General features: G+C 64.0%; 461 protein-coding genes, 5 tRNA genes, 3 other RNA genes, 2 pseudogenes and 1 riboswitch (2 of these 472 cut by a window edge). Of the genes and pseudogenes, 262 read left to right on the forward strand and 209 right to left on the reverse strand.

Features of this window, described 5'->3' with window-relative positions:
• From H6P80_RS06365 to H6P80_RS06380, 4 genes are all read left to right on the forward strand, one after another.
• On the forward strand, positions 1-80 hold the final stretch of the coding sequence (locus H6P80_RS06365; RefSeq protein ID WP_185800462.1) for a CoA transferase subunit A. Its footprint begins 625 nt before the window's first position; the window shows 80 of its 705 coding nt (coding positions 626-705); its start codon lies off the left edge, out of view; the stop codon is at positions 78-80.
• A 42-nt stretch (positions 81-122) separates the two neighbouring features.
• On the forward strand, positions 123-515 hold the full coding sequence (locus tag H6P80_RS06370) for a RidA family protein (protein WP_185800463.1): 393 nt from the start codon (positions 123-125) through the stop codon (positions 513-515).
• Positions 516-556: 41 nt separating this feature from the next.
• Positions 557-1,201 carry a CoA transferase subunit B gene (locus H6P80_RS06375; RefSeq protein ID WP_185800464.1) on the forward strand — a complete coding sequence of 215 codons (645 nt, stop codon included), beginning with the start codon at positions 557-559 and terminating at the stop codon, positions 1,199-1,201.
• Positions 1,202-1,368: 167 nt separating this feature from the next.
• Complete coding sequence (locus H6P80_RS06380; RefSeq protein ID WP_185800465.1) at positions 1,369-2,856, forward strand: SulP family inorganic anion transporter; 1,488 nt, start codon at positions 1,369-1,371, stop codon at positions 2,854-2,856.
• Positions 2,857-2,899: 43 nt separating this feature from the next.
• Here H6P80_RS06380 and H6P80_RS06385 read toward each other — a convergent pair whose 3' ends face one another.
• The gene (locus H6P80_RS06385; protein WP_185800466.1) at positions 2,900-3,514 is read right to left on the reverse strand and encodes an outer membrane protein; all 615 of its coding nucleotides are present in this window, start codon (positions 3,512-3,514) and stop codon (positions 2,900-2,902) included.
• Between the two features lie 197 nt (positions 3,515-3,711).
• On the opposite strand from H6P80_RS06385, the gene H6P80_RS06390 reads away from it, so the two are divergent.
• The 10 genes from H6P80_RS06390 (at position 3,712) to grxD (ending at position 12,598) form a co-directional block, all read left to right on the forward strand.
• On the forward strand, positions 3,712-5,454 hold the full coding sequence (locus tag H6P80_RS06390) for a B12-binding domain-containing radical SAM protein (RefSeq protein WP_221892890.1): 1,743 nt from the start codon (positions 3,712-3,714) through the stop codon (positions 5,452-5,454).
• An 89-nt stretch (positions 5,455-5,543) separates the two neighbouring features.
• Positions 5,544-6,269 carry a hypothetical protein gene (locus tag H6P80_RS06395; protein ID WP_185800468.1) on the forward strand — a complete coding sequence of 242 codons (726 nt, stop codon included), beginning with the start codon at positions 5,544-5,546 and terminating at the stop codon, positions 6,267-6,269.
• A gap of 42 nt (positions 6,270-6,311) precedes the next feature.
• Positions 6,312-7,742 (forward strand): 3-isopropylmalate dehydratase large subunit, encoded by a 1,431-nt coding sequence (leuC, locus tag H6P80_RS06400; RefSeq protein WP_185800469.1) that lies wholly within the window; start codon positions 6,312-6,314, stop codon positions 7,740-7,742.
• Positions 7,739-8,572: an N-acyl homoserine lactonase family protein gene (locus H6P80_RS06405; RefSeq protein WP_221892891.1), complete on the forward strand. Its 834-nt coding sequence runs from the start codon at positions 7,739-7,741 to the stop codon at positions 8,570-8,572. Before leuC ends, H6P80_RS06405 begins: the two co-directional genes overlap by 4 nt.
• Positions 8,573-8,574: 2 nt before the next feature.
• Entirely contained in the window at positions 8,575-9,447 is an 873-nt protein-coding gene (locus H6P80_RS06410; protein ID WP_185800470.1) for a retroviral-like aspartic protease family protein, read from the forward strand.
• 2 nt (positions 9,448-9,449) lie between these two features.
• Positions 9,450-10,034, forward strand: coding sequence for a 3-isopropylmalate dehydratase small subunit (leuD, locus tag H6P80_RS06415; RefSeq protein WP_185800471.1), 585 nt, complete (start codon positions 9,450-9,452; stop codon positions 10,032-10,034).
• 37 nt (positions 10,035-10,071) lie between these two features.
• Positions 10,072-11,073: an NADPH:quinone oxidoreductase family protein gene (locus tag H6P80_RS06420; RefSeq protein ID WP_185800472.1), complete on the forward strand. Its 1,002-nt coding sequence runs from the start codon at positions 10,072-10,074 to the stop codon at positions 11,071-11,073.
• 616 nt (positions 11,074-11,689) lie between these two features.
• Entirely contained in the window at positions 11,690-12,016 is a 327-nt protein-coding gene (locus H6P80_RS06425) for a DUF1476 domain-containing protein (RefSeq protein WP_185800473.1), read from the forward strand.
• A gap of 4 nt (positions 12,017-12,020) precedes the next feature.
• The gene (locus tag H6P80_RS06430; protein ID WP_185800474.1) at positions 12,021-12,260 is read left to right on the forward strand and encodes a BolA family protein; all 240 of its coding nucleotides are present in this window, start codon (positions 12,021-12,023) and stop codon (positions 12,258-12,260) included.
• Positions 12,261-12,265: 5 nt separating this feature from the next.
• Positions 12,266-12,598: a Grx4 family monothiol glutaredoxin gene (grxD, locus tag H6P80_RS06435; protein WP_185800475.1), complete on the forward strand. Its 333-nt coding sequence runs from the start codon at positions 12,266-12,268 to the stop codon at positions 12,596-12,598.
• A 6-nt stretch (positions 12,599-12,604) separates the two neighbouring features.
• Here grxD and H6P80_RS06440 read toward each other — a convergent pair whose 3' ends face one another.
• Positions 12,605-12,952, reverse strand: a complete 348-nt coding sequence (locus tag H6P80_RS06440; protein ID WP_185800476.1) for a hypothetical protein — start codon at positions 12,950-12,952, stop codon at positions 12,605-12,607.
• 145 nt (positions 12,953-13,097) lie between these two features.
• Here H6P80_RS06440 and H6P80_RS06445 point away from each other — a divergent pair, with 145 nt between their 5' ends.
• From H6P80_RS06445 to H6P80_RS06495, 11 genes are all read left to right on the forward strand, one after another.
• The gene (locus H6P80_RS06445; protein WP_185800477.1) at positions 13,098-13,883 is read left to right on the forward strand and encodes a helix-turn-helix domain-containing protein; all 786 of its coding nucleotides are present in this window, start codon (positions 13,098-13,100) and stop codon (positions 13,881-13,883) included.
• Positions 13,884-13,964: 81 nt separating this feature from the next.
• Positions 13,965-15,005 (forward strand): lysylphosphatidylglycerol synthase transmembrane domain-containing protein, encoded by a 1,041-nt coding sequence (locus tag H6P80_RS06450; protein WP_185800478.1) that lies wholly within the window; start codon positions 13,965-13,967, stop codon positions 15,003-15,005.
• 321 nt (positions 15,006-15,326) lie between these two features.
• Positions 15,327-15,695, forward strand: a complete 369-nt coding sequence (locus H6P80_RS06455) for a BlaI/MecI/CopY family transcriptional regulator (RefSeq protein ID WP_185800479.1) — start codon at positions 15,327-15,329, stop codon at positions 15,693-15,695.
• On the forward strand, positions 15,692-17,104 hold the full coding sequence (locus tag H6P80_RS06460) for a M56 family metallopeptidase (protein WP_185800480.1): 1,413 nt from the start codon (positions 15,692-15,694) through the stop codon (positions 17,102-17,104). Before H6P80_RS06455 ends, H6P80_RS06460 begins: the two co-directional genes overlap by 4 nt.
• A gap of 128 nt (positions 17,105-17,232) precedes the next feature.
• Positions 17,233-18,102, forward strand: coding sequence for an MBL fold metallo-hydrolase (locus tag H6P80_RS06465; protein WP_185800481.1), 870 nt, complete (start codon positions 17,233-17,235; stop codon positions 18,100-18,102).
• Positions 18,081-18,893, forward strand: coding sequence for a DUF4230 domain-containing protein (locus H6P80_RS06470; RefSeq protein ID WP_235973737.1), 813 nt, complete (start codon positions 18,081-18,083; stop codon positions 18,891-18,893). The genes H6P80_RS06465 and H6P80_RS06470 overlap by 22 nt, the downstream gene beginning before the upstream one ends.
• Before the next feature lie 197 nt (positions 18,894-19,090).
• On the forward strand, positions 19,091-20,101 hold the full coding sequence (gene nadA, locus H6P80_RS06475) for a quinolinate synthase NadA (protein WP_185800482.1): 1,011 nt from the start codon (positions 19,091-19,093) through the stop codon (positions 20,099-20,101).
• A 30-nt stretch (positions 20,102-20,131) separates the two neighbouring features.
• On the forward strand, positions 20,132-21,463 hold the full coding sequence (locus H6P80_RS06480; protein WP_185800483.1) for a DUF2254 domain-containing protein: 1,332 nt from the start codon (positions 20,132-20,134) through the stop codon (positions 21,461-21,463).
• A 64-nt stretch (positions 21,464-21,527) separates the two neighbouring features.
• Positions 21,528-23,624 carry a prolyl oligopeptidase family serine peptidase gene (locus H6P80_RS06485; protein WP_185800484.1) on the forward strand — a complete coding sequence of 699 codons (2,097 nt, stop codon included), beginning with the start codon at positions 21,528-21,530 and terminating at the stop codon, positions 23,622-23,624.
• Positions 23,621-24,469, forward strand: a complete 849-nt coding sequence (gene nadC / locus H6P80_RS06490; protein ID WP_185800485.1) for a carboxylating nicotinate-nucleotide diphosphorylase — start codon at positions 23,621-23,623, stop codon at positions 24,467-24,469. The genes H6P80_RS06485 and nadC overlap by 4 nt, the downstream gene beginning before the upstream one ends.
• Positions 24,469-25,188, forward strand: coding sequence for a ribonuclease T2 family protein (locus tag H6P80_RS06495; protein ID WP_185800486.1), 720 nt, complete (start codon positions 24,469-24,471; stop codon positions 25,186-25,188). Before nadC ends, H6P80_RS06495 begins: the two co-directional genes overlap by 1 nt.
• Here H6P80_RS06495 and H6P80_RS06500 read toward each other — a convergent pair.
• The 5 genes from H6P80_RS06500 to H6P80_RS06520 all read right to left on the reverse strand — a co-directional run bounded on the left by H6P80_RS06500 (position 25,185) and on the right by H6P80_RS06520 (position 29,452).
• Entirely contained in the window at positions 25,185-25,619 is a 435-nt protein-coding gene (locus H6P80_RS06500) for a DUF4112 domain-containing protein (protein WP_185800487.1), read from the reverse strand. The genes H6P80_RS06495 and H6P80_RS06500 overlap by 4 nt on opposite strands.
• Before the next feature lie 79 nt (positions 25,620-25,698).
• Positions 25,699-27,180 (reverse strand): ABC transporter substrate-binding protein, encoded by a 1,482-nt coding sequence (locus H6P80_RS06505; protein ID WP_185800488.1) that lies wholly within the window; start codon positions 27,178-27,180, stop codon positions 25,699-25,701.
• A 195-nt stretch (positions 27,181-27,375) separates the two neighbouring features.
• Positions 27,376-27,744 carry a PilZ domain-containing protein gene (locus H6P80_RS06510; RefSeq protein ID WP_185800489.1) on the reverse strand — a complete coding sequence of 123 codons (369 nt, stop codon included), beginning with the start codon at positions 27,742-27,744 and terminating at the stop codon, positions 27,376-27,378.
• Positions 27,745-27,831: 87 nt separating this feature from the next.
• Entirely contained in the window at positions 27,832-29,253 is a 1,422-nt protein-coding gene (locus H6P80_RS06515; RefSeq protein WP_185800490.1) for an alkaline phosphatase PhoX, read from the reverse strand.
• Between the two features lie 112 nt (positions 29,254-29,365).
• Positions 29,366-29,452, reverse strand: a tRNA-Leu gene (locus H6P80_RS06520).
• A gap of 120 nt (positions 29,453-29,572) precedes the next feature.
• On the opposite strand from H6P80_RS06520, the gene H6P80_RS06525 reads away from it, so the two are divergent.
• Together H6P80_RS06525 and H6P80_RS06530 are read left to right on the forward strand one after the other, a co-directional pair.
• On the forward strand, positions 29,573-30,430 hold the full coding sequence (locus H6P80_RS06525) for a sulfotransferase (protein WP_185800491.1): 858 nt from the start codon (positions 29,573-29,575) through the stop codon (positions 30,428-30,430).
• Positions 30,431-30,494: 64 nt separating this feature from the next.
• Positions 30,495-31,229: a methyltransferase gene (locus tag H6P80_RS06530; RefSeq protein WP_185800492.1), complete on the forward strand. Its 735-nt coding sequence runs from the start codon at positions 30,495-30,497 to the stop codon at positions 31,227-31,229.
• A 34-nt stretch (positions 31,230-31,263) separates the two neighbouring features.
• Here H6P80_RS06530 and H6P80_RS06535 read toward each other — a convergent pair whose 3' ends face one another.
• From H6P80_RS06535 to aroA, 5 genes are all read right to left on the reverse strand, one after another.
• Complete coding sequence (locus H6P80_RS06535) at positions 31,264-31,542, reverse strand: integration host factor subunit beta (RefSeq protein ID WP_185800493.1); 279 nt, start codon at positions 31,540-31,542, stop codon at positions 31,264-31,266.
• A gap of 289 nt (positions 31,543-31,831) precedes the next feature.
• Positions 31,832-33,550 (reverse strand): 30S ribosomal protein S1, encoded by a 1,719-nt coding sequence (rpsA, locus tag H6P80_RS06540; RefSeq protein WP_185800494.1) that lies wholly within the window; start codon positions 33,548-33,550, stop codon positions 31,832-31,834.
• Positions 33,551-33,738: 188 nt separating this feature from the next.
• Complete coding sequence (locus H6P80_RS06545) at positions 33,739-34,365, reverse strand: (d)CMP kinase (protein ID WP_185800495.1); 627 nt, start codon at positions 34,363-34,365, stop codon at positions 33,739-33,741.
• A complete protein-coding gene (locus tag H6P80_RS06550; protein ID WP_185800496.1) occupies positions 34,362-34,682 on the reverse strand; it encodes a hypothetical protein in 321 nt (106 codons plus the stop codon). The genes H6P80_RS06545 and H6P80_RS06550 overlap by 4 nt, the downstream gene beginning before the upstream one ends.
• 212 nt (positions 34,683-34,894) lie before the next feature.
• Positions 34,895-36,235 carry a 3-phosphoshikimate 1-carboxyvinyltransferase gene (gene aroA, locus H6P80_RS06555; RefSeq protein WP_185800497.1) on the reverse strand — a complete coding sequence of 447 codons (1,341 nt, stop codon included), beginning with the start codon at positions 36,233-36,235 and terminating at the stop codon, positions 34,895-34,897.
• Between the two features lie 159 nt (positions 36,236-36,394).
• Here aroA and H6P80_RS06560 point away from each other — a divergent pair, with 159 nt between their 5' ends.
• The 3 genes from H6P80_RS06560 to H6P80_RS06570 all read left to right on the forward strand — a co-directional run bounded on the left by H6P80_RS06560 (position 36,395) and on the right by H6P80_RS06570 (position 37,789).
• Positions 36,395-36,754: an FYDLN acid domain-containing protein gene (locus H6P80_RS06560; RefSeq protein ID WP_185800498.1), complete on the forward strand. Its 360-nt coding sequence runs from the start codon at positions 36,395-36,397 to the stop codon at positions 36,752-36,754.
• A gap of 69 nt (positions 36,755-36,823) precedes the next feature.
• Positions 36,824-36,899, forward strand: a tRNA-Ala gene (locus tag H6P80_RS06565).
• A 143-nt stretch (positions 36,900-37,042) separates the two neighbouring features.
• Positions 37,043-37,789 (forward strand): hypothetical protein, encoded by a 747-nt coding sequence (locus H6P80_RS06570; protein WP_185800499.1) that lies wholly within the window; start codon positions 37,043-37,045, stop codon positions 37,787-37,789.
• An 11-nt stretch (positions 37,790-37,800) separates the two neighbouring features.
• On the opposite strand, the gene H6P80_RS06575 is transcribed toward H6P80_RS06570, so the two are convergent.
• Complete coding sequence (locus H6P80_RS06575; RefSeq protein ID WP_185800500.1) at positions 37,801-38,445, reverse strand: DJ-1/PfpI family protein; 645 nt, start codon at positions 38,443-38,445, stop codon at positions 37,801-37,803.
• Positions 38,446-38,521: 76 nt separating this feature from the next.
• Here H6P80_RS06575 and H6P80_RS06580 point away from each other — a divergent pair, with 76 nt between their 5' ends.
• On the forward strand, positions 38,522-39,487 hold the full coding sequence (locus tag H6P80_RS06580; RefSeq protein ID WP_185800501.1) for a GlxA family transcriptional regulator: 966 nt from the start codon (positions 38,522-38,524) through the stop codon (positions 39,485-39,487).
• Here H6P80_RS06580 and H6P80_RS06585 read toward each other — a convergent pair.
• Both H6P80_RS06585 and H6P80_RS06590 read right to left on the reverse strand, forming a co-directional pair.
• Positions 39,484-40,461 (reverse strand): NAD(P)H-dependent flavin oxidoreductase, encoded by a 978-nt coding sequence (locus H6P80_RS06585; RefSeq protein ID WP_185800502.1) that lies wholly within the window; start codon positions 40,459-40,461, stop codon positions 39,484-39,486. The two genes, H6P80_RS06580 and H6P80_RS06585, sit on opposite strands and share 4 nt — an antisense overlap.
• A 4-nt stretch (positions 40,462-40,465) precedes the next feature.
• Positions 40,466-41,227 (reverse strand): crotonase/enoyl-CoA hydratase family protein, encoded by a 762-nt coding sequence (locus H6P80_RS06590; protein WP_185800503.1) that lies wholly within the window; start codon positions 41,225-41,227, stop codon positions 40,466-40,468.
• Positions 41,228-41,339: 112 nt separating this feature from the next.
• Between H6P80_RS06590 and H6P80_RS06595 the strand changes: the two genes are divergently transcribed.
• Positions 41,340-42,188, forward strand: coding sequence for an HpcH/HpaI aldolase/citrate lyase family protein (locus tag H6P80_RS06595; protein WP_185800504.1), 849 nt, complete (start codon positions 41,340-41,342; stop codon positions 42,186-42,188).
• A gap of 126 nt (positions 42,189-42,314) precedes the next feature.
• A complete protein-coding gene (locus tag H6P80_RS06600) occupies positions 42,315-42,509 on the forward strand; it encodes a hypothetical protein (RefSeq protein ID WP_185800505.1) in 195 nt (64 codons plus the stop codon).
• A 34-nt stretch (positions 42,510-42,543) separates the two neighbouring features.
• Here H6P80_RS06600 and H6P80_RS06605 read toward each other — a convergent pair whose 3' ends face one another.
• Positions 42,544-43,824, reverse strand: coding sequence for an MFS transporter (locus H6P80_RS06605; RefSeq protein ID WP_185800506.1), 1,281 nt, complete (start codon positions 43,822-43,824; stop codon positions 42,544-42,546).
• Positions 43,825-43,972: 148 nt separating this feature from the next.
• On the opposite strand from H6P80_RS06605, the gene pgsA reads away from it, so the two are divergent.
• From pgsA to H6P80_RS06620, 3 genes are read left to right on the forward strand one after another with little or no spacing between them, the layout of a single operon-like run.
• Positions 43,973-44,536 (forward strand): CDP-diacylglycerol--glycerol-3-phosphate 3-phosphatidyltransferase, encoded by a 564-nt coding sequence (pgsA, locus tag H6P80_RS06610; protein WP_185800507.1) that lies wholly within the window; start codon positions 43,973-43,975, stop codon positions 44,534-44,536.
• Positions 44,537-44,540: 4 nt separating this feature from the next.
• Entirely contained in the window at positions 44,541-44,798 is a 258-nt protein-coding gene (moaD, locus tag H6P80_RS06615; RefSeq protein WP_185800508.1) for a molybdopterin converting factor subunit 1, read from the forward strand.
• Positions 44,795-45,241: a molybdenum cofactor biosynthesis protein MoaE gene (locus H6P80_RS06620; protein WP_185800509.1), complete on the forward strand. Its 447-nt coding sequence runs from the start codon at positions 44,795-44,797 to the stop codon at positions 45,239-45,241. The genes moaD and H6P80_RS06620 overlap by 4 nt, the downstream gene beginning before the upstream one ends.
• A 54-nt stretch (positions 45,242-45,295) precedes the next feature.
• On the opposite strand, the gene H6P80_RS06625 is transcribed toward H6P80_RS06620, so the two are convergent.
• The 3 genes from H6P80_RS06625 to H6P80_RS06635 all read right to left on the reverse strand — a co-directional run bounded on the left by H6P80_RS06625 (position 45,296) and on the right by H6P80_RS06635 (position 47,811).
• Entirely contained in the window at positions 45,296-45,964 is a 669-nt protein-coding gene (locus H6P80_RS06625; RefSeq protein WP_185800510.1) for a fasciclin domain-containing protein, read from the reverse strand.
• A 117-nt stretch (positions 45,965-46,081) separates the two neighbouring features.
• A complete protein-coding gene (locus tag H6P80_RS06630) occupies positions 46,082-46,984 on the reverse strand; it encodes a LysR substrate-binding domain-containing protein (RefSeq protein WP_185800511.1) in 903 nt (300 codons plus the stop codon).
• A 62-nt stretch (positions 46,985-47,046) separates the two neighbouring features.
• Positions 47,047-47,811 (reverse strand): sulfite exporter TauE/SafE family protein, encoded by a 765-nt coding sequence (locus H6P80_RS06635; RefSeq protein ID WP_185800512.1) that lies wholly within the window; start codon positions 47,809-47,811, stop codon positions 47,047-47,049.
• 203 nt (positions 47,812-48,014) lie between these two features.
• On the opposite strand from H6P80_RS06635, the gene epsC reads away from it, so the two are divergent.
• Positions 48,015-48,722 (forward strand): serine O-acetyltransferase EpsC, encoded by a 708-nt coding sequence (gene epsC, locus H6P80_RS06640; protein ID WP_185800513.1) that lies wholly within the window; start codon positions 48,015-48,017, stop codon positions 48,720-48,722.
• Positions 48,722-49,081, forward strand: a complete 360-nt coding sequence (locus H6P80_RS06645; protein ID WP_185800514.1) for a DUF2794 domain-containing protein — start codon at positions 48,722-48,724, stop codon at positions 49,079-49,081. The genes epsC and H6P80_RS06645 overlap by 1 nt, the downstream gene beginning before the upstream one ends.
• Positions 49,082-49,169: 88 nt before the next feature.
• On the opposite strand, the gene H6P80_RS06650 is transcribed toward H6P80_RS06645, so the two are convergent.
• Complete coding sequence (locus H6P80_RS06650; RefSeq protein ID WP_185800515.1) at positions 49,170-50,234, reverse strand: hypothetical protein; 1,065 nt, start codon at positions 50,232-50,234, stop codon at positions 49,170-49,172.
• Positions 50,235-50,648: 414 nt separating this feature from the next.
• On the opposite strand from H6P80_RS06650, the gene H6P80_RS06655 reads away from it, so the two are divergent.
• From H6P80_RS06655 to H6P80_RS06670, 4 genes are all read left to right on the forward strand, one after another.
• Positions 50,649-51,002 carry a hypothetical protein gene (locus tag H6P80_RS06655; RefSeq protein WP_185800516.1) on the forward strand — a complete coding sequence of 118 codons (354 nt, stop codon included), beginning with the start codon at positions 50,649-50,651 and terminating at the stop codon, positions 51,000-51,002.
• On the forward strand, positions 50,999-51,568 hold the full coding sequence (locus tag H6P80_RS06660) for a DUF6680 family protein (protein WP_185800517.1): 570 nt from the start codon (positions 50,999-51,001) through the stop codon (positions 51,566-51,568). Before H6P80_RS06655 ends, H6P80_RS06660 begins: the two co-directional genes overlap by 4 nt.
• A 131-nt stretch (positions 51,569-51,699) precedes the next feature.
• Positions 51,700-51,909 carry a hypothetical protein gene (locus tag H6P80_RS06665; RefSeq protein ID WP_185800518.1) on the forward strand — a complete coding sequence of 70 codons (210 nt, stop codon included), beginning with the start codon at positions 51,700-51,702 and terminating at the stop codon, positions 51,907-51,909.
• 35 nt (positions 51,910-51,944) lie between these two features.
• Positions 51,945-53,090: a radical SAM protein gene (locus H6P80_RS06670; protein WP_185800519.1), complete on the forward strand. Its 1,146-nt coding sequence runs from the start codon at positions 51,945-51,947 to the stop codon at positions 53,088-53,090.
• A gap of 15 nt (positions 53,091-53,105) precedes the next feature.
• Here the strand turns inward: H6P80_RS06670 and H6P80_RS06675 are convergent, their stop codons facing one another.
• Both H6P80_RS06675 and H6P80_RS06680 read right to left on the reverse strand, forming a co-directional pair.
• Positions 53,106-53,408 carry a hypothetical protein gene (locus tag H6P80_RS06675; RefSeq protein ID WP_185800520.1) on the reverse strand — a complete coding sequence of 101 codons (303 nt, stop codon included), beginning with the start codon at positions 53,406-53,408 and terminating at the stop codon, positions 53,106-53,108.
• Between the two features lie 150 nt (positions 53,409-53,558).
• Positions 53,559-53,843: a hypothetical protein gene (locus H6P80_RS06680; protein ID WP_185800521.1), complete on the reverse strand. Its 285-nt coding sequence runs from the start codon at positions 53,841-53,843 to the stop codon at positions 53,559-53,561.
• A gap of 168 nt (positions 53,844-54,011) precedes the next feature.
• Between H6P80_RS06680 and H6P80_RS06685 the strand changes: the two genes are divergently transcribed.
• The gene (locus H6P80_RS06685) at positions 54,012-54,914 is read left to right on the forward strand and encodes a toll/interleukin-1 receptor domain-containing protein (protein WP_185800522.1); all 903 of its coding nucleotides are present in this window, start codon (positions 54,012-54,014) and stop codon (positions 54,912-54,914) included.
• Positions 54,915-54,918: 4 nt separating this feature from the next.
• Here H6P80_RS06685 and H6P80_RS06690 read toward each other — a convergent pair whose 3' ends face one another.
• From H6P80_RS06690 to H6P80_RS06735, 10 genes are all read right to left on the reverse strand, one after another.
• Positions 54,919-56,094 (reverse strand): serine hydrolase domain-containing protein, encoded by a 1,176-nt coding sequence (locus H6P80_RS06690; protein ID WP_185800523.1) that lies wholly within the window; start codon positions 56,092-56,094, stop codon positions 54,919-54,921.
• Between the two features lie 103 nt (positions 56,095-56,197).
• Positions 56,198-56,971, reverse strand: a complete 774-nt coding sequence (locus tag H6P80_RS06695; protein WP_185800524.1) for a LytR/AlgR family response regulator transcription factor — start codon at positions 56,969-56,971, stop codon at positions 56,198-56,200.
• Positions 56,972-56,988: 17 nt separating this feature from the next.
• Positions 56,989-57,894: an SDR family NAD(P)-dependent oxidoreductase gene (locus H6P80_RS06700; protein WP_185800525.1), complete on the reverse strand. Its 906-nt coding sequence runs from the start codon at positions 57,892-57,894 to the stop codon at positions 56,989-56,991.
• A gap of 159 nt (positions 57,895-58,053) precedes the next feature.
• A complete protein-coding gene (locus tag H6P80_RS06705) occupies positions 58,054-58,389 on the reverse strand; it encodes a hypothetical protein (protein ID WP_185800526.1) in 336 nt (111 codons plus the stop codon).
• A gap of 147 nt (positions 58,390-58,536) precedes the next feature.
• Entirely contained in the window at positions 58,537-59,235 is a 699-nt protein-coding gene (gene phoB, locus H6P80_RS06710; protein WP_185800527.1) for a phosphate regulon transcriptional regulator PhoB, read from the reverse strand.
• Positions 59,232-59,948, reverse strand: a complete 717-nt coding sequence (gene phoU, locus H6P80_RS06715) for a phosphate signaling complex protein PhoU (RefSeq protein WP_185800528.1) — start codon at positions 59,946-59,948, stop codon at positions 59,232-59,234. Before phoU ends, phoB begins: the two co-directional genes overlap by 4 nt.
• A gap of 13 nt (positions 59,949-59,961) precedes the next feature.
• On the reverse strand, positions 59,962-60,771 hold the full coding sequence (pstB, locus tag H6P80_RS06720) for a phosphate ABC transporter ATP-binding protein PstB (protein WP_185800529.1): 810 nt from the start codon (positions 60,769-60,771) through the stop codon (positions 59,962-59,964).
• 4 nt (positions 60,772-60,775) lie between these two features.
• Positions 60,776-62,065, reverse strand: a complete 1,290-nt coding sequence (pstA, locus tag H6P80_RS06725; RefSeq protein ID WP_185800530.1) for a phosphate ABC transporter permease PstA — start codon at positions 62,063-62,065, stop codon at positions 60,776-60,778.
• Positions 62,065-63,447 (reverse strand): phosphate ABC transporter permease subunit PstC, encoded by a 1,383-nt coding sequence (gene pstC, locus H6P80_RS06730; protein WP_185800531.1) that lies wholly within the window; start codon positions 63,445-63,447, stop codon positions 62,065-62,067. The genes pstA and pstC overlap by 1 nt, the downstream gene beginning before the upstream one ends.
• A 100-nt stretch (positions 63,448-63,547) precedes the next feature.
• Entirely contained in the window at positions 63,548-64,846 is a 1,299-nt protein-coding gene (locus H6P80_RS06735) for a sensor histidine kinase (RefSeq protein WP_185800532.1), read from the reverse strand.
• 180 nt (positions 64,847-65,026) lie between these two features.
• Between H6P80_RS06735 and H6P80_RS06740 the strand changes: the two genes are divergently transcribed.
• The 5 genes from H6P80_RS06740 to H6P80_RS06760 are packed head-to-tail and all read left to right on the forward strand — an operon-like array spanning position 65,027 to position 68,030.
• A complete protein-coding gene (locus tag H6P80_RS06740) occupies positions 65,027-65,371 on the forward strand; it encodes a hypothetical protein (RefSeq protein WP_185801004.1) in 345 nt (114 codons plus the stop codon).
• A gap of 10 nt (positions 65,372-65,381) precedes the next feature.
• Positions 65,382-65,663 (forward strand): HPr-rel-A system PqqD family peptide chaperone, encoded by a 282-nt coding sequence (locus tag H6P80_RS06745; protein ID WP_185800533.1) that lies wholly within the window; start codon positions 65,382-65,384, stop codon positions 65,661-65,663.
• Positions 65,660-66,520 (forward strand): HprK-related kinase A, encoded by an 861-nt coding sequence (locus H6P80_RS06750; protein WP_185800534.1) that lies wholly within the window; start codon positions 65,660-65,662, stop codon positions 66,518-66,520. Before H6P80_RS06745 ends, H6P80_RS06750 begins: the two co-directional genes overlap by 4 nt.
• Positions 66,517-67,533 carry a nucleotidyltransferase domain-containing protein gene (locus tag H6P80_RS06755; protein ID WP_185800535.1) on the forward strand — a complete coding sequence of 339 codons (1,017 nt, stop codon included), beginning with the start codon at positions 66,517-66,519 and terminating at the stop codon, positions 67,531-67,533. Before H6P80_RS06750 ends, H6P80_RS06755 begins: the two co-directional genes overlap by 4 nt.
• Positions 67,534-67,583: 50 nt before the next feature.
• Positions 67,584-68,030 carry a DUF4019 domain-containing protein gene (locus H6P80_RS06760; RefSeq protein ID WP_185800536.1) on the forward strand — a complete coding sequence of 149 codons (447 nt, stop codon included), beginning with the start codon at positions 67,584-67,586 and terminating at the stop codon, positions 68,028-68,030.
• A gap of 3 nt (positions 68,031-68,033) precedes the next feature.
• Here H6P80_RS06760 and H6P80_RS06765 read toward each other — a convergent pair whose 3' ends face one another.
• Positions 68,034-68,720, reverse strand: a complete 687-nt coding sequence (locus H6P80_RS06765; RefSeq protein WP_185800537.1) for an HAD-IA family hydrolase — start codon at positions 68,718-68,720, stop codon at positions 68,034-68,036.
• A 118-nt stretch (positions 68,721-68,838) separates the two neighbouring features.
• Between H6P80_RS06765 and H6P80_RS06770 the strand changes: the two genes are divergently transcribed.
• The 3 genes from H6P80_RS06770 (at position 68,839) to glmU (ending at position 71,291) form a co-directional block, all read left to right on the forward strand.
• The gene (locus H6P80_RS06770; RefSeq protein WP_185800538.1) at positions 68,839-69,165 is read left to right on the forward strand and encodes a DUF6481 family protein; all 327 of its coding nucleotides are present in this window, start codon (positions 68,839-68,841) and stop codon (positions 69,163-69,165) included.
• A gap of 4 nt (positions 69,166-69,169) precedes the next feature.
• Positions 69,170-69,844, forward strand: a complete 675-nt coding sequence (locus H6P80_RS06775; protein WP_185800539.1) for a polyamine aminopropyltransferase — start codon at positions 69,170-69,172, stop codon at positions 69,842-69,844.
• A 70-nt stretch (positions 69,845-69,914) separates the two neighbouring features.
• Positions 69,915-71,291, forward strand: a complete 1,377-nt coding sequence (gene glmU, locus H6P80_RS06780; protein WP_185800540.1) for a bifunctional UDP-N-acetylglucosamine diphosphorylase/glucosamine-1-phosphate N-acetyltransferase GlmU — start codon at positions 69,915-69,917, stop codon at positions 71,289-71,291.
• An 11-nt stretch (positions 71,292-71,302) separates the two neighbouring features.
• Here the strand turns inward: glmU and H6P80_RS06785 are convergent, their stop codons facing one another.
• Entirely contained in the window at positions 71,303-72,040 is a 738-nt protein-coding gene (locus H6P80_RS06785; protein WP_185800541.1) for a CPBP family intramembrane glutamic endopeptidase, read from the reverse strand.
• Between the two features lie 121 nt (positions 72,041-72,161).
• Here H6P80_RS06785 and H6P80_RS06790 point away from each other — a divergent pair, with 121 nt between their 5' ends.
• Together H6P80_RS06790 and H6P80_RS06795 are read left to right on the forward strand one after the other, a co-directional pair.
• Positions 72,162-72,701: a DUF2975 domain-containing protein gene (locus tag H6P80_RS06790; protein ID WP_185800542.1), complete on the forward strand. Its 540-nt coding sequence runs from the start codon at positions 72,162-72,164 to the stop codon at positions 72,699-72,701.
• 3 nt (positions 72,702-72,704) lie between these two features.
• Positions 72,705-72,920: a helix-turn-helix domain-containing protein gene (locus H6P80_RS06795; protein WP_185800543.1), complete on the forward strand. Its 216-nt coding sequence runs from the start codon at positions 72,705-72,707 to the stop codon at positions 72,918-72,920.
• A 9-nt stretch (positions 72,921-72,929) separates the two neighbouring features.
• On the opposite strand, the gene soxR is transcribed toward H6P80_RS06795, so the two are convergent.
• Complete coding sequence (soxR, locus tag H6P80_RS06800; RefSeq protein WP_185800544.1) at positions 72,930-73,373, reverse strand: redox-sensitive transcriptional activator SoxR; 444 nt, start codon at positions 73,371-73,373, stop codon at positions 72,930-72,932.
• Between the two features lie 137 nt (positions 73,374-73,510).
• On the opposite strand from soxR, the gene H6P80_RS06805 reads away from it, so the two are divergent.
• The 4 genes from H6P80_RS06805 (at position 73,511) to H6P80_RS06825 (ending at position 76,671) form a co-directional block, all read left to right on the forward strand.
• Complete coding sequence (locus tag H6P80_RS06805) at positions 73,511-73,912, forward strand: VOC family protein (protein ID WP_185800545.1); 402 nt, start codon at positions 73,511-73,513, stop codon at positions 73,910-73,912.
• A complete protein-coding gene (locus tag H6P80_RS06810) occupies positions 73,909-74,289 on the forward strand; it encodes a VOC family protein (RefSeq protein WP_185800546.1) in 381 nt (126 codons plus the stop codon). Before H6P80_RS06805 ends, H6P80_RS06810 begins: the two co-directional genes overlap by 4 nt.
• Before the next feature lie 200 nt (positions 74,290-74,489).
• Positions 74,490-76,325 (forward strand): glutamine--fructose-6-phosphate transaminase (isomerizing), encoded by a 1,836-nt coding sequence (gene glmS / locus H6P80_RS06820; protein ID WP_185800548.1) that lies wholly within the window; start codon positions 74,490-74,492, stop codon positions 76,323-76,325.
• Between the two features lie 22 nt (positions 76,326-76,347).
• Complete coding sequence (locus H6P80_RS06825; RefSeq protein WP_185801005.1) at positions 76,348-76,671, forward strand: DUF423 domain-containing protein; 324 nt, start codon at positions 76,348-76,350, stop codon at positions 76,669-76,671.
• Positions 76,672-76,734: 63 nt separating this feature from the next.
• On the opposite strand, the gene H6P80_RS06830 is transcribed toward H6P80_RS06825, so the two are convergent.
• Positions 76,735-78,258 (reverse strand): catalase, encoded by a 1,524-nt coding sequence (locus H6P80_RS06830; protein WP_185800549.1) that lies wholly within the window; start codon positions 78,256-78,258, stop codon positions 76,735-76,737.
• 254 nt (positions 78,259-78,512) lie between these two features.
• Between H6P80_RS06830 and cysD the strand changes: the two genes are divergently transcribed.
• The 3 genes from cysD (at position 78,513) to H6P80_RS06845 (ending at position 81,866) form a co-directional block, all read left to right on the forward strand.
• Entirely contained in the window at positions 78,513-79,436 is a 924-nt protein-coding gene (gene cysD / locus H6P80_RS06835; protein ID WP_185800550.1) for a sulfate adenylyltransferase subunit CysD, read from the forward strand.
• A complete protein-coding gene (cysN, locus tag H6P80_RS06840) occupies positions 79,436-81,352 on the forward strand; it encodes a sulfate adenylyltransferase subunit CysN (protein WP_185800551.1) in 1,917 nt (638 codons plus the stop codon). Before cysD ends, cysN begins: the two co-directional genes overlap by 1 nt.
• A 118-nt stretch (positions 81,353-81,470) precedes the next feature.
• Positions 81,471-81,866, forward strand: coding sequence for a GFA family protein (locus H6P80_RS06845; RefSeq protein WP_185800552.1), 396 nt, complete (start codon positions 81,471-81,473; stop codon positions 81,864-81,866).
• A 1-nt stretch (position 81,867) separates the two neighbouring features.
• On the opposite strand, the gene H6P80_RS06850 is transcribed toward H6P80_RS06845, so the two are convergent.
• Positions 81,868-82,923 (reverse strand): Rieske 2Fe-2S domain-containing protein, encoded by a 1,056-nt coding sequence (locus H6P80_RS06850; protein WP_185800553.1) that lies wholly within the window; start codon positions 82,921-82,923, stop codon positions 81,868-81,870.
• A 30-nt stretch (positions 82,924-82,953) separates the two neighbouring features.
• On the opposite strand from H6P80_RS06850, the gene H6P80_RS16485 reads away from it, so the two are divergent.
• Positions 82,954-83,433: a MarR family winged helix-turn-helix transcriptional regulator gene (locus tag H6P80_RS16485; RefSeq protein ID WP_185800554.1), complete on the forward strand. Its 480-nt coding sequence runs from the start codon at positions 82,954-82,956 to the stop codon at positions 83,431-83,433.
• Between the two features lie 73 nt (positions 83,434-83,506).
• Here the strand turns inward: H6P80_RS16485 and H6P80_RS06860 are convergent, their stop codons facing one another.
• A complete protein-coding gene (locus H6P80_RS06860) occupies positions 83,507-85,420 on the reverse strand; it encodes a S9 family peptidase (RefSeq protein WP_185800555.1) in 1,914 nt (637 codons plus the stop codon).
• A gap of 136 nt (positions 85,421-85,556) precedes the next feature.
• Here H6P80_RS06860 and H6P80_RS06865 point away from each other — a divergent pair, with 136 nt between their 5' ends.
• From H6P80_RS06865 to H6P80_RS06890, 6 genes are all read left to right on the forward strand, one after another.
• Entirely contained in the window at positions 85,557-87,191 is a 1,635-nt protein-coding gene (locus tag H6P80_RS06865) for an MFS transporter (RefSeq protein WP_185800556.1), read from the forward strand.
• The gene (gene alr, locus H6P80_RS06870) at positions 87,184-88,236 is read left to right on the forward strand and encodes an alanine racemase (protein ID WP_185800557.1); all 1,053 of its coding nucleotides are present in this window, start codon (positions 87,184-87,186) and stop codon (positions 88,234-88,236) included. Before H6P80_RS06865 ends, alr begins: the two co-directional genes overlap by 8 nt.
• Positions 88,229-89,029 (forward strand): MlaE family ABC transporter permease, encoded by an 801-nt coding sequence (locus H6P80_RS06875; RefSeq protein ID WP_185800558.1) that lies wholly within the window; start codon positions 88,229-88,231, stop codon positions 89,027-89,029. Before alr ends, H6P80_RS06875 begins: the two co-directional genes overlap by 8 nt.
• Positions 89,029-89,787 carry an ABC transporter ATP-binding protein gene (locus H6P80_RS06880; protein WP_185800559.1) on the forward strand — a complete coding sequence of 253 codons (759 nt, stop codon included), beginning with the start codon at positions 89,029-89,031 and terminating at the stop codon, positions 89,785-89,787. Before H6P80_RS06875 ends, H6P80_RS06880 begins: the two co-directional genes overlap by 1 nt.
• Before the next feature lie 142 nt (positions 89,788-89,929).
• The gene (locus H6P80_RS06885; RefSeq protein ID WP_185800560.1) at positions 89,930-90,481 is read left to right on the forward strand and encodes a peroxiredoxin; all 552 of its coding nucleotides are present in this window, start codon (positions 89,930-89,932) and stop codon (positions 90,479-90,481) included.
• Between the two features lie 144 nt (positions 90,482-90,625).
• On the forward strand, positions 90,626-91,162 hold the full coding sequence (locus H6P80_RS06890) for a GNAT family N-acetyltransferase (RefSeq protein ID WP_221892892.1): 537 nt from the start codon (positions 90,626-90,628) through the stop codon (positions 91,160-91,162).
• Here H6P80_RS06890 and kynU read toward each other — a convergent pair.
• The 5 genes from kynU to H6P80_RS06915 form a co-directional block, all read right to left on the reverse strand.
• The gene (gene kynU, locus H6P80_RS06895) at positions 91,159-92,388 is read right to left on the reverse strand and encodes a kynureninase (protein ID WP_185800561.1); all 1,230 of its coding nucleotides are present in this window, start codon (positions 92,386-92,388) and stop codon (positions 91,159-91,161) included. The two genes, H6P80_RS06890 and kynU, sit on opposite strands and share 4 nt — an antisense overlap.
• Positions 92,385-93,296 carry an alpha/beta hydrolase family protein gene (locus H6P80_RS06900; protein ID WP_235973739.1) on the reverse strand — a complete coding sequence of 304 codons (912 nt, stop codon included), beginning with the start codon at positions 93,294-93,296 and terminating at the stop codon, positions 92,385-92,387. Before H6P80_RS06900 ends, kynU begins: the two co-directional genes overlap by 4 nt.
• Positions 93,297-93,337: 41 nt before the next feature.
• Complete coding sequence (locus H6P80_RS06905) at positions 93,338-94,159, reverse strand: hypothetical protein (RefSeq protein WP_185800562.1); 822 nt, start codon at positions 94,157-94,159, stop codon at positions 93,338-93,340.
• Positions 94,160-94,407: 248 nt separating this feature from the next.
• Positions 94,408-95,580 (reverse strand): acetyl-CoA C-acetyltransferase, encoded by a 1,173-nt coding sequence (locus tag H6P80_RS06910; protein WP_185800563.1) that lies wholly within the window; start codon positions 95,578-95,580, stop codon positions 94,408-94,410.
• Between the two features lie 50 nt (positions 95,581-95,630).
• Entirely contained in the window at positions 95,631-96,533 is a 903-nt protein-coding gene (locus H6P80_RS06915; RefSeq protein ID WP_235973740.1) for an alpha/beta hydrolase, read from the reverse strand.
• A 188-nt stretch (positions 96,534-96,721) separates the two neighbouring features.
• Between H6P80_RS06915 and phaR the strand changes: the two genes are divergently transcribed.
• A complete protein-coding gene (gene phaR / locus H6P80_RS06920) occupies positions 96,722-97,279 on the forward strand; it encodes a polyhydroxyalkanoate synthesis repressor PhaR (protein ID WP_185800564.1) in 558 nt (185 codons plus the stop codon).
• Between the two features lie 10 nt (positions 97,280-97,289).
• The gene (locus H6P80_RS06925; protein WP_185800565.1) at positions 97,290-97,472 is read left to right on the forward strand and encodes a hypothetical protein; all 183 of its coding nucleotides are present in this window, start codon (positions 97,290-97,292) and stop codon (positions 97,470-97,472) included.
• A gap of 57 nt (positions 97,473-97,529) precedes the next feature.
• Here the strand turns inward: H6P80_RS06925 and H6P80_RS06930 are convergent, their stop codons facing one another.
• Positions 97,530-97,754: a tautomerase family protein gene (locus H6P80_RS06930; protein ID WP_185800566.1), complete on the reverse strand. Its 225-nt coding sequence runs from the start codon at positions 97,752-97,754 to the stop codon at positions 97,530-97,532.
• Between the two features lie 138 nt (positions 97,755-97,892).
• On the opposite strand from H6P80_RS06930, the gene H6P80_RS06935 reads away from it, so the two are divergent.
• Positions 97,893-99,455 (forward strand): winged helix-turn-helix domain-containing protein, encoded by a 1,563-nt coding sequence (locus H6P80_RS06935; protein WP_185800567.1) that lies wholly within the window; start codon positions 97,893-97,895, stop codon positions 99,453-99,455.
• Here the strand turns inward: H6P80_RS06935 and H6P80_RS06940 are convergent, their stop codons facing one another.
• Complete coding sequence (locus tag H6P80_RS06940) at positions 99,456-100,973, reverse strand: CpaF family protein (RefSeq protein ID WP_185800568.1); 1,518 nt, start codon at positions 100,971-100,973, stop codon at positions 99,456-99,458.
• Positions 100,974-101,074: 101 nt separating this feature from the next.
• On the opposite strand from H6P80_RS06940, the gene H6P80_RS06945 reads away from it, so the two are divergent.
• A complete protein-coding gene (locus tag H6P80_RS06945) occupies positions 101,075-102,007 on the forward strand; it encodes a DMT family transporter (protein WP_185800569.1) in 933 nt (310 codons plus the stop codon).
• Here H6P80_RS06945 and H6P80_RS06950 read toward each other — a convergent pair.
• The gene (locus H6P80_RS06950; RefSeq protein ID WP_185800570.1) at positions 102,004-102,312 is read right to left on the reverse strand and encodes an ArsR/SmtB family transcription factor; all 309 of its coding nucleotides are present in this window, start codon (positions 102,310-102,312) and stop codon (positions 102,004-102,006) included. The two genes, H6P80_RS06945 and H6P80_RS06950, sit on opposite strands and share 4 nt — an antisense overlap.
• 76 nt (positions 102,313-102,388) lie before the next feature.
• On the opposite strand from H6P80_RS06950, the gene H6P80_RS06955 reads away from it, so the two are divergent.
• Complete coding sequence (locus H6P80_RS06955; RefSeq protein WP_185800571.1) at positions 102,389-103,249, forward strand: PhzF family phenazine biosynthesis protein; 861 nt, start codon at positions 102,389-102,391, stop codon at positions 103,247-103,249.
• Between the two features lie 44 nt (positions 103,250-103,293).
• Here H6P80_RS06955 and H6P80_RS06960 read toward each other — a convergent pair whose 3' ends face one another.
• The 6 genes from H6P80_RS06960 to H6P80_RS06985 all read right to left on the reverse strand — a co-directional run bounded on the left by H6P80_RS06960 (position 103,294) and on the right by H6P80_RS06985 (position 109,327).
• The gene (locus tag H6P80_RS06960) at positions 103,294-103,557 is read right to left on the reverse strand and encodes an ATP synthase F1 subunit epsilon (protein WP_185800572.1); all 264 of its coding nucleotides are present in this window, start codon (positions 103,555-103,557) and stop codon (positions 103,294-103,296) included.
• Positions 103,558-103,559: 2 nt separating this feature from the next.
• The gene (gene atpD, locus H6P80_RS06965) at positions 103,560-105,005 is read right to left on the reverse strand and encodes a F0F1 ATP synthase subunit beta (RefSeq protein WP_185800573.1); all 1,446 of its coding nucleotides are present in this window, start codon (positions 105,003-105,005) and stop codon (positions 103,560-103,562) included.
• Positions 105,006-105,031: 26 nt separating this feature from the next.
• Positions 105,032-105,907, reverse strand: coding sequence for a F0F1 ATP synthase subunit gamma (locus H6P80_RS06970; protein WP_185800574.1), 876 nt, complete (start codon positions 105,905-105,907; stop codon positions 105,032-105,034).
• A 29-nt stretch (positions 105,908-105,936) separates the two neighbouring features.
• Positions 105,937-107,466, reverse strand: a complete 1,530-nt coding sequence (gene atpA, locus H6P80_RS06975; RefSeq protein ID WP_185800575.1) for a F0F1 ATP synthase subunit alpha — start codon at positions 107,464-107,466, stop codon at positions 105,937-105,939.
• 16 nt (positions 107,467-107,482) lie between these two features.
• Positions 107,483-108,037 (reverse strand): F0F1 ATP synthase subunit delta, encoded by a 555-nt coding sequence (locus H6P80_RS06980; RefSeq protein ID WP_185800576.1) that lies wholly within the window; start codon positions 108,035-108,037, stop codon positions 107,483-107,485.
• A 135-nt stretch (positions 108,038-108,172) separates the two neighbouring features.
• Complete coding sequence (locus H6P80_RS06985; protein WP_185800577.1) at positions 108,173-109,327, reverse strand: S1C family serine protease; 1,155 nt, start codon at positions 109,325-109,327, stop codon at positions 108,173-108,175.
• Between the two features lie 133 nt (positions 109,328-109,460).
• Between H6P80_RS06985 and H6P80_RS06990 the strand changes: the two genes are divergently transcribed.
• Positions 109,461-109,934, forward strand: coding sequence for a DUF1203 domain-containing protein (locus tag H6P80_RS06990; protein WP_185800578.1), 474 nt, complete (start codon positions 109,461-109,463; stop codon positions 109,932-109,934).
• Positions 109,931-110,962: a bifunctional DNA-binding transcriptional regulator/O6-methylguanine-DNA methyltransferase Ada gene (gene ada / locus H6P80_RS06995; RefSeq protein ID WP_407947219.1), complete on the forward strand. Its 1,032-nt coding sequence runs from the start codon at positions 109,931-109,933 to the stop codon at positions 110,960-110,962. The genes H6P80_RS06990 and ada overlap by 4 nt, the downstream gene beginning before the upstream one ends.
• A gap of 9 nt (positions 110,963-110,971) precedes the next feature.
• Here the strand turns inward: ada and H6P80_RS07000 are convergent, their stop codons facing one another.
• From H6P80_RS07000 to H6P80_RS07015, 4 genes are all read right to left on the reverse strand, one after another.
• Entirely contained in the window at positions 110,972-112,225 is a 1,254-nt protein-coding gene (locus tag H6P80_RS07000; RefSeq protein WP_185800579.1) for an NRAMP family divalent metal transporter, read from the reverse strand.
• Between the two features lie 108 nt (positions 112,226-112,333).
• Positions 112,334-113,626 (reverse strand): tetratricopeptide repeat protein, encoded by a 1,293-nt coding sequence (locus H6P80_RS07005; RefSeq protein WP_185800580.1) that lies wholly within the window; start codon positions 113,624-113,626, stop codon positions 112,334-112,336.
• Between the two features lie 232 nt (positions 113,627-113,858).
• Positions 113,859-114,719 (reverse strand): NAD(P)-dependent oxidoreductase, encoded by an 861-nt coding sequence (locus H6P80_RS07010; protein ID WP_185800581.1) that lies wholly within the window; start codon positions 114,717-114,719, stop codon positions 113,859-113,861.
• 12 nt (positions 114,720-114,731) lie between these two features.
• Complete coding sequence (locus tag H6P80_RS07015; protein WP_185800582.1) at positions 114,732-116,897, reverse strand: primosomal protein N'; 2,166 nt, start codon at positions 116,895-116,897, stop codon at positions 114,732-114,734.
• 188 nt (positions 116,898-117,085) lie between these two features.
• On the opposite strand from H6P80_RS07015, the gene H6P80_RS07020 reads away from it, so the two are divergent.
• Both H6P80_RS07020 and H6P80_RS07025 read left to right on the forward strand, forming a co-directional pair.
• Positions 117,086-118,318, forward strand: coding sequence for a hypothetical protein (locus H6P80_RS07020; protein ID WP_185800583.1), 1,233 nt, complete (start codon positions 117,086-117,088; stop codon positions 118,316-118,318).
• 142 nt (positions 118,319-118,460) lie between these two features.
• Entirely contained in the window at positions 118,461-119,150 is a 690-nt protein-coding gene (locus H6P80_RS07025; RefSeq protein WP_185800584.1) for a DUF4197 domain-containing protein, read from the forward strand.
• Positions 119,151-119,168: 18 nt separating this feature from the next.
• On the opposite strand, the gene H6P80_RS07030 is transcribed toward H6P80_RS07025, so the two are convergent.
• Entirely contained in the window at positions 119,169-119,822 is a 654-nt protein-coding gene (locus H6P80_RS07030) for a DUF2490 domain-containing protein (RefSeq protein WP_185800585.1), read from the reverse strand.
• Between the two features lie 107 nt (positions 119,823-119,929).
• On the opposite strand from H6P80_RS07030, the gene fsa reads away from it, so the two are divergent.
• From fsa to H6P80_RS07045, 3 genes are all read left to right on the forward strand, one after another.
• Positions 119,930-120,583: a fructose-6-phosphate aldolase gene (fsa, locus tag H6P80_RS07035; RefSeq protein WP_185800586.1), complete on the forward strand. Its 654-nt coding sequence runs from the start codon at positions 119,930-119,932 to the stop codon at positions 120,581-120,583.
• Between the two features lie 74 nt (positions 120,584-120,657).
• Complete coding sequence (locus tag H6P80_RS07040) at positions 120,658-121,824, forward strand: isovaleryl-CoA dehydrogenase (RefSeq protein WP_185800587.1); 1,167 nt, start codon at positions 120,658-120,660, stop codon at positions 121,822-121,824.
• A complete protein-coding gene (locus H6P80_RS07045) occupies positions 121,821-122,096 on the forward strand; it encodes a hypothetical protein (protein ID WP_185800588.1) in 276 nt (91 codons plus the stop codon). Before H6P80_RS07040 ends, H6P80_RS07045 begins: the two co-directional genes overlap by 4 nt.
• A gap of 11 nt (positions 122,097-122,107) precedes the next feature.
• On the opposite strand, the gene H6P80_RS07050 is transcribed toward H6P80_RS07045, so the two are convergent.
• Positions 122,108-124,183, reverse strand: a complete 2,076-nt coding sequence (locus tag H6P80_RS07050; protein WP_185800589.1) for a M13 family metallopeptidase — start codon at positions 124,181-124,183, stop codon at positions 122,108-122,110.
• A 153-nt stretch (positions 124,184-124,336) separates the two neighbouring features.
• Between H6P80_RS07050 and H6P80_RS07055 the strand changes: the two genes are divergently transcribed.
• The 8 genes from H6P80_RS07055 to H6P80_RS07090 are packed head-to-tail and all read left to right on the forward strand — an operon-like array spanning position 124,337 to position 131,711.
• Positions 124,337-125,938, forward strand: coding sequence for a carboxyl transferase domain-containing protein (locus tag H6P80_RS07055; protein WP_185800590.1), 1,602 nt, complete (start codon positions 124,337-124,339; stop codon positions 125,936-125,938).
• An 11-nt stretch (positions 125,939-125,949) separates the two neighbouring features.
• Positions 125,950-126,339, forward strand: a complete 390-nt coding sequence (locus H6P80_RS07060; RefSeq protein ID WP_221892893.1) for a hypothetical protein — start codon at positions 125,950-125,952, stop codon at positions 126,337-126,339.
• Complete coding sequence (locus tag H6P80_RS07065) at positions 126,339-128,213, forward strand: acetyl/propionyl/methylcrotonyl-CoA carboxylase subunit alpha (protein WP_185800591.1); 1,875 nt, start codon at positions 126,339-126,341, stop codon at positions 128,211-128,213. Before H6P80_RS07060 ends, H6P80_RS07065 begins: the two co-directional genes overlap by 1 nt.
• Positions 128,210-128,677 carry a GNAT family N-acetyltransferase gene (locus H6P80_RS07070; RefSeq protein WP_185800592.1) on the forward strand — a complete coding sequence of 156 codons (468 nt, stop codon included), beginning with the start codon at positions 128,210-128,212 and terminating at the stop codon, positions 128,675-128,677. Before H6P80_RS07065 ends, H6P80_RS07070 begins: the two co-directional genes overlap by 4 nt.
• On the forward strand, positions 128,674-129,582 hold the full coding sequence (locus H6P80_RS07075; protein ID WP_185800593.1) for a crotonase/enoyl-CoA hydratase family protein: 909 nt from the start codon (positions 128,674-128,676) through the stop codon (positions 129,580-129,582). Before H6P80_RS07070 ends, H6P80_RS07075 begins: the two co-directional genes overlap by 4 nt.
• A gap of 30 nt (positions 129,583-129,612) precedes the next feature.
• Positions 129,613-130,407 carry an SDR family oxidoreductase gene (locus H6P80_RS07080; protein WP_185800594.1) on the forward strand — a complete coding sequence of 265 codons (795 nt, stop codon included), beginning with the start codon at positions 129,613-129,615 and terminating at the stop codon, positions 130,405-130,407.
• Positions 130,407-131,384, forward strand: coding sequence for a quinone oxidoreductase family protein (locus H6P80_RS07085; protein ID WP_185800595.1), 978 nt, complete (start codon positions 130,407-130,409; stop codon positions 131,382-131,384). Before H6P80_RS07080 ends, H6P80_RS07085 begins: the two co-directional genes overlap by 1 nt.
• 60 nt (positions 131,385-131,444) lie before the next feature.
• On the forward strand, positions 131,445-131,711 hold the full coding sequence (locus tag H6P80_RS07090; protein WP_185800596.1) for a DksA/TraR family C4-type zinc finger protein: 267 nt from the start codon (positions 131,445-131,447) through the stop codon (positions 131,709-131,711).
• Positions 131,712-131,720: 9 nt separating this feature from the next.
• Here H6P80_RS07090 and cysQ read toward each other — a convergent pair whose 3' ends face one another.
• Together cysQ and H6P80_RS07100 are read right to left on the reverse strand one after the other, a co-directional pair.
• Entirely contained in the window at positions 131,721-132,521 is an 801-nt protein-coding gene (gene cysQ / locus H6P80_RS07095) for a 3'(2'),5'-bisphosphate nucleotidase CysQ (RefSeq protein WP_221892894.1), read from the reverse strand.
• 45 nt (positions 132,522-132,566) lie between these two features.
• Positions 132,567-134,150 (reverse strand): long-chain-fatty-acid--CoA ligase, encoded by a 1,584-nt coding sequence (locus H6P80_RS07100; RefSeq protein ID WP_185800598.1) that lies wholly within the window; start codon positions 134,148-134,150, stop codon positions 132,567-132,569.
• Between the two features lie 120 nt (positions 134,151-134,270).
• Between H6P80_RS07100 and H6P80_RS07105 the strand changes: the two genes are divergently transcribed.
• The 13 genes from H6P80_RS07105 to H6P80_RS07165 all read left to right on the forward strand — a co-directional run bounded on the left by H6P80_RS07105 (position 134,271) and on the right by H6P80_RS07165 (position 149,851).
• Positions 134,271-135,767, forward strand: a complete 1,497-nt coding sequence (locus H6P80_RS07105) for a CoA-acylating methylmalonate-semialdehyde dehydrogenase (RefSeq protein ID WP_185800599.1) — start codon at positions 134,271-134,273, stop codon at positions 135,765-135,767.
• Positions 135,768-135,771: 4 nt separating this feature from the next.
• Positions 135,772-136,779, forward strand: coding sequence for a hypothetical protein (locus H6P80_RS07110; protein WP_185800600.1), 1,008 nt, complete (start codon positions 135,772-135,774; stop codon positions 136,777-136,779).
• A gap of 24 nt (positions 136,780-136,803) precedes the next feature.
• A complete protein-coding gene (locus H6P80_RS07115) occupies positions 136,804-137,193 on the forward strand; it encodes a RidA family protein (RefSeq protein WP_185800601.1) in 390 nt (129 codons plus the stop codon).
• Positions 137,194-137,253: 60 nt separating this feature from the next.
• Complete coding sequence (locus H6P80_RS07120; protein WP_185800602.1) at positions 137,254-138,399, forward strand: acyl-CoA dehydrogenase family protein; 1,146 nt, start codon at positions 137,254-137,256, stop codon at positions 138,397-138,399.
• A 138-nt stretch (positions 138,400-138,537) separates the two neighbouring features.
• Entirely contained in the window at positions 138,538-139,326 is a 789-nt protein-coding gene (locus H6P80_RS07125) for an enoyl-CoA hydratase (protein ID WP_185800603.1), read from the forward strand.
• A gap of 2 nt (positions 139,327-139,328) precedes the next feature.
• Entirely contained in the window at positions 139,329-140,219 is an 891-nt protein-coding gene (gene mmsB / locus H6P80_RS07130) for a 3-hydroxyisobutyrate dehydrogenase (protein WP_221892895.1), read from the forward strand.
• 49 nt (positions 140,220-140,268) lie between these two features.
• Positions 140,269-141,795 carry an acyl-CoA carboxylase subunit beta gene (locus H6P80_RS07135; RefSeq protein ID WP_407947220.1) on the forward strand — a complete coding sequence of 509 codons (1,527 nt, stop codon included), beginning with the start codon at positions 140,269-140,271 and terminating at the stop codon, positions 141,793-141,795.
• Between the two features lie 893 nt (positions 141,796-142,688).
• A complete protein-coding gene (gene mce / locus H6P80_RS07140) occupies positions 142,689-143,120 on the forward strand; it encodes a methylmalonyl-CoA epimerase (protein WP_185800605.1) in 432 nt (143 codons plus the stop codon).
• 145 nt (positions 143,121-143,265) lie between these two features.
• Positions 143,266-144,066, forward strand: coding sequence for an enoyl-CoA hydratase-related protein (locus H6P80_RS07145; RefSeq protein ID WP_185800606.1), 801 nt, complete (start codon positions 143,266-143,268; stop codon positions 144,064-144,066).
• Positions 144,067-144,141: 75 nt separating this feature from the next.
• Complete coding sequence (gene scpA, locus H6P80_RS07150) at positions 144,142-146,277, forward strand: methylmalonyl-CoA mutase (RefSeq protein WP_185800607.1); 2,136 nt, start codon at positions 144,142-144,144, stop codon at positions 146,275-146,277.
• Positions 146,274-147,278 carry a biotin synthase BioB gene (gene bioB / locus H6P80_RS07155; protein WP_185800608.1) on the forward strand — a complete coding sequence of 335 codons (1,005 nt, stop codon included), beginning with the start codon at positions 146,274-146,276 and terminating at the stop codon, positions 147,276-147,278. The genes scpA and bioB overlap by 4 nt, the downstream gene beginning before the upstream one ends.
• Before the next feature lie 4 nt (positions 147,279-147,282).
• Complete coding sequence (locus H6P80_RS07160; protein ID WP_185800609.1) at positions 147,283-147,678, forward strand: lysozyme inhibitor LprI family protein; 396 nt, start codon at positions 147,283-147,285, stop codon at positions 147,676-147,678.
• A gap of 190 nt (positions 147,679-147,868) precedes the next feature.
• Positions 147,869-149,851: an acetyl-CoA carboxylase biotin carboxylase subunit gene (locus tag H6P80_RS07165; protein ID WP_185800610.1), complete on the forward strand. Its 1,983-nt coding sequence runs from the start codon at positions 147,869-147,871 to the stop codon at positions 149,849-149,851.
• A gap of 54 nt (positions 149,852-149,905) precedes the next feature.
• Here the strand turns inward: H6P80_RS07165 and H6P80_RS07170 are convergent, their stop codons facing one another.
• Both H6P80_RS07170 and H6P80_RS07175 read right to left on the reverse strand, forming a co-directional pair.
• Positions 149,906-150,193, reverse strand: coding sequence for a hypothetical protein (locus H6P80_RS07170; protein WP_185800611.1), 288 nt, complete (start codon positions 150,191-150,193; stop codon positions 149,906-149,908).
• 52 nt (positions 150,194-150,245) lie between these two features.
• A complete protein-coding gene (locus H6P80_RS07175) occupies positions 150,246-151,694 on the reverse strand; it encodes a coniferyl aldehyde dehydrogenase (RefSeq protein ID WP_235973741.1) in 1,449 nt (482 codons plus the stop codon).
• 114 nt (positions 151,695-151,808) lie between these two features.
• Here H6P80_RS07175 and H6P80_RS07180 point away from each other — a divergent pair, with 114 nt between their 5' ends.
• Positions 151,809-152,858 (forward strand): enoyl-CoA hydratase/isomerase family protein, encoded by a 1,050-nt coding sequence (locus H6P80_RS07180; RefSeq protein ID WP_185800612.1) that lies wholly within the window; start codon positions 151,809-151,811, stop codon positions 152,856-152,858.
• Here H6P80_RS07180 and H6P80_RS07185 read toward each other — a convergent pair.
• The 3 genes from H6P80_RS07185 to glpD are packed head-to-tail and all read right to left on the reverse strand — an operon-like array spanning position 152,855 to position 156,386.
• Positions 152,855-153,415 carry a cytochrome b gene (locus H6P80_RS07185; RefSeq protein ID WP_185800613.1) on the reverse strand — a complete coding sequence of 187 codons (561 nt, stop codon included), beginning with the start codon at positions 153,413-153,415 and terminating at the stop codon, positions 152,855-152,857. The genes H6P80_RS07180 and H6P80_RS07185 overlap by 4 nt on opposite strands.
• Positions 153,416-153,432: 17 nt before the next feature.
• The gene (glpK, locus tag H6P80_RS07190) at positions 153,433-154,902 is read right to left on the reverse strand and encodes a glycerol kinase GlpK (RefSeq protein ID WP_185800614.1); all 1,470 of its coding nucleotides are present in this window, start codon (positions 154,900-154,902) and stop codon (positions 153,433-153,435) included.
• Positions 154,899-156,386 (reverse strand): glycerol-3-phosphate dehydrogenase, encoded by a 1,488-nt coding sequence (gene glpD / locus H6P80_RS07195; RefSeq protein WP_185800615.1) that lies wholly within the window; start codon positions 156,384-156,386, stop codon positions 154,899-154,901. The genes glpK and glpD overlap by 4 nt, the downstream gene beginning before the upstream one ends.
• Positions 156,387-156,455: 69 nt before the next feature.
• On the opposite strand from glpD, the gene rnr reads away from it, so the two are divergent.
• Positions 156,456-158,687, forward strand: a complete 2,232-nt coding sequence (rnr, locus tag H6P80_RS07200; RefSeq protein ID WP_185800616.1) for a ribonuclease R — start codon at positions 156,456-156,458, stop codon at positions 158,685-158,687.
• On the opposite strand, the gene H6P80_RS07205 is transcribed toward rnr, so the two are convergent.
• Positions 158,684-159,667 carry an MBL fold metallo-hydrolase gene (locus tag H6P80_RS07205; protein ID WP_185800617.1) on the reverse strand — a complete coding sequence of 328 codons (984 nt, stop codon included), beginning with the start codon at positions 159,665-159,667 and terminating at the stop codon, positions 158,684-158,686. The two genes, rnr and H6P80_RS07205, sit on opposite strands and share 4 nt — an antisense overlap.
• Positions 159,668-159,868: 201 nt before the next feature.
• Here H6P80_RS07205 and H6P80_RS07210 point away from each other — a divergent pair, with 201 nt between their 5' ends.
• A complete protein-coding gene (locus H6P80_RS07210; RefSeq protein WP_185800618.1) occupies positions 159,869-160,237 on the forward strand; it encodes a hypothetical protein in 369 nt (122 codons plus the stop codon).
• A 69-nt stretch (positions 160,238-160,306) separates the two neighbouring features.
• Here the strand turns inward: H6P80_RS07210 and dcd are convergent, their stop codons facing one another.
• The 4 genes from dcd to H6P80_RS07230 are packed head-to-tail and all read right to left on the reverse strand — an operon-like array spanning position 160,307 to position 162,748.
• Complete coding sequence (gene dcd, locus H6P80_RS07215) at positions 160,307-160,861, reverse strand: dCTP deaminase (RefSeq protein WP_185800619.1); 555 nt, start codon at positions 160,859-160,861, stop codon at positions 160,307-160,309.
• An 11-nt stretch (positions 160,862-160,872) separates the two neighbouring features.
• Positions 160,873-161,559, reverse strand: coding sequence for a GH25 family lysozyme (locus tag H6P80_RS07220; RefSeq protein ID WP_328804947.1), 687 nt, complete (start codon positions 161,557-161,559; stop codon positions 160,873-160,875).
• Positions 161,556-162,260, reverse strand: a complete 705-nt coding sequence (locus H6P80_RS07225) for a glycoside hydrolase family 25 protein (RefSeq protein ID WP_185800620.1) — start codon at positions 162,258-162,260, stop codon at positions 161,556-161,558. Before H6P80_RS07225 ends, H6P80_RS07220 begins: the two co-directional genes overlap by 4 nt.
• Positions 162,261-162,265: 5 nt before the next feature.
• Positions 162,266-162,748 (reverse strand): UPF0262 family protein, encoded by a 483-nt coding sequence (locus H6P80_RS07230; RefSeq protein WP_185800621.1) that lies wholly within the window; start codon positions 162,746-162,748, stop codon positions 162,266-162,268.
• A gap of 135 nt (positions 162,749-162,883) precedes the next feature.
• Here H6P80_RS07230 and H6P80_RS07235 point away from each other — a divergent pair, with 135 nt between their 5' ends.
• From H6P80_RS07235 to H6P80_RS07250, 4 genes are read left to right on the forward strand one after another with little or no spacing between them, the layout of a single operon-like run.
• On the forward strand, positions 162,884-164,383 hold the full coding sequence (locus tag H6P80_RS07235) for a replicative DNA helicase (RefSeq protein ID WP_185800622.1): 1,500 nt from the start codon (positions 162,884-162,886) through the stop codon (positions 164,381-164,383).
• A gap of 57 nt (positions 164,384-164,440) precedes the next feature.
• Positions 164,441-165,055 carry a DNA repair protein RecO gene (gene recO, locus H6P80_RS07240; RefSeq protein WP_185800623.1) on the forward strand — a complete coding sequence of 205 codons (615 nt, stop codon included), beginning with the start codon at positions 164,441-164,443 and terminating at the stop codon, positions 165,053-165,055.
• A 26-nt stretch (positions 165,056-165,081) separates the two neighbouring features.
• Positions 165,082-166,131, forward strand: a complete 1,050-nt coding sequence (gene leuB / locus H6P80_RS07245; protein ID WP_185800624.1) for a 3-isopropylmalate dehydrogenase — start codon at positions 165,082-165,084, stop codon at positions 166,129-166,131.
• A gap of 2 nt (positions 166,132-166,133) precedes the next feature.
• Positions 166,134-167,105, forward strand: coding sequence for a threonine dehydratase (locus H6P80_RS07250; RefSeq protein WP_185800625.1), 972 nt, complete (start codon positions 166,134-166,136; stop codon positions 167,103-167,105).
• On the opposite strand, the gene H6P80_RS07255 is transcribed toward H6P80_RS07250, so the two are convergent.
• A complete protein-coding gene (locus H6P80_RS07255; RefSeq protein ID WP_185800626.1) occupies positions 167,102-167,476 on the reverse strand; it encodes a VOC family protein in 375 nt (124 codons plus the stop codon). The two genes, H6P80_RS07250 and H6P80_RS07255, sit on opposite strands and share 4 nt — an antisense overlap.
• A 105-nt stretch (positions 167,477-167,581) precedes the next feature.
• Between H6P80_RS07255 and H6P80_RS07260 the strand changes: the two genes are divergently transcribed.
• From H6P80_RS07260 to H6P80_RS07275, 4 genes are read left to right on the forward strand one after another with little or no spacing between them, the layout of a single operon-like run.
• Positions 167,582-168,790 carry a trans-sulfuration enzyme family protein gene (locus tag H6P80_RS07260; RefSeq protein ID WP_185800627.1) on the forward strand — a complete coding sequence of 403 codons (1,209 nt, stop codon included), beginning with the start codon at positions 167,582-167,584 and terminating at the stop codon, positions 168,788-168,790.
• The gene (apaG, locus tag H6P80_RS07265; RefSeq protein WP_185800628.1) at positions 168,787-169,185 is read left to right on the forward strand and encodes a Co2+/Mg2+ efflux protein ApaG; all 399 of its coding nucleotides are present in this window, start codon (positions 168,787-168,789) and stop codon (positions 169,183-169,185) included. The genes H6P80_RS07260 and apaG overlap by 4 nt, the downstream gene beginning before the upstream one ends.
• Positions 169,182-169,937 (forward strand): LysR family transcriptional regulator, encoded by a 756-nt coding sequence (locus H6P80_RS07270; protein ID WP_185800629.1) that lies wholly within the window; start codon positions 169,182-169,184, stop codon positions 169,935-169,937. Before apaG ends, H6P80_RS07270 begins: the two co-directional genes overlap by 4 nt.
• Positions 169,937-170,467, forward strand: a complete 531-nt coding sequence (locus H6P80_RS07275) for a GNAT family N-acetyltransferase (protein ID WP_185800630.1) — start codon at positions 169,937-169,939, stop codon at positions 170,465-170,467. The genes H6P80_RS07270 and H6P80_RS07275 overlap by 1 nt, the downstream gene beginning before the upstream one ends.
• Here the strand turns inward: H6P80_RS07275 and H6P80_RS07280 are convergent.
• The 5 genes from H6P80_RS07280 to H6P80_RS07300 all read right to left on the reverse strand — a co-directional run bounded on the left by H6P80_RS07280 (position 170,464) and on the right by H6P80_RS07300 (position 175,046).
• Entirely contained in the window at positions 170,464-170,994 is a 531-nt protein-coding gene (locus H6P80_RS07280; RefSeq protein ID WP_185800631.1) for a TM2 domain-containing protein, read from the reverse strand. The genes H6P80_RS07275 and H6P80_RS07280 overlap by 4 nt on opposite strands.
• A gap of 66 nt (positions 170,995-171,060) precedes the next feature.
• Positions 171,061-173,040: a DNA topoisomerase IV subunit B gene (parE, locus tag H6P80_RS07285; protein ID WP_185800632.1), complete on the reverse strand. Its 1,980-nt coding sequence runs from the start codon at positions 173,038-173,040 to the stop codon at positions 171,061-171,063.
• Between the two features lie 33 nt (positions 173,041-173,073).
• On the reverse strand, positions 173,074-174,093 hold the full coding sequence (locus H6P80_RS07290) for a phytanoyl-CoA dioxygenase family protein (protein ID WP_185800633.1): 1,020 nt from the start codon (positions 174,091-174,093) through the stop codon (positions 173,074-173,076).
• A 32-nt stretch (positions 174,094-174,125) separates the two neighbouring features.
• Positions 174,126-174,380 carry a hypothetical protein gene (locus H6P80_RS07295; protein ID WP_185800634.1) on the reverse strand — a complete coding sequence of 85 codons (255 nt, stop codon included), beginning with the start codon at positions 174,378-174,380 and terminating at the stop codon, positions 174,126-174,128.
• A gap of 6 nt (positions 174,381-174,386) precedes the next feature.
• Entirely contained in the window at positions 174,387-175,046 is a 660-nt protein-coding gene (locus H6P80_RS07300) for a GcrA family cell cycle regulator (RefSeq protein WP_185800635.1), read from the reverse strand.
• A 67-nt stretch (positions 175,047-175,113) separates the two neighbouring features.
• Here H6P80_RS07300 and H6P80_RS07305 point away from each other — a divergent pair, with 67 nt between their 5' ends.
• The 7 genes from H6P80_RS07305 (at position 175,114) to queE (ending at position 181,096) form a co-directional block, all read left to right on the forward strand.
• On the forward strand, positions 175,114-175,953 hold the full coding sequence (locus H6P80_RS07305; protein WP_185800636.1) for an ABC transporter permease: 840 nt from the start codon (positions 175,114-175,116) through the stop codon (positions 175,951-175,953).
• Between the two features lie 109 nt (positions 175,954-176,062).
• On the forward strand, positions 176,063-177,247 hold the full coding sequence (locus tag H6P80_RS07310) for an aspartate aminotransferase family protein (protein ID WP_185800637.1): 1,185 nt from the start codon (positions 176,063-176,065) through the stop codon (positions 177,245-177,247).
• Positions 177,244-178,173 carry an ornithine carbamoyltransferase gene (gene argF / locus H6P80_RS07315; protein ID WP_185800638.1) on the forward strand — a complete coding sequence of 310 codons (930 nt, stop codon included), beginning with the start codon at positions 177,244-177,246 and terminating at the stop codon, positions 178,171-178,173. The genes H6P80_RS07310 and argF overlap by 4 nt, the downstream gene beginning before the upstream one ends.
• Positions 178,170-179,066, forward strand: a complete 897-nt coding sequence (gene hslO / locus H6P80_RS07320) for an Hsp33 family molecular chaperone HslO (protein WP_185800639.1) — start codon at positions 178,170-178,172, stop codon at positions 179,064-179,066. Before argF ends, hslO begins: the two co-directional genes overlap by 4 nt.
• 104 nt (positions 179,067-179,170) lie before the next feature.
• The gene (locus H6P80_RS07325; protein WP_235973742.1) at positions 179,171-179,584 is read left to right on the forward strand and encodes a DUF3617 domain-containing protein; all 414 of its coding nucleotides are present in this window, start codon (positions 179,171-179,173) and stop codon (positions 179,582-179,584) included.
• Between the two features lie 193 nt (positions 179,585-179,777).
• Entirely contained in the window at positions 179,778-180,470 is a 693-nt protein-coding gene (gene queC / locus H6P80_RS07330; protein ID WP_185800640.1) for a 7-cyano-7-deazaguanine synthase QueC, read from the forward strand.
• Positions 180,467-181,096 carry a 7-carboxy-7-deazaguanine synthase gene (queE, locus tag H6P80_RS07335; protein WP_185800641.1) on the forward strand — a complete coding sequence of 210 codons (630 nt, stop codon included), beginning with the start codon at positions 180,467-180,469 and terminating at the stop codon, positions 181,094-181,096. Before queC ends, queE begins: the two co-directional genes overlap by 4 nt.
• Positions 181,097-181,099: 3 nt before the next feature.
• Here the strand turns inward: queE and H6P80_RS07340 are convergent, their stop codons facing one another.
• The 4 genes from H6P80_RS07340 to lipB all read right to left on the reverse strand — a co-directional run bounded on the left by H6P80_RS07340 (position 181,100) and on the right by lipB (position 184,999).
• Positions 181,100-183,163, reverse strand: a complete 2,064-nt coding sequence (locus H6P80_RS07340; RefSeq protein ID WP_185800642.1) for a capsular polysaccharide biosynthesis protein — start codon at positions 183,161-183,163, stop codon at positions 181,100-181,102.
• A gap of 70 nt (positions 183,164-183,233) precedes the next feature.
• Positions 183,234-183,875, reverse strand: coding sequence for a hypothetical protein (locus H6P80_RS07345; protein ID WP_185800643.1), 642 nt, complete (start codon positions 183,873-183,875; stop codon positions 183,234-183,236).
• A gap of 114 nt (positions 183,876-183,989) precedes the next feature.
• The gene (locus H6P80_RS07350; protein ID WP_185800644.1) at positions 183,990-184,316 is read right to left on the reverse strand and encodes a hypothetical protein; all 327 of its coding nucleotides are present in this window, start codon (positions 184,314-184,316) and stop codon (positions 183,990-183,992) included.
• 38 nt (positions 184,317-184,354) lie between these two features.
• Positions 184,355-184,999 (reverse strand): lipoyl(octanoyl) transferase LipB, encoded by a 645-nt coding sequence (gene lipB, locus H6P80_RS07355; protein ID WP_185800645.1) that lies wholly within the window; start codon positions 184,997-184,999, stop codon positions 184,355-184,357.
• Between the two features lie 88 nt (positions 185,000-185,087).
• Here lipB and H6P80_RS07360 point away from each other — a divergent pair, with 88 nt between their 5' ends.
• Positions 185,088-185,840, forward strand: coding sequence for a glycerophosphoryl diester phosphodiesterase membrane domain-containing protein (locus H6P80_RS07360; RefSeq protein WP_185800646.1), 753 nt, complete (start codon positions 185,088-185,090; stop codon positions 185,838-185,840).
• On the opposite strand, the gene H6P80_RS07365 is transcribed toward H6P80_RS07360, so the two are convergent.
• The 3 genes from H6P80_RS07365 to H6P80_RS07375 are packed head-to-tail and all read right to left on the reverse strand — an operon-like array spanning position 185,837 to position 187,755.
• Entirely contained in the window at positions 185,837-186,424 is a 588-nt protein-coding gene (locus H6P80_RS07365; RefSeq protein WP_185800647.1) for a GNAT family N-acetyltransferase, read from the reverse strand. The two genes, H6P80_RS07360 and H6P80_RS07365, sit on opposite strands and share 4 nt — an antisense overlap.
• Positions 186,425-186,442: 18 nt before the next feature.
• On the reverse strand, positions 186,443-187,309 hold the full coding sequence (hemF, locus tag H6P80_RS07370; RefSeq protein ID WP_185800648.1) for an oxygen-dependent coproporphyrinogen oxidase: 867 nt from the start codon (positions 187,307-187,309) through the stop codon (positions 186,443-186,445).
• The gene (locus H6P80_RS07375) at positions 187,306-187,755 is read right to left on the reverse strand and encodes a tRNA (cytidine(34)-2'-O)-methyltransferase (protein WP_185800649.1); all 450 of its coding nucleotides are present in this window, start codon (positions 187,753-187,755) and stop codon (positions 187,306-187,308) included. The genes hemF and H6P80_RS07375 overlap by 4 nt, the downstream gene beginning before the upstream one ends.
• Positions 187,756-187,918: 163 nt before the next feature.
• Here H6P80_RS07375 and petA point away from each other — a divergent pair, with 163 nt between their 5' ends.
• Genes petA through H6P80_RS07395 form a run of 4 tightly spaced genes read left to right on the forward strand, consistent with a single transcriptional unit; the run spans position 187,919 to position 191,178 of the window.
• Positions 187,919-188,491, forward strand: coding sequence for a ubiquinol-cytochrome c reductase iron-sulfur subunit (petA, locus tag H6P80_RS07380; RefSeq protein ID WP_185800650.1), 573 nt, complete (start codon positions 187,919-187,921; stop codon positions 188,489-188,491).
• 11 nt (positions 188,492-188,502) lie between these two features.
• Complete coding sequence (locus H6P80_RS07385; protein WP_185800651.1) at positions 188,503-189,783, forward strand: cytochrome b; 1,281 nt, start codon at positions 188,503-188,505, stop codon at positions 189,781-189,783.
• A gap of 13 nt (positions 189,784-189,796) precedes the next feature.
• The gene (locus tag H6P80_RS07390; RefSeq protein WP_185800652.1) at positions 189,797-190,630 is read left to right on the forward strand and encodes a cytochrome c1; all 834 of its coding nucleotides are present in this window, start codon (positions 189,797-189,799) and stop codon (positions 190,628-190,630) included.
• An 8-nt stretch (positions 190,631-190,638) separates the two neighbouring features.
• Complete coding sequence (locus tag H6P80_RS07395) at positions 190,639-191,178, forward strand: adenine phosphoribosyltransferase (protein ID WP_235973743.1); 540 nt, start codon at positions 190,639-190,641, stop codon at positions 191,176-191,178.
• A 16-nt stretch (positions 191,179-191,194) separates the two neighbouring features.
• Here the strand turns inward: H6P80_RS07395 and H6P80_RS07400 are convergent, their stop codons facing one another.
• The 6 genes from H6P80_RS07400 to H6P80_RS07425 all read right to left on the reverse strand — a co-directional run bounded on the left by H6P80_RS07400 (position 191,195) and on the right by H6P80_RS07425 (position 196,121).
• Positions 191,195-191,644, reverse strand: coding sequence for a MaoC family dehydratase (locus H6P80_RS07400; protein ID WP_185800653.1), 450 nt, complete (start codon positions 191,642-191,644; stop codon positions 191,195-191,197).
• A 45-nt stretch (positions 191,645-191,689) separates the two neighbouring features.
• A complete protein-coding gene (locus H6P80_RS07405; protein WP_185800654.1) occupies positions 191,690-192,895 on the reverse strand; it encodes an alkaline phosphatase family protein in 1,206 nt (401 codons plus the stop codon).
• A gap of 79 nt (positions 192,896-192,974) precedes the next feature.
• A complete protein-coding gene (locus tag H6P80_RS07410) occupies positions 192,975-194,321 on the reverse strand; it encodes a hypothetical protein (RefSeq protein WP_235973744.1) in 1,347 nt (448 codons plus the stop codon).
• Between the two features lie 54 nt (positions 194,322-194,375).
• Positions 194,376-194,711, reverse strand: a complete 336-nt coding sequence (locus tag H6P80_RS07415; protein WP_185800655.1) for a hypothetical protein — start codon at positions 194,709-194,711, stop codon at positions 194,376-194,378.
• A 2-nt stretch (positions 194,712-194,713) separates the two neighbouring features.
• Positions 194,714-195,814, reverse strand: a complete 1,101-nt coding sequence (gene ychF, locus H6P80_RS07420; RefSeq protein ID WP_185800656.1) for a redox-regulated ATPase YchF — start codon at positions 195,812-195,814, stop codon at positions 194,714-194,716.
• Positions 195,815-195,845: 31 nt separating this feature from the next.
• Positions 195,846-196,121: a metal-sensitive transcriptional regulator gene (locus H6P80_RS07425; protein ID WP_185800657.1), complete on the reverse strand. Its 276-nt coding sequence runs from the start codon at positions 196,119-196,121 to the stop codon at positions 195,846-195,848.
• Positions 196,122-196,230: 109 nt separating this feature from the next.
• Between H6P80_RS07425 and H6P80_RS07430 the strand changes: the two genes are divergently transcribed.
• Together H6P80_RS07430 and H6P80_RS07435 are read left to right on the forward strand one after the other, a co-directional pair.
• Entirely contained in the window at positions 196,231-196,716 is a 486-nt protein-coding gene (locus H6P80_RS07430; protein WP_185800658.1) for a DUF4396 domain-containing protein, read from the forward strand.
• A gap of 61 nt (positions 196,717-196,777) precedes the next feature.
• Positions 196,778-199,192: a zinc-dependent metalloprotease gene (locus H6P80_RS07435; protein WP_185800659.1), complete on the forward strand. Its 2,415-nt coding sequence runs from the start codon at positions 196,778-196,780 to the stop codon at positions 199,190-199,192.
• A gap of 15 nt (positions 199,193-199,207) precedes the next feature.
• Here H6P80_RS07435 and H6P80_RS07440 read toward each other — a convergent pair whose 3' ends face one another.
• From H6P80_RS07440 to H6P80_RS07475, 8 genes are all read right to left on the reverse strand, one after another.
• Positions 199,208-199,732 carry a hypothetical protein gene (locus tag H6P80_RS07440; RefSeq protein WP_221892896.1) on the reverse strand — a complete coding sequence of 175 codons (525 nt, stop codon included), beginning with the start codon at positions 199,730-199,732 and terminating at the stop codon, positions 199,208-199,210.
• Complete coding sequence (locus H6P80_RS07445; protein ID WP_185800661.1) at positions 199,708-200,706, reverse strand: SDR family NAD(P)-dependent oxidoreductase; 999 nt, start codon at positions 200,704-200,706, stop codon at positions 199,708-199,710. The genes H6P80_RS07440 and H6P80_RS07445 overlap by 25 nt, the downstream gene beginning before the upstream one ends.
• Before the next feature lie 64 nt (positions 200,707-200,770).
• Positions 200,771-201,346 (reverse strand): aminoacyl-tRNA hydrolase, encoded by a 576-nt coding sequence (pth, locus tag H6P80_RS07450; RefSeq protein ID WP_185800662.1) that lies wholly within the window; start codon positions 201,344-201,346, stop codon positions 200,771-200,773.
• A gap of 106 nt (positions 201,347-201,452) precedes the next feature.
• Positions 201,453-202,139 carry a 50S ribosomal protein L25/general stress protein Ctc gene (locus H6P80_RS07455; protein WP_185800663.1) on the reverse strand — a complete coding sequence of 229 codons (687 nt, stop codon included), beginning with the start codon at positions 202,137-202,139 and terminating at the stop codon, positions 201,453-201,455.
• A gap of 24 nt (positions 202,140-202,163) precedes the next feature.
• Positions 202,164-203,162 (reverse strand): glycosyltransferase family 2 protein, encoded by a 999-nt coding sequence (locus H6P80_RS07460; protein ID WP_185800664.1) that lies wholly within the window; start codon positions 203,160-203,162, stop codon positions 202,164-202,166.
• Positions 203,163-203,249: 87 nt separating this feature from the next.
• Positions 203,250-204,137: an SDR family oxidoreductase gene (locus H6P80_RS07465; protein WP_185800665.1), complete on the reverse strand. Its 888-nt coding sequence runs from the start codon at positions 204,135-204,137 to the stop codon at positions 203,250-203,252.
• 35 nt (positions 204,138-204,172) lie between these two features.
• Positions 204,173-204,787, reverse strand: a complete 615-nt coding sequence (locus H6P80_RS07470; RefSeq protein WP_185800666.1) for a hypothetical protein — start codon at positions 204,785-204,787, stop codon at positions 204,173-204,175.
• Between the two features lie 127 nt (positions 204,788-204,914).
• Positions 204,915-205,856 carry a TraB/GumN family protein gene (locus H6P80_RS07475; RefSeq protein WP_185800667.1) on the reverse strand — a complete coding sequence of 314 codons (942 nt, stop codon included), beginning with the start codon at positions 205,854-205,856 and terminating at the stop codon, positions 204,915-204,917.
• 114 nt (positions 205,857-205,970) lie between these two features.
• Between H6P80_RS07475 and H6P80_RS07480 the strand changes: the two genes are divergently transcribed.
• The 3 genes from H6P80_RS07480 (at position 205,971) to ppdK (ending at position 211,648) form a co-directional block, all read left to right on the forward strand.
• Positions 205,971-206,840 carry a glycine--tRNA ligase subunit alpha gene (locus H6P80_RS07480; protein ID WP_185800668.1) on the forward strand — a complete coding sequence of 290 codons (870 nt, stop codon included), beginning with the start codon at positions 205,971-205,973 and terminating at the stop codon, positions 206,838-206,840.
• Positions 206,837-208,897 (forward strand): glycine--tRNA ligase subunit beta, encoded by a 2,061-nt coding sequence (gene glyS / locus H6P80_RS07485; RefSeq protein WP_185801017.1) that lies wholly within the window; start codon positions 206,837-206,839, stop codon positions 208,895-208,897. The genes H6P80_RS07480 and glyS overlap by 4 nt, the downstream gene beginning before the upstream one ends.
• A gap of 90 nt (positions 208,898-208,987) precedes the next feature.
• The gene (gene ppdK, locus H6P80_RS07490) at positions 208,988-211,648 is read left to right on the forward strand and encodes a pyruvate, phosphate dikinase (RefSeq protein ID WP_185800669.1); all 2,661 of its coding nucleotides are present in this window, start codon (positions 208,988-208,990) and stop codon (positions 211,646-211,648) included.
• Positions 211,649-211,651: 3 nt separating this feature from the next.
• Here the strand turns inward: ppdK and H6P80_RS07495 are convergent, their stop codons facing one another.
• The 8 genes from H6P80_RS07495 to H6P80_RS07530 form a co-directional block, all read right to left on the reverse strand.
• Entirely contained in the window at positions 211,652-212,149 is a 498-nt protein-coding gene (locus tag H6P80_RS07495; protein ID WP_185800670.1) for a hypothetical protein, read from the reverse strand.
• 109 nt (positions 212,150-212,258) lie between these two features.
• Positions 212,259-213,257, reverse strand: a complete 999-nt coding sequence (locus H6P80_RS07500; RefSeq protein WP_185800671.1) for a type II secretion system F family protein — start codon at positions 213,255-213,257, stop codon at positions 212,259-212,261.
• 21 nt (positions 213,258-213,278) lie between these two features.
• Complete coding sequence (locus tag H6P80_RS07505) at positions 213,279-214,256, reverse strand: type II secretion system F family protein (protein ID WP_185800672.1); 978 nt, start codon at positions 214,254-214,256, stop codon at positions 213,279-213,281.
• A gap of 60 nt (positions 214,257-214,316) precedes the next feature.
• The gene (locus tag H6P80_RS07510) at positions 214,317-215,600 is read right to left on the reverse strand and encodes a pilus assembly protein CpaE (protein ID WP_185800673.1); all 1,284 of its coding nucleotides are present in this window, start codon (positions 215,598-215,600) and stop codon (positions 214,317-214,319) included.
• Entirely contained in the window at positions 215,600-216,250 is a 651-nt protein-coding gene (locus H6P80_RS07515) for a CpaD family pilus assembly protein (protein WP_185800674.1), read from the reverse strand. The genes H6P80_RS07510 and H6P80_RS07515 overlap by 1 nt, the downstream gene beginning before the upstream one ends.
• Positions 216,251-216,276: 26 nt before the next feature.
• Positions 216,277-217,782: a type II and III secretion system protein family protein gene (locus H6P80_RS07520; protein ID WP_185800675.1), complete on the reverse strand. Its 1,506-nt coding sequence runs from the start codon at positions 217,780-217,782 to the stop codon at positions 216,277-216,279.
• A 10-nt stretch (positions 217,783-217,792) separates the two neighbouring features.
• Positions 217,793-218,809 (reverse strand): Flp pilus assembly protein CpaB, encoded by a 1,017-nt coding sequence (gene cpaB, locus H6P80_RS07525; protein WP_185800676.1) that lies wholly within the window; start codon positions 218,807-218,809, stop codon positions 217,793-217,795.
• A gap of 39 nt (positions 218,810-218,848) precedes the next feature.
• Entirely contained in the window at positions 218,849-219,340 is a 492-nt protein-coding gene (locus H6P80_RS07530) for an A24 family peptidase (RefSeq protein WP_185800677.1), read from the reverse strand.
• Positions 219,341-219,409: 69 nt separating this feature from the next.
• Here H6P80_RS07530 and H6P80_RS07535 point away from each other — a divergent pair, with 69 nt between their 5' ends.
• The 3 genes from H6P80_RS07535 to H6P80_RS07545 all read left to right on the forward strand — a co-directional run bounded on the left by H6P80_RS07535 (position 219,410) and on the right by H6P80_RS07545 (position 221,717).
• A complete protein-coding gene (locus H6P80_RS07535) occupies positions 219,410-220,345 on the forward strand; it encodes an alpha/beta fold hydrolase (RefSeq protein WP_235973745.1) in 936 nt (311 codons plus the stop codon).
• Positions 220,342-221,448, forward strand: coding sequence for an NAD(P)/FAD-dependent oxidoreductase (locus H6P80_RS07540; protein WP_185800679.1), 1,107 nt, complete (start codon positions 220,342-220,344; stop codon positions 221,446-221,448). The genes H6P80_RS07535 and H6P80_RS07540 overlap by 4 nt, the downstream gene beginning before the upstream one ends.
• 92 nt (positions 221,449-221,540) lie before the next feature.
• The gene (locus H6P80_RS07545; RefSeq protein ID WP_185800680.1) at positions 221,541-221,717 is read left to right on the forward strand and encodes a YegP family protein; all 177 of its coding nucleotides are present in this window, start codon (positions 221,541-221,543) and stop codon (positions 221,715-221,717) included.
• On the opposite strand, the gene rnhA is transcribed toward H6P80_RS07545, so the two are convergent.
• Genes rnhA through ispH form a run of 3 tightly spaced genes read right to left on the reverse strand, consistent with a single transcriptional unit; the run spans position 221,714 to position 224,086 of the window.
• Positions 221,714-222,160, reverse strand: coding sequence for a ribonuclease HI (gene rnhA / locus H6P80_RS07550; RefSeq protein ID WP_185800681.1), 447 nt, complete (start codon positions 222,158-222,160; stop codon positions 221,714-221,716). The two genes, H6P80_RS07545 and rnhA, sit on opposite strands and share 4 nt — an antisense overlap.
• On the reverse strand, positions 222,157-223,116 hold the full coding sequence (gene thrB, locus H6P80_RS07555) for a homoserine kinase (protein WP_185800682.1): 960 nt from the start codon (positions 223,114-223,116) through the stop codon (positions 222,157-222,159). Before thrB ends, rnhA begins: the two co-directional genes overlap by 4 nt.
• A gap of 7 nt (positions 223,117-223,123) precedes the next feature.
• Positions 223,124-224,086, reverse strand: a complete 963-nt coding sequence (ispH, locus tag H6P80_RS07560) for a 4-hydroxy-3-methylbut-2-enyl diphosphate reductase (RefSeq protein WP_185800683.1) — start codon at positions 224,084-224,086, stop codon at positions 223,124-223,126.
• A gap of 105 nt (positions 224,087-224,191) precedes the next feature.
• Here ispH and H6P80_RS07565 point away from each other — a divergent pair, with 105 nt between their 5' ends.
• The 8 genes from H6P80_RS07565 to H6P80_RS07600 all read left to right on the forward strand — a co-directional run bounded on the left by H6P80_RS07565 (position 224,192) and on the right by H6P80_RS07600 (position 231,920).
• Complete coding sequence (locus H6P80_RS07565; RefSeq protein ID WP_185800684.1) at positions 224,192-224,845, forward strand: hypothetical protein; 654 nt, start codon at positions 224,192-224,194, stop codon at positions 224,843-224,845.
• A 51-nt stretch (positions 224,846-224,896) separates the two neighbouring features.
• Positions 224,897-225,499, forward strand: coding sequence for an MOSC domain-containing protein (locus H6P80_RS07570; protein ID WP_328804949.1), 603 nt, complete (start codon positions 224,897-224,899; stop codon positions 225,497-225,499).
• Between the two features lie 136 nt (positions 225,500-225,635).
• A riboswitch (glycine riboswitch) is annotated at positions 225,636-225,725 on the forward strand.
• Positions 225,726-225,886: 161 nt separating this feature from the next.
• A complete protein-coding gene (gene gcvT, locus H6P80_RS07575; protein WP_185800686.1) occupies positions 225,887-227,002 on the forward strand; it encodes a glycine cleavage system aminomethyltransferase GcvT in 1,116 nt (371 codons plus the stop codon).
• A gap of 10 nt (positions 227,003-227,012) precedes the next feature.
• Positions 227,013-227,384, forward strand: coding sequence for a glycine cleavage system protein GcvH (gene gcvH, locus H6P80_RS07580; RefSeq protein ID WP_185800687.1), 372 nt, complete (start codon positions 227,013-227,015; stop codon positions 227,382-227,384).
• Between the two features lie 35 nt (positions 227,385-227,419).
• Entirely contained in the window at positions 227,420-228,787 is a 1,368-nt protein-coding gene (gene gcvPA / locus H6P80_RS07585) for an aminomethyl-transferring glycine dehydrogenase subunit GcvPA (protein ID WP_185800688.1), read from the forward strand.
• On the forward strand, positions 228,784-230,355 hold the full coding sequence (gene gcvPB / locus H6P80_RS07590; protein WP_185800689.1) for an aminomethyl-transferring glycine dehydrogenase subunit GcvPB: 1,572 nt from the start codon (positions 228,784-228,786) through the stop codon (positions 230,353-230,355). Before gcvPA ends, gcvPB begins: the two co-directional genes overlap by 4 nt.
• Before the next feature lie 130 nt (positions 230,356-230,485).
• Positions 230,486-230,767, forward strand: coding sequence for an endonuclease domain-containing protein (locus H6P80_RS07595; protein WP_235973746.1), 282 nt, complete (start codon positions 230,486-230,488; stop codon positions 230,765-230,767).
• A gap of 169 nt (positions 230,768-230,936) precedes the next feature.
• The gene (locus tag H6P80_RS07600; RefSeq protein ID WP_185800690.1) at positions 230,937-231,920 is read left to right on the forward strand and encodes a bile acid:sodium symporter family protein; all 984 of its coding nucleotides are present in this window, start codon (positions 230,937-230,939) and stop codon (positions 231,918-231,920) included.
• Here the strand turns inward: H6P80_RS07600 and H6P80_RS07605 are convergent.
• Complete coding sequence (locus H6P80_RS07605) at positions 231,917-232,390, reverse strand: methyltransferase family protein (protein WP_185800691.1); 474 nt, start codon at positions 232,388-232,390, stop codon at positions 231,917-231,919. The genes H6P80_RS07600 and H6P80_RS07605 overlap by 4 nt on opposite strands.
• A gap of 72 nt (positions 232,391-232,462) precedes the next feature.
• On the opposite strand from H6P80_RS07605, the gene H6P80_RS07610 reads away from it, so the two are divergent.
• From H6P80_RS07610 to H6P80_RS07620, 3 genes are all read left to right on the forward strand, one after another.
• Entirely contained in the window at positions 232,463-233,098 is a 636-nt protein-coding gene (locus H6P80_RS07610; protein WP_185800692.1) for a DUF938 domain-containing protein, read from the forward strand.
• 108 nt (positions 233,099-233,206) lie between these two features.
• Positions 233,207-233,596: a hypothetical protein gene (locus H6P80_RS07615; RefSeq protein ID WP_185800693.1), complete on the forward strand. Its 390-nt coding sequence runs from the start codon at positions 233,207-233,209 to the stop codon at positions 233,594-233,596.
• A 101-nt stretch (positions 233,597-233,697) separates the two neighbouring features.
• The gene (locus tag H6P80_RS07620) at positions 233,698-234,099 is read left to right on the forward strand and encodes a PilZ domain-containing protein (RefSeq protein WP_328804950.1); all 402 of its coding nucleotides are present in this window, start codon (positions 233,698-233,700) and stop codon (positions 234,097-234,099) included.
• Between the two features lie 88 nt (positions 234,100-234,187).
• Here the strand turns inward: H6P80_RS07620 and H6P80_RS07625 are convergent.
• Both H6P80_RS07625 and folK read right to left on the reverse strand, forming a co-directional pair.
• A tRNA-Lys gene (locus tag H6P80_RS07625) sits at positions 234,188-234,263 on the reverse strand.
• A 15-nt stretch (positions 234,264-234,278) separates the two neighbouring features.
• Positions 234,279-234,854: a 2-amino-4-hydroxy-6-hydroxymethyldihydropteridine diphosphokinase gene (gene folK / locus H6P80_RS07630; protein WP_185800695.1), complete on the reverse strand. Its 576-nt coding sequence runs from the start codon at positions 234,852-234,854 to the stop codon at positions 234,279-234,281.
• A gap of 23 nt (positions 234,855-234,877) precedes the next feature.
• Here folK and H6P80_RS07635 point away from each other — a divergent pair, with 23 nt between their 5' ends.
• On the forward strand, positions 234,878-235,528 hold the full coding sequence (locus H6P80_RS07635) for a uracil-DNA glycosylase (protein WP_185800696.1): 651 nt from the start codon (positions 234,878-234,880) through the stop codon (positions 235,526-235,528).
• Here H6P80_RS07635 and H6P80_RS07640 read toward each other — a convergent pair.
• On the reverse strand, positions 235,525-236,457 hold the full coding sequence (locus H6P80_RS07640) for a class I SAM-dependent methyltransferase (protein WP_185800697.1): 933 nt from the start codon (positions 236,455-236,457) through the stop codon (positions 235,525-235,527). The genes H6P80_RS07635 and H6P80_RS07640 overlap by 4 nt on opposite strands.
• Before the next feature lie 22 nt (positions 236,458-236,479).
• On the reverse strand, positions 236,480-238,138 hold the full coding sequence (locus H6P80_RS07645) for a M28 family metallopeptidase (RefSeq protein WP_221892898.1): 1,659 nt from the start codon (positions 238,136-238,138) through the stop codon (positions 236,480-236,482).
• Positions 238,139-238,321: 183 nt separating this feature from the next.
• Here H6P80_RS07645 and H6P80_RS16690 point away from each other — a divergent pair, with 183 nt between their 5' ends.
• On the forward strand, positions 238,322-240,307 hold the full coding sequence (locus H6P80_RS16690; protein WP_185800698.1) for an alpha/beta hydrolase family protein: 1,986 nt from the start codon (positions 238,322-238,324) through the stop codon (positions 240,305-240,307).
• Here the strand turns inward: H6P80_RS16690 and H6P80_RS07655 are convergent.
• Together H6P80_RS07655 and H6P80_RS07660 are read right to left on the reverse strand one after the other, a co-directional pair.
• Positions 240,304-240,909: a TetR/AcrR family transcriptional regulator gene (locus H6P80_RS07655; RefSeq protein ID WP_185800699.1), complete on the reverse strand. Its 606-nt coding sequence runs from the start codon at positions 240,907-240,909 to the stop codon at positions 240,304-240,306. The two genes, H6P80_RS16690 and H6P80_RS07655, sit on opposite strands and share 4 nt — an antisense overlap.
• A complete protein-coding gene (locus H6P80_RS07660; RefSeq protein ID WP_185800700.1) occupies positions 240,909-241,328 on the reverse strand; it encodes a nuclear transport factor 2 family protein in 420 nt (139 codons plus the stop codon). Before H6P80_RS07660 ends, H6P80_RS07655 begins: the two co-directional genes overlap by 1 nt.
• A 129-nt stretch (positions 241,329-241,457) precedes the next feature.
• Here H6P80_RS07660 and H6P80_RS07665 point away from each other — a divergent pair, with 129 nt between their 5' ends.
• Together H6P80_RS07665 and H6P80_RS07670 are read left to right on the forward strand one after the other, a co-directional pair.
• Positions 241,458-241,931 carry a YaiI/YqxD family protein gene (locus H6P80_RS07665; RefSeq protein ID WP_185800701.1) on the forward strand — a complete coding sequence of 158 codons (474 nt, stop codon included), beginning with the start codon at positions 241,458-241,460 and terminating at the stop codon, positions 241,929-241,931.
• A 58-nt stretch (positions 241,932-241,989) separates the two neighbouring features.
• Complete coding sequence (locus tag H6P80_RS07670) at positions 241,990-242,664, forward strand: CmcI family methyltransferase (protein WP_185800702.1); 675 nt, start codon at positions 241,990-241,992, stop codon at positions 242,662-242,664.
• 12 nt (positions 242,665-242,676) lie between these two features.
• Here the strand turns inward: H6P80_RS07670 and H6P80_RS07675 are convergent, their stop codons facing one another.
• The 4 genes from H6P80_RS07675 to H6P80_RS07690 all read right to left on the reverse strand — a co-directional run bounded on the left by H6P80_RS07675 (position 242,677) and on the right by H6P80_RS07690 (position 248,314).
• The gene (locus H6P80_RS07675) at positions 242,677-244,875 is read right to left on the reverse strand and encodes a methyltransferase domain-containing protein (RefSeq protein ID WP_185800703.1); all 2,199 of its coding nucleotides are present in this window, start codon (positions 244,873-244,875) and stop codon (positions 242,677-242,679) included.
• Between the two features lie 82 nt (positions 244,876-244,957).
• Positions 244,958-247,102, reverse strand: coding sequence for a penicillin acylase family protein (locus H6P80_RS07680; RefSeq protein WP_328804952.1), 2,145 nt, complete (start codon positions 247,100-247,102; stop codon positions 244,958-244,960).
• 58 nt (positions 247,103-247,160) lie between these two features.
• Positions 247,161-248,090, reverse strand: coding sequence for a fatty acid desaturase (locus H6P80_RS07685; protein ID WP_185800704.1), 930 nt, complete (start codon positions 248,088-248,090; stop codon positions 247,161-247,163).
• A complete protein-coding gene (locus H6P80_RS07690; RefSeq protein WP_185800705.1) occupies positions 248,078-248,314 on the reverse strand; it encodes a hypothetical protein in 237 nt (78 codons plus the stop codon). The genes H6P80_RS07685 and H6P80_RS07690 overlap by 13 nt, the downstream gene beginning before the upstream one ends.
• Positions 248,315-248,456: 142 nt before the next feature.
• Between H6P80_RS07690 and H6P80_RS07695 the strand changes: the two genes are divergently transcribed.
• Positions 248,457-249,518, forward strand: coding sequence for a methyltransferase domain-containing protein (locus H6P80_RS07695; RefSeq protein WP_185800706.1), 1,062 nt, complete (start codon positions 248,457-248,459; stop codon positions 249,516-249,518).
• Between the two features lie 27 nt (positions 249,519-249,545).
• Here H6P80_RS07695 and H6P80_RS07700 read toward each other — a convergent pair whose 3' ends face one another.
• Entirely contained in the window at positions 249,546-249,746 is a 201-nt protein-coding gene (locus H6P80_RS07700; protein ID WP_221892899.1) for a hypothetical protein, read from the reverse strand.
• 327 nt (positions 249,747-250,073) lie between these two features.
• On the opposite strand from H6P80_RS07700, the gene H6P80_RS07705 reads away from it, so the two are divergent.
• Entirely contained in the window at positions 250,074-250,499 is a 426-nt protein-coding gene (locus tag H6P80_RS07705) for a response regulator (protein ID WP_185800707.1), read from the forward strand.
• A 67-nt stretch (positions 250,500-250,566) separates the two neighbouring features.
• Here H6P80_RS07705 and H6P80_RS07710 read toward each other — a convergent pair whose 3' ends face one another.
• Entirely contained in the window at positions 250,567-251,112 is a 546-nt protein-coding gene (locus H6P80_RS07710; RefSeq protein WP_185800708.1) for a pseudouridine synthase, read from the reverse strand.
• Positions 251,113-251,547: 435 nt separating this feature from the next.
• Here H6P80_RS07710 and H6P80_RS07715 point away from each other — a divergent pair, with 435 nt between their 5' ends.
• Complete coding sequence (locus H6P80_RS07715) at positions 251,548-252,747, forward strand: DUF1611 domain-containing protein (RefSeq protein ID WP_185800709.1); 1,200 nt, start codon at positions 251,548-251,550, stop codon at positions 252,745-252,747.
• A complete protein-coding gene (locus H6P80_RS07720; RefSeq protein ID WP_185800710.1) occupies positions 252,744-253,841 on the forward strand; it encodes an alanine/ornithine racemase family PLP-dependent enzyme in 1,098 nt (365 codons plus the stop codon). Before H6P80_RS07715 ends, H6P80_RS07720 begins: the two co-directional genes overlap by 4 nt.
• A gap of 156 nt (positions 253,842-253,997) precedes the next feature.
• Here the strand turns inward: H6P80_RS07720 and H6P80_RS07725 are convergent, their stop codons facing one another.
• On the reverse strand, positions 253,998-256,418 hold the full coding sequence (locus H6P80_RS07725; RefSeq protein ID WP_235973747.1) for a TonB-dependent receptor: 2,421 nt from the start codon (positions 256,416-256,418) through the stop codon (positions 253,998-254,000).
• A 191-nt stretch (positions 256,419-256,609) separates the two neighbouring features.
• Between H6P80_RS07725 and H6P80_RS07730 the strand changes: the two genes are divergently transcribed.
• Entirely contained in the window at positions 256,610-257,092 is a 483-nt protein-coding gene (locus H6P80_RS07730; protein ID WP_185800711.1) for a MarR family winged helix-turn-helix transcriptional regulator, read from the forward strand.
• Positions 257,093-257,158: 66 nt separating this feature from the next.
• On the opposite strand, the gene rpsD is transcribed toward H6P80_RS07730, so the two are convergent.
• The 6 genes from rpsD to H6P80_RS07760 all read right to left on the reverse strand — a co-directional run bounded on the left by rpsD (position 257,159) and on the right by H6P80_RS07760 (position 261,679).
• Positions 257,159-257,773, reverse strand: coding sequence for a 30S ribosomal protein S4 (rpsD, locus tag H6P80_RS07735; protein WP_185800712.1), 615 nt, complete (start codon positions 257,771-257,773; stop codon positions 257,159-257,161).
• 305 nt (positions 257,774-258,078) lie between these two features.
• Entirely contained in the window at positions 258,079-258,807 is a 729-nt protein-coding gene (locus tag H6P80_RS07740; RefSeq protein WP_185800713.1) for an RNA methyltransferase, read from the reverse strand.
• A complete protein-coding gene (gene nrdR / locus H6P80_RS07745; RefSeq protein WP_185800714.1) occupies positions 258,804-259,265 on the reverse strand; it encodes a transcriptional regulator NrdR in 462 nt (153 codons plus the stop codon). The genes H6P80_RS07740 and nrdR overlap by 4 nt, the downstream gene beginning before the upstream one ends.
• The gene (gene glyA / locus H6P80_RS07750; RefSeq protein ID WP_185800715.1) at positions 259,266-260,591 is read right to left on the reverse strand and encodes a serine hydroxymethyltransferase; all 1,326 of its coding nucleotides are present in this window, start codon (positions 260,589-260,591) and stop codon (positions 259,266-259,268) included.
• The gene (gene rpiB, locus H6P80_RS07755; protein WP_185800716.1) at positions 260,588-261,046 is read right to left on the reverse strand and encodes a ribose 5-phosphate isomerase B; all 459 of its coding nucleotides are present in this window, start codon (positions 261,044-261,046) and stop codon (positions 260,588-260,590) included. The genes glyA and rpiB overlap by 4 nt, the downstream gene beginning before the upstream one ends.
• A gap of 75 nt (positions 261,047-261,121) precedes the next feature.
• Positions 261,122-261,679 (reverse strand): PadR family transcriptional regulator, encoded by a 558-nt coding sequence (locus H6P80_RS07760; protein WP_185800717.1) that lies wholly within the window; start codon positions 261,677-261,679, stop codon positions 261,122-261,124.
• Positions 261,680-261,834: 155 nt separating this feature from the next.
• Here H6P80_RS07760 and H6P80_RS07765 point away from each other — a divergent pair, with 155 nt between their 5' ends.
• A complete protein-coding gene (locus H6P80_RS07765) occupies positions 261,835-262,716 on the forward strand; it encodes a DUF5694 domain-containing protein (protein WP_185800718.1) in 882 nt (293 codons plus the stop codon).
• 28 nt (positions 262,717-262,744) lie between these two features.
• Here H6P80_RS07765 and H6P80_RS07770 read toward each other — a convergent pair whose 3' ends face one another.
• The 3 genes from H6P80_RS07770 to murI form a co-directional block, all read right to left on the reverse strand.
• Positions 262,745-263,023, reverse strand: coding sequence for a YdeI/OmpD-associated family protein (locus tag H6P80_RS07770; RefSeq protein WP_185800719.1), 279 nt, complete (start codon positions 263,021-263,023; stop codon positions 262,745-262,747).
• Between the two features lie 2 nt (positions 263,024-263,025).
• Positions 263,026-264,240 (reverse strand): 5-aminolevulinate synthase, encoded by a 1,215-nt coding sequence (gene hemA, locus H6P80_RS07775; protein WP_185800720.1) that lies wholly within the window; start codon positions 264,238-264,240, stop codon positions 263,026-263,028.
• 82 nt (positions 264,241-264,322) lie between these two features.
• On the reverse strand, positions 264,323-265,120 hold the full coding sequence (gene murI / locus H6P80_RS07780) for a glutamate racemase (RefSeq protein WP_185800721.1): 798 nt from the start codon (positions 265,118-265,120) through the stop codon (positions 264,323-264,325).
• An 85-nt stretch (positions 265,121-265,205) separates the two neighbouring features.
• Between murI and plsY the strand changes: the two genes are divergently transcribed.
• The 3 genes from plsY to topA all read left to right on the forward strand — a co-directional run bounded on the left by plsY (position 265,206) and on the right by topA (position 269,605).
• Positions 265,206-265,865, forward strand: a complete 660-nt coding sequence (plsY, locus tag H6P80_RS07785; RefSeq protein WP_185800722.1) for a glycerol-3-phosphate 1-O-acyltransferase PlsY — start codon at positions 265,206-265,208, stop codon at positions 265,863-265,865.
• Positions 265,858-266,943: a DNA-processing protein DprA gene (gene dprA, locus H6P80_RS07790; protein ID WP_185800723.1), complete on the forward strand. Its 1,086-nt coding sequence runs from the start codon at positions 265,858-265,860 to the stop codon at positions 266,941-266,943. The genes plsY and dprA overlap by 8 nt, the downstream gene beginning before the upstream one ends.
• A gap of 79 nt (positions 266,944-267,022) precedes the next feature.
• Complete coding sequence (topA, locus tag H6P80_RS07795) at positions 267,023-269,605, forward strand: type I DNA topoisomerase (RefSeq protein WP_185800724.1); 2,583 nt, start codon at positions 267,023-267,025, stop codon at positions 269,603-269,605.
• Positions 269,606-269,608: 3 nt separating this feature from the next.
• Here topA and H6P80_RS07800 read toward each other — a convergent pair whose 3' ends face one another.
• The 10 genes from H6P80_RS07800 to ubiE are packed head-to-tail and all read right to left on the reverse strand — an operon-like array spanning position 269,609 to position 276,673.
• Complete coding sequence (locus H6P80_RS07800; protein WP_185800725.1) at positions 269,609-269,932, reverse strand: hypothetical protein; 324 nt, start codon at positions 269,930-269,932, stop codon at positions 269,609-269,611.
• Positions 269,933-269,934: 2 nt separating this feature from the next.
• Positions 269,935-270,345 carry an MAPEG family protein gene (locus H6P80_RS07805; RefSeq protein ID WP_185800726.1) on the reverse strand — a complete coding sequence of 137 codons (411 nt, stop codon included), beginning with the start codon at positions 270,343-270,345 and terminating at the stop codon, positions 269,935-269,937.
• A gap of 13 nt (positions 270,346-270,358) precedes the next feature.
• Positions 270,359-270,721 carry a peroxiredoxin gene (locus tag H6P80_RS07810; protein WP_185800727.1) on the reverse strand — a complete coding sequence of 121 codons (363 nt, stop codon included), beginning with the start codon at positions 270,719-270,721 and terminating at the stop codon, positions 270,359-270,361.
• Positions 270,709-271,461, reverse strand: a complete 753-nt coding sequence (locus tag H6P80_RS07815; RefSeq protein WP_185800728.1) for a HesA/MoeB/ThiF family protein — start codon at positions 271,459-271,461, stop codon at positions 270,709-270,711. Before H6P80_RS07815 ends, H6P80_RS07810 begins: the two co-directional genes overlap by 13 nt.
• A 10-nt stretch (positions 271,462-271,471) precedes the next feature.
• Complete coding sequence (gene dut, locus H6P80_RS07820; protein WP_185800729.1) at positions 271,472-271,933, reverse strand: dUTP diphosphatase; 462 nt, start codon at positions 271,931-271,933, stop codon at positions 271,472-271,474.
• Complete coding sequence (locus H6P80_RS07825; protein ID WP_185800730.1) at positions 271,896-272,336, reverse strand: DoxX family protein; 441 nt, start codon at positions 272,334-272,336, stop codon at positions 271,896-271,898. The genes dut and H6P80_RS07825 overlap by 38 nt, the downstream gene beginning before the upstream one ends.
• Positions 272,333-273,532 carry a bifunctional phosphopantothenoylcysteine decarboxylase/phosphopantothenate--cysteine ligase CoaBC gene (coaBC, locus tag H6P80_RS07830; protein ID WP_185800731.1) on the reverse strand — a complete coding sequence of 400 codons (1,200 nt, stop codon included), beginning with the start codon at positions 273,530-273,532 and terminating at the stop codon, positions 272,333-272,335. The genes H6P80_RS07825 and coaBC overlap by 4 nt, the downstream gene beginning before the upstream one ends.
• Entirely contained in the window at positions 273,529-274,419 is an 891-nt protein-coding gene (locus H6P80_RS07835) for a methyltransferase domain-containing protein (RefSeq protein WP_185800732.1), read from the reverse strand. Before H6P80_RS07835 ends, coaBC begins: the two co-directional genes overlap by 4 nt.
• Entirely contained in the window at positions 274,410-275,942 is a 1,533-nt protein-coding gene (gene ubiB, locus H6P80_RS07840) for a 2-polyprenylphenol 6-hydroxylase (protein WP_185800733.1), read from the reverse strand. Before ubiB ends, H6P80_RS07835 begins: the two co-directional genes overlap by 10 nt.
• On the reverse strand, positions 275,939-276,673 hold the full coding sequence (ubiE, locus tag H6P80_RS07845) for a bifunctional demethylmenaquinone methyltransferase/2-methoxy-6-polyprenyl-1,4-benzoquinol methylase UbiE (protein ID WP_185800734.1): 735 nt from the start codon (positions 276,671-276,673) through the stop codon (positions 275,939-275,941). The genes ubiB and ubiE overlap by 4 nt, the downstream gene beginning before the upstream one ends.
• Before the next feature lie 188 nt (positions 276,674-276,861).
• Between ubiE and mutM the strand changes: the two genes are divergently transcribed.
• The 3 genes from mutM to dnaA all read left to right on the forward strand — a co-directional run bounded on the left by mutM (position 276,862) and on the right by dnaA (position 279,886).
• Positions 276,862-277,674, forward strand: a complete 813-nt coding sequence (mutM, locus tag H6P80_RS07850; protein WP_185800735.1) for a bifunctional DNA-formamidopyrimidine glycosylase/DNA-(apurinic or apyrimidinic site) lyase — start codon at positions 276,862-276,864, stop codon at positions 277,672-277,674.
• A 106-nt stretch (positions 277,675-277,780) separates the two neighbouring features.
• Positions 277,781-278,041: a 30S ribosomal protein S20 gene (gene rpsT / locus H6P80_RS07855; protein ID WP_185800736.1), complete on the forward strand. Its 261-nt coding sequence runs from the start codon at positions 277,781-277,783 to the stop codon at positions 278,039-278,041.
• A 477-nt stretch (positions 278,042-278,518) separates the two neighbouring features.
• Positions 278,519-279,886, forward strand: coding sequence for a chromosomal replication initiator protein DnaA (gene dnaA / locus H6P80_RS07860; RefSeq protein ID WP_185800737.1), 1,368 nt, complete (start codon positions 278,519-278,521; stop codon positions 279,884-279,886).
• A gap of 73 nt (positions 279,887-279,959) precedes the next feature.
• Here dnaA and H6P80_RS07865 read toward each other — a convergent pair whose 3' ends face one another.
• The 4 genes from H6P80_RS07865 to secB all read right to left on the reverse strand — a co-directional run bounded on the left by H6P80_RS07865 (position 279,960) and on the right by secB (position 283,847).
• The gene (locus H6P80_RS07865) at positions 279,960-280,622 is read right to left on the reverse strand and encodes a DUF4136 domain-containing protein (protein ID WP_185800738.1); all 663 of its coding nucleotides are present in this window, start codon (positions 280,620-280,622) and stop codon (positions 279,960-279,962) included.
• 106 nt (positions 280,623-280,728) lie between these two features.
• Positions 280,729-281,727: a tryptophan--tRNA ligase gene (gene trpS / locus H6P80_RS07870; protein WP_185800739.1), complete on the reverse strand. Its 999-nt coding sequence runs from the start codon at positions 281,725-281,727 to the stop codon at positions 280,729-280,731.
• Positions 281,727-283,301, reverse strand: coding sequence for a murein biosynthesis integral membrane protein MurJ (gene murJ / locus H6P80_RS07875; protein ID WP_185800740.1), 1,575 nt, complete (start codon positions 283,299-283,301; stop codon positions 281,727-281,729). The genes trpS and murJ overlap by 1 nt, the downstream gene beginning before the upstream one ends.
• Before the next feature lie 33 nt (positions 283,302-283,334).
• A complete protein-coding gene (secB, locus tag H6P80_RS07880) occupies positions 283,335-283,847 on the reverse strand; it encodes a protein-export chaperone SecB (RefSeq protein ID WP_185800741.1) in 513 nt (170 codons plus the stop codon).
• A 119-nt stretch (positions 283,848-283,966) separates the two neighbouring features.
• Here secB and H6P80_RS07885 point away from each other — a divergent pair, with 119 nt between their 5' ends.
• The 5 genes from H6P80_RS07885 to H6P80_RS07900 all read left to right on the forward strand — a co-directional run bounded on the left by H6P80_RS07885 (position 283,967) and on the right by H6P80_RS07900 (position 288,622).
• Positions 283,967-285,388 (forward strand): serine hydrolase domain-containing protein, encoded by a 1,422-nt coding sequence (locus H6P80_RS07885; protein WP_185800742.1) that lies wholly within the window; start codon positions 283,967-283,969, stop codon positions 285,386-285,388.
• Positions 285,389-285,479: 91 nt separating this feature from the next.
• Positions 285,480-286,142, forward strand: coding sequence for a Tim44/TimA family putative adaptor protein (locus tag H6P80_RS07890; RefSeq protein WP_185800743.1), 663 nt, complete (start codon positions 285,480-285,482; stop codon positions 286,140-286,142).
• Positions 286,139-287,404 (forward strand): murein transglycosylase A, encoded by a 1,266-nt coding sequence (mltA, locus tag H6P80_RS16495; protein ID WP_328804955.1) that lies wholly within the window; start codon positions 286,139-286,141, stop codon positions 287,402-287,404. The genes H6P80_RS07890 and mltA overlap by 4 nt, the downstream gene beginning before the upstream one ends.
• Entirely contained in the window at positions 287,401-287,907 is a 507-nt protein-coding gene (locus tag H6P80_RS16500; protein WP_328804957.1) for a Smr/MutS family protein, read from the forward strand. The genes mltA and H6P80_RS16500 overlap by 4 nt, the downstream gene beginning before the upstream one ends.
• Before the next feature lie 10 nt (positions 287,908-287,917).
• Entirely contained in the window at positions 287,918-288,622 is a 705-nt protein-coding gene (locus H6P80_RS07900; RefSeq protein WP_185800744.1) for a ZIP family metal transporter, read from the forward strand.
• On the opposite strand, the gene H6P80_RS07905 is transcribed toward H6P80_RS07900, so the two are convergent.
• Together H6P80_RS07905 and dapE are read right to left on the reverse strand one after the other, a co-directional pair.
• Entirely contained in the window at positions 288,623-289,498 is an 876-nt protein-coding gene (locus tag H6P80_RS07905) for an ATP-grasp domain-containing protein (protein ID WP_328804958.1), read from the reverse strand.
• An 8-nt stretch (positions 289,499-289,506) separates the two neighbouring features.
• Positions 289,507-290,637: a succinyl-diaminopimelate desuccinylase gene (gene dapE, locus H6P80_RS07910; protein ID WP_185800745.1), complete on the reverse strand. Its 1,131-nt coding sequence runs from the start codon at positions 290,635-290,637 to the stop codon at positions 289,507-289,509.
• A gap of 60 nt (positions 290,638-290,697) precedes the next feature.
• Here dapE and H6P80_RS07915 point away from each other — a divergent pair, with 60 nt between their 5' ends.
• Positions 290,698-291,147 carry a cupin domain-containing protein gene (locus tag H6P80_RS07915; protein WP_185800746.1) on the forward strand — a complete coding sequence of 150 codons (450 nt, stop codon included), beginning with the start codon at positions 290,698-290,700 and terminating at the stop codon, positions 291,145-291,147.
• Between the two features lie 22 nt (positions 291,148-291,169).
• Here the strand turns inward: H6P80_RS07915 and H6P80_RS07920 are convergent, their stop codons facing one another.
• The 7 genes from H6P80_RS07920 to H6P80_RS07950 all read right to left on the reverse strand — a co-directional run bounded on the left by H6P80_RS07920 (position 291,170) and on the right by H6P80_RS07950 (position 295,292).
• Positions 291,170-291,829 carry a glutathione S-transferase family protein gene (locus H6P80_RS07920; protein ID WP_185800747.1) on the reverse strand — a complete coding sequence of 220 codons (660 nt, stop codon included), beginning with the start codon at positions 291,827-291,829 and terminating at the stop codon, positions 291,170-291,172.
• A gap of 15 nt (positions 291,830-291,844) precedes the next feature.
• A complete protein-coding gene (gene yihA / locus H6P80_RS07925) occupies positions 291,845-292,534 on the reverse strand; it encodes a ribosome biogenesis GTP-binding protein YihA/YsxC (protein WP_185800748.1) in 690 nt (229 codons plus the stop codon).
• Entirely contained in the window at positions 292,477-294,207 is a 1,731-nt protein-coding gene (gene yidC, locus H6P80_RS07930; protein WP_185800749.1) for a membrane protein insertase YidC, read from the reverse strand. Before yidC ends, yihA begins: the two co-directional genes overlap by 58 nt.
• A gap of 14 nt (positions 294,208-294,221) precedes the next feature.
• The gene (gene yidD / locus H6P80_RS07935) at positions 294,222-294,449 is read right to left on the reverse strand and encodes a membrane protein insertion efficiency factor YidD (protein WP_185800750.1); all 228 of its coding nucleotides are present in this window, start codon (positions 294,447-294,449) and stop codon (positions 294,222-294,224) included.
• The gene (gene rnpA / locus H6P80_RS07940; RefSeq protein ID WP_185800751.1) at positions 294,446-294,772 is read right to left on the reverse strand and encodes a ribonuclease P protein component; all 327 of its coding nucleotides are present in this window, start codon (positions 294,770-294,772) and stop codon (positions 294,446-294,448) included. Before rnpA ends, yidD begins: the two co-directional genes overlap by 4 nt.
• 20 nt (positions 294,773-294,792) lie before the next feature.
• On the reverse strand, positions 294,793-294,927 hold the full coding sequence (gene rpmH, locus H6P80_RS07945) for a 50S ribosomal protein L34 (RefSeq protein WP_185800752.1): 135 nt from the start codon (positions 294,925-294,927) through the stop codon (positions 294,793-294,795).
• A gap of 92 nt (positions 294,928-295,019) precedes the next feature.
• A complete protein-coding gene (locus H6P80_RS07950; protein WP_328804960.1) occupies positions 295,020-295,292 on the reverse strand; it encodes a hypothetical protein in 273 nt (90 codons plus the stop codon).
• 201 nt (positions 295,293-295,493) lie between these two features.
• Here H6P80_RS07950 and H6P80_RS07955 point away from each other — a divergent pair, with 201 nt between their 5' ends.
• Positions 295,494-296,360 carry an energy transducer TonB gene (locus H6P80_RS07955; RefSeq protein ID WP_185800754.1) on the forward strand — a complete coding sequence of 289 codons (867 nt, stop codon included), beginning with the start codon at positions 295,494-295,496 and terminating at the stop codon, positions 296,358-296,360.
• Positions 296,361-296,513: 153 nt separating this feature from the next.
• On the forward strand, positions 296,514-297,575 hold the full coding sequence (locus tag H6P80_RS07960) for a PAS domain-containing sensor histidine kinase (protein WP_221892900.1): 1,062 nt from the start codon (positions 296,514-296,516) through the stop codon (positions 297,573-297,575).
• A 12-nt stretch (positions 297,576-297,587) separates the two neighbouring features.
• Here H6P80_RS07960 and H6P80_RS07965 read toward each other — a convergent pair whose 3' ends face one another.
• Both H6P80_RS07965 and H6P80_RS07970 read right to left on the reverse strand, forming a co-directional pair.
• The gene (locus H6P80_RS07965) at positions 297,588-298,934 is read right to left on the reverse strand and encodes an aldehyde dehydrogenase family protein (RefSeq protein ID WP_185800756.1); all 1,347 of its coding nucleotides are present in this window, start codon (positions 298,932-298,934) and stop codon (positions 297,588-297,590) included.
• Positions 298,935-299,030: 96 nt separating this feature from the next.
• A complete protein-coding gene (locus H6P80_RS07970; protein ID WP_185800757.1) occupies positions 299,031-299,519 on the reverse strand; it encodes a DUF411 domain-containing protein in 489 nt (162 codons plus the stop codon).
• Positions 299,520-299,724: 205 nt separating this feature from the next.
• Between H6P80_RS07970 and H6P80_RS07975 the strand changes: the two genes are divergently transcribed.
• From H6P80_RS07975 to H6P80_RS07990, 4 genes are all read left to right on the forward strand, one after another.
• On the forward strand, positions 299,725-301,233 hold the full coding sequence (locus H6P80_RS07975; protein WP_185800758.1) for a YifB family Mg chelatase-like AAA ATPase: 1,509 nt from the start codon (positions 299,725-299,727) through the stop codon (positions 301,231-301,233).
• Positions 301,234-301,323: 90 nt separating this feature from the next.
• Positions 301,324-301,731 carry a DUF805 domain-containing protein gene (locus H6P80_RS07980; protein ID WP_185800759.1) on the forward strand — a complete coding sequence of 136 codons (408 nt, stop codon included), beginning with the start codon at positions 301,324-301,326 and terminating at the stop codon, positions 301,729-301,731.
• Between the two features lie 93 nt (positions 301,732-301,824).
• Positions 301,825-301,909: transfer RNA gene (locus H6P80_RS07985), tRNA-Leu, on the forward strand.
• 177 nt (positions 301,910-302,086) lie between these two features.
• The gene (locus tag H6P80_RS07990) at positions 302,087-302,596 is read left to right on the forward strand and encodes a hypothetical protein (protein WP_185800760.1); all 510 of its coding nucleotides are present in this window, start codon (positions 302,087-302,089) and stop codon (positions 302,594-302,596) included.
• A gap of 345 nt (positions 302,597-302,941) precedes the next feature.
• Here H6P80_RS07990 and H6P80_RS07995 read toward each other — a convergent pair whose 3' ends face one another.
• The 4 genes from H6P80_RS07995 to H6P80_RS08010 form a co-directional block, all read right to left on the reverse strand.
• Entirely contained in the window at positions 302,942-308,041 is a 5,100-nt protein-coding gene (locus tag H6P80_RS07995) for a DUF11 domain-containing protein (RefSeq protein WP_185800761.1), read from the reverse strand.
• An 83-nt stretch (positions 308,042-308,124) separates the two neighbouring features.
• Entirely contained in the window at positions 308,125-309,111 is a 987-nt protein-coding gene (locus H6P80_RS08000) for a hypothetical protein (RefSeq protein WP_328804961.1), read from the reverse strand.
• A gap of 192 nt (positions 309,112-309,303) precedes the next feature.
• Positions 309,304-309,762, reverse strand: a complete 459-nt coding sequence (locus H6P80_RS08005) for a hypothetical protein (protein ID WP_185800763.1) — start codon at positions 309,760-309,762, stop codon at positions 309,304-309,306.
• Between the two features lie 12 nt (positions 309,763-309,774).
• A complete protein-coding gene (locus H6P80_RS08010) occupies positions 309,775-310,773 on the reverse strand; it encodes a DUF11 domain-containing protein (RefSeq protein WP_185800764.1) in 999 nt (332 codons plus the stop codon).
• Between the two features lie 285 nt (positions 310,774-311,058).
• Between H6P80_RS08010 and H6P80_RS08015 the strand changes: the two genes are divergently transcribed.
• Positions 311,059-311,135, forward strand: a tRNA-Asp gene (locus H6P80_RS08015).
• On the opposite strand, the gene H6P80_RS08020 is transcribed toward H6P80_RS08015, so the two are convergent.
• From H6P80_RS08020 to H6P80_RS08035, 5 genes are all read right to left on the reverse strand, one after another.
• The gene (locus tag H6P80_RS08020; RefSeq protein WP_185800765.1) at positions 311,124-311,333 is read right to left on the reverse strand and encodes a DUF2842 domain-containing protein; all 210 of its coding nucleotides are present in this window, start codon (positions 311,331-311,333) and stop codon (positions 311,124-311,126) included. The genes H6P80_RS08015 and H6P80_RS08020 overlap by 12 nt on opposite strands.
• Complete coding sequence (locus tag H6P80_RS08025; RefSeq protein ID WP_185800766.1) at positions 311,330-311,899, reverse strand: 5-formyltetrahydrofolate cyclo-ligase; 570 nt, start codon at positions 311,897-311,899, stop codon at positions 311,330-311,332. Before H6P80_RS08025 ends, H6P80_RS08020 begins: the two co-directional genes overlap by 4 nt.
• An 18-nt stretch (positions 311,900-311,917) precedes the next feature.
• A non-coding RNA gene (ssrS, locus tag H6P80_RS16785) (6S RNA) lies at positions 311,918-312,094 on the reverse strand.
• Positions 312,095-312,105: 11 nt separating this feature from the next.
• On the reverse strand, positions 312,106-312,411 hold the full coding sequence (locus H6P80_RS08030) for a cell division protein ZapA (RefSeq protein WP_185800767.1): 306 nt from the start codon (positions 312,409-312,411) through the stop codon (positions 312,106-312,108).
• Entirely contained in the window at positions 312,404-312,817 is a 414-nt protein-coding gene (locus tag H6P80_RS08035; RefSeq protein ID WP_185800768.1) for a hypothetical protein, read from the reverse strand. The genes H6P80_RS08030 and H6P80_RS08035 overlap by 8 nt, the downstream gene beginning before the upstream one ends.
• 179 nt (positions 312,818-312,996) lie before the next feature.
• Between H6P80_RS08035 and tkt the strand changes: the two genes are divergently transcribed.
• From tkt to H6P80_RS08055, 4 genes are all read left to right on the forward strand, one after another.
• The gene (gene tkt, locus H6P80_RS08040) at positions 312,997-314,973 is read left to right on the forward strand and encodes a transketolase (protein ID WP_185800769.1); all 1,977 of its coding nucleotides are present in this window, start codon (positions 312,997-312,999) and stop codon (positions 314,971-314,973) included.
• Between the two features lie 15 nt (positions 314,974-314,988).
• Positions 314,989-315,999, forward strand: a complete 1,011-nt coding sequence (gene gap, locus H6P80_RS08045) for a type I glyceraldehyde-3-phosphate dehydrogenase (protein ID WP_185800770.1) — start codon at positions 314,989-314,991, stop codon at positions 315,997-315,999.
• A 57-nt stretch (positions 316,000-316,056) separates the two neighbouring features.
• Positions 316,057-317,256 carry a phosphoglycerate kinase gene (locus H6P80_RS08050; RefSeq protein WP_185800771.1) on the forward strand — a complete coding sequence of 400 codons (1,200 nt, stop codon included), beginning with the start codon at positions 316,057-316,059 and terminating at the stop codon, positions 317,254-317,256.
• 294 nt (positions 317,257-317,550) lie between these two features.
• Positions 317,551-318,444, forward strand: coding sequence for a fructose bisphosphate aldolase (locus H6P80_RS08055; protein ID WP_185800772.1), 894 nt, complete (start codon positions 317,551-317,553; stop codon positions 318,442-318,444).
• Positions 318,445-318,470: 26 nt separating this feature from the next.
• Here H6P80_RS08055 and H6P80_RS08060 read toward each other — a convergent pair whose 3' ends face one another.
• Complete coding sequence (locus tag H6P80_RS08060; RefSeq protein ID WP_185800773.1) at positions 318,471-318,848, reverse strand: hypothetical protein; 378 nt, start codon at positions 318,846-318,848, stop codon at positions 318,471-318,473.
• A 90-nt stretch (positions 318,849-318,938) separates the two neighbouring features.
• On the opposite strand from H6P80_RS08060, the gene thiE reads away from it, so the two are divergent.
• Positions 318,939-319,565 (forward strand): thiamine phosphate synthase, encoded by a 627-nt coding sequence (thiE, locus tag H6P80_RS08065; RefSeq protein ID WP_185800774.1) that lies wholly within the window; start codon positions 318,939-318,941, stop codon positions 319,563-319,565.
• 9 nt (positions 319,566-319,574) lie between these two features.
• On the opposite strand, the gene H6P80_RS08070 is transcribed toward thiE, so the two are convergent.
• Positions 319,575-319,763 carry a hypothetical protein gene (locus tag H6P80_RS08070; protein WP_221892901.1) on the reverse strand — a complete coding sequence of 63 codons (189 nt, stop codon included), beginning with the start codon at positions 319,761-319,763 and terminating at the stop codon, positions 319,575-319,577.
• A gap of 147 nt (positions 319,764-319,910) precedes the next feature.
• Between H6P80_RS08070 and efp the strand changes: the two genes are divergently transcribed.
• The 23 genes and pseudogenes from efp to H6P80_RS08185 all read left to right on the forward strand — a co-directional run bounded on the left by efp (position 319,911) and on the right by H6P80_RS08185 (position 341,195).
• Positions 319,911-320,474, forward strand: coding sequence for an elongation factor P (gene efp / locus H6P80_RS08075; protein WP_185800776.1), 564 nt, complete (start codon positions 319,911-319,913; stop codon positions 320,472-320,474).
• Positions 320,475-320,505: 31 nt separating this feature from the next.
• On the forward strand, positions 320,506-321,321 hold the full coding sequence (locus tag H6P80_RS08080) for an inositol monophosphatase family protein (protein ID WP_185800777.1): 816 nt from the start codon (positions 320,506-320,508) through the stop codon (positions 321,319-321,321).
• 16 nt (positions 321,322-321,337) lie between these two features.
• Positions 321,338-322,573 (forward strand): SMP-30/gluconolactonase/LRE family protein, encoded by a 1,236-nt coding sequence (locus tag H6P80_RS08085; RefSeq protein WP_185800778.1) that lies wholly within the window; start codon positions 321,338-321,340, stop codon positions 322,571-322,573.
• A 104-nt stretch (positions 322,574-322,677) separates the two neighbouring features.
• Entirely contained in the window at positions 322,678-323,067 is a 390-nt protein-coding gene (ndhC, locus tag H6P80_RS08090) for an NADH-quinone oxidoreductase subunit A (protein ID WP_221892902.1), read from the forward strand.
• On the forward strand, positions 323,058-323,597 hold the full coding sequence (locus H6P80_RS08095) for a NuoB/complex I 20 kDa subunit family protein (protein WP_185800779.1): 540 nt from the start codon (positions 323,058-323,060) through the stop codon (positions 323,595-323,597). The genes ndhC and H6P80_RS08095 overlap by 10 nt, the downstream gene beginning before the upstream one ends.
• 3 nt (positions 323,598-323,600) lie before the next feature.
• Positions 323,601-324,416 carry an NADH-quinone oxidoreductase subunit C gene (locus H6P80_RS08100; protein ID WP_185800780.1) on the forward strand — a complete coding sequence of 272 codons (816 nt, stop codon included), beginning with the start codon at positions 323,601-323,603 and terminating at the stop codon, positions 324,414-324,416.
• Entirely contained in the window at positions 324,409-325,641 is a 1,233-nt protein-coding gene (locus H6P80_RS08105; RefSeq protein WP_185800781.1) for an NADH-quinone oxidoreductase subunit D, read from the forward strand. The genes H6P80_RS08100 and H6P80_RS08105 overlap by 8 nt, the downstream gene beginning before the upstream one ends.
• Positions 325,638-325,991, forward strand: coding sequence for a hypothetical protein (locus H6P80_RS08110; protein WP_185800782.1), 354 nt, complete (start codon positions 325,638-325,640; stop codon positions 325,989-325,991). Before H6P80_RS08105 ends, H6P80_RS08110 begins: the two co-directional genes overlap by 4 nt.
• The gene (locus H6P80_RS08115; RefSeq protein WP_185800783.1) at positions 325,988-326,665 is read left to right on the forward strand and encodes a complex I 24 kDa subunit family protein; all 678 of its coding nucleotides are present in this window, start codon (positions 325,988-325,990) and stop codon (positions 326,663-326,665) included. Before H6P80_RS08110 ends, H6P80_RS08115 begins: the two co-directional genes overlap by 4 nt.
• A complete protein-coding gene (locus tag H6P80_RS08120) occupies positions 326,665-326,874 on the forward strand; it encodes a hypothetical protein (protein WP_221892903.1) in 210 nt (69 codons plus the stop codon). The genes H6P80_RS08115 and H6P80_RS08120 overlap by 1 nt, the downstream gene beginning before the upstream one ends.
• Positions 326,867-328,162: an NADH-quinone oxidoreductase subunit NuoF gene (nuoF, locus tag H6P80_RS08125; RefSeq protein ID WP_185800785.1), complete on the forward strand. Its 1,296-nt coding sequence runs from the start codon at positions 326,867-326,869 to the stop codon at positions 328,160-328,162. Before H6P80_RS08120 ends, nuoF begins: the two co-directional genes overlap by 8 nt.
• On the forward strand, positions 328,162-330,174 hold the full coding sequence (gene nuoG, locus H6P80_RS08130) for an NADH-quinone oxidoreductase subunit NuoG (protein WP_185800786.1): 2,013 nt from the start codon (positions 328,162-328,164) through the stop codon (positions 330,172-330,174). The genes nuoF and nuoG overlap by 1 nt, the downstream gene beginning before the upstream one ends.
• Positions 330,171-331,208 (forward strand): annotated as a pseudogene (gene nuoH, locus H6P80_RS08135) (NADH-quinone oxidoreductase subunit NuoH); the annotation flags it as partial. The gene nuoG and the pseudogene nuoH, both read left to right, overlap by 4 nt.
• 116 nt (positions 331,209-331,324) lie before the next feature.
• Positions 331,325-331,804, forward strand: coding sequence for an NADH-quinone oxidoreductase subunit NuoI (gene nuoI, locus H6P80_RS08140; RefSeq protein WP_185800788.1), 480 nt, complete (start codon positions 331,325-331,327; stop codon positions 331,802-331,804).
• 36 nt (positions 331,805-331,840) lie between these two features.
• Positions 331,841-332,452 (forward strand): NADH-quinone oxidoreductase subunit J, encoded by a 612-nt coding sequence (locus H6P80_RS08145; protein ID WP_185800789.1) that lies wholly within the window; start codon positions 331,841-331,843, stop codon positions 332,450-332,452.
• On the forward strand, positions 332,449-332,754 hold the full coding sequence (gene nuoK, locus H6P80_RS08150; RefSeq protein ID WP_185800790.1) for an NADH-quinone oxidoreductase subunit NuoK: 306 nt from the start codon (positions 332,449-332,451) through the stop codon (positions 332,752-332,754). Before H6P80_RS08145 ends, nuoK begins: the two co-directional genes overlap by 4 nt.
• A gap of 4 nt (positions 332,755-332,758) precedes the next feature.
• Positions 332,759-334,744 (forward strand): NADH-quinone oxidoreductase subunit L, encoded by a 1,986-nt coding sequence (nuoL, locus tag H6P80_RS08155; protein WP_185800791.1) that lies wholly within the window; start codon positions 332,759-332,761, stop codon positions 334,742-334,744.
• 4 nt (positions 334,745-334,748) lie between these two features.
• Positions 334,749-336,323, forward strand: a complete 1,575-nt coding sequence (locus H6P80_RS08160; RefSeq protein WP_185800792.1) for an NADH-quinone oxidoreductase subunit M — start codon at positions 334,749-334,751, stop codon at positions 336,321-336,323.
• Positions 336,323-337,759 carry an NADH-quinone oxidoreductase subunit NuoN gene (gene nuoN, locus H6P80_RS08165; protein ID WP_185800793.1) on the forward strand — a complete coding sequence of 479 codons (1,437 nt, stop codon included), beginning with the start codon at positions 336,323-336,325 and terminating at the stop codon, positions 337,757-337,759. Before H6P80_RS08160 ends, nuoN begins: the two co-directional genes overlap by 1 nt.
• Positions 337,760-337,783: 24 nt before the next feature.
• On the forward strand, positions 337,784-338,491 hold the full coding sequence (locus H6P80_RS08170) for a biotin--[acetyl-CoA-carboxylase] ligase (protein ID WP_328804969.1): 708 nt from the start codon (positions 337,784-337,786) through the stop codon (positions 338,489-338,491).
• A gap of 11 nt (positions 338,492-338,502) precedes the next feature.
• Positions 338,503-339,279, forward strand: a complete 777-nt coding sequence (locus tag H6P80_RS08175) for a type III pantothenate kinase (protein ID WP_185800794.1) — start codon at positions 338,503-338,505, stop codon at positions 339,277-339,279.
• A gap of 6 nt (positions 339,280-339,285) precedes the next feature.
• On the forward strand, positions 339,286-340,923 hold the full coding sequence (locus H6P80_RS08180) for a ribonuclease J (protein ID WP_185800795.1): 1,638 nt from the start codon (positions 339,286-339,288) through the stop codon (positions 340,921-340,923).
• Between the two features lie 2 nt (positions 340,924-340,925).
• On the forward strand, positions 340,926-341,195 hold the full coding sequence (locus H6P80_RS08185; RefSeq protein WP_185800796.1) for a DUF1467 family protein: 270 nt from the start codon (positions 340,926-340,928) through the stop codon (positions 341,193-341,195).
• Between the two features lie 12 nt (positions 341,196-341,207).
• Here the strand turns inward: H6P80_RS08185 and H6P80_RS08190 are convergent, their stop codons facing one another.
• Positions 341,208-343,502, reverse strand: coding sequence for a coiled-coil domain-containing protein (locus H6P80_RS08190; protein WP_185800797.1), 2,295 nt, complete (start codon positions 343,500-343,502; stop codon positions 341,208-341,210).
• Positions 343,503-343,601: 99 nt separating this feature from the next.
• Here H6P80_RS08190 and H6P80_RS08195 point away from each other — a divergent pair, with 99 nt between their 5' ends.
• The 4 genes from H6P80_RS08195 (at position 343,602) to H6P80_RS08210 (ending at position 347,834) form a co-directional block, all read left to right on the forward strand.
• Complete coding sequence (locus H6P80_RS08195) at positions 343,602-343,931, forward strand: Hpt domain-containing protein (RefSeq protein ID WP_185800798.1); 330 nt, start codon at positions 343,602-343,604, stop codon at positions 343,929-343,931.
• 115 nt (positions 343,932-344,046) lie between these two features.
• Complete coding sequence (locus tag H6P80_RS08200; RefSeq protein WP_185800799.1) at positions 344,047-345,285, forward strand: glycosyltransferase family protein; 1,239 nt, start codon at positions 344,047-344,049, stop codon at positions 345,283-345,285.
• Between the two features lie 54 nt (positions 345,286-345,339).
• Positions 345,340-346,461, forward strand: coding sequence for a DUF2336 domain-containing protein (locus tag H6P80_RS08205; RefSeq protein ID WP_185800800.1), 1,122 nt, complete (start codon positions 345,340-345,342; stop codon positions 346,459-346,461).
• Complete coding sequence (locus H6P80_RS08210; protein WP_185800801.1) at positions 346,458-347,834, forward strand: sensor histidine kinase; 1,377 nt, start codon at positions 346,458-346,460, stop codon at positions 347,832-347,834. Before H6P80_RS08205 ends, H6P80_RS08210 begins: the two co-directional genes overlap by 4 nt.
• A gap of 3 nt (positions 347,835-347,837) precedes the next feature.
• On the opposite strand, the gene H6P80_RS08215 is transcribed toward H6P80_RS08210, so the two are convergent.
• Together H6P80_RS08215 and gltX are read right to left on the reverse strand one after the other, a co-directional pair.
• Positions 347,838-349,118: a citrate synthase gene (locus H6P80_RS08215; protein WP_185800802.1), complete on the reverse strand. Its 1,281-nt coding sequence runs from the start codon at positions 349,116-349,118 to the stop codon at positions 347,838-347,840.
• Positions 349,119-349,148: 30 nt separating this feature from the next.
• On the reverse strand, positions 349,149-350,573 hold the full coding sequence (gltX, locus tag H6P80_RS08220; RefSeq protein ID WP_185800803.1) for a glutamate--tRNA ligase: 1,425 nt from the start codon (positions 350,571-350,573) through the stop codon (positions 349,149-349,151).
• Between the two features lie 27 nt (positions 350,574-350,600).
• On the opposite strand from gltX, the gene H6P80_RS08225 reads away from it, so the two are divergent.
• On the forward strand, positions 350,601-352,739 hold the full coding sequence (locus H6P80_RS08225) for a ComEC/Rec2 family competence protein (protein ID WP_185800804.1): 2,139 nt from the start codon (positions 350,601-350,603) through the stop codon (positions 352,737-352,739).
• Here H6P80_RS08225 and lexA read toward each other — a convergent pair.
• The 7 genes from lexA to pip form a co-directional block, all read right to left on the reverse strand.
• Positions 352,733-353,389 carry a transcriptional repressor LexA gene (gene lexA / locus H6P80_RS08230; RefSeq protein WP_185800805.1) on the reverse strand — a complete coding sequence of 219 codons (657 nt, stop codon included), beginning with the start codon at positions 353,387-353,389 and terminating at the stop codon, positions 352,733-352,735. The two genes, H6P80_RS08225 and lexA, sit on opposite strands and share 7 nt — an antisense overlap.
• Before the next feature lie 72 nt (positions 353,390-353,461).
• Complete coding sequence (locus tag H6P80_RS08235; RefSeq protein WP_185800806.1) at positions 353,462-354,649, reverse strand: molybdopterin molybdotransferase MoeA; 1,188 nt, start codon at positions 354,647-354,649, stop codon at positions 353,462-353,464.
• Positions 354,646-355,116, reverse strand: a complete 471-nt coding sequence (gene moaC, locus H6P80_RS08240) for a cyclic pyranopterin monophosphate synthase MoaC (RefSeq protein ID WP_185800807.1) — start codon at positions 355,114-355,116, stop codon at positions 354,646-354,648. Before moaC ends, H6P80_RS08235 begins: the two co-directional genes overlap by 4 nt.
• Positions 355,109-355,903 (reverse strand): indole-3-glycerol phosphate synthase TrpC, encoded by a 795-nt coding sequence (gene trpC, locus H6P80_RS08245; RefSeq protein WP_185800808.1) that lies wholly within the window; start codon positions 355,901-355,903, stop codon positions 355,109-355,111. Before trpC ends, moaC begins: the two co-directional genes overlap by 8 nt.
• Positions 355,900-356,886: an anthranilate phosphoribosyltransferase gene (gene trpD / locus H6P80_RS08250; protein WP_185800809.1), complete on the reverse strand. Its 987-nt coding sequence runs from the start codon at positions 356,884-356,886 to the stop codon at positions 355,900-355,902. Before trpD ends, trpC begins: the two co-directional genes overlap by 4 nt.
• A 61-nt stretch (positions 356,887-356,947) precedes the next feature.
• Positions 356,948-357,553 (reverse strand): anthranilate synthase component II, encoded by a 606-nt coding sequence (locus tag H6P80_RS08255; RefSeq protein WP_185800810.1) that lies wholly within the window; start codon positions 357,551-357,553, stop codon positions 356,948-356,950.
• A 59-nt stretch (positions 357,554-357,612) separates the two neighbouring features.
• On the reverse strand, positions 357,613-358,572 hold the full coding sequence (gene pip / locus H6P80_RS08260; RefSeq protein ID WP_185800811.1) for a prolyl aminopeptidase: 960 nt from the start codon (positions 358,570-358,572) through the stop codon (positions 357,613-357,615).
• Between the two features lie 196 nt (positions 358,573-358,768).
• Here pip and H6P80_RS08265 point away from each other — a divergent pair, with 196 nt between their 5' ends.
• Positions 358,769-360,841 (forward strand): M13 family metallopeptidase, encoded by a 2,073-nt coding sequence (locus H6P80_RS08265; protein WP_185800812.1) that lies wholly within the window; start codon positions 358,769-358,771, stop codon positions 360,839-360,841.
• Between the two features lie 57 nt (positions 360,842-360,898).
• On the opposite strand, the gene H6P80_RS16505 is transcribed toward H6P80_RS08265, so the two are convergent.
• A complete protein-coding gene (locus tag H6P80_RS16505) occupies positions 360,899-361,999 on the reverse strand; it encodes an alpha/beta hydrolase (RefSeq protein ID WP_185800813.1) in 1,101 nt (366 codons plus the stop codon).
• 107 nt (positions 362,000-362,106) lie between these two features.
• Here H6P80_RS16505 and H6P80_RS08275 point away from each other — a divergent pair, with 107 nt between their 5' ends.
• Complete coding sequence (locus H6P80_RS08275) at positions 362,107-363,294, forward strand: FAD-binding domain (protein WP_185800814.1); 1,188 nt, start codon at positions 362,107-362,109, stop codon at positions 363,292-363,294.
• 6 nt (positions 363,295-363,300) lie between these two features.
• Here the strand turns inward: H6P80_RS08275 and H6P80_RS08280 are convergent, their stop codons facing one another.
• The 3 genes from H6P80_RS08280 to H6P80_RS08290 form a co-directional block, all read right to left on the reverse strand.
• A complete protein-coding gene (locus H6P80_RS08280) occupies positions 363,301-364,590 on the reverse strand; it encodes a S41 family peptidase (protein ID WP_185800815.1) in 1,290 nt (429 codons plus the stop codon).
• Positions 364,591-364,688: 98 nt separating this feature from the next.
• On the reverse strand, positions 364,689-366,206 hold the full coding sequence (gene trpE, locus H6P80_RS08285) for an anthranilate synthase component I (RefSeq protein WP_185800816.1): 1,518 nt from the start codon (positions 366,204-366,206) through the stop codon (positions 364,689-364,691).
• 15 nt (positions 366,207-366,221) lie between these two features.
• Complete coding sequence (locus H6P80_RS08290; RefSeq protein ID WP_185800817.1) at positions 366,222-368,165, reverse strand: peptidyl-prolyl cis-trans isomerase; 1,944 nt, start codon at positions 368,163-368,165, stop codon at positions 366,222-366,224.
• Positions 368,166-368,326: 161 nt separating this feature from the next.
• Here H6P80_RS08290 and tpiA point away from each other — a divergent pair, with 161 nt between their 5' ends.
• From tpiA to H6P80_RS08310, 4 genes are all read left to right on the forward strand, one after another.
• Positions 368,327-369,076, forward strand: coding sequence for a triose-phosphate isomerase (gene tpiA, locus H6P80_RS08295; protein WP_185800818.1), 750 nt, complete (start codon positions 368,327-368,329; stop codon positions 369,074-369,076).
• 86 nt (positions 369,077-369,162) lie between these two features.
• Positions 369,163-369,570 (forward strand): preprotein translocase subunit SecG, encoded by a 408-nt coding sequence (secG, locus tag H6P80_RS08300; RefSeq protein ID WP_185801026.1) that lies wholly within the window; start codon positions 369,163-369,165, stop codon positions 369,568-369,570.
• A 93-nt stretch (positions 369,571-369,663) separates the two neighbouring features.
• Positions 369,664-371,298, forward strand: a complete 1,635-nt coding sequence (locus tag H6P80_RS08305; RefSeq protein ID WP_185800819.1) for a CTP synthase — start codon at positions 369,664-369,666, stop codon at positions 371,296-371,298.
• A gap of 43 nt (positions 371,299-371,341) precedes the next feature.
• Positions 371,342-372,043, forward strand: coding sequence for a Crp/Fnr family transcriptional regulator (locus H6P80_RS08310; RefSeq protein ID WP_235973749.1), 702 nt, complete (start codon positions 371,342-371,344; stop codon positions 372,041-372,043).
• Here the strand turns inward: H6P80_RS08310 and H6P80_RS08315 are convergent.
• The gene (locus H6P80_RS08315; RefSeq protein ID WP_185800820.1) at positions 372,040-373,539 is read right to left on the reverse strand and encodes an MFS transporter; all 1,500 of its coding nucleotides are present in this window, start codon (positions 373,537-373,539) and stop codon (positions 372,040-372,042) included. The genes H6P80_RS08310 and H6P80_RS08315 overlap by 4 nt on opposite strands.
• Positions 373,540-373,684: 145 nt before the next feature.
• On the opposite strand from H6P80_RS08315, the gene H6P80_RS08320 reads away from it, so the two are divergent.
• The 9 genes from H6P80_RS08320 to H6P80_RS08360 all read left to right on the forward strand — a co-directional run bounded on the left by H6P80_RS08320 (position 373,685) and on the right by H6P80_RS08360 (position 386,504).
• On the forward strand, positions 373,685-374,941 hold the full coding sequence (locus H6P80_RS08320; RefSeq protein WP_185800821.1) for a DUF3419 family protein: 1,257 nt from the start codon (positions 373,685-373,687) through the stop codon (positions 374,939-374,941).
• The gene (locus H6P80_RS08325; protein ID WP_185800822.1) at positions 374,925-375,620 is read left to right on the forward strand and encodes a class I SAM-dependent methyltransferase; all 696 of its coding nucleotides are present in this window, start codon (positions 374,925-374,927) and stop codon (positions 375,618-375,620) included. Before H6P80_RS08320 ends, H6P80_RS08325 begins: the two co-directional genes overlap by 17 nt.
• 372 nt (positions 375,621-375,992) lie before the next feature.
• The gene (gene proS, locus H6P80_RS08330) at positions 375,993-377,315 is read left to right on the forward strand and encodes a proline--tRNA ligase (RefSeq protein ID WP_185800823.1); all 1,323 of its coding nucleotides are present in this window, start codon (positions 375,993-375,995) and stop codon (positions 377,313-377,315) included.
• Positions 377,312-378,562, forward strand: a complete 1,251-nt coding sequence (locus H6P80_RS08335) for a lipoprotein-releasing ABC transporter permease subunit (protein WP_185800824.1) — start codon at positions 377,312-377,314, stop codon at positions 378,560-378,562. Before proS ends, H6P80_RS08335 begins: the two co-directional genes overlap by 4 nt.
• Positions 378,555-379,229, forward strand: coding sequence for an ABC transporter ATP-binding protein (locus tag H6P80_RS08340; RefSeq protein WP_185800825.1), 675 nt, complete (start codon positions 378,555-378,557; stop codon positions 379,227-379,229). The genes H6P80_RS08335 and H6P80_RS08340 overlap by 8 nt, the downstream gene beginning before the upstream one ends.
• Positions 379,230-379,248: 19 nt before the next feature.
• Positions 379,249-379,725, forward strand: a complete 477-nt coding sequence (locus H6P80_RS08345; protein ID WP_185800826.1) for a glutathione peroxidase — start codon at positions 379,249-379,251, stop codon at positions 379,723-379,725.
• A 68-nt stretch (positions 379,726-379,793) separates the two neighbouring features.
• Complete coding sequence (locus tag H6P80_RS08350) at positions 379,794-381,203, forward strand: CapA family protein (RefSeq protein ID WP_185800827.1); 1,410 nt, start codon at positions 379,794-379,796, stop codon at positions 381,201-381,203.
• A 79-nt stretch (positions 381,204-381,282) separates the two neighbouring features.
• Positions 381,283-384,795 (forward strand): DNA polymerase III subunit alpha, encoded by a 3,513-nt coding sequence (dnaE, locus tag H6P80_RS08355; RefSeq protein WP_185800828.1) that lies wholly within the window; start codon positions 381,283-381,285, stop codon positions 384,793-384,795.
• A gap of 98 nt (positions 384,796-384,893) precedes the next feature.
• Entirely contained in the window at positions 384,894-386,504 is a 1,611-nt protein-coding gene (locus H6P80_RS08360; RefSeq protein ID WP_185800829.1) for a long-chain fatty acid--CoA ligase, read from the forward strand.
• Between the two features lie 10 nt (positions 386,505-386,514).
• Here the strand turns inward: H6P80_RS08360 and H6P80_RS08365 are convergent, their stop codons facing one another.
• Positions 386,515-387,588: a PA0069 family radical SAM protein gene (locus H6P80_RS08365; RefSeq protein WP_185800830.1), complete on the reverse strand. Its 1,074-nt coding sequence runs from the start codon at positions 387,586-387,588 to the stop codon at positions 386,515-386,517.
• A 61-nt stretch (positions 387,589-387,649) separates the two neighbouring features.
• On the opposite strand from H6P80_RS08365, the gene H6P80_RS08370 reads away from it, so the two are divergent.
• A complete protein-coding gene (locus H6P80_RS08370; protein ID WP_185800831.1) occupies positions 387,650-388,408 on the forward strand; it encodes a hypothetical protein in 759 nt (252 codons plus the stop codon).
• Here H6P80_RS08370 and moaB read toward each other — a convergent pair.
• The 3 genes from moaB to H6P80_RS08385 are packed head-to-tail and all read right to left on the reverse strand — an operon-like array spanning position 388,395 to position 391,388.
• A complete protein-coding gene (gene moaB / locus H6P80_RS08375; RefSeq protein WP_185800832.1) occupies positions 388,395-388,922 on the reverse strand; it encodes a molybdenum cofactor biosynthesis protein B in 528 nt (175 codons plus the stop codon). The two genes, H6P80_RS08370 and moaB, sit on opposite strands and share 14 nt — an antisense overlap.
• Positions 388,912-390,669 (reverse strand): lytic transglycosylase domain-containing protein, encoded by a 1,758-nt coding sequence (locus H6P80_RS08380; RefSeq protein ID WP_185800833.1) that lies wholly within the window; start codon positions 390,667-390,669, stop codon positions 388,912-388,914. Before H6P80_RS08380 ends, moaB begins: the two co-directional genes overlap by 11 nt.
• Positions 390,666-391,388, reverse strand: a complete 723-nt coding sequence (locus tag H6P80_RS08385) for a uracil-DNA glycosylase family protein (RefSeq protein ID WP_185800834.1) — start codon at positions 391,386-391,388, stop codon at positions 390,666-390,668. Before H6P80_RS08385 ends, H6P80_RS08380 begins: the two co-directional genes overlap by 4 nt.
• Positions 391,389-391,526: 138 nt before the next feature.
• Between H6P80_RS08385 and H6P80_RS16510 the strand changes: the two genes are divergently transcribed.
• From H6P80_RS16510 to H6P80_RS08395, 3 genes are all read left to right on the forward strand, one after another.
• On the forward strand, positions 391,527-393,179 hold the full coding sequence (locus H6P80_RS16510; RefSeq protein ID WP_235973750.1) for an electron transfer flavoprotein-ubiquinone oxidoreductase: 1,653 nt from the start codon (positions 391,527-391,529) through the stop codon (positions 393,177-393,179).
• 1,099 nt (positions 393,180-394,278) lie between these two features.
• On the forward strand, positions 394,279-394,824 hold the full coding sequence (locus H6P80_RS16515; protein ID WP_235973844.1) for a tetratricopeptide repeat protein: 546 nt from the start codon (positions 394,279-394,281) through the stop codon (positions 394,822-394,824).
• Positions 394,825-394,837: 13 nt separating this feature from the next.
• Positions 394,838-395,683: a 4-(cytidine 5'-diphospho)-2-C-methyl-D-erythritol kinase gene (locus tag H6P80_RS08395; RefSeq protein WP_185800836.1), complete on the forward strand. Its 846-nt coding sequence runs from the start codon at positions 394,838-394,840 to the stop codon at positions 395,681-395,683.
• A gap of 197 nt (positions 395,684-395,880) precedes the next feature.
• Here the strand turns inward: H6P80_RS08395 and H6P80_RS08400 are convergent, their stop codons facing one another.
• The gene (locus H6P80_RS08400) at positions 395,881-397,722 is read right to left on the reverse strand and encodes a DUF885 domain-containing protein (RefSeq protein WP_235973751.1); all 1,842 of its coding nucleotides are present in this window, start codon (positions 397,720-397,722) and stop codon (positions 395,881-395,883) included.
• Positions 397,723-397,783: 61 nt separating this feature from the next.
• On the opposite strand from H6P80_RS08400, the gene H6P80_RS08405 reads away from it, so the two are divergent.
• Genes H6P80_RS08405 through H6P80_RS08425 form a run of 5 tightly spaced genes read left to right on the forward strand, consistent with a single transcriptional unit; the run spans position 397,784 to position 402,765 of the window.
• Positions 397,784-398,533, forward strand: a complete 750-nt coding sequence (locus H6P80_RS08405) for an enoyl-CoA hydratase/isomerase family protein (protein ID WP_185800837.1) — start codon at positions 397,784-397,786, stop codon at positions 398,531-398,533.
• Positions 398,530-399,252, forward strand: coding sequence for an N-formylglutamate amidohydrolase (locus tag H6P80_RS08410; protein ID WP_185800838.1), 723 nt, complete (start codon positions 398,530-398,532; stop codon positions 399,250-399,252). The genes H6P80_RS08405 and H6P80_RS08410 overlap by 4 nt, the downstream gene beginning before the upstream one ends.
• 24 nt (positions 399,253-399,276) lie before the next feature.
• A complete protein-coding gene (gene ilvD / locus H6P80_RS08415; protein ID WP_185800839.1) occupies positions 399,277-400,998 on the forward strand; it encodes a dihydroxy-acid dehydratase in 1,722 nt (573 codons plus the stop codon).
• Positions 400,979-401,371, forward strand: a complete 393-nt coding sequence (locus tag H6P80_RS08420) for a hypothetical protein (protein ID WP_185800840.1) — start codon at positions 400,979-400,981, stop codon at positions 401,369-401,371. Before ilvD ends, H6P80_RS08420 begins: the two co-directional genes overlap by 20 nt.
• Positions 401,368-402,765, forward strand: coding sequence for an NAD(P)H-hydrate dehydratase (locus H6P80_RS08425; protein ID WP_185800841.1), 1,398 nt, complete (start codon positions 401,368-401,370; stop codon positions 402,763-402,765). The genes H6P80_RS08420 and H6P80_RS08425 overlap by 4 nt, the downstream gene beginning before the upstream one ends.
• A 12-nt stretch (positions 402,766-402,777) precedes the next feature.
• Here H6P80_RS08425 and H6P80_RS08430 read toward each other — a convergent pair whose 3' ends face one another.
• Together H6P80_RS08430 and H6P80_RS08435 are read right to left on the reverse strand one after the other, a co-directional pair.
• Positions 402,778-403,212, reverse strand: coding sequence for an MAPEG family protein (locus tag H6P80_RS08430; RefSeq protein ID WP_407947221.1), 435 nt, complete (start codon positions 403,210-403,212; stop codon positions 402,778-402,780).
• 26 nt (positions 403,213-403,238) lie between these two features.
• The gene (locus H6P80_RS08435; protein WP_185800843.1) at positions 403,239-403,676 is read right to left on the reverse strand and encodes an MAPEG family protein; all 438 of its coding nucleotides are present in this window, start codon (positions 403,674-403,676) and stop codon (positions 403,239-403,241) included.
• Between the two features lie 118 nt (positions 403,677-403,794).
• On the opposite strand from H6P80_RS08435, the gene H6P80_RS08440 reads away from it, so the two are divergent.
• Both H6P80_RS08440 and H6P80_RS08445 read left to right on the forward strand, forming a co-directional pair.
• The gene (locus H6P80_RS08440; RefSeq protein WP_185800844.1) at positions 403,795-404,763 is read left to right on the forward strand and encodes a threonine ammonia-lyase; all 969 of its coding nucleotides are present in this window, start codon (positions 403,795-403,797) and stop codon (positions 404,761-404,763) included.
• A 9-nt stretch (positions 404,764-404,772) separates the two neighbouring features.
• Positions 404,773-404,952 (forward strand): hypothetical protein, encoded by a 180-nt coding sequence (locus H6P80_RS08445; RefSeq protein WP_185800845.1) that lies wholly within the window; start codon positions 404,773-404,775, stop codon positions 404,950-404,952.
• 138 nt (positions 404,953-405,090) lie between these two features.
• Here the strand turns inward: H6P80_RS08445 and H6P80_RS08450 are convergent, their stop codons facing one another.
• Complete coding sequence (locus tag H6P80_RS08450) at positions 405,091-405,747, reverse strand: alpha/beta hydrolase (RefSeq protein ID WP_185800846.1); 657 nt, start codon at positions 405,745-405,747, stop codon at positions 405,091-405,093.
• A 119-nt stretch (positions 405,748-405,866) separates the two neighbouring features.
• Between H6P80_RS08450 and H6P80_RS08455 the strand changes: the two genes are divergently transcribed.
• From H6P80_RS08455 to bla, 4 genes are read left to right on the forward strand one after another with little or no spacing between them, the layout of a single operon-like run.
• Positions 405,867-406,940: a cysteine desulfurase family protein gene (locus tag H6P80_RS08455; RefSeq protein ID WP_268938877.1), complete on the forward strand. Its 1,074-nt coding sequence runs from the start codon at positions 405,867-405,869 to the stop codon at positions 406,938-406,940.
• Positions 406,937-408,127 (forward strand): cysteine desulfurase family protein, encoded by a 1,191-nt coding sequence (locus tag H6P80_RS08460; RefSeq protein ID WP_185800847.1) that lies wholly within the window; start codon positions 406,937-406,939, stop codon positions 408,125-408,127. The genes H6P80_RS08455 and H6P80_RS08460 overlap by 4 nt, the downstream gene beginning before the upstream one ends.
• Positions 408,124-408,462 carry a 2Fe-2S iron-sulfur cluster-binding protein gene (locus tag H6P80_RS08465; protein WP_185800848.1) on the forward strand — a complete coding sequence of 113 codons (339 nt, stop codon included), beginning with the start codon at positions 408,124-408,126 and terminating at the stop codon, positions 408,460-408,462. The genes H6P80_RS08460 and H6P80_RS08465 overlap by 4 nt, the downstream gene beginning before the upstream one ends.
• A complete protein-coding gene (gene bla / locus H6P80_RS08470) occupies positions 408,462-409,373 on the forward strand; it encodes a class A beta-lactamase (RefSeq protein WP_185800849.1) in 912 nt (303 codons plus the stop codon). The genes H6P80_RS08465 and bla overlap by 1 nt, the downstream gene beginning before the upstream one ends.
• Positions 409,374-409,402: 29 nt before the next feature.
• Here the strand turns inward: bla and H6P80_RS08475 are convergent, their stop codons facing one another.
• Positions 409,403-410,302: an acyl-CoA desaturase gene (locus H6P80_RS08475; protein WP_185800850.1), complete on the reverse strand. Its 900-nt coding sequence runs from the start codon at positions 410,300-410,302 to the stop codon at positions 409,403-409,405.
• A gap of 124 nt (positions 410,303-410,426) precedes the next feature.
• On the opposite strand from H6P80_RS08475, the gene ffs reads away from it, so the two are divergent.
• The 4 genes from ffs to H6P80_RS08495 all read left to right on the forward strand — a co-directional run bounded on the left by ffs (position 410,427) and on the right by H6P80_RS08495 (position 413,339).
• An RNA gene (gene ffs / locus H6P80_RS08480) (signal recognition particle sRNA small type) lies at positions 410,427-410,524 on the forward strand.
• 397 nt (positions 410,525-410,921) lie between these two features.
• Positions 410,922-412,586 (forward strand): DNA polymerase III subunit gamma/tau, encoded by a 1,665-nt coding sequence (locus H6P80_RS08485; protein WP_235973752.1) that lies wholly within the window; start codon positions 410,922-410,924, stop codon positions 412,584-412,586.
• Between the two features lie 22 nt (positions 412,587-412,608).
• Entirely contained in the window at positions 412,609-412,932 is a 324-nt protein-coding gene (locus tag H6P80_RS08490; RefSeq protein ID WP_185800851.1) for a YbaB/EbfC family nucleoid-associated protein, read from the forward strand.
• A gap of 86 nt (positions 412,933-413,018) precedes the next feature.
• Positions 413,019-413,339, forward strand: coding sequence for a hypothetical protein (locus H6P80_RS08495; protein WP_185800852.1), 321 nt, complete (start codon positions 413,019-413,021; stop codon positions 413,337-413,339).
• Between the two features lie 12 nt (positions 413,340-413,351).
• Here H6P80_RS08495 and mtgA read toward each other — a convergent pair whose 3' ends face one another.
• The 3 genes from mtgA to H6P80_RS08510 form a co-directional block, all read right to left on the reverse strand.
• A complete protein-coding gene (gene mtgA, locus H6P80_RS08500; protein WP_185800853.1) occupies positions 413,352-414,038 on the reverse strand; it encodes a monofunctional biosynthetic peptidoglycan transglycosylase in 687 nt (228 codons plus the stop codon).
• 82 nt (positions 414,039-414,120) lie between these two features.
• Positions 414,121-415,017, reverse strand: coding sequence for an RNA polymerase sigma factor RpoH (rpoH, locus tag H6P80_RS08505; protein ID WP_185800854.1), 897 nt, complete (start codon positions 415,015-415,017; stop codon positions 414,121-414,123).
• Between the two features lie 63 nt (positions 415,018-415,080).
• Positions 415,081-416,037 (reverse strand): RluA family pseudouridine synthase, encoded by a 957-nt coding sequence (locus H6P80_RS08510; RefSeq protein WP_185800855.1) that lies wholly within the window; start codon positions 416,035-416,037, stop codon positions 415,081-415,083.
• On the opposite strand from H6P80_RS08510, the gene H6P80_RS08515 reads away from it, so the two are divergent.
• The 12 genes from H6P80_RS08515 (at position 416,016) to H6P80_RS08570 (ending at position 425,196) form a co-directional block, all read left to right on the forward strand.
• Entirely contained in the window at positions 416,016-416,468 is a 453-nt protein-coding gene (locus tag H6P80_RS08515; protein ID WP_185800856.1) for a Mov34/MPN/PAD-1 family protein, read from the forward strand. The genes H6P80_RS08510 and H6P80_RS08515 overlap by 22 nt on opposite strands.
• A gap of 39 nt (positions 416,469-416,507) precedes the next feature.
• Positions 416,508-417,137: a histidine phosphotransferase family protein gene (locus tag H6P80_RS08520; protein ID WP_185800857.1), complete on the forward strand. Its 630-nt coding sequence runs from the start codon at positions 416,508-416,510 to the stop codon at positions 417,135-417,137.
• Between the two features lie 83 nt (positions 417,138-417,220).
• Entirely contained in the window at positions 417,221-419,551 is a 2,331-nt protein-coding gene (locus H6P80_RS08525) for a chemotaxis protein CheA (protein WP_185800858.1), read from the forward strand.
• Positions 419,552-419,556: 5 nt separating this feature from the next.
• Complete coding sequence (locus H6P80_RS08530; protein WP_185800859.1) at positions 419,557-419,991, forward strand: chemotaxis protein CheW; 435 nt, start codon at positions 419,557-419,559, stop codon at positions 419,989-419,991.
• A gap of 88 nt (positions 419,992-420,079) precedes the next feature.
• A complete protein-coding gene (locus H6P80_RS08535) occupies positions 420,080-420,445 on the forward strand; it encodes a response regulator (RefSeq protein WP_185800860.1) in 366 nt (121 codons plus the stop codon).
• A gap of 5 nt (positions 420,446-420,450) precedes the next feature.
• Entirely contained in the window at positions 420,451-421,557 is a 1,107-nt protein-coding gene (cheB, locus tag H6P80_RS08540; RefSeq protein ID WP_235973754.1) for a chemotaxis-specific protein-glutamate methyltransferase CheB, read from the forward strand.
• Complete coding sequence (locus tag H6P80_RS08545) at positions 421,548-422,390, forward strand: CheR family methyltransferase (RefSeq protein ID WP_185800862.1); 843 nt, start codon at positions 421,548-421,550, stop codon at positions 422,388-422,390. Before cheB ends, H6P80_RS08545 begins: the two co-directional genes overlap by 10 nt.
• A gap of 100 nt (positions 422,391-422,490) precedes the next feature.
• Positions 422,491-423,183 carry an N-acetylmuramoyl-L-alanine amidase gene (locus H6P80_RS08550; RefSeq protein WP_185800863.1) on the forward strand — a complete coding sequence of 231 codons (693 nt, stop codon included), beginning with the start codon at positions 422,491-422,493 and terminating at the stop codon, positions 423,181-423,183.
• Between the two features lie 6 nt (positions 423,184-423,189).
• Positions 423,190-423,556: RNase P RNA component class A (gene rnpB / locus H6P80_RS08555), an RNA gene on the forward strand.
• Positions 423,557-423,667: 111 nt separating this feature from the next.
• Positions 423,668-423,931 (forward strand): DUF4282 domain-containing protein, encoded by a 264-nt coding sequence (locus tag H6P80_RS08560; RefSeq protein WP_185800864.1) that lies wholly within the window; start codon positions 423,668-423,670, stop codon positions 423,929-423,931.
• A 100-nt stretch (positions 423,932-424,031) separates the two neighbouring features.
• A complete protein-coding gene (locus H6P80_RS08565) occupies positions 424,032-424,598 on the forward strand; it encodes a Yip1 family protein (RefSeq protein WP_185800865.1) in 567 nt (188 codons plus the stop codon).
• 61 nt (positions 424,599-424,659) lie between these two features.
• The gene (locus H6P80_RS08570) at positions 424,660-425,196 is read left to right on the forward strand and encodes a J domain-containing protein (RefSeq protein WP_185800866.1); all 537 of its coding nucleotides are present in this window, start codon (positions 424,660-424,662) and stop codon (positions 425,194-425,196) included.
• Here the strand turns inward: H6P80_RS08570 and H6P80_RS08575 are convergent.
• The 10 genes from H6P80_RS08575 to H6P80_RS08620 form a co-directional block, all read right to left on the reverse strand.
• Positions 425,193-425,606, reverse strand: a complete 414-nt coding sequence (locus H6P80_RS08575; protein WP_185800867.1) for a SufE family protein — start codon at positions 425,604-425,606, stop codon at positions 425,193-425,195. The genes H6P80_RS08570 and H6P80_RS08575 overlap by 4 nt on opposite strands.
• 144 nt (positions 425,607-425,750) lie before the next feature.
• On the reverse strand, positions 425,751-425,993 hold the full coding sequence (locus tag H6P80_RS08580; RefSeq protein WP_185800868.1) for a hypothetical protein: 243 nt from the start codon (positions 425,991-425,993) through the stop codon (positions 425,751-425,753).
• Positions 425,994-426,032: 39 nt separating this feature from the next.
• On the reverse strand, positions 426,033-426,302 hold the full coding sequence (locus H6P80_RS08585; RefSeq protein ID WP_185800869.1) for a hypothetical protein: 270 nt from the start codon (positions 426,300-426,302) through the stop codon (positions 426,033-426,035).
• 32 nt (positions 426,303-426,334) lie between these two features.
• Positions 426,335-426,598, reverse strand: a complete 264-nt coding sequence (locus tag H6P80_RS08590; RefSeq protein ID WP_185800870.1) for a hypothetical protein — start codon at positions 426,596-426,598, stop codon at positions 426,335-426,337.
• An 11-nt stretch (positions 426,599-426,609) separates the two neighbouring features.
• Complete coding sequence (locus tag H6P80_RS08595) at positions 426,610-426,939, reverse strand: hypothetical protein (RefSeq protein WP_185800871.1); 330 nt, start codon at positions 426,937-426,939, stop codon at positions 426,610-426,612.
• A 27-nt stretch (positions 426,940-426,966) separates the two neighbouring features.
• Positions 426,967-427,269, reverse strand: a complete 303-nt coding sequence (locus tag H6P80_RS08600; RefSeq protein WP_185800872.1) for a hypothetical protein — start codon at positions 427,267-427,269, stop codon at positions 426,967-426,969.
• A gap of 31 nt (positions 427,270-427,300) precedes the next feature.
• Positions 427,301-427,678 (reverse strand): envelope stress response membrane protein PspC, encoded by a 378-nt coding sequence (gene pspC / locus H6P80_RS08605; RefSeq protein WP_185800873.1) that lies wholly within the window; start codon positions 427,676-427,678, stop codon positions 427,301-427,303.
• Between the two features lie 30 nt (positions 427,679-427,708).
• Positions 427,709-428,011 carry an envelope stress response membrane protein PspB gene (pspB, locus tag H6P80_RS08610; RefSeq protein WP_185800874.1) on the reverse strand — a complete coding sequence of 101 codons (303 nt, stop codon included), beginning with the start codon at positions 428,009-428,011 and terminating at the stop codon, positions 427,709-427,711.
• Positions 428,012-428,014: 3 nt separating this feature from the next.
• A complete protein-coding gene (gene pspA, locus H6P80_RS08615) occupies positions 428,015-428,704 on the reverse strand; it encodes a phage shock protein PspA (protein ID WP_185800875.1) in 690 nt (229 codons plus the stop codon).
• A 77-nt stretch (positions 428,705-428,781) separates the two neighbouring features.
• On the reverse strand, positions 428,782-428,958 hold the full coding sequence (locus tag H6P80_RS08620) for a hypothetical protein (protein WP_185800876.1): 177 nt from the start codon (positions 428,956-428,958) through the stop codon (positions 428,782-428,784).
• A gap of 206 nt (positions 428,959-429,164) precedes the next feature.
• Here H6P80_RS08620 and pspF point away from each other — a divergent pair, with 206 nt between their 5' ends.
• The 4 genes from pspF (at position 429,165) to H6P80_RS08640 (ending at position 432,291) form a co-directional block, all read left to right on the forward strand.
• Positions 429,165-430,172: a phage shock protein operon transcriptional activator gene (gene pspF, locus H6P80_RS08625; protein WP_185800877.1), complete on the forward strand. Its 1,008-nt coding sequence runs from the start codon at positions 429,165-429,167 to the stop codon at positions 430,170-430,172.
• Positions 430,173-430,225: 53 nt separating this feature from the next.
• Entirely contained in the window at positions 430,226-430,792 is a 567-nt protein-coding gene (locus tag H6P80_RS08630; RefSeq protein ID WP_185800878.1) for a tetratricopeptide repeat protein, read from the forward strand.
• 145 nt (positions 430,793-430,937) lie between these two features.
• Entirely contained in the window at positions 430,938-431,501 is a 564-nt protein-coding gene (locus H6P80_RS08635; protein WP_185800879.1) for a tetratricopeptide repeat protein, read from the forward strand.
• A 172-nt stretch (positions 431,502-431,673) separates the two neighbouring features.
• Positions 431,674-432,291 carry a superoxide dismutase gene (locus H6P80_RS08640; RefSeq protein ID WP_185800880.1) on the forward strand — a complete coding sequence of 206 codons (618 nt, stop codon included), beginning with the start codon at positions 431,674-431,676 and terminating at the stop codon, positions 432,289-432,291.
• An 11-nt stretch (positions 432,292-432,302) separates the two neighbouring features.
• Here the strand turns inward: H6P80_RS08640 and H6P80_RS08645 are convergent, their stop codons facing one another.
• The 5 genes from H6P80_RS08645 to H6P80_RS08665 all read right to left on the reverse strand — a co-directional run bounded on the left by H6P80_RS08645 (position 432,303) and on the right by H6P80_RS08665 (position 437,667).
• A complete protein-coding gene (locus H6P80_RS08645) occupies positions 432,303-432,944 on the reverse strand; it encodes an inner membrane-spanning protein YciB (protein ID WP_185800881.1) in 642 nt (213 codons plus the stop codon).
• On the reverse strand, positions 432,941-433,888 hold the full coding sequence (gene ftsY, locus H6P80_RS08650; RefSeq protein ID WP_185800882.1) for a signal recognition particle-docking protein FtsY: 948 nt from the start codon (positions 433,886-433,888) through the stop codon (positions 432,941-432,943). The genes H6P80_RS08645 and ftsY overlap by 4 nt, the downstream gene beginning before the upstream one ends.
• Complete coding sequence (mtaB, locus tag H6P80_RS08655; RefSeq protein ID WP_185800883.1) at positions 433,885-435,117, reverse strand: tRNA (N(6)-L-threonylcarbamoyladenosine(37)-C(2))-methylthiotransferase MtaB; 1,233 nt, start codon at positions 435,115-435,117, stop codon at positions 433,885-433,887. The genes ftsY and mtaB overlap by 4 nt, the downstream gene beginning before the upstream one ends.
• Positions 435,114-435,935, reverse strand: a complete 822-nt coding sequence (gene dapF / locus H6P80_RS08660) for a diaminopimelate epimerase (protein WP_185800884.1) — start codon at positions 435,933-435,935, stop codon at positions 435,114-435,116. The genes mtaB and dapF overlap by 4 nt, the downstream gene beginning before the upstream one ends.
• A gap of 76 nt (positions 435,936-436,011) precedes the next feature.
• A complete protein-coding gene (locus tag H6P80_RS08665) occupies positions 436,012-437,667 on the reverse strand; it encodes a putative bifunctional diguanylate cyclase/phosphodiesterase (protein ID WP_185800885.1) in 1,656 nt (551 codons plus the stop codon).
• Positions 437,668-437,894: 227 nt separating this feature from the next.
• On the opposite strand from H6P80_RS08665, the gene ffh reads away from it, so the two are divergent.
• The 8 genes and pseudogenes from ffh to H6P80_RS08705 all read left to right on the forward strand — a co-directional run.
• Positions 437,895-439,349 carry a signal recognition particle protein gene (gene ffh, locus H6P80_RS08670; RefSeq protein ID WP_185800886.1) on the forward strand — a complete coding sequence of 485 codons (1,455 nt, stop codon included), beginning with the start codon at positions 437,895-437,897 and terminating at the stop codon, positions 439,347-439,349.
• 40 nt (positions 439,350-439,389) lie between these two features.
• Positions 439,390-439,833, forward strand: a pseudogene (gene rpsP / locus H6P80_RS08675) (30S ribosomal protein S16); the annotation flags it as partial.
• A gap of 135 nt (positions 439,834-439,968) precedes the next feature.
• Positions 439,969-440,448 (forward strand): ribosome maturation factor RimM, encoded by a 480-nt coding sequence (rimM, locus tag H6P80_RS08680; RefSeq protein ID WP_185800888.1) that lies wholly within the window; start codon positions 439,969-439,971, stop codon positions 440,446-440,448.
• Positions 440,449-440,501: 53 nt separating this feature from the next.
• Positions 440,502-441,065 carry a glycine-rich domain-containing protein gene (locus H6P80_RS08685; RefSeq protein WP_235973755.1) on the forward strand — a complete coding sequence of 188 codons (564 nt, stop codon included), beginning with the start codon at positions 440,502-440,504 and terminating at the stop codon, positions 441,063-441,065.
• Entirely contained in the window at positions 441,053-441,886 is an 834-nt protein-coding gene (locus tag H6P80_RS08690) for a TIGR04222 domain-containing membrane protein (RefSeq protein WP_185800890.1), read from the forward strand. Before H6P80_RS08685 ends, H6P80_RS08690 begins: the two co-directional genes overlap by 13 nt.
• 32 nt (positions 441,887-441,918) lie before the next feature.
• Positions 441,919-442,662: a tRNA (guanosine(37)-N1)-methyltransferase TrmD gene (gene trmD / locus H6P80_RS08695; RefSeq protein WP_185800891.1), complete on the forward strand. Its 744-nt coding sequence runs from the start codon at positions 441,919-441,921 to the stop codon at positions 442,660-442,662.
• A 1-nt stretch (position 442,663) separates the two neighbouring features.
• Complete coding sequence (gene rplS / locus H6P80_RS08700; RefSeq protein ID WP_185800892.1) at positions 442,664-443,083, forward strand: 50S ribosomal protein L19; 420 nt, start codon at positions 442,664-442,666, stop codon at positions 443,081-443,083.
• A 90-nt stretch (positions 443,084-443,173) separates the two neighbouring features.
• On the forward strand, positions 443,174-443,440 hold the start of the coding sequence (locus tag H6P80_RS08705) for an APC family permease (protein ID WP_185800893.1). Its footprint extends 915 nt past the window's final position; the window shows 267 of its 1,182 coding nt (coding positions 1-267); its start codon is at positions 443,174-443,176; its stop codon lies off the right edge, out of view.

Below are 443,440 nucleotides of genomic sequence, written 5' to 3' on the forward strand. Positions count from 1 at the left end.
TCTATGTGAAGCGGCTGATCGACGGCAGCCCCTATGACAAGAAGATCGAATTCGAGACTGTCCGCGAACGCGCTGCCTGAGCCCGAACATAATCGGGGCGAGAACAGAAGAAGGAGAGGACCATGCGGATCAACAACGGCAAGCCCGGCGACATCCATCCGCCGGCCGGCTCCTACAGCCACAGCATAACGATCCCCGGAAACAGCGAGCTTGTCTTCGTTTCCGGTCAGGTCGGGATGCGCCCCGACGGCAGCATCCCCGAAAGCTTCGCGGAGCAGGCAGAACTTGTCTTTCGGAATCTGGACGCCGTGCTCCATGCCAACGGGTTGGTCGCGAACGACATCGTCAAGATGACGACCTTCATCGTGAAGGGCCAGGCGGGAGAAGTGGTGCGAGACGCCCGCGCGAAATATCTCGACGCGCATCGCCCGGCATCGACGGCCGTGTATGTCGAGGCGCTGGTAGCGCCGGAGCTGTTGCTCGAAGTGGAATGTATCGCGGTGCGCCTGCTCTAGAGCGGGGCGCAACGCCGGAACTGGGAATCGGAAGGAAAAACATGCCCTGGACACGTGATGACATGGCCGCCCGCGCGGCGCAGGAGCTGGAGGACGGCTATTATGTCAATCTGGGCATCGGCATTCCGACCCTGGTCGCCAACCATATCCCCGACGGGGTCGAGGTCACGCTCCAGAGCGAGAACGGCATGCTCGGCATAGGGCCGTTCCCCTATGCCGAAGACATGGACCCCGATCTGATCAATGCCGGCAAGCAGACGATCAGCGAACTCCCCCAAAGCGCCTATTTCAGCTCGTCAGACAGCTTTGCGATGATCCGCGGCGGTCATATCGATCTCACCGTTCTCGGTGCGATGGAAGTCGCGGAAAATGGCGATATCGCCAACTGGATGATCCCGGGCAAGATGATCAAGGGCATGGGCGGCGCGATGGATCTCGTCGCGGGCGTCAAGAAGATCATCGTCGTGATGGAGCATTGCTCGAAAAGCGGCGATCCCAAATTCATCCCGGCCTGCACCCTGCCGCTGACGGGCAAGAATGTCGTCGACATGATCGTAACCGATCTCGCGGTGTTCAAGCGCCCGGATCATGAAAGCCCGTTCGAACTGATCGAACTGGCGCCGGACGTTACCGCCGCGGAAGTCGGCGAAAAGACGACCGCCCATTATGTCGAACGGCTGCAATAGGATCGGGCCGCCGATTTTTCGGGGTTACGCTTCAGGCGAAAAATCTATATTGCAGCGCAGCATTGGAAGCCTGACGGGCTTCTGACCCCTAGACCATAGCCGCATCGGGTTCCGGAGCGTTCAAACGCTCCGCAGCTTCGCGGCACATTGCCCGAAAGCCGTTGCCGATGCCCCTACACCGCAATTTCAAGCGCGACTGGCTGTCCCAGCCCCGTACCGAATTTCTCGCCGGACTGGTGGTGGCGCTAGCGCTGATCCCCGAAGCGATCGGCTTTTCGATCATCGCGGGCGTCGATCCGCGCGTCGGCCTGTATGCGAGCTTTTCGATCGCCGTGATCACCGCGATGGTCGGCGGGCGTCCCGGCATGATCTCGGCGGCGACGGCGGCCGTCGCGGTGCTGGTGATCCCGCTGGTGCGCGATCACGGCGTCGAATATCTGTTCGCCGCGACGATCCTGATGGGTGTTTTCCAGGGCGTAGCCGGGTTGCTCCGGCTGGATCTCCTGATGCGCTTCGTGTCGCGCTCGGTGATTACCGGTTTCGTCAATGCGCTCGCGATCCTGATTTTCATGGCGCAGGTGCCGCAGCTGATCGGCCATCATTTCACTGTCGCTACCTATGCGATGGTCGCGGCGGGGCTGGCGATCATCTACGGGCTGCCGATGCTGACCAAGGCGGTGCCGTCGCCGCTCGTGGCGATCGTTCTGCTCGCGGTTGTCAGCATTTTCGGCGGCTTCGGCGTCTCCACGGTCGGCGATATGGGGCATCTCCCCGATAGCCTGCCGATGTTCCATCTGCCGATCGTCCCGCTGACCTTCGAAACGCTCAAGATCATCGCGCCCTATGCGGCCGGCATGGCGGCGGTCGGCCTCCTGGAATCCCTGCTGACGGCGTCGATCGTCGATGACATGACCGAGACGCGCAGCGACAAAAGGCAGGAATGCTTCGGCCAGGGCACTGCGAACTTCTTCACCGGGTTCATCGGCGGCATGGGCGGCTGCGCGATGATCGGCCAGTCGGTGATCAACATCAAATCGGGCGGCCGCCGGCGGCTCTCGACGATGGTTGCGGGCGTCATGCTGCTCGTCCTGATCGTCCTTCTCGGTCCCTGGGTCGCGCAGATCCCGATGCCGGCTTTGGTCGCGGTGATGATCTTCGTTTCGATCAGCACCTTCCGCTGGAAATCCTTCCTCGAGATCAACCACCATCCCCGGGCCTCGACCGCCGTGATGCTGGCGACCGTCGTCACCGTCGTATGGACGCACGATCTGGCGCAGGGCGTGCTGGTCGGCGTGCTGCTGAGCGGCATCTTCTTCGCCGCCAAGGTCCGCAATCTCGTCACCATCGAGACGAGCCTCGATGGCACGACCCGGCACTATGTGATCGCCGGACAGATATTCTTCGCCTCGATCGACCGGATCACCGAAGCGATGGAATTCAACGAAGAGGACGTCACCGATATCGATATCGACCTCACACACGCCCATTTCTGGGATATTTCGGCGACCGGTGTGCTCGACAAGGTCGTCGCGCGCTTGCAGGGCGAGGGCAAGACGGTGCGCGTCATCGGGCTCAACCTCGCCAGCGCGACCCTGATCGAAAAATATAGCGACAACGAGAAGCCGTTTCAGAGCCTGGGCGTGGTCGGCCACTAAGGGCCAACCGGTCCTCCGCTATTCGGCCCGCTATTGGCGTCGTCTAGAAGCTGACGAAAGCGCCGATCATGAACTGTTCGGGGTCATACGCGCCGCTTGCCTCGCGGTGGCGATATTCGGCCCGGACACCGACATCCTGGCCGACCATATAGCGCGCGCCGAGGCCGTAGATGATGCCGTCCATGGAATCGTCGCTGTCGAAGGTGGCGCCGGTCGCGACGTCGCGCACCGTCACATCGACCTGTTCCCCGCCATAGCCCGCAATGCCATAGGCCGCGAAACCGGGCAGGGGCGCGAGGCCGAGCCGGGCGGTGCCGCTCCAGTTGAAACGCGCCTGGCTCCGTACTTCGCGGTCCGTGCCGTTATTGCTGACGATGGCCGTGGTTTCGCCGGTCGAATCCCCGACACCGGCCTCCAGGGCCATATAGCCCATAGGGAAGACCGGCAGTTCGATGCCGACGAAAGCGCCATAATCGACGCCGTTGCTTTCGTCGCTTCCGGTAATCGTCCCGGGTTCGCCGAAACGGCTGGCGCTGCGTTCGCCGGTGCCGGCTTCCAGGCCCATATAGATATCCGGCACGAACGGAACGCTCTGGGCGTGGCTCGGCGCGGCGAGGCCCGCGAGAAGGGCGGCGGCGGGATAGACGATATGCTTCATGGCGATAATCCTACGCAACTGGCTCGCCCCAACCGGGCGATCGCGCCCGTTCATGCCGAAAAAGACGCCGAAAATAAGAGGCCATGCGACGAGGCGAGTCCGCGCTGCGCCGGTCGGAACGAACGGGACGCAAAGCGGAATTCCAGGCTGCGCGGAAAGAAATGGCGCAATTTCGGCCACCGCGCTATGATCGGGAAATGGGGAACAGGTTTCAAATCTATCTTATCAAGCCGACGCGCTATCATGACGACGGCTATCCGCTGAGCTGGTGGCGCTCGATCGTGCCATCCAATTCGCTCGCCTGCCTTGCCGGGATCGTCGACGATGCCATCGAGCGCGGCGCGCTCGGCGATATCGAAGCGGATGTTTATACGATCGACGAGATCCATTCGCGCGTCGATCCGAAGAAAATCGCAAAGGCCATCGAGAAAGCGGGCGGCCGCGGATTTATCGGCATGGTCGGCGTGCAATCGAACCAGTTCCCGCGCTGCATGCATATGGCGCGCGAATTTCGAGCGGCGGGGCTGCCGGTGTCGATCGGTGGCTTCCACGTCTCGGGTTGCCTCTCAATGCTCAAGGAAATGACCCCCGAACTCGTCGAGGCGCAGGAACTCGGCATCAGCTTTTTCGCCGGCGAGGCCGAGGACGGCCGGATCGACGAGGTGCTGCGCGATGCCTATGCGGGCGAACTCAAGCCGGTCTACGACTGGCTCAAGGACACGCCCAATATCGCCGGCGCGCCGATCCCCTTCCTTCCGGCCGAGCAGGTGCAGAACAACACCAACCGCTTTTCGAGCTTCGATCTTGGCCGGGGCTGCCCGTTCGAATGTTCCTTCTGCACGATCATCAATGTGCAGGGCCGCAAGAGCCGTTTCCGCACCGCCGACGATCTGGAAAAAATCATCCGAGTCAACGCGGCCGCCGGGATCACGCGCTTCGTGCTCACCGACGACAATTTCGCGCGCAACAAGAATTGGGAGGTGTTCGCCGACCGGCTGATCGAGCTGCGCGGACAGGGCTTCCCGGTGAAGCTCGTGATACAGGTCGATACGCTGGCCCACCGCATCCCCAACTTCATCGATAAATGCGTGAAGATGGGCGTCGACGAGCTGTTCGTGGGCCTCGAAAACGTCAATGCCGACAATCTGGAAGCGGCGAAGAAGCGGCAGAACCGGGTCGAGGAATATCGCGAGATGTTCCTGATGTGGAAGAAGCATCCGGTCTTCATCATCTGCGGCTATATCATCGGCTTCCCGAACGATTCTTATGAGTCCATCCAGCGCGATATCGGCATCCTCAAGGAAGAACTGCCGATCGACGCGATCTATCTCAACTATCTGACGCCGCTGCCCGGCAGCGAGGATCACAAGCGGCAACATGAAGCCGGCGAGTGGATGGATCCGGACCTCAACAAATACGATCTCAACCACCGCGTCACCCATCACCCCAAAATGTCGGACGAGGAATGGGAGCGCGCCTATGTCGACGCGCACCGCGCCTTTTACAGCTTCGACCATATGGAGCGGGTGATGAAGCGGATGGTCGCGCTTGGTTCGAACAAGAAGAAGATGACGCTGAACCGTCTCGTCGCCTATCGCGAGGCGGTGCGTATCGGCGGGGTCGCGAAATTCGAATCCGGCTATTTCCGCATGCGCCGCCGCACCCAGCGCCGCCCCGGTTTTCCGATTGAAAATCCGCTTGTCTTCTACCCGAAATATGCGTTGCTCAACGTCTGGAACCTGTGGCGCGTGACGCTGACCTGGCTGAAATTGAAGCGCTTCATGCGCCGCGCGCTCAGCGATCCGAACGGCCTGGCCTATAGCGACGCCGCGATCACCGAAGAGACACGCAAGGTGGACGTGCTGCTCACCGGCACCCGCCATTCCGAGCAGGCTGATGTCCGGCGCGAGCATCGCGAAGCCCGGGAAGCCGCCGCCTGATATCGCGGCGCGCGGACAACGAAATTTCTTGGGCGAACGGATGCATTCGTGATAATTTGTCCTCCGCAATTCCGGGGGGGGAGGGCAATATGGCCGATGCAGTGAAGGCGCGCAGCGGCGCGCGAGCGGAGCGGACTTTCTATCTTTCGATGGCGCTGCTGATGGCGGCCGGCATATTGGGAGGGTTCCTGCCGAGCTGGTTCCTGCGCCAGTGGATGCACCAGCCGTCGATGCTGCCGCTGACCCCCTGGATATGGATCCACGGGCTCGTCTTCACCGCGTGGCTCGCGCTCTTCGTCACGCAGGTCGGGCTGATTTCGGCGGGCAATCGCGCCATGCACCAGCGCCTCGGCGTCGCCGGCTTCGGCTTTGCCGTGATCCTGTTCGTCGTGGGTTTTGCCGCCTCCCTGCACGGCGCGGCGCGCGGCTCGCATCCGCCGTTCCTGTCCGCCGAGAGCTGGCTCGCGGTTCCCATCCTCAACCTGGTTTCGCCCGCGCTGCTGATCCCGCTGGGGCTCGCCAACCGCCGCAAGGACCCCCAGGCGCACAAGCGCTACATGCTGATGGCGATGGCGGCGTTTACCGGGCCGGGCTTCGGCCGGATCGCTTTCATCCCCTTTTATGCGGGGCTCTATATCCCGGCGCTTTTCATCGTCGCGCTGGTCGGCTGGGATATCCATTCGCGCGGACGCATCCATCGCGCGACCTGGATCGGCGGTTCGATCGCGTTTCTCGCGATTTGCGTTTCGCCGCTGATCTGGAACACGCCGGCCTGGCTCGCCGTGGCACGGTGGTTGATGGCGCTTTGGGTATAGCTAAACGGTAGACAGCGGGCGTTTCGCCGCTAGATAGGCGGCATGCCCGAACCCCGCACACTGTACGAGAAGATCTGGGACGCACACGTCGTCGAAAAGGGCGATGATGGCACGTCGATCATCTTCATCGACCGCCACCTCGTTCACGAGGTGACGAGTCCTCAGGCATTCGAAGCGCTGCGGATCGCGGGGCGCGATGTGCGCCGTCCGGACCTGACCCTCGCCGTGCCCGATCACAATCTGCCGACCACCGCGCGGCGCGATAGCGCAGGCAACCGTATACCCATCGCCGACCCGATGTCGGCGCAGCAGCTCGAAGCGCTGGAAGCGAACGCGCCGGCCTTCGGCATCCGCTATTTCGACGATGCCTCGCCCCAGCAGGGAATCGTCCATGTCGTCGGCCCCGAACAGGGCTTCACCTTGCCCGGCACGACTTTGGTCTGCGGGGACAGCCATACGGCTGCGCACGGGGCGCTCGGGGCGCTCGCTTTCGGCATCGGAACGAGCGAGGTCGAACATGTGCTGGCGACGCAAACCCTTCAGCTAACCCGCTCCAAGTCCATGGAAATCCGGATCGACGGCACGCTCGGCTTCGCCGTGTCGTCCAAGGATGTCGCGCTTGCGATCATCGGCAAGATCGGCGCGGCGGGCGGCACCGGCCATGTCATCGAATATACCGGCTCGGTGATCCGCGAGATGTCGATCGAGGGGCGGCTGACCGTCTCCAACATGTCGATCGAGGCGGGCGCGCGCGCCGGGCTGATCGCGCCCGACGAAAAGACGTTCGCCTATCTGAAGGGTCGGCCGATGGCGCCCTCGGGCGAGAATTGGGACAAGGCCGTTCAATGGTGGAAGACGCTGCCGACCGACGAAGGCGCGCGCTTCGACAAGACCGTCATTCTCGACGCCGCCGATATCGCGCCCAACGTCACCTGGGGCACCAGCCCCGAGGATGTGGTCTCGATCACCGGCGAAGTGCCCTCGCTCGATAGCTTCACCGATCCCTCCAAGCGCGCCTCGGCTGAAAAGTCGCTGGCCTATATGGGGCTGGTTCCGGGCCAGAAGATGCAGGATGTCGAGGTCGACAATATTTTCATCGGCAGTTGCACCAACAGCCGGATCGAGGATCTGCGTGCCGCTGCCGCGGTGCTGCAGGGCCACCGGATTTCCGATGCGATCAAGCAGGCGCTGGTCGTGCCGGGCTCGGGACTCGTCAAGCTGCAGGCCGAGCAGGAGGGGCTCGACAGGATCTTCGTGGAGGCCGGTTTCGAATGGCGCGAGCCTGGCTGTTCGATGTGCCTCGGCATGAACCCGGACAAGGTGCCCGCGGGCCAGCGGTGTGCCTCGACCTCGAACCGCAATTTCGTCGGCCGGCAGGGGCCGGGCGCGCGCACGCATCTCGTGTCGCCGGCGATGGCTGCCGCCGCCGCGATCAACGGACGGCTCACCGATGTCAGGGAGATGATGTCATGATGAAGACGATTGCCAGATGGCTCGCCCCGATGGCGCTGTTCGCGGCGCCCGCCGCCGCGCAGGACACGCCCGATATCGAGATGTGGCGGCTCGATTGCGGCGTTATCGACCTTTCGGATTCCGGGCCTTTTTCCGATGGCCATCTTTACGACGGCGAACCCCGGACGCTGACCGACAGCTGTTACGTCATCCGCAATGGCGATCGATATCTGCTCTGGGATACGGGCGTGTCGAGCAGCCTGATCGGTAATCCGGTCAGCCAGTTTATTTTCACCATGTCGCTCGAACGCAGCATCGTGGACCAGCTTGCCGATATCGATATCAGCCCCGAACAGGTGACCTTTGTCGGTCTCAGCCATTATCATGGCGACCATATCGGCCAGGCGGCCGAATTCCCGGGCGCGACCTTGCTGATGAACAGCCGCGATCTGGCGGTCGTGCGCAGCGGCGCCAATGCCGAGGCAACGGCGGCGCTGGCTCCGTGGATCGGCGAAGATGCCGGAGAAGCGTTGAATTTTTCGGGCGATCACGACGTGTTCGGCGATGGCAGCGTGACGATTCTGTCGATGCCCGGCCACACGCCAGGACACAGTTCGCTCCTCGTCCGCCTGCCCGAGTCCGGTAACTTCCTTCTGACCGGCGATCTCTATCATTTCCGCGAGCAGATCGAAAATCGCGGCGTCCCGGCTTTCAACACCGACCGCGCCGATACGCTCGCTTCCTTCGAGCGTTTCGGGCAGATCGATGCCTCGCTCGATGCGATCATCGTCATCCAGCACGATCCGGGCGATATCGAGCGGCTGCCGGCATTCCCGGCTTCGGCGCGCTGACGATGCGCGGAACTCCCTTTTTCGCGGCCGCCTTGCTGGCCTCCGCGAGCCCGCTTGCCGCCGAAGTGCCGATGGCGATTGCCGCCAGCGGCCATGCGACGGTGCCGGTGGCGATCGACGGGGTCGGCACGTTCGATTTCGTTCTCGATACCGGGGCCAGCGAAAGCGCACTCTACGATCCGTTCGTGGCGGAGCACGATATCCCCGTCGGGGAATCCGAGGACCAGCTGGTCGGGCAGACCGGGGCGGTAACGGTGCGTATCGCGGCGCTGCCACGGGTGACGATGGACGGGCATTCCGCCGAAGGCATCATGGCGGCCATCCTCGATGCCCGGCCGGACGGGGTTCCGCTGCCTGGAATTATCGGTCTCGACCTGTTCGGCGACGCCGTTCTCGATTTCGATCTGCCGCGCGGTCGCGCGGCGATCCTGGAGAGCGGCACGGTGCCCGAGGGCATGGAAGAGGCCGAGAGCGTTGCAGCCGCGCCGACCCTGGGCGAGTTGCTCACCATTCCCGTCCATATCGGCGACGTGGAAGCGCTGGCGGTCATCGACACCGGCGCGCGCAAGACCCGGATCAACTGGCGGCTGGGCCATCTGATCGGCCTCGATCCCTCCACGCTCGATGCCGGAGAGACCATCCAGGGCGCGACCAATATGCCGGTCGAATCGCTCGAAGCGCGCATAGCCGATGTCCGGTTCGGCGATGTGACCCTGGCCGAGGCCCCGGTGCTCGTCGCGGACCTTCCCGTTTTCGAAGCCTTCGGAGTCGCCGACCGGCCGGCGATCATCTTCGGTATGGATTGGCTGGAGGCCGTACGCATGGTGATAGACTTTCCCGAACGCCGCGTGCGGTTCGCGGTCACGGGGCGTTGACGATGAAGCCCGTCTCCACCGTCCACGGCCGCGCGATTCCGTTCGGCCGCAAGAATGTCGATACCGACATCATCATCCCGGCCGCCTATCTCAAGACCGTGAGCCGCGAAGGGCTGGGCGCGGGCGCGTTCGAAACCGTGCGCGCGGAAGAGGGCAATGTCTTCGACGATCCCGAATATGCCGGCGGATCGATCCTGATCGCGGGCGACAATTTCGGCTGCGGATCGAGCCGCGAGCACGCCGCATGGGCGCTGCTCGATCTCGGCATCACCGCCGTCATCGCGCCGAGCTTTTCGGACATCTTTTCGGGAAACGCCTTCAAGAACGGCATCCTCGCGGTAGAGCTGCCGCGGGAGGCGGTCGACCGGCTGATGGAAGTCGCCAAGACCGATCCGATCACGATAGATCTTGAAAATCAGGTGGTTACGACTCCTTTTCAGGATCGGTTCGCATTCCCGCTCGATCCGTTTCGCAAACACTGCCTGATGGCGGGCCTCGACGAGATCGGGTTGACCATGAAGAGCGAGGCGGCGATTGCCGCCTATGAAAACAAGATCGCGGCGGAAAGACCGTGGCTCGCGCCCTGAATTTCGGGAACTCGCGCGTAAAATTGGAGACGAAGCTATGAAAGCCCTGCTGTCCTACGAAACCGGCGGCCCCGAAACCCTGCGCATGGGGGAGCTCGACAAGCCGCAAGCGAAGCCCGGCCATTTGCTTATCGCGGTCAAGGCCTGCGCGATCAACTATCCCGATGTGATCATCATCATCGACAAATATCAGTTCAAGCCCGAGCGCCCCTTTGCCCCGGGCGGCGAGGTTTCGGGCGTCGTCGAAGCGGTGGGCGAGGGCGTCGAGGGCTTTGCAGCCGGTGATCGCGTGCTGGCGATGTGCGGCAATGGCGGGCTCGCCGAATATGTCGCGGTGCCCGCGACCAACGCCTTCAAGCTGCCCGACGATGTGGCGTTCGAGCCGGCGTCCGCGATGATCCTTACCTATGGCACGACGATCCACGCGCTCGCCGATCGCGGCGATCTCAAGGAAGGCGAAACCCTGCTGGTGCTGGGCGCGGCGGGCGGCGTCGGTCTCGCCGCGGTCGAAATCGGCAAGGCGATGGGCGCGCGCGTCGTCGGCGCGGTGTCGTCGGAAGAAAAGGCGCAGGCGGTGCGCGATGCCGGGGCGGACGACGTTCTCATCTACCCGCGCGGGCCGTTCGACAAGGATGCGTCCAAGGCGCTTTCCGCGCAGTTCAAGGAAGCCGTCGGGCCGAACGGCGCGGACGTGATCTATGACGCGGTCGGCGGCGATTATTGCGAACCGGCACTGCGCTCGATCGCCTGGGAAGGCCGCTATCTGGTGATCGGCTTTCCGGCCGGCATCCCCAAACTGCCGCTCAACCTGACGCTGTTGAAGAGTTGCGACGTGCGCGGCGTGTTCTGGGGCGCTTTTGCGGCCCGCGATCCGCAGCACAATCGCGACAATGTCGATCAGCTCTTCCGATGGTGGCAAGAGGGCAAGATCGCGCCCCAGGTGACCGAGGTCTTCCCGTTCGAAAAGGGCGGCGATGCCATCGCCAAGATGGGCGCGCGCCAGGCCATCGGTAAACTGGTGGTGAAGATCGCGGACTAGCTAGTTTGCTCCGTACGGTCGGAAGGTCACGGCTTTTCGATTGCCACTCGCGCTGATGGTTATCCGGTTGTTCCGTTCCGGATCGGCATAGTTCAATCCTTGGCAGCTGTCGGTCTGGACGATTTGGTGGTCTCCAAGCCAATCGTTAATGTGTTCGAGCAGCCAATCGCAATCGCCGTTTGTAACAAGTACCACTGAAGTGAGGCGCCCTTCTACAATTCTCAGTGTGACAGATTGCCAGAGGATCCCGCCAAAATCGGAATTCCCCAACCTGAGTATATTCCGATAAGAAGGCGGCAAATCCAGCGCGACATAATACTCTTCTCTATCGATTATGGCTTCCGGATAGGCTGCTTGTACTTGGAGTTCCGACATACCCCAGCGGGTCCGGTCCCATCCTGCGGAGGCAGGCGAGGACATCGCAAATATCAGCAGAAACGCTATCAGAGTTCTGATGCCGACCTCCTCCAATTGGTGAGTCTGCGCTGTTGCAACGGGAAGAATGGTCTACCACAAGTCGAAGCTCAAGAAGACCGGATAGCAAGGGGCGTTGCGCATGGCGCTTCGCCTCCCTATTTTCAGGAACGACAAAGATTTCAGGCAAAAGGGGCCGTAGATGACGAGTTTCAAGGATCGCGAAAAAGGCTTCGAGAACAAGTTCGCGCACGATCAGGAAATGCAGTTCCGGATTACCGCGCGCCGCAACCGTCTGGTCGGCGAATGGGCAGCGGAACTGATGGGGCTGACCGCCGAGGAAACCGACGCCTATGCCAAGGCGGTCGTGCAGGCCGATTTCGAGGAAGCGGGCGATGAAGACGTGATCCGCAAGGTTCTGGGCGATCTGACGGCGGCCGAAGTCGATGTCGACGACGGCGCGATCCGCGAAAAGCTCGACGAAATGACGGTCGAGGCCCGCCGCCAGTTCATCGAGTCGACGGACTAGCATCATGGCGATGGCGGCCGAAGATATCGAAACGATGATCCGCGATGCGATCCCCGATGCCGCGATCGAGATCACCGATCTCGCCGGGGACGGGGACCATTATTCGGCCCGCGTCGTTTCGGAGAGCTTCCGGGGGATGCCGCGCGTGAAACAGCATCAGGCGGTCTATGCCGCGCTGGGCGGCCGTATGGGCGGGGAGCTGCACGCGCTCCAGCTCGTCACCGCCGCACCCGAACAGGAGTAACCACCATGTCCGACCCACAGGCCCGTATCGATGAAACCGTGAAGGGCAGCGATGTCGTGCTCTTCATGAAGGGTTCGCCGCTCTTCCCGCAATGCGGCTTTTCCAGCCGCGCGGTGGCGATCCTCGAACATCTCGGCGTCGAATTTTCGAGTTTCGATGTGCTGCAGGACCAGGAAGTCCGCCAGGGCATCAAGGCCTATTCCGACTGGCCGACCATTCCGCAGCTCTACGTGAAAGGCGAATTCGTCGGCGGTTCGGACATCATGATGGAGATGTACGAGGCCGGCGAACTCCAGGCCTTGATGCAGGAAAAGGGCGTCGCGCCGGTCGTCGGCTGACGTTGCTTAGCGCGCCGCGGCGCGCGTCGCGCCCAACAGCAGAGCCGCCGGATCGCCTTTCGCGCGAAAGCTGGCGATCAGGAGATAGGCGGTGAGCACCAGTGCTCCGCCGAAGAAGATCGCGACGGCAATCGCCAACCCGGAAAGGGCGAAACCTTCCCGCCAGGCGATCCATAGCGCGCCGAGCACCAGCAGGCAGGTAAAGTCGAGGTTGAACTGGCCCGGCCAGCCCATCGCCAGCATGTCCCCGAAATAGTCCGGGTAAAAATTGAGGCCATGAGCCGACACGGTGAACACCGTATAAATGGCGAGTTCCAGGAAAAGGATGATCAGCAGGATTCGAAAAGCGGCCATTGTCGGGTCTCCTGTTCGATGGACCGGGTGTTTTCGAAGCCGTGATGCGGCCCGTGCTGCGGCAAGTCGATTACCTTGGAGGTAATGGAATTGCGTTCGTCCGCCCTCTAGATTGCGACCCGCATCGCATGATGGAGGCGCGCATATGGGTACGGTTCCGGTTGGGCAGCAGCTCAGGCAATGGCGCGAACGGCGGCGGGTCAGCCAGATGCAGCTCGCGCTCGACGCCGATATCTCGCCGCGCCATCTGAGCTTTATCGAAACCGGGCGCTCGCGCCCCAGCACCGGTACCCTGGAACGGCTCGCCGAGCAGCTGGAGGTGCCTTACCGCGCGCGCAACGGCATGTTGCGCGCCGCCGGTTTCGCGCCCCGCCACGCCGAACGGCCGCTCGACGATCCCGCGATGGAACAGGCGCTCGTCGCGATCCAGCATATCCTGAAGGGCCATGAACCCTATCCGGCGATCGCGGTGGACCGGCACTGGAACATCCTCGCCGCCAACGACGCCATAAGCTTCTTCACCGAACAGATCGGCAGCGCGTTGCTCGCCCAGCCGATGAACGCGCTCAAGATCGCGCTCCACCCCGAGGGGCTGGCGCCGCAGGTCGTCAACCTTGCCGAATGGCACGCCCATGTGATGGAACAGCTCGACCGTTCGATAGAGGCCAGCGCCGACGAGGGGCTGGTCGCCTTGCGGGCCGAGATCGCCGGCTATCCGCATGCGCAGGCCGAAGAACCGCCGGCCGCCGATCCCGACCGGATATGGCTGCCGCTGATAATCGATACGGTGGTCGGGCGGATGTCCTTCGTCTCGACGATCACGATCTTCGGGACGCCGGTCGATGTGACCTTGTCGGAGCTGGCGCTCGAGGCTTTCTATCCCGCCGACGAGGCGACGGCGGACATCCTGCGGGCGGCCGGGAGGCACTGACCTGGCGCCCGGCCATCAAAAGCTTTCCGCCAGGCAGCCCATTCGCTAAGCCCCGCCGATGGTTTTTCGGAAAGCCGCCGGGTGCCCCGCGTGACGAGCGAGGCGAAAAAACCCGCCAGGATCAGCCGTCGCGCGATCCGGCTGGCGCTCTGGGCGCTGCCGCTGGCGGCGCTCGCCAATATCATATTTTTCCTGTGGACCCTGGATGGGCGGCCGATCGCCTCGATCGCCGAACGGCCCTGGCTGCTCGCGCTGGCCGCCGGGCTCTCGATCGTGCCCTGGTTCACCAATGTCGCGCGGCTCGCCATCTGGTGCCGCTTTCTCGATGTGCCGCTGGCCCTCAAGGGCAATATCCGCGTGATCCTGGGTACCGTGATCGCCAATTCGGTGACGCCGACGGCGACCGGCGGCACCGTCATCAAATGGGGGTTTCTCTGCAACGAGGGGGTGAAGGCCGACAAGGCCGGCACGATCATCTCGATGCAGATCGCCGAGGATACGATCGTGATGCTCGGGATGCTGGCCTTCGCGCTGTTCTACGCTTTCGGTTTCGAGCTGCCCGCGCAGCTGCGCCAGCTCGACTGGGTCGGCGCGCGCGCGTCCACCGCGCAGGCGCTGCTGTTCCTCGTCGCGCTGGCGATGATCCTCGGAACGCTGGTCGGCGCGGCGAAACGCGGCTGGCTGGGCGGCAAGATCGCCCGCGTCACCAACAATCTTTCGGCGCGCGCCGCCGAACTATGGCGCAATGTCGTTTCCGACTGGAAGACGATCCTCAAGGGCGGGAAGCTCGTCGTCCTCGCCAGCATGGGTTTGTCGTTCATCCAATGGGCAGCGCGCTATTCGGTGGCGACCGCGATTATCGGCTTTGCCGGCGGGCAGATGCTGCCGCTGCTCTACTGGGCGCTGCAATGGCTGACCTTCACCTTCAGCACCATGGTGCCGACGCCGGGCGGGGTAGGGGGCACGGAGGCGGCCTTCCTGCTGCTCTATGCGCCTTTCGTCGGCCCGTCGCGGTTGGCTGCGGTCATGGTGATCTGGCGGCTGATACTGTTCTACATACCGACCGGGCTCGCCGCCCTGATCTTCCTGGGCATGCGGGGGCGGGTGCGCGCAGAAGCATAGCCTGGCGCCTGCCGCGGTCTTTTCGGGAATTTGGGGGTATGAGGGGACGGGTTGACGCGAGACCAGTGTAGCAGTCAACCCGTCCCTCATGGGGGTATAGTGGGTTATGGAACGCCTATAACTATGCACCCCCCGTGCCAGTTTTCGACAATCGCGGAAAAGCACGGCTTTCGATGGTATCCGGCCTGTTAACCATGGGCTCTCGTGTAAAATTTCCCGACAAAGCGGCGCGAAAGGCCTTCCGGATTCGACCAACGGCAGGGTTTTCCCGTTTACAGCTGTAATCGTTCTGATTACGCTTGTGGTCGTAACGGAGGTCTTATGGACAAGCGTATCAGCGAAGCCGAGCTTGAGATCATGGAAGCGCTGTGGCGCCGCGCGCCGCTGACGGCGGCGGAAGTCGCCGAGTCCGTGGACGAAGATCGCGGCTGGAGCCCGCAGACGGTGAAGACGTTGCTCTCCCGCCTCGTCTCCAAACAGGCGGTTGCCCATCAAAAGGACGGCCGCCGTTTCCTCTATTCGCCCAATGTGGCGCGCGACGATTATGTCGGCGGCGAATCCCAGCGGCTGGTCGACCGATTGTTCGGTGGCAAGGTCACGCCGCTGGTCGCGCATCTCGCCGAGCGCGACGCGCTCAGCGACGACGATATCGAAGAGATTGAGCGGCTGATCCGGGGGCTGAAATCATGACCGAATGGATATTCGACACGCTTTTATGGACGACGATCCTGATGGCGCTGGTGATGGCGCTGCGCGCGCCGGTGGCGCGGCTGTTCGGTGCCAAGATCGCCTATGCGCTCTGGGTCCTGCCCGCGGCGCGGCTGTTCATGCCGCCGATGATCGAGGAAATCGTCGTGCCGGCGCCAGTCGCGCATCCGGTGGCGGCCCCGGTAACGAGCATGGCGCCCGAAATCGTCGCCTCTGTGCAGGCGATCGAGGCGGCCGGGCCAAACTGGGCCGCTATCGGCATCAGCCTCTGGCTCGGCGGCGCGGCCTTGCTTTTCCTCTGGCGGATCGGCGCCTATCTGCAGGATTGTAGCGAGATTCTGGGAGACGCGCGGGAAATCGAAATAATCGGCGATATCCGGCTGGTCGAGGCGTTCGGCGTGCGCGGTCCGCTCGCCTTCGGCCTGTTCCGCAAATATGTCGCGGTTCCGGCGACCTTTTTCCGCGACTTTTCCGATCGCGAGCGCGAATTGGCGCTCGCCCACGAAGTGTCGCACCACAGGTCCGGCGACCTGTTCGTCAATTTTGCCGCCTTCGTGATTCTCTGCCTGCACTGGTTCAATCCAGTCGCCTGGTATGCCTGGCGCGCCTTCCGGTTCGATCAGGAGGCGGCGTGCGATGCCCGTATCCTGGCCAGCACGCAGGAAGAGGATCATCCCATCTATGGCCGGGCCGTGGCGAAAGCCGCTTCGGGGCGCCCGCTGATGTTCGCAAGTGCGCTCGACAGCACAAACTCCCTGAAGAAAAGGCTCAAAACCATGACCATGAACGACAAAAGCAAATTCCGCCGGATCGCCGGTATCGCGGCGATCGGCACCGGTCTCGCCCTTGCGCTGCCGCTGACGGCGACCGTGAGCTACGCGATTACGCAGGAACCGTCCGCCGAGGAGCGCGAAATGGTCGAAATCGACCCCGATGCCGACATCAACGCGACGCTCGAATTCGAAGGGGATGACGGCACCGAACGCTATGTCCGGGCGATCCAGCGCTCGGAAGAGAGCGGGGACGGCGAAGCGCGCCGCCACGGGATCAGCCGCGAAGAAATTCTCGCCGACATGCCGAGCGAAGCGGAGCTGCGCGCGATGATCCCGAGCCGCGAGGAATTGCGCGCCATGATCCCCGACATCAATATCGAGGAAGGTTGTGACGGCAGCGGCGAGATGGTCCGCGATCTCAGCAGCAGCGACGGCCGGTCGGTCCATCTGATCATCTGCCGCGAAGCGATGGCCGATGTCCGCGGCGCGGCGCTGGAAGGCCTGCGCGAAGCCCGCGCCGAGATTGCGAGCGACCGTGAATTGTCCGGCTCGCTGCGGGCCGAAGTCCTGGCCGAGCTCGATGCGAGCATCGCTGAACTGGCTCGCGAGACCCGTTAGACGGCCCCTGTAGAGCGGGAAACGCGGGGGCGGAGCCTAACGGTTCCGCCCCTTTTGCGTGGCGCCTTGCCTCCTGTTTTTTGGGGCTGCCCTTTCCCCGCCGCGCCAGAATTGCCACATGAGGCGGCATGAAGCTGCCTGACGACATGCCGACCGGCCTATCGATCGAACTGACGCCGCTCGTGCGCCGCATATTGGCGCCCAATCCCTCGCCCTTCACCTATTCCGGCACGCAAACCTATGTCGTCGGCCGCGGCGAGGTCGCGGTGATCGATCCTGGCCCGGCGGACGAGCCGCATATCGACGCGATCCTGAAGGCGGTGGCAGGTGAAACCGTCCGCTATATCGTCTGCACCCACACCCACCGCGATCACAGCCCCGGCGTGATCCCGCTCAAGGCGGCGACGGGCGCGGAAGTTGCCGGTTGCGCGCCGCTGGTGCTGGAGGATGCCGGTCCGCGCGCCGATGCCGCCTTCGATGCCAGTTACGCGCCTGACAGGGTGCTGGAGGACGGAGAGCGGCTTGTCGGGGAGGGCTGGACGCTGGAGACGGTCGCCACGCCCGGCCATACCTCCAACCATCTCTGCTATGCGTTGGTCGAAGAGAATGCGACCTTTACCGGCGATCATATCATGGGCTGGTCGACGACCGTCGTATCGCCGCCCGACGGCGACATGGCCCAGTATATGGCCAGCCTGCAAAAGCTTGTCGATCGCGAGGAAACCCGCTTCTATCCGGCCCATGGCGAGCCGGTCGAAAAGGCGCGGCGCTATGCGCGCGGCCTGATGGGCCATCGCAAGCAGCGCGAGGGCCAGATTTTGCGCGCGATCGATGAGGGACTGCACGCGATCCCCGACATGGTCACGAAAATGTATTCGGGCATCGATCCGCGGCTGCACGGCGCGGCAGGCCGCTCGGTGCTCGCGCACCTGATCGACCTGCGTGATCGCGGCGCGGTGATCCAGAAAGGCGAAACATGGTCGAAGACAGCCGCATAGAGATCGATCCGCCCGAAGGGCCGCGCGGCGAGGGGCCGCGCGGATGGGGCCCCGGCGGGCCGACGCGCGAACCGCCGGTGATCCTGCTGCGCCAGGGCTCGGGCAAATATTGGGCGATGGGATGCCTGCTCGGCTTCCTTGCGCTGATTGCGGTTTTCGTGATGGGTGTGTCGAGCATCGGCGAGCGGCTGTTCGGCGGGGGCCCCGATCCCGAAACCATCGCGACCGCGAGCCTGCAGGGGATGCGCGAACAGAATACGCTCGTGCCCTTCTCCGCCCGCTTCGTGGCGGTCATTACCTCGACCCAGCGGCGCTTCGGGCTTTCGGCACGCAAGACGCTGATCATGCCGGGCGATGTGCGATACGAGCTCGATCTCTCGGCCATCGGCGACGACGATGTCGTCTGGGATGCCGGATCGAACACGCTGCAGGTGACCTTGCCGCCGCTGCGGATCGCCGGGCCGGAGATCGATATCGACGCGATCCGCGAATATGGCGATGGCGGGATATTGATGACCCTGACCGATGCGGAAACCACGCTCGACGATGCCAATCGGGCGGCGGGCCAGCGTTCGCTGCTCGCGCAGGCGCAGGCGGGGCCGGCGATGCGGCTGGCCCGCGATGCCGCGCGCCGGGCGATCGAGCGCAATTTCGAACTGCCGTTGCGCGCCGCCGGGATCGACGCCACGGTTCAGGCCAGTTTCCGGGGCGAACGGGATTCCACGCGGATGGAACGATCCCGCGATGTGCTGGGCGAGATGCGGCGCGAAAGCGCAGCAGAAGGACAGTAGCGCGCTTTTCCGCTACCAATGGTGGAAATGATGACTCAGATTAGCTGTCGGCGGCCATGCGCGCTGCCTTCTCATGCTGTAGGAAATTATATTACGCGGTCGAGCAACGCTGTGTGTGAAGTTTGTAAAGTTCCACGGGTTGTTGTCCGAGACATTCGCCATTTGCCCCCCTATATTGGCCGAAGGAGGCCACAATCATGGACGCACGAGACGGAATAGGCGGCAGCCTAGCCGGGGTAGACATCAAGGACGAAATCAATCGGCTGCGCACCGAGCGCAACGCCGTGATCCTTGCCCATTATTATCAGGAGCCGGAAATCCAGGACATCGCCGATTTCGTCGGCGACAGTCTCGATCTTTCGCGCAAGGCCGCGGAAACCGATGCCGATGTGATCGCCTTTTGCGGTGTGCGCTTCATGGCCGAAACCGCGAAGATATTGAGCCCCGAAAAGATCGTCATCCTGCCGGATATGAATGCCGGATGCAGTCTTGAGGATTCCTGCCCGCCGGACAAGTTCAAGGAATTCCGCGACGCGCATCCCGATCATATCGCGCTCACCTACATCAACTGTTCGGCGGCTGTAAAAGCGCTTTCGGATATCATCGTAACCTCTTCGTCTGCCGAGAAAATTCTTTCGCAGATCCCGATGGACCAGAAGATCATCTTCGCGCCCGACAAGCATCTGGGCGGCTATATGGCGCGCAAGACGGGGCGCGACATGCTGCTCTGGCCCGGCGTCTGCATCGTCCATGAGGCGTTCTCGGAGACCGAGCTTCTGAAGCTCAAGGCCAAGCATCCCGGCGCGCCGGTTCTCGCCCATCCCGAATGCCCGGCGGCGATCCTCGATCATGCCGATCATATCGGCTCGACCAGCTCGATCCTCGCCGAAGCCAAGGCGACCGAGAGCGATACCGTGATCGTCGCGACCGAACCCCACATCATGCACCAGATGGAAAAGGCGCTGCCCGAGGTGACCTTCATCGGTGCGCCGGGGGCGGACGGCAACTGCAACTGCAATATCTGCCCCTATATGGCGCTCAACACGATGGAGAAGCTCTACATCGCGCTGCGCGACCTCCAGCCCCGGATCGAAATGGACGAGGATCTGCGGCTCGAGGCCAAGAAATCGCTCGACCGAATGCTCGAAATGGCGAGCGCGACGGTCGGCATGGGCGATGTCGGCGCGCCGCCGGTGACCGGGGATTGAGGCCCGGGACGATAGCGTGACGGCGATCGCATGATCGCGCGGTTTCGATCCTTCTGGCTGAGCGTCAACGCCAGCTATTGGTTCTATCCGGGGCTGTTTTCGCTGCTCGCGGCGATCCTTGCTTTCGTCACCGTCTATCTCGATCGCAACGGCATGGCCGAATGGCTGAACGAGGTCAGCTGGATCCATTCGAGCCGCCCCGAAGGCGCGCGCACAGTGCTTACGGTGATCGCCGGGTCGATGATCGCGGTCGCCTCCACGGTCTTCTCGATCACCATCGCCGCCGTCGCCTATGCGAGCGGGAATTACGGGCCGCGCCTGCTCACCAATTTCATGCAGGACAAGGGCAACCAGCTTTCGCTCGGCACTTTCATCGCCACCTTCGTCTATGCGCTGATGGTGCTGCGGGTCGTGCGCGGCGAGGATGAGCGGCCCTCTGACGCGGTCGAGGCCGCCGCGACGCAATTGCCGGGCTTCACGCCCCAGCTTTCGCTGCTGATCGCGACGGTGCTTGCGCTCATCGCGGTCGCCGTACTCGTCTTCTTCCTCCACCATATCCCCGACAGCATCCGCATCAACACCGTGCTCAAGGGTATCGGCCAACGGTTGATTTGGGACATTCGCGAACGTTTCCCGGATGAGGATGGCGGCGTCGAACCCGAAAAGCCGGAGCCCGGCGAGGCGGTGCTGGCGACTGCGACCGGCTATGTGAAGATCATCGATTTCGAAACGCTCGATTCCATCGCTGAGGACAAGGGCGGCGTCGTCGCGCTGCGCATCCGTACCGGCGATTTCATCCATCCGCGCAAGCCGATCGCGGAATGGAGCGGGGCGGAACTGACCGACGAGATCGCCGACGCCATCCGCGACTGTTTCAGCGCGGGCGGGATGCGCACGCCGACCCAGGATCTCGAATTCCTGTTCGACGAGCTGGTCGAGATCGCGCTCCGGGCGCTGTCGCCGGGCATCAACGATCCCTTCACGGCGATCACCTCGATGCACTGGCTAGGCGCGGCGATGGCCGAACTCTGCCACCGCGATCTCGATCGCGGCCCCGAACAGGAAAGCTACGATCGCGATCGCGTGCAGCCCCTCGACGATGATTTCGCCCATTTCATGCAGCGCGGTTTCGGTGGCATTCGCGCTTCGGCGGCGGGCAGCGCGATGGCATCCAAAAAGTTCATCGACGTCCTCCAAGATTGCGGTCTTGCCTGCGCATCGAAACAGCGGCGCGACCTGCTGGTCGAAGAGGCGCGCCTGCTTCTCGTCCAGGCGCACACCGCGATGGAGGGGCCGTCGCTCGACGAACTCGAAGCGCGTTTCGCCGAATTCAAATCGGCGATGGCGGATAGGACCGGATAACGGCGTCGCATTGTTTTCGATCGGCTGCTAAGCCGTTCCCGACACATATCTTGGGAGATTATCCTTGCTCAGGACCGCATTCGCCGCGTTGCTCCTCGTCACCCCCGCCCTTGCAGCCGCCCAGGCCGAGGAGGATCCCTATCTCTGGCTCGAGGACATCGAGGGCGAACGCGCGCTGGAACAGGTCGAGCAGTGGAATGCGCGGACCGAGGCCGATCTCGCCGCGACGCCGGGTTTCGACGAACATCGCGCACGGGCGCTCGCCTTGCTCAACGATGAAAATCAGATCGCCGCGCCCGACGAGATTCAGGGCGATCATGTCACCAATTTCTGGATTGATGGCGAGCATCCACGCGGCCTGTGGCGGATTTCGCCACTCGACGCCTATCTTGACGGAACGCCCGAATGGCGCGTGCTGATCGATGTCGGCGCACTCGGCGATGAAGAGGGCACGAGCTGGGTATGGCATGGCGCGAACTGCCTCGCGCCCGATTATACCCGCTGTCTTGTGAGCCTGAGCCCGGGCGGTGGCGATGCCGATGTGACCCGCGAATTCGATGTCGCGGCCGGAGCATTCGTCGAGGATGGCTTCATGATTCCCGAAGCCAAGCACAGCGTGACCTGGCTCGATGCCAATCGCCTCGTCGTCGCAACCGACTATGGCGAGGGTTCGATGACGAACTCCGGCTATGCCCGGATCGCCAAGATCTGGGAGCGCGGCACGCCGCTGTCCGAAGCGCAAACGCTTTTCGAGGGTACGGCCGAGAATATCGGCGTGGGGCCGTTCGCGGCGGTCGACGGCGACCGGCGCTGGGTGTTCCTCTCGCGCAGCCTCACCTTCTGGACGAGCGAGGTGCTTCTGGTCGGTCCCGACGGGCTCCAGCGTGTACCGATGCCGGAGACGGCCTCCGAACAGGACGTGTTCGACGGCCAGTTGATCGTGCGGCTCAATGAAGCGCTCGAAACCGAAAGCGGCGTGCTGCCGAGCGGAGCGCTCGTGGCATACGACCTCACGGCAATCGCGGCGGGTGAAGAGCCGGCGCCAAGCCTCGTCATGGCGCCAAACGAAAGTCAGGCGATTGAGGAGGTCGCCGTGTCGGGCGGTGTGCTGTGGGTGAAGGCGCTCGACGATGTGTCGGGCCGGCTGTTCGCGCTGCGGCGCGCGGAAGACGGCAGCTGGACGCAGGAGGCAATGGCGCTGCCCGACAATGCCACCATCCATATCGCCGCCACCGGCGACGATATTGCACTGGCGACCGTCGAGGGGATGCTGATGCCGCCGTCGCTCTATGCGGTTCATGAAGATGGCCGCGTCGCCGATGTGCAGAGCCTGCCCGCGCAGTTCGATGCTTCCGCTATGACCGTGGAACAGCGTTTCGCGACCTCGGCAGACGGTACGCGCATCCCTTATTTCCTCGTCCGCCCCCGCGACGTCGAGGGGCCGGTGCCGACCTTCATCCACGCCTATGGCGGATTCCGCGCCGCTCAGACGCCGACCTATCTGACGCAGCAGCCCTATCGCTCGGGGCCGCTCGGGCTGTTCTGGGTGGAGGCCGGCAACGCCTATGTGCTCGCCAATATTCGGGGCGGCGGCGAATATGGCCCGGCCTGGCACGAGGCGGCGCTGCGAGAAAATCGCCAGCGCAGCTTCGACGATCTCGCCGCAGTTGGCGAGGATCTGATCGCGACGGGGGTTACGTCGGCGGGCCATCTCGGCATTTCGGGGCGCTCCAACGGCGGCGTGCTTGTCGGCGCTGCCGCGAACCAGCGTCCGGACCTCTATTCGGCGGTGATCTCCGGCTCGCCGCTCACAGACATGCAACGCTATTCGCACCTCCTCGCAGGCGCGAGCTGGATGGGAGAATATGGCAATCCCGATGTGCCCGAGGACTGGGCATTCATGCGGCTCTATTCGCCGTACCAGAATTTGCGCGCGGTCGAGGGTTATCCGGCGACCTTCTACTATCTCTCAACCCTGGATGACCGGGTCCATCCCGGCCATGCCCGCAAGATGGCTGTGCGGCATCAGGAACTCGGCCAGACCTTCTATTTCCGCGAATATCGCGAGGGCGGCCATTCGGTCGGGGCCGACCGGACCGAGGATGCGATGCGCGCCGCGTTGCTCTATGCGTTCCTGAACCGCGAACTGGGGGCCGAATGAGTTTCGCGCTGGACAATTTCGATCTCGACGCCTTCGTCGCCACGACCTTCGTCGAAGATCTTGGCGAGGCCGGCGATATCACCTCGAACGCGGTGATTCCGGCGAACGCGCATTTCCGCGGGATCATGGACAGCCGCGATTCGATCGTCGTTGCCGGACTGAAAATCGCGGAAGCGTTCTTCCGCGCGCTCGATCCGGAAATCGCGATCGAGCGACTGGTTGAGGATGGCGATTTCGTACCCGGCGGGACGGACATCATGTATCTTTCGGGCTCGGCCCGTCCGATGCTGACCGCCGAACGCTCGGCGCTCAACACCGTACAGCATCTGTCGGGCATCGCGACGATGACCCGCAGCTATGTCAACGAGATCGAGGGCACCGGCGCGATCCTGCGCGACACGCGCAAGACCATTCCTGGCATGCGGGTGCTGGAAAAATATGCGACACGGATGGGCGGCGCGGAAAATCATCGCATGGGTCTTTGGGATGCGGCGATGATCAAGGACAATCATGTCGCGGTCGCGGGCTCGGTGGAAGAAGCGGTGCGCCGCGCCGTCGATGCGGGGATTGCGGAGATCATCGTCGAGGTTGATCGTACCGGCCAGATCGAGCCGGCGATCGACGCCGGCGCGACCCAGCTGCTGCTGGACAATATGCCGCCGGAAATGCTGCGCCATGCGGTGCGAATGGTGGGCGAGCGTGTGCCCTGCGAGGCATCGGGCGGTGTGACCCTGGAATCGATCCGCGAGATCGCCGAAACCGGCGTCGATTACATCTCGGTCGGGCGGCTTACCCAGTCGGCGCCCGCCGCCGATATCGGGCTCGATTTCGCCGAGATCTCGTGATGCGCACATGGCTTGGCGTGATGATCGCACTGGCGATGCCGGCGGCGCTCCACGCCCAGGCCCGCGAATGCCGGATACCGGAACGGATTGCGGCTCCGCGCGCGGAAAGTGCGCCGCCCGGCGAACGGCGCATTGCGCCCGTGACGAATTACGTGCTGGCGCTTAGCTGGTCGCCCGAATTCTGCCGGACACGGCGGGGCAGTTCACAGCACCGGCTTCAGTGCGGCGGCATCGCGGGAGGCGGGGCAGGGCGGTTCGGTTTCGTGCTGCACGGCCTGTGGCCCGAAACGGACGGGCCGCGTTGGCCGCAATGGTGCCGCCCCGTCCGGCCCTTGCCGCGACAATTGGTTCGCGAACATCTCTGCACGACGCCTTCGGTCCAGTTGATTCAGCATGAATGGGCGAAGCATGGCAGCTGCGCGATGCGCAATCCGCGCGGCTATTTGCGGGCAGGCAGTATCATGTACCGCGCTTTCCGCTATCCGGACATGAATGCGCTGTCGCGGCGCAGCCTGACGGTTGGCCAGTTCGCGGGGGCTTTCGCCGCGGCCAATCCTGGGGTCTCGCCCGATATGCTCCGCGTCCAGACCAATGGGCGGGGCTGGCTCAGCGAAGTACGGGTCTGCCTTGCGCGCAATTTTCGGCCGCGGCGTTGCCCGTCCTATCAGCGCGGAGCAGCGGACCGCGAACGCATTCGTATCTGGCGAGGCCGGGGCTAACGCAGGCGCTCGCCCTCGACGGTAACCGTCGATGGGTGGTGCTTGTCGAGATGCTTTCTGATGATTCGCAGGTTGCGGGTGTTCGAGCGGAAAATGAAATCGGCCACATTGCCGAGCAGCGGCACCAGGCCGATTACGAAATCGAACCCGATATTGCCGAACATCCGCGCCAGCTTCCATTTCGGCATGCCGAGGTTGCGGGCCTCCCAGACCAGCCATGCACCCATGGAGGCCGCGACAAGATCGCCGAGAACCGGCACGAGACCAAGGATAAAGTCTAGGCCGAACCGGCGATTGATGATCGGCATGGTAAAGCTGCCCTCGAGCAGCAGTTCCATCGCCTCTATGCGCTGGCGGACCGAGGCAGGATCGCGGCCGATTTCGGGCATGGCTTCGGCGATGCGGTCGAAATATTCCTGCTTAACAACCATAGGTAAAACGCTCCAATAAGGCGCTTTTTCCCCGAATGCGCCCTGACGCCCAACCCCCATGTAGGGAGCATGGCCGGCTTTATCCAGTCGGTGGCAGCAGTGCGTCGAGCGGGTGGCTGGCGAACGAATTGACCGTAAAGCCCGATAGTCGGGGCGTGACCAGCGACCAGCGGATCGGGCGGGTCAACGGGATGAAGGGCGCGGCGCTTTGCAGTTCCAATGCGGCCTCGGTGATACGAATGGAGCGGGCGCGCTCCGACGGAGCGTCCTCGATCGCTTGCATCGCCCGGCGAAACGCGTCGCTGCACGGCAGCCGCTGGCCGCAGCGAAATTGCTCCAGATACCAAGTTGCGCTTTCCGTTGCCGCGATCCTGTCCACCAGCCGCAAATCGGCATCCTCGGTCCAGCCGACGCGCGTTACAGGAACCCCGATCGCCGCCCAACTCATCCGGAGCACCGCAAAAATTACGCGGCTGCCGGGCGCATCGGGCAGCGCGATCCGAATTGGCGGAATTTCACCATTGGCCGCCCGCCATTGTGCGACGGCCTGCCGCGCGAATTCACGCCGCATCGGCAGCGCATTGTCCTGCCAGGGCGGAGCGATCGAATAGGCGATCCCCTCGGCCGCTTCCGGGACGATGGTGAAGCGCGGCTCTGCCTCCTGTCGGCCGAAATGATCGGCAAGTGCTGCCCGGTCGATCGCGAGCGAGAGAATCTCGCGGCCCTGCGGCGAAGACACGAACCCGCGCTGTTCGACCACGGCGAGGCCGAACAGGCCTTCCGCGGCGTCGATCCGCAACTGAGCGGTGGGCGGATCGATCGCTTCGGCGATCAGCAGGGTCGTCCAGTCTCCGCCGGTGACAAGGCCGGTCATGCCGGCATCGAACCGCGCGACGGCCATTGCCGCAGGCAGGAAGCGCAGTTCGACCGTCTCGTTCGGCGCGATCGGCAGCGGCGCGGCGGCCTCGCCGTCAACCTCTTCCGGCGGTTCGCGATGCGGCGAGAGCAGGATCATCTCGCTGTCCGGTTCATAGCCCTCGGCGATCTCGAACGGGCCGAGACCGGAGCCGTCGATCAGGATCGCTAGCTCCGGTGCGGCAAGGAGTTGCAGGAAATCGATGCGGGGCCGCTCAAGCACGATCTCCAGGATCTGCGGCGTGACGGCGTTGATATCCTCGATATCGGCGAGCAACGGTGCGAGCGGGTTGCGGCTTCCCGGTCGGCTGGCGTTGCGCAGCACGCGGGCAACCTGCCCGGCCGTAAGCGCCGTCCCGTCGTTCCAGGTGACATCGTTGAGCCGGAACACGTAGGTCCGCCCGTCGTCGAGCACCGTCCAGCGCTGGGCGAGCCCCGGATCGATTTGGCCTTCGGCATCGCGGCGGACGAGGCCCTGTGCGGTCGCGGCGAGCAACAGCGCGGCTTCGCGCGAAGGGGAGGCCGTGATCTGCGTCCGGAATTCGCGCGCTTCGCCGATCATGTCGACGCGCACCGGTGCGCCATCGTCGCCGCCCGAACAGGCCGCCAGAGCGAGAGCTAGCGCAGGAAGGAAGCGGCGGAACATGTCGCCCAGCGCATTAGCATGTCGGGCGGCGATGCACAGGCACATTGAGCCGCAGGAGCCGCGCAGCGAAGCGCTTTTTCGGAGGATGCGGAAAGGGCAGACCCTGAAGCGGGCCCGCGTCGTCTCCGTTCCACTTTTGAGGGTTCAGCCCTCAAACGATCTGCGAACCGGAAACGGCGCGACCGCTGCGCGGCCCTAGCACTGGCCCTTTCTGCCGAAGACAGGGGCTTCGTGCACAACGGGCGGAGCATGGGCATCGAGAACCACATCGAACTGCCGTTCGTTGAGCGGTTCCCAGAATTCGCAGCCCGCCTGTTTTCCGACCGTCCATACGACAGTGGCGCGCATCCGGGCGAGCGGCGGCATTTCGATATCGACTCGCTGGCCGGTTGCCAAACCGACCCAATCTTCCACCATGAAGCCGCCCTTGGAAACATTGCGCACGACGACGCTTTGGGGACCGTGATTCTTGCCCCCGAGTCGCGCGCGAATGTCGGCTGCGACCCGGCCGAACACACGGCGTTCTGCGGGTTTTTCGGCATAGAGTTTTGACGCGATGAGCATGGTATTTGGCCTCCCTCCGTGACAGATTGTCGATGAGGTGCAACCAATTGGTTAACGGCCCGGTGGCCTTTTTCATTTGCTCTCGTGTCAGGCTGAACGCAGCCGGTTCCAAGGGCCAGTTATCGCAAGGGTAAAGCCCGGTTCCTGAATGTTTACGAACAGAACCTGGCCATCGGGTGAGAAGCAGGCGCCGCAAAATTCACTCTGCCGCGCTTGGACGTTTTCAGCGAGATCGTAGATCTCGCCGCCGGGCGTCAGGCCGCGCAAATAGGAAGAATTTTCGCCATCCTCGCACAGGATCAGGTCGCCCCAGGGCGCTGCCGCAATATTGTCGCACATGTCGAGTTCGTCCGCGCCGGGCGATTCGTAGATTAGCGTCAGCTGGCCGGGCTCGCTCTCTTCGCCCGGCTGGCCTTCATCGGTCGACGGCGAATAGCGCCACACCTGGCCCGTCCGTTGCGCCCCCCCCTGGGTGCAGGTGAAGAAGATTTCGCCACGCCGGCTTTCCGGGTGGATGGCGAAAGCCATGCCTTCACCGCGAAGGAAGCGCGCCGCGCCGGCGGCATGGCCGCGCTCTGCGAGATCGCCATCAGGCGCCTCGACCGCATCAAGATCGACCCAGTGAATAGCGAAGGATTGGCCTTGGTCGATATGGCCGAGCCCCGGCCCGCCCCAGTCCCTTGGCCAGTTGCTGGTATCGGCGGACTCTCGGCCGCGTATCGCTAACGCTTGAAGGCGGCCGCCGCGATGCAGTTCGCCCGGCGCCGTGGGCAGGAATCGGTAGAAAAGGCCGGTGCGGCTGTCCTCGGTTAGATAGACGATGCCCGTCGCTGGATCGACGGCGACCGCCTCGTGCGCAAAGCGTCCCATGGCGGTAAGCGGGACCGGTGCGATAACCCCGATGGCGGAGGAAGGCGTTTCGAAAACGAAGCCGTGTTGTCGGCCCGCGCCGTCCCCTGGCCCCACGGTCGATTCCTCGCAGCTGAGCCACGAACCCCAGGGCGTCGCGCCGCCGGCGCAATTCGCGGCGGTGCCCGCAAGGACAAGGAAATCCTCCTCGAGCATGCCGGCTTCAAGATTATAGACGGCCTTGGTCACCCCGCCGAAAAAGGGCCGGCCATCGGCGCGTCGATCGTCGTAGAGCGTGCCATCCGCGAGGCGGACCGCGAGGGCATCGTCAGCCCCGAAGGGGCTGCCTCCTTCGGTATCGGGCCAGTTTTCATGATTGCGCATCAGGATGCAGCGCGCGGCGTCCCCGGGATAGGCGAAACAGGCCATGCCGTCCGGTCGGCCGGGGCGCAGAAATCCGTCGGCCATTGTGCCGCCTGTGGTCGATACGATGCGGTAGGAAAAACCTTCAGGCAGATCGAGTATGCCTTCGGGATCGGGAAGCAAGGGCATCCGCGCGTTCGAACTATGGGCATGCGCCAGGCCCGGAAGCGACACGGCAGCATAATACATGCCGGCCGCCTGCGCGGTGATCAGGAAAGTTCTGCGGGATATCGTCATCGTCGAAGCCTTTTGTGCAGAGCCACCGTTACCGGCCTTCGATGAAAAAGCCGTGACGGTTGGCGTGAAAAGGCCAATTCGACGAACCCCAACCCCGGTTCCACCAGCCGGATGGTGCGGACGGCGGGAATCGAACCCGCACTCCCTTACGGGAAACAGATTTTAAGTCTGCAGCGTCTACCAGTTCCGCCACGTCCGCATGGCGCACGCCTGACGGCAGCGGACGGCGCGGTCAAGCCCGACGCGTGAACCTTGGGCGCGCTGCACGGGAGACACGCGAAGGCTGGATATTGCCCGCGCAACCGTCAAGAGTGCCGGTATGGCCAGCACCAGTCACAACGACCTCGAACGATCGCCAGTCGCGATCGGCGGCTTGGGCGGCAGCGGGACGCGTGTCGTCGCGCAGCTTTTTCGCGATGCCGGTTTCTATATCGGTGCCGATATCAACCGTATGAACGACAATCTGTGGGCGGTCCTGCTGTTCAACTGGACGCACATTCTGGAGGTGTCGGATCAAGAGTTCCAGGAGATATCGGCGCTCTTTTTTCAGAGAATGCGCGGCGAAATTCCCAGCCCGGACAGCGCGACTGCGCGGAGCGTGGCGAGGTTGGCACGGCGAGCCCATGACCAGTTCGAACCGGGATGGCTGGAGGCACGGGCGGCCACCTTCATGAATCCGCAATTTCCCGGCAGCGGATCGCGGCGCTGGGGTTGGAAATGTCCACCGATTCACACTGTCGTTGACCGCCTCTTGGGTTGGGACACGGAACTTCTCTACGTTCATGTCGTGCGGCATGGCCTCGACATGGCTTACAGCAGCAATAAGAACCAGCTCAACTACTGGGGGGCGGCGGTGCTGGGCCGGGACATCGCCCAGACGCCGTCCGACGCGCTAGCATATTGGTGTCGTGTCGAGCGCCAGGTGCGGCTGGTCGCGGACCGATATCCGGACCGGGTTTTCATTCTGGATTTCGACCGGTTTTGCGATGATCCCGCCAAATGGGGTGGGCGCCTTCTCCGGTATTGCGGCCTGCCTGATGCAGACGCAGCGGCAGCAGGGTTTGCCAATCAGGTAAAGCCGCTCGCATCGAGGGGGCGTTTTCGCCGGTTCGGCATCGAATCCTTCGATTCCAAGGAGATGGAATTTGTCGCCAGTTGCGGTTACGCCGTAACATAACCGGAAAGCCTTTCGTCCGCCTTCGCGTTTCCTGCGGAAGTGATCGAAAAATGTGGAGCGTCGAATGAGCCTCGAGGAAGAACTTCTCGATTCGCGGAGTCTGAAGGCGGGAGACGTGCACTACAGGGCCTATGTTGGCCCCCCCAATCAATATGATTTCATGGGGGCGACGCAGTTCCGTTTGCTGACCATGCTGGGCCTCCGGGAGGAGCATCGGCTGCTCGATCTCGGATGCGGCTCGTTGAGGGCGGGGCGGCTATTGCTGGCCTATCTGCTGCCCGGCCGGTATTGCGGCGTCGATCCGAACCGTTGGCTTATAGAGAAGGCTGTCGCGACCGAGATCGGCCAGGAGATGCTGGCAATCAAGCAACCCCTGTTCAGCCATTCGGATAATTTTGAACTGGAGGAGCTTGGACGGACATTCGATTTCGTCGTCGCCCAGTCGATATTCTCCCATACCGGCAAGGCACTCCTCGAACGTGGCATAGAGGCGGTTTCGAAAGTGCTGGATGAGCACGGGCAGTTTTTGTTCACCGTGCTGACCGAGGGGGCGCCGGCTTATGAGCGTTTCGAACAAGGAAAAGATATCGCTGGCTGGGAATATCCCGCCTGTGTGACCTTTCCTGAAAGCGAAATCGTCGAGCTTTCCGGCCGCTACGGACTTATCAGCGAACGGTTGGCCTGGTTTCACCCACGCCAAATCTGGTACCGCGCGGTGCGCGATCCCGAATTGGTTCTTGGTGCCCTGACAAGCGAACTGGGCTCTGGACGCGTCTTCTTTGACCCCAGGTTTCCCTGACGGCATTCGAAGTACGGTCCTTTAGGCAACGCCCCTAGAAGTTCAGGCGCTCCCGCATTTCCTTGCCAGGCTTGAAATAGGGCACGCGCTTGGCCGGAACCTGGACGGCATCGCCAGTCCGGGGATTGCGGCCGACGCGTGCCTTGCGCTGGCGGGTCGAGAATGCGCCGAAGCCGCGAAGCTCAACGCGGCCGCCCCGAGCAAGCTGCTCGGTGATGGCATTGAAGAAACTGTTTACGAGGCGTTCGACATCTTTCGAAGAGAGGTCGGGATTATCCGCCGCGATCTTTTGCACGAGTTCCGATCGGATCATTAAGGGTTCCCCCCTGGACCACTGTTTGCGACACCGAGCATCCGGTCTTTTTCCGGTATGCGGACGGAGGGAGCGGTATCCTTGTCCTCCCCCCTTATTAACCCCCGTGTTAATGTTCCGCTTTCCGAAGTTTTTCAACCCGACCGGGGCCAGCATACAGGATATCACGGCAATACGTTGCGAAATGGGACGATTTTCGACAAAAAGACCCGCGAATCACAGACGATTATCACAATCGTGCTGCGTTTCGCGGGCCATTTTGCGAATCACTCGCGTATTTTGACGCGGCTTATTCGGCGTCCTTGGCCTCGCCGCTACCCTTTTGCTTCAGCGCTTCGCCGAGAATATCACCCAGGCTCGCACCAGAATCGGTCGAACCATATTGTTCGACGGCCTTCTTCTCTTCGGCAACCTGAAGCGCCTTGATCGAGAAGTTCGGCTTTTTGGAACGATCGAAGCCGACGACCATGGCGTCGAACTTCTGGCCGACCTGGAAGCGATCCGGACGCTGCTCGTCGCGGTCGCGGCCCAGATCCGAACGTTTGGCGAAGCCGGTGGGGCCATCGTCGCCGACCTGGACGTCGAGACCGCCATCCTTGACGTCGAGCACGGTGACGGTTGCGATCTTGCCCTTGCGCAGATCGCCGGTGTCGCCGCCCGTCGCGGGGCCGCCACGTTCAAGCTGCTTCATGCCGAGGCTGATACGTTCCTTCTCCGGATCAACATCGAGGACGACGGCTTTGACCATTTCGCCCTTATGATGAAGATTGAGGGCTTCCTCGCCCGAAACGCCCCAGCTGATGTCCGACATGTGGACCATGCCATCGACATCGCCCTCGAGCCCGACGAACAAGCCGAATTCGGTGGCGTTCTTCACTTCGCCCTGGACTTCGGCGCCGACCGGGAAGCGTTCTGCAAAGCTGTCCCAAGGATTGGATTGAGCCTGTTTGAGGCCAAGGCTGATCCGGCGTTTTTCCTCGTCCACTTCGAGAACGACGACTTCGACCTGCTCGGAGGTCGAGACGATTTTGCCCGGATGGACGTTCTTCTTCGTCCAGCTCATCTCGGAGACGTGAACCAGGCCTTCGATGCCCGATTCCAGCTCCACGAAAGCGCCGTATTCGGTGATGTTCGTAACGCGGCCGGTGAAACGGGCGTCGACCGGATATTTCGCCGAGGCACCTTCCCACGGATCGGTTTCGAGCTGCTTCATGCCGAGACTGATGCGCTGCGTTTCGCGGTTGATGCGGACGATCTGCACCGTAACCTTGTCGCCGATTCCAACCATCTCGGAGGGATGGTTGATCCGCTTGTAGCTCATATCGGTGACATGGAGCAGGCCGTCGATGCCCCCGAGATCGACGAATGCGCCGTAATCGGTGATATTCTTGACGACGCCCTCGATTACCTGGCCTTCGGCGAGGCTCTGGATCAGATCGCTGCGCTGTTCGGCGCGGGTTTCCTCGAGCACGGCGCGGCGCGAGACGACGATGTTGCCGCGGCGGCGATCCATCTTGAGGATCTGGAAGGGCTGGGGGATGTCCATCAGCGGGGTGACATCGCGCACCGGGCGGATATCGACCTGGCTGCCGGGCAGGAAGGCCACGGCGCCGCCGAGATCGACGGTGAAGCCGCCTTTGACGCGGCCGAAGATCGTGCCTTCGACACGCGCTTCCTTGTCATATTCGGTTTCGAGCCGGTCCCAGGCCGCTTCGCGGCGGGCACGGTCGCGCGACAGCATGGCTTCGCCATTCGCATTTTCGACGCGGTCGACATAGACTTCGACCTCGTCTCCGACCTTGAGTTCGGCTTTCTGGCCTGGCGCGGCGAATTCGCGCAGCGACACACGGCCTTCCGATTTCAGGCCGACATCGATGACGGCAAGATCATTTTCGATACCGGTGACGGTACCCTTGACCACTTGGCCTTCGAAGCTGTCCGCTCCGCCAAGGGTCTCGTTCAACAGTTTTTCAAAATCGTCCCGCGTGGGATTCGGCGCAGTTGCCATGAATGAAGTCCTTTATTTCGTCGTTACAGGCCGTCCGGTTGTCTCCGGAGGTCTTGGAACATCGATTGCAGCGTCGGCCCCATGCCGATGCCGCACCCAGTTTTCGATCCTTTTCGCAAAAGCATAAAACGCGCCGAAGCCCCGGCCCTTCGACCGTTGCCTGACACGTTGCTGAAGGGATGCGGTTCTTACCGCTTACCCGTCCTAGCTTCTACGAGCGCAATCGCCCGCTGGACGGCGGCGGATATAGTAAGATCGGACGTATCGAGCAAGTCCGCATCTTCGGCGCGCTTCAGCGGCGCATTGGCGCGTTCGCTGTCGCGTTTGTCGCGTTGGATGATGTCGGCGAGGATGGCGTCATGGTTTGCATCCTGATTGTCGGCGCTTTCGTCCCTGTAACGACGCTCGGCACGAATTTCGGGGCTTGCAGTGACGAACAGCTTGGCATCGGCATGGGGAGCTATCACGGTGCCGATATCGCGTCCGTCGAGTACCGCACCGCCAGGTTGGGCTGCAAAGGCCTTTTGTCGCTCAATCAGCGCAGCGCGTACTTCGGGATGGACCGATACGCGGGAAGCATAGGCGCCGGCCCCTTCGCTGCGCAGCGCCGGGTCTTCGAGCAAAGCATCGGGGAAATCGCAGGCGGTGAGCGCGATATTGGGATTGTCAGGATCGCCGCCCGCGCGCAGCACGCCGATGCCGACCGCTCGATAAAGCAGCCCGGTATCGAGCCAGGGCAGGGCGAAATGCACTGCGAGCGCCTTGGCGATCGTTCCCTTGCCGGATGCGGCGGGTCCGTCGACGGCGATGATCATATGAAATGGCTCGATGTCAGTTGGGCGGACACGAACTCTCCGTCCAGAAAATAAACGGTGATCCAGCCTTGCCCGATCATCGCGAAGCAGGATTCGTTCGACGCAGCGTCCCGTTCTTGTGGCATGCATTCAAGAGACGCGCCTTCGAGAAAGTGTGACGCGCGGCCCAGCACTTCGTCTCGGCTGCGGGCGTCGCCTATCCCCATCGCTGGAATGCGCCGGCCTTCAAAATCCGCCGCCGCGACGATTTTGATTTTCAGGTCTTCTAAATAGTAGTGCTGCACCCTTGAGCGGTCATAATAGGTGCATTCGGACAACGGATATTCCGCGCAAAAGGAATATATAGGCGGAACCTGTCGGGCCATTTCCGGCAACTCGCGGGAGTAGAAGGATATCGACGAAAAGCTCGCGCTAGCTCTGTCTAGGAGAGCTTGGCCTTGATCGAGATTCGGTGGAGTCTGCGCCACAGTAACGGTGCCAAGAAAGGTCGACCCGAAGATTAATAGGCCAACGAGGTGCGATATTCCCCTCACGGCGCAATCGCCCCCAGATCGGCGAGCATCGGCGGGAAGCTGGGAAAGCTCGTCGCTATCGGACTGATATCGTCGATCAGCACACCGCCTTCCGACGCGAGACCGGCGACGGCGAAGCTCATCGCTATGCGGTGATCGAGCGAAGTCCTGATCTCCGGCATTGCGGACTCGCCCTTTATCTTCTCTCCCCCCGAGCCGGTGATGGTCAGTCCGTCTTCCCGCTCGTCGAGCTGCACACCGAATTGTTTGAGCCCGGACGCCATCGTCGCCAGCCGGTCGGATTCCTTGACGCGCAGCTCGCCGAGTCCGCTGGTTTTGGTTTCGCCTTCGGCGAGCGCGGCGGCGACGAACAGGATCGGGAATTCATCGATCATGCGCGGAGCGATCTCGGGCGGCACATCGACGCCCTTCAAGACCGAATGGCGGGCGCGGATGTCGGCAACCGGTTCGCCGCCCACTTCGCGCTCATTCTCGAAAACGATATCGGCGCCCATTTCCTTCAGCACTTCGAACAGCCCGGTTCTCGTTTCGTTAATGCCGACATGCTGGACAAGGATGTCCGAGCCCGGGACGAGCAGCGCGGCGACGATTGGGAAGGCGGCGGACGAGGGGTCGCCGGGAATGGACAGATTTTGCGGGCGCAGTTCGGCCTCACCGGTCACGCTGATGATGCGTTCGCTGCCGGCTTCCTCGATCGCAATGTCGGCGCCGAACGCTTTGAGCATCCGTTCGCTATGATCGCGGGTGCGCTCGGGTTCGATGACGCGGGTGACGCCCGGTGTATTCAGCGCGGCAAGCAGCACCGCCGATTTCACCTGCGCCGAAGGGACCGGCAGGCGATATTCGATGGGGACAGCGGGTACGCGCCCGTGAACCATCAGCGGTAACCGGCCGCCGGGCGTGACCGAAAATTCGGCCCCCATTTTCGATAACGGTTCGATCACCCGGTTCATCGGGCGCCGCGAGAGCGAGGGATCGCCGATGAAGGTCGCGGTGATCGCATGGCTGGCGACCAGCCCCATTAAAAGGCGCGCGCTGGTTCCAGAATTGCCCATGTCGAGCGCGGTTTCCGGTTGCAGCAGGCCGCCAACGCCGACACCCGAAACCGCCCAGTTGCCATTCGAATCCTGCCCGACCTGGGCGCCCATGGACCAGAGCGCGGCGACGGTGGCGATCACGTCCTCACTTTCGAGCAGCCCCTCGATGCGGCTGTCGCCGACGGCCATGGCCGCGAGAATCAGGGCCCTGTGGCTGATCGACTTGTCGCCCGGCACACGCGCATGGCCGCGCAACGGGCCGCGCAAGGAGAAGGGGCGAGGAATAGGGTTGTGCGACATGGATTGGTTCTTATCTGGCGTATGGGCGATGCGGGAATGCCAAGCAGTTTGACAGCGGGGTTTTGACAGTGGCAACCCCTTGTGGCAAGCGCCCGCCCGAAATGCGGGTAATGCTCGTAAGACCCTTTACAATCCGATTCGATGAAAGATTGAAATCCTATGGTGAAGCCTGAATGGGGCACGAAGCGGACCTGCCCGAAATGTGGACTTCGTTTCTACGACTTGGGCGAGGACGATCCGGTAACCTGCATTGGTAGCGAATGCGGTGCGATCTGGGAGCCGGAGCCGGTGCTGAAATCGAAGCAGCCGGTCGCCTTCGAGCCCGAAAACAAGGAAGCGGAGGCCAAGAAAGCCGATGCGGATCTGTCTGATGACGACGATGACGATGACGACGATCTCGATATCGATGTCGACGAAGATGCGGAGGTGAATCCGGACGACGAAGTCGATCTGGGCGGCGACGACGATATCCAGGTCGATACCAGCGCCAGCACCGACGAGAAGGAAGACGACAGCTAGTCGTCTCCCGCGCAAAACCATTCTTGCATAGGGCGGGCGGTGCCGCTAAACGCGCCGCCTGCACTTGATGGGGCCGTAGCTCAGCTGGGAGAGCGCTACACTGGCAGTGTAGAGGTCAGGGGTTCGATCCCCCTCGGCTCCACCAAAATTCCCGATTAAGCGATGTGGCACGCCTGGTGGATAATACTCGCTCGCTTCTGCCAGAAGCATTCGGCCATTCGTCGAAAATCGCTTGGGTGCCCACCGGTGCACTTCCAAGCTGTCTCCAGACAAAATGGGGGCATTCCAATGGCATCTCTACGTTCGATTCTCGCGCGCGCGATCGCGCCTATAGCGGCGACTTTTCTGCTGGCCATGCCGGCGGCGGCGCAAAATGCGCTCGGCACCGAGGTCGCTAACGCCTTGCCCGATCGCGGCGAATTCCATCTCGGCCTGTTCAATGGCGGTGAGGCCGACGGCACGATGCGCCTCGGCTGGATAAAGCGCGACGATGGCATCCTGCTCTACGACCGCACGATGATGCCCAGCGACGGCGTCTACGAAGTTGTGACCTTCGATCTTGCGCCGGACTTCACGTTTCGCGACGCCCATATCCTTTATTATCGCGGTGTCGCACATCTCGAGGTCGATCTCGATTTCGACGGCTCTCATGTCACCGGACGGCGGACGATCCATCGCCTCGAGGAGATGACGGTGGAAGAGGTCGATCTGGAACTGCCCGAAAATTCTCTGCCCCGGCCGATCGCCTTCCTCATGCCGATGGTCCTGTCCGCCGAAGACGGCGCCGAGACGGTTTTTCCCTGGTTCGGTCCGCTCGGCAACGCGATGGCCGATGTCACGGTAACGGCTCGGCCTGGCGGCACGATCGAAACGCCTGCCGGCAGCTTCGATACCATCCGCTACGAGATCCGCGGCGGGGCCCCCGACAACGATGTCTATGTTACCCGCGGCGTAGACCGTCGCGTAGTGCGCATCGATGTCGTGGGGCAGGACATGCAGTTCCTCGCGCTGCCGGACCCCGCCGCGGTTGAATAGGGCGATCGCCGTTAGAGCGATACATCTGCAACCATGGCGCGCACCGTGGCTTCGAGTTCCGGGCCGGCCTTTTCGGGCGTTCCTGCATCAAAGGGCGGACAGGGATCATATTCGAGGAAGAGCTGGGCGATCTTGGCGGCCTGTTCGCCGGCCAGTTCCTCGGCAAGGGTAAGCCCGAAATCGATGCCGGCGGTTACACCGCCACCTGAAATCCGGTTGCGGTCTCTCACCACACGTTCTGCCACGGGTTCTGCCCCGAAATCGGGCAGCCGGTCGCGCAGCAGCCAGTGGCAGGCCGCTTTATAATTTGTGAGCAGTCCGGCCGCGCCCAGCAACAACGATCCACTGCAAACCGAGGTCACATAGCGCGCCTGTTCGCCCTGCCGCCTGACGAAAGCGAGGACGTCCTGATCATCCATGATCGCGCCCTGGCCAAGGCCGCCGGGGATGCAGATCACGTCGAGATCGGGGCAGCTATCGAAATCGTCGGTCGGCAGGATTGCGAAGCCGGCGTCGGTCGGCACGGGATCGGTGGTCTTCCAGATGAAATGGATGATGGCGCCGGGCACGAGGCTGAGGACCTGCGCCGGTCCAGTGGCGTCGAGTTGGGTAACCTGCGGATAGATGAGAAAGCCGATATGGATGGGGTTGGTCATGATGCGTCTCCTTCGCCGGCGGGATAGGCGAAGAGGGGGTTGGCAGAAATGACAAAGATCGGATATATCCTGCCAAATGAAATCGCGGCGGGGAATCATCTTCTACATCTATGACGGTTTCGAGCTGCTCGACCTGTCGGGCCCGGCGTCGGTGTTTTCGATGGCGGATAGCTTGGGGGGTGGCGGGGCCTATTTCGTCGAAACCGTCTCTGCGCAGGGTGGCATGGTGCGAAGCGGTTCCGGCTTGTCCGTGTCTTCGCTGTCGCTTCGCGAGAGGCCCGTGCGCAACATCGATACCGTGTTGGCGGTCGGCGCCATGCCGCAAGGCCTCATGGCCGCGATGGCGTGCGAGGCGAGCCGGGTATGGATGCAGAGGGCTTGCGGGATAGCGGAACGCTTCGGTTCGATCTGCTCGGGCGCTTTCATTCTCGCCGAGGCCGGGCTGCTCGATGGTCACCGTGTGGCGACCCATTGGGAGGGATGTCGCCAGCTTGCCAAGGCCTATCCCCGGATCGACGTCGATCCCGACGCGCTCTATGTCCAGCAGGGCAAGCTCTGGACGTCGGCGGGCGTTACCACCGGTATCGATATGGCACTGGCGATGGTCGAGAAAGATCATGGGCCGGTGTTGAAAGCTGCGGTTGCCAAGGCGCTCGTCGTCTACGCGCATCGGCCCGGTAACCAGTCTCAGTTTAGCGCGGTGCTGGAAGCGCAGACGGCCGCGACCGGTTTTTCCGATCTCGGCGCATGGATCGAGGAGCGACTGGACCGGCCGATCCGCGTCGAGGAAATGGCGCGCCAGGCGGGTATGTCGGAACGCACTTTCTATCGGCGCTTCACCCAAAGGACCGGGATGACGCCGTCCAAATATCTGGAAACGTTGAGACTGGACCGCGCCCGGCAAATGCTGGAGGCAGGTCGGCCGGTAAAGACCGTCGCCCATGCCGTCGGCTTTGCGTCCGAAGGCGGTTTCCGTGCCGCGTTCGAAGCGCGCTACGATCTCGCGCCGTCACTGCACCGGGTTGTGCATGGCTCGGCCTAGGCCGCGAGAAAGCCCTCCAGCCGCTGCCGGATAATCGCATCGGCTTCGTTCATGATCCGATCGATCAACTCCTTGCAGGTCGGGATATCGTGGATCAGGCCGGCGACCATGCCGCAGCTCCACGCGCCGCGATCCATCTCGCCCTCCATCATGATCTGCGGATAGACGCCCGCGACTTGGTCCAGAATGTCCGTGATCTGCAGGTCCGCGCCCTTTTCCTGTTCGATCTTCAGGATCTCGTCGACGGCCGCGTTCTTCAGCACGCGTTCGGTGTTGCGCAGCGGGCGCATGACGAGCGCGGTATCGAGTTCGCTCGCCGCGACGATCGCCTGTTTCACATTGTCGTGCACCGGCGCTTCTTTCGTGGCGATGAAGCGCGTGCCCATGTTGACGCCTTCCGCGCCCATGGCAAGCGACGCCACGAGGCTGCGCGCATCGGCCTGGCCACCGCTTGCTACGAACGGGATGTCGAGTTCGTCGGCGGCGCGGGGCAGCAGGATCATGTTGGGAATATCGTCTTCGCCCGGATGGCCGCCGCATTCGAAACCATCGACGCTCACCGCGTCGCAGCCGATCGACTGGGCTTTGAGTGAATGGCGCACGCTCGTGCATTTATGGATGATCTTGATCCCCGCTTCTTTCAGCTTCGGCAGATGCTCGGCCGGATTGCGCCCGGCGGTCTCGACCGCCTTGATGCCGTTCGAAATGATGGCGTCGATATATTCGGGATAGGGCGGGGTGGCGAAGGCGGGCAGGAAGGTCAGGTTCACGCCGATCGGCTTGTCGGTCAGTTCGCGCGCCTTCTTGATCTCCTTGTCGAGATCGTCGGGCGTCTTCTGGGTGAGCCCGGTGATGATGCCGAGGCCGCCGGCTTCGGAGACCGCCGCCGCCAGCTCCGCAAAGCCGACATAATGCATGCCGCCCTGGATGATCGGATGTTCGATGCCGAACAGTTCGGTGATACGGGTTTTCATGCGATTATTTTCCCTTCCAGTTCGGTGCGCGTTTTTCGGCAAAGGCGGCGGCGCCTTCGCGCGCGTCTTCGGAAACGAAGACCGCACCGGCCATCTGGCCCTGCTTCTTCCACATTTCCTCTTTCGACCATTGTTCGGATTCGACGATTATCTGTTTCGAGACGCGGACCGCGAGCGGGCCATTGGCGGAAATCTTGGCGGCGAGTTCCAACGCCCCCTCGATCGACGCGCCGAAGGTCAGATGATTGACGAGGCCGATGGCATGGGCGCGCTCGGCGTCGATGAATTCGCCCGTCAGCGCCAGCTCCATGGCGAGCCGGGGGGTGATCTGGCGCGGCAGCTTGATGAGCCCGCCGGCACCGGCGACGAGGCCGCGTTTCACCTCCGGGATCCCGAATTTTGCCTCGCGATTGGCGACGATCAGGTCGCAGGAGATGGCGAGTTCCATGCCGCCGGCCAGCGCATAGCCGTCGACCGCGGCGATCAATGGCTTGGCCGGCGGTTTCTCGGTCAGACCGCCAAAACCACGGCCCGGAACGAGCGGCGTTTCGCCTTTGAGAAAACCCTTTAGGTCCATGCCCGAACAGAAGGTGCCGCCCGCGCCGGTGAGAATACCGACGGTGAGGGCGTCATTGCCGTCGAGTTCGTCGAGCGCGGCCGCGATGCCCTCGGCGGTGGCCTTGTTGACCGCGTTCTTCGCCTCGGGCCGGTTGATCGTGATCGTGAGTACGCCATTTTCGGCGCTCGTTAGTACAGGGTCGGTCATGGCATCCTCCCATGGGTGATCGCTTTGGGGCGATTCCTTTTCGGCCAGTGTCGCGCTGGTTTACGTTCACGTCAACCTTGGTTTGTCCGCGCTTTTCCTAAATAAGGCGGGCATGTCCGATGCTGCCTTCCGACCACGCCGATCCTGCCTGTTCATGCCGGGATCGAACGACCGCGCCATGGAGAAAGCGAAATCGCTTCCCGCCGACGTCATCATCTTCGACCTGGAGGACGCGGTAGCGCCCGATGCCAAGGTCGAAGCGCGCGATGCGGTTGCCGAAGCGGTGCAAGACGGCGACTATGGGGAGCGGGAACTCGTCATGCGCGTCAATGGCATCGGCACGCCCTGGTTCGAGGACGATCTCGCCGCCGCGAAGGCTGCCAATGTGGCGGCGGTGCTGGTACCCAAGGTCAATTCGGCCGACGATATCCGGCATGCCGCGCTCGGTGAGATCCCGGTATGGGCGATGGTCGAAACGCCGCTCGCCGTCCTCAATATCGCAGAGATCGCGGCTGCGCCCGCGTTGGCCGCCCTCGTCATGGGCACCAACGATCTCGGCAAGGATATGCGCGCTGCAATGACGCCGGATCGCCGGGCCTTCCTGACGGCGCTCTCGATGACGGTGACGGCGGCCCGTGCACACGGGAAGGTCGCCATCGACGGCGTCTATAACGGGATTGGCGACGCGGAAGCGTTGAAGGACGAGTGCGATCAGGGCCGTACGCTTGGCTTCGAGGGCAAATCGCTGATCCACCCCGCGCAGATCGACATTGCCAATCGGATTTATTCCCCCTCGGCCGATGCGTTGGACGAGGCCCGCGCGATCATTGCGGCGTTCGAAGAGGCGGAAAATACCGAAAAAGGCGTCATCCGGGTAAACGGGAAGATGGCCGAACGGCTGCATCTCGAAGAAGCGAAAAAGCTGGTCGCGCTTTCCGATATGATCGACGCTGCCGCCTGATCCTTCGCTAAATCGTTGAAAATGCGGGAATGGGAATGTCCCCGGGCGGGACAGTACGTCGCGATCCCCAGATTAACCTAATTTGGCCCTAACGCTCGTCCTAAACAAAAGGTTAAAAATGCGGTCATGGCTGCCGCACCGACCGAATCGCTTTACCCGCCGCTGACCGCGCGGCTCATCAACCGTAGCGACGATACGGACGAACCGATCTCCCGCCGCAAACCGCTTTTCCCCCGGCGGGACGAACTGGCCCGCGATGCCAAGCTGTTCACAATTACCTGGGGCTGCGGCTTCGTCTTCTTCATCACGTTTCTGGGCTAAGCGGCACCGCCCCGCACCGGGCCTCCATCGCGAGCTAATCGCAGGCCTTGTGGAGTAGCCAGGCCGTCCAGGCCGAAACCAGGCACATGCTGGCAACCAGAAACAGCTGTTCGGTCGTCGAGACGCCGAGCAGGCTAAGCCCGTACGCCGCCAGCGCGCCGAGCACCATGCAGCCTGAATTGACGACATTGTTGGCCGCCACCGTGCGCGCCGTCTGGCTGATGTCCACGGTCGTCGTGATGAAGGCGTATAGCGGCACGACGAACATGCCCCCTGCGATCGATACGCCGATCAAGGTGCCCAGCAGCAGCCAGCTGTCGTCGTGCAGGATGAAACCGTGAAGGTCGTACAGGCCGCCGTCGGACAGACCTTCCCATTGCACGGAAATAAAATAGAGAAGCAGCACGAATGCGCCCATCAAGATCACGCTGGCAGGAGCGATCCGCGCCGATACCTGGCCCTTGAGCAACCGGTTGGCGAGCACCGATCCGATCGCGATCCCGATCGAGAAGATGCCGAGGAACAGGCTCGCTACGGTCGGGTCGGCGGTCAGCACATTTTTTACCAGCGGCGGGAACTGGATGATCAGCACCGACCCGATCGTCCAGAAAAAGCTGATCGCGATGATCGCGAGGAACAGGCGCCGGATGTGCAGGGTGCCATAGATGAGCCGATAGGAGGAACGGAAGATGTTGTAATCGACCGGTTCGGGCTCCTTTTGCGGCGGCGCCGGCGGCACGAATTGGGCAGAGATCCGGCCGATAACGGCGACACTCAACACCCAGATCGCCGCCCAATAGGGGCCGAACCAGTCGATGATCACGCCGCCGAGAATCGTGCCCGCAAGGATGGCGACATAGGTGCCCGCCTCGACGAGGCCCGTACCGGCCAGAACCTCGTCCTTTTCCAGGTGCTGGGGCATCAGCGCATATTTGATCGGCCCGAAAAAAGTCGATTGCAGACCCAGCGCGAACAGCGCCGTCAGCATCAGCGGGATCGACTGGAGAATGAGGCCCGCAGCGCCGGTGATCGCGATCAGGATCTCCGCGGTCTTCACGACGCGGATGATTTTCGCCTTATCGTGATTGTCAGCCAGTTGTCCGGCGATCGCCGAGAACAGGAAAAAGGGGAGGATGAAAAGCCCGGTGGTTATCGTGCTGAACTGGAATTCGAGCGTTTCATCGTCATAGACCTCGTAGATCACGAGCACGATCATCGCGAATTTGAAGAGATTGTCGTTGAACGCCCCCAGCATCTGGGTCACGAAAAGGGGCAGGAAGCGGCGCTTCGCCAGAAGGAGCAGGGATGTCGGCATGCAGTCCTTGCTGGAAGCGGAAGGGCGCGTCGAATGCTGGGGGCGAGACATAGCGGAGCCGTAACGGTGCGCCAAGTGGAACGATAACAGAGATGAAACAATCGGCTCTTTATTGCGCCGGGCAAAAGCGGCTAGGGATGGCCGCGTCATGCTGACATTGCCCAACCTGTTGACCCTTTCCCGGATTTTCGCGGTCCCCATTCTTGTCGCCTTGCTCTGGGATTCCGCCTGGCTCGGCTATATCTGCGCCTTCATCCTCTATTGCGTCGTAGGCGTGACCGATTATTTCGACGGATATCTCGCACGGTCGCAAGGAACCGTGTCGAAGCTTGGCATTTTCCTCGATCCGATCGCCGACAAGGTCATGATCGCAGCGGTCATCGTGATGCTGATCTTCACCCGCGATATCGAAGGCTGGCATGTGATCGCGGCGATGGTCATCTTGGTCCGAGAAATCACGGTTTCGGGACTGCGCGAATTCCTGGCCGGTCTCAGCATATCCGTGCCGGTCAGCAGGCTCGCCAAATGGAAGACAACCTTCCAGATGGTGGCGCTCGGCGCATTAATCCTCGCTGGGGCCGCCTTCCACGCGCCCTGGCCGCAATTCGACTGGATCAAGCTGGTCGGACTGGTATCGCTCTGGCTCGCGGCCGGGCTGACGATCGTGACCGGCTGGGATTATCTGCGCGCCGGGCTCCGGCACATGGACTGAAGCCTTGGGCATCGAGCTTCTCTATTTCGCCTGGGTGCGCGAAGCGATCGGCAAGGATGGCGAGACGGCGGAACCCCCGGCTGACGCGCAGACCGTTGGCGATCTTGTTGCTTGGCTGGCGGCCAAGGGCGACGGCTATGGCGAGGCGCTGGGCACCCGGGACAAGCTTCGTGTTGCCGTCGATCAGGTCTTTGCCGGCTTCGATACGCCGCTTGACGGCGTCCGCGAGATCGCGATCTTTCCACCGGTAACAGGGGGATGACACCCGAGATTCGCATCCAGCCGGAAGATTTCGAGCCCGGCGCGGAAATTGCGCGGCTCGAGGGCCTGGGCGGCGGGGCCGTCGCGACGTTCACGGGGCTGGTGCGCGGCGAGGGCGGGATTCGGACGATGGGGCTCGAACATTATCCGGGGATGACGGAAAAGGCGCTTGGCGGGATCGCCGACCAGGCAGCCGCGCGCTGGGCGCTGGCAGGCGTGACCATAATCCACCGGGTCGGGCGACTCGGGCCCGGCGCTCGGATCGTTTTCGTCGGGACGGCTTCGCACCATCGTCGCGACGCGATCGAGGCGATGCATTTCATCATCGACTGGTTGAAAACCGACGCTCCCTTTTGGAAGCGCGAAGAGTTTGCGGACGGCCGCAGCGAGTGGGTCGCGGCGCGAGCGGCCGACGATGCTGCGCGGGATCGCTGGAGCGGCTGACAAAGAAAAAGGGCGCCGCAGCGCGACGCCCTTTCCCGGTGATTGCGTAAGGGCCTAGTCGTCGCCGGTTTCCGGCTGCGGAAGGAGCACGCCGTTGATGACATGGACGATGCCGTTCGACTGGTGCACGTCGGGCTGGGTCACATAGCCGACACCGCCAAGTTCGTCATGCAGCGCGACGGCGCCATTGACGATGGTCGCGCGCAGCGGAGAACCTTCGACGGTCGTCAGGAGCAATTCGCCGCCCGCCGCCTCGATACGCTGGGTCAGTGTCTCGGCATCGAGCTCGCCCGGGAGCACGTGATAGCTGAGGATCTGTGCGAGCTGGGCTTTCACCGCATCCTGCATCAACTGGTCGACGATGCCGTCCGGCAGCATGCCGAAAGCTTCGTTGGTCGGCGCGAAGACCGTGTACGGTCCCGGGCCGGAAAGGGTATCGACCAGTTCGGCCTGCTCGATGGCGGCGACAAGGGTCGTGAGATTGGACGCATTCGATGCATTGGTAACGATCGTTTGCGTCGGCAGCATTTCCGCGCCGCCGACGGTAACGGCTTCGCTGGTTTCTGCGTCGGCGCTGGCTTCTGCGTCGGTCGCGGCAGCGGCTTCGGCCGGTGCTTCGGCTTCGCCTTCATGGTGATCGGCAAGCGCCGGAGTGGACGTCATTGCGAAGGCGGCCAGTGCCAAGGATACGCTGGGCGTACCGGCCTTTCGCTTCAAGTTCATCAAGATTCTTCTCCTCATTGGGTTGTTGAAACACATAGTAACATACAAAATCTGTGGCTGAGCTGAACAGGGAAAGCGGGAAAAACCGGCCAAAACGGGCCGGACATCGCCGGGAGGTCAGCAGGCAGCCTCACGCATCGCGTCCGCCAGCAGGCGGAAGTCTTTTTCACGCGGGCTGTTCTTGCGCCACACGAGCGCAATCGTGCGTGCCGGATGCTCGGCATCGAGCGGCCTGGCGACGATATCGGTGTCGCGCAATATGCCTGCGTTGATCGCCATCTCTGGCAGCATAGTGGTTCCAAGGCCATTGTCGACCATCTGGACGAGCGTGTGGAGCGAGGTTCCCATCATCCGGGCCTCGGCGCGCAGCTCGGGCCGGTTGCAGGCGGCGAGGACATGATCCTTCAGGCAATGGCCGTCCTCGAGCAGCAACAGCCTGCCTTCATCGAGCAGCTCGGGAGAAATCATCTTGGGCGGGTTTTCGGGCTCGCCCTTCGGAAATGCCACGAACAGCCGGTCGTCGAACAGTTCGGCCGTTTCGACTTCGCCGCAGCGATAGGGAAGGGCGAGCAGCACGCAATCGACCTGGCCGCGCTGGAGGGATTCGCAGGCGGCTGAGCTCGTCTCTTCGCGCAGGAAGAGTTTGAGGTCGGGCCAATCGGCGCGGAGCTTGGGCAGGATGCATGGCAGCAGGAAGGGCGCGATGGTGGGGATCACGCCCATGCGCATTTCGCCGGAAAGCGGATTGCCCGCGGCGCGGGCCATTTCGGACAGCTCCTCCGCCTCGCGCAAGACGCGCTGCGCCTTGTCGGCGATGGCCAGGCCGAGCGGCGTGAAGCGCACGACACGTCGTGTGCGTTCGACCAGGGTGATGCCGATCAACGATTCCAGCTCGCGCAGGCCTGCAGACAATGTCGACTGGGTGACGAAACAGGCTTCGGCCGCCTTGCCGAAATGGCCGTGATCGCGCAGGGCAACCAGATATTGGAGCTGCTTGAGTGTCGGAAGGTAGGTGGACATATATTGATCCAATCAATGATACGCCCATCAATAATCAATTTTGTCGCTTAGCTCCAGTCCCCTCAACCAATAATTGCGCGATAGGCGCCGTAGGCGCTGGTGACCGTGAGGATGATCCCGACCATGATCAGCATCGCCTTGGTCGGCACGCGTTTTGCCATGAACGCGCCAAACGGTGCCGCCACCACGCCGCCGATCAACAGGCCGACGACCGGGCCGGCGAAATCGGTAAAACCCAGATTGGCGATGAAGGTCGCCGAAATCGTCAGCGTGAGAAAGAATTCGACGGTGTTGACGGTACCGACGACCTTGCGCGGCTCAACTCCCTGGACGAGCAGGTTGGACGTCACGACCGGGCCCCAGCCGCCGCCCCCGGCCGCATCGAGAAAGCCGCCTATTAGGCCCAGCGGTTCGACCACCTTCGGTTTCTGGTGCTTGGGCGGGTAGAGCAACCCGCGCACGAGCAGATAGATGCCGATACCGACAAGATAGGCCAGAACAAAGGGTTTCACGGCCGAAGCGTCGACATTGCTCAGCAAATAGGCGCCCAGCACGCCGCCGATAATGCCGGGGACGAGCAGACGGAAGAACAGCCTCCGATCGACATTGCCATGCAGGATATGGCTGACCGCCGAGACGAAGGTTGTGAATGTTTCGACGATATGCACCTTGGCCGACGCGCGCGCCGGGGTGAGGCCGAGCATGGTGACGAGAAAGGTGTTGCAGATGACGCCGAACGCCATGCCGAGCGCGCCGTCGACGATCTGGGCGAAAAATCCGACCGCGATGAAAGGAAGCAATGCTTCCAGTGTCGTGGCATCGATCATCTGCGCGAATCCGGTGGGCCAATCGCCCTGGGAATCGCTAATTGCGCCGGGTGCCCCGGTGCCGCAATGGAGATTTGCTTCGTAGCCGCGATAGTCCTGCTTTGGGGGCTGAAAGCAGCCCGATAATTGGCTTTACGGCTTTGAAAGGCTAAATGGGTTTTAATAAGGAACGCGACCCAGCGTACCGGTCAGGGAGACCACCGATGGCAAACCGGTTGATCGCCTATCTCGATTCGATCAAGGCCCGCGACCCGGCGCCGCGCTCGCGCATGGAGGTTCTCCTCTATCCGGGGGTCGCCGCCTTTTTCTATCATCGCATCGCGCACCGGCTGTTCCGGATGCGGCTGTTCTTTCTCGCCCGGCTCGTCAATCACTGGTCGCGCTTCGTGACCGCGATCGACATTCATCCCGGCGCGAGGATCGGGCATCGGCTGTTCATCGATCACGGCTTCAGCGTGATCGGCGAGACGGCGGAGATCGGCGACAATGTCACCATCTATCAATGCGTCACCCTGGGCGGCACCAATCCGGCGGACGGCGTGGCCGGCAAGCGCCACCCGACGATCGAGGACGATGTCATCATCGGATCGGGCGCGCAGGTGCTTGGGCCGATCACGGTGGGCAAGGGCGCGCGCATCGGCGCCAATGCCGTGGTGACGAAAGACGTGCCGCCCGGCGCGGTGATGGTCGGCATCCCGGCCAAGGCGACACTGATGGACGCGCAGGACAAGCCCGAAGGCTTCGTTCCCTATGGCACGCCCTGCAGCGAGATGTTCGATCCCTCGACCCAGCGGCTGGAGCTGATGCGCTGCGAGCTGGAGGCGATGCGCAAGCAGATCGACGCGTTGATCGCCGAGCGCGACGAGCGCGAGGAGCGCGACGAGGACCATAGGGAGAGCGGTTGCGCCTGATGGGCAGCGTTACGCCATTCCCGCTTCCGCCCGCCCGTCATGGCGGCTCCCGGCCCAGCCAGACCGGCTTCGAACGCGACGAACTCAATCGCATTCTCGATCTTTACGGCCGCATGGTCGCCGCCGGGCACTGGCGCGATTATGCGATGAATTTCGAGAAGGATTTCGCGTCCTTCTCCGCCTTTCGCCGCACCGCCGAAAACCCCGACTACCGGATCGAGAAGCGGCCCGCGCTGCGCAACAAGCAGGGCATGTGGGCGCTCTACAACGAGAGCGGGATGATCCTGAAACGCGGCCAGGAACTCGGCCCCGTTCTCGCGCCCATCGAACGGCGCCTGCTCAAGATCGTCGGAGAATGAGAAACCCCATCCCGACCCTGAGCAAAAAGGGCCGGGAGGGGGTGCGGGCCGGTGCGGCGATTTCCCGCAAGGGAAATTCTGACCGATACTAAGCCGTGACCGCCGTCGTCCCGAGCGCCGGCAGCTTCGCCGTCAGCCCTTGCGGAAGCGGCTTCACCACCAGGCTGCGGGCATTGTGCCAGAAGGCGGAGAGCAGCAGCAGCGCCGATCCGATGACCAGCGCGGCGAGCGCCACATTGGTCTCGACCGCGCCGAACCGCTCGAACAATCCGTTCAGCGCCCACAGCACATAGATCAGACTGGAGACCATCAGCGCGCGCCGGTCGATCGCCAGCGCCACCATGGCGAGCGCGATATAGAGGCCGATGACGAGCACCGCGCCGCCGGTGGAAATCGCGCCCTCGGTCACGCCGATCTGCGCGAAGATCGGATGGACGATCAGCGGCGCCGCCAGCAGGTGCAGCCAGAAGGCCACGTCCGCCCGCCGCGTTTCGCGCCGCGGATCCTTCATGTCCCACGCCATCGCAAAGGCGAAGGTGGCGAGGCCTGCGGCGAACAGGATCGCGTTCAGCACGCCCTGCATATTATCGTCGAAGATATTGCCGCTGGTCGCCGCGGTGATCCCGCCGACGACCGCCGCGACCAGCGCCGCCGCGCCCGCCGCGATGGTGATCGGCACATGGAAGCGCCGCCAATGCGCATAGGCGCCCGCCATCGCGATCAGGCCGGATATGGCGATATAGGTCGCCACGATCCGCTCGTCGCCGGGGCCGAAATTATTCTCGTCGCCGATCAGGCCGATCGCGGCCGCGCCGAACAGCCCGCCGACAAAGGCGAGCAGCAGCAGGATCGAGGGCAGCGCCATGCGCCGCACCCGCGTGAAATATTCGGCCAATCCCCAGGCCGCGACGGCCACGCCGAGCGCGCCGACCCAGGGCTGGATCTCGCCGCCCAGCCAGGCGATGGCGACGAGCAGCAGCACGCTGGCGATCGCCACGAAGATATCGTTGAAGCCGGTGACGAGGCGGAAATGCTCCTCGTCGACCAGGGTGGTGGTGCGGTCCGCCGCCATGAAGGCGCGGAATTTCTGGACGTCCGCGGGCTGCAATGCCCCCGCCGCCACCGCCGCCTCCAGATCGCTCTCGCTATACATGGGCCAATCTCCCTATTCTCCCGATGCGCAGCGCATCGTTATGGCGGCGGCATAGCATAGCTGTATTAGTGATGCAATACGGTGATACGATTGACACAGGTTGACACAGGCCGGGGGGTAAAAGGCGCAACATTGTTGCCCTTAAGGGCGCAAAACTCGCATGGTTTCGCGTCATTCCGGGCTGCCACCACCGAATCGCTGCCGTTCTTCGCATAGGATCAATAGTTTCAACGGCTTGGCCTCATGCATCTGCGCGGAAGACGGCTGCGCCTTATGCGCGCCGAGTCTCGCCAAGGGAGGCTCTCACGGAATTTCCAAATAGGACAGGGATTTATTTAGTACAAACTCCAAATAAAAATCCAGATTCGCCTTGCCTCATACTTTAGGATATTCAGAAATGGAAAGGGTAAGGCCATGGCATGGGAAGGGATTTATGCTGCTTACATGACGGCTAGTGAAGGTCAGGGATTTTCTATGTTCGTGTTTATGGGTGGGCGAATAGTGGGAGCAGATCCTTTTGGCGTCGTTTACGATGGATCATACCAGACACAGAAAGATGGCAATCTTGTAGGACAAGTTACCGTCACGGTTCCCCCTGGAGTGTTGGTCATTCAAGGAGCAACGCCCGGGCCGGACGGGATGACTTACCAAGTGCCCTTAAATTTTGAAACTGACGCACTCGGTCTGGACTATATCACATTAGAAACACCGCTTGGCCCAGTGAATCTAAGAATGACGAAAATTCGTGAACTTGAGCGTGAGGCATGATCTCTCAGATTTTATCAAACCCAGCCGTAATTGCTGCGTTCTTGAGCGCCATCGCTGCAATCGCTGCTGCAGTTGCCACATGGCGCGCGCCGGTTTCGGCGGCCAGGATCGGCGAAAGGCTTAGACGGCAGGGGGAAGGCGAATTAGAATCCAGAAGATTCCGGATGAATGTGTTCGCCTATATCATGCAAGGGCGGGCTGAAATTTGGTCCGAAGAAACTGTTCGCGCCCTTAATTCTATTGATGTCGCGTTCAATCACTCCGTTTCGGTCCGCGAAGCTTGGGCCGAGCTATATCAGGCGCTCAATACCGCGCCGATGCAAAATCATGTGGTGGACGAGCGCATTCGAAAACTGTTGCGAGAAATGGCCATTGATTTGGGTATTTCCGATACGTTGCGCCTAGATGACTTCGGGCGCATTTATTTCCCGACTGCATTGGCTGAAGAGCGTCAAGCGCGGGCTCTGGAACGGCAAGCGACATTGCAGCGGCTTGCTGGTCGAGGCGTGGCGGCGCAAACTAATGAGAATGCGGCACTGGAACTTTGGCCACCAAAACCGGATTAAGTACCTGACTTAAAGTGCTAAAGTTGGATCGCTTCAATCAATCGATAGTCACCTTACCAGTGATCCCCATCACTCCCCGCCATCTCGCTCTTATGGTATATCCGTCCCGTCGCATGAATGAGGATAGACCCATGACGAAGAGCATCGACACCGAAAAGGCGGCCAAGGCTGCCGAACTCAAGGACAAGGAACTGGACGCGGTCCAGGGCGGCGTGGCGCGGTCGGATCTTTCGGCCAGCCAGCAGGCCCAGCGCGGCCGTCCGGCGCCCAAGCCGGAAGTGAACACCGATCCCGCCATCAAGGTCGGCGGCGACGATCTTGCGGACTATGTAGCGCCTTAGGATGGACGACGGACGGCGGATCAGGCGATAGCGCGATGACGCAACCGGCTGGCCCGCCCGTCCACGCCTCTCCGGCCCGCACCCCGCCCGTCCGTACACTGTGGCAGGTGAAGGCCTCCACCCTGTGCAATCTGCGCTGCCGCTATTGCTATGAATGGGACCGGCTGGCCGATCGCCGCCGGCTGCCGCTTTCGGGCTGGCACCGCGTGTTCCAGGCGATGGCCGATTATGCCGAATATCGGTTCGAGGAACTCGGGATCGAGGCCGAAACGCTGATGGTGTGGCATGGCGGGGAACCGCTGCTCTTGCCGGTCGGCTATATCGAGGACGTGCTGGCGCTGCAGCGGGAGATGCTGGGGCCCGGCAAGCTGCGCATCGGCCGGGTGATCAACGGTGTCCAAACCAATCTCTATCGGCTCAACCCCGCTTTCGACCTGATGGTGCGCGAAGGCTTCATGTTCAGCGTCTCGCACGATGCCACGGCCGATGTGCGCCTCGCGCTGGGCGGGCAGGACAGCGCCGGGGATGTCGAGGCCAATCTGCGCGTGCTGGCTCAAAGCGGCGCCTCCAACGGCGTGGCGGTGGTGCTGGGGCGGCACAATCACCTGCGGCTGGCCGAAGTGCATGACGCGCTGGAAGCGACCGGCGCGGGCTTCATGCGGATCAACCCGATGTTCACCCCGCCCGGCACCGCGCCGGGATCGGATCTCGAACTGACGCCCGAAGAGGCGATTGCGGCGCTGGCTGCGCTGATGCGCCACCGCGCCGCGACCGGCAGCACTTTCAAGGTCGAGCCGCTGGGCCGCGCCGAGCGGGCGGCCGCGCGGCGCAGGGCAGGGGGCACGATCACCGCGCGCAACCGGCGCAGCTATGGCGAGACGCGGTTCGTCGTGCATCCCGATGGCGCGCTGGCCTGCGAGGCCGGGGTGATCGCGGCCGAACATCCGCTGGGCAATGTGATCGAGCAGGACATGGCCGATATCGTGCGCGGGCCCGCCTACCGGGCGGTGCTCGACGCGACCGAGGCGAAGATCGCCCGGCATTGCGACGCGTGCGATTATCGCGGTGCCTGCGATATTCGCGCGCTGCTGGAATTCACCTATGACGCGCCCGCCGGGCCGTGCCCGATCGAGGCGCGGCTGTGCGCGGTCGCCGAGGAGCTGGAGGCGCTGGCGGCCTGAGCCTGTCGGCGGCGGTCAGTTACCGCTGCAATGCAGTTCGATCACTTCCCAGTCGAGCGCGCTCGGCGATCCGCCGTGATGCGCGACCTGCTCGTCGATACAGCGTTCGCGCGCCGTCCGCTCGTCGCGCTCCTCGTCGGCGCGCTCCCGCTGGAACGCCTCGACGATCGCGCGTTCGCGCGGGGTGAGATTGTTCCAGTCGACATTGCCGGGGCCCGCGCTCGGCGGCGGGGCGGGGGGCGGCGACTGGATGATGGGCTGGCCGGCCGGGGCCATGGCCAGCATGCCGGCCATTCCGATGAACAATGCGATGTGCATAACGCTCTCCTTCGCTTCGTCGCATGCTCGGGTTTTGCACGTTTTTCCCGTTTTGCACGCGAAAATTTAGCGTCCGTCGCCTGAACGGGCGCTGCATCGCCAAGGTTCCGAAAAAGGCGGCGTTCCGAAGAAGCGTAGAGCGTTATCCGGTTATTTTTCTTCGGTCGGGGTTTCCTCGGTCGGGCTGGGGGCGGTGCCGCCGCTGCCCGAGTTGGCAGCGGTCATCGCGGTGGTCGTCGTCACGCCCTTGCCTTCCGCTTTCACGCTGGACGAAAAGCTCTGGAAGCGGACTTTCCCCATGGAAGGCCCCGAGCCGATCGCTTTCAGCGTGCCGCCGCCGGCGGGGCCGGGATCGCCTGCGCCCTGGATATCGTCCAGTTCGGATTCGATCAGTTCGACGGGCGTGTTGGCGGGGGTTTCTTTTTTGTCGGGCACATCGGTTCCTTTGCAATCGTGGAAACGGAAGGATGCGACACCGTGTGAAAGCCTGCCCCGGCGCGCGGGCCCCGTCAATAGGCGGGTCCGGGCGCGGTCGCGCTCGCGATATCCGGCTATACATATGATCCGGGCGCGCTAATCCTGTCGCCGAACGGAGGGGACGCCATGGCATTCGGCACGAAGGCCGCGCGCAGCGAGAAGATTTTCGTCAATTACCGGCGCGAGGATGCCGGCGGTTTCGCCGGGCGGCTTTCGGATTCGCTGGCCAATTATTTCGGCGCGGGCCGCGTGTTCCGTGACGTGACCGGCATCGATTACGGCCATGATTTCGAAAAGGTGATCGACGAGAAGCTGGAGGAATCGGGCGCGCTGGTCGTGATGATCGGCGAACGCTGGACCAGCGTGACGGATGCGGAGGGAAAGCGCCGGCTCGACGATCCGGGCGATTATGTGGTGCGGGAAATCGCCGCGGCGCTGCGCAACGGCGTTCCCGTCCTGCCCGTGCTGATCGGCGAGGCATCGATGCCGCGGACCGAGGAACTGCCCGCCAGCCTGGCCGAGCTCGCCCGGCGCAACGCCATCTCGCTGACCGACGAGCGCTGGGATTTCGACGTCGACCGGCTCGCCAAGGTGCTGACCATCGACGTGCCGGGCACGGTGGCGCAGCGCCGGCTGGACTGGATGAAGGCGGCGGCGCTGGCGATGCTCGTGCTGGGCGGCGCGATCGCGACCCTGGTCTTTTGCGCGGCGCTCGGCACTTGGCGGCCGCCGGAAGGGCTGCGCGAAGCGGGCTTTTCGCCGATCGTGTCCGCGATACCCTTCATGGCGATCGTCTTCGCCGGCGCGCTGACGCTCAACGCGGCGCCCGCGATGGAGCCGGGCAAGCGCAAATATGCCTGGGCCTCGGTGGCGCTGGCGACGGTCGGCACGCTCGGCGCGTTTATTGCCTATGCGCTGCGCAACGTCGCCGAACCCAATGGCAGCCTCGTCGCCAATTTCGGGGCCTCGACGATCACCATCTTCGGCATGCTCGCGCTGCTGGCGCTCGCCGGCTTCCGCGCCAAATAGCCGGTCAGTCTTCCGCGCCGCCGGCGGTCTCGCGTTCGGCCAGCCATTGCTCGAAGCGGATGGCATAGGGGGATGCAGGATCGAGCAGGGCAACAAGCGCGCGCATCGCGCCGATTCCCTGCTCCATCGGCACGTTGAGGAAAATGACGAGCCCGTCGCGCGACGGAAGATAGCTATAGGCGAGGGTAAGCTGCGACCAGTCTCCGCCCTCATGGCCGATCGTCCTGCGGGCGCCGAGATCGACCTCCACGAAGCCAAGGCCGTAGCCCTGATCGCGCGGGCAATCGGCCGGCGCGTCCGCGCAGTCGACGACCGATTCCTCGCCCTGGTCCGTGACGATCCGGTCGCGCTCGGCGGCCAGTTCCGGCCCATAGCCTTCGCCCGCGCTGATCGAAGCCATGATCCGGGCGTAATCGCGCAGGGTGATGAGCAATCCGCTTGCTGCCGACCAACTGCCCTCCGGCCAGCAGAAGCCGGGTCGGCACCCCGGATCGTAGCGTTCGCCCTCCGCGTCGATGCCGAGCGCGATATCGGCCGTGTCCGAACGATCGACGACAAGGGTGGCGGTCTCGATCCCTAGAGGCGCGAACAGATAGCGCCCGGCGAGTTCCGGGAAGGATCGGCCCAGCTTCTCTTCCATCGCGCGGTAGAGATATTGGAAGCCCTCGCCGGAATAGCCGTATCCGGACCCCGGATCGCGTTCGAAGGTCAGCCGGCCATCCTCGCGAAAGAAACGCCAGTTGGGGAAGCCGCTTCGCTGGGTCAGGATCATGCGCGGCGTCAGCAGCCGGTGGCGCGGATCGTCGGCGACGTCCGGATCGATCCAGTAAGGATAGACCGGCTCGTCGAGATCGGCTTCTCCCGCGGCGACGAGGCGCAGGAAGGTTTCGGCGGCCACCGTCTTGGTGATCGAGGCGACATCGAAGCGCGTATCCGCGTCCGCCGGAACGCCGGGTGCTTCTTCGCCCGTATAGTGTTCATAGACGAGGTTGCCGTCGCGCAGAATGCCGACCGCGCCGGTCGTAATGCCGTGTCGTTCCATGATCGCGTCGATCCTCGGCGCGAGCTCGGCGGTTGCCGGTCGGGCAAGGGCGGGGCTGGCGGGCGGTTCCTGTGGCGTTGTGGCGCACGCCGCCACCGGCGTGAGCGCAAGAAGGCGGTAAATCGCTATATGTCGCATGGAAGAACTCGGCGCCGTGAAGAGGAGTGCCCTCCCTCGCGCCTGCCGTTCGAGCGGCTGGATATTTTCCGCTAATCGACAGGAGAGGCAGGCCAATCGACAGTCAGGCCGAGATCTGCCGGATCAACCGCGCGCCGTCCCGGCTGGTGGTGACGGCCTCGCCGTCGGAGAGGTGGAGTGTCAGCCGACCATTGCCCGCAGGCTCGGCCCGGACGATGGCGCCCTGCCGAATGATGTGCGAACGGTGCACGCGGACAAAATCCTCCGGCAGCGACTCTGCGAACGCGGTCAGCGTGCGATTGGACAGGAAGGTTCGTACGGCGGTTGCGATTTCGACATAGTCGCCGGCGCCCGACAAGCGGACTATATCCGTGTGATCGACCCCGATGATCTCGTTGCCGTCGCGCAGCAGCAAATGACCTTCGGTCCTGGTCCCTGCGTCGGTTTCCCCATTGGTTTGGCGGTGACCCGCTGCGCGCCATTCGATGTAGAGCAGGATCATCGCATAGAGCGTAATGCCCTGATAGATTTGCCAGACGAGGGAATTTTCATTGAAGGCGCGAGCCACGAGTCCGTTTCGGATCCAGTCGGCCGCCGTGGCAAAGCCGACGAGAATGACGAAATACCATGCATAGGCGAAGCCGACAGCGGCGAGCGCGTGAAAGACGATACGGACCGGGATCCCGAATCTCGATGGCTTGACGGCTTGCAAAAGAGCGACCGTCGGCACGGTGCACACGGCAAGCGCCGCGACATTGGTCAGGGCCGACAGAAACGCGCTTCCCGACAGCCCCATCGGGATCGAAAAGGCCAGGATATAGGCGAGAAAAAGCGCCGCAAATGCGGCCAGGGGAACAACGAACCGGCCTTGCTCCATCCGCCTAATCCACTGGCTCAGCCGCCCAGTGCTTGCAGCTTCGCAATCGCCTGCATCGACTGTTCGGCCCCGGCTTGCGGCGTTTTTTCGCCGGTGCGGTCGGTGATTTCGGCCCAGTGCGCCGCCACGCCCTCGGCGTTGAGTTCGCCTTCGGGGAGCGCGACTCCGTCGGTCATCGTTACATAGGCGGCATGGAAGAAGCCCGCGCCGGCACCGATAATCGTGCTGGTCGGCGCGTCTTCGGAAACCAGGTAAATCGCCGCCGGGGCCACTTTTTCAGGCGCGAAAACGCCCTTCATCGCGTCGGGAAAGATGTCTTCGGTCATCCGCGTTTCGGCGATCGGCGCGATCGTGTTGCACTTGATGTTATATTTGGCGCCCTCGATGGCGAGCGTCTTGGTGAGGCCCGCCAGCCCGAGCTTCGCCGCGCCGTAATTGGCCTGGCCGAAATTGCCGTAGAGCCCGGTCGAGGAAGCCGTCATCAGGATGCGGCCATAGGCCTGTTCGCGCATCTGTTCCCACACCGCCTTGGTGCAGATCGCCGAGCCGTTGAGATGCACATCGACGACGAGCTTGAAATCCTCGACCGACATCTTGGCGAAGCTCTTGTCGCGAAGGATGCCCGCATTGTTGATCAGCACATGGACGCCGCCCCAGGCTTCGACCGTCTTGGCGACCATTTCTTCCATCTGTTCGGCTTCGGTCACGCTGGCGCCGTTGGACATCGCGGTGCCGCCCGCCGCCTCGATTTCCTCGACCACTTTGAGCGCCGCATCCGAATGGCCGGTGCCATCGCGCGATCCGCCAAGATCGTTGACGACGACCTTGGCGCCGCGCTTCGCGAGATCGAGCGCATAGCAGCGGCCAAGCCCGCCGCCTGCTCCTGTGACGATGGCGACGCGGTCTTCGAAGGAAATGGTCATGGGATAGCCTTTCGCGGATTCGTTCTGTTCTGGTTGCCGAGCGGGTTAACGTGCGCGGAAAGGCGCGACAAGAGCCCTGTCGCCCCAATGAAAAACCTCCCCGGGGACAGGCCCGGGGAGGTTTCCAAGCTCTCGGGGTAGGGGGGTGAGAGCTTTCCGTTAGCGCGGATCGTATGACTGCGCGCAATTGTCGCGAATGCTTTCCGAACAGGTCGGATAGTCGGTGCGGACCCGCGGCTGGAAGGTTGCGACAGCCTGCGAACGGATCGCGGCACCGCTTTCGACCGGCGGAGGCTGGCTCGGCGTATAGGAATCCGGGCCGTCATAGACCTGGGTCTCGTCCGGGCCGCCAAGGCCTTCATATCCCTCATAGGGGTCGTTGGGCAGCTGGGTTTGCGGCTCGTTTTCCACCTGCATGTCGCCCTGCTGTGCGGGCGGAGTCGCGAAGGCCGCGGTGCCGGCCATCATGGCTGCTATCAATGCGATCTTCTTCATGGATATCTCCTCTGCCGGACGCGGTGCCGGCGGTTGGGGCCCCCATTTGGAATAGGCCGCTCCTATCCTTCACACCGTCAACGGGCGTGAAGGGCCATGGCTCCACAGATTGTCGCGGATTTGGGGCTGTTCGGCCCCGGCCCGGCGTCAGGAGGCGCCGTCGGCGTCCAGCGCATAGCCCGCCGAGCGGACGGTACGGATGATATCGGGTTTACCGCCCTTGTTGAGCGCCTTGCGCAGCCGCCGGATATGCACGTCGACGGTCCGCGGCTCGATGTCCGAATCATGACCCCAGACGGAGTCCAGCAGCCTTTCGCGGCTGAACACCCGGCCCGGATGTTCGAGGAAATGCTTGAGCAGCCGGAACTCTGTGGGGCCGAGCGGAATCACCTGGCCGTCGCGGCGCACTTTGTAGCTGACGGTATCCATCGCGATGTCGCCATGAAGCAGCGGCTCGCCGGCCAGCGCCGGGCGCACGCGGCGAAGCACCGCGCCGACCCGGGCGACAAGCTCGCGCGGGCTGAACGGCTTGGTCACATAATCGTCGGCGCCGGTTTCGAGACCGCGGACGCGGTCCTCTTCCTCGCCGCGCGCGGTGAGCATGATGATCGGCACGTTCGCGGTGTCGGGCATGCGGCGCAGCCGACGGCAGACCTCGATTCCCGAAAGCCCCTCGATCATCCAGTCCAGCAGGACGAGGTCTGGCGGATTTTCCTGGGCGAGCAGCAGGGCCTCCTCGCCATCGGCGGTGTGCCGCACCTGGAATTCCTCGCGCTCGAAATGCCAGATCAGCAATTCGGTCAGCGCCATATCGTCTTCGACGAGGAGGAGTTTGGCTTTGCTCATGAGTCTTCCTCGGGTTCGGGCGCGAATGTTTCGCTCACATCGACGCGGTCGTCGAGATATTCGCCGGTCGCCGCGAAATGGACCATTTCGGCGATATTGGTCGCGTGATCGCCGACCCGTTCGAGATTCTTGGCGATGAACAGCAAATGGGTCGACTGGGTGATATTGTGCGAATTTTCCATCATGTAGGTCAGCAAGGCGCGGAACAGGCTGTTGTAGAAATCGTCGACCGCCTCGTCGCGCTCGATCACCTCCTTGGCCTTTTCCGCGTCGCGCGCCGCAAAGGCGTCGAGCACATTATGGACCATCTCGGAAACGATCTGCGCCATGGCCGGCAGGATGGAAAGCGGTTCGATCTCCACCCGGTGTTCGAACACCGGCACGCGCTTGGCGATATTCTTCGCATAATCGCCGATCCGTTCGATGACGGTGGCGATCTTCATCGCCGCCACCGCCTCGCGCAGATCGTCGGCGAGCGGCGCGCGCAAGGCGATCAGCCGGACGGCGTGGCGTTCGACTTCGGCCTCCAGTTCGTCGATCCGGTCGTCCTGTTCGACGACGCGGGCCGCGGTTTCCAGATCGTAGCGGATCAGCGCATGGATCGCGTCGCCGATCGCGGTTTCCGCGAGCCCGCCCATTTCGGAAACCAGCGCGCGCAGTTCGCCGATATCGTCGTCGAACGCCTTGACGGTATGTTCGGTGGTGTTGGACATCGTCGCTTTCCCCTTAGCCGTAGCGGCCGGTGATATAGTCCTTCGTCCGTTCTTTCTGCGGATTGGTGAACAGGTCGGACGTTTCGCCATATTCGACGAGCGTGCCGAGATGGAAAAAGGCCGTCCGCTGCGAAACGCGCGCGGCCTGCTGCATATTATGGGTGACGATCACGATGGCGTAGCGGCCGCGCAGTTCGTGGATCAGTTCCTCGATCTTGGCGGTGGCGATCGGATCGAGCGCCGAGCAGGGTTCGTCCATCAGGATCACCTCGGGATCGACGGCGATCGCGCGGGCGATGCACAGGCGCTGCTGCTGGCCGCCCGAGAGCGCGGTGCCGCTTTCGGTCAGCCGGTCCTTCACCTCGTCCCAAAGGCCGGCGCGGACCAGCGATTTCTCGACGATCTCCTCAAGCTCGGCCTTGCTCGTGGAAAGCCCGTGAATGCGGGGGCCGTAGGCGACATTTTCGAAGATCGATTTCGGAAAGGGATTGGGCTTCTGGAACACCATGCCGACGCGGGCGCGCAGCTGCACGACATCCATCGAAGCATCGTAGATATTCTCGCCGTCGAGTTCGATCTGGCCGGTCACGCGGGCAATCGGAATGGTGTCGTTCATCCGGTTGAGCGTGCGCAGGAAGGTAGACTTGCCGCAGCCCGACGGGCCGATAAATGCCGTGACATGGTCCATGCCGATATCGATCGACACCTTTTCGATCGCCTGTTTGGCGCCATAAAAGACGTCGACGTCGCGCGCCGTCATCTTCAGCGTTTCGGGCGGTATCGCTATTCGGTCGGTTGCCGGGGCGGCGATTTCGTCGTTCATTCTGTTACCACCGTTGTTCGTATTTGTTGCGCAGCCAGATCGCGATGCCGTTCATGGCGAGCAGGAAAACCAGCAGCACGATGATCGCCGCCGAGGTCTTCTCCACAAAGCCGGGATCGAGTTCGTCGGACCACAGGAAAATCTGGACCGGAAGCACGGTCGCCGCATCGGTAAAACCCGAGGGCGGGGAGGGGACGAAGGCGCGCATGCCGATCAGCAGCAGCGGCGCGGTTTCGCCGAGCGCGCGGCTCATGCCGATGATCGTGCCGGTCAGGATACCGGGCAGCGAGAGCGGCAGCACATGATGGGTCAGCACCTGCACGGGCGAGGCGCCGACGCCGAGCGCGGCATCGCGGATCGAGGGCGGTACCGTTTTGATCGCGTTGCGCCCCGCAATGACGATCACCGGCATCGTCATCAGGGCGAGCGTCAGCCCGCCGACGATCGCGGCGGATCGCGGCAGGTGGAAGGTGTTGATGAACACCGCCAGGCCCAACAGGCCGAAAATGATCGAGGGAACGGCCGCCAGATTGTTGATCGAAACCTCGATCAGGTCGGTCCAGCGGTTCTTGGGCGCATATTCCTCCAGATAGACGGCGGCGAGCACGCCGACCGGGAAGGCGAGGGCGATGGTGACGATCATCGTCAGCAGCGATCCCTTGAACGCGCCCCAGATGCCGACAAGCGTCGGGTCGCTGGAATCCGCCGACGAGAGGAAGGTCCAGCTGAGGCCGCGGCGGACATTGCCGTCCGCTTCCAGCTGCGCGTAGCGATCGATCATCGCACGGCGTTCGTCGGTCATGTGGAGGCCGTCGGCGCCGCGTGCGGCAAAATCGACCTCGGTCGACGCCTGCACCCAGATCCGTTCCTCGCGTCTCAGCAATTCGGGATCGTCGGCGACGGCTTCGCGCAGCCGCAGCCAGGCGCCGTTGGAGATCAGCATCGTGCCGTCCTCGCCATAGGCGTCGATCGCGGTCTGCTCGGCAAGCCCCTGGAAATCGGCGCCGGCCAGCAACTGGTCGCGGTCCCCTCCCTCGAGCTGCGCCGGTTCGAGGAAAATGTCGGACGCGGCAAAATCGACCGGCAGGGCGATCTCGGTCTGGGTGAAACCGCGCGCGCCGCTCGAAAGCATCGTGATCAGCAGGAAGGCGAGGAAGCCCGCCGACAGCAGTACCGCGAACAGGCCGTAGATGCGGAAGCGCTTTTCGGCGCGGTAGCGCGCGCGGATACGCCGCTGCATCGCATCGGTCGTCCAGTCGGTCGGCTCGCGGGCGGGGAATTGGGCGGCGTTCATTATTCGTAGGCCTCCCGGAAGCGTTTCACGACGCTCAGCGCGATGATGTTGAGCAGCAGGGTGACGATGAACAGGACAAGGCCCAGCGCGAAGGCGGCCAGCGTCTTGGAACTGTTGAATTCCTGATCGCCGGTCAGCAGCTGGACGATCTGCACCGTTACCGTCGTCACGCTCTCGAACGGGTTGGCGGTCAGGTTAGCGGCGAGGCCGGCGGCCATCACCACGATCATCGTCTCGCCGATGGCGCGGGAGACCGCGAGCAGCACGCCGCCGACAATGCCGGGAAGCGCGGCGGGGATCAGCACGCGCTTGATGGTTTCGGAGCTGGTCGCCCCCATGGCGAGGCTGCCGTCGCGCATCGCGCCGGGCACGGCGGCCAGCGAATCGTCCGCCATCGAGGATACGAAGGGGATGATCATCACCCCCATCACTACGCCCGCGGCGATCGCGCTTTCCGAAGAGGCGCTCGAAACGCCGAGGATGTTGACCGCGAAGTCGCGCACGGCGGGGGCAACGGTAAGCGCCGCGAAATAGCCATAGACGACGGTCGGCACGCCGGCGAGGATCTCGAGCACCGGCTTCATGATGGATCGCACGCGCGGCCGCGCATATTGGGTGAGGTAGACGGCGCTCATCAGGCCGAGCGGGATCGCGACGATCATCGCGATGATCGCGCCGATCAGGATGGTGCCCCAGAAGAGCGGGATCGCGCCGAACGACCCTTCGTCGCCGCCCGCCGTTGCCGATTGCGGGTTCCAGTGCGTGCCGAACAGGAATTCGGTGATCGAGATGCGGTCGAAAAAGACGATGGTTTCGAACAGCAGCGAGGCGACGATGCCGACGGTGGTGAGGATCGCGATCAGCGAGGCGAGCAGCAACACCCACATGACGAGCTTCTCGACCCGGTTTCGTGCGCGGAAATCCGGGCGCACCCGCAAAAAGGCGAAACCGCCCCCGGCAAAGGCCAGAAGGAGCGTCGCGACGATGCCGATTGTGCCGTAGAAGCTGTTGGCTTCCTGGAAGGCCGGAACGAGCGCACGCGCTTCCTCGTTGAAGGCGGCGGACAGTGAGCCGTCGGCCAGGGCATGCGCTTCGCTGAGGATCGCGGTGCGCTGGATATCCGCGGCCGGCAGCGCCTGCGCGGCCGGGCTCGCCAGAACCCATTGTTCGACAAGGCCGGGCATCAGGATCGACCACAGGACGAGAAAGGCGAGCGCAGGAATCGCCAGCCAGAGCGCGACATACCAGCCATGATAGCCGGGCAGCGAATGGGGGCGCGGCGCGGGGGCGGCCGGGCGCATCCGCATCGCGCGCATCCGGGCCGTGATCCACCCGATGGCGGCGAGCCCCAGAATCAGGAAAAACAAGCTGAACAGCGACACTTTAAGCGCGAATCCCTACCGATATTATGGCGCGAAACAGCCGCGCGGCACCCCGCGCGAAAACCATATCATGCCCGATCTCTTGCCCCATGAATGCCGGTCAACGCGAATCGCGCATTGCGACCAAGGAAGGCGCATCAGCCTTTGTGACACTCTCATTACGAGCAGATGACAACGTGGGCGGATTTTTCGGCAGGTGCACGATTACCCGCGTGCCGACGCCCGGCTCGCTTTCGATGTTCAGCCGCCCGCGATGGCGCTCGACGATATGTTTGACGATGGCGAGGCCAAGCCCCGTGCCGCCCATGGAACGGCTTCGGCCGGGGTCTACACGGTAAAACCGCTCGGTGAGGCGGGGCAGGTGTTCGGGGGATATGCCTTCGCCGCGATCTTCGATGACCAGGCGGACCATCGTTTCGGAAACCGATTCATAGGCGACCGTGACCGGGCTCTCTTCGGGGCTGTATTTGAGCGCATTGCCGACCAGATTGCTCACCAGCTGGGCGATCTGCACGCGATCGCCGGCAATCGCGACGCTTTTGTCGGCGCTTTCGATACGGATTTGCGCAAGATCGGTCCCCAACGTGGCGCAGGTCGCCTGGCAGGCCTCGTCGATCAGCGGGCCGAGCTCGATGGTTTCGGCGGGCGGGCGAAAACGCTCGGCCTCGATGCGGGAAAGTGACATCAGGTCGCCGATCAGCCGCTGCATCCGGCTCGCTTCGCCGTGCATGACTTCCAGAAAGCGGTTGCGCGTCTTCTTGTCCTTGGCCGCGCCGTCCTGCAGCGTTTCGATATAGCCGAGCAACGAGGCAAGCGGGGTGCGCAGCTCGTGGCTGGCATTGGCGACGAAATCGACGCGCATCTTTTCGGCGGCCTGGGTGCCGCTGCGATCGGCGAGGCGGACGAAACGGGTGTTGTTCTTCAGTTCGTGGATCACGAGTTCCCAGGGCCGTTCGCGTTCGCCGATGCCGACCAGTTCGATGGCGATGCGCGATTCGTCGTCCTTGGTATCGCCGATCAATCGCTCGGCGGCGGCCGGATGGCGGATTGCGAGGCGTACATCCTGTCCGATGATATGCGTGCCGAGCAACGCCTGGGCTGCCGGATTGGCGCGCACGACGCGGCGGCCGATGACCAGCAGGCTGGGATCGTCGATCGCGTTCATCAGCTCTTCCAGGGTCGGGAACAGCGCTTCTTCGGGCGGTTCCGGCGCGGCCTGCGGCTCGGGTTCGGGCCGCTCGGGCGCCGGCCGCCAGAGCAGGATCGCGCCGAAAACCGCACCGCCAAGGCATCCGAGCGCCAGGCCCAGGGGCGGCGCGCCGGCGGCATAGCCGGCCCAACCGAGGCCAAAGAGGGTTAACAGCGCGACAATCGCGCGAGGAGGCGTTATTTCGGCCATGCGCCAGGACAATACAGCGCGATTGTTACACTCGCCAGTGGCCCATACCCATTGTATGCGGCGGGCGAGCGCGAAAGGATTTGGAACAAGAGCGGCATGGCCGAAGAGCAGGATCAGGGCAAAGCCGGGGGTTCCGGCAAGAAAGCCGGTGGTTCCGTGGATCGCGGCCGCCGCGTGCTGATGCTCGGCGCCGCCGCGGCCTCGACCGTCGTCACCGTGCGTCCGGCGCTTGCCCAGACGACGGGTTCGATCATGTCCTGCGAAATCCCGATCCCCGATCCGGGCATGTCCGGCAATTTCATCGCGCCCGACGGTTCGGTCGTTCCGCCCGGCACGCCCGGCGCCTTCCCCCCGCCCGGCCGCAATCTGGTCGGCGAGGAAGTGCGCGATGCGCTCCAGTCCGGCGGGTCGATCCGCGGCTATGGTTATGAGCAGAGCCAGGCCTATACCAATTATATCCGCCGCCTGCAGACCGGGATGAGCGGCTTTACCTGTTACGCATCGATCCAGATGTCGCGCGGCTGAGGCCGCCGCCATGCCAGCGCCCGTCTATCGCGCCGATCCCGAAAAGGCGCGGCGCATCGTCCAACTCGATAGCGTCACCCTGATCTTCCACCGCGCTTCGGGCCTCACCCATATCGTCGCGCCGCCCGCACCGGAAATCCTTGCCGCGCTGGCCGAGGGCGATGCCGATGCGGCCACTTTGCTCGATCGGCTGAAGCGCGATTTCGATTTTGGCGAAGACGAAGAGCTGGAGGCAGCGCTCTCCGCGCGGCTGGCCGAGCTCGAAACCGCCGGGCTGGTGTGGCGGCCATGAGGCATGAATTCCGCCTGACCGTCGGCCCGGTGGGCTTCCGCATCGGATCGGACTGGCGCGAACCGCTGGATCGTCTCGCGGCGCTGTATGACGGCTATCCCGAGACCGCGCTGCCCGATTTTACCGTGCGGCTGTTCGCCCAGCGGCCCTGGCGGCGTTTCATCCGGCCCTCGGTGATGATCGGCGGCGATTATATGCTGCCCGATGCCGCGCCGATGGCGCTTGCCCATGGCCTGCTCGCCGCCGAAATGGGGATGAACCTGCAGATGGCGCTCGGCCAGCGCCGCTATTTGCTGCTTCACGCCTCGGCGGCGGAAAAGGGCGGCAAGGCGGTGCTGATGACCGGCGCTTCGGGCGCGGGCAAGTCCACGCTTTCGGCATTGCTCGGCGAGCGCGGCTGGCGGCTGATGGGCGACGAGTTTGCGCTGGTCGATTGCGAGACCGGGCTGCTCCATGCCTTTCCCCGGCTCGTCAGCCTGAAGAACGAAGCGATCGCGCTGTTCGAGGGTCAGGTGGATGCCCGGCGATTCGGTCCCAAGCTTTCCGACACGCCCAAGGGCACGATTCGCCACATGCGCCCCAATGACGAAGCCGTCGCGCATATGGCCGAGCCGGTAAAGCCCGCGCTGCTGCTCTTTCCGCGCTTCGGCCATGAGGCGGCGGTGCGGCCGATGGGCGCGGGCGAGGTTTTCGTGCGGCTGACCCAGGCCTCGACCAACTATGTCGCGCTGGGCGAAGCGGGTTTCGATGCGCTGTCTTCGCTCGTGAAAACGGTGCCGACGCGCGCCATCGACTATCCCGACACCGAAACCGCGCTGCGCCTTGTCGAGCAGCTCTGGACGGAAAGCTCGCTGTGAACGATGCGAGCGCCCTCGTTCGCGCGCTGCGCGATCCGGCTTCGGTCAAAAGCCTGGACAGCGACGGCTGGACCGCGCTTGTCTCCATCGCGCGGGCCGAACAGCTTGCCGGCAGCCTGGCCTATCAGGTGCAAGGTCTCGAGCTGCCCGCCGCCGCCGTGCGGCTGATGGCCGATGCCCGCCGTTCGGCAGAGCACCAGAGGCGGCAGGCGCTGTGGGAAGCGGAGATGGCGCGGCGCGCGCTCGGCGATCTCGACGTGCCGGTCATCCTCCTCAAGGGCACGGCCTATGTCGCGGCGGGGCTTTCCGCGGGGATCGGTCGCTCGATCGGCGATCTCGACATTCTCGTGCCGCGCGATGCGCTGGACGCCGTGGAGCGCGCGCTGATCGAGCGCGGCGGCTGGGAATGGGTGAAGGAAGACGAGTATGACGACGCCTATTATCGCGATCATATGCACGAGCTGCCGCCGCTGATCCACAAGGAGCGCGACCGGATGATCGACGTCCACCATACGATATTGCCGCGGACCGCGAAGCCGACGCCGGACGCGCAGGCGCTGGTGGCCGACAGCGTACCGATGGCGAACGGCCTGCATTTCCTCTCGCCGCCCGACATGATCTGCCACGCCGCCGCGCATCTGTTTGCCGATGGCGACCTCGCGGGGGGGCTCCGCAACCTGTGGGATATCGATCGGCTGTGCCGCGATTTTTTCACCCAGCCGGGCTTCTGGGAAACGCTGGGCGAACGCGCCGAGCGTCACGAACTGGCCAAGCCCGTGGGCCGCGCGCTGCGGCTGGCCGAAACGCTCTACGGCACGCCCGTCGACGGCGATGTCGCCGGACGGGCAAGGGCAGGGGACGGGCTTTATCTCCGCCGGCTTTTCGCGCGCGACGGCTGGGGCTGCGAAACGCGAAAGCCGTTGCGCTTCGCCTTCTATCTCCGCTCGCACTGGCTGCGCATGCCGCCGCTGATGCTCGCGCGGCATCTCTTCACCAAGTGGCGAAAAGCCTGAAGGCGGTTATAGGGAAAGGCGGAGTCGCGAAATTTCGAGAGGAAACGCTTATGCGACATCTGATTGCCGGTTTTGCCCTGTTGCTGCTCGCCGCCTGTTCGCTCGCCGCCGATGCCGATGCGGGCCGCGAGGCGGTCACCATCTTCCACGACCAGTTCGACGATCGCGAATTCGCCGCCATCTATCGCGAGGCGGACTCGGCCCTTCAGGACAGCGTCAGCGAGGCCGATTTCATCGCCCAGCTGGGCGCCTTTCGCGAGCGGATGGGCACGGTCGAAAGCACCGAGGAAGGCGGCTGGAACAGCCAGTCCGCCACCAGCGGCCGCCAGGTCGAGCTGAACCAGGAAACCCGGTTCCAGAACGGGACAGCCGACGAACGCTTCATCTTCCGGTTCGAAGGCGATGTGCCTCGGCTTGCCGGCTATCATTTCAATACGACCGAATTTACCGGCGAAGAGCCCGGTTCGACACCGCCGCCCGAAGCGGCGGGCAAATAGCGACTAGCCCAGCCGCGTCAGCGCCGGGATCAGCTCGTCATAATGGTCGATGATCGCATCGGCGCCCAGTTCCTCGACCGGCTGGTGGAGGAACCCGAAGCTGACGGCGACGGTCGGTATCCCGGCATTTTTCCCGGCCCCGATGTCATAGATCGAATCGCCGATAAACGCGCCGCGCTCCGCTGCGCAGCGCTTCATCATCTCGTCGATCGGCGCGCGGTGCGGTTTCGAAAAGCCCTTGCCCATCGTGTCGCCGCCGATGATGCAGCCGAAGCGCGGAGCGAGGCCGACCGCTTCGAGCAGCTTCACCGCGAAGCGTTCATATTTGTTGGTGACGACCGCCATCTTCACGCCCATCGCGTCGAGCCGGTCCATCGCCGGCAGCAGCCCCGGATAGGGATGCGATCCGCTGCCCAGATTGTCGCCGTAAAATTCCAGCAGCACCGGTAGCCATTCGTAGAGCAGTTCGTCGGACGTTTCTCCCGACGCCTCCAGCCCCACTTTCAGCATATGCTTCGCGCCGAGGCCGATCATCGGCTTCACCTCGTCGCGCGAAAAGGCGGGCCGCCCGAGCCGCCCGAGCGTGTAGTTCACCGCCTCGGTCAGCTCGTCGCTGGTGTCGAGCAGGGTGCCATCGAGATCGAAGCCGACCAGATCGAAAGGGAAGGGGGTGTTGGATGAAGCTGTCATGGTCGCGCCCATGCCCGTTTTGCATGCGGATGGCCATATGCCGCGGCAGCGGCTAGGGCGCGCATGCAATCGGCGCGGTCAGGGCCGCCCCTCGTCATCTTGGAGAATTTTTACAGTCATGGCTTCCTTCAAAGACCCCAGTTTCCAGGAGCGCACCGCGCTCGCCAATCGAGCGAAGCAGAAGGCGCTCGAACAATTGAAGGCGAAGCCCAAGGTCGACGAAGCGGTATTGGCCGAACGCCGCGCGGCGCGGATCGCCCGCGAAGAGGCGGAAGCGGAAAAGCGGGCGGCGAAGCGGGCCGCGCAAGAACAGGCCGAGGCGGAAAAAGCCAGCGCCGCCGCGGCGCAGGCCGCCGAGGCGGTCGAGCTGACCGAAGCCGAGAAAAAGGCCGCGCGCGACGCGAAATATGCGGCGCGCAAGAAGAACAAGAAAAAGCGGCGCTAGCGCAGTGCTGCCGCGCGTCGAACTGGACAGGTTGGCGCTGCCGGACGGCGGCACCCTGCGGCTGATCCAGCGCGGCGACGAATTCTCGATCATGCTCGACACCAACGAGCTGATGAACAGCCGGCTGAGCGCGTCCGAAGAAGCGTTGGCGACGATGAGTATCGAGCGGCGGGGCGGCGTCGAGGCGCCGCATCTGCTGATCGGCGGTCTCGGCATGGGTTTCACATTGCGCGCGGCGCTGGGCGCGCTGGGGCCGGAGGCGCGGCTCACCGTGGCCGAGCTGATCCCGCAAGTCGTCGAGTGGGCGCGCGGGCCGATGGCTTCGCTGTTCGGGGCCTGTCTCGACGATCCGCGCGTCACGATCGAAATTGCCGATGTCGGCAACCTCATCCATTTTCCGCTATCGCGCTACGATGCCATCCTGCTCGATGTCGATAACGGCCCCGACGGGCTGACCCGGGAAGCCAATGACGAGCTTTACGGCCTTGGCGGCTTGCGCGCCGCCTATGATGCGCTGAACCCGGGCGGGATATTGGCGGTCTGGTCGGTGGCCTCGGATCCCGGTTTTGCCCGGCGGCTGCGCCGCGCGAACTTCGCGGTCGACGAGGTGCGGGTGCGGGCCCATGCCGGCAGGCGCGGCGCGCATCATGTGATCTGGTTCGCGAAGAAGCCCGGTTGAGCGCTGCTCCTGTGCGATCCCGGCTTTGCTATGGAAATGGCAGGGATTTGCTGGCAGGACGGCGCGCGTGATGAGCGACGGAACCGCCCTCGAAACGCCGCGCGCCTTTGCAGCGGTGATCCTTGCCGCGGGCAAGGGTACGCGGATGAAATCGGCGCGCCACAAGGTGCTCCACGACATCGCCGGAAAGCCGATGCTCGCCCATCTGATGGACGAGATGAAACGGCTGGCGCCTGCCGAAACGGTGGTCGTGCTGGGCGACGGGCGCGAGCAGGTGGAACCCCTGGTCGGCGGCCATGGCGGTACGGTCGCTGTGCAAGGCGAGCAGCTCGGCACCGGTCATGCGGCGCTGATGGCGAAAGAAAAATTGCAAGGTTTTGAAGGCGATATACTCGTCTGTTTCGGCGATGTGCCGATGGTGCGCGCGGAAACCGCGGCGGCGATGCTGGAACGGCTCAACGCCGGTGACGCGCCCGCGACGGTGGTGCTTGGCTTCCGCCCGCCCGATGCGCTCGCCTATGGCCGGATCATCGCCGATGACGCCGGCACGATCGCGAAGATGGTCGAGCATAAGGATGCGAGCGCAGAGGAACGCGCGGTCGATCTTTGCAATTCGGGCCTGATCGCGACGCGCGGCGCGGATCTCTTCGCGCTCCTGGAAAAGGTCGGCAACGATAATGCGCAGGGCGAATATTATCTGCCCGATATCGTCATGGTGGCGCTGGGCGAGGGCCGGGCCAGCGCGGTGATCGAGGCCGAACCCTGGGAGGTCGACGGCATCAACAGCCGCGCCGAACTCGCCGCCGTCGAACGCCGCTGGCAGGATCGCCGCCGCGCCGAAGCGATGGCGGAGGGCGTTACGCTGGTCGATCCGGCAACCGTCTGGTTCAGCCACGACACGATCATTGGCAGCGATGTCGCGATCGAGCCCCATGTGCGCTTCGGCCCCGGCGTGGAGATCGGCAACGACGTGATGATCCACGCCTTCAGCCATATCGAAGGGGCGACCGTGCACGAAGGCGCGACGATCGGCCCCTTCGCGCGGCTGCGCCCGGGCGCGGTAATGGAGAAGGGCTCAAAGGTCGGCAATTTCGTCGAGATGAAAAAGGCGGTGCTGGGCGAGGGCGCCAAGGCCAACCACCTGACCTATCTCGGCGACGCGACCGTCGGCGCGAACGCCAATATCGGCGCGGGCACGATCACCTGCAATTATGACGGCTTCTTCAAATATCAGACGGTTATCGGCGCGGGCGCGTTCATCGGCTCCAACTCCGCGCTGGTCGCACCGGTCGTCATCGGCCAGGGCGCGATTGTCGGCGCGGGCAGCGTGGTGACAAGCGATGTCGAGGCCGACGCGCTCGCGCTGGCCCGCGGCGATCAGAGTGCGAAACCCGGCTGGGCCAAACGCTTCCGCGAGGCGATGACGAAGAAAAAGGCGGGCAAATAGCTTCAGGGCCGTCAGACCAGCCGCCAGGCCGTGTTTACCACACTGTGCATCAGGATCGGCGCGAGCACGCTGCCGGTCGATAGCCGCAGCCACATCAGCAAAAGGCCGATCCCGCCGGCGAACAGAGCGATCTCCGGCGAGAAGAAGATGCCGGTATCGGTCCAGACAAAGCAATGGATCGCGCCGAACATGATCGTCGCGATGCCCGCCGCCCAGCCGAAATTGGCGGCGAAAAAGCGCGGCCCTTCACCAAAGGCCTGGACAAGGCAGTAAAGCAGGACGCCGCGATAGAAGATTTCTTCGTCGAGGCTCGGCATGGTCAGCTGATAGGCGATCGTGTCGGTATCGAAGGCGGGCGTGTCCGACATCAGCGCGAGTACGATATCGATCGCGAAGAGCAGTGCGAACACCGCCCAGCCGACCTTCCAGCTTGCGGCCTGGCGCAGGGTGATACCTGCCGCCTCGCGGTCGATCAGCGGCGTCGCGATCAGGACCAGCGAGACGGAGAGGGCGACGATCTTGCCGGCCCAGTTGAAGCTGGTCGCCGGACTGCCGGCAAGATCGAAGAGGAATGCGTTGATGCCGAACATGTCGACGACCAGCGCGAGGTTGAGGTTGAGCAGCGCCAGCGCGATGGCCAACCAGCGCCAGTCGAACCGCTTGCGCGCGAAGATCGCCGCGACGGCGCCGGACGCGAGGAACACCCCGTTCCACAGCAGGATGCTGATCCCATAGTCGATGTCGCCCATTGTCTTCCCCCGGTTTCGTCCCGCGCGGATTGCGTCTCCGACGCCGGCACGCCATAGTAAAATGCAGCAATAAATTATCGTTATACGATAATAATTATCGCATGAAGGAAAGAATCGAGCGATGTCAAGATTGAAAAGATGGATCATTGTCGCGAGCGTCGGCTTTCTGTGCCTCATCCCGCTGTTTGCGCTTGTCGCGATTGCCGGCGTGGTGTCCTATTGGGGCTTCGGGGTCGATCATGTGGACAGCAGCCTGTTTGGGCCGAATTTCCTTGTCCTTGCCGAAGCGCCGCCGGTGCCCGAGCGGCAGGTCTATGGGCTGGTAGCGGCCCTCGTGCCGCTGCTGCTCTGGCTCTGCGCGCAAGTCCGTCTGTTCGTGATGTTCGCCCTGTGCGCGAGCGGCCGGGCGCTGGGCACGGCTACCGTTCGCCATCTGCGCGCCTTTTCGCTTTATGCCGCGCTCGCGGTGCTGTCGGGCTTTGCGCTAAGCGGCGTCATGCGCTGGGCGGCAGGGGAATTCGACGATGCCCCACTCTGGACGCATCTCGGCTTTTCCACGACGCATGCGGCGGTGCTGTTCATGGCCGCGATCATGTTCGTCGCCTCCCACATTATCGAGGAGGGCTATGATTATAAGCGCGAGACCGAGGAATATGTCTGAGCCATGGCGATAGTCATCACACTCGATATCATGCTGGCACGTCGCAAGATGAAGTCCAAGGAGCTTGCGGCGGCGATCGGTATTACCGAGGCCAATCTTTCCAAGCTGAAATCCGGCCATGTGAAGGGCGTGAAGCTTGAAACGCTCGACCGGATCTGCGCGGCGCTGGAGTGCGAGCCCGGCGATCTGCTCGCTTGGGAACCCGGCGCCGACGAATAGCGCGCTTCTTCACGCCTCGATCAGCAGCCGCGGACCGGGCCCTTTCGCGCCGACCCGGTCCTCGGGATTGTAGAGCGCGCATTTCTTCAAGGACAGGCAGCCGCAACCGATACAGCCGTCCAGCCGGTCGCGAGTCCGCTCAAGTTCGGCGATGCGGGCGTCGATCGTGCTGCGGATCGCGTTGCTGATCTTCGTCCAGTCCCGGGCCGTGGGCGTGCGGCCCTCGGGCAGTTTTTCGAGCTGTTCGGCGATCTCGCCGATAGAAAGCCCGAGCTGCTGGGCGATCAGCACGAAGGAGAGGCGGCGGATATCCGACCGCAGGAAACGCCGTTGCCCGCCCGATGTGCGGATTGGATGAACGAGCCCCTTTTCCTCGTAAAAACGGATCGCCGAAACGGCGAGTCCGGTCCGGGCCGCCAGATCGCCGATCGGGATGAGTGTGGATTTCGCCATAACCGTGATCGCTTTTTCCGTTTGAAATAAAGCTTGATCTCAACTTAACTTGAGGTTGTAGCAATGGCAACCGAAGCAGGGACGCTTCGGTTCAACAGCCGAAGCATCGCCTGCCGCAACCCGGAAGGAGCAGGCGCATGCAACTCAACCAGGTCACGCTCGGCTGTGTCGACTATCCGGCCTCGGTCGCCTTCTACACGGCGCTCGGCCTGACCCGGATCGTCGATGCCCCGCCGCGCTACGCGCGGTTCGAAACGCCGACCGGCGAAACCTTCTCCATCCATCTTGTCGACCGGATCGAGGGCGCGAGCACGATGATCTATTTCGAGATCGAGGCGCTCGACGAGGCGGTCGCGGCGCTGAAAGCGCGCGGCATCGCCTTCGACAGCGGGCCGCGCGACGAAAACTGGGGCTGGCGCGAGGCACGGCTTCGCGATCCCGCCGGCAATCCGCTTTGCCTCTTCCGTGGCGGCGAGAACCGCCGCTTCCCGCCCTGGCGGATCGACACCCTTCACGCAGCAAAGGAACAGGACCAATGACCACAGGAAAACTCGAACACGTCAACATCTCCGTCACCGATCCCCGGCGTTCGGCCGATCTCATGCGCGATCTTTTCGGCTGGGAGATCCGCTGGGAAGGCGAGGCGATGCTGGGCGGCCACACCATCCATGTCGGCAATGAATTCGATTATCTCGCGATCTACACCAATCCCGATATTGCCGAAGCGGACCCGGCCTTTCGCAAGAGCGAGCCGCTCAACCATATCGGCGTCGTCGTCGACGATCTCGATGCGGTGGAGGCGAAGGTGATTGCGGCGGGCTTCGAACCCTTCAGCCATGGCGACTACGATCCGGGCCGCCGTTTCTATTTCCTCGACTGGAACGGCATCGAGTTCGAGGTGGTGAGCTATGCATAGGATCAATTGCCTGCTCGCCGCCCTTGGGCCCTATATGGTGACGCGCACCTGCGATGTCGAAGCGGCGTCCGCGCTGCGGCCTTCTGCGCGCGCTCCCAGGCGGAAGACGCGCAAGAAGAAGGAGAAGTCCCTGCCCGATTCCAGCCGCCACCGCCTGTTGTTCACTTGAAGCTAACGGGGTTCCGTCTAAACAGCGCTTTATGTGTGGAATTATCGGCATTCTCGGCAAGGGCAGCGTGGCGGACCGTCTGATCGACGGCCTCAGGCGGCTCGAATATCGCGGCTATGACAGCGCGGGCATTGCCGTGCTTACTGATCGCGGCATCGAGCGGCGGCGGGCCGAGGGCAAGCTCGACAATCTGGTGAAGGTGCTCGCCACCGATCCGGTCGATGGCGTCGCCGGCATCGCCCATACCCGCTGGGCGACGCACGGCGCGCCGACCACCGACAATGCCCACCCCCATGCGACCGAAGAAGTGGCGCTGGTCCACAATGGCATCATCGAGAATTTCAAGGAATTGCGCGACGAACTGCTCGCGCGCGGCCGGACGTTCGAAAGCGAGACCGATACCGAAGTTGTTGCCCATCTGATTTCCGAACAGGTCGAGCGAGGCGTCGAACCGCGCGATGCGGTGCGCAAGACGTTGGACCGGCTGCACGGGGCCTTTGCACTGGCGATCATGTTCAAAAGCCATCCCGACCTGCTGATCGGCGCGCGGCTCGGTTCGCCGCTCGTCGTCGGCCATGGCGACGGCGAAAATGAGGGTGAGAATTATCTCGGATCGGATGCGATCGGCCTCGCGCCCTTCACCCAGAAGATCAGCTATCTCGAAGAAGGCGATATGGTCGTCATCTCCCGCGATACGACGACGATCTACGATGCCGACGACAAGCCGGTCGTGCGGCCGGTGAGCGAAAGCGGCGCTTCTGCGGCGATGATGGAGAAGGGCAACCATCGCCACTTCATGCAGAAGGAGATTTTCGAGCAACCGATCGTCGTCGCGCAGACGCTGAAAAGCTATCTGCGCCGGATCGACGATTGCGTGTCGATGCCCGACATGGAGTTCGATCTGGCCGGTTTTGACCGCGTCTCGATCGTCGCCTGCGGGACGAGCAGCTATGTCGCGATGATCGGCAAATACTGGATCGAGAAGTTCGCGCGCGTGCCGGTGGAAACCGATGTCGCGAGCGAATTCCGCTATCGCGATCCGGTGCTCGGCAAGAACCAGCTCGCGATCTTCATTTCGCAATCGGGCGAAACCGCCGACACGCTCGCCGCGCTCAAACATTGCAAGGCGGCGGGTCTGAAGACGGCCGGCATCATCAACGTGCCGACCAGCTCGATGGCGCGCGAGGTGGACCTCTTGCTGCCGACCCATGCCGGGCCGGAGATCGGCGTCGCCTCGACGAAAGCCTTTACCTGCCAGTTGGCCGTGATGGCGGCCTTCGCCACACGGATCGCGCGCGCCAAGGGGGTGCTTTCGGCTGCCGAGGAGAAGGATATCGTCCACCATCTCTCCGAAGCGCCCGAAGCGATGAATTTCGCGCTCGGCCATGACGAGGATATCGAGGCGATGGCACACAAGATCGCCGAGGCGCGCGACGTGCTGTATCTCGGCCGCGGCCCCGATTATCCGATGGCGCTGGAAGGCGCGCTGAAACTCAAGGAAATCAGCTATATCCACGCCGAAGGCTATGCGAGTGGCGAGATGAAGCACGGGCCGATCGCGCTGATCGACGATCATGTTCCGCTGATCGTCATCGCGCCCTCCGGCCCGTTGTTCGACAAGACCGTTTCCAACATGCAGGAAGCCCAAGCGCGCGGCGCCCAGGTCGTGCTGATCTCCGACGCAGACGGCATCGCCAAGGCGGGCGAGGGGACGATCGCGACGATCGAGATGCCCAAGGTGCATCCCCTGATCGCGCCGCTGGTTTACGCGATTCCCGTCCAGCTGCTCGCCTATCATGTCGCAGTGGCCAAGGGCACGGATGTCGACCAGCCGCGTAATCTGGCGAAGAGCGTGACGGTGGAGTGAGCACAATCTCGTGAACTGGCTTATGATCTTTGCTGCGCTGTCGGGAGCCATTGCCGTGGCCGCGGGCGCGTTCGGCGCGCATGGCGCGACCGGCGAGGCCGAGGAATGGCTGAAAACCGGCGGGCAATACCAGCTGGTGCATGCGGTCGCCGCGCTTGTGGCGGTGCAGCTGCAGGCGCGGGGAGCGGCCTGGATGTTCGTCATCGGCGCCGCGATCTTCGCCGGCACGCTCTATCTCATGGCGCTGGGCCTGCCGCGCTGGCTGGGCGCGGTGACGCCGATCGGCGGAACGCTGCTGATCGGCGGCTGGCTATGGCTCGCCTGGCGGGCCGTTCGCGGATCGTAACCGCTAGGGAAAACGGCCCGCCGGATAACCGGCGAGCCGTTCAATTCATGAATGTCGACGCGTTTAGCCAGCTGATCGGGCGATGGATTCGGCCGATGCCATGCCCGGTGCGGTCGATGTACCGCCGATCATGTCGCGGACGGCTTTTTCGATGCGATTGCCGATTTCCTCGTCGACATTGCGCCAATATTCGAACGCGCGGACAAGGACTTTCTCGCTGACCCCGTCGGCGAGGTGCCCGGCGACATTGTCGACAAACCGATCGCGTTCGGCATCGTCCATCACCTCGCGTACCAGCGCTCCTGCCTGGCTCCAGTCGTCGTCATCCTCGCGCAACGTGTAGGCTTCCCGCATCATATCGCCATCGGCGTACCACAAGCCCGCTTCATCACCCTGTGGGGGTTGCGCAGACGGCCCGCCATAACTGTTGGGCGCATAGACGGGATCGGTCACATTTTCGGTGCGGCCCGCGCCGTCCTTGGTGTAGCTGAACACGGGGCATTGCGGCTTGTTGACCGGGATTTCCTTGTAATTGACGCCCAGTCGCGCGCGGTGCGCATCGGCATAGCTGAATCCGCGCGCGAGCAGCATCTTGTCGGGGCTCAGGCCAACCCCCGGCACCATATTGTTCGGCTCGAACGCGAGCTGTTCGATCTGCGTGTGAAAATCGACGGGATTTTTGTCGAGCACGAGCTTGCCGACCTCGATCAACGGATAGTCCGCATGCGGCCAGACCTTGGTCAGGTCGAACGGATTGATACGATAGGTCTTCGCATCCTCGAAAGGCATGATTTGCCATTTGAGCGTCCAGCTGGGCGCGTTGCCCGAGGCGATATTGTCGAACAGGTCGCGGCGGTGCACGTCGCCGTCTTGGCCGGCCATCCTGTCGGCTTCCTCCTGCGTATAATGGGCATTGCCGTCGCCCTGATCGGTGTGGAAATGGAATTTGACCCAGAACTTCTCGCCCTCGGCGTTGACCAGCATATAGGTATGGCTCGAATAGCCGTTCATCTCGCGCCATGTTTTGGGAATACCCCGGTCGCCCATCAGATAGGTGACCTGATGTGCGCTTTCGGGTGACAGCGTCCAGAAATCCCACTGCATATCGTGATCGCGCAAGCCGTTGTCGGCGCGACGCTTCTGGCTGCGGATGAAATTTTGGAACTTGATCGGATCGCGCACGAAGAAGATCGGCGTGTTGTTGCCGACCATGTCGAAATTGCCTTCCTCGGTATAGAATTTTACCGAAAATCCGCGCGGATCGCGCCATGTGTCGGGGCTTCCGCGTTCACCGGCTACGGTCGAGAAGCGCATGGCCACGTCTGTTTTCACGCCGGGCTGAAACAGTTTGGCCTTGGTGTATTTTGATACGTCGGCGGTGGTTTCAAAATGGCCGAACGCGCCGCTGCCCTTCGCATGGGGCTGGCGCTCGGGAATGCGCTCGCGATTGAAGTTCGCCATCTGCTCGATCAGGTAATGATCGTGGAGGACGATCGGGCCGTCGCGCCCGACGGTGAGCGAATGTTCGTCGCTGGCTACCGGGATGCCGGCGTCTGTCGTGGTGGGCGGGGCTTTCTTGTCGGTCATGGTCTCGTTTCCTCTCGAATCCCCCCAATCGCCCGATCATCGAACCAACGGGCGTATCTGTCCAACAAGTTAAAGTGGTCAGATAGATCGAATAGCTCATTCGCGGCGATGCGAGGCAAACGCCCGGTCGAACGGGCCGGCGGCGCTCCCGTTTCGCAATAGATGCGCTTTCAGAGGATCAAACAAGGGATGTTGGCAATCCCGGCGGCGCTATCCTAACAGGGCGGCGATTATTGCATATTGGAGTTGATTTCATGGGTTCGGATACCCGGCTGTCCCCCGAACGGCTGACCCATCTGGAACGGCTTGAGGCCGAGGCCATCCATATCATGCGCGAAGTGGTCGCCGAGGCGGAAAAGCCGGTGATGCTGTACAGCGTCGGCAAGGACTCCGCCGTGATGCTCCACATCGCGAAGATGGCCTTTTTCCCGAGCCCGCCGCCTTTCCCGCTGTTGCACGTCGATACGACCTGGAAGTTCCAGGCGATGTACGAACTGCGTGACCGGGCGGCCAAGGAGGCGGGGATGGAGCTGATCGTCCATCACAATGCCGAGGCCAAGGAAAAGGGTATCAACCCGTTCGATCATGGTTCGCTCCATACCGATATGTGGAAGACCGAAGGGCTGAAACAGGCGCTCGACGCGCATGGCTTCGACGCGGCCTTCGGCGGCGCGCGGCGCGACGAGGAAAAGAGCCGCGCCAAGGAGCGCGTGTTCAGCTTCCGCACCGCCAATCACCGCTGGGATCCGAAGAACCAGCGCCCCGAGCTCTGGAAACTCTACAACGCGCGCAAGGCCAAGGGCGAGAGCATGCGGGTCTTCCCGCTCTCCAACTGGACCGAGCTCGATATCTGGCAATATATCCATCTCAACAGCATCGAGATCGTGCCGCTCTATCTCTCCGCGCCGCGGCCGACGGTGGAGCGCGACGGGCTGATCCTGATGGTCGACGATGACCGCTTCCGGCTGGAGCCGGGCGAGGAGATCGTCGAACGCTCGATCCGCTTCCGCACGCTTGGCTGCTATCCGCTGACCGGCGCGGTCGAGAGCGAGGCGGCGACCTTGCCCGAGGTGATCCAGGAAATGCTGTTGACGACGACGTCGGAGCGGCAGGGGAGGGCGATCGACCACGATCAGGCCGCCTCGATGGAGAAGAAGAAGCAGGAGGGCTATTTCTGATGGCCGACCAGGAAAGCGTCTACCAGACGGACGCCCTCATCGCCGAGGATATCGACGCCTATCTGGACCAGCATCAGCACAAGTCGCTGCTGCGCTTCATCACCTGCGGATCGGTGGACGACGGCAAGTCGACCCTGATCGGCCGGTTGCTTTACGATTCGAAGATGATCTTCGAGGACCAGCTCGCCGCGCTGGAAGAGGATTCCAAGCGCGTCGGCACCCAGGGACAGGACATCGATTTCGCGCTGCTCGTCGACGGCCTCGCCGCCGAACGCGAACAGGGCATCACCATCGACGTCGCCTATCGCTTCTTCTCGACCGAGAAACGCAAATTCATCGTCGCCGATACACCGGGCCACGAGCAGTATACCCGCAATATGGTGACCGGCGCCTCGACCGCGGACCTTGCCGTGATCCTGATCGACGCGCGCAAGGGCGTGCTGACGCAAACCCGCCGCCACAGCTATCTCGCGCACCTGATCGGCATCCGGAACATCGTGCTCGCGGTGAACAAGATGGATCTCGTCGATTACGAACAGGGGACGTTCGACGATATCGTCTCCGACTATCGCGATTTCGCCGACGAGATCGGCATCGAGGATTTCACCGCGATCCCAATCTCCGGCCTTAAGGGCGACAATATCACCGCGACGAGCGATGCGACGCCCTGGTATGACGGTCCGATCCTGCTCGATCATCTGGAATCCGTCGGGATCGATAATGATCGGCTGCGCGAACAGCCGTTCCGCCTGCCCGTTCAATGGGTGAACCGGCCGGATCTCGATTTTCGCGGTTTCGCCGGGACGATCGCCAGCGGGCGGATCAGGCCGGGCGATCCGGTGCGCGTGCTCCCCTCGGGCAAGACCTCCACCGTCGCGCGGATCGTGACGATGAACGGCGATCTCGACGCCGCCGTCGCCGGCCAGTCGGTGACGATAACGCTCGCCGACGAGATCGACTGTTCGCGCGGCGACGTGATCGCGGCCGCCGATGCACCGCCGGAAGTCGCCGACCAGTTCGAGGCGACGATCGTCTGGATGGCCGAAGAGCCGATGCTGCCGGGCCGTCCCTATGCGATGAAGCTGGCGACCACTGCCGCGCGCGCGACGATCACCGACGAGAAATATCAGGTGAACGTCAACACCATGGAAAAGACGCCAGGCAAGACACTGGAACTGAACGGAATTGCCGTCTGCAACATCTCGCTCGACAAGCCCGTTCCCTTCACCGCCTATGACGAAAATGCCGATCTTGGCGGCTTCATCCTGATCGACCGGGTGACCAACGCCACGGTCGGCGCGGGCATGATCCACTTCGCGCTGCGCCGCTCGCAGAACATCCATTGGCAGGCGATCGATATCGACCGCGAAGCCCATGCCGCACAGAAGGGCCAGAAGGCGAAGCTGCTCTGGTTCACCGGGCTTTCGGGATCGGGCAAGTCGACCATCGCCAATCTCGTCGAGAAGAAACTGCACGTGCTCGGCAAGCACAGTTTCCTGCTGGATGGCGACAATGTCCGCCACGGCCTCAACCGCGACCTCGGCTTTACCGATGCCGATCGCGTCGAGAATATCCGCCGGGTCGGCGAGGTCGCGAAGCTGATGACCGATGCCGGGCTGATCGTGCTCACCGCCTTCATCTCGCCCTTCCGCTCGGAGCGGCAGATGGTGCGGCAGATGATACCCGATGGCGATTTCGTCGAGATTTTCGTCGATACGCCGCTTTCGGTGGCCGAGGAGCGCGACGTGAAGGGCCTCTACAAAAAGGCGCGTGCCGGCGAGCTCAAAAACTTCACCGGCATCGACAGCCCCTATGAGGAACCCGAACATGCCGAGATCAGGGTCAACACCGTCGAAATGACGGCCGAAGAGGCTGCCGATTACATCGTCGAGCGGCTGTTGGGCGGAGAGAAATGACTTATCTCTTCGTCGTGCTGAACTCGATTCGGCATCCGGTCGCTCATCGGTGGCGACCGAAGCCCAGGCGCTTGCGCTCATGGACCCTGAATCAAGTTCAACGTGACGGGGAAGGTAAATGACCGAAGAAGCCGCGACGGTCGTCCGCGGCGGTTGCCATTGCGGGGCGGTGCGCTTCGAGGCGCTGGTCCGCGAGCGGCGCCCCGAAATACTCGATTGCAACTGCTCGATCTGCAGCAAGACCGGCTTCCTGCATCTCTTCGTCCCGCACGAAGATTTCGAACTGGTGACGGGCCGCGAGGACCTTGTCAGCTACCGGTTCGGATCGGGCCAGGCGAACCACCTGTTCTGCGGCAGCTGCGGCATCAAGAGCTTCTACCAGCCGCGCTCCCATCCCGATGCCTGGAGCGTCAACCTGCGCGCGCTCGACGAGGGCCATGGCCTCGATGTCGAGATCAAGGCTTTCGACGGACGCGACTGGGAAAAGGCCAAGGCCCAGCTCGGTAACGGCTGAGCTATTCCGCCGCTTCGGCGATTTCCGTCTCGCCCCGCTCCGCCGCCAGAATCCGCGCCACCGTCCGCCGGGCGAGGATCGCGGCGCGGTCCCGCGGCAGGACGACGGGGCGCATCTCCATCAGGTCGCGCCCGGCCATCTGTTCCTCGACGTCGGCCATCATCGGCCCGTCCTCGGCGTCGAAGATTGCCTTGAAGAAGCTCGTCCAGCCCTCGTCCTTCGCCGGGTCCTTGTCCCAGCTGCGGGCGACCGGCGAATAGTAATGGGTCGAGGTCGCGGTTTCGGGCGTCATGATGTGCGACTGGGTCATGTACGGGATCGATCCCTCGCGTTGTCCGACCGGCGACGCGTGGATGAAGAAGCGGATATCGGCCGGCGCGCGCCAGATCGTGTCGTTCCACTGGTCATAGGGTTCGCCTTCCGGAAGGCGATTGGGCACCGCCGAGGGCTTGGTGACGTTCGGCGTCAATGTCGTCGAATGGACTTCGTCGCCAACCTGTTTGGCCGTATAGACCTCGCCCGGTGCCGGGCCGGCCTCATCCTTATAGCCGCCGATCGAGTTCGCATGCAGCCAGAAGAGATGTGTGAGGTCGAGCAGGTTGTCGTTGCCCAGCTGCCAGTTGCCCTGAAAGGTATAGTGGATATGCGCGGTATGCATGTCCTCGGCTTCCAGATGGCTGTGATCGGGGACGAGATCGGGGTCGGCCAGCGCCGCATCGCCCATCCAGATCCAGATCATGCCCCAGCGCTCGACGACCGGGAAGGTCGCCACCGCGATATTGGCGGGCGGGCTCTCATGATAGGGACTACGCGTGCAGCCGCCGTCCGCGCCGAAGCGCAGGCCGTGATAGATGCATTCGACCTCGTCGCCGATCCGCCGGCCCTTCGACAGATAGGCGAAGCGGTGCGGGCAGCGGTCCAGCATCGCCACCGGCGTGCCGTCTTCCTTGCGGTAGAGCAGGACCGGCTCATCGAGCAGGCGGCGGGCGAATAGCGCCTCGCCGATATCCTCGGCATAGCAGGCGACATACCAGGCGTTGCGGATGAAATTGCTCACAATGAGCCTCCTTTTGCGGCGGGGGAGGGGGTGACAGAGGCGGCGATGCCCGGCATCACCCATTCCATGATCGGCGATCCGCCAACAGGAAATGGCCGTGAGCCGGCTCTCGTCCACCTCGTCAAATGGGCGGAGATGGCGGTGCGCAACCGTGTCGAAACGGCGCTGCGGCCGATGGCGCTGACGACCGTGCAATTGCTCTTGCTGGTGATGCTCGACGAGGTCGGCGAGGCGACCCCCGCAGCGCTTTCCCGCGCGATGCACCGGACGCCGCAGGCGATGACGACCCTGCTCAAGCCGCTGGAACGCGACGGCCTTGTTGCCCGGCGGCCCGACGAAACCAACCGGCGGCGGATCTTGCTGAGCCTCGATACCGAAGGCCGCAAGCTGCTGCGCCGCGTGCGATCGGTGACGCCGGAGGTCGAAGCGGAGCTGTTCGCCGAACTCGACGACACGGAACGGGCAACGCTGCGCCGCCTCCTGATGAAGATCGCGCAGCCGCTGGGATAAGCCATAGCGGCACCTCTCTTATATAAAGAGTGTTTATATAAGAGAGGGCATTCGCGGTCAACGCTGTGCGGCGTCAGTTGCCCTCGAACAGCTCCCGCAGGAACAGCGTCTCCACCGCGCGGCGCAGATCGTTGTTCGGCTTCTTGCGGAAGCCGTGGCCTTCGTCGGCGAAGACGACATACCAGGTGGGGACGCCGGCCTCGCGCAGCCCTTCCACGACATTGTTCGATTCCGAAAGGGGCACGCGCGGGTCGTTGGCGCCGGCCATCACCAGCATCGGCCGGGTGATCCGCGCAAGGTTGTTCATCGGGGCGATGCGGGCGAAGACCTCGGCCATGGCGGGATCGCGCTCGTCGCCATATTCGCCGCGCCGCATGTCGCGGCGATAGCTTTCGGTATTTTCGAGGAAGGTGCGGAAATCGCTGATCCCGTAGCGCTCGACCCCGCCGACGAGGCGGTCCGAATAGTGGATCATCGAGGCGAGTGACATATAGCCGCCATAGCTTTGGCCATAGACGGCGACGCGGCTGGTATCGAGCTCCTGTCGGCGGGACAGCGAGTCGAGCAGCGCGCCGATATCGCGGACGCTGTCTTCGCGCAGCGGGCCGTTGTCGAGGTCGCGATAGGCGGTGCCATAGCCGTCGCTTCCGCGCACGTTCGGCAGGATCACCGTCGCGCCCAGCGTGTTCGCGAAATATTGCGCGCCGGGGTTCCAGCCGGGCCGGGTCTGGCTTTCGGGGCCGCCGTGAATGTCGATGATGACGGGCGTCGGCCCGGTCGCGCCGGTCGGGCGGTAGACGAAGGCGGGGATCGAGACGCCGTCGAAACTGCGGAAACGGATCAGCTCGGGCTCGATCAGGGTCGCGGGATCGAGCGGGCCGAGTTCGGATTGCGTCCAGCGCACCAGCTCGCCGGAGGTCACGCCCCATGACCAGACATCCCCGGCCGTGGTCGCGGTTTCCAGGCCGATGGCGAGGCTTTCGCCGTCGGGCGAGAAATCGAGCGCGCCGAGCACGCCGGTCGGCAATTGAGGCTGGGGCAGGGCGCGGCGGGTGACGAAATCCTGTACCACGACGCGCGAATAGCCTTCCTCGTTCACCGCATAGGCGAGAATGCGGCCATTGTCGGAGAGGTCATAGGCCTCGACGTCCCAGTGGAGGCCGGGGGTAAGGACGCTCATCGCGCCGGTCTCGCGGTCGAACTCGACGAGGCGGCGGAAATCGCTGTCGCGGTTCGTAATGGCGAGGATCGCGCCGTCGTTCCGCGCGAAATGGGGGGCTTCGTCGACCGTGCCGTCGCTCGGCGCGAACTCGGTCGCCTCGCCCGTCGCCATATCGAGCAGGTAGATGCTCGCATCGCTATTCGAGCGATAATTTTCGAGCAATACCGTGCCGCCATCGGCCGAGATATCGGCGGGGAACATCGGCGTATCGAAGGTCGCGACGACGCGGCGGCTGGCGGGGTCTGCCGGGTCCGCGGCGTAGATCGTATAGGTCGCGCTGCTTCCCGCGCTCGTCCAGACCATCAGGCTGCCGTCCGCGCTGAATATCGCCGCCTGGTTGCGGGTGCCGGGCTCGGTCAGCCGGGCAGGCTCGCCTTCCAGCCCCATCGCGTCGATCTGGAACCATTCGTCGCCGCCGGTATCGCGGACGAGGACGAAACGGTTTTGGCCGGAAATGGCGGTCGCGCCCTGCACCGGTTCGGAGAAATAGGTGAGCTGGCTGCGCACGCCCAGCGGCTCGGTCACGCGGTGGACCTGGCTGGTCGTGCCGAAGCGGGTGGTGATCAGCATCGACCCGTCGGCCAGCCAGTCCTCGAAGCCGGCGCTGCGGTAATTCTGGTAGCGCTGGACCGCGGCATCGATATCCGCCGGGATTTCGGGGACGTTCTGCAGCGTCGCGCTGCCCTGTGTGCGCTCGCTCACAGTCTGGGCGGCGAGCGGCGTGGCGAGAAGCGCCAGAGCGGCGGCGAAGGCTAAGCGGTGCATGGCGGACCCCTGTGACTATCCAAGCCCCACTATGCCGCGCCCGCCTGCGCGTGAATAGCCCGCTTGCCGTTGTGCGGCCTTTCTCCGTAAAAGCGCCCAAAGGCAAAGAGGGCCCGAGAAAAAGAGGGGAGGCCGCATGGCCAGCGCAGCACCGGCGGTTTCGGCCGAACCCAGCAAGAAGGAAATCCGTCTCGTCATCGCGGCATCCTCGGCGGGCACGGTCTTCGAATGGTATGATTTCTTCATCTACGGCACGCTTGCCGCGCTGATCGGCCAGGCCTTTTTCCCAGCCGGCAACGAAACGCTGCAATTGCTGCTGGTCTGGGCGGGCTTTGCGGTCGGCTTCGGCTTCCGCCCGCTCGGCGCGATCCTGTTCGGCTTCCTGGGGGACCGGCTGGGGCGCAAATATACGTTCCTCGTCACCGTCACGCTGATGGGCATCGCCACCGCCGGGGTCGGCCTCATCCCCTCGGCCGCGAGCATCGGCATCGCGGCGCCGATCATCGTGATATCGCTCCGTATATTGCAGGGCCTGGCGCTGGGCGGCGAATATGGCGGCGCGGCGATCTATGTCGCCGAACATGCGCCGCCCGAAAAGCGCGGCTTCTATACCTCCTTCATCCAGGCCAGCGTGGTTGGCGGTTTCGTGCTCAGCATCGCGGTCGTCCTGGCCTGCCGCTTCCTGATCCCGCCGGAGGAATTTGCCGCCTGGGGCTGGCGCGTGCCCTTCCTGCTGTCGATCGTGCTCTTGTTCATTTCGCTCTGGATGCGGCTCAAGCTCAACGAAAGCCCGGTTTTCAAGGCGATGAAGGAAGCCGGCGAGACATCGGCCAATCCCTTCGCCGAAAGTTTCCGCTATCCGGGCAACAAGAAGCGGATCTTCGTCGCGCTGTTCGGCATCACCGGCGTGCTGACGACGATCTGGTACACCGCCTTTTTCTCGGGCCTGTCCTTCCTGCGCGGCCCGATGCGCGTCGACGAACTCACGGTCGAACTGATCCTGTTTACCGCGGGCTTCGTCTCGATGGCCTTTTTCGTGGCCGTCGGCTGGTGGTCGGACAGGGTCGGCCGCAAGAAGCCGATCATGATCGGCGCGCTCGCCGCGCTGGTGCTGCTGTTCCCGATCTTCTGGGGCATGGGCAGCCTCGCCAATCCCGGCCTTGCGCGGGCGGCGGCGGAAAACCCCGTGATCGTCGCCGGCCCCGAATGCACGACCGATCCCTTTGCCGAACTGTTCGGCCGCGAGCAGAGCGAGTGCGGCCGGCTCCTCGAAACGCTGACGTCGAGCGGTGTGCGGTATAGCGTGGAAAGTGCCGATGGGCTGGGGCTGAGCGTGGGCGGCGAGGCCGTGCCGGTCACCGCGGAATGGCTGGCCGACGGTACGGCGTTGCGCGACGGGGTACAGGCTGCGCTCGGCGAGCGCGGTTTCGATTTCTCGCGCCAGTCGCCGCCCTTTATCAATATCATCGGCATATTCGCGCTGCTTCTGGTTTCGTCGATGCTCTCGGCGTTGACCTATGGCTCGGTCGCGGCTCTACTCTCCGAAATGTTTCCCCCGAAAATCCGCTACAGTTCGATGTCGATTCCCTATCATATCGGCGCCGGCTATCTGGGCGGCTTCCTGCCGCTGATCGCGGGGTTCATCGTCGCGCGCACCGGGGATATCTATGCCGGCATATGGTATACATGGGCGATCGTGGCCTTCGGCGTCATCGTTGCCTGGTGGGGTATACCCGGCGGCCCGCCGCGCGATTTCGACGAGAATGGTTGATGCCCCTCAGCCCCCCTTGCGCGTTCGGCTTGACGGCGAGGCGCTGGTCGGCAACTGGCGCGCGCTCGATCGGCTGAGCGGCACCGCGGCCTGCGGGGCGGCGGTGAAAGCGGACGGCTATGGCGTGGGCGCGCGCGAGACGGTGGAACGGCTCGCCGCCGCCGGCTGCCGGGATTTCTTCGTCGCGACCTGGGCCGAGGCCGCCGAGATCGCGGACCTGTGCGTGGGCGCATCGCTGACGGTCTTTCACGGCGTGCGCGAGGAGGACATGGACGTGGCGCTGGCCGGGATCGCGCGGCCCTGTCTCAATTCGCCCGAGCAGGTCGAACGCTGGAAGGCGGCAGGGGGCGGGGCGTGCGACGCGATGGTCGACACCGGCATGAACCGGCTCGGCCTGTCGGTGGCCGATGTGCGCAAGGGCCTGCTCGACGGGCTGAAAATCGACACGCTGATGAGCCATCTCGCCTGCGCCGACGAGCCAGACGATCCGAAAAACGAGCGGCAACGCGAGGCGCTGGAAGGGCTCGCCGGGCGCACCGGCGCGATGCGGATGAGCCTTGCCAATTCGGCGGGCATCGCGCTCGGCAAGAAATATCATTTCAACCTGACCCGGCCCGGCATCGCGCTCTATGGCGGCGTGCCGGCCGAAGCGCTGGCCCCGCATATCCGCCAGGTCGCCTTTCCCGAAGCACAGGTGATCCAGCGCCGCGCGATCGGCCCGGGCGAAACGGTGGGCTATAACGCGATCTTCACCGCCGGCGAGGCGATGGAACTGGCGATCCTCAATATCGGCTATGCGGACGGCTATCTGCGGGGCTTTTCGGGAACCGGCGCGGCGCATTGCGGAAAGGCCGACTGCCCGGTGATCGGCCGCGTCTCGATGGATCTCGTCGCCGTATCGGTCGATGCGTGCGCGGAGGTGAAGGAAGGCGACTGGCTGGCGCTCAACTATCGCCTGCCCGAAGCCTCGGCCCAGTCGGGTCTCTCGCAATATGAGTTGCTTACCGGCCTCGGCCACCGCTATCAGCGGCTCTGGCATGGGTGAAGCAGGCGCAATCAATACGGTCATTTCCCTGTTCGCGGCGATCGGGCGGCCCGTCATATCGGCCTTCGCGACGATCGGCCGCATCGCGCTGTTCGCGCTGACGACGATCCGCCGCGCGCTGACCCCGCCTTACTATCCGATCCGCCTGCTGGAACAGCTGCTCTCGATCGGCTGGTATTCGCTGCCCGTCGTGGCGCTGACCGCGGCCTTTACCGGCATGGCGCTCGCCCAGCAGATCTATACCGGCGGCATGCGCTTCAACGCGCAATCGACGGTGCCCGCGATCGTCGTCATCGGCATGGTCCGCGAATTGGGGCCGGTGCTGACCGGCCTGATGGTCGCCGGGCGCGTGTCCTCGGCCATGGCGGCCGAGATCGGCACGATGCGGGTGACCGAGCAGATCGACGCGATGGTGACGCTGCGGACCGATCCCTATCGCTACCTGATCGCGCCGCGCCTGTTTGCGAGCATAATCGCGCTCCCGCTGCTGGTCTGCGTCGCCAATGTCATCGGCATTTTCGGCGGCTACCTGCTCTCCGTCTACAAGCTCGGTTTCAATCCCGCCGGCTATCTGGAGATGACGGCGAATATTCTGGAAAGCGACGATATCGTGATGTCGCTCGTCAAAGCCGCGGTGTTCGGTTTCTTCATCGCGCTGATGGGCTGCTATGCGGGCGTCCGCACCGCGGGCGGCGCGGCGGGGGTCGGCCGCGCGACGACCGATGCGGTGGTCTGGGCTTTCGTGCTGATCCTGCTTTCCAACCTCATACTCACCGTGGCGGCGTTCGGCTGATGGCTGATATCCCCAAGATCGAGCTGCGCGGCGTTTCGAAGAGCTTCGGCGCCAAGGCCGTGTTGCGCGATGTGAGCTTTGCGGTGGCGCCCGGCGAAGCCTTCACGATCATCGGCGGTTCGGGCAGCGGCAAATCGGTAACGCTCAAATGCATATTGGGCCTGATGGAGGCCGATGCCGGGAAGATTTTCGTCGACGGCGAGGAAATCACCGCGATGAAGCCGGCCGAACGCGATCGCGTACGCGCCAAGTTCGGGATGTTGTTCCAGGGCGGCGCGCTGTTCGATTCGCTTTCCGTCTGGCGCAACGTCACCTTCGCGCTGACCCAGGGGCGGCTCAAAGGCGGCGGAGAGCTTCGCAAGATCGCCGAGGAGAATCTCGAGCGGGTGGGGCTCGGCGCCGAGGTGCTGGACCTCAGGCCGTCCGAGCTTTCGGGCGGCATGCAGAAGCGCGTCGCGCTGGCCCGGGCCATCGCCCACCGGCCGGAAATCGTATTTTTCGACGAGCCGACCACCGGTCTCGATCCGATCCGCGCGGATATCATCAACAAGCTGATCGTCGAGCTGGTCCGCGATCTCGGCATTACCGCGGTCGCTATCACCCATGATATGCAATCGGTCGAGAAAATCTCCGACCGGGTGGCGATGCTGTATGACGGCGCGATCGTCTGGACGGGGCCGACCGCGGATTTGCGCCATTCCGGCAATTCCCATGTCGATCAGTTCGTCGAAGGGCGCTCGGACGGTCCGGCCGAATAATTCGACATTTCGATTAAAAATTATCGATTGATTGAGTTTTGCGATAACTGACTATCGTGAAATGCGTTGGAACAGGCAGTGGCATTCGATCATTGAATCCCCAGATCACAGCAACACCAAGCTTCAATCAAGGGAGATTTCAATGCTCGGACGCAACGTCCCCAACGTAACCCTCAAGACCCGTGTTCGCGACGAATCGCTCGGCGGCGACAATCCGTTCCGCTGGGAAGACGTGAAAACCGGCGAACTGTTTTCGAACGGTCGCTATGTCGTCTTCTCGCTACCCGGTGCCTTCACGCCGACTTGCTCCAACGAGCAGTGCCCCGCATTCGAGCGCTATTATGACGAACTCGAATCGCTGGGTGTCGACGAGACCTATTGCATCTCGGTCAACGACGCCTTCGTGATGTATCAGTGGTCGAAGAATCTCGGCCTCGACAAGGTCAAGATGCTGCCGGACGGATCGGGCGATTTCACCCGCCGCATGGGCATGCTGATCAACAAGGATCATCTCGGCTTCGGCGATCGCAGCTGGCGCTATGCCATGGTTGTCGAAGATGGCGAAATCGTCGCCTGGTTCGAAGAGCCCGGCATCAACGACGATGGCACCGACGAAGATCCCTATGTCGAATCGACGCCGGAAAACGTCCTCGGCTGGCTCCGCGAGAATCGCAGCGAAGCCAAGGCTGCCTAAGCCGGCCTGAACCCATACCCCCGACCGCATTCCTGATGCGGTCAACTGAAACCCGCACCGGCATCTCCCCCTCTCGCCGGTGCGGGTTTTTTATTTTCGCGGCGCGCGGCCCTCGCTAGGAGAGTTGGAAAAGGGGGCTTGGCCATGACCGAACAGGCGATGATCGCGCCGCGCATAGAAACAGAACGCCTGATCCTGCGCGAATTCCGGCGCGAGGATTTCGACGCTTTCTGCGCGATGCTCGCCGATCCCGGGGTGACGCGCTTCATGGGCGGCGTGCTCGACAGGGTGGCGGCCTGGGACAAGTTTGCCCGCGTCCCCGGCTATTGGGTGCTGCTCGGCTTCGGCTTCTGGATGATCGAGGAAAAGGCGAGCGGCCGGATTCTCGGCAATCTCGGATTCAGCCTGTTCGAACGCGATATCCAGCCGGCGCTTCCGGACATTCCCGAAGGCGGCTGGGTGTTCGACCGCGCGGCGCATGGCAAGGGCTTTGCGAGCGAAGCACTGGCCGCTGCGCTCGCCTGGGGGGACGCCAACCTCCCCAATCGCGGCTATTGCTGCATCATCGCTCCCGAAAACACCGCCTCGCTGGAGCTTGCGAAGAAATTCGGTTTCGCCGAAACCGGCCGGGCAAGCATGCGCGGCGCCGAAACGGTGGTGCTGGAACGGCCGCCCTTCTAGGTGACCGTTTTTGCTTCGGCGAAGCGCGGTTCGCGCCAGAGGCCGCTGTCGAGGATCTCGCCGAGGATTTCGGTCGCCCGCCAGATATCGGCATAGGATGTGTAGAGCGACGTCAGGCCGAAGCGCAGGATATCGGGCGCGCGGAAATCGCCGATCACGCCGCGCTCGATCAGTGCCTGCATGATCGGCCAGCCGCTTGGATGCGTGTAGGAAATATGGCTGCCGCGGTGCTCGGGCTCGGTCGGCGTGATCAGCGTAAGCCCCTGGCCATAGCAACGTTCGTCGATACGTTCGGCGAACAGCTCGAACAGCGCCGCCGATTTCGCCGCCAGCGCCTCGATATCGGTTTCCAGGAACAGGTCGACCCCGGTTTCGAGCGCCAGCAGGCTGAGGACCGGCGGCGTGCCGCACAGGAAGCGGCGGATGCCGGGTGCGGGCGCATAATCGTCGCGAAATTCGAACGGTGCGGCATGCCCCATCCAGCCGGATAGTGGCGAGACGAGTTGCTCCTGAAGATCCTCGCGGACGAAGAGGAAGGCGGGCGCACCTGGGCCGCCATTGAGATATTTATATCCGCAGCCGACCGCGAGATCGGCATCGCAGCCATTGAGATCCACCGGAATCGCCCCGACGCTATGGCTCAAATCCCAAAGCGTCAAAGCGCCTGCCTTGTGCGCGGCTTCGGTCAGCGTTGCCACCTCGTGCCGCGCGCCGGTCTTGTAATGAACATGGGTCAGCATCAGCAGCGCGGTGTCGGGGCCAAGCGCATCAGCGATGTCGCCGGCTTGTTCGGTGTGCACGACCTGCTCGGGGAGCATATCGGCCGCGCCGCCCGCCGTGTAGAGATCGGTTGGGAAATTGCCCGGTTCGGTCAATATCTGCGCGCGGTCTTCCTGATAGCGCGACGCGGCGACGATCAACTTGAACAGATTGACCGAAACCGAGTCGGTGACGATCACCTCTTGCGGCTTTGCCCCGATCAGCTGCGCGATCTTCGCGCCGATGCGTTCGGGCGCGCCGATCCAGTCATTCGCGTTCCAGCTGGTGATAAGGTCCGTGCCCCATTGGCGCTCGACGGCGTCACGTTGCGCGGCAATCGTCGCCCTAGGCAGTGCGCCCAGCGAATTGCCGTCGAGATAGATGATATCTTCGGGTAGGACGAACGCGTCGCGGAATCGGCCAAGCGGATCGCCGGCATCGAGCGCCCTGGCGTCTTCGAGCTTCACCGGCCGAGTGCCTCCTCGATCAGCTGAACCTGCCGTTCCCAGCTGGCGGTGCCGGGCGAGATGAGCTCGACATGGCCGTCGCCGGGGATCGTCACCAGTTCGATATCGGTCACGTCGCGGGCGAGATTGGCGTTGCGATAGGCGTCGGCATAGGCCGGCGGGGCAATCCGGTCGCGCGCCGCGTTGACGAGAATCTGACGCGCAGAACCGGCCGGCATGCGCTGCGGCGAGGTCAGTTCGGGCCGGGGCCCCAGCATGAGCCGCGGCGCTTCGGTGCCGCAGGCATGGCCTTGCCGGGTTATGCCGGCTTCGAGATCGGGCAGCCCGCCCTGGCTGATGACCGTGCCGATAGGCAGGCGCATGATCGCAAGGACGCCGTCGCCGGGCAGCGCATTTTGCCGCGCAGCGAGCCACAGGGCGAGATGCCCGCCGGCGGAATGGCCGATGGCGACGACATTGGAGAGATCGAGATTGTACCGTTCGCCATTTTCGACCAGCGAGTCGGCGGCCCGGAGTACATCCTCATAGGTTCCCGGAAAGCCACCGCCTTCGCGGTCGACGCCGCGATATTCGATATTCCAGACGGCGATCCCGCGATCCTGCAGATCCCCAGCGATCCAGTTCATGATGTCGCGTTCGGCGATGTCGGTCTGCCAGCAGCCGCCATGGATCATGAAGACGGTCGGATAAGGGCCACTGCCGCCGGGCAGCCAGAGCTCGGAGAATTGCAGATCGCCCTCGCCATAGGCGATGCGGATTTCGGTTTCCGGCTTTGGGCGCGCGTAAAGATCGTCCCAGGTCATGAGTTCGGCCGGCGGCGGAGAGGTGGTCGAGCTGTCCTCGGGCATGGCGCAAGCGGTCAATCCGGCAAGGCAAACGGCAAGCGCCGTGCGGGTGAATGGTTTCATCCCGCAAGGCTAAGGCCGTGGTCCGACGAAAGCAATTCGGCTCAGGTAGTGCCGCAGCCCTCGAAATGTTGCGTGAGAAGCCGCGTCCAGCCGCTTTCGCCGCTGTCCTGCACATCGGCCAGGCGGATCGCGAAATCCTGCATCCCGGCATGATTGGGGATGCCCCATTCGGCGCCGAGCACATGATGCGTATCGGCGTCGAGCCAGAGCGGGCCGCCATTGGCACCGAGCGCCGATCCGCCGACCTCGAAACGAAGCGCCGCCGTGCCGTGATAATCCTCGGCGCGCACGAAGGTGGCTTCGGCGGTGCCAAGGTGATTGAGGTGGCGCCCATCTTCGTCGGCTTGGGTCAGCACCAGCGGCAGGCCGAAGGAAAAGCCTGCGCGCGGATCGTCCAGCCCCATCGTCTGGACCGAGAGCGACGCGAGGTCGAAATCATAAAGGTGGTAGACCGGTTCCGCGATGCGAACCTGCTGGTGCACGGCGCGATCTGGCAGGGCGGCATCCACCGCCAGCCGGTTCGATTCTCCGTCGAAGCTCAGCGTTGCGAAATTTTCATGCCGCGCGTTGGGCATCAGCCGTCCGCCCTGGATCATCGTTGCGCGACCGGTATGGGAATCGACCCAGGCCGAAACATAGGCCGCGCTCGTGCAGCGTTCGCGGCTCTTGTAGACTTCCAGCCGGTTTCCGGCAGCGCGATACACGTACACATTTTCGGGATCGGTGCCGTCCCGGTTGCTGCGCACATAATGATAGATGCGGCCCTCGGCCGCCTCGGCCGAGTCCGATCCGAAGATGTCGGCGGCATATCCGCCAACGGCAAGGGCAAGGGCTCCGCCCGCAAGAGCGATTTTGTCGAACATTCCTGAACCTCGTTGGGTTTATCGTTATTGTATTAGTGTACTATACTGCCAACACAGTAATGTCAATTCTTGCACTGGGCCTAGCGCGCTACCCTTACCACAATGTTACGGTTTGTTGCAGTGCAAAATAATTATCGACACTTTCGCCTTCGGAATGCGCGAAAGAAGGGATGCCGATATGGTGCGCCGCGATCAGGGGCTGAGGTTTTTCGGCCAGTCCAGATGTGCCAACGGGGCGGATGCCGCGATCAACGCTCGACGCACATTGCAATGCCCATGCCACCGCCGATGCACAGCGTGGCGAGGCCCTTCTTGGCGTCGCGCTTCTCCATTTCGTAAAGCAGGGTGGTCAGCACGCGAGCGCCCGATGCGCCGATCGGATGGCCGATGGCGATCGCGCCGCCATTGACGTTGACCTTGTCCGCGTCCCAGCCAAGCTCCTTGCCGACCGAGAGCGCCTGGCTGGCAAAGGCTTCGTTTGCCTCGATCAGGTCGAGATCGGCGATGGTCCAGCCTGCCTTTTCCAGCGCACGCCGGGTGGCGGGAACCGGGCCGATGCCCATGATCGAGGGATCGACGCCCGCCGAGGCCCAACTCGCGATGCGGGCGAGCACCGGCGCGCCGCGCTTTTCGGCTTCCTCGGCGCTCATCACGACCAGGGCCGCGGCGCCATCGTTAATCCCGCTGGCATTCGCGGCCGTCACGGTGCCGTCCTTCTTGAAGGCGGGGCGCAGGCCGGCAAGCCCTTCTGCGGTCACCCCTTCGCGGATATATTCATCGTCTTCGACCACCGTCTCGCCCTTGCGGTGGGTGACGGTGACGGGCGCGATCTCGTCCTTGAACTTGCCCGCCGCGCGCGCCGCTTCGGCCAGATTCTGGGAACGGGTTGCGAAAGCGTCCTGGTCTTCGCGGGTCACCTGATATTGCTCGGCGAGATTTTCCGCGGTGATGCCCATATGATAGCCGTTGAAGACGTCGGTCAGCCCGTCCTTGATCATCGTGTCGACCAGCGAGAGATCGCCCATCTTCGTGCCGCTGCGCATATTCTGGGCGTGGGCCGACAGCGACATGGATTCCTGGCCGCCCGCGACGACGATTTCGCTGTCGCCGGTTGCGACCGCCTGGGCCGCCAGCGCAACCGCGCGCAGGCCCGAACCGCACACCTGGTTGACGCCCCAGGCAGGGATTTCCTTGGGCACGCCCGCGGCCATCGAGGCCTGGCGCGCCGGGTTCTGGCCCTGAGCGGCGGTCAGCACCTGGCCGAGAATGACTTCGGAAACATCGCCGGCATCGACCCCTGCCTGGGCCAGCGCCGCCTCGATGGCGACACGGCCCAGTTCATGGGCAGGCGTGGCGGCGAAGGCGCCGAGAAAGCTGCCCACGGGGGTGCGCTTGGCGGCGGTGATGACGACATCGGTCATGGCGAAAATCCTTGCGTATCGGTGTGGCTAGAGACTCGGCGGGCCTTCTATCACCCGTGCTGCACCTGCGAAAGCCATTCCGCGAGCGGCTGCCAGAGAGCCTCGCGCCCCTTGCCGCCGACGACCATGCCGACATGGCCCTGGGCGAGTGTGCGCACCGTTCCCGTTCGCGCCGCGGTCGCCTCCGGAACGATGCGATCGGTGGTCGAAACGATATCGAGCACAGGGCAGGGCAGGGCGGCAGGATCGACCATCTCCCCACCGACCCGCCAATCGCCTTTGCCGGTTACATCCTTCCGGAACAGGTCCTCGACGAGTTCGCGACCCGCGCCGAGGGTCAGCGGTGGGCCGTCATTGGCCCAGTCTTCCAGCGCCACGAAAGCGCGTGCCTTGGCGCTGGCGGGATCGATCCGGCCGAACATCTCGAACTTGCCGACCGTACGCGCGGGATCCAGCCGCCAGAAGGCGGTCTGCAACACTTCCATCGGCAGCGCGCCGAGTTCCTCGGCCAGTGGTCGCGCGCTCGTCCAAAGGTCGGTGAGCCCTTGCCGGGCCTCATCGGGAAATCCGGCAAAGCGCCATGGCGCCGCAATCATCGTCAGGGACAAGGGCGGTCGCAATGCCGCTGCGCCGGCCGCCATTGTCCCGCCCAGACAATAGCCGGCCAGATGGTAGGAGGCGTCCAGCGTATCCAGCAACGGCAGCAATATCTCTTCGACATGACCGCCTATGCTCAGGTCGCTTTCGCCCGGGGCGGGCGCGCCCCAATCGACGAGATAGGGGCGCACGCCCTGCGTGGAGAGCCAGCGCAGCAGCGAGTTGTCCAAGGCGAGATCGAGGATGCCCGGCGGGTTTATGAGCGAGGGTATAAATACCGCACGGGGCCTTTCGGTGTCGCCCGCGCCGCCATAGTCGATAAGTCGCGCGCGCCCGGCCTCGGCCACGACCGGCATGGCCGGCGGCGGCGGCGGGCGCTTGGCTTGCTGATACGCCTTTACCCCCTTCAGGGCAGCATCGAGCCTCTCCGGCGATGCTGCAGTTTCGCTGCGCAGCAACTCTAGGAAAAGTGGGAGGGGGCGGGGTTTTTGTTGCAGTGCAGTATCTCCGGGTGCTAGGCGATAACATTATTTTGGAGAGCATTATGGCGAAATCCGGTTCCGATTCCGAAACGGTCATTATCAAGAAGTACGCGAACAGGCGGCTCTATAACACTGAAAGTTCAAGCTACATCACGCTCGATCATCTCGGCGGAATGATCCGCGAGAAGCGCGATTTTCAGGTAATCGATGCGAAGTCGGGCGACGACATCACCCATAATGTGCTCACCCAGATCATCATGGAGGAAGAAAGCCACGGCCAGAACATGCTGCCCGTGTCCTTCCTGCGCCAGCTGATCGGTATGTACGGCAATTCGATGTCGGCGATGGTGCCGCAATATCTGGAAGCCTCGATGGAAGCGTTCCAGCGTAACCAGGCGAAATTCCGCGACGCGATGGAAGGGGCCTTCGGCTCCGGCCCGTTCGGCGAGATCGCGCGCCGCAACATGGAAATGTTCGAGGCTGCGGCGGGAGCGTTCCAGGCCGATGCCAAGGGCGAAACGGCGAGCGAGCCGGCCGAGGCCGGCCGCGACACCGAGGTCGAAGCGCTCAAGCAGCAACTGGCCCAGCTTCAGGACCAGATCGACAAGCTCAACAAATAACGAGGGCCGGGTGGAGGCCTATTTCGCCGCGGCTGCGGGATTGCTGGCGCTTGCCGGCTGGTCGGCGTGGATGGACCGGCGCCGCAACAATCGTACCTCGCTCGATCGGGTCGGCTGGGTAAGTTGGCCGCTGGTCATGGTGCTGTCGCTGGTCGGCGCGCTGATGATGGTCATCCTCGCGGCTCACGCCTGACACCGAAAAGCCCTGCGATCCCCGAGGGACCGCAGGGCATATTCCTCAACCAGGCCGTCAGGCCGCTTCGGCGTTCGCCAGTGCGTGGACATCCGCCGCGCCGAGCATCTGGCCGCCGATCGCCCAGTCGCCTTGCGCGATTTCGTTGATCTTGACCCAGGTAACCGGGCGCATGGCTTCGCCTTCGACGGCGACCATGGCATCGGTGACCTGTGCGATCATGTCGGCCTTCTGGTCCGGGGTGAAGACGTCCTTGATGACGTCGATGGTAACGAGGGGCATTGGGTATCTCCTTGCTGACTGTGCGCCGGGAAACGTCCCGGTGCCGATGAGAGGCTTGTACGGCGGACGCTCTCGTCATGCTTGGAGACGATCTGGAGAAAATCGGGAGATTTTCCGGAATGCGGTTATGGTCCCGCGATGAACTGGCGATTCGAGAATTTCGAGCTCGACGAGGCAAAATTCGAGCTGCGCAGCGCGGGTCTGCCGCTCGCCGCCGAACCGCAGGTGCTTTCGTTGCTGATTCACCTCGTTCGCCATCGCGACCGGCTCGTCACTAAGGACGAGATCAACGAAACGATCTGGCACGGCCGTTTCGTTTCGGATTCGGCGCTGGCCTCGCGGGTGAAGACGCTGCGCCGGTTGCTCGGCGACGACGGGCGCCAGCAGCGGCTGATCCGCACCGTTCATGGCCGGGGTTTCCGGTTCATCGGCGATATTGCCGAAAATTCTCCCGCCCCGGCGCCTGCTCGGGTAAAGGTCGACGAACATCCTGCCGCAGCCATCGAAGCCCCGGTGAACAAGCCTTCCATCGCTGTCCTGCCATTTCGCCTGGTCGGGATAGGCGGGCCTTATGCGGGCATTGCCGAAGCGTTGCCGGACGAGCTGATTGCCGAGCTTTCCCGGCTGCGCTGGCTGTTCGTCATTGCGCGCGGATCGTCCTTTCGCTTCCGTTCCGCGTCCGCCGATCTCCGCGATGTCGGTGCCCGTCTCGGCGTCCGCTATTGCCTGTCGGGCACAGCGGAGATCAGCGGGACGCGGATGATGCTCGCCGTCGAGCTGGCGGATACCCGCGATTGCGGGGTGGTGTGGAGCGAGCGTTATGACGCCAGGCTCGACGACGTCCATAGCGTCCGTGAAACGATATTGAGCAGTATCGTTGCGGCGCTCGAACTCCAGATTCCGCTCAACGAAGCCCAGCGCGCCCGACTCGTCCCGCCGGAAAATCTCGATGCCTGGGCGGCCTATCATCTCGGCCTCGATCATGTGTTTCGTTTCAACGCGAAGGACAACGCTATCGCCGGGGCCTTGTTCGAACAGGCGATCGCAAAGGAGCGGGGTTTCGTTAGGGCGATCGCGGGCCTGTCTTTCACCCATTTCCAGAATGCCTTCGCGGGCCATACGCCTGATTTCTCGGAGCAGGCCGCGGCCGCCAGACGGCTGGCCGACGAGGCCGTCGCGCTCGACGGGCGCGATCCCTTTGCCAATCTCGTGATGGGCCGAGCCCATTGGCTCGCCAGCGACCTGGAGGGGAGTTTCGGATGGCTGGAACGGGCGACGCAGCTCAGCCCCAACTATGCCCAGGGCTTTTATGCCTGGTCCTGGGCGGAAGCGCTCGCCGGGATAGCCGATGCCGGACAGGAGCATAGCGACCTTGCGCGCTCGCTCAGCCCTCTCGACCCGCTATTCTACGGGATGCTGGGAACACGGGCGCTGGCGCACATGTCGCGGGGAGAATTCGAAGAGGGCGCCGTCTGGGCAGAGCGCTCGGCGCGTTCGCCCGGCGCCTACAAGATGAACCACGCGATTGCGGTCGCCGCGCATGAGCTGACCGGCAACCACGAACGGGCGGCCGCCTGGGCCGATCATCTTCGGAACACCAGCCCGGAATTTACCGGGGCGGATTTTTTCCGATCCTTTCCCTTTACCGACAAGCCGGCAAAAGAGCGGATGGCGGCCGCGCTCGCGCGGCACGGCATCTGACTAGAGGCACGCCTCGAGACAAGGCTGTTCGAAGCCGAAGGCCTTTGCCTTTTCTAGCGTGTAGGGGCGCAGGCCCATCGACGTATATTCGCCGACGATCTTGCCGTCGTCGCCTTCGCCCTGATATTCGAACTTGAACAGTTCCTGCGTGACGATGACTTCGCCTTCCATGCCGATCACCTCGGTGATGTTGGTCGTGCGGCGTGAACCATCGCGAAGACGTTTCACCTGGACGATGAGATCCACCGAGTCCGCGATCTGGCGGCTGATCGCCTCTTTCGGGATCTTGATGTCGCCCATCATGACCATGTTCTCCATACGGCCGAGGCATTCGCGCGGGCTGTTGGAGTGAAGCGTACACATGGATCCATCATGGCCCGTGTTCATGGCGGCGAGCAGGTCGAAACATTCCGACCCGCGAATTTCGCCGAGGATGATACGGTCAGGACGCATACGCAGGGCGTTCTTCACGAGATCGCCGATGCCGATTTCGCCCTTGCCCTCGAGGTTGGCCGGGCGGGTTTCGAGGGGCAGCCAGTGCGGCTGTTGCAGCCGAAGCTCGGCCGCATCCTCGATCGTCAGCACGCGCTCGCCGGGATCGATCATTTTCGAAAGGGCGTTGAGCATCGTCGTTTTACCCGAACCCGTACCGCCCGAGATAACGATGTTGAAACGGCTGGCGCCCGCGACCTTGAGGAAGGTCGACATCTTTTCCGACATCGAACCGAATTTCTGCATCATGTCGATGGTGATCGGCTTGTCGGAGAATTTACGAATCGAGATCGCGGTGCCGCGCAGCGACAGCGGCGGGACGATAACGTTCACACGAGAACCGTCGGCGAGACGGGCATCGGCCAGCGGCGTCGTCTGGTCGACACGGCGGCCGACAGCGTTGCAGATGCGCTGCGCGATCTGGAGAAGGTGATGTTCGTCGCGAAACTTGATGCTTGCGAGTTCTAGCTTGCCCTTGCGCTCAATATAGGTCTGCTCCGGGCCGTTGACCATGATGTCGTTGATGTCCGGATCGTTGAGCAGCTCTTCGAGCGGGCCCAGGCCGAGCAGCTCGTCGACCAGCACCTTTTCGAGCGCGAATTGCTCGCGGCGGTTGAGCGTGATCTTGAGCTCCGCCAGCACTTCGGAGATGATCGGCCGGAATTCCTCGGCCAGTTCGTCCTTGGTCAGCGTCGCGGCGGCCTCGGGGTCGACGCGTTCGAGCAGGCGCGGCAGCACCTGTTCCTTGATCTTGTGAACCGAAGCTTCGAAGCCTTGGGCCTCTTCGGGCGCGGCATTGACGGAGTTCTGGCGCTCGTTGAGCTTCGACATCGCGTCGCCGTCAAGCGCGGCAAAGCTGCCATCGTCCTCGCCCGAAGGCAGGTCGAGCGAATTGATCGGCGGAAACTGTTCGCCGCCATCGGCCTCTTCGGAAGCGGGCTGGGCATTGCCGCCGCTCTTCATCGGGCGCGCTACGCCAAACGAGGATTTCTTTCCCGGGCCGCCTTTACGTCCAAATGCGCTCATTCCGTCCCTCAAATTCTGTCGCCCGCGCAATGCGGGCCAAGACGACATGGTGAATAGATTGAAAACTTTGACAATTGACTAATGGAAGGCAAAGGAAGGCGATGGCTGCGGACAACCCTCGAAAAGTGCAGGAATCCGGGCGTTCCAGCGACCATGTGGCGATGGGGCTGATGCTTGCAATGCTCGGTTTTGCAGGGCTTTCGGTCGGTGACGCCATAATCAAGTCGATCGCGGGGGCCTGGCCGGGAACGGCGGTTTCGCTGCTTCGCTACGTTATCGGGACCGCCGGACTGCTTGTTGCCCTGCTGATCGTCGAGGGAAAACAGGGGCTGCGCTGCCCGATGCCCTGGATCCAGCTTGCCCGTGGCGTCACAATTTCGCTCGGCTCGGTATGCTTCTTCAGCGCGATATTCCTCATGCCGCTCGCCGATGCGACGGCGATCCAGTTCACCTCGCCGATGTTCGCCGCGCTCTTTTCGGCACTGATCTTGCGGGAAAGGATGCCGCTCGTCGCGTGGATCGCCACCCTGGTCGCCTTTGTCGGTGTGCTGATGGTGCTGCGGCCGAATTTCGCGACGCTCGGCTGGGCGGCGCTGCTGCCGATGGGCACGGCGATCGGCATGTCGCTGAACATGATCCTGAATCGCATGGTCTCGCAAGCCGGATCGGCATTGCTGATGCAGCTGCTGGTGTCGGCGATCGCTATTCCGGTGCTGGCCGTGGCGACGGCGTTCGGTCATTTCAGCGGCATAGAGGCGCTGCACGTCACGGTGCCGGACTGGACGATCGTCGCCCGCATCGCCGTGGTGGCCTGCACCGCGACGGTTGCGTTGATGCTGATCTATCTGGCGACCACCAAGGCCTCGGCGGCGGTTACCGCGCCGATGACCTATGTCCAGATTCTCGTCGCGCTGGGGCTCGGCATGCTTTTCTACCAGGATTATCCCGATCCGCTGGCGCTCGGCGGGGCGGCATTGATCATCGCCGCCGGGTTATGGCTCTGGAGCCGCCAACGCGTGCCGCCCGCCCGCTAGAGCCGTTCGGCCAGCATTTTGCCCAAGTCGGCGATGGCCGCTTCGTCGCGCCGATAGAAGGTCCACTGCCTGATGCGCTTGGGCAGAATGAGCCCGGCATCGACCAGCGCCTTGAGGTGCTGGGCCGTCGTCGGCTGGGCGAGGCCGAGCTTGTCCATGATGAACACCGCGCAAGCCCCGTCTTCCACAAGGTCGCCGTCGACCTGGGGCGGGAAATGCGCTCGGGGGTCTTTCAGCCATTCCAGGATCTGGCGGCGGTGCGGATTGGCGATCGCCTTGAGCTGGCGATCAAGTGCGTCTTTCATGGCGGCAACGCTTTCCATATTTGAATATCGCAATTTTACGATATAAAGTCGGCATCTTCAAGTCAGGAGCCTCTAGATGTCCCGCGATCACGCATTCAAACAGGTCGATGTGTTTACCGCCGTTCCGTTGCTCGGCAATCCGGTTGCGGTTGTGCTCGACGCCGAAGGGCTGGACGATACGGCGATGCAACGCTTCGCGGCCTGGACCAATCTTTCGGAAACGACTTTCGTCTTGCCGCCGGAAGAGGAGGGGGCCGACTATACGGTGCGCATCTTCACCCCGCGCGTGGAACTGCCCTTTGCCGGACACCCGACAATCGGAACGGCGCATGCAGTGCTCGAAGCCGGGCTCGCGACGCCCAAAGCGGGGCGGCTGGTTCAACATTGCAAGCTTGGGCTTGTCGATCTTGCCGTCGCCGCTGACTGGCCGAGGGACGGATTATCGTTCCGGCTGCCCACCTATGCTGTAGAAGAAGCGCCCGAAGCCGATGAAGTCGTTGCGCTGCTGGGTGCGGAGGTGACGGTTCGCGCGGTGCCGGCTGCCGTGAATGTCGGCCCGGTCTGGACGATCGCCGAGTTGGGGGACGTTGCCGCGATCGAACAACTGCAGCCCGATCTGGCGCGTCTTGCTGCCTATTCGGTACGGCATAAGGGGACGGGTCTCACCGTGTTTGCTTCGGATGAGGACGGCGCGGTCATGGTCCGGTCCTTCGCGCCGGCCGACGGCATTCCCGAAGATCCTGTCTGCGGCAGCGGCAACGGCGCGGTCGCGGCCTATCGGTTGTTGGGGGGGCAGATTGGCGACGGCGATGCCTATACAGCCAGCCAGGGTCGCCAGGTCGGCCGCGACGGCAAGATCAGCGTGCGGATCAACGGCGCCGATATTCATATCGGCGGCGCCGCGGTCACCGGGATCGAGGGCGTGCTGAAGCTGTAGAGCGGGCAGGGAAGGGGACGCGCCGTTTCGTCGGGCGCGTCCGCCTAATTTTCTTCGACGACCTTTTCGGCGAGAATCGTCAGCCCTTCGGCATTGACCTCGGCAAAGCCGCCCTCGACGCGGACCGTTTCCGGCGTGGCGCCGGCACTCGCGAAAATCTTGACCTCGCCGTCGCGGATTGTCGACATCACCGGCGCATGGCGTTCGAGCACGCCGAAATCGCCCTCGGTGCCGGGAACGACGACCATATGGACCTCCTCCGAACGGAGGAGCTTCTCGGGCGTGACGAGCTCGAAATGGAGCGCCATGGCTACGCGGCCTCGGCGGCGAGTTTCGCGGCCTTTTCGCGGGCTTCGTCGATACCGCCGACCATGTAGAAGGCGGCTTCGGGCAGGTCGTCATGCTTGCCTTCGACGACTTCCTTGAAGCTGCGGATCGTGTCGTCGAGCTCGACGAACTTGCCGGCCAGGCCGGTGAAGACCTCGGCAACGTGGAAGGGCTGCGACAGGAAGCGCTGGATCTTGCGCGCGCGCGCGACGATCAGCTTATCCTCTTCGGAAAGTTCGTCCATGCCGAGAATGGCGATGATGTCCTGGAGCGATTTGTAGCGCTGCAGCGTTTCCTGGACGGCGCGGGCGGTCTCGTAATGCTCCTGACCGACGACGCGCGGTTCGAGAACGCGGCTCGTGGAGTCGAGCGGATCGACCGCCGGGTAGATGCCGAGCTCCGAAATCGCGCGGTTGAGCACGGTCGTCGCGTCCAAGTGAGCGAAGGACGTGGCAGGCGCCGGGTCGGTAAGGTCATCTGCGGGAACGTAGATGGCCTGGACCGAGGTGATCGACCCCTTGTTGGTCGAAGTGATGCGTTCCTGCAGGTTGCCCATGTCGGTGGCGAGCGTGGGCTGATAGCCCACGGCCGAAGGAATACGGCCGAGCAGCGCCGACACTTCCGAACCCGCCTGGGTGAAGCGGAAGATATTGTCGACGAAGAACAGCACGTCCTGGCCTTCCTGATCGCGGAAATATTCGGCGATCGTCAGGCCGGACAGGGCGACGCGGGCACGGGCCCCGGGAGGCTCGTTCATCTGGCCGTAGACGAGGGCCACTTTCGAGCCTTCCGACGTCGCAACGCCGTTCTCGTCCTTGGCGATAACGCCGGCGTCGAGGAATTCGTGATAGAGATCGTTGCCCTCGCGGGTACGTTCGCCGACACCGGCGAACACCGAGGTGCCGCCATGGCCCTTGGCGATGTTGTTGATCAGCTCCTGGATGAGCACGGTCTTGCCGACGCCGGCACCGCCGAACAGGCCGATCTTGCCGCCCTTGGCATAAGGGGCGAGCAGGTCGACGACCTTGATGCCGGTGACGAGAATTTCCGCGTCGGTCGACTGATCGACGAAATCCGGGGCTTCGGCATGGATCGGCGCGGTCGATTCGGCGCCGATCGGCCCGAGTTCGTCGATCGGTTCGCCGATCACGTTCATGATGCGGCCGAGCGTCTTAGGGCCGACCGGCATGTTGATCTGCGCACCGGTGTCGGTGACTTCCTGACCACGGACAAGGCCTTCGGTCGCGTCCATCGCGATCGTGCGGACCATGTTCTCGCCAAGATGCTGGGCGACTTCGAGCACAAGGCGCTGGCCGTTATTGCTCGTCTCCAGCGCGTTCAGGATGTTCGGCAGCTCGTTCGGGAAGCTGACATCGACGACGGCGCCGATAACCTGCGAGATCGTCCCGACATTATTGGTGGTGGCCATGATTTCTACCTCTTGCCTTCTTAGCTCTAGAGCGCTTCGGCGCCCGAAATGATTTCGACGAGTTCGGTGGTGATTACCGCCTGCCGCGTCCGGTTATATTCGATGGTCAGATTGTCGATCAGCTCGCCGGCGTTGCGCGTGGCATTGTCCATCGCGGTCATCGACGCGCCCTGTTCGGAGGCCGTATTTTCCAGCAGCGCGCGGAAAAGCTGGATGGTCAGATTGCGTGGCAGCAGCTCGGAAAGGATTTCTTCCTCATCGGGCTCGTAGTCGACAGCGGCGGTGCTTTTGGCGTCCGTGCCTTCCTCGATCGGAACCGGAATGATCTGCTGGGTCTGCGGTTCCTGGAGGAGCGCCGACTTGAATTTCGAATAGAATAGCCAGGCGACGTCGAATTCGCCCTTTTCGAGGCGTTCGACGAGTTCGTCGGCGATCGCCTTGGCGTCGTCATAATGCGGGTTCTTGATCTCGGTGGTGTCGAACTCGCCGGCGATCTTGCCCGGATAGACGCGGTTGATCACCGGGCGGCCCTTGCGACCGATCATGAAGAACTCGACCTGCTTGCCTTCGGCGATCAGCTTTTCGGCCTTGATCCGGACATCCTTGACGATGTTTGAATTAAACGCGCCGCAAAGGCCGCGATCCGAGGTCGCGACGACCAGCAGATGCTTTTCGTTCTTGCCGGTGCCGGCGAGCAGTTTCGGCGTCGAATCGCTGATCGACACCTTGGACGCGAGCGAACCCATCACCTTTTCCAGCCGCTCCGCATAGGGACGCGCAGCTTCGGCCGCCGCCTGCGCCTTGCGCAGCTTCGCGGCCGCGACCATCTGCTTCGCCTTGGTGATCTTCTGGGTCGATTTGACCGAGGCGATCCGGCCCTTGAGTTCCTTGAGGCTAGCCACGTGGTGCTATTCCCTTTTGCGTCAGGTGCTTAGGCGAACGTCTTGACGAAATCGCCGAGGATCGATTTCAGCGTTTCGGCGGTATCGTCCTCCAGCTTTTCGGTATCGCGGATCGTCGCCAGCACGGCGGCATGATCGTGGCGCATATGCGAGAGGAAGCTTTCCTCGAAATGCGTTACCTGATCGGTGGCGATACCGTCGAGATAGCCGTTCACGCCGGCGAAGATCGAAACGACCTGCTCTTCCATCGGCATTGGCGCAAACTGCTTCTGCTTCAGCAACTCGGTGAGCCGAGCGCCGCGGTTGAGCAGCTTCTGCGTCGAGGCGTCGAGGTCCGAGCCGAACTGGGCGAAAGCCGCCATTTCGCGATACTGGGCAAGTTCGAGCTTGATCGAACCCGACACCTTTTTCATCGCCTTGGTCTGGGCGGCCGAGCCGACGCGGCTGACCGAGAGACCCACGTTAATGGCGGGACGGATGCCCTGGTAGAACAGCTCGGTTTCGAGGAAAATCTGGCCGTCGGTGATCGAAATCACGTTGGTCGGAATGTAGGCAGAAACGTCGCCGGCCTGTGTTTCGATGATCGGCAGCGCCGTCATCGAGCCCGAACCATTGTCTTCGTTCATCTTCGCGGCACGCTCGAGCAAACGAGAGTGAAGATAGAAGACGTCGCCCGGATAGGCTTCGCGGCCCGGCGGGCGGCGCAGCAGCAGCGACATCTGGCGATAGGCGACAGCCTGCTTGGAAAGATCGTCATAAACGATGCAGCTGTGCATGCCGTTGTCGCGGAAATATTCGCCCATCGTGCAGCCGGTATAGGGCGCCAGATACTGGAGCGGGGCTGGCTCGGAAGCCGTGGCGGCGACGACGATCGAATATTCCATCGCGCCATTTTCTTCGAGCTGGCGAACGATCTGCGCAACCGTCGAGCGCTTCTGGCCGATGGCGACATAGATGCAATACAGCTTCTTGTTCTCGTCATCGCCGGCATTGACGCCCTTCTGGTTGATGAAGGTGTCGATCGCGACGGCGGTCTTGCCGGTCTGGCGATCGCCGATGATCAGTTCGCGCTGGCCGCGGCCGACGGGAACGAGCGCGTCGAGGGCCTTGAGGCCGGTCTGGACCGGCTCGTGAACCGATTTGCGCGGGATAATGCCCGGGGCTTTCACTTCCACGCGCTCGCGGGTCACGTCGGTGAGCGGGCCTTTGCCGTCGATCGGATTGCCGAGGCCATCGACGACACGGCCGAGAAGGCCCTTGCCGACGGGAACGTCCACGATCGTCTCGGTGCGCTTGACGGTATCGCCTTCCTTGATCTCCGCGTCCGAGCCGAAGATCACGATGCCGACATTGTCGGCTTCGAGGTTGAGCGCCATGCCCTGCACGCCGTTGTCGAAGGCGACCATTTCGCCGGCCTGGACATTGTCGAGGCCATGAACGCGGGCGATGCCGTCACCGACCGAAAGCACGGTGCCGATTTCCGAGACCTGCGCCTCTGTGCCGAAACCGGCGATCTGGTCCTTGATGACCTTGGAGATTTCTGCGGCGTTAATGTCCATTTTCAGTCTTTCCCAATTAGCCCTTCATGGCGCTGGCAAGCGAGTTCAATTTTGTGCGGATCGAGCCGTCGATCATCCGGCTGCCCATGCGAACGACGAGGCCGCCCAGCAGCGAGGGATCGACGGTCATATCGACGTTCACATCGCGGCCGGCCAGGCTTTTCAGTTTGGCCTTGAGCGCGGCGACCTGATCGTCGGTAAGCGGATGGGCCGAAGCGACTTCGGCGTTCGCCTCGCCGCGATACTGGGCGGCGATGGTCGAAAAGGCCCGGATCGCGGCGCCCAGCTGGGCGAGCCTGCGATTCTCGGCGAGCGTGCCGAGGAAATTCTTGGTCAGCGGATCGAGGCCGAGCGAATCGGCGACCGCAACGGCAGACGTAACCGCCGTCGCGCGCCCCACGAGGGGACTCGTGGTCAGCTCTGCAAACTCGGCCGATTCGGCAAGCGCCGCCTTGACCTTCGCAAGACTCGATTCGACTGCGTCGAGCTGTTTATTCTCTTCCGCCAGTTCGAACAGTGCCGCTGCATAGCGGCCTGCCAGGCTGGCCTTGATTCCGCCGGAAATATCCACGCGCAGATTCGCCCCTAAAGAGGATGACTAAGGTCCATAGAAAAGGGAGCGGCAAAGCGACCCCGCTACGGCTGCGGCGCACCTAGCAAGGGTCATGCTGCGATGCAAGACGAAGAGACCCAAGTTTTCCCATGGTTATTCGGATGCGTCCGCCCCGGCCTCCGGGTCGGCCTCCTCGGCAGGCGCTTCGGCCGCACCCGCATCGCTTGCTGCCGGCGTTGGAACATCCGCCAGCGCCAGGCTCGGTCGGTTGACAAAAACATAGACCGATGCCGCCATCAGCCCAATCCCGACGCCGATCGAAACCGTGCCGACCACCGCGCCGCGGCGCCATTTGTTCTTGTAGAGCATGGCGACGACCCCGCCTGCGAGCAGCAGCGCACCGACCACGATCAGCGCCACGGCGAGCGCAAGTTGCAGTTCGCGCGCTTCATAGAGCCGCTGCCGCTCGCGCTCCGCCTCGATAAAGGCCTCGCGATTCTGTTCGGCGGCGCTTTGCAGGGCGCGTTGGGTGGCAGGTATGCAGCGATCGGTAGTGATTTCCGGCTGAACGTTGTTGGCCCGGAGGAAAGGGATGATCTCGCGCGCCGAAATGGCAAAGCCGAATTCGGCGTCATTGGCTTCGGCGAGCGAGCCGAAGCTGTTGACGCCGATCACCCGGCCGCATTCGTCGACCAATGGCCCGCCGGAATTGCCGCGCGCCATCGCCGCCGTGTGAAGCAAGGTGTCGACGTCGCGGCGGCTCCGACCGCCCGAAATCTGTCCAAAGGTACGCACGGCGGGGATCGGGCTGACGCGGTCCGTGGCGGAGAGATTTTCGGCCAGATCGACCGATCCGGGATAGCCGATCGCAGCGACCCGCGCGGTTTCGTCGGGACTCCCTGTGAAAATCGTCAGCGGGGTGATGTCGCCGCCCTGCATGCGGATCAGCGCGAGATCGGCGCGCGTATCGGACGCGACGAGTTCGCCCGGATAGCGGCGGCTGCCCGATGAAGGCACGATGCTGATCGCGATATTGGGCGATTCCCTGAGCGGCGCGACGACATGCGCATTGGTGACGATCATGCGCGGCGCAACGGCGACGCCGCTGCCATGGCCCAGCAGATATTCGCCCTGTTTGGGATCGTTGGCGATCAGCGCGACCCGCACGACGCTTTGCGCGGCGACGACGACCTGGCTTCGCTCGGCTTCGCCATTCTCGCCTTTTTGCGCGGACGCCGTCACCGGCAGCAGCATCAGCAGTGCCAGGACCAGTGCGGTGAGGCGGGGCAGGGTGGTTTCGGTTCGCATTGCGCGGGCTTTTAGCATGGGGAAAGCCGCAGGAAAGGGCGAATTCTTTCGCCCGTTCTTTTGATCGCAACTTTCGGGACGCAGCGCCGTGTGCCGCTGCATAGAAAAGCGGCATCGAAACAAAGGACCCGAAATGACTTATCGTATTAGCGGCCTTGCGCCCGAACAATTTGCCCCGCTCTTCGCGGCATCGCCCGAAGAACTCGCCACGTCCGGCGCGGTGCGCGTTACTGCATCCGCCAAGCCCGGTTATCCGTGCCGGGTGACGCTGGAGGATGCCGAGCCGGGCGAGGCGCTGATCCTGCTTCACCATGTCTCGCACGACGTCGAGACGCCCTATCGGTCGGCCTATGCGATTTTCGTCCGCGAAGGAGCGGACGAAGCCGCCGACTATGTCGATATGGTGCCGCCGGTCTTCGAAGGCCGGCCATTGGCGATGCGCGGATTCGACGGCGACGGAATGCTCGGCACAGCGATGCTCGCTCTGCCCGGCGAGGCCGATGCAAGGATCCGCGAGATGCTGGCGAACGATGCCATCGCCTATATCGATGTCCACAACGCCGCGCATGGCTGTTTCGCCGCGCGTGTGCAAAGAAACGGGGAATGACCATGCCTGACGCAGATACCGCTTGGCGCGCCGTGAAGGCGCGCGACCGCGGCTTTGACGGCCGCTTCGTTACCGGCGTGCTGACGACCGGCATCTATTGCCGCCCGTCCTGCGCCGCCCGCCATCCCAGGCGCGAAAATGTCCGCTTTTTCGCGAGCGGCGCGGAAGCGCGGGAAGCGGGCCTGCGCGCATGCAAGCGCTGCATGCCCGACAATGTCTCGCGTGACGAGGCGGCGGTCGCCGAAGCGGTAACGCTGATCGAACGGGCGGAAGAAACGCCCAAGCTCGATGCGATCGCCGAAGCGGTTGGCTATTCGGCGACCCATTTTCTGCGTGTGTTCAAGCGCGCGATGGGCGTGACGCCCGCCGCCTATGCGCGGCGGCTGCGCGGCGAACGTGCCGAGAAAGCCTTGATGCGCGAAGAGCGCGTGACCGATGCCATCTATGAAGCCGGCTATTCGGGTCCGGGGCGCTTCTACGCCGAAACCGGCAAGCGGCTCGGCATGACTCCCTCGGCCTGGCGCCGGGGCGGGAAAGGCGTCACCATCCGCTGGGCGGTCGCGCAGACGAGTCTGGGCGAGATGCTGGTCGCCGCAACCGACAAGGGCATTTGCCGCCTGTCTTTCGACGAGGGCGAGGAGGCGCTGCACAAGCGCTTTCCCCATGCCGAGATCGTCCGCGCCAATGGCGAGATGGCCGAACTGGTGAAGAAGACGGTCGCTGCGGTCGACAACCCTGCGCGCCAGCACAATCTGCCGCTGGACGTTCACGGCACCGCATTCCAGGAAGCGGTGTGGCGCGAACTCACCCGCATCCCGCCCGGCGAAACGCGCAGCTACGCGCAAATCGCCGCGGCCGTCGGCAAGCCCAAGGCGGTCCGCGCGGCGGGCTCGGCCAACGGCGCGAACAATGTCGCTGTCCTTATCCCCTGCCACCGCGTCATCCGCACAGACGGCAGTCTTGGCGGCTATGCCTATGGGCTGGAGATCAAGAAAAAGCTGCTGGAGAAGGAAAGCGCTGCGCGCTGAACCCTGCGCTTAACCAGCACGGAGGATCAGATACATCGCGGCGATCGCGGTCATGGTCCCGATCGCCGCGATGCTGAGCGCGCGTATCCAGGGGGCGGGCCGCGCATTATCGGGCATCGCGCACCGCGTCACCACAAGATGGTTGAGCAGCGCGACGACCGGGGCGATCAGGAAAGAGGCTGAGGTGACCAGGTCGATGAACACGCTGAAGTCCGAGAGCAGCAGGAACAGCACGGCGATCGCCAGACCGACTTCGATGAGAAGGAAAAGCCTATAGGCGCGCTTGAATCTCCCCGGATCTTCGGTTTTGCCGAAATCATCATAGCCGGCGGCGAACATCCGGGCATAGGCATCGGTTGCGGCGATTACGGTCGTCGCCATCACCAAGAGCGCGGCGATCGCCGCGAGCATCGCCGCCTGAGGCCCCAGTGTGCTGCGGTAGAGATCGATGACCTGCGCGGCAAAATCCGCTGCGCCGGAGGCCGGCTCGATGGTGTCGTTGTGCATGACACCGGCGCCCATGATGCAGAAGCAGAGCGCGAGTATGGTCGTGAGCGTATAGGAGGCGGCAAAGGCGCTGCGCGTTTCGCCGAGGCTCGACTGATCTGTGGCCGCGACATCCTTTTCGGCCTCCAGCGTCCACAGCGATACCGTCACAGAAGCATCGACAGGGTTGGGCATGAAGCCCGCAAGCGCGACGATAAACAGCAGCGCCAGCGGATCCACGGCCCAGCTGGTGTCGAACACCGTTCCCCATTCGATGCGTGGCAGTACGAGGGCGGTGGCAGCGAGGGTGGAAACGATCAGGAAGGCCAGCAGGACGCGGTTGATGCGGTCGAGCCAGGGATAGCCGCCGAATATCAGCACCACCGTCGCCGAGCCGAGGACGAGGCTGGCGAGCGCCGCGATCGAGAGCACGGGTCCGCCGAGCGCGGTCAGGATGCCGGCGGTGGTTGCGCTGGTGGCGGCGAGGACAATCGGCGCAATCGGCGCGATCACGACGAGAAAGAGGATCGGCGCCCACAGGCCGAGTTCGCGATAGCCGTGCAGCAGCGATTTGCGTGTCGCGTGACTGTAATCGATGCCGAAGCGGAATGCCGGATATTTGAGAAGGTTGATCAATATGATCACGCCGAACAGCGCGAGCCCGAACATCGCCCCGGCGCGGGTCGACTGGACGAGATGCGAAACGCCGACTGCAGCGCCTGAAAATAGTAGTCCCGGCCCGATGGCGCGCCAGATCCGCTCGCGACGTGAAATCATGCCCCTCTCCCCCGAGCAGACAGTGAACCAAAGTACGGCCCGCGGCTAGGGCGGCCGATGCCTATGGGCTGGAGCGCAAGGAGAAACTGCTGGCGAGGGAGGGGCGGACTAGCTGCCGCTTTCGGAAGCCTCCGCTTCGGGGATAGTTTCGGCATCCCCGGCCCGCGCCTGCGCCAAGATCGCCTGTGCGGGTTCGGTATAGCCAGTTCCATGGGGATTTTGCGCAAGTGGCGTGGCGATCCGTACCGCGTCGTCCAGCCTGCCTTGCTCGACATATTCCGTCGCGAGAAGGAAGCGGATATCGTCATTTTGCGGCACAAGGTTGAACGCCCGTTCCAGTGCGGCGACGGCTATCGCCGGTCGCTCGTTCCGGTCGGGAAATGAGGCGAAATAGGATGCGAGGGCGGACGGGTTGTTCGGCGCCGCGTTGTTGGCGCGTGCGATAAAGGTACGGCTTTCTTCCCAGCGGGGGTCTTCGGGGTTTTCGGTGGCGCGGGCCATTACAATTAGAATGTCGCCCTTCAAGATATTGGCATCGATATTATCGGGATCGATGGCAAGCGCATGTTCGACCCGTGCGAGCGCGCCGTCGAAATCGCCCTCGTGGAAAATGTCCCGTGCCAGTTCGACATGCGCCTGGGGATTGTTCGGATAATATTCGACGGCGCGCCGCACGGCTGCTTCCAGATGGCCCGGCTGACGGGGGGCAAGCAGGGCGATGGCGGCTTCCTCGTCGGACATCGGTGTGATCGAAACCGCATCTTCGGGGAGGGGGTCCAGCAGATAGGAAGATACCGAGAACCGGTTTCGCGAGAGATAACGCTGCATCATCCGGTTTACTGTCCGGCGCGACTGGCCAAAACTGTTTTCATAGGCTTCGCGCCCTGTTTCGCCGCGAACCAGCCGGTTGAGATAGTCCGAAAGCGCGGCGCCGACTTCGGCGTTATTGGCGGCCAGATGGACCAGGAGCCAGCCCTCGGCATAGGTCATATGATCATTTTCGGATTCGTTGGAGAGCATCCGGTCTGCCCGAATCCAGGTGCCGTATCGCAGCGAGCTCGCACGAAATTCGGGTGGGCTGCCGAGCCGGACCGAGCCGTCCTCGAGGAACTCGACTGTCGCGAAATATTCGGCGAACCCCTCAATATACCAAGCTGGATAGGCCGTCGGGAAATATTGCAGCATGAAGTGATGCGCATATTCGTGGAACAATATGTTGGTTGTCGTCATCCGGTTATAGCCGCTGCCGACGTCGCGCATGGGGGTCACTGCGATCGCGCCATCGACTGCGCCCCGGTAAAAGCCTGCGACTCCGCTCGGCGCATCGAAATAGCGGCGCACCGCCGCATCGTTCTCGACGATATAGATGCGAACCTTGAGTTCAGCGGGTTGTGCGGTCATCCCGGAATATAGCCGCAGCAAATGATCGAACTGCTCGAGCTCATTGGTGAAGCTACGCAGTTCGTCTGCCGGCTGCTCCGAATAGACTATGAAATGTGGCGATTCCGCGCGATGCCAATCGGCATGAGCAGCGGAAGATAAAGCCAGAAGGCAGAGGACAAGAAATATTCTATGCATTTTTCTTGGGCGTTATTGCGGTCTTGTTCTTCGGTAGTTCGGGATCGACGCGACCTCAATCCGCACCGTGTTTTTTGGCGGGGCTTTGCGGTCCGGCGAAAAATGCGTCGAGCATGGCCTGATCCTCGCCCGCGCCCTCCCCATCGTGCGCTATGTAACCGTAAAGCCGGGCAAAGCCTTCGTAGATCATCGCGCCGGCTTCCTCGTCGCCCAGGAAGTCCGCGATTTCGCGCATCTCGGCGATCCAGCGATAGGCTTTCGGATACATGCCGGGCACGCCGCGCTCGAAATGGCCGAGAAGATGGGGAAGCCGTTCGTCCAGTTCCGTGCGCAAGGCATCGCCGGCGCCGTGGCGCTGGGCGGCGAGCAAAATCGCCGTGCCGAGACCGATGACGCCCTTGTTGATCCCGGCGAAGCACATCTTGAGCGCCGCCGCCGCCCCGACGGGGCCGTCGATGGTGCGGACGTCGAGTCCGAAATCGCCGAGCGGGAGCGCGCGCTGGGCGTGCGCTCCCGAAAAATAGAAGACCGGGTTCTGCTGGTCCGATGGCGGCGAACCGATGATGACGCCGTCGACAAAGGCCGCGCCGGTCGCGGTGACGCGCGCCTCGAGCGCCTGTTTGGTTTCGGGGCTCAACGCGTTGCAATCGATATAGAGCGATCCCTCGCCAAGGTGATCGAGCAGCGCATCGACCGGCTCGCTGGCGGCGGCGGGCGGCAGGATGGAAAGGATGATGTCGGCCTCGGCAAGGCGCTTGTCCGGGGCGTCGTCCATTCCGGCCGCCCTGGCGCGGGCGCAGCTCGCCTCGCTGCGGCCTTCGAGCGATGTGAGGACGGTCGCGCCATGCGCGGTCAGCCGCGCGGCGACGGCGCTGCCCATGGCGCCGGGGGAGAGCAGGGCAATTGTGAGGGACATGGCGAGGCTTCCTTAGAGAAACGAATAGGGATCGACATCGACCGCGACCCGAACGCCGCGCGGGAATTCCATTTCGCCCAGCCAATTGCGGATCACCTCCTGCACGTCGAGGGCGCGGCGGGCGTGGACGAGGAGGCGCTGGCGGTGGCGGCCGCGCAGCATGGCGAGCGGCGCGGGGGCCGGGCCCAGCACCTGCATCCCGTCGACCTTGGGCGCGCGCTGGCCGATCATCCGCGCGGTTTCGAACGCCTCCTTCTCGTTCTCAGAGGAGATGATGATTCCGGCATAGCGACCGAAGGGCGGCGCGCCGGCAAGACGGCGGGCTTCGGCCTCGGCCGCGTAGAAGCTCTCGGCATCGCCGGAGACCAGTGCCTCGATCACAGGCGCCGATGGATCGTGGGTCTGGATGAAAACCCGGCCCGGCGTCTCGCCGCGCCCGGCCCGGCCCGATACCTGCATGATCTGCTGGAAGGTGCGCTCGCCCGCGCGCAGGTCTCCGCCTTGCAGGCCAAGATCGGCATCGACGACGCCGACCAGGGTGAGGTTCGGGAAGTGATAGCCCTTCGTCACCAGCTGGGTGCCGATGACGATATCGATATCGCCGGCCTCCATCCGGTGGACGAATTCGGCGGCCTTGGCGGGTGACCAGATCGTGTCCGAGGTGACGATCGCGGTCTTGGCGTCGGGAAACAGTTTCGCGGCTTCGTCGGCGATCCGCTCGACGCCGGGGCCGCAGGCGACCAGGCTGTCCTCAGCGCCGCATTCCGGGCATTCGGCGGGTGGCGGCATGACATGGCCGCAATGATGGCAGGCCAGCCGCGCAAGCAGCCGATGCTCGACCATCCAGGCCGTGCAGTTGGGGCACTGAAAACGGTGACCGCAGGTGCGGCACAAAGTGAGCGGGGCATAGCCGCGGCGGTTGAGGAAGAGGAGCGCCTGTTCCTTGCGCTCCAGTGTTTCCTCGACCGCTTTCACAAGCGTCGGCGCCAGCCAATGGCCGCGCGGCGGCGGGTCCTGCAGCATGTCGATGGCGGCGATGTCGGGCATTTCCGCGGCGCCGTAACGGCCGGGCAGGGTGACGATATCGTAGCGGCCGATGTCGACCATCTGCCGGGTTTCGAGCGCCGGGGTGGCCGAGGCGAGGACCACCGGGAAGTTGGCGAAGTTGCCGCGCATCACGGCCACGTCCCTTGCGTGGTACATCACGCCATCCTCTTGTTTAAAAGCGCTTTCATGGGCTTCGTCGACGATGATAAGGCCGAGATCGGGATAGGGGAGGAAGAGCGAGGAGCGCGCGCCGACCGTGACTTGCGCCTCGCCCTTGGCGATCGCGCGCCAGGCACGGCGGCGCTCCGATTGCCGCAGCCCCGAATGCCAGGCGACCGGTTCGCAGCCGAAACGCGCGGTAAAGCGGGTGAGGAAGGGCTCGGTCAGGGCAATCTCGGGGAGCAGCACCAGCGTCTGCCGCCCCATCCGCAGCGCCTCGGCCACCGCCTCGAAATAGACCTCGGTCTTGCCGGACCCCGTCACCCCGTCGAGCATGATCGGCGCAAACTTCCGCAACCTTACGGCCTCGACGAGCCGCGCCGAGGCAAGCTTCTGCCCCTCCTCGAGCAACGGCGGCGCAAACTCCGGATCGGGAAGCGGAAAGGGCGCGTCGAGCGACACCTCGACCGGCTCCAGCGCGCCCGTTTTCACCAGCCCGCGGATCACCGCGTCGGATACCTCGCCAATCTCGGATAGCTCGCGGATCAGCCCCTGTTCGTCGCCGATCAGTTCCAGCGCCTGTTCGCGTTTCGGCGTCATCCGCTCCGGCATTCCGCCGCTCGCGCGATATTCGGTCACTGTCTTCTCGCCCAAATAGCCGCTCGACGAGGAAAGGCTCATCCGCAGCACCGCGGCCAGCGGCGCGAGATAATAGTTCGCCGTCCATTCGATCAGGCGGCGCAGGCTATCGGGCAGCGGCGGCGCGTCATAGGCTTCCAGGATCGGGCGCAGCCGCGAATAGTCGACCTCGTCGGCCTCCAGCCGCCCCTCGTCCCAGACGACGCCGGTCACCTGGCGCGGCCCCAGCGGGACCTTCACGATGCTGCCGGGCGGCGCGACCATGCCGGGCGGCATGCTGTAATCGAGCGGCCCCAGGGCGGTGTTGAGGATGACGACGCGGACGCGGTTCATGGGCGCACCATAGGCAATACGATGGCGGACGGAAGCCATAGCGGCACCCCGGGTTCGGGACGGCGCCCTCTGGCTGATTCCACGCCCGCGCGCGGGCGCATTTACGAGTTGCAAGGCCGCACGCGGGGGAGGATATGCCGATGGACGGCCTGCGCTTGGCACGCCGTATCGATCGAGGATCACAGTCCATGAAGTTTCTCGGTATTTCGTCGAGGACGGCCGCCGCGCTATGCGCGACGGTCAGTGTCGTCGGCGCCGGATCGGCGCAGCAAACAAGCCAGGGTACCACCGAATATTGGATGACCGCGGATACGGCGTCGGGCATGGCGTCGATGATGGGCGGCGGCGCTACGGGCGGCGGCGGGCCCGATCCGTCGGCGGCGATGCGGATGATGATGGGCGGCGGGGGCGGGCAAGCCGCGCACCTGCTGAACCTGCGTCTCGCCTCGCCGCGGACGGCTGCCAATCCCGAGGCTGAGCATGTGCCGCCTGCAGTACTCGGTGCCGGCCACAGCCTCCCGCTCGTGACACCGCCGGCGAGCCGCCGGGCGGAAGCGCGCAACTCGATGGTGCCGGAGGGAATGGAGCGGCCGCGCGGACGCATTCTCATCTATTGGGGTTGCGGCGACCATGCCCGGCCCGGCCAGCCGGTCGTGGTCGATTTCGCGCAGCTGAGCGCGGGCGAGATTCCGGCCGCGTTCGGCAATGCGGGCATTTCGGGCATCGCGCTACCGGGGCCGGAAAGCCGTCCGGGCTATGGCGAATGGCCGAACCAGCGGACGCGGACGTCCGTTCCCGCCACCGGTTCGCTGGTCGGTGGGCATGTCGTGCGCGGCAATTACACGCCGGAAATCAGCTTCACGCTTACGCAGCAGCAGGATTTTCTCGATCCGGTGCGGCTGACGGCCAGCGAGGCGGCATCGTCCGGCGCGGTGCCGCTGGCCTGGGCGCCCGTCCCGGGATCGCGCGCATGGCTCGCCACGGTGTTCGGCGGCACGCAGCGCGGCGATGTCATCATGTGGAGCTCGAGCGAGGTCCAGGCACTGCCGATGGCCCTCGGCATGGGCCATTTCTCCGACGCCGATCTCGCCCGGGGTGTCCGCGAACGGCAGTTGCTTCCCGGTGAAACCGCGCGGTGCACCGTTCCGGCCGAGGTCGCCGGCGCCACCGAAGGCGCGATGCTGTCGCTCACTGCGTTCGGCGGCGAGGCGAGCTTCGCCCATCCCGTGCGCCCCGCCAACGCCCCGGCCTCCTGGCGGCCCGAATGGACGGTCACCCTGTTGCGCAAGTCGAGCCATATGAGCCTGCTCGGCCTCGACATGAGCGATATGATGGGCGCATCGGAGCGGAACGAAAACCCGGCCGAAGGCGAAGGCAATCCGCGGCGGCGGACGCTGCTCGATCGGCTGCGCGGCCAATAGGGCGTGCAGCCTTTCCTTCCGCGCAATCCCAACGCGGCAGCGGGGCAGGCATCGGAAGGCGGCCTGCCCGGGCCGCGATGACACTTTTCGGTCGCTTGTTCGTTCAAGACCCGTAACAAGCGACAGAGAAGGAGCAGGTGCGATGGCGACACGGGAGAATATCCGGAGGCGCGCGGTGCTGATGGGCGGCCTCGCACTGCCGCTACTCGCGCTGCCGGGCTGCACGGGCATGGGCGGCTTCGACCTGTCCGAAGCGATCCGGCGGATGCTGACGCTGTCCTCGCAGCGCGCCTTCGCTTCGCTTCTTGCCGAGGATGGTTTCTATTCGGACCAGCTCGCGCGGATCGACCTGCCCGATCAGATGGGCGGATCGCGCGCCGGCGGTATCGTGAACGCGCTGCTATCGACCTCGGCCGTGCGCAACCGGTTGCTCCATGTCCTCAACGATGCCGCAGCCGAAGGTGCCGAACGGGCCGCGCCGCTGGTTGCCGATGCGATCCGCAGCTTCTCGGTCGCCGATGCGTTGGCGATCGTCCGCGCCGCCAATGGCGATGCGGCGACCCAGGCGCTGCGCGGCCAGATGGGCGACGCGCTGGTGACGGCGATGTTTCCCGAGATCGGCACCGCGCTGCGCATCGCCGACGATCCGATCGTCGGCCAGGTCCTGCGGGCCACGACCGGCATTGATATCGCGGGCTTGGGCGAGCATGTCGCGCGCGAGGCGGCTAACGGCATCTACGCCGCGATGGGCCGGGAGGAAGCCGCGATTCGCGCCGATCCGCAGGCGACCGGCGATCCGATCATCATCGGCGCCTTCGGCCTGCTGCGCTGAGCGCCATGGCGGAGTCCGTCAGAAAAAGGCGGAGAGCCGCAGATTGGCAGCATGGATGATTTCGTCGTCTGCCGGGCGCCGCGTCCATTGATGGATATAGCCGACACTCAGCACGAGCGACGAGGAGATCGGCTGGGACAGCGTTGCCGTTCCGCGTAGCCGCGTAAATCCCTCGGTCCCGCCACGCGGACTGATAACCGTGACGAAGGCCTCGCCGCCAAGCGAGATGCGGGTATCTGCGTCGAGCAATCGCGACCAGCCGATCCGTTCGCGCAGCCGCCAGCCCATTTCGCTGGGGCCGGTGACGAAGCTTTGTTCGATCTGGGTCCGGCTCGAAAATCCGCCGCCGAGATCGATATCGAGCTGCTCAAACGGGCGTTCGAGGGTGCTGGTGCGCCGCCCGTGATCCAATATCTGGAGATGGACGAAGCCGGCACCCAGCGAGACCCTGTCGCTCAATTTGTAGATGGCGACGACGCGGCCGGAATCGGAATAGAGGCCGTCGCGGATCGTGCTGAAGCGCTGGCCGTAGCTGCCATATATTCGGGTGCGCGGATCGAGCTGGACGCTCGCCGAACCCGCCACCCATAATTGGGCGTCCGCCTCGGCGGCGCGGGCGGCCGGGGCAAGGCCGAACGCAAGCGTGGCCGCGACGAAAAGATGACGAATCACCCTAGCTTATTAACCGCGGCGGCAGGTTGTGGATAGCCAGATGAGCGGCCCTGTACTTATCGGCTATACGCGGGAAACCGACTCACCGCCGCAGCAGGATCGCCATTATGAAATTCTTTGCCGATACCGCCGATGTCGATGCCATTCGCGACCTTGCCGAAACCGGGCTCGTCGACGGCGTCACCACCAACCCTTCGCTCATCCACAAATCGGGCCGCGATATCCTGGAAGTGACGAAGGAGATTTGCGGGATCGTCGACGGGCCGGTGTCGGCCGAAGTCGTCGCCACCGATCACGAGACGATGATGAAGGAGGCTGAAGTCCTCCGGAAGATCGCCGACAATATCGCGATCAAGGTGCCGCTCACCGTCGACGGCCTGAAAACCTGCAAGAAGCTTTCGGGCGACGGCACGATGGTCAACGTCACGCTCTGCTTCTCGGCCAACCAGGCGCTGCTCGCAGGCAAGGCCGGGGCGAGCTTTATCTCGCCCTTTGTCGGCCGGCATGACGATATCGGCTATGACGGAATGAACCTGATCTCCGATATCCGGATGATCTACGACAATTATGATTTTCCCACCGAAATCCTCGTCGCCTCGGTCCGCCATCCGATCCATATATTGGAGAGCGCAAAGATGGGCGCGGATGTCGCGACGATGCCGCCCAATGTCATCCTGCAGCTGTTCAAGCATCCGCTGACCGAAAGCGGTCTTTCCGCCTTCCTCGCCGACTGGGAAAAGACCGGCCAGACGATCGGATAGGACTCCGTATCATGGGCCTTCCGGGAATCGCGCCTCCTTGCTAGAGTAATATTCTTACAAGGAGAGAAGTGCCGATGAGCGCCGCCCCCAATCTCGATTTCGCGCTCGGCGAGACCGCCGACATGATCCGCGAGACGACCAGCCGTTTCGCTGCCGACAAGATCGCGCCGCTGGCGGCGAAGATCGACGCCGAAGACTGGTTTCCGCAAGAGCTATGGCCGCAAATGGGCGAACTCGGCCTGCACGGGATCACCGTGGAGGAGGAGCATGGCGGCCTCGGCCTCGGCTATCTCGAACATTGCGTCGCGGTCGAGGAGATCAGCCGCGCATCGGCTTCGGTGGGGCTCAGCTACGGCGCGCACTCCAATCTCTGCGTCAATCAGATCCGCCGCTGGGGCAGCGACGAGCAGAAGGCGAAATATCTCCCCAAGCTGATCTCGGGCGAGCATGTCGGCAGCCTTGCCATGTCCGAATCCGGGGCGGGGTCGGACGTCGTCTCGATGAAGCTTAAGGCCGAGGCGGTGCAGGGCGGCTATGTGCTCAACGGCACCAAATTCTGGATCACCAACGCCGCCTATGCCAACACGCTTGTCGTCTACGCGAAAACCTCGCCCGACGAGGGATCGCGCGGGATTTCCGCTTTCCTCATTGAAAAGGACATGCCGGGCTTCAGCATCGGCCAGAAGATCGACAAGATGGGGATGCGCGGCTCGCCCACTGCCGAGCTTGTCTTTGACGATTGCGAGGTCGGCGAGGACCAGGTGATGGGGCCGACCAATGGCGGCGTCGGCGTGCTGATGAGTGGACTCGATTATGAGCGCGTCGTGCTCTCGGCGATCCAGCTCGGCATCATGCAGGCCTGTCTCGACACCGTCATTCCCTTCGTTCGCGAGCGCAAGCAGTTCGGCAAGCCGATCGGCAGCTTCCAGCTGATGCAGGCCAAGGTCGCCGACATGTATGTCGCGCTCAATTCCGCCCGCGCCTATGTCTATGCGGTGGCGAAAGCCTGCGACGCCGGGCAGACGACGCGCTTCGATGCGGCCGGCGCGATCCTGCTCGCATCGGAGAACGCGGTGAAGGTCGCCAATGAAGCCGTGCAGGCGCTGGGCGGCGCGGGTTACACGAAGGACTGGCCGGTCGAACGCTATATGCGCGACGCGAAGCTGCTCGATATCGGGGCGGGCACCAACGAGATCCGCCGCATGCTGATCGGGCGGGAGCTGATCGGCGGCGGCGCGTGAGCGAGACCACCCTCAACATCCTGCAATATTATGGCGCGGGGGCGGCGCTGCTGGCGGCGCTGGTCGTCTCGCTCAACCTCGGCGTCAAATGGACGGGCTGGGCGTTCGTCGTCTTCGTCACCAGCTCGATCGCGCTGATCGGCTGGGGTTTCCTCAACGACGAGGGCGCGGGCATCGGCTGGCAGAATATCGGGCTGCTCGCGATCAACCTGGTCGGCGTCTACCGCTATCTGATCGCCGGAAAACCGCCCGAGGCCCCGGACGAAAGCTAGAAGCGACGACTTTACCAGACGCGGACCCGGTCTTCGGGCGCCAGGTAGAGCGTATCGCCGGGCTGGACGTCGAAGGCGTCGTACCAGGCATCCATGTTGCGCACCGTCAGCGCGCGATACATGCCCGGCGCATGGCCGTCGGTGGCGATCCGCTGGCGCATCGCCTCTTCGCGCATCTTGGTCGCCCAGGTCTGCGCGAAGGCGATGAAGAAGCGCTGGTCGCCGGTCAGCCCCTCGATCACCGGCGCCTCTTCGCCGTCCAGCGACGCCCGATAGGCGTCATAGGAAGCCTGCAGCCCGGCAAGGTCGGCGATATTCTCGCCCAGGGTCAGCCGGCCGTTGAGGTGCAGCCCGGGGAAGGGGGCATAGGCATCATATTGCGCGGCCAGCGCGTCGCCCTGTTCGCTGAAATTGGCGAGATCTTCCTCGGTCCACCAGTTGCGCAGCGCGCCGGTCGAATCGAAGGCCGCGCCGTTATTGTCGAAGCTGTGGCTGATCTCGTGGCCGATCACCGCGCCGATCGCGCCATAGTTGAAGGCCGGATCCGCCGCCGGATCGAAAAAGGGCGATTGCAGGATCGCGGCCGGGAAGTTGAGCGCGTTCTGCACCGGCAGGTTCACTGCGTTCACAGTCTGCGGTGTCATCCACCATTCGCTGCGGTCCATCGGCCGGTTCAACTTGGCGAGCTGGTGCGCATATTCGGCGCGCTCGCCGCCCAACGCATTGGCATAGGCATTGTCGGTGGAAACTTCGTAGCTTCGATAATTGCGCCAGTTGTCGGGATAGCCGACGCCGACGACGATCGATTCGACCTTGGCCAGCGCTTCCTGCCGCGTTTCGGGGGCCATCCAGTCGATCGCCTCCACCCGGTCGGCAAAGGCCTGTTTGATATTGTCGACCATTGTCTGGATCTGGGTGCGGGCCGAAGCGGGGAAATAGCGTTCCGCATAGGCCTGGCCCACGGCATCTCCCAGATAGAGGTTGAGCGCGGAGAGCGCCCGCTTCTCGCGCGTGCGCTGCTCGGGCACGCCGAACAGCACGGTGCCGTAAAAGGCGAAATGGGCCTCGTCGATGGCCGTGGGGAGGACATCGGCATGGCTGTTGATCTGGTGGAAGATCAGCCAGTCGCGCCACGCCTCGATCGGCTCGGAGGCGACCAGCGCGGAAAGCCCGGTGATCGCCCCGGCATGATAGGCCGCGAAGGACCTCTGGTCCTCCAGCTGCGCCGCTTCCAGGAAGGCGTCCCAATCGATGCCCGGCGCGCTGGCTTCCAGTTCCGCGCGGCTCCACACGGTTGCCGATCCGGCGAAATCGTCGCTCTCGTCGCGCGTTGCATGGGCGCGGGCGATTTGCATTTCCAGATCGTAGATTCGCTCGGCGCGTTCCGCTGCCGCGTCGATCTCGGCAGCTTCGAGCAGGGTTTCGATATAGGCGCGATACTGGGTGCGGATCGCCGCCATCGCCGGATCGGCGGAAAGATAATACTCGCGCTCGGGCATGCCGAGGCCGCCCTGCAGCAGATAGGGCAGCACACGTCCCGGCGTCGCCAGCCCCTGGGTCACGAACAGGCCGAACAGATTCTCGGTCTCGAAATCGGTGGCGTTGAGCGGATCGACATCGGCCCGCAGCTGCGATCCCAGTACGCGAGACAGGTCCTCGGCGTCGCCCATCGCCTCGAACCGGCGGATATCGGCCTGGACCGGCGCCATTCCGGCGGCGTCGATCGCGTCGGTGTTCATATAGGCCTGGTAGAAATTGCGGATGCGGCTCTCGTCGCTCAGCGGGTCCTGCTCGCCGCTCACGATCTCGCCGATCATCTCGTCCAGCTGCGCTTCGGTCGCGAGAAAGGCCTCATAGGCGGCGGAGAGCGATGATCGGTCCGCCGGAATCTCGGTGTCGCGCTGCCATGTGCCATTGGCATAGCCATAGAAATCGTCGCCCGGATCGATGCTCGTATCCATCGCGGCAAGGTCGATTCCGATTCCGGTTCCCGCGACGGTTTCGGTCTCTTCGGCCTGGGTGCATGCGATGGGGCCGGCCAGCATGGCAACGCCGAGCAGCAGGGCGGGAAAAAGACGGGTTTTCATGGGTATGCGGCCTTTCGCGGGGATTCGTTCTTGGCGCGGACTATAGGGACAACGCCGAAGCCCCGCAAAGTCGTTCGTCGAATGTTATGGGCGGTTCTTTCCTTGCGCGCCGCCGAACGCTACGCACGGGGCCACAGCAGGAGACGATGCCGAATGAGTGCGCCGACGCTCGACAGCAAGATCGATATCGCAGGTGAAGCCTTCCGCGCCAACAGCGCGCACAACAAGGCGCTGGCGGAGCAGCTTCGCGCAGATGTCGCCAAGGCGGCCGCGGGCGGCTCCGAACGCTCGCGCGAACGCCATCTTTCGCGCGGCAAGCTGCTGCCGCGGGACAGGGTGGAACGGCTGCTTGATCCGGGTAGCCCTTTTCTCGAAATCGGCCAGCTTGCCGCCTGCGACATGTATGAAGGCGAAGTGCCCGGCGCTGGGATGATCGCGGGCATCGGCCGGGTCTCGGGGCGCCAGTGCATGATCGTCTGTAACGATGCCACCGTTAAGGGCGGCACCTATTATCCGATGACGGTGAAGAAGCATTTGCGCGCGCAGGAGATCGCCGAGCAGAACCGCCTGCCGTGCATCTACCTCGTCGATAGCGGCGGCGCGAACCTGCCGCATCAGGCGGAAGTCTTTCCCGATCGCGATCATTTCGGCCGCATCTTCTTCAACCAGGCCAATATGAGCGCACTCGGCATCCCGCAGATCGCCTGCGTGATGGGCAGCTGCACGGCGGGCGGGGCCTATGTGCCGGCGATGTCCGACGAGAGCGTGATTGTCCGCAACCAGGGCACGATCTTCCTCGCGGGGCCTCCCTTGGTGAAAGCCGCGACCGGCGAGGAGATTTCATCCGAAGATCTGGGCGGCGGCGATCTCCATGGCCGCAAGTCCGGCGTCGTCGATCATGTCGCCGAGAATGACGAGCACGCGCTGACCATCGTCCGCGATATCGTTTCGACCTTCAACACGCCGCACGATCCGGGCATCAAGCTGGTCGAGCCGCGCCCGCCCAAATTCGATGCCGAGGAAATCTACGGCATCGTCCCCGACGATGTCCGCGCGCCCTATGACGTGCACGAGATCATCGCGCGGATCGTCGACGGTAGCGAGTTTCACGAGTTCAAGGCGCTTTACGGATCGACGCTGGTTTGCGGCTTCGCGCATATCTGGGGGATGCCGGTCGCGATCCTCGCCAATAACGGTGTGCTGTTTTCGGAGAGCGCGGTGAAGGGCGCGCATTTCATCGAGCTTGCCTGCCAGCGCCGCATTCCGCTGCTGTTCCTGCAGAATATTTCCGGCTTCATGGTCGGCGGGAAATATGAAGCGGAAGGGATTGCGAAGCACGGCGCGAAACTCGTCACTGCGGTGGCCACCGCGACCGTGCCCAAGATCACCGTGCTGATCGGCGGCAGCTTCGGCGCGGGCAATTACGGCATGGCCGGCCGGGCCTATTCGCCCCGCTTCCTGTTCAGCTGGCCCAACAGCCGGATCAGCGTGATGGGCGGCGAGCAGGCGGCGAGTGTCCTCGCCACCGTCCACCGCGACGCCGATAGTTGGACCGAGGAGGAAGCCGAAGCCTTCAAGGCCCCAATCCGCCAGACCTATGAGAATGAAGGCAATCCCTGGCACGCCACAGCGCGCCTCTGGGACGACGGCATCATCGATCCTGTGCAGACAAGGGATGTGCTGGGGCTGGCGTTCAGCGCGACGCTCGAAGCCCCGATCGCCGAGCGGCCGGCCTTCGGCGTGTTCAGGATGTGAGGAGACTGAGTATGAAGAGATTTGCGCTCTTATTGGCGATAATCTCGATAGGCACCGCTTGCGCTGCTGAGGAGATAGAACCAACGCAAGAAACTCAGAGCAGTTGGCCGGACCTCCCTACTGAGGGTTTTATTAGTGGACGAGCGGCAACCGTTGATGACGTGGGAAATGGCGATGCCGCTTTCTCGATGGACGGGGCTAGCCAAGGACCGATTGATATCGAGATACCGCAATATGCACTTTGGACCAACGAAGTAGGTGAGGAAGTGCAGGTTGTTGTGGTTCAAGCCGAGCGAGCGCCGGATGGCTCGCAAATTGTGGGTATGAGGTTATTTGACGGAGGCGAGGTTGTCGGAACAATGCCCGAAGTAGAATTGCTCGGACAAACAAAGCCAAACTGATGATCTCCTCGCTCCTCATAGCAAACCGCGGCGAGATCGCCTGCCGGATCATCCGCACCGCGCGGCGGCTCGGCATTCGCACGGTCGCCGTCTATTCGGATGCGGATGCCAAGGCGCTGCATGTGCGCGAGGCGGACGAGGCCGTGCATATCGGGCCGAGCCCCGCCGCCGATTCCTACCTTGTCGGCGAGAAGATCATCGCGGCGGCAAAGGAAAGCGGCGCCGAGGCGATCCATCCGGGATATGGCTTCCTTTCCGAAAATGCCGATTTCGCGCAGGCCGTGATCGACGCGGACCTGATCTGGGTTGGGCCGAAGCCCGAGAGCATCCGCGCCATGGGTCTCAAGGACGCCGCGAAAAAGCTGATGGACGATGCGGGGGTTCCGACGACGCCCGGTTATCTTGGCGAGGACCAGTCGGAAAAGCGGCTCGCGAAAGAGGCGGACGCCATCGGCTATCCAGTGCTGATCAAGGCCGTCGCGGGCGGCGGCGGCAAGGGGATGCGCAAGGTCGACGATGCGAAGGATTTCGTCGACGCGCTCACCTCTTGCCGGCGCGAGGCGACCGCGGCCTTCGGCAACGATCATGTGCTGCTGGAAAAATGGATCGAGAGCCCGCGCCATATCGAGGTGCAGATCTTCGGCGATAGCCACGGCAATGTCGTCCACCTGTTCGAGCGCGATTGCTCGCTCCAGCGCCGTCACCAGAAGGTGATCGAGGAAGCCCCCGCACCGGGCATGGACGAGGAAACCCGCGAAGCCGTGTGCGGCGCCGCTGTCCGCGCGGCGCAGGCCGTAGATTATGAGGGCGCGGGCACCATCGAATTTATCGCTGATGGTTCCGAGGGCCTCAAGGCCGACCGCATCTGGTTCATGGAAATGAACACGCGGCTGCAGGTCGAACATCCGGTGACGGAGGAGATTACCGGGCAGGACCTCGTCGAATGGCAGTTGCGCGTGGCGAGTGGGGAGACGCTGCCGAAGATGCAGGACGAGCTGAGCATCAACGGCTGGGCGATGGAGGCGCGGCTTTACGCGGAGGACCCGGCGCGCGGCTTCCTGCCGAGCATCGGCACCCTGGACGTGTTGATGCTGCCTGAATCAGAACGGGTGGATACGGGCGTCGAGGAGGGCGGCGAGGTATCCCCCTTTTACGACCCGATGATCGCGAAGGTCATAAGTTTCGGCGGGCAGCGCGGCGAGGCCATCGAATATCTGCGGCTCGAACTGTCGACGCTCGGCGTCTGGCCCGTGAAGACCAATGCGAGGTTTCTCTACAACCTGCTCGGCGACGAGGATTTCCGCAGCGGAAACGTCGATACCGGGCTCATCGAACGGAAGGTGGAGGTGCTCGTCTCCGGCCCGTCGCTTCCCGCCGCCGAATTGTCGGCGGCGCTGGAGGTCCTCGGAGGGGGCTCGCTGCCCTGGCAGCCGGAATTGGAAGGTTTTCGGTTGAACGCTCCGGCGAACCCCGAGCGGTGGCTCGGCGTCGACGGTCGGCGTGCCAGCTTTAGTGCATGCAGCCCTTCGGGCGGCTATGTCTCCAGCTATTTCAGGCGAGTGTCCGCCGACGCGGTGCTGATGATATATGAGGGTGCAAGCCTGCTGATCGAAAGGGACCGCGCCGAGGGCAGCGCCACCGGCGCCGCTTCCGACGGCGCGATCCTGTCGCCGATGCCGGGCAAGATCATCGCGGTCGAGGTCGCGGCAGGGGACGACGTCTCCAAAGGCGACAAACTCGTCACCCTCGAAGCCATGAAGATGGAGCACAGCCTTGTCGCGCCGTTCGATGGGACGGTGGCGGAGCTCAACGCCCAGCAGGGTGGGCAGGTGTCCGAGGGCACTCTGCTCGTGCAGATAGAGGCCGCCGAGTGAGCGGGCTCGCGATCCGCCCGGCGCGGCGCGAGGATTTGCAGACGATCGTCGCCATGCTCGACGATGACGAACATAGCAGCGGCCGCGAGGACCCGTCGCTGCCGCTCGATCCGCGCTATGCCCAAGCCTTCGATGCGATCGACGCCGATCCCGACCAGCTGCTCGTGATCGCCGAGATCGAGGGCCAGCCGGTCGGCACGTTGCAGCTGAGTTTCCTGCCCGGCATCGCCTTTCGCGGCGCCTGGCGCGGCCATGTCGAGGCGGTGCGCGTGGCGAGCGACCGGCGCGGCGAAGGGGTCGGCGCGCAATTAATGACCTGGGCCGAGGCGCAGTGCCGCGCGCGCGGCTGCCGGCTCGCGCAGCTGATGTCGAACGAAAGCCGCACCGACGCCCATCGCTTCTACGAACGGCTGGGCTGGGCGAAGAGCCATCGGGGATTCAAGAAAAGTCTGGAAAGCGCATGAGCGACTACGAAACCATTCTTACCGATGTCTCCGAGGGCATCTTCACGCTGATCCTCAACCGCCCCGACAAGATGAACGCCTTTACCGGGCGGATGATGCACGAGATGTGCGCCGCTTTCGACGAAGCAGATGCCGATGACAGCGTTCGCGCCTTGATCGTCACCGGATCGGGCGAGCGCGCCTTTTGTGCAGGCGCGGACCTTTCGGGCGGCGCCAAGACGTTCGACTATGCGGAAGGCAAGAGCTGGAACGAGAAGGGATCGCCCAAGCGCGATGATGGCAGCATGGACTGGTCGCATCCCAGCGTGCGCGATGGCGGGGGAATGCTTTCCTTGCGCATCTTCAATTCGAAAAAGCCGGTTATCGCCGCGGTCAACGGCGCGGCGGTCGGCGTCGGCGCGACGATGACCCTGCCGATGGATTTCCGGCTGGCGAGCGATACGGCGCGCTTCGGTTTCGTCTTTTCCAAGCGCGGCATCGTGCCCGAAGCGGCGTCAAGCTGGTTCCTGCCGCGGGTGGTCGGCATCGGCCAGGCGCTCGAATGGTGCTATTCGGGCAAGGTGTTCGGGGCCGAGGAAGCGCATGAAAAGGGGCTTGTTCGTTCGCTCCATCCGCCGGGCGATCTGATCGATGCGGCCCGCTCGCTGGCGCACGAGCTGACCGACGAAACCGCGCCGGTATCGGTGGCGATGGCGCGGCAGATGCTGTGGCGGGGCCTGGGCGCGCCGCATCCGATGGTGGCCCATCAGCTCGAAAGCCGGGCCGTCTGGTCGCGCGGGGCGAGCGCGGACGCCAAGGAAGGCATCGAGTCCTTCCTTGAAAAGCGGCCGGGCGAATATCCTGATAGGGTGTCGACAGATATGCCGCATTTCGCGCCGTGGATGGACGATCCCGACTATACATAGACCCGACAGGGCCAATCAGAGGAGAGGGGCATGGCCGCACCCATATTCGATTTCACCGGCAAGAATGTCATGGTGTTCGGCGGTACGAGCGGGATCAATCTCGGCATCGCCAAGGCATTCGCGAAGGCCGGCGCGCGGGCCGGCGTCGCCAGCCGCTCGCAGGACAAGGTCGATGCCGCGGTGGCGCAGCTCGGCAATGATGCGGGCCCGGCGCTCGGCTTTGCGCTCGACGTGCGCGACCATGAGGCCGTCTCCGCCGCGGTCGAAAGCTTCAAGGCCGAGCGCGGAACGATCGACGTGCTGGTATCGGGCGCGGCCGGGAATTTCCCGTCGCTTGCCGCCGCGCTCAGTCCCAACGGTTTCAAGGCGGTCGCCGATATCGATCTGATGGGCACCTTTCACGTGATGCGCGCCGCCTATGGCGCGATGACGAAACCGGGTGGATCGATCATCAACATTTCCGCGCCCCAGGCCTGGATCGCGATGCCGATGCAGATCCATGTCTGCGCGGCCAAGGCGGGTGTCGACCAGATTACCCGCACCCTGGCGATGGAATGGGGGCGCGAGGGCATCCGCGTGAATTCGGTCTCGCCCGGCCCGATCGAGGGCACCGAGGGCATGGAGCGTCTCGCCCCGACCCCCGAAGCCAAGGAGCGGTCCGCAAAGGCCGTGCCGCTCGGGCGCATGGGCACGGTCGACGATATCGCGGACGTTTGCCTGTTCCTTGCCTCGGACGCGGCGCGCTATGTGTCGGGCACGGTGCTGCCGGTCGATGGTGGCTGGACGGCCGGCGGGATGCTGACCACCGCGATGGGAGGAAGCTGATGCGCGCGCGGCAGGCCTTTATCGAGGAAATTGGCGGGCCCGAGGTCATCCAGTGGCGCGATGCCGAGATCGGCGAACCGGGGGCGGGCGAACTCCTGGTTCGGCACGAAGCGGTCGGGCTCAATTTCATCGACACCTATCATCGCGGCGGCATCTATCCGGTGCGCCTGCCTTCCGGGCTCGGCATGGAGGCGGCCGGGATCGTCGAGGCGGCGGGTGAGGGCGTTTCGGGCCTGGCGGCGGGGGACAGGGTGGCGATGCTCACCAGCACGCTCGGCGCCTATGCCGACCGGCGCATCGTTTCGGCCGATGCAGCCATCCGGCTGCCCGAAAATGTCAGCGCCGAACAGGCCGCGGCCTCGCTGCTCAAGGGACAGACGGCCGAGGCGCTGATCGAGCGGTGCGCGAAGGTAAAGCCGGGCTGGACGGTGCTCGTCCATGCGGCTGCCGGCGCGACCGGGCAGATCCTCGTCCAATGGCTGAAAGCGATCGGCGCGACCACCATCGGCACGGTGTCGAGCGACGAGAAGGAAGCGATCGCCCGCAAGGCCGGTGTCGATCATGTGATCCGTTACGATAGCGAGGATGTCGCGGCGGGGGTTCGCGACATCACCGGCGGGCAGGGCGCGGAGGTCGTGCTCGACGGCGTCGGCATGGCGACCTGGGAAGCCTCGCTTGCCAGCTGCAAGCGGCGCGGGCTCGTCGTCAGTTTCGGCAATGCCAGCGGACCGGTGACCGGCATCGGGCTGGGGCCGTTGGCGACCCATGGTTCGCTCTATGTCACCCGGCCGACGATGTTCGATTATTATGTCGATCCCGCCGAAGCCGCGGTCGGCACGAAGCGGCTGTTCGGGATGCTGGAAAGCGGCGCCGTGACGGTCGAGATCGGCCAGCGCTATGCGCTGGAGGAGGCCGAGCAGGCGCATCGCGATCTCGAAGGCCGCAAGACGATCGGCGCGTCGATTCTGGTTCCCTGATCGGGCGGAGGCTTGCGCAACCGGGCCGTCCTCCCGATATTCTCCCTATAGGAGAAGCACATGGCAGGCGGATGGTCGCGCGATGGCGCGGTACAGGATCAGATCGACGCAACCGTCGAGGACGCGCTGAAGCGCGCGCGCAGCGAGCAGCCCAGCGGCGACAGCCTCGAATATTGCGATGAATGCGGCGAGAACATTCCCGAGGCGCGGCGCATGGCGGTGCCCGGCGTGCGCTTCTGCGTCCAGTGCCAGTCGGCGAAAGACAAGACGCGCCGCGAAATTTCGCCCTTCAACCGGCGCGGCAGCAAGGACAGCCAGCTGCGCTAGCCGGTCGCTCTATCGCCCCCAGGCGATGAAATGGGGATTATCGAAGCCGCGCTCTTTCTTGTTGTAGAGCAGCGGCCCGGTTTCGGTTTCGCCGTCCAGCGCCATCACGCGTCCGCCCGCGGCCTCCAGCACCGCCTGGCCTGCGCCGGTATCCCATTCCATGGTCCGGCCGAGCCGCGGATAGACGTCCGCCGATCCCTGCGCGACGAGGCAGAATTTGAGGCTTGAACCCGCCGGCGTGAAATCCTTGACGCCGATCTTTGCCATCAGCGCGTCGGTTTCAGCCGAGCGGTGGCTGCGGCTGGCGACGGCGACGAGATTTTTGTGGAACGAGGAGCGCGCCTCGATCTCGTGCGGATGTTCGGCAGCACTGCGGTCCTGTCCGGGCGCGATTTCCTGGAAAAAGGCGCCTTCGCCGCGCGCGCCGTAATAGAGCTTGTCGATCGCCGGGGCGTAGACGACGCCGGAAACCGGCCGGCCATGGTCGATCAGCGCGATGTTGACCGTGAACTCGCCGTTGCGCGACACGAATTCTCGCGTGCCGTCCAGCGGATCGACGAGGAAGAAGCGCGTGCCGAGTTCGGGAATCCGGCCTTCCGAGGCAGCTTCCTCTGCCAGGATCGGGATATCGGGCGCAGCCTCTTTCAGCCCCGCCTCGATCACCGCCTCGGCGCGCTTGTCGGCGGCGGTGACGGGTGAGCCGTCGCCCTTGGCCTCGGCATCGAAATCGGTCTTGTAGATCGCGTCGATCTCGGCGCCGGCCTTCAAGGCGAGCGCGATCATCAGGTCGAGATGGGTGTCTGTCTGCATGGTCATTCAAATAGGAGGAGATGGAAGCGGAGACCAGCCGGGCGGCTAATTCACCTGCCGTTCCCTGCCTTCCCAATAGGGCGCACGCAAATCCTTTCTCAGGATCTTGCCGCTGGCGTTGCGCGGCATCACCGCGATCACGTCCACCGTCTTGGGCGTTTTGTAGCCGGCGATCCGCTCGCGGACGAAGGCGATGATTTCCCGTTCGTCGATCTTGGCGCCGTTCTTGGGCACGATTACGGCCTTTACCGCTTCGCCCCAGGTTTCGTCGGGAACGCCGATCACCGCCGCTTCAGAGACTTGGGGATGCTCATAGAGCGCGTTTTCCACCTCGGCGGGATACACATTCTCGCCGCCGGTGATGATCATGTCCTTCATCCGGTCGTGAATATAGATATAGCCGTCGGCATCGCGATAGGCGGCGTCGCCGGTTCGCAGCCAACCTTCGCCATCGACGGTTTCGGCCGTGCGTTCCGGCTGTTTCCAGTAATGGACCATATTGGCTTCGGACCGGGTGACGATTTCGCCGACTTCGCCGACGCCTACCTCCTTGCCCTGTTCGTCGACGATCCGCACCTCGACGCCGTCGAGCGGCTTGCCGGCGGAGCGCATGCGCTCATTGCCCGCCGGATCGTGATCTTCTGGCGGCAGCACGATGATCGTGCCGGTGGTTTCCGTCATCCCGTAAAATTGCGCGAAACCGGCATTGGGAAAGGCCTTCATGCAATCGCGGAGCAGCTGGAGCGGCATCGGCGAGGCGCCATAGGCGATCTGGACGACCCCGCTGGTGTCGATCTCCGCCAGCCTGGGATGGGTGATCAGCATCTGCAGCGCGGCCGGAACCAGGAAAAAGCGCGTTACGTGCCGGGCATCGATCAGGTCGAGCGTTCGCTCGATATCGAATTCGGCGATGATGCTGCACGCCATGCCGCGGTTGAGCGGCAGGATGCCGTACCCGGTGCCCGCGATATGCGCGACCGGCATCGCCTGCAGCCCGGCATCGCCCTCGGCCCACCGGTCCCAATTGGGAATTTCGCGCTCGTCGCGACTGCGTCCCTTGAGGATATTGTTCTGGGTCAGCACCACGCCCTTGGGCTGTCCGGTCGTCCCCGAGGTATAAAGCTGCACGATGGGATCGTCGCAATGCGGACTATAGTCGACCGGCGGCGCGGACTCATGCCGGGCCTGCAGGCTGGCGACGCATTCCGCGGTGGGGTTTCCCTCGGCGCCGAACAGCCGCTTCACGCAGCCGATCGTATCGGCAAAGCCGCTCGCAAGATCGAGGAATTCCGGCCCGGAGACGATCGTCCCGGCTTCTGCATCCTCCACGATGAACGCCATTTCGGCGGTTGCCAGCCGCCAGCCGACGGGTACCGTCACCGCGCCGATCCGTGCGGCGGCGAACAGGGTGAGGAAATAACGGTCGCTATTCTTGCCGATCCAGGCGATTCGGTCGCCCTTGCCCACGCCTTCCGCCGCGAAGGCGCGGGCCAGCGCCTCGCTCGCGTCGCGGAACTCCCGAAAGCTCGTCGCCCGGCCATCGAAACGATAGGCGATATCGTCCGGTTTTTCTGCTGCCCAGTAATCGGCCAGTTCGTTCAGCGTCATCGCGCTGTGCTGTTCGCGCATCCGTCCCTATCCTATCGGCGAAGGGCGCGTGCATTATTTCTATGCCCCCAAAACCATAGTCAGGTGCGACCCTGCCGACTATGATCCGGGCAGCTTCTATTTCGATCGGGGAAAATTTCAATGCGTACGGTGGAACATTTCATAGGTGGCAATGCGGCAGGCGGCGGATCGCGGCAGCACGACATCTGGGATCCCAATATCGGCGAGGTGCAAGCGAAGGTTTCTCTTGGTTCGCGCGACGAGCTGCAAAAGGCCGTGGATGCGGCGCTTGCGGCGCAACCGGCATGGGCGGCGACCAACCCGCAAAAGCGCGCGCGGATCATGTTCAATTACAAGGCCTTGGTTGAATCCAATATGGATGAGCTTGCCGCCTTGCTCTCCTCCGAACACGGCAAGGTGATCGCCGATGCGCGGGGCGATGTGCAGCGCGGGCTCGATGTGATCGAGTTCGCTTGCGGTATACCGCACGCACTGAAGGGCGAGTTCACCCAAGGCGCGGGCCCGGGCATCGACGTTTATTCGATGCGCCAGCCGCTCGGCATCGTCGCGGGCATCACGCCGTTCAACTTTCCCGCGATGATCCCGATGTGGATGTTCGGCGTCGCCATCGCCTGCGGCAACGCCTTCATCCTGAAACCCTCGGAGCGCGATCCTTCGGTCCCGGTCCGGCTCGCCGAGCTGATGAAGGAATCGGGCCTGCCCGACGGCATCCTGCAGGTCGTGCATGGCGACAAGCAGATGGTCGACGCGATCCTCGACCATGACGATATCAAGGCGGTGAGCTTTGTCGGCTCGTCCGACATCGCCCATTATGTCTATCAGCGCGGCACCGAGAACGGGAAGCGCGTCCAGGCGATGGGCGGCGCGAAGAATCACGGCATCGTCATGCCCGATGCCGATCTCGACCAGGTGGTGAACGATCTGGCGGGGGCCGCCTTCGGGAGCGCGGGCGAACGCTGCATGGCGCTGCCGGTGGTGGTGCCGGTCGGCACCGAAACGGCGGACCGGCTGCGCGAAAAGCTGATCCCGGCGATCGACGCGCTGCGCGTCGGCGTCTCCACCGATGGCGAGGCGCATTACGGCCCGGTCGTCACCGCCGAGCACAAGGCGAAGGTCGAGCAATGGATCCAGACCGGCGTCGACGAGGGCGCCGAACTGGTGCTCGATGGCCGTGGGTTCAAGCTACAGGGGCATGAAAAGGGTTTCTTCATCGGCCCCTCGCTGTTCGATCATGTGAAGCCGGGCATGGAAAGCTATCGCGAGGAAATCTTCGGCCCCGTGCTGCAGATGGTCCGCGCCGACAATTTCGAGGAAGCGCTGAGCCTCGCCAGCAATCACCAATATGGCAATGGTGTCGCGATCTTCACGCGCAACGGCCATGCGGCGCGCGAATTTGCGAGCCGCGTCGAGGTCGGCATGGTCGGCATCAACGTGCCGATCCCGGTGCCGGTCGCCTATCACAGCTTCGGCGGTTGGAAGCGCAGCGCCTTCGGCGACACCAACCAGCACGGCATGGAAGGCGTGAAATTCTGGACCAAGGTGAAAACCGTCACCCAGCGCTGGCCCGATGGCGGCGGCGATGGCTCCAACGCCTTCGTCATCCCGACGATGGGGTAGAAGAATGCGGCGGACGGCGACTGCCTGTTGCGCGTTGGCCCTCGGCCTTGCCGCGCCGATGGTGTTCACGCTCGCCGTGGCGACGCCTCCGCCGCCGCCCTTTCGTGCCGCTTATGGGCCGATGCCCTTTTGCGGCGAGGGGTTCGTGATCGACGTGACCGAGGCCGAGGCGATCGGCTGGCGGCCGCAGGGTTCGCTGCCCTTTCCCAGCTATACGCTGCGCAGCGGATCGCGCGAATTCTTCGTCCAGCCGTTCCGCAGCGATGCCCTGCATAGCTATCGGCCGTTTCGCGAATATGCCGAAGGCCGGGCCGAGGAGATCGAACTCGAGGGGCTGGGAACGGTGCTGCGCTTTCCCCTGCATTTCGAGGACATCGATATCAATTCGCGGCTGCGCACGGTCTATGTCGTCGACCCCGAGGGGATGCCGGACGGGTTTAGGCTGGCGCTGCTCTCGCCAGATTTCGAAGGAAGCGAGCGCGACCTGGAACTGATCCGCCGGGTCCGCGCGGGCGCGCCCGAAGCTCTCGGATGCGGCGAGCCGACATTCGAGAGCCGGGAATTCGCGATAGCAGCGGCGATGGATGGCGGGGCGCTGGCGTCCCGGCCGATACCGGTGCCCGGACCGATCTTCCTGTGCTCCGCCGGCTGGGGCTTTGCCGTGGAGGAGGGTGAGCGCGTGACGCTGCCGTGGAATGTCGCGGCGGGGATATTCTACCTGGATGACGGGCGCGTCCGCCTTTCCGGCGGCAACTGGCTGCGCGCGCCCGAACCGCGCCTCGGCCGCATGGTCGACGATCCGCGCATCGCGGTGGAGCGGCGTGGTGGCGCGGGTGCCGATATGTCCGGCCCGCGCTCCTATGCGCTGTTTCGTACCGACACTTCGGGCTATGGTCGCTCCACCGTCACCTTCACCGGCGAGGAAGCGGCGGAAGGAGACAGGGCGTTCCTGTCGCGGATCGAGCTGATCGAGACAGGCGACGAACGCTGTTTCCCTATCGACGATCAATAGCATGACCAGCAGGAGAGGACCCCGATGACGATGGAACGATTGCGCACCAAATCCGCTTCTCCCTTCGAGGAACAGATCGGCTTTTGCCGCGCGATGCGCGTCGGCGACCGTATTCTGGTTTCCGGCACCGCGCCGATACAGGATGACGGCAGCTCGACCCCCGGCGATGCCGGGGCGCAGGCGGACCGCTGTTTCGAACTGATCCTCGGCCAGATCGAACAGCTTGGCGGCAAGCGGGAAGATGTCGTGCGCGTGCGCATGTTCGTCACCGACATCGCCGATGCCGACGCCGTCAGCGCCTCGCATGCCCGCTATATGAAACCCGCGATGCCGACCGCGACCCTCGTCGCCGTCCACCAGCTTTACCGCTCCGAATGGAAGGTGGAGATCGAGGCCGAAGCGCTGGTCGGCTGACCGGGCCGGGCAATCACGCGCGACATTTTCTTGCGCGCGCGACAGTGCTAGGGCGCAGCGATGGAAAATCAATTCGACCTGACCGATGAGCAGCGCGCGATCCAGGATATGGCGCAGAAGTTCACCGCCGACGAGATCACGCCGTTCGCTGCGGAGTGGGACGAGAAGCATATCTATCCCCGCGAGGTCGTCTCCAAGGCCGCCGAGCTCGGCTTCGGATCGATCTATGTGTCCGAGGAATCGGGCGGGATCGGCTCCGGGCGGCTCGAATCCGCGATCATCATTGAAGCCATGGCCTATGGCTGCCCGGCGACCAGCGCCTTCATCTCGATCCACAATATGGCGAGCTGGATGATCGACCGGTTCGGCGGCGACGCGGTGAAGGAGAAATATCTGCCCACCCTCGTCACCTGCGAAACGGTGGCGAGCTATTGCCTGACCGAACCGGGATCGGGTTCGGACGCCGCCGCGCTCAGGACGAAAGCCGAGCGGGTCGGCGACCATTATATCGTTTCCGGCTCGAAGGCCTTTATCTCGGGCGGCGGCGTCAACGATGTCTATGTCACCATGGTGCGCACGGGCGAGGATGGGCCCAAGGGCATTTCCTGCCTGGTGATCGAGAAGGATATGGCGGGCGTTTCTTTCGGCGCGCCGGAGAAGAAGCTCGGCTGGCACGCCCAGCCGACCGCGCAGGTCAATTTCGATTCTGTGCGCGTCCCTGTGGAAAACCGTGTGGGCGACGAGGGCGAGGGCTTTCGCATTGCGATGATGGGGCTCGACGGCGGGCGTCTCAATATCGGCGCGTGCAGCCTTGGCGGTGCCCAACGTTGTCTCGACGAGGCGGTGAGCTACACCAAGGAGCGGCAGCAATTCGGCAAGGCGATTGCCGATTTCCAGAACACCCAGTTCATGCTCGCCGATATGGAAACCGATCTTCAGGCCGCGCGGATGCTGCTCTACACGGCGGCGGCGAAAGTCAGCGCGAACGCGCCGGACAAGACGCGTTTCGCGGCGATGGCCAAGCGGCTGGCGACCGATAGCGGATCGAAGATCGTCAACGACGCGCTGCAGCTGTTCGGCGGCTATGGCTATTTGCAGGACTATCCGATCGAGCGTTTCTGGCGCGACCTGCGCGTCCATTCGATCCTCGAAGGCACCAACCAGATCATGCGGATGATCGTCGCGCGCGATATGCTGCGGCAGTAGGCAAAGGCGGAGCGCGCCGTATTTTACGTCATCCTGACGAAAGTCAGGACCCATGAGCGCAAGCGTTTCGGATAAGGTCGAAATCGACCAGCCAATGGATGCTGAAACACGTTCAGCATGACGAAGGAAGGAAGCAAGATGTCCGACTACGAAACCATTCTCGTCGAACAGCGCCCAGAAACGAATGGCGCCGTTACGCTGATCACGCTCAACCGACCGCAGGCGCTGAACGCGCTCAACAACAAGGTGCTGTCCGAGCTGATCGCGGCCTTTGCCGCTTATGACGCCGATGACAGCCAGCGCTGCGCGGTGCTGACGGGCAGCGAAAAGGCGTTCGCGGCGGGGGCCGACATCAAGGAGATGTCCGATCAGGGCTTTGCCGACATGTACGGCAACAATCATTTCGGCGGCTGGGACAGGGTCGTTGCGACGCGCAAGCCCTGGATCGCAGCGGTGTCGGGCTATGCGCTGGGCGGCGGCTGCGAGGTCGCGATGATGGCGGATTTCATCATCGCGGCAGACAGCGCGAAATTCGGCCAGCCCGAGATCAAACTGGGCGTCACGCCCGGCATGGGCGGCTCGCAGCGCATGGCGCGCGCGATCGGCAAGGCCAAGACGATGGAGATGTGCCTGACAGGGCGGATGATGGACGCCGAGGAGGCCGAACGTTCGGGCCTCGTCGCCCGCGTCGTCCCGGCGGCCGATCTTGTCGAGGAAGCGGTGAAGACTGCCGAGACGATCGCCGGCATGGGCCCGCTCGCCGCGCTCGCCGTCAAGGAAATGGTCGATGCCGCTTTTGAGACGACCCTGACCCAGGGCGTGGCGTTCGAGCGCCGGCTGTTCCACGGCCTGTTCGGATCGGAAGACCAGAAGGAAGGCATGGCCGCCTTTGTCGAGAAGCGCGAAGCCAAGTGGAAAGGACGCTAGACATGACAACCATAGCCTTTATCGGCCTCGGCAATATGGGCGGCGGCATGGCCGCGAACCTGGCCAAGGCGGGACATGATGTCGCCGCCTTCGATATTTCCCAGGCTGCGCTGGAAACCGCCGTCGGCAATGGCTGCCGTGCGGCGGAATCGGGCGCGGACGCGGTGAAGGGCGCCGAGGCGGTCGTCACGATGCTGCCCGCGGGCAAGCACGTCAAAGCCGTCTATACCGACGATGTGTTCGACAATGCGGAGCCGGGAACCCTGCTGCTCGATTGCTCGACGATCGACGTCGATACCGCGCGCGAGGTGGCCGAAGAGGCCGGGACCAAGGGCTTCCTGATGGTCGATGCGCCTGTATCGGGCGGCATCGCGGCGGCCAATGGCGGCACGCTTACCTTCATGGTCGGCGGGCCGGACAACGCCTTTGCGCGCGCCGAACCGATCCTCGAGGCGATGGGCAAGGCGGTGATCCATGCCGGCGAATCCGGCGCAGGGCAGGCGGCGAAAATTTGCAACAACATGCTGCTCGGCGCGACGATGATCGCGACCTGCGAGACCTTCAACCTCGCCCGGCGGCTCGGCCTCGATCTCCAGACCTTTTACGATATTTCGAGCAAGGCTTCGGGCCAGAGCTGGTCGATGACGAGCTATTGCCCGGTGCCCGGCATCGGCCCGCAAAGCCCGGCGGACAATGATTATGAAGGCGGGTTCGCGGCGCCGCTGATGCTCAAGGATTTGAAGCTCGCGATGGAAGCCGCCGACTCGGTCGATGCCCGCACGCCGATGGGCGCCAAGGCCCGCGCGCTCTACGAGCAATATGTCGCCCATGGCGGCGACAAGAAGGATTTTTCCGGGATCATCGCCTTCCTTGAACATGGCGAGTCCCGTTGACAATCGTGCCTTTCCTCCCGTTTACGGAAGGGGAAACAAGGGGATAATGATGCAGCAAGCACTCGACGAACTCGAACGGCGGCGCGACCAGGCGCGGATGGGCGGCGGCCGGAAGCGGATCGACGCGCAGCACGCCAAGGGCAAGCTCACGGCGCGCGAGCGGCTCGAAGTCCTGTTCGACGAAGGCTCGTTCGAAGAATATGACATGTTCGTCGAGCATAATTGCACCGATTTCGGGATGGAAGAGCAGGTCGTTTCCGGCGACGGCGTCGTCACCGGATCGGGCACGATCAACGGCCGCCTCGTCTTCGCCTATAGCCAGGATTTCACGGTGTTCGGCGGCTCGCTCAGCGAGCGCCATGCCGAGAAGATCTGCAAAGTGATGGATATGGCGCTGAAGGTCGGCGCGCCGGTGATCGGGCTCAACGACAGTGGCGGCGCGCGCATCCAGGAAGGCGTGGCGAGCCTCGGCGGCTATGCCGAAGTTTTCCAGCGCAACGTGCTCGCATCCGGCGTCGTGCCGCAGCTTTCGATGATCATGGGCCCGTGCGCGGGCGGGGCGGTCTATTCCCCGGCGATGACCGACTTCATCTTCATGGTGAAGGATTCGAGTTACATGTTCGTCACCGGGCCGGACGTGGTGAAGACCGTGACCAACGAGGTGGTGACGCAGGAGGAGCTGGGCGGCGCGATCACCCACACCACCAAATCCGGCGTCGCCGATGTCGCCTTCGAGAACGATATCGAGGCGCTGATGGCGGCGCGCGATTTCATCGATTACCTGCCCGCATCGAACCGCGAAGAGGTGCCCGAGCGCCCGACGGCCGACGCCTGGGACCGCGAGGAGCCGGGGCTCGACCAGCTGGTCCCGGCCTCGTCCAACCAGCCCTATGACATGCACGAGCTGATCCGGAAGACGGTGGACGAGGGCGAATTTTTCGAGCTCCAGCCCGCGCACGCCGCGAACATTATCATCGGCTTCGGCCGGATCGAAGGCCGCACCGTCGGCATCGTCGCCAACCAGCCGATGGTGCTGGCCGGCTGCCTCGATATCGCGGCGAGCAAGAAGGCCGGGCGCTTCGTGCGCTTCTGCGACGCTTTCGAGATCCCGATCGTGACCTTTGTCGACGTGCCGGGCTTCCTCCCCGGCGTCGGGCAGGAGCATAACGGCATCATCAAGAATGGCGCGAAACTGCTCTTCGCCTATGCCGAGGCGACGGTGCCGAAGATTACGGTGATCACGCGCAAGGCCTATGGCGGCGCGTACGACGTTATGGCTTCCAAGCATTTGCGCGGCGATCTGAACTATGCCTGGCCGACCGCCGAGATCGCGGTGATGGGCGCTAAGGGCGCGGTCGAGATCATCTTCCGCGGCCTCAGCGAAGCGGACATCGCCGAAAAGACGAAGGAATATGAAGACCGCTTCGCCAATCCCTTCGTCGCGGCGAGCAAGGGCTTTATCGACGAGGTCATCATGCCGCATTCGACGCGGCGGCGGATCGCGCTCGGGCTACGCAAGCTGCGGAACAAGCAGCTCGACAATCCCTGGAAGAAGCATGACAATATTCCACTTTAATATCTTACGATGGATAGTTGCGGTGCTCGCCGTCGTGGTTATTATTGGAGCTGTTCGCATAATTTGGAAAATGGAAGACGGTCTGTCTGACCGACGGCAATTTCTGGAAACTGCTCGCCTCTATCTGTCCTGTGAACGGCTTCCGCCTGACGATGTGCTCGCTCGTCTCTATGCTTTTTCGGTCCTTCATCAGGACGGGCAGCGCATAGTACCTTCGTTGAATTGGCAATTGAATTATTGGGCATACACAAACTACTATCATTTGCGCTTGTCGCATGAAGAATTGGCTGAAGGTTACTTGCGCACGCCATCGCGAAGAGAGCCAAATTGCGTTGTGATCGGCGGAAACCACGCATGACAAATTTTCGTTGTCACATCCTAAGCCAACCCGTCACCCTGAACTTGTTTCAGGGTTCACCGCTCAATCTGCGATGTCCATGCCGGTAGATGAGTGGATGCTGAAACAAGTTCAGCATGACGGAAATGGGGAAGCGTAAATGAAACTCGGACGGACGAACCATGTCGGCGTCGCAATGACGGTGATATGGCAACAGCCATCAAGGCTGTTCGCCGCGAACCTCGCAAACTCCACGAGCCCCGCGCATTTCCTCTGTCCTACAGCACCGGCGGCCTGCTAGGGTCGGCGACGCGTGCGTTGGCGGGTATCCGCGCCTGGGTTTTCGGAGCTGATAGGCGGGCATATGAAAGGTCACATACCGGGCCCGCCGGGTTGGCCGTATTTGGCTGTTTTCCACAAGGTCCGGGCTAAAGTCACAGGGAAAAAATTCGGGCTTCCGTGTCAACTTCGGGGTCGCCCGGCGAGGATGAATTGAAGAATGACCGACGCCTCCCTTGGTCTCATTGGTACTGATTGCTGGAGTTGAATTTCCGCTATGAAACTAGGCCGTATGAACCATGTCGGCGTCGCGACGCCCGATCTCGACGCCTCGATCGCCTTCTATCGCGACGTGATGGGCGCGACCGATATTACCGAGCCGTTCGTGCTCGAAAGCCAGAAGGTGCGCGTCTGCTTCGTCAACACGCCGGGCGAGGGCGGTGCCGCCGGTACGCAGGTCGAGCTGCTCCAGCCGACGGAGCCCGACAGCGCCGTCGGCAAATGGCTCGAGAAGAACCCGGTCGGCGGCCAGCATCATCTTTGCTTCGAGGTGCCCGATATCCACGCCGCCAAGGCCGCGTTCGAAGCGCAGGGCAAGCGCGTGCTCGGCGAGCCGCGGATCGGCGCGCACGGCACCTTGATCTTCTTCGTCCACCCCAAGGATATGGGCGGGGTTCTTACCGAGATCATGGAAACGCCGAAGCACTGACGGCCGTTCGTCATCCTGAACTTGATTCAGGATCCATTGGCGCCCCGTTTCCGGAAATTCCTCGACGGAGAAGGCCCCTTGCATAACCCCCGCCGCTCCGGCAGGTTGACGTTAACGGAAAGTAACAACGACTCAGGAGCGGATCATGGCGGGCTACGAGACCATCCTTCTCGACATCGCGGACGATATCGCGATCATCACCCTCAATCGCCCGGAACGGCTGAACGCCGCGCCGATAGAAATGGCGGACGAAATCGTCACCGCGCTCGATGAGGCGCTGGATGCCGGCGCGCGCGCGGTGCTGATGACGGGGGCGGGGCGCGCTTTCTGCTCGGGCGCCGATCTGGCCGGGGGTCGCGACCGGACATCAGGCGTCGGCGGCGGTGGCGATCGCGCAAAGGCCTCGCTCGAAAATCACTATAACCCGATGATGAAAAAGCTCGCCGAACTGCCGGTGCCGCTGGTGACCGCGGTCAACGGCCCGGCGGCGGGCATCGGCTGCTCGATGGCGCTGGCCGGCGATTTCGTGCTGGTCGGCGAATCCGGTTATTTCCTGCAGGCCTTCGTCAATATCGGCCTGGTGCCGGACGGCGGCGCAAGCTGGACCTTGCCGCGCCTGATCGGCAAGGCCCGCGCTTTCGAGATGATGATGCTCGGCGAGAAGATCCCGGCCGCGAAGGCCGCCGATTGGGGCATGGTCTACAAGGTCGTGGAGGACGGCGCGCTGATGGACGAAGCGCGCGCGCTTGCCGCGAAGCTCGCCAAGGGGCCGACGCTTGCCCTGGGCCTGATGCGGCGCACGGCGGCGGAGAATCTCGACCGCGATTTCGGCGCGGCGCTCGATGCCGAAGCCAACGCCCAGCGCGAAGCCGGCAACAGCCAGGACGCGGTGATCGGCGCGGTGGCCTTCCTGAAAAAGGAAAAGGCGGTTTTCACTGGCAAATAGGCGGTTTTTCGCTTCTCGATTGTCGGTATCACTGCCCTTCGACAAGCAGGGTGCAGGCGGTTATTGAAGCGGGATATGACTGACAAACCGACCATCGAAGACTGGCGGGAGCGCGCCGCCGGGGAAGTGAAGGGGCGCGATCTCGATTGGGAGACGCCCGAGGGTATTTCCGTAAAGCCGGTTTATGGCGTGGACGATGCGCTGGACCCCGGCCTGCCGGGCTTCGAACCGTTCACGCGCGGGCCCTACGCGTCGATGTATACCGGCCGCCCCTGGACGATCCGGCAATATGCGGGCTTTTCGACGGCAGAGGATTCCAACGCCTTTTACCGCCGCAATCTCGCGATGGGGCAGAAGGGGCTGTCGGTCGCCTTCGATCTCGCCACGCATCGCGGGTATGATTCCGATCATCCGAGGGTGACCGGTGATGTCGGCAAGGCCGGGGTCGCGATCGACACCTTGGCCGATATGCAGATCCTGTTCGACCAGATCCCGCTCGACCAGATGAGCGTGTCGATGACGATGAACGGCGCGGTGATCCCGGTGATGGCCTTCTATATCGTCGCGGCGGAAGAGCAGGGGGTATCGCAGGACCAGCTTTCCGGCACGATCCAGAACGATATCCTCAAAGAGTTCATGGTGCGGAACACCTATATCTATCCGCCCGAACCCTCGATGCGGATCGTCGCCGATATCATCGCCTATACCGCAGAGCATATGCCGCGTTTCAATTCGATTTCGATCAGCGGCTATCATATGCACGAAGCCGGGGCGACGGCGGTGCAGGAGCTCGCCTATACGCTGGCCGACGGCATGGAATATGTCCGCGCGGCGATGGCGCAGGGCTTGCCGGTGGACAGTTTCGCGCCGCGGCTGAGCTTCTTCTTCGGCATTGGCATGAACTTCTTCATGGAGGTCGCCAAGCTGCGCGCGGCGCGCAAGCTATGGCATTCGATCATGGAGGATTTCGGCGCGGAAAACCCCAAATCGAAGATGCTGCGTACCCATTGCCAGACGAGCGGGGTGAGCCTCACCGAGCAGGACCCCTACAACAATGTCATCCGCACGACGATCGAGGCGATGGCGGCGACGTTAGGCGGGACGCAGAGCCTCCACACCAACGCCTTCGACGAGGCGGTTGCGCTGCCGACGGACCGTTCGGCCCGGATCGCGCGCAACACGCAATTGGTGCTGCAAGAGGAAAGCGGCATCGCCCATGTCGCCGATCCGCTGGGCGGTTCCTATTATGTCGAAAGCCTGACCCAGCAACTGGCCGACAAGGCCTGGGAGCTGATCGAGGAGGTCGAGGCCGCGGGCGGGATGACGAAAGCCGTCGCCGAGGGGCTGCCGAAACGCCATATCGAGGAAGCTGCCGCCGCCAAGGCCGCCGCCGTCGATCGCGGCGAACAGGTGATCGTCGGGGTCAACAAATATAGACTGGAAGAAGAGGCCGAGATCGACATTCTCGATATCGACACGGCCCGCGTCCGCCGCGACCAGATTGCGCGGATCGAAAAGACGCGGAGCGAGCGCGACGAGGATGGCGCGCAAGCGGCGCTCGAGGCGATGACCGCAGGCGCGAAAGGGGGCGGCAACTTGCTCGCGCTCGCGGTCGATTGCGCGCGGGCGCGCTGCACGCTGGGCGAAATTTCGAGCGCCATGGAGGAGGCTTTCGGCCGTTACGATACTGTCCCGCATCCGGTCAGCGGCATTTACGGCGGCGCCTATGACGGCGATCCGCGCTGGCTGCGCGCCGGCGAGGGCGTCGAGGCGGTCGAGCGGCGGCTGGGGCGCAAGCCGCGCATGATGGTCGCCAAGATGGGGCAGGACGGGCATGATCGCGGCGCCAATCTCGTCGCATCCGCGTTCGGCGATCTCGGCTTCGAGATCGTCTCCGGGCCGCTGTTCCAGACGCCGGCGGAAACCGCGGCATGGGCGATCGAGAAGGATGTCGATGTCGTCGGCGCGTCGAGCCTTGCTGCGGGACACAAGACCCTGATCCCCGAACTGATCCAGAAGCTTGCCGATGCCGGGCGCGACGATATCAAGGTGATCGCCGGCGGCGTCATCCCGCAACAGGATTACGAGTTTCTGCGCGAAGCAGGGGTCAAGGCGATCTTCGGCCCGGGCACCAATCTGGTTGACGCGGCCGGCGAAGTCCTCAAGCTTCTCGGCCATAATCTTCCCCCGCTCGACGAGGCCGCCGAATGACCGAAATCCGTACCGACTGGACCCGCGAGGAGATCGCGACGCTCTTCGATTTGCCGTTCCACGAGTTGATGTGGCGCGCGCAGACCGTTCACCGCGAGAACCATGCGGCGGGCGAGGTGCAGCTGTGCACGCTCCTTTCCATCAAGACCGGCGGCTGCCCCGAGGATTGCGGCTATTGCTCACAGTCCAAGCACGCCGATAGCGGCGTCAAGGCGACCAAGCTGATGGATGTGCGGCAGGTGCTGCAATCGGCGGCGCAGGCCAAGGATGCGGGCTCGCAACGCTTCTGCATGGGCGCGGCCTGGCGCAACCCCAAGGATCGGGACATGCCCGCGATCGTCGAGATCGTGAAGGGCGTGCGGCAGATGGGCATGGAAACCTGCATGACCTTGGGCATGCTGACGCCCAAACAGGCGGAGATGCTCAGCGATGCGGGCCTCGATTATTATAATCACAATATCGACACCTCGCCCGAACGCTATGAAGAGGTGATCACGACGCGGACATTCGCGGAGCGGATCGAGACGCTCGACAATGTCCGCAATGCCGGGATCAATGTCTGCTCGGGCGGGATCGTCGGCATGGGGGAGACGCGCGAGGATCGCGTCGGCTTCATCCATGCGCTGGCGACTCTGGAGCGCCACCCCGAAAGCGTGCCGGTGAACGCGCTGGTGCCCGTAAAGGGGACCGTGCTTGGCGATATGCTCCACGACATTCCAGAGGCTCGGATCGACGATCTTGAGTTCGTGCGCACTTGCGCCGCCGCGCGGATCACCATGCCGCGCGCGATGGTGCGTCTTTCCGCGGGGCGCGAAAGCATGAGCGAGGCCGTGCAGGCCATGTGCTTCATGGCCGGCGCGAACAGCATCTTCACCGGCGACAAGCTGCTGACTACCGGCAATCGCGGCGACGATGCCGATGCGGCGCTGTTCGAAAAGCTCGGCCTCGTTCCGCTGGAAGGCGAGGAACCGGCGCGCGCGGACCTGGTGGCGGCGGAATAGGATCATGCTCGGCCCCATCCTTCTCGCCGCGATGCAATTCATACCTAACGCCACCACCTGCGCTGACAGCGGCAACCTGCCGCAGCAAATGATGAACGCCTGCGCCGCCTGGGATTTCGAACAGGCCGATGCCGAACTCAACGCAACATGGCCGGTGGTGCTGGACTATGTCCGCACGCATCTGTCCGAAGAGTTTGCGTGGGACGAACGCCCATCGGGCGAAGAACGGTTGCGCGCCGCGCAGCGCGCCTGGATTACCTTGCGCGACGAGCATTGCGGCGTCTGGGCCTATCATATGCGCGGCGGCACCGCGGAGCCGCTGCTCTTCCATGCCTGCAAGACGCGGATGACGCGCGAGCGGATCGAAGAGCTGCGCGCACTGATGATCGAGGATCAATGATGGCATATTGGCCTATGATCGCGCGGCATCTGCCGGTCGCCTTGGCCTGCGTATTTGCCGCGCCGGCTCTGGGCGCGGTGCCTGCGGAAACCGAGACCGCAGCGATGTCACCGTGGACGATGGTCGTAGCTGGCGGTTTTCTGTGGTTTGCCACGTTAATCCTAATCACCAAACTTCCGGACAAGAGCTAGTGTTTACAAAAATCCTGATTGCCAATCGCGGCGAGATTGCCTGCCGCGTGATGCGCACCGCCAAGAAGATGGGGATCGCCACGGTCGCCGTCTATTCGGACGCCGATGCCCGGAGCCCGCATGTCATGATGGCCGACGAGGCCGTGCATCTCGGCCCGCCGCCCGCGGCGGAGAGCTATCTGCTCGCCGACAAGATCATCGAGGCCTGCAAGGCGACCGGGGCCGAGGCCGTGCATCCCGGCTATGGCTTTCTTTCGGAGCGCGAGAACTTCGCCAATGCTCTGGCCGAGGCGGGCATCGCCTTTATCGGCCCGCCGGCCAACGCCATCGCGGCGATGGGCGACAAGATCGAATCCAAGAAGCTCGCCAAGGAAGCCGGCGTCAATGTCGTGCCGGGCTATCTGGGCGAGATCGCCGATACCGATGAGGCGGTGAAGATCGCGAGCGAGATCGGCTATCCGGTGATGATGAAAGCCTCGGCCGGTGGCGGCGGCAAGGGCATGCGGCTCGCATGGGAAGAAAAGGATGTCCGCGAAGGCTTCGAGGCGACCAAGCGCGAAGGGCTTGCGAGCTTCGGCGACGACCGCGTGTTCATCGAGAAATTCATCGAGCAGCCGCGCCATATCGAGATTCAGGTTCTCGGCGATCAGCAGGGCAATATCGTCTATCTGGGCGAGCGCGAATGCTCGATCCAACGCCGGCATCAGAAAGTCGTCGAGGAAGCGCCGTCGCCCTTCGTGACGCCCGAAATGCGCAAGCGGATGGGCGAGCAGGCGGTCGCGCTGGCCCGCGCGGTCGGCTATTACAGCGCCGGGACGGTCGAGCTTATCGTGTCGGGCGCGGATACGACCGGCGAGGGCTTCTATTTCCTCGAAATGAACACGCGCCTGCAGGTCGAGCATCCGGTGACCGAGAATATCACCGGCGTCGATCTCGTCGAACAGATGATCCGCGTCGCGGCGGGCGAGGCCTTGCCTTTCCAGCAGGACGATATCGAACTCAACGGCTGGTCGGTCGAGAACCGCGTCTATGCCGAAGATCCCTATCGCGGCTTCCTGCCCTCGATCGGGCGGCTCGTTCGTTATAATCCGCCGGAAGAGGGCGCGGGGGTGCGCGTCGACGACGGGGTGGCCGAGGGCGGCGAGGTTTCGATGTTCTACGATCCGATGATCGCCAAGCTCGTCACCTATGGTTCGACGCGCGAAGAGGCGATCGACCTGCAGATCGAGGCGATCGACAGATTCGAGCTGGAAGGTCTCGGCCATAATCTCGATTTTCTCTCGGCGCTGATGCAGCATCCGCGCTTCCGCTCCGGCGAGATCACCACCAATTTCATCGCCGAGGAATATCCCGACGGCTTCCAGGGGGCGCCGGCCGACGAGACGCTGCGCAAGCGCCTCGCGGCCATCGCGGCCTTTGCGGCGACCGCCTATTCGGATCGCGCCCGGCGGATTTCGGGCCAGCTCGACGGCGAGCTGCGCCCGCCCGCCGACTGGGCGGTCGCGATCGACGGCGTGACGCATGATGTGCATGTCGATCTCGACGATGTCTCTGTCGATGGCGAGGCGATGGCGCTCGCCATGGCCTATGCGCCGGGCGAGCGGATCATCGAGGCGGAGTTCGGCGAAGAGGCGCTGGCGGTGAAGATCGCCGCCGGCCGTTATGGCTTTACCCTCACGACGCGCGGGGCGAGCCATGCCGCGCGCGCGCTGCCCCAGCATTTCGCGCATCTTTTCGATCACATGATCGAGAAGGAGCCGCCCGATTTATCGAAGATGCTGATCTGCCCGATGCCGGGCCTGATTACCGCGCTGCATGTCCAGGCGGGCGACAAGGTCGAGGCCGGCCAGCCGCTCGCGGTCGTCGAGGCGATGAAGATGGAGAATATCCTGCGCGCCGAAAAGGCGGGCATCGTCGCCACGGTCAGCGCCAGCGAAGGCGAAAGCCTTGCTGCCGACGATGTCATCATGGAATTCGAATAGAAAAAAGCCCGGAGCGTCGCCCGGGCTTTATTTCCTTCCACTCGCGCGATTCGGCTAGCCGCCGCGCAGGCCGATGCGCGTGCCGTTGTCGATCGTGTCGGTAGCGTCGCGATTGCCGTCCCGGCGCAGGGTTTCCCACTGCGCGTTGGTCATGCAAACCCGGATGCGCCGGGCCCGCGAGCCGGTTACCGCGCGCCGTTCGCAGCGCACGGCATCGGGATCGAGGCGTTCGGCCTCGTCTGCCACGTCTGTCGTCGGTGCCTCGGCGTCCTGCGCTGCTGCCGGGGCCTGTGCGATTGCGATGGCGCCGAACGCGAGCCCCGCCGATAGGATCAATTTCATTGTCTGCCTCCCGAAATATATGGCGCGATGATATCAGACACCCGATTGGCTCTCAAATCTTTAGTTCGCGCTTGATCGTTGCCCTGGTCGTCTTGCCATAGGGCGGTTTCATGCCCGCGAGTTTCGCCACGTCCATCTTCGGCTGGCTGTAGACGCTCTTGGCATGGCTGAACGTCTTGAAGCCTTCATGGCCGGTATAGGCGCCCATTCCCGAAGGTCCCACGCCCCCGAACGGCAGCTCTTCCATCGCGATGTGGAAGATCACGTCGTTGACGGTCGCGCCGCCCGAAATGGTGCGCGACAGCACCCGGCGTTCCTCGGCCTTGTCCTGGCCGAAATAATAAAGGCCCAGCGGCCGATCGTGCAGGTTCACATAGGCGATCGCCTCGTCGACCGAACGATAGGTCTTGATCGGCAGGATCGGCCCGAAAATCTCCTCCTGCATCACCTTCATGTCTTCGGTCGGGTTACGGACGAGGGTGAGCGGCATCTTGCGCGTGTTCGAGGCGGAGAAATCCTCCTTGCCCGGGTTGACCTCGACAAGGATCGCGCCTTTTTCCCGGGCATCGGCGAGATAGCCCTGCAGCCGTTCATAGTGCCGGTCGTTGACGATCGCCGTGAAATCGTCATTCGCGTCGAGGGTCGGATATTGCTCGGCGACGGCGGCGTGGAAGCCCTCGATCAGTGCCTCTTCCTTGCCTTCGGGCACCATCATGTAATCGGGCGCGAGGCATATCTGGCCGGCGTTCATCATCTTGCCCAGGGTCACCCGGCTCGCGGTGCGCGCGACATTCGCGCTCTCGCCGACGATGACGGGAGACTTGCCGCCCAATTCCAGCGTCACCGGCGTCAGATGATCGGCCGCGGCGTGCAGGATATGCTTGCCGACGCTCGTCGCGCCGGTGAACAGCAGATGGTCGAAAGGCAGCGCGGAAAAGGCCTGGCCGACATCGGGCCCGCCGTTGAACACAGTGACTTCTTCGGGATCGAAGGCCTTCAAGATCAGCTTTTCGACGAGCGCGCTGGTCGCCGGGGTGAATTCGCTCATCTTGATCATAGCGCGGTTGCCTGCGGCGAGCACATCGGCGAGCGGACTGAAGGTCAGCTGCACCGGAAAGTTCCACGGCGCGATAATGCCGACCACACCCTTGGGCTGATATTCGATCCGCGCCTTCGCGCCGAGCAGGCCGAGCGGGAAACGCGTCTTGCGCTTTTCGGGTCGCATCCATTTTTCGACATGCTTGCGCGCATATTTGATCTCGCCGAGCGCCGAGCTGATGTCGGTCATCATCGACTGCTCCCGCGAACGATGGCCGAAATCCTCGCTCATCGCCGCGCACAGCGCCTCGGCATTGTCGACCAGAAGCCGGCCCGCGCGCGTCAGCCGATCCTTGCGCATATCGGCGCCTACCGGCAGCTCCGCGGTAAATGCCGCGCGCTGCTTTACCAGCGCGGCGCGCATCGCCTCGGTGTCGACCGGCGGCATATCGGCATCGGCCATGGCATCGTCCCCTGTTTCGTTTTGAAACTGAATTTTATGCAAGCGAGACGCATTTGAATAGAGGGTTTGCGCAGCCGGGGTGACGCCGCATTTCCGGGCCGCTAAGCCGTTCCCATGACCGAAGAAATCCTCAGCAGCACGGATGGCAAGGCCGCGCGGCTGCGCCTCAACCGCCCCAAGGCGCTGCACGCGCTGACGACGAAAATGTGCGCGGCGCTCACCGATTCGCTGATGGGCTGGCGCGACGATCTGGCGGTGGAGGCGGTGCTGATCGATCATGCCGATGGTCGCGGTTTCTGCGCGGGTGGCGACATCCGTATGTTGGCGGAAAGCGGCGCGAAGGACGGCGTGGAGGCGCGGGATTTCTTCCACACCGAATATCGGCTCAACCATCTGCTCTTCACTTATGCCAAGCCGACGATCGCCTTCATGGACGGGATCACCATGGGCGGGGGCGTCGGTCTGGCGCTGCCGTGCAAATATCGGGTGGCGACGGAAAATACGCGCCTCGCCATGCCCGAAACCGGGATCGGCCTGTTCCCCGATGTCGGCGGCGGCTGGTATCTCTCGCGCCTTCCCGGGCGGACTGGCCAGTTTCTCGCGCTCACCGGCGCGCGGCTCGACGGGGCGGAGTGCAAGGCGCTTGGCCTTGCGACCCATTATCTCCCCGCCGAGGCGCTCGACGAAGCGAAGGTCCGGATCGCCGAAGATCCACGCCATATCGCGGCGGTCCTCGACGAATTTGCCGTCGCGCCGCCCGAGGCGCGGATCATGGGCAATCGCGCGGCCATCGACCGCTGCTTCGCCTCGGACGAATATGAGGAGATTCTCGCGGCGCTCAAGGCCGAAGGGACGGACTGGGCGATGAAGGAACTCGAAGCGCTCGCCACCAAATCGCCGCAAACCTGCAAGGTTTCGCTCCACCTGCTGGCGCAGGGCAAGCACCACAGCGATTTCGCCGACGAGATGCGCGTCGAATATCGCGTGGGGGCGCATGTCGTGCAGCGCCACGATTTCCTCGAAGGCGTGCGCGCGGTAATCGTCGACAAGGATAATGATCCGAAATGGGATCCCGCAACGCCCGAAGGCGTCAGCGGCCGTCTGATCGACCAGATTTTCGCGCCGCTCCCCGAGGACGAGGAGTGGACGCCGCTGCGGCTCTAGGCCGAGCGGCCCGGCAGCATCCGCCCGAACACGCCATCCTTGTCGATCACCAGATGCTTGAACGCGGCGAGGGTGTGGAAGATGGCGAGATAGAATATCGCCTTGCCCATGATCTCGTGCGTCTCGTGCAGGACGTCACCCAGCGCCTCGTTTCCCGCAACCGGCCAGGCGGGCACCCCGAACAGGCCGAAATAGGAAACCGGCGCCGGGATGGTCGACATCCAGAGCCAGCCCGAAAGCGGCAGCGCGATGAGCAGGCCGTAAAATATCCAGTGGGTGGTGCGCGCCAGCGCCTTTTCCCATCCGGCCATGCTTTCGGGAAAGGGTGGGGGCTTGTGGCCCATACGCCAGGCGAGCCGTATCACCATCAAGGCGAGCACCGAAATGCCGCAGGCCTTGTGAATATCCATATAGGGGCCGCGGGCCGCGCGAGAGAGGTCTTCGGTCAGCTCGGCGAGGCCGATATTGGCGAGGACGAGCGCGGCGATCAGCCAGTGGAGGAGCATCGCTACCCCTGAATAGCGGGGCGCGGTCGCGTTTCCGGTTGCGGATGCCATGATGTTCCTTTCCTCCGTCAGTTTTGGGGCATCGCGCGTCGCAACGCCCCCTGCCAGTCGGCCAGCAATGCTTCCCGCCGGCTCTCCGCCATGTCGGGCTCGAAACGGGCTGCCGCCCGCCATTTCTCCGAAAGATCGCCGAGCCCCTGCCAGACGCCGGTGGCGAGACCCGCGAGATAGGCCGCGCCGAGCGCCGTCGTTTCGTGGCTTTCGGGCCGCTCGACCGGAGCCGCCAGCACGTCCGAGAGGAACTGCGCGAACCAGGCGTTCTGCGCCATGCCGCCGTCGATCCGGATCGCGCTCGGTACATCGGTGCCGTCGGCGCGCATCGCATCGAGCAGGTCGCGCGTCTGGAAGGCGATCGATTCGAGCGTCGCGCGGACGATATGATCGGCGGTGGTGTCGAGCGTCAGCCCGGTGAGGAGCCCGCGCGCGTCGGGATCCCAATGCGGCGCGCCCAGGCCGACAAAGGCGGGGACCAGCGTGACGCCGTGATCGTCGGCGACGGCGCGGGCGATGTCCTCGCTTTCCGCCGCGTCGGTAATCAGGCCGAGCTGGTCGCGCAGCCATTTGATCGCCGCGCCAGCGACGAAAATCGATCCTTCCAGTGCAAAGGCCCGTTCGCCGCCGATCGTATAGGCCGGCGTCGTCAGCAGCCGGTTTTCGGAGCGCACCGCCTCGCCGCCCGTATTGAGCAGGAGGAAGCAGCCGGTGCCATAGGTCGATTTGACCATGCCGCGCGAAAAGCAGGCCTGGCCGATCAGCGCGGCCTGCTGGTCGCCGGCCATGCCCGCGATGGGGATTGCGCGGCCGAACAGGGCAGGGTCGGTCTCGCCGAAAATTCCCGCATTTTCATGGATCTGGGGGAGGAGATTCGCAGGGATGCCGAACAGTTCCAGCAGCTCTTCGTCCCAGGCGGCCTCATGAATATTGCAGAGCATGGTGCGCCCGGCATTGGTAATATCGGTCGCGTGGGATTTTCCGCCCGTCAGCCGCCACAGCAGGAAACTGTCGATCGTCCCGGCGGCCAGTTCGCCCTTTTCCGCCCGGTCGCGCGCCCCGGGCACGGTATCGAGCAGCCATTGCAGCTTGGTCGCGCTGAAATAGGGATCGAGCAGCAGGCCGGTCTTCGCGCGAACCATCTCCTCGGCGCCTTCGGCCTTGAGGCGGCGGCAGGTTTCGCCGGTGCGCCTGTCCTGCCAGACGATCGCGTTATGGAGCGGCTTGCCGCTTTCCCTGTCCCAGAGCAGCACCGTTTCGCGTTGGTTGGTGATCCCGATCGCGACGGTTTCGTCTGTCAGCACGTCCTGCACCGCGGCCACGGTATCGCGCCAGATATCTTCCGGATCATGCTCGACCCAACCGTCCTGGGGATAATGCTGGGGAAATTCCCGTGCGGAAACGCTGAGCGGTTTGCCGGCCTCGTCGAACAGGATCGCGCGGCTCGATGTCGTGCCCTGGTCGATGGCGACGATATGCTGGGTCATGCCGCACTCTCCGCGGCGACACGCCCTTCGAAATAGGCCGTAAAGCGCGCCTGTTCCTGCTCGTTCATCAGCAGCCCCATCTTCGTTCGCCGCCACAATATGTCGTCCGGCGTCTTCGCCCATTCATGGGCGACCAGCCAGTCCACCTCGCGCGCCGTCAATCCCGCGCCGAAATGTTCGCCGAGATCGTCCATGCTCTCGGCATCGCCGAGAATGTCGGGGAGGCGCGAACCATAAGCGCGGGCCAGGCGCGTCGCATTTTCCCAGTCGAGGAAGCGATAGCGCGCATCGATCTGCTCGAGGAAATCGTCGAACCCGATGCCGAGATCGCCGCCCGGCAGCTTCGCGGCCTTGGTCCAGGGTTCGCCGGCAAGCCGGCTCGCATCCGCGAGTCGGTTGCAGGCGTCCTCGGCGAGCGCTCGGGCGGTCGTGATCTTGCCGCCGAAGACAGAGAGCAGCGGCGGCGTGCTGTTCCCGCCATCCATCTCCAGCACATAATCGCGCGTCACTTCCATCGAATCCGCGGCGCCATCATCGTAGAGCGAGCGCACGCCGGCATAGAGCGAGATCACATCGTCCGGGGAAATCTGAACGGCGAAATACTGGTTCACCGCGCGGCACAGATATTCGACCTCGTCGGTGTCCATCACCGCGTCCTCGGGATTGTCGACCGCGATATCGGTGGTGCCGATCAAGGTGAATTTGCCCAGATAGGGCATGGCGAACACGATCCGCCGGTCGGGCTGTTGCAGGATATAGGCCTGGTCGCCGGCATAGAGGCGCGGAACGATGATATGGCTGCCGCGCACCAGCCGGACATGCGCCTTGCCATGCGCGCCCAGCCGGCTCTCCTGCACTTCCGACACCCAGGGGCCGGCGGCGTTGACGAGCGTCCGCGCCTCCACCGTGCGACCGTCGGACAGTGTCGCCGACCAGAGATCGCCCGTGCGCGTCGCCGAGAGCAGCGCGACGCGGGTTTCGATTTCCGCGCCCCTGTCGGCGGCATCGCGCGCGTTGAGCGCGACCAGCCGCGCATCGTCCACCCAGCAATCCGAATAGACGAAGCCCCGCGTCCGGGGATCGGAGAAGGGGGAGCGATATTGCGGGTTCGCCTTGCCCAGGCTGCGCGTGCCCTTCAGCGTCCGCCGCCCGCCGATCATGTCGTAGAGGAACAGCCCGATCCTGATCATCCAATAGGGGCGCACCGAATTGTTGTGCGGGAAGACGAAGCGCATCGGGAAGATGATGTGCGGCGCGCTTTTCAGCATCACTTCGCGCTCTTTCAGCGCCTTCCGCACGAGCCGGAATTCGTAGAATTCCAGATAGCGGACGCCGCCATGGATCAGTTTCGAAGAGGCGGAGCTGGTATGGCTGGCAAGATCGTCTTTCTCGACGAGCAGTGTCTTCCAGCCGCGCCCGGCCGCGTCGCGGGCGATTGCCGCTCCGTTGATGCCGCCGCCGATTACGAGCAGGTCGTAGGTCATTGGAATAGCTTAGCGGATTAATTGGCCGCGTCACTATCGGGCATGCGCCGAGGCGCCTATATTCGGGCCATGCCCCAAAAACCGCCCGCCGGCCTTCCCAGCGAACAGCAGATCATCGATTTCCTCGACAGTTCCGACCGACCGGCCGGAAAACGGGAGATCGCACGCGCCTTCGGCCTGAAAGGGCAGGAAAAGGTGAAACTGAAGGCGATGATGCGGCGGATGGCTGACAGGGGGCTGCTGGACAAGGGCGCGGGCAAGGCCGTGCACAAGGCAGGCGGGCTGCCCAAGGTCACCGTGCTGCGGATCGTTGATGTCGACGATGAAGGAGAGCTTTACGCCGAGCCCGAACGCTGGGATTCCGATGCGCCGGTGCCGCGGCTGCGGGTGAAGGAGCAGCGGCGGCACAGGGCGCTGGGCGTCGGTGAACGGGTGCTCGCGCGAACCGAGCGGGCGGGCAAGGGCTGGATCGCCCATCCGATGAAAACGCTGGAACCCGGCGCCGCGGAAATGATGGGCGTCGTCCATGAAGAGGGCGGCAAGCTCTGGCTCAAGGGCCTTGAAAAGGGCGATCGGCGCGACCTGCCTATTTCGGACGCGGGCAAGGCGGGGGTCGGCGATCTCGTGATGGCGGAGAAGGCGGGTCGGCCGCCGCGCATCACCGCGCGGGTGACGGATATTCTCGGCGATCCTTTCGAGCCCAAAAGCTTTTCGCTGATCGCGATCCACAAGCACGAAATCCCCAACGTCTTCCCGGAAGAAGTGCTGGCCGAGGCGAACCGGATTGCCGAAGAGCCGCTGGGTGAGCGCGAGGATCTGACGCATCTCCCGATCGTCGCGATCGATCCCGCCGATGCGCGCGACCATGACGACGCGATCTGGGCGGAGCCGGACGAGGCCGAAGACAATAAGGGCGGCTGGCGCGCGCTCGTCGCCATCGCCGATGTCAGTTTCTACGTGCGGCCCGGCTCGGCGCTCGACAAGGAAGCCCGCAAGCGTGGCAACAGCGTCTATTTCCCGGACCGGGTCGTGCCGATGCTGCCGGAAAAACTCTCGGCCGAGGCCTGTTCGCTCAAGGCCGGGCAGGACAGCGCGGCGATGGCCTGCCATCTCGTCATCGGCAAGGACGGGCAGGTGAAGAGCTGGCGCTTCTCGCGCGCCAGGGTGCGGATCGCGGCCAATATTCCCTACGAAATCGCCCAGGCTGCGATCGACGGCGAAGACGGGCTCGACGAGGAACTGGTGGAAACCGCGCTAAGGCCGCTCTGGGCCTGCTGGCGGGCGCTGGAAAAGGCGCGGGGCAAGCGCGCGCCGCTCGAACTCGATCTGCCCGAACGGCGGATCCAGCTCGACGAGAAGGGGCGTATCCTGTCGGTCGCTCCGCGCGAGAGGCTCGATGCGCACCGGCTTGTTGAGGATTATATGATCGCCGCCAATGTCGCGGCGGCCAAGGCGCTGGAGGCCAAGGCGGCACCCGTCATGTACCGCGTCCATGAACCGCCGAGCCGCGAGAAGCTCGTCGCCCTGAAGGAATATCTCGATACCTATGGCGTGCCGCTGGCGCTCGGTCAGGTGATCCGCCCCGAAACCTTCAACCATATCCTCGAACGGGTCGGCGAAGCCGATTTCCGGCCGCAGGTGATGGAACAGATATTACGAACCCAGACCCAGGCCTATTACGCGCCGAAAAATGCCGGCCATTTCGGACTCGCGCTCGGCAGCTATGGGCATTTCACCTCGCCGATCCGCCGCTATGCGGACCTCGTCGTCCACCGCTCGCTGGTCGGCGCATATGGCCTCGGCCCAGACTGCGCGGCGACAAGGCTTTCGCCCAAGGAGATCGAGAAGATCGAGGCGACCGGCGAGGCGATCAGCAAGCTCGAACGCCGGGCGATGGAGGCCGAGCGCGATACCGTCGACCGCTATGTCGCGGCCTATTTGTCGGAGCGCGTCGGCGACGTGCTGGATGCGCGGATCACGGGCGTCCAGAATTTTGGATTCTTCGCGACGATCGAGGGGCTGGGCGGCGACGGGCTGCTGCCGGTGCGCGATCTGGGGCGCGAATATTATCGCTACGACGAGGATCATCACGCGCTGGTCGGCGAGAAGACGGGGACACGCTATGCGCTGGGCGACCGGCTGGAATTGCGCCTCGCCGAGGCCAATCCGGTATCGGGCGGCCTGCGCTTCGAATTGCCCGAAGGGAAGGGCGGCGGCACCGATTCGCGCCCGCGCCGCGGCGCCGACCGCCGGCCTTCGCGCGGGGGGAAGGATCGCGGCAAGCCGCGCCGCCGGCGCTAGTCGTCGGTGGCTTGGGCTTCGGCTTCGCGCGCGCGCCGGGGTTCGAGTTCGCCGCCCAGCTGCGCGACGATCGCTTCCAGGTTGCGGCGAAGAAGGGCGGGGCGATCGGTCGCCTGTTCCCAGCCTGCATAGTTGGACCGGATCGCCGTAATCGCCGCGTTGATTTCCGCCTCGGTCGCGATGTCGTCGGCCAGGACTTCGCTTTCCATCTGCCGGCGCACGAAGCTGATATAGGCGATCTGGTTCGCGGCGAGCAGGTTGACCGGCCCCGGCGTGCCATGGCCCGGATAGAGGGTGTAGCCGCTGAAATCGCGCGCCAGCCGATCGAGCGCGCGCGGCCAGCTGTCGATATCGGCATCGCTAAGATCGGGATGCATCTGGTTGGCAACGAGATCGGAGGCGAGGATCGCGCGTTCGCTGGGAATTTCCAGCATGGTGATCGACGGGGCTTCGCTGTCCGCGACGATATGCACGATCACCGGCACGCCTGATACGCTCAGCTCTTCGCGGTTTTCGATCGTCCGGCTCGGCGCGGCGGGCATGCGATAGTCTTCGCCCAAAGTCTCGCGCAGCCGTTCGACATAGCCGGAAAGATCGCGCCCGATTGCTTCCGCCAGCGGCTCGCTCATCAGCAGTTCGGCATCGGGAAAGGCGTCGGTAAAGACTTGCAGGCCGCCGAAATGGCCGGGATCGTAGTGGCTGATGACGATCGCGGTGACCGGCTTGCCGGTGGCGCGGATCCGCTCGACGACATATTCGGCATTGGCGAGCGAGCTCTGGGCATCGAAGACCAACACCTCGTCCTCGCCTTCGAGCCAATAGCTGTTGACCGATCCCGGGCCGGGGCGGAACGGCCGGTGGATTTCGATCCCTGCGGTTTCGGGTTCGGCCTCTGGGGTTTGCGCGGGTTCGCCGCCCGAACAGCCAGCCAGCGCAAGCGCCGCTGCCGCCAGGCCGATCTTTAGCAATGCCGCGCGCATGTCCAAGCTCTCCGTCGCCACCGACGCAAGACTATATTGAACGGTGCGCATTTCGCAATTTGCTGTCGCGACCACCGCCCGTTTTTCGTGGATTGTTGCGCGGTCGCACCCTCGATCCCCAGCCTGTGTCATCCAACGTTTACATAAACGTCATAAAAGTGTAATAAAGATGTCATTCAAACGTAACCAGGAGAGAGACGCATGAAAAAGATAATCGCTTTTGCGGCCATTTGCGCAATCCCCGCAGCGCTGTCGGCGGCGCCCTATCCGGTCGCCGAACCGACCGGCTATGATCCCTATGCCGCGGACGCCATCGCCCGCGCCGATTATTCGGTAGCCGAGGAGCGCCTCGTGCGCCGTCTCGACGCGAACGGATCCGATATTTCGGCCCTGCTCAACCTTGCCGCGGTGATGACCGAAACCGATCGCGTCGCCCGCGCCTCGTCGCTGCTCGAGCAGGTGCTCGACGCCGACAATGTGATGCTCGAAGGCGCGAACGGCCAAGCCGTCTGGTCGCACGATGCGGCGACCGCGGCGCTCCGGTCCCGCGTAACGGTCGGCGCGCGCTAGGCACAGGCTTTCAGTTTCTAGCCGGGAATGGGCCCCGTCGGAAGCGTTCCGGCGGGGCCCTTTTTTTGCCTAGAGCTTGGGCAGGGTCACGCCCCGCTGGCCCATATATTTGCCCGCCCGGTCGGCATAGCTCGTCTCGCAGGGTTCGTTGCCTTGCAGGAACAGGAACTGGCAGGCGCCTTCATTGGCGTAGACCTTGGCGGGTAGCGGCGTGGTGTTGGAGAATTCCAGCGTGACATGGCCTTCCCAGCCGGGCTCCAGCGGCGTCACATTGACGATGATCCCGCAGCGCGCATAGGTCGATTTTCCGAGGCAGATGACGAGGATGTCTTTCGGCACCCGGAAATATTCAACCGTGCGGGCGAGCGCGAAGCTGTTGGGCGGGATGATGCAGCAATCGGTCTGCCGGTCGACAAAGCTGTTCGACGAGAAATTCTTCGGATCGACGATCGCATTGTCGACATTGGTGAAGATCTTGAACTCGTCGGCCGCGCGCGCGTCATAGCCATAGGAAGACAGGCCGTAGCTGATCGTCCCGTCGCGGCGCTGACCGTCCTCGAACGGTTCGATCATCTTGTCTTCAAGCGCTCGCTCGCGAATCCATCTGTCGGCCATGATGCTCATGGGAAAAGTCCTTAGCCTCCCTGTTCCGGCCGCACCACATTCCAGGCCACCGGGTTTTCCACACCGTCGATCCGCCGGATGTCGCTCGCCTGCCACATCACCCAGGGCACCGCGCCGAAATCGGGCGGGAACAGCCGGCGCGGCAGCCAGACGCTGCGCTCGACCCGGCTGGTGATCGCATATTCCGCGTCGAAATCCCGGGTGACGTATAGGATCGCCGGGCTCTGGGCGTGCGCCTCGATCATCGACAGGAAGGTCGCGAGTTCGGCGATCAGCGGTTCGGCATCGGGCCGGTCCGAGCAGTTATGATCGAAATCGAGCAATATGGCGGGCGGCAGCGCATCGGGATCGCGCGGCACCGTGGCGATGAAGTTGGTCGCCTGGTCGACGGCGAGGCGGCAGAGCTGCCAGCGATGGATCGCGCCGTAGCGCAGGCCCGCTTCGCGCGCCCCGGCCCAGTTGGCCTGGAAGGCGGGATCGCGGCCGGCATCGCCATCGGTCGCCATGATATAGGCGAATTGCGCGCCGGCCGCTTTCAGGGTCGGCCAGTGCACCTCGCCCGAGGCCGCCTCGATCGTCGCGCCCTGCATCGGATATTGGCTCGTCGGCGGCTGCCAGCGGATCGCGACCTGCCACAGCACCACCCCGCAGAGCGCAAGGAGGAGCAGCCATAAACCGGCCCATTTCAGTGTTTTCACGAGTCCCCCAAGGTTTCCAAGGTCGCTTCCGGCGCCAGAACGTTCCAGTCGATGCGTCCTTCGACGCCGTCCATATGTCGGAACGACGAGGCTTGCCAAATCGTCCAGTCCCGGCCCCCGTAATCGGGAAGCGTGACAAGCGATCGGAGCCACAAGGTGCGGTCGAAATGCTCGATGATCGCATAGCGTGCGTCGAAATCCTCCAGCACATAGAGGATGGCACGCTGGCCGTAATGGCCTTCGACCAACTCCAGGAAATCGGCCAGCTCGCTTCTCAGCGTTTCGGGGTCGGCCAGTACGCTGCAATTGCCGTAAAATTCGAGATCGACGACGGGCGGCAGGGCGTTGGCATCCACCGGAACGGTGTCGATGAAATTCTGCGCCTGTTCTCGTCCCGGTCGGCAGAGCGTGAAGAAGTGATAGGCGCCCCGCCGCAGACCGGCGGCTTCAGCTTCGCGCCAGTTTTCAGCAAAACGGCCGTCGACCCAATCACCGCCCTCGGTTGCCTTGATGAAGGCAAAATCCGCGCCGCCGCTTCGGATCTCCCGCCAGTCGATATCGCCTTGGTGTCGCGAAACATCGACGCCCTGTATGGGATATGTCGCCGGAGACGGATGCCAGCGAATCGCGATCTGCCATCCAGCCAGCGCGCTCATTCCAGTCACCACGGCTACGAAGCCGAGCCATTTTACCGTCCGCATCCTCGCTACCCCTTGATATGCAGAACGCAGATGAGCGTGAACAGGCGCCGGGCGGTATCGAAGTCGACCGCAACCTTGCCGTCGAGCCGGTCCACGAGCAGCTCGGCCGCCTGGTTGTGGACACCGCGCCGCGCCATGTCGATCGTCTCGATCTGCTGCGGCGTGGCCTGGCGAATCGCCTGGAAATAGCTGTCGCAGATCGCGAAATAATCGCGGATCGGGCGGCGGAAACGTGTGAGGCCGAGAACGATGGTTTCCAGCAGTTCGCCGCTCTCCGCCGCGATATCGAGCGCCAGCCGCCCTTCCTCGACCCGCAGGGTGAGCTTGTAGGGCCCGGCATAGCCGCCCGGATAGTCTCTCGCGGGCTCGAAATGATTGCCTTCGAGCAGATCGAAGATGGCAATGCGGCGCTCCTGCTCGATATCGGCATTGCGCCAGATAATCGTGCGTTCGTCGAGCGCGACATCGATGATCCGTGGATCGGTCATGCTGCGGGGCTTAGGGGGAGTTTCGGGACAAAATCAATCGCGCAGTCCCGGGACGAAACCCCTCGCAACTTTTCCACAAGGCCGTCCACAAGCTTGTCGGCTTGAGCGCGAGGCCGATCCGCGCGACAAGGGGGGATGGCTGAACCCGTTCCCCTGATCGCCGACAATGAAAACGGCCCGACGCAGCTGCCGCACAATCTGGAGGCGGAAGCCGCGGTGCTCGGCGCGCTGCTGATCGACAACCGGCTGGTCGACGACGTCCAGCGAATCCTCCGCGACGACCATTTCTTCGATCCGCTGCACGGCCGCATCTACAACGCGATCATCCGCATGGTCGTCGATCGCAACATGGTCGCCAATCCGGTGACCCTGAAGCCGATTCTCGAAAGCGACGAGGGGCTCAAGGCGCTGGGCGGCACCAGCTATCTGGTGAAGATCACCGAGAGCGGCGTGGCGCTGATCGGTGCCCGCGATTTCGCGACCCAGATCTACGAGCTGGCGCTGCTGCGCGCGCTGATCGGCGTCGGGCGGGAGATGGTCGAAAAGGCGGTCGACACCAGCGAGGATGTCGATCCCAAGACCCAGATCGAGGAAGCCGAGGTCGAGCTTTACAAAGTCGCCGAAGCGGGCGGCGAAAGCGGATCGACGAAAACCTTCGCCGCCGCCGCGACCGAAGCGGTGTCGATGGCCCAGCGCGCGCTCAATTCGGGCGGCAACGTCTCGGGCTATACGACCGGCTTTGCGAGCCTCAACCATCATTTCGGCGGGCTGCACAAGTCCGACCTGATGATCCTCGCCGCGCGCCCGGGCATGGGCAAGACGGCGCTGGCGACCAACATCGCATTCGAAACCGCGCGGCGCTACCTGCGCGACCAGCAGGACGGGATCGAGCAATCGCTCGGCGCTCCGACCGCTTTTTTCAGCCTCGAAATGTCGGCCGACCAGCTGGCGACGCGTATCCTGTCCGAACAATCGAAGATCAGCTCCGAAAAGCTGCGCAAGGGCGATATCAGCCAGGAACAGTTTCGCGATCTTGCGCGGGCGGCGGCGGAGCTGGAAAGCCTGCCTTTCTATATCGACGATACGCCGGGCCTCACCATCGCCGCGCTGCGCACCCGCGCGCGGCGGCTGAAGCGGCAGCGCGGCATTGGCGTCATCGTCGTCGATTATCTCCAGCTGCTCCAGGGCTCGGCCCGCAGCGACGGCAACCGCGTGCAGGAAATTTCGGAAATTTCGCGCGGGCTGAAGACGCTGGCCAAGGAACTCGAAGTGCCGGTGCTGGCGCTCTCCCAGCTCAGCCGCGCGGTCGAACAGCGCGAGGACAAGAAGCCCCAGCTTTCGGATCTGCGCGAATCGGGCTCGATCGAGCAGGACGCCGATATCGTGCTCTTCATCTATCGTGAGGATTATTATCACGGCTTTGCCGAGCCGCCCTTCGTCACCGAGACAAGCTCGCCCGAAGACCGCGAAAAGCGCTCGGCCTGGGAGCTGAAAAATGCCGAGATCGCCGGCAAGGCGCAGGTCATCATCGCCAAGCAGCGCCACGGTGCGACCGGCACGGTGACGCTGCACTTCGACCGCGAATATACCAAGTTCAGCGATCTCGCCTACGACGACCAGCGGCCGTCGCACTAGTCAGCGCTCGGTTATTCCCGCCTTCGCGGAACCGGCAAGTTCCTCTAAGCAATCTCGATGCAGCTTCGCACCCGCGCCCTTGTCTGCGCCGTTCGTCCGCATGGCGAGCATGGCGCTATCGCCCGGCTGATGACGCCGGAAAACGGGCTGGTCGCCGGTTATGTGCGCGGTGGGCGATCGCGGCGCGTCCGGCCGGTGCTGCTCGCGGGAAATGTTGTCGAGGCGGAATTTCGCGCGCGGACCGAGGAGCAGCTGGCGGGGCTCACCGTCGAACTGGTGACCAGCCGCTCGGGGCTCTACGCCGAACCGCTAGCCGCTTCCGCGCTCGATTGGGTCTGCGCGCTCACCGCCGCCGTTCTGCCCGAGGGGCATGATTATCCGCGGATCCACGACGCGTTGGACGGCGTACTTTCGGCGATCGAGGCGGCGCCGAGCGCGCGGCGCTGGGCTTCGGTGCTGGTGCGCTACGAAGTGCTGATTCTTCAGGAGCTCGGCTTCGGGCTCGATCCCGAGCGCATGGCGATCCCTGAGGGCGGCGACGACTGGTCGGCGATATTCGAGGGATTGAAGCTCACCGGCCGTTTTTTGGCGCGAGACCTGTTGGACGAACGCCGCAATGATGTAATGGCGGCACGCGAAAGACTGGTCGAGCGGTTGAAACGCGCGGCCTGAGCCGAATCGGACGAAGGAAAATGCCCATGCTTATCGCCTTGCTGCCCGGGGACGGGATCGGGCCCGAAGTGATCGCCGAAGCGGTGCGCCTGCTCGATACGCTCGGCATCGACGGGCTGGCCTTCGAGGAAGCGCCGGTCGGCGGCGCGGCCTACAAGGCGTCCGGCCATCCGTTGCCCGATTCCACGCTGGATCTGGCGAAGCGCGCCGACGCGATCCTGTTCGGCGCGGTCGGCGATCCCGATTGCGACGCTCTGGAACGGCATCTGCGTCCCGAACAGGCGATCCTCGGCCTGCGCAAGGAACTGGCGCTGTTCGCGAACCTGCGGCCCGCCAATCTCTTCCCCGATCTCGCCGACGCCTCGGCGCTGCGCCCGGAAATCGCGCGCGATATCGACGTGATGATCGTCCGCGAGCTCAATGGCGACGTCTATTTCGGCGAGAAGGGGATGCGCACGACCGAGGACGGCCTGCGCGAAGGCTATGACATCATGTCCTATAACGAGGCCGAGGTCGCGCGGATCGCGCGCACCGGCTTCGAAACGGCGCGGGCGCGCCGCGGCAAGCTCTGTTCGGTCGACAAGGCCAACGTCCTCGAAACCTCGCAGCTGTGGCGCGACGTGGTGATCGAGATATCGGCCGACTATCCCGATATCGAGCTCAGCCATCTCTATGTGGACAATGCGGCGATGCAGCTGGTGCGCGCGCCGGGCCAGTTCGACACCATCGTTACCGGCAATCTGTTCGGCGATATCCTTTCGGATCTTGCCAGCATGTGCGCGGGCTCGATCGGCATGCTGCCCTCGGCCTCGCTCGATGCGCAGGGCAAGGGGCTGTACGAGCCGATCCACGGCTCCGCGCCCGATATTGCCGGCCAGGGCAAGGCCAATCCGCTGGCGACTATCCTCTCGGCCGCGATGATGCTGCGCTATTCGCTGCAGCTTCCCGAACCCGCCGACCGGATCGAGGCGGCGGTTTCGAACGCGCTGGCGGGCGGCCTGCGTACCGGAGATCTCGGCGGCACCGCCTCGACGCGCGAAGCGGGCGACGCGGTGATCGCCGCGCTCGGAAGCTGACGGTGCAATTCACGCTCGACGAGTTGCGTACGGCGGCGGAGCGCGTCCACCGCGAGATGGCACCGACCCCGCAATATCCCTGGCCGCTGCTCGGCGAGCGGCTGGGCTGCGAAGTCTGGGTGAAGCATGAAAATCACACGCCGACCGGCGCCTTCAAGGCCCGCGGCGCGATCACCTATATCGACTGGCTGAAACGCGAGCATCCTGAGGTGCCGGGCATCATCACCGCGACCCGTGGCAATCACGGCCAGGCGCAGACGCGGGCCGCAATCGTGGCGGGGCTGGAGGCGGTGATCTACGTGCCCCATGGCAATTCGCAGGAGAAGAACCGGGCGATGCGCGGCTTCGGCGCCGAGCTGATCGAGCATGGCAGCGATTTCGACGAGGCGCGGGTCGAGGCCGGGCGGGTGGCCAAGGAACGGGGTCTGTGGCCCGTTCCGGCCTTCCACAAGGAACTGGCGCGCGGCGTCGCCACCTATGGGCTGGAGCTGTTCGATGCGGCGGGCGAACTCGACGCCGTCTATGTGCCGATCGGCTGCGGCTCGGGGATTTGCGGGACGATCGCTGCGCGCGACGCCTTGGGCATGAAAACCGAGATTATCGGCGTCGTTGCGAGCGGCGCGCCGGGCGCCAAGCTATCCTTCGAAGCGGGCAAGGTGGTCGAGACCAACGAGGCGCGAACCTTTGCGGACGGCGCGGCGGTGCGCGTGCCGGTGGCCGAGGCGCTGGCCATTTATGGCGAAGGCGCGAGCCGGATCGTGGCGGTGGACGATGCCGATACCGCCGAAGCGATGCGCATATTGTGGCAGGACACGCATAATCTCGTCGAGGGCGCCGGGGCGCTCAGCCTCGCCGGGCTGATAGCGGAACGCGACGCGATGGCCGGCAAGCGGGTCGGGGTGATCGTTTCGGGCGGCAATATTGATCAGTCGATGGCGGCAGAAGTGCTGGCAGGCGGGACGCCGCAGGCCTAGGCCGCGCCTTCCGGCAGTTTCGAAAGCACCGCCACCTGCAATCCGTCCGGCGCTTCGCTGAAATAGATGCGCTCGCCATGCATATCCATCGGGCCTTTGACGTCCAGGCCATTGGCTTTGGCGGTTTGCGCATAGGCGTCGGCATCGTCGACGACGATATGGAGCATCATGCCTTCGGGCATATGCTCGCTGGCCGCCCAGATTTCGGTCCAGCTCGCTTCTCCCGCCGGGAAGACGGCGCCCTGAAAGCCATCGCCTTCGCCCATATCGCGCTCGCCGATTCCCCAGCCTTTCGCGCCGAGGAAATCCGCCAATCCGCGCGCATCTTCCTCGGGTTTGACGGTGCAGAAGCGGATTCCGAAGACGGCCATGATCAATTCTCCTTGTGCGCCGCCAACATATTCATGGGGGCGGGAGTTTGCCAAGGACGCGATGCGCATTGACGGGGCGGGCCCCGGCTTGGCAAAGCGGGCGCGATGAAAAAACTGACCGGCCAAGACCGCGAAACGACCGCGAAATGGAAGCCCGCCACGCAGGCCGTGCGCGGCGGTACCGCGCGTTCCGAATGGGGGGAGACGTCCGAGGCGATCTTCCTCACCTCCGGCTACGCCTATGATTGCGCGGCCGATGCCGCGGCGCGCTTCGCGGGCGAGCAGGAGGGGATGACCTATTCCCGGCTGCAGAATCCGACCGTAGAGATGCTGGAAGAGCGGATTTCGCTGATGGAAGGGGCCGAGGCCACGCGCTGCACGGCGACCGGCATGGCGGCGATGACGGCGGCCCTGCTCTGCCAGCTGGAGCAAGGCGATCATGTCGTTGCGGGCCGGGCGCTGTTCGGATCGTGCCGCTGGCTCACCGATACGCTGCTTCCGAAGTTCGGCATCGAAACGACCACCGTGGACGCGCGCGATCCCGATCTGTGGAAAGCGGCGATCCAGCCCAACACCAAGGCCTTCTTCTTCGAAACCCCTGCGAATCCGACGATGGATGTCGTTGATATGCAAGCGGTCTGCGATCTGGCGCGGGAGAATGGCATCGTCTCGATCGTCGACAATGCCTTCGCGACGCCTGCGCTGCAAAGGCCGATGGACTATGGCGCGGATATCGTCGCCTATAGCGCGACCAAGATGATGGACGGGCAGGGCCGGGTGCTCGCCGGAGCCGTCTGCGGGACGGAAGATTTCATCCTGAACACGCTGCTGCCCTTCACCCGCAACACCGGGCCGACCTTGTCGGCGTTCAACGCCTGGGTGGTGCTCAAGGGGCTCGAAACGCTCTCGCTGCGCATCCACCGGCAAAGCGAAAATGCGCTGCATGTCGGGCGTTTCCTCGAAGCGCGGGTGCCGCGCATCCTCCATCCGGGGCTGCCCAGCCATCCGCAGCACAATCTCGCGATGAGCCAGATGTCCGCCTGCGGGCCGATCTTCTCCTTCTCGCTCGATGGCGGGCGCAAACAGGCGCACGGTCTGCTCGACGCGCTGGAGCTGGTCGATATTTCGAACAATATCGGCGATTCGCGTAGCCTGATGACGCATCCGTCCTCGACCACCCATAGCGGCCTTTCCGAAGAGGCGCGCGCGGAGATGGGCGTCGACGAAGGCATGCTGCGGATCAATGTCGGGCTCGAAGACCCCGAGGACCTGATCCAGGATCTCGACGGCGCGCTGAGGGCGGTGGGGCTGTGAACGCGCTGTTTCCCCATGCTGCACGCACCGGCGATGTCGTCGTCCGGGTCGCGGTCAGCTTCCTGCCCGAACAATCGGAACTTTCAAAGGAACGTTGGTTCTGGGCCTATCATATCCGCATCGAAAATAGCGGCGATGCCCCGGTGCAATTGCTGACGCGTCACTGGGTCATCACCGATGCCCGTGGCTACAAGCAGGACGTTGAAGGAGAAGGCGTGGTCGGCGAGCAGCCGATGATCGCGCCCGGCGAGTCCTTCGATTATGTCTCGGGCTGCCCGCTCGCGACGCCGACCGGCACGATGGAAGGCAGCTACCGGATGCTGCGTGCCGACGGTTCCCATTTCGATGCCGAAATCCCGTGCTTCCCGCTCGTCGGCCCGGCAGTCACCGGATGAAACGGACCCTTCTCCCGCTGAACGGGCTGCGCGTTTTCGATGCGGCTGCGCGGCACCTCTCCTTCACCCGGGCGGCCGACGAACTCGCGGTGACGCCGGCGGCGGTCGGCCAGCAGATCCGCGCGCTCGAGGATACGCTGGGCGTCGTGTTGTTCCGCCGCACGCCCAAGGGTCTGGAACTGACGCCCGAGGGCGAGCGCGGGCTCGATGCACTGCGCGCCGGCTTCCTGCAGTTCGAGGACAGTGTCCGGGCGATGCGGCAGGGCCAGTCCTCCAACCGCCTCACCATCGCCGCGCCGCGCGATTTCAGCCGCTACTGGCTACTGCCGCGGCTGGCGGACTATGCGAAGATCGAGCCCGACCTGCATTTCCAGCTGATCGCCGCCGACGATCCGCTCGATTTTACCGAGGCCAATCTCGACCTCGCCATTCGCCTTGTCGACGGGCCCGGCGATCTGGAAGGCGTGAAGCTGGGCGAGCCCGAAGCGGTCTGGGTCGGCGAAGGCGATCTCATCTGCTGGGAAGGCGGCAAGGCCGAGGAAATCCGGCTGATCCTTGCCGATGCGGGGCTTGCGCTGGAAGCCGCGCGGGCGGGGTTCGGACGGGCGCGGGTGCCGCGCCTGCTCGCCGAGGCGGCCGATATGAAGATCGGCGCCAGCGAAGAGGCGCGTCGCACCTATTGGCTGATGGCGCCGCTCCCGCAATGGCGGCAGAAAAAGGTGCGCGATCTGGTAGCTGCGCTGACGGCCTGATGGCTGATCTTCCGACGCTGACGACCGGAAGGCTGGTCCTGCGCGCGCTCGCCCGAAGCGACGCCGAGGCGATGCATCATTTCTTCTCCGACGAGGAAGCGATGACCTGGTGGTCGGACGGTCCGCACAAGACGCTGCAGGAGACCGCCGACTATGTGAAGGTCAATGCGAGCGGCGAACGCTATCTCACTTGGGCGATTACCGAAGATGGCGGCGAGGCGCTGGGCTGGATTGCCGTCATTCCCGGCCGCGACGGCGTTGCCGAAATCGGCTATAATCTTCGCCGCAGCCATTGGCGGCGGGGGCTTGTCGGCGAAGCGCTTTCCGAGATTATTCGCCATTGTTTCGAGGAGCGGGGATTGCGGCGCCTGACCGCCGACACCGATCCCGACAATGCCGGATCGAACGCATTGCTCGAAAAGTTGGGTTTCCAGCGTGAAGGCTATCTGCGCGAGGAATGGACGACCCATATCGGCATCCGCGACAGCATCATCTGGGCGCTTCTCAAGCGGGAATGGGAAGCGCGCTAGGCGAAGGTCGATCCGAGGGCATTTTGCGGCCGGGGCCGCACGGCCTTGCGGTACAGGTCCGGAATGAAAAACACGTCGAGCAACATCCATATCGACGCGGCGACCATGATCAGCATGCCGACCAGGGCGACGTCTCCGTCATTCTTGTCGAATGTGCTCATCCAGACGAGCAACCATCCGAAGACCCATCCGCCGACCTGCGTCACCGCCGAGCGATAGGCGCCGAGATAGAAGCGATGGGCACTGAGCGTGCAGGCCAGGAACCAGAGGAGATAGGCCATGGCCTTCGATTTTTCGGCGGCCGGTGCCGGCTGCGCCGCCGCCGCGGCCGTGAGACCCGGCCCATCGCCCGTTCCGAAATCGCCCTCTCCGGCGGCTGCGCGGGCGCGTTCGGCCTGGATAAAGGCCTCGCGCTTGCGCGCCATCTCTTCGTCGGGCTCTCCCTTGCGACCGAAAGCCGCAGTCGGCTGCGCCGTTTCGCCGGTTCCGTCCGGCTGTCCCTTGCGTCCGAAAACCGCCGATTGCATGGCCACGCTCCCTTTGCAGGCAAGGGGTTAGGCCGATTTTGCAAAGATTCGGTTTAGCGGAGCGTATCAGGCGTCGATCGCGTCTTCGTCCAGCGCTGCGGCATTTTCCTGGATGAAGGCGAAACGGTGTTCGGGGTGCTTGCCCATCAGCCGGTCGACCAGGTCTTTGACCACCGCCTGCTTTTCATAGGATTCAGGCAGCTTCACGCGGAGCAGGGAGCGGGTTTCGGGGTTCATCGTCGTTTCGCGCAGCTGCCCCGGGTTCATCTCGCCAAGGCCCTTGAAGCGCGAAACCTCCACCTTCTTGCCCTTGAACACGCCGTTCTCGATATCCTCGCGCTCGGTCTCGTCCTGCGCGTAGAGGCTCTGGCCGCTCGCGGTAAGGCGATAGAGCGGCGGGCGGGCGAGGTAGAGATGCCCGTCCTTCACCAACGGCGCCATTTCCTGGAAGAAGAAGGTCATCAGCAGGGTCGCGATATGCGCCCCGTCGACATCGGCATCGGTCATGATGACGATGCGCTCATAACGCAGCTGCGAAGGGTCGCACTGGTCGCGCGTGCCGCAGCCCAGGGCCAGGTTGATATCGGCGATTTCGGTATTGGCGCCTATCTTCGCCATCGTCGCCGAGGCGACGTTCAGGATCTTGCCGCGAATCGGGAGTACGGCCTGCGTCTTCCGGTCGCGCGCCTGTTTGGCCGACCCGCCGGCGCTGTCGCCTTCGACGATGAACAGCTCGGTGCCTTCGGGCCCGGCTTCGGAACAGTCGGTCAGCTTGCCCGGCAGACGCAGCTTGCGCGCGCTGGTCGCGGTCTTGCGCTTGACCTCTTTCTCGGCCTTACGCGCCAGCCGCTCGTCCATCCGCTCCATCGTATAGGTCAGCAGCGCCTTGCCGCGTTCCATATTGTCGGAAAGGAAATGGTCGAAATGATCGCGCACCGCATTCTCGACGAGTTTCGCGGCCTCGGGGCTGGTCAGCCTGTCCTTGGTCTGGCTCTGGAATTGCGGATCGCGCAGGAACACCGAGAGCATGAGCTCGGAGCCCGCCATGATATCCTCCGCGGTGATCCCGTTGGCCTTCTTGTTGCCGACGAGTTCGCCGAACGCGCGGATACCCTTGACGAGCGCGGTGCGCAGCCCGGCTTCATGGGTGCCGCCGTCGCGCGTGGGAATCGTGTTGCAATAATAGCTGTAGGCGCCGTCCGAATAGAGCGGCCAGGCGACTGCCCATTCGACCGAACCCTGGCTGTCGGGGAAATCCTGCTTGCCGGAGAAGAAGTCGCTGGTCGCGCACGGGCGTTCGCCGACCTCTTCCTTCAGATGATCGGCAAGGCCGCCGGGAAACTGGAAGACGGCTTCGGCCGGCGTATCGTCCTTGATCAGCTCCGGCGCGCATTTCCAGCGGATTTCGACGCCGGCGAACAGATAGGCTTTCGAACGGGCCAGCGCGTGCAGCCGCGCGGGCTTGAACATCGCCTTCTCGCCGAAAATCTCCGGATCGGGCACGAAGGAAACGCTGGTGCCGCGCCGGTTGGGCGTGTCGCCGATCTTTTTCAGCTTGGAGGTCGGCTCGCCGCGGCTGAAGCTCTGGCTGAAAACCTCCTTGTTCTTGGCGACTTCGATTACGGTATCCGAGGACAGCGCGTTGACGACGCTGACGCCGACGCCGTGCAGGCCGCCGGACGTCGCATAGGCCTTGTTCGAGAATTTGCCGCCCGAGTGGAGCGTCGTCATGATCACTTCGAGCGCCGATTTCTTCGGAAATTTCGGGTGCGGGTCAATCGGGATGCCGCGGCCATTATCGGCGATGGTCAGCTTGTTGCCGGGTTCCAGCGTCACCTCGATCCGGTTGGCATGGCCGGCCACGGCCTCGTCCATCGAATTGTCGAGCACTTCGGCGGCGAGATGGTGCAGCGCGCGCTCGTCGGTGCCGCCGATATACATGCCGGGCCGCCTCCGGACGGGCTCCAGCCCTTCCAGAACCTCGATCGAGGAGGCGTCATAGCCGTCGGACGAACCGTCCGAGCCGCCGGAAAACAGGTCGGTCATGCGCGCTTCTATAGGAATCGGGGAGTCCGGGCGCTAGCGCTCGGTCGGTGTTTTATCCCCAACATCGCGCCAAGGCTGGCCGGTAAACCGCCTGAAACGGTCGCGAAAGCGCCAGAGCGCGGTAATCCGGCGTTCGGCGATGCCGGGCAAGCTTAGCGGATCGAGGCCGGTCCAGGGGAGATAGGGATTGCGCCGCCCATAGGCCCAGATCTCGACGCGCGTCGACGGCCGCACCGAAGGCCCGCGCGCATGGAAGCCGAACGTGTCGCCGACGACCAGCGTGTTGGCGGGCACGGCGAACTGGCGGGGCGGCGGCAAGCCGAGCGCCGGCAGTTCCGCGGGTGTGACTCGAAACGATCCCCGCGAGGAAAGGCGATCGAGGCCTTCCGGTGCCTTCAGGCTCATCTGCCGTTCCCATTCCAGCCGTTCGGGGGTCAGCCGGTGCGAGCCGGGGACGTAGCAAAAGGGGCCTTCATCTTCGGCGACATCGGTGAGGAACAGCCAGGCCTTCACCGTCGGGTGGAAGGTGTCGGCGTGGAAATGGGTCTGCGGATCGGGATCGGCCTCGCGCACATGGCTGAGAATGGACTGGATATAGTTGAGCGGTTCCTGGTCGAAGCTCCCCGCATAGCGAATGAGGCCGCGCCATTCGGGATGGGCGAGCAACGAACGCAGGTCGGGGATCGCGGCGAGCAATTTGGGATCGATCGCGAAGCGCCGGGTGATGGTATCGCCCTGCACCATATCCCGCGCCGGGCCGCGATAGGCGAGAACCGTGTCGCGGAGGCGCGCAAATTCCTCGGCGGGCAGGAAATCGCGCTTCTCGACGAACCCGTTGCGATCGAAGGCTTCGCGTTCCGCCGGATCGATCAGCCGAGCGAGCCGCGCCCGCCTTTTCGCGGCCATCGCATGCGCGTGCTTCACCCGCGAGACGTGGAGGCCGCACGCGTTCAGTCGTTTCGAGCCGATCAGCGGATTCTTCGAAAAATTCTTCGCGCCGGTCGCGAGCTGCGCCAGCCACCAGGGGGCGAGAAGATAGCGGGCGGGGTTCATGGCGCCCTTTTAGCTGCGCATGCGAGAAAAGGTTAGCCGCTTCGCGCGCGGACCCATTTGAGCGCGCCTTCTTCCATACCCTTGAACTTCGGTGCGTCCTCGAGCGGCGCCGCGAGCAGCGCCGTGCCCTTGGGAAGCGCCCATTTGACCTTGTGATAGAGCTTCGAGCGGGTCAGCGGGCTCTCGACGAGCAGCAGGCCCGGCCGGAGCTCGAAATGGTCGAGCGCGAAAAGCAACTCCGCGTCGATATCGCAGCCGGGTTCGTGCCAGACGAGATAGAGCGCCACGTCGGCTTAGCGGACCCTCGGCCCGCCGAAAGGCAGCGGCGGCGGCGGGCGGCGGTCCTTGCGCGGCAGCTGCGCCTGATAGGCGCGGCCGCAATGTTCGACGCAATAGGGAAAGCCGGGGTTCACCGGTCCGCCGCAGAAATGGAAATCGGGTTCGCCGGGATGGCCCATCGGCCATTTGCAGATCCGCTCGGACAGGTCGAGCAGCCCGGTCTTCTCCTCATATTCCGGATCCAGCTTGGCGGGCACGAGGCGGCGCGGCGGCGCGGGAGGCAGCGGCGCCTGGTCGGCCGGCGACTGGCGTGTGAATCCGCCGGGGCCGATCGAGCGATATTGCTGCTGGGGCGGGGCGGGGGGCGTTGCCGTTTCGGTCGACCCGGCTTCTGCGGGCTTTTCCTGCGGTTCCGGGCTCCGGGCGGCGGGGGGCGCGGCCTTTTTCGGCGCTGTCTTTTTGGGCGCGGCCTTGGGCTTTGCCGCGGGCTTTTTCTTCGCCTTGCTGTCCTTGGCCTTTACCGGCGAGGGACGCGATTTCAGGCCAAGGCGATGCGCCTTGCCGATTACGGCGTTGCGGCTGACACCGCCAAGCTCGTCGGCGATCTGGCTCGCCGTCATGCCTTTTTCCCACATCTTCTTCAGCTGATCGATGCGTTCGTCGGTCCAGGCCATCATATTTCCTTCGTTACATTGCCAACCGGCTTGCCGGGGCGCGCGGCAGCCGATAATCGCATCCGCGATGACAGACCAGCCCAAATCGCACGCACCCGCCGCAGGAACCATTTCAGAACCCGGGGTTCCGGTGATCCCGTTCGTCAATTGGATAGGCTTGCGAACCCTATACATTAAGGAGGTTCGGCGTTTCTTCAAGGTGCAGTTGCAGACTGTCTGGGCCCCGGCGATCACGACCCTGCTGTTCCTGGTCATCTTCACCGTCGCGCTCGGCCGCGGCGGGCGGGAAGTAATGGGCGTCCCGTTCAACAGTTTCATCGCGCCGGGCCTGATCGTGATGGGCATGATCCAGAATGCCTTCGCCAATTCCAGCTTCTCGATGCTTGCGGGCAAGATCCAGGGAACGATCGTCGATCTGCTCATGCCGCCGCTATCGACCTTGGAGCTGCTCGCCGGCATCGTCGGCGGTGCGGTCACCCGGGCCCTCTGCGTCGGCGCAGCGGTCTGGGTCGCGATGTTCCTCTGGGGGATCGACGTGACCCCGGATCATGTCTGGGCGGTGCTCTATTTTGGCCTGATGGGATCGGCGATGCTTGCCTTCATGGGCGTGCTGACGTCGATGTGGGCTGAAAAATTCGATCACGCGGCCGCGGTCACCAATTTCCTTGTCGCCCCGGCGGCGCTCCTTTCGGGCACTTTCTATTCGATTGATAGGCTGGACCCCACCTTTCAGATGATCAGCCATGCCAACCCGTTCTTCTACGTGATCTCGGGATTTCGCTATGGCTTTATCGAGGTTTCGGATTCGGACGTGACGGCCGGTTTCTTCGTGCTGCTCGGCGTCAATCTGGTGCTTGGCGGACTGTGCTACCTGCTCCTTTCGCGCGGCTGGCGGATCAAGAACTGACCGGCCCCGGGGCATTTGACGGGCATTGCCGGATTCAAGTATAGAGCCCTCCCATTGGCGGCCGCGGGGGCCGCCATTTTTGCTTTTGAAGAACCGACAGGAAAGCACGATGACGATTACGCCGCTGATGCCCGTATATCCCCGGAGCCCGGTGCGTCCCGTGCGAGGCGAGGGCGCCTATCTCTATGGCGAGCAGGGTGAGAAATATCTCGATTTTGCGAGCGGCATTGCCGTCAATCTGCTCGGCCACGGCCACCCGCATCTGACCAAGAAGATCCAGGATCAGGCCGCGACCCTGATGCATGTCTCGAACATGTACGGATCGCCGCAGGGCGAGCATTTCGCGCAGCGCATCGTCGACAATAGTTTCGCCGATACGGTGTTCTTCACCAATTCGGGCGCGGAAGCGGTGGAATGCGCGATCAAGACGGCGCGCCGCTATCAATTCGCCAACGGCCATCCCGAGCGGACCAAGCTGATCAGCTTTTCGGCCGCCTTTCACGGCCGTACGCTCGGCACGATCAGCGCGACCGCCTCGGAAAAGATGCGCGAGGGCTTCGAGCCGCTGCTGCCCGGCTTCGAAGTCGTCGAGTTCGACAATCTCGATGCCGCCGATGCTGCGGTCGACGAAACCACGGCCGGCTTCCTTGTCGAGCCCGTGCAGGGCGAGGGCGGCATCCGCCCGGCCAGCAACGCCTTCATGCAGGGATTGCGCGCCTTATGCGACGCCAACGGGCTGATGCTCGTGCTCGACGAGGTCCAGTGCGGCTATGGGCGGACCGGCACCTATTTCGCCTATGAGCAATATGATATCGAGCCGGACATCCTGGCGGCGGCCAAGGGCATCGGGGGCGGCTTTCCGCTCGGCGCCTGCCTTGCCACCGAGGAAGCGGCTTCGGGCATGGTCGTCGGCACCCATGGTTCCACCTACGGCGGCAACCCGCTCGCCATGGCGGCGGGTGAGGCGGTGCTCGACGTGATCCTGGAGCCGGGTTTCTTCGAGCACGTCCGCGAGATGGGGGACCGGTTGCGCGGCGCGCTGGAACAGATGCTGCCCAATCACGACCATCTTTTCGAAGGGGTACGAGGCAGGGGCCTGATGCTCGGCATCAAGATGAAGAGCGACTGCAAGCCCTTCGTCCTGCATCTGCGCGAAAAGGGCTTGTTGACCGTGGCCGCCGCCGACGATGTCGTGCGCGTACTGCCGCCGCTCAATATCGAGGAATCGCATATCGCCGAGTTCGTCGAGGGCCTGTCGGCCGCGGCGCGGGATTATGAAGCGCCCGAAGCATGACGCGCGACTTTCTCGATCTTTACAATCTCGACGGCAACGCGCTCGCCGCGATCCTCGACGACGCGCTAACCCTGAAAGAGGCGCGCGGCCGCAAGCCGAGGGGCGCAACCGACGAATGCCCGTCGCTTCCCGGCCGCACGCTGGCGATGATCTTCGAAAAGAATTCCACCCGCACGCGCACCTCGTTCGACATGGCGATCCGTCAGCTCGGCGGGTCTTCGATGATCATGGAAGCGGGCAGCATGCAGCTCGGCCGAGGCGAAACCATCGCCGATACCGCGCGGGTGCTTTCCCGCTATGTCGACGCGATCATGATCCGTACCGACGATCACGACAAGCTGCTCGAACTGGCCGAACATGCCAGCGTGCCGGTCATCAACGGGCTCACCGATCGTTCGCATCCCTGCCAGATCGTCGCCGACATGCTGACGGTGCTGGAGCGGCTCAAGCGGCTGGCGGGCACGAAATGGACCTGGCTGGGCGACGGCAATAACGTCCTCACTTCGATCATCGAGGCGGGAAGCCTGCTCAAGTTCGACGTCGTGATCGCCTGTCCAGAAAGCCTGCAACCGCCGATGAATGTCGTCACCGAGGCGCGCGCGCGCGGCGGCTCGGTCGAGATCATGCGCAACCCGATGGCCGCGGTCGCGGATGCCGATGTGGTCGTCACCGACACCTGGATTTCGATGGGGCAAAAGGGCGGCGAGGCCAAACTCGCGGCGCTGGAACCCTTCCAGGTGACCGAAGATGTGATGGCGGCGGCGAAGGAGGATGCGATCTTCCTCCACTGCTTGCCCGCCCATCGCGGCGAAGAGGTGACCGACGCCGTGATCGACGGGCCGCAATCGGCGATATGGGACGAGGCGGAGAACCGGCTTCACGCGCAAAAATCCATTCTTCGCTGGTGTTTCGGCCTGATCGAATGACCGCGCCGACCGTCGATAGTGCGCTCGGCTTTTCGGTTCCCGCCCGCAATGCCCGCGGCCGCGTGGTCCGGCTGGGGCCGGCGCTTGGCGAGATCCTCGAAGCGCACGCCTATCCCAAGCCGCTGGCCCAGCTGCTCGCGGAGGCGCTGACCCTGGCCGCGCTGCTCGGTTCGACATTGAAGGATGCGGGCGGGCAGTTGACCCTGCAGGCGCAGACCCAGAACGGCGTCGTCGAACTGCTGGTCGCCGACTACAAGGCCGGCGAGATGCGCGGCTATCTGCGCCACAATCCCGAACGCCTCGCGATGGCCCCGGCCGATCCCTCGCTGTTCGGGCTGTTCGGGCAGGGCTATCTGGCGATTACCTTCGACCAGGCGACGACCGGCGAACGCTATCAGGGCATCGTACCGCTGGAAGGCGGCTCGCTCGGCGAAGCGGCCGAGCATTATTTCGTCCAGTCCGAACAGATACCGAGTCTGGTTCGCCTTGCCGCCGATCAGAAAGAGGACGGCACCTGGATCGCGGGCGGCATGCTGCTTCAGCATTTGCCCGAAGGCGAGGAAGGGCGCGAACGGCTGCACGTGCGCTACGATCACCCCGAGTGGGAGCATATGCGCGCGCTCGGCGAGACGATCACGGCCGAAGAACTGGCCGATCCGGCGTTGGAGCTCGAAGCGATTGTCTGGCGCCTGTTCCACGACGAGGACGAAATCCGCGTCATGGAGCCGGCGATGCTTTCAAAGGGGTGCCGCTGCGATCCCGGTCATATTCGCGATGTCGTGAGCAAGTTCAGCGCCGACGAACGCACCGATATGGCCGATGAGGAAGGCGTGATTCGCGTGGAATGCGAGTTTTGCGCGAAAAATTTTCCGCTCGAACTCACTGAATTTTAAGGCGAAACAAGGCTTTTCAGTCCCAGTTCACCTTATTTCGGCTATGAAACGGCCCAGATGGCGCAATAGTATTCTACTGTCGTGCCATCGCTATGGGAGCGAACATGCTGAACCTATCCCCACTGAAGCCGGGCCTGCTGGCCGCGGCGGGTGCCGTCCTGCTGGCGACCCCGAGCGTCGCGCAGGCGCCTTCGGCGGCGCTGGGTTCGCTGCAGGCGGGTCTGTGGCAGCTCCGCTCCATCGGCGGTTCGGCGCGCGAGCCCGCCCGTTCGATTTGCATCCGCAACGCGGCCCAGCTGCTGCAGCTCCAGCATGGCAATCGCCGCTGTTCGCGGCGCGTGCTGAGCGATAGCGCCCGCGAAACCACGATACGCTACGAGTGCCAGGGCGCAGGCTGGGGTCAGACGACGGTGCGCGTCGAAACTCCGCGGCTCGCCCAGATCGACACCCAGGGGATCGACGGGGGCAGCCCGTTCCACCATGCCTATGAGGCGCGCCGCACCGGCGATTGCTCATAAGCCTTTCGTTAAGCAATTAACCGAATGTTTACGCTGACGGCCTAGCAGGTGGGTGTGCCTTTTCATGGGGGCACGCTTTCCTCCCTAGCAGGCCGCAAGGCCAAACTTGGCCGCTCTTCGGAGCGGCCTTTTATTTTACCCGTCGGCCCTGTCCGGCTTGCGCGCGGGGCCCGGCAGGCATAGCTCCGTCGCTATGGCCGATACCCATTCGAAACTGGCGGTGTTGCTGCTTTCCGGCGGGCTCGATTCGATGGTCGCGGGCGGGCTGGCGCGCGAGCAGGGCTATCGCATTCTCGCGCTGACCGTCGACTATAACCAGCGCCACCGGATCGAACTGGAGGCCGCCGCGCAAATCGCGCGCGAGCTGGAGGCCGCGCGGCATGTCATGATCCCGCTCGATCTCGCCCAGTTCGGCGGATCGGCGCTGACCGCCGATATCGAGGTGCCGAAAACCGGGGTGGGGGACGATATCCCGATCACCTATGTGCCGGCGCGCAACACGATCTTCCTTTCGCTTTGCCTCGGCTGGGCCGAAGCCGCCGGCGCGCGCGACCTGTTCATCGGCGTCAATGCGCTCGACTATTCGGGCTATCCCGATTGCCGCCCCGCATTCGTCGAGGCGTTCGAGACGATGGCGAATCTTGCGACCAAGGCGGGCATCGAAGGCGAGCGCTTTGCGGTCCGTACGCCGCTCATGGAACTCTCCAAGGCGGAGATCGCGAAGGAAGCATCGCGGCTGGGCCTCGATGCGGGGATGAGCTGGTCCTGCTACGATCCCACGCCGGACGCCCGCCATTGCGGGCTGTGCGATAGCTGCCGGTTGCGCCGCAAGGGTTTCGAGGAGGCGGGGATAGCCGATCCCACCGACTATGCGGCCGCGCCATGAGCTACGCAGTCAAGGAACTGTTCCTCACCTTGCAGGGCGAAGGGATGCAGACCGGGCGGCGCGCCGTCTTCCTGCGTTTTGCCGGCTGCAATTTGTGGACCGGCCGCGAGGAGGACCGGAGCGGGGCGGTCTGCCGCTTCTGCGATACCGATTTCGTCGGCATGGATGGCGAAAATGGCGGCCGCTACGATGCGCCGACGCTGGCGGCGAAGGTGGGCGAGCTATGGGGATATGACCGCGAAGCGGCCTATGTCGTCTGCACGGGCGGGGAGCCCTTGCTCCAGCTCGATCCGCTGCTGATCGACGCGCTTCATGGCGAAGGGTTCGAGATCGCGGTGGAAACCAACGGCACGATCGCGGCGCCCTACGGCATCGACTGGCTGTGCGTCAGCCCCAAGGCCGGGAGCGAGGTCGTCCAGCGCACCGGCGACGAATTGAAACTCGTCTGGCCGCAGACCGGTATCGACCCCCAGGAACTCGCCGATTGGGATTTTCGGCATTTCCTGATCCAGCCGATGGATTGCGAGGACGGCAAGGAGGCCCGCGAAGCCTCGCTTGCCTTTGTCGACAATCATCCTCGCTGGCGGCTGTCGCTCCAGACGCACAAGCTGCTCGGCATTCCCTAGGGACTAATAGAGAACCGGTTTCTTGCCGCTGACGCTCGCCCAGAGCGCGCGCAGCCAGCGCCAGCGCTTATGGCCGGGTGCGGGCGCGTCTTCGCTGAGCCAGGAGACGATCTCTTCGGCTGTGCAGGGCAGGCCGGTCGGCGGATGGATATAGCGCGGATAGAGAAGCAACGTGCCGGCGACGAGTTCGTCGAGCGTCAGCCTGCGGGTGCGGCGGTCCAGCGCCAGCCGATCCTCGGTCAGCCCCCAGCCCGCGTAAAAGGGGCCGCCATAGGTGGTGACCGGCTTGCCGCGCAGCAGCGCCTCGAACCCGGCGAGCGAGGTCATGGTCGCCAGCCGGTCGCAGGCGCCAAGGCACAGGTCGATATTGGCGTTGCGGACGACCTGGTCGGCGAGCCGGTCAAGATCGGCCTCGGCAATCCCGCCCTTGCGATTGCCGGTCTCGACATCGGGATGCGGCTTGTAGACGAGATGGGCGCCGGGATAGTCGGCGCGCGCCGCTTCGAGCAGGCCAAGATTGGTCGCGATGTCCGCGGTGCCGCGCTCGATCGAGCGATCATCCTCGACCTGGCCGACGACGAGCAGGGTCTCCTTGCCGGGCACCGGGGTCAGTTCCGGCGCGTCGCCGACATTATATTTGCTGATGCCGGCGGCCACCAGGCTTTCGCGCAGCCGCGCCGCGCGCGCAGTCAATTCCGGCGGCAGGGCGCGGTGTTCGAGCGTGGTTTCGAGCCGGGAAGCGGTGTGGCGGTCATAATAGATGCCGCGATCGTCGAGCACGACCGAAGCGGGCAGGTGGAAATCCGATCCGAGGCCTCGCGAGCGCAGAAAGCCGTCCTCCATCCGCCAGACGGGCACGCTGGCGCGGGCGAGCGCGTCGCGCGTTTCGGCATCCTCCTTGCCCGACCAGATCAGGATCTTGCCGCCAGTCGCTCTCGCCTTGTGCCGGGCGGTGATCACGCTGCGATGGAATGAGATGCTGTTGCGCGGGCCCGACAGGATGTTGCGGACGGCGGCGCGCTTCCACGGCGTAAAGCCGATGGCCGCGAAATGGCCTTCGTTGCGGTCCGCCATCATTCGCCAGTGGAGCAGCCGGTCGATCGTCGCTTCCAGGGTCGTGGGCTCGCCCGAGATCGGATCGACATAGCGCGAATAGAGGAGATAGGCGGCGGCGAAGATTTCGACGGTCGAGCGTTTCGCGGTCCGCCGCTTACAGCCTATCTCGTCGCGCGTCGCGCCCCAGCCGGCATAGAAGGGCATGCCGAAACAGCGCACATCCTTGCCCTGGATCAGCGCCTCGAAACCGGCGAGGCTGGTCACGCAATAGACGCTGTCGACCTTGGCGATGATGTCGGCGGCGCGCGCTTCCTCGTCGACCAGCGTCACGCCCCGCAAACTTCGTGCAGGGATGCAGCCTTTTTTCAGGCCCGCGGCAACGGCGGGATGGCGGCGGACGATGATCTCGGCATCGGGTTCGTCCTTGCGCGCGGTTTCCAGCATTTCGGCGAAACGCCCGGTATCGGCGAGCCCGCCCTCGATCGAGGCGTCGCCCAGGGTCTGGTCGATCACGAGTACCCTGCGGCGGCTTTTTTCCGGCAGCGTGCGCGGATCGAAGGGCGGCGCGGCGTTGGTCTTGCCGAGCCCGGTCTCGGCGATCCGCTGCATCGCTGCTTCGGCGCGGGCGAGCAGTTCCGGCGTTTGCCAGCCGCCATCTTCCAGCAGCGTCTCGATTCGCGATGGCCCGCGCGCATCGTAATAGATGCCGAGATCGTCGGCGACGAGGCTGAGCGGTGGGGTTCCGGCTTCGCCGAGATCGATCGAGCGCAGGAAGCCGTCCTCAAGCGCGATATAGGGCAGGCCGCGTTTCTCGGCGAGCGCGCGGGCGTGCTTCGCGGTCGGCTTGTAGCCCCATCCGGCGATCGCGTCGGTCGCCGCCGACGGGCTGCGCCGCCTTTCGACCGAGCCTATTTCGGGCAGGAAGGCATCAAGCCGGGGCAGGGCGGCGACACCGCGGCCCGGGACGAGCAGGCTCTGCGCGGAAAGGCGGAAGTGCGGCGCGTCGGTCATCCGGGGCGGGATGGAGAGGTCGGGCCGCTTTGACAAGACCGGCCGGGAAAGCGCTGGCCGGAACGCAGCGTCAGCAGCGGCGGGTGTCGTAGCTGTCGCCGCGCCAGCAGGCATTGTCCAGGCGCGGGATCGCCGGCAGCGGCACCGGCTCGTGATAAGGCATCGTCGCGTCGCTATAGGAGATCAGGCTCGATCGCATCGCCCGCATATTATTCTGGGCGGCGAGATAAAGCTGGCCCTTGGGCTGGGCGAGTGCATCGCGCGCAGCCTGCGCCGCGGTCGTGCAGAAGGTGCGCTGCGACCCGACCCGGACATAACTCTGATACATGGTGGTCGTGTACTCATCCATGGTCGATTGCCATTGGCGGCCCGCGGTGCGGCGGAAATAGGATTTCAGCCCTTCATAGGCCGCGTTCAGCTCGTCGGCATGATGGGTGAGGATCGCGTTGTAATTGTCGACCGACATCACGCTGGGCCAGAACTGGCAGTTGAGCGCGGCAACATTGAGGCTCGACCGCAGGTTCCAGATCAGGTTGGCGCGAATATCCTCCGGCGTGCCGCCGACCATCTGCGGCACGAACAGGCCCTGTTCGTCGCCATTGACCGGTGCCGATTCGAGATCCGGCGGGTAGAAGAGGATCTGCGCCGATGCTGGCGCCGCAACGCCGAACAGGGCGGCGGTTACCGCGAGAAATTTTCCGAACTTACCCATTTTACTCTCCACTCGACGCCGGTTTTAGCCGCTTGGCGGGCGCCCGGTTAGCCGGATAATCGCAACCTGCCGCCGCTGCAGCCCCGTCTGGCGCAGCGCCGGGGACGAAAATGCCTATTCGCTATCCTCTTCGGCAGCATCGTCTTCGGCCGGGGCGCTCGGTTCGGGATCGGGTTCCCGAGAAGCGCTCGCCGCCGCCGGTGCCGGCGCGCTCGGCTCGCTACGGGAATCGGCGGGCATCCGGCTTTCCATGCCCATTTCCTCTTCGGCGCCGATCGTGCCGTCGATCAGGGTCGTGTCGTTGATCGTGCCGTCGCCTTCGCCCGGATCGACATCGGTGACGGCCGTGCTTTCGTCCGAAGTCGTGGCGTCGCCGCCGCCGCCGCATGCCGCCAGGGTGAGCAGGGCGGATCCGGCCAGAATCGTCATCGATATGCGCATCACTATCTCCCTCATCGCGCGGAATAGCCTTCGCGATTTCAGCCTACAAGGCTTTCCAGAAAGGCCGGGAAGCGCGCGGCGAGCGCATCGTCGACCACCGCCATGTCGGTGGCGAGCCCGAGTTTCTCGAGGCTGGTCACCGGATATTCGGCAATGCCGCACGGAACGATGCCGTCGAAATGGGTGAGATCGGGCGCGACATTGATCGCGAAACCGTGAAAACTGACCCAGCGCCGGATACGCACGCCGATCGCGCCGATCTTGGCTTCGGTGTCCCCGTCATCGGCCCAGATACCGATTCGGCCCTCGGCGCGACGCGCTTCGAGGCCGAGCTCGGCCAGGCTGTCGATCATCCAGCCTTCCAGCGAATGGACAAAGCCGCGCACGTCCCGCCCGCGTTCCGCAAGGTTGAGCAACACATAGGCGATCCGCTGCCCCGGCCCGTGATAGGTGTACCGGCCGCCCCGGCCTGCCGTGAAGACTGGAAAGCTTTCGGCGGACAGCAATTCTTCGGGAACCGCGCTCGTTCCCGCGGTATAGAGCGGCGGATGTTCGATCAGCCAGACAAGCTCCTTCGCCTTGCCCTCGTATATCGCCGCCGCCCGCGCTTCCATTGCGGCAAGCGCTTGGGGATAGTCGGTGAGACCGGGCGTCACGCGCCACTCGATGCCGTTCTTCTCCATCGCCCGCCTAGATGCGGGGCAGGGGCGGGCGGATCAAGGGCGTGAAACGGGGCTTGTGCGTCCGGGCCCAAGGCCGCATGAAGCCGCCATGGCCGTTCAACACCGATTTTCACCAAGCGCAGGCTGGGACGAGGTCGTCCGCATCACCCGCCGGGAGCTGCAGCTGCTGCTCGCCATTGCCGGCGTGTTTTTCCTGCTTCCCGCCCTCGTGCTCGGCTATTTCGCGCCGATGCCGCAAGAGACCGAAAGCCTTGAGCAGTTTCTCGCGGCGATCCAACCCAGCCTGCCGCTGATGATCGCCGGGGGGCTGGTCTCGATGGTCGGCCAGCTTGCGATGTGGTCGCTGCTGCTGGCGCCGGAACGGATGACGGTGGGCGAGGCGATCAAGGCCGGGCTGTTGTTCCTTCCCTATTATTTCCTGATCTCGATCTGCGTGAATGCGATGCTGGGCATCGGGTTCCTGCTGCTGATCCTGCCGGGCGTCTATCTCTGGGCGCGGCTGGCCGCGCTCGGCCCCGCCGCTATCGGCGAGCAGTTGAAATCCCCGGTCGCCGCGATCAAGCGAAGCTTCGAAGTCACGCAAGGGAACGCCTTCCCGATCGTTGCCTTCATGCTGATCGTGCTGCTGGTGTTTCTCGTCGTCGCGCTGGTCGTTCCCAATGTGATAGGCGCGATATTGGCGCTGTCCGGCCTCGATATGTCTCCGGGCGGCACTGGCCTGGTGCTGATGGTGACGATCAGCGGGCTGATCCAGGCCGCCGGAACCATGATATTCGCGGTCATGGAATTCGTCATCTACCGCCAGCTCACCGGCGTGCCTTCGCCGCAGGTCTTCGGCTAGCTTTCCCGGATAGGGATGTGCGGCGCGAAAGTGCGCGGCAGCAATCCCGTCAGGCGCGGATCGGGAAAGGTTTCGACCGCCTGTCCGCGTGCCGTGAACCCGCAGCTCTGATAAAAGCCGAGCGCCGCCGGATGATCCAGCGTGCAGGTATGGACATTAACGCGCGCGATATCGGCCCGCCAGGCCCGCACTAGCGCCTGCGCCATAAGCCAGCGGCCATGCCCCTTGCCGGCGAGTTCCGGAACAAGGCCCAGATAGGAAAGCTCGCATTGGCCCCCTTCGCGGAAATCGAGTTCGAGCATTCCGACCTCGATCCCGCGCGGATCCTCGACCGCATAGACCTCGATAGCCTCATCGCCGATAATTGCCCGCAATTCCCCGTCGTCCATCGTCAGGCGGGAAAACCAGAGCCACGGCCCGCCGACACGTTCGAACAATATCCGGTATTTGACCGGATCGACCGGTTGCCAGCGTTTGAGCCGCAAGCGCGAATCCGGCATCGGCGCGGGCCTGGGCCGTTCGCGCATGTCGAGATAGGTGACGATCGCGCCGAGTTCGCCGGGTTTGAGCATCGTCAGGCCCATCGCTTCAGCCCCCTGCGCTCACGACCAGGTGGCGAGCGGCGGCAGACTCATCAGGATCGCGTCGATATTGCCGCCGGTCTTGAGGCCGAACAGGGTGCCGCGATCATAGACGAGGTTGAACTCCGCATAACGGCCCCGCCATTCGAGCATCCGGGCGCGATCCGCCTCGTCGAACTCCTGCGCCATGCGCTTGCGGACGATGGCCGGAAAGGCTTTCAGAAAGGCGTCGCCCACCGCCTGCGAGAAGGCGAGATGGGCCTGGAAATCCGCTTCAGTGTCGATTTCGAGATGGTCGTAGAAGATGCCGCCAACGCCGCGCGCGACGTTGCGGTGGGGGATCCAGAAATAATCGTCGGCCCATTTGGAAAATTTCGCATAGTCGCCCGGATCGTGCGCATCGCAGGCCTTGAACAATTGCGCATGGAAGAAATCGGTGTCTTCCTTGCAGGGGATCGGCGGATTGAGGTCCGCGCCGCCGCCGAACCAGCGCTTGGTGGTGGTGAGGAAGCGCAGGTTCATATGCACGGCGGGCACATGCGGGTTCGCCATATGCGCGACCAGGCTGATGCCGGTCGCGAAGAAACGCGGATCGTCGCCCGCGCCATGGATCGTCTTGGCGAATTCCGGGTTGAACTGGCCCGACACCGTCGAAACATTCACCCCGGCCTTCTCGAACACCGCGCCGCGTATCGTGCCGCGTACGCCGCCACCGCCCGGCATGCCGGTTTCGTCGGGCCGTTCCCAGGGCGTATATTCGAAGCAGGCGTCGCTGCCGGCTTCCCTTTCGATGGCTTCGAACTCGGCGCAGATCCGGTCGCGCAGCGCTTCGAACGCGGTGCGCGCGGCTTTTTGCTGGGGATCGAGTGCGATTGCAGGCGCGGTCATTCGGGCCAATCTCCTGTCTGTCTCAGCGCTTCGCCGAGCGCGATGCCCGTTGCGATAGCGACATTCAAGGACCGAAAGCCCGCTCGCATCGGAATCCTGATTCTCAGCCCCGCAGCCTCGTGAACCTCGGGCGGGACGCCGGCCGTTTCAGACCCGGCGAGCAGCACGTCGCCGGGTTCGAATCGCGCATCGGGCAGGGCGGTGCCCCCATCCACCGTCAGCAGGACGAGTCTGCCCGGCGCCGAATCGCGGAACGCTTGCCAGTCGGCGTGGCGGCGAATCTCCGCCCGCGCGGCATAGTCCATCCCGGCCCGCTTCAATTTGCGGTCCGAAAAGGGAAAGCCGCAGGGTTCGACGATGTCGACGGGCACGCCGAAACAGGCCGCCATCCTCAGGATCGTGCCGACATTTCCGGCGATATCGGGCTGGTAAAGGGCGATACGCATGGCGGCCTGTTTGGCGTGCCCGGAAAGATGTCACAACCCGGTCAAAAACGCTGTTGGCAAATGGGGCAAAGGGCGGCTATCAGGCGCGCCAAGCCGCCGGGGCATGGGTCGCGACCCGTTCTGATTGCCTCGGTGTCGTGTAGAACCACAAAGGCCCGAGGGAATGGCGACAGCAGAGCATAGCGAACAGCCGGCAGGCGAAGCGCAGGCCGGAGACGGTGTACGGCGCAGGGATTTCCTGAATGTTGCGGCGGTAAGTGTTGCCGGCGTCGGCGGGGCGATCGCCCTGTTGCCGCTGATCAACCAGATGAACCCGTCGGCGGACGTCCTCGCGCTGTCGTCGATCGATGTCGATCTGTCGGCGATCGAGGCGGGTCAGGCGATCAAGACGATGTGGCGCAAGCAGCCGCTGTTCATCCGCAACCTCACTGCGGCCGAAATCGCTGAAGCCGATGCGGTGCCGCTGTCCGATTTGCGCGATCCGGAAACGCTGACCGAGCGTACGATCGAGGGGCATGAAAACTGGCTCATCACCCTGGCGGTCTGCACCCATCTCGGCTGCGTGCCGCTGGGCGCGGGCGAGGGCGAGAACAAGGGCGATTACGGGGGCTATTTCTGCCCCTGCCACGGTTCGCACTATGATACCGCCGCGCGCATCCGCAAAGGACCGGCGCCGCGCAATCTCGCGGTGCCCGAATATGAATTCACTTCCGACACAACCGTCACGATCGGCTGAGGCAGGATATCATGAGCTTTCCCTGGGCTGAGCAGTACAACCCGACCAATCCCCTGATGAAATGGGTCGACGAGAGGCTGCCTCTGCCGCGTCTCGTCTACAATGCGGTCGGTTCGGGCTATCCGGTACCGCGCAATCTCAACTATTTCTGGAATTTCGGCGTCCTTGCGGGGCTCGCGCTCGTTATCCAGATCGTGACCGGCATCGTGCTCGCGATGCACTATGCGGCGAACGCGGACATCGCCTTCGCCTCGGTCGAGCATATCATGCGCGACGTGAATTCGGGCTGGCTGATGCGCTATCTGCACGCCAACGGCGCCAGCTTCTTCTTCATCGTCGTCTATCTGCATATTTTCCGCGGCCTCTATTACGGTTCCTACAAGGCGCCGCGCGAGATGATCTGGCTGCTGGGCCTCGTCATCTTCCTGCTGATGATGGCCACCGGCTTCATGGGCTATGTGCTTCCCTGGGGGCAGATGAGCTTCTGGGGTGCGCAGGTTATCACCGGCCTGTTCGAGGCGATTCCCGTGATCGGCGCACCGATCAAGCAGTGGCTGCTGGGCGGCTTCGCGCCGGACAATGCCTCGCTCAACCGTTTCTTCTCGCTCCACTATCTGCTGCCCTTCGTGATCGCGGGCGTCGTGATCCTGCACATCTGGGCGCTGCACATCCCGGGTTCGTCCAACCCGACGGGCATCGAGGTGAAGGGGCCGCAGGATACGGTGCCGTTCCATCCTTACTATACGGCGAAGGACGGCTTCGGCGTCGGCGTGTTCCTGATCCTGCTTGCGATCATGGTGTTCTTCTTCCCGAATTTTCTTGGCCATGCCGACAATTATATCGAGGCGAACCCGCTCTCGACCCCGGCGCATATCGTTCCCGAATGGTATTTCTGGCCGTTCTACGCGATCCTGCGCGCCTTCACGGTGGATTTCATCCTGCCGGCGAAGCTGTGGGGCGTGCTGGCGATGTTTGGTTCGATCCTGCTGCTCTTCTTCCTGCCCTGGCTGGACAAGTCTCCGGTTCGCTCCGGCAGGTTCCGGCCGCAGTTCAAGATCTGGTTCTGGGTGCTGGTGCTCGACGTGCTGGTTCTCGGCTGGTGCGGTGGCGCGCCCGCCGAAGAGCCCTATGTCATGATCAGCCAGCTGGCCTCGATCTACTATTTCGCTCACTTCCTCATCCTGCTGCCGCTGATTTCGCGCACAGAGCGGCCGATGCCGCTGCCGAATTCGATCACCGAGGCGGTGCTCGGCAAGGATGACGACGCGGCCCAGCCCGCGCCGGCCGAATAAGGGGCTCGACACAATGGTTCGCATTCTCGGATTTCTCGTCGGTCTCGGTTTCTGCGGGGTCCTGTTCTATTCGCTGATTGTCGGCGCGGTCGCCTATATCAGCGAGCCGCCGGTCGAATCGGTGGAACATGAATTCCATCGCCATGCCGAGCCCATCAGCTTCGCCAGCGACGGCGCGTTCGGTCGTTTCGACCGCCAGCAGCTGCAACGCGGCTTCCAAGTCTACAAGGAAGTCTGCGCCGCCTGCCACTCGCTGCGCTATGTCGCGTTCCGCAATCTGGAGGAAATCGGCTTCAGCGAGGCCGAAGTCGATGCGATCGCCGATCAGTGGCAGATCCAGGTGCCGGCGGTGAACGAGGAAACGGGCGAGGTGACGACGCGCAACGCGGTCGCGGCCGATCACTTCCCGAGCGTCTATGCCAATGAAGTCGCCGCCCGCGCCGCCAACAACAACGCGCTTCCGCCCGATCTTTCGCTGATCACCAAGGCGCGCGAGGGCGGTGCCGCCTATATCCATTCGCTGCTTACCGGCTATCAGGATCCGCCCGAAGACCTTCCCGAAGCGAATCGTCCTGGCACTGGGCTTCACTACAATCCCTATTTCGCCAACCTCAACCTCGCCATGCCGGCGCCGCTGACGGCGGACGGACAGGTGAGCTATGCGGACGGTACCGAGGCCACGGTCGAGCAGATGTCGCGCGACGTGACGGCCTTCCTGATCTGGACGGCGGAACCGCGGATGGAAGCGCGCAAATCGCTCGGCTGGGCGGTGCTGATCTTCCTCGTCTTCGCGACCGCGCTGGCCTTCCTTGCCTATAAGAATGTCTGGCGCGACACGAAGCATTGAGCGGGGCATTGAGCGGCGATAATTCCGACCTCAAGGCACTGATCCGGACGATTCCGGATTTCCCGACCCAGGGGATCCAGTTTCGCGATATCACGACCCTGCTGCTCGACGCGGAGGGGTTCGCGCTGACGATCGAGCGCATGACGGCGATGGTGGACGGTCCGATCGACGCGGTGGCGGCGATCGAGGCGCGTGGCTTCGTATTCGGCGCGGCCATTGCCCGGGAAATCGGCGCGGGGATCGTCCTCGTCCGCAAGCGCGGCAAGCTGCCGGGCGGCACGGTCTCGGTGGACTATGCGCTCGAATATGGTTCCGACAGCCTGGAGATGCACGACGACGCGATCCCGCAAGGCGCGCGCGTGTTGGTCGTCGACGATCTGATCGCCACGGGCGGCACCGTGCTTGCTGCGGTCAAGCTGCTGCGCGGCGCGGGGGCGGAAGTCGGCCAGTCGCTGTTCGTCATCGACCTGCCCGATCTCGGCGGCTCGGCAAAGCTCCGGGAAGCCGGGGTTTCGTCCGATTCGCTCTTCGAATTCGAAGGCGATTGAACGCCCGTTGGGTGGCCTATTCCGCGGGCCGCGTGCGGATCAAGCCGATCGTCTTCAGGGTCATCACCGGTTCGTCGTCCTGGTTGAAGACGGTGATCTTGCTCTTGAACGAACCCATTTCGGGCCGGCTGCGCGAGGGCGTCTTTTCGACGATTTCGGTCTCGCAGCGCAACGTGTCACCCGGATAAACGGGCTTCAGCCAGCGCAATTCATCGACGCCGGGCGAGCCGAGGCTCGCCTGTTTCTTGTCGCCCATATTGTCGACGATCATCCGCATGGTCATCGCGCAGCTGTGCCAGCCAGAGGCGGAAAGCCTGCCGAAAAACGTCTTCGCCGCCGCCTCGTCGTCGAGGTGAAAGGGCTGGGGATCGTAGAGGGATGCGAAGGCGATCACCTCGTCGCGGGTCACTTCATAGTGGCCGAAACTGGCTTTCTCTCCGAGCTCGATATCTTCAAAATAGCGCATCGCATAAGTGTAGTCGCCCGGCTGCTTTACGCAAGCGTAAAGGGGCTAATTTCCGAGCAAAGCGTCGGCCACGGTCGGGTTCCCGTCATTGGCCAGCGGTTCGATGCCGATCAGCCTGGTGAGCACCGTATAAATGTCGATATTGTCGATCGTTTCCGGCGGCGTCGCCCCGGCAAAGGCGGGGCCGCTCGCCAAGAACAGCGCGCGCATCTGCGGATCGCGATTGTCCCAGCCATGCGCGCCGCCCGCGACCGGCCAGCGCGGCTCCCCCGAGATAATGATCCAGCCCGCTTCCGCGATACAGATGATGGCCGCGACCCGCGGATTGCTGCCGAATTCAAGCGCGGGTGGCAGATCTTCGCGGCGCGCGCAGGCCATATGGTCGTGCGGACGGAGCAGCGCCTCGGGGACGAGATTGTCGGTCCCGGTTACGGGTTCGATGGCGGCATAGGGGCCGCTCTCGACGAGCGTGTAGAAGGCCGGGTCGATCAGTTCGTCGAGCTGGATCACCCGCGCCGCGTCGACCTGCCGCATGCCGTGATCCGAAACGATCAGGATATTGGCGGCCCGGCCTATCGCCGCGAGCCCATCGACCAGCTCGCCGATCCGCGCATCGATTTCGGTGATCGCCGCGTCGATCTCCGGCCCGGCCGTGCCGTTCATATGGCCGGCGGTATCGACGGTGTCGAAATAGAGGGTGACGAAACGGGGCCGCAGGGTTTCTGGGCGGCGCAGCCAGTCGAGCACGGCATTCACGCGCTGGACGTTGGAAACATGCTGGTCGTAGCGCATCCAGTCCTGCGGTCGCACGCCGCGGATCGCGGCTTCGGAGCCCGGCCAGAACATCGTCGCCGTCCGGATGCCGGCATTCTCCGCCGTCACCCAGACCGGCTCGGCCTCGTCCCACCAGAAGGGATCGAGCGACTGGGCAGGATTGCCGAGGCTGAACATCTCGCCGGGCCGGGCGGGATCGATCATCGCATTGCCGGTAATCCCGTGACCATCGGGCCGGAGGCCGGTGACGATCGTGTAATGATTGGGAAAGGTCTTGGTCGGGAAGGAAGGCCGCATCGGCGCGAACACGCCGCCGTCGCGCAGCGCCGAAAGCCGGGGCGTGATGCCGCGATCCAGATAGTCGGGCCGGAAGCCGTCTATCGAGATCAGGATGGTCGTCGGCGCGCCGGGCGCGGGCTGGGCGGAAAGTGGGGCGGCGAGGGCGAACCCCAGAAGGGCGAGGAGCAAGCGGATCATGGGCTGCCGCATAGCAATCGCCTGTGACAGATCGACGTCACTTCCGGAACGCGCCCCCGCCGCCATCCAAGTCTTCCGCCTAACGCCCCAGCGCGAACCGCGCGAACAGGGTGAAGCCCATCGGATTGTCGCCATAGGCGGCCTCCAGCGCGTTCGGGAAGGCGAAGGCCGAAACGGTGCCGCCCAGCGCGACGTTGAGATTGTCCGCGAGCGGCAGGCGATAGGCATAGCCGGCCTGGAACTTGCTGATCCGGTAGGGAATCTCGTGGAGGGGGCTGTCATGGTCGAACAGCTCGTCATTCTCGACATTTTCGAACCGGCCGAAGACCGTGTGGTGATTGTCGATGTTCCAATTGGCTTCGATCAGAAAGGCTTCGAGCGTCGGGCCGGGGATACGGTTCTTCGCGGAGAAGGCGGCCATCGCGGAGAGACCGTTCCAACCCGAATAATGGACGCTGGCCGTGAACCGGCCTTCGTCTTCGCCCGGATGCAGGGCTTCGGGTTCGTTGATCCGGCCATAGCTGAGCTGCGTGGCCCAGTTGCGCGAAGCGTTCCACGTTCCCCGGATGCTCCACGAATCCAGCCGCGGCGTCTCGATGCCCCAGCGTTCCTCGTCGGGTTCGCGCCCGCGAAAGGCCGAGGCTTCGAGCTGGAAGCGGCTCGACGAATATCCGGCGGTCACCACGCCATAGGTGATGTGCGTCGAATCGAACCAGTGATGGGTGATCGGCGCTTCGGGATTATAGGTTGCCGATCCGCGATGCATGAAGGCGCTGGGGCCTAGCGCAGGTTCGGCGACGGGGCCGCCATAGAGGAACAGCTGGTTTGACCCGCCGATATCGACATTGACGCGTGCCGCCAGTTCCATGAACAGGTCGTGGGGGTGTTGGCGATCCACCAGCGGCTCGCCTTCATCGGTTTCGCCGGTGGCGAAGAGGTTGGGATAGCCGGCATTGTCCATCAGCGGTTCGGCGCTGAGCATCGTCCGAAGTTCGAGGTTCACGCCCTCGCCGATCGGCCCCGAAGCGGAAAGCATGACCATCGATTGCGCGTAGATTTTATCGTCGCCGCGCGGGCCCGATTGATCCGTGTACACCGGCCAGACATAGCCGTGCGCCATAAGCATCCAGTCGCCGGACATCGCATGAAGCCCGCCCGGAGCGTGAGCACTCGCCGGTTGGCCGCAGCCGCCGAGCGTTCCTTCGGAACCGGGTAGCCGCGATGTGCCCGAGCCGTTTGCCCAGGCCGGGACGGTCGCGACGGGCAAGCAAAGATTGCCGGACTCCATTTGATGCGTGCCGTGGTTGTGTTGCTGCGTTGCCTCTTCCGCCGGCATCTGGTGGCCGCCATGGCCTTCGTGTTGCGCCATCGCCGGGCTACCGATCAGGGCGGCCAGCGCGATGCCGGTTTTGAATGTCATTTTCATCTGTCTGTTCCTGGCTGAATTGCGTTGCGGAAGCCTTGGCTTCCGATGACGAAATCAGGCGGGAATTCGGGGCGGCGGCGTATCGGGGATCGGGCCGAGGCCACCGCGCGCTGCAGGCAGCGAGGGAAGGGGTGCCGCCATGAGAGAAGCCGCGGGCGGGGCATAGTCGATGGAAACCGGCGGTACGCTACAGCCGATGCAGCTTGCCACCATGGGGTGAGGCTGGTCCGGCGCATCATGGCAGGGCATTTCGTGACGAGGTTCGCCATCGCCTTGATCCATTGCCATCGCGTGTGTCGCCGTCTCCGGGGCCGGACTGCAATCGGCCATCGCGATCGACGGCGCGACAAGGCCGATCACCATTGCGAGGAAGAGAAGAGGCTTCAGCATCGCTACACGTTGAACTTGAACAACATCACATCGCCGTCGGCGACTTCATAGTCCTTGCCTTCCTGACGCAGCTTGCCGGCGTCGCGGGCGCCGCTTTCCCCGTTACAGGCGATATAGTCGTCATAGCCGATGGTTTCGGCGCGGATGAAGCCGCGTTCGAAATCGGTATGGATGACGCCGGCGGCCTGCGGCGCATGGGCATGGCGCGAAACTGTCCAGGCGCGGGTTTCCTTGGGCCCAGCGGTGAAGAAGGTGATGAGATCGAGCAGCGCATAGCCGGCGCGGATGACGCGGGCGAGCCCGGTTTCCTCCAGTCCGAGATCGGCGAGAAACTCCGGGCGATCGGCCGGGTCCATAGACACGATCTCGGCCTCGATCGCGGCGGAGATGACGACGGCCTCGGCATTTTCGGCCTTGGCCTTTTCGAAGACGCGCGCGCTGAAGGCATTGCCCTCCGCGGCCGAGCCTTCGTCGACATTGCAGACATAGAGGACCGGCTTCGCGGTCAGCAGCTGCGCCTCGCGAAACAGCTTGGCCTCGACCTCGTCCTTGGGTTCGGTAAGCCGGGCGGGCTTGCCCTCTTTCAGCAGCTCCAGCGCCTGACCGAGCACGCTTGCGGTTGCCTTGGCGTCCTTGTCGCCGCTGGTCGCGCGGCGCTTGGCGTTCTCGACGCGCCGCTCCAGCGATTCCATGTCGGAAAGCAGCAGCTCGGTTTCCACCGTCTCCGCGTCGGCGATGGGATCGATGCGGTTGTCGACATGCTGGATGTCGTCATCCTCGAAACAGCGCAGCACATGGACGATGGCGTCGACCTCGCGGATGTTCGCGAGGAACTGGTTGCCCAGCCCTTCGCCCTTGGAGGCGCCGCGCACCAGGCCGGCGATGTCCACGAACTCCAGTTGGGTTTCGATGGTCTGCGCCGAACCGGCGATCTCCGCGATCTTCACGATGCGCGGATCGGGCACGGCGACCTTCCCGACATTGGGCTCGATCGTGCAGAAGGGGTAGTTGGCCGCCTGCGCTGCCTGCGTCTCGGTGAGCGCGTTGAACAGCGTCGATTTGCCGACATTGGGCAGGCCGACGATACCGCATTTGAAACCCATCGCTTGTAAGTCCTGTTCTGGCCTGCGGCGCCTAGCGGTTGGAGCGATCGAGCAGTTCGATCAGCTCATTCGCCTTCTGCCGTTGATCGGCGCTGTCGCCGCCGGTGATCGCCGCTTCGATGCAATGGTCGAGATGATGCTTGAGCAAACCCGTTTCGACCCGCGACAAGGCGGCGCGCACAGCGCGTATCTGGGTGAGCACGTCGATGCAATAGCGGTCTTCCTCCACCATCCGGGCGACGCCGCGCACTTGGCCCTCCAGCCGGTTGAGGCGTTTCAGCAGGCTATGCTTGTCGGCGTCGTTCATGCGAAAATTCCGTCCGTTTATACCCTAGCAGGGTATCTTGAATTATACCCTATGGGGGTATATATGGCGCGCATCGAAGCCGGTCAATACGATAGGAAGCGGACACGCCATGGATGATTGCACCCACACCGAAACCGACCATTGCGCGCATGAAAGCGGCGGCCATGGTGCCCACGCCTCGCTGGTCACGTCGGCGCAGGCGACCCTGCACTGCCTGACGGGCTGTGTGATCGGCGAAGTCGTCGGTCTCAGCATCGGCGTTCATTTCGGTTTTGGTATCTGGCCGACGATCGCGCTGGCGACCGGGCTTGCCTATCTGTCCGGCTTCACCCTTGGCCTCGTACCGGTCATGCGCGATCGCGGCATGAGCTTTGGCGAAGCGTTCAAGCTGATCTGGATTGGTGAGGCGGTGTCGATCGGCGTGATGGAAATCGCGATGAACCTGGCCGACTATCATATGGGCGGGATGACCGCGGGCTCGATCCTGTCCTGGCCCTATTTCCTCGCGCTTATGGTCGCGATCCCGGCGGGCTTCCTCGCCGCCTGGCCGGTCAATTACTGGCTGCTCAAGCGCAACCTGAAAGCCTGCCACTAGCCTTCTCGACACGCATTCCCCCGCGACCTAGTGTCGCGTCCTTCGAACGGGGGAATTTCCGATGCGGGCAGCTATTCTGGGCTTGGTTCTGGCGGCGGGCCTTGCCGCATCTCCCGCGCTGGCGATCGAGCCGGCCGCGCAGGTGCTGGCCGGTACCGAGGCGCAGACCGGGTTGCTTCCCGTCCATGTCGACCGGCGCGAGGGGCAGATATATCTATCCCTGCCGCGCCCCGATGCCGGCGGCGTCGCCGGCCGTTATATCTATCTGAGCGCGCTGGAAACCGGGCTCGGTTCGGCGCCGATCGGGCTCGATCGCAACGCCAGCAACGGCGCGCGCATCCTCGTCTTCCGCAGGGTCGGCAACCATGTGCTGGCCGAGATCGAAAATCACCGCTTCCGCGCGACCACGGGGACTCCGGCGGAGCAGGCGGCGGTGCGCGAATCCTTCGCCTATTCGACGATCTGGATGGGCGAGGTCGCGGCCGAAACGGCGGGCGGCGGCTTTCTCGTCGATATCGCCTCCTTCCTGACGCGCGACGATATGGGCATCGCCGACGCCATCGACAGCGGCGATGGCGATTATAAGCTCAAGCCCGAACTCTCGGTCGCCGACACCAATTTCGTGCGCGTCTTTCCGCGCAACATCGAACTGCGGGGGCGGCTGACCTTCGTCGCCGACGAGCCGGAGGCCGAGACCGGCAACATCTTGCCCGTATCCGGCAATGCCAGCTTCCTCGTCCGCCATTCGCTGGTCGCGCTGCCCGAAGCGGGCTACCAGCCACGCCGTTTCGATCCGCGCGCCGGATCCTTCGGTTCGACGGTCGTCGACTATTCCGCGCCGCTCGGCCAGCCGGTCGTCTACGAGCTGGCCAACCGCTTCAGGCTGGAACGTACCGATCCCTCGACCGAGCGCTCGCCCGTCGTCAATCCGATCGTCTTCCATATCGATCCGGGAGCGCCCGAGCCGATCCGCACGGCGCTCCATGAGGGCGTGTCCTGGTGGAGCGAGGCGTTCGATGCCGCGGGTTTCGTCGATGCCTTCCGGGTCGAGATCCTGCCCGAAGGCGCCGATCCGCTCGATATCCGCTACAATGTCGTCAACTGGGTCAACCGCGCGACGCGGGGCTGGTCCTATGGCCAGGCGATAGACGATCCGCGGACCGGGGAGATCATCCGTGGCGGCGTGCTGCTCGGCTCGCTGCGCGTGCGGCAGGACCTGATGATCTTCGAGGCGCTGGTCGGCGCGGGGTTGACCGGCACCGGCGATCCCGACGACCCGATCACCGCCGCGCTCGCCCGCATCCGGCAATTGGGCGCGCATGAGGTCGGCCATGCCATCGGCCTGGCGCATAATTTCGCCGGGTCCGCGCAAGGCCGTTTTTCGGTGATGGACTATCCCGCGCCGCGCATCCGGCTCGACGAGGAGGGCAATATCGATCTCAGCGACGCCTATGGCGTGGGGCTGGGCAATTGGGACCGGTTCGCGATCCGCTGGCTCTACGGCGCGCGGAGCGAAGCCGAGGCCGACCGGATGATGGCCGCGGGGCTCGCCGCCGGGCTGCGTTTCGTGGGCGATGGCGAAGCGCGATCCGCCGGCTCGGCCCATCCGGCCGGCAGCCTGTGGGACGACTATTCCGATCCGGTCGCGGAACTTGCGCGGATGATGGAGGTCCGCCGCGTCGCCGTCTCCCGCTTCGGCCCTGCGGCGATCGGGAATGGCCAGCCGGTCTCCCAGCTGCGCCGCGCCTTCGTGCCGATCTGGCTGCTTCACCGCTATCAGGTCGAGGCGGCGGCCAAGGTGCTCGGCGGCGTCGATTTTGCCTATTCGCGCAACGGCGACGGGCAGGAACGCGCCGAGCCGGTGCCGCCGGAGGCCCAGCGCGCCGCGCTCTCGGCCCTGCTCGATACGCTCTCGCCCGATGCGCTGCGCGTGCCGGCGAACGTGCTGCCTTATCTTTCCTCGGCCTATTCGGGGAATACTGACCGGCAGACGAGCATCGAGATTTTCCCGACGGCGGGCGGCCCGGTCTTCGATCCGCTGACCGCGACCGAGCTCGGCGCGGTGGTGACGCTTACGGATCTGCTCGCGCCCGAACGCCTGAACCGGCTCGAAATCCAGCACGAGGCCAACCCGGACTCGCCGAGCGCGCACGAAGCGATCGACGCGCTGATCGACCGGGTGTTCGGCTTCGACGGGCGCGCGCGCGATGCCGGCGTCCGCCGCCGGATCGCGACGACGACCGCGCTGGCGCTCGCCCGCGTCCAGCGCGATGCCGGGCTCTCGCCAACGGTCGCGCTCGCGCTATCGGACGGGCTGGAGCAATTGGCGGAAAATCTAACGGGCCGCGGTTCGGACGTGCAGGCGCAATGGGGCAGGGGGCTCGCCCGGCTGCTGCAGGACCGCGAGGCGCTCGACGCGGCGATCGCCGACGAAGCCCGCCTGCCGCGCGTTCCGCCCGGCATGCCGATCGGCTAAGCTAAAGCCTCGCCGTTACAGGCAGGGATTGAGTACTGGCGGACGCGGTACGGCGAGCGCGAATTCGGTCATTTCATCTATTCCGGTCGCACCTTGCGAGATGAACAGCTGATAGAACCGCTCCGCTTCGCCATCAGGCGCACACACGCCTTCCTCCGCATCGACCTCGGCCAGCCTAGAGGCGACTCTTGCTTCTAGGGCATCACGGGTATCGTCGCTGTTGGCGACAATGAAAGTGTGGAAACGATCGAGCGACCGGTCCAGCGAAGAGGTGAGTTCAGGCGGTTCGTCAGCGTGACACCGTCGATGCAGGGCTCGCATCTCCGTCACGATCATCCAGCTGCAAAGAACGGCGCCCCGTTCGCTATCGATGCGGGTATATTCGGGGTTGCTCTGGGCAGTTGGCGGCCCGCTGTCGAAGGGGTTGTCGCCTTCTTGGGCGTGCCCCCCGGCGAGCGCCAAAAACGCACCAGCGGCTGCGGCGGATCCTAGCAAGATCGATCGATTCCGTATCGTCACGTCAGCACCGACCGGATCCACGGCCCGTAGCCGCTCGGGCCCAGCCAGGCGAGCTGGGTTTCGTGGGAGACGGTGTTGATCGCCGCTTGCGGAATACGCTGGGGATGGACGGGGCGGCGCAGCGGGCGAGAGCCGGGCATCATTGCGATGATCTCGGCGATCGCGCGCGGCACGTCCAGCACATCGGTATCGCGGCCCGATCCGTCCTCGGTGCCCATCCGCGCGATAAGGGCCGGATAGCCATTGGCGTGGGACTCGGGAATCCGGTCCCGCAGTTCGCGGGTATAGCGGTTGCGATTCACCCAGATTTCGGTCGGATAGCCGCCGGGCTGGATGATCGTAACCTCGATATTGTGCGGCACGAGTTCATAGGCGAGCTGCTCGAACATCGCCTCGACCGCGAATTTGGTCGGCGAATATTGGCCGGCCGAGGGCACGACGAGGCGGCCGAGCTGGGAGGAAATGACGAAGATCTGGCCGGACCCGGCGGCGCGCATCCCCGGCAGCACCGCGCGCGCCATGCGCAGATAGCCAAAGACATTGGTGTCGAACATAAGCTGCGTCGCTTCCATGTCCTGTACCTCGATCGGGCCGGTGATGCCGATCCCGGCATTGTTGACCAGCACGTCTATCCCGCCGCCTGCGATCCGCTCGGCCTCCGCAACGCCCGCCGCGACCTGTTCGTCGTCGAGCACGTCGATTTCGACAATATGGAGATCGAGATTCTCGGCAGCGGCTTCGGCGGCAAGGCTTTCCGCCTCGGGCCGGGGCAGGCCCCGCATCGACGCGATCACCTTGGCGCCAAGCCTCGCATAGTGCAGCGCGCCCGCCCGCCCGAAGCCCGAGGAACAGCCGGTGATAAAGACGGATTTGCCGGCAAGATCGGGCCGGGTGTCGGCGGCGGCCATCGCATCTTGCCCGCGTGCGGGCATGGCGGCGAGCGCGGCGATAGCGGCGGTTCCGGCGAGAAGCTGGCGGCGGCTGAAGTCGGACATGGCGGATCTCCTGTTGCTGCCCTCGTTATAGCACCAACCCGTCGATCCCGCGAAGGCGGAAGACTTAGCCCGCGTCCTGCATCCTCAGCGCCACCTCGTTCAGGAAGCGGGCGTCGTCGTCTTTCGCCAGCCACTCCGCTTCGGCGGCGATCGCGCCGAGCAGGTCGGTCAGCGGTTCGATCTCGCTCTTGGCATAATTGCCGAGCACATGCTTCGTCACCCGCGCCTTGTTTCCCGGATGGCCGATGCCGATACGGACGCGGCGGAATTCCGGGCCGATATGGGCGTCGGTGGAGCGGATGCCGTTATGGCCGGCGGTACCGCCGCCGCGCCGCACCTTGATTTTGAAGGGTTCGAGATCGAGTTCGTCGTAGAAAACGGTCACGTCTTCGGGGGCGAGCTTGTAGAAGCGCATCGCCTCGCCGATCGCCTGGCCGGACTTGTTCATATAGGTTGCCGGTTTGAGCAGCAGGATCTTCTCGCCGCCGATGCGGCCGTCCTGCGCCCAGCCCTGGAACTTGCGTTGCACCGAACCGAAACCATGCACTTCGGCAATCGCATCGGCCGCCATGAAGCCGACATTGTGCCGCTGCATCGAATGTTCCGCGCCCGGATTGCCGAGACCTGCCCAGATTTGCATGCGCTGCGCCTAGCCCTTTTGGCCCCCAAAAGAAAACCGGCCTGCTCGCGTGGGAACAGGCCGGCTTTCCAAACCACATATAGCGGCGTTTCGAAAGGGGAGGGGTCTAGTCCTCGCTCTCGCCTTCTTCGCCATCGCCCTGGGCGGTGGTGGGCACTTCGTCGGCGGCGACTTCACCTTCCTCGCCCTCTTCGCCGTCTTCGGCTTCGCTATCCGAACGCTTGAGCGCGGACGGTGCGACGACGCCGGCAATTGTGAAGTCGCGATCGTCGATCGCCGAGGTTACGCCCTCGGGAAGTTCGACCTGCGAAATATGGATCGAATCGCCGACCTCGAGGCCGTCCAGGGCGACTTCGATCTCGCTCGGGATTTCGTCGGCCGGGCAGGTGAGCTCGAGCTCATGCCGCACGACGTTGAGAACGCCGCCGCGCTTGAGGCCCGGCGAGGCTTCTTCGTTGATGAAGCGTACGGGAATTTCGAGCGTGATCGTCGCGCCCTTGCCGATACGCAGGAAATCCACATGCATCGGGCGATCGGTGACCGGGTGGAACTGGATATCCTTCGGCAGGGTGCGGGTTTCCGCATCGCCGAGCTTCACGGTCACGAGGCTGTTCATGAAGTGGCCGGTGTGCAGCATCTTCACGAGCTCGCGCTCTTCGATATGAATCGGTTCCGGGTCTTTCTTCTCGCCGTAGATTACGGCGGGTACTCGGCCTTCGCGGCGAATGGCTCGAGAGGCTCCCTTGCCTGCTCGTTCGCGCACTTCGGCCGACAGCGTTAGCTGATCGCTCATTGCATGTCTCCAAATCGCTTGGGGTTATGTTTCCATCCCCACCACGCCTCCAGGGGGCACATGGCGGGGAAGCGGGGCATATACGGGCGAATCGGGGCCATGGCAAGCTGTCCCGGGCGGTTTGGAATCGAGGATTCCCATGGCCGAAAACAGCCTTGCGGGCCGATCGTCGCGGATCGCCACGCCGCGCTCCAGATCGGCCTGCAATTGCCGGCTGCCGGGCAGCGCATCGGCGATGGCACGGGCCGAATCCCCGTCTTCGCACAGCATCCGATACCAGCGGCGTTTCTGCCAGCCCATCAGCGCGCCGACCTGCGCGTTGCGGGCATAGCCGGCGCCCTGGCAGCGGATGTTTCGCCAGAATTGGCGCCGCGAGCGAACCGGATAGTGATAGACGGTCACCGCGCCGGGTTTCCGGTCCGCTTCTCTTCCATCATGGTCCGCCCCGTGATTGCCCTGCCAGACGCGCGTCAGCCCCTCGGCGCGCACCAGCGCCTTCGAACCGAGTTGCATATAAAAGAAGGGCGCGGGGAGGGCGCCATGGAGCCGGTCCATTCCTTTTTCGAACGGCACCGGCCGAGCGACCCGCGCCGTCATCGTTTCCCACCAGGGGGCCAGCCGATCGTCGTCATGGCCGCGCAGCATGTTGCGGACCGGGCAATCGAGCGCCGTCGCTTCGCCGCTTGCCGGCAGCGCGGTTTTGAGATCGCCCTGGTCGGCCAGCCAGAATTCGTCGGCATCGCCGTTCAATATCCAGTCGGCGCCATATTCGTCGCGCGCCATCAGGGCCATGCGCGTAACCCATGATCCCTGCGCAAAATTCCGGCCCGGTTCGCGCAGCAGCGTCAGCGCGCCGGCACGCTCGAAGTCGGTCAGGATATCGAGCGTGCCGTCTACCGACCCATTGTCCGTCACGATGATATGATCGACGCCCGCCGCGAGATGATAGCGCAGCACCTGGCCGACGATATCCTCCTCGTCGCGGACGAGCAGGGTCATCACAAGTTTCGGTTGCTTCGTCACGATGCCGATATTCCCCTCGGCCGATGGCGCGAAAGGCCGCCTATACGCGGTGGCGCGGGGATTTTGAAGCGGCGGGGCCGCCCGCCGTCAGTCTTTTGCCGGAATCGCCAGGAGTTCGTCGACCACGCTGCGCCGCGTATTTTCGAATTGTGTCCGCGCTTCAGGCACTTCGCCGTTATCCGGAAAGGCGTCTTCGATCGCCCGGTTGCGCGCCTTCACCTCGTCGAGAAATTCGGCATGGGTCAGGATATGGGGCCGGTTTTCGCGAATCGCCTCGATCACGGCGGCGCCCATGTCCATCGGATCCATGGCGACGCGCATCGCCGCGAAAAGCTGTGCGAGCAGCTCCCCGTCGGGTCCGTCGGGCACATCCTCTTCGCCCTCTTCGGGGACGGGGACGAGCGCGGTCCGCACCGCGCCGGGATAGAGGCAGGACACGCCTATGCCGTCCGCCGCGAGCGCGAGGCGCAGCGATTCAGTATAGCCGCGCACCGCATATTTGGACGTGGAATAGGCGGCGAGGCCCGGCAGCGGCACGATTCCCGCCATCGAGGAGGTGTTGACGACATGGCCGCCTTCGCCCTGTTCCTTGATGATCGGGACGATGATCTTGCTGCCGTTGATGACGCCGCCGAGATTGACCGAGATCGCCTTGTCCCATTCGTCGAAATCGGGATCGTCGGCCGCACCGCCGCCGCCCACGCCCGCATTGTTGCACAGGACGTGGATCTTGCCGAAGGTATCGAGTGCTTCCTGCGCGGCGGCGCGCATCTGTTCGCGGTCCGAAACGTCCAGCTTGATGAAATGGACGGCGTTCGATCCGGCGAGCGTTTCGCGCGCCTGCGCCAGGTGATCGTCGTTCCAGTCGGCGATCACGACCTTCATCCCCTCGGCGAGGAAGTTGCGCGCCATGCCGAGTCCGATGCCGCTGGCGCCGCCGGTAACGAACGCCACCTTGCCTTCGAAATTCTGCATATCCTCTCCTCCGCCTTCTTTGGGGCGCCGGGGGCTTAAGCGGTGCCGAGCACCCAGTAGTTCGGCCCGCGTTCTTGCTCGAGCTTTGCCAGCTGTTCGCGGTGGATCTCCCGCACGCGCGCGGCCGTAATCACTTCGGATGCGTCCACTTCCTCGATCTTGAGGCTGGTCTTGTCTTCGTAGAGATGTTCGCCGGCGAGCCTGGCGGTCTCGTCATAGGGCCAGATAAAGGCCTGGCGCGAGGAGACGTGATAATAGGTTTCGTCCTCGATCACTTCATAGCCGACCGCCTTCAGGTCCGCCCCCTTGGCGAGCTGGTGGAAGGTCAGTTCGTCGGCGACGCCCCAGTCGTTGACGGCGATACAGTCGTCCGAATTCCAGAGCACCGATTCGCCGACACTGTTGTAGAAGGCGACAACCGCCTCCTTGCCCTCGACGAGCGCGGGTTCGTCGCCCCAGCTGACGCGATAGACCGGGTGATCGACCATCATGTCCGGCGCGGTGATCGCCTCGAACTGGGCCGAACCTTCCAGATGCACGTGCCGCCAGAAATTGAGCAGGATCGCGCGGTGGAGCGGATCGCTCGTTCGTTCCAGCAGGGCGCGGGTCGGCTCCATGCATTCATAAACGGCTTTTTCGAAACGGTTCATCGCGGCATCCTCCCACAGCCTTTGGCCTGCGCCTTTTCGACTTGTCGGAGGCGAGCCTAGGAAAGGCGCATGATGCCGCGCAACCGCCGCATCGCGCGGCGTCCACTGCGTGAAACGGAAGCGCGCCTTATTGGACGCGAACGACCTCCAGCCCGGCCCGGGAGAGGAAATCCTGCACCGATTCCCCGCCGGCGAGATGGCCGGCGCCGACGGCAAGGAACACCGTGCCGGGCCGATCGAGCCGTTCGCCGACCCATTGCGCCCAGCGGGCGTTGCGGTTCGTCAGCAGCGCCGCGCGCAAGGCGGCGAACTCGGCCATTTCGCTGTCGAAGGTTTCCGCGATCGCCGCTTCGTCCCCGGTGATCCACGCATTGAGCATGGCCTGAAACTCCGCGCGGACATCGTCGGGAGCGTCGATCACGGTGGCGAGAAAATTGCGCTGCGCGTCTTCGGGCAGGGTATCGAAATAGCCGAGCTGCTGGGCCGGGGTTTCAAGGCCGGTGACGCGCTTGTGCGCAAGGTTGAATATCTGCTCCAGCTGCTCCTCGACGCCGCTTTCCGAATCGAGGCCGAGATCGTTGAGCGTCACGCCGACGAGCATCAGCGCCGCCGCCCAGGTTTCCAGACCGTTGAGAAAGCTTTCGGGGAAGGGGCCGCGCGCGATCATCGCGGCGAGCTGGGGATGCACCTCTTCGGGCACGCGCTCGCCGATCGGCGGCAGCCCCGGGGTGATGCCCAGCTGCATCAGCAGCAGTGCGGATTCGCTCTGTTCGCCCGACATCACGGTTTCGAGCACCAGTTCGTCCGACGAGGCGATGGCCGCGTCGATCGCGGGATTGCGCCATTCGAAGCCGCTGGGCAGCATATGGATCGTGCCGAACAACCACACGGTCGTGTCCTCGTCCGACACGCGCCACAGGGCGGGCGCCTGGCCGGGATCGGCCAGCCCCGCGGTCACGTCCGTGGTCGTGCTGGGGGCAGGGGCGCTCGCGCTTTCCGGCGGGGAAGCGGGCGTGCAGGCGGCGAGGAGGAGGGCGGTGAGCCCGATGCTGAGCTTTTTTACGGTCATGGAGATGGGCTATCCGCGATTTCCTGCCCAAAGAAAAGCCCGGATTGCTTGACCAAAGCGGCCCGATCCGCCAATTCCCGCGCAACTTTTTCTGCAACTGCGAAGGTCAGTCCCTTGGGCGATTCCCCGCTCAGCTTCCAGAAGCTCATCCTGACGCTCCATGACTATTGGAGCGCGCGGGATTGCGTGATTCTGCAGCCCTATGATGTCGAGATGGGCGCGGGCACCTTCCACCCGGCGACGACCCTGCGCGCGCTCGGCCCGAACCCGTGGAACGCGGCCTATGTCCAGCCGTCGCGCCGGCCGACCGACGGCCGCTATGGCGAAAACCCCAACCGGCTCCAGCATTATTACCAGTATCAGGTAATCCTGAAGCCGAGCCCGCCCGACATCCAGCAGCTCTATCTCGACAGCCTCGTCGCGATCGGCATCGATCCCTTGAAGCACGATATCCGTTTCGTCGAGGATGATTGGGAATCGCCGACGCTGGGCGCCTGGGGGCTGGGCTGGGAAGTCTGGTGCGACGGGATGGAGGTGACGCAGTTCACCTATTTCCAGCAGGTCGGCGGCTTCGACTGCAAGCCGGTGGCGGGCGAACTCACCTACGGGCTCGAACGGCTGGCGATGTATATCCAGGGCGTCGACAATGTGTACGATCTCGCCTTCAACGATGCCGGCGTTTCCTATGGCGACGTCTTCCTCGAAAACGAGAAGCAATTCTCCAAATATAATTTCGAGGTGGCGAACACCGAAACGCTGTTCCAGTGGTTCAGGGATGCCGCCGCCGAATGCATGCGCTGCATCGAGGCCGGCGTCCCGCTGGCCGCCTATGATCAGGCGATCAAGGCCAGCCATATCTTCAACCTGCTGAACGCCCGCGGCGTCATCTCGGTTGCCGAGCGGCAAGCCTATATCGGCCGCGTCCGCGATCTCGCGGTGGGATCATGCCAGGCGCATATGGAAAAGAACGGGTGGGCGGCGTGACCGATTTCCTGCTCGAAATCCTGTCCGAGGAAATTCCCGCGCGGATGCAGGCGAAGGCCCGCGAGGATCTGGCGCGGCTGTTTACTGCCGAGCTCGCCGAAGCGGGGCTCAATGCCGATGATCTTACCGTCTATTCGACGCCGCGCCGGCTGGCGCTGATCGCCAAGGGCCTGCCAGCCGAAACCCAAGCCGTCAGCGAAGAACGCCGCGGCCCGCGCGCCGATGCGCCGGACAAGGCCATAGAGGGCTTTCTGCGCGGCGCCGGGGTCACGCGCGACCAGCTGGAGGAGCGCGAGGACAAGAAGGGGACCTTCCTCTTCGCGGTGATCGACACGCCGGGCCGCGCGACCAGGGATGTGCTCGCCGAGGCGATCCCCGCGGTCATCCGCGCCTTTCCCTGGCCCAAATCGATGCGCTGGGGCGCAGCCTCCGAAAGTACCGAAAGCCTGCGCTGGGTCCGCCCGCTGCAAGGCATCGTCGCGATCTTCGGCGAGGAGCTGGTCGAATGCAGCATCGGCGATGCGACCTCGGGCTATGACACGGTCGGCCACCGCTTCCATCACACTGGCCCCATCACCATCGGCGGCGCCGACGATTATGTCGAAAAGCTGCGCGCCTGCCATGTCATCGTCGACCAGGCCGAGCGCGAGACCATCGTCCGCGACGGCGCGAAAAAGGCGGCGGAAGATGCCGGGCTCGTGCTGGTCGGGGATGAGGGGCTGGTCGTTGAAAATGCCGGGCTCACCGAATGGCCGGTGCCGCTGCTTGGGACGTTCGACGAGAGCTATCTGGAGGTGCCCGAAGAGGTCATCCAGCTCACCGCGCGGATCAACCAGAAATATTTCATCTGCCGCAAGGCCGACGGAAGCCTCGCGCCCAATTTCGTCTGCACGGCGAATATCGAGGCGAAGGACGGCGGCAAGGGCGTCGTCGCGGGCAACGAGAAAGTGCTGGCCGCGCGGCTCTCCGACGCCAAATTCTTCTGGGAGCAGGACCGGCTCAAGACGCTGGAGCAGCATGCCGAGCGGCTGGGCGAGATCGTCTTCCACGAAAAGCTTGGTACCGTTGCCGACAAGGTGGAGCGCGTTGCCAGGCTTGCGCGCTGGCTCGCCGAGGAGGGCATCGTCGCGGCGGACCCCGACAAGGCCGAACAGGCGGCGCGCCTCGCCAAGGCCGATCTCGTCACCGGCATGGTCGGCGAGTTCGCCGACCTGCAGGGCGTGATGGGCGGCTATTATGCCGAGGCCGAGGGGCTGGACACTGAAGTCGCGAACGCGATCCGCGATCACTACAAGCCGGTCGGTCAGGGCGACGAAGTGCCGAGGGCACCCGTTACGGTAGCGGTGTCGCTGGCGGACAAGCTGGATACTCTCAGTCAATTCTTTGCTGAGGATATGAAGCCAACAGGGTCAAAGGACCCGTTCGCGCTTCGCAGAGCCGGGCTGGGAGTGCTCGAACTTTTGAGTGCGAATGAAATTCGGGCGCGATTGTTTGGAGTTGTGAACCATACGGTTAACCTGCGAAAACTGCATGCAAATATCATTGCAGATGAAGTGCTTCAGTTTCTCATCGATCGCCTCAAGGTCCAGCAGCGCGAGGCCGGGGTCCGGCACGACCTGATCGACGCGGTTTTCGCGCTCGGCGGCGAGGACGATCTCGTCCGGCTGCTCGCGCGCGTTAAGGCGCTGCAGGCGTTCGTCGAGACCGAGGACGGCGTCAATCTGCTAGCCGGCTACAAGCGCGCGGCGAATATCCTCAAAAAGGAAGAGTGGGAGCCGCTCGAAGGCGACTATGCGGCCGAGCCCGCCGAGGCGGCGCTGCGGGAGGCGCTGGACGCGGCCGAGCCCAAGGCGGCCGCGGCGATCGAGGCCGAGGATTTCGAGGGCGCGATGGCCGCGCTCGCCTCGCTCCGCGCGCCGATCGACAGCTTCTTCGAGACTGTCACCGTCAATGACGAGGATGCGGTCAAACGCGCTTCGAGGCTTCAAATGTTGGAACGGATGCGCGATGCCGTTCATACGGTCGCCGACTTCTCCAAAATCGAAGGTGGCGGATAGGAAATTTCGTTTCGATCCCGGGTCCGTCCGGCCTTTCGGGGGCCGCGCCTGTGTCAACCAGTGTCAACCGAGCAAAGGAATATTCTCCCAATGACTCAGTATGTGTACCGTTTCGGTGGCGGTGTTTCCGAAGGCGGATCGGGCGACAAGAATCTTCTCGGCGGCAAGGGCGCGAACCTCGCCGAAATGGCCTCGATCGGCCTGCCGGTGCCGCCCGGCTTCACCATCTCGACCGAAATGTGCACCCGCTATTATGACGAGGGCGAGCAGTTCCCCGACGAGTTGAAGCAGCAGGTCGCGGACGGCATCGCCCATGTCGAAAAGGTCACGGGAAAGATTTTCGGCGATGCGTCCGATCCGCTGCTGGTTTCGGTGCGCTCGGGCGCGCGGGTTTCGATGCCCGGCATGATGGACACCGTCCTCAATCTCGGCCTCAATGACGAAACGGTGCAGGGCCTGGCCGCGATCTCCGAAGATCCGCGTTTCGCCTGGGACAGCTATCGCCGCTTCATCCAGATGTATTGCGACGTCGTCCTCGGCCTCGATCATGGCGCGTTCGAGGAAGCGCTCGAAATCGCCAAGGAAGACAAGGGGATATATCTCGATACCGAGATGACGGCCGAAGACTGGCAGGCGCTGGTCGCCAGCTACAAGGCGATCGCCGAAAAGGAACTGGGCCGGCCTTTCCCGCAAGACCCGCAGGACCAGCTCTGGGGCGCGATCGGCGCGGTGTTCGGTTCCTGGCAGGCCGAACGCGCCAAGGTCTATCGCCGGATCAACGATATTCCGGGCGATTGGGGCACGGCGGTCAACGTGCAGGCGATGGTGTTCGGCAATATGGGCGAAACCTCCGCGACCGGCGTTGCCTTTACCCGCGATCCCGCGACCGGCGAGCACGCCTATTATGGCGAATGGCTGATCAACGCGCAGGGCGAGGATGTCGTCGCCGGTATCCGCACGCCGCAATATCTGACCAAGGCCGCGCGCGAACGCGCCAACGCGAAACCGGCGTCCATGGAAGAGGGGATGCCCGAAACCTTTGCCGAGCTGGCCAAGGTCTTCGACCTGCTCGAAGCCCATTATCGCGACATGCAGGATATCGAGTTCACCGTCGAACGCGGCACATTGTGGATGCTGCAGACCCGCTCGGGCAAGCGCACGGCCAAGGCCGCGCTCAAGATCGCGGTCGATATGGCGGCCGAAGGGCTGATCAGCGAGGAAGAGGCGGTGCTCCGCGTCGATCCGGCGGCGCTGGACCAATTGCTCCACCCGACGCTCGATCCCGAAGCGGAGCGCGACGTGATTGCCAAGGGCCTGCCGGCATCGCCGGGCGCGGCGTCCGGTATCGTCGTGTTCGATGCCGATACCGCGGAGAAGCGCGCCGAACAGGGTGCCGATGTCATTCTTGTCCGGGTCGAAACCTCGCCGGAAGACATTCACGGCATGCACGCCGCCAAGGGTATTTTGACGGCGCGGGGCGGCATGACTTCGCACGCCGCGGTGGTCGCGCGCGGCATGGGCCGCCCGTGCGTGTCGGGCGCGGGATCGGTCGCGATCGATGCGAAAGAGAAGGTTTTCCGGGTCGCGGGCCGCGAAGTCCGCGAAGGCGATATCGTCACGCTAGACGGCGCGACCGGCGAAATCATGGCCGGGGAGGTTGCGACCGTGCAGCCCGAACTGGCCGGCGATTTCGGCCAGTTGATGGTCTGGGCGGACAAGTCCCGCCGGCTCAAGGTCCGTACCAATGCCGAGACGCCGGCGGATTGCCGCACGGCGCGCGAATTCGGCGCCGAGGGCATCGGCCTTTGCCGGACCGAGCATATGTTCTTCGATGCCGCGCGGATCACCGCCGTGCGCCAGATGATCCTGGCCACCGACGAGGCCGGGCGGCGCGAGGCGCTGGCCAAGCTGCTTCCCGAACAGCGCGCCGACTTCAAGCAGATTTTCGAGATCATGGCCGGGCTGCCGGTGACGATCCGGCTGCTCGATCCGCCGCTCCACGAATTCCTGCCGCATGAGGATAGCGAGTTCGAGGAAGTGGCGAAGGCCGCCGATGTTTCGGTCGATACGCTCAAGCGCCGGGTGAACGAGCTGCACGAGTTCAATCCGATGCTCGGCCATCGCGGCTGTCGCCTCGGCATCACCTATCCCGAAATCTACGAAATCCAGGCGCGCGCGATATTCGAGGCGGCCTTGCTGGTGACCGAGGAAACCGGCGCGGCGCCTTTCCCCGAGGTGATGGTGCCGCTGGTCGGCACGCGGCGCGAGCTGGAGCTGATGAAAGCGGTGATCGACGCCGCCGCTGCCGCCGTTTTCGCCGAGCAGGGCAAGAGCGTCGACTATCATGTCGGGACGATGATCGAGCTGCCGCGCGCGGCGCTGCGGGCCGGGCAGATCGCCGAGGTCGGCGAGTTTTTCAGCTTCGGCACCAATGACCTGACGCAGACGACGCTGGGTGTGTCGCGCGACGATGCGGGGCGCTTCCTCACCCAATATGTCGACAAGGGCATCTATCCGCGCGATCCCTTCGTCAGCATTGATATCGAGGGCGTGGGCGAGCTGATCCGCATTGCCGCGGAGCGGGGGAGGGCGACGCGCCCCGACATCAAGCTCGGTATTTGCGGCGAACATGGCGGCGATCCCGCCTCGATCGCGTTTTGCGAGGAAGTCGGGCTCGATTACGTCTCGGCTTCGCCCTACCGGGTGCCGATCGCGCGGCTGGCAGCGGCGCAGGCGGCGCTCCGGAAATAGCGGCTAGCGCGCTGCGCGATACTGGCGGCTATGCTCGTCGAGTTCGCCGCGATGGAGCAAAGCGGCCTGCGCGGACCATGCCTCGCGCTCGACCATGCCCGGCTCGGCGCCGAGCCGGCCTTCGATCGCCGCGCGCTGTTCGGCGGAAAGTTTGGCGATCTGCTTGTAGCGATGGAAACCCATCTCGTTGAGCGTGATCTCGTCGTCGCGCCCGAGGCCGCGGATCACGGTAAGGTCGTCGCTGCCCTTGGTCGCGCCGGCGATCGCCGCGCCCGTGCGCGCGCCGATCGGGTCGGCGTCGTGGCGCTCGATTTCAGCGATTCGCTCGTTGGCGGCGCGGATTCGCGCTTCGTGATCGCGTTCGAGCTCCACATAGCGCGCATGCTCGTCGCGATACCGCCGTTTCCACTTGCCGCTGGGGCTGAGGATCAGGCCGATCAGCAGCCCGATCAATAGGGCGAGGCCCAGCAGGATCCCTTGTTCGAGGTCGATAACCGTCATCGCGTTACATTCCTTTCGGAAACATAACCATCATCGATGCAGGACGGTTCCCATGAAAGGTTAGGCGGGGCCGGGAGAGGAGTGAACCGGCCCCGCCTAAATCGGTATCCTAGTTGACGAAATTGTCCGTGATCGAACAGGCCGCAGGGCCAAGGATCACAACGAACAGCGTCGGCAGGATGAACAGGATCAGCGGCACCGTCATGATGGCGGGAAGCCGCGCGGCCTTTTCCTCGGCGCGCATCATGCGCTCGTTGCGGAATTCGGCCGATAGCACGCGCAGCGCACTGGCGAGCGGCGTACCGTATTTCTCGGTCTGGATCATCGTCGTCACAACGCCGCGCACGGCCTCGAGATCGACGCGATAGGCCAGGTTCTCGAACGCCTGGCGGCGTTCGGTCAGGAAGCCCAGCTCGATCGCCGTCAGCGCGAATTCGTCGCCGAGCTCGGGATAGGCGCTGCCCAGTTCCCGCGCGACGCGGGTAAAGGCGGCGTCGACCGTCAGGCCGGCTTCGGCGCAGATGACGAGAAGGTCGAGCGCGTCGGGAAGGCCCTTGCGGATCTCGTTCGAACGCTTCTGCACCTTGTTGGTGACGATGATGTCGGGAAGCTTGTAGCTGAACAGCAGCGTACCGCCGACCAGCATGAACTTCTTGAGCGGCGACCAGTCGGCCTGGAAACCGAACATGAAGACCGCGATCGCCATGCCGCCGCCGATCACGATCGGCAGTACGAGGCGGCCGAAAATGACGATGACGGCAAGGTCCTTGGACCGGATGCCGGCCTGGGCAAGGCGTTGCTGCGCCTGTTTCAGCTGGTCTTCCTGAAGCGTGTTCATCGACTTCAGGAACGAGCGCATCCGGTCGGTCGTCTGGTTGGTCTGGGTCAGCGACTTGCGCGTGCGGCGGGTGGAGGCGGTAATACCGGCCTTCAACTGCTCGCGCCGTTCGTTGAGCGCCTTCACGCGTTTGGCCATCGGATCGCGCACCGTGGTTGCCGCATAGAGCGCGACGAGCACCGCGAAGGCCGCCACTGCCGCGAGCAGGGTCGCGACAAGGATCACATCGACGCCGAGGATGGTCGGTCCGGTGGGAGGGGCTTGTGTCATATTCTCTCTCGCTCCTCTCGACTAGATTTCGAAGTTGACCATCTTGGCCATGATGAACACGCCAATGCCCATCCAGACCAGGCCGCCAAGGCCGGCGATCATCAGGCGTTCGTCGACGAAGAATTCGCCCATATAGCCCGGGTTGATCGACATGATCAGGCCGAACACGATGAAGGGCAGCGAGCCGACGATATAGGCCGACGCCTTGGATTCCGACGACATCGCCTTGATCTTCAGCTTCATCTGCGAACGCTGGCGCAGCACGTTGGCAAGGTTCGAGAGCGTCTCGGCCAGGTTACCGCCGGTTTCGCGCTGGATCGCCAGGGTGATGCAGAAGAATTTGAATTCCGGCGTGCCGAGGCGTTTGGCGGTATCTTCGAGCGCCTCTTCCATCGTCTTGCCGATCTTCATCTTGTCGACGACGCTCGCAAATTCGCTGCCCACGGGATCGGGAACTTCCTTGGCGACGACCGACATGGTCTCGGAAATCGGAAGGCCGGACCGCAGGCCGCGAACGAGCAGTTCGATCGCGTCGGGAAATTTCGAGGTGAATTTGTTGATCCGTCGCTTCATCATGTAGCCGACGACCATGTGCGGGATGAACAGGCCGACAAAGGCGCCGAGCATCAACCCGAACAGGATCGGAAGGCCCTTGAAGGTCAGGAAGCCGGTGATGATGATCAGCAGGCCCGCGCTCACCATCATATAGTGGCTCAGAGTCCAGGGCATGCCCGTCTGCGCAAGTCGGGTCCGCAGCATTTCCGGGCGCGGTATCAGGCGGCTCGCCAAGCTATCCATCTGGCTGTCGCGCTTCGCCAGGATCCGCTTCATCTGCGCTTCGGCCGAAACCGTGCTGGTAGCCGACGCATAGCGCTGGCGCACGGCCTGGAGCCGTTTCGCCGAGGCCTTTTGCACATTGGGCCCCGAAAAGGCGAAATAGAGAAGCAACATGAAGCCAAGCATCCCGGCGAACATGATGAACATGGGAAGAATGGACATATTTGCTTTCCGTTCTTTCTCGGCCGGGCCCGCGCATCGCGCAGGCCCGGTGTTTTACGCTTAGGCTTCCGCCTTTTCAGGCTTCTTCGAGACGAGCGCCTTGAGGCCGCCAAGCTTGCCCATCAGCGAACCGCTGCCGGCATCGCCGCTGGCGACTTCCTCGAAATCGTCGAGGCTGGCGACACGATCGGCAAGCTGCTTCACCATGGAGCCGACCCGCGACGACCGGGCCGCTTCGGCAAGCGTCTTGCCGAGCTTCGCAGCCTGGATGGCGGTTTTGGGGTCGAACGGGATCACCATGTCGACGCGGCGTTCGATCGAAGTTTCGAAATCCTTCCGCGTGATTTCAAGCTGGCCGCCCGAAGGCACGCGATTGGCGACCAGGATGACCTGGGCCCCCGGCGCGTTCGACTTGAACCAGGAAAGCAGGCGGATCGTGTCGCGCGTGGCGGCGAGCGTCAGCTCGGTCACGATCACGGCCTTGTTCACATCCTGCAGCAAGTGCGGGAACTGGATCAGCGTCTGGCGCGGCATATCGATCACTGAAAGCTCGAAGGCGTTCTTGATCTCTTCTTCCAGCTGGTAATAGGCGGTGCCGTCGGTCAGCATCGGCTGGTTGATCGGCGCTTCGGCCGACAGCACAGCGAGCTTGTCATTGGCTTTGACCATAGCGCGTTCGATGAACAGGCCGTCGATGCGGCTCGGATTCTCGATTGCGTCGATCAGGCCGCGGCCGGGCTCGAGATCGAGCGACAGCGCATCGGTGCCGAAATGGACGTCGAGATCCAGCAGCGCCGTCAGGCGGCCCTGTTCCTGGCTGACGAGCCAGGCGACCGAGCTGGCCAGCGTCGAGGCGCCAACGCCGCCGCGCGTGCCGATAAAGGCGGTCATCACGTGCGGGCGATCGGTTTCACCACCATCGGCCTGACGCGGGCCCGCGAGGATCATCTGGGCCTGGGTCAGCGAATCGCGGAGCTGATCGGCGTTGAACGGCTTCAGCAGGTAATCCTGGATGCCGCTCGTCAGCAGATCGCGGTACAGGCGAACATCGTTCACCTGGCCGGTTGCAATCACCACCGTGCCGGGCTCGCAGACTTCGGCGAGGCCGTTGATGTCGTTGAGCGGATCGCTGCTCTCCGAAAGATCGACGAACAGGATGTTCGGGCTCGCGGTGACCGAAAGCGACTGGACTGCGTTGCGCAGGCCTCCCTTGTTGACCTTCTCCTCGGCCCAGCCGAGTTCGGTCGCGACCGGGCGGATGATGTCAGCCGTTTCGTCGTCGCAGATATAAGCCTGGAACGGGTCGCGCTGCGACGCCGAAGCTGTGTTGAAAGGAGCGTTCATCAATTGCCTCCCGCAGTGGTTTCTGCCTCGATCGCCTGTCCGCCGGCACCGGTCGGCGTGGCCGAACGATAGGTGCCGATGGCGCGGGCCGTCGTACGCGGATCGCCCGATCCATCGCCCGTCTGGCCGCGGATCAGGTCTTCAGGATTGGCGACCATGGCCGCGACATTGCTGTTGATCGCGCAGCCATAGTTGGACGTGGCCGACCCCCGGAATTCGCCGTTCGATTCGCGATCCCAATTCGGGCAGTTCGGAACCTCGGCGCGGGTGCGGCTGATAATGACGCGCATCTGGCCGGGCGGGATAGCGCCGGCGGTAACCGGAGCGCGATCGGCCAGCAAAAGACCGTAACGGCCTGCGATGTCGGCCACCGAGGCACGCCGGTCGGGCGCGCCATAGGGGCTCGGATCTTCGATCGAGACGCGGTCGCCATAGCCAAGTTCGAGAGCCTCGAACCAGTCGGCGAGGCGGGCCTGGTCGCCATAGGACAGGCCGCCGCTGCCGGCGTTGACGTCAAACACATAGTCCGTGCGGCTGACGACCGGCTGATTGACCGAATAGACCGTCGGATTGACCGTTCCGGTCCCCGCGGCGCAGCCAGACAGCGTGCCGGCGACGGCGAGAAGGGTGAAGGTGGCAAGAGTGCGCATGATTTTCTTCTCCAAAAGACGCTGATCTATTCGTTGAACGAAAAGCCGGGCGAGGCGCCGCCGCCGGCCGGAGCCGCGGATGCATCCTGTTGCGGGGCGGGAACGGTCAACGCGCCGGTTTCCATGCCGGGCTGAACGGTGGTTGCCGGCGCCATCGTCGGGCCCGGACGGGTCGCGCCCGTTTCACCGTTGAAGCTGCGGCCGAGGAAGATACGCTCGGCATCGCGCGGCGACTGGAACCCGTCGGTCGGCAGGGCGATCTGGTTGGCCGAGACCGGCTGCACCAGATACGGCGTCACGACGATAACCAGTTCGGTTTCCTCGCGCCGCCAGCGGTTCGAACGGAACAGCGCGCCGAGCACCGGAATGTCGCCAAGGCCCGGCGTGCGCTCGACCGTCGTATTGTGACGGTTCTGCATCAGGCCGGCGATCATGAAGCTTTGGCCGGAGCCGAGTTCCACGGTCGTTTCCGCCCGGCGCGTCGTGAGCGCGGGAACGGTGAAGCCATTGAGCGTGATCGCTCCCTGGTCCGAAAGCTCGGAAACCTCGGGGCGGACGCGCATCGAGATGCGGCCATTGGCGAGCACGATCGGCGTAAAGGCAAGGCTGACGCCGAACTGCTTATATTCGATCGAGACCGAGCCAAGACCCTGGGAAAGCGGGATCGGGAACTCGCCGCCGGCAAGGAAGCTGGCGGTTTCGCCCGAAAGCGCTGTCAGGTTCGGTTCGGCCAGCGTCGAAGCATGGCCTTCGGTTTCGGCCAGGTCGAGCGCGCCGGTGATGTCGAGACCGAGCAGATTGCCGGCCGCGGCGATGCCCGTCGTACCCCCGAGAGGCGTGAACTGGCCCGTCGCGGCGTTGATGGCGCCATCGCGGCCCCGCGAAATTCCGAACTGGAAGCCGCCGGTCGAATCGTTGGTCAGCAGGTTGAAGCCGATATCGCGGACAACCGAACGGCTGACCTCGGCAATGCGGACCTGCAGGTTCACTTGCAGCGGCGTTGCCGTGCGAAGGCGGCTAATGACCTGCGTGTTCTCGCCGACGAACGCCTGAGCGAGAGCCTGGGCTTCCTCGACATCCTGAGGCGAGGCGACGGTGCCGGTCATCAGGATCATGCCGTTCATCGGTGTAACGGCGATCGAGGCTTCGGGCATCGCGATCGACAGCATCGAGCTGACGCTGTCGAGATTGTTGCCGACCCGGACATTGGCCGAATAGACGACATTGCCGGAAGAATCGGTCGCATAAACCGTGGTTTCACCCGCGGCCTTGCCGAAGACATAGAGCGCGCGAGACGTGCGCACCTGGACATCGGCCACCGCGTCGTTGGCGACGAACAGGTCCGTCATCGAACGCGGCAGGTTGATCAGCTGTCCGCGGCCCACCGAAAGGGTGAGGGTTTCCTGCGGCGCCGGCCGGGCCTGCGCATGGGCCGATTCGGGCATGGTGACGCCAAGGCCGACACTCGCGACGAGGGCGGAGGCGGCGACTGCTGCCAGAGTGTTGATGCGAGTTTTGCGAATGAAGGTCATCTATATTCCCCTACCGTACCGGCACGTAGGTGACGGCGTTACCGCGAGCGATACGAACCGAAGGACCGTCGGGACGCTGGCTTGCCACGGCAGCCACTGCCGCGCCGGCCATTTGCGTTGCCGAATCCATCGGGCTGTTCTGGGTGCGGGCGGGAACCGTGCGGCGCTGGAAGCGCGAGACGTCTCCACCCGTGACGAAGGTCGTATCCGTGTCGTTCGGACGCTGGGCGACCTCGATCAGCATCCGGCGTTCGGCGTCGGGATCGTTGTCCTCGGGGACTTCGACCTCGCCGGCGGCAATCGCGCGTTCGAGTTCGGCCGTGTTGTCGGCGATCGAACGAAGCGAGAGCGACAAGGCGCCCATCGTCTGCGCAACCGCGATCTTCTCCGCGATCCGCGGCGTCACTTCGACGGTTACCGTGTTGGAAACGCGAACGCGGTGATCGCCTTCCTCATCGGTTTCGGTCGTCGTCCGCTGGTCGGTCGCAAGGATGCGCAGGTTACGGATGATCGTTTCGGAGGCGTGCAGGGCCGGGCCTTCGCCGCCGCCCGCAACTTCCTGCGTCAGCACGAGGTCGACGCGGTCACCCGGGAAGACGAAGCCGGCGACGCCACTCTGCGCGGACACCGGAACCGTCACGGCGCGCATGCCCGGGCCAAGCGCAGCGGCAAGGAAGCCGCGATCGCCAGGACGGACGAGCGAACCGAGCGTGATCGGCTGACCGGCCGTGACTTCGGAACGGACAACCGTTCCGGCCAGGCTGTCGATATCCGATTCGCCGCGGATGAAATAGCTGCCCTCGATCAGTTCTTCGGGCCAGGGCTGATAGCGGAAGCTATCGGCGTTGATGATCGTGCCGACCGGGAGGGCCCGTGTGGCGACAAGCACCATGGGACCTTCCTGAGCGGCTTCGGCGGCTTCTGCGTTCGGGGCGCTGCCGCCTGCGAACATGCTGCGCGCCATAAAGGCGGTGACCACTGCGATGAGCAGTGCGCCGACGAGCAATATGACTTTACGTGCATCCATGACGATCTCTGCCTCCTGTCAGGCTTTCTATCGGCCCGATCAGGGCGATACGGTTCCATTGGTTAAAATCCCGTTCATCAAGGCCCAGCCAAGGGCCCAGAGACCGCCGATGGCGATCGCTATTCCGTAAGGGATCTCGGGTTTTTCGGGTTTTTTCGCGACCCGATGGTGAATCATCATCGCCACCGTGATGATGCCGCCGGCGAGCGCCATGACGAACAGCATCACCGGAAGTTGCATGGGCGTCATCCACAAGGCGATCGCCCCGATCATCTTGACGTCGCCGCCGCCCATCGCGCCAATGGCGAAGGCGAAGGTGAAGAGAATGAACAGGACGAGCGCCAGGCCGACGATGATGGCGACATTGGGCCAAAGCGAAAAGCCGGCGGCCCACCAATATAGCGGCGCCGTCAACGCGATAGCCGCGTTAAGCTTGTTGGGAATGTCCCGGCGAAGCCAGTCGCCCCACGCCGCATATAGCAGCGCAGGCGCAAGTATCCCCAAGGAGAAAAGTGAAGCCACCCCTGTCATGGGGGATGGCACTAAGGCTTACCTCTTTCTAAACCGTAACCAGCAACCATGAAAAAAAACCGTACCGTTTTGAGAAGCTATCCGGAGGGCCTGACGCTGGATCGTCTGGACATGCCCGACGAATGGCCGCTGCGGCGCTGGGATTGGCCGATTTCCGACGGCGAGGCGCCCAAGGGCAGCCTAATCTTCCAGACGGGCCGGGGGGATTTTTTCGAGAAATATCTGGAAAGCCTGATGGCCTGGCATCAGGCCGGATGGAACCTTACGGGCTTCGACTGGCGGGGCCAGTCGGGCTCTGGAAGGCTGCTTAACGACCCCACGGTGGGGCATGCGGAAAGTTTCGAGCCCTGGATTGCCGATCTCGATCGCTTCGTCGCCGACTGGCGTCAGAGAATGCCCGGTCCGCATATTCTCGCCAGCCACTCGATGGGCGGCCATATCGCGATGCGCTACTTGGTCGATCACCGGCCGAAGCTGGACGGGGCGATCTTCAGCGCGCCGATGCTCAAGGTCGTCAGCAAACCGCTGGGCGACCGGCTATCGGCCTTCGTCGCCCGTCAGTTCGCCCGTTTCGGTTTTGCCGAGCAACATGCCTGGCAGGAAAACGAGAAGCCCTCTCTGCCAGGAAGCTCTCGCCAGAAACTGCTAACCCATGACGATGATCGTTATGCCGACGAGGGTTGGTGGCTGGCCAACAAGCCCGAGCTGAAAATGGGGCCGCCGAGCTGGCAATGGCTGGTCGCCGCCTATGAATCGTCGGCCAGGATGTTCGCGCCGGGCGGGTTGGAGGCGGTGGAAACGCCGGTGCTGATCCTTGCCGCCCAGAAGGACAGGCTCGTCAGCATAGGCGCGATTCGCGAGGCGGCGGCGCGGCTTCCCGACTGCCGCCTTTATGTCCATCCCGAAGCCGCGCACGAAGTGTTCCGCGAACGCGACGAGATTCGTGATCCTCTGATGGCCGAGGTCGCGGCCTTTCTCGAGGGGTGCGCAGCGGCGCGGCCATGACGTACGACTTCGCGATTATTGGGGCCGGCATCGCCGGGGCAAGCCTTGCGGCCGAGCTCGCGCCCCATGGCCGTGTCCTGCTGCTCGAAGCGGAAGCGATGCCCGGCTATCACGCCACTGGCCGGTCCGCGGCTTTCTGGTCCGAAACCTATGGCGGCCCGTCCGTCCAGCCGCTGACGACCGCCTCCCACGCCTTCCTGTCTTCGCCGCCGCCGGATTTTTCGGAGCGGGGATTCCTGGAAAAATGCGGAGCGCTCCACATCGCCACCGCGCAAAGCCATCATCGCCTCGATGCCTTTGCCGCCGAGTTTGCCGGCAGCGGCGTGGAGCTTGGTGGGATGACGTACGACGATATGGCGGCTTCCGTGCCCGGGCTGCGGCCGCAATGGGATCGCGCGATCACCGAACCCAGCTGCGCCAATATCGATGTCGGCGGGTTGCACCAGGCCTATTTGCGGTCGGCGCGGCGCGGGGGCGCTGAGATACGCTGTTCGGCGCAGGTGGAGAAGATCGAGGCCGCGGGGCCGGGCTGGCGGATATCGGCCGGGGGCGCGCTGTGCGAAGCGGTCATCCTTGTAAACGCCGCCGGCGCCTGGGCCGACGAGATCGCGGCGATGGCCGGCCTGCCGACGATCGGTATCGCGCCCTATCGGCGCACCATGATCCAGCTGCGCACCGATCCGCCCGCGCCGGCGCAATTGCCGCTGGTGATCGACGCCGCCGGGGCTTTCTATTTCAAGGGCGAAGCCGGCGATCGCCTTTGGCTCAGCCCGCACGACGAAACCGCGGTGCCGCCGGGGGACGTGGCGGCCGAGGAAATCGACATCGCCGTCGCCATCGAACGGCTCGAGAGCGCGGTCGACTGGACGGTCGTCGCGGTCGAACGCAAATGGGCCGGGCTACGGAGTTTCGCGCCCGACCGGCTACCGGTTTACGGGTTCGATCCTCTTGCGCCGGGCTTTTTCTGGTGCGCGGGGCAGGGGGGGTTCGGAATCCAGACCGCGCCGGCGGCTGCCCGGCTGTGCCGCGCGTTGCAGACCGGCGAGCTACCGGAAGCCGGTATCGACGCCGCGCTTTATGCGCCGGACCGGTTCCGCCGCTGATGAAATGACATTTTTGCGACGATGCCTCTGGTCGCCCGCCGGACAATCCCATATGCCCATGGCGTTACCGATTTCCGTTCAGGGAGAATGAAATGGCGCACAAGTTCGAAATCTACAAAGACCGCAAGGGCGAATTCCGCGTCCGTTTCAAATATAATTCGGAAATCATGTTCTCAAGCGAAGGCTATGCGAGCAAGTCGAGCGCGAAAAACGCCATCGCTTCGGTTCAGAAGAACGCCCCCGGGGCGGAAACCGAAGACAACAGCTAACGGCCGTTCGCACCGGCTGCTATCGCCGCGTCGCTGGCGAGGCAGTCCGCGCGCTCGTTCTCCGGATGGCCGTCATGGGCTTTCACCCAGGTCCATTCGATTTGGTGCGGTGCCGCCGCTTTGAGCAGTTCCTGCCACAGGTCCGCGTTCTTCACCGGCTTTTTGGCGGCCGTCCGCCAGCCATTTTTCTGCCAGCCATGGATCCAGCGGGTGATCCCGTCCTTCACATAGGTGCTGTCGGTCGTGATCCGCACCTCGCTCGGCTTTTTCAGCGCTTCGAGCGCGCGAATCGCCGCGGTCAGCTCCATCCGGTTATTGGTGGTCTCGGTTTCCCCGCCGGACATTTCCTTTTCGTGCCGACCGGAGCGCAGCACCACGCCCCAGCCTCCGGCCCCGGGATTGCCCTTGCAGGCGCCGTCCGTGAAAATCTCGATTCTGCTCATGGCAGGAAAATTTCCGGGTCGGCGGCACGGTAGAATTCAAGCCGGCGGAGAAAGGCGCCCGGATCCTTGCGGGTTACCAGCGCATCGGCGGGCGTGTTGAGCCAGTCCCAGGCGCGGGTGAGCAGGAAGCGGAGCGCGGCGCCACGCGCAAGCACCGGCATCGCCGCGGCTTCGGCCGAGGAAAGCTCGTGGGCGCTTTCATAGCCTTCGATCAGCGCCTCGGAACGTTCGGCGTCGAAACCGGTCCCGTTATCCCCGAAGCACCAGGCGGCGTGGGTGACGGCAAGATCGTAGGCGCGGATCTCGGTGCAGGCGAAATAGAAATCGATGATGCCCGTCACCTGGTTGCCGAGCATCAGCACATTGTCCGGAAAGAGATCGGCATGGATCGCGGACCGGGGCAGGTCGCTCGGCCAATGCGCATCGAGAAAGGCGAGTTCTTCTGCAATGGTGCCGCCGAGCCCGGGCGCGATATCGTCGAGATGGTCGCCGCACCGCTTCGCCAGATCGTGCCAGCCCGGCAGCGATAGCGTATTGGGCCGCGCATGGGTAAAATCTTCGAGCGCGCCATGGAGCGCGCCGAGCGCCGCCCCGGCCGCACAGGATTGCGCCGGATTGGGCTCGCCCGGCGAAACCCCGGGCAGGAAGGCGATCAGGCAGGCGGGCCGCCCTTCGACCTGCTGGATCTGCCGTCCGTTCCGGTCAGCGATGGCCGGCGGCACCGGCTGGCCGCGCTCGGCGAGATGATCGAGCAGCGTGAGGAAAAAGGGCAGGTCGTCCGCATCGACGCGCTTTTCGTAGAGCGTCAGGATGAAACGGTCCTTGCTGGTCTCGACCAGATAATTGCTGTTCTCGACACCCTCGGCGATGCCCTTGGCCGATACCAGCGTGCCGACGTCATAATCCGCCAGCAGCGCCGCGATACGTTCGGCAGAAACCTGTGTGTAGACCGCCATTGCCTGCTTATGCTGCCTCGAGGCCGCGGGGGAGCTTGAAGAGCATCTTTTCCTCGGTCGTCTTCACTTCGCGTTCGCTGACGTCGAAGCGTTCGGAAAGCCGGTCGACGACTTCGCGGACGAGAATTTCCGGCGCCGAAGCGCCCGCGGTGATGCCCAATGTCGCGACGCCGTCCAGCCAGTCGAAATCGATATCGGTCGCGCGCTGGATCAACTGCGCGCTGGTGCCCTGCCGTTCGGCAACCTCGACGAGCCGCAGCGAGTTGGAACTGTTGGGCGCGCCGATGACGAACACCGCATCGCAGCTCGCCGCAATCGCCTTGACCGCGTCCTGTCGGTTCGACGTCGCATAGCAGATGTCTTCGCTGCGCGGCGCGTTGATCGAGGGGAAGCGCTCGCGCAGCACATCGATGATCTGGCGGGTGTCGTCGACCGAGAGGGTCGTCTGGGTGAGAAAGCCGAGATCGCCATGATCGGGCGGCGATACGCTCTGGGCGTCCTCGACGGTTTCGATCAGGGTCATCGATCCCTCGGGCACCTGGCCGAAGGTGCCGATCACCTCGGGATGGCCGCGATGGCCGACGAACAGGATATGCTGGCCGTTTTTGACCAGCCGTTCGGCCTGGCGGTGAACCTTGGAAACCAGCGGGCAGGTGGCGTCGAGAAAATCCAGCCCGCGCTCTTCCGCCTTGGCCGGAACCGCCTTGGGCACGCCATGGGCAGAAAACACGACGGGAACGCCGTCCGGGACATCGTCCAGAGTTTCGACGAAGATCGCGCCCTTTTCCTTCAGCGCGTCGACGACATAGCGGTTATGGACGATTTCGTGCCGGACATAGACCGGCGCGCCATATCGCTCGATCGCCAGTTCGACGATCCGGATGGCGCGGTCCACACCCGCGCAGAAGCCGCGCGGAGCCGCGATCAGCAGCATCAGGGGCGTTTTTCGGGTGTTCGTGTCGGGGTTCATGCGGGCGGCTTTACCGGATCGCTTGCAGCGGCGAAAGCCGCTTCCTATGAAGGGCCCGATTTCGGGCCCAATGTATCGGCGCCCATCAACAGTAAGGATTCATCCGTGCGGAAATACAGCAACATTGTTCTCGCAGGCGTTATCGGCCTTGCCCTGGTTTCCTGCGGGCGCCGCGACGTTATCACCGCCGGCGAGAACGGCGTCGGCCTGCTCGTCAACCGTACGGCCTGTCCGGCGGTCGCGACCCCGGTCAACACCAACGAGATCACGCTGTTCGATCCGCGATCGAGCCGCGAGGCGAGCGCCATCGATACGCTGGCGGTGATCAGCAATATCCGCAGCACCTGCAGCGATGTCGATGACCGGATCCAGACGGTCGCAAGCTTCGAAGTCAGCGCCCGCCGGAGCAATCCCGTTGGCGCGCGGCAGATCGTGCTTCCCTATTTCGCGACCGTGATGCGCGGCAACGGCCAGATCGTTTCCAAGGAAATCGGCCGCATCGGCATCAATTTCGCCGACGGCGCCTATCGCGCCAGCACGACCGGCCAGGCGACCGCCAGCATTTCGCGCGCCGCCGCGACCCTGCCGGCCGATGTCCAGGAGCGGTTGACGCGCCGCCGCCGGCCGGGAGACCCCGATGCCGCGCTCGATCCGATGGCGGACCCGGCGGTGCGTACCGCCGTCAACGCCGCGACCTTCGAACTGCTGATCGGTTTCCAGCTCGAACCGGACCAGCTCGAATATAACGCCACCCGCTAGGCGATGGAGCCGGTTGCCGTCGATGCTGTATTGACAGGCAAGGCGGCGCCGTTGCGCGGCGACGAACCCAGCGCGATCCGCAAGTCCAGCCGTGAAGGCCCCGTCGTCATTGGGCCGTTGGGGTTGGAGGAAGACGAGCAGGCCGATCTGCGTGTCCATGGCGGGCCCGACAAGGCAGTCCATCACTATCCGTTCGATCATTATCCCTTCTGGAAGGCGATGGTGCCCGATCATCCGCGGCTCGATGCGCCGGGCGGCTTTGGCGAGAACATCTCGACGTCCGGGCTGGCCGAAAGCGATGTCTGTATCGGCGATCGCTTCGCGCTCGGCTCGGCCGTGGTGGAGATCAGTCAGGGGCGGCAGCCCTGCTGGAAGCAGGGCCATGTGATGGAATGGAACCAGCTCGTCGCGCATATGGTCAAGCATCGGCGGATCGGCTGGTATTACCGGGTGATCGAGCCGGGAGAGGTGCGCGCCGGCGACCGGCTGGACCTGATCGACCGGCCTCTGCCGCAATGGGATGTGCGCCGCGTTTTTGGGCTGCTCATCGGCGGGGAGGGGAAGGACGAACTCTCTGCGGTGGAGCAACTGGCCGAGCTCACGGTTCTCGCCGAGGAATGGCGGGCCAAGGCGAGGCGGTTGCTCGCCGCCTAGGTCGAGGCACGATCCGAAGACCAATTCCGAGCGCGGCAATTTATTTTGTATGCAGCGCAAACGGCTGGCGAATCCGCAATTGACTCCCTCCTTCGGGCGCGCCAATCGAGGGGCAGCCGCTGCCGGGAAACCGGCAGATGACTGCGCGGGAGAGTGTGTGGCTTGCCACACCGCCGAAGGAGCAACCGCCCCGGAATCTCTCAGGCCGAAGGACCGCGCAGCCAATCGGTGCTCTGGAAAGAGCTCTCGCAAAACAGAAAAGCGGGAGCCGCCGAAGGAGTAAGCTCGGTAAGCCGTCAAGCGGCTGGCCAGCGAAAACTCTCAGGCTTCCGTGACAGAGGGGGCAGGCCGGAAAGAGTTTCGGCTTCGTGCTGTCACGGAGGTTGAATGAGCGACGACGCAGTACTTCCCCTCGATAGCTGGCACCGCGCCAGGGACGCCCGCATGGCGAGCTTCGCCGGCTATGCGATGCCGATCCAGTATGAAGGCATCATCGCCGAACATCTGTGGACGCGCGAAAATGCAGGCCTGTTCGACGTCAGCCATATGGGGCAGCTTTTCTTTTCCGGAGACGGCGTCGAGGCGGCGATAGAGGCGCTGACCCCGGCCGATGTCGAAGGGCTCGCGCTGGGGCGGCAGCGCTATTCGCTTCTGCTTACCGGCGATGGCGGGATTATCGACGATCTGATGATCGCGCGCTGGCGGCAGGGCATCTACATGGTCGTCAACGCGGCGACGAAAGGCGCGGACATCGCGCATATCGAACCGCATCTGCCAGATAATGTCTCGATGAAAGTGCTTACCGATCGCGCGCTGATCGCGCTGCAGGGGCCGAAGGCCGCCGAGGCGCTGGGTCGGCACGTTTCGGGCGAATATGGGCTCGACGCGCTGATCTTCATGGCGGGCGGCCAGTACCGGCTGGCCGGCGAAGACGTATGGATCAGCCGCTCGGGCTATACCGGCGAAGACGGGTTCGAGATCTCGCTGCCCGCGACCATCGTCGAGGAGGTCGCCGAGGCGCTGTGCGGCGAGCCCGAGGTGAAGCCCATCGGCCTTGGCGCGCGCGATTCGCTGCGGCTCGAGGCGGGCCTTCCGCTCTACGGCCATGATATCGACGAACATACGAGCCCGATCGAGGCGGGTCTCGGTTTCGCACTGTCGAAGCGCCGCCGGGAGGCCGGGGATTTCCCCGGCGCCGCGCAGATAATCCGCCAGCGCGAAGAGGGGCCGTCGAAGAAACGCGTCGGCCTGATCGTCGAGGGCCGCCAGCCGGTTCGCGAAGGCGCGCTGGTCGTCGATGCCGAGGGCCAGGAGATCGGAAAGGTCACGAGCGGCGGTTTCTCGCCGAGCCTCGAAAAGCCGATAGCCATGGCCTATGTGCCCGCCGCTCTCGCCGAGCCGGGCACCGAAATCGCGCTCCAGCAGCGCGGCAAGCCTTTTGCGGGCACCGTTACCGCGCTGCCCTTCGTTCCGCACACCTACCACCGCCAACCGAAGCCATAGGGGGAAGAATATGGCCCGTTACTTTACCGAAGAGCATGAATGGATCGATGTCGACGGCGATAGCGCCACCATCGGGATCACCGATTACGCACAGGAACAGCTCGGCGATATCGTGTTCGTCGAGGTGCCCGATGCCGGCGCGATGCTGGAAAAGGGGGACGATGCCGCGGTCGTCGAATCGGTCAAGGCCGCGAGCGACGTCTACGCCCCGGTTTCCGGCGAGGTGATGGAAGGCAATGATCTGCTCGCCGAAGAGCCCGGCCTCGTGAACAGCGCGCCCGAGGAGGAAGGCTGGTTCTTCCGTATGACATTGTCCGACAAGGATGAGTTGAACGGGCTGATGGATGCCAAGGAATACAAGGATTTCATCGCGAGTCTTTAGATTAACCCTCAACTGTGAGGGGTGGAGTAAATTCGATGCGCTACCTTCCGCTCAATCCCGCCGATCGCCAGGCGATGCTCGCCACGATCGGCGCGCCCGATATCGACGCCCTGTTCGCCGATGTGCCCGAAGAGGCGCGGCTCGATGGCCCGATCGAGGGCCTGCCCGGCCATGCGTCCGAGATGGCGGTCGAGCGCGCCATGGGCGCCATGGCGCGCAAGAATTTGTCGGCCGGAGACGCGCCCTTCTTCATCGGCTGCGGCGCCTATCGCCATCATATCCCCGCGAGCGTCGATCATCTGATCCAGCGCGGCGAATTTTTGACGAGCTACACCCCCTATCAGCCGGAAATCGCACAAGGGACGTTGCAGGCGCTGTTCGAGTTCCAGACCCAGGTTGCGCGGCTTTACGGCTGCGAGGTCGCCAACGCCTCCATGTATGACGGCTCGACCGCCTGCTGGGAGGCGATCGCGATGGCGCGGCGCGTGACGCGGCGGGGCAAGGCCATCCTCTCGGCCGGCCTGCATCCGCATTATGTTTCGGTCGCGCAGACCATGGCGCGCTTTACCGGCGATGTGATCGACAGCGCGTTGCCTGATCTCACCGAAGGCGCGCCGGGCGACGATAGCGCGCGGCTGTTCGCCGCCATCGACGAGGATACGAGCTGCGTCGTCGTCCAATATCCCAATGTCCTGGGCCATATCGGCGATCTCTCCGAACTCGCCGCGCGCTGTCATGAGAAAAAGGCGCTGCTGATTGCGGTCGTGCCCGAGCCGGTGGCGCTGGGCCTGATCCGTTCTCCCGGAGAGATGGACGCCGATATCGTGGTCGGCGAGGGCCAGTCGCTCGGCGTCGGGCTGAACTTTGGCGGGCCCTATGTCGGCCTGTTCGCCTGCCGCGAAAAACATGTCCGCCAGATGCCGGGCCGGATCGCGGGAGAGACGGTGGACGCGGCCGGCAAGCGCGGTTTCGTGCTGACCCTCTCGACCCGAGAACAGCATATCCGCCGCGAAAAGGCGACGTCCAACATCTGCACCAATGCCGGGCTCTGCGCGCTCGCTTTCTCGGTGCATATGACCCTGCTCGGCGAAAAGGGGCTGCGCGATCTGGCCGCGCTCAACCATGCCAAGGCCGTGCGCGCGGCGACGCGGCTGGCCAATGTGCCCGGCGTCGAACTCGTCAACGGGCCCTTCTTCAACGAATTTACGCTGAGGCTGACCGAGGAGGCGCGCCCCGTGCTGCGCGCGTTGGCCGATCGCGGCGTGCTGGGCGGGGTATCGCTCGGCCGGCTCTATCCCGATGGCGACGGGCGCGAGAACGGCCTCGTCGTCGCGGTCACCGAAACCAACACGCAGGACGATGTCGTCGCCTATGCCGCGGCGCTTGAGGAGGTGATGGCGTGAGCATGCTGAACGAGGGCCGCCCGACCCGACCGATCGAGGCCGAACCCGATACCGCCGCCGACACCTTCACCGGAAACCGGGCGCTGATGATCGACGAGCCCCTGGTCTTCGAGATCGGCGATACCGATCAATGCGGCGTCGATTTCGACGAGGCGCCCGAGGGCGAAAGCCGGATCGGCGGGCTGGAGCGCAACCGGCCGATCGGCCTGGCCGGCCTCTCCGAACCGCAAACGGTGCGCCATTATACGCGGCTCAGCCGCCAGAATTACGCGATCGATCTCGGCCTTTTCCCGCTCGGTTCCTGCACGATGAAGCATAACCCGCGGCTCGACGAGAAGATCGCGCGGCTGCCGGGCTTCGCCGATCTCCACCCGCTCCAGCCGGTCGATACATTGCAGGGCGCGTTCGAGGTCATCTACGAACTCGCCGTCTGGCTGATGAAACTGACCGGCATGTACGGCGTCGCGATGAGCCCCAAGGCGGGCGCGCATGGCGAACTGTGCGGCATCCTCGCGATCCGCTCGGCGCTCGAGGCGCGCGGCGACATGCGCGAAGTCGTGCTGGTGCCCGAAAGCGCGCACGGCACCAACCCGGCGACCGCCGCCTTTGCCGGCTACCGGGTCGAGAATATCCCGGCGACGGCGGAAGGGCGGGTGGATCTGGAAGCGCTGAAAGCCCGGCTCGGCCCGGACGTCGCGGCGCTGATGATCACCAATCCCAATACCTGCGGCCTGTTCGAACGCGAGATGAAGGCGATTTCGGACGCCGTTCACGCGGCGGGCGCCTTCGTCTATTGCGACGGGGCCAATTTCAACGCCATCGTCGGCAAGGTCCGCCCCGGCGATCTCGGCGTCGATGCCATGCATATCAACCTGCACAAGACCTTCTCCACGCCGCATGGCGGCGGCGGCCCGGGATCGGGACCGGTCGTGCTCTCCGAGGAGCTGTCGGCCTACGGACCGCTGCCCTTCGTCGCGAAACAGAGGGACGGCAGCTTCCGCCTGATCGAGGAAGAAAATGCCGCCGAAATCCATCCGCACGGCTTCGGGCGCATGGCGGCCTTTCACGGCCAGATGGGCATGTTCACGCGCGCGCTCGCCTATATCCTGAGCCACGGCGCGGACGGCCTTAGGCAGGTGGCGGAGGATGCGGTGCTGAACGCCAATTATATCCTGCGCAGCCTGGAAGACGTGCTCGACGCGCCCTTCGCGGCGTCCGGCCCCTGCATGCACGAGGCGGTTTTTTCGGACGCGGGCTTCGCCGAAGGCCTGACCACGCTCGATGTCGCCAAAGGGCTGATCGACGAGGGCTATCATCCGATGACGATGTATTTCCCGCTCGTCGTCCATGGCGCGATGCTGGTCGAACCCACCGAAACCGAGAGCAAGGGCACGCTCGACACCTTTATCGGCGCGCTGCGCTCGGTCGCCGAGCGCGCCAAGGCGGGCGATGAAAGCCTGCACGCCGCCCCGGTCTTCGCGCCCCGCCGCCGGCTCGACGAGACGGCGGCGGCAAGGAATCCCGTGCTCGTGTGGAAGGAAACGGAACAGGCCGAAGCGGCGGAATAGTTCCCCCTCCCGCGCGCGGGAGGGGGTTAGGGGGTGGGAAAGCCGGGACAGGCAGGGCAAGACGAGCCGTCGATTGCCCACCCCTCGATCCCCTCCCGCAAGCGGGAGGGGAGGCTATAAGGGCACGCTGATGCCCGAATTTAAGAACCGACCCACGCGCCGTGCGCAGCATCTGCGCAACAACGCGACCGATGCGGAACAACTGCTTTGGCGGCACCTCCGCCGTCGCCAGCTCGAAGGTTTCAAGTTCAGCCGCCAGATGCCGGTCGGTCCCTATGTCTGTGATTTCCTTTGCCGCGAAGCCAAGCTCGCGATCGAACTCGACGGCAGCCAGCATCATGATCGTCAGGCGCATGATGCCGGCCGGACGCGCTATATCGAACGCCAAGGTTATCGCGTGCTTCGTTTCTAGAACAGCGAGCTTTTCGAGAATGAAACGGGTGTGCTCGAAGCGATCCGCCAAGCGCTGATCGAGAAGGATGGCTGAACGCTTCCCCCTCCCGCAGGCGGGAGGGGAGGCGGGCGCCACTCTTGCCATCGGCTTGTCCGCTCGGCACAGCGAAGGCGGAGGGGGACGATCGATGATCCAGCGGCTGACCAGCCTGTTCGCGCTGTGGACCGTGCTCGGCACGGCCTGGGCCTGGTTCATTCCCGATCATTTCCTCTGGGCGGTCGACGGGCGTTTCCGGCCGCTGGGCCAGCCGCTGATATCGGTGCTGCTCGGCATCATCATGCTCGGCATGGGGCTGACCCTGAGCTTCGAGGATTTCCGGCGCGTCGCGCGCATCCCGAAATGCGTGGGCGTCGGCGTTGCGCTGCAGTTCACGGTGATGCCGCTGGCGGGGGTGACGATCGCGACGCTTTTCGGCCTGGAGAGCGGGCTGGCGGTCGGGCTGATCCTCGTTTCCTGCTGCCCCGGCGGCACCGCGTCCAACGTCATCGCCTATCTGGCCCGGGCCAATGTCGCGCTGTCGGTGACGATGACGATGGCCTCGACCCTGGTCGCCGTGGTCGCAACCCCGCTGCTGACCGGCTGGCTGGCGGGCAAATATGTCGAGATCGACCAGTGGAACCTGTTCGTGAACATGGTCTCGATCGTCCTGCTGCCGGTTATCGCCGGGGTGATGCTGGGGCGCTATTTCCCCCGCGCGACGGCAAGGATCGCGACGATATCGCCGCTGATATCGGTGCTGGTCGTGGTGCTGATCGTCGGCGGGATCATCGCCGCGTCGAAACCGCTGATCGTCGAATATGCCGGCGTGCTGCTGCTGGCGGTGCTGTTGCTGCATGTGATGGGCTTCGGTCTCGGCTATCTGCTGACGCGGATCGGCGGCTTTCAGGAAGCGGCGGCGCGCACGATCAGTATCGAGGTCGGCATGCAGAATTCCGGCCTCGGCTCCAGCCTTGCCGCGACGCCGGGCTTCGCCGCGCAGTTCGCGACGCCGATGCAGGCTGCGCTGGCGCCGGTGCCGGCGGCGATCTCGGCCGTCTATCATGTCGTGATCGGCAGCCTGCTCGCGGCGATCTGGCGGCGGGCGCCGAGCGAGGAGGAAGCCGCCGGCTAGAACCAGCGGCGGACCTGCGCCTTGTAGGCCGCATATTCCTCGCCGAACTTGGCGTGGAGATAGCGCTCCTCCCGCGCGATCACCTGGGTACGGATGGCGAGGATCAGTACGGGGAAGAGGATCAGCGCGCCGATACTCGCCAGCGCCAGCGCGAGCCCCAGATAGGTAGCGGCCATGCCGAGATACATCGGGTTGCGCGTGAAACGGTAGATGCCGGCCATCGCGAGGCCGGTCGTCGGGCGCCAGGGCTTTTCGTCGGTGTCGATCGCCCGGAAAAGCTTGATCGCGGCAAGGGTGACGACGGCGCCGAAGATCACGAGCCCTGCGCACAGGCCGTAGCGCAGCGCTTCGGAAAGCGGCAGCGGATCGAGGGCGAAGAGCCGGTCCCCGGCAAGGCCCAGCAGCAGGAAGCCCAGATAGACAAAGGGCGGGGGGAAGCGTACCTTTGCGCTGTCTTCGGCAATGTTCATTTTCCCATCTCCTTTCGCTCCGCCACTGGCATCCTGTGTACCATTGCGGGGCGCACGGGAAAGCGCCGATCGATGAGCGAGCGTCCCTGGATCGGCAACGAGGCCGGCCCCGAAAAGAAAAAGCACGCGCCCGCTACGGCCCGCAACCGCGATGCGATCGCGGATGTCCTTCGCGACGTGCTGCCCGAAACCGGAACCGTTCTCGAAATCGCCAGCGGATCGGGCGAACATGCTATTCATTTTGCGGAAGTGTTTCCCGCGCTGCGCTGGCAGCCGAGCGATCCCGACCCCGCTTGCCTGGCCTCGATCGCCGCCTGGTCTGCCGAGAGCGGCCGCGCCAATATCGCGCCGCCGCTGGAGCTCGACGCGGCGTCTGCCGACTGGCCCGTCGAGCGCGCCGACGCGATCCTGTGCATCAACATGATCCATATCAGCCCCTGGGCGGCGACCGAGGGCCTGATGGCCGGGGCGGGGAGGCTGCTCGCGCCCGGCGTGCCGCTCTATCTGTACGGGCCGTATCGGGTCGAAGGACGGGAAACCGCGCCCAGCAATCTCCAGTTCGATCGCTGGCTGAAGGAGCGCGATCCGGCATGGGGATTGCGGCGGCTCGAGGCGGTCGCGGAGGAAGCGGAACGCCATGATTTGCGGCTCGTGCGGGTCGCCGACATGCCGGCCAATAATCTTTCGCTAATCTTTGTCCGCGCCTGAAGAGCGTCGAATCCATGGCTAACGGGGCCATAACCGTCTCGCGGCGTTAAGTATTAACGATTTGGCAATATCTTGCTTCGCGGTTGCAATGAAAACGGTTGGAAAAGAATGACGTTTCAGGAAAGGCTCGTCGGCGCTCGCGAAGCGCGCGACGATCGCAAGTCATTGCTCGCCAAGGCTCCCCTGTTCCAGGACGGGGTCGAGATAGCCTCTCTCCGGATCCGAAATCTCTCCGCGTTCGGCGTTGGCGGCGTTACCTCCATCCCGTTGGAAAAGGGCATGGTGCTGACCGTCCGGCTGCAGGGGATCGGCGATATCCCGGCCCGGGTCGCCTGGGCGAGGGGCGACAAGGCCGGGTTTCAGCTCAGGCAGAGGATCGAGGCGGAGGCGCTCAAACTGTCCGACCTGGCCAGCGTGAAACTGCCCGGTTCGGGCAAGGTCCCGGCGCGCTTCGAGCCGGTCAAAGACCATAAACGCCCCGGATTCAAGCACAGCTGACCGCCGCGAAAAAACGGGGTAAATAGCGCTATTCTTTGCGCTTTCTTTACCCTGATTGTTCTATGATCCGGTTTCCTGAAGATTGAACTCGGTGATACGCCATGAGTGCCTATTCTCAGGGGGGGACATTCGAGCGGCGGAAACGCACGGCTCTGTTGACCAAAACCGAACTTCGCGGAGAACGCGGGACGTTGGGCAATGCGCGCGTCCGCAACCTGTCCAGCAAGGGCCTGGGCGGCGTCACCGATGCCCATCTCGAACCCGGCGAGGCGATCAGCATCCTGTTGCGCGGCGTCGGATCGGTGTCCGGCCATGTCGCCTGGGTGAAGGGCGACAAATTCGGCATGGAGTTCGACGAGATGATCGATGTCGACCATGTTTCGATGCCCGATACCGACATGCTGGTCGCGGCGGAGGGCTTCCACGTCGCCGACCGGTTCCAGCCATCGGAAGACTATAAGCGCCCCGGCTTCTACCATCGCGGCTTCCACCCCAAACATTGACGCCTTGCCCGCCCGCCAGATCGTCCGCCGATCCCCGAAAGGATGGCGAAACGGGCAAAAGCCGCGTCTGCCATCGATGAAAAGGAAATGGTGAGCCCTGCTGGGTTCGAACCAGCGACCTACTGATTAAAAGTCAGTTGCTCTACCAACTGAGCTAAGGGCCCGACCATGGCGGGGAGTTAGGGATGGTTCCCGCGCCGGTCAACCGGGATATTGCGCCTGAGCCGATGGCGGAGGTGGCGGACGGTGAGGCCGGTAACCGGATCGCGCCATCGGGGGGCAATCGCGGCGAGCGGATCGAGCACGAAACCGCGCTTGCGGAATTCCGGATGGGGCAGGGTGAGCGCCTCGCCGCTCCAGCAGCCGCCCGACCACAGGATCAGGTCGAGATCGATCGCCCGGTCGCCCCAGCGCCGCCCGCTGCGCCGGCCGAGCTTGTGCTCGATCTTTTTGCACAGTGTGAGGAGTTCGGGCGGGGAGAGATCGCTCTTCGCGCGGATCGCGGCATTGGCATAGCGCCGGGTGCCCGGCCCCAGCGGATCGGTGGCGATGACGGGGGAGCGGGCTTTCACGTCCAGCCCAGCCTTTTCGAGCGCCTTGATCGCGCGCCCGATCATCCGGCGCGGCGGCCCCTGGCGATAACGGTTGCTGCCGAGCGCGATCAGGTAGCGCGTCTTGGCCTGTGCCCTGGGCGCGGGCTTCTTTTTGGAGGCTTTCGCGCCTGCCTTTTTCCCGGACTCGCTTGTCTTCGCCATCCCCGTGCGACTATCGCAGCGCGATGCCCGATACCAGCGCCGAAATCGCCCGGCCATCGTCCGATTGCAGGCTGTGCCCGCGTCTTGCCGCCTATCGCCATGACCTGCGTGAGGAGCAGCCGGACTGGTTCAACGCGCCGGTTCCGAGCTTCGGCGATGCCGGTGCCTGGCTTGCCATTGTCGGGCTGGCGCCGGGGCTGAAGGGGGCGAACCGGACGGGCCGGCCCTTCACCGGCGATTCCGCGGGCGGGCTGCTGTACGAGACGCTGGGCCGGGCCGGGCTGGCACGCGGCAGCTATAGCGGCGCGGCCGATGACGATATGCGGCTGGAGGGCGCGATCATCCTCAACGCGGTGCGCTGCGTGCCGCCGCAGAACCGGCCGACGACGCAAGAGATCGCCGCCTGCGGCCGCTTCCTGCGGCCAGAGCTGGACGGGCTATTCAACCTCAAGGTGATCGTCGCGCTCGGCACCATCGCGCACGGATCGGTACTGCGCGCCTATGGCGAGACGCTGGCTCACCACAAATTCGGCCATGCCGCCGAGCACGCGATCCCGGACGGACCGCTGCTGCTCGACAGCTATCATTGCTCGCGGCTCAACACGAATACCGGGCGGTTGACGCCGGCGATGTTCGATACCGTGTTCGCACGCGCGCGCGAGATGCGCGGCTAGTCGGCCTTGCGGAAGAGAAGCGTCATCCGGTCGCTCTCGCCGATCGCCAGATATTGGGAGCGGTTTTCCTCGCCGCCCGCCAAGGTCGGCGGCAGCGTCCATACGCCGCGTTCCCAATTGGCAGGATCGCCGGGATTGGCGTTGATTTCGGACGATCCGACCAGCTCGAAGCCATGGGCGTCGAACAGCGCGATCACGTCCGACTGTTTCAGATAGCCGCGCGAACCGTTGGCGCGTTCCCACACCTCGCTTTCGGGCGCCCGGTGCTGGACGACGCCGATCATGCCGCCCTCGGCCAGCAATTCGCGCCATTGGCGGATCTCGGTGTCGGCGATGCCGTTGTTGAGCAGGCCGTGCATCGCGCGGAAGACGAGGATCCGGTCGACGGTGCCGGCCAGCCCTTCGGGTATCTCGTCGCTGTTGAACGCGGTGACGCGATCGGCCGTCACGCCCGTCCATTCCTCGACCCGGGCCGGGAAGCCGGCGGTTGCCGCGTTGGCCCGGGCGATCTGCTCGGCGTCGAGGCCGCGGCCGCCGGTGCCCGAATTCACGACCAGGTAGCGGCCCTGATAGGCGGTGAGCGGGGCGAGTATGCGGCTGTACCAGCCGCCGCCGGGGCCGATCTCGGCGACCGTCATCGTCGGTTCGACGCGGAAGAAGGCGAGCGTTTCCTCGGGATGGCGATAGCGATCGCGCGCCCGGTCCTCGGCGCGGTAATCCTCGGCCAATATGATTTCGATCAGGCTCGAACCTTCGCTCTCCGCCGCGGTTTCCTCCGCCTGCTGCGCGGGACCGAGAACCCGGTCGAGCAGGCGATCGAGGATCGAGGGCTGCTCTCCGCTTTCCGGCTGGGCGGAGGTCTGTTGGGCGAGCGCGGGGGCCGACAGGGCGGCGCTCGCTGCGAGCAGCAAGGCAATGGTGCGGGTCATGACAGTCTCTCCTGGTTTTGGTCTATTCGTCGCCGGCTTCGGCGCGCGAGGCATCGCGGGCTGCGCGGAACTCGGCGTCCGGGTTCCAGTTCGGCCAATCCTCGGAATCGGCGAGTTCGCGGCCGATGGCATAGTATAGCCCCAGATCGAGCACGGCGCCCGACCAGTCCCAATCGGGATCATATTCGTCCGAGGGTGCGTGATAATGGGCGGCGATATAGTCTTCGACGGCGGCGCGGCCCGCTTCGGCCCCGCCTTCGACGAGATCCTCGCCGCTATCGGCATAGAGCATCGGCACGCCGACCCGGGCGAGCGAGAAATGGTCCGAGCGGAAGAAGGAGCCGCGTTCGGGCGAGGGTTCGGGTTCGACCCTGCGTCCCTGGCTCGCGGCGGCGCGATCGAGATAGGCTTCGAGTTCCGACTTGCCATAGCCGACGACCACCACGTTGCGCGAAGGCCCGATGATGTTGAGCCCGTCCATATTGACGCCGCCGACCGTCTGCGCGGCCGGGAAGACCGGGTTGGCCGCATAATAGGCGGAACCCAGCAAGCCCGATTCCTCGGCCGTCACGGCGAGGAAGATCAGCGAGCGTTCGGCGGGGCCGGCAGCGGCATGGGCTTCGGCGAGCGCGATCAGCCCGGCGGTGCCGGTCGCATTGTCGAGCGCGCCGTTGCAGATATCGTCGCCGGTCTCGTCGGGCGTGCAGCGGCCCAGATGGTCCCAATGCGCGGTGTAGATGACATATTCGTCGGGACGGGCGGAGCCCGGCAGCACGCCGATCACGTTGCGCGAGGCCTGGCGGCGGATGGCGTTGTCGAGATGCGCGCTGGCGGTGATGCCGAGCGGTACGGCGGTAAAGCCGGGCTGGCGCGCGGCATCGCTGAGCACATCGAGATCCTGCCCGGCGGCGGCCAGCATCCCGTGCGCGACATCGTTGGTGACCCAGCCCTCGATCGGCACCCGGTCCATATGATTGTCGGCGGCGTCCATATCGAGCTGCGGCCCGGTCCAGCTGCTTTCGACGACGCTCCAGCCATAGGCGGCCGGCGCGGTATCATGGACGATGATCGCACCGGCGGCGCCCTGCCGCGCGGCCTCCTCGTATTTGTAGGTCCAGCGGCCATAATAGGTCATCGCCCGGCCGTCGAAGAGGCCCTCGTCGCCGCCTTCGGCGAAATCGGGATCGTTGACGAGGATCACGGCGATCCGCCCCGTCATGTCGATGCCTTCATAATCGTTCCAGCCGCGCTCGGGCGCGTTGATGCCATAGCCGACGAACACCAGTTCGGCATTTTCGACATCGACGCTCGGCACGATGCGCTTGGTCCAGAACACCGCTTCGTCGCCATAGGACAGCGCGGTTGTCGCATCGCCCGCGGTATAGCCGAAGGCGGCGGTATCGGGATCGGCGGTAATCTCGACCAGCGGCACATCCTGATACCAGCCGCCGTCATTGCCCGGCTGCAGCCCCGCCTGTTCGAAGCGCTCGGCGATCAGGGATACGGTCAGTTCCTCGCCCGGCGTCGTCGGCGCGCGGCCTTCATAGGCGTCCGAGGAGAGGGTCTCGGTGACGGTGCGCAGCGTATCGAGCGAAATTTCGGGGGCGCTATCCTGCGCCAGCGCCGATGCGGCGAGGGTGAGCGAGAAAAGGGCGAGCGGCGTTGCGATCCGGTATTTCAAGGCAAATCCCCTTTCTGGAGGCGGAAGCCCGCCTGGCGGGCTTGTCCTTCTTAACTAAGCGCTTTTCGGCCCGGTTCGCAATGGCAAAGCCGGTGGCGGTCCGTTTCGGCGCGATGGGACAGGGGGCTTTCGCATCGCCGGGCCGGGCTGTACAAATTCCTGAGCAAAGGGGGCGCCATAATCGTGAGCAAGAATATCGCACGGAAATCCATATTGTTCGCCTGCGCGGCGATAGTCTGCGCCGCGAGCGCGCAGGCGCGCGATCTTGAAAATCCAGCCGAAGCCTTCGGCCATCGGGCGAATATCCAGTCGATCGCCTTGTCGCCGAGCGGCGAGCGGGTGGTGTATCTGGGTCCGGGGCCGGGCGAGGAAACGCGCGTCTATGTCGCCGATGTCGGCGGCGGGCCATCGAGCATCGTCACCACCACCGACGGCGATCCGATGGAGATGGACTGGTGCCGCTTCGTCAACGAGGAACGGCTGGTGTGCGAAATCTATGCGCTCGTCGAAGACGCCCACAACATCTATCCGGTGAGCCGGCTGTTCGCGGTCGACGACGATGCGGGCGAGCCCCGTACGCTCGGCCAGCGCGACAATGGATTTCGCAACAACCGCCAGTTCGACGGCGAGATCATCGACTGGCTGCCCGGCGAAGACGAGACGGTGATGATGAGCCGCGTCTATGTGCCGGAGGCCTATCGGGGCGATACGCGGGTCGTGGACCGCGACGAGGGGCTGGGGGTCGTCCGTATCGACACGCGCAGCGGGCGGACGCGCCGCATCGAGGCGCCGGCCTGGCAATCCTCCCGCTTCCTGTCCGACGGGCGCGGCAATGTGCGCATGAAGGGCACGGTATCGATCCGCGGCGCGACCAACATGCTCGATACCGATCGCCATTATTATTACCGCCTGGCCGACGACAATGAGTGGCGCGAATTCGGCACCTATAATTCTCTGGAAGACGAGGGCTTCTACCCGCTCGCGGTCGATCACGATCTCAACGCCGTTTACGGGCTCGAGGAACTGGACGGGCGCGATGCGCTCTACCGGATCAGTCTCGACGGATCGATGACGCGGGAGCTTGTCTTCTCGCACGATACGGTCGATGTCAGCCGGCTCGTGCGGCTCGGGCGGCAGCGCAGGGTTATCGGCGTCGGCTATTCCGACGATTATTCCCGAATCGAATATTTCGATCCGCAGCTGCGGGCGCTCTCCACCGCGCTGCGCGACGCGCTGCCCGGCAATCCGGTCGTCGGTTTCGTCGATGCCAGCGACGACGAGCAGCGGTTGCTCGTGCGCGCGTCGAGCGACACCAATCCGGGCCGCTATTATGTGTTCGACCGGACATCGGGAGCGCTCAACGAGATCCTGCTGGCCCGGCCCGAGCTTGAGGGGGTTGCCCTCTCCCGGGTCCGTCCGGTCCGCTATCCGGCGGCCGACGGGACGATGATCCCCGGCTATCTGACCCTGCCTCCGGGTAGCGACGGGCGCGGGCTTCCGGCCATCGTCATGCCGCATGGCGGGCCCGAGGCGCGAGACACATGGGGTTTCGACTGGCTTGCCCAATTTTACGCACATCAGGGCTATGCCGTGCTCCAGCCCAATTTCCGCGGCTCGGCGGGCTATGGCGCGGACTGGCTCGCCACCAACGGCTTCCAGAGCTGGGAAACGGCGATCGGCGACGTCAATGACGGCGCGCGCTGGCTGGTGTCCGAGGGTATCGCCAATGCCGACCAGATCGCCGGCGTCGGATGGTCCTATGGCGGCTATGCGGTGCTGCAATCGGCGGTGATCGAGCCGGGCCTGTTCCGCGCTATCGTCGCCATCGCCCCCGTAACCGACCTTCCCGCGCTGCGCGAGGATGCGCGGGCCTATGCCAATGGCCGCAACGTTGCCGAATATCTGGGGTCGGGGCCGCATCTCGTCGCGGGGTCTCCCGCCCGCCATGCCGAACGGGTGACCGCGCCGGTGCTGCTGTTCCACGGCGATCAGGACATCGACGTCGCCATCGGCCAGTCACGGCGGATGAACGGCCGGCTGCGCGATGCGGGCCGGAGCAGCGAGCTGGTCGTGTTCGAGAATCTCGATCACGGCCTGCGCGATTCCGCCGTGCGCGCGCAGATGCTGGAACGGAGCGACGCGTTCCTGCGCGAAGCGCTGGGGCTCTAGGCGCCGTCCTTGCGGGCGGCGTCGATCAGTGCCCGGATCGCCCAGCGGCGGATCGCTCGGGCTTCGGTGTCGTCGATGCGGAGAACGTCGCGGCCGACGATAAAGCCCTCGGTCGCGATGATATAGGAGAGCGCCTTGGCGAGCCGGTCGAGCGCCGCCGGGCCGATCTCGTCGGCGATCGGCGCGAGCGCTTCCTCGATCAGCGGCTGGCGGCGGTTCTGCCGGACCGGCTTGTCGGCTTCGCCCGTAGCCCGGCGTTCGAGCGCGCGGGCGAGCATGATGCGCAACTGCACCTCGTTGGCGGCGGTCATATGGTCGAACGCCGCATCGACCAGGTCGACGCGCTTGGCGGGATCGGCGGGTGGATCGGCGAAGATGGTCGCGGCATCGGGCAGCGCGATCTCCAGCGCCGCTTCGCGCTGCAGGTCTTCGGCCGACGAGAAATAGCGATAGGCGGTGGCGCGCGAAACCATCGCCTCTTCGGCGGCTTCCTCAAGGCTCGGCACGGTTCCCTGTTGCATCAGCCGCGTGGCGGCGCGCAGCAGGTCCTTGCGCGTCCTCAGCCGCTGCCGCGCGCGTCCGCCGCCGTCGCTATCGGCCATCAGATCGCGGGCAGCTGTTGCTGGATGGCGGCGAGATCGAGCCAGACATTTTCCCGGCTGATCCGCCCGTCACCGGCGAATTCGACGATGTGGAGCAGGCGGAAGGCGAGGGGGCGATCCCGGCCGACGACGCCGAAGGGCGTTCCCGGCGCGCGTCCGCTCCACAGCGATTCGTCGACGAGGAAATTCTCGCCATAGAGCCGGCACACCGTTTCGACCCTGCCGTCGGCAAGATCGGGAAAGGTCGCTTCGTAGAATTTGCGCGCGCCGTCCCGTCCATGCGTCGGCCCTCCGGGAAAGCCGACCACGTCATGCTCGACATCCTCGGTCAGCGTGGAAACGACGCCGTCGATATCGTCGAGGGCTTCAAAACGGAAATGCTCATCCATCGTCCGGTCCATATCGGCGGGGCTCAGCATGGCGAATCATCCTTTCTCGAAATGCCGTTTCAATGGCCGCGAATTAATGAGACAAAAATCTCATGTCAATAAATTAGTCGCGATACGGGCGGGCTTGGCATCGGCAGGCCGCTTGGCCATGACGGTCGCATGACCGAAGCCCAACAAGAGAGCGCGCCCCGCATCCTTGTCGATGCCGATGCCTGTCCGGTGAAGGAGGAGATCTACAAGGTCGCCTATCGGCACGAGGTGCCGGTCGTCATCGTCAGCAACAGCCATTTGCGGGTGCCCGATCACCCGCTGATCGCGCGCGAGGTGGTGAGCGACGCCTTCGATGCCGCGGACGACTGGATCGCCGAGCGCGCGGATCCGAAAGCGGTGGTGGTGACGGCCGATATCCTGCTTGCCGATCGCTGCATCAAGGCGGGGGCGAGCGTGCTCGCGCCGAACGGCAAGCCGTTCACCGCCAATTCCATCGGCGCGGCGGTGGCGACGCGGGCGATCATGGCGGATCTGCGGGCGGGCGGCGATGCGATCGGCGGCCCGCCGCCCTTCACCAAGGCCGATCGTTCGCGCTTCCTCTCTGCGCTCGACGAAGCGCTGGTGCGGCTGAAGCGAAATTAGCGCATAAACGCATCGCGGCCGGATCGTGCCGATACTCGCTCATCAAGGGGAAGCGCATATGGACGGGGCAAGGCAGGCCGTTTCGGTCAGGGACCGCAATTTTGCCGTGGATTTGCCGGCCGAAACGCTCGCCCGGATTCAGGACGGGGTTCTCCGGTCGCGCTATAAGGGGCGGCGCTTCTGCAAGAACCCGTTCGACGTCATGCTGTATCTGCAACTGCTCGAGCGGTTGCGGCCCAAGACGATCATCGAGATCGGGACATCGGAGGGCGGAAGCGCCCTGTGGTTCCATGACCAGTGCGCAGCGCTGCAGATCGAATGCGCGATCTACAGCTTCGATCTCGATCCGCCCGCCGATCCGATCGCGCCGGGCGTGCATTGCCTGAAGGGCGATGCGCTGGATCCGCAGGGGAGCTTTCCCGCCGATATTTTCCGCTCCGCCCCGCATCCCTGGCTGATCGTCGAAGACAGCGCCCATAGTTTCGAGAGCGTGCTCGCCGTACTCAGATATTTCGATTCCCGGGTGATCGCCGGGGATTATGTGGTGGTCGAAGACGGTATCGTCGCGGACCTTCCCGGCGATCGGTATCGCGCCTTCGAAGACGGGCCCAACCGGGCGGTCGCGACATTCCTGGCGGAAACCGGCGAGAAATATGCGATCGACGAAGCCCGCTGCGATTTTTACGGGCACAATGTGACCTATTGCCCCAATGCCTGGCTGGAAGTGCGCTAGCCGGGCCGGGCCTTACCGCTTCTCGTTCGGGGCGCGCGCCGCCTGGGCAAGGCCGTCCAGCTGGTTGGGGCGGAGGCTGCCATAGAACTTGGGCGTGACGGGGGGCAGCTGATAGTCATGGCCCCGTATCGCGGCATATTCCGCATTGTAGGTGCTAAATTTGGAAACGGCCGAGTTGGTCGCAACGCCGCCATGGAACTGGTGGAAGGTTCCCTCGCCGAGCAGCATGATGACCTCGCTGCCGGCAGCCATGCAGGCCCGGTGCCACATATCCAGATTGGCGAGCCCGCCGCCCGGCTGCTCGAACCGCGGATCATAGCCGCCGAGTTCCCGCCATCTCGATTTGTGCATGAACAGGGCGTTGGTTTCGGCGGGCAGGGCGAACCAGCCTTGTTTCGATGACGACGCGAAAACCGAAATGTCGAACAGGCGGTAGCCGTCCTTTTCCCACTCGATCGATGCCAAGAGCGCATCCTCGGCCCTTTGATCGTAGCCGGTTTGGACGGACTTGCTCTGTATTTCGTCGCCGAGATGAAAGGCAAAGGATCCGATAACGGCCTGCCTGCCGATCTGTGCTGCTTGGATCGCATGGTTCAGCAGGCCGGGAGAGGCCATGCGGGCGCCGTCGATCATCACCCCGACCAGCGCGCCGCGCGCCGCGGCGATTCCGGTGTTGATCGCGCCGACGGGAGAAACCGAGCCGCTTTCTTCGCTCAGGAACCGGATATTGGGCGCAATCGCCGCGCAGGCCTCGCGGTCGAACGGCTTCTGCTTCGAGCCATTGTCGACGACGATGATTTCATAATCCTCGGCGTCCAGCGCAATTTGCATGGCGGGGGACAGGGAGCGGAGCGTTCGCGGCAATTCGCGCGCCATTTCATGGGCGATCACCACCACGGAGAGCTTCGGTTCCTTCGCGGGCGGGGCGGGCTGCTTCCCCGCGGGCCGTGTCAGCGATTGGAGAATATCCTCAAAGTCCGGGCCTGCGGGGTCGAGCGCATTGTCACGGTTCAAGATGGCGCGATCGGGCGGATCGCCGGAATCCACGGCCTGACGGACGATCGGGTTGTAATTTTGCCACAATATGCGGCTGCGGCGATCCAGCCCGGCGATCAGCAACAGGCCGGTCGGCGCCGTATCGAGGAGTATCAGTCGAAGATCGGGCCGGTGCTTCTGCAATATGCCGATGAGCTTCCAGACATCGCCGCACCACACGCGCGTGGAACGCTCGCGGGTCGCCTGTTCGGGTTCGTTCGGGAAAATATCGTCGATCGCGATGACTGTGTTCGGACCGCTGATCCGCTCGGCATGCATGAAATCGCGCAGCGCGTTTTCGACGCGGTGCATGCCGTCGATAAAGATCAGCTCCGGCCGCCGCTTGAGGATCGGGTCGACCGCCGCTTCGAAAAAATCGTCGCTGCTTTGCCGGACGATGCGGGCCTGTGGCGGCAATTCGCACTGGATGTCAGGAGCCGGGTCGACGCCGACCGCTTCACAGGCCGCAAGCGCGAGGCTGTGGCCGTGGCGGACGCCGATTTCCAGATAGGATCGGGGCTGGAGCGCCGCGTGCAATGTTTCCAGCAGCCGATGCGTGGGGACATCGCCTTTGACGCTGTCATGAACCGTTGCCTCGAACTCCGCCTCGTTCACCGCCAGCGCGGCACCGGCGTCGATAGAGGCAACCTTGTTCGGCGGCTCGCCGCTCTTGTTGAAGACGCCGACAAGGTCGTTCCACGGGCCCTTTTCGTCCAGCCAGACATCGACCAGGTGGCAATCGGCATATTTGGCCAGGGCGCGATAGGCATCGGGGTAGAAGCGGTAGCAATCCACCGGATAATCATGGATCGGCCCGGCGGACGGCGCGATCAGGAAGATATACCCATCCTCTTTGAGGACGCGCACCATCTCGCGGAATATGCGCCAGAAGAATTCGCAATGTTCGAGCATCTGCCCCGAAATGACGATGTCGATCGAGCCGCTTTCCAACGGCAATGTATCGGGATCGGTCAGATGGACGGACACGCCTTCGCCCGCTGCGATATCGGCGCCCAGATATTCGATATTGGGACCGCTGAATATCTCGGCATAGCTGCCATTGACGTCCGCACCGCCGATATCGAGCACCTTCAGCGCCGGACGGGTTTCGAGCGCGCTGCCGGCAATATATCGGCGGTAGCATTTCCGCATATTGTCGAAGGAGCTCGGATGCATGATGCTTGCCTGACGAGAAGAGGGCAGGGCCGCCCATTGGGGCCGTAAGCTATAGAGACCAAAAGATTATCGGTGAAGCGCCCTAGCGTTCGCAGCTGCCTCCATTGGCCGCTTGCCGCTCACCGCCCGGCCGATAGCGGCAGACGATATGGGCTTCGAGCTCGTCGGCGGTGAACCATGTCGGCTTCATGCGCATCGCGGCGAAGAGCGGCGCCTGATCGGCATAATGGCGGGAATTCGGCCGGGTCGAGGCCGCGCCGAACTGGTGGATGCTGCGCGAACTCACCTGTCCCTCGCCGTCCCAGCTGATCTCCATGATATAGCTGTCGCCCGCGGTGGCGACCAGGGCGTCGCCCTCGGGCGCGGGCCAGTAGATCGCGCGCAGCGCGTCCGGCCCGCCGGTCAGCGGCAGGTCGGCATCGCCGCGGCGCAGGCGCAGCACTTCGCCGAGCGACGGATCGATCCGGCCGTAATTGTCCTGCAGAAAGGCGACGGCGTTGGTGAATACGCCGCGCGGCTCGGGCAGGGGATCGCCGCGATAGGCCGCGAGCATCACCGAGCGCAGGATCGCGGCGGCCAGCGCATCGGCATCGCCTTCGCCGTCCAGCGACCAGTCCCAGCCCGCGAGCAATTGCTGGGCGTCGGAAAGCGCGCCTTCCGGGAAATTCAGCGCCGCGATCCGCCGGAAATAGGGCCCGGCCGCCGATTGCCGCGAATAGCCGCGATCATATTTGACGCGGCGCAGCTCGGGCCAGCCGATCGGGCCCTCGATGGCCGCCAAGAGTTCGTCGGCGCGGTACATGCGGTTGGTGGTGTTGGTTTCGATGCCGAGCAGCGGCGAGAAGCTCTCGCAATCGAGATTGTCGGCCGGGGCGGTGGCGATGCAGGGGGTGTTGTTGGCGTTGAAGATATAGCCCGAAGGCGGATCGATCAGGAAGGGAATGCCCTCGAAGGGCGCGTTGGCCGTCCAGACGGCGGCGCTGGTGTCGCCGGGCAGCACGCCGCGCCAGTCATAGCCTTCGGCGCGGTCGGGGAAGCGCGCATTGTAGAGATGGGCGATATGTCCTTCGCCATCAGCATAGACGAAGTTGGTGGCGGGGATCGCCTGCATCCGCATCACCGCCTGCCATTCTTCGAAATTTTCCGCGCGGGTGAGGCGGTAATATTGCTCGACCTGACGGATCTCGCCGATCCCGGCATAGCGGATCGCGAAGGCGCCATTGTCGTTGATCATCACCGGGCCGTGGACCGAGCGATAGACGGTGCGGGGGACCGGGAGAACGAGCGGGCCGGTGCGGACATGCAGCCAGATGCGGCGGCTTTCCAGCGGCAGCCATTCGCCGTCATAGCGATAGCGGTCGCCATCCTCGTCGAGCTCCAGCCGGTAGACGTCGACGAGATCGGGGCGGTTCACCGTGTTCGCCCAGCCGAGATGGCGGTTATGGCCGAGCAGCGGCAGCGGCGAAATGGGAAAGAGCCCGCCGATCATGTCGAGCCCTTCGGCGCTCGTCACATGCGCCTCGTACCAGGCGACCGGCCCTTCGAAGGGCTGGTGCGAATTGACGATCAGTTTCGTCACGCCGTCGGGATCGCGCGCGGGAGAAACCGCAAAGGCGTTCGATCCGCGCTCGGTTTCCGGTTCGCCGTTGCGCGGCGGATCCTCGCTGTTTGCGAGCGCGCCCAGAGTGCGGTCGATCCCGTAGAAGAAGGGCGAGGTGAAGGCGAAGCCGGTGGCAATGTCCCGCCCCGTCACCGGGAACAGCCCGCGTAGGCGCAGCTCTTCGGGATGCTCGGAGGCGTAGAGGTTGAGCCCATCGGCATAGGCCTCGATCAGCGCGCGGGTATCGGGCGAAAGCGCGCTCTCATAGCCGGCATCGACATCGCTGCGCGCGTCGAACAGGTGCCAGGCATAGTCCTGCGCCGCGCCTTCCGCGCCGGTCAGCTCGCCGAGCCGCCCGCGCGCGCTGGCGATCACTTCCTGCAGGGTTTCGAAATCGTCCTCGGCATGGGCATAGGCGAGACCGAAAGCGGCGTCGGCATCGGTTTCGCCCAGCACATGCGGCACGCCCCATTCGTCGCGGCGGATGACGACGTCATAGGTTGCGCTCGGCGCTTCCACGGTCTGCCAGGTCGCCAGCCAGCGGCTGTTGAGCAGGGCATTGCCGCCCGCGACCAGCAGCAGCGCGGCGACGATCACGCCGAGAATCTTCGCGAGTTTCCTGATCACCTCTCGCCCTCTCCTTGCCCCGCACCATCGGCGCGCCGCAGGGGAAGATCAAGCGGGGCTAGAGCGTGCCGAGGTCGCAGCCGCGCGCTTCGAGCAGCGGCTTCATCTCGCGATAGGCGGCGGGCGTCCTGGTGATCGGAATGTTCGGATAGAGGTGATGGACGATGTGGAATTGCATCCCCATCGATCCGATATTGCCGAGCCTGCTCTTCCAGGCGCGGGTATTGCCGTAGCGGCCGGTACCGAAATTGGTGTGGTGCGGCGCCCAGCTCAGGAAGAAGAGCACATAGCTCGATCCGATATGGCGCGGCAGCCACCATAGCAGCACCGCCTCGATTCCGAAGCCGTTCCAGGCGAGCGCGCAGAGGATGCCGTAAAAGACCAGCTGATAGGCGATCCCGTCCAGCACGACCTCGGGCCGGCCGAGCCGCTTCAGCACTTCGGGATAGCCGCGCAGGCCGATGGTCGATCCCGGCTGGCGGTTGCGAAAATGCCGCCACAGCGCATTGACCGGGCCGCTGCCATGCATCTCGTAATCGGGGTCCAGCCCCGGCTTGTTGGTATGGCGGTGATGTTCGAGATGGGTGAGCCGGGCCACGCGATAGGGCAGGATCAGCGGGATCATCGAGAGATGCCCGACCAGCTCGTTGAGCCAGTGCAGCCGCGATCCGCGCCGGGCGATGATGTCGTGCATCGCTTCATGCGCGGGCAGATAGGAGGCCGCGACATTCACCGTCGCAATCGGGAAGGCGGCCCAGAGCGGCAGGATATCGAGAAACACCAGCGGCCAGAGCGACAGCCAGACGGCGAGATTGCCGAGACCCCAGATCACCGGCGTCCAGGCGACGCCGCCGATATATTTGCCCGCGACCGCCTGTTCGGCGCGGATCAGTTCCTTGTTTTCCGGCGCCGAGCCGGCGCGCGCCTCGTCGCGCTCGATAACCTGATCGGTGGCGGTGTCGGGGGCGGATGTGGTTACGCTCTCCATGTCACCCAGCTCCCCGAAATCTGCGCGAAACCGCCCCAGACGCCGCCGACCACGAAACCCGCAGCGAGCGGGGTCAGGCCGAAAGGCGGGGCGATATTCAGCGCCGCGATGATCTGCGCGGTCACCGGCGGGATGAACAGCAGGCCGAACAGGATCGGCCCGAACCGGAATCCGGTGCGGATGATCCTGACGATTGCCCTGTCCTGTTCCTGTGCTGCTTCCACGGCCAGTCTTCCTCGCGGTTAACAAATCCCTAATAGCCGATCCCGCGATGAAGCGGAAGCCGCCCGGGCAGGGAGGGCGCGCGTTAACCGCGTTTCCATGGTATGTTCGGCCGCATCCGATTTCACGAGGGAGGGATATGAGATGGGCGAAGCGGTGAACGAAGCGAAACTGGAAGAACTGGCGGGCAAGCTGGTGGGCGACGTCGCCTCCGCGCTCAGCCTCTATATGGCCTATATCGGCGATCAGGCGGGGGTGTATGCGGCGATGGACGAGGCCGGGCCGCAGACCGTGGAGCAGCTTGCGGAGAAGACCGGGCTCAACCCCAAATACCTCCACCAATGGCTCGGTTCGAACGCGGCGGCCGGTTACGTGACCTACGATCCGGCGGGCGAAACCTTCTCGCTCACCCCCGAACAGGCGCTGATCTTCACCCGCGAGGGCCAGCCCGCCTGTATGCAGGGCTTCATCCAGGCCGTCGTCTCGCAATATGAATCGCACGAAAAGGCGGTGCAGACGTTCAAATCGGGCGAAGGCCGGCCATGGAGCGACCAATCCGACTGCTGTTTCTGCGGCACCGATCGTTTCTTCCGCCCCGGCTATGCCGCCAATCTGGTGAGCCAGTGGATTCCGTCCCTCGATGGCGTCGAAAAGAAGCTCAAGGCCGGCGCCAAGGTCGCCGATATCGGCTGCGGGCACGGCTCCTCGACGATCCTGATGGCGGAGGCCTATCCTGCATCCACGATCATCGGCTTCGATTTCCACGAACCCTCGATCGCCGAAGCCAAGGCCAAGGCGCAGGCGGCGGGCGTCACCAATGTCGAATTCCATGTCGCCCGGGCCCAGGATTTTCCCGGCGAGGATTTCGACTTTGCCTGCATCTTCGATGCGCTCCACGATATGGGCGATCCGGTGGGCGCGGCCGCGCATATCCGCCAGGCGCTGAAGGGTGACGGCACGTTCATGCTCGTAGAGCCGATGGCCGGCGACAGCATGGCGGAGAATATGCATCCGCTGGGGCAGATCTATTATGCCTTCTCGACCACCGTCTGCACCCCGGCTTCGCTGGCGCAGGAAGTTGGCCTCGGCCTTGGCGCGCAGGCCGGGCAGAAGCGGCTCACCGAAGTGCTGAACGAAGCGGGCTTCACCCATGTGAAGCGCGCATCGGAAACGCCGACCAATATGGTGCTGGAGGTTACGGGCTAGGCTTGGCCCGGATCGCCGGGCCGGCCGCTATTTCATCATCGTGAACAGCGCGAAGGACAGGGCCGTGCCGAAAAAGAAGAGCGGCCAGGACCAGTAGAAGCTGACATCCAGCACGGTGACCTGGTGCACGACCAGAAAGCCGCCGCGCGACCCGCCCGACCCGATGAACATCGAAACGATCCAGGTCAGCAGGGCACCGGGAAAGGGCGCTTTGAGCAAGGAGATCATCTGTCGGCTCCCTTGATATCCGTAACGTCGAGCGGGCGAACGACGCGGTAACCATCCTTCGCCGAGCGCGAATCATACAAGGAAGCAGATTATATTCAAATTTATACGGTTTTGCGACGGTAGCACCGACTAGCCGGCAGCGGGGCGATACGCCCGAATCCCCGGATTTTCGGGAATGTGCGCCCCGCCGGGCGTCCAATACGAAGTTCGTGTGATTTACGGCCCCTTAAGGCAGCCCGCGCTATCCAGATCGGCAGTTGCACTATCACGGCTCGATAAGGCCCGTGATTGACCCACTTTGTGGGGGGGAAGAAAGGTTGCGCTGCCATGGCGCACATTATCTATGCGGAGGACGATGATCTCATCGTCGATATCGTTCGCGACGTGCTTCAAAAGGACGGCCATGTCGTCGGAGTCGTTACGGACGGTGAAAGCGCCCTCAAGGCGATCAGGCTCAAGCGCCCCGATCTCGTTATACTCGATTGCAACATGCCGGAAATGACCGGCATCGAAGTGCTTTCGCGGATGCGGGTCGATCCCGCGCTGTGCGATATTCCCGTGCTTATGCTCACCGGCAGGCGCGGCGCCCAGGACGTCGATATCGCCATGTATTCCGGCGCCAACGAATATCTGAAAAAGCCGTTCGATCCCGACTATCTGGCGTTCGTCGTCGATAATCTGCTGTCGAAATATGTTCCTTCGGGATCCGGCGCCCATCACGGCTTGGCAGCCCATGGTCCCGGCCGTCGGTGACCGCCTGACCGGCTTCCAGTGAGGGGCCGGCTGTTTGCAGCGCTAAGGCGCCGCGCCCGCAATCCCGTTACGCCGCAAGGCGCCATTCGCCGGTCGGCACATCGCCGACCGTCCAGTCGCCCACGCTCCAGCGCACCAGCCGCAAGGTCGGCAGGCCGACTGCCGCCGTCATCCGGCGCACCTGCCGGTTGCGGCCTTCGCGGATCGTCAGCCGGATCCAGCAATCGGGCACGGTCTTGCGAAAACGCACGGGGGGATCGCGCGGCCAGAGGGCGGGCGGGTCGATGCGCTCGGCTTCGGCCGGGCGGGTCGGGCCGTCTTTCAGTGTGACGCCGCGCCGCAGCCGATCGAGATCGGCCTCCTGCGCCTCGCCTTCGACCTGCGCGAGATAGGTTTTGGGCATCTTGAACTTGGGATCGGCGATCCGCGCCTGCAGCCGGCCGTCATCGGTGAGCAGCAGCAGGCCCTCGCTGTCCCGGTCCAGCCGCCCGGCCGGATAGACGCCCGGCATGTCGATGAAATCGGACAGGGTCCTTCGCGCCGTCCCGCTCCCCCGATCGGTGAACTGCGACAGCACGCCATAGGGTTTGTTGAACAGGAGCAGCCTGGACATGGCATCTCATAGCCCGGTTTTCGCCCTTTGCGGAAGGAAGAAAATCGGAAGCGGCCTGAGCGCCTTGCCGCCTATATGGCCCGATTTTCGAAATAAATTTCAATTTCCGAATGGCAAATTAATTAATCTAATAAATAAAATAAAAGAAAATTGGCAATTGAATTTTTATATATTTCGAACTATATATTCCTATCTAAGTGCAGTAAAAATAAAACTGCATATCTGGTTTGATTTTAGGCGCGATATAAGGCGCTTTTCTCCGATCGTTTTCAAATAAAGAATCCCGTCCAGCGGTCCGACGCGGCGGGAAAAGTGGACCGTATGGGAATCGCAACGGCGGATATTCCGGCGTCGGCCTGCGCGGCCCGGCTGGCTTCGAAAAGAGGCCGAAGGGGTCTGCTTTCATCGCATTCGGGATTCATTGAAGGAACCGCCATGCCTCCGTCGTCCTCCGCCAGTTCCCGGCCGCTGTTCGATTTGAAACCGCCGCCGGTCTTCCACGATCTCGTCGAACGGGAAGCACCGCGGCCGGCCGATCCGGAAACGCACGCGGCCGCCACGGCGATCGTCTATTGCGAAGCCAATTTCGGCGGGATCGACGGGAAGACGGCCAATGGCCTCGTGCGCCATTCGGAAAAATACGAGATCCTCTCCGTCATCGACAGCAAGCAGGTGGGGCAGGACACCGGCACCGTGCTCGACGGCAGGGCCAACGGCATCCCGATCTGCCGGGACCTCACGGATGCCATGACCATCGCGGGCGCGATCCCCGATTATTTCATCTTCGGCGTCGCGCCGATCACCGGGATGCTTTCGCCCGACGAGCGGGATATCGTGCTCGAGGCGATGGCCTTCGGCATGAATATCGTCAACGGCCTGCACGAATTTCTGAGCGACGATCCGGAATTCATCGCGGCGAGCCGCGCGAGCGACGTGACGATCCTCGATATCCGCAAGCCGCGCGACAAAAAGCATTTGCGGCTGTTCAGCGGGCGCATCAACGATCTCGCCTGTCCGCGCCTCGCCGTGCTGGGCACCGATTGCGCGATCGGCAAGCGCACCACCGCCACCATTCTCGCCCGCGCGCTCAACGATCGGGGCATCAAGGCCGTGATGATCGGCACCGGCCAGACCGGGCTGATCCAGGGCGCGCGCTACGGCCTGGCGCTCGACGCGGTTCCCTCGCAATTCTGTGCCGGCGAGCTGGAAGCGACGATCCTGGAAGCCTGCGAGGCGGAGGATCCCGATATCATCATCGTCGAAGGCCAGGGCTCGCTCAGCCACCCGGCCTTTTCCACCTCGTCCTTCATCCTTCGCGGCAGCGTTCCCGATGCCGTCATTCTCCAGCACGCGCCGGCCCGCACACATCGCTGCGATTTCGAGGCGATGGCGATGCCGGACCCCGCCGACGAGATCGCTCTGATCGAAACCTTCGCCGCGACCCGGGTCATCGGGCTGACGATCAATCACGAAAATATGACCGCCGGCGAAACCGATGCGGCGATCGCGCGCTATCATGGGGAACTCGGCATCCCGGTGACCGACGCGCTGACCCGCTCCCCCGACGAGCTTGTCGCCATGACGCTCGCGGCCTTCCCCCAGATCGAGCGAAAGCGGATCGCCGACCCGGCATGACCGGGCCGCGGCTGGAGATCGACCTCGACAAGATCTCGGCCAATGCGCGCATTCTGGTGGGGCGGCTCGCCGCCCGCGGCATTGCGGTGACCGGCGTCACCAAGGCTGGGCTCGGCTCTCCCGAAATCGCGAAGGCGCTTCTCGAGGCGGGCGTGTCCGGCCTCGGCGATTCGCGGATCGAGAATATCGAAAGGTTGCGGGGCGGCATCGGGCCCCGGCCGGTCCTCAGCCTGATTCGCACGCCGATGCCCAGCCAGGTCGACCGTATCGTGCGCCACGCCGATATCAGCTTCAACACCGATCTCGACGTCGTTCGCCAGCTCTCGTCCGCCGCCCAGGCGGCAGGCCGGATCCATGGGGTCGTGCTGATGGTCGAACTGGGCGATTTGCGCGAAGGCATCATGCCGGGCGATCTCGAAAGGATTTTCCGGGAGGTTTTGAACCTGCCGAATATCGCGCTCCGCGGAATCGGCGCCAATCTCGCCTGTCTCAGCGGAACCTCGCCCGATGCGGGGAACATGGCCGCGCTTTCCGCGATCGCGGTATCCATGGAGGCGGCGTTCGGGGTCGCGCTCGACATCGTGTCCGGCGGCAATTCCGCGAATATCAACTGGGCGCTGGGTGACACGGATATCGGCCGGATCAACGATCTGAGGCTGGGCGAGGCCATCCTGCTCGGCCGCGAAGCGCTCGAACGCCGGGCGATAGACGGCCTTCATACCGACGCCTTCGCCCTGGTCGCCGAGGTTATCGAATCCGGCATCAAGCCCAGCCGGCCCTGGGGCACGATCGCGCAAAATGCGTTCGGCGAAACGGTCCAGACGGCCGATAGCGGCAAGATCATGCAGGCGATTCTCGCACTCGGGCGGCAGGACAGCGATCCCGCCGGGCTCATACCTCCGTCCGGCATGACGATCCTCGGGTCGAGCAGCGACCATCTGGTGCTCGATACCGGCGGCGAGCCTCTCTCTGCCGGCGCCGAGCTCCGCTTCGGGGTCAACTATACCACCCTGCTGCGCGCCATGACTTCGCCCTTCGTCGCCAAGACGATGATGAAGGCACGATCGCAGCAAGGCGCCCTTGCCGCGGCGTGAGCACCGCCATCCATCCCGGACATGAAAAGGGCGGCCCCGCGGAGCCGCCCATTCTTTATTCGGTACTGCCGTAAGCCTGGCGCGAAAAGAAGCGGCCCGGAGTATCGGGGAAAAGAGACCGGCGCCCGCAATCGGGGCGCCGGCCAGGCTCGTCGCCTAGAATTCGACGCCGACCTGCACATACCAGTTGCGGGGCCGCGCGAAGATGCGTTCGGCATAGCCGAGCGTGCCCAGCGAGGCGTTGCCCTGGATCAGGTAACGTTCGTCGAAAAGGTTGATCACGCCCGCCCTGATCTCCCAGCCACTATCCTCGTCGGCGAGGGTGGCCGAGGCGTTGCCCACGAAATAGCCGTCCTGCTCGATGATGGGCACGCTGCCCGTGATGAAGGTCAGGTCCGACGTGTAGCTGCCGTCGAAGCGGGGGGTGAAGGTGAGGCTCTGGTTGAGCTGGAATTCGTAGGCGATCCCGATATTGCCCTGGAATTCGGGCGTGAAGGGCAGGGTGTCGCCCGGCGCGATCGTCGCCGATATCGTGGTGCCGGGCGGTGCGGGCACCGGCGTGACGCTCCGGATGTCGGCGTCGAGCAGACTGAAACCGCCGTCGATCGTCAACCCGCCCCAGGCCGGGCGATAGCTGAACTCGCCCTCGAGCCCGCGATAGCGCGCCTGGCCCGCGTTGAAGAGCAGCGGCACGACGCCCTGGCGGAAGATCAGCTGGATATCGTCGTAATCGGCCTGAAAGGCGGCGAGGTTGAGCCTGAGATCGCCGATATCGAGCTTGGCGCCGATCTCGTAGCTGTTGACCGTTTCCTCGTTGAACGACACCGGCACGAAGCCCGGCGGCGGCGCGTTGTAGCGCGTGTTAAAGCCGCCCGATTTGAAGCTGCGCGAGAAGGAGGCATAGGTGCTGATCGACTCGTTCCAGCGATACTGGATGCTCGCCGATCCGGTCAGCGCCGAGAAGCTTTCGGCGTTGGGCGTCGGATAGATGAACAGCGGCCCGCCGTCGGGAATAGCGTTTGCCGGTAGCGGATCGGGGTCCGGCAAGGTCGACGGGAAGAGGTTGAGTACGGTGCCCTGATAGCTCTTGTCGTCCTGGGTGTAGCGCAGGCCGCCGGTCAGCTCGAGCCCGTCGACGATCTCGTAGGAAACCTCTCCGAAGACCGCGAGCGAATCGGTTTCGAGGTTCGAATATTGCAGGTCGCGCGAGCCCGGCCCGCCCCCGAGTATCGAGCCGATGACGGGCGGCGAGGGTGGGAAGGAGAGCGGCACGCTTGCCCGCTCGAACGTCGTCTCGTTGAAATAATAGCCGCCGAGAATCGCGTTGAACTGGTCGAAGTCGAACTGGAACTGGATTTCCTGGCTCCACTGGTCCGAATTCGAGCCGACATCGGTGGTCAGGATCACGAACGGCGTGTTGTCGGCATCGCGGATGCCGCGCGAATTGGTCGAGCGGTAGGCGGTGATCGACTTGAAGGTGAACTCGTCGGTGATCCGCGCCTCGCCGGTGACCGAGAAACCCCAGACCTCGGACGTGCTGCGGACCGGCGCGGTACCGCCATTCGTGTACGGCCCCATGTCGTAGAAATCGTTGGCGCAGCGCGGATCGGCGATTTGCGGCACATTGGGCGCGCCGAAGCGCGGATCGCCGGGTACGAGCGGCGCGAACGGGATGGTCGCGCCGGGGCAGCCGGCGGCGACGCTGACGATGGCGGGCACCGGCGCCTGTTCGTTGATGCCGGCGAAGACGAAGGGCGCGCCGTTCTCGTCGCGGTTCATGTAGTCGCCGCGAATCGTCAGGTCGAAATCGGGCGACGGTTCCCAGCGCAGCGCGCCGTTGACCGTGTAACTGCTGTCGTTGCCGAGATCGAGGCCGTCGAAGACGCGGCGGACATAGCCGTCGCGTTCGCGGAAACCGCCCGAGATGCGCGCGGCGAGTGTGTCGCCGATCGGCAGGTTGACCGCCGCGAAGCCCTCGTAAAGATCGTCGTCGCCGATGCGGAAGCGGGCGCGGCCGCTGAACTCGTTCATCTCGGGGACGCGCGAGCGCACGAGGATCGCGCCGCCGATCGTGTTGCGGCCGAACAGCGTGCCCTGCGGCCCGCGCAGCACCTCGACGCTGGCGATGTCGCCGAAATCGATCGCACCGCCCACAGCGCGGCCGACATAGACCTCGTCGATATAGATGCCGACGCCCGGGTCCACCGCGGCCGTGGGATCGAGCTGGCCGATGCCGCGGATAAATACGACGGTGGCCGCGCTGTTCCCCGAAAGCTGGCCGGCCGTCTTGAACTGGAGGCTGGGGGTGATGCGTTCGAGGTCCGAGGTCTGGAGGATTTGCCGGTCTTCCAGCGTTTCGGCGGTGAACGCCGAGATCGCGATCGGGGTGTCCTGCATCCCTTCCTCGCGGCGGCGCGCGGTGACGATGATGACGTTGCCGCCCTGTGCGGCCTCGGCATCCGTATCCTGCGCGGCGGCGGCGGTGGCCGGAACCCCCATCGCGCATGCGGCGACCAGCGCCAGTGCGCTGCCCTTGGCCATCAGTGCGGCGCGCTCGACCCGTGCGGAATGAAACATCGTGAACCTCCCCTTCATCGAAGCGGTCTTTTCCCGCTTTCTGCTTGGCTCTAGGAAATTGCACAAATAATAGTTACGGTCAATAACAGTTCATGTGCATAACAATAACGACTTTCCATCTCGCGCGGGCATGAAACAGGCTTTCCAAGGCGATTTGAAAGGGACGCGAAGTCGGATTAGGGCAGGAGCCTATGGCAACGAAAATCAAGCGAACGCGGAAACGCCGGGCATTGGAGCTGTTCGATTCGACGCTCGACTACGGCCTGCTGTCGGAGCTGACGGGCTTCGCGATCAAGCGCGCCAACGTCATCGATTTTGCCTCGTTCGGGAACACGCTCGACGACAAGACGGTAACCCCGCTGCGCTTCTCGATGCTCAACCTGATCGGTTGCAATCCGGGGCTCCAGCAAGTCCAACTCGCCGATGCGCTTGGCCTCTCGCGTTCGGCGACGACCGTGACGATCGATTACTGGGACGAGCGCGGCTGTGTCGAGCGGCGCTCTGATCCCGCCGACCGCCGCTCCTACGGCATCTACCTGACCGACGAGGGGCGGACCCGGCTCGATCGCATCGCCGGGCTGGTTGCCGCCCACGACAAGAAGTTCACCGAAAATCTCACCCGGGCCGAGCTCGTCGAGCTCAGGCGGTTGCTTGCCAAGTTATATATGCGCTGAGAGGCGGCAATAAAAAAAGGGCGGCCCCGCGGAGCCGCCCGTTCTCAATTCGGTACTGCCGAAAGCCTAGCGCGAATAGAATTCGACGACGAGGTTCGGTTCCATCTTCACGGGATAGGGGACTTCGTCGAGCGTCGGGATGCGCGTGAAGACCACTTTGGCGGTGCCGTCGGGAACGACATAATCGGGTATGTCGCGTTCGTTGAGGCTCTGGGCCTCGAGAACGAGCGCCATTTCCTGGGCCTTCTGGCGCAACGTGACCTCTTCGCCCGGCTGGATGCGGCGCGAGGGGATGTTGCACTTCACGCCGTTGACGCGGACATGGCCGTGATTGACGAGCTGGCGCGCGGCGAAGATCGTCGGCGCGAACTTGGCGCGATAGACGATCATGTCCAGCCGCTGCTCGAGAATGCCGATGAGGTTCTGCGAGGTATCGCCCTTCATCGCATTGGCGTCGGTATAGGCGCGCTTGAACTGCTTTTCGGTGATTTCGCCGTAATAGCCCTTGAGCTTCTGCTTGGCGCGCAGCTGCACGCCATAATCGGAAAGCTTGCCCTTGCGGCGCTGGCCGTGCTGGCCGGGGCCGTATTCGCGGCGATTCACCGGGGATTTCGGGCGACCCCAGATGTTTTCGCCCATCCGGCGGTCGAGTTTATATTTGGCGCTCTGGCGCTTCGACATGATGCATGTCTCCAATTTGCTTGTTTATGTCAGTGTCCCGGAACGCACCGCCCTGCCGACTATGCTGGACGCGGCCACCACTTCACCGGGGTGCGGGGCCAATTGCGAAGGCGCGCATCTGGCGATTCGGGGCCGTAAAGTCAAGCTTTGCGTGTTTTGTCAGACCTTCGGCTTTGCCTCAGGCGCCCGCACCGGCCCACGCCCCCGCCCGGCCTCCCAATGAGTTTACCCTGTGGGAGGCCGGGCGGGGGCGTGGGCCGGTGCGGCGAACTTCCGCCAGGAAGTTTCTGACAAAAATCGAACGCCTAATCCTGCCGCTTCTTCTCCAGCGCGGCGACCACGCCGCGCAGGGTGCGGATTTCGGGGGTCGTCCAGCCGGGTTTGGTGAGGATCGTGCGCAGCGCCCGCTTGGTCGTCGGCGTGCGATCGGGCGGGTAGAAAAAGCCGGTCGGTTCCAGCGCGGTCTCGAAATGCTCGATCATGCGTTCGAGCTCGATCTGGGGGGCGGGGAGTTCGTCCTCGGTGCGGGTAGGCACGGCGAGCGCTTCGCCCTTGGACCATTCATAGGCCATCAGGATCACCGCCTGGGCGAGGTTGAGCGAGCTGAATTCCGGGTTGATCGGCACGGTGACGATGGTGCGGGCGAGCGCGACATCCTCTGCGTCGAGGCCGGACCGTTCGGGGCCGAAAAGGATCGCCGAGCGGGCTGGAAGTTGGCGGATTGTGGCGGCCGCTTCCGCCGGCGTCGCCACCGGCTTGTCCACGCCCCGCTTGCGCACGGTGGTCGCGAACACCTGCCCGCAATCCGCCGTCGCCTGCGCGACACTTTCGCAAACTTCCGCCTTTTCAAGCACCATGTCCGCTCCGGAAGCCGCGGGATAGGCGGTCTCGTTGGGCCAGCCGTCGCGCGGGGAAACCAGCCGCATCTCGCTCAGCCCGAAATTGAGCATAGCGCGCGCCGCCTTGCCGATATTCTCGCCGAGCTGCGGCCGGACGAGGACGATGACGGGGGGAAGTGCCGCGCCGTCCGTCATTCCTCGAACAGATCCTTCACCGTACCGGCGAACTCCTCGAAATCCTTGGCCTCGCGGAAATCCTTATAGACGCTGGCGAAACGGATATAGGCGACGCTGTCGAGCTGCTGGAGGGCGTCCATCACCATCTCGCCGATCCGGCTGGAATCGATTTCGGTCTCGCCGCTGGTTTCCAGCTGCCGTTGCAGCCCCGAGACGAGCTGGTCGATCCGCTCGGGCTCGATCCCGCGCTTGCGGCAGGCGAGGGTGACCGAAAGATGCACCTTGTCGCGGTTGAACGGTTCGCGCCGATTCTCGCTCTTCATGACCGTGAGTTCGCGCAGCTGCACGCGTTCGAAGGTGGTGAAGCGCGCGCTGCACCCGTCGCATTGCCGCCGTCTCCTGATCGTCGCCCCGTCTTCGGTAGGACGGCTGTCCTTCACCTGGCTGCTGTCATGCGCGCAAAAGGGGCAGCGCATCTAGATGCCCGGATAGATCGGGAACCGATCACAAAGGGTGGCGACACGCTCGCGGACATGGGCCTCGGCCTGACCGTCGCCTTCGTCGCCATTGGTGCGCAGGCCTTCGACGACCTGGGCGATCAACCCGCCGATTTCCCGGAATTCGGCTGGGCCGAAACCGCGCGTCGTGCCGGCCGGCGTGCCGAGCCGGATGCCGGAGGTGACGAAGGGCTTTTGCGGATCGAAGGGAATGCCGTTCTTGTTGCAGGTGATGGCGGCGCGATCGAGCGCATGCTCGGCGGCCTTGCCGGTCGCGTCCTTCGGACGCAGGTCGACGAGCATCAGGTGATTGTCGGTACCCCCCGATACGATATCGAGCCCCTGCGATTTGAGCGCATCGGCAAGGGCCCGGGCATTTTCGACGATATTGTGCGCATAGGTGCGGAATTCCGGTTGCAGCGCCTCCTGAAAGGCGACGGCCTTGGCCGCGATGACATGCATCAGCGGGCCGCCCTGCAGCCCGGGAAAGACCGCCATGTTGAGCTTCTTCGTAAGGTCGGGGTCGTTCCACAGGATCATGCCGCCGCGCGGGCCGCGCAGCGATTTGTGCGTCGTCGTGGTTGCGACATGGGCGTGCGGGAAGGGGCTGGGATGCGCGCCGCCGGCAACGAGGCCGGAGAAATGCGCCATGTCCACCATCAGCCAGGCCCCGATCTCGTCGGCTATTTCGCGGAAGCGCTGGAAATCCCAGATCCGCGAATAGGCTGTGCCGCCGGCGATGATGAGCTTGGGTTTCTCCCGGCGTGCGATGTCCGCGATCTCGTCCATGTCGAGCATCTGGTCGTCGCGCCGCACGCCATAGGGAATGGGGCGGAACCATTTGCCCGACATGTTGACCGGCGATCCGTGGGTCAGGTGCCCGCCCGAATTGAGATCGAGGCCCATAAAGGCGTCGCCGGGTTCCAGCAGGCCGAGGAACACCGCCTGGTTCATCTGGCTGCCCGAATTGGGCTGAACGTTGGCAAAATCGCAGCCGAACAGTTTCTTCGCCCGCTCGATAGCCAGCGTTTCGACGATATCTACATATTCGCAGCCGCCATAATAGCGCTTGCCCGGATAGCCTTCGGCATATTTGTTGGTGAGGATCGAGCCCTGGGCTTCGAGCACCGCTTTCGAGACGATATTCTCGGACGCGATCAGCTCGATCTTGTCGCGCTGGCGCCCGAGTTCCTTGCCGATGGCATCGGCGATCTCGGGATCCGCCTCGGCAAGGCCGCGCGTGAAGAAGCCGTCCGGCTGCGCGTCGGTCGGGCTATCCTGAAGCTCGGCGATGTTGGTGCTCATGCGTTTTCCTTTGCCGCGGAGGGCTGTGAGAGTTTGTCGACGCGGCGCTGGTGGCGATCGCCGCTAAAGGGAGTAGCGAGAAAGGCGGCAAGGCAATCCTTGGCCGTATCGACGCCGATCAGCCGTGCGCCCATGGCGATGACGTTTGCATCATTATGTTCGCGCGAGAGGCGCGCGGAAAGATTGTCGGAGACGAGCGCGCAGCGGCAGGCCGGGTTGCGGTTCACGGCGATCGAGATGCCGATCCCCGATCCGCACAGCGCGACCCCGAAATCGACATTTCCCTCGGCAACCGTTTCGGCGAGCTTGTATCCGAAATCCGGATAATCGACCGAATCGGTGGAATAGGGGCCGAGATCCTTGACGCTATGGCCCTGCTCTTCGAGCCAGCCGAGGAGTATGGATTTCAGTTCGACGGCGGCATGGTCGGACGCGATGGCAATGCTGTGCGGCATGTGGAGCCTCCCGGAGGCGTTGGTGCGGCGCTTTCAGGAGGCCATTTAGTCGTCCGCGCCGCCGTGCGCCACCACCTATTGTGGGTTTTTCCACATTTCCGCGCGGATTTGTTTCAGCCATTCCATTCTCGCCGCGATCTGCAGCCGCGCGCCGCGATGCGCCCAGATTTCCTCGGTATCGCCCAGGCGCCCATATTCGGCGATCCGCAAATCGAGGGCCTCCAGGGTTTCCCGGGTCCGTCCGATCCACGATTCCAGCGCCGGAATGCGCTCGCTCGACGGCAATAGCGCGAGAAAATGACAGCGCAGGCGGATCGCATCGGTGATCGAGTCGCCCAGCCAGCCGGCGTCCGAAACGATCCAGCGGCGCAACGCCTTCTCTCCCGCGCGGGTAAGCCGAAGCATGCGAGCGCCCCTGCGATCCGCCTCGGCCGCGCCTTGCGACAGGAGGCCGGCTTGGACGAGCTTGCGAACCAGCGGGTAGATCGATCCCGTGCTGGCGCTCCAGCTGGACGTCAGCGAAGCCTGGAAAGCGGCGCGGATTTGATAGGCCGTGCACGGCTGTTCGCGCCAGATGAAACCGAGCGTACAGCCTTCCAATTCGGTGGGCGTATCGGGATCAAGCCGCGCCATGCGGCTCTTATCGTGCGAATAGTATTAAATCGAAACTAAAGAAGCGGCCGCTTTTCGCCTGTTATTTGACGCGGGTTTTCGCCCCGGCTCGATTCATATTGCCTTGTCGGGCTTTAACTGTATTACTGCGGTAACACGGCAAGGAGGGTTTCGATATGCGATTTCGTGGGATTTGGGCAGCCATCGGCCTTGTGGCGCTGGGCTCACCGGCATGGTCGCAAGCGACCGGTGAGAACGAAGCGGATGTCCCGGCCGAGACGGCGCCCGTCGAGGTGATGGTCTTCGGCACCTATCATTTTGCCAATCCCGGTCGCGACCTCGCCAATGTCGACGTCGACGACGTGCTCGCGCCGCACCGCCAGGCCGAAATCGAAGCTCTGGTCGATGCCATCGCGGCATGGCGGCCGACGCGGATCCTGATCGAAACCGAAGCGGGGGCGCCGAACTTCGAAGTCGCCGGGTATCGGGAATTTACGCCCGCCATGCTGGGCGAACGGCGCAACGAGATCGTCCAGATCGGCTATCGTCTGGCCCACCGGCTTGGTCATGAGGCGGTTTACGGTTTTGACGAACGCGGCGGCGAGGGGGAGCCCGACTATTTCCCGTTCGACGCCGTACAAAGCTATGCCGCCGCGCACGGCCAGCGGGAAATCGTCGACGGATTGCTTGCGTATATCCAGGCCGAAGTGGCGGCCATGAGCGATTTTCAGCGCGATCACAGTATCCCGGAAAACCTGATGTCGAGCAATGACAGCGCCGCCAACCGCGCGGGACACAGCAGTTTCTATTACGGTATGCTCGCCATCGGCGACGGTGAAACGCAGCCGGGCGCCGAGCTCAATGCCTATTGGTATATGCGCAACGCCAAGATGTTCGCCAAAATCGGGCTGATTGCCGAACCCGGCGACCGGATATTCGTGCTGGTCGGCGCGGGCCATCGCTACTGGCTGAGCCATTTCGCCGAAAATGCGCCGGGCTATGTCGCGGTCGATCCGATGCCGTATCTGGAGGCGGCGGCCGCGGCGGTTTCGCGCTAGCCGGTTCGTGGGCCGCGCACCGGGGCGATCAGCGATCGAACCATTTTTGTGCGGACTCCCTGCGATGGGGACAGCCCGGCCAGCAGCAGGGGCGACGCTTGCCGTCCAGTATCTCTTCCTGAAGGCGTCCGAAGCGTTTCTCGCGCGTTTCCTGCTTCTTGGCCGAGGTCACCCAGCAGATCCATTCATTGCGCGCCAATGAAGTCAGATCTTCCCATTTGGTCCGGAGATGCTCGTCCTTGTCGAGAACGGCGCGTAGATCGGCCGGGGTCTCGTGACGAAAGTCTTTCGAAACCGGCCGGGTCATGCTCAGGCCGCCAGCCGCAGCTCCATCCGGCTCCAGATTTCGACGAGGGCGTCGGTCAGTTCGCGCATCATCGCCTCGTTATGGGTCGGGCCGGGCGTGAAGCGGAGCCGTTCGGTGCCGCGCGGCACGGTCGGATAATTGATGGGCTGCACATAGACGCCATATTCGGCGAGCAGGATATCGCTGATCCGCTTGGTCTTCACCGGATCGGCGACGATCAGCGGGACGATATGGGTGGTCGAATCCATCACCGGCAGGCCGGCCTCGGCGAACATGGCCTTGAGCGTTTGCGCCGAGGCCTGTTGCGCATCGCGTTCTTCGCTCGACGATTTGAGATGCTTCACGCTGGCGAGCGCACCGGCGACGAGCACGGGCGAGAGCGAAGTGGTGAAGATGAAGCCCGGCGCATAGCTGCGGATCACATCGACGATCATCTGGTCGGCGGCAACATAGCCGCCCATCACGCCGATCGCCTTGGCGAGCGTGCCTTCGATGATCGTCACCCGGTCGGCTACATTATCGCGATCGGTGATGCCGCCGCCGCGCGGGCCGTACATGCCGACGGCATGAACTTCGTCGCAATAGGTCAGCGCGTTATATTTGTCGGCAAGATCGCAGATGTCCGCGATCGGCGCGACGTCTCCGTCCATCGAATAGACGCTTTCGAAGGCGATCAGCTTCGGCGCCTCGGGATCGGCCGCGGCGAGCAGCTCTTCGAGATGCGCGAGATCGTTGTGCCGCCAGACATGCTTTTCGCAGCCGGCATTGCGGATGCCCGCGATCATCGACGCATGGTTGAGTTCGTCGGAAAAGACGATGCAGCCGGGCAGGATCCTGGCGAGCGTGGAAAGCGTGGCTTCGTTCGAGATATAACCGCTCGTGAAGAGCAGCGCGCCCTCCTTGCCGTGAAGGTCCGCAAGCTCCGATTCGAGCTCGATATGATAATGGGTGTTGCCGCCGATATTGCGCGTGCCGCCCGATCCCGCGCCGACATCGTGGAGGGCTTCCTCCATCGCTTCGATCACCTTGGGATGCTGGCCCATCGAAAGATAATCGTTCGAACACCATACGGTAATCGGCTTGGGCCCGTTATGACCCGCAAAGCAGCGCGCATTGGGATAGGCGCCCTTGTTGCGCAGGATATCGATAAACACGCGGTAGCGGCCTTCTTCGTGAAGCCGCTCGATCGCTTTCGAAAAAACGCGCTGATAATCCAAAACAATTCCCCCGGGGATACGGTTGTGGCCCATCTAATGGCTGAAATCGGCCATTTCCAGCGCGAACGACTCGCAATAAGCCCTAAAGCGCCTCAAATTCGGTGATGCCGTAGCGTTCGAGCCCGGGTTTCAGCGGAGTCGTGTCGCTGCCGTCGGAAATGAAAATCGCGCGGCCGGGCGGCGGGGCATCCGGCCAGGGCTGGCCTTCGGTCAATTGCGCGACGCGCCGGGCGATGCCTTCGCCGCCATGGACGAAGGCGATAGGCCGCCCGGCGGCTTCGGCAAGCTCCGTCTCGACAAGCGGGAAATGCGTGCAGGCGAGGACGATGGTGTCGATCTCCTCGCCGCGCGGCTGGGAGAAGAGGCCGTCCAGGATCGCGGCGTAGTCGGCAATCGCGGTTTGCTCCCCCCGCAATTTCCGCTCGGCGAGCATGACGAGTTCGTGGCTGCCATGGCGGATCACCGTGCAATCGCCGGCGAATTCGCGGCTGAGATTGTCGACATAGGGCTGGCGGACCGTGGCGCGCGTGCCGAGCACGCCGAAAACGCGGGATTTTGACAGTGCGGCGGCGGGCTTGATGGCGGGCACCGTGCCGACGATCGGAATGTCGAGCGCCTGGCGTACCGGATCCAGCGCGATCACCGAGGCAGTGTTGCAGGCGATCACGATCAGCCGGGCATCGACATGCTCCATCAGCCTGCCGAGCAGCGCGGGGACCCGGCCCGTCAGCTCGGCCTCGGTCTTCTGGCCATAGGGATAGCCGGCCTGGTCCATCGCATAGACGATCGGCGCATTGGGCAGCAGCTCTTGCACCGGGGCGAGGATCGACAGCCCGCCGACACCGGGATCGAGAAAGAGCAGGGGCTGGGAAGCGTCCATTGCGCGATGACATATGGCGAAGGCCACATCGCTGCAATAAGCCCGCTGCAAAGACCGGCATATTGCTCCGCGCGGTTCGCGCGCTATGAGCGGACAGGGAAAGGATTTCGCCATTTTCGATCATCCGCTCTGGCTTGCCCCGGCGCTGGCGCTGTTTTGCGGCTATCTGTTCGGTTCGGTGCCCTTCGGCATCCTGCTGACGCGGGCCGTGGGCGCGGGCGATCTCCGCCAGATCGGATCGGGCAATATCGGCGCGACCAATGTGCTGCGAACCGGCCGCAAGGGGCTGGCGGCGACGACCCTGCTGCTCGACGTTGCCAAGGGATTCGCGGCCGTGAAGCTCGCGCCGCTGCTTGGCGGAGACCCGGAAAGCATGATGCGATTGGCCGCGGTCGGCGCCTTTTTCGGCCATTGCTATCCGGTCTGGCTGAAATTCCGGGGCGGGAAAGGCGTGGCGACCCTGCTCGGCATCGCCGCGGCCTTGGGCTGGATTTATGCGCTGGTCTTCGCGCTCGTCTGGCTCGCGATGGTGGCGCTGTTCCGCTTCTCCTCGCTCGGCGGGATCAGCGCGGCGGTGGCGCTGCCGATCGCCGCGTTCGTGCGCGTCGACCTGGGCATCTTCTTCCTGTTCGGCGCGCTGGCGCTGCTCGTCCTGTGGAAGCATCGCAGCAATATCGGGCGTCTCCTTCGCCGCGAGGAACCCAAGGTCGGCGGCTCGAAAAAACCACGGCCCGAAGATGGCTGAGATGGGCGACGCCGCAAAGTTGCGGCTCGCCCGCTCGCGCAATATCGGCCCCGTCGCCTATGCCCAGTTGATGATGCGCTTCGGCAGCGCCGAGGCGGCGCTCGACGCGATTCCCGATCTTGCACGGCGCGGCGGGGGCAGGGCGCCGAAGCTAGCGGACATGGACGCGATCGAAGCCGAAATGGCGAATGTCGCGCGGCTCGGTGCCCGCTATCTGTTTCTCGGCGATTCCGGCTATCCGGCGGCGCTGGCGGAAATCCCGACGGCGCCGCCCGCGCTCATCATACGGGGAGAGGCGGCGCTCCTGCAAAAGCCGATCATCGCCATGGTCGGCGCGCGCAACGCCTCGGCCGCCGCCCGCCGTTTCGCGCGCGATCTCGCTTTCCGGCTGGGCGCGGAGGGTTATGTCGTCGTTTCGGGTCTTGCGCGCGGTATCGACACGGCCGCGCATACCGGCTCGCTCGAAAGCGGCACCATCGCCGTGATCGCGGGCGGCACCGATATCTTCTATCCGCCGGAAAATGAGGAACTGCAGGTCGCGATTTCGGAGCGCGGCCTGCTGATCGCCGAACAGCCGCCGGGCAGCGAGCCCAAGGCGCGGCATTTTCCCTATCGCAACCGGATTATCGCCGGGCTCGGCAGGGGAACGGTCGTGGTCGAGGCGGCACCCAAATCGGGCTCGCTGATCACCGCACGCCAGGCCAACGAATTCGGGCGCGACGTGATGGCGGTGCCGGGCTCGCCGCTCGATCCGCGCGCACAGGGCTGCAACCAGCTGATCCGGGACGGCGCGGCGCTGATCCAGAGCGCCGAAGATGTGATCGCCTCGCTCGATCCGTTCAATATCGGCGGAGTGCGGGAGCCGGGCGCGGACTATTCGGGCGAGCCGGTCTTGCCGGATGCGAGCGATAGCGACCGCGAAACGATTACCGAATTGCTCGGTCCGGTGCCGGTGTCGGTCGACGAAATCGTCCGGCAGGCAGGGCTTTCGCCGGCCATCGTCCAGACGGTTTTGCTGGAGCTGGAACTGGCTGGAAGGCTCGAACGACATGCGGGCGGGAAGGTGAGTCTGACATAATCGCTTGACGAACCGGGCTTGCATCGCATCCTCGCGCGCGTAAGAGACGCCTCCACAATTCTTGGAAGAAATCCGCTTTATGAAGTTAGTTGTCGTCGAATCGCCCGCCAAGGCGAAGACCATCGAGAAGTATCTGGGCGGCGACTATAAGGTCCTCGCATCCTACGGGCATGTCCGCGATCTGCCGCCCAAGGACGGTTCGGTCGATCCGGACGACGGCTTCGCCATGAAATGGCAGGCTTATGGCGACAAGACCAAGCAGCTCAAGGCGATCACTGACGCGGCCAAGCAATCCGACGAACTGATCCTCGCGACCGACCCCGATCGCGAAGGCGAGGCGATCAGCTGGCACGTCCAGGAAGTACTCAAGGGCCGCAAGGCGCTGCCTGCAAAGGTCGAGCGCGTCGCTTTCAACGCGATTACGAAACAGGCGGTGCTCGAAGCCATCGCCCATCCGCGCGAGATCGACGACGATCTCGTCGATGCCTATCGCGCGCGCCGGGCGCTCGACTATCTAGTCGGCTTCACGCTCTCGCCCGTGCTGTGGCGCAAGCTGCCGGGCGCCAAATCGGCGGGCCGGGTGCAATCGGTTGCGCTCCGCCTGATCGTCGAGCGCGAGCGCGAGATCGAAGCCTTCAAGGCGCAGGAATATTGGTCGGTCGCCGCAGCGATGGAGCAGGACGGCACCGGCTTCACCGCGCGGCTCGTCCGCTGGCGCGGCGACAAGATCGAGCGACTGACGATCGGCACCGAAGGCGACGCGATGGCGGCCAAGGCCGATGTCGAACAGGGCGCTTTCAAGGTCGTCTCGGTCGAAACGAAGCCGCTGACGCGCAACCCGCCGCCGCCCTTCACGACCTCGACGCTGCAGCAGGAAGCTTCGCGCAAGCTGGGTTTCTCGGCGAGCCATACGATGAGCCTCGCCCAGGCGCTCTACGAGGACGGCGCGATCACCTATATGCGTACCGACGGCGTTCAGATGGACGGATCGGCGATTTCGGCCGCGCGCGGCGCGATCGCCAACCGCTATGACGCGAGCTACGTCCCCGATCAGCCGCGCGTCTACAAGACCAAGGCGAAGAATGCGCAGGAAGCGCATGAGGCGATCCGGCCGACCGATTTCGGGCGCGACAAGGCCGGCGGCGGCGATCACGCCCGGCTCTACGATCTCATTTTCAAACGCGCGCTGGCGAGCCAGATGGCGTCGGCCCGGCTGGAACGCACGACCGTGGAAATGGAAGAGGGCACGGGGCAGACCGCGCTGCGCGCCACCGGCCAGGTCGTGAAATTCCCCGGCTTCATGGCGCTCTATACCGAGGGCCGCGACGACAAGGACGACGAGGACGGCAAGCTCCTCCCCGCCATGTCCGAAGGCGATGCGCCCGCGAAGAAGGGCGTCGAGGCCGAACAACATTTCACCCAGCCGCCGCCCCGCTATTCCGAAGCCAGCATCGTCAAGCGGCTGGAGGAACTCGGCATCGGCCGGCCTTCCACCTATGCCTCGATCATCAAGACGCTCAAGGACCGCGAATATGTCCGTATCGAGCAGAACCGCTTCTTCCCCGAAGAAAGCGGCCGGCTCGTCACGTCCTTCCTCGAGCGGTTTTTCGACCGCTATGTGAGCTATGATTTCACCGCGGGGCTGGAGGAAGAGCTCGACGATATCTCGGGTGGCCGGGCGCAGTGGCAGGAAATTCTCAAGGCCTTTTGGCAGGACTTCAAGCCGAAGACCGACGAGGTGATGGAACGCCAGCCCTCCGAAGTGACCGCCGAACTCGACAAGTTTCTCGAACCGCTTCTCTTCCCGGAAAAGGAAGACGGATCGGACCCGCGTCTCTGCCCGCGCTGCAACGAGGGAAAGTTGGCGCTGCGGGGCGGCCGGTACGGCGCCTTTATCGCCTGCTCCAACTATCCGGAATGCAAATATACGCGCCAGTTCGGCCAGCGCGGGGGCGATCAGCCCGATCAGGGCGAGGACGAGATTCTGGGCAAGGATCCCGAGACCGACGAGGATATCGAGTTCAAGACCGGGCGGTTCGGCCCTTATGTGGAAATGGGGCAGGGCGAGGGCGAAAAGCCGAAACGCGCCTCGATCCCCAAGGATATTCCGCGCGCCGATGTCGATCTCGAAATGGCGCTCAAGCTGTTGTCACTGCCGCGCGTCGTCGGCCAGCATCCGGAGACCGGGAACGATATCGAGGCGGCGATCGGGCGCTATGGCCCCTATCTGCGCCACGACGGCAAATATGCCCGGCTCGAAACGACGAGCGACGTTTTCGAAATCGGCATGAACGCAGCGGTCGTGAAGCTTGCCGAGGCGGCGCAGAAGGGCGGGCGCGGCAGGGGCGCCGCGCGCGAGCCGCTCAAGATTCTCGGCAAGCACCCGCGCACCGAGGAAGAGATTAAGCTGATGGACGGCCGCTACGGCCCCTACGTGACCGACGGCACGACCAACGCGACGATCCCCAAGACCGTCGACAAGGACGAGCTTACGCTCGAAGAAGCCGCGCAGCTGATCGACGACCGCGCGGCCAAGGGACCGGCGAAGAAGAAGCGCAAAGCGCCTGCCAAGAAGAAGCCGGCGGCGAAAAAGAAGGCCGCGCCGAAGAAAAAGGCCGCCGCCAAGCCCAAGAAGGCAGCGGACGCGACGGACGAAGGCTAGGGCCTAGCGCCCTTCCATATCCGCCTGGATCTCGATCAGCAGTTCGCCGAGATGCCGGGCATAATTGGTGTCGAAAAAGCTCTCGGCGGATTCCTGCTGCCGCCCGGCGCCCGTCATCAACGCGATCGCCGTGCTCCTGAGCGTCATGCGCTCTTCCGCGCAGGCGTCCGTGACATAAGATGCCAGCGCATCGCCCTGCAGGTCGGCATCGGCGCCGCGCACCTCGCGCTCGATACACTGGTTGAGCGCATCGTTCTGCGCCGCCGCTTCGGCCTGCAGGTCCGTGGTTCCTTGCAGGAGGATGAGCAGGGGGACGAGTATCGCCACCGCTAATCGGCGAGGTTACCGAGCAGCATCACGAAGGTCCATCCGCACAGCACAACGATGGTCGCCCAGGTCAGCATGACACCTACGAAACGCGGCCAGGGCGGCCCGTTTTCCGGCCCCTTCATATAGAGGCCGATCGCATGGAGGACGCGCGCGATGATGAAGACGCCGGCGATTGCCAGCAACGCCATGTGATTGGCCCGGCTCATCTCAAGCAAGCCGACGAGGATGACCACCAGCGGCGCATGTTCGGCGAGATTGCCATGGGCGCGGCTGGCGCGCTCCAAACGTTCGTCATCGGCCGTGCCGAAAGCGGCGCGCACGCGCAGCCGCTGGCGCACCGTATCGATCGCCAGCAACAGGAGCAGCGCCGCCATGGCCACTGCGAGGGCTGCGGTAACGGGCAATGTCATGGTCGTTCCTCCCCTAAAGCGTGACGAGCCGGTCGTCGCCAAGGCCCGTCATCAGGCTGACAAGGCCGCCGGCTTCGACGCCGGGGCCGAGTTGGCCGATTTCCAGACCTGACAGCGCCATGCCCCCTTGGCAAGCGATCAGCCCCACACCCAGGCCCGAGGCTTCGGCGCGCAGCTCGGCAAGGGTGGGAAGGCCGCCGGCATGGCGGCCGGCATCATCGGGCGCCGGAGAGCGTTCGGCGAGCAGCGTGACGGCGCGGCCTTCGCAGAAAATACAGGCGGGGCCGCCGCTGGCGGCGTGGGCGGCGGCGATTGAAAGCGCCGAATAGAAGCGTTCGGGGTCGGTGCCGGTAAGGATGATCGTCAGGCCGCGCATAAAGGGCATCCCGGGTCCTTGGGCAAAGCGAGGCTGCGGAAGCGCATCGAGAGCGCATCGACGAGCAACAGCTTGCCCGCCATGTCTTCGCCAAAGTCGGCAATCTGCCGGATCGTCTCCAGCGCCGCGAGGCTGCCCATCACCCCCGCCAGCGCGCCGAGCACGCCCTGGTCGGCGCAGCTGATATCGGGCCGGTCGGGATCGGCGCCGACGAAACAGCGGTAGCAGGGCTTGTCGGCCTCCCAACCCCGGAACACGCCAAGCTGCCCCTCGAACTGGCCGATGGCGGAGGAGACGAGCGGGATGCGCAGGCGATGCGCGGTGTCCGCGACAAGCAGCCGGGTTGCGAAATTGTCGGACCCGTCGATGGCGACGTCACTGCCGGAGAGGAAATTCTCGGCATTGGTCTCGTCGAGCCGCGCCTCGACGGTATCGACGGCAACATCGGGATTGAGCGCGGCGATTGCCGATTTCGCCTTCGCGACCTTGGGCGCGCCGACATCCGCCGTCCCGAACAGCGTCTGACGCTGGAGGTTGGAGAGCGCGACCATATCGTCGTCGATCAGTTTGAGCCGCCCGATCCCCGCCGCGGCGAGATACTGGATCAGCGGCGATCCGATGCCGCCCGCGCCGATAATGGCGACCGTCGCGCCGAGCAGCTTCTGCTGCCCGTCGCCGCCAATCTCCTTGAGGACGATATGGCGGGCATAGCGGTCTAGCTGGTCGTCACTGAGCGTCACGCCGTCCTCTCTAGGTTCCGGTCGAGCCGAAGCCCCCTGTGCCGCGCACCGTATCGTCGAGTTCCTCGACCTCGATCATCTCGGCGCGGAGCACGGGCGCGGGAACGAGCTGGGCGATGCGTTCGCCGCGCAGCGCCGAAAAGGGTGCGCTGCCGAGATTGGCGAGGATCACTTTCACCTCGCCGCGATAGTCGCTGTCGATCGTGCCGGGCGTGTTGAGGCAGGTCACGCCATGCTTGAAGGCGAGCCCCGAGCGCGGGCGTACCTGCACCTCATATCCGTCCGGGATGGCGATGGCGAAGCCCGAGGGCACGGCCATGCGCTCGCCGGGCTCCAGCGTGAAATCCTCGGCCGTCACCACATCCATGCCGGCCGCGCCCGCGCTCGCATAAGCGGGCATCGGCAGGCCTTCGCCGTGCGGCAGCCGTTTCAGTCTAATCTCGATCAACGGTTTTTCCTTCGATGATGGCATCGGCCGACCAGCGCCCGGCGCCGGCGGTGGCGTAGAGCAGCCCGATGGCGACGAGCACGATGGCCGGCCACCATTCCCGGAAGGTCTGCTCCCAATGCACGCCGATCACGCCGACGATGAAATTGACGGCGAGGACGATGCCCGCCCAGCGCGTGAACAGGCCGAGGACCAGCGCGATGCCGATTGCGAACTGCACCCAGACGGTCAGCGGCGCGAGGATTTCGGGCGAGGAGAAACCGAAGGCGGCCATGAAGGCGATGAATTCCTCCATCCGCTCGGCGCTGACGATATTGTCCCACACGCCGTAGATCAGGAAGCCGCCGGTCAGCAGGCGCAGCGCCGCCAGGCCGAGATCGGCATAGGCAGCGAGGCCGGGCAGGAACAGCAGGTCGCGCCTGGTCATGCCAGGGTCTCGGCGATCCGTTCGGCCAGCTTGCGGGCGACTTCGCTTTTGGGCATCTGGTCCCAGCTTTCGACGCCGGCGGCGGTGATCAGGTGGATGCTGTTTTCGGTGCCGCCCATCACGTCGCCGGAAACATCGTTGGCGACGATCCAGTCGCAGCCCTTGCGGTCGAGCTTGGCCCTGGCGTGGCCGACAACCTTGTCGGTTTCGGCCGCGAACCCGATCAGCAGCCCGGGGCGTCGATCGCTGCCGCCGAGCCCGGCCAGGATGTCGGGGTTCTCGACCAGCTGCAGCTCGGGCGGGCCGCCGGTCTCGCCCTTCTTGATCTTGCGCGGCGAGGATTCGGCCCGCCAGTCGGCGACCGCGGCGACAAGGATCGCGACATCGGCGGGCAGCGCTTCGTTGACCGCAGCCTCCATCTCGCGCGCCGTCTGCACGTCGATGCGGGTTACGCCGCGCGGCGTGTCGAGCGACACCGGGCCCGTGACCAGCGTCACCTTCGCGCCGAGCCGGGCGAGCGCGCCGGCGATGGCGAAGCCCTGCCGCCCGGACGAACGGTTGGCGATATAGCGAACCGGGTCGATCGGCTCATGCGTCGGCCCGGCGGTGACAAGGGCATGTTTGCCGGCAAGCGGAGCAGGGGCGGCCGAGGGCGGCGAGGCGAGCAGCGTTTCGATTTCCTCGAGGATAGCGGCGGGTTCGGGAAGCCGGCCTTCGCCAAATTCGCCGCAGGCCATCGCGCCTTCGTCCGGTTGCATCACGACGACACCGTCGGCGCGAAGCCGCTCGACATTGCGGCGGGTCGCGGCGTGTTCCCACATCCGCACGTTCATCGCGGGGACGGCCAGCACCTGCGTGTCGGTGGCGAGCAGCAAGGTTGTCGCGAGATCGTCGGCGATACCGGCGGCCATTTTCGCCATCAGGTCGGCCGTCGCCGGACAGACGACGATCAGGTCGGCTTCACGGCTAAGCTGGATATGCCCCATCTCGGTTTCGTTTTTGAGGCTCCAGAGGCTGGTGAAGACTTCGTTTTCGGAAAGCGCGGCCAGGCTCATCGGCGTCACGAATTGCGATCCGCCCTCGGTGAGCACGCAGCGTACGTCGCCGCCCGCCTTGCGGATCAGCCGGATCAGCTCGCAGGATTTATAGGCCGCGATGCCGCCGCCGATCACCAGGAGGACGCGCTTGCCGATCATGGGGTCGGCTTTGCGATCTTGCGGGCGGCTTGTCGAGTCGGGCGCCGGCGGAGTTCCGCCCACGGCCGGTGCTCGATCTCCTCGAAGCGGAGCGGCTTTTCGAGATCGAAGCGCATCGTCGCGCGCTTGCGGTCGACGGCGGCGCCGTGCCGTTCGGCAAGGTCGACCAGAGGCCAGAGAAAATCCTCCGTGCCCGTCGGCCCCGCCGACATGTTGAGGCCGATGAACAGGGTTCCCGGATAGGTGAGGCGGGTGTCGCACAGATATTCGATGAAGGATGCCCATTCCGGCACGTCCCAGCGGCGGCTCCTGTCGCCGGGAAAGACGTCGAACACCTGGCCGTTGACGACGACCATGTCGTGGCGGCCCAGCTCGTCGGGCAGCGGTTCGCCGAGCTTTACGCCGCCCTCGATCCGGGGGATGCCGAACAGCGCGATCAGATCGGCGTAAACGGCGGGATCGGCCTTGTCGAACGCGAGCACCTTGTGCCCGTGCGCCTTGGCGATCGCGAGAAACTGGCCGCCGCCTGCGCCGATATCGAGGATCGAACCGGGCGGGCGGGTATCGATATCAAGAAGCAGGGCGATCCGCGAATGGATCATGAACCAGGGCGCGAGATCGACATATTTCGTGACCGCCAGTTCGTCGGCCTGCTCGATTTCCTCGCGATACTTTTGCTGCAGCGCTGCATAGCCGGCCGGATCGACCGATTGCGCGACGCGGTCGTAGATTGCGCGCTGCCGCTCGTTGGTGACGACAGCACGCCAGCCCTTCAGGCGCTCCTTAAGGGGGCGCAAGGGCCGATAGGTAACGCCGTCCGCGTCGGGACGGCGCACCGGCTTCGGCCCGAGCCCGAGTGCCTTTTTTACGCGTTTCACTAAAGCCACAACCAACTTCCTACTGCTCCGATTGCAAAAGCTGCGACGGCGATAGCCGCATAGCGCCAGCCATTGCCGGATTTCCATGTGTCGATATCGCGCAGCGGCGGCGCGGGGGGCGCGGCGCCGCGTTTCGGCAGTTCGGCTTCCAGCCGCCGCACGAGTTCGGGCAGGCGGAGCAAGGTCGAGACATCCTCGCGCAGCCGGTCGGCAATCGCCGCTTCCGGCCCCAGCTCGCTGCGCAGCCATTCGCTGACAAAGGGTTTCGCCGTTTCCCACATATTGACGTCGGGATCGAGGCTGGTCGCCACGCCCTCGACCATCACCATCGTTTTCTGGAGGAGGAGGAGGTGCGGCTGGGTCGGCATGTCGAAATCGCGGGTGATGCCGAACAGGCCGTCCAGCATCTGGCCGACCGAGATATCCTTGACCGGCAGCCCGCGGATCGGTTCGCCGACCGCGCGGAGCGCCGTCGCGAATTCGTCGAGATTATGATGCGGAGGCACATAGCCCGCCTCGAAATGGATCTCGGCGACGCGGCGATAATTGCCGGTGATCAGGCCGTACAGGATCTCGGCGAGCCAGAGCCGTGCGCGCCGGTCGATTCGGCCCATGATGCCGAAATCGATCGCGGCGATCTTGCCGTCGGCAAGGACGAAGAGATTCCCCTGATGCATGTCGGCATGGAAAAAGCCTTCGGAGATTGCCTGGCGCAAAAAGGCGTGGACGAGCGTTGCCGCCAGCGCCTTGCGGTCATGGCCGGCCGCATCCAGCGCCTCGCGATCCGATATCCGCACGCCGTCGAACCATTGCAGCGTCATCACCCGGCCGCCGGTGCGCTGCCAGTCGATTTCCGGCACGACATAATCGGGTTCGGCCGCCATCGCTTCGGCGAGTTCGGACGCCGAGGCGGCCTCGCGGCGCAGATCCAGCTCGCGCGCCGTCCAGCGCTTGAAGGTTTCGATGGTCAGGCGCGGGCGCAAGCGGGCGAGTTCGCCGCCCATTTCCTCGACCTGCGCGGCGGCCCATTCATAGGTGTCGATCGCGCGGGCGAATTCCTTCTCGATGCCGGGGCGCAGGACTTTCACGGCCACCGTCCGGCCATCGGTCGTCACCGCCTTGTGGACCTGCGCGATCGAGGCAGCGCCGACCGGATCGGGATCGATGCTGTCGAAAAGATCGCTTACCGGCTTGCCGAAGGACTGGACGATGGCTGCCTCGATCTCGGCATAGGGGACGGGCGGCAACCGGTCCTGCAGCCGGAAGAGATCGTTGGCGGCTTCCTCGCCGACGAGATCGGGGCGGGTCGCCAGGGTCTGGCCGAGCTTGATCGCGGCCGGGCCGATCGCCTGAAAGGCATCGGCATAAGTGGGCTGTTTCGGCACGCGCGCGCCGAACCGGGCGAGGCGAATCAGCCGCTTCACAGGTTTCGGGGTCAGCGGATCGCGCTCGATGCCGCTGAGCGCGCCGTGACGCGCGAGAATGCGGCCCCATTTCAGCAGCCGCCAGATATGCGTACGGGGACGGGTCAAATGCGGTAGCCGCTGTGAATGGCGACGAGGCCGCCGAGCATCGGTTCGACCCTGGTCTGCACGAAGCCGGCTTCGCCGATCATCGCCTTGAAGGCGTCCATGTCCGGGAAGCGGCGGATCGATTCGATCAGATAGCGATAGCTGTCCTCGTCATGGGCGAGCGCCTTGCCGATCTTCGGCACGACCTTGTGCGAATAGGCATCGTAGATTTCCGCGAAGCCCGGCCAGAGCGTCGTCGAAAATTCGAGGCAGAAGAAGCGCCCGCCGCGTTTCAGAACGCGGTGTGCTTCCTCGAGTGCCTGTTGGATGTGGGTTACGTTCCGGATGCCGAAGGCGATCGTATAGGCGTCGAAGCTCTTGTCTTCGAAGCTCAACGCCTCGGCATTTTCTTCGGCCCAGTTCAGCCCTTCGATCTTGCGCTTCTCGGCCCGCTCCATGCCGACGGCGAGCATTTCGGCATTGATGTCGGCGACGGTCACCTGCGCGCCGCGTTTTGCCATGCGGAAGGCGATGTCGCCGGTGCCGCCCGCCATGTCGAGGATGGTCTCGCCCTCGCGCGGTTTCACGCGGCGCACGAACCGGTCCTTCCACAGCCGGTGCATGCCGCCCGACATTGCGTCGTTCATGATGTCGTAGCGGGCCGCGACGTTCGAGAAGACGCCGCCGACCCGGCGGGTTTTCTCGTCGGGCGCTACGTCCTCATAGCCGAAAGATACCTGTTCGTTGCTCATAGCCATACTGCCAATTGGGAAGGCCTGATCCTCTAGCCAAGCCTTGCCGCGCCCGCAAACGCATCTTAGCTGAGTTGTTTGTCGCAAACGGCACCGGCCCGCTCCCCCACCCGGCCTCCCAATGAGCATATCCTGTGGGAGGCCGGGCGGGGGAGCGGGCCGGTGCCGGTTCCACCCGGAGAGGGCCCATGCCGGAATTGCCCGAAGTCGAAACGACCATACGCGGCCTGGAGCCCGTTCTCCTCGGCCAGCGCCTGGCGTCGGTCGATCCCCGGCGCCCCGATCTGCGTCGGCCGATCCCGGCGGACCTGCGTCAGCGGCTGACCGGCGCGACGGTCACAAGGCTGCATCGCCGCGCCAAATACGGCCTGATCGATACGAGCCGCGGCGATACGATGATCTTCCATCTCGGCATGTCGGGGCGCTGGCGCGTGGACCCGGAGGAGATCGGGACGCACGACCATCTGCTGATCGAGACGGGGGAGGGGCGCCGGCTGGCGCTCAACGACCCGCGCCGCTTCGGTTCGCTCGATATCGTGGAGACCGAAGCGCTTGCCGGTTTCGCACCCTTCGTTCGGCTCGGCCCGGAACCGCTCGGCCCGGAATTTACGGCGCGCCATCTCGCCGCCGCGCTGGCCGGCCGCGCCGCGCCGATAAAGGCGCTGCTGCTCGACCAGCGCGTCGTCGCGGGGCTCGGCAATATCTATGTCTGCGAGGCGCTGCACATGGCCGGTATCGCGCCGGGCACGATGGGGCGGCGGATCGGCATGGTGCGACTCGATCGGCTGGCGCGCGCGATAGAAGCCGTGCTCGCATCGGCGATCGAAGCGGGCGGTTCCAGTTTGCGGGATTTTGCGCGCCCCGACGGCGAACTCGGCTATTTTTCCAAACAATGGCGCGCCTATGGGCGGGAAGGCGAGCCCTGCCATTGCGGCACGCCGATTCGCCGCCGCACGGATGGCGGACGCTCGACTTTTTACTGCCCGCGCTGCCAGCGTTGAAAAGCGCTGCGGGCCTTGACCTTTAGCGCCTTCATGGCTAGGTGCCTTCCGCTTCCGGTGTGGCGAGAGCCGCGCCTTTTTATTTTCAGATGATCGAGGTTTAGCCATGGCGAATACGCTGCAGGCAAAGAAACGCATTCGCCGTAACGGACGGCGCACTGTTGTGAATACCAATCGCGTGAGCCGCATCCGCACCTTCATCAAGAAGGTCGAGACGGCCATCGAATCGGGCGACAAGAAGGTCGCCGCCGAGGCCCTCCAGGCGATGCAGCCCGAGCTGGCCCGTGGTGTCGCCAAGGGCGTCTATCACAAGAATACGGCCGCCCGGAAACTCTCGCGGCTGTCAAAGCGCGTCGCCTCGCTGTAGTTTCATTACGGTCCGGGAACGAAAATTCCCGGTCCGCTTGAAACCGGCCTCGCTACAGTTTTTTTGCACTTTGGTTACGCCTTAGATTTCAACGAGTCGCATCCGCCGGAACTCATTTCGTATCCGAAATGAAGTAAAATTAATTCAATTAAATCAATGATTTACATGGTGTAATACGGAGAATCGCGACTCTCCGTGTCAACCCCATTTATTTCATTTTTTTGACGTCCAGCCCCCTTGCGCAAAAGCCGTTAACACTTCATCAAATAGGTCCTCGGGCGGCTACGATTCTCGACTGCCCGAACAGACATCAGACTAAGGTACGATGCGAAAATCCCTATTTTCGCACCGGGTTTTCTGTGTCTGGCCACGCCGGATCGGGTGGGTCGTGCGTACCCAATGCGGCGGCGAGGGGGAGTGGCGAGCGTAGGGGAGGGATATAGAGTGCAGCGCGAAAATGGTCTTGAAACAGTGAGCATGTCCGGCCCCTTCGAGGCAGCCTGGGAGGCTATCCGTAACGGGTTGCGCCGGGATCTTGGCGCGCGGACCTTCGATCATTGGCTCAAGCCGATGAAGCTGACCGGGTTCGAGGAAGAGAAGGGCATGGTGCAGCTGGAGCTGCCGTCCCACTTCATGGCCGACTGGGTTCGCGAACATTATTCCGATCGCCTGCGCTATGCCTGGCGCGCCACCGTGCCGAGCGTGCGCGAGATCGATATCGCCGCTGCCGCCGGCGCTTCGCGTCCGGCGCTCTTCATCGTCGGCGAGGAAGATGTCCTCCCGCCGACCGAGCAGCTGACCGGCACCACCAGCGACAGCATCGGCACCCCGCTCGAAAACCGCTACGTCTTCGCCAATTTCGTCACCGGCACCGCCAACGAGGTTGCGTTCAACGCGGCGCGGATGATGGCCGATACGGGCGTGCCGATGTTCTCTTCGCTTTATATTCATGCTGGCACCGGCCTCGGCAAGACGCACCTGCTTCACGCCATCGGCCATGAGTTCCTGCGGCAGAAGCCGCGCTCCAACGTGCTCTATATGTCGGCCGAAAAGTTCATGTACGAATTCGTCTCGGCGATGCGCGAGCGCGACACGATCGGTTTCAAGCAGAAGCTGCGCTCGGCCGACCTGCTGCTCGTCGACGACGTCCAGTTCATCGCCGGCAAGGAAGCCACGCAGGAAGAATTCTTCCATACGATCAACGAGATTATCGCGGCGGGTCACCGCCTGGTGATTAGCGCGGACCGGCCGCCGCACGAGCTGGGCGCGGTCGACAAGCGGATCGCCTCGCGGCTCGCCGGCGGCCTCGTCACCGATCTGCGCCAGGCCGATCTCGATCATCGCCGGCGGATCGTTTCGCACAAGCTCGCGCAGATGCCGCAGGCCAACATGCCGCAAGACGTTGCCGATTTCCTCGCCCAGCGTTTCTCGGCCAGCATCCGCGAACTCGAAGGCGCACTGACCCGCGTCGTCGCCTATTCCTTGCTGTCCAAGCGGCCGATCGACATCGCCTTCGCGCAGGAAACGCTGGCCGATCTGCTCCGCCACTCGCAGCGCCGGATCACGATCGACGAGATCCAGCGCAGCGTGTGCGAACATTATGGTATCCGCCATGCGGAAATGACTTCAGCGAGACGCGCCCGCGAAGTGGCCCGCCCGCGGCAGGTCGCGATGTATCTGGCCAAGCGCCTGACGCCGCGGTCCCTGCCGGAAATCGGCCGGCGCTTCGGCGGGCGCGACCACACGACCGTCATCCACGCGATCAAGCGCATCAAGGAATTGCGCGTCGCCGATTCGGAGCTCGATTCGGACGTGCGCTCGCTGCTTCGCAAGCTGGAAAGCTAGGGACTGGAACACGAAAAAAGGGCGCGGCTCCGGATGGGAGCGGCGCCCTTTTTCTATTGGCTGTCGAAGAGGCTCAGCCTTCTTCGCGCGGCATCACCGTGATCCGCACCTCTTCGCCCGAATTGCCGGGGAAGCCGGTGAACATCGCCTCGATCAGATTGGGAACGAGTTCGGTCAGATTGTCGTCGCGCGAACGCGCCCTGGCGCGGCCTTCGAAAACCGGTTCGCCGTTCGCCGTGCGCGAAATCCGCAGGTCCAGTTCGCTGGTGTAGAGCGTGTAGACGCGAACATCGTCACGCCCGAAACCCGAATCGAAGAACGGGTCGTACCAGCCGTAATAGAAGGGCGAGCGCCAGCGCAGCCGGCTATAATAGGGGCTGTAGAAGGGGCTGTACCCCCAATAATAGGGCCGGCTGTAACCGGGGGTGGTGACGACGCGGTCGCGGCCATTGTCGACGGAATAGTCCATTGTCACGACGAGCGTCGCGTCTTCGGCGGTCGCGGCCGGCCGATAGCCGAATTGCGAAAGTTCGGCCGAAACGAGATTGGCATAGGTCGCGAATTCGAGGCCGCTCGCCTTTTCCGGGTCGGCGGACTGCACGTAGAAACTTTCGCCCGACGGCGCCGGCATTTGCTGGAAACGCGCGACATCCGCGCGGAAAGGCGTCGTGCAGGCGGCGATGGCGAGCAGCAGCAGCGGCGTCGCCAGAACCATAATCCTTTTGCCGATCGTCATGGCAGGTCTCCGAAAATCGTTATGCGCCCAATATAGTGACGATGCAGACTATCGAAAACCGCATGAATGCGGAATGAAAAGATAAAATACTGAAAATAAACGCCAATTAGTGGCCGCTGAGCAGCCCCAAAGCCCGATAGGCGGCAGAAAGAGTCGGCGCACCGGCGGCTTTGGCCTTCTCGGCGCCGCGTTCCAATATGGCGTCGATCGCGGAAATATCGTCCTTCAACGCGTTGAAACGCGCCGAAACCGGCTCAAGCACCGAGACGGTGAGATCGGCCAGCGCCGGCTTGAATTCGCCGAAGCCCTTGCCGGCGAACTGGCCGAGCACGGCCTGGGGCTCGATCTCCGCGAGCGCCGCATAGATCGAAACGAGGTTTTTCGCCTCCGGCCGGTCTTCGAGCTCCGCCATGGTTTCCGGCAGCGGTTCGGCATCGGTCTTCGCCTTGCGGATCTTCTTCGCCACGGTGTCGCTATCGTCGGACAGGTTGATCCGGCTCATTTCCGACACGTCGGATTTGGACATTTTCGCGGTGCCGTCGCGCAGTGACATGATCCGCGCCGCCGTCGTGCCGATATAGGGTTCGGGCAGGATGAAGGTCTCGGTGCCGGTATCGGCGTTGAATTTCTCGGCAACGTCGCGGGCCAGTTCGAGATGCTGCTTCTGGTCCTGGCCGACGGGCACATGGGTTGCATTGTACAGCAGCACGTCGGCGGCCTGCAGCACCGGATAGGCGTAGAGCGCGATCGACGCGCCCTCGCGATTCTTGCCGGATTTGTCCTTGAACTGGGTCATGCGATTGAGCCAGCCCATCCGCGCGGTGCCGTTCAGCAGCCAGCACAGTTCGGCATGGCCGGGCACGCGCGCCTGGTTGAAGAGCACCGCCCGCTCCGGATCGACGCCCGAGGCGATCAGCGCCGCCGCCATCTCGCGCGTGCTCGCGGACAGCGCGGCCGCGTCGGTCGGCATCGAAATCGCGTGCAGGTCCGCCAGGAAGAACAGGCACTCGCTTTCGTCCTGCATCTTCACCCAATTGACGATCGCCCCGAGATAGTTGCCGAGGTGAAGGTTGCCGGTGGGCTGAATGCCGGAGACGACGCGCATTATTGAGAGGCCTTTTTCTTGAAGAGCAGGGCGAGCTTGGATTTGTCGAGAGCGCCGGTGAGCGCCGCGGCGCCGAAATAGACGAGCATCCCGACGAAGACCAGTGCGCCGATAGACAGCACGCGTTCGATCACGCCGCCGCCGAACCAGGGCGCGACATAGGGGATCAGGAAATAGAGCGCCGCCGTCATCGCCCCGGCCGCGAGCAACTGGCTCATCAGCCGGCGGATCAGCGCGGCGTGCATCCGATAATGGCCGCGTTTCCACAGTAGCGTGTAGAGGATCGCGACGTTGAACCAGGCGCCGATCGCCGTCGCCGTGGCGATGCCGACAATGCCGAGCCGGTCGATCATCACGATATTGAAGGTGATGAAAAAGGTGAGGACGATGGCCGCCGCATAGACCGGCGTCTTGGTGTCCTTGCGCGAGAAATAGGCCGGCGTCAGCACCTTGATCAGCACATAGGCGGGAAGCCCCGCGACGAGCGCGGCGAGCACCTGGCTGGTAATCGCCACATCCGCGGCATCGAAGGCGCCGCCCAGGAAGAAGGCGCTGACGAAAGCCGGCGCGCAGATCATCAGGGCGGCCGCGGCGGGCAGGGTGAGCAGCATGGCGAGCTCGATGGCGTTGGACTGGACCCGGTCGGCCTGCTCCTTCTCGCCCGCGCCGATATGGCGGGAAAGGGCGGGGAGGATCGCCGTGCCGAGCGCGATGCCGATCACGCCGAGCGGCAGCTGGTTCAGCCGGTCGGCGAAGTTCAGGTGGCTCACCGATCCTCCGGGAAGCTGCGTCGCGAAGAAAAGCTGGACGAGCTGGCTGATCTGATAGACGCCCGCGCCGAAGGTGGCGGGCAGGATGATGATCCCGAGTTCTTTCACATCCTTGGTGAAGCGCGGGCGGTGGAGCCGGAGCGTGAACCCGCTGCGCCGCATCCAGAACCACAGCCAGAGCAGTTGCACGACGCCGCCGACCGCGACGCCCCCCGCCAGCACATAGGCGATGAGAATATCGTCGCCGCTCGATCCGCGCAGCTGGTCGCCCAGCAGTATCGCGGCGATCAGCACGATATTGAGCAGGATCGGGAAGCTGGCACCGGCGGCAAAGCGCGACATCGAATTGAGGATCGCGGTCAAAAGCGCGACCATCGATATCAGCATCAGATAGGGAAAGGTGATCCGCGACAGCGCGATCGTCAGTTCGAACTTGCCCGGCACGTCCTGGAACCCGCTCGCCATCAGCCAGATGACCGCCGGCATGGCCAGTTCGATGATCGCCGTGAACAGCAGCAGGATGGGGAGGAAGACCGAGACGACCTCGCTGGAGAATCTCTCCGCGGCGTCGAGCTCGCCATCCTTGCCGAGCTTGCGGCTGAACAGCGGCACGAACGCCGCCGAAAAGGCGCCTTCGGCAAAAAGCCGACGGAAGATGTTGGGCAGCTGGAAGGCGACGAAGAAACTGTCCGCCGCCATGCCGGGGCCGAGGATGCGGGCGAGGAGCATGTCCCGGGCGAAACCGGCGATCCGGCTGACCATGGTCAGCCCGCCGATCGTGCCGGTTGCCCGGTATAGGTTCATCGCGTCAGGCCCGCCCCCGGGCTGTCCGACGGATCAGGCCTGGCCGATGGGCGCATCGATATCGACATTGTCGCTGCCGCCCTGCGCAACCTGGGCGCGTTGCTGCATGTAGAGCGCGGCGAAATCGATCGGCTCCAGCATCAGCGGCGGGAAGTTTCCGTCGCGTACGGCATCGGCGAGGATACGGCGGGCGAATGGGAACAGGATACGCGGCGCTTCGACGAGCAGGAAGGGCTGCATCTGGTCGTCGGGCACATTCGACAGCTGGAAGATCCCGGCATAGGTCAGTTCGACCTGGAAGGCGGTGCGATCCTCATGCTTGGCGATCACGTCGACCTTCAGCAGCACCTCGTGCACGTCTTCGCCAGCACCGTTGCTGCCGATGTTGAACTGCACGTCGATGCGCGGGGTTTCGCTGGTCTGGTAGACGGCGGGCGAATTCGGGTTCTCGAAGGACAGATCCTTCACATATTGCGCCAGAATATTCGCGCGCGGCACATTGTCGCCGCCGGCTTGATCGATTGCGGGGCCCTGTTCGTCGGCCATGATTATAGTCCTCAGTGGATGTCCGGATGAAATTCCGGTTGCGGCTAGCAGCCGCGCGCGGACAGGGCAATGGGGCTCAAAAGCTTGTCAGGGGAGATATCCGGCGGCAGGGAAGGGCCATGGCTATCCGAAACCTCGCGCTCGCCGCCGTCGCGGTATTTGTCGTTTCCACGCCCGGCGTCGCCCAGCAGACCGACGTGTCGCCGCACGATCGCGCGCTCGCCGCCGGTTATGTGGCCGCTTTCACCTGTAGCGGCGTGTTCAATGCCGGGCAGACCGAAGCGGAGGTCGCCGCCGACGACCTGACCCGGATCTATCCAAGCTATCGCCCGCTGATCGACGACGTGGCGATGACCGTGGATCGCGAGCGCCGCCGCGTTCTGGTGCGTTTTTCCGACGATCTTCCGCCGCGCGCGGCGATCTGGCGGCCGCATCTCGGCTGCGTCCAGCTGCCGATCGCCGCCGACCCCGAGGCCGAATGGGATCTGCCGCGCCTTCCCGAGGATATCGACGCGCCCGATCTCGCCATGGCCGATGCGCAACCCTGGCCGATGGGCGATGCCGGGGCGGTGCAGCCGCTGCCCGGCGGCGCGCAAGGCGTGCTCGATGCGGCGATCGCCAGCGCTTTCGACCGCGCGACCTATGGAGAGGGGACGGAAACCACCGCCGTCGTCGTCGTCCGGAACGGCGCGATCGTCGGCGAACGGTATCGCGAGGGCTATGATCCGCACCGGCCGCAGCGGACATGGTCGGTGGCGAAAAGCATCGCGGCGACGGTTATCGGCCGCGCCGTCGAACAAGATATCGTGTCGCTGGATAGCCCGGTGATGGTGCCGGCATGGCGGGCCGAAGGCGATCCGCGCGCGAATATCCGCTGGCACGATCTTTTCCATATGAGCAGCGGCCTGTGGAGCCCGACGGCGGGCAACCGCACCGACGACATCTATTTCGGGGGCATGGCGGTAACCGATTCGATTTCCTCGCTGCCGCTCGAGGCGGCGCCGGGCACGCGGTGGCGCTATGCCAACAACGACACGCTGATCGCGATGTATTCGCTGCGCCGCGCGATCGGGACCGACGACACGGCGCTCGCCTATCCCTATCGCGAACTTTTCTGGCGAATCGGGATGACGCGCACGACCGCCGAGACCGACTGGCAGGGCAATTTCATCATGTCCTCGCAGGTCTGGACGACCGCGCGCGACCTGGCCCGGCTCGGCTTGCTCTACCTCGACGACGGCGTCTGGCAGGGCGAACGGCTGCTGCCCGAAGGCTGGACGGATTATGTCGCGACGCCCGCGCCGGATCAGCCTGAGGGGCGCGGCGGGGTTGGCTATGGCGCGCAGTTCTGGCTGTTCGGGCCGGAGCAGGGCCTGCCCGAGGGGACCTATGCCGCGATGGGAAATCGGGGCCAATATGTGATGATCGTGCCCGCGCTCGATGTGGTGATCGTGCGCCGCGGATTCGACGCGGTGGGCGATGGCGAGGGCTTCGATATCGCCCGCTTCAGCCATGATGTGCTGGCGGCGCTGGGCCGCTGATCGAGGCTCCCGGCGTACAAGCGGCCAATTCCCTATTTGAATCGCGCCCGGCACACGCCTATGTAGGGGATGAGCTAGTAATGGAGACCTTGTGAGCCCGGAAATCATCCTTCTCGCCCTGGTGGCCCTGTTTGTCGGCTTGCGCCTGTTCAGCGTGCTGGGCCAGCGCACCGGGCATGAGCAGGAACATCGGTTGCCGCCGCAACCGGCGGAGCCGCGGCCGACCCTTACGCCGGTGCCGCAACCCGTGCCCGATGCCGTTCCCGAGGCCGCTTCTGACAATGACGGGCTGGTGAGCCCGGCCGCGCTGTCCGGCGTCCGCAAGATTGCCGCCGCCGATTCGACGTTCGACGTGAACAGCTTCCTGATCGGCGCGCAGGCGGCCTACAAGATGACTCTCGAGGCCTTCTGGAAGGGCGATCGCGACGATCTGCGCCATCTGGTGAGCGACGAGGTTTTCGAATCCTTCGACGCGGCGATCGCCGCGCGCGAGGAGCAGGAACATGTGCTCGACAACCGTCTCGTCGCGATCGAACGGACGCAGATCGACCGGGCCGAATACAGCTCGCACATCGCGCGGATCAGGCTGCGTTTCGACGCCGATATCGCCGCGGTGACGCGCGACAAGGACGGCAATGTCGTTGCCGGTTCGCTGTCCGACGCCGTGCCGACGCACGATGTCTGGACCTTCGAGCGCAATGTCCGCGAAAGCGACCCCAACTGGATTCTGGTCGAAACCGACGAGGGATCGTGACGGTCCGGCGGGGCGCTTCGGCGCTCCTCTTTTCCCTTGCCCTGGCCGCCTGTTCCGGGATCATCCCGCAAGGCGCGGAACGTCCCGCGCCGCCGGTCAGCCGCGCGCCGGTCGACGAGCAGCCGTTGCCGCCCGTACCGCCGCCGGATTATCGCTACGAACCGACACCGCTGCCCCATTTGCAGTATCCGGCCCCCGCCGGCGAAAATGCGCTCGGCGCGGGCGTGCGGCCCGGGCCCGCGGTTGCCAGCCTGCCGATCGACGCTGCCAATGCGGCGCGCGCGCTCCATGCCTTCCGGATCAGCTGTCCCTCGGTGATCAACCAGGCGGACCGGACCGGGCTGACGGCGGCGCCCGACTGGGTCCCCGCTTGCCGCGCCGCCTCGCAAACCGCATCGCGCGACGCCCGGGATTTCTTCGGCGAACATTTTTCGACCGTGGAAGTGGCCGACGGCGCGGCCTTCGCGACCGGCTATTACGAACCCGAGATCGAAGCTTCGCGCACGCGCCGGGACGATTATCGCTATCCGATCTATCGGGTGCCCGACGACCTGATCGAACGGCCGCAGACGCGCAACCGTGATACGTCCGGCCTGCCGCCGGTGGTGCGCGAGGCCGACGGGCGGCTGCTGCCCTATTTCGACCGGGCCGAGATCGACCGCGGCGCGCTTGCCGGGCGCGCCCTTGAAATCGCCTGGGCGCGCGATCCGGTCGCGCTCTTCTTCTTCCATGTGCAGGGCGGCGGACTGCTTCGCCTGCCCGACGGCGCGACGATGCGGCTCAGCTATGCAGGGAATAATGGTTACAGCTATACGAGCATCGGCGCGCTGATGCGCGAACGCGGCCTGCTCGAACCCGGCCAGACGACATCGCAGGGCATCCAGCAATGGCTGCGCGACCATCCCGAAGACGCGCGCGAGATCATGCAGGCCAACCGGCGGTATATCTTTTACGCCGAATCCACCGCGCTGGCGCCGTCCGGTTCGATGGGCCGCTATGTGACGGCCCATGCGACGGTCGCCGCCGATCCCGCCTATGCGCCCTTGGGCGCGCCGATTTTCCTCGATGTCGCGCACGATATCGCCGACGGCCTGTGGGTTGCGCAGGACACCGGCGGCGCGATACAGGGTTCCAACCGTTTCGACACCTTCTGGGGCGCGGGCGAGGAGGCGCACCGGATCGCGGGCGGCATGGCGAGCCGGGGCAGGGCGCTTATCCTCATTCCCAACGCTTCGGCCGAACGGCTGCGCCGCAGCCGGTGAGCCGCGGTTCGCTCAGCGATGCGGAAGCGGCGCTCTGGGCCAAGGTCGTCGAAAGCGTCGAGCCGCTGGACCGGACTCCGCTCGAACGATCGAACGCACCCGCGCGCCCGATTACCCAGCTGCGCCCGCCGCGCTTGCCGGAGCGCAAGTCCGCGCCCGGACCCGGCACGACGCTGGATGCGAGCTGGGATCGCAAGCTGACGCGGGGCAAGGCCGAACCCGATTTCACGATCGACCTGCACGGCCACAGCCTGACGCGCGCCTATGACCGTCTCGACCGCGCGCTGGAACAGGCGATCGCCTCGCATGCGCGGGTCGTGCTGCTGATCACCGGCCATGCGCCGAAGGGCGAAGGCCCGGTGACGCGCGGCAAAATCCGCGCGGCGGTCGGCGACTGGCTTGCTTCCTCGCGCCATGCGGGGAATATCGCTGCCGTGCGCGGCGCGCATCCGCGCCATGGCGGCCGGGGCGCGCTCTATATCGTGCTGAGGCGACGGAGCTAGGAGACAGGCGATGATGATGACCGTGGTCGTCGTGCTGGTGGTTTCGGGAGCGCTGCTGCTCGGCGCGCTCTGGGGTATCTACGGAAAGCTGCCCCGCATCCTGGAAGGGTTCCTGATCGCGCTCGCGGGCGGCGCGCTCATCTATTCGCTGATCAGCGAGCTTATCGAGCCCTCGATCGTCCAGTCCTCGCTCGGCACGGCGATGATCGCGGTGGCCGTGGGCGCGATCGCCTTTACCGCGCTCGATTATTGGGTCGACGAGAAATGGGGATCGGACAATGGCGGGGGTTTGCTCGCCGCGATCACGCTCGACGGCATTCCCGAAAATCTGGCGCTCGGCGTGGCGCTGATCGGGGCGGGCGCTCCCGAAGTGGCGGCGCTGGCCGGTTCGATCTTCCTCTCCAACCTGCCCGAAGCGGCGGGCGGCGCGAAGGAGATGAGCGAGGGCGGCCGATCGAAGAAAAAGATATTCCTGCTCTGGGCGGCGACGGCGGCCCTGCTTTCGGCGGCGGCGATCATCGGCAATGTCGCGCTGGCCGGCGTGCCCGATCATGTCCTCGCCATCATCCGCTGTCTCGCCGCGGGGGCCGTTGTGGCATCGCTCGCGACCGAGGTGTTCCCCAAGGCCTATCAGGAGGACCATCACCTGTCGGGAATCGCGACGGTGCTGGGTCTCGTGCTCGCCTATCTTCTCGGATCGATCGCGGGGGGCTGATCAGCGCGTCGAGATGCGCCGCGCAAGGGCGTCGTAGATCCGAGCCCCCAGACCATCGCCCTGGAGCGGATAGAGAAACGGTTCGATCAGTTCGAGTTCCATTAGCAGCAAGGCCCCGTCCGCGCCGCGCACCATATCGACGCGCGCATAGAGCGGCGTTTCGTCGAGCGCCGCCAGCACCGATTCCGCGGCCTTCCGGTCCGATTCGGGAGGCGATATCGCGCTTTCCCGCCCGCCATAGGTGGACTGGATCCGGTAATCTCCGGCCGCGGCGGTCTTCTGCAGGGCGTGCGACAGCGCGCCGTCGATAAAGACGAAGCTGTATTCGCCTTCCTCGGCGATCGCGGGGAGGAAGGGCTGGACCATCATCGGTTCGGGCATTGCGGGCAGGGGATCGCCCTTGCGCAGCCGATACTGGCCCTCCGCGCCCGCGCCGATCTGGCGCTTGAAGATAAGGTCTGCAGACGCAAGCGTCGCAAAGGCGTCTGCGGCAGCGCGGCTATCGACCGTTTCGAGCCAGAGCGTCGGGATCGTCGGCACGCCGCGTCGTTCCAGTTCGCGCAAATAGGTTTTCCGGCTGTTCCAGCGGACGAGCGCGCCGGGATTCAACAGCGCCGTCCGCCGTTCGATTTCTTCGAGGCGAAGGAGAAATTCGCCGAGCCTGTCCGGGTAATCCCAGGTCGATCCGATCAAGGCGGCATCGAAGGCCGACCAGTCGGCCTGTTCATCGTCCCAGCTGACGGGGACGATTTCGGCGCCATGGGGGGCGAAGCCTGTGTCCAGGCACGCGACCATCTGGTCATGCTCGAAGGCATCGGTCCGGCGGTTCGGTGAGCCGGGCAGCGTCTGCCGGCTGCTCAGATAGGCGATCCGCACCGTGGAGTTCAGCCAAGCGCGCGGCGCAGGATCGAGCCGTAAATCTCGGTGAGGCTACGCACGTCCTCGACCGCGACCGCCTCGTCGAGCTTGTGCATGGTCGCGTTGAGAAGCCCGAATTCGACGATCGGGCAGAGCGTGTGCAGGAACCGCGCGTCGGACGTGCCGCCGCCCGTGGAAAGCTCCGGCGTCAAACCAGTCACCTCGCCGATCGCCGCGCCGACAAGATCGGAAAGCGGGCCCGGCTCGGTGAGGAAGGCCTCGCCCGACACGATCGCCTCGAAGCGCGCGCCCGGCGCTTCTTCCTCGACGATGGCGCGAACCCGCTCGACGAGCTCGTTGCCGGTGTGATGGACGTTGAAGCGGATATTGAGCCTGAGATGCGCCTCGCCCGGGATAACGTTGGTCGCCTGGTTCCCGACATCGACGGTGATGACTTCGAGGTTCGAAGGCTGGAACCATTCGTCGCCATCGTCGAGATCGAGCTCGTGCAGGCGGGTACCGATCTTGAACAGCCGCCGCAGCGGATTGTCGCCCTCGTGCGGATAGGCGACATGCGCCTGCCGCCCGATCACGTCGATCCACATATTCACCGAACCGCGCCGGCCGATCTTGATCGTGTCGCCGAGCCGGTTCTGCGACGTCGGTTCGCCGACCAGGATCATGTCGGGCACGATGCTGCGCTCGGCCATCCAGTCCATCAGCGCCCGCGTGCCGTGAATGGCGAGCCCTTCCTCGTCGCCGGTGATGATGAAGCTGAGCGTGCCGCCGAGATCGGGCGCCCGCGATACGGCGGCGATGAAGGCCGCGATCGAACCCTTCATGTCGACCGCGCCGCGGCCGTAGAGAAGGCCCCCCTTTGTCTCCGCCTTGAAGGGATCGGTGGCCCAGCCCTTGCCGGGCGGCACGACGTCGGTATGGCCGGCAAAGGCGAAATGCGGCCCGGCGCTTCCCCGCGTTGCGAAGAGATTGGGCACCGGCCCGTGCGGCGCTTCGCCCGACACCAGCCGCGTCACATCGAAGCCGAGGCCGGTCAGCGCCCGCTCCAGCACGGCCTGCGCGCCGCCTTCTTCGGGCGTGATGCTGGGGCAGGCGATCAGCTCTTCGAGCAGCGCGATCGGATCGATTGCATCGGTCATGGGCGGGGGTGTAACCGGGGCATCGTCCCTTGCCTAGCGGAGAAGAACCGGAGAAGCCCGATGCCCAAGCTCGATCTCGACGCCATCGAACAAAGCAATGCCACCGGCTATCCGCCCGAATATGCGGGGGCTGTGAAGGAACGCTGGTATCGGCGGCTTGCGCCCGTGGGCGGGCTGAAGGATTTCGGTGTCAGCCATGTCGAGCTGAAGCCCGGCGCCTGGTCCTCGCAGCGGCACTGGCACGAGGGCGAGGACGAGTTCGTGGTGATGCTCTCGGGCGAGGCGATGCTGGTCGACGATAGTGGCCGTACGCCGATGCGCGCCGGCGATTGCGCCGCCTTTCCCAAGAATGACGGCAACGGCCATGTGCTGATCAACGAAAGCGCGGAAAGCTGCACCTTTATCGCCGTCGGGCGTAGCGCCGACACCGATTGCCATTATCCCGATATCGACATGCATCTCGACGCCGCCAAAGGCCGGCAGGTGCGCAAGGACGGCAGCGATTTTTGATCGGGCGCCGAACGACTAGGGCCTAGCCCACTTCCTCGAACTGTTCGATCGTCCAGGGTTCGTCCTGTGCGGCCTCGATCCATTCGCGCACCCAGCTATGGTTGAGCACCGCTTCGACATAGCCGATCGCGAAGGGCGGCAATTTGACCGAATAGGTGACGAGCCGCGTGCAGACCGGCGCATACATGATGTCGACCGCGCAGAAATCGCCGAACAGGAACGGGTTTTCGCCGCCATAGCGGGCGCGGGCCTGGGCGCAGATTTCGAGGATGCGGGTGAGGTCCGCCGCGACGTCCGGCTTGACCGGTTTCGGCGGATAGACCTTGCGGACGTTCATCGGCATCTCGCGGCGCAGGGCCGGGAAGCTCGAATGCATTTCGGCGGCCATCGACCGCGCCATGCCGCGCGCGCCTTCGTCCTTGGGCCAGAAACGATCGCGCCCGACCTTGTCGGCCAGCCAGTCGATGATCGCGAGGCTGTCCCAGACCACGGTATCGCCATCCCACAGCACCGGCACCTTGCCCGACGAAGCGGCGAATTCATTGCCTTCGCGGCGCTTTTCCCAGTCTTCGCCGTAAAGCGGGACGACGACTTCCTCGAACAGCAAGCCCGATTGCTTGCAGGCGAGCCAGCCACGCATCGACCAGGACGAATAGGCCTTGTTGCCGATGATCAGTTTCATGGACTTCCGCTCCTGCTAGCCGATGGCTTGGATAACGGCTTTGCGCAATTCGTCCACACCCAATCCGGTCTGGCTCGAGGTGGCGAGGATTTCGGGATGGGCGGCGGCATGGCCCTTGGCCTGCAGCGCCATCGCCTCGGTCGTCGCGGCAAGCTGGGTTTCCTTCAGCTTGTCGGACTTGGTCAGGACGACTTCGTAGCTGACCGCGGCTTCGTCGAGCATCTTCATCAGCTCGATATCGATGTCGCGAAAGCCGCGCCGGGCGTCGACCAGCAGCAATACCCGCTTCAGGTTCGGGCGGCCGCGCAGGAAATCGTTGATCAGGTGCCGCCAGCGCTTCGCCACCTCGGGCGGCGCCTTGGCAAAGCCGTAGCCGGGCATGTCGACGATCCGGAATTCGGGTGGATCGCCGACCGTGAAGAAGTTCAGTTCCTGCGTCCGCCCCGGCGTGTTCGACGCGCGCGCCAGCCCCTTGCGGTTGGTGAGCGCGTTGATCAGCGTCGACTTTCCGACGTTCGAACGGCCCGCAAAGGCGACCTCGGGGAGGTCCGCCTCGGGGATATGCTCGAGCGTCGGCGCCGATTTCAGAAAGTCGATCGGTCCGGAGAAATATTTCCGGGCCGCTTCTTCGACTGCCGCCTGATCGGTCACTCGTCGGTCGCCTTGGCTTGCTCTTTCAGGCGCGGATCGCGGCTGTAGAGCCATTTCTGCTGGGCGATGGTGAGGATGTTGGACGTCACCCAGTAGAGCTGCAGGCCCGCAGCGAAGGGCGCCATGATCACCATGAACACCCAGGGCATGATGCCGAAGATCTTCTGCTGGGTCGGGTCCATCTGCGCCGGGTTCAGCTTGAACTGCAGATACATGGTGATGCCCAGCAGAATCGGCAGCAGGCCGATGGCAAGATAGGGCGGCGGTACGAAATCCAGCAGGCCGAACAGGTTGACCGGGGTCAGCGGATCGGGTGCCGACAGGTCCTTGAGCCATAGCGCGAAGGGCTCGTGCCGCATTTCGACCGACAGCATCAGCACCTTGTAGAGCGCGTAGAAGATCGGAATCTGCAGGAAGATCGGCAGGCAGCCCGCGAGCGGGTTCACCTTTTCGCGCTGGTAGAGGGCCAGCACTTCCTGCTGCATCTTCTGCTTGTCGTCCTTGTAGCGTTCCTGGACCTCTTTCATCTTCGGCTGCACGGCACGCATGCTGGCCATCGACTGGAACTGTTTCTGCGCGATCGGGAACATCAGGCCCCGGACGATGAAGGTCAGGCAGATGATCGCGACGCCGAAATTGCCGATCGTCGTGAACAGCCAGTGGAGCAGGTAGAAGATCGGCAGTTCGAACCAGTAGAACCAGCCCCAGTCCACCGAGAGGTCGATCTGGTTCAGGCCGTTTTCGCTTTCATAGCGTTCGAGCAGGATGATTTCCTTGGCGCCCGCGAAGAAGCTGGTGCTGCGCGTTACCGCGCGGCCCGCGTTGATCACGGTTTCGGGCGTCGAATAGACGGCCTGGAAGCGTTCATTGCCGAGCGGCATGAAGGCGGCTTCGACGTTCGTGCCCGCCGCGGGGAAGATGGCGGTCAGCCAATATTTGTCGTTGAAGCCCAGCCAGCCGTCGGTGATGCTGAACCGCTCGCCCGTCGAACCGGCGGCCGTCACATCGTCATAATCGATATGGTTGAGGTCTTCGGTCCAGAAACCCGTCGGGCCGGAATGGATGAGCCAGGTATCGGGTTCGCGCTGGGCATGGGTTTCGGGCAGCGAGCGCGAAAGCTGGGCGTAGGAGCGGGCGGTGATCGGATTGTCGCCGAGATTGGAAATGCGCTGATCGACGGAGAAGAGGAAATCCTCGTCGATGGCGAGGACGATCTCGAACAATTGCCCGGTTTCGTTGCGCCAGCTGAGCGTGACCGGCGTATCGGGCGTCAGGCTTTCGCCATCGGCCTGCCAGACGGTGCTGCCGTTCGGCGTTTCGATATCGGCGGCGGCCCAGCCGAAATGCGCGAAATAGGCGGCATCCGCGCCTTCCGGATTGAGCAGACGGATCGGCGGGGAATCCGCATCGATGGTTTCGCGATAATCGAGCAGCACAAGATCGTCGATCCGCGCGCCGCGCAGGTTGATCGATCCTTCGACGCGCGGGGTTTCGATGGGCAGGCGGGTCGCCTGAGATTCGGCGAGCACCTCGGAAAGCTCGCGCATTTCCGCGGGCGTATCGGGGCCGGGCGCATCGGTATTGGGCAGCGCGACCTGTTCCCCCTCGACGATCTCGGTCGTCGGTTCGGTGGCCGTTGGCGCGATCCTTTCGGACAGGAAGCTCCATCCGATCAGCACCAGCGCCGAAAGCACGATCGCCAGGATCATGTTGCGCGAACTATCCACCGCAATTCCCCATTCTACTCATTCTCGATTAGCGGAACGGGATCATGACCCGATCCGCCCCATGGATGGCAACGCAGGATGCGCCGAAGCGCCAGCCAGCTGCCCTTGAAGGCTCCATAGCGCGACCATGCGGTGATCGCATAGGCCGAACATGAAGGCGTGTAACGGCAGGTGGGGGGCAGGATCGCCGACGGCCCCCATTGCCACAGGCGCGCCAGGCCGATGAACAGCTTCGCGATCACGGGTTTATCCTGCCGAGCGCCTCGGCCAGTTCGCCGCGCATTTTTGCGAAATCGCGTTCGATGCCGCCCTGCCGGCCGATCATCACATAATCGGCGCCGGGCTTGCCACGTTCGGGCAGGAGGTCTCGGCCAAGCGCGCGAAACCGGCGTTTCATCCGGTTGCGGACGACCGCGCCGCCGATCTTCTTGGTTACGGTGATGCCGAGGCGGATGGTGTCGTCCTCGTCCTTGCGATCGCGGACGAGCAGCACGAAACCGGGCATCGCGGCGCGTTTTCCGCTATTCGCCGCGAGGAAATCGCGCCGTTTGCGGAGTGTCGCCAAACCCGGTGCGGAAGCTGTCGTCAGGCGGAAAGCTTCTTGCGGCCCTTGGCGCGGCGCGCGCGCAGCACGTTGCGGCCGCCCACGGTGGCCGTCCGGGCCCGGAAACCATGTCGCCGTGCACGCACGAGATTGCTCGGCTGGAAGGTGCGCTTCATCGCTCATTTCCTCAAAATCTGAAACTAAAAGGGCCGCGCCTTTCGGGCGGCCTCCAATCTGGTCGCGTAGCTAGTCAAAGCGGGCTGGAAAGTCAATCGCCCCTCCGTTCCTCATGCCGCCTTTCGCGGTCGCGTTTTGCGCGGCGCCGCGCGCTTCGCCGGCGCAGCGCCCAATCGACCCATTGGCCCTTTTGCGGGTGCTTGGCCTTGAGCCGCGCATAGACCCGCCGGACGATCGCGGAATTCTTCAGCATCAGCGCGAATCCGGCGGCGAAGACGAAGATCCCGCCCGGCCCCGGCAACAGCCCCACGATAGGCGAGATAATGCACAGAAAGCCGCCGAAAACGGTCAATGCCAGCCGCACGCCGCCGCGCTTGTCGGGGGGCGGGGAAGGGGACGGCCGAACCATGGCGCCCATGTGGCGTGCGGCAAGTCTTGCTACAAGGCTGAAAGCGCTGCTGTGGAGACCTTTTTTACCGGGCGTTTGCGCCGGAAACGCCCCCCGCCTATATTTGTCTGCATGGCTTTTAGTCGGGGCATAATTCTTGCCGCAGTTTCGGTAGCGTTGATCTGGAGCACCGCGTCCCGCGCGGCGGACGATCCTCTCCGGCTGCCGGCGGCAGGCCCGTGGGAAATCAACTATGCGGAGGACAATTGCAACCTCGGGCGCAGATTCGGGGAGGGCGACCAGGAAATCTCGATGGTCATGTCGCGCTTCTCACCGAGCGATCGCTTTCGCTTGATCCTGACGGGCCCGGGATTGCTCCGGCTGCATACAAGAGGGGAAGCCACGATTCAATTCGGTCCCGTCGAGGAGGAGCAGGAGATCGAATTCCTGACGGGTCAGTCGCGGGGATCGAAAACCATGTTCGTCGTTGGGCAGCCGCGTATCGCGCCGTGGAGCGAGGAGGAGCAGGCATTGCTGGAGCGGTCGCCTGGGGGTGACCCGCAATTTGTCGATATCCAGCCGATCGGCTTCGAACGCTTGGGTGCGGTCGAGTACCTCCTCTTTGACGCGCCCGGCCTTCCGGCAATCCAGTTGGAGACCGGATCGTTGCGGGAACCGTTCGAAGCCTTCGATCGATGCATGGACGAACTGCTGACGCATTGGGGGATCGACGTAGAGCGCCACCGGAGCCTGACACGGCCTGCGACACCGGTCGGGTCGGTAGGCCGTTGGATAGTAACGTCGGACTATCCGAGAGCCATGATCCGGGGGCGCAATCAGGGAATTGTCTATTTTCGGCTGAACGTGGGCCTGAGCGGCGAAGTCACCGCTTGTCATATTCAGCAGTCGACCCGGCCTGAAGGCTTCGAGGACGCGGTATGCCGAGCGCTGCAACGCCGCGCCAGGTTCGATCCCGCCCTGGACGCGGACGGCAATCCGGTTGCCTCCTACTACGTCAATTCCGTGAGTTTCCAAATGCCGTGACCGCGCGGTATCGCCGGTGGCCGACCCTTTCCGGAGCCGCCCAGCCGGTTTTCGAATGCGGCTGGAACGCTTTCCAGCCGCGCGGTTCTTTCGGTAATTGAATATTTCTGTTCTTTCTCTAACCTTGGTTGGGAAATGCGGGGTGTTCAGGTCTTGGGGACGGATACGGAAGAGCGTTACGGTCTTACTTGGCGGGTCACGCCAGACCTTTTGGGGATTCTGAGTACAAGCGGCCTGTTCGAATCGACCAATCCCGCATGGTTCGCGACGCTCGGATATGAAGCGGAAGAAATCGAGAGCCGGCCCTTTTTCGATTTTGTCCATGAGGACGATATTCCGCGAACCGAAGAGGCGTTCGAAGATATCCAGCATGGCAAGCCGGTGCTGCGATTTCGGAACCGGTACCGCCACAAGGACGGCAGCTTCCGGTGGCTGTCGTGGAATTGCGTGCCCGAAGGCGGCAAATTCTATTGCAGTGCGCGCGACGTTACTTCGAGCGTGGAGAACCGGCTCGCTCTCACCAGCAAGGAAGAAGAGGCGCGGCTGCGCGAGCAGTTCATCGCGGTGCTGGGCCATGATCTGCGCAACCCGCTCGCCGCCTTGCAATCCGGGCTCCATCTGATGGGCAAAGAGGCGTTGAGCGATCGCGGCAAGACCGTCATCGCGGCGGGCCAGCGATCCATCGACCGGATGTCGGGCTTGATCGACGCCCTTATGGATTTTGCGCGAACGCGCCTGGGTAGCGGCCTATCGCTCGATATATCCGACGGAGAGGATCTTCGTGAGGCCATAGAGGCCACCGTCGACGAAATCCGCATCGTCCACCCGGAAGCCCGGATCGATTCGCGATACAGCCTCCAAGCCGATGTCCGCTGCGATGTGGGGCGGATCAGCCAGCTCTGTTCGAATCTGATTTCGAATGCGGTCACGCACGGGGACGGGCGGACTCCGGTCGAGCTGGTTGCGGAGAGCTGCGAATCCGGCCTGCAAATTATCGTGAGCAATCGCGGGGAGACGATGCCGGAACGCGTCATCGCCCATCTTTTCGAACCGTTCGTTCGCGAGCAGATGCGCCCCTCGCAGGAAGGGCTCGGCCTGGGCCTGTTCATCTGTTCGGAAATTGCCAAGGCGCATGGCGGCACGCTTTCGGTCGAATCCACCGACGGATTGACCGTTTTCACCTTCGGGATGGGGAACGACGTGGCGCTGGGCTAGTCGCCGCTTTCGCTATTGATGCACATAGACCGCGCGGTCGTGCGAAAAGGCCTTGAAGCCGAAATAGCCGTGATAGCTGCCCATGCCGCTCTGGTTGACGCCGCCGAAGGGCAGGTGGTTTTCCAGATAGTGGGAGAAGACGCCGTTGACGGTCACGCCGCCCGATGAGGTGCGCTTGAGCACCTTCTCGATCGTCGCCGGGTTCGCGCTGAAGATATAGAGCGCCAGCGGTTTGTCGCGGCTGGCGATATAGTCGATCACCTCGTCGATCGTCTCATAGGTCATGATCGGCAGCACCGGCGCGAAAATCTCTTCCTGCAGGATCGTCATGTCCGGGGTGACGCCGGTGACGAGGGTGGGATGGATGGTGAGATCGGCTTCTTCCAGATCGCCGCCGACGGCAATCTCCGCGCCCTTGCCCACGGCATCGTCGACCAGCCCCTTCACCCGCGCGAAATTCCCTTCATTGACGATCTGCGCGATGCTGCTCTTGTCGATCGCGCCGTCCTTGTAGAGATTGTCCTTCACCGCGGCCTGGAACGCTTCGATCAGCGGCGCCTTTTGCGATTCCTGCACGAAGACATAATCGGGGCAGATACAGGCCTGCCCGCCGTTGAACTGTTTGGCGTTGGCGAGCGCGGCGGCGATCGCGCCGATATCCGCGCCCTCGTCGACGATAACGGGCGATTTCCCGCCCAGCTCCAGGGTCACGCTCGCCAGATGCTTGGCCGCCGCCGCCATCACGATCTTGCCGACGCGCGTGCTGCCGGTGAAGAAGATATGGTTGAACGGCAGTTCGAGCAGCGCCTGGGCGACGCTCACATCGCCCTCGAACAGCGCGACCTCATTCTCGTCGAACGCCTCGCGGATGATCGTTCCGGCGACCCGCGCGGTGGCGGGGCACAGGTCGGTGAGCTTGACGATGCAGCAATTGCCGGCGGCGACGGCGGCGGCGAGCGGGCCGAGCGCGAGGCCCAGCGGGAAGTTCCACGGGCCGAGGATCAGGCACACGCCGCGCGCCTCGGGCACGATCATCGCCTTGTCGGCGGGGTTGAGCGAGGGCGTCACCTCGGTGGGCTTCATCCACTCGTCCAGATTGTCGATGTTCCGCTGGATATTCGCCGTCACATTGGCGATCTCGGTGATCCGGATTTCCTGTTCGGGCTTGCGGGTATCCTCCAGCACGGCCGCGACGATATCGTCGGCATGGGCTTCCACCGCGGCTTTCAGCTTCCCAAGCTTGGCCTTGCGCTCCTCGGCCGAGCTCGCCTTGACGTCCCACTGGTTCGCCTGCTGGGCGGCGAAGACCTGTTCGATATTTTGGGTAGCGTCGTCGGAGGTTTGGAGAGCGGTAGCCATGAATTTTCCTGTCTGAGATGAGTAGCAACCTACACAATAGCGCGTCGGCGATATTGCGCCAACAGCCATATTTGCGGTGCCTCCGGAGGCAGCAACCTAGTAGCTGGCGAAAATGCCGCCCGAGCCGTCGCGATTAAAGGCGATGACCCGATAGGGATCGGTGCGATCTCCCATCTCCATGCCCGGTGATCCCGCGGGCATGCCGGGCACCGCAAGCCCTGCGACGTCCGGTTGTTCGTCGAGCAGTCTACGGACGTCCCCCGCCGGTACATGGCCCTCAATCGCATAGCCGGCGACAAGACCCGTGTGGCAGGAGCGTAGCGCGGGCGGCACTCCGCTTTCCGTGGCGATCGGCCCGGTGTCGGCGACTTCGATCGTGCGAACGGCAAAGCCGGCCGCGCGCATGTGATCGACCCATGCGTTGCAGCAGCCGCAGGTCGGGGTCTTGTAGACGACGAGTTCCGGCGCTTGCGCCTGATCGGCTTCGAGGAGCGCTGCGGCTTGCGTCTCGTCGGATTCGCCCGTGCAGGCGATGAAAACGAGAGGAACAGACGCGACGAACGTGCGACGAGACAGATTGGGCATTCGAACCTCCATGCCCATAGTGTTAGCGCCTCGCTGTGCGCAATGGCAACGACAACGGGCAGTTCCGTGTGGTCAGCGGCGCGCGGCGGGCGCCTTGCTGTTCACGCCCATGGCACAGTCTGGGTTAATCCTCGCCGATCCCCCTCGACTCCGCCTCCGTTTCCATGCATGAGAACAAACCGGGAATATCGACGGGGGAATCGGCATGGTCGCGCATGTTGCGACAACCGCCTATCTGGGGCTCGAAGCACGGCCGGTAGAGGTGCAGGTGCAGATCGCGCCCGGCGTTCCCGCCTTCAATCTCGTCGGCCTGCCGGACAAGGCGGTCGCTGAAAGCCGGGAGCGGGTGCGGGCGGCGATCTCCGCCATCGGCCTCGCGCTGCCGCCCAAGCGGATCACCATCAACCTGTCGCCGGCGGACCTCCCCAAGGAAGGCTCGCATTACGATCTGCCGATCGCGCTGGGCCTGCTCGGGGCGATGGGCGTCGTCGATGCCGAAACGCTTGCGGGCTATGTCGTGGTCGGCGAATTGGGGCTGGACGGGCGGGTGGCGGCCTCTCCGGGCGTGCTGCTGGCCGCGCTCAACGCGTCTTCGCGCGATCTCGGCTTGGTCTGCCCGGCGGCGCAGGGGCCGGAAGCCGCCTGGGCCGGGGATGTCGAGGTGATCGGCGCGCCGGATCTTCTGGCGCTGCTCAACCATTTCAAGGGCACGAGCCAGTTGCCGCCGCCCGAGCCCGGCGCGGTCGAGGATCGCGTCGCCGGGCCCGACCTGAAACAGGTGAAGGGGCAGGAAACCGCCAAGCGCGCGCTGGAGATCGCGGCGGCGGGCGGGCACAACCTTCTCATGCTCGGCCCGCCGGGCGCGGGGAAATCGCTGCTGGCCGCGTGCCTGCCGGGAATCCTCCCCGATCTGGCCCCGGCCGAGGCGCTGGAAGTGTCGATGGTCGCTTCGGTCGCCGGGACGCTGGAGGGCGGGCAGTTGCGCCGCAACCGGCCCTATCGCGCGCCGCATCATTCGGCTTCGATGGCGGCGCTGGTCGGTGGCGGGCTGAAGGTGCGGCCGGGCGAGGTCAGCCTTGCCCATCTCGGCGTGCTGTTCCTCGACGAACTGCCCGAATTCCAGCGGCCGGTGCTCGATTCGCTGCGCCAGCCGCTCGAAACCGGCACCGTGTCGGTTGCCCGCGCCAATGCCCATGTCACCTTCCCGGCGCGCGTCCAGCTGGTCGCGGCGATGAACCCGTGCCGCTGCGGGCATCTCGGCGATGCCGCGCTTGCCTGTTCGCGCGCGCCGAAATGCGCCGCCGACTATCAGGCGAAGATATCGGGGCCGCTGCTCGACCGGATCGACCTGCATGTGGATGTGGACGCGGTTTCGGCGTCCGACCTGACCCTGCCGCCGCCCGCGGAGGGTTCAGGCGAGGTTGCAGCGCGCGTCACGGCGGCGCGGGCGGTGCAGACGGCGCGCTATGAAGGCGAGGCCGCGCGCACCAATTGCGAGGCCGATGGCGAGCTGCTGGATGCGGTGGCGACGCCGGACGAGCCGGGCCGCGCGCTGCTCGCCCAGGCGGCCGAGGCGATGCGGCTCACCGCGCGGGGATATACCCGGGTGCTGCGCGTCGCCCGCACGATCGCCGATCTTGCGGGCAGCGACGGGGTCGGCCGCGTCCATATCGCCGAGGCGCTCAGCTACCGTCGCCAGCCGCCGCGCAATTGACTCGTTCCGCCGGGGCCGTCATCCTTCACGCGGGCGCACATTCGTTCCAGGGATTGGCGGAGGCCGATCCGCTGCAAGAGGGGAATCTCAATGGAATATATGTTGATGCCGCTACGTCGCTATGCGGATTTCGAAGGGCGTTCGCGCCGAACCGAATATTGGATGTTCGTGCTGTTCTACGTCATCCTGTTCGTCGCGGCGTTTGTCGTCGGCATGATCCTCGACGCGATATTGGGTTCGATGTCGGGCGGCGGCATGGGAATTATAACCATGATCCTCGTCATCGGTCTGGCTCTGGCGCTTTTCGTGCCGTCGCTGGCGGTGCAGGTGCGCCGTTTTCACGATCAGGACAAATCCGGCTGGTTCGTCCTGCTGGGCTTCATTCCCTATGTCGGCGGCATAATCGTGCTCGTTTTCATGTGCCTCGATGGCACGCCGGGCCCGAACCGGTTCGGCCCCGATCCAAAAGAACGCGGCAACGCCGACGTCTTTAGCTGAGGCGCAAACCAAGGCCGGTATTTTAGGCGTTTCAATCGCGCGACGATGTTGCGCGATTGAAACGCTTCGGCTAACGGCCATGCCGTCCGGCGGGCCTCTGTGGCGGAATTGGTAGACGCGCTCGACTCAAAATCGAGTTCCTTCGGGAGTGCCGGTTCGACTCCGGCCAGAGGTACCAACGGCCCGTCAGAAAGCCGCAGTTTTCTGCCGTTTCCATACGTGCGCAGGTGGGGTGTGCCAACAATTTGGCACAGTTTCACACCAGAATTTGGCACATATGCTATGGTACCTTTCGTGCTATTCTGATTGGAATTGAAATTCGATTTGTCTGAGTTGTCGTCGCATAGGGGGAGATATGGGCTGGCTGATCGCCGTTCTAATCATCTTGACGGTGATCTATTTCAGCATCATTTCACCGGGATTTAGAAAAGGCCTTTTCGGATTGATCGGTCTCGTCGTTGTGGCTGGATTGATCTACTATTCATATGAACGCAGGGAAGAGCGGGCCGCTCTCTCGCGAGTTTCACAAGATGATTTAGAATTCACGCGTTTGGGTTGGACCTTTAGCTATAGCGACGATGTACTGTTCTCGGGGGTGGTTCGGAACCGATCTCGATACGAGGTTACAAACCTTGTTTTCAGGCTCGAACTCTTTGACTGCCCGACAAGTGCGCCGGAAGATGATTGGCCTAGAGGTTGCGCATCGATTGGTCTCGATGATCGAGCTTCGACGTACGCCTCAATACCGCCGGAGGGTTCGCGACAATTCGAGGTTCGAGGCATGATGTTCCATACGCCAGAGGTACAGGGATCGCCTTATCTCCAGTGGGGTATAGAAGAGGTTCGAGCAAACGAGGTAGATTGAAGTGAGGCCTTCAATCGTCCGGCGTGATGATGGATTGGCGATGTGTCAAAGTGTGCCAATCGGAATGCTATGCACAAAATTGTTGGCACAGATGATGGCACATTGTTGAAATTGTGGCCGCCGGGCGCAGAATTCTGCCATTCTTTTGCACCCAGAGGTACCAACGGCCCGTTTTTCCTGTCCTACAGACCGGCGCGCATGATAGGGTCATGCCCGCACGCGCGCCTCGTTTCGCGGCCCGCGGCAGGACGGGAAGCAAAGGTCACACGCACATTCTGAAAATCCGGGAAAACAGGGCTTTCCTGACCCCCGCCTGTGTCGATCCGTGTCAACCGGGGCCGGGTCCTAGAAGCCGAGATCGCTGAACGTCTGCTGGTCGAAACGCAGGCGGAAGGTGACGTAAGGGCCGCTGCGCGTATAGCGGGCTTCCTCGAAATCGCGGTCCTCGAAGCCGGCGAAATTATAGCCGACCGTGATCCAGCTATTCTCGACCGGGCTGATGCCGATATTGGGGCCGGCCGACCAGGTCCAGGCGCGGCCGCCATTGCCTTCGCGGATGCTGCCCGAAGCGCCGATATCGACATGTTCCGACAGGTCGAAACGGACATCGGCGCCGAACAGGTTGCTCCAGCCTTTGACGTCGGCGGTGCCGATCCGGTCCGACACGTAGCGCGTGCCCCAGAAGAAGGAGAATTCGCTGCGCGAGAGGAAATCGGTGCCGCCGAACATGTCTTCCAGCGGGGTGGTCGGCGACCAGTTCAGCGAGAAGCTGTTGACGATGCGGCGTGAGCGCAGGTCGCCGGTCGCGATCAGCGCGGCGCTGCCGATCGGGCCGGGCTGGCCGGCGATCGCATTGTCGACGCTGTCGCTGCGCAGCTCCAGCTTGTTGAGGAAGGACCAGTCGCTCCAGACGGGGCGGTGGGCGAGCGAGACTTCGAGTGCGGTGATCTCGCTCGACGGGCCGCCTTCCTGCTCGGCGCGGAGCCAGGAGAAGCTGCCGCCGACCGCGCTGCCTTCGCCGATCTGGCGCAGGAGCGAGGTGGTCAGGCCGTAGCGATCCTCGCGCTCGCCGTCGCGATATTCGGCGCGCCCGGCCCAGCTCCACCGGTCGCCGCGATAGGTGGCGCCGAAGGTGGTGGCGAGGAAATCCTCGGTCAGTACCGGGTTGGTGCCGTTGCCGACGAACCCGCCCGACGCGACCGGATGATCCTGGTTCAGCACGGTAGCGGGATCGATGCCGCCGTTCAGCGTCTCGTTGCCGTCGAGCGTGAAATCGATCGACCAATGCTCGTCGAGCACGACCGACTGCGCGAAACCGAAGGCGGCAAAGGTGCGCGGGCCATATTCGGAAATTTCCTGCTGGTTGCCGGCCAGCGAGATGCGCGCGCCGGACCAGGGCGCGAGATCGAAGCCGATGCGCGCCGTCTGGGCGTCGAAATCGCCGCCATCGGCGATCTCATAGCCGCCGACCAGGGTCAGCCAGTCGGTCGCGGCAAAGCGCGCGGTGATCTGGTGACGGGCCGGGAAGTCGACGCTGTCGGCATCGTCGAGCGCGAATTCGGTCTGCGCATCGAGCGTCAGCCGGTTGTCGATGAAACGCTGGGTCGCGCCGAGCTGGATCAGGGTGGATTCGGCCGTAGACCCGTCGCTGAGCGAGTCGTTGGCGTAGATCAGGCCGATCCGTCCGTCGGTCTGCTCGCCATTATATTCGAGCATCGCGCGGCCGGCGATGCGGCGGGCGTCGCGCGTCAGGAAATCCTCGTGCCAGCCGCTCGCCGCCAGGGTGATCCGGTCGGTCAGCTGCGCCCGTCCGTCGAAACCGAATTTGCGGGTGCCGTTCTGCGAACCGCTGATCTGGCCGGTGCCGAAACCGTCCTGCTGCTCGCGCGCATAGGCAAGGATATCGAAGCTGGAGCTGTGATGCTCGGCCTCGACCAGCCAGGCCGTCGCCGTACCGGGATCCTCGGTGCCCGAAGCCGCCGCGGCGCCGGGCTCGGCATTGCTGGCGGCGAACTCGGCGCGCACTTCGGTCGAATCGTCGGGTCGCCAGCGGATGTCGACCGCGCCCATCGTGGTTTCCACCTGGTTGTCGTCGTCGCGGATCGCGGTTGCACCGATCCGCAGCCGCTGGTCGGCGGTGGACCAGGTGACGCGCGCGCCGGCATTGATCCGGCGTTCGGCGATGCCGTCGACCTCATATTCGACGACGATGAATTGCGGGTTGAGGTTCGAATCGCGGCTCAGGATCGGTTCGCGGAAGCGGATCGTGCCGTTGAAATAGTCGACATCGTAGTCGATGTGGCGGACCAGCGTTTCGCTCGACAATATGAGGTTGGAGCGCAGCCGGTCCCGCACCTCGATCGTCACGCGCTCGCTGTTCGCCAGCAACTGGGTGCTGCCGATCGCATAGGGGCCGGTCAGGCCGTTGCCCTGGATCTCGACGCGGCGGAAGCGGTAAGGCGTATCGGCGACGAAAGCGGTGGCGGACACGCGCTCGTTGCGGAACTCGGTCCGTACGCCGTTGAAGCTGCGATTGTAGCGCGCGAGTTCGGTTTCGTTGAAATTGGTCTCAAAGTCTCCGAACATCGCATAGAATTGCGGCCGCTCCAGCCGCAGATAGAGCCGGCGGACGCTGGCGGCGTCATAGCCTCGCGCCGAACGATCGGCATAGACCGTGTAATATTGGTTCGGGTCGATAATGCCCTGGAACCGGCTTTCGTCGCGCTCGGCATCGCTGTCATAGGCGAGGGTCATCAGCCAGCGGCCGGTAACGCGGCCGCGCGCATAGAGCGCGATGCGGGCATCGGTGTAGACCTCCTCGCCATCGGCGGCGAGTTCCTCGAGATTGCGGTCGAGATGGTTGAAGCCGACGGTGCCGGCGGCAAAGCCGACGATCGTCCAGGGGCGGTCACCGGGTTCGAGCCACAGGTCGATCGTCTGTTCGCGCGCTACCTCTCCGTCGCGGAAGGCGAAGGAGGCGGCGAGGCTGCCAGACACGGTCGTCGGTTCCAGCTCGATATAGGCGATGCCCTCGTCGCCCTCGACATGCCATACCGGGCGGGCGCGCTCGAGCCCGGCGAGCTGGCGCGCCTGCTGGGCATCGGCCTCGACTGCCGGGAAATAAGGGGAGGGGACGGCGAAATCGCCGGTCAGCCCATGATGGACGGGCCTGCCGTCGCGATCCGTCAGCCGCACCGCGATGACCGGGCGGCTCACGCCGTCGGCAACGAGCAGCGAGCGTTCGCGGACGAGTTCGGCGCGCATCGGGGCGTCGCCGAAATGGATCGTGCGGTTCAGCGTTTCGGCGATCGAACCGTCGGCGTTGACGACTTCGGCGACCAGCGTGTTTTCACGCGGTTCGATACCGATGCCGCGCCACAGGCTCACCGAAACCGTGTTTGCAGGGTTGGTCCGCATCCCGTCGAACGCGATCGGCGCGGCCGCTTCGCCGTTGACCGACAGGCGGACGGTCTGGCCCGGGCGGTGCTTGATCGCAACGCGCATGACGCGGGTGCGCGGATTATAGTCCTCGGCCGGGAACAGCCAGTCGATGCCGGGCTGCTGGCCAGTCAGCCAGTCACGCTCGGCGCCGGCGGCTTCTGCGTCGCTGAGCGGTTCGGGACGCGTGATGGTGGGCGCGGCGCCTTCGGGGGCCTCGCGCGGAGCGACGGCACGAACCGTGAAGTCGGTGCGATAGAGACCGCCGCCCTGACCTTCGACGAAGCGCGAAAAGGCGCGGCCGGCAGAGCGGGTGTTGCGCGCGCAATCCACGGCGGCCCGGTCGAGCGGCAGGGTGGACTCGTCCATCTGCACGACATGGAGGCCGGGCATGACGGCTTCGAAGTGATAGCGTCCGTCTTCGTCGGTAACGGTGTAGCTGCCGTCTTCCATCATGATGCGGACGCCGCCGACGCCTGGCGCGGTGCGCGGGTCTACGCCGCAGCCGCCATCGACCACGCGGCCGATGATCGTCATCCGGTCGGCAATCGTTTCGCGCTCGATGCGTACGGCGGCATCGGCGAGGTTGCTCACGGCGCCGCGATCGTCGCTGACGGTTGCGCTGTTCACGGCGTTGCCGGCGCGTGCCTGGGGCAGCACCTCGGTGATATAGGTAAGCGCCGCCGCCTCGCCCGCCGCCAGTGCGGGAATGGCGACCGAGAATTCGCGGCCGTCCGGGGCGATATCGGCGGGGGTCGGCAGCGGCTGGCCGTTCAGGCGGAAAGTGTCGGGGCGCAGGCGGAGCTGCGGCGGCAACCGGTCGGTCACGGTCAGCGGGCGCGTGGGGCGCGAAGGATCGACGCTCGACACCGTGATCGCAAAGAGTACGGGATCGCCGGGCACGGCGCGCTGGCGGGAGGCCTGCTTCTCGATCAGCAGTTCGGCGGAAGGCCGGTCGACCGGGATGTCGATGGTGACCGGCGTGACGCCGCCGAGCAGGAACACCTCGCCGAACGATCCGACGACGATGTTGAAGGGTTCCCCGTTGGAATCGACAAGGCCCGCCAGGTCCTGCGGGCTTGTCTGCGAAAATCCCAGATAGGGCTCCGGCACCTGTATCGTCATTCGGTACTGGCCGGGCGGCACTGCGGGGAAGAAAAATTCGCCTGCTGCCGGGCGGTATGTATAGCCGCTACTGTCCGTGACGGCCTCTCCGGTGACCACGGTTGCGGGATATAGGGACAGGCCGTCGTCGCCGAACACCTGGGCGGGCTGGCCGGTCTGGGCATCGATCAGCGTCACCTCGACGCCGTTGACCGGCGCGCCAGTTTCGCTGTCGAAGACGACCGAGCCAAAGCTTTCGAGAATGTCCACGGCGAGCTCGCGATAGACCTGCGATCCATCGGAACTGTGGGGCGTAATGTGCAGCATCGCTCCGGGGACGACCGAGAGGACGCAATTTTCCGCGATGGGTGCGGGGGGCTGGGCCACGGTCCGGATGAAGCCGGCGAACAGGCCGGTATCGGCGCCGGTTTCGTGAAGAACCAGATGCTCGGTGTCTCCGGTATCGGTTTCGATGACCAGTTCGAACGTGTCTGCGGAACCCGGATCACTGTTGCTCGGTGCGTGTTCGACGAGGAACACCAGCGGTTCGCCGGGGCGGATCGCCGAAGCGCCCGAAATCGCCGCGGGCTCCAGAACCAGATTGGCATAAGCGCCGCCGAGCGGCTGCGATACATAGGGCGGGGTCGCGATGCAGCTTGTGCCAGGCAATTGCACCATTATCGCACTACCGGAACCGGTAATATCACCGAATTGGTACAAATTGATGTCCGGCGGGGCAATCGTTTCCTCGACAGCGAGATCGACCTGGTTGGACGCCAGCCGACGACGCGCCGCTCCCTCGTCCCATTCAGCAAAAGCCGTATTGCTGATGGTCCGTGCCGTTTGCGCATGGGCTGTCGAACCGACCGGCGCACACAGCGCAGCGGCCAGTGCAAAAAGCATTGCACAGGCTAGGAGGAAAGGATTGCGCATCTTTTCAAGGCCGCCGGCTGCCGGACATTCGCCCGGCAGCCGACTTATGGCACCTAGTCGATGGTCGCGCGGAAGGTGATGATTTCCGTGGTTCCCGCACTCACCGTTCCGATCGTGGCCGATACTGTGCCCGCACCGAACGAACCGCCGGCAACGCCTGTGCTGTTGTCGCAGCCGGTCAGGACATCGTCGGCCGGATTGCCCGGCGTGCCGTTGTCGTCGATCGTTGCGGTGCCGCCGATCACGATCGAACTGCCCACGAAGGTGGTGTTCGCCGGGAGCGGATCCGAAATCGCAACATTGGTGGCATCCGCGCCGCCCGCGGCGTTGGTTACCGCGATGCAATATTCGACTGTGGCGCCCGGGATCGCATAATAATCCGTGGCTCCGACAATCGGATAGTTGGCGCTTACGACCGTGCTGGACTTCAGCGCGGTCAGGCTGGCGGCGGCGACCGTATAGTCGTCGTCGTCCGACGCGATGCCGTCATAGACGCCGTCGGAATCCGCGAAGACGGTATCTTCGGCAGCGGTATCGCCACCGGTCGTGGCGGTGATCGCGGCACCCTCGGCGCCGGTTGTGCCGTTATTGCCTTCGCGTGCCGTACCGGTCAGCGTGACGCCGGCGACATCGCCGTTCGTCGCGCCGGCACCGATATCGCCGACGATGAAGACCCGGCGGGTTTCGTCGGCCGCCATCTCGTCGAGGAAGGTGACGAGCGTGTCGAAGGCCACATCGAAATCGCCGCTGGCATCGGTATCGACATAGATCTGCACGTTGCTCACGTTGATCGTGTCGGTGCCGCCATGCGTCGCCGCGCCGCCCGCAAGCTGCGAAGCGCTGAGGCGGATGTCGATGATGTCGTTCGAGACGTTCGTGACGAGGAACGTCGTATAGGCGTCCTGCTCGTTCGGTACCACCGAAGTCGTCGCATTGCCGTCTTCGGCAACCGTCAGGTTGATCTTCCGGTCAACGACGAAAGTGTCCGATGCCGTCACGTCGGTCTGCGATACCCCCCCGACCTGATATGCGACGGTCACATTGTTCGTGATGCTCGACCCCGCAGTGGTGCCGTCCGCCAAAGCAGGGCTCGCGGCCAAGACCGCAAACGTTGCACCGCTGACAGAAGCAAGCAATTTTGTCATAGGTTTCATTGCTTTAGTCCTAATCCTGTCTTCTTCAGTGCCCTTCACCCCCCGGTCCGCTGGCACTATCGGCGGTATCTTCGACGGCTATCTGACGACGCCGCGAAAAGTCAGTTGTCCGGACCCGTTGCCGGCAATCGGCTCGGCCAGGGTCCAGCGAATATGCGTGACGTCGTCGGCGCGCGCCGGACGCTCGGTGCCGTCCTCTTCGGTAACGATGAGGTCGGCGAGCAACCCGAAGACCGTGCCGCCGTCGACGGAAAATTCTGCGCCCGGGCTATCGGTGTCGCGATAGGCGACGGCGTCGGGCATCGGATTGGTCGCCGTGAAATTCGCGACCGGTTCGGCGCTGCTGTTGCGATAAGTCAGCACGAAGACGAGGCTATCGCCGGGAACCACCTGGGATGGTTCCGTATGCGTAACGGTTACGGTGCCGTCGGCCTGTTCTACATTGCGTTCGACGAAGACCTCGCTGCTGAGCTCGACCTGGTTGGCGAGGGCGGCGGCCGGTGCGAGAAGCGCGAAAAGGGAGATGAGGAATTTCATTGCTGTTCTCCGTCAGTCGATAACGACCTGAAATTCGATGACACGGGTGGTGCCGCCGGCAACATTGCCGAGCGCGACCGAAATTCCGGTGCCGTCGAAGGCGCCCGCATCGGCATCGGTGGCGTCGGTCAAACCCGAACCGTCGAGCGTGATGCTGCTGGCGACATAAGTGGTGTCCGACGGAACGGCGTCGGTGATCACGATATTGTTGAGCGTGCTGGAGCCGGTAACCTCGGCCGTCAGCGTGTAGGTGATGATCGAGCCGGGCACCTGCGTCGAACCGCCAAACGGATCGAGCACGGTCGCGGCCTTGGTGAGATCGAGATCGGCGTCGAAGATCGCGTAAAAGCCGCTATCGTCGCTCGTCGCGCCCGTCGAGCCGACGACAGCATCGCCGCCGCCTTCGCCCTGGCCGGCGAAAACCGTGCCCGGCGTACCGCTGCCGGTCGCTGCCGTGCCCGTGAGTTCGACTTCGCTGCGCTCGCCATCGGCGGCCGCCGGCATGTCGCCGAGGATGAAGACGGCGATCGTCTCGTCCGGATTGAGGACCGGCGGGCTGCCCGCATTATAGAGCGTGTCGACGCCGGCATCATAAATGCCGTTGCCGTTCGCATCTATATAGAGCGTCACGGCGTCGGGATCGAAATCGTCGCCGGCCATGTTCGGATCGATGGTCAGCACGACCGCTTCGGGGCCGTTGCCGCCATTGGTAACGGTGAAGGTGAGAACCGCATCGGCTTCGCCGGGGCTCGCGGAAACATCGCCGGGATCGGTAGAGGTAACGGCGATGTCGAGAATTTCGTCGACAATCAGCGCAACCGGGTTGGAATCGATGGTGACGGTCGTCCCGCCATCGTCATAAGTCGCCTGGGCTGTGTTGACGATCGAAGTGCCGGCGAGGGTGCCGGCCGCATGGGCCGGTGACGCCATCGCGGCGGCCAGCGCCGCGGCGCTGCAAAGCGCGGCTTTCGCAGCTGAAATACGCGCAAAATGGCGCGGGTAGCGCAACATAACTGGTGTCCCCCCGGACTGATTTCGTCAAAAGTCCAGGTGGATATGGGGGAGTAAGGCTAAAAAGATGTAAAATTTCACCGGTTTTTTTACAGTAAAAAGGATATTATCCGGATGTTTTTCGATTTGAGAGGGTGAATATTTGTCTTCGTTAACGATCTATATTTTTAGATAGTAAATAAAGAGTAAACAAATCCCGACGAATCACGCAGCCCGATTCGCAGGGGCGCAATCCGCTTGACAGGGCTGGAGGCCTCCCCTAACTCGCGCGTCTTCAACGCCTATGCGGGTGTAGCTCAGTTGGTTAGAGCGCCGGCCTGTCACGCCGGAGGCCGCGGGTTCAAGTCCCGTCACTCGCGCCATTTTCCTGTTTCCATCCACCGTAAAAGCGGCTTCAGCGGGACGATCCAGACGATCCCCGCCACCAGGTAGATCGGCAGCTGGACGAGCACCGGCAGTTCGCCGATCCACGGAGCTGCGCTGGCGATCAGCACGCACCAGACCAGGATCAGCGTCAGGATCATCAGAACGCCGAAGGGTTTCCGCCAGGAAGGCGTCATGACGCCACCGCAATCAGCCGCTCCGGCGTGGCAATGAAATCGAGCGGAACGTCCCACGGATCGGCCGGCAAGGCATCGGCAATCTGGCACTCCCAGCAAAAGCCCACCGTCGTGAACGTCATTTTTCGGCCGAGTTCCGCCAGTTTTCGGTCATAATAGCCGGCGCCCTGTCCGATCCGGTTGCCTGAGCGATCGACCGCGGTCAGCGGCACCAGGATCAATGCGGGATCGATCGCGGGGCTGCCGCCCGGGGGTTGCGGTATGTCCATCAGCGGGCCGGGCAAAAGTTCTGCATCCCATTGCCAAAAGGCCATCGGCGCCTTTCGGTTCGCGAAGGCGGGCAGGGCGATCCGCTTGCCTTGCTCCCGCCAGCGGAGAAGCTGCGGCCCGGGATCGAGTTCGTCTCCGAAAGCGACATAGCCGGCCACGGTGTCGGGCAGTTCCAGCCCGGCCTCCAGGTGATCACACGCGGCCTGGGCTGCGGCCTTGCGGGCCGATGCCCCCAATTCCGATACGTAATCGTGCCGAATGTTCCGGAAACGCGCTCTCAATTCGTTCTTTGTCATGATCGCGCTCGTTCAGGTGGCGGGGCCGCCGTGGCCGTTAGCCCGAAAATCCTCTGACGCCAATAACGTCAGGTGGGCGCCATATGCACCGGGCCCGGACTCTATTTCAAATCCCGCAACCCGGACAGGGATAGCTCCCTTGGATGTTGTATCGCCTCAGGGATATTCGCAAAGGCGCGTACCGGGCAGCGCCCGCCACAGCTGATTTAGGATTGCGCGTCGTCAGGCGCAAGCCGCTCGCTTATTCCGTTCAGCCGATCGGCGAGATTCTCGATGCTGGAAAGCTCGCCGTCCGAAATCGAACGTTCGGCATTTTCGTCGGCTTCGTCGGCGAGCAGCAGCGCGGCGAACAGCAGCATCCGCGCTTCGCCGAGATTGCCGCCGACCGATGCCTTGGCCCGTTCGGTCCTGTCGTGCACCATCCCGCCAAGCTTTTGCAGCCGCGGTTCCTCGCCATCGCGGCAGGAAACGGTGTAGCTGTGACCGCCGATAGACAGGATGACATCAGCCATGGTTTTGCGCCTCGGCGGTGGCGATCAATGTATCGAGACCGGAAAGGGCGGATTTTGTTGCCGATTCCAGCCGCTCGCACCGCTGCTGCAGCGCTTTATATTCGGCTTCGTCGATGCCGGATGCCGGCAATCCGGCCGGGCGTTCGGCGAGTTCGGCCCGCAGCCGCGCGATTTCTTCGTCCTTCAGCTTGCCGATATCGTCGAGATCCGCGCGCAGTTTCGCGATCGTGCGGTCTCTATCTTCGATCTCGCTGCTGTGCGCGGCACGGAGCGCATCGATTTCGGCCGCCAGTGCCGCTTCGGCTTTATCGCCGGCAGGCGCGGCGGCAGGTGCAGCTGCCCGGTCTAGCCTGGCGGCGGCATCTTCAATGCGGGTGAGGGCACGGGCGAGACGTTCGTTTCCCATCGGCTTTGCATAGCAGGATGGCGCATGTCGGCAAGTCCGGCTGTCGCGCACGGGGCGCTTGTGGGCGCGACGGTTGACGATATCCCCATAGCATATCAATGGTCGCGCGCGCCTGCGACTCGCCGGCGTTCCGGCAGGGCCGCCGCACACCCTCTAGCAAGGCCGACAGGGGAACCCGAATGACCGTCACCCACACCCAGCTTGCCAATGCCGTCCGGGCGCTTTCGATGGACGCTGTGCAGGAGGCGAATTCCGGCCATCCCGGCATGCCGATGGGAATGGCCGATGTCGCCACGGTTCTGTTTACAAAATATCTCAAATATGATCCGCAAGACCCTGAATGGTTTGATAGAGACCGTTTCGTTCTCTCGGCCGGCCATGGCTCCATGCTGGTCTATTCGCTGCTCCATCTGAGCGGCTATGCGCGCCCCACGATGGACGAGATTCGCCACTTCCGGCAGCTCGGCAGCCCCTGTGCGGGGCACCCGGAAAACTTCCTCCTTCGCGGCGTCGAATCGACCACCGGGCCGCTGGGCCAGGGGCTTGCGATGGCGGTCGGCATGGCGATCGCGGAGCGGCATCTGAATGCGCATTTCGGCGACGATCTGGTCGACCACCGGACCTGGGTGATTGCTGGCGACGGCTGCCTGATGGAAGGCATCAACCACGAGGCGGTGGGCCTTGCCGGGCATCTGAAACTCGGCCGCCTGATCACCCTGTGGGACGATAACGGAATCACCATCGACGGCGGTACCGAGCTTTCGACGAGCGAGAATGTCGCCGCGCGTTATGAAGCGTCGGGCTGGCACGTCACGAAATGCGATGGCCATGATCCCGACGCCGTCCGCTTCGCGATCGAAGAGGCGCTGGCCGATCCGCGGCCCTCGCTGATCGCCTGCAAGACGGTGATCGGCTATGGCGCACCCACCAAGCAGGGCACCTCGGCAACCCATGGCGCGCCGCTCGGCGATGACGAAATCGCGGGCGCCCGCAAGGAGCTGGGCTGGGACGCGAAACCCTTCGCGATTCCGCCGGAGATCGAAGAGGCCTGGAAGAAGGCGGGTCAGCGTTCGCGAAACGAGCACAAGGCCTGGGACGACAGATTCGCCAAATCGGCTGAAAAGGACGAGTTTGAGCGCCGGATGGCGGGAGAGCTTCCCGCCGGTGACACGGCCATAAAGGCCTATTTCGACTCACTGGTCGCCGATCCGCCCAAGGTCGCCACGCGCAAGGCTTCGGAAATGGCGCTGACCGCGATCAACGAGGCGCTGCCCGAGACGATCGGCGGGTCTGCCGACCTGACCGGCTCCAACAACACGAAAACCGGGGCTACCGCGCCGCTGACCGCTGACGATTATGGCGGCCGCTATATCTATTACGGTATCCGCGAATTCGGCATGTCGGCGGCGATGAATGGCATGGCGCTGCATGGCGGGGTGATCCCATATGGCGGGACTTTCCTGGTTTTTGCCGATTATTGCCGCCCGGCAATCCGGCTTTCGGCGCTTCAGCAGGTGCGCGTCGTCTATGTGATGACGCACGATTCCATCGGACTTGGTGAAGACGGGCCGACCCACCAGCCGATCGAGCATCTCGCATCCTTGCGCGCAATGCCCAATCTCCACGTCTATCGCCCGGCCGATGCGCTGGAAACCGCCGAATGCTGGGCCTTGTCGCTGAAACGCAAGGACGGCCCTTCGCTGCTCGCGCTCAGCCGACAGAATCTTCCGCCCGTGCGTTTCGATGCCTCGGAAAATCTCTGCGCCAGGGGCGCTTATCGGTTGAAGGCCGCGGAAAAGGATCGCCGCGTCGTCCTGCTGGCATCCGGTTCGGAAGTTTCGCTGGCACTCGAGGTCGCCCAAAGCCTTGAAGCCCAAGGCCATGGCGCCGATGTCGTATCGATGCCGAGCTGGGAAGAATTCGCCGCGCAGGACGATGCCTATAAGGCCGACGTGCTGGCGACCGGCAGCGACGTCTTACGGGTTTCGATCGAAGCCGGTGCCACATTCGGCTGGGAACGCTATACGGGTACCGACGGACTCAATATCGGGATCGACCGGTTCGGCGCTTCGGCGCCTGCCGACAAATTGTTCGAATATTTCGGGCTGACGGAAGCGGCGATTACGCCACGGATCCTGTCGGCACTCAAGAGCTAAAGGGAGACTTCATCCATGGCAGTCAAAGTTGCGATTAACGGTTTCGGTCGGATCGGGCGGCTCGTCGCCCGCGCCATTCTCGAACGTCCCGATTGCGGGCTCGAACTCGTGGCGATCAACGATCTCGCCGATGCCGAAGCGAACGCGCTGCTGTTCAAGCGCGATTCCGTCCATGGCGCCTTTGACGGCGAAGTGGGGGCCGAAAGCGGCGCGGTGATCGTCAACGGCAAGCGGATTGCGGTGACCGCCGAGCGCGACCCCGCCCAGTTGCCCCATGGCGACAATAATGTCGATATCGCCTTGGAATGTACGGGTTTTTTCGCCGACAAGGAAAAGGCGAGCGCGCATCTGACTGCCGGCGCCAAGCGCGTCCTGATCTCCGCTCCTGCTAAAAATGTAGATAAGACAATTGTTTATGGTGTGAATCATGAGACTTTGTCTGAAGCGGATACGGTCGTTTCCAACGCCTCGTGCACGACCAACTGCCTGGCGCCCGTCGCCAAGGTGCTGCATGACACGGTCGGCATCGAACGCGGGCTGATGACGACGATCCACAGCTACACCAACGACCAGAAAATCCTCGACCAGATTCACGGCGACATGCGCCGGGCCCGCGCCGCGGCGATGTCGATGATCCCGACGACGACCGGCGCCGCCCGCGCGGTCGGACTCGTCCTGCCGGAACTTGCCGGCAAGCTCGACGGCTCGTCGGTCCGCGTGCCGACCCCGAATGTCAGCCTGATCGATCTCGTCTTCACGCCGTCGCGCGACACGAGCGTCGAGGAAGTGAACGACGTCTTGAAGTCAGCCGCGACGTCAGGCCCGCTCCACGGCGTGCTTGCTTATACCGACGAGCCGCTGGTCTCGATCGACTTCAATCATGATCCGGCAAGTTCGACGATCGACAGCCTGGAAACCGCGGTCATCGAAGGCAAGCTCGTCCGCGTCGTTTCCTGGTACGACAATGAATGGGGCTTCTCGAACCGCATGGTCGATACCGCCGGCGTGATGGCGGGCCTTCTCTAAGCCTAGGGGAAGCTGCGGATAACCGCGGAAAACCGCGAAAAGGAAAGGGGTGGCGTCATGACGTCATTTCGGACGCTTGACGATCTGGATGCGGTCTCCGGCAAGCGCGCGCTCGTCCGCGTGGATCTCAACGTGCCGATGGCCGGCGGCCAGGTGACCGACGATACGCGACTTCGCGCGGTCGTTGCCACCGTCGCGGAGCTGGCGGACAAAGGCGCGATCGTGCTTTTACTCGCGCATTTCGGCCGACCCAAGGGCGCGGTGGTTCCGGAAATGTCGCTGGAACCCGTGGTTCCCGCGCTTTCCCGCATTCTTGGCCGTGACGTCACATTTGTCGAGGATTGCCAGGGCGTGGCGGCGCAAGCCGCGGTGGCGGGCCTTGCGCCCGGTTCGGTCTGCGTTCTTGAAAATACACGCTTTCATGCGGGCGAGGAGGCGAATGACGCCACATTCGCGCAGGCCATGGCGAAGCTCGGCGACTTTTACGTAAATGACGCCTTTTCCGCCGCGCACCGTGCCCATGCGTCGACCGAGGGCCTGACCCATCTGCTCCCGGCCTTTGCCGGCCGCGCGCTGCAGGCGGAGCTCGTGGCGCTCGAGAAAGCGCTGGGCAGTCCCGAGCATCCAGTCGCCGCGGTCGTGGGTGGCGCCAAGGTGTCAACCAAATTGGAGGTTCTCAGGCACCTCGTTGCCAAGGTCGATCACCTGATCATCGGCGGAGGCATGGCCAATACGTTCCTCGCCGCGCGTGGCGTCAACGTCGGAAAATCGCTGTGCGAGCATGATCTTACCGAAACCGCGGAAGCGATCCTGGCGGCCGCGGACCAGGCCGATTGCACGGTCCACCTGCCGTATGACGTCGTGACGTCAAAGGAATTTGCCGCCAATCCGCCAACCCGCACCGTAAACGTTCATGAAGTCGCCGAGGACGAGATGATCCTGGATATCGGCCCGGCCGCGGTCGAGGCGCTGGCCGATGTTCTCAAGACCTGCCGAACGGTTGTTTGGAACGGCCCGCTCGGTGCCTTCGAAACGCCGCCCTTCGATGCCGCCACCGTGGCGCTGGCGAAAACCGCTGCCGCGCTCACCCGCGAAGGCTCGCTGGTCTCGGTTGCCGGGGGCGGTGACACCGTGGCGGCACTGAACCATGCCGGCGTCACAAGTGACTTCACGTTCGTTTCGACCGCCGGGGGCGCCTTCCTCGAATGGATGGAGGGCAAGGAACTGCCCGGCGTGAAAGCGCTCGAAGGAAATTGACACGGCACAGCCGATCGGTGGGAAGGCGGCACGATCCTGTCGCCATGCGACGCCGGTCGAAGGAACCGCCGATGAAGCGGGAAACGGAAACCCGAATTTCGGCGGGCGGTCGGCACAGCGTTTCCATATCTTTCCTGGAACGGCTGCCGGATCGGAAACGCGTATTTTCCGATCTCGATTTCCTGGTGCCGGAGACCTCCTGGGCCCGTTGCCGAGCGGGGCGGCTTCTTCTATCAAAATAGCCGAATCCGGATATTCCGAATCCCATATTCTCGAACTTAGGGGACTTTTTTGATGTTTGATCCGAAGATGATGGCCCAAATCACTGAAGGTGATGGCTTTATTGCCGCATTGGACCAGAGCGGCGGGTCGACGCCCAAGGCTCTGGCGGGTTACGGCATTTCGGAAGACGCCTATGCGAGCGAGGAGGAGATGTTCGGTCTCATCCACGATATGCGCGTCCGCATCATCACCTCGCCCTCTTTTGCCAGCGGCAAGGTGATCGGGGCGATCCTGTTCGAAAAGACGATGGACGGCGAAGCCGACGGCAAGCCCGTGCCGACGGCGCTCTGGGATCGCGGCGTCGTTCCGTTCCTGAAGGTCGACAAGGGGTTGGAGGACGAAGCCGACGGCGTGCAGATGATGAAGCCGATGCCCGATCTCGATGCGCTGCTCGAACGGGCCAATGCCAAGGGCGTGTTCGGCACGAAAATGCGTTCGGTGATCAACAAGGCCTCGCCGAGCGGCATCGCCGCCATCGTTACCCAGCAGTTCAAGGTTGCCAATCAGATCCTCGATCATGGCTTGATGCCGATCGTCGAGCCCGAAGTGTCGATCAAGAGCCCGGAGCGCGCCGAATGCGACGCGATCCTGAAGGACGAACTGGTCAAGGCGCTCGACGCGCTGCCGGAGGATCGCCAGGTCATGCTCAAACTGTCGATCCCGGCCGAGCCCGATCTTTATGCCTCGATTGTCGATCACCCGCGGGTCGCGCGGATTGTGGCGCTTTCGGGCGGCTTTTCCTGCGACGAAGCCTGTTCCGAACTGGCCAGGAATCGCGGCATGATCGCGAGCTTCTCGCGCGCGCTGCTACAGGATCTTCGGCATCAGATGGACGATGCGGAATTTGATCGCACGCTGGGCGCGGCTATCGACAAGATTTATCGGGCATCCACCGTCAAAGCCTGAAAATAGGCTCGTCGGGGCCGTCCCGTTCAGAGGCCGCCGTCAAATTCGAAAGCAAAGCGGTAGGATTCGGGCAGCGGTTCGCCGCTTCCCGCTTCGGGCAACACTGAAACCAGCGTCAACGCGCCGTCGGCGACCTGTTGGGGCTCACCCGATACCAGATCCATGGTTTGCGCCCATGCGCCGCCGGTAACCTCTACCCTTAACACCACGCGCCCCTCCCAAACGCATGCCGTGCCGCGCGGGCACCGGCTGTCTTCGATTACCTGGATCGGCATTACGTTCGGCCCGTCCACGAAAATCGTATCGCCCAATCGCGCCATGCCGTCTTCGCGCGTCGGCTCGGCGGAGGGCGTCGCGCAGGCTGAGGTCGCCGCCATCATCAAGGTCAGGATTATCCGTTTCATGCCGCACTTCCTTATACCATGGCGCTGCACGCCGGATGAACAGTGAAAACCGCCTTCCGTTCGCTACCGGCTTGGCGCTAGGGGAGGGGCATGACTCATCCCCGTTGCCAGCTCTACCTTATTTCCCCGCTCGATGTCGGTGGCGATTTCGCCAAACGGCTGGAGCGCGCGCTCGATGCCGGGCCGGTTTCGGCCTTCCAGTTTCGCATCAAGGATATCGACGAACACGAAGCGGCGCGGCTGGCAGAACCCCTGCAGGCGATCTGCGCGGAGCGCGAGGTAGCCTTCATCGTCAACGATTCGCCGAATCTCGCCAGGCGGCTGGGCGCGGACGGCGTCCATATCGGCCGGTCGGACGGGAGCATTGCCGAAGCGCGGGCGCTGCTGGGGCCCGGGGTCCAGATTGGCGCGACCTGCCATGACAGCCGGCATTTCGCGATGGAGGCCGGTGAGGCGGGGGCCGATTATGTGGCCTTCGGGGCTTTCTATCCGAGCGGCACCAAGGAGACGGTGCACCGGCCGGATCCCGATATCCTCACCTGGTGGTCGACCATGTTCGTGCTGCCCTGCGTGGCCATCGGCGGAATCACCGCTGACAATGCCGCGCCGCTGGTTGAGGCGGGGGCCGATTTCATCGCCGTCAGCGGTGCCGTGTGGAACCATCCCGATGGCGAGGCCGCCGGGGTTCGTGCCTTTGCCGATGTGCTGAACGGCTAGACGCTCCAGCTACACTCCCACGTCGTCCTCGCGCCGACCGATCGTGAAGGCGACGGCCTTGCGCATCAGCGACGCGCGATAGCTTTCCGACTGGAGCTCGAAGGGCTCGTCCTCGATCTTCCGGAGCCGTCCGGGAATGCCTGCCAACCGGCCGAAAAGTCCGGCTGCGCGGGGGGAATTACGCTTACTCGGTATCATCTGCATTACCTTTGCCTAGTGATCCGAAAACTAGGCGAATCGCGCTTTGCCGTATTGGACGGATACGACAGAAATTTCGGCTGCTTGTGGCGGCGTCCAAGCGCTGGTAGAGCGCGCGCCTGCTCTTTCTAAACAAGCGAGACACCCATGAAGATCAGCGGCGTGGACATTCGTCCCGGCAATATCATCGAATATGAAGGCGGCCTGTGGCGCGCCGTGAAGATCCAGCACACCCAGCCCGGCAAGGGCGGCGCCTATATGCAGGTCGAGATGAAGAACCTTATCGACGGCCGCAAGAACAACGTCCGCTTCCGTTCGGCCGAAACGGTCGAAAAGGTGCGTCTCGACACCCGCGAATACCAGTTCCTGTTCGCCGAGGGCGATATGCTGACCTTTATGGACAAGGAAAGTTTCGAGCAGATCGAACTTCCCGCCGACATGCTGGGCGATGCCGCGGCCTTCCTGCAGGACGGGATGGACGTGATGCTGGAGCTTTACGAGGAAAAGCCGATCTCGGTGCAGCTGCCCGACCAGGTGGAGGCCGAGATCGTAGAGGCCGACGCCGTGGTGAAAGGGCAAACCGCTTCATCTTCCTACAAGCCCGCGATCCTCGACAATGGCGTGCGCGTCATGGTGCCGCCGCATATCAGCGCGGGCACCCGCATCGTCGTCGACGTTTACGCGCAGGAATATGTGAAGAAGGCCGAATAGCGGCCCGCCCGAAGGAAAAACCGGAAAACCCATGCCAGCCCGTTCCGCCCTTATCACCGTCATGGACCGCGCCGCCCGCAAGGCGGGGCGCAGCCTTGCGCGCGACTTTACCGAGGTCGAGCATCTCCAGGTCTCGAAAAAGGGACCGGCGGATTTCGTCTCCAAGGCCGATATGCGCGCCGAACGCATCCTGTACGACGAACTGCTCGCGGTTCGCCCGGGCTGGGGTTTTCTGCTGGAAGAAGCCGGCGTCATCGAAGGGGAGCCCGATATGCCGCGCTGGGTCGTCGATCCGCTCGACGGCACATCGAACTTCCTGCACGGCATCCCGCATTTCGCGATCTCGATCGGCGTCCAGCATCGCAACCCCGATGGCAGCTGGGGCGAGATCACCGCCGGCATGGTTTATCAGCCGCTGACCGACGAGGTCTTCTGGGCCGAAAAGGGCGGCGGGGCGTGGCTACACGACCGGCGGCTGCAGGTTTCGGCGCGGAGCCAGCTCGGCGATTCGCTGATCGCGACCGGCATTCCCTTCAAGGGCCATGGCGATCTGCCGCGCTTCGACGCGATCTTCAACGCGGTTGCGCCCGAAGTCGCCGGTATTCGCCGCTTCGGCTCGGCGGCGCTCGACCTTTCCTGGGTCGCGGCGGGCCGTTTCGACGGGTTTTGGGAAGAGCATCTGAATCCCTGGGACGTCGCGGCCGGTATCCTGATCGTGCGCGAGGCCAAGGGTTTCGTCACCGATTTTCGGGGCGGCAGCCAGCCGATCGAACGCAAGGAAATCCTGGCTGCCAATGACGCGCTGCATTCCAAGCTGCACAAGCGGGTCGCGGGAGCGATCCGGTAAGAGAATAGGGCTCGCCATGCCATCCCGTCCCGCCGCCATTTTCGCTCTGGGCCTGCTGATGGCCACGCCGGCGATGGCGGAAGGCGAAACCTGGCGCGACGTGGGCCCCGCCGAAGAACGGGCCTTCGATCTCGAACGCCTGGATACCCTGACCCAAGCCTATCCCGATAGCGGCACGATGCTGCGCGCGATCATCGCGACGGCGCATCAGGTAGGCGACGGCGATGCCGTTCGCGGCGCGTTCGAGCGGTTCGCCGTGATGGGCGGCGGGCTTTCGGAAGGCAGTATGACGCTGGTTTCCGGCTATTTCGAGGAAGCACGCTGGGCGGCGCTGACGGCGACCGTCGCCGACGGCCAGTCGCCTGTCGCGGCAAGCGAGGTCGTGGCGGCGGTTCCCGCCGACATCAATCTTGTCGAAGGCGTGGCTTGGGACAGCCGCCGCGCAACGCTTTACGCGGGATCGGTGGTCGAGCGCGGGCTGTACCGGCTCTCGGGCGAGACATGGGAACGCGTGCCGCTCCCGGAAAATAGCGGCAGCCTGTTCGGCATGGCTTATGATGCCGGTGCCGACACGCTCTGGCTGGTGTCCGGCGCCGCCGATCCCACGCCCGATCCCGACACCGCTTTTCGCGGGCTGATCGCCTATAGCCCCGAAAGCCGCTCGGCGCGGATGCTGGCGGCGCCCGGCGAAGGCGCGATGAGCGGCGATATCGCGCTCGGGCAAGACGGCAGCGTTTATGTGAGCAACAGCATCGGCGGGGCCATCTATCGCTGCCGGCCCGGCTGTTTGGCGCTCGAGACGATCGTCGAGCCGAACCGGTTTCGCAGTCCGCAGGGCATGGCCGTCTCTCTCGACGGAGCCTGGCTCTATGTCTCCGACTATAGCCATGGCCTGGCCGCTATCGATCTGGACACCGGCGCGATTTTCCGTGTCGCGGCCACGGCCGACATGTTGCTCGACGGGATTGATGGGCTGCTTCCAGATGGCGGGGACCTGATCGCGATCCGCAACGGCAGCCTGCCGATGCAGATCATGCGATTGCAATTGTCCGAAGACGGGCTGCGCGTCGAACAAGCCACGGTGATCGAGCGCAACCATCCCGACTGGGGCGAGCCGACCCTCGGCGCGTTTCGCGGTGCGGAATTCCTCTATGTTTCGGACGCACAATGGGAACGTTTCGGGGCCGACGGCGCGCCCGATCCCGGGATTGCACCCCGGCCGACGCCGATCCGTTCCGTGCGCTTGCGCTGATCCTCGAAAAACTGGCGGATTTTGCCGCCTGCCGCCCTTGCCCCCACGGGTTCATCCCCCTAAAAGCGCGAGCGAATTCAACACCCGACCGCGAGTCCGAAACCTTGCCCGAGACGATCTCCGTCGACCTTGCCGAATATCTGCCGATTCTGATCTTTCTCGGTATCGCGCTTGGTCTCTCTATTGCCTTTGTTGTGCTGCCGATGATCGTCGCTAAATTGACCGGCGCGTCGAAGCCCTATGCCAACAAGCTCACCGAATATGAGTGCGGCTTTCCGGCGTTCGAGGATTCGCGCAGCCAGTTCGATGTGCGCTTCTATCTGGTCGCGATCCTGTTCATCATCTTCGATCTGGAAGCGGCGTTCCTCTTCCCCTGGGCGGTGACGGTGTTCGATCTGGGCTGGGTCGCCTGGATCGCGATGATGGTGTTCCTCGGGGAACTCGCCATCGGTCTCGCCTATGCCTGGAAGAAGGGAGCGCTGGAATGGGAGTAGACCTCACATCACCGCCGCCTCCCGGTACGTTGCCCGATCCCGATTTCCTGAGGGACATCAATTCGGAGGTTTCCGACAAGGGTTTCCTCGTCACCTCGACCGAGGAGCTGTTTCAATGGGCGCGCACCGGTTCGCTCTGGTGGATGACCTTCGGGCTTGCCTGCTGCGCCGTCGAGATGATTCAGGTCAACATGCCGCGCTACGACATGGAGCGCTTCGGCGCCGCGCCGCGCGCTTCGCCCCGCCAGTCCGACGTGATGATCGTCGCCGGTACGCTGTGCAACAAGATGGCGCCGGCGCTGCGCCGCGTTTACGACCAGATGTCCGAACCGCGCTATGTGATCTCGATGGGCAGCTGCGCCAATGGCGGCGGCTATTACCACTATAGCTATAGCGTCGTGCGCGGATGCGACCGGATCGTTCCTGTCGACATCTATGTTCCCGGCTGCCCGCCGACCGCCGAGGCTCTGCTCTACGGCGTCATGCAGTTGCAGCGGAAAATCCGCCGCGCCGGCACGATAGAGCGCTAGTCCATGGCGTCTCCGGCTCCCGTCATGGCCTCTAACGAAGGCATGATCGACGCGGTCAACTCCGCGCTCGGCGCTTCCGTCGTCGCTATCGTCGATGCGGTCGGCGAGATTTCGGTGACCGTCGAACGCGAGGCGCTTGCCGAGGCGCTGCTCAAGCTCCGCGATACGCCGGGCCTGGAATATCAGCAGCTGATGGAGATTGCCGGGGTCGACTATCCCGAGCGTCCCGAGCGCTTCGAGGTCTGTTATCATCTGCTTTCGCTGACCCGAAACCACCGGATTCGCGTGAAGGTGACGACCGACGAGGAAACGCCGGTGCCCAGCGTTACCGATATATGGCCGGTCGCCGGATGGCTGGAGCGCGAAGTGTTCGATCTGTACGGCGTGCTGTTCGCGGGCAATCCCGATCTTCGCCGCATTCTCACCGATTACGGCTTTCGCGGCCATCCGTTCCGCAAGGATTTCCCGCTCACCGGCTATGTCGAGATGCGCTATTCCGAGGAACATAAGCGGGTGATCTACGAGCCGGTAAAGCTCGCCCAGGATTTCCGCACTTTCGATTTCATGAGTCCCTGGGAAGGCGCCGAATATATCCTGCCCGGCGACGAGAAGGCGCAAGGCGAGGCGCCGGGCGCACCGACGCCGCTCAAGGCCGACGAGATAAAGGGCGGCAATGCTCCGCCGAAGGGCGAGGAGGCCGCGGCCACGCCCAAGACGACCGAAGATACCGACGATACCGGCGCTGGCGAAAAGGCCAACAAGAAGGCCGCCGAAAAATCCGATGAGCCGGATGTGCCGGGAGGCGACAAAGATGGCTGAGTATCTCGAGGAAATCGCAGGCGAGACCGATGCCGCCGACCCGACCGTCGGCGATACCGAGATTTCCAACTACACGATCAATTTCGGCCCGCAGCATCCGGCCGCGCACGGCGTGCTTCGGCTGGTGATGGAGCTGGACGGCGAGATCGTCGAGCGCGTCGATCCCCATATCGGCCTGCTGCATCGCGGCACCGAAAAGCTGATCGAGCACAAAACGTATCTGCAGGCGCTGCCCTATTTCGACCGGCTCGATTATGTCTCGCCGATGTGCATGGAGCATAGCTATGTGCTCGCCATCGAGAAGCTGCTCGGGCTCGAAGTGCCGACGCGCGCCCAATATATCCGCGTGCTCTTCGCCGAGCTCACGCGCATGCTCAACCATTGGCTCAATCTTGGTAGCCACGTCATGGACGTCGGCGCGATGACGCCGAATATCTGGATGTTCGAACTACGCGAACAGGCGATGGCCTTTTATGAGCGGGCTTCGGGTGCGCGTATGCACGCCGCCTATTTCCGCCCCGGCGGCGTCCATCAGGATCTGCCCCCCAAGCTGATCGCCGACATGGCCGACTGGCTCGATACCTTCCCGACCTTGTTCGAGGATGCGATGAGCCTCGTCGTCGACAACCGCATCTTCAAGCAGCGCAATGTTGATATCGCGGTCGTCGCCAAGGAAGACGCGATTCGCTGGGGCTTTTCCGGCCCGATGATCCGCGGTTCGGGCATTCCTTGGGATCTGCGCAAGTCGCAGCCCTATGATGTGTACGACCGCATGGACTTCGAAGTTCCCGTCGGCACCAGGGGCGATTGCTACGACCGGTTCATGGTCCGCGTCGAGGAAGTCTGGCAGTCCGCAAAGATCATGCGCCAGTGCATCAACGACATGCCCGAAGGGCCGATCGCCAGCCTCGACCGCAAGGTCGTCCCGCCCAAGCGCGGCGAGATGAAGCAGTCGATGGAAGCGCTGATCCACCACTTCAAACTCTATACCGAGGGTTTTCACGTGCCGGCCGGCGAGGTCTATGTCGCGACCGAAAGCCCCAAGGGCGAATTCGGCGTCTATCTTGTTTCTGACGGCAGCAACAAACCGTATCGCTGCAAGATCCGCCCGACGGCCTTCAGCCACCTCCAGGCCATGGACTTCATGACCCGCGGCCATATGCTCGCCGACGCGACCGCCATCCTCGGCGCGATCGACGTGGTGTTCGGGGAGTGCGACAGGTGAGGGTATTAAACCGTTCAGATTTTTGGTTCGCCTTGCTGCTCGTGCCGTTCCTCGCCTTTGCCATATTCTTGTCCGGCGTCGGGGATGTGGTGCAGGAACCCGTAAATCTGCTCAAATTTCTCGTGATCGCTTGCATTGCCTATCTTTACGGCAAACTGCAGTTCCCGCTTAGCCAGATGGACATCGTGGCGAGATCTATTTCGTGGTTTTCGATCGGAGTGACCGTTTTCGCCATCTGGATGTTCCTTGAAGGCGAAGAATTTGAGCTGCCTGCAGCAGCAATGTTGGGGATATTCTTGGTTGCCTTAAGTCTCCTTCCTGATCTGCGAAGGAAGGGGAATAGCCAATGACCATCCTCCCCGACGACAAGCTCTCCCAATCCTCCACGGATACCGCGCTCGAAAACGACGCGATCCGCGAACGCTGGGGCAATTTCGCCTGGACCGAAGAGAATGCGGCCAAGGCGAAGGATATCATCGCGCGCTATCCCGAGGGACGGCAGGCGTCGGCGGTGATGCCGCTGCTCGATCTGGCCCAGCGTCAGGTCGGCGCCGAGACTAATACGCAGGGCTGGCTGCCTGTGCCGGTGATCGAGTTCGTCGCCGCCGAAATCGGCATGCCCTATATGCGCGCCTATGAGGTCGCGACCTTCTACACGATGTACAATATCGTGCCGGTCGGCCGCTATCATGTGCAGGTGTGCGGCACGACGCCATGCATGCTGCGCGGGTCCGACGATGTGCTCGCGGCCTGCAAGAACAAGGGACTCATCAAGGGCAAGACGACGCCCGACGGGATGTTCACCCTGACCGAGGTCGAATGCCTTGGCGTCTGCGCCAACGCGCCGATGGTCCAGATCAACGACGATAATTACGAAGACCTCGATTACGACATCATGACCGGTATCCTGGAAAAGCTGGCCGATGGCGAAGACGTGGCTCCGGGCCCGCAGACCGGGCGGCAAACCAGCTGTCCCGAAGGCGGGCCGACGACGCTCAAATATATGGCGGAGGGCGCTGAATGATGGCGACCCGCGGGCCCTTTTCCTCGATGACGCTGATCCAGGCGACGATCACCTTCGTCGTCGCGTTCCTCGCCGTGAACGTGCTGATCGACGTCCTCGTCTTCGGCGCCGAGCCGACGCGCAACATCGCGCGCCATATCGTCGCCGCGCTGATCGCCGCGCCGATCTGGTATTTCTTCATTCGCTGGATGAGGTCGCGCAATGCTTGACGACAAGGACCGCATCTTCACCAATGTCTACGGCTTCCAGCCCTGGGGCATCGACGCGGCGATGAAACGCGGCGACTGGGACGGCACGAAAGAGCTGATCGCCAAGGCGCAGGACGACATTATCGAGGAAGTGAAGGCCTCCGGGCTGCGCGGCCGTGGCGGCGCGGGCTTCCCCACGGGCCTCAAATGGTCGTTCATGCCGAAGGAATCGAAGGACGGCCGTCCGAGTTTCCTCGTCATCAATGCCGACGAGTCCGAGCCGGGCAGCTGCAAGGACCGCGAGATTATCCGCCACGATCCGCACAAGCTGATCGAGGGCGCGCTGATCGCCGGGTACGCGATGCGCGCGCGGGCCGCCTATATCTATATTCGCGGCGAGTTCATCCGCGAGGCCGAAACCCTCTTCGCCGCCGTGCAGGAGGCCTATGACAAGGGCTTTATCGGTAAGAATGCCTGCGGGTCCGGCTATGATTTCGACGTCTTCGTCCATCGCGGCGCCGGCGCTTATATCTGCGGCGAGGAAACGGCTTTGCTCGAAAGCCTGGAGGGCAAGAAGGGCCAGCCGCGCCTGAAACCGCCCTTTCCGGCGGGCGCGGGGCTTTATGGTTGCCCGACCACGGTCAACAATGTCGAGAGCATCGCGGTCGTCCCGACGATCCTGCGGCGCGGCGCGAGCTGGTTCGCCGGCATCGGGCGCGAGGGCAATGTCGGCACGAAACTGTTCCAGATTTCCGGCCATGTCGAAAAGCCCTGCGTCGTCGAAGAGGCGATGGGCATTCCGTTCCGCGAGCTGATCGAGAAACATGCCGGCGGCATCACCGGCGGCTGGGACAATCTGCTCGCCGTCATCCCCGGCGGCTCCTCGGTGCCGCTGGTTCCGGCCGCCGAGATCATCGACGCGCCGATGGATTTCGACGGTCTGAAGGAACTCGGCTCCGGCCTCGGCACGGCGGCGGTGATCGTCATGGACAAGTCGACCGATATCGTCCGCGCGATCAGCCGGATCAGCTATTTCTACAAGCATGAAAGCTGCGGCCAGTGCACGCCGTGCCGCGAGGGCACGGGCTGGATGTGGCGAATGATGGAGCGGCTGCGCGAGGGCGAGGCCGAGGTCGGCGATATCGACATGCTGCAGGAAGTCACCAAGCAGGTCGAAGGCCACACCATCTGCGCGCTTGGCGACGCCGCGGCCTGGCCGATCCAGGGCCTGATCCGCCATTTCCGCCCCGAGCTGGAGCGGCGCATCGCCGCGCATAAGGGCGAAGAGACGCTGGAGGCGGCCGAATAATGCCTAAAGTCACCGTAGACGGCATCGAAACCGAAGTTCCCGACGGCGCGACCGTGCTGCAGGCGTGCGAGATCGCGGGCAAGGAAGTGCCGCGCTTCTGCTATCATGAGCGCCTCTCGATCGCCGGCAATTGCCGTATGTGCCTTGTCGAGGTGAAGCCGGGACCGCCCAAGCCGCAGGCGAGCTGCGCGCTGCCCGCCGCCGAAGGCCAGGAAATCTTCACGACGACCGAGATGGTGAAAAAGGCGCGCGAAGGGGTGATGGAGTTCCTGCTCATCAACCATCCGCTCGATTGCCCGATTTGCGACCAGGGCGGCGAATGCGACCTGCAGGACCAGGCCATGGCCTATGGCAAGGGCCATACGCGCTATGAAATGAACAAGCGCGCGGTCACCGAAAAATATATGGGGCCGGTCGTAAAGACCGAGATGACGCGCTGCATCCATTGCACGCGCTGCGTCCGTTTCGCGCAGGAAGTGGCCGGGGTCGAGGAAATCGGCGCGGTCGGCCGCGGCGAAAATATGGAAATCACGACCTATCTCGAACATGCTGCGACGAGCGAGCTTTCGGGCAATGTCGTCGATCTCTGCCCGGTCGGCGCGCTCACCGCGCGGCCGTATGCGTTCGAAGCGCGCCCCTGGGAGTTGCGCAAGACGCCCTCGATCGACGTGATGGACGCCGTCGGCACGAATGTTCGCCTCGATAGCCGGGGCAGGGAAGTGCTGCGCGCGCTGCCGCGCCTCAACGAGGACGTCAACGAGGAATGGGCGTCGGACAAGACCCGCCACGCCGTCGACGGCCTGATGAAGAACCGGCTCGACCAGCCCTGGGTGCGGAAAGACGGCAAGCTTCAGCCCGCGAGTTGGGAAGAAGCTTTCGCTGCCGTTGCCGCTGCCGCGAAGAAAGCGGGCAGCAAGGTTGCCGCGATCGGCGGCGATCTCGTCGAGGTCGAAGCGCTCTATGCCGCGCATAAGCTACTGGAATCGCTCGGTTCCTCGGCGATTGAAGGCCGCCAGAACGGCATGGATTACGACGTGACCAGCCTCGCGGCGGTGAACTTCAATTCGACCATTGCGGGTATCGAGGAAGCCGATGCGATCCTGCTCGTCGCCACCAATCCGCGCTGGGAAGCGCCTCTCGTCAACACGCGCATCCGCAAGGCGATCAAGAAGGGCGCGAAGGTCTTCGGCATCGGGCCCGAGGTCGATCTCACCTATCCGGTCACCTGGCTCGGCAATGATGCGACGCTGGCTGCCGATCTGCCTGCCGAAGCGGCCGATGCGTTCAAGGACGCCGAAAAGCCGGCGTTGATCCTTGGCGGCGGCGGACTGATGGTGCCCGGCCTTCACGGCGCGACGCTCAAGCTTGCCGAGACGCTCAGCCTCGTGCGCGAGGGCTGGAACGGCTATAACGTCCTGCATTTCTCGGCTTCGCGGATGGGCGGGCTGATGCTCGGCTGGGCGCAGCCCGGCGGCGTCGCCGATATCGCCGCAGCGAAACCCGAATTGCTGTTTCTGCTTGGCGCCGACGGCGTCGATTTCTCCGCCTTCGAGGGCGCGTTCAAGGTCTATGTCGGCCATCATGGCGAGCAAGGCGCCGCCGCCGCCGATGTCATCCTGCCGGGCGCGGCCTATGCCGAAAAGAGCGGCACCTGGGTGAGCACCGAAGGGCGCATCCAGAGCGGCGAACGCGCCGTCTATCCGCCCGGCGATGCCCGCGAGGACTGGACCATTTTCCGCGCGCTTTCGGACGTACTGGGCGCGCCGCTGCCCTTCGATACGCTGGACCAGCTGCGCGACGCGATCGCCGCCGAATTCCCGGCCTTTGCCGATGAAGGGCTGGCCGACTATGAATGGACGCCGCCCAAACTGGACGGGGCAGCTGCGGGTGAAATCGCCTATCCGATCAAGGACTTCTACCTGACCAACGCGATCTGCCGCGCGAGCGAGACGATGCAGCGCTGCTCGGCGGAGCTGGTCCATGGCGAGACCTTCATGGAGGCGGCCGAATGACCGCTTTCTTCGAATCCCTCGGGATGACCTATGAATGGGCGTGGTTCATCGCCACGGTCTGCGGCATCCTGTTGATCGCGCTGCCGCTGATGCTGGCGGTCGCGATGATCATCTATGCGGACCGCAAGATCTGGGCGGCGATGGCGTTGCGGCGCGGCCCCAATGTGGTCGGGCCGTTCGGGCTGCTCCAGAGCTTTGCCGACGGGCTAAAGGTGTTCCTCAAGGAAACCATCATCCCGACATCGGCGAACCGGGGCCTGTTCCTGATCGCGCCGATCATCACCTTTACCGTGGCGCTGATCGCCTGGGCGGTGATCCCGTTCAGCGAGACGGCGGTGCTCGCCAATATCAATGTCGGCCTGCTCTATATCCTCGCGGCGTCCTCGCTTGGCGTTTATGGCGTCGTCATTGCGGGCTGGGCCTCCAATTCCAAATATCCCTTCTATTCGGCGCTCCGCGCGGCCGCGCAGATGGTGAGTTACGAGGTCTCTATCGGCTTCGTGCTGCTCGCCGTCGTCATGTATGCCGGATCGTTCAACATGCAGACGATCATCACCGGGCAGCAGGGGCATATCTTCGGCTTTATCAACGCCTACGGCTTCAATCCGCTGCTCTTCCCGATGGCAGTCGTCTTCCTGATTTCGTCGATGGCGGAAACGGCGCGCGCGCCCTTCGACCTGACCGAGGCGGAGAGCGAACTCGTCGCCGGTTATCAAACCGAATATAGCTCGATGAGCTTCGCGCTCTTCTGGCTCGGCGAGTACGGCAACGTCATCCTGATGTGCGCGCTCAACGCTGTGCTGTTCTGGGGCGGCTGGCTGCCCCCGGTGGACTGGGCACCGCTCTATTATATCCCCGGCATCGTCTGGTTCTTCCTCAAGATCTGGTGCTTCTTCTTCATCTTCAGCTGGGTGAAGGCGACCGTGCCGCGCTACCGCTACGACCAGCTCATGCGGCTCGGCTGGAAGGTCTTCCTGCCGCTCTCGCTGATCTTCGTGTTCCTGATTTCGGGCTGGCTGATGCTCACGAGATATGATCCGCCCCCTGCCTCAGTTACCAATGACAATCAGGACCTTCGCTGGGTGATATGCGATGGAGGCGGACTTGTTGAACCCGATCCTGAATGCGCAGATCAGGAGCCCGCCGGATAATGCTGCACCTCATCAAATCCTTCACCCTTTGGGAGTTCGTGAAAGCGCATTGGCTGACCTTGAAATATTTCTTCAAGCCCAAGGCGACGATCAACTATCCCTATGAAAAGAACCCGATCAGCCCGCGTTTTCGCGGCGAGCATGTGCTGCGCCGCTATCCGAACGGCGAGGAGCGCTGCATCGCGTGCAAGCTGTGCGAAGCGGTCTGCCCCGCCCAGGCGATCACCATCGAGGCCGAACCGCGCGAGGACGGATCGCGCCGCACGACGCGCTACGATATCGACATGACCAAGTGCATCTATTGCGGTTTGTGTCAGGAGGCCTGTCCGGTCGATGCCGTCGTCGAAGGGCCGAATTTCGAATATGCGACCGAAACCCGCGAGGAACTTCTCTACGACAAGGAAAAATTGCTGGCCAATGGCGACAAATGGGAGCGCGCGATTGCCGCGAACCTTGCCGCCGATGCGCCCTATCGTTAAGCCGCCGACCATTCTTACAGGGGTCCACCGAACACCGTGATTCAGGCCATCGCCTTCTACATTTTTGCCAGCGTCGTTATCGCCTCGGGTGCGATGACGATCCTGTCGCGCAATCCCGTGCATTCGGTGCTCTGGCTGATCCTCGCCTTCTTCAACGCGGCGGGGCTGATGCTGCTGATCGGCGCCGAATTTATCGCGATGCTGCTGGTGATCGTCTATGTCGGCGCCGTCGCGGTGCTGTTCCTGTTCGTCGTGATGATGCTCGACATCGATTTCGCCGAACTCAGGGCCGGGGTGAGCCGCTATCTGCCCTTCGGCCTGTTGATCGCACTCGTGCTGCTGGCCGAGATCGTGCTCGCCATCGGCGTATGGAATTTCGCGGATATCGGCCCCGACACGCGGCTGGCGCAGATCGATCCGAGCGTTCCCAATATCGAGGCCGTCGGGCGCGCGCTGTACGACCGCTATCTGCTGATCTTCGAAGGGGCGGGCATCGTCCTGCTCGTCGCGATGGTCGGCGCGATCGTGCTGACCCATCGCGAGCGTTCGGGCGTGCGGCCGCAAAATGTGTCTAAGCAGATCAAGCGCCGTCCCGAAGAAGCGACGCGCAACACCAATCCCGAAGTCGGCAAGGGGATCGAGCTGTGATCGGTTTGGGGCATTATCTGGTCGTCGGTGCGATCCTGTTCGTGATGGGCGTGCTCGGCATCTTCATCAACCGCAAGAACATCATCATCATCCTGATGGCGATCGAGCTGATCCTGCTCGCCGTGAACATCAATCTCGTCGCGTTCAGCGCCTTTCTCGGCGACATCGTCGGCCAGGTTTTCGCGATGTTCGTGCTGACCGTGGCTGCCGGTGAGGCGGCGATCGGGCTGGCCATCCTCGTCATCTATTTCCGCGGCCGGGGCACGATTTCGGTCGATGATCCCAGCCGGATGAAGGGATGACGCGTTGATCCAGCTTATCGTCTTCCTGCCGCTGCTCGCGGCCATCGTCGCGGGCTTGGGCAACCGGATGCTCGGCAATGTCGCGGCCAAGCTGATCACGACGGGCGCCCTGTTTGCCGCCTGCGCGATGAGCTGGCCGATCTTTCTGTCTTTCCTCGTCGGCGGGCAGGAAGCCTATGTCGCGCCGGTGTTCGACTGGATCCGTTCGGGCGATCTCGACGTCGCCTGGAGCCTGCGCGTCGATACGCTGACGGCCGTCATGCTCGTCGTCGTGACCAGCGTCTCGGCGCTCGTCCATCTCTACAGCTGGGGCTATATGGACGAGGATCCGGACCAGCCGCGCTTCTTCGCCTATCTCTCGCTTTTCACCTTCGCGATGCTGATGCTCGTGACGTCGAACAATCTCGTGCAGATGTTCTTCGGCTGGGAAGGGGTGGGGCTGGCGAGCTATCTGCTGATCGGTTTCTGGTACCACAAGCCGTCGGCCAACGCGGCCGCGATCAAGGCGTTCGTCGTCAACCGCGTCGGCGATTTCGGCTTCTCGCTCGGCATCTTCGGCACCTTCCTCGTCTTCGGCACCGTTTCGATCCCGGAAATCCTGGAAGCCGCGCCGGCCATGGCCGGATCGACCATCGGTTTCCTCGGCACGCGCATCGACACCATGACCTTGCTCTGCCTGCTGCTGTTCGTCGGCGCGATGGGCAAGTCCGCGCAGTTCGGCCTCCACACCTGGCTGCCCGATGCGATGGAAGGCCCGACCCCGGTTTCCGCGCTGATCCACGCCGCGACGATGGTGACGGCCGGCGTGTTCATGGTCTGCCGTCTCTCGCCGATGTTCGAAACCAGCCCGGTCGCGATGGGAGTCGTCACCTTTATCGGGTTGATCACCGCCTTTTTCGCCGCGACCGTCGGCACGACGCAAATGGATATCAAGCGGGTGATCGCCTATTCGACCTGCTCGCAGCTCGGTTACATGTTCGTCGCGGCCGGTGTCGGAGCCTGGGGCATCGCGATGTTCCACCTCTTCACCCATGCCTTTTTCAAGGCGCTGCTGTTCCTCGGCGCGGGCAGCGTGATCCACGCCATGCATCACGAGCAGGACATGCGTTATTATGGCGCGCTGCGTAAGCAGATCCCCTTCACCTTCTGGGCGATGGTCGCCGGTACGGTGGCGATCACCGGTGTCGGCGTGATCGGTTTTTTCGGTTTTGCGGGCTTCTATTCGAAGGACGCGATCATCGAGGCGGCCTTTGCCAGCGGCACGAGCATCGGCGGCATTGCCTTCTTCTCCACCGTTTTCGCGGCGCTGCTGACGAGTTTCTACAGCTGGCGGCTGATCTTCATGACCTTTTTCGGCAAGGCGCGCTGGATCGACAGCGAGCATATCCAGCATGGCGTGCACAAGACGCCCGAAGAGGCGGGGGACGACCGGACCGGCGGCTATCATCCGCACGAAAGCCCGTGGACGATGCTGGTGCCGCTTGGCCTGCTTTCAGTCGGCGCGGTTTTCGCCGGATATTTCTTCACGCACGAGTTCGTCGATAGCGCGGCCTTCTGGAACGGCAGCGTCGCGTTCAACGAGCATCTGATCCACGAAATCCACGAAGTGCCGCTCTGGGCGAAGCTTTCCTCTACCGTGGTGATGCTCGCCGGACTGTTGATCGCCTGGCTTGCCTATATCCGGCATACCGACTGGCCCGAAAAATTCGTGGGCCAGTTCCGCGTGCTCCACGCGTTCCTCCTGAACAAATGGTATTTCGACGAGCTCTACAACGCGATTTTCGTGCGTCCCGCCTTCGCCATCGGCCGCTTTCTCTGGAAGCGTGGCGACAAGGGCACGATCGACCGGTTCGGGCCGGACGGCTTCGCCTGGGTGGTCGCGCAGGGCAGCGGCGTCACGCGGCGTTTCCAGTCGGGATATCTCTACACCTATGCGCTCGTCATGCTGATCGGCCTTGCCGCGGCAGCGACCTGGGCGATGACACGGTAACGGCATGAACGCTCTCGGTTTTCCCATTCTTTCGCTGATGGTGGCGCTGCCGCTGCTGGGCGCGCTTGTCTGCCTCGTCGCGCCCGGTGCGGGCGAGGCCAAGGCGCAGACCGCGCGTTATGTGGCTCTCGGCGCAACCCTCGCCACCTTTGCGCTCGGCATCCTGCTCTGGGCCAGTTACCAGATTGGCGGGCCGCAATGGCAGTTCGTGGAGAGCTATCCGCTGTTCGGGCGTTTCGCCTGGGCGCTGGGCATAGACGGCATCGCGCTGATGCTGATCATGCTCTCGGTTTTCCTGATGCCGATCTGTATCCTGGCCAGCTGGAAAGCGATCACGACCCGCGTGCCGGAATATATGGCGGCGTTCCTGCTGATGGAATCGCTGATGATCGGCGTGTTCACGGCGCAGGACCTGTTCCTCTTCTACATCTTCTTCGAGGCCGGCCTCATTCCGATGTATCTGATCATCGGCATCTGGGGCGGCGCCGAACGGATCTACGCGAGCTACAAATTCTTCCTCTACACCTTGCTCGGATCGGTGCTGATGCTGATCGCGATGCTCTGGATGGCGCAGGAAGCGGGCACGACCGACATTCCGACGCTGATGGCCTATGATTTCCCGGCGAACGCGCAGACGTGGTTGTGGCTCGCCTTCTTCGCGAGCTTCGCGGTGAAGATGCCGATGTGGCCGGTACACACCTGGCTCCCCGACGCGCATGTGCAGGCACCGACCGCGGGTTCGGTGATCCTCGCCGGCGTGCTGCTCAAGATGGGCGGTTACGGCTTCATCCGTTTTTCGCTGCCGATGTTCCCCGAAGCGTCCGCCGATCTCGTATGGATCGTTTTCGGCCTGTCGATGATTGCCGTCGTCTACACCTCGCTGGTCGCTTTGGTGCAACAGGACATGAAGAAGCTTATCGCCTACAGTTCCGTCGCGCATATGGCGTTCGTCACCATCGGCCTGTTCGCGTTCAACCGGCAGGGCATCGAGGGTGCGATGATCGTCATGCTCAGCCATGGCCTTGTTTCCGGCGCACTCTTCCTGTGCGTCGGCGTGATCTACGATCGGCTCCATACCCGCGAAATCGATCGCTATGGCGGGCTCTCGGACAATATGCCGCAATATGCGGTACTGTTCCTGCTCTTCACCATGGCTTCGGTCGGCTTGCCGGGAACCAGCGGCTTCGTCGGGGAATTCCTGGCGCTGGTCGGCGCTTATGAAGCTTCCAGCTGGGTCGCCTTTATCTGCACGACCGGCATCATTCTCGGCGCGGCCTATATGCTCTATCTCTACTGGCGCGTCTGCTACGGCACGCTCGACAAGGAAGACGTGAAGGCGATGCCCGATCTCTCGCTGCGCGAACTCGCGATGCTCGGGCCGATTGCTGCGATCGTCCTGTGGATGGGCGTCTATCCCGAAAGCTTCATTGCGCCGATCCGCGACGATGTCGGGGTGTTGCTCGACCGGATCGAACGTGCCGCGCCGGCGGGCGACGCACATCTCGTTATGGGCGAACCGCCAGCCGCAGAAGACGGCGAGCACCATGCCGAACCGGCAGCCGGGGAGGGCGCCCACTAATGTCCTATCTCGACAATCTCGTCATCGTTGCGCCCGAACTGATCCTCACGATCACCTCGTTGCTGGCGTTGCTGCTGGCCGCATGGTCGGGCCGCAGCGGCTATGAGGCGGTTTCGGTCGTGTGCCTGTTCGGCCTGCTCGTTGCGGGGCTTTCGCTGGTGGGCGCGGCCGGCGATGGCGGGCCGGTCTTCGGCGGGCTCTATTTCGCCGATGATTTCTCTACCTTTTCCAAGGTGCTGATCTATGCCGCGGCGGCGGTTTCGATATTGATGGCGCCGCGCTTTTTCGCGAGCGACGGGCTGCGCGCCGAATATCCGATCCTGATCGTGTTTGCCGCGCTGGGCATGGGTTTCATGGTCTCGTCCGGCGATCTGATGACGCTCTATATCGGCCTCGAAATGCAGAGCCTTGCCGCCTATGTGCTGGCGAGCTTCATGCGCCAGGACACGCGATCGGCGGAAGCCGGCCTCAAATATTTCGTGCTCGGCGCGCTGGCGAGCGGCATCCTGCTCTACGGCGTTTCGCTGCTTTACGGCTTTACCGGCACCACCAGCTATCGCGGCATCGCCGTCGCCATGCAGGCGGGCCTTTCGACCGGCGAACTGTTCGGGCTGGTGTTCGTGCTTGCGGGCCTGGCCTTCAAGATCAGCGCCGTGCCCTTCCATATGTGGACGCCGGACGTTTACGAAGGCGCGCCGACGCCGGTCACCGCCTTCTTCGCCTCGGCGCCCAAGGTCGCCGCCGTCGCCCTGTCGATCCGCGTGGTGATCGACGCGATGGGCCCGGCGACCGGCGAATGGCAGCAGATCGTGATCTTCGTGGCGCTTGCCTCGATCGCGCTCGGTGCGGTCGCCGCGATCGGCCAGTCCAACATCAAGCGCCTGCTTGCCTACAGCTCGATCAACAATATCGGTTTCGCGCTGATCGGCCTGGCTGCCGGTACGGTCGAAGGCGTAGCCGCGACCATGTCCTATATGGCGATCTATGTCGTGATGACCCTGGGCAGCTTCCTGTGCGTGCTCCAGATGCGCGACGCGGAGGGGCGTCCGGTCGAGGATATCGAGAGCCTCGCCGGTCTGTCGAAGACGCAACCGGCGCTCGCCGCGGCCTTCGCGATCTTCATGTTCTCGCTCGCGGGCATTCCGCCGCTGCTCGGCTTTTGGGGCAAGTTCCTGGTGTTCGACGCGGCGGTTTCGGCAGGCCTCTTCCCGCTCGCCGTGATCGGCATCGCGCTCTCGGTGATCGGGGCCTATTATTATCTCCGCATCGTCAAGACGATCTATTTCGACGATTCCGCGCCGGCCTATGCTCCGGCCAATTCGATGGTCGAGAATGGGCTGATCGCGGTGGCGGCCGCAGCGGTTTCGCCGCTCGGCTATCTGCTCGTGCCGTTCCTTGCGCTGACGGCAGGCAATGCCGCGCGGGCGCTGTTCTAGGATGCATTAGTCCTGGGTATCCGTATCCAGACGGTCGCGGAGACCGGCTCCACCAACGACGATATGATGGCGCGTGCGCGGTCCGGCGAAGGCGAGGGACTGTGGCTGCGTGCCGAACGCCAGAATTCGGGGCGGGGACGGCAGGGGCGAAGCTGGGACTCGGTGACCGGCAACCTCTTCGCGAGCACGCTGGTGCGGCTGGGCGAAGGCGACCCACCTCCTGCGAGCCTGGCGCTGGTCGCCTCGCTCGCGCTCTACGACGCGGTGGCCGCCTTCCTGCCCGAAGATGAGCATGTTTCGCTGCTGCTCAAATGGCCCAACGACCTGATGCTCGAGGGCGGAAAGCTTTCCGGCATCCTGCTCGAACGCGAAGGCAATGCGGTTGTGATCGGCATCGGCGTCAACCTTGCCCGCCATCCCGAAGGGCTGGACCGGCCGGTGACCAGCCTTGCGGTCCATGGGATGCCTCCGGCGCCCGACATTTTCCTGCGCGAACTCGCCGAGCGGTTCGCCGATTGGCTTGCCAAATGGCGAGAACCGGGGCTTGGCGCGATCCGCGATCAATGGCTGTCGCGTGCCCATCCGCCGGGAAGCGCGCTGACCGTGCATGATCCCACCGGCCGCAAGCTGGAAGGCATGTTCGACGGGATCGACGCCGATGGCGCGCTGCGTCTGCGCTTGGCGGACGGCTCCGTCCATGTCATGCATGCCGGCGATGTTTTCCTTGTCTGAGAGTTAGGCCGATGTTGCTTGCCGTCGATGCCGGAAACACCAATGTCGTCTTCGCGCTGGTCGAAGGCGACGAGATCAGGTCCCGTTGGCGCATCGCCACCGATCCGCGCCGGACGGGCGACGAATATGCGGTGTGGCTCCACAATCTGATGGCGCTTGAAGGCCTGACGCCCGCCGATGTTGATGCCGTCATTATCGGCACGGTCGTTCCGCGCACCATCCATAATCTCGAAGTGCTGGCGTCCAAATATTTCGGCGTCGAGGCGATGATCGCCGGGCAGCCTCCGGTCGAATGGCCGATGCGGCTCGATGTCGACGAGCCGAAATCGCTCGGGGCAGACCGGGCGCTCGACATGATCGCCGCCCATGCACTGTATCCCGAAGATTTGATCGTGATCGATTTCGGCACGGCGACGACCTTCGACGTCGTCGATTATGAAGGCGCGTACAAGGGCGGGATCATCGCGCCGGGGATCAACCTTTCGCTCGACGCACTGGTCAACGCCGCCGCGATGCTGCCGAGGATCGCGATCGAGGCTCCCGAGGGCGACAAGTCGGTGGTGGGTACGACGACGGAAAGCCAGATGCATATCGGCGTCTACTGGGGCTATGTGGCGATGGTCGAAGGGCTGGTGGCGCGGTTGCGGGCCGAAATCGGCCGGCCGGCCAAGGTCGTTTCCACAGGCGGTCTTGCGGCCCTGTTCGACAAGAATACCGATGTCTTCGATGCCATCGAGCCCGATCTGACGATTCAAGGGCTGGCCATGCTCTACCAAAGGTCTAGATAGGCCCGCATGAACCCCAAAAACGAACTGCTTTTCCTCGCGCTCGGCGGGTCGGGCGAGATCGGCATGAACGTCAATCTCTACGGAACCCAGGGAAAATGGGTGATGGTCGATTGCGGCATCACCTTTGGCGATGCCCATTATCCGGGCATCGAACTCGTACTCCCCGATCTCGAATTCATCGAGGACCGGGCCGAAGACCTGCTCGGCATCGTGCTGACGCACGGCCATGAGGATCATATCGGCGCGCTGGCGCATCTCGGTGCCGATCTCGGCGTGCCGATGTATGCGACGCCGTTCACCTCCGGTCTTATCGTCAAGAAGCTGGAAGAAGCCGGGTTGCTCGACGATGTCGAGCTCCATGTCATCGAGAATGAGGGATCGTTCGAACTCGGCCCGTTCGGCTTTCGCTACGTGCCGCTTGCCCATTCCATTCCGGAGGGCAACGGACTGGTTATCGATACGCCGCATGGCCGCATCTTCCATACCGGTGACTGGAAGCTCGACGACGAACCGCAAATGGGCAAGCCGGCAACTGCCGAAGAGCTGACCGCGATCGGCGATGAGGGAATCCTCGCGCTCGTCTGCGATTCGACCAATGTCTTCAACGACAAGGCATCGGGTAGCGAAGGCGCGGTGCGCGAAGGGCTAGGCGAAGTTATCGCCGCGGCCACCGGCCGCGTGATGGTCACGACCTTCGCCTCGAACGCCGCCAGGCTCCAGACGCTGGGCCGCATCGCCGACGACACCGGCCGCCAGCTTTGCGTGGCGGGGCGTTCGCTCAACCGGATTATCGAGACCGCGAGGGCGACCGGCTATCTCAAGGATTTTCCCAGCACCGTCGATTTCGACGAGGCGATGAAGCTGCCGCCACGCGAGCTGATGATCATCGCGACCGGCGGGCAGGGGGAGTCCCGCGCCGCGCTTGCGAGGGTCGCCGAGAATAATCACCCGCTGACCTTGGTCGAGGGAGACCTTGTTGTCTTCAGCTCCAAGCAGATCCCCGGCAACGAGATCGCCATCGGCCGGGTGCAGAATGCACTCGCCGAGCGCGGCATCGAAATGGTCACCGACCGCCAGGCCTTCGTCCATGTCTCCGGCCATCCCGGAAAGCCGGAACTGGCCGCGATGTATGAGTGGATCCGGCCCGAAATACTGGTGCCCGTGCACGGCGAAATCCGGCATATGGCGGAGCAGGCGCGTTTCGGCGCCGCCAAGGGCATTCCCAAGACGATCGTACAGCAAAATGGCGATGTCGTGCGGCTCGCGCCGAATGGCCCCGCCATTGTCGGCCAGGAGCGAACGGGACGGCTCGTCCTTGATGGCGATACGATCATCGCGGCGGACGGAGAGGCGATGAACGAACGTCGCCGGATCGCCCAGCGCGGGTTGATCGCGGTCGCGGTCGCTTTCGATGCCAAGGGCAAGATGCGCGGCATGCCCGCCTTTTCCATGGCCGGAGTCCCGATCGAGGAAGACCGCGAGCAGTTTATCGACGAAGCGGTCGAGGCAGCCGCGGGCGCGGCGCGCAAGGGCGCCAAGGATGCCGAAAAGCTGCGCGAGGCGATCCGCCTTGCCGTTCGCCGCATCGCGACCGAATGGACCGGGAAAAAGCCTGTCGTTAATGTGTCGCTGATGGAGGTCTAGCCGTGCAGCCGATTTCGGCGATCGCAATTTATTTCCTGTTCTGGTTCCTCAGCCTTTTCCTGGTTTTGCCTTTTGGCGTGAAGACCGACCGGGAGGCCGGTATCGAACCACAGCGCGGCCACGCCGAAAGCGCGCCGCACCGATTCTCGCCGGGCAAGGTCGTGCTGCGGACGACGATCCTCGCGGCGATCCTGTTTGCGCTATTTTATGCGAATTACGTCTTCGGCTGGATCACCACCGATACGATCGATTTCGTGAAGCTGGGCGAATAACCGCCCGGATCGCTAGCTGCGCAGGCGTTCGATCGCCTGGGCGAGCGACACGTAGAGCTTGCCGTTATCCGACGACAGCAAGGTCACCGCGAGCGGCGAGCCGTCGCGCGTCGCGAGCACCCGGCGCAGCATTGATTCGAAATCGTGAATATAGCGGTTCACATGTTCGCGGAATTCCGAGTTGCTTTCATATTGCGCGGCAATCTCGCGCGCTTCGCCGGTGTCGAGCAACCGGACCGCGCGCCGTGAGAAAACGCCGCGATCGCCCTTCAGATAGGCCGCCCAGGCCGTATCGGTGACCTCGTTCGAGAGGATCTTGCTGACGTCGATCGCGGTCGAGTTCAGCGATTCGATCAGCAGAGTCACGCGGCGGGCGAAACCGTCCATGCTCGATGCTTCTGCTTCCGTCTGCGTTTCTTCGAGCCGCGTCTCGATCGCCGTGCTGCGTTCCTCGATCTCGGCCATCTTGGCCTCGAGTTGATCGGCGGCTTCGCGGGCCGCGGTGATCGCCCGTTCGGAGGCCGTGACGATCTCCGCCATCCGGCCCTCGATATTCTCGCCAAGCGCATCGGACATCGCCTGGCGGGTTGCCTCGCTGAGCGCCGAAGCGCTTTGCGGGATCAGCTCGCCAAAGGCGGCGCGCGCCTTTTCGGCGGCCTGGTCGGCCGTCTCGCGTACCTGCGCCAAGGTTTCGATCAGGCGCGGCGCCGCGCCTTCGGCAATGCTGTTCGCCTGCTCGGCCGAATTGGCCAGCGCGGTTTCGAACCCGGCGATATCCTCGCGCATCGATGAAATCCGGTCGCCGACCTGATCGACGAAATTGGTGATGCCTTCCTTCTGGTCGTCGAGGCTCTCGCCGCTGACGACGACATAGGCGCGCGTATCGTCGGCCAGCTTCTGGAGCGTTTCGAGTTCGGGCGTAACGCTGCGGATCGCCTCTTTCAGCTGTTCGGTCCGCGATTCGGTGTCGGCAAAGGCCCGGGGCAGGGTGTCGCTCAGCGAAGAGGCGCTGAGATCGAGCGCCGCCTTCACCTCTGCCGCCCGCGCGATCAGCCGCTCGGTCGCCGCATCGTTGCCGCCGATGCTTTCGCCAAGCGCCGACATGCCCGCGCGAAGGCCATCGAGTTCCTCACCGAGCTTGCGGGCGTGGCCGGCCCCATTTTCGGAAAGGCCCGCCAGCCGCCCTTCGATGCCGGTCAGTCCCTTGTCGAGATCGCTGAGAACCGAGGCCGTTGCCCGGCGTTGTTCGCCGAGCTTCGCGTCGAACGCGGTAAGCGCATCGTTGGTCGCCGCAAGCCGCCCGTCGAGCATCGCTGCGGCTTCCTCGCTCTCGGCGGTGAAGGTCGCGCGCGCGGTTTCGATCATCGCGGAAAGCGCGGCCCCGATTTCGGCGACGACCTTCCGGGTATCCTCCACGGCATCGCTGGACCGGTTAAGCGCGGCCTCGACGGCAGCGTTTATCTCCTCGCCCTTGGTGGCGAGCTTGTTCGCGGCGATTTCGGCGACGCCTTCGATCCGGGTGAGATTGGCGGCAAGCGCCCGGGCGGCGCCGCTGGCGATATCGTTGGCTTCCTCGCCGCGCTCTTTCAGCGATTTAAGCTGGGTATCGAGGGACGCGGCCTGCTCGTGCGCGTTGATCCCGGCTTCCTTGAGGCTGCCGCTTACCGCGCGGGCCTGCTCTTCGGCGCGTGGAAGATCGGTCATGAGAATCTGGACATTGTCACGCGCGGTCTTCGCGGCACGATCCAGCAGCCCCGATTTTTCCTCGATCGTGGCGCCGGCGTTGCGCACATCCTCGCCGATCGTTCCCAGTCTGCCCGCCGCTTCCTCGCTGAGCACGAGCAGCCGGTCGGTTTCGGTCGATATGTTTTCGCGGATTTCGGATAGCTGGGCGGAAACGATCGCCATCGCCGTGTCCAGCCGACGGGCTTCGGTCCGCATGGCTTCCGCCGTGCGGCCGAAACGGACCGCTTCGCGGCGGCTGGTGCGCTGGGTCATCAGCCAGAAAATGCCGAGGAGCGCGAGCGGAACCGACGCGATCGCAATCCAGTTGGCGATTTCGGTGAGCGTGGGATTGCGCGCAACGATGCTTGAATAGGCGGCCCAGCCGACAAATCCCGTCCAGCCCAGCGCCGCCAATACGATCAGGATGACGGGCAGCCGCTCGGCGACACCCGGCTTTTCAAGCGCGAATGCCCATTCGTCTTCGTCCAGCCATTCGGGGCGCGCGGAGGCCGTTTCGATCTGCTTTCGGGCGGCGTTTCCGCCACTTTCGAGTTCGGCAATGTCATTTGCGGCTTCGGCCATCGCAAGTCCCTCTCAATTCGCCGTGTTTACCATGTTTTACTCCGCCCGAAAGCCTTGCAAGGCAACGGAGCGTTAACGGCGATGCCCTAAAGCCACAGCATGGCCTACGATCCGGGTGCATTAGACAAGACTCTCGCGGCTGCGGCGGGCGACGATCCGGCGCTTGTCGCGGAGTTGCGCCTGGCATTCTTCCGGAGTGCGCAGCGGCACGTATCCTCGCTCCACAACGCCGTGAACGACCAGCAATGGCAGGTTGCGGCCTGGCGGCTCAAGGGGCTCGCGGCGAGCTTCGGCGCGACCGACCTGATGGCGCTTGCCAGCGAGGCAGCCGAGGGCGTTCCGTTTAGCCGCGAATTGCTCGATCGAATCGACAAGGCCGTGGCCGGATTCGAAAAGAGCGGCCAATTTGGCGGCGGCGAACTCGGCTAAATCGCCTTCTATCCCCTAATTTGAGAGAAAATCCCGCTTTTGAGCGGTGAACGGCTTTGCAACCCGGCGATTGCAGGCGTAACCAAAGTCCCAAAATGGGTACGGGACGCACATAATGGCCTTTGCGGCGCTGATCGCGGCCTATCAGGAAACCGAGGACAGGGAAGGCGGCCTGCGCGCGCTGTTGCCGATGGCCGGCCGGAGCCTGCTCGAACATCAGGTGCGCCGGGCGATGGCGGCCGGCGCCAGCCATGCGGTCGTGCTTGTCGAACGGATACCCGCGGCGCTGAACGCGGCGCTGGACCGGTTGCGGCGCGACGGCATAGCGGTAACCCTGGCCCGAGATCCGATGGATGCGGCCGATCATTTCCACCCCGAAGAACATGTGCTGCTAGTGGCCGATGGGCTCGTCGCGGCGCCCGACTGCTTCGATGCCATGGCCGCGCGGGCTTCGCCGGCCTTGCTCGTCGTGTCGGACGTGCCGGCCAACGAGCATTTCGAAAGGGTCGATGCCGAAAAGCGCTGGGCAGGCCTCGCCCTGACCAATGTCGAGACGATCGCGGCAACCGCCCAGATGCTGGGCGATTGGGACCTGCAATCGACATTGATGCGCCGGATCGTGCAGGGCGGGGCGGACTTCCTGCCGATCGATGGCGAGGCAGGGGTGGTCGCCGAAGCGAGCGAGGCCGTCGTCCTTGCCGAACGCAGCGAAAAGAGCCGCGACGCGGGCAAGGCGATGCTCTCGCGCAACCGCCTCCACACGATGAGCTGGCCCGAACATTTCCTCTATGGCCGCGGCCTTTCCTTGCTGGCTCCGCTGCTGCTCGATTTCAGGATCGAGGCGTTCTGGCTGCGCGTCGCGGCGATCCTGCTCTCGCTTCTGGGCGCGGCGGCGCTTTGGTGGGGCTGGCAGTGGACCGGCCTGGTGCTGTTGCTGCTCGCCGGACCGATCGATGCGACGGCAGGGCGGATCGACCTTGCCCAGCTGCGTAGCCACGATGGGGGTTGGGAGGTTCGGTACGCCAAGGGCCTCGCCCAAGCCCTGGCGATCCTCGCGCTGGGCCATTTCGCCGCGCGATCGAGCGGGGAAAACGGCTATTTCGTCATGGCGGCTGCCGCGGTGGCGCTGCTGGTCTTCACAAGCCGCGAAATGGCGTTGTTCAGGCGAATAGGCCCCGAAAAGCAGCGGCTTTTGCCGTGGATGATAGACGGCAATGCGGCGATCTGGCTCGCCTTGCCCTTCGCCGCGGCCGGCCAGTGGAACTGGTGGCCGCTCGGGATTGCCGTTTACGCGTCTATCTCCCTGTTTTTGCTCCAGAACAGCATACGCGAGGCGGTTCGCCAGCGCGATTGACCTTTCGAAACAGGATTAGCATCGTCTTAACGACGTTTCGGCTATGTCCCTTTCATGTCCGAACCGGCCAATTCCCGCCCGGAATCTGCCGAAGAGCGCGCTGCGGCGTTGCTCGCCGACGCCGCGCGTGCCGCCTATGGGCGGCAGGCACGGGCGACGGTCGCACTCGAGGATTTGCACCGGCCCGAACGCTACCGCCTCAGCGAGTTTCAGATCCATACCATCCGACAGCTGCTCGACGGACTGATCGATGCCGTCGAAGGGGATTTGCGGGCGCGGCTGCTGGCGCGCGCCGAACTGCCGGACAATAGCGCTTTCGTAGCGTCGATCGGCGCTGCGCATGTCGCCATTGCCGGCCCGGTGATGCGGCGGGCGGGCTTGCCGGACGACGCGGCGCTCGCGACCGTCTTGCTGCGCCGGGCCGACGAATATCGGATCATGCGCCAGCTCCGAAAAGCTGCGTCCGTCACCGAAAATGGCGTATTGGACCGGCTCATGGACGAGCCCGACAGCGCCATTGCCGCGAGCGCGATGCGTCACCTGATCGCCGAAACCCGGAGCAACGACCGTCTCGACGACCCGCACATCGCGCGGGCGGACCTGCCCGCAGAGGTGGACAAGGCGCTGGTCTGGTCGGTGGCCGCGGCGCTGCGCGCCTATGGCGAACGCGAACATGGCATCGAGGGCGCGGCGCTCGACGCGCCCATCACCGCATCGGCGCGCGAAATGGTCGAGAGCCGGACGGCCGAGGCCGCGCTGGAATCGGCGGCCATGGACCTTGCAGGACATCTCGATCGCCACCGGCTGATCGACGATCGGTTGCTCGCGGAAACGCTCGGTGGCGCGCGGTTGGCGCTCTATGCCGCGCTCCTCGGCGAGAAGGCCCATCTACCTTTCGGCACGGCCTGGGATATGGCGACCGCGCCGGATGCCGCCGCCCATGCGCTGCTGCTCCGCCATCTCGGTGTCGAACGCGATATGGCCGCATTTCTGGCAACCGCGATGGCGCGGGCGGTGATCGGCGACGACCGCGCGGGCGAGGAATGCGCCGCGCGCCGGATCGAGGGCTATGAAGCGATGGATGCCGAGGCAATCGAGGCCGCGATGCGGCCCTGGCGGCTCGACATCGCCTATCGGACGGCGCTGGCTCGCCTTGACGCCGGAGACCGCGCATGAGCGGCGCGGCGGCGATGGACGGTACCGCCTTTGGCCGGCTCGACCGGGAAGGACGGCTGGTTTCGGCGGATGCCGCGCTCGCCGATCTCAACGCGCGCGCGGGTGGCGTGACCGGCGGCGCGCTCGCCATTCCCCAGATCGCGGCGCTGGCGCGGCTTGCCCAGCGTCTCGGCATTCATGTTTCGCGCTCGGTGATTGCGGCCGATGGCGAACGCGACCTCGAACTGCGCGTCCAGGCCGAACCGGATAGCGACGGCGTCAGTCTCGCCGTCGGTGGCTGGGTCGGAAGAGACGCTTCACCACCTGCGTCTGGCGCGCGCGCGATGCGCGATCACGATTTTCAGCGTGCGGCGGCCGACTGGCTTTGGGAAACCGATCAGGCGCTGCGGCTGACCTCGCTCTCGCCCGACGCTGTCGCCGCGATCGGGGCGATCGAGCCTTTTGTCGGCCAGCCGCTGACGGGCCTGTTCCGCTTTGTGGAAAGCGGAGACGGTGGCCTGCCGATCCTCAACGCGCTCGCCGAACATCGCCGGTTCGAGGACCAGGCGGCGGTGGTACGGGTCGAGGGCGGATTGACCGTGACCCTGACCGGCGTCCCGTTGATCGACGGCAATGGCCGTTTTGCCGGTTTTCGCGGTACCGCCGAAATGCGGGAAGAAGCGCCGGCCGCGCCGCCTCCGTCCGCCGATGAGAATATCGGCGTGCCCGATGCGTTCGGACGACAGCTCGACAGGGCGCTGCGCGAGCCGCTCGACAAGATCGTGGCCGGCGCGCACAGCATCGAAGCGCAACTCGATGGGCCGATCCGCACCGATTATGCCGAATATGCGGGCGATATTGCCCGGGCCGGCCAGCATCTGCTGGCGCTGATCGACGATCTTGTCGATCTCCAGGCTGTGGAACGCGACGATTTCGTCGCCGAGGTGCAGGCGCTCGATCTGGCCGATGTTGCGCGCAGCGCGGCCGGGCTGCTTTCGGTCCGCGCCAGCGAAAAACGGATCAAGATCGATATGCCGGCCGACGATGAAACGCTTCCCGCGCTTGGCGACTATAAGCGCGTGCTCCAGATCCTCGTCAATCTGGTCGGCAATGCGGTTCGCTATGCGCCGGAGGAAAGCCAGGTCTGGATACGCTGCGAAGGCGAGGGCGATCTTGCCGCCGTCGTCGTTGCCGATCAGGGGCGCGGCATCGCGCCGGAGGACCAGCCCCGCATGTTCGAAAAGTTCGAACGGCTTTCGGCGAGCGAACCCGGTACCGGCCTCGGCCTCTATATCGCCCGCCACCTCGCGCGCGCGATGGGCGGCGATATCGACGTCGACAGCGCGCCGGGGCAGGGCGCCCGTTTCGTGCTGACTCTTCCGGCTGGAAGCTAGCCTCTAGCGGCTCCCGAGCGGGACATAGTCCCGCATTGTCGGGCCCGTATAAAGCTGGCGCGGACGACCGATACGCTGTTCGGGATCCGAAATCATCTCGTTCCACTGGGCGACCCAGCCGACCGTTCGCGCGAGCGCGAACAGCGCCGTAAACATCGTCGTCGGGAAGCCGATCGCCGAGAGGATGACGCCCGAATAGAAATCGACATTCGGGTAGAGTTTTTTCTCGATGAAATATTCGTCGTTGAGCGCGATCTGCTCGAGCTCACGGGCGACATCGAAGATCGGATCGTCGACGCCGAGCGTTTCGAGCACCTCGGCGGCGGTTTCCTTCATCACCTTCGCGCGCGGATCGAAATTCTTGTAGACCCGGTGGCCGAAGCCCATCAGGCGGAACGGGTCCTCCTTGTCCTTGGCGCGAGCGATATATTCGGGAATCTTGTCCGGTGTGCCGATCTCGTGCAGCATGTTGAGCGCCGCTTCGTTGGCGCCGCCATGCGCCGGGCCCCACAGACAGGCGATGCCGGCCGCGATGCAGGCGAACGGATTGGCGCCCGAGGATCCGGCAAGCCGCACGGTCGAGGTCGAGGCGTTCTGCTCATGGTCGGCATGGAGGATGAAAATCCGGTCCATCGCCTTTTCGACGACCGGATTGACTTCATAGGGCTCGGCCGGAACGCCAAAGGTCATCCGCAGGAAATTTCCCGTGTAGGAGATCGAGTTTTCCGGATAGAGGAATGGCTGCCCGATCGAATATTTATAGGCCATCGCCGCGATCGTCGGCATCTTCGCGATCAAGCGGTGCGAGGCGATCTTGCGCTGCACGGGATCGGTGATGTCGGTCGAATCATGGTAGAAGGCGCTGAGCGCGCCGACGACGCCGCACATGATCGCCATCGGATGGGCGTCGCGGCGGAATCCGTTATACAGCGTTTTGAGCTGCTCGTGCACCATGGTGTGGCGCGTGATCGTATATTGGAAATCATCGAATTCGCCGGGGCTGGGCAGTTCGCCGTTGAGCAGCAGATAGGCGACTTCCATGAAGCTCGACTGTTCGGCGAGCTGGTCGATCGGATAGCCGCGATGGAGCAGGATGCCCTCGCCGCCGTCGATGAACGTCAGGCCGGATTCGCAACTCGCCGTCGAGGTAAAGCCAGGATCGAAAGTGAACATACCCGTCTGTGCGTATAGCTTGCGGATATCGACCACTTCGGGCCCTACACTGCCTTTGACCACCGGATATTGCTGATCTCCGATGGCCATTTCCCCGGCTTTGTCGCTCATTTATATGCTCCTGCTATCTGTCTGTTCTCTTTATCGTGTCTGGTCGGCGATCCGTGCCAGTGACTCCTCGCGGCCGAGGAGCACAAGCACGTCGAATATTCCCGGAGATTGCGCGCTTCCGGTAAGCGCCGCACGCAGGGGCTGCGCCACCTTGCCCAGCTTAAGCGCCTGAGCCTCGGCAAATTCCCTGACGGCGGTATCGAGCGCGTCCTCGGTCCACTCTTCCAGCCCCTCCAGCTCGGGCAATAAGGTGGCGAGCAACGCTCGGGCGTCGCTATCTAGCAGGCTTTTTGCCTTCTCGTCCAGATTCAGTGGGCGGGTGCGAAAAAGAAACATCGCCTGCTCCACGATCTCGTGGATTGTCTTGGCTCTCGGCTTGATTGCGGCCATGCTGCGTTGCAGCATATCCATGCCGTCTTCATGCAATTCATGGCCGAGATGGGCGGCGATGAGCGGCGCGGCGATATCGGCAAGGGCCGCATCGCCGGACTCGCGAATATAGTGGCCGTTGAGATTTTCGAGTTTCTTGACGTCGAAGCGCGCCGGCGACTTGCCGACGCCGTCCAGGGTGAACCATTCGATCGCCTGTTCGCGGCTGATGATCTCGTCGTCGCCATGGCCCCAGCCCAGGCGGAGCAGATAGTTGAACAGCGCCTCGGGCAGCATTCCCATCTCGTCGCGATAGGCCTCGACGCCGAGCGCGCCGTGCCGCTTGGAAAGCTTTGCGCCGTCCGATCCATGGATAAGCGGAACATGGGCATATACGGGTGTCGGCCATTCCATGGCCTCGATCAGCGCAAGCTGGCGGAAGGCATTGTTGAGATGATCGTCGCCCCGGATGACATGGGTGATGCCCATATCGTGATCGTCGACGACGACCGAGAGCATATAGGTGGGCGTGCCGTCCCCGCGCAGCATGACGAAATCGTCAATCTCCTCATTCTTGACCGTCACATCGCCCTGGACGGCATCGGCAATCGTCGTTTCGCCGTCGCGCGGGGCTTTCAGGCGGACGACGAAAGGTTCGCCTTCGGGGGCGTCGGCCGTATCGCGGTCGCGCCACGGGCTGTTGACCCGGAACGGGCGGCGTTCGGCCTGGGCCTGTTCGCGCATCGCCGCCAGCTCCTGCTGCGTCAGATAGCAGCGATAGGCATGGCCCTTGGCGAGCAGTTCGTTGGCGACCTCGGCATGGCGATTGGCGCGGGCGAACTGGTAGATTTCATCGCCGTCCCAGTCGAGCCCGAGCCAGCGCATGCCATCGAGGATCGCGGCGATCGCCTCGTCGGTGGAGCGGGCGCGGTCGGTATCCTCGATGCGGAGCGTGAAGGTGCCGCCGTGATGCCGCGCGAACAGCCAGTTGAAGATTGCCGTGCGTGCGCCGCCGATATGCAGGAATCCTGTGGGGGAAGGGGCGAAGCGGGTGACCACTCCGCCCGTATTTTCGGTTGCGCCCATGCGCGCTTTCTCCAAGATTGATCGCCGATGCGGCGGATATTTCGAGCGCGGACTAGCATAGCGTCTGGCGGGCGACAATCGGCGCTCGCCGGGGTTGCCGCCGCCATCGAGCGGCGGCTGGAAACCGAGCGCGATCAGCTGGCGCTGTGGCTGCCGGTCGGCCTTGGCTGCGGGATTTCCGCCTGGTTCATCGTGACCGAACGGAGCAGCTGGATCGCGTTCATTCTGGCGGCGCTGGCGCTCGCCGTGGCGGCATTCGCGTTCGGCCGGGGGAGCCGCGCAGGGCGGGGGCTGCGTCTCTTTGCGCTGGCCGCGGCATTCGGCATGGCGCTGATCTGGGTGCGTGCGGAATGGATGGCGACCGAGACATTGGAACGCCCGGTCGCGAGCCGCTTTTCGGCGGAGGTGGTTTCGGCCGAGCATTTGCCGGCGCGCGAAAGCATTCGGCTTGTCGTGCGCAACCCCAGCGATCCGGCGCTGCCCTATCGGTTCCGCGTCAATATCGACGAGGCGGCGGTTCCCGATGGCGTGCGGCCCGGCGCGCAGGTCGTGCTCGACGCGCGGCTGATGCCGCCGCCGCGCGCGGCCGTGCCAGGCGCATATGACTTTGCGGAGCGCGCCTGGTTCGAGGGGATCGGCGCGACCGGAAGGGCCTGGGGCGATGTAACCATCGTCCGCGAGGCGGGGCGCGGTTCGTTCGGGGCTTGGATCGATGCCCGGCGGCAGGCCCTTGCGGCGCATGTTGCGGAACGGCTCGGCGGCGGGGAAGGGGCGATCGCCGCGACGCTCGCCACCGGCGACCGCGGCCGGATCACCGAAGCCGATGCCGAGGCCATGCGCCGCAGCGGCCTTGCGCATCTTCTCGCGATCAGTGGGTTGCACGTCACCGCCGTGATCGGCGTGGCGATGCTGCTGGTGCTGCGCTTGCTCGCGCTGAGTCCGCGCCTCGCGCTGCGCTGGCCGCTGATGCTGATCGCGGCAGGCGCGGGGGCGATTGCGGGCCTTGGCTATACTTTGTTCACGGGCGCCGAGGTGCCGACCGTGCGCGCCTGCGTCGCGGCGATGATCGTGCTGCTCGGCGTGGCGATGGGGCGCGACGCGATCACCCTGCGGCTGGTCGCTACCGGCGCGCTCATCGTGTTGCTGCTCTGGCCCGAAACCATTGTCGGCCCCAGCTTCCAGCTGAGCTTCGCCGCCGTGATCGCGATAATCGCGCTGCATGAAAATCCGCGCATCAAGCGCCTGCTCTCGCGCCGCGACGAACGCTGGGCGAAGAAACTCGGCCGGTTCGGGCTCGGTCTGTTGCTGACCGGCCTCGCGGTTGAGATCGCGCTGATGCCGATCGCGCTCTACCATTTCAACAAGGCGGGGATGTACGGCGCGCTGGCCAATATCGTCGCCATCCCGCTGACGACCTTCGTGATCATCCCGCTCGAGGCGTTGGCGCTGTTTCTCGACATTTTCGGGCTGGGCGGACCGATATGGTGGCTCGCGGGCCAGGCACTGGGGGCGGTGCTATCGCTGGCGCACAGCGTGTCCGAAGCGCCCGGCGCGGTGGCCCTGCTGCCGGCGATGCCGCTCGGGGCCTATGGCTTGCTGATCGGCGGCGGCCTGTGGTTCTGCCTGTGGCGAACCGGCTGGCGGCTTTGGGGCGGATTGCCGATAGCCATCGGCGCGCTCTGGGCGATGCTCGCGCCGCCCGCCGATATCCTGATCACCGGTGACGGCACACATATGGCGGTTCGCGATGCGGACGGGCGGTTGGCGCTGCTGAGGCCGCGCGCCGGCGATTATGTCCGCGACATGTTCAACGAGGCGTCGGGAACCGAGGAGGAAGCCTCCGCGCTCGACGATCTGCCCGATGCCTGGTGCAGCAGCGACAGCTGCCGGGCGACCGTGTGGCGCGGCGGGCGGCAATGGCGGGTCTTCGCGACGCGCAGCAGCTATTTTCTACCCTATCAGGATATCATCGCCGAATGCGCCGCCGCCGACATCGCCGTCAGCGACCGGCGTTTGCCGGACGGCTGCACGCCGCGCTGGCTGAAAGCGGACCGGACTCTGTTATTGCAGACCGGCGGCCTCGCCATCCGGCTCGACCCGCCTTCGATCGAAACCGTGCGTGTGCCCGGAGACGATCATCCCTGGCTGCGGACCGGCGGTCAGTAGCGGCGCAGCAATCCGGCGAGCGTGCCCTGGATACTCACCTGTTCGGGGGAATAGCGCTGGGGCTCGTAGTTGCGATTGGCCGGATCGAGGCGGACCATCGATCCTTCGCGGCGGAAGGTTTTCAGGGTCGCGTCATGGCCGTCGACCAGCGCGACGACGATTTCGCCCTCGCGTGCGACCTCGGCCTTGCGGATCAGCGCATAATCGCCGTCGAGAATGCCTTCCTCGACCATCGAGTCGCCGGCAACTTCGAGCGCATAATGCTCGCCCGAGCCCAGGAAGGCGGCGGGAACCGACAGGCTGTCCTGCCCCTCGATCGCCTCGATCGGCTGGCCTGCGGCGATACGGCCGTGGAGCGGCAGTTCGAGAATGTCGTTGGCGGCGATCGGGATCGTCTTCGGCGCGCTGGTTATCGGCGCCAGCTTGGCGGTCGCGGTTTCGGGGGTCTTGAGGATCTCGAGCGCGCGCGCGCGATTGGGGAGGCGGCGGATGAACCCGCGTTCCTCGAGCGCGGAGATCAGCCGGTGCACGCCGGACTTCGACTTGAGGTCGAGCGCGTCCTTCATCTCCTCGAAAGAGGGGGAAATTCCGGTGTCGCCCAGCCGGTCGTGAATGAACATCAGCAGCTCATGCTGTTTCTTCGTCAGCATTGCCCTTGGCCTCCATATTGGCGTTCCCATGGGGAACGAACGGAGAACGTGTAGGAAACAAAAGATTCAGAGTCAAGCGAGCGGCAGGATATCCACGCGGTCGCCCGGTTCGGCGGCGGGCTCATGGGCCGGACGGCATATCAGCACGTCTGCCTCGGCCAGCGCGGCGAGGGCGGCGCTGCTTTGCTGCGGGATCGCTTCGACGGTTTCGCCGACCCGCTGGCCGCGCAAATATTCGGTTCGCTTGCCGACAGCCGGAAGCCGGGATGCAAGCGGCGCGGTATGAAAGCGCGGCAGCGGATGGCTGGCGCCCGACAGGGCGGCGACCAGCGGTTCGAGAAAAAGCTTCGCCGCGACAAAGGCCGAGGCGGGATTGCCGGGCAGGCCGAGAACCACGGCGCCGCCCAGCGTTCCGGCCATCAGCGGCTTGCCGGGCTTCATCGCGATCCGCCAGAATTCCATGATCCCGCCGGCCTCCTCGAGCGCCGGGCGCACAAGATCGTGATCGCCGACCGATGCGCCGCCGATCGTGACGATGATATCGGCCTTGCTCGACGCCGCGAACGCCTTGGCCAGCGCCTCCATCGTGTCCGGCACGATGCCGAGGTCATGGATTTCGACGGGAAGCGAAGCGAGCTGCGCGGCGAGCATATAGGCGTTGGAAGCCGGCAGTTGGGCCGGGCCGGTGGGTTTCCCGGGCGGCACCAGTTCGTCGCCCGTCGAGACCAGCGCGACATGGACCGCGCGGCGGACGGGGAGCGTGCCATGGCCGCCGGCTATCGCCAGCGCCAGCCTGGGCGGGGAAAGCCGTTCGCCTGCCAGGAGAAGATTGTCGCCTTCATCGAAATCGCCGCCGCGTTTGCGGATATTCGCGCCTTTTGCCGACGGACCTTCGCCATCGAGCGCAAGGGTTTTGCCGTCGCTCGCCGCTTCTTCCTGCACCATCACCGTGTCCGCGCCGCCGGGAACCGGGGCGCCGGTAAAGATTCGCGCGGCTTCTCCCGGCGCGATTGCCGTGCCGAGCGGCGATCCGGCCGCGCTTTCGCCGACCAGTTCCCACGGACCGGGCAGTTCGGCGAAGCGGATCGCATAGCCGTCCATCGCCGACAGATCGGCGTCGGGCTGGGTGCGCAGGGCGCGAATATCGTCGGCGAGCCAGCGGCCTGCGGCCTGCGAGACCGGCAATGTCTGCGCTTCCACCGGCCCCGCCAGCGCCAGCAGCCGCCGCTGCGCATCCAGGACCGGCAGCAGATCGCTCATTTTGCGGTCCAGTCGCCCGAACGGCCTCCGGATTTGGCGAGCAGCCGGATGCCGCCGATTTCCATGCCGCGATCGAGCGCCTTCGCCATGTCGTAAACGGTAAGCAGGGCGACCGAGACGGCGGTCAGCGCCTCCATCTCAACGCCGGTCTTGCCGGTCGTGCGGACGGTCGCGGTGGCCGTCACGCTATCTTGCCCGGTTTCGAGATCGAGCGTCACGCCCGCGATCGGCAAGGGATGGCAGAGCGGCACGAGGTCGCTGGTCTTTTTCGCGGCCATGATCCCGGCGATCCGCGCCGCGCCCAGCACATCGCCTTTCTTGACATTGCCCTCGCGGATCGCGGCCGCGGCCTCGGCGGACATCGCGATGCGGCCGGTCGCCGTTGCCTCGCGCACCGTATCGTCCTTGGCCGAAACGTCGACCATGCGCGCGGCGCCCGCCTCGTCGATATGGGTAAGCTCAGCCATGGCCCGTCAATAGCATGCGCGTCGCGGTTTCTACATCGTCCTCGCGCATCAGCGATTCGCCGACGAGGAACGCGCGTACGCCGCTTTCGGCGAGCCGCTGGCAGTCCGCATGGCTGTTGATGCCGCTTTCCGAAACGAGAAAGGCGTTGTCGGGCACGAGGCCCGCAAGCCGCTCGGTCACGGCAAGATCGGTCTCGAAAGTGCGCAGGTCGCGATTGTTGATGCCGATCAGCGGCGATTTCAGCGCCAGCGCGCGATCCAGCTCCGCCTCGTCATGAACCTCGACCAGCACGTCCATGCCGAAACTCAGCGCCGAGGCCTCGATATCGACCATCAGCGCATCGTCGAGCGCGGCGACGATGACGAGGATCGCATCGGCGCCGATCGCCCGCGCCTCGATCACCTGCCAGGGATCGACCATGAAATCCTTGCGCAGCGCGGGAAGCGCGCAGGCCGCCCGTGCCGCCTCCAGATAGGCGTCGGAGCCCTGAAAATAGGGCTCGTCGGTCAGCACGGAAAGGCAGGCCGCGCCGCCCGCTTCATAGGCTTTCGCATGGGCCGGCGGATCGAAATCCTCCCGAATGAGCCCCTTGGATGGGCTCGCCTTCTTGATTTCGGCGATCAGCGCATAGCCGCTTTCCGCCTTCACGCGCAGCGCGGTCAGAAAGCCGCGCGGCGGTGCCCGGGCTTCGGCGCGGGCCTCCAGATCGGCAAGGCTCGTCGCTGCCTTGCGCCGGGCGACCTCGTCGCGCTTTACCGCGCAGATCTCGTCGAGCTTGTTGGTCACCGGAAGGCGATCCAGCGGTCGAGAAGATCCTTCGCTGCGCCCTCGTCGATGGCCCGGGCCGTCTGTTTCGCGCCGTCTTCCCATCCGGAAGCGCGGCCCGCGACGATCAGGGCGCCCGCGGCGTTCAGCAGAACGGCGTTGCGATAGCCGCCGGTTTCTCCGTCGAACAGGCGGCGCAGCGCGGCGGCATTATGTTCAGGATCGCCGCCCCGGATCGCTTCGATGGGGAAGGCTTCCAGCCCTGCATCATCGGGCGTCACGCGGGTACCCCTATCGATCCCGCCGAAGCTCGCGATCCGGCTGAGCCCGGAAATCGAAAGCTCGTCCAGCCCTTCCTCGCCCGAAACGACCATCGCGGCCTCTGCGCCCAGCTGCTGCAGCGCCGCGGCATAGACGGGCACATAATCGGGCCGGGCGATGCCGATCAGCTGGCGGCTGACGCGGGCGGGGTTGGAGATCGGCCCCATCAGATTGAAGATCGTGCGTTTGCCGATGCGTTTGCGGATCGGCGTGATCCGCGCCATCGCCGGATGGTGATTGGCGGCGTGCAGGAAACAGATGCCGAGTTCGCTCAGGCTGCGCTCGGCCACGGTGCCGGCATGGTCGAGATCGAGGCCCAGCGCCTCCAGCGTGTCGGACGCGCCGGCCTTGCTCGATGCCGCGCGGTTGCCGTGCTTGGCGACCGGCACGCCGAGCGCCGCGACAACCATCGACACGGCGGTGGAAACGTTGAGCGTATGCTGCCCGTCGCCGCCCGTGCCGCACACGTCGATCGCGCCTTCGGGGGCGTGGATCGCGATCAGCCGCTCGCGCATCGCGGTCGCGGCGGCGGCGATCTCGACAGCCGTCTCGTCGCGCTCGGTCATCACCGTGAGGAAATGCTCGATATCCTCCTCGCGCGGCTTGCCGTCGAGCATGTCGGCAAAGGCCTGATAGGCGGCCGCTTCATCGAGCGGGGCGGTCGGGTCGGGCAGCTTTGTCATGGCGCGGGGTCAAAGCATGGGGGGGCGCGAAAGGCCAGCCACTTTTGCTCTCGGGCCGATATCAGGCGATCTCTTTCACCTTCATCCCGGCAAGCTCCATGAAATTGGCGAGCAGGGCGTGGCCATGCTCGGTGGCGATGCTTTCGGGGTGGAACTGGACTCCGTGGATCGGCAGGCTTTCGTGGCGGAAGCCCATGACGGTCCCGTCCGGCCCGCGCGCGTTGATGACCAACGCCTCGGGCAGGCCTTCTTCGGGCACGATCAGCGAATGATAACGGGTGGCCGTGAAGGGCGAGGGGAGGCCTGCGAAGACGCCCGTTCCGTCATGTTCGACCGGCGATGTCTTGCCGTGCATCAGCCCGCCGCGCACGACCTTGCCGCCGAAATGCTGGCCGATCGACTGATGGCCGAGGCACACGCCGAGTAGTGGCCTTCTCGCTTCCGCGCAGGCGGCGACGAGATCGAGGCTGACCCCGGCCTCGTTGGGCGTGCACGGCCCTGGCGAGATCAGGAAGGCGCCGGCGCCGGAGGACAGCGCCTGTCCGGCCGAAATCGCATCGTTGCGCACGACATCGACCTCCGCCCCCAGCTCGCGCAGATAATGGACGAGATTCCAGGTGAAGCTGTCATAATTGTCGATGACCAAAATGGTGTCGTTCGCGCTCATCGGGAGCGGCCTTCGCTTATAAAAGGCGAGCGATCAAGCATGTTGAACACCCGGCCGATTCAGCTGGTCTTGCCGGCAAAGCGGTCGGTGGCGCGCACAAGGCCGTCGGTAATGCCCGGTTCGGTGAACAGGTGGCCGCCATCGGCAACGATCTGCAGGTCGACCTCGGGCCATACCTTTTTCAGCGCATGGGCCGCCGCGGGCGGGGTGCAGCAATCGTGGCGGCCCTGTACGATAACGCCCGGGATGCCCTTGAGCCGATCGGCATTGGCGAGCAGCTGGCCTTCTTCGAGGAAACAGCCATGGCGGAAATAATGATTCTCGATCCGGGCAATGGCGATCGCGTGATTGTCCTCGGTGAATTCCGCGAGCATTTCCGGATCGGGCAGCAGGGTCACCGTCATGCCCTCCCAGGTGCTCCACGCCTTGGCAGCGGCGAGCTGGATATCCGGATCTTCGCCGGTCAGGCGCTTATGATAGGCTTCGACCAGATCGCCGCGCTCATTTTCGGGAATGAGGCTGACAAAATCCTCCCAGGCTTCGGGATAGAGCTCACTCGCGCCATAATGCATCAGCCAGTCATATTCGGTCTGTCGTGACAGGAAGATGCCACGCAACACCAGTTCGCTCACCCGTTCGGGATGTGTCTGCGCATAGGACAGCGCCAGGGTCGAGCCCCAGCTGCCGCCGAAGACCTGCCATTTTTCGTGCCCGCACATCGCGCGCAGTTTCTCGATATCGGAAACGATATCCCAGGTCGTGTTGTTGTCGAGGCTGGCGAAGGGCGTCGACCGGCCACAGCCGCGCTGGTCGAAAAGCAGGATGTCGTAGAGTTCCGGATCGAACTGCCGGCGCTGATCGTCGCTGCAGCCGGACCCCGGTCCGCCATGCAGGAACACGACCGGTTTCGCGCCCTTGGTTCCGCACCGTTCCCAGTAGAGGACATGGCCATCGCCGACATCGAGCGTACCCGTTTCGAACGGTTCGATCGGCGGGTATAATGTGCGCGCATAGTCCATCGCTTGATCTTTCTCTTCGGGCGAAGTTCGTGGGCGCCTGCCTATCCTTTGGCGCGGGCCGGGCCAAGGCCTGTCGTTCGCCGACCTTGCCGGGCGGCTTGCAGAAATCGGCTGTTTTAAGGTAGCAAGGCACCGATATCGATCACAGTGCTAAATCTGCGGGATAGACCCGTTTCCGACTTCCAGGAGTTAAGCAATGACCACCCGAAAATACGCGCTTGCAGCGGCTTCGCTGCTCGCGATCGCCATTTCCAGCCCGGCGCTTGCCGATCATCATGAAGAAGCGGCGCCCGCCGCCACCGCGGCGAGCGGCCAGGCCGAAATCGGCAGCTGGGGCATCGATCTCGACGCGCGCGACCTTTCGGTCGATCCCGGCGATGATTTCAACCGCTATGCCAATGGCCACTGGATCGACACCACCGAAATGCCCTCGGACCGTTCGCGCTACGGCTCGTTCGACATGCTGCGCGAACGCGCCGAAGTGCAGGTCCACGAGATTCTCGAGGAACTCGTCGCCGATCCGGCTTCGGGCGGTGAACTGGGGCAGATGGTCGCCGATTTCTACGGCGCCTGGATGGACACCGACGCGATCGAGGCGCGCGGCACTGCGCCGCTCCAGCCCTATCTCGCCCGCATCGACGCGATCGAGGATACCGGCGACCTGCTCGGGATATTCGGTACGGTGGGCTATGCCTCGCCGGTCGGCGTCGGCACGCTGGAGGATCCGGCCGATCCCACGCGCTATATTGCCTTTGCCAGCCAGGATGGGCTCGGCATGCCGAACCGCGACTATTATCTGAACGAAGGCGAGGAATATGAAGGATTCCGCACCGCCTATCGCGCCTATATCGTCCAGCTGTTCGATCTTGCCGGTATCGAGGGTGGCGCCGACCGCGCCGACCGGATCATCGCGCTCGAAACGCAGATGGCAGAAACCCAGTGGGAGCCCGCCCGCCAGCGCGACATCCAGCAGATCTACAATCCGATGAACCGCGAACAGCTGGCCGAGCTGGCGCCGCAATTCGAGTGGACGACCTGGCTCGAAGGCATCGGCCTAGGTAGCGTCGACACCGTGGTCGCCGCCGAAACCACGGCGATCACCGCCGCCGGCGAATTGATCGAAAGCGTGCCGCTGGATACCTGGAAGGACTATCTGACCTTCCACTTCATCAGCGACAACGCCGCCTATCTGCCTGCCGCATTCGACGAGGCCCGCTTCAACTTTTTCGGCCGCACTCTGCGCGACACGCCCGACCAGCGCGATCGCTGGAAGCGCGGCGTGGAGCTTGTCGACGACAATATCGGCGAGGCGATCGGCCAGATTTACGTCGACCGCCACTATCCGCCCGAATCGCAGCGCCAGATGACCGAGCTGATCGCGAACCTGCGCGCCGCGCTGCAGGAGCGGATCGAGAATAGCGACTGGATGGACGAAGCCACCCGGGCAGAGGCAGTCGCCAAGCTCACCGCCTTCGAACCGCGGATCGGCCACCCGGTGGAATGGATCGACTATTCGGACCTCGAAATCCGCCGCGACGATCTGCTGGGCAATGTCCAGCGCGCCCAGCAGCACGCGTTCAACCTCGCGCTCCAGCGCCTGCCGCATCCGGTGGACCGGGAGCTGTGGGGCATGAACCCGCAGACGGTGAACGCCTATTACAACCCGCTCCTGAACCAGATCACCTTTCCCGCGGCGATCCTGCAGCCGCCCTTCTTCGATCCCAATGCCGATCCGGCGGTCAATTACGGCGCCATCGGCGGCGTGATCGGCCATGAAATCGGCCATGGCTTCGACGATCAGGGCCGGCAGTTCGACGGCACGGGCCGCATCCGCGACTGGTGGACCGAGGAGACCGCGGCCGAGTTCGAGGCGCGCACCGCCCGCTTCGGCGCGCAATATGACGCGTTCGAGCCGATCCCCGGGCTGCACGTGAATGGCGAGCTGACGATGGGCGAGAATATCGGCGATCTCGGCGGCCTCGAAATGGCGTACTCCGCCTATCGCCGCTACGTCGCCGAACATGGCGAACCGCCGGTGATCGACGGGCTGACCGGCGACCAGCGCTTCTTCCTGAGCTGGGCACAGGTATGGCGCGGGCTGATCCGCGAGAACGCCCTGCGCGAACGCATCCTCACCGATCCGCACAGCCCGCAGGAATTCCGCGCCAACGGCCCGGTCCGCAATATCGATGCCTGGTATGAAGCCTTCGGCGTCGAGCCCGGCGATGCGATGTACATCCCGCCCGAAGAGCGCGTGCGCATCTGGTAGGCTGGCGGAAGTCCGCAAGCAGAGCCCCTGGCCGGAAACGGCCGGGGGCTTTTTCGTTCAGGCGGTGCCGTCGCCGCCCGAAAAACGCGCGAGCCAGCCGAACAGATCGCGTTCGAAGTCCGGCAGGAAACGGTTCTCGCGCATCAGTGCATGGCCGACCCCGGGATAGACGCGCCAATCGGGCCGCTGGCCTTCCGGAAGTGCCTCGAGCCGCCTCACGCTCTCGGTGACGGGCACGTTATCGCTTTCATCCTCTTCGCCGAGCGCGAGGAAGAAGGGTCCGTGCCATTCTTCCCATTGTTCGAGCATGTTGTAATCGCCGTTGGCGGCCCAGAAACCCGGCTGGCGGCGCTTGGCGCGGGCGGTGAAGGCGGAGGTGAGCAGGCCCTGGAGAAATCCCGGCGCGCCTTCGCGCACGCCGTTGCCGACCTCCAAGCGAAGCTGTTCCGCCATGTCTGTCGCCGCTGCGCTCAGCGCGACGGCGAAATCGGCTTCGGCGATCCGCGCCGCTTCGGGGGCGATGGTGCCGCCCTGGCTCACGCCGACAAAGCCATAAGCGGGAAGATCCGGCGCCTCTTCGCGCAACATTCCCAGCCAGCGCTTGCCGTCCTGCGCGAGCAGCGAGAAGGGGGCGTTGCGCCAATCCCCGCCCGATCGGCCCGATCCGCGCTTGTCGGGAAGGATCACGACATGGCCGGCGCGCGCCAGATGATCGGCGAGCAGGGCGTACCATCCGTTGGACCGGTCCGAATCGCCCGAGCCGTGGAGGATCACGATGCCGGTTCCCGAAATCTCCTCGGGTTCGAATATCCATGCTTCGAGGATTTCAGGATCGCCGATGGACAGGGTGCGGACCCGGTAAGGCTGGGTGCCGGAGCGGACGAGCGGGCCGTCGGCAAGCTCCGCGGCGCCGATATGTTCGGCCGCTTCCCAGCGATCGAGGTTGAAACGATAGAAGTCGCGATCCAGCGCAGGCAGCACGAGCCGATGCTGCGCCCCGTCGGCGCTGGTATAGACGCCGCTGCGTTCGTCGATGGGTTCGGGGGTGGTGTCGATCGCGGCGCGCAGGTCGGGCGGACCGGGATTGAAGAAAACCCATCCGCCGATCGCCGAAGCGACGAACAGGAACAGCAGCAGCCCGGTTCCGAATGTCTTCACCTGTTTCCTCCGCTTCCCTTACTGTATTATTCTTATAATACACATAGGCGGATTGCAACGCTTTTCCGCGACTGGCGGCTCGGCGTGCGGATCGTTAGAACGGCGCGATGGATATTCTGATCAGCGGCGCGGGCATAGCCGGCCCGGCAACGGCTTGGTGGCTGGCCGAACACGGCTTTGCGCCGACGGTGGTCGAGGAGGCTCCGGCGCCGCGTTCGGGCGGATATGTCATCGATTTCTGGGGCAAGGGATACGACATTGCCGAGAAGATGGGGCTGATGCCCGATCTTCTCGAAGCCGGATACCAGGTCGGCGAAGTGCGGATGGTCGGCGACGACGGGCGCCGCAGGGGCGGTTTCAAGACCGAGATTTTCGACCGCGCGACCGGCGGCCGTTTCGTCAGCCTGCCGCGCGGCGAATTGTCGCTGGCGCTCAACCGGGCGGTGGAGGGCAGGGCGGAGATGCTGTTCGGGGACCGGATCGCCACGCAGATCGACGATGGCGACGCCGTGAACGTGACCTTCAAGAGCGGCGCGGAACGCCGTTTCGATCTCGTCATCGGTGCAGAGGGTATCCGTTCGCAAACCCGCAAGCGCGTTTTCGGCCCGCACGAGCGTTTCGAGATCTATCTCGATTACAAGTTTGCCGCCTATATCGTCGATGGCTACGAGCCGCGCGCGCCGGACGCTTATATCATGCACAGCGAGCCCGGCATGCAGGCCGCGCGCTTCGCCCTGCGCGACGGATCGACGCTGATCCTGCTGATCTGGTGGGAGCCGGCATCGAACGCGATCCCGCATGGCGAGGTGATCCAGAAGGCGCTGCTGCGCAACACGTTCGGCAAGATGCGTTGGGAAGTGCCGGCGATGCTGGACGCGCTCGACGGCTGCCGCGATCTCTACATGGACACGGTCAGCCAGGTGCGGATGGAGCGCTGGTCCGGGGGCCGCACGGCGCTGGTCGGCGACGCGGCCTTCGCGCCGTCCTTCCTCGCCGGGCAGGGCTCGGCGCTGGCGATAATCGGCGGCTATGTGTTGGCCGGAGAATTGGGGCGCGAGCTGGGCCGGGCCGGCGGAAACCATGAGGCGGCGTTCGCGCGATACGAGGCGCTGCTCCAGCCTTTCCTTGCCGAAAAGCAGAAAGCCGCGCGCCGCTTCGCCGGGGCGTTCGCGCCGAAGACGCAGCTGGGAATCACCTTCCGCAACTGGGTGACGAAAGCGATGGGGCTGCCCTTCGTGGCGGACATGGCGCTGGGGCAAGGGCTGACCGATCAGGTGGAGTTGCCGGACTATTGAGCCGCGCTATTCGCGTTCCTGCCGGCGAAGGTCGCCGCTCGCGAAATGGGTTTCGAGCGCCAAGACGGCCCCGTCTTCGCGCACGAACCGATAGCGTATCAACGGATTGGCTCTTTCGAAAAACAGATCGCCGGATACCCGGCCAAGGCGTTTGACCGGCCGCCGGCCCTGGTGCAGCAGCAATCCATCGTCCGCCGCTTCGATGCGATAGGGCCCGTAGCTTCCCGCGAGCGCTGCCAGATCGGCACTGTTCTCCGCGCTTTCGTCGGCTTCCAGCGCCGCGCGGGACCAGGCGATATCGTTGCGATAGGCGGCATCGACGCGGCTCGCGAGCGCATCGAGCGCGAGTATCTGCGCGTGCCGCAGGGCATCTTCCGCAGGCACTTCCACATCGGGCACGACTCCGCTGCCTTCCCAGTTGCCGCCGGTGATCGGGTTTACCGGAGAGCCGTTCGAAACGAACACGGTGAAACCCTCGCCGACATCGATCGTGCCGCCGGGGTTGGCGCCGCCCGCCGTCGCCTCGCCGACGACAACGGCGCGATCCGCCGCCTGCAGCGTATAAGGCAGCGCCTCGGCTGCCGAACCGGTACGCGCGCTGGTGACGATGTAGAGCGGCGTTTCGAGCCGCGGGGCCGCGTAATAGACGCCCGGGGCTTCGCTCGCGCTGCCGCCGCGATACTGGAATTCATTGTAGATGGGCGCGCCCGCCGGTGTGAAGGCGCTGACCAGATAGCCGACCATCGCCGGGGATCCCCCGCCATTGGTCCGGAGGTCGATGATGACGGCGTCGCTCGCTGCGATGAGCGCCAATGCGGCATCGGCCGCGCGTTTTGCCGGATCGGCCGGGTCGTCGAAATCGATATCCGCAAAATTGGTCATCTCGATATAGCCGATATTGCCCGGCAGGATGGAGACGGTCGCAAAGCCATAGCCGGCCCGGCGTATCTGATCGCCAAAGCCATAGAGTGAGCGGCCTGCCGGATTTTCGCTCGCCTCTTCTTCGCTGTCCCCGGCTTCGGCGGGCGAGGCCCAGGTGACGCGGAAATGGCCGTCAAAGGGCTCGATGATCGCGGTGAGCGCGGATGCCAGCGAAAGCGGGTTCTCGATGCCGTCGAGCGCGCCGCTTTGCGCGCGGCGTCTTACCGTATCGGCAATTTCCACCGCCCGGTTTTCGTCGAAATAATTGCCTTCGATCGCCTCGGCGACGGTGTTGGCGATCGCGCGGGGCTCGGCGGCCTGAGCGGCGAGCGGCAGCACTGCAAGCGCAAGCGCGGACAAACAGAATCTGAGCATCGATTTCTCCCCTATTCGGGGATCGGGCTATGGCGAGGCGACCCGCTCGGCAATATATTTCCGACGAATGTCGTAGTGAGAGGGGTGAACGTCAGGCGTTACTGCCCGAATCCCGGTTCGTCCGCGCGCTCGATGGCGTCCTTGGCCGCGGCAAAGAGCGCCCCGGCCTTGTGCTCGCATTCGCGCTGTTCGTATTCGGGATCGCTGTCGGCGACGATGCCGGCACCGGCCTGGACGTGCATGACATCGTCTTTGACGACGGCGGTCCTCAGCACGATGCAGCTGTCCATGCCGCCATCGGGCGAGAAATAGCCGACGCCGCCGGCATAGGCGCCGCGCGTTTCGGGTTCGAGTTCGGCGATGATCTCGCAGGCGCGGACCTTGGGCGCGCCGGAAACCGTGCCCGCCGGGAAGCCCGCGAACAGGGCGTCGAGCGCGTCGTGATCGGGCGAGAGCTTGCCGACGACGTTCGAAACGATGTGCATGACATGGCTGTACATTTCGACGCCATAGCTGTCGGTGACGGTGACGCTGCCTGCTTCGGCCACCCGGCCGACATCGTTGCGCCCCAAGTCGAGCAGCATCAGATGCTCGGCGCGTTCCTTGGGATCGGCGAGCAGGCTTTCGCGGTTGGCGGCGTCCTCGCTTGCGGTCTTGCCGCGCGGGCGGGTGCCGGCGATCGGCCGGATCGTGACTTCGCCGTCGCGCGCGCGGACGAGGATTTCGGGGCTCGATCCGATCAGCGCAAAGCCCGGCAGGTCCAGATAATAGAGGAAAGGCGAGGGGTTGATCCGCCTGAGCGAGCGGTAAAGGTCGATCGGCGGCAGCGGGAAGGGCTGGGTGAAGCGCTGGGCCAGCACCACCTGGAAGATGTCCCCGGCATGGATATAGTCCTTCGCGCGGGCGACCATCGCCTCATACTGTCCCTCGGCCATGGTCGGGCTGGGCGCGATGTCCGGCAGTTCGGGCGGCTTGCGGTGGCGCGGCAGATAGGGCGCATTGAGCCGCGCGGCGGCGGTTTCGATGCATTCCACGGCCTTGTCCACAGCCTTTTCCGCCGCATCCTCCCCATCGTCGGCATCGGTGCCCCAGATCGGCGCGACCAGATGCAGCGTGTCTTCCAGCCGGTCGAAGATCAGGATCAGGGTCGGCCGCACGAACAGCATGTCCGGCACGTGCAGGGGATTGTCGGCGGGACGCGGAAGCGTTTCGATCAGGCCGATCGTCTCATAGCCGAAATAGCCGACCAGGCAGGCGAGCGAGCGCGGCAGGCCTTCGGGCAGGTCCATCCGGCATTCGGCGACGAGATCGCGCAGCGCATCGGGGCTTTTTTCGTCGACCGGTTCGAAGGCTGCGGCGTCGGCGAGCCAGTGGCGGTTGATCTCGGCCTGCTCGCCTTGCGCGCGGAAGACGAGATCGGGCGCCAGGCCGACATAGGTGTGGCGGCCGCGAACATTGCCGCCCTCCACCGATTCCAGGATGAAATCGCCGCGCCCCGGCTCGATGAGCTTCAGCGCGGCGCCGATCGGCGTATCGAGATCGGCGAGCTGCTGCCGCCAGATCAGCGCCGGGCGGCCGGCCTCCAGCGCCGCGATGGCCTCGGCGCGCCCGCTCATGTCGAAAAACCCATCCTAATTGGCGCGGCCGGTCCGCAGCCGTTCGGCGAGCGCGGCGATCGCCTCTTCGTTGCGCGTCACCGGATAGTCGACGAGCACGGCGTTGATGAACTGTTCGGAATATTCCTCACCGGTCACGCCTTCGAACTGTTCGGCCGTTCGGCGCACCATTTCGGGCGTCACGCGGTCCTCGTCGCTCTCGATCGCTTCGAGCACCACGACATACCAGCCCTGGTCCAGCGGCAGCCGGATGAGCTTGGCCGTGTTTTCGGCCATGCGGAACATCAGGCGCACCGGTTCGGGGATATTGGCGTCGGGCCGCGATACCGCCTGCCGGGTGGCCCGGGCGGGCAGGGGGCGCGGCAGGTCGATCTCGACCTCCTGCATCGCTTCGGCCAGCGACTGGCCCGCATTGACGCGGGCGACGATGCCGTCGGCGATCTCGCGGGCCCGGCGGGCCTGGCGGTCCAGCAGGAAATCGCGGGTCACGGCCGGCTGGATGCTGGCGAGCGCGCGCGGTGCGCGGGAGGCTACGCGGGTCACCTGGACGAGGGCGTAGCGCTGATTCTCCTCGAGCTGCACGAGTTCGGGATCGTCGCCTTCGCCCAGCGTGAAGGCAAGCTGCAGGATCGGCTGGAGATCGGCGGTAGGGCGGTACCCGGGCTGGTCGGGCGCGAGGCCGGCCGATGTCAGCAGCGGCGTCGACTGGATGGTAAGGTCCTTGGCTTCGATGACTTCCTCGAACGAGGCGCCGTCCTCGATCGCGCTCTCGATTTCCTCATAATAGGCGCCGAGCGCGGCCACCGTCGCCTCTTCGCGCAGGGTCGCGACGATCTCGGGGCGCACATTGCCGAGCGGCGTTGCGCCGCGGGTGACGATGTCGGAAACGCGGATAACGTGCCAACCGAGGCCGGACCGCATTGGCTGGAGGAGCGCACCTTCATTGGCACGAAAGGCGGCAGCGGCAATGTCCTGCGATGTCGTACGCTGGAAGGCGTCCTGCGTCTGCCCGCTGACATTGAGCGATCCCGCCGCAAAGCCCCGCTGCGCCGCCTGCGCCGCAAAATCTGCGCCGCCATTTACCGCCTGGTAAAAGGCCCGGGCATCGGCCTCGTCCGCGAGGATGATCTGCTGGAACGAGCGGGTTTCACTGCCCGCATAGCGTTCGTCATTGTCTTCGTAATAGGCGCGTATATCCTCTTCGCTCGGTGCCGGGATGTCGATACTGGTCCGCGTGAAGACTGCATAGCGCACGGCCCGTCGGTCGGGCAGCGTATAGCGATCGATATTGTCCTGATAGAAGGCGTTGATCTCGGCCGCGGTCGGCGGGTTGCCTTCCGGTATCGCGCTCGAGGGAATGGCGGCGACCTGGCCGCTACGTTCTTCCGGCAGCAGGCTCGCATAAGGCCGCGCGACGGTCAGCGTGACGTGCGGCGATGCGCCGAGCGGGCCCATCAGCACGCGGAGCAGGGCCTGCCGCGCCAGATCTTCGCGGACCTCGGCTTCGCTCAGCCCTTGCGCCGCAATCACCTGGCGGAAGCTCGGCTCGTCGAATTCGCCGGTCAGCCCCTGAAAGGCCGGGATATCCCGGATCGCGGCGTTGACGAGATCGTCGCTGACAAGGATGCCGTGATCGTTCGCGAACATGCGCAGGGCTTCGCTGCGGACATATTGGTCGATCACGTCGTTGAGCGCACCGGAATCGATGAAGTCGCCCATATTCGCATTGGGTTGCTCGGTCCGCGCATTGTCGAGCGCGCGTTGAGCCATCAGGGCGACGCGATCCTCGTCGACATCGGTGCCGTTGACGCTGGCCACGGTCGTGCCGCCGCCCGAGAACATACCGCCCGGCGCGCTGATATCGGCAAGACCGAAGGCGAGGGCGATCAGCGCGACGAACAGCATCGCAATGACGACGCCGAGCTTCGTATTGAACAGTCTGCGGAAAAAAGTGATCATGGAGTAAGCGCTCTCGCCTGGCTTCTTCGAAAACAGCCCGTGCTTTAGGGGTGTGCGCGCGCGGCTTCAAGCGTGGAAGCGCGATTTGGCAGGGCGTGCGGGCGCCGCTATCAGGCGGAGTCTGAACAGGCTTCAACAGCGACAGCGAGGCGATTTCGCACATGACAAGACGCAAATTCGTGGCCGGCAATTGGAAGATGAACGGCCATCTGGATCATCTGCGCGAACTTCACGGTATCGAAAAGGCCGCCAAGGCCCATCCGCAGGTCGATGTCGCGATCTGCACGCCGGCGACGCTGATCGCGCCGGCTGTCCAGCGCACGCCGGACCTGATGATCGGCGCACAGGATTGTCATGCGGAGGATCGCGGCGCGCACACCGGTTGCCTGTCTGCCCCGATGCTGATCGAAGCCGGCGCAAAATGCGTGATCGTCGGCCATAGCGAGCGCCGCGACGAACAGTGCGAGACCGACCGGCTGATCCGCGGCAAGGCCGAGGCTGTCCACCGGCATGGCCTGACCGCAATCGTCTGTGTCGGGGAGACCGAGGACGAGCGCGACGCGGGCAGGGCGGAAGACGTGGTGATGGCGCAGGTCGGGCGCTCCGTGCCGCGGCATGCCGCCGGCGACTGGCTGGTCGTCGCCTATGAACCGATCTGGGCGATCGGCACCGGGCGCATTCCGACGCTCGACGACGTCGCCGCCATGCACGCGACGATCCGCAAAGAGCTGGCCGATATGATCGGCGATGCAGCCGGGGGCATTCGCATTCTTTATGGCGGATCGATGAACGGCGACAATGCGGCGGACTTGCTGGCTATAGACAATGTCGATGGCGGTCTGGTCGGCGGGGCAAGCCTTAGCCATGACAAGTTCGTGCCGATCATCGAGGCCGCGGCAGCGCTCGCTTGAACCTTGCGCCCGAAACGCCTATCTCGCGCGGCGAAGAGACTTGGGGCGGATAATCCGCCGCCGACATTTCTAGAGACCAGATCATGATTTTCACCTTCCTGCTCGTCGTTCAAGTGGTCGTCGCTTTCGTGCTTGTGACCCTGATTCTCATGCAGCGCTCGGAAGGCGGTGGCCTGGGCGTTGGCGGATCGTCGTCCGGCCTGATGACGGCGCGCGGGCAAGCCGATTTCCTGACGCGGGCAACCGGGCTCACCGCGGCCGCTTTTGTCGGGCTGAGCATCCTGCTCGCCGGTCTCGCCACGCAGCGCCAGCATGGATCCGCTTTCGAAAGCGATCTTGCGCCGGTCACCCAGTCCGAAGCGCCGGCAACGGCCCCCGCGGCGCCTGCCAATGGTGCGGCTTCGCCCGTGGACAACGATATCCTCGGCAGCATCGCCGGCCAGTCGGAAGCCAGCGACACGGCCGCCCCGGCAGAGGATGGCGCGGCAGAATAAACCGCGGTTCCGGCGCTTACTCACAAATTATTCGTAAGCTGCGGATTCGGCATCTTGCCCTTTCACCGCAATCCTGCGTAACCCTTTCCTCCCATGGCGCGGTTCATATTTATCACCGGCGGCGTGGTCTCATCGCTTGGCAAGGGTCTCATGGCAGCAAGTCTCGCTGCCCTCCTTCAGGCGCGTGGCTACAAGGTCCGCATCCGAAAATTCGATCCCTATCTGAATGTCGATCCGGGTACGATGTCGCCCTATCAGCATGGCGAGGTCTATGTGACCGACGATGGCGCGGAGACCGATCTCGATCTTGGCCATTATGAGCGCTTTACCGGCGTTTCGGCGCGGCAGTCCGACAATGTCACTTCGGGCCGCATCTACCAGACGATCATCACCAAGGAACGGCGCGGCGACTATCTCGGCGCAACCGTCCAGGTGATCCCGCACGTCACCGACGCGATCAAGGATTTCGCCAAGGCCGATCTCGGCGATATCGATTTCGTGCTGTGCGAGATCGGCGGCACGGTCGGCGATATCGAGAGCCTGCCCTTCATGGAGGCCATCCGACAGCTGAGGAACGAGCTGGGCCGCGGTCAGTCGGTCTCGATCCACACGACATTGGTACCGTTCATCGCCGCTGCCGGAGAACTCAAGACCAAGCCGACCCAGCACAGCGTCCGCGAGCTGACCTCGCTCGGCATCCAGCCCGAAGTGCTGGTCTGCCGCTGCGAACATCCGCTGCCCGACAGCGAACGCGCGAAGATCGCGGCTTTCTGCAATGTTCGCAAAAGCGCGGTCATCCCGGCGCTCGACGCGCCCAGCATCTATGCGGTGCCGCTGACCTATCACGAGGCGGGCCTTGACGACGAAGTTCTCGCCGCCTTCGGTATCGAGGAAGCGGAAGAGCCGGATCTCACCACCTGGCTCGATATCAACGACCGGCTCGAAAACCCCGAAGGCGAGGTGACCATCGGGGTCGTCGGCAAATATGTCGGCCTGCAGGACGCCTATAAATCGCTCAACGAAGCGCTCGTCCATGGCGGCATCGCCAACCGGGTGAAGGTTCATATCAAATGGATCGACGCCGAACTGTTCGAGGAAGAGGAAAGCGATATCGCGGCGCAGCTCGAGCCGATGCACGCGATCCTCGTCCCCGGCGCGTTCGGCGAGCGCGGCGCGGAAGGGAAGATCGCGGCGGTCCGCTTCGCGCGCGAACGCAACGTGCCGTATTTCGGCATTTGTTTCGGCATGCAGATGGCGTGCATCGAGGGGGTGCGTAACCTTGGCGGCATCGAGAACGCGTCCTCGACCGAATTCGGAGACACCGAAGAGCCGGTGGTCGGGCTGATCACCGAATGGATGAGCGAAGAGGGTATCCAGAAACGCGAGGCAGGCGGCGATCTGGGCGGCACGATGCGCCTCGGCGCCTATGAGGCGAAGCTCGACGGCAACAGCCATGTCGGGACAATCTACGGCAGCGAGATGATCAGCGAACGCCACCGTCACCGGTACGAGGTCAACACCCATTATATGCCGAATCTCGAAAAGGGCGGCCTCGTTTTTTCCGGCATGTCCCCGGACGGCCAACTGCCCGAGATCGTCGAGCGGCCCGATCATGACTGGTTTATCGGCGTCCAGTTCCACCCGGAACTCAAGTCCCGCCCCTTCGATCCGCATCCGCTATTTGCAAGCTTCATAGAAGCGGCGGTAAGACAGTCGCGGCTGGTCTAGTCGCAAGGATCGCCGGGTCGCATCCTGATCAAAGGAGGGACATATGGCAGTCGATCGGATGAAAGCGCAGGATCTTCTCGCGATCCTGCCGAAAGGCTCGCTTCTTGCGGCCTGCACGGAGGAACAGCTCGACGATCTGTTGGAGCGCACCAAGCTCGAATTCGCGGCGAAGCGAGAGATATTGATCCATCAGGGCGATCCGGGCGATTCGGCGATCATTCTCGTCACCGGCACGGCGCGGGTGAACATGGTGGCGGCGAACGGCCGGGAAATCGTGCTCGATTATCTGGGGCCGGGCACGGTGATCGGCGAGATCGCTCTGCTCGACGGGGGCGACCGGACGGCGACGGTAACGATGGTCGACGATGGCAGCATCATGCACCTGACCCGATCCCAGGCCGAGGATTTCATCTTTCAGAACCCGACCGTCGCGCTCCGCATGCTGCAGGAAATGGCACGGCGGCTTCGCCAGATGAATACGACGGTCGAAAGCGACCGCGCCTTTTCGGCCGGGCCCCGGCTCGCACGCTATCTCCAGCGCCTTACCGACGCCGAAGCCGCGAACCAGAAGCTCAAGATCGACATCAGCCAGAGCGAACTCGGCCATTTCGTCGGTATCAGCCGCGAAAATATCAATCGTCAGCTTTCGGCCTGGGCCGAGGCCGGGTTGATCGAGCTCGACCAGGGCAAGATCTGTATTCTCGATTGCGCGGCGCTATGGGAAATTGCGGCGATGGGCGATTAGGCGCCGGCTTCACGCTCCGCCAGCTTTCGCAGATTCTCCTCATGCTCGGTCCGGTCGATCCGGTATTGGCTGATGATAGCGATCATCGTCAGCCAGAGCGCGAGCACGGCCGGCGCGTAGACGGCGCCGAGCAGCCATAGCGTTTCATCGCTCGCTTCGCCCTGTTGTGCGCCGGCGGCGAGGCCGACCGCCGAAATGACGAAACCGGCGATAACGATGCCGATCCCGATCCCGCATTTTCGCATGAAGGTATAGGCGGCGTAGAACATGCCTTCCGAGCGCCGCCCGGTCCGGAGTTCCGCCTGTTCGACGAGATCGGCGACCATCGAGGCAGCGAGGATCTGGTAGCAGATCACCAGCCCGATATCGATCGTCGTCGTCAGCACGATGAACCAGAAGATGAAGGGCGACTCATTACCCGGAAGCACGTCCATCAGGCGCAGGAAGATCGGCGTCGGCGATCCGATAAAGGCGATCAGGCCGATGGTGATCGCGCCGCGCTTCTTGCCGAATTTGCGCGAAATAACCGGCGCGAGCACGGCCCCGAGCACCGCTGAAATAAAGACGCACAGCGTGACGACGCCGATCTGCTGCGGGCTGAAACCCCAGAAATAGGTCGTGAAATAGAAGGCCAGGCCGGCATTGAGGCCGGTCGCGACGAAGCCGAAGATCGAGGCGATGAACAGCGCGATAAAGGAACGGCTGGCAAAGGTTTCGCCGATTTCCCGGAAGATCGTCCCCAGGGTCAACCGGCGCTTGGGCGGCGGTTGTTTGAGATGCGGAATGCGCGAATGGGTGCCGAGCGTCGACACCATGATCGCGGCAAAGATCAGGATCGCCGACAGCAGGCCGTATAGCGCATAGGCATCCCGGTTGAATGAGCCGTTGGCGATCGCCGCCGTCACGAAAGCCGGAAAGATCAGCGCGAAGTTGATGACCGACATCGCATTGCCGCCGGTCCATGCGAAATAATAGCGGAAGCTGAGCAGGGAGCTGCGCTCGTCGTAATTCTCGGTCAGTTCCGGCGCGAGCGCGGTGCTCGGCGTCTCGTAAAAGGTGATGAAGGTGCGGATCAGGATCGCAAGCAGCAGCACATACCAGAACAGCGCTTGGCTGCTCCACCCGACCGGCGGGTTCCAGAGAAAATAATAGCTGACCGCGACGGGAATGGCGGCGGCATACATGAAGGGATGGCGGCGGCCCCAGCGCGACCGGAAATTGTCCGACCAGTATCCCACCACCGGATCGCTGATCGCATCGGCGATCAGCGCGATGAGGATGGCGAGACTGACGAGCCGCGCGTCGAGCCCGATGACCTGCGCGTAGAAGAGCAGCAGGAAATAGTTGAAGCCGTTATCCTTGACGCCATAGGCGATCGCACCGAAGCCATAAGCGAGCTTGGTCCACAAGGAGGGGCTGGTCTTGGCAAGCCCGCCCGCGCCCAGCACGCTCTCCGCGCCGACGGAACCGATGCCGCTCCGTTCGTCTTCCCGCATCCCGCTCTCCCCGGAACTGTTTTCTTTTCGGGCTAACCGCTCCCGTGGGAAATAGCCATGGGCGGCCGCTGCAACGCGATTGACCGCAAACCGTCATCGGCCAGTCACCATGCACCCCTAAAGGCATCGGGCGATGGAGACGCCCATGGCACAGCTTCGGCTCGCGGAAAGTTCGAAACGCACGCACGGCAGGAATGGCGAAGTGCGCCGCGCCGTTCACCAGCACGATCATCTTAGCAAGCAGGGCCTGTTGGAGCGCGCCTTCACCTTCGCCTTTCGCGGCCTTGTCTATGCGCAGATCTGGGAAGACCCGGTTGTCGATCTCGAAGCCTTGCAGCTGGGCCCCGATTCCCGGCTGGTGACGATCGCCAGCGGCGGCTGCAACGTGCTGAGCTATCTGACCGCCAATCCCGAGCGGATCGTCGCGGTCGATCTCAACACCGCGCATATCGCGCTCAACCGGCTGAAACTCGCGGCGGCGGCGCAGCTTCCCGACCATGCGAGCTTCCACCGCTTTTTCGCCGGAGCAGACGACCGGCGCAACATCGCCGCCTATCGCGATCATGTTCGCCCGCATCTCGACGAAACCAGCCGGCGCTATTGGGAACGGCGCGATCTGCTGGGCCGGCGCCGGATCGGTGGATTTGCGCGCAATTTCTACCGGCGCGGCTTGCTCGGCCATTTCATTACCGCGGCGCACATGGTGGCGAAGCTCTACGGCGTCGATCCCCGCGAGATGCTGAAAGCGGAAACGCGCGAGGAGCAAAGGCGGCTGTTCGAGGAGCGCCTCTCACCGATCTTCGACAAGAAATTCGTGCGCTGGCTGACCGACCAGCCCGCTTCGCTGTTCGGCCTCGGCATTCCGCCCGCGCAATATGAAGCGCTGGTGGGCGGCGATCCCGACGGCATGGCGAATGTCCTTCGGAAGCGCCTCGAAAAACTCGCCTGCGATTTCGAGTTTTCGGACAATTATTTCGCCTGGCAGGCTTTCGGAAGGGGTTATGGCAAGGCGGAGACGGCGCCGCTTCCTCCCTATCTGGAACAGGCCAATTACGACGCCGTCGTTTCCCGGCTCGATCGCGTCGAGATACGCCACGCCAATTTCGTGCATTTCCTGGCCGAGGAACCGGCGGGGAGCCTCGACCGCTATGTGCTGCTCGATGCGCAGGACTGGATGACGGACGATCAGCTGACCGCGCTCTGGACCGAGATTACCCGCACCGCACGGCCGGGATCGCGTGTCCTGTTCCGCACGGCGGCCGAGCCGAGCCTGCTTCCGGGCCGCGTGCCGGAGCGTATCCTCGGGCGCTGGGCCTATCGGGACGAACTGTCCCGCTCGCTGACCGCCCGGGACCGGTCTTCCATCTATGGCGGCGTCCATCTCTATGAACGCGCCGATTGAACCGGCGCTGGCCGGCGGCAAGGCCGGCGCCCGGATGGATGCGATTTATCGCCACCAACGGCATATCTACGATCTCACGCGCAAATATTATCTGCTCGGACGCGATCGCATGGTTGACCGGATGGCGCCGCCTGCCGGCGCTTCGGTGCTGGAAATCGGATGCGGCACCGGTCGCAACCTGATCCGCGCCGCCCGCCGTTTTCCCGACGCCCGCTATTTCGGAATCGATATCTCCGAAGCGATGCTGGTGACGGCGCGCGCCAATATCGCGAAGGAATGTCTGAGCGAGCGAATCATGCTTGCCTGCGGCGATGCGGCGCAATTCGATCCCGATGCGCTGTTCGGCGTCGCGCGGTTCGACCGCGTATTCCTGTCCTACACGCTCTCCATGATCCCGCCCTGGCGCGCCGTATTGCAGGGCCTGCCGAAACTGCTCAGCGGGCGCGGCGAAATTCACATCGTCGATTTCGGGCAGCAGGAGCGCTTGCCGCCCGCCTTCCGGCGGATGCTGTTCGCCTGGTTGGACCGGTTCGACGTCTCGCCGCGGGCGGAGATGGCGGATACGCTCAGTGCCCTGGCGGCCAATCACTCTATGACGCTGGAGTTCGACCGGCTGTTTCGCGGCTATAGCTGGGCGGCGGAAATGCGCTGGATAGGGTGCGCGGATCCCGGACGCTAGAAAGCCCGAAACGCCTCGTCCGAAATGTCTTAGGTAGAAACGAATGTGCCCGGACCTTTCGATCCGGGCACAAGCGTGACGAATATTCGTCAGCCCCCTTTGGTTGGCCCCGGTTCGCGCCCAGCTTTTCCCCTCGAAAACGGGCAGCGGGTGGAGCCTCCCTGAACCACGGCCGTTTGGCGCGTAATCCGTAGCGAAACTGCTATGCCAAACCGCAGCCCCTTGTCATGGGGTTAGAGGTAACATGGCCACATTATCTTTGAATCCGTGTCTATCGCGCAACAGAAGCATGGAGCGCTAGAAGGTTGCGGGCGGCGCAGCGCGGCCCTAGAGACGCGGGTCATCCACGGCCCCATTCGGACCCAAAAACCCATGCGCCTATCCCGCTATTTTCTGCCCGTTACCAAGGAAACGCCCGCCGACGCTGAAGTGATCAGCCACAAGCTGATGCTGCGCGCCGGGCTCGTCCGCCAGACCTCGGCCGGCATCTATGCCTGGCTACCGCTCGGCTTTCGCGTGCTCAGGAAGATCGAGCAGATCGTGCGCGAGGAACAGGACCGGGCGGGCGCGATCGAGATGCTGATGCCGACCATCCAGTCGGCCGAGCTGTGGCGCGAAAGCGGCCGTTACGATGCCTATGGCCCCGAAATGCTGCGCATCGCCGATCGTTCGGATCGCGATCTCCTCTATGGCCCGACCAATGAGGAAGTGATCACATCGCTCTTCAAAGATGGCGCGAAAAGCTATCGCGACCTGCCGCGCAATCTCTATCATATCCAGTGGAAATTTCGCGACGAGCGCCGTCCGCGCTTCGGCGTGATGCGCGGCCGCGAATTCCTGATGAAGGATGCCTATAGCTTCGATCTCGACGAGGCTGGCGGACGGATCAGCTACAACAAGATGTTCGTCGCCTATCTGCGCACTTTCGCGCGGATGGGGCTGCGGGCGATGCCGATGCAGGCCGATACCGGACCGATCGGCGGTGACCTTAGCCATGAATTCATCGTCCTCGCCCCGTCGGGCGAGAGCGAGGTGTTTTTCCATGAAAGCTGGGAGCAACCGCGCACAGCCGAGGATTATGCGGTCGATGTCGAAGACAGCGCGGCTCTGCAGGCCTTCGTCGATTCGATGACCGCCGACTATGCCGCGACCGACGAAAAGCGCGACGAGGCGCGCGAGGCGGAAATGGGCGATGCGCTGCGCGAATCCCGCGGCGTCGAAGTCGGCCATATCTTCTTCTTCGGCGAAAAATATTCCAAGGCGATGGGCCTCAAAGTGTCGGGCCCCGACGGCGACATGGTGACGCCGCTGATGGGCAGCTACGGCATCGGCGTTTCGCGCCTCGTCGGCGCGATCATCGAGGCGAGCCATGACGATGACGGGATCGTCTGGCCCGAGTCGGTGGCGCCCTACAAGATCGGCCTTATCAACATGCGCGCGGACGACGAGACCTGCACGGCGGCTGCCGACGATCTCTATGCGCGGCTGGAAGCCGCCGGAGTCGAGGTCCTGTACGACGATCGCGACGAACGGGGCGGCGCCAAATTCGCCACGATGGATGTGATCGGCCTTCCCTGGCAGCTGATCGTCGGCCCCCGAGGGCTGGAAAAGGGCGTGGTCGAGCTCAAGAACCGGGCGACCGGAGAGCGCGTGGAACTAGCGCCGGAACTCGCCATCGGAAAGCTGTCGGGATGATCCTCTCCCGCCATGAGCGGATGATAGCGAAGCGCTATCTGCTGCCCGGCAAGGGCGAGCGTTTCATCTTCGTCGTTGCCTCGATCAGCCTCGTCGCCGTCATGCTCGGCGTCTGGGCCCTGGTCGTCGTGATGAGCGTGATGAACGGATTTCGTGCCGAGCTGTTTGACAAGACGGTGGGTCTGAACGGCCATGCCGTGGTTCAGGGCTATGGCGGACGCTTGCCCGACTGGGAACTGATTATGGACGAGCTGGAGGCGACCGAGGGCGTCGTTTCGGCGACTCCGCTGATCGAACAGCCGCTGATGGCGAGCTATGCGGGGCGCGTCGAAGGCGTGCTGGCGCGCGGAATGCGCACCGCCGACATTCGTGAGAACGAGGTTTTCAACAGCAATATCATCGAAGGCGACATGCGGGCGCTTACGCCGGGCAGCGGGAATGTCGCGATCGGATCGCGGCTGGCCGTCTCTCTGGGCGCCGTCGTTGGCGGGCAGATCAGCCTGATTTCACCGCAAGGCCGTTCGACGCCTTTCGGGACCGTCCCGCGCATCGTTTCCTACAATGTCGGGGCAATATTCGAGGTCGGCGTCTATGATTTCGACAGCGCCTTCGTGCTTATGCCGATGGAGGACGCGCAAACCCTTTTGATGATGAGCGACACCGTCGGCATGATAGAGATCGACACCGTCGATCCCGACAATGTCCACGCCATCATAGCGCCGATCGCGGCGCGTTGGGCCGGTCAGGCCGTTGTCACGGACTGGCGGGAGATGAATAGCGAGTTGTTCGACGCGCTGGAAATCGAACGCGTCGTGATGTTTATCATCCTGTCGCTGATCATCATTGTCGCGGTGTTCAATATCCTGTCCTCGCTGATAATGCTTGTCAGGGCCAAGAAACGCGACATCGCCATCTTGCGTACCATGGGCGCGACAAGGCGCTCCATGATGAAGATATTCCTCACCATCGGCCTCACGACGAGCGCGCTCGGTACCATCGCCGGGCTGCTGCTTGCTTTCGTGACTCTTCGCTACCGTCAGGGCGCCGTCGAAATCGTGCAGACCCTTACCGGCCAGAATCTCTGGGATCCGTCGATCCGCTTCATCACCGAACTGCCCGCGCGCACCGATCCTTTCGAAGTTCTGGCCATTGTCGGACTGGCGATGGGTTCGGCCTTCATCTTCACTCTCTACCCGGCCTACAAGGCGGCCAGCACCGATCCTGTCGAGGTGCTGCGCTATGAGTGAGACGGTTCTCGCCGTTAAGGCGCTGGCGCGGAGCTTCGAACAGGGCGGCGTCAGGATCGACGTATTGCGCGGTATCGATTTCACCATCGGCCATGGCGAAATCGTCGCGCTGCTCGGCCCGTCCGGTTCCGGCAAATCGACGATGCTGCAGGCGGTCGGCCTGCTCGAAGGGGGCTTTTCCGGTTCGATCGCAATCGACGGCGAAGAGGTCGGAAGCCTGGAAAGCGACGCGCGGACCCGCATCCGGCGCGATCATCTGGGTTTCGTCTATCAGTTCCACCATCTTCTTCCCGATTTCTCGGCGAAGGAGAATGTCGTCATCCCGCAGCTGATCCGCGGCGCGACCTATGCGGATGCCGAAAAGCGCGCAGCATCGCTGCTCAACCGGTTGGGCCTCGGGCATCGGCTCGAACACCGTCCATCGCAGCTTTCAGGCGGCGAGCAGCAGCGCGTCGCAGTCGGTCGGGCGCTGGCGAACAAACCCTCGCTCGTCCTTGCCGACGAGCCGACCGGCAATCTCGACGAAGCCACGGCCGATATCGTTCTCGCCGAATTCCTGAAACTGGTCCGCGAGGAAGGGAGCGCGGCGCTTATCGCGACGCATAATGAGCGGCTGGCGAAGAAGACGGACCGGCTGGTGCGGTTGCATGAGGGCCGTCTTGAATAAGGGCGATCCGCAGCCAGTCATGAGCGTGCACGGTTTCGAGGTGGATCTGCCCGACGGCACGAAACAGGCGCTCGCCGACTATGCGGGCAAGGCGCTGCTCATCGTCAATGTCGCCTCCCAATGCGGATTCACATCGCAATATGCCGGGCTCGAGGAACTGTATCGCAAATATAAGGATCGCGGGTTCGAGATATTGGCGTTCCCCTGCAATCAGTTTGGCGGGCAGGAACCGGGCGATGCCGAGGAAATCCGGAATTTCTGTACGCTCACCTATGACGTGACCTTTCCGCTCTTTGCCAAGATCGCCGTCAACGGGTCCGATGCCGATCCGCTCTGGGTGCATCTGCGCGAGCAGGAGCGCGGCCTGGGCACCAACCAGATCAAGTGGAATTTCACCAAATTCCTGGTCGATGCCGACGGCGCGGTCGTCCATCGCTACGCGCCGACGACGAAGCCCTGGCAGATCGAAAAGGATATCGCGGCGCTGCTGTCCTAGGGCGGCTGCATTTGCCAGCAGCCCCGATTCATGGTGGATTGCACCGGAAGCATATGACCGGGGGCAAGATGAACCGAATTTTCAAAGCCGGCCGCAAGCATTTTTCTCGCGGCGCGATGGCCGGCCTTGTGGTCGCTATCGCAAGCCTTTTCGTCCCGCCCGTTGCCGCGCAGGAGACGGCGATCCGCATCGCCCCGGTGCCCGCCGAGGCCATGCCCGATGGCTTCACCTTCGCCGCAGTTGGCGATCTCATCTATTTGCGGCCGATTCTGCCGGTTCTGGAGTCGCGCTCGCCCCGGATGCTGGCGTTGCTGCGCGAGGCCGATCTCACCTTCGGCAATTTCGAGACGATGGCGATCGACATGGCGCATTTCGAGGGGTCGCCCCAGGCGCTGTCGGGCGGTTCATGGATGTATGCCGACCCGCGCGTGGTGGGCGATGTGCGGGACATGGGCTTCGATATCGTCAGCCTTGCCAATAATCATTCGACAGATTGGGGCGTCGAGGGGCTGGCCGAGACCGAAAGGCGGCTCACCGACGCGGGACTGGTGTTCGCGGGCACGGGACCGACCTTGCAGGGCGCGCGATCGCCGCGCTTCCATCATGCGCCTCAGGGCCGGGTGTCGCTTGTCGACGCCGCGTCCAGTTTCACGGCGATGTCGCCGGCGGGCGATCCGGTCGGCGCGGTGCCGGGCCGTGCTGGGCTCAATCCGCTCCGGGTCGATCGCATCGCTATCGTTCGCCCCGACCAGCTCGAGCAATTGCGCGCGATCGCCGGGCAGGAGGACGAGGCAGAAACAGTTCGCCTGTTCGGGCGGAGTTTCCGCGCCGGGACGCAGCCCGATGGTACGCTGGCCTGGACGTTCGAGCCCAACGAAAGCGATGTGGCGGGCAATCTCCTCGCGATCCGCCAGGGCCGACAGTACAGCAATTTCGCGGTTTACAGCCTGCACAATCACGAGCCCGGCAACGATAGCGATACGCCCGCCGATTTCGCCATCGCCTTTGCGCGCCGGGCGATCGATGCGGGCGCCGACGCCTTTGTCGGGCATGGGCCGCACATCTTGCGCGGCATCGAGATTTATCGCGGGCGGCCGATCTTCTATTCGCTCGGCAACTTCGCGATGATGAACAATGCGCTCGAGGCGCTGCCCGGCGATTTCTACGAGCGGCTTGGCATCGAGCCCGGTGAAGCGACGGTCGGCGAGATCCTGCAGGGCAGGGCGGAACGGTCTTTTTCCGATTCCCGCCAGTTCGAATCGGTGATTGCGGTGTCGCGCTTCGAGGGCGGGCAGGTTGCCGAAATCCGGCTCTATCCGATCGATCTCGGCGTCGATGCGACCGGCATCGACCGCGGCGTCCCACGCCTGGCGACCGGCGCCACCGCGCGGCGGATCCTCGAAACGATGCAAAGGCTGTCGGAGCCTTTCGGAACGACCGTCGTCATTGCCAACGGCGTCGGGATCATCCGGCCCTGAGACGGCCGCCCATTGGCGATCCACATCGCGGCGGCTTTCCCGCTTTTCCGAATCGCGACGAGTGCCCATAGTCGCGGCCATGCCCCATACGCCCTTCGTCCCGCTGCGCGTCTTTTCGGCCTATACGATGCTGGAAGGCGCGATCCAGCCGAAGGATATCGCCAAAAGGGCCCGCGAACTCGGCTTTCCGGCGGCAGCGCTCATGGACCGGAACGGGCTCTATGCGGCGATGCCCTTTTGCGCGGCGGCGATCGAGAAGGGCGTCCAGCCGATCATCGGCGCGACCTTGGCGGTGGCACGGCCGGGCCGGCCCGAGGGCGAGGATCCGATCATCGATTGGCTGCCGCTGCTCGTGCAGGACGAAGAGGGCTATGAAAATCTCTGCGCGCTGGTGTCGCAGGCGCATCTCGATCGGCCGCTCGAGGAACCGCCGCATATCGCCATGGACGCGCTGGAAGGCCGCACCGCCGGCCTGATAGCGCTGACCGGCGGGGGCGAGGGCGGGCTTGCGCGGCTATACGAGGGAGAGCAGGCGGACGCCGCCAAGGCCTATGCCGACCGGCTATGCGCGCTGTTCCCCGGCCGTCTCTATGTCGAGATCAGCCGGCGCGGCGATCCGATAGAGGAGGCGAGCGAGGAGGCGCTGCTCGATCTCGCCTATGCGCGCGACCTGCCCCTCGTCGCCACCAATCCCGCCTTTTTCCAGAAGCAGGATTTTCATGCGGCGCACGATGCGATGCTGTGTATCGCGGATTCGAACTATGTCGAAAGCGACGACCGGCGGCAAAGCCCCGAAGAGGGCTGGATGGTGCCCTATGAAGCGATGGAATCGCGTTTCGACGATCTGCCCGAAGCGCTCGAAAATACGCTCGTCGTCGCCCAGCGCTGCGCTTTTGCCGCGCCGAAGCGCGATCCCATCCTGCCCAGCGTCGCCGGCGATCTCGACGGCGAATCGGCCCAGCTGCGCGAGGATGCCCGGGCCGGTCTGGAAGCGCGGCTGGTCGCGATCCACGGCGATGCGCTGACCGACGAGATCCGAAAGCCCTATGCCGAGCGGCTCGAATATGAACTCGATATCATTATCGAGATGGGTTTCCCCGGCTATTTCCTGATCGTTGCCGATTTCATCAAATGGGCGAAAGCGCAGGACATTCCCGTGGGGCCGGGACGCGGCTCGGGCGCGGGTTCGGTCGTCGCCTGGGCACTGACGATCACCGGCCTCGATCCGCTCCAACTGGGCCTGCTTTTCGAACGCTTCCTGAACCCGGAGCGCGTGTCGATGCCCGATTTCGACATCGATTTCTGCGAAACGCGACGCGGCGAAGTCATCCGCTACGTCCAGCAGAAATATGGCCGCGACCAGGTCGCCCAGATCATCACCTTCGGAACCATGAAATCGCGCGCCGTGCTGCGCGACGTCGGCCGCGTGCTGCAGATGCCCTATGGCCAGGTCGACCGGCTGACCAAGATGGTGCCCAACCATCCGACCGATCCCTGGACGCTGGAACGCACGCTCAACGGCGTCACCGAATTCGCCGCCGAATATAAGGGCGACGGCGATGTGAAGAAGCTCGTCGACCTCGCGATGAAGCTCGAAGGCCTGCCGCGTCACAGTTCGACCCACGCAGCGGGCGTCGTCATCGGCGACCGGCGGCTCGACAAGCTGGTGCCGCTCTATCGCGATCCCCGTTCCGACATTCCCGTCACCCAGTTCGATATGAAGAATGTCGAAAAGGCCGGGTTGGTGAAGTTCGACTTTCTCGGCCTCAAGACGCTTTCGGTTCTGCAAAAGGCCGTGCAGCTCCTCGCGCAGCGCGGGATATCGGTCGATCTCGACCGGCTTGGCTGGGACGACGAACAGGTGTACGAACTGCTCCAGAAGAGCGACACGGTCGGCGTTTTCCAGCTGGAATCGGAGGGCATGCGGCGGACGCTTGCGGCGGTGAAGCCGACCTGTTTCGAAGACATCATCGCGCTCGTCTCGCTCTACCGGCCCGGCCCAATGGACAATATTCCGATGTTCGGCGCGCGCAAGAACGGCGTCGAGCCGATCGAGTATCCGCACCCCGATCTCGAACCGATCCTGAAGGAAACCTACGGGATCTTCGTCTACCAGGAACAGGTTATGGAGGCGGCGCGGATCCTCGCGGGCTATTCGCTCGGCGACGCCGACTTGCTCCGCCGCGCAATGGGCAAGAAGATCCAGTCGGAAATGGACGCGCAGCGTGAACGCTTCGTGTCGGGTTGCGCCGGGAACGACATCGGCGCGCCCAAGGCCAACGAGTTGTTCGACTTGATCGCCAAGTTCGCGGGCTATGGTTTCAACAAGTCCCACGCCGCCGCCTATGCGCTGATCGCCTATCAGACGGCCTGGTTGAAAGTCCATTATCGCGAGGAATTCTACGCGGCGTCGATGTGCTACGACATGGGCAATACCGACAAGCTCGGCATCTTTACCGAAGACATGCGCCGTTCGAGCGTCGCATGCCTGCCGCCTTGCGTGAATGCGAGCGAGGCGCTGTTCTCGGTCGAGGAATATCAGGACGAACATGCGGTCCGCTATGCGCTGGCGGCGCTCAAGGGTGTCGGCTCCAAGGCGATGGAACAGCTGGTCGTGGAGCGCGAGGCGAACGGGGTTTTCGAAAGCCTCGATGATTTCGCAGCGCGCGTCGATCCGCATCTGCTCAACCGCCGCCAGCTCGAAAGCCTGGCCGGAGCGGGCGCGTTCGACGCTCTCGACGCCAATCGACCGGCGGTCTTCGCGGCGGCGGAAACCATCCTTTCGATCGCGTCGAGCGAAGCCGATGCACGCGAAACCGGGCAGGGCGGGCTGTTTTCGGAAAGCGAATCCGATATTGCCCATATCCGCCTGTCGGAGAGCGCACATTGGCCGCTCGCCGAGCGCATGGCGCAGGAAAAGGAGGCGTTCGGCTTCTATTTTTCCGGCCATCCGGTCGACAATTACCAGCACCTCGCCAAGGCGTTCGGCGCGCAAAGCTATGCCGAACTGTGCGCGCTGCCCGCCCCGGTCGATGGCGGGCGGATGCGCGGGATCGTCATGGCGGGGCTCGTCGAAAATGTGCGCAAGCGCACCTCGCGGCGCGGCAACCCGTTCATCACCGCAACCCTTTCCGATTCCTCGGGCCAATATTTCTCCAGCGCGTTCGAGGAAGGGCCACGCGAGGAGATGGAAGAAGCGGCACGCGACGGCAAATGCGGGTTGCTTCGCGTCGAGCTCGACTGGCAGCCGGGCGAGGAAACGCCGCGCGTCACCGTCCAGCAATTCCAGCCCTTTGACGGCCTTGCCAATGCCAGCCGGATGACGATGACCATCGAGACCGCGGACCCTGCCTCCCTGGCGCAGCTCCCCGCGGCGCTGGGCGGGAATGGCGAGGGGCGCGGCACGGTCGTGCTGCGCGCGCCGCTTCCCGGTGGCGGCGAAGCCAATGTGGTTCTCGGCCGCCGCTTCGCGCTCGATGCCGAACTGGCAGAGACGGTCCGCACTCTTCCCGGCATGATTTCGGCCCAGCTATCGGCGGACAATACCGCCGCACCGGCCGAGCAGCGGCCGCGCCTCGCCGCCGTTTCCTGATCCGCCCCTTCGGCGCCGCGGCACAGTTTCGGGCTGGACCGCCCGGCGCGCCCGGCTAAGATGGCCGGAAAAAAAGTCCGAAGGACGAAGGGATAGACATGCTTGGAGGAATGCAGGACGCGCAGCTGCGGGTGACGAACATCATCGATCACGCCGCGCGCGAACATGGCCATCGCGAAATCGTGACCTATTGGGCGGACCGGACGATCGGTCGCACCAACTGGGCCGGCATCCATGAAGATGCCCGTAAATGCGCCCAAGCGCTGCTGAAGCTCGGCATGACGAAGGGGGACCGGATCGCGACCCTGGCGATGAACCATGCGCATCATCTCGCCTCCTGGTACGGGATCGCGGGCATCGGCGGCGTCGTTCACACGGTCAATCCGCGGCTGTTCGCCGAACAGCTGATCTACATCATGAACCATGCGGAAGACCGCGTGCTGCTGTTCGACAAGGCGTTCGAACCACTGGTCGAGGCGATCAAGCCCCAGTTGAAGACGATCGAGCATTTCATCCTGTTCGACGGTCCGATCGACGGCGAGGGCGACTATCCGACCTTCCGCGCGCTGATCGACGCGGAAGATGGCGACTTCGAATGGGTGACCGGCGACGAGCGCGAACCTTGCGGCCTTTGCTATACGAGCGGCACGACCGGTAATCCCAAGGGCGTGCTTTACGAGCATCGCTCCAACGTCATCCACGCGATCACCGAGGGTCAGCCCGATGCGATGAACCTCTCGACGCGCTCGGTGATGCTGCCGATCGTGCCGATGTTCCATGCCAATGCCTGGGGTCTGCCCTTCGCCTGCGCGGTGACCGGATCGAAGATGGTGTTCTCCGCCGTCAACGAAGGCGAGGTACTGTGCGATCTCGTGCAGAATGAAGGCGTGACCCATTCGGCGGGCGTGCCGACCGTCTGGCTCGCCATGTTCGCCCATATGGACGCAACCGGGGTCGATTACGGCAAACTGGAAATGGTGGTGATCGGCGGCTCGGCCGCGCCGCGCGCGATGATCGAGCGGTTCATGCATGCCGGCGTTTACGTGCTCCACGCCTGGGGCATGACCGAAACCTCGCCGATCGGCACCATCGGCCAGCGCCCTTACAACTGGGAGGAGCTTTCCTTCGACGAAAAGGTCGACATCATTTGCAAGCAGGGCCGGACTCCGTTCGGCGTCGAGATCCGCGTCGTCGACGATGACGGTAATGTGCTGCCGCGCGACGGCGAATCCTCGGGTCGGCTCCAGGTGCGCGGCCCCTGGATCCTCGATCAGTATTTCCAGGACGAAAGCGGCAAATGCGTCGGCGAGGACAATTGGTTCGACACCGGCGACGTGTCGGTGATCCATCCCGACGGGGTCATGCAGATCACCGACCGGGCGAAGGACGTCATCAAATCGGGCGGAGAATGGATCAGCTCGATCGAACTGGAAAACGCCGCTGTGGGCTGCCCGGGCGTTGCCGAGGCGGCGGCGGTCGGCGTCTATCATCCCAAATGGGACGAGCGGCCCCTGCTGCTGGTCGTGAAAAAAGACGGTGCCGATATCGAGGCCGATGATGTCGTCGGGTATCTGACGGACAAGGTCGCCAAATGGTGGCTGCCCGACGAGGTGAAGTTCGTTGACGAGCTGCCGCATACGGCGACCGGCAAGATCCTGAAGCGCGCACTGCGCGAGGAATATAAGGATTACAAGCTGGAAGGCGTGTGAGGGCTTCGCGCTAGAAAAGCTCGCCTTGCGGCCCGGCGGGTTTTCGGAACAGGTCGGAACGGGGCAGGGGGAGCCTTCCGACGATCCCGTGCTTGCGCGCGGCGATCTTGAAGCGCGTACGGATCAGTTCCGCCCAGGGGCCGCTGCCGCGCATACGGCTGAAATAATCGGGATCGTTGTCGCGATTCTGCCGGATCGAACGCACGGTGTTCATCACCTTCTCGGCGCGGTCGGGATAATATTCGTCGAGCCAGGCCCGGAACAGCGGCGCGACCTCGTGCGGGAGGCGCAGCGGGATATACATGACGGCGTTTGCCCCGGCCTCCGCGGCGGCGGCGATCAGATGTTCGATCTCGCTATCGGTGATCGCGGGAATGATCGGCGAGATCGAGACGCCGACCGGCACGCCGGCTTGGCTCAGCGCTCTTACGGCAGCGAGGCGCTTTCGCGCGGAGGGCGCGCGCGGCTCCAGCGTCTGGTGTATCTTGGCATCGAGCGAGGTGATCGAAACCGCCACCGTCGCCAGCCCTTCTCTCGCCATGGCGGCGAGCAAGTCGATATCGCGCACGATGCGATCCGACTTGGTGGTGAGCATCAGCGGATGGCGCGTTTCGGCGAGGATCTCGATGCATTGGCGGGTGATCCGGTATTCGCGCTCGATCGGCTGATAGGGGTCGGTGTTGGTGCCCATGGCGAGCGGCGCGGGCACATAGCCCGGTTTCGCCAGTTCCGCGCGCAACAGCGCCGGGCCGCTCGGCTTGGCGAACAGGCGGGTCTCGAAATCGAGGCCGGGCGAAAGATCGTGAAAGGCGTGGGTCGGCCGCGCGAAGCAATAGATGCAGCCATGCTCGCAGCCGCGATAGGCGTTGATCGACCGATCGAAGACGATGTCGGGGGAGCGGTTGCGGGCGATGATCGTCTTGGGCCGTTCGATCGTGACCTGTGTGCGTGGGGGCGGGGGGGCGCCGTCCAGCGTCTCCCGCTCGTCCAGCCAGTCGCCATCCGGCTCGCGCTCCGCCAGGTTGAAGCGCTGCGGTACGGCATTGGCGGTCGCCCCGCGTCCCTTGGTTTTCGATGAGAACATAATAGGAACAACTTGTCATATTCCCGCGATCGGCGCAATGCGGTTTCGAAGGAGAATATCGATGAGATTCGCTGCCGCGCCGTTGTTGTTCGTCTCGATCGCCGCGCTCGCCGCCTGTTCGGGAGAAGCGCAGTCAGACGCATCGGCAGTGCCGGACGAAACCGCGGTCGAACCGGCGGCGGAGGCGAACCTTCTGGTGCTCGATCCGACGGTCGGCGAGGGCGGGACGCCGGTCGATTCCGCCGGCGTGAACGAGATATTCGATCCCGAATGCGTGATCACCGAAGACGGCGTGGCGAATCTCGGCATGCCGGCGACACTGGGCGAATTCGTGGAAGCCTTTCCGGCGCGCACCGTGCTGACCTTCTATCCCAGCTATATGGTCGATTTCGGTGCCCTGTGCGCGCGTTCGGACGGTGAAGACGCGATCTGCGCGATTTTCGAAAATTACGAGATCGAAAGCTATGCCGGCGGGATCGGGATTTCCGCTTTCTCGGTGCAGTCCGATGTCTGCCGCACTGCCGAGGGGGTGGGCCCCGGATCGCCGATCGCCGATGCCGTTGCGGCCTATGGCCCGGCCACTTTCGGCTTCAACTATGACAATGAAGGCCGCGAATATGTGCGCTTCGAAAACGAGCCCGCCGGCTACGCTTTTCGCGCCGAATCAGCGACCGGTGAAGCGCTGGAGGGCGATATAGTCCGCGCGCCGGGCCGTCATGGCGGCGATTATGCGGGTGTCAGTGGCGATGGCAGCTATTTCGAGACCGATCGGGCTCAGCCCGACGCGACCCTTTGGGAAATATGGATCAATTCTCGGTAAGCCGCGGCATCAGTTCCACGAAATTGCAGGGCTGGTGACGAATATCGAGCTGGCTGGCGAGTATCCCGTCCCATCCGTCCTTTACCGCGCCGTTCGAGCCCGGCAGCGCGAAGATATAGGTGCCGCGCGCCACGCAGGCGCAGGCGCGCGACTGAATCGTCGACGTTCCGATATGCTCGTAGCTGAGCCATCGGAATAGTTCACCGAAGCCCGGAATCGGCTTGTCCTGGACGCGTTGCAGCGCTTCGGGCGTGATATCCCGCCCGGTTACCCCGGTGCCGCCGGTGGTGATCACGCAATCGACTTCGGGATTGTCGATCCACGCATGGAGGCGGGAAACGATTTCGGACATGTCGTCGGCAACGACGCGCCTGTCTGCCAGGATATGGCCCGCATCCGTCAACCGCTCTTCCAGTATGTCGCCGGACGTGTCGTTGGCGCGCTTCCGGGTATCCGAAATCGTCAGCAACGCGATTCGGACGGGCAGGAACTCTATGCTCTCGTCAATTGGCAATGCGGGTTCCGCCATGGCCGGAAAGACGTACGGCTACCGGTCCCTGGGCGCCGGGAAAACGCGGCCACATACCCTGGGCGAGCGCGGAAAGGCTCGGCGACGCCTCGCCGGCGTTGCGCTGGTACATCCAGTAGTTGCGCAGGATGATCGGCACATAGCCGCGGGTTTCCCAGAAAGGGATGCTCTCGATGTAGAGCAGCGGATCGCCGCCGTCGCGCAGCCGGCCCTCCCAGTTCATCACGGCGCCGGGCCCGGCATTGTAAGAGGCGATCACCTTGGGCAGCAGGCCCTGCATGCCGGGAAAATCGCGCATCCGCTCCATGTAGAACTGGCCATATTCGATATTCACTTCGGGCACGTTGAGCCGCGAAGCGTTGACGCTCTCGCCGCGGTCGCGCGCGATGTCGCTTGCCGTGCCGGGCATCAGCTGGAGCAGACCGCGGGCGCCGGCGGGGCTGACCACATCGGGCCGGAAATTCGATTCCTGCAGCGCATGGGCGAAAACCAGCGACCGATCGACACGCCAGCCGCCGATCGGCTGATAGTCGGGCGCCGGGAAGCGATCCCGCGCCGAAGGATGGTGGGCAATCGGCAGGTTCTGCGCGACCCACAATTCGGCATTGGGCAGGTGCAACTGGTTGGCGAGATCGAGCCAGGCATCATGGCTGTGCGGGTTGCCGATGGCGACGCCATGGCGAACATATTGCTCGGCGAGGTTCCGTTCGCCGATTTCGACAAGCGCGATCGCGCGCTGCGCGTTCGCTTCGTTGCGTATATTTTCCCAGCTATGGGCGAGCCCGGCATGGTCTGCCGTTTCCGGCGCGACGCCGAGCGATTGCGCAGCGAGCAGGCCGTAAAAGGTTTCGTTCATCTGGGCGGCGGTGCGCAGATATTGCTGCACGTTTTGCGGGCGTCCGCAGCTCATTTCGGCCCGCGCCGTCCAATACAGACCGGCGGAACGCAGTTCGCTGTCCGGCGCGCGGCGGCCGACCGCGGAAAAGGCATCGGCCGCTTCCTGGCAGTCGCCCGCGCGGAACGAGGCGAGCCCGTCTACCCAGTCGGCATGGACGGCCCAGTCGCCGGTGCCGTTGCGGGCCAGCCGAGCCATGCGCTGCGCGTTGCGATCGTCGCCCGAAAGATAATAGGACCAGGCCACCCGCTGGCGGACCTCGGTCAGGCCGTCGGAGCTGAGGCCGCTGCCAAATTCGTCGATAAGATTTTCCGCTTCGCGCGGGCTGTCCGCCACGATCAGCGGCTGGATACGCCCGGTGAGCGCGCGCGTATTGGCATCGTCGCTGACCGGTCGGGCACGACTGCGGCGCGACGGGCTCGGCATCCGGCGCAGTGTTTGCGCCGAGGGAATACCGGGCGCGCTGTCGACGCCGCGGCCCTGCGCCAGCGTCAGGATACGCGACGCATCGGGAAGGTCGGGCGCATCGCGGAGCAGGTCACGCAGCGGGTCGCCTTCGACGCGGGGCGATCCGGACGCGAGATACAGTTCGGCGCGGGCGACCGGATAGAGAACGCCGCGCGGCGCATCGTCCAGGCGCTCCTGTGCGCTCGCCCAGTCCTGGTTGCGGATATCCGCGAAGATCTGGCGATAGGCCTCCCGTTCGCTGCGGCTCAGCACGGCGTCGACGTCGCTGCGGACCGAAGGCGCGGACGAGGGGATGTTCGCGCTGTCGGCCAGCGCCGGGGCACTGGAAAGCGCAAGCAGGGCGGTGGCGGTCAGGAGTTTCAGTTTCACGCGTTCATTCCTTCGACCAGCATCTGCAAATCCTTCCAGCTCTGGGCCTTGAGCCGCGGCTGCTGGAGAAGGAAGCGCGGATGGAAAGTGGCAATCGCGGACACAGTGCCGCCATCATGGTTAAGGACACGTTGCTTTCCACGTGCCTCGTTGAGGCTGACCCCGCAAAAGGCACGGCTCGGCGCTTCGCCCATCAACAGCAACTGGCGCGGCGCGGCGAGCGCGACGTGGCGCTTCGCGGCGTCTGCAAGCGCGGCAAAAGCCGTCTCGTTCAGGGCGCCGCCCAGCACGCGTGCCGGCGAAAAGGCGGCGAGATAGATTGACGCCCGATCCCGGCCGATCGCCGCCAGCATCCGGTCGAACAGCAGTCCCGCTTCGCCCGAAAGCAGCTTTCCCGCGCTCTCGTCGCCCTGTTCGGGCATGTCGATCAGCACCATCAAACCGCTCGCCGGATCGCCGGCGGCGTCGAGCCGTGCTTCTCGCGGCGCCTCGATGATCGTCGCGTCGAGCAGCCAGGGGCGAAATTCCGCCAGCGCGGAGGGCATCGCGACGGGTACGGGCGGCGTATCAACAGCAACGGGAGCGCCTTTTGTCGGCGCTTTTGGTGCAAGGGGCTTGGATTCGGTGAGCCAGCCGCGCGGTTCGTCGCCGACGATCACATCGGCTCCCGCCTCTCGCCACCAGTCCAGCGCGCTTTCCATTTCTCCGCCGACAGCCATTGCCCATCCACCTATAAAGCCCGCATAGAGTCTAAGGTTGACGGCCCGGTCAATCGGCGGGCAGTGACTATATGACAGAATGTTTGCTGGCCGCGACGATACGAACAAAAAGGCGGTGCAGGGGAGAAAGTGACGAGAATGTCCGAACGGGAATCCATGCCTTATGACGTGGTGATCGTAGGCGCCGGCCCCGCGGGGCTTTCGGCGGCGATCCGCCTGAAACAGCTTGCCGAGGAAAACGGCAAGGAAATCTCGGTCTGTATCCTCGAAAAAGGGTCCGAGGTTGGCGCGCACATCCTTTCGGGCGCGGTCGTCGACCCAAGGGCGCTCGACGAACTGTTTCCGGACTGGCGCGAGGCCGACGATGCGCCGCTGACGGTGCCGGTGACCGAAAACCATCACTGGGTGCTGAGCGCCACGAAGAAATACGAATTCCCGCATTTCGCGATGCCGCCCTTCATGAACAACAAGGGCACCTATACGGTGAGCCTCGGCAATTTCTGCCGCTGGCTGGCGGGCCGGGCCGAGGGACTGGGCGTCGAGATTTTCCCCGGCTTTGCCGCCGCCGAGATCCTGTGGAACGAAGACGGATCGGTGAAGGGCGTTGCGACCGGCGATATGGGTATCGCGCGCGATGGCGAGAAGAAGCCCGATTACATGCCGGGCATGGAGCTGCATGCCAAATATACCTTCTTCGCAGAAGGCGTGCGCGGCAGCCTTTCGAAACAGCTGATCCGGCAGTTCGATCTCGACAGGGATTCCGAGCCGCAGGTCTATGGTCTCGGTATCAAGGAGCTTTGGGATATCGAGCCGGGCAAGCATGTGCCGGGCCGCGTGATCCACACCCAGGGCTGGCCGCTCGAAGATGCCAATGGCGGCGGTTTCCTCTATCATCAGGAAAATGGGCAGGTCGCGCTCGGCTTCGTCACCTGGCTCAACTATGCCAACCCCTGGCTTTCCCCGTTCGAGGAAATGCAGCGCTGGAAGCAGCACCCGGCGATCCGTTCGATCCTCGAAGGCGGCAAGCGCGTTTCCTACGGAGCGCGCGCGATCAACGATGGCGGCTGGCAATCTGTGCCGAAGCTTGCCTTCCCGGGCGGCGCGCTGATCGGCTGTTCGGCCGGTTTCGTGAACGTACCGCGCATCAAGGGCAGCCATACCGCGATGAAGACCGGGATGATGGCCGCCGAGGCCGCGTTCGAGGCGATCGGCGCCGAGCGTTCGGGCGACGAGCTCACCGCTTATGAGGCCGCTTACGAGGATAGCTGGGTCTACAAGGAACTCCGCAAGGTCCGGAACACGCTGCCGCTGGTCGAGAAATATGGCAATTTTGCCGGGACTATCCTGGCCGGGATGACGATGTGGGCCGAAACGATCGGCATCCGCATGCCCTTCACCATGGGCCATCACCCGGACAATCAGAGCCTGTGGCGCGCGGACCAGGTCAAGAAGATCGACTATCCCAAGCCCGATGGCGAGATCAGCTTCGACCGCCTTTCATCGGTGTTCCTCTCCAACACCAATCACGAGGAAGACCAGCCGGTTCATCTGAGGCTCAAGGACCCCGATATACCGATCGACTATAACCTTCCGCTTTATGCGGAACCGGCGCAGCGTTATTGCCCGGCGGGTGTGTATGAGGTGGTAGATGACGATGGCGGAAAACCGCGGTTCCAGATCAACGCGCAGAACTGCGTCCACTGCAAGACCTGCGACATCAAGGACCCGACCCAGAACATCAACTGGGTGGTTCCCGAAGGCGGGGGAGGACCCAATTATCCCAACATGTAAGCGTATCGCGCGCGCCGCCGCGCTGCTGGCACTGGGCGCGGCATGGAGCGTTCCGGCCCAGGCTTATGACAGCCGCAACGCGCTGGCCGATTATGCCCGGGCGCGGGTAGCCGACGCTTCGGGCGAGATCGCGGTTGCAGCGCGCGGCTATGCCGCCGCTCTGGCCGAAGCGCCGTTCGATGAAGCACTGGCCGCGCGCGCCTATCGCCGCGCCGTCGCCGCCGGTGACCGGACGCTGGCGCTGCAGGCCGCGCGCTCGCTCGATGGCGCCAATGCGCTGCCGCCCGATGGGCGTTTCCTCTTCCTGATCGAGGCGCTGGAGGATGGCGACTGGGCCGAAGCCCGGCGCGTCGTCGACCGGATCGAGGAAGAACAGCTTTTCGAATCGCTGGTGCCGGTGCTGCGCGCCTGGATCGCCTATGGCGCGAACGATGGCGATCCGATCGCGATTCTCGATGCCGGGCGCGACGGCGGTACGCCGGCCGCCTATTCGGCCGAACATCGGGCATTGCTGCTGATCGCGCAGCGCCAGTTCGAGGAGGGTACGGCCGCGATTAGCGGGCTCGCCAGCCTTGGCCCGGCGCGCTTCCTGCGGGCGCGGCTTTCCGCGGCCTCGCGGCTCGCGCGCAGCCGCCAGCGCGACGAGGCGTTGGCGCTGCTCCCCGGCAACAGCCGCGCGGAAATTGCCGCGCGCGCGCTGATCCAGCGCGGCCGGACGGTGCCCGGCGCGGCGGACAGCGCGGCGGACGGTATCGCGGAGGTCTTTATCCGCCTCGCCGCCGAAGTGAACCGGCGCGACGTTTCGGCTCTGGCCTTGACCCTGGCGCGGTTCGCGACCTTCCTCGCGCCCGACAACAGTTCGGGCTGGTTCGTGACGAGCGCGATCCTGGACAATGCCGGACAGGACGCGGCAGCGCTTGCCGCGCTCGACCATGTCGACGAACGCGATCCCTTTTTCGCGGACGTGCAGGATATGCGCGTCCAGCTGCTCGCCGAAACCGAGGACGCGGCCGCTGCGCTGGCGCTTGCGCAGGAGCGGGCCGAAGAAAATGGCGCGAACGCAGCCGACTGGCAGCGGCTGGGCGAACAGCTGGCGTTGATGGACCGCTATGGCGAGGCGGCCGATGCCTATGGCCGCGCGCTGGCGCTGGCGGGCGGCGAGGACGCGCCCTGGACGGCGTGGATCCTCTACGGCGGCGCGCTGCTGGACGGCGGCCAGTGGGAGGATGCCCGGCCGGCGCTCGAACGCGCCGTCGAGCTGGCGCCCGATTCCGCCGTGGCGCTCAACTATCTCGGCTATGCGCTGCTCGAACGGCGCGAGGATCTCGGCCGCGCCGAGGAGCTCATCCGCCGGGCGGCGGAGCTCGATCCCGGCAGTGCCTCGATCATCGATTCGCTCGGCTGGGTTCATTATGTGCAGGGCAATATCGACGAGGCGATCCCGATGCTGGAAAGCGCGGCCCGCGGCGAACCGGCCGAACCGACGATCAACGAGCATCTGGGCGATGCCTATTGGACCGTCGGCCGCCGCCGCGACGCGCGCTTTGCCTGGCAGGCGGCGCTGGTTTCCGCCGAAGACGAAGCCGCCGAGCGTATCCGCGAGAAGCTCGATATCGGCCTGACCGCCGAGACCGCCTCGCCCTGATGCCGGGCGGGCGATGACAAGGGACACCGGGCCGCTCACGGAAACGGCCTATGCCAAAATCAACCTGGCGCTGCATGTGCGCGAACGGTTGCCCGACGGCTATCACCGGATCGAGACGCTTTTTGCCTTTTGCGAAGAGGGCGATGTGCTGGCGGCCGAACCGGCAGGCGATCTCAGCCTGACGATCGACGGCCCGTTCGCCGAAGGGCTTTCCAGCAGGAACGACAATCTGGTGATGCGCGCCGCGGCTATGGTGCGCGATTATGTGCCGGGAGGGCCAGGCGCCGCAATCCGGCTGACCAAGAATTTGCCCATAGCGTCCGGCATTGGCGGCGGGTCGGCCGATGCCGCGGCGGCGATCCGCCTGCTCGCGCGGCTGTGGCAGGCCGATCTTGATGCGGCGGTGGCGCATGACATCGCGGCGGATCTTGGCGCGGATGTGCCGGCGTGCCTCGGTTCAAAAACCGTGATCGGGCGGGGCAGGGGGGACGAGCTCGAAGCGATCGCACTTGCATCCGTGGAAAGCGCGCCGGCGCTGCTCGTCAATCCCGGCGTTGCGATCCCGACCGGCCCGGTCTTCCAGCGCTGGGATGGCGAGGATCGCGGGGCTCTGGCCGCCGAGCGCGGAGCCGGCGGCTGGCGCAACGATCTGACGCCGCCGGCCATCGCCATCGCGCCGGAAATCGGCGCCGTACTGGCCCTGCTAGACGGGCTGCCGGGCGCATTCTTCGTCCGCATGTCCGGATCCGGCGCGACCTGTTTTGCCTTGTTCGAGGACATGGAAAAGCGCGCCCAGGCCGCACTTAGCGTCAAATCGGCACATCCGGACTGGTGGGTATGGGAATCCGCTCTGCGTTAACCTTAGAAACCGAGCGTTAACCCTGTTTTTCAGGGTTTTGGTAACCTTTTGCGTCAAAATGGTCAGGGAACGGATCGGGCCCAGCCGGCACCATCCGCGAATGATCTGCGCTTCTCCTGAACGCGTACGTCATTGAAACGGGCAGCCACGCCATGCGGTGCGGCTGTCCGTTTCGTTTCCGGCATCGGCGCAGGCGATCAGGCGGCGTCGATACGCTCTGCAACAAGCCGGAGCGGCATCGCCCCCTGGCCAAGCACGAGCGCGTTGAATGCGCGCAGATCGAACGCCTCGCCCTTGCGGCTCCGCATCTCCTCGCGCATCGCAAGCAGCCTGAGCTGGCCGAGCTTGTAGCCGAGCGCCTGTCCGGGCCAGGCCATATAGCGCTCGATCTCCGCGACGCAGGTGCTTTCGGGATTGCCGGTCGCTTCCTGCATAAACCCGATCGCCCTCTCGCGGGCCCAGCGCTTGTGGTGCATGCCGGTATCGACGACGAGGCGGACGGCGCGGAACAGCTCGTCCTGCAACCGGCCGAGATCGCCGAAGGGATCGTCTTCATAGGCGCCCAGCTCCCACATCAGCCGTTCGGCATACAGCGCCCAGCCTTCCTGATAGGCGTTGAAGCTGGCGATGCGGATGATCAGCGGCGCTTCGCCGAGCCCGCTGGCTATCGCGGTTTGCGTGTGATGGCCGGGTACGCCCTCGTGATAGCTCAATGTCGGTAGCGCGAAACGGGCGACCGCAGCCATATCGCGCAGGTTGATCCAGTAGGTTCCGGGCCGGGTCCCGTCGAGCGAGGGGGCGTCGTAATAGCCGCCCGGCGCGCTGTCCTGCGTCGCCACCGGCACGCGGCGCACGCGCATCGGCTGGCGCGGGATGATGTCGGCGGGCAGGAAGCGCGGATATTGCGCCTCGGCATCGCGGACCTTTCCGCGCACATAATCGAGCACCGCCTCGCGCCCGGCGTTGCTGTCTTCGAACAGCAGCCGGGGATCGTCGGCCAACGCCAGCATCCGTTCGCCGACGCTGCCCTGGGTCAGGCCCTGCGCGTTTAGCAGCGCCTCCATCTCGGCGGTGATCCGGCGGACTTCCTCCATACCGATTTCATGGATTTCGTCGGGCGACTGTTCGGTATCGCCGAGCGCGCGAACGTTGGCGGCGTAGAGTTCTTCGCCGAAAGGTTGCGCCCAGACGCCCGAATTATCCTGCCCGCGCGGCAGCATATCGGAGACGATCGCGCGCAGCCGGGCATAAGCGGGCCGGGCCTTCGTCTCGAGCGCGGCGATGGCGCGCTGCAGCGCGGTTTCGCGGAAGCTCTGGTCGATCACGGCATCGGTCATCCCGGCGGAAAGCGCTGCGATCAGTGGGTGCCGTTCCGCCGGGCCTTCGAGGAACGCATCGAGCACCGGCAGCGTCTTTTCAAGCAGTGCCTTGGGTGGGCGGCAGCCATCGGCCTCGTCGGCGCGAATCTTTTCGGCGACCCCGCCAAAGGCGGTTTCGAAGCTCTCGAGCTTCTCGATCCAGGCGTCGATTGCTTCGGGCGTGCGCAGCGACTGCTGCGTCGCCATGACCGCCGGGGAATCGATCGCCGGGCCGCTTATCTGCTGGACGAGATAGGGGAGGTGATTGACGTAGCTGAACGGATCGATGTGGCCATAGGAGATCGAGGAAGATCGTCCGGCATTTTCCAGCACCGCATCGACAACCGCTGCATGGAGCGCGCCGCTCGTATCCGGTCCGCAATCGAGAGCGGCGATCCGGGTACGGCTGGCCGCTGTTCCGGCGCGCAGGGCCGCTTCGCCGGCCGGGGAATAATCGGTAAGCCGCCGCGCCAATGGCCCGCCGTCCAGTGCGGCTTCCGCGCCATTATAGGTCGCAACCTCGGGAAGCATCGCCAGCAGCCGGTCCGCCTCCATCGAGAGCACGCCGCCAGCGGGGCAGGGGCGCGATCCGCGCTCCATAGTGGCGCAGCCCGGCAGGCTGAGCGCCGTCGTTGCGGCTAGCCCGGCCAGCGCCTCGCGGCGCGTTACTTCGAAACCCATTGCGACCCTCCTTCTTGCCTTCACTGGTGACATAGCGGGCGCGGCGCGGCAACTAGGCGGCATGTTCACCCTATCCGTCTCCGATGCGGTCGCCACGATCGCCCTGTCGCCGCCCGGAAAGCTCAACGCTATCGCCCAGGCGCACTGGCACCACCTCGCCGGTTGCATCCATAAGGCCGAGGCTGCCGCTGCGCGCGTCATCGTACTGAAATCCGACGATCCGGCGATGTTCAGCGCGGGCGCCGACATCACCGAGTTCGAGGCCTTGCAGCGCAACGCGGATGCGCGCGTCGGCTTTCGCATGGCGATGCGCGAAGGGATCGAGGCGCTGGCAAATTCGCCGCTGCCGACGATCGCGCTTGTCGAGGCGGGATGCGTCGGCGCGGCGGTCGCCCTGGTGCTGGCCTGCGATATGCGGATTGCGGGCGAGGACGCGCGGTTCGCGGTGACGCCCGCCAAGCTTGGTCTCACCTATCAGGTCGAAGATCTGGCCCGGCTTGCCGCCGTCGTCGGGCAGGGTCAGGCGGCGCGGCTTATCTTTTCGGCGCAATCGGTGGATGCCGAGGAGGCGATGCGGATCGGGCTCGTGGAAATGACCGGCGGCGCGGCGGCGCTCGAGGCGCTGTGCGCGGCGATCGCCGCCAATTCCGGCACCAGCGTTCGCGGGCTGAAGGCGTTGCTCAAGGCGGCGGTGGTCGATGAAAGCGGCATCGTGACCGAAAGGCTGTTCGACGACGCGTTCGGCAGCGCCGATTTCGCCGAGGGGCTGGCCGCATTTCGCGAGCGGCGCAAACCGGATTTCAAAGGATGAGCGATGTCTGCACGGAGATTGCGGGCGATTCCGATTCGGGCCTGCTGCTGATCGCCGATCATGCGTCGGACCGGGTGCCCGGCGATATCGATCTCGGCGTCGATCCGGCGGTGATGCAAAAGCATATCGCCGTCGATATCGGTATTGCCACGCTGGCGCCGCTGGTCGCGGCTCGGCTCGGTTGCCCGGCGCTGCTCGCCAATGTTTCGCGGCTGGTTGTCGATCTTCACCGCGAAGCCGATAACCCCGCTGTTATTCCCGTGACGAGCGATGGTTACGAGATACCCGCCAATGCCGCGCTGAACGCGGCGGGCCGGGCGGCGCGCATCGATCGTTTCTGGAAGCCCTATCATGCGCGGGCGGCGGAACTGATCGAGGCTCATGCGCCCAGGATGCTCTTCACCCTGCACAGCTTCACTCCCTCGCTGGAATCCGCGCCTGCGGACCGCCCCTGGCAGATCGGCATTCTCTACAATGCGGACGAGCGCGCGCCGCGTATCGCGATCCCGAAGCTCGAAGCGCTCGGCCTCGTCGTCGGCGACAACGAGCCTTATTCGGGCAAGCTTCTGAACGCGACGATGAACTTCCATGCCGAGGCGCGCGGCCTCCCTTATCTGGCGATAGAGGTCAGGAATGACTTGATCGACACGCCCGAAGGCGCAAGGGAATGGGCCGAATTGCTCGCGCCCGTCATCGCGGCGGTGCGCGACGCGCTCTAGGATGAATGTGTAACAAGGAAGATCATGTCCAATCGTTTCGACAAGGCGAAATTGCCGAGCCGCCATGTTTCGCTGGGTCCGTCGCGGGCGCCGCACCGTTCCTATTATTACGCGATGGGAATGACCGAGGAGGAGATCAACCGTCCCTTCGTTGCCGTGGCGAGCGCCGGAAACGACAGCGCGCCTTGCAACACCCTGCTCGATAGCCAGGCGAATATCTGCCGCGAGGGCGTGATCGCGGGCGGCGGCCTGCCGCGCCGGTTCAACACGATCACCGTCACCGACGGCATCGCCATGGGCCATCAGGGGATGAAATCCTCGCTCGTCAGCCGCGAGGTGATCGCCGATTCGGTCGAGCTTTCGGTGCGCGGCCATTGCTATGATGCGCTCGTTGCCTTTGCCGGCTGCGACAAATCGCTGCCCGGCATGATGATGGCGATGCTGCGGCTCAACGTGCCGTCGATCTTCGTTTACGGCGGCTCGATCCTGCCCGGCCATTTCCACGGCGACGATGTGACCGTGGTCGACGTGTTCGAGGCGGTGGGACGCTACGAAGCCGACAATTGCCCGCTGCAGGAGCTGATCGAGCTCGAAAAGGTCGCCTGTCCCGGTCATGGCGCGTGCGGCGGACAGTTTACCGCCAACACCATGGCCTGTGTCGGCGAGGCGATCGGGCTTTCGCTCCCCAACAGCAACATGGTGCCCGCGCCGTACGAATCCAACGCGGATATCGCCCGGGCGGCGGGCGAGCAGGTGATGAACCTGCTCGAAGCCAATATTCGCCCGCGCGACATCTGCACGAAAGAGGCTTTCCAGAACGCCGCCAGGGTCGTCGCTGCGACCGGGGGGTCGACCAACGGCGCGCTGCACCTGCCGGCCATGGCGAACGAGTGCGGGATCGATTTCGACCTTTTCGACGTCGCCGAGATGTTCAAGTCGACGCCCTATATCGCCGACCTGAAACCCGGCGGGAAATATGTCGCCAAGGACATGTATGAAGCGGGCGGCGTCTACATGCTGATGAAGACCCTGCTGACGAACGACCTGCTCGACGGCAACTGCCTGACCGTGACCGGCAAGACGCTGGGCGAGAATATCGACGAGATCACCTGGAACCCGAACCAGAAGGTCATCTATTCGGTCGAACGGCCGCTTTCGCCGACGGGCGGGGTTGTCGGCCTCAAAGGCTCGCTCGCCCCCGACGGCGCGATCGTGAAGGTGGCCGGCATGGCGCGGCTGCAGTTCGAGGGGCCCGCGCGCTGTTTCGACAGCGAGGAAGACTGTTTCCACGCCGTGGAGACGCGCGATATCGCCGAAGGTTCGGTGATCGTCATCCGCTATGAAGGCCCCAAGGGCGGCCCCGGTATGCGCGAGATGCTCTCGACGACCGCCGCGCTGTACGGCCAGGGGATGGGCGAGAAGGTCGCGCTGATCACCGACGGCCGCTTCTCGGGTGCGACACGCGGCTTCTGCATCGGCCATGTCGGGCCCGAAGCCGCCGAGGGCGGACCGATCGGGCTGGTCGAGGATGGCGATATCATCCGCATCGATGCCGAGGCCGGGACGATCGACCTCGATGTCGACGCGGAAACGCTCAAGGCGCGGCGCGAGGCCTGGCAGCCGCGGACCAACGACTATCAGGCGGGCACGCTGTGGCGCTACGCCCAGAATGTCGGCCCCGCCCGCACCGGCGCCGTCACCCATCCCGGCGCCAAGGCCGAAACCCATGTCTATGCGGATATCTAGCGCGCTTCTGGTCACCGTTTCGCTGGCCGCGTGCGGCACGGCCGATCCCGCCGCGAACAACGAGGCGCTGCTCGAATCCGAAGCCCAGACGCGCAGCGAACTGGCCGAAAGCGGCCGCGTCTATTGCGCGGTCAACGGCGGCGAGGGCTTCCGCCCCGAATGCCAGATCGAGCGGACCCAGGGCAGCGAAGGGCTGGTGCTGACGATGCGCCATCCCGATGGCGGCTTCCGCCGGCTGCTCGTGACCAATGACGGGCGCGGGCTGATCGCCGCCGACGGTTCGGAACCCGCCATCGTCACCCCGGTGTCCGAACGCGAGGTCGAGGTCTCGATCGGCTTCGACCGCTATCGCCTGCCGGCGACGGTGCGGTGATCCCCCGGGCGATCCTGACCGCCGCCGAGATGAAGGCGGCCGAGGACGCCACCATGGCGAGCGGCGTTTCGGTCGACCAATTGATGGAACGGGCGGGGCGCGCCGCGGCCGATATCGCCTGGCGGATGGCCGGCAAGGCGCACGTGCTTGTTCTTTGCGGCCCCGGCAACAATGGCGGCGACGGCTATGTGGTTGCGCGTCTGCTCGCCGAACGCGGTTGCGAGGTGCAGGTTGCGGCGCTCGCCGACCCGGCGACCGATGCCGCGAGAAACGCCCGCGCGCAATGGCCGGGCCCCGTCGATGCGATAGGCGATGCGCGTCCCGCGCCGATGGTCGTCGATGCGCTGTTCGGAACCGGGCTGGCGCGGCCGCTCGGCGCCGATCTTTCCGCCGCGCTCTGCGATCTCGTCCGCAAGGCGCGGCACAGCCTTGCCGTCGACCTGCCGAGCGGGATCGAAACCGATAGCGGGGCGCTGCTCTCGCCGGTTCCTTTTTTCGACGCGACGATCGCGCTGGGATCGCTGAAGCCCGCGCACCTGCTCCAGCCCGCGGCGGGTTTCATGGGGATGACGCTGGTCGGCGAGATCGGCATTGCCGCGGAGAGCGCGCTGCTGGAAATCGGCCGGCCGACCCTCGTACCGCCGCTGCCTTCGGCGCATAAATATTCGCGCGGCTATGTGCTGGTCGCGGGGGGAGCGATGGCGGGGGCGGCGAGCCTTGCCGCCGACGCCGCGATCCGCGCGGGGGCCGGCTATGTCGCGCTGGCCGGCCCCGAGCATGGCGAAGGGCCGCTGGCGCTCGTCCAGCGCCTTGCCGTCGATCCACGCACGCTGGCGGATCTGCTGGCCGATGAGCGGGTCGATGTCGCCGTGGCCGGGCCGGGCCTCGGGCTCAACGACAAGGCCGAAGCGCGGCTCGAGAGCGTGCTGGCAGCGGGCAAGCGGCTGGTGCTCGATGCCGATGCGTTGACGCTGATCGCCAAGCGGGGCGCAGAGACGCTGGCTGGTCTCGATGCTCCGCCGATCCTGACGCCGCACGAGGGCGAGTTCGCCCGGCTGTTCGGCGACATATCCGGCAACAAGGTCGAGCGCGCGCGCGAAGCGGCCCGGCGGTCCGGGTCGGTTATCATCTACAAGGGCAATGACAGCGTGGTCGCTTCGCCGGACGGCCGCGCCGCCATCGCGCCGCCGGCACCGAGCTGGCTGGCGACGGCGGGCACCGGAGACGTGCTCACCGGCATCGCGGCGGCGCGCTATGCCGCGACCGGCGATCCGTTCGAAGCGGCCTGCGAGGCCGTCTGGCTGCACGGCGCGGCGGCGCGCATGGCAGGGCCTTTCCTGATCGCGGACGATCTGATCGAAGCCCTGCCGCGCGCGCTTGCGGCCTGTCTCTAGACCGGAACGCTTCTAGCCCTGAAAGGCGATCAGCGCCGCGTTGATTGCCAGCCAGATCAGCACGATGCTCGACAGCGCAAAGACCATGAAGCGGAACATCACCCGGTTCACCGTCGCCTGGATCAGGCTGTGCAGCACCCGCAGGCCGACATAGATCCACGCGAGCGTCACGTTGAAGCCCAGGCCCGCGCCGAGCAGGGCCAGGCTCAGGCAGATTGCGTAGAACAGTGTCGGTTCGGTCAGCAGGTGGTTGTAGTTGTGCGCCTTCCACTGGACATTGGGCGGCAGGATGGCGTCGAGATCCGCGCCTTTGCCGCCGACCATCTTGTTCGCGTCGATATCGGCCTTCTGCATCGCCGGAATGCGCGTGACGTACATCCACAGCCACATGATCATCGTCCAAAGCACCAGCGCGATAACCGGCTGTAAAATGGTATTGGTTCCCATCATTGCTCTCCTCTATTTTATAGGGCTCAGGCGAATTGCCAGGCGATGACCAGCGCGTGCAGCGACAGCAGCAACAGGCAGATCGTAGCCAGGGTGAACACCACGAAACGCACGGGCACATAATTCCAGAGCAGCTGGATCAGGCTGTGGACGATGCGCAGCCCGACATAGGCCCAGGCCAGCCAGACGTTGATCCAGACGTTGCCGGTGCCGGTCAGCGCGATGATGAACACCGCCGCGTAGAAGATCGTGGGCTGTTCGGCGAGATGGGCGTAGTTGTGCGAAGGCCAGTTCGCCTTGTCGGGCAGCACCCCTTCGAGATTCTGTCCGCGTCCGCCGGGCTGGGCGCCCATGTCGATCCCGGCTTTTTTCATCGCCGGCAGCCGCGTGACGACGAGCCAGAGCAATATGATGAGCGTCCAGACGACGAGGACCGCCGCCGGCGCGAGTATTTGGCTTTGCATGAATCCGCTCCCCTCTATTTTATTGTGCAGGGAGACTGGAACAGGCCCAAAAAGTTGTCAATTGCAACGGGACTTTCGCGCAATTGTGGGGCAGGGAAAGCCGAGCTAGGGGAGCGCCATGAACGCACAATCACAACGCACACCGACCATCGAAGGCATCAGGGAAGCCGCGGCGCGCATCGCCGAGATTGTGCCGCCGACCCCGTTGATCCCGTTCGAAACGCCGCACGGCAAAGTCTGGCTCAAATGCGAGAATCTCCAGCCGATCGGCGCTTTCAAGGTACGCGGCGGCTATCACCGGCTCGCCGCGATGAGCGATGAAGAGCGCAAGGGCGGTGTCGTCGCCTTTTCCTCCGGCAACCATGCGCAAGGCGTTGCCTTTGCCGCCAGGCGGCTCGGGATGCCGGCGCTGATCGTGATGCCCGAGGATGCGCCCAAGGCGAAGCTCGAAGCCACGAAAGCGCTGGGCGCGGAAGTGGTGCTTTACGACCGGATGAGCGAAGGCCGCGAGGCGCTGGCGGCCGGTCTCGCTGCCGAACGCGGCGCGGTTCTGGTGCCAAGCTTCGACGATCCCTGGGTCGTCGAAGGGCAGGGGACGGCGGCGCTCGAAGCCGTGGACCAGATGATCCAGCTTGCCGGCGGGCCGCCCGACAGCGCGGTCACCTGTTGCGGCGGCGGTGGTCTTTCCGCTGGCACCGCGCTGGTCCTGCCCGATGCCGAGATCACCATCGTCGAGCCGGAAGGCTGGGACGATATGACCCGCTCGCTGGCCAACGGCGCGATCGAACCGGTCGGCCCGAACCCGCCGCCGACGCGCTGCGATGCGCTCCAGACGATGCGGGTCGCGCCGATCACTTTCGATATCCTCAAGAGCCATGGCGCGACCGGCGTCGCGGTGAGCGAGGAAGAGGTTGCGCACGCGATGCGCACGGCCTTTTCGAAGCTCCAGCTCGTCGTCGAACCGGGCGGGGCGGTGGCGCTCGCGGCCGTGCTGGCAGGGAAGGTAACGCCGAAAGAGCGCGCGATGGTCACCCTTTCAGGCGGCAATGTCGATCCCGCGGTTTTCGCGGCGATCATTCAGGGCTAGGCTGCGCCGATGCTGCTCGCCGCCAATATCGCCCTCTCGATCGCCATGCTCGCCGTCTTCGCGCTGGCGTTCGGTGGGATATTCCTCTGGACGAAGCGCGGCGACAGGAAACGCGGCCTGCTGATGCTGGCCGCGTCTTTCGTCATCCTCGTCAACGTGCTGATCTGGACGCTGCCCAATCCGAGCTGATTGCCGAATCGACCTATCGGTCGAGCGCCGCACCGGCCCGCACCCGGCCTGCCATCTAGGACATACTGAATGGGAGGCCGGGTGCGGGTGCGGGCCGGTGCGGGGAACTTCCGTCAGGAAGTTTCTGACCAAGAAAACCTACTTAATCGGGCAGTCCGGATCGAGGCGCATGTCGAGATAGTCGTCGACCGACTTCATCAGCGGCGTCATTTCCCGTTCGAAGAAATGGTTGGCGCCGGGGATCATGTCGTGCTGGATCGTGATGTGCTTTTGCGTGCGCAGCTTGTCGACCAGCTTCTGCGTGCCCGAGGGCGTCGCGACTTCGTCGGCATCGCCCTGGATGATCACGCCCGACGCCGGGCACGGCGCGAGGAAGCTGAAATCATACATGTTCGCGGGCGGCGCGATGGTGATGAAGCCGCGGATTTCCGGGCGGCGCATCAGCAGCTGCATGCCGATCAGCGAACCGAAGGAAAAGCCCGCGATCCAGGTGGTTTCGGCCTCGGGATGGAAGCTCTGCACCCAATCGAGCGCGGCGGCCGCATCGGAAAGCTCGCCGACACCGTTGTCGAACTCGCCCTGGCTCTTGCCGACGCCGCGAAAATTGAAGCGCAGGGTCGCGAAGCCGCGGCGCACGAACGTCTTGTAAAGCGCCTGGACGATGGCATTGTTCATCGTCCCGCCGCCTTGCGGATGCGGATGGAGGATCATGGCAACCGGCGCGCGCGGGCGCGGCGGCGGGGAAAAACGGCCTTCGAGGCGGCCGTCGGGACCGGGAAAAATAACTTCTGGCATAATATGTTCGGTTCAACCCATGGCTGGAAACGGCAGGGAATCGGGCTTATGCGGGCACAAGCGAGTGGCGCGCTATATAGGATGCGCGGGCTTTTCCGCAACAAAAACCGGATAAGTGCTTGAAAGAACGCCTTTATCTAGATCATGCGGCGACCACGCCGATGCTTGCCGAAGCGCGTGAGGCGATGACGGCGGCCTTTGCGGACTGGGCCAACCCCTCGTCGCCGCACGGCGAGGGGCGCAGCGCGCGAGCCGCGCTGGAGGATGCGCGCGAGCGGACCAAGGCGGCGCTGGACTGGACCGGCGAGCTGATCTTCACGAGCGGCGCGAGCGAGGCGATTGCGCTCGCCATATCCTGCGCCAAGGCCGAACGGGTGATTGTCGGCGCGACCGAGCATGACGCGGTGCTGCGTGCGGCCGGCGATGTCGAGCGGGTGCCGGTCGACAGCGAGGGCCGGATCGACGGCGGCAAGCTGAACTGGATGCTGGCGGGCGCCGGGGAGCGCGCGCTGGTCGCGGTCCAGTCTGCGAACAGCGAAACCGGCGTGCTGCAGGATCTGGAGGATCTCGGCGAACGCGTGCATGTGGGCGGCAATCTTCTGCTCGCCGATTGCAGCCAGTCGGCGGGAAAATTGCCGCTGCCGAGCGCAGATTTCGTCGTCGTTTCGGCGCACAAGCTGGGCGGGCCTCCGGGTATCGGCGCGCTGCTCGTGAAAGATCTGGCGGACCTTCATGCGCTGGGCGGGCAGGAGCGGGGCTATCGGCCCGGCACGGAAAATCTGCCGGCGGCGCTGGGCTTTGCGGCGGCGGTCGAGGCGCCGCACGGCTGGATGGATCGCGCCTCGCAGCTGCGCGAGCATCTCGACAAGGCAATCGAGGCCGAGGGCGGCACGGTCGTCGCCGGCGATGCGAAGCGGATCCCGACCATCGCCTCCTACCGGATGCCCGGCATGGCCGCGAACGCGCAGCTGATCCAGTTCGACATGGCGGGGATCGCGGTGTCGGCGGGATCGGCCTGTTCCTCGGGCAGCCTCAAGCCCAGCCATGTCCTCGCCGCGATGGGTTGGGACGATGCGGACGCCGGCGAGGTGGTGCGCGTCAGCCTGGGGCCGGCCACCAGCCGCAAGGACGTCTACCGCTTCGTCGATGTCTGGAAGCGGCTCGCGAAAGAGGCGAAAGCCCGCGCGGCATGAGCGATCCCATCTATCTCGATTATCAGGCGACGACGCCGCTTGCCCCCGAGGCGCGCGAGGCGATGCTGCCCTATATGAGCGAAAAATTCGGCAATCCGCATTCCCCGCACAAGATGGGCCGGGAGGCCGCCGCCGCCGTCGAACTGGCGCGCGAGAGGGTGATGGAATGTCTCGGCGCCGATACGGGAAGCCTCTATTTCACCAGCGGCGCGACCGAGGCCGCCAACTGGGCGATCAAGGGCGCCCTCGCCAATGCGCCCAAAGAGCGCAACCGTATCGTGACGGTGGCGACCGAACATGCCGCGGTGCTCGACAGCTGCGAATATCTGAAAGGGCAGGGCTATGAACTGACCGTGCTCGACGTGTCCGAGGAAGGCCTTGTCGATCCGATGGCGGTGGACGCGGCGCTCGGCGAGGATGTCGCACTGGTCGCCGTGATGATGGTCAATAACGAGATCGGCGTCACCCAGCGCGTTTCGGAAATCGCCCCGGTCGTGAAAAATGCCGGGGCGCTGCTGTTCTGCGACGGCGTGCAGGCGCTGGGCCGGGTGGAGATACCCGCCGCGCAATGCGACATGATCGCGCTCTCGAGCCACAAGATTCACGGCCCCAAGGGCATCGGCGCGCTATGGTGCGCGGACGGGGTGAAGCCCGCGCCGCTGATGCATGGCGGGGGGCAGGAGGGCGGTCTGCGTTCCGGCACGCTCGCCCCGGCGCTATGCGCGGGCTTCGGCGCGGCGGCCGCGCTGATGAAGGAGCGGGGCTTCGACGATTATGCCCATGTCGAGGGGCTCTGGGCGCTGGCGGTCGAAAAGTTCGGCGATCGCTGGACGATCAATGGATCGGATTGCGCCCGCTATCCGGGCAACCTCAATATCCGCCTCGACGGGCTGGACGCGGGGCGGCTGATCTCGGAAACGCGCGGCGTTGCCTTTTCCGCCGGATCGGCCTGCGCCAGCGGTTCGGGGCGGCCCAGCCATGTGCTCTCGGCGCTCGGGCTTTCCAAGGCGCAGGCGCAATCGAGCATCCGGCTCGGCTATGGCCGCTATACGAGCGAGGAGGAGCTTGAAAAGGCCATCGATCTGATTATCGATTCCGCGCACAGCCAGCTCCCGAATCGACCGGTTTCAGGCGACGAGCCCCACCCGGAAGACAATATCCAGCTCCGCGAACAGGATAGCGAATGATCAGGATCCGCTTCATTTCGGCCAATGGACAATCGATGAGCGAGGTCGAGGGCAAGCCCGGCGACCGGCTGCTCGATCTCGCTCAGGCCGACGACCAGCCGCTCGAGGGAACGTGCGAAGGGCAGATGGCCTGCTCGACCTGCCACGTCCATGTCGATGCCGACGATATCGCCAAGCTGAAACCGGCGACCGAGATGGAGGAGGACATGCTCGATCTTGCCGCCGATGTCGGACGCTACAGCCGGCTCGCCTGTCAGATTTTCCTGACCGAGGAGATGGACAGCCTGACGGTGAAGATCCCCGGGGCGGTTCACAATATGCAGGGGCGCCAGTGATGGACTGGAAGGTAACCGGCGCGCTGTTGCTCGCCCTGGCGCTCGGAAGCGCCTGTTCGTCGGGCGCGCAGGAAGGCGAAACCGCGAGCGAAGCGCCGGCGAGTGCGCTGACCGAAGCCGCGATCGCGGAAATCGAGGAGCGGATCGGCGGCCGGGTCGGCGTTGCGCTGGTCGGCGCGGACGGGCGTATTCTTCACAGCTATCGGGGCGGTGAACGCTTCGCGATGTGTTCGACCTTCAAGCTGGCGCTGTCGGCGGCGGTGCTGGAGCAGGTCGAAGCCGGCACCCTGGAGATGGACCGCGCCGTCGAGTTTGCCGAAAGCGACCTGCTCGATTACGCGCCCGCCGCGCGCGAGCATTTCGACGAGGCCATGGGCGCCGGGCAGATGACCATCGCCGAGATGGCCGAGGCGATCAGCACGCTGAGCGACAACACGGCGGCGAACCTGCTGCTGCAGATGATCGGCGGGCCGCAGGAAATGACGGCCTTTTTCCGGCGGCATGGCGACGAAACGACCCGCCTCGACCGGATGGAGCCCGAACTCAACGAAAACGCGGCGGGCGATCCCCGCGACACGACGACCCCGCAGGCGATGGCCGGGCTCGTCCAGCGCCTCGTCCTCGGCGATGCGCTGTCGGCGGAAGGGCGCGAACAGCTTGCCGCCTGGACCGTCGCCAACCGCACCGGCGACGACCGCATCCGCGCCGGCATCCCCGAAGGCTGGCGGGTCGGCGACAAGACCGGCAGCTGCGGCACGGCCTATAACGATATCGGCATCGTCTGGCCGCCCGAACGCGAGCCGTTCGTTCTTACGGTTTACGTGGATCGCCCGACGGCGGAAGCGGGCGAGGTGGATGCCGCAATCGCGGAGATCGGAAGGCTGGCGGCGGAGCGGCGGGGCGGGGGCTAGGCTGGCCAGAATCAGCCCTTAGGACTGGTCTAATATGGTGATGCCTCTAGCAGATCTTCACGGTCGTGAACTTGTCTGGGTTGTCCGATATTCCAAGCTAAACCGCATCTCTGTAGAAGTTTAATTAATGACCAGCCTGGGTCGGTTTGCCTTGGATAAAGGCCGATTTGAGCAGATTCGGGAAAGGCATGATGATTGTTATGCCAGCATTCGCCGTACGTCAGCAGGCCGAGACCAGGTACGTTCGATGCCTGAACTGCAGCGTTTCGAACAGTCCATCGACCTGGCCCCGGATTATGACAAAAATAGGTGATGGTCCAATGCCCGGCCGCACTGACAAACACTCTTGCGCAGATACCCCAGACAACCCATCCCCAGCCACCGAAGAAATAAAACGCTGTAGCGAGAGGTAGTTGATGCCAACGCCAACTCCAATCGAGGAACCGATAAAATGAATCATCCGCGAAATGGGATTCAATGGTGAGTTTAGGTGGTCGATTGAACCTGAATCGAAAAGCCAATTGCCAAAGCAAATCTAGCGGCAAAGATTTCGTGTGAGCGAAAAAATCGTGGCAGCGAGATTGTCGTTGGGCCCAATCACGCGTGTCGTGAATGCCGATAATTCCAAATGGACCAGCAACGCCAACAAGAACTCCCACATATATCAGAGTGCGTTCAACAGGCTTGGCGCACTCGAATGTTCGATGAATCATTAATCGGTGCATGCCAACACTGTGGCCCACGAGCAGGCTCACATATGTCGTAATCAAGAAAAGCGCGAATGCACTCCAAGTGAATAATGCCCCTGCTAACGCTACGGTCGCAAATAGCATACCGCCGTTCCAAACAGCCTTTGGAAAATCCAGCACAGGTTTACCGGACTCGGCGCATGCGCTGCTACCATCAATCCGAAGGACCGGTTTCATCATGGCGTAGGACTCCAAGCTTCCACATACATTCTTAGAACTTGTATCTGCAATGTGGTGTCGCGGGAGACAGCCGCTCACTTTTCCCGCCGAGTTTGCATTTCCCCCCCAACATCGCCATATGCGCCCCGGGAGTCGGGCGGACGTGGCATTCGCCAACCCGGTCAGGTCCGGAAGGAAGCAGCCGCAACGATTTCGCCGCGGGTCGTTCCGGCTCCCACCTCCAGCGAATATAGATCGACGTCATTGCGAGCGGAGCGAAGCAATCCAGAGCCGCAAACGATACTGTCTGCCGCTCTGGATTGCTTCGTCGCCCCGAAACAAGTTCGGGCCTCCTCGCAATGACGGCGTGGCGGAATCCCGCTTTCCTATTCAGCCGCCTTGCGCTATCGTTCTCTTTATGTTCTTGTCGGCGACCCCTGCACGAAATCCTGCGCGGCCGGTTTCTGGGCCGATCCGTGTCAACGAGTGTCAACCTAAGGTCACACCGCCGCACCGATTTCGGCCATCGCCGCGCCCGTCTACCCCGGACCTGTGTCAACCGGTGTCAACCACTGTGAACTTTGCGCGAACCGTCGATAACCGCTTCGACTTATCGGCGCGCCGGGGCTAGGTTGGTCCGATGTCCGATTCCCATGACACGATGACCGAAACGCCCGTCGACGAGGGGCCGGGACTGGGTCTCGACGCGCCATCGCAGCCGGCGGCTGTCGAAACCGAATATCGCGTGCTGGCGCGCAAATACCGGCCGCAGAGCTTCACCCAGCTGATCGGGCAGGACGCGATGGTCCAGACGCTGGGCAACGCGATCAAGCGCGACCGGCTGGCCCATGCCTTCCTGCTCACAGGGGTCCGCGGTGTCGGCAAGACGTCGACGGCGCGGCTGATCGCCAAGGCCTTGAACTGTATCGGACCGGACGGGGAGGGCGGACCGACGATTTCTCCCTGCGGCGAATGCGAGCCCTGCGTCGCGATTTCCGAGGGGCGGCATATCGACGTTGTCGAGATGGATGCCGCCTCGCATACCGGTGTCGACGATGTCCGCGAGATTATCGAGGCCGTGCGCTATTCGGCGGTGTCGGCGCGCTTCAAGGTCTACATCATCGACGAAGTTCACATGCTCTCGAAGAACGCCTTCAATGCATTGCTGAAAACGCTCGAAGAGCCGCCGCCGCATGTCAAGTTCCTGTTCGCGACCACCGAAGTGAACAAGGTGCCGGTGACGGTGCTTTCACGCTGCCAGCGCTTCGATCTGCGCCGCATTCCGGCCGAACGGCTCGTCGAGCATTTCCGCTGGGTGGTCGGCGAAGAGGGCGCGGAGTCCGACGAGGAAGCGTTGGCGCTGATCGCGCGCGCGGCCGAGGGATCGGTGCGCGACGGGCTTTCGATCCTCGACCAGGCGATCGCGCACGGCACCGGCGGCATTACCGCCCAGCAGGTGCGCGATATGCTCGGGCTTTCGGATCGCGGCGCGGTGCGACGGCTGTTCGGGCAGTTGCTCGAAGGCGATGCGCAGGCAGTGCTGGCGACGGTTCAGGAACAGCATGATCTCGGCACCGATCCTGCGGCGCTGTTTCGCGGGCTGCTGGAAACCTGCCACGGCATCGTCCGGTCCAAGGTCGGCGGAGCCGCCGATCCGGCGCTCTCGTCCGAGGAACGCGCCGCTTATGCGGATTGGGCGGCAGGGCTCGGTTTCGGCGCACTTCACCGGATCTGGCAGCTCCTCCTGAAGGGCCTGCACGAGGTCGAGACCGCGCCGATGCCGATCGAAGCGGCGGAGATGGCGCTGCTGCGTATCGTTCATGCCGCCGGGATGCCCGATCCGGGCGAACTGGCGAAGAAGCTGGAAAATGGCGAGATCGCGGCGGCTTCGGCTCCCGCGGCGCCGGGTGGGGCGCCGGGTGCCGGTCCTGAAGGCGCCATGCCGGCCGATTTTCCTGCGCTGATCGCCTTTCTGGAGGCCCAGGGCGCGCATATGATGGCGGTCCGGCTGCACGATCAGGTTGGGCTGGTGCGCTATGCGCCGCCCGCGCTCGTCATCAAGCCGCTTCAGCCGATGGGCGAGGACGAATTGCGCGAGATTGCGGCCCTTCTCAAGGACAAGACGGGCGCGCACTGGACCGTCGAAACGAGCGATGGCCCGGCCGAACCCTCGCTGCTGGAACGCGAAAAGGCGGCGATCGATGCCGAGCGCCAGTCGGTGCTGGATTCGCCGATGGTGAAGGCCGCGTTCGAGGCCTTTCCCGACGCCGAACTGACCGACTACAAGCTGGCCCAGGGCCGTTAATTCCCGACAGGAGCTATTCCCCGTGAAGAATTTCGACGACATCATGAAAGCCGCGCAGAATGTTCAGGAAGAGCTGCAAAAGGCGCAGGCGAGCCTCGAGAATATCGAGGTCGAGGGCGTTTCGGGCGGCGGGCTCGTCAAGGTTCGCGCGAGCGCCAAGGGCACGATCCTGGGCGTCGAGATCGACGAGACGCTGCTCGTGCCTTCCGAAAAGCAGGTGCTTGAGGATCTGGTCACCGCCGCGTTCAACGATGCGCGCGGCAAGGCCGATGCGGCCAGCCAGGAAGAAATGGCCAAGATGACCAGCGGTCTGCCGCTGCCGCCGGGTTTCAAACTGCCTTTTTAGAGCCCGGTTTCGAAGGCTTGGTTTCTTCTCCGGAACCATTGCGCTCTCCCGGCCGTTTTTAGCGGCAGTAAAGGGAGACACAGTCCATGACCGAAGAACGGATTACCGAACGCGACGACGGGGTTACCACCGAACGCACCGTCGAACGCGGCACGGACGACAGCCATACCGTTGTCGTCGAACGGCGCAGCGGTGCCGGCATGTGGGTGCTCGCGCTCGTCATTCTCGTGGCGATCGGCGCCGGTATCTATGTGTTCAACGAAACCAACGCCCGGGAGGCGGTGGAGACTGAAGCGCTTACCGATGCCGCATCCGAAGTCGGCGATGCTGCCCGCAATATGGGCGATGCGGCCCAGCAGGCCGGCGATGCCGCCGAAGAGGCCGTCGACGGTATGAACGGCGAATAGCCGCCGGACGGGCTAGATGCAGTCGTCGAGCGGGCTGGCGCGGACCTGCCGCATGCGCGCGGCGATCCGCCCCGCATAGCGGGAGGTCCAGCCGCCGCTCGGGCTGCGCGATTGCGGGGCCGGGAACACGGCGATCATCCGCGCCGCCTCCAGGTCCGAGAGCCGGCTCGCGTCATGGCCGAAATAGCGCTGGGCACCGGCCTCTACGCCATAGGTGCCGATGCCGGTCTCGGCGACGTTGAGATAGACTTCCATGATCCGGTTCTTGCCCCAGATCAGCTCGATCAGCACCGTGAAATAGGCTTCCAGGCCTTTGCGGAACCAGCCGCCGCCTTGCCACAGGAAGACATTCTTCGCCGTCTGCTGGCTGATCGAGGAGCCGCCGCGCTGCCGCCGGCCCGATTGCCGCTCTTCCCAGGCCTGTTCGATCGCTTCGAAATCGAAGCCGTTATGCAGGCAGAAATTGCCGTCCTCCGCCGCGATCGCCGCGACCGCCATCGACCGGTCGATATTGCCCATGCTCGTCCAGTCCCGTGTCGCGCCATGCTCGTCCATCAGCATCGTCGCGGTGATCGGCACCGGCACGAAACGCAGTATGACGACCCACAGGATGGTGATCGCGAGGAACCAGAGCAGCGCCTTGAACAGCAAGACGAGGATGCGGAGGGGAAATGAGCGTTTGCGCGCAGCTTGGGCCATGGACCGGCTTTATCGGGCCCAAAGAAAAACGCCATCCCCGTTTGTGGCGGGAATGGCGCTTGGATAGGGTATCGGAAAAAGCTCAAGCGGCGGGAAGCAGCTTTTTATCCTCGGCGATCCGCATCATCGCCTTTTGCAGCTTTTCGAATGCGCGCACCTCGATCTGGCGGATACGCTCGCGCGATACGCCGTAAACCTGGGAGAGTTCCTCCAGCGTCTGCGGATCGTCGGTCAGCTTGCGCTCGGTCAGGATGTGCTGCTCACGCTCGTTGAGTTCGCCCATCGCTTCCATCAGCATGGTGCGGCGCACGTCGGACTCTTCGGCTTCTGCGACCATTTCGTCCTGCAGCGGCTCTTCCGCGACCAGCCAATCCTGCCACTGGCCTTCGCCGTCCTCGCGCATCGGCACGTTGAGCGAGGTATCGCCGCCCATTGCCATGCGACGGTTCATCGAGACGACTTCGGCCTCGGTCACGCCGAGATCGGTGGCGATCTTTTCGACGTCTTCGGGCTTGAGATCGCCATCCTCGAACGCGTTGAGGCGGGATTTCATCTTGCGCAGATTGAAGAACAGCTTCTTCTGCGCCGCCGTGGTGCCCATTTTGACGAGGCTCCACGAACGCAGGATATATTCCTGGATCGAGGCGCGGATCCACCACATTGCATAGGTGGCGAGCCTGAAGCCGCGTTCGGCCTCGAACTTCTTCACGCCCTGCATCAGGCCGATATTGCCTTCCGAGATAAGCTCGGCGACGGGCAGCCCATAACCGCGATAACCCATCGCGATCTTCGCCACGAGGCGCAGATGCGAGGTTACGAGCTTCTGGGCCGCTTCGAGGTCGTCATGCTCCTCGTAGCGCTTGGCGAGCATATATTCCTCTTCCTGCGACAGGATCGGGAATTTCTTGATCTCGGTCATGTAGCGATTGAGGCCTGCCTCGCCTCCGATCGCCGGGATAGTTGCAACGGCATTTGCCATTAGGGGAGGTGCTCCTTGAACCTTGTGTTTCTCCCGGATTTCCGAGGGAAACCGTTATATTATCTATACGTTTAATGCCCTTAATAGTTCCTGTATGTCGAGGGGTAATTCGCTTTCAAAGGTCAAAGCGTTTCTTGTCACAGGATGGACGAATCCCAGCCTTTTAGCATGTAGGGCCTGACGACGGAAATCCAAGCTTTCCAGGATGGCCCGGTGAGCCTTTTTCGTCCTGCCGTAAAAGGGGTCCCCGAGCAGCGAATGGCCGATATGTGCCATGTGCACGCGCACCTGGTGGGTGCGCCCGGTTTCGAGCCGGCATTCGACATGGGTGGCCTCGTTGAGTGCCACGATCCGCCGGAAATGCGTAACGGCATGTTTGCCGCGCGGCGGCTCGACAACCGCCATTTTCTGGCGGTTTTGCGTGGAACGGGCGAGATTGCCTTCGATCCGTCCTTCGGGTTCCATGACAATTCCAGCTGCTACTGCGCTGTAAATACGGTCTATACTGTGCGCCGCGAACTGCTTGGCGAGGCCGATATGGGCCTTGTCGGTCTTCGCCGCGACGATCAGGCCCGATGTGTCCTTGTCGATCCGGTGGACGATGCCGGGTCGCGCAACGCCCCCGATCCCGGACAGATTGCCCGCACAATGGTGAAGCAGGGCGTTGACCAGCGTGCCGTCGGCATTTCCGGCAGCCGGATGCACGACCAGTCCGGCCGGTTTGTCGACGACAATAAGATAGTCGTCTTCGAAGACGACGGTCAGCGGAATATTCTGAGCGGTGGCTTCTGCGGGTTCGGGTTCGGGCACCGAAACCGTGAATTTCTGCCCTTGTGCGGCGCTGGCCTTGGCGTCGCGCACCGCGGTGCCGTCCGATGCCAGGACATGGCCCGACGCAATCAGCTTTTTCAACCTTTCGCGTGAAAATTGCGGAAGGGCGGCGGCGAGCGCACGGTCGAGCCGCCAGCCGTCAGCTTCTGCGGGTATCCGCGCAACCAATGTCGACAAGTCCCCCGCCATTGCTTAGCAATTTGGGGGTGAGCGTCACGATATCAAGAGCGGCCAAGGCCCGCATTTTGGGGCATGCTGCGGAATCTCTCCACTTCGAGGCATGCGGTTTGCTATTTGGCGACGAGGGGACGATTACGCGCGTCCAAGCGGCGGAAAATGTTGCCGATGCGCCGGAACATCGGTTCGAGATCGACCCCGAAGCCCTGTTTTCCGCTATTCGGTCTGAACGGCAGGGCGGCGAGCGAATGATCGGCCATTATCATTCGCACCCCCGGGGACCGTCTGAACCGTCCGAACATGACGCAGCGATGGCGCTTGACGTCGGGAGGCTCTGGCTGATCGTCGCGGACGGTGAAATGCGGTTGTGGCGGGTCGTCGAGCGGCATCGGTTCGTGGCTGTGGAGCTAAGCCTTGCCAGCGACGGGCTCAATCGACATTAGGGGCCTGCGCGGCGCAGGCAATACGGGAATCGCCAGAATATGGACAGCAAAAGCATTGAATTTGCGAGCCTATTGGCGTCGCGGCTATGCCATGACCTGCTGAGCCCGATCGGGGCGCTCAACAACGGCATTGAACTGATGGCCGACGAGCATGATCCTGAGATGCGCGCCCGCTGCCTCGAGCTCCTCGCCGAAAGCGCCCAAACGTCCGCCGCCAAGCTCAAATTCTTCCGCCTGGCCTTTGGCGCGGCCGGCGGCTTCGACGACGAGATCGATACGCGCGAAGCGAAAACCGCGATCGAGGGGCTGATTGGCACGCAAGGCCGGGTGTCGCTGAACTGGATGGTCGACCAGGCGACGATGCCGAAATCGCAGATCAAGATCCTCCTGAACCTGGCGCTTATCGCCGCAGATGCGCTGGTTCGCGGCGGCACGTTGCTGGTCGGCGCAGAAGGAAACGAGATCGTCGTTCGCGCCGAGGGCGAGCGGCTGGTGCTCGATCCCGAACTCAAGACCGCGCTGCTCGGCAAGACCGGCGAGGACGCGCTTACGCCGCGCGCAGCGGCGGCCTGGCTTGTCCATGTTCTCGTCACCGAGGGCGGGGGCGAAGTGCAGGTGTCGGAGCCCGAGGAACATATGCTGCTGTTTGGTGTGGTGTTTGCCGCATAAACGCGGGGGAAACGCGCCCGGATAAACCACAATTTAACCATCAGGCCCCATCAGGGGTGCCCAGCATATGCAGGACGGGGCCGATGGACGAACTTCTTGCCGAATTTATCGCCGAAACGCGCGAATCCCTCGAAACGATTGCCGGCGAGATCGTCGCCTGGGAAGCCAATCCGACGGACCGCGAACGGCTCGACCTGGTTTTCCGGTTCGTTCATACGGTCAAGGGTAGCTGCGGCTTTCTCGACCTCAACCGGTTACAGCGCCTCAGCCACGAAGCCGAAAGTGCGCTGCAGGAGCTTCGCGACGGCAAGCTCGAACCCAATCCTGCCCTCGTCAGCACCATCCTCGCCATCATCGATCGCATCGGCGTGCTCGTCGATGCGCTGGAATCGGGCGCCGCAATCGAGGAAAGCGTCGATGAAGCGCTGATCGCCGCGCTCGCAATCAATGCGAAAGGCGGCGATGAGGTTGCGGCGCCGATACAGGCCGCCACGCCTGATCAACGCAATCCCGCGCGCAGCATTCGCGTCCCGGTCGAACTGCTCGACCGGTTGATGAGCGGCGTTTCGGATCTTGTGCTCGCGCGCAACGAGCTGTCGCGCCAGTTGCGCCGCGTCCAGGGCGATCACAATGTCGAGACAGCATTTGAGCGGATGTCGGGCTGCGTGGCGGATATGCGCGATGCGATTACCTGGACCCGCATGCAGCGGATCGAAAGCCTGTTCCAAGCGCTCCCCCGGCTCGTTCGCGATCTTTCCGCCGATCTGGGCAAGTCCGTCGCGCTCGAAGTCGACGGCGCGGATGTCGAGCTCGATCGCGAGATGATCGAGATGCTGCGCGACCCGCTGACCCATATCGTGCGCAATGCGCTCGATCATGGCATCGAAAGCCCCGACGATCGGCGGAACGCCGGCAAGGATGTGAACGGCGCGCTGCGCATCGCGGCCCGGCAATCGGGCAACCAGATCCAGATCAGCATTACCGACGATGGCCGGGGTATCGATCCCGACAAGCTTGTCGAGCGGGCCGTGGCCGCCGGCTGTATCGACCCGCTCGCCGCCGAGCAGCTGAGCGATGAACATGCGCTGGAACTGATCTTTCAGCCCGGCTTGTCGACGGCCAAGGAAATCAGCGCGATTTCCGGTCGCGGCGTTGGGATGGATGTCGTGCGTTCCAACGTCGAACGCATCGGCGGTACGATAGAGATCGAAAGTGTGAAGGGCGAGGGGACGACCCTGGTCCTGAGCGTGCCGTTGACGCTCACCATCATTCCAGCCCTGATATTCGGCACGGCGAGCGGGCAGTTCGCGATTTCGCGCGCCGGCATCGAAGAAATCGTTTCGCTCAACACCGGCAGCGCCAGGCTTGAATCGGTCGGCGGTACCGAAATTGCCGAAGTCCGCGGGCGCAGAATTCCCGTAGTCCGCCTGGCCGCGATGCTGGGTGCCGGAGCCAGCGAAGAGGCGGATGCCAAGCATCTGGCGATCCTCCGGTCGAGCCGGCGGGAGCGCTTTGCGCTGGTGGTGTCGGACGTGTTCGATCACGAAGAACTCGTCGTGAAGCCTGCTGCTCCCTGCATCATGGCTTCAGGTGTCTATGCGGGCACAGCCTTGCCCGACAATGGCCGCCCGCTATTGCTGCTCGACATTGCAGGGCTGGCGGCTGCGGCAGGCCTGCGCCTCTCGCTGGCGCGCCAGACCGAGGGCGAAGGCGAGAAGGGCGAACGCAAGGCGACTGCCGGCGATGCGCTGATCTTCGAGGATCTTGACGGCAAGCGAAGGGCCGTCCGCATGGGGCTCGTTGAGCGAATCATCGACGCTGATGTTTCGCAGATTGCCGAGAGCGCGGGTGCGCTTCGCCTTACCCGGGACGATGAGACCGTTCGGGTCGTTGCCAATGGCACGCTGCCGGACGAAGGGATCGTCCGTATATTGCGCCTGAACGACGGCAGCCGGACGCTCGCTTATGCGGTCAAGCCGGGCCTCGTGGATGTTATTCCTTTTCCCGCCACCTTCGAACCCGCTTCGGCGGCCGGCCCCGTGTCCGGCGTCGCCGTGATCGAGGGATCGCCGGTCGAGATTGTCGATCCGCACTTCCTGTTTGCCAATAACGGCGCGGCGGCGGTGCACAAGGAACGGCCGCGCTGCTTGGTGCTGGGCGGCGACGATCTGTGGCGGCATGAAATGTTGGCACCGCTGATCGAAGCCGCGGGGTACACGGTGAGTTTCGATGAAAGCGATCAGGAGGCAGCGGTTGTCATCGATGCGAGCGACGCCTCGGCCGCCGGCGTTTCCGACGCCGACAATGTCGTTCGCCTAACCGCGGATCCGGCGGGCGAAAACGGCCATGTCTACCGGTACGACCGGACGGGTATCTTCGCTGCGCTCGACGCGCGGCTCAAGGCGCAGGGATAGGGATAATGGAAAAGCTGTATCTTCTCGCAGAAGCCGATGGCTCGACCTTCGCCATCTCCGCCGACGCCATCGAATCCGTGGTTACCGCGGGCGAGATCGTTCCCGTGCCGCTCGCCGCATCCTGGGTCGCCGGGCTGACGGCCCTGCGCAGCCGGGTGATCACCGTCGTCGACACCATCGCCTCCATCTATCAGCGCGAGGCGGAAATTCGCGACGGCCAATCGCTGGTCGTCGTCAATGTCGACGGCAATCTCTACGGGCTCGCCGTCGACGAGGTGCACGATGTTTGCGAATATTCGATCGAGCTCGAACGCCTGGGCGCATCTTTCGATTCCGGGTGGCGCCGCGTTTCCTCGGGCATGATCGAGGCAGATGGCGCGGCGGTGATCGTGGTCGATCCCGCCATCCTGGTGCTGCCCGAGACGGCAATCGCCGCATGACCGTCCAATTCCGAATAACAGCGTTAACGCGGAAGTTACCGCGGGCGGTTAGAGCCCGGGCGATAACAAGGATAATCGGAGAGTTTTCGTGAAGAAGTGTCTCGTCGTCGATGATTCCAAGGTCATCCGAAAGGTTGCCTGCCACATTCTCGAAACGCTCGATTTCACGGTCGCCGAAGCCGAGGATGGCAGCCAGGCGCTCGAGGCCGTACAAAGTGAATCCCCCGATGTCGTGTTGCTCGACTGGAACATGCCCGTCATGGACGGAATGCAGTTCCTGAAGGCGCTGGGAGAGCTGACCCTCGAAAAGCGTCCCAAGGTCATTTTTTGCACCACGGAAAACGGCGTCGAACATATTCGCGAGGCCATCGATGCCGGCGCCGACGAATATATAATGAAGCCGTTCGATCGGGAGACGCTGCAGAGCAAACTTCAAATCGTCGAACTGGGTTAGGGTTTATGGCAAGTCGGCCTGGTGCCTTCAGTTCCACGCTCCGGGCGCAGCCGGAAAAATGTCGTGTGCTCGTGGTCGACGATTCCGCCGTCGCACGGCTCGTCGTCCAGCGCATCATCAACGAGACCGATCGGTTCGCCGTCGCCGGACAGGCGGCGAGCGCGCAGGAAGCCTTTGACAAGCTCGACAGCATCGCTGTCGACCTGATCATCCTCGATATCGAAATGCCCGGGATGGATGGCATCGAAGCGATCCCGCACTTGCTGCGGCGGAGCGGCGACGCGCCTATTCTCGTCGTTTCCTCACATTGTCGCGAAGATGCCGAAGCATCGGTGCAGGCGATGGCGATGGGCGCGAGCGACATTATCCTGAAGCCCGAAAATCGCGGGTTGACCGAACGGTTCGCGAAATCGCTCAAGAACAAGATGATCCGGCTCACCGATCCCGACGCGGCGGCCAAGGAGGCCCATGTCGAGATAAGCGATCCCGAGCCGCTCCATCTCGCGCCGAAGCCGGCGGAGGGGCATCCGGTGCGCTGCCTCGCAATCGGTGCATCAACGGGCGGGATTCACGCGCTGAGCACCTTCTTTGCCGCGCTTCCACGCGATCTCGACATGCCGATCTTCGTCACCCAGCATCTGCCGCCCGATTTCATCGTCTATTTTGCACGGCAGCTGAAACTTATTACGGGGCGCGACACATTTCCGGCGCGCGATGGCCAGCGCGTCAAGGCCGGCGAAGTTCTCGTTGCGCCCGGCGATGCCCATCTGACGGTGCGCGATACCGACGGTTATGTACGGATCGTCTTTTCCGACGAACGGACGCCGGGAGGTTTCCGTCCGTCGGTCGATCCGATGCTTTCCAGCGTGGCCCGGGTCTACGGCGCAGATGCCGTCGGCGTGGTGCTGACCGGCATGGGCCGCGACGGCGCGGACGGCGCCAAGGAATTGGCCGATGCGGGTGGCGAACTGCTTGTTCAGGATCGCGCCAGCTCGGTCATCTGGGGCATGCCCGGCGCCGTCGCCGCGCAAAATATCGCCAATCTCATCGCGCCGCCGCCGGAATTGGCCGCCTATGTCGACGAGCGCGCGAGGACGTTCGGATGGAGATAAGCCCCTCCGCCCTGCGCGCCCTGTCCTCGATCCTGGAGGAGCGGACGGGCCAGCGTCTCAACGAAGGCCGGCAATGGCGCGTCGAGCTGGCACTGCGGCCGATCCTGAAGCTGCACGATATCGACAGCTGCGAAACCCTGGCCGTCCGGTTGACCGAGCCGGGCAGTGAATCCCTGCGTGACGAAACCGTCGATGCCTTGCTCAACAACGAAACCTATTTCTTCCGCGATACCGATGCCTTTTCGACGCTACCGCAAATCATCGAAGCGATTGCAGCGCATCGCGAGAACACCAAAAAGCTCAAAATCTGGAGCGCGGGGTGCTCCACCGGCCAGGAAATCTATTCGCTCGCGATGCAGTTTCGCGAAGACAGGCGCCGCTGGGAGGGTTGGACGCTCGACCTGCTGGGCACGGACATTTCGCGCAAGGCGATCGCGCGCGGACAAGAGGCGGTCTACAGCCAGTTCGAGATTCAGCGCGGCCTGCCGGCCAAGCACATGCTGCAATGGTTCGAGCAGCGCGGCGAGCGCTGGCACGCGCATGACGATCTGCGCAGGATGGTCCATTTCCGGCGGCAGAATATTCTCGAGGCTCCGCCGCCCGGGATGTTCGATCTGATCTTGTGCCGCAACGTGCTCCTCTATTTTCCGGCCGCCAACCGCAGCAAGGCGCTCGACTGGATGTCGCGGGTGCTGGCGCCGGACGGCGCGCTCATGCTGGGCGCCGGAGAAACCGTGCTCGGCTATTGCGACCGGTTCGAAATTCTGCCGGGTGCGCGTTCCCTCTATCGTCTCGCCCCGCCCGAAAAGCACCAGCTCGCCATCGGCGCTTGATGGCCCGGGGACTGACGGGGCTTGACCTCGCCCCGGAAATTGGGCCGTATCGGCCCATGGACCGGCCGCCCCATCGACCATTTGCAGGAAACCGGTGGGCATGAGCGTGATCGAGACACCTTCGCCGAATTTCAACGATCGCCAACTGCCGGTATCGATGCTCGTGCTTCACTATACGGGCATGCAGGATGCGGCATCAGCGATCGAACGGCTGACGGACCCCGAAGCCTCGGTATCCGCCCATTATGTCGTCAACGAGGATGGGACAGTGTTGCGGCTCGTCGACGAGGGTAAACGGGCCTGGCACGCCGGTGCGTCCTATTGGCGCGGCATCACCGATGTGAACTCGGCGAGCATCGGTATAGAGATCGTCAATCCCGGTCACGAATTCGGCTATCGTCCGTTTCCAGACGATCAGGTTGCGGCCGTCGTCCGTCTCGTTTCGGAAATCCTGAAGCGGCACGATATTCCGCGTGCCAATGTGGTGGGCCATTCCGATGTCGCCCCGGCGCGCAAGCAGGATCCGGGCGAACTCTTTCCCTGGGGCAAGTTGGCGCGCCTCAACCTTGCCCTGGCACGGCCCGACAGTGCGATCACCGATCCGGGCTGGACCGACAGCGCTTTTCTGATCGCACTGGAACGGTTCGGCTACGATATCGAAGACAAGCTTGCCGCCGTCGTTGCCTTTCAACGTCGTTTCCGCTCCGAATTGATCGACGGAGAGATCGACGGGCAGTGCCGTGCGATCCTTTTCCAGCTGCTCTTGGATCGCGAGCAAGGAAGCGCTAGATAGGCCGGGCCAGAGGGCTGGGCGGCCGCGTGGGCTTGCTCACGAGGAAAGTCCGGGCTCCACGGAACCACGGTGCCGGGTAATGCCCGGCGGGGGCGACCCCAGGGAAAGTGCCACAGAGAATAGTCCGCCAACCTCGCTTGCGAGGCGGCAAGGGTGAAAGGGTGCGGTAAGAGCGCACCGCGCGCGCCAGCAATGGCCGCGGCACGGCAAACCCCACCGGGAGCAAGACCGAATAGGGGCGGCATATGGGCCTGGTCCGGCTCGTCGCCCGGGTTGGTTGCTTGAGGGCGGGAGCAATCCCGTTCCTAGAGGAATGGTCGCACAGGCGGAGCAATTCGCTGGACAAAACCCGGCTTACAGGCCCTCTGGCACTAACAATATTGGCTCGACACTTGATATTGTTGCATCTTTGTTCGAGCCTAAGGGGCCTGAGCCGTTTGCGAATCGAAGACGGCTCTCATCAGAGACGAGAAGGGGGTATTCAATGGAATCCTATCTTAAGTTCGAAAAATTCATTACGCCGACGTTCATTCAGGTGATCTTCTGGATCGGAGTCGCCGGTATCACGATTTTCGCACTTTTGTCGGTGGTTGGCATGATGAGCTATCAGCCGGCCATGGCCATTTTGGTCCTGTTGATCGGGTTGCCGCTGTATCTCATTTTCTGGCGTGTCTATTGTGAGGTAATGCTCGTACTCTTCCGCATTCTGGGGGAATTGCAGGCGATCAAACAACAAGGCGAATCATAAGGTAAGGATGCTGGGAAGGCGTGGCATCTGGTCATGCCTCCCACTTTTTTTGAGCGGCTAGGCGGGCATCCGGCTTCGGCCACCGGCTGGGACATACGTGATGACAATCAACAGCTTGCTCGACATGATACGCAGGCCAGCCCAATTTTGGGATTCCCTGAGCGCGCGCGAAACGGAAGAACCGATTCCGGCGATCCGTCTGGCCCTGCTTTTTGCTCTGATACCGGCCGTTTGCCGCCTTTGCGGCATCCAGCTGCACTATGCCGACAATGCCTATGTGAACACGACGCTGTTCTCGACAGCGCTTGTCGCCATCAAAACATATGTGCTGTTCCTGGTGACGCCATTGCTGCTCGCCCGGCTGCTCTTATGGGTCGTGCCGCTGTTCAAGGGAGAGGCGGATCTCGAGGCGACCACAAGGCTCGCTATCTATGGCGCTGTACCGGTGTGGATTGCCGGCCTGCTGTTTCTTCTCGCACCCTATTTCGATCCGCTCGTGCTGATCGTCGGGCTGGGCGCGGCGAGTTATCTCTTCTATCTCGGATGTCAGAAGCTGCTCGGTATCGGCATCGACATGGCAGTCGGTCTTACCATCATTCACGGCGCAGCATGGCTCATCGTGTATTTCACGCTGTATTTCGTGATAATGGCGCTAGGTATCCGATAGGCGGGTTTCGAAAATCCCGTTGCCGGATGAACGGTCTCGACGGGACAGCGAATAGCGAAAGTTGGCACAGGTGAAACGATCCAACGACTGGGGATTTCCGCGCTGGCGCGGCTATGGTTCGTCGCGCGAAGCGACGGAGGTGCGGCTCTGCGACCGCCATGGCTGCAGCGAGCCCGGAGACCGGCCTGCGCCGAAATCGCCGAATAGCCCCGAGCGCTGGTATTTCTGCGAGAAACACGCCGCCGAATATAACCGCAACTGGAACTATTTCGAAGGGCTGACCAAGGAGCAGCGCGAGGAGCGCGAGCGCGATGAACAGCGCAGTGCCGAGGGCTATACCGAATCCTCCCATTATGGCTGGGGTGGGCCCGGCGATGGCAGCCGCAGCGCCGACGAGATGCGCGCACTCGAGATATTCGAACTCGATCCTGACGCCGAATTCGACGCGGTCAAAAAGGCCTGGCGCCAGCTCGCCAAGGCAAATCATCCCGATGTGAAACCCGACGATGCCGAGGCGGCCAAACGCTTTGCGGCGGGGCAGGCGGCCTGGGAAGTGTTGCGCGCGGCCGAGGAACGGCGCGAATGGAAGGGCGGCTAGGCGTAGCGTGCAGCGGTTTCTCGGATCAGCGAAATCATGTTCGGGATACCCTGGGTCCGGTTCGAACTCAGCTGGTTCTTGAGGTCGAAGGGCGCGAGCGCGTCCCCTATATCCGTTTCGAGAATTTCTCCCGCCGACCGGTCCTGCACGGTTGTCAGTACGAGCGCGATAATACCCTTGGTGATCGCTGCATTGCTGTCTGCCAGGAAATGCAGCCGGCCGTCTTCCTGCCGTGTCGGATAGACCCAGACTGCCGCCGAGCACCCCCGCACCAGCGTCGCATCGGTTTTGAGGGCATCGGGCATGTCTTCGAGCTGCCGCCCGAGATCGATCAGCAGGCGATAGCGATCGTCGGCTTCGAGAAAATCATATTCGTCGCGGATCGCGTCGAGCGATGTGGGCAATGTCATGCCGGTCATTTAGGGGCTGGCCGGCCCGACGTCACCCCGGCAAGTGCCGGGGCCCCTTCGGGTAGGAGTTTCGGGCCGATCCGAAGAGATTCCGGGGGGCAACCGGAATGACGATCCTGGTGTAGGTAGCGAGACGCGGGCGTCTTAGAGTTCGATTCCGGCGGCGATTGCTTCGAGCTTGCGGACGCGTTCCTTGAGGTCGGCGACCTCAATGCGCGAACCGGTGCTGGGTACCGTCACATCGCCGGCGGTGCCGGTCAATTGCTGGATTTCGAGCCGCTTGAGTTCGAGCCATCCCCGCCACCCGTTAAGGGCCGTCAGGCTGGCGATCGCGATGCCGATCAGTGCGGCCGCGGCGGTTGCCAATGTCGCTATTTGGTCTTGCATGGCTTTACCTTCCCGTTCCTGAACCTTCTTTTCCCTAACCTAATGCTGGCGTTCGTCGCGCAGCGCCTCGATTTCCTGTTCGAGCCGGTTGCTTTTGTCCGTTGCGATCCGTTCGAGCACGACGATGCGTTCCTTCAGACCCCGGATCTCTTCGCGCATCCGATCGGCATCGGGATCGCGGATCAGCCGCGTCTCGCCCTTGTCGTCGTCGAACACGCCGTGCTCGGCCTTGTATTTGGCCCTCAGCACGCCCGCGATGGCGGTAATCAGTACAATCGCCACGACCATCGAAAACGGGTTGTCGAACATCTCCTGAACCTTTCTTCCCTGTTTCTGCCGCTCTAGTTGAGCGGTTTTTCCCTGAGGCCTTCAATCTCTTCCGACAATGTGGTCGAGCGATCGGTGAGGATGCGCTCCAGCGTCGCCACCCGCTGCTCGAGCCGTTCGGTCTTGGCGGCATATTGTGCCGCTTTCTCGGCCGTCATCGCCGCGTTGGCGTGAGCCTCTGCCTTGCGCCAGGCGAACCATTTGTTTCCGAAAATCCAGAAGGTGACGGCACAAATCGGGAGGGCGACGGTGATGAGCAGAATGGCAATCGTTTCCATGATCGAAACCCCTAGTTCGACTTGGAGCCACGGAGGCTCTCAATTTCCTGTTCGAGGACGTAACCACCGTCGGTCACGATCCGCTCGACATTGGCGAGCCGGTCCTTGATCGCGCCCAACTCGGCGCGCAGTTGGGCATTTTCCTGGCTCAGCAGCTTGATGCGTTCGGCCGCTTCCTGATCGGTCTTCGGATAGACGGCCTGTCCCCAGCTGCTTTCGAGCGGATAGCCGTTCTTGACGCGCAGCCAGGTTGTCACGACCCAGCCGGCGATACCGAGGATGCCGATCACGCCGATAAGCGGGACGAGTGCGGAGATGGTTTCAATCTTGTCCGGATCCATCGTCTTCGTTCCTTTCTTCTGGGCCGGCTATTCAGCCGGGCTGCGCAGATTCTCGATCTCGTCTGAGAGCCGTGCGCTCTTGTCGGTGGCGATCCGTTCCAGAACCGAGATCCGCTCTTCGAGCCTGCCGATCTTGTCCTTCAATTCGCCATTTTCGTTCGAAAGCAGTTCGATCTTGCGATTGTTTTCCGGATCGTCGCGGTGGGTCGTACCGCCCCATTCGCCTTCCAGCGGATAGCCGTGCTTGGCGCGAATGGCCGTGGTGATGATCCAGCCGATCATGCTCATGCCGATGATCGCGAGTACAAATTGCGGGCCACCCCAACTCATGATATTTCTCCCTGAACCTTGTTTCTATTATCTAGCGCAGCGCTTCGATCTCGTCGGCCAGGCGCTGGTTGCGGCTGGTGACCAGCAGCTCGACATCGGCGAGCCGGCGATCGACATCGCGAAAGCGCGAGCGGATCTCGTTGACCGAGCGGCGCGGGTTGGCGCGCGTGCCCTGCCAGAATTTCTCTTCTTCCTTGTTGTCGTAGAGGCCGAGCGGCTTTTTCGGCGCCAGCCAGCCGACCACGAAATAGAGCGGAATCAGCGGCGGAAAGGCGAAGATCGTCGTGAAAACAGCGCCGACGCGGACCCAGAGTACATCGATGCCGGTATAATCGGCGACACCCGAACAGACGCCCAGAAATTTCGCATTCTGCTTGTCGAGGTAGAATTTCGTCCGGCGGTCGTGCATTTTCATAACTCCTGTTTTCACCCCTTGCCGTTACGAACGGCGGATCGGGGTGGCCTCTTCTTCGCTTTGCGTCAGCCGATCGCTCGGCAGCTGCTGTTCGGCAGTCAGATGCTGCCGGCCCCATTCCGGATTGTCGGCCGCGATGATCCGTTCGATCGTGTTCATCCGGTCATCGAGCCGCCGCCCCAGTTCGTAGAGCTCGTCCAGCAGGTCTTCGTCTTCGCGGCTGATCGTGCCGGCGCGTTTCCATTGCGTCGAATAGTGGAGGATCAACCAGGGAAGCCCGATGAAGAGCATCCCGACGACGCCGATGGGGACGAGGATATCTTCCATGGGCTACGCCTCCTTCGCCGGATCGCCGGCCTTCTTGCCGCCGGCCTTCTTCATAGCGGCGAGTTCGGCTTCGATCTTGTCGCTGGTTTCGAGTTCGTTGATCTCTTCCTCGAGCGTCTTGGGCTGGCTGCCGAGGCTCAGCGCATCGGCACGGCCTTCGGCCATGTCGACGCGGCGTTCGAGCATCTCGAAGCGCTCAAAAGCATCCTGGACACGCTCGCCATCGTAGAGATCGCGAAGCTTGATGCGGTTTTCGGCGCTTTCGAGCCGGGCCGAGATGCTGGACTGGCGGCTGCGTGCTTCGCGCAGCTTGCCCTGGAGCTTGGAAATATCATGCTCGTAACCGGAAAGGGCTTCGTCCAGCACCGCGATCTCGCCGTTCAGCCGGTCGGCCATGTCGCCGGCCTTCTGCTTTTCGACGAGCGCCTGCTTGGCAAGGTCTTCGCGATCCTTGGAAAGCGCGAGTTCGGCTTTTTCCTTCCAGCCTTCCTGCAGCTGCTCAAGCTTGGTGATCGAGCGGCGCATTTCCTTCTGGTCCGCAATGGTGCGGGCAGCGGACGCGCGAACCTCGACCAGCGTTTCCTCCATCTCGAGGATGATCATGCGGACCATCTTGGCCGGATCTTCGGCCTTGTCGAGAATGTCGGTCACGTTGGCGGCAATGATGTCGCGAGTGCGGGAGAAAATTCCCATGGTTGTACTCCTATCCCTCGAACAATTTTGTGGGCCGGGGAGGGGGAGGGGCAGCCGCCTCCCCGGCCAAGTTCCGGCTAGGCGAGCTGGCCGGTCATAACTGCGGTCGTTGCATATTGAGTTTGCAGCTGAACCGGCTGGGCCGTGTCGCTGCCCTCGATCGGGCCGACCGCTCCCAGGATGCAGGCGCTGCTGAGAACCAGAGCGGCGACGGCGGCGATGACATTCTGGTGAAGGGCGATGTTGTTGGTCATTTTCGGTCTCCTGAACCTTGGCCTTATCCTGATGCCCTTGCGGGCTGCGAAACTTGGTGCGATCCTTTGATCGTTCACAGCCCATTCATTGCATCGAGCGTGCCAGTTTTTGAATATATAGCAAAAACAATGCGTTAGCGAAATTTTCCGGAAAAAACGCACGGTGCATATTGCCAGAATTTGGGAAAATATCCTAAAAGTTGGAAATGGAACGGGAATCGCAATTCGTCGGAGAATCAGGCGCCTTTCTCGACGCTGTCGAGCAGGCCAGCCGCGCCGCGCCGCTGGACAGGCCGGTGCTCGTCATCGGCGAGCGGGGCACGGGCAAGGAGTTGATAGCCGAACGGCTTCACCGGTTGAGCCAGCGCTGGGAGGGGCCACTCATCACCCTCAACTGTGCGGCGCTTCCCGAAACGCTGATCGAAGCCGAACTGTTCGGACACGAGGCCGGCGCCTTTACCGGCGCGACGCGCGCGCGGGCCGGTGCGTTCGAGGAAGCCGATAACGGTACGCTGTTCCTCGACGAACTGGCGACGCTGTCCGCCGCCGCCCAGGAACGCCTGCTCCGCGCCGTCGAATATGGCCAGGTCAGCCGCATCGGTTCGAACCGGCCGATACGTGTCGATGTTCGTATCGTCGCCGCCACCAATGAAAATCTGCCCGATCTTGTCGAGCGCAACAAATTTCGCGCCGACCTGCTTGATCGTCTGTCGTTCGAGGTCGTGACCCTGCCGCCTCTGCGCGTGCGGGAAGGGGATATCCTGATCCTCGCCGACTATTTCGGGCGGCGAATGGCGGTGGAGCTCGACTGGCCCGGCTGGCAGGGCTTTGGCGATAATGCCGTGAAGGCGCTGCTCACACATGACTGGCCGGGCAATGTTCGCGAACTCCGTAATGTGGTGGAACGCGCCATCTACCGCTGGACCGCGCCCGGCGAGCCGGTCGACACGATCCAGCTCGACCCGTTCGACTCTCCTTGGCAGATGCCGGCCACGACGGCGGCACCGACAGGCGATACGGCGGCCGAAGCCGCGCCTGCTGCTCCGCGGAGGGTCGTTTCGGATTTCAAGGCGGCGGTCGAAAGCTATGAGCGCGAGATCCTGGAGGCTGCGCTCGAACGCGCGCGGTATAACCAGCGGCAGACGGCCAAGGCGCTGGGCCTCAGTTACGATCAACTGCGGCACGCGCTTAAGCGGCACGACATGATCGGCTGATTCGCAAAAAATGCCGAAATAACGTATGTTCCTCCCATAACGGGAGACGGATCATGCGTGGACCGACTGTGTTTCTCTCTGTTGCCGCCAGTTTGGGCCTGGCAAGCGCCGCGCCGGCGGCGATCACCGTTTTCGGCAACAGCAATGCGCGCAGCTGCTACGAGGCGGCCCGTGCCGAACGAACCGGGCCAACGCATATACGGCATTGCACCCGGGCGCTCGAAGACCGCACATTGGCGAGCAATGATCGTGTGGCGACCTATGTTAATCGCGGCATATTGCACGTCTATAACGGCGATTTCGAGAGCGGCATCGCCGATTATGACCGGGCGATCGCCCTCGATGCGAGCGAACCCGATGCCTATCTCAACAAGGCGCTCGCGCTTCTGCACAACCAGAATGACCTGCCGCAGATTATTTCGCTGCTGACGACCGCACTCGAATTTGGCACGCGTGAGCCCGCACTCGCCTATTACGGCCGCGGCCTTGCCTATGAACTGAGCGGCGATATTCCATCGGCCTATTATGACATTCAGCGCGCCGTCGAAACCGATCCCGGTTGGGAGCTTCCGGCCCGGGAATTGACGCGTTTCCGAGTCGTGGGCGGCGAAGACAGCTGATCGGCCGGTGCTTGGCGATCGTCGTTAATCGTCGGGGAACACCCGTTGGACGAATATATCGGTCGAATCCGGCCCCCGATTTATGCGTTTATGACTGCGTCTGATAATATGCAGCTGACGCAATAGCGCATCAGGGGAGGTTGTTATGAAGACATGCACCGGAATTGCGGCAGCGGCGATCGCGACCGCGCTGGCCGCCTCGGCCGCCCAGAGCGGCATCATGGTGGCCGGCAATAGCTCTGCGCGTATCTGTTACGCGGCGGCGGCGCGCCAGTCGGACAATCGCGTAGACCTGCGGCCCTGCAGCCTGGCGCTTGATCACGACGCGCTGACGACGCGCGATCGCGTCGCGACGCTGGTCAATCGCGGTATCATCTATTTCCACCGCGCCGATTGGGACCAGGCGCTCGCGGATTTCGATGCCGCGCTGGCGATCGACAACAATCAGCCCGAAGCGATGTTGAACAAGGCGCTCACCCTGCTGCGCCGGGATCGCTCGGGCGAGAACGCCATTCCCTATTTCACCCGTGCGCTGGAACTGGGCACGGAAGCGCCGGCGGTTGCGCATTATGGCCGCGGACTCGCGCACCAGCTCGATGGCGATCTGACCGACGCCTATATCGATATTCGCCGTGCGTCCGATCTCGATCCGGAATGGGATGCACCGCGCAACGATCTATCCAACTTCATCGTCCAACCCGTCGGCTGACGCCCTTGCGGGGCCCGCCCCGGCGGGTGCGAAACATGGAAAGTCGGGCCGTTTCCCCAAGGAGGCGGCCCGTTTCGTTCCTACGGTCGAAAATCGCTGAAACGCTAGGGATACCCTTGATGGGTCGGTGCGTTCCCTTCATTATACCCCAGACCAACAGGAGACTATTTTCATGGCATTCGAACTCCCCGCCCTTCCGTACAGCAAAGAGGCGTTCGGCGAGATCATTTCGTCCCAGACATTCGATTTTCACCACGGCAAGCACCACAAGGCCTATGTCGACAAGACGAACGCCGCGATAGAGGGCACCGACCTTTCCGGCGCAAAGCTCTCCGAAGTGATCGCGTCGGCCCGGGAAAACGGTAACACAGGTCTGTTCAACAATGCCGCGCAGGTGTGGAACCACAGCTTCTACTGGCAATGCCTGAGCCCGGACTCGCAAAAGCCGGGCGGCAAGCTTTCCGCGCATATCGAGGAATGTTTCGGTTCGACCGGCGAGATGCTCGAAGCGTTCAAGACGGAAGCCGCCGGCCATTTTGCGAGCGGCTGGGCCTGGCTCATCCTCGATGGCGACGAGCTCAAGATCACCTCGCTGCACGACGCCGATACGCCCGTCGCCCATGAAGGGATGCAGCCGCTGCTCACGCTCGACGTCTGGGAGCATGCCTATTATCTCGATTACCAGAATGACCGCGGCGCCTATCTCGACGCGCTGCTCGATCATGTGAACTGGGAATTCGTGGCGCAGAACCTGGATGGTGCGGGCGTTAAACGGGCCGATCAGGGCTGATCTGACGAGTTTTATTCGCCGCCTGCGGGCGGCGCCGCCGCTTCCGATGCTTCCTCAAGCGTAAAGCCGTGTTTGAGGAGCATCGGGATATTGGCGATGCCGAACAGCAGCGAAAGGACGGTAAGACCCCAGGTCTTGACCGTTAGCCACATCTCGAACGAAAGCGATGCCCGCATAGCTTCGTTGGCGAGCGCCATGAAGACGAAGAACAAACCCCAATTGCGTGAAAGCTTGAGCCAGCCTTTCTCGGTTAGCCCTTGGAAGGCGGCGGCAAAGGCGTAGCGCAACATCGGCGTGCCGCGCAGCCAGCCGCCAAGCAATAGCGCGGCGAAACCAAGGTAGATTATCGTCGGCTTGATCTGGATGAAGACCGGATCATGCAGATACACAGTCAGCGCGCCGAAACCGAGAATCAACACAGCGGAGATCCACTGCATCGGCGTCACCTTCTTGTAAGCGATCACCGAGAAGACGATCGCTGCGGTAATCGCCACCATGAAGGTGATCGTGCCGATCAGGATGCCCTGAAAGGGATCTTCGTCGGACTGGGCCAGCTTGAAAGCTGTGAAGAAGGCAACCAACGGTCCGAAATCCAGCAGGAAAGATATCCAGCCGGATTGCGCCTTTGACTTGGAAGGTTCCGCGTCGGTCATGTCTTTACCTCGTCGAATTCGTCGGCGCCGGCTATTGCGCGGGCGACGGCGCGCGGATCGAAGGGGCGAAGGTCTTCCAAGGTTTCGCCGACGCCGATCGCGTGGATCGGCAGCCCGTATTTTTCGGCCGCCGCGACGAGAACGCCGCCGCGCGCCGTGCCGTCGAGCTTGGTCATGACAAGGCCGGTGACGTTGGCGACTTCCTTGAACACCTCGATCTGGGACAGCGCATTCTGGCCGGTGGTGGCGTCGAGGACAAGGATCACGTCATGGGGTGCCGCCTCGTTGAGCCGGCCGAGCACGCGGCGGATTTTCGAAAGTTCGTCCATCAGGTGGCTTTTGTTCTGCAAGCGTCCGGCCGTGTCGACGATCAGCACGTCGGTGCCGATTTCGGTGCCGCGCTTCACGCCTTCGAACACCAGGCTCGCCGCATCGCCCCCTTCCTCGCCGGAAATGATCGGCACGCCGATCCGGTCCGCCCAAATCTTGAGCTGGCCGATTGCGGCGGCGCGGAACGTGTCTCCGGCAACCAGCATGACGTTGTAATCGTCTTCGAGGAACAGATGACCGAGTTTCGCGATCGTCGTCGTCTTGCCCGATCCGTTGACGCCAATGACGAGCATCACCTGCGGCCGGGGGAAGGCGTCGATTTCGAGCGGGACGGCGACGGGTGTGAGGATTTTCTCGAGCTCGTCGGCCACGATCTCGCGGATATCGAGTTCGGAAAGATGGCGTTCGAACCGCCCGTCGGCGAGCCGGTCGCGGATCCGCGCTGCGACCGTGGGGCCGAGATCTGTGGCGATCAGCGCTTCCTCGATATCGTCGAGCGTCTCTTCGTCGAGCTTTTCCTTGGTGATCAGGCCGGTGAGATTGCCGCCGAGCCGATCCGAGGTCCGTTTGAAGCCCAGTCGCAGCTTGTCGCCCCAGCTTTTCCGCTCGCTCATGCTGCCTCTCCGATCAGGCCGCCGTTTTCGGCGCCGGTCACCCGCACTTCGACGACGGAGCCGGGCACCGGCGAGCCGGCGATCTGCACTTCGGCAAAACTTTCTCCATGGCCGGTGCCGTCCCCGCGCTCGACGAGCACACGCTGGCGGGAACCGACCAGGCCCTCCAGCCATGCCGTTTTCCGCCGGGCGCAGGCTTCACGCAGTTTCTGCGCGCGTTCGCGGCGTACCGGCATGGGCATCTGCGGCATCTTCGCGGCCGGCGTGCCCGTCCGTGCCGAATAGGGGAAGATATGGCCATGGACGATGTCGCAATCGTCGACGAGCCGCAGCGTGTTTTCCGCCATCGCTTCGGTCTCGGTCGGGAAGCCCGCGATCATATCCGCGCCGATCGCGATTTCCGGCCGGGCGTCTTTCAGCTTCGCGACCATCTCGACCGATTGTTCGCGGCTGTGCCGGCGTTTCATGCGCTTGAGGATCATGTCGTCGCCTGCCTGCAGCGAAAGGTGGAGGTGCGGCATGAAGCGCGGTTCGCCGGTGATGATGGCGAACAGACGCTCGTCGATCTCGATGGAATCGAGTGAAGAGAGGCGCAGCCGCCGCAGCGTGGGCACGCCTTTGAGGATACGCTCGACGAGCATGCCGAGGCTGGGGCTACCGGGGAGGTCGGGCCCATAGCTGGTGACGTCGACACCGGTCAGCACGACCTCCTGAAAGCCTTCGTCGACCAGCGCCTTGATCCGCTCGACGACCAGCCCGGCGGGCACCGAGCGGCTGTTTCCGCGGCCATAGGGGATGACACAGAAGGTGCAGCGATGATCGCAGCCATTCTGCACCTCGACAAAGGCGCGGGCGCGATCGGCAAAGCCGGTCACGAGATGCGGTGCCGTTTCCCGCACGGCCATGATGTCGGAGACCAGGTCGCGCTCGGCGGCAAAGCTTTCGGGCAGCATCTTTTCGCGGTTGCCCAACACTCGCGTCACTTCGGGCATCGCGGAAAAGCTGCCGGGGTCGATCTGCGCCGCGCAGCCCGTGACAACGATCTCAGCGTCGGGCCGCGCCTTTTTCGCCTTGCGGATCTGCTGGCGCGTCTTTCGCACGGCTTCGCCCGTCACCGCGCAGCTGTTGACGATGACGAGGTCGTCGCGGTTTCCGGCAAGCGTGCGCATCGCTTCGCTCTCTGCGAAGTTCAGGCGGCAGCCCAGGGTGATAAGCTCGGGGCCGCTCACAGAAGCATCTCGATGTCGATTTCGGCGGAAAAAACATGGATCGCGGGGCCGGTCATCCGGATCGCCTCGCCGGGCGTCCAGGCGATCGACAGCGCGCCGCCGGGCAAACGGACGACCGTTTCGCCGTCGACCAGCTTGCGGCGGACAGCCGCGACCATCGTTGCGCAGGCGCCGGTTCCGCACGCTCGCGTCAGGCCGACGCCGCGTTCCCAGACATGCAGTTTCAGGCTGCCATCGGGCTCGACGCTGGCAACGTTCACGTTGACGCGATCTGGGAACAGCGGGTCATGCTCGATGATCGGCCCCAGCCGCGCAAGATCGACCGTGTCGGCATTGTCCACGAAGAATACCAGGTGGGGATTGCCGACATTGACGGCCACCGGATTTTCCAGCGCGTCCCAGCCGACGGGCATGTCGAGCGTGTCCATCGCATAGGCGAGGGGGATGGCGTCCCAGTCGAGGCGCGGCTGGCCCATGTCGAGCGTCGCGCCGCCGCCTTCGCTCTTCCCGTAGATCGTACCGCCGGGGGTTTCGATCATGGCTTCCGCGCCGATCAACTGCGTCACGCAGCGGGCCGCATTGCCGCAGGCTTCGACTTCGCTGCCGTCCGCATTGAAGATGCGCATAGCGATATCGGCGGTGTCCGAGGGCTCCAGCAGGATCAATTGATCGCAGCCGATACCGGTGTGCCGATCGGCCAGTGCGCGCGCCAGGCCCTCCGTCATCGTGACGGATTGCACGCGCGCGTCGATAACGACGAAGTCGTTGCCGAGGCCGTGCATCTTGTGAAAGGCCAATTTGGGAGAAACGGGGCGCATGGCGCGCGATTTAGGGATGGCGGGGGCCGCTGTCCACTTGGGTTTCGGCTTTTGCAGGCGTTGCGAAGAAAGGCGTTCAGCCTGTCCGACGAAGCTTGCGGAGTTCCTCCATCGCTTCCTTGGCGATTTCCTCGCTCGAACGCGCGGTCAGCATGTCCAGATCGGCCAGCATCCTGCGGGTCTTGCCGATCGCCATCGGCTTGCCGAAATGCCAGCCCTGGCCCGCCATGTTGCCGAGGCCTTTCAGGATATCGGCGATCTTTTCGTCCTCGATGCCCTCGGCCGTGATCGGCATGCCGAGACTGGTGCCGAGACGGGTGATCGCGTCGACGATTGCCGCGCTTTCGCTGTCCTTGTTGATCGAGGTGACGAAGCTGCGATCGATCTTGATCCGGTCGAAGGGCAGGGCGCGCAGATGCGCAAGGCTGGAATAGCCGGTGCCGAAATCGTCGAGCGCAACGCGGATGCCCTGATTTTTGAGGCTGGTGATGATCGACTGGGCGATGCCGAGATTGTCGAACAGCGCGGTTTCGGTGATCTCGATCTCGAGCCGGTTGGCCGGGAAGTTGGTTTCCGTCAGCAGCTTGATGATCTTCTGGGCGAGCCAGGGATCCTTGAGCTGCGCCGGCGAAATATTGACCGAAAGCGAAATTTGCGGGTCCCAGTCGCGGCCTTCGATAAAGGCGCGGCGCATCACGCATTCGGAAAGCTCCGCGATCAGGCCGCATTCTTCCGCAACGGTGATGAACTGGTCGGGCATGATCACGCCCTGTTCGGGATGTTCCCAACGGGCGAGCACTTCGAAACCGTGCAGGCGGCCGGTCATCAGATCGACCTGCGGCTCGTAATAGGGCGCGAACTCGCCGGCCGGAATGCCCTGGCGCATGCCCGCTTCGACGCGGTTGCGCTCTTCGAGCAGCCTTTCCATGCTGCCGTCGAACCAGACGGCGCGGTTCTTGCCCTGCCGCTTGGCCGCGTACATGGCGATATCGGCGCGGCGCAGAAGCGTCTCGACGCTGTTGCAATCATGATCCGACCGCGCGACGCCCACCGACGCGCTCGTCTGGATCGACTGGTTTTCGATCATGAAGGGCTGCGAAACACGTTCGATCAGTTCGTCCGCGATCGCATCGACGGCGGAGGGATTGGCGGCGTCGAACTGGAAGGCTGCCGCAAACTCGTCGCCGCCCAGCCGGGCGCAGAGCGCCGATCCCGGCATCGTTTCGACGATCCGTTTGCCGACCTCGCGGAGCAGGAAATCGCCGATATGGTGGCCGTTGAGATCGTTGACATATTTGAAGCTGTCGAGATCGATCACGAACATCGCGACGACCTTGTTGCGCGCACCGGCCTTGTTGATGAGGTCGCCCGCTTCGCTGGCGAGCGCCCGGCGATTGAGGAAACCAGTCAGCGGGTCGCGCGAAGCCAGCAGTTTTGCACGCTTCGCCGCTTCGGCATGTTCGGCGATCTGTTCGGTCACTTCGTTATGGTGACGCCAGCCGATCAGGATCAGCGCGATATTGAGGAGCAGCGCGACCGCAAGAATGGGATCGCGCTTGGTGGCGGTGCCGGCGATGATGTTGCCGACGACTTCGCCGCCGAGCGCGGCGAACATGAGGATCGCCGCCATCGCGATGGCGGCGGATATGAGGCTGCGGGGCTGTTCTTCAACAGCGACAGGGTCCACCGGTGCCGGTTCGGGAACCGGCTCTGAAGTCTCGGCGTCGCTCATATACTTTTGTCCCCATTCGAAGGGGGATATGTGGCATAAACGGAGTGAAGACCGGGTTAATATCGGGAAAATGCGCCAGGGCCTTGTAAAAGGCTGGAATCGGCAGTATTTGGCCGCCATCAGTTCCGTCAGGAATGCATTGGAAGCGCCATAGGCGCGCGCTGGCCGGCGAGGTTTCGCCCGCTGGCGTTTTTTGCGTTTCGCCCGGAACGGGAAGGATAGAAGCGATGTTCGACAGTCTCAGCGACCGGCTTGGCGGCGTATTCGACCGCCTGAAGGGCCGTGGTGCGCTCAGCGAAGCCGATGTCCGCGCGGCGATGCGCGAAGTCCGCATCGCGCTGCTCGAAGCCGATGTCGCGCTGCCCGTCGCCCGCGACTTCGTTGAAAACGTCACCGAACAGGCGGTCGGCCAGCAGGTTCTGAAATCGGTCACGCCGGGCCAGCAGGTTGTGAAGATCGTCAACGATGCGCTGGTCGCGATGCTCGGCGCGGAAGCCGTGGAACTCAATCTCGCGGGTACCCCGCCCAATGTCATCATGATGGTCGGGCTCCAGGGTTCGGGCAAGACGACCACGACCGCGAAGATCGCCAAGCGGCTCACTGAAAAGGACCGCAAGAAGGTCATGATGGCGTCGCTCGACGTCAATCGCCCGGCCGCGCAGGAGCAGCTTGCCGTGCTTGGCACGCAGACCGAAGTCGCGACCCTTCCGATCGTCCAGGGCCAGACGCCCGTCGACATCGCCAAGCGCGCGCTTCAGGCGGCAAAGCTTCAGGGCTTTGACGTCGTTCTGCTCGATACCGCGGGCCGCCTTCACGTCGACCAGCAGCTGATGAACGAGATGAAGGCGGTGGCCGACGTTTCCGAGCCGGAGGAAATCCTGCTCGTCGTCGATGCGCTGACCGGCCAGGATGCGGTCAACGTCGCGCAGAACTTTACCGAGCAGGTACCGCTCTCGGGTGTCGTGCTGACCCGTATGGACGGCGATGCGCGGGGCGGTGCGGCGCTTTCGATGCGCGCGGTTACCGGCAAGCCGATCAAGTTCGTGGGCACCGGCGAAAAGCTCGACGGGCTCGAGCAATTCCATCCCGAACGCGTCGCTGGCCGCATCCTTGGCATGGGCGACGTCGTCAGCCTCGTCGAAAGGGCGGCCGAAACGGTCGAGAAAGACGAGGCCGAAGCGTTCGCCAAGAAGATGGCGAAGGGCCAGTTCGACATGAACGACCTGCGCACCCAGCTTCAGCAGATGCAGCGGATGGGCGGCCTTGGCGCGCTGGCCGGCATGCTGCCAGGGATGAAAAAGGCGCAGGCCGCGATGGCGCAGTCGAATATGGACGACAAGGTGCTCGTCCATATGGATGCGATGATCGGGTCGATGACCCGGGAAGAACGCTCGAAACCGGCGCTTCTCAACGCCAAGCGCAAGATCCGGATCGCCAAGGGCTCGGGCACGACCGTCCAGGAAGTGAACAAGCTCCTCAAGATGCACAAGGAAATGTCGACGGCGATGAAGCGCATCAAGAAGATGGGCGGCCTCAAGGGGCTCATGAAGATGTTCGGCGGCGGCGCGATGCCCGAAGCCGGGGAAGGCGGCGGCCAGATGCCGCAGGGCGGTATGCCCGGCCTTCCCGGAATGCCGGGGCAGGGCATTCCTCCCGGGCTCGACAAATTATTGAAGCGATAGATTTTTTACAGTTCAGTTCAGATCAGAAGGAAACAAGACAATGGCAGTTGCAATCCGGCTTTCGCGCGGTGGCGCGAAGAAGCGGCCTTATTACAAGATCGTCGTTACCGACTCGCGCAAGGCGCGCGACGGCAAGTTCATCGAGCGTATCGGCAGCTACAACCCGCTGCTCGGCAAGGACGATCCCGATCGCGTGAAGCTCGATACGGATCGCGCCAAGCACTGGCTTTCGGTCGGCGCCCAGCCGTCGGACCGCGTGTTGCGCTTCCTCGACGCCGCCGGCGTCCTGGAGCGTGCGGCCCGCAACAATCCGCAAAAGGCCGAACCGGGTGCCAAGGCCAAGGAACGCGCTGAGGAAAAGGCCGCCAAGGACGCCGCGCCGGTAGAGGAAGCGGCTCCGGTGGAAGAAGCCGCCGCTGAAGAAGCGCCGGCCGAAGAGGCCGCCGCCGAGGCTCCGGCCGAGGAAGCCGCTGCCGAAGAGGCCCCGGCTGAGGAAGCTCCGGCCGAAGAGGCCGCCGCTGAGGAAACCGCTGCGGAAGAAGCGCCGGCTGAAGAAGCTGCCGCCGAGGAAGCTCCTGCTGAAGAGGCTCCCAAGGAAGAAGAAGCCAAGAGCTAGGCCTTGGCTGAAAAGCACATCACCCTCGCCGCCATCGCCGGCGCACATGGCGTTGGCGGCGAGGTGCGCCTCAAGCTCTTCACGGAAAATCTGGAGAGCTTCAAACGCTACAAGACCTATGACGCGGCAGGGCGCAGCCTGACGCTCGTTTCCGTGCGCCAGACCGGCAAGATGCCGGTCGCCCGTTTCGCCGAGATCGGCGACCGAAACGCCGCCGAGGCGCTGCGCGGCACGCCGCTCACCGTCCCGCGCTCGGCCCTGCCGCCGCTGGCCAAGGGCGAATATTATCATGTGGACCTGATCGGCCTGCCTTGCGAAACAAGCGAGGGCGAAGCCGTCGGCGAGATCGTTGCCGTCGAGAATTTCGGTGCGGGCGACATTATCGAAATCCGGCGGCCCGATGGTTCCGATTTTATGGTGCCGGCCAAGGCCGTCTCAATCGGCGATGATGCGGTCACTATGGATGCCGATTATCTTCCCTGACGGCCCCTGACAATTTCTTGCCGTGACGGTGCGAATTGCCGCATGATGGCGGCGTGACCCCCACGGACGATCCGCTTTGGCAACGCCTCGAACCCTATGCGATCGGCCCGCCCGATGCGGCATTGAGCTTCTGCTCGCGTCTGGCGCGGGAAAATCGCTGGCCCGAAGATTTTGCGGGCCGGGTGATCGAGGAATATAAGCGCTTCTGCTATCTTTGCGCGACGGCGGACCATGTCGTCACGCCCTCCGATGCCGTCGATCAGGCGTGGCATCTGCATCTCACCTATAGCCGCGATTATTGGGAGCGATTTTGCCCGGAGATACTCGGCTGCCCGCTCCATCACGGCCCGACGGCAGGGGGCGAGGCCGAACTTGCCAAACATTATGAGCAATATGCGCTGACCCTGCGCAGCTATGCGCAGGTTTTCGGAAACCCGCCGGGCGATATCTGGCCCGGTGCGCGGCGCCGTTTCTTCGAGGACCACAAGGCCTATCGCCTGCACCCGCGCGAAGCTATTGTGATGAGGCGGTCGATTGCGCGCTGGCTGGTGGGTACAGGCGCAGTCGCACTGCTGGGGGTCGCGTTCATTGTGTGGAGGGCACTATGGATGTCTTGAACTGGTCCGGGCCTGAATTTCTTGTCCTGTATGGCGGTCTTGGGGTCGTCGCCTTGCTGGTATCGGTGTTCACCGCAAATATGTCGCGTGCGCCCGGACGCGATGCGCCGCTCACCGATCTCGACGCTATTGCCATGCTGAGCCGCGGCGAGGCTAACGTCGTCGATGCCGCGGTCGCCCGCCTTCTCGGCAACGGCTCGCTGCAGCTGTCCGACCGCAAACTGGTCACGGTGGATGGCGCGCGCGGCGAAACCGATTTCGAGCGGGCGATATTGGCCGAGCAGGGAGAGATCGGACGCCAACGGTTGAAAAGAATCGGCGCCCGCCACGGGCACGGCGTGGAGCAGCGTCTTGTTCGGGACGGGCTCTATATTTCCGGGGAAGAAGCGCGGACACGGGGCTTCCTCCAGGCGGCGCCCTTCCTCATCCTCATACTGCTCGGCGCGGCGAAGCTCTATGTCGGGATTTCGCGCGATCGGCCGGTGACCTTCCTTGTCCTATTGCTGGGCGTCACGGCGGGGCTTGCAATCTGGCGGTATCGCGCCGTCGATCGGCGTACGCGCGCGGGAAGCCGGGCCGTGGCGAGCCTTCGGGCCGAGCATGACCGGCTCCGGCTGGCCGCACCGTCGGACGAAATGGGCATGGCTGTTGCGATATTCGGTGCCGCGGTTCTCGCCGGCTCTCCCTTTGCCGCCTATCGGCAATTTGCCGCGGGCAGCGGATTGGTCGGTTCCGACCATCATATCGACCATCATGACAGCGGTTGCGGTAACGATAGCGGATGCGGCGGTAGCGGTTGCGGGGGGTGCGGCGGCGATTGACCCGCGCTGATGGCTGTGCATGACGCATGCCGATGACCTTCGCCGCCACCATTCTTACCCTGTACCCCGAAATGTTTCCGGGGCCGCTTGGCCAGTCGATTGCCGGCCGGGCGCTCGACGAGGGGAGATGGTCGCTCGAAACGCTCCAGATCCGGGATTTCGCGACCGACAAGCATCACACGGTCGATGATACGCCGGCGGGCGGCGGCGCGGGCATGGTCATGAAGGCAGATGTGCTCGGAGCGGCCGTCGATGCGGCGCTCGAAAAGCAGCCCGGCGCACCGGTTCTCGCCATGTCTCCGCGCGGCGCGCCGCTGACCCAGGAGCGGGTGCGGAGCCTTTCGTCGGGTCCGGGCGTGACGGTGCTGTGCGGGCGTTTCGAGGGCTTTGACGAGCGGATTTTCGAAGGCCGGCCGGTCGAACCCGTGTCGATCGGCGATTATGTACTATCGGGAGGAGAAATCGGCGCTTTGGCGCTGCTCGACGCTTGCATTCGGCTGCTTCCGGGGGTAATGGGCGCGGCTTCAAGCGGCGATGAGGAAAGCTTCGAAGCGGGGCTTCTCGAATATCCGCACTATACCCGACCTCAAATATGGGAAGGGCGCAGGATCCCTGAAGTGTTGCGATCGGGGGATCATGCGAAGATCGCGGCGTGGCGCAAAGCCCAGGCCGAGATCGCTACACGGTCACGGCGGCCGGATCTTTGGGAGCGCTATAGTGGCGCTCCGGATCAGTCGCCCTCTGGCGCGCAACGCGAAAAGTCAAAGGACGAATGAGATGAATCTCATCGAAACGCTCGAGGCGGAAGCCATTGAGAGCATCACGAGCGACAAGAAGCTGCCCGATTTCAAGGCGGGCGATACGCTTCGCGTGGGTGTGAAGGTCGTCGAAGGCGAGCGCACCCGTATTCAGAATTATGAGGGCGTGTGCATCGCGCGCACCAATCGCGGCATGGGATCGAGCTTCACGGTTCGCAAAATCTCGTTCGGCGAAGGTGTCGAGCGCGTTTTCCCGCTCTATTCGCCGAACGTCGACAGCGTCACCGTGCTGAAGCGCGGCGTCGTGCGGCGGGCCAAGCTCTATTATCTGCGCGGCCTTACCGGCAAGCGCGCCCGCATCGTCGAAAAGCGCGACGATCGCGAGAAGAACACGATCAAGACCGAAGCGCCCGAAGCCGCGGAAGCCAGCGAGAGCTGAGCCTTTCGGCACCGAAGCGTTTTCGCCGGATTTGAAGGAAGGGCTGCCCGCCGGGTGGCCCTTCTTTTTTGGCTGGGCTAATCCGCGCCCATGGCGAAGGACAGCGAAGGCAGCCTCGGTTTCAACGCCGCCTGGTCGATGGCAGTGGGCGGCATGATCGGCGGCGGCATCTTCGCGACGCTCGGCGTCGTGATACAGGCCGCGGGCGAATGGGCCTGGGCGAGTTTCCTTATCGGCGGCCTGATCGCGCTTGCCACCGGTCACAGCTATGCCGCGCTCACCGTCGAATCCGGCAAACCCGGCGGTATCTACCGTTTCCTGCGCGAGCTCGATCACGGCTATGCCGCACGGATCGCG

This window comes from Parasphingopyxis marina (genome assembly GCF_014237875.1).
Lineage (GTDB): Bacteria > Pseudomonadota > Alphaproteobacteria > Sphingomonadales > Sphingomonadaceae > Parasphingopyxis > Parasphingopyxis marina.

Excerpts from the sequence above, each read along its gene's own strand:
- H6P80_RS06370 (WP_185800463.1), top strand. The coding sequence starts at position 123 with ATGCGGATCAACAACGGCAAGCCCGGCGACATCCATCCGCCGGCCGGC.
- H6P80_RS06375 (WP_185800464.1), top strand. The coding sequence starts at position 557 with ATGCCCTGGACACGTGATGACATGGCCGCCCGCGCGGCGCAGGAGCTG.
- H6P80_RS06380 (WP_185800465.1), top strand. The coding sequence starts at position 1,369 with ATGCCCCTACACCGCAATTTCAAGCGCGACTGGCTGTCCCAGCCCCGT.
- H6P80_RS06385 (WP_185800466.1), bottom strand. The coding sequence starts at position 3,514 with ATGAAGCATATCGTCTATCCCGCCGCCGCCCTTCTCGCGGGCCTCGCC.
- H6P80_RS06390 (WP_221892890.1), top strand. The coding sequence starts at position 3,712 with ATGGGGAACAGGTTTCAAATCTATCTTATCAAGCCGACGCGCTATCAT.
- H6P80_RS06395 (WP_185800468.1), top strand. The coding sequence starts at position 5,544 with ATGGCCGATGCAGTGAAGGCGCGCAGCGGCGCGCGAGCGGAGCGGACT.
- leuC (WP_185800469.1), top strand. The coding sequence starts at position 6,312 with ATGCCCGAACCCCGCACACTGTACGAGAAGATCTGGGACGCACACGTC.
- H6P80_RS06405 (WP_221892891.1), top strand. The coding sequence starts at position 7,739 with ATGATGAAGACGATTGCCAGATGGCTCGCCCCGATGGCGCTGTTCGCG.
- H6P80_RS06410 (WP_185800470.1), top strand. The coding sequence starts at position 8,575 with ATGCGCGGAACTCCCTTTTTCGCGGCCGCCTTGCTGGCCTCCGCGAGC.
- leuD (WP_185800471.1), top strand. The coding sequence starts at position 9,450 with ATGAAGCCCGTCTCCACCGTCCACGGCCGCGCGATTCCGTTCGGCCGC.
- H6P80_RS06420 (WP_185800472.1), top strand. The coding sequence starts at position 10,072 with ATGAAAGCCCTGCTGTCCTACGAAACCGGCGGCCCCGAAACCCTGCGC.
- H6P80_RS06425 (WP_185800473.1), top strand. The coding sequence starts at position 11,690 with ATGACGAGTTTCAAGGATCGCGAAAAAGGCTTCGAGAACAAGTTCGCG.
- H6P80_RS06430 (WP_185800474.1), top strand. The coding sequence starts at position 12,021 with ATGGCGATGGCGGCCGAAGATATCGAAACGATGATCCGCGATGCGATC.
- grxD (WP_185800475.1), top strand. The coding sequence starts at position 12,266 with ATGTCCGACCCACAGGCCCGTATCGATGAAACCGTGAAGGGCAGCGAT.
- H6P80_RS06440 (WP_185800476.1), bottom strand. The coding sequence starts at position 12,952 with ATGGCCGCTTTTCGAATCCTGCTGATCATCCTTTTCCTGGAACTCGCC.
- H6P80_RS06445 (WP_185800477.1), top strand. The coding sequence starts at position 13,098 with ATGGGTACGGTTCCGGTTGGGCAGCAGCTCAGGCAATGGCGCGAACGG.
- H6P80_RS06455 (WP_185800479.1), top strand. The coding sequence starts at position 15,327 with ATGGACAAGCGTATCAGCGAAGCCGAGCTTGAGATCATGGAAGCGCTG.
- H6P80_RS06460 (WP_185800480.1), top strand. The coding sequence starts at position 15,692 with ATGACCGAATGGATATTCGACACGCTTTTATGGACGACGATCCTGATG.
- H6P80_RS06465 (WP_185800481.1), top strand. The coding sequence starts at position 17,233 with ATGAAGCTGCCTGACGACATGCCGACCGGCCTATCGATCGAACTGACG.
- H6P80_RS06470 (WP_235973737.1), top strand. The coding sequence starts at position 18,081 with ATGGTCGAAGACAGCCGCATAGAGATCGATCCGCCCGAAGGGCCGCGC.
- nadA (WP_185800482.1), top strand. The coding sequence starts at position 19,091 with ATGGACGCACGAGACGGAATAGGCGGCAGCCTAGCCGGGGTAGACATC.
- H6P80_RS06480 (WP_185800483.1), top strand. The coding sequence starts at position 20,132 with ATGATCGCGCGGTTTCGATCCTTCTGGCTGAGCGTCAACGCCAGCTAT.
- nadC (WP_185800485.1), top strand. The coding sequence starts at position 23,621 with ATGAGTTTCGCGCTGGACAATTTCGATCTCGACGCCTTCGTCGCCACG.
- H6P80_RS06495 (WP_185800486.1), top strand. The coding sequence starts at position 24,469 with ATGCGCACATGGCTTGGCGTGATGATCGCACTGGCGATGCCGGCGGCG.
- H6P80_RS06500 (WP_185800487.1), bottom strand. The coding sequence starts at position 25,619 with ATGGTTGTTAAGCAGGAATATTTCGACCGCATCGCCGAAGCCATGCCC.
- H6P80_RS06505 (WP_185800488.1), bottom strand. The coding sequence starts at position 27,180 with ATGTTCCGCCGCTTCCTTCCTGCGCTAGCTCTCGCTCTGGCGGCCTGT.
- H6P80_RS06510 (WP_185800489.1), bottom strand. The coding sequence starts at position 27,744 with ATGCTCATCGCGTCAAAACTCTATGCCGAAAAACCCGCAGAACGCCGT.
- H6P80_RS06515 (WP_185800490.1), bottom strand. The coding sequence starts at position 29,253 with ATGACGATATCCCGCAGAACTTTCCTGATCACCGCGCAGGCGGCCGGC.
- H6P80_RS06525 (WP_185800491.1), top strand. The coding sequence starts at position 29,573 with ATGGCCAGCACCAGTCACAACGACCTCGAACGATCGCCAGTCGCGATC.
- H6P80_RS06530 (WP_185800492.1), top strand. The coding sequence starts at position 30,495 with ATGAGCCTCGAGGAAGAACTTCTCGATTCGCGGAGTCTGAAGGCGGGA.
- H6P80_RS06535 (WP_185800493.1), bottom strand. The coding sequence starts at position 31,542 with ATGATCCGATCGGAACTCGTGCAAAAGATCGCGGCGGATAATCCCGAC.
- rpsA (WP_185800494.1), bottom strand. The coding sequence starts at position 33,550 with ATGGCAACTGCGCCGAATCCCACGCGGGACGATTTTGAAAAACTGTTG.
- H6P80_RS06545 (WP_185800495.1), bottom strand. The coding sequence starts at position 34,365 with ATGATCATCGCCGTCGACGGACCCGCCGCATCCGGCAAGGGAACGATC.
- aroA (WP_185800497.1), bottom strand. The coding sequence starts at position 36,235 with ATGTCGCACAACCCTATTCCTCGCCCCTTCTCCTTGCGCGGCCCGTTG.
- H6P80_RS06560 (WP_185800498.1), top strand. The coding sequence starts at position 36,395 with ATGGTGAAGCCTGAATGGGGCACGAAGCGGACCTGCCCGAAATGTGGA.
- H6P80_RS06570 (WP_185800499.1), top strand. The coding sequence starts at position 37,043 with ATGGCATCTCTACGTTCGATTCTCGCGCGCGCGATCGCGCCTATAGCG.
- H6P80_RS06575 (WP_185800500.1), bottom strand. The coding sequence starts at position 38,445 with ATGACCAACCCCATCCATATCGGCTTTCTCATCTATCCGCAGGTTACC.
- H6P80_RS06580 (WP_185800501.1), top strand. The coding sequence starts at position 38,522 with ATGAAATCGCGGCGGGGAATCATCTTCTACATCTATGACGGTTTCGAG.
- H6P80_RS06585 (WP_185800502.1), bottom strand. The coding sequence starts at position 40,461 with ATGAAAACCCGTATCACCGAACTGTTCGGCATCGAACATCCGATCATC.
- H6P80_RS06590 (WP_185800503.1), bottom strand. The coding sequence starts at position 41,227 with ATGACCGACCCTGTACTAACGAGCGCCGAAAATGGCGTACTCACGATC.
- H6P80_RS06595 (WP_185800504.1), top strand. The coding sequence starts at position 41,340 with ATGTCCGATGCTGCCTTCCGACCACGCCGATCCTGCCTGTTCATGCCG.
- H6P80_RS06600 (WP_185800505.1), top strand. The coding sequence starts at position 42,315 with ATGGCTGCCGCACCGACCGAATCGCTTTACCCGCCGCTGACCGCGCGG.
- H6P80_RS06605 (WP_185800506.1), bottom strand. The coding sequence starts at position 43,824 with ATGCCGACATCCCTGCTCCTTCTGGCGAAGCGCCGCTTCCTGCCCCTT.
- pgsA (WP_185800507.1), top strand. The coding sequence starts at position 43,973 with ATGCTGACATTGCCCAACCTGTTGACCCTTTCCCGGATTTTCGCGGTC.
- H6P80_RS06620 (WP_185800509.1), top strand. The coding sequence starts at position 44,795 with ATGACACCCGAGATTCGCATCCAGCCGGAAGATTTCGAGCCCGGCGCG.
- H6P80_RS06625 (WP_185800510.1), bottom strand. The coding sequence starts at position 45,964 with ATGAACTTGAAGCGAAAGGCCGGTACGCCCAGCGTATCCTTGGCACTG.
- H6P80_RS06630 (WP_185800511.1), bottom strand. The coding sequence starts at position 46,984 with ATGTCCACCTACCTTCCGACACTCAAGCAGCTCCAATATCTGGTTGCC.
- H6P80_RS06635 (WP_185800512.1), bottom strand. The coding sequence starts at position 47,811 with ATGATCGATGCCACGACACTGGAAGCATTGCTTCCTTTCATCGCGGTC.
- epsC (WP_185800513.1), top strand. The coding sequence starts at position 48,015 with ATGGCAAACCGGTTGATCGCCTATCTCGATTCGATCAAGGCCCGCGAC.
- H6P80_RS06645 (WP_185800514.1), top strand. The coding sequence starts at position 48,722 with ATGGGCAGCGTTACGCCATTCCCGCTTCCGCCCGCCCGTCATGGCGGC.
- H6P80_RS06650 (WP_185800515.1), bottom strand. The coding sequence starts at position 50,234 with ATGTATAGCGAGAGCGATCTGGAGGCGGCGGTGGCGGCGGGGGCATTG.
- H6P80_RS06655 (WP_185800516.1), top strand. The coding sequence starts at position 50,649 with ATGGCATGGGAAGGGATTTATGCTGCTTACATGACGGCTAGTGAAGGT.
- H6P80_RS06660 (WP_185800517.1), top strand. The coding sequence starts at position 50,999 with ATGATCTCTCAGATTTTATCAAACCCAGCCGTAATTGCTGCGTTCTTG.
- H6P80_RS06665 (WP_185800518.1), top strand. The coding sequence starts at position 51,700 with ATGACGAAGAGCATCGACACCGAAAAGGCGGCCAAGGCTGCCGAACTC.
- H6P80_RS06670 (WP_185800519.1), top strand. The coding sequence starts at position 51,945 with ATGACGCAACCGGCTGGCCCGCCCGTCCACGCCTCTCCGGCCCGCACC.
- H6P80_RS06675 (WP_185800520.1), bottom strand. The coding sequence starts at position 53,408 with ATGCACATCGCATTGTTCATCGGAATGGCCGGCATGCTGGCCATGGCC.
- H6P80_RS06685 (WP_185800522.1), top strand. The coding sequence starts at position 54,012 with ATGGCATTCGGCACGAAGGCCGCGCGCAGCGAGAAGATTTTCGTCAAT.
- H6P80_RS06690 (WP_185800523.1), bottom strand. The coding sequence starts at position 56,094 with ATGCGACATATAGCGATTTACCGCCTTCTTGCGCTCACGCCGGTGGCG.
- H6P80_RS06695 (WP_185800524.1), bottom strand. The coding sequence starts at position 56,971 with ATGGAGCAAGGCCGGTTCGTTGTTCCCCTGGCCGCATTTGCGGCGCTT.
- H6P80_RS06700 (WP_185800525.1), bottom strand. The coding sequence starts at position 57,894 with ATGACCATTTCCTTCGAAGACCGCGTCGCCATCGTCACAGGAGCAGGC.
- H6P80_RS06705 (WP_185800526.1), bottom strand. The coding sequence starts at position 58,389 with ATGAAGAAGATCGCATTGATAGCAGCCATGATGGCCGGCACCGCGGCC.
- phoB (WP_185800527.1), bottom strand. The coding sequence starts at position 59,235 with ATGAGCAAAGCCAAACTCCTCCTCGTCGAAGACGATATGGCGCTGACC.
- phoU (WP_185800528.1), bottom strand. The coding sequence starts at position 59,948 with ATGTCCAACACCACCGAACATACCGTCAAGGCGTTCGACGACGATATC.
- pstB (WP_185800529.1), bottom strand. The coding sequence starts at position 60,771 with ATGAACGACGAAATCGCCGCCCCGGCAACCGACCGAATAGCGATACCG.
- pstA (WP_185800530.1), bottom strand. The coding sequence starts at position 62,065 with ATGAACGCCGCCCAATTCCCCGCCCGCGAGCCGACCGACTGGACGACC.
- H6P80_RS06735 (WP_185800532.1), bottom strand. The coding sequence starts at position 64,846 with ATGGCCGAAATAACGCCTCCTCGCGCGATTGTCGCGCTGTTAACCCTC.
- H6P80_RS06740 (WP_185801004.1), top strand. The coding sequence starts at position 65,027 with ATGCTCGGCGCCGCCGCGGCCTCGACCGTCGTCACCGTGCGTCCGGCG.
- H6P80_RS06745 (WP_185800533.1), top strand. The coding sequence starts at position 65,382 with ATGCCAGCGCCCGTCTATCGCGCCGATCCCGAAAAGGCGCGGCGCATC.
- H6P80_RS06750 (WP_185800534.1), top strand. The coding sequence starts at position 65,660 with ATGAGGCATGAATTCCGCCTGACCGTCGGCCCGGTGGGCTTCCGCATC.
- H6P80_RS06760 (WP_185800536.1), top strand. The coding sequence starts at position 67,584 with ATGCGACATCTGATTGCCGGTTTTGCCCTGTTGCTGCTCGCCGCCTGT.
- H6P80_RS06765 (WP_185800537.1), bottom strand. The coding sequence starts at position 68,720 with ATGACAGCTTCATCCAACACCCCCTTCCCTTTCGATCTGGTCGGCTTC.
- H6P80_RS06770 (WP_185800538.1), top strand. The coding sequence starts at position 68,839 with ATGGCTTCCTTCAAAGACCCCAGTTTCCAGGAGCGCACCGCGCTCGCC.
- glmU (WP_185800540.1), top strand. The coding sequence starts at position 69,915 with ATGAGCGACGGAACCGCCCTCGAAACGCCGCGCGCCTTTGCAGCGGTG.
- H6P80_RS06785 (WP_185800541.1), bottom strand. The coding sequence starts at position 72,040 with ATGGGCGACATCGACTATGGGATCAGCATCCTGCTGTGGAACGGGGTG.
- H6P80_RS06790 (WP_185800542.1), top strand. The coding sequence starts at position 72,162 with ATGTCAAGATTGAAAAGATGGATCATTGTCGCGAGCGTCGGCTTTCTG.
- H6P80_RS06795 (WP_185800543.1), top strand. The coding sequence starts at position 72,705 with ATGGCGATAGTCATCACACTCGATATCATGCTGGCACGTCGCAAGATG.
- soxR (WP_185800544.1), bottom strand. The coding sequence starts at position 73,373 with ATGGCGAAATCCACACTCATCCCGATCGGCGATCTGGCGGCCCGGACC.
- H6P80_RS06805 (WP_185800545.1), top strand. The coding sequence starts at position 73,511 with ATGCAACTCAACCAGGTCACGCTCGGCTGTGTCGACTATCCGGCCTCG.
- H6P80_RS06810 (WP_185800546.1), top strand. The coding sequence starts at position 73,909 with ATGACCACAGGAAAACTCGAACACGTCAACATCTCCGTCACCGATCCC.
- glmS (WP_185800548.1), top strand. The coding sequence starts at position 74,490 with ATGTGTGGAATTATCGGCATTCTCGGCAAGGGCAGCGTGGCGGACCGT.
- H6P80_RS06825 (WP_185801005.1), top strand. The coding sequence starts at position 76,348 with ATGATCTTTGCTGCGCTGTCGGGAGCCATTGCCGTGGCCGCGGGCGCG.
- H6P80_RS06830 (WP_185800549.1), bottom strand. The coding sequence starts at position 78,258 with ATGACCGACAAGAAAGCCCCGCCCACCACGACAGACGCCGGCATCCCG.
- cysD (WP_185800550.1), top strand. The coding sequence starts at position 78,513 with ATGGGTTCGGATACCCGGCTGTCCCCCGAACGGCTGACCCATCTGGAA.
- cysN (WP_185800551.1), top strand. The coding sequence starts at position 79,436 with ATGGCCGACCAGGAAAGCGTCTACCAGACGGACGCCCTCATCGCCGAG.
- H6P80_RS06845 (WP_185800552.1), top strand. The coding sequence starts at position 81,471 with ATGACCGAAGAAGCCGCGACGGTCGTCCGCGGCGGTTGCCATTGCGGG.
- H6P80_RS06860 (WP_185800555.1), bottom strand. The coding sequence starts at position 85,420 with ATGCACCGCTTAGCCTTCGCCGCCGCTCTGGCGCTTCTCGCCACGCCG.
- H6P80_RS06865 (WP_185800556.1), top strand. The coding sequence starts at position 85,557 with ATGGCCAGCGCAGCACCGGCGGTTTCGGCCGAACCCAGCAAGAAGGAA.
- alr (WP_185800557.1), top strand. The coding sequence starts at position 87,184 with ATGGTTGATGCCCCTCAGCCCCCCTTGCGCGTTCGGCTTGACGGCGAG.
- H6P80_RS06875 (WP_185800558.1), top strand. The coding sequence starts at position 88,229 with ATGGGTGAAGCAGGCGCAATCAATACGGTCATTTCCCTGTTCGCGGCG.
- H6P80_RS06880 (WP_185800559.1), top strand. The coding sequence starts at position 89,029 with ATGGCTGATATCCCCAAGATCGAGCTGCGCGGCGTTTCGAAGAGCTTC.
- H6P80_RS06885 (WP_185800560.1), top strand. The coding sequence starts at position 89,930 with ATGCTCGGACGCAACGTCCCCAACGTAACCCTCAAGACCCGTGTTCGC.
- H6P80_RS06890 (WP_221892892.1), top strand. The coding sequence starts at position 90,626 with ATGACCGAACAGGCGATGATCGCGCCGCGCATAGAAACAGAACGCCTG.
- H6P80_RS06900 (WP_235973739.1), bottom strand. The coding sequence starts at position 93,296 with ATGAAACCATTCACCCGCACGGCGCTTGCCGTTTGCCTTGCCGGATTG.
- H6P80_RS06905 (WP_185800562.1), bottom strand. The coding sequence starts at position 94,159 with ATGTTCGACAAAATCGCTCTTGCGGGCGGAGCCCTTGCCCTTGCCGTT.
- H6P80_RS06910 (WP_185800563.1), bottom strand. The coding sequence starts at position 95,580 with ATGACCGATGTCGTCATCACCGCCGCCAAGCGCACCCCCGTGGGCAGC.
- H6P80_RS06915 (WP_235973740.1), bottom strand. The coding sequence starts at position 96,533 with ATGCCGGTCGTGGCCGAGGCCGGGCGCGCGCGACTTATCGACTATGGC.
- phaR (WP_185800564.1), top strand. The coding sequence starts at position 96,722 with ATGGCGAAATCCGGTTCCGATTCCGAAACGGTCATTATCAAGAAGTAC.
- H6P80_RS06930 (WP_185800566.1), bottom strand. The coding sequence starts at position 97,754 with ATGCCCCTCGTTACCATCGACGTCATCAAGGACGTCTTCACCCCGGAC.
- H6P80_RS06935 (WP_185800567.1), top strand. The coding sequence starts at position 97,893 with ATGAACTGGCGATTCGAGAATTTCGAGCTCGACGAGGCAAAATTCGAG.
- H6P80_RS06940 (WP_185800568.1), bottom strand. The coding sequence starts at position 100,973 with ATGAGCGCATTTGGACGTAAAGGCGGCCCGGGAAAGAAATCCTCGTTT.
- H6P80_RS06945 (WP_185800569.1), top strand. The coding sequence starts at position 101,075 with ATGGCTGCGGACAACCCTCGAAAAGTGCAGGAATCCGGGCGTTCCAGC.
- H6P80_RS06950 (WP_185800570.1), bottom strand. The coding sequence starts at position 102,312 with ATGAAAGACGCACTTGATCGCCAGCTCAAGGCGATCGCCAATCCGCAC.
- H6P80_RS06955 (WP_185800571.1), top strand. The coding sequence starts at position 102,389 with ATGTCCCGCGATCACGCATTCAAACAGGTCGATGTGTTTACCGCCGTT.
- H6P80_RS06960 (WP_185800572.1), bottom strand. The coding sequence starts at position 103,557 with ATGGCGCTCCATTTCGAGCTCGTCACGCCCGAGAAGCTCCTCCGTTCG.
- atpD (WP_185800573.1), bottom strand. The coding sequence starts at position 105,005 with ATGGCCACCACCAATAATGTCGGGACGATCTCGCAGGTTATCGGCGCC.
- atpA (WP_185800575.1), bottom strand. The coding sequence starts at position 107,466 with ATGGACATTAACGCCGCAGAAATCTCCAAGGTCATCAAGGACCAGATC.
- H6P80_RS06985 (WP_185800577.1), bottom strand. The coding sequence starts at position 109,327 with ATGCGAACCGAAACCACCCTGCCCCGCCTCACCGCACTGGTCCTGGCA.
- H6P80_RS06990 (WP_185800578.1), top strand. The coding sequence starts at position 109,461 with ATGACTTATCGTATTAGCGGCCTTGCGCCCGAACAATTTGCCCCGCTC.
- ada (WP_407947219.1), top strand. The coding sequence starts at position 109,931 with ATGACCATGCCTGACGCAGATACCGCTTGGCGCGCCGTGAAGGCGCGC.
- H6P80_RS07000 (WP_185800579.1), bottom strand. The coding sequence starts at position 112,225 with ATGATTTCACGTCGCGAGCGGATCTGGCGCGCCATCGGGCCGGGACTA.
- H6P80_RS07005 (WP_185800580.1), bottom strand. The coding sequence starts at position 113,626 with ATGACCGCACAACCCGCTGAACTCAAGGTTCGCATCTATATCGTCGAG.
- H6P80_RS07010 (WP_185800581.1), bottom strand. The coding sequence starts at position 114,719 with ATGTCCCTCACAATTGCCCTGCTCTCCCCCGGCGCCATGGGCAGCGCC.
- H6P80_RS07015 (WP_185800582.1), bottom strand. The coding sequence starts at position 116,897 with ATGAACCGCGTCCGCGTCGTCATCCTCAACACCGCCCTGGGGCCGCTC.
- H6P80_RS07020 (WP_185800583.1), top strand. The coding sequence starts at position 117,086 with ATGAAGTTTCTCGGTATTTCGTCGAGGACGGCCGCCGCGCTATGCGCG.
- H6P80_RS07025 (WP_185800584.1), top strand. The coding sequence starts at position 118,461 with ATGGCGACACGGGAGAATATCCGGAGGCGCGCGGTGCTGATGGGCGGC.
- fsa (WP_185800586.1), top strand. The coding sequence starts at position 119,930 with ATGAAATTCTTTGCCGATACCGCCGATGTCGATGCCATTCGCGACCTT.
- H6P80_RS07040 (WP_185800587.1), top strand. The coding sequence starts at position 120,658 with ATGAGCGCCGCCCCCAATCTCGATTTCGCGCTCGGCGAGACCGCCGAC.
- H6P80_RS07050 (WP_185800589.1), bottom strand. The coding sequence starts at position 124,183 with ATGAAAACCCGTCTTTTTCCCGCCCTGCTGCTCGGCGTTGCCATGCTG.
- H6P80_RS07055 (WP_185800590.1), top strand. The coding sequence starts at position 124,337 with ATGAGTGCGCCGACGCTCGACAGCAAGATCGATATCGCAGGTGAAGCC.
- H6P80_RS07060 (WP_221892893.1), top strand. The coding sequence starts at position 125,950 with ATGAAGAGATTTGCGCTCTTATTGGCGATAATCTCGATAGGCACCGCT.
- H6P80_RS07065 (WP_185800591.1), top strand. The coding sequence starts at position 126,339 with ATGATCTCCTCGCTCCTCATAGCAAACCGCGGCGAGATCGCCTGCCGG.
- H6P80_RS07075 (WP_185800593.1), top strand. The coding sequence starts at position 128,674 with ATGAGCGACTACGAAACCATTCTTACCGATGTCTCCGAGGGCATCTTC.
- H6P80_RS07080 (WP_185800594.1), top strand. The coding sequence starts at position 129,613 with ATGGCCGCACCCATATTCGATTTCACCGGCAAGAATGTCATGGTGTTC.
- H6P80_RS07085 (WP_185800595.1), top strand. The coding sequence starts at position 130,407 with ATGCGCGCGCGGCAGGCCTTTATCGAGGAAATTGGCGGGCCCGAGGTC.
- H6P80_RS07090 (WP_185800596.1), top strand. The coding sequence starts at position 131,445 with ATGGCAGGCGGATGGTCGCGCGATGGCGCGGTACAGGATCAGATCGAC.
- cysQ (WP_221892894.1), bottom strand. The coding sequence starts at position 132,521 with ATGCAGACAGACACCCATCTCGACCTGATGATCGCGCTCGCCTTGAAG.
- H6P80_RS07100 (WP_185800598.1), bottom strand. The coding sequence starts at position 134,150 with ATGCGCGAACAGCACAGCGCGATGACGCTGAACGAACTGGCCGATTAC.
- H6P80_RS07105 (WP_185800599.1), top strand. The coding sequence starts at position 134,271 with ATGCGTACGGTGGAACATTTCATAGGTGGCAATGCGGCAGGCGGCGGA.
- H6P80_RS07110 (WP_185800600.1), top strand. The coding sequence starts at position 135,772 with ATGCGGCGGACGGCGACTGCCTGTTGCGCGTTGGCCCTCGGCCTTGCC.
- H6P80_RS07115 (WP_185800601.1), top strand. The coding sequence starts at position 136,804 with ATGACGATGGAACGATTGCGCACCAAATCCGCTTCTCCCTTCGAGGAA.
- H6P80_RS07120 (WP_185800602.1), top strand. The coding sequence starts at position 137,254 with ATGGAAAATCAATTCGACCTGACCGATGAGCAGCGCGCGATCCAGGAT.
- H6P80_RS07125 (WP_185800603.1), top strand. The coding sequence starts at position 138,538 with ATGTCCGACTACGAAACCATTCTCGTCGAACAGCGCCCAGAAACGAAT.
- mmsB (WP_221892895.1), top strand. The coding sequence starts at position 139,329 with ATGACAACCATAGCCTTTATCGGCCTCGGCAATATGGGCGGCGGCATG.
- H6P80_RS07135 (WP_407947220.1), top strand. The coding sequence starts at position 140,269 with ATGCAGCAAGCACTCGACGAACTCGAACGGCGGCGCGACCAGGCGCGG.
- mce (WP_185800605.1), top strand. The coding sequence starts at position 142,689 with ATGAAACTAGGCCGTATGAACCATGTCGGCGTCGCGACGCCCGATCTC.
- H6P80_RS07145 (WP_185800606.1), top strand. The coding sequence starts at position 143,266 with ATGGCGGGCTACGAGACCATCCTTCTCGACATCGCGGACGATATCGCG.
- scpA (WP_185800607.1), top strand. The coding sequence starts at position 144,142 with ATGACTGACAAACCGACCATCGAAGACTGGCGGGAGCGCGCCGCCGGG.
- bioB (WP_185800608.1), top strand. The coding sequence starts at position 146,274 with ATGACCGAAATCCGTACCGACTGGACCCGCGAGGAGATCGCGACGCTC.
- H6P80_RS07160 (WP_185800609.1), top strand. The coding sequence starts at position 147,283 with ATGCTCGGCCCCATCCTTCTCGCCGCGATGCAATTCATACCTAACGCC.
- H6P80_RS07170 (WP_185800611.1), bottom strand. The coding sequence starts at position 150,193 with ATGAAATTGATCCTATCGGCGGGGCTCGCGTTCGGCGCCATCGCAATC.
- H6P80_RS07175 (WP_235973741.1), bottom strand. The coding sequence starts at position 151,694 with ATGGCCGATGCCGATATGCCGCCGGTCGACACCGAGGCGATGCGCGCC.
- H6P80_RS07180 (WP_185800612.1), top strand. The coding sequence starts at position 151,809 with ATGACCGAAGAAATCCTCAGCAGCACGGATGGCAAGGCCGCGCGGCTG.
- H6P80_RS07185 (WP_185800613.1), bottom strand. The coding sequence starts at position 153,415 with ATGGCATCCGCAACCGGAAACGCGACCGCGCCCCGCTATTCAGGGGTA.
- glpK (WP_185800614.1), bottom strand. The coding sequence starts at position 154,902 with ATGACCCAGCATATCGTCGCCATCGACCAGGGCACGACATCGAGCCGC.
- glpD (WP_185800615.1), bottom strand. The coding sequence starts at position 156,386 with ATGACCTACGACCTGCTCGTAATCGGCGGCGGCATCAACGGAGCGGCA.
- rnr (WP_185800616.1), top strand. The coding sequence starts at position 156,456 with ATGCCCCAAAAACCGCCCGCCGGCCTTCCCAGCGAACAGCAGATCATC.
- H6P80_RS07205 (WP_185800617.1), bottom strand. The coding sequence starts at position 159,667 with ATGCGCGCGGCATTGCTAAAGATCGGCCTGGCGGCAGCGGCGCTTGCG.
- H6P80_RS07210 (WP_185800618.1), top strand. The coding sequence starts at position 159,869 with ATGAAAAAGATAATCGCTTTTGCGGCCATTTGCGCAATCCCCGCAGCG.
- dcd (WP_185800619.1), bottom strand. The coding sequence starts at position 160,861 with ATGAGCATCATGGCCGACAGATGGATTCGCGAGCGAGCGCTTGAAGAC.
- H6P80_RS07225 (WP_185800620.1), bottom strand. The coding sequence starts at position 162,260 with ATGCGGACGGTAAAATGGCTCGGCTTCGTAGCCGTGGTGACTGGAATG.
- H6P80_RS07230 (WP_185800621.1), bottom strand. The coding sequence starts at position 162,748 with ATGACCGATCCACGGATCATCGATGTCGCGCTCGACGAACGCACGATT.
- H6P80_RS07235 (WP_185800622.1), top strand. The coding sequence starts at position 162,884 with ATGGCTGAACCCGTTCCCCTGATCGCCGACAATGAAAACGGCCCGACG.
- recO (WP_185800623.1), top strand. The coding sequence starts at position 164,441 with ATGCAGCTTCGCACCCGCGCCCTTGTCTGCGCCGTTCGTCCGCATGGC.
- leuB (WP_185800624.1), top strand. The coding sequence starts at position 165,082 with ATGCTTATCGCCTTGCTGCCCGGGGACGGGATCGGGCCCGAAGTGATC.
- H6P80_RS07255 (WP_185800626.1), bottom strand. The coding sequence starts at position 167,476 with ATGGCCGTCTTCGGAATCCGCTTCTGCACCGTCAAACCCGAGGAAGAT.
- H6P80_RS07260 (WP_185800627.1), top strand. The coding sequence starts at position 167,582 with ATGAAAAAACTGACCGGCCAAGACCGCGAAACGACCGCGAAATGGAAG.
- H6P80_RS07270 (WP_185800629.1), top strand. The coding sequence starts at position 169,182 with ATGAAACGGACCCTTCTCCCGCTGAACGGGCTGCGCGTTTTCGATGCG.
- H6P80_RS07275 (WP_185800630.1), top strand. The coding sequence starts at position 169,937 with ATGGCTGATCTTCCGACGCTGACGACCGGAAGGCTGGTCCTGCGCGCG.
- H6P80_RS07280 (WP_185800631.1), bottom strand. The coding sequence starts at position 170,994 with ATGCAATCGGCGGTTTTCGGACGCAAGGGACAGCCGGACGGAACCGGC.
- parE (WP_185800632.1), bottom strand. The coding sequence starts at position 173,040 with ATGACCGACCTGTTTTCCGGCGGCTCGGACGGTTCGTCCGACGGCTAT.
- H6P80_RS07290 (WP_185800633.1), bottom strand. The coding sequence starts at position 174,093 with ATGAACCCCGCCCGCTATCTTCTCGCCCCCTGGTGGCTGGCGCAGCTC.
- H6P80_RS07300 (WP_185800635.1), bottom strand. The coding sequence starts at position 175,046 with ATGGCCTGGACCGACGAACGCATCGATCAGCTGAAGAAGATGTGGGAA.
- H6P80_RS07305 (WP_185800636.1), top strand. The coding sequence starts at position 175,114 with ATGACAGACCAGCCCAAATCGCACGCACCCGCCGCAGGAACCATTTCA.
- H6P80_RS07310 (WP_185800637.1), top strand. The coding sequence starts at position 176,063 with ATGACGATTACGCCGCTGATGCCCGTATATCCCCGGAGCCCGGTGCGT.
- argF (WP_185800638.1), top strand. The coding sequence starts at position 177,244 with ATGACGCGCGACTTTCTCGATCTTTACAATCTCGACGGCAACGCGCTC.
- hslO (WP_185800639.1), top strand. The coding sequence starts at position 178,170 with ATGACCGCGCCGACCGTCGATAGTGCGCTCGGCTTTTCGGTTCCCGCC.
- H6P80_RS07325 (WP_235973742.1), top strand. The coding sequence starts at position 179,171 with ATGCTGAACCTATCCCCACTGAAGCCGGGCCTGCTGGCCGCGGCGGGT.
- queC (WP_185800640.1), top strand. The coding sequence starts at position 179,778 with ATGGCCGATACCCATTCGAAACTGGCGGTGTTGCTGCTTTCCGGCGGG.
- queE (WP_185800641.1), top strand. The coding sequence starts at position 180,467 with ATGAGCTACGCAGTCAAGGAACTGTTCCTCACCTTGCAGGGCGAAGGG.
- H6P80_RS07340 (WP_185800642.1), bottom strand. The coding sequence starts at position 183,163 with ATGACCGACGCGCCGCACTTCCGCCTTTCCGCGCAGAGCCTGCTCGTC.
- H6P80_RS07345 (WP_185800643.1), bottom strand. The coding sequence starts at position 183,875 with ATGGGTAAGTTCGGAAAATTTCTCGCGGTAACCGCCGCCCTGTTCGGC.
- H6P80_RS07350 (WP_185800644.1), bottom strand. The coding sequence starts at position 184,316 with ATGCGCATATCGATGACGATTCTGGCCGGATCCGCCCTGCTCACCCTG.
- lipB (WP_185800645.1), bottom strand. The coding sequence starts at position 184,999 with ATGGAGAAGAACGGCATCGAGTGGCGCGTGACGCCCGGTCTCACCGAC.
- H6P80_RS07360 (WP_185800646.1), top strand. The coding sequence starts at position 185,088 with ATGGCCGTTCAACACCGATTTTCACCAAGCGCAGGCTGGGACGAGGTC.
- H6P80_RS07365 (WP_185800647.1), bottom strand. The coding sequence starts at position 186,424 with ATGGGCCTGACGATGCTCAAACCCGGCGAACTCGGCGCGATCGTCACC.
- hemF (WP_185800648.1), bottom strand. The coding sequence starts at position 187,309 with ATGACCGCGCCTGCAATCGCACTCGATCCCCAGCAAAAAGCCGCGCGC.
- H6P80_RS07375 (WP_185800649.1), bottom strand. The coding sequence starts at position 187,755 with ATGCGTATCGCCCTTTACCAGCCCGATATCGCCGGAAATGTCGGCACG.
- petA (WP_185800650.1), top strand. The coding sequence starts at position 187,919 with ATGGCGACAGCAGAGCATAGCGAACAGCCGGCAGGCGAAGCGCAGGCC.
- H6P80_RS07385 (WP_185800651.1), top strand. The coding sequence starts at position 188,503 with ATGAGCTTTCCCTGGGCTGAGCAGTACAACCCGACCAATCCCCTGATG.
- H6P80_RS07390 (WP_185800652.1), top strand. The coding sequence starts at position 189,797 with ATGGTTCGCATTCTCGGATTTCTCGTCGGTCTCGGTTTCTGCGGGGTC.
- H6P80_RS07400 (WP_185800653.1), bottom strand. The coding sequence starts at position 191,644 with ATGCGCTATTTTGAAGATATCGAGCTCGGAGAGAAAGCCAGTTTCGGC.
- H6P80_RS07405 (WP_185800654.1), bottom strand. The coding sequence starts at position 192,895 with ATGATCCGCTTGCTCCTCGCCCTTCTGGGGTTCGCCCTCGCCGCCCCA.
- H6P80_RS07410 (WP_235973744.1), bottom strand. The coding sequence starts at position 194,321 with ATGAAAATGACATTCAAAACCGGCATCGCGCTGGCCGCCCTGATCGGT.
- H6P80_RS07415 (WP_185800655.1), bottom strand. The coding sequence starts at position 194,711 with ATGCTGAAGCCTCTTCTCTTCCTCGCAATGGTGATCGGCCTTGTCGCG.
- ychF (WP_185800656.1), bottom strand. The coding sequence starts at position 195,814 with ATGGGTTTCAAATGCGGTATCGTCGGCCTGCCCAATGTCGGCAAATCG.
- H6P80_RS07425 (WP_185800657.1), bottom strand. The coding sequence starts at position 196,121 with ATGAACGACGCCGACAAGCATAGCCTGCTGAAACGCCTCAACCGGCTG.
- H6P80_RS07430 (WP_185800658.1), top strand. The coding sequence starts at position 196,231 with ATGGATGATTGCACCCACACCGAAACCGACCATTGCGCGCATGAAAGC.
- H6P80_RS07435 (WP_185800659.1), top strand. The coding sequence starts at position 196,778 with ATGCGGGCAGCTATTCTGGGCTTGGTTCTGGCGGCGGGCCTTGCCGCA.
- H6P80_RS07445 (WP_185800661.1), bottom strand. The coding sequence starts at position 200,706 with ATGTCCGACTTCAGCCGCCGCCAGCTTCTCGCCGGAACCGCCGCTATC.
- pth (WP_185800662.1), bottom strand. The coding sequence starts at position 201,346 with ATGCAAATCTGGGCAGGTCTCGGCAATCCGGGCGCGGAACATTCGATG.
- H6P80_RS07455 (WP_185800663.1), bottom strand. The coding sequence starts at position 202,139 with ATGAGCGATCAGCTAACGCTGTCGGCCGAAGTGCGCGAACGAGCAGGC.
- H6P80_RS07465 (WP_185800665.1), bottom strand. The coding sequence starts at position 204,137 with ATGCAGAATTTCGAAGGCAAGGTGGCGTTCGTTACCGGCGGCGCCAGC.
- H6P80_RS07470 (WP_185800666.1), bottom strand. The coding sequence starts at position 204,787 with ATGAACCGTTTCGAAAAAGCCGTTTATGAATGCATGGAGCCGACCCGC.
- H6P80_RS07475 (WP_185800667.1), bottom strand. The coding sequence starts at position 205,856 with ATGACCGTAAAAAAGCTCAGCATCGGGCTCACCGCCCTCCTCCTCGCC.
- ppdK (WP_185800669.1), top strand. The coding sequence starts at position 208,988 with ATGACTCAGTATGTGTACCGTTTCGGTGGCGGTGTTTCCGAAGGCGGA.
- H6P80_RS07495 (WP_185800670.1), bottom strand. The coding sequence starts at position 212,149 with ATGACGGTTATCGACCTCGAACAAGGGATCCTGCTGGGCCTCGCCCTA.
- H6P80_RS07500 (WP_185800671.1), bottom strand. The coding sequence starts at position 213,257 with ATGACACAAGCCCCTCCCACCGGACCGACCATCCTCGGCGTCGATGTG.
- H6P80_RS07505 (WP_185800672.1), bottom strand. The coding sequence starts at position 214,256 with ATGTCCATTCTTCCCATGTTCATCATGTTCGCCGGGATGCTTGGCTTC.
- H6P80_RS07510 (WP_185800673.1), bottom strand. The coding sequence starts at position 215,600 with ATGAACGCTCCTTTCAACACAGCTTCGGCGTCGCAGCGCGACCCGTTC.
- H6P80_RS07515 (WP_185800674.1), bottom strand. The coding sequence starts at position 216,250 with ATGCGCACTCTTGCCACCTTCACCCTTCTCGCCGTCGCCGGCACGCTG.
- H6P80_RS07520 (WP_185800675.1), bottom strand. The coding sequence starts at position 217,782 with ATGACCTTCATTCGCAAAACTCGCATCAACACTCTGGCAGCAGTCGCC.
- cpaB (WP_185800676.1), bottom strand. The coding sequence starts at position 218,809 with ATGGATGCACGTAAAGTCATATTGCTCGTCGGCGCACTGCTCATCGCA.
- H6P80_RS07530 (WP_185800677.1), bottom strand. The coding sequence starts at position 219,340 with ATGACAGGGGTGGCTTCACTTTTCTCCTTGGGGATACTTGCGCCTGCG.
- H6P80_RS07540 (WP_185800679.1), top strand. The coding sequence starts at position 220,342 with ATGACGTACGACTTCGCGATTATTGGGGCCGGCATCGCCGGGGCAAGC.
- H6P80_RS07545 (WP_185800680.1), top strand. The coding sequence starts at position 221,541 with ATGGCGCACAAGTTCGAAATCTACAAAGACCGCAAGGGCGAATTCCGC.
- rnhA (WP_185800681.1), bottom strand. The coding sequence starts at position 222,160 with ATGAGCAGAATCGAGATTTTCACGGACGGCGCCTGCAAGGGCAATCCC.
- thrB (WP_185800682.1), bottom strand. The coding sequence starts at position 223,116 with ATGGCGGTCTACACACAGGTTTCTGCCGAACGTATCGCGGCGCTGCTG.
- ispH (WP_185800683.1), bottom strand. The coding sequence starts at position 224,086 with ATGAACCCCGACACGAACACCCGAAAAACGCCCCTGATGCTGCTGATC.
- gcvT (WP_185800686.1), top strand. The coding sequence starts at position 225,887 with ATGAGCGACGACGCAGTACTTCCCCTCGATAGCTGGCACCGCGCCAGG.
- gcvH (WP_185800687.1), top strand. The coding sequence starts at position 227,013 with ATGGCCCGTTACTTTACCGAAGAGCATGAATGGATCGATGTCGACGGC.
- gcvPA (WP_185800688.1), top strand. The coding sequence starts at position 227,420 with ATGCGCTACCTTCCGCTCAATCCCGCCGATCGCCAGGCGATGCTCGCC.
- H6P80_RS07595 (WP_235973746.1), top strand. The coding sequence starts at position 230,486 with ATGCCCGAATTTAAGAACCGACCCACGCGCCGTGCGCAGCATCTGCGC.
- H6P80_RS07600 (WP_185800690.1), top strand. The coding sequence starts at position 230,937 with ATGATCCAGCGGCTGACCAGCCTGTTCGCGCTGTGGACCGTGCTCGGC.
- H6P80_RS07605 (WP_185800691.1), bottom strand. The coding sequence starts at position 232,390 with ATGAACATTGCCGAAGACAGCGCAAAGGTACGCTTCCCCCCGCCCTTT.
- H6P80_RS07610 (WP_185800692.1), top strand. The coding sequence starts at position 232,463 with ATGAGCGAGCGTCCCTGGATCGGCAACGAGGCCGGCCCCGAAAAGAAA.
- H6P80_RS07615 (WP_185800693.1), top strand. The coding sequence starts at position 233,207 with ATGACGTTTCAGGAAAGGCTCGTCGGCGCTCGCGAAGCGCGCGACGAT.
- H6P80_RS07620 (WP_328804950.1), top strand. The coding sequence starts at position 233,698 with ATGAGTGCCTATTCTCAGGGGGGGACATTCGAGCGGCGGAAACGCACG.
- folK (WP_185800695.1), bottom strand. The coding sequence starts at position 234,854 with ATGGCGAAGACAAGCGAGTCCGGGAAAAAGGCAGGCGCGAAAGCCTCC.
- H6P80_RS07635 (WP_185800696.1), top strand. The coding sequence starts at position 234,878 with ATGCCCGATACCAGCGCCGAAATCGCCCGGCCATCGTCCGATTGCAGG.
- H6P80_RS07640 (WP_185800697.1), bottom strand. The coding sequence starts at position 236,457 with ATGACCCGCACCATTGCCTTGCTGCTCGCAGCGAGCGCCGCCCTGTCG.
- H6P80_RS07655 (WP_185800699.1), bottom strand. The coding sequence starts at position 240,909 with ATGGCCGATAGCGACGGCGGCGGACGCGCGCGGCAGCGGCTGAGGACG.
- H6P80_RS07660 (WP_185800700.1), bottom strand. The coding sequence starts at position 241,328 with ATGCTGAGCCCCGCCGATATGGACCGGACGATGGATGAGCATTTCCGT.
- H6P80_RS07665 (WP_185800701.1), top strand. The coding sequence starts at position 241,458 with ATGACCGAAGCCCAACAAGAGAGCGCGCCCCGCATCCTTGTCGATGCC.
- H6P80_RS07670 (WP_185800702.1), top strand. The coding sequence starts at position 241,990 with ATGGACGGGGCAAGGCAGGCCGTTTCGGTCAGGGACCGCAATTTTGCC.
- H6P80_RS07675 (WP_185800703.1), bottom strand. The coding sequence starts at position 244,875 with ATGCATCCGAGCTCCTTCGACAATATGCGGAAATGCTACCGCCGATAT.
- H6P80_RS07685 (WP_185800704.1), bottom strand. The coding sequence starts at position 248,090 with ATGGAGAGCGTAACCACATCCGCCCCCGACACCGCCACCGATCAGGTT.
- H6P80_RS07695 (WP_185800706.1), top strand. The coding sequence starts at position 248,457 with ATGGGCGAAGCGGTGAACGAAGCGAAACTGGAAGAACTGGCGGGCAAG.
- H6P80_RS07700 (WP_221892899.1), bottom strand. The coding sequence starts at position 249,746 with ATGATCTCCTTGCTCAAAGCGCCCTTTCCCGGTGCCCTGCTGACCTGG.
- H6P80_RS07705 (WP_185800707.1), top strand. The coding sequence starts at position 250,074 with ATGGCGCACATTATCTATGCGGAGGACGATGATCTCATCGTCGATATC.
- H6P80_RS07710 (WP_185800708.1), bottom strand. The coding sequence starts at position 251,112 with ATGTCCAGGCTGCTCCTGTTCAACAAACCCTATGGCGTGCTGTCGCAG.
- H6P80_RS07715 (WP_185800709.1), top strand. The coding sequence starts at position 251,548 with ATGCCTCCGTCGTCCTCCGCCAGTTCCCGGCCGCTGTTCGATTTGAAA.
- H6P80_RS07720 (WP_185800710.1), top strand. The coding sequence starts at position 252,744 with ATGACCGGGCCGCGGCTGGAGATCGACCTCGACAAGATCTCGGCCAAT.
- H6P80_RS07725 (WP_235973747.1), bottom strand. The coding sequence starts at position 256,418 with ATGTTTCATTCCGCACGGGTCGAGCGCGCCGCACTGATGGCCAAGGGC.
- H6P80_RS07730 (WP_185800711.1), top strand. The coding sequence starts at position 256,610 with ATGGCAACGAAAATCAAGCGAACGCGGAAACGCCGGGCATTGGAGCTG.
- rpsD (WP_185800712.1), bottom strand. The coding sequence starts at position 257,773 with ATGTCGAAGCGCCAGAGCGCCAAATATAAACTCGACCGCCGGATGGGC.
- H6P80_RS07740 (WP_185800713.1), bottom strand. The coding sequence starts at position 258,807 with ATGACGGACGGCGCGGCACTTCCCCCCGTCATCGTCCTCGTCCGGCCG.
- nrdR (WP_185800714.1), bottom strand. The coding sequence starts at position 259,265 with ATGCGCTGCCCCTTTTGCGCGCATGACAGCAGCCAGGTGAAGGACAGC.
- glyA (WP_185800715.1), bottom strand. The coding sequence starts at position 260,591 with ATGAGCACCAACATCGCCGAGCTTCAGGATAGCCCGACCGACGCGCAG.
- rpiB (WP_185800716.1), bottom strand. The coding sequence starts at position 261,046 with ATGCCGCACAGCATTGCCATCGCGTCCGACCATGCCGCCGTCGAACTG.
- H6P80_RS07760 (WP_185800717.1), bottom strand. The coding sequence starts at position 261,679 with ATGGCGCGGCTTGATCCCGATACGCCCACCGAATTGGAAGGCTGTACG.
- H6P80_RS07765 (WP_185800718.1), top strand. The coding sequence starts at position 261,835 with ATGCGATTTCGTGGGATTTGGGCAGCCATCGGCCTTGTGGCGCTGGGC.
- H6P80_RS07770 (WP_185800719.1), bottom strand. The coding sequence starts at position 263,023 with ATGACCCGGCCGGTTTCGAAAGACTTTCGTCACGAGACCCCGGCCGAT.
- murI (WP_185800721.1), bottom strand. The coding sequence starts at position 265,120 with ATGGACGCTTCCCAGCCCCTGCTCTTTCTCGATCCCGGTGTCGGCGGG.
- plsY (WP_185800722.1), top strand. The coding sequence starts at position 265,206 with ATGAGCGGACAGGGAAAGGATTTCGCCATTTTCGATCATCCGCTCTGG.
- dprA (WP_185800723.1), top strand. The coding sequence starts at position 265,858 with ATGGCTGAGATGGGCGACGCCGCAAAGTTGCGGCTCGCCCGCTCGCGC.
- topA (WP_185800724.1), top strand. The coding sequence starts at position 267,023 with ATGAAGTTAGTTGTCGTCGAATCGCCCGCCAAGGCGAAGACCATCGAG.
- H6P80_RS07805 (WP_185800726.1), bottom strand. The coding sequence starts at position 270,345 with ATGACATTGCCCGTTACCGCAGCCCTCGCAGTGGCCATGGCGGCGCTG.
- H6P80_RS07810 (WP_185800727.1), bottom strand. The coding sequence starts at position 270,721 with ATGCGCGGCCTGACGATCATCCTTACCGGCACCGACCCCGAACGCTTC.
- dut (WP_185800729.1), bottom strand. The coding sequence starts at position 271,933 with ATGCCATCATCGAAGGAAAAACCGTTGATCGAGATTAGACTGAAACGG.
- H6P80_RS07825 (WP_185800730.1), bottom strand. The coding sequence starts at position 272,336 with ATGACCAGGCGCGACCTGCTGTTCCTGCCCGGCCTCGCTGCCTATGCC.
- coaBC (WP_185800731.1), bottom strand. The coding sequence starts at position 273,532 with ATGATCGGCAAGCGCGTCCTCCTGGTGATCGGCGGCGGCATCGCGGCC.
- ubiE (WP_185800734.1), bottom strand. The coding sequence starts at position 276,673 with ATGAGCAACGAACAGGTATCTTTCGGCTATGAGGACGTAGCGCCCGAC.
- mutM (WP_185800735.1), top strand. The coding sequence starts at position 276,862 with ATGCCGGAATTGCCCGAAGTCGAAACGACCATACGCGGCCTGGAGCCC.
- rpsT (WP_185800736.1), top strand. The coding sequence starts at position 277,781 with ATGGCGAATACGCTGCAGGCAAAGAAACGCATTCGCCGTAACGGACGG.
- dnaA (WP_185800737.1), top strand. The coding sequence starts at position 278,519 with ATGTCCGGCCCCTTCGAGGCAGCCTGGGAGGCTATCCGTAACGGGTTG.
- H6P80_RS07865 (WP_185800738.1), bottom strand. The coding sequence starts at position 280,622 with ATGACGATCGGCAAAAGGATTATGGTTCTGGCGACGCCGCTGCTGCTG.
- trpS (WP_185800739.1), bottom strand. The coding sequence starts at position 281,727 with ATGCGCGTCGTCTCCGGCATTCAGCCCACCGGCAACCTTCACCTCGGC.
- murJ (WP_185800740.1), bottom strand. The coding sequence starts at position 283,301 with ATGAACCTATACCGGGCAACCGGCACGATCGGCGGGCTGACCATGGTC.
- secB (WP_185800741.1), bottom strand. The coding sequence starts at position 283,847 with ATGGCCGACGAACAGGGCCCCGCAATCGATCAAGCCGGCGGCGACAAT.
- H6P80_RS07885 (WP_185800742.1), top strand. The coding sequence starts at position 283,967 with ATGGCTATCCGAAACCTCGCGCTCGCCGCCGTCGCGGTATTTGTCGTT.
- H6P80_RS07900 (WP_185800744.1), top strand. The coding sequence starts at position 287,918 with ATGATGATGACCGTGGTCGTCGTGCTGGTGGTTTCGGGAGCGCTGCTG.
- dapE (WP_185800745.1), bottom strand. The coding sequence starts at position 290,637 with ATGACCGATGCAATCGATCCGATCGCGCTGCTCGAAGAGCTGATCGCC.
- H6P80_RS07915 (WP_185800746.1), top strand. The coding sequence starts at position 290,698 with ATGCCCAAGCTCGATCTCGACGCCATCGAACAAAGCAATGCCACCGGC.
- H6P80_RS07920 (WP_185800747.1), bottom strand. The coding sequence starts at position 291,829 with ATGAAACTGATCATCGGCAACAAGGCCTATTCGTCCTGGTCGATGCGT.
- yihA (WP_185800748.1), bottom strand. The coding sequence starts at position 292,534 with ATGGCTCTACAGCCGCGATCCGCGCCTGAAAGAGCAAGCCAAGGCGAC.
- rpmH (WP_185800752.1), bottom strand. The coding sequence starts at position 294,927 with ATGAAGCGCACCTTCCAGCCGAGCAATCTCGTGCGTGCACGGCGACAT.
- H6P80_RS07965 (WP_185800756.1), bottom strand. The coding sequence starts at position 298,934 with ATGGCTACCGCTCTCCAAACCTCCGACGACGCTACCCAAAATATCGAA.
- H6P80_RS07970 (WP_185800757.1), bottom strand. The coding sequence starts at position 299,519 with ATGCCCAATCTGTCTCGTCGCACGTTCGTCGCGTCTGTTCCTCTCGTT.
- H6P80_RS07975 (WP_185800758.1), top strand. The coding sequence starts at position 299,725 with ATGGTCGCGCATGTTGCGACAACCGCCTATCTGGGGCTCGAAGCACGG.
- H6P80_RS07980 (WP_185800759.1), top strand. The coding sequence starts at position 301,324 with ATGGAATATATGTTGATGCCGCTACGTCGCTATGCGGATTTCGAAGGG.
- H6P80_RS07990 (WP_185800760.1), top strand. The coding sequence starts at position 302,087 with ATGGGCTGGCTGATCGCCGTTCTAATCATCTTGACGGTGATCTATTTC.
- H6P80_RS07995 (WP_185800761.1), bottom strand. The coding sequence starts at position 308,041 with ATGCTTTTTGCACTGGCCGCTGCGCTGTGTGCGCCGGTCGGTTCGACA.
- H6P80_RS08005 (WP_185800763.1), bottom strand. The coding sequence starts at position 309,762 with ATGAAATTCCTCATCTCCCTTTTCGCGCTTCTCGCACCGGCCGCCGCC.
- H6P80_RS08010 (WP_185800764.1), bottom strand. The coding sequence starts at position 310,773 with ATGTTGCGCTACCCGCGCCATTTTGCGCGTATTTCAGCTGCGAAAGCC.
- H6P80_RS08020 (WP_185800765.1), bottom strand. The coding sequence starts at position 311,333 with ATGACGCCTTCCTGGCGGAAACCCTTCGGCGTTCTGATGATCCTGACG.
- H6P80_RS08025 (WP_185800766.1), bottom strand. The coding sequence starts at position 311,899 with ATGACAAAGAACGAATTGAGAGCGCGTTTCCGGAACATTCGGCACGAT.
- H6P80_RS08030 (WP_185800767.1), bottom strand. The coding sequence starts at position 312,411 with ATGGCTGATGTCATCCTGTCTATCGGCGGTCACAGCTACACCGTTTCC.
- H6P80_RS08035 (WP_185800768.1), bottom strand. The coding sequence starts at position 312,817 with ATGGGAAACGAACGTCTCGCCCGTGCCCTCACCCGCATTGAAGATGCC.
- tkt (WP_185800769.1), top strand. The coding sequence starts at position 312,997 with ATGACCGTCACCCACACCCAGCTTGCCAATGCCGTCCGGGCGCTTTCG.
- gap (WP_185800770.1), top strand. The coding sequence starts at position 314,989 with ATGGCAGTCAAAGTTGCGATTAACGGTTTCGGTCGGATCGGGCGGCTC.
- H6P80_RS08050 (WP_185800771.1), top strand. The coding sequence starts at position 316,057 with ATGACGTCATTTCGGACGCTTGACGATCTGGATGCGGTCTCCGGCAAG.
- H6P80_RS08055 (WP_185800772.1), top strand. The coding sequence starts at position 317,551 with ATGTTTGATCCGAAGATGATGGCCCAAATCACTGAAGGTGATGGCTTT.
- H6P80_RS08060 (WP_185800773.1), bottom strand. The coding sequence starts at position 318,848 with ATGAAACGGATAATCCTGACCTTGATGATGGCGGCGACCTCAGCCTGC.
- thiE (WP_185800774.1), top strand. The coding sequence starts at position 318,939 with ATGACTCATCCCCGTTGCCAGCTCTACCTTATTTCCCCGCTCGATGTC.
- H6P80_RS08070 (WP_221892901.1), bottom strand. The coding sequence starts at position 319,763 with ATGATACCGAGTAAGCGTAATTCCCCCCGCGCAGCCGGACTTTTCGGC.
- efp (WP_185800776.1), top strand. The coding sequence starts at position 319,911 with ATGAAGATCAGCGGCGTGGACATTCGTCCCGGCAATATCATCGAATAT.
- H6P80_RS08080 (WP_185800777.1), top strand. The coding sequence starts at position 320,506 with ATGCCAGCCCGTTCCGCCCTTATCACCGTCATGGACCGCGCCGCCCGC.
- H6P80_RS08085 (WP_185800778.1), top strand. The coding sequence starts at position 321,338 with ATGCCATCCCGTCCCGCCGCCATTTTCGCTCTGGGCCTGCTGATGGCC.
- H6P80_RS08095 (WP_185800779.1), top strand. The coding sequence starts at position 323,058 with ATGGGAGTAGACCTCACATCACCGCCGCCTCCCGGTACGTTGCCCGAT.
- H6P80_RS08100 (WP_185800780.1), top strand. The coding sequence starts at position 323,601 with ATGGCGTCTCCGGCTCCCGTCATGGCCTCTAACGAAGGCATGATCGAC.
- H6P80_RS08105 (WP_185800781.1), top strand. The coding sequence starts at position 324,409 with ATGGCTGAGTATCTCGAGGAAATCGCAGGCGAGACCGATGCCGCCGAC.
- H6P80_RS08115 (WP_185800783.1), top strand. The coding sequence starts at position 325,988 with ATGACCATCCTCCCCGACGACAAGCTCTCCCAATCCTCCACGGATACC.
- H6P80_RS08120 (WP_221892903.1), top strand. The coding sequence starts at position 326,665 with ATGGCGACCCGCGGGCCCTTTTCCTCGATGACGCTGATCCAGGCGACG.
- nuoF (WP_185800785.1), top strand. The coding sequence starts at position 326,867 with ATGCTTGACGACAAGGACCGCATCTTCACCAATGTCTACGGCTTCCAG.
- nuoG (WP_185800786.1), top strand. The coding sequence starts at position 328,162 with ATGCCTAAAGTCACCGTAGACGGCATCGAAACCGAAGTTCCCGACGGC.
- nuoI (WP_185800788.1), top strand. The coding sequence starts at position 331,325 with ATGCTGCACCTCATCAAATCCTTCACCCTTTGGGAGTTCGTGAAAGCG.
- H6P80_RS08160 (WP_185800792.1), top strand. The coding sequence starts at position 334,749 with ATGAACGCTCTCGGTTTTCCCATTCTTTCGCTGATGGTGGCGCTGCCG.
- nuoN (WP_185800793.1), top strand. The coding sequence starts at position 336,323 with ATGTCCTATCTCGACAATCTCGTCATCGTTGCGCCCGAACTGATCCTC.
- H6P80_RS08175 (WP_185800794.1), top strand. The coding sequence starts at position 338,503 with ATGTTGCTTGCCGTCGATGCCGGAAACACCAATGTCGTCTTCGCGCTG.
- H6P80_RS08180 (WP_185800795.1), top strand. The coding sequence starts at position 339,286 with ATGAACCCCAAAAACGAACTGCTTTTCCTCGCGCTCGGCGGGTCGGGC.
- H6P80_RS08190 (WP_185800797.1), bottom strand. The coding sequence starts at position 343,502 with ATGGCCGAAGCCGCAAATGACATTGCCGAACTCGAAAGTGGCGGAAAC.
- H6P80_RS08195 (WP_185800798.1), top strand. The coding sequence starts at position 343,602 with ATGGCCTACGATCCGGGTGCATTAGACAAGACTCTCGCGGCTGCGGCG.
- H6P80_RS08200 (WP_185800799.1), top strand. The coding sequence starts at position 344,047 with ATGGCCTTTGCGGCGCTGATCGCGGCCTATCAGGAAACCGAGGACAGG.
- H6P80_RS08205 (WP_185800800.1), top strand. The coding sequence starts at position 345,340 with ATGTCCGAACCGGCCAATTCCCGCCCGGAATCTGCCGAAGAGCGCGCT.
- H6P80_RS08210 (WP_185800801.1), top strand. The coding sequence starts at position 346,458 with ATGAGCGGCGCGGCGGCGATGGACGGTACCGCCTTTGGCCGGCTCGAC.
- H6P80_RS08215 (WP_185800802.1), bottom strand. The coding sequence starts at position 349,118 with ATGAGCGACAAAGCCGGGGAAATGGCCATCGGAGATCAGCAATATCCG.
- gltX (WP_185800803.1), bottom strand. The coding sequence starts at position 350,573 with ATGGGCGCAACCGAAAATACGGGCGGAGTGGTCACCCGCTTCGCCCCT.
- H6P80_RS08225 (WP_185800804.1), top strand. The coding sequence starts at position 350,601 with ATGCGGCGGATATTTCGAGCGCGGACTAGCATAGCGTCTGGCGGGCGA.
- lexA (WP_185800805.1), bottom strand. The coding sequence starts at position 353,389 with ATGCTGACGAAGAAACAGCATGAGCTGCTGATGTTCATTCACGACCGG.
- H6P80_RS08235 (WP_185800806.1), bottom strand. The coding sequence starts at position 354,649 with ATGAGCGATCTGCTGCCGGTCCTGGATGCGCAGCGGCGGCTGCTGGCG.
- moaC (WP_185800807.1), bottom strand. The coding sequence starts at position 355,116 with ATGGCTGAGCTTACCCATATCGACGAGGCGGGCGCCGCGCGCATGGTC.
- trpD (WP_185800809.1), bottom strand. The coding sequence starts at position 356,886 with ATGACAAAGCTGCCCGACCCGACCGCCCCGCTCGATGAAGCGGCCGCC.
- H6P80_RS08255 (WP_185800810.1), bottom strand. The coding sequence starts at position 357,553 with ATGAGCGCGAACGACACCATTTTGGTCATCGACAATTATGACAGCTTC.
- pip (WP_185800811.1), bottom strand. The coding sequence starts at position 358,572 with ATGGACTATGCGCGCACATTATACCCGCCGATCGAACCGTTCGAAACG.
- H6P80_RS08265 (WP_185800812.1), top strand. The coding sequence starts at position 358,769 with ATGACCACCCGAAAATACGCGCTTGCAGCGGCTTCGCTGCTCGCGATC.
- H6P80_RS08275 (WP_185800814.1), top strand. The coding sequence starts at position 362,107 with ATGGATATTCTGATCAGCGGCGCGGGCATAGCCGGCCCGGCAACGGCT.
- H6P80_RS08280 (WP_185800815.1), bottom strand. The coding sequence starts at position 364,590 with ATGCTCAGATTCTGTTTGTCCGCGCTTGCGCTTGCAGTGCTGCCGCTC.
- trpE (WP_185800816.1), bottom strand. The coding sequence starts at position 366,206 with ATGAGCGGGCGCGCCGAGGCCATCGCGGCGCTGGAGGCCGGCCGCCCG.
- H6P80_RS08290 (WP_185800817.1), bottom strand. The coding sequence starts at position 368,165 with ATGATCACTTTTTTCCGCAGACTGTTCAATACGAAGCTCGGCGTCGTC.
- tpiA (WP_185800818.1), top strand. The coding sequence starts at position 368,327 with ATGACAAGACGCAAATTCGTGGCCGGCAATTGGAAGATGAACGGCCAT.
- H6P80_RS08305 (WP_185800819.1), top strand. The coding sequence starts at position 369,664 with ATGGCGCGGTTCATATTTATCACCGGCGGCGTGGTCTCATCGCTTGGC.
- H6P80_RS08310 (WP_235973749.1), top strand. The coding sequence starts at position 371,342 with ATGGCAGTCGATCGGATGAAAGCGCAGGATCTTCTCGCGATCCTGCCG.
- H6P80_RS08315 (WP_185800820.1), bottom strand. The coding sequence starts at position 373,539 with ATGCGGGAAGACGAACGGAGCGGCATCGGTTCCGTCGGCGCGGAGAGC.
- H6P80_RS08320 (WP_185800821.1), top strand. The coding sequence starts at position 373,685 with ATGGCACAGCTTCGGCTCGCGGAAAGTTCGAAACGCACGCACGGCAGG.
- H6P80_RS08325 (WP_185800822.1), top strand. The coding sequence starts at position 374,925 with ATGAACGCGCCGATTGAACCGGCGCTGGCCGGCGGCAAGGCCGGCGCC.
- proS (WP_185800823.1), top strand. The coding sequence starts at position 375,993 with ATGCGCCTATCCCGCTATTTTCTGCCCGTTACCAAGGAAACGCCCGCC.
- H6P80_RS08335 (WP_185800824.1), top strand. The coding sequence starts at position 377,312 with ATGATCCTCTCCCGCCATGAGCGGATGATAGCGAAGCGCTATCTGCTG.
- H6P80_RS08340 (WP_185800825.1), top strand. The coding sequence starts at position 378,555 with ATGAGTGAGACGGTTCTCGCCGTTAAGGCGCTGGCGCGGAGCTTCGAA.
- H6P80_RS08345 (WP_185800826.1), top strand. The coding sequence starts at position 379,249 with ATGAGCGTGCACGGTTTCGAGGTGGATCTGCCCGACGGCACGAAACAG.
- H6P80_RS08350 (WP_185800827.1), top strand. The coding sequence starts at position 379,794 with ATGAACCGAATTTTCAAAGCCGGCCGCAAGCATTTTTCTCGCGGCGCG.
- dnaE (WP_185800828.1), top strand. The coding sequence starts at position 381,283 with ATGCCCCATACGCCCTTCGTCCCGCTGCGCGTCTTTTCGGCCTATACG.
- H6P80_RS08360 (WP_185800829.1), top strand. The coding sequence starts at position 384,894 with ATGCTTGGAGGAATGCAGGACGCGCAGCTGCGGGTGACGAACATCATC.
- H6P80_RS08365 (WP_185800830.1), bottom strand. The coding sequence starts at position 387,588 with ATGTTCTCATCGAAAACCAAGGGACGCGGGGCGACCGCCAATGCCGTA.
- H6P80_RS08370 (WP_185800831.1), top strand. The coding sequence starts at position 387,650 with ATGAGATTCGCTGCCGCGCCGTTGTTGTTCGTCTCGATCGCCGCGCTC.
- H6P80_RS08385 (WP_185800834.1), bottom strand. The coding sequence starts at position 391,388 with ATGGCTGTCGGCGGAGAAATGGAAAGCGCGCTGGACTGGTGGCGAGAG.
- H6P80_RS16510 (WP_235973750.1), top strand. The coding sequence starts at position 391,527 with ATGTCCGAACGGGAATCCATGCCTTATGACGTGGTGATCGTAGGCGCC.
- H6P80_RS16515 (WP_235973844.1), top strand. The coding sequence starts at position 394,279 with ATGGACCGCTATGGCGAGGCGGCCGATGCCTATGGCCGCGCGCTGGCG.
- H6P80_RS08395 (WP_185800836.1), top strand. The coding sequence starts at position 394,838 with ATGACAAGGGACACCGGGCCGCTCACGGAAACGGCCTATGCCAAAATC.
- H6P80_RS08400 (WP_235973751.1), bottom strand. The coding sequence starts at position 397,722 with ATGGGTTTCGAAGTAACGCGCCGCGAGGCGCTGGCCGGGCTAGCCGCA.
- H6P80_RS08405 (WP_185800837.1), top strand. The coding sequence starts at position 397,784 with ATGTTCACCCTATCCGTCTCCGATGCGGTCGCCACGATCGCCCTGTCG.
- H6P80_RS08410 (WP_185800838.1), top strand. The coding sequence starts at position 398,530 with ATGAGCGATGTCTGCACGGAGATTGCGGGCGATTCCGATTCGGGCCTG.
- ilvD (WP_185800839.1), top strand. The coding sequence starts at position 399,277 with ATGTCCAATCGTTTCGACAAGGCGAAATTGCCGAGCCGCCATGTTTCG.
- H6P80_RS08420 (WP_185800840.1), top strand. The coding sequence starts at position 400,979 with ATGTCTATGCGGATATCTAGCGCGCTTCTGGTCACCGTTTCGCTGGCC.
- H6P80_RS08430 (WP_407947221.1), bottom strand. The coding sequence starts at position 403,212 with ATGGGAACCAATACCATTTTACAGCCGGTTATCGCGCTGGTGCTTTGG.
- H6P80_RS08435 (WP_185800843.1), bottom strand. The coding sequence starts at position 403,676 with ATGCAAAGCCAAATACTCGCGCCGGCGGCGGTCCTCGTCGTCTGGACG.
- H6P80_RS08440 (WP_185800844.1), top strand. The coding sequence starts at position 403,795 with ATGAACGCACAATCACAACGCACACCGACCATCGAAGGCATCAGGGAA.
- H6P80_RS08445 (WP_185800845.1), top strand. The coding sequence starts at position 404,773 with ATGCTGCTCGCCGCCAATATCGCCCTCTCGATCGCCATGCTCGCCGTC.
- H6P80_RS08450 (WP_185800846.1), bottom strand. The coding sequence starts at position 405,747 with ATGCCAGAAGTTATTTTTCCCGGTCCCGACGGCCGCCTCGAAGGCCGT.
- H6P80_RS08460 (WP_185800847.1), top strand. The coding sequence starts at position 406,937 with ATGAGCGATCCCATCTATCTCGATTATCAGGCGACGACGCCGCTTGCC.
- H6P80_RS08465 (WP_185800848.1), top strand. The coding sequence starts at position 408,124 with ATGATCAGGATCCGCTTCATTTCGGCCAATGGACAATCGATGAGCGAG.
- bla (WP_185800849.1), top strand. The coding sequence starts at position 408,462 with ATGGACTGGAAGGTAACCGGCGCGCTGTTGCTCGCCCTGGCGCTCGGA.
- H6P80_RS08475 (WP_185800850.1), bottom strand. The coding sequence starts at position 410,302 with ATGATGAAACCGGTCCTTCGGATTGATGGTAGCAGCGCATGCGCCGAG.
- H6P80_RS08485 (WP_235973752.1), top strand. The coding sequence starts at position 410,922 with ATGTCCGATTCCCATGACACGATGACCGAAACGCCCGTCGACGAGGGG.
- H6P80_RS08495 (WP_185800852.1), top strand. The coding sequence starts at position 413,019 with ATGACCGAAGAACGGATTACCGAACGCGACGACGGGGTTACCACCGAA.
- mtgA (WP_185800853.1), bottom strand. The coding sequence starts at position 414,038 with ATGGCCCAAGCTGCGCGCAAACGCTCATTTCCCCTCCGCATCCTCGTC.
- rpoH (WP_185800854.1), bottom strand. The coding sequence starts at position 415,017 with ATGGCAAATGCCGTTGCAACTATCCCGGCGATCGGAGGCGAGGCAGGC.
- H6P80_RS08515 (WP_185800856.1), top strand. The coding sequence starts at position 416,016 with ATGTCGACAAGTCCCCCGCCATTGCTTAGCAATTTGGGGGTGAGCGTC.
- H6P80_RS08510 (WP_185800855.1), bottom strand. The coding sequence starts at position 416,037 with ATGGCGGGGGACTTGTCGACATTGGTTGCGCGGATACCCGCAGAAGCT.
- H6P80_RS08520 (WP_185800857.1), top strand. The coding sequence starts at position 416,508 with ATGGACAGCAAAAGCATTGAATTTGCGAGCCTATTGGCGTCGCGGCTA.
- H6P80_RS08525 (WP_185800858.1), top strand. The coding sequence starts at position 417,221 with ATGGACGAACTTCTTGCCGAATTTATCGCCGAAACGCGCGAATCCCTC.
- H6P80_RS08530 (WP_185800859.1), top strand. The coding sequence starts at position 419,557 with ATGGAAAAGCTGTATCTTCTCGCAGAAGCCGATGGCTCGACCTTCGCC.
- cheB (WP_235973754.1), top strand. The coding sequence starts at position 420,451 with ATGGCAAGTCGGCCTGGTGCCTTCAGTTCCACGCTCCGGGCGCAGCCG.
- H6P80_RS08545 (WP_185800862.1), top strand. The coding sequence starts at position 421,548 with ATGGAGATAAGCCCCTCCGCCCTGCGCGCCCTGTCCTCGATCCTGGAG.
- H6P80_RS08550 (WP_185800863.1), top strand. The coding sequence starts at position 422,491 with ATGAGCGTGATCGAGACACCTTCGCCGAATTTCAACGATCGCCAACTG.
- H6P80_RS08560 (WP_185800864.1), top strand. The coding sequence starts at position 423,668 with ATGGAATCCTATCTTAAGTTCGAAAAATTCATTACGCCGACGTTCATT.
- H6P80_RS08565 (WP_185800865.1), top strand. The coding sequence starts at position 424,032 with ATGACAATCAACAGCTTGCTCGACATGATACGCAGGCCAGCCCAATTT.
- H6P80_RS08575 (WP_185800867.1), bottom strand. The coding sequence starts at position 425,606 with ATGACATTGCCCACATCGCTCGACGCGATCCGCGACGAATATGATTTT.
- H6P80_RS08580 (WP_185800868.1), bottom strand. The coding sequence starts at position 425,993 with ATGCAAGACCAAATAGCGACATTGGCAACCGCCGCGGCCGCACTGATC.
- H6P80_RS08585 (WP_185800869.1), bottom strand. The coding sequence starts at position 426,302 with ATGTTCGACAACCCGTTTTCGATGGTCGTGGCGATTGTACTGATTACC.
- H6P80_RS08590 (WP_185800870.1), bottom strand. The coding sequence starts at position 426,598 with ATGGAAACGATTGCCATTCTGCTCATCACCGTCGCCCTCCCGATTTGT.
- H6P80_RS08595 (WP_185800871.1), bottom strand. The coding sequence starts at position 426,939 with ATGGATCCGGACAAGATTGAAACCATCTCCGCACTCGTCCCGCTTATC.
- H6P80_RS08600 (WP_185800872.1), bottom strand. The coding sequence starts at position 427,269 with ATGAGTTGGGGTGGCCCGCAATTTGTACTCGCGATCATCGGCATGAGC.
- pspC (WP_185800873.1), bottom strand. The coding sequence starts at position 427,678 with ATGCACGACCGCCGGACGAAATTCTACCTCGACAAGCAGAATGCGAAA.
- pspB (WP_185800874.1), bottom strand. The coding sequence starts at position 428,011 with ATGGAAGATATCCTCGTCCCCATCGGCGTCGTCGGGATGCTCTTCATC.
- pspA (WP_185800875.1), bottom strand. The coding sequence starts at position 428,704 with ATGGGAATTTTCTCCCGCACTCGCGACATCATTGCCGCCAACGTGACC.
- H6P80_RS08620 (WP_185800876.1), bottom strand. The coding sequence starts at position 428,958 with ATGACCAACAACATCGCCCTTCACCAGAATGTCATCGCCGCCGTCGCC.
- pspF (WP_185800877.1), top strand. The coding sequence starts at position 429,165 with ATGGAACGGGAATCGCAATTCGTCGGAGAATCAGGCGCCTTTCTCGAC.
- H6P80_RS08630 (WP_185800878.1), top strand. The coding sequence starts at position 430,226 with ATGCGTGGACCGACTGTGTTTCTCTCTGTTGCCGCCAGTTTGGGCCTG.
- H6P80_RS08635 (WP_185800879.1), top strand. The coding sequence starts at position 430,938 with ATGAAGACATGCACCGGAATTGCGGCAGCGGCGATCGCGACCGCGCTG.
- H6P80_RS08640 (WP_185800880.1), top strand. The coding sequence starts at position 431,674 with ATGGCATTCGAACTCCCCGCCCTTCCGTACAGCAAAGAGGCGTTCGGC.
- H6P80_RS08645 (WP_185800881.1), bottom strand. The coding sequence starts at position 432,944 with ATGACCGACGCGGAACCTTCCAAGTCAAAGGCGCAATCCGGCTGGATA.
- ftsY (WP_185800882.1), bottom strand. The coding sequence starts at position 433,888 with ATGAGCGAGCGGAAAAGCTGGGGCGACAAGCTGCGACTGGGCTTCAAA.
- dapF (WP_185800884.1), bottom strand. The coding sequence starts at position 435,935 with ATGCGCCCCGTTTCTCCCAAATTGGCCTTTCACAAGATGCACGGCCTC.
- H6P80_RS08665 (WP_185800885.1), bottom strand. The coding sequence starts at position 437,667 with ATGAGCGACGCCGAGACTTCAGAGCCGGTTCCCGAACCGGCACCGGTG.
- ffh (WP_185800886.1), top strand. The coding sequence starts at position 437,895 with ATGTTCGACAGTCTCAGCGACCGGCTTGGCGGCGTATTCGACCGCCTG.
- H6P80_RS08690 (WP_185800890.1), top strand. The coding sequence starts at position 441,053 with ATGGATGTCTTGAACTGGTCCGGGCCTGAATTTCTTGTCCTGTATGGC.
- trmD (WP_185800891.1), top strand. The coding sequence starts at position 441,919 with ATGACCTTCGCCGCCACCATTCTTACCCTGTACCCCGAAATGTTTCCG.
- rplS (WP_185800892.1), top strand. The coding sequence starts at position 442,664 with ATGAATCTCATCGAAACGCTCGAGGCGGAAGCCATTGAGAGCATCACG.